General features: G+C 71.4%; 412 protein-coding genes and 22 pseudogenes (1 of these 434 only partly in view). 193 read left to right on the forward strand and 241 right to left on the reverse strand.

Annotation, left to right across the window (positions count from 1 at the left end):
* Positions 1 to 273: the beginning of an aldo/keto reductase gene (locus tag EJ357_RS03280; protein ID WP_126388412.1), read on the reverse strand. It extends 696 nt beyond the left edge of the window; 273 of the gene's 969 nt are visible here — the first part of the coding sequence; it begins with the start codon at positions 271 to 273; its stop codon lies off the left edge, out of view.
* A 145-nt stretch (positions 274 to 418) separates the two neighbouring features.
* On the opposite strand from EJ357_RS03280, the gene EJ357_RS03285 reads away from it, so the two are divergent.
* Entirely contained in the window at positions 419 to 631 is a 213-nt protein-coding gene (locus EJ357_RS03285) for a hypothetical protein (protein WP_126388414.1), read from the forward strand.
* A gap of 54 nt (positions 632 to 685) precedes the next feature.
* Here the strand turns inward: EJ357_RS03285 and EJ357_RS03290 are convergent, their stop codons facing one another.
* Together EJ357_RS03290 and EJ357_RS03295 are read right to left on the reverse strand one after the other, a co-directional pair.
* Complete coding sequence (locus tag EJ357_RS03290) at positions 686 to 1,216, reverse strand: flavoprotein (RefSeq protein WP_126388416.1); 531 nt, start codon at positions 1,214 to 1,216, stop codon at positions 686 to 688.
* Between the two features lie 31 nt (positions 1,217 to 1,247).
* A complete protein-coding gene (locus tag EJ357_RS03295) occupies positions 1,248 to 1,706 on the reverse strand; it encodes a nuclear transport factor 2 family protein (RefSeq protein ID WP_126388418.1) in 459 nt (152 codons plus the stop codon).
* Between the two features lie 127 nt (positions 1,707 to 1,833).
* Between EJ357_RS03295 and EJ357_RS03300 the strand changes: the two genes are divergently transcribed.
* Positions 1,834 to 2,385 carry a TetR/AcrR family transcriptional regulator gene (locus EJ357_RS03300; protein ID WP_126388420.1) on the forward strand — a complete coding sequence of 184 codons (552 nt, stop codon included), beginning with the start codon at positions 1,834 to 1,836 and terminating at the stop codon, positions 2,383 to 2,385.
* 112 nt (positions 2,386 to 2,497) lie between these two features.
* Here the strand turns inward: EJ357_RS03300 and EJ357_RS03305 are convergent, their stop codons facing one another.
* A complete protein-coding gene (locus EJ357_RS03305; RefSeq protein ID WP_126399154.1) occupies positions 2,498 to 2,698 on the reverse strand; it encodes a ferredoxin in 201 nt (66 codons plus the stop codon).
* Between the two features lie 42 nt (positions 2,699 to 2,740).
* Positions 2,741 to 3,949 (reverse strand): cytochrome P450, encoded by a 1,209-nt coding sequence (locus EJ357_RS03310; protein WP_175647293.1) that lies wholly within the window; start codon positions 3,947 to 3,949, stop codon positions 2,741 to 2,743.
* 309 nt (positions 3,950 to 4,258) lie between these two features.
* Between EJ357_RS03310 and EJ357_RS03315 the strand changes: the two genes are divergently transcribed.
* The 4 genes from EJ357_RS03315 (at position 4,259) to EJ357_RS03330 (ending at position 7,111) form a co-directional block, all read left to right on the forward strand.
* A complete protein-coding gene (locus tag EJ357_RS03315; protein WP_126388424.1) occupies positions 4,259 to 4,897 on the forward strand; it encodes a LysE/ArgO family amino acid transporter in 639 nt (212 codons plus the stop codon).
* A 68-nt stretch (positions 4,898 to 4,965) separates the two neighbouring features.
* The gene (locus EJ357_RS03320) at positions 4,966 to 5,415 is read left to right on the forward strand and encodes a nitroreductase family deazaflavin-dependent oxidoreductase (protein ID WP_126388426.1); all 450 of its coding nucleotides are present in this window, start codon (positions 4,966 to 4,968) and stop codon (positions 5,413 to 5,415) included.
* 340 nt (positions 5,416 to 5,755) lie between these two features.
* Positions 5,756 to 6,778 (forward strand): glutathione S-transferase family protein, encoded by a 1,023-nt coding sequence (locus EJ357_RS03325; protein WP_126388428.1) that lies wholly within the window; start codon positions 5,756 to 5,758, stop codon positions 6,776 to 6,778.
* Between the two features lie 24 nt (positions 6,779 to 6,802).
* A complete protein-coding gene (locus tag EJ357_RS03330; RefSeq protein WP_126388430.1) occupies positions 6,803 to 7,111 on the forward strand; it encodes a DUF4235 domain-containing protein in 309 nt (102 codons plus the stop codon).
* A gap of 85 nt (positions 7,112 to 7,196) precedes the next feature.
* Here the strand turns inward: EJ357_RS03330 and EJ357_RS03335 are convergent, their stop codons facing one another.
* The 3 genes from EJ357_RS03335 to EJ357_RS03345 all read right to left on the reverse strand — a co-directional run bounded on the left by EJ357_RS03335 (position 7,197) and on the right by EJ357_RS03345 (position 8,907).
* Positions 7,197 to 7,589, reverse strand: a complete 393-nt coding sequence (locus tag EJ357_RS03335; RefSeq protein ID WP_126388432.1) for a VOC family protein — start codon at positions 7,587 to 7,589, stop codon at positions 7,197 to 7,199.
* 79 nt (positions 7,590 to 7,668) lie between these two features.
* The gene (locus tag EJ357_RS03340; protein ID WP_126388434.1) at positions 7,669 to 8,133 is read right to left on the reverse strand and encodes a pyridoxamine 5'-phosphate oxidase family protein; all 465 of its coding nucleotides are present in this window, start codon (positions 8,131 to 8,133) and stop codon (positions 7,669 to 7,671) included.
* A gap of 15 nt (positions 8,134 to 8,148) precedes the next feature.
* A complete protein-coding gene (locus EJ357_RS03345; RefSeq protein ID WP_126388436.1) occupies positions 8,149 to 8,907 on the reverse strand; it encodes a TetR/AcrR family transcriptional regulator in 759 nt (252 codons plus the stop codon).
* A 125-nt stretch (positions 8,908 to 9,032) separates the two neighbouring features.
* Between EJ357_RS03345 and EJ357_RS03350 the strand changes: the two genes are divergently transcribed.
* From EJ357_RS03350 to EJ357_RS03360, 3 genes are all read left to right on the forward strand, one after another.
* Complete coding sequence (locus EJ357_RS03350; protein WP_126388438.1) at positions 9,033 to 10,538, forward strand: APC family permease; 1,506 nt, start codon at positions 9,033 to 9,035, stop codon at positions 10,536 to 10,538.
* Between the two features lie 19 nt (positions 10,539 to 10,557).
* Entirely contained in the window at positions 10,558 to 12,192 is a 1,635-nt protein-coding gene (locus tag EJ357_RS03355; RefSeq protein WP_126388440.1) for an amidohydrolase, read from the forward strand.
* Between the two features lie 424 nt (positions 12,193 to 12,616).
* Positions 12,617 to 14,233, forward strand: coding sequence for a hypothetical protein (locus EJ357_RS03360; RefSeq protein WP_228472950.1), 1,617 nt, complete (start codon positions 12,617 to 12,619; stop codon positions 14,231 to 14,233).
* Between the two features lie 76 nt (positions 14,234 to 14,309).
* Here EJ357_RS03360 and EJ357_RS03365 read toward each other — a convergent pair whose 3' ends face one another.
* The 6 genes from EJ357_RS03365 to EJ357_RS03390 all read right to left on the reverse strand — a co-directional run bounded on the left by EJ357_RS03365 (position 14,310) and on the right by EJ357_RS03390 (position 19,965).
* Positions 14,310 to 15,560: a cytochrome P450 gene (locus EJ357_RS03365; protein WP_126388442.1), complete on the reverse strand. Its 1,251-nt coding sequence runs from the start codon at positions 15,558 to 15,560 to the stop codon at positions 14,310 to 14,312.
* The gene (locus EJ357_RS03370; protein ID WP_126388444.1) at positions 15,557 to 16,162 is read right to left on the reverse strand and encodes a GTP-binding protein; all 606 of its coding nucleotides are present in this window, start codon (positions 16,160 to 16,162) and stop codon (positions 15,557 to 15,559) included. Before EJ357_RS03370 ends, EJ357_RS03365 begins: the two co-directional genes overlap by 4 nt.
* Positions 16,143 to 16,514, reverse strand: a complete 372-nt coding sequence (locus EJ357_RS03375; RefSeq protein ID WP_126388446.1) for a DUF742 domain-containing protein — start codon at positions 16,512 to 16,514, stop codon at positions 16,143 to 16,145. Before EJ357_RS03375 ends, EJ357_RS03370 begins: the two co-directional genes overlap by 20 nt.
* On the reverse strand, positions 16,511 to 16,921 hold the full coding sequence (locus EJ357_RS03380) for a roadblock/LC7 domain-containing protein (protein ID WP_031485587.1): 411 nt from the start codon (positions 16,919 to 16,921) through the stop codon (positions 16,511 to 16,513). Before EJ357_RS03380 ends, EJ357_RS03375 begins: the two co-directional genes overlap by 4 nt.
* Before the next feature lie 4 nt (positions 16,922 to 16,925).
* A complete protein-coding gene (locus EJ357_RS03385; RefSeq protein WP_126399158.1) occupies positions 16,926 to 18,647 on the reverse strand; it encodes an ATP-binding protein in 1,722 nt (573 codons plus the stop codon).
* 304 nt (positions 18,648 to 18,951) lie between these two features.
* Positions 18,952 to 19,965 carry a GlxA family transcriptional regulator gene (locus tag EJ357_RS03390; RefSeq protein ID WP_126388448.1) on the reverse strand — a complete coding sequence of 338 codons (1,014 nt, stop codon included), beginning with the start codon at positions 19,963 to 19,965 and terminating at the stop codon, positions 18,952 to 18,954.
* A 71-nt stretch (positions 19,966 to 20,036) separates the two neighbouring features.
* Between EJ357_RS03390 and EJ357_RS03395 the strand changes: the two genes are divergently transcribed.
* Complete coding sequence (locus EJ357_RS03395) at positions 20,037 to 20,987, forward strand: NADP-dependent oxidoreductase (RefSeq protein WP_175647294.1); 951 nt, start codon at positions 20,037 to 20,039, stop codon at positions 20,985 to 20,987.
* Between the two features lies 1 nt (position 20,988).
* On the opposite strand, the gene EJ357_RS03400 is transcribed toward EJ357_RS03395, so the two are convergent.
* Entirely contained in the window at positions 20,989 to 22,095 is a 1,107-nt protein-coding gene (locus EJ357_RS03400; protein WP_126388450.1) for an NAD(P)-dependent alcohol dehydrogenase, read from the reverse strand.
* 25 nt (positions 22,096 to 22,120) lie between these two features.
* Entirely contained in the window at positions 22,121 to 23,572 is a 1,452-nt protein-coding gene (locus tag EJ357_RS03405) for an aldehyde dehydrogenase family protein (protein WP_126388452.1), read from the reverse strand.
* A gap of 104 nt (positions 23,573 to 23,676) precedes the next feature.
* Between EJ357_RS03405 and EJ357_RS03410 the strand changes: the two genes are divergently transcribed.
* Positions 23,677 to 24,114, forward strand: coding sequence for a MarR family winged helix-turn-helix transcriptional regulator (locus tag EJ357_RS03410; RefSeq protein WP_126388454.1), 438 nt, complete (start codon positions 23,677 to 23,679; stop codon positions 24,112 to 24,114).
* Positions 24,115 to 24,278: 164 nt separating this feature from the next.
* Positions 24,279 to 24,659, forward strand: coding sequence for an anti-sigma factor antagonist (locus EJ357_RS03415; RefSeq protein WP_126388456.1), 381 nt, complete (start codon positions 24,279 to 24,281; stop codon positions 24,657 to 24,659).
* Between the two features lie 30 nt (positions 24,660 to 24,689).
* On the opposite strand, the gene tuf is transcribed toward EJ357_RS03415, so the two are convergent.
* Together tuf and EJ357_RS03425 are read right to left on the reverse strand one after the other, a co-directional pair.
* Complete coding sequence (tuf, locus tag EJ357_RS03420; protein ID WP_126388458.1) at positions 24,690 to 25,883, reverse strand: elongation factor Tu; 1,194 nt, start codon at positions 25,881 to 25,883, stop codon at positions 24,690 to 24,692.
* An 80-nt stretch (positions 25,884 to 25,963) separates the two neighbouring features.
* Positions 25,964 to 26,917, reverse strand: coding sequence for a ribose-phosphate diphosphokinase (locus tag EJ357_RS03425; RefSeq protein ID WP_126388460.1), 954 nt, complete (start codon positions 26,915 to 26,917; stop codon positions 25,964 to 25,966).
* Between the two features lie 197 nt (positions 26,918 to 27,114).
* Between EJ357_RS03425 and otr(A) the strand changes: the two genes are divergently transcribed.
* Positions 27,115 to 29,007 carry a tetracycline resistance ribosomal protection protein Otr(A) gene (gene otr(A) / locus EJ357_RS03430; protein WP_126388462.1) on the forward strand — a complete coding sequence of 631 codons (1,893 nt, stop codon included), beginning with the start codon at positions 27,115 to 27,117 and terminating at the stop codon, positions 29,005 to 29,007.
* Positions 29,008 to 29,037: 30 nt separating this feature from the next.
* On the opposite strand, the gene EJ357_RS03435 is transcribed toward otr(A), so the two are convergent.
* The gene (locus EJ357_RS03435; protein ID WP_126388464.1) at positions 29,038 to 30,228 is read right to left on the reverse strand and encodes a cytochrome P450; all 1,191 of its coding nucleotides are present in this window, start codon (positions 30,226 to 30,228) and stop codon (positions 29,038 to 29,040) included.
* A 143-nt stretch (positions 30,229 to 30,371) separates the two neighbouring features.
* Here EJ357_RS03435 and EJ357_RS03440 point away from each other — a divergent pair, with 143 nt between their 5' ends.
* Positions 30,372 to 31,034 (forward strand): DUF4230 domain-containing protein, encoded by a 663-nt coding sequence (locus tag EJ357_RS03440; RefSeq protein ID WP_126388466.1) that lies wholly within the window; start codon positions 30,372 to 30,374, stop codon positions 31,032 to 31,034.
* A 102-nt stretch (positions 31,035 to 31,136) separates the two neighbouring features.
* Entirely contained in the window at positions 31,137 to 31,823 is a 687-nt protein-coding gene (locus tag EJ357_RS03445; RefSeq protein ID WP_175647295.1) for a VanZ family protein, read from the forward strand.
* Here EJ357_RS03445 and EJ357_RS03450 read toward each other — a convergent pair.
* Positions 31,820 to 32,596 (reverse strand): sulfite exporter TauE/SafE family protein, encoded by a 777-nt coding sequence (locus EJ357_RS03450; RefSeq protein ID WP_126388468.1) that lies wholly within the window; start codon positions 32,594 to 32,596, stop codon positions 31,820 to 31,822. The genes EJ357_RS03445 and EJ357_RS03450 overlap by 4 nt on opposite strands.
* A gap of 191 nt (positions 32,597 to 32,787) precedes the next feature.
* Here EJ357_RS03450 and EJ357_RS03455 point away from each other — a divergent pair, with 191 nt between their 5' ends.
* Entirely contained in the window at positions 32,788 to 34,017 is a 1,230-nt protein-coding gene (locus EJ357_RS03455; RefSeq protein ID WP_126388469.1) for a ricin-type beta-trefoil lectin domain protein, read from the forward strand.
* Positions 34,018 to 34,084: 67 nt separating this feature from the next.
* Here the strand turns inward: EJ357_RS03455 and EJ357_RS03460 are convergent, their stop codons facing one another.
* Positions 34,085 to 34,321 (reverse strand): hypothetical protein, encoded by a 237-nt coding sequence (locus EJ357_RS03460; RefSeq protein WP_126388471.1) that lies wholly within the window; start codon positions 34,319 to 34,321, stop codon positions 34,085 to 34,087.
* 157 nt (positions 34,322 to 34,478) lie between these two features.
* On the opposite strand from EJ357_RS03460, the gene EJ357_RS03465 reads away from it, so the two are divergent.
* From EJ357_RS03465 to EJ357_RS03475, 3 genes are all read left to right on the forward strand, one after another.
* Entirely contained in the window at positions 34,479 to 35,489 is a 1,011-nt protein-coding gene (locus EJ357_RS03465; protein ID WP_126388473.1) for a PHP domain-containing protein, read from the forward strand.
* Positions 35,490 to 35,814: 325 nt separating this feature from the next.
* Positions 35,815 to 36,777: an SDR family NAD(P)-dependent oxidoreductase gene (locus EJ357_RS03470; protein WP_126388475.1), complete on the forward strand. Its 963-nt coding sequence runs from the start codon at positions 35,815 to 35,817 to the stop codon at positions 36,775 to 36,777.
* Between the two features lie 79 nt (positions 36,778 to 36,856).
* The gene (locus EJ357_RS03475; RefSeq protein ID WP_126388476.1) at positions 36,857 to 37,885 is read left to right on the forward strand and encodes an SDR family oxidoreductase; all 1,029 of its coding nucleotides are present in this window, start codon (positions 36,857 to 36,859) and stop codon (positions 37,883 to 37,885) included.
* 85 nt (positions 37,886 to 37,970) lie between these two features.
* On the opposite strand, the gene EJ357_RS03480 is transcribed toward EJ357_RS03475, so the two are convergent.
* From EJ357_RS03480 to EJ357_RS03495, 4 genes are all read right to left on the reverse strand, one after another.
* Positions 37,971 to 38,210: a hypothetical protein gene (locus EJ357_RS03480; protein ID WP_126388478.1), complete on the reverse strand. Its 240-nt coding sequence runs from the start codon at positions 38,208 to 38,210 to the stop codon at positions 37,971 to 37,973.
* Positions 38,211 to 38,272: 62 nt separating this feature from the next.
* A complete protein-coding gene (locus EJ357_RS03485; protein WP_126388480.1) occupies positions 38,273 to 39,565 on the reverse strand; it encodes an ROK family transcriptional regulator in 1,293 nt (430 codons plus the stop codon).
* A 56-nt stretch (positions 39,566 to 39,621) separates the two neighbouring features.
* Positions 39,622 to 40,584 carry a phosphotransferase family protein gene (locus EJ357_RS03490; RefSeq protein WP_126388482.1) on the reverse strand — a complete coding sequence of 321 codons (963 nt, stop codon included), beginning with the start codon at positions 40,582 to 40,584 and terminating at the stop codon, positions 39,622 to 39,624.
* Between the two features lie 25 nt (positions 40,585 to 40,609).
* Positions 40,610 to 43,789 carry a cytochrome P450 gene (locus tag EJ357_RS03495; RefSeq protein WP_126388484.1) on the reverse strand — a complete coding sequence of 1,060 codons (3,180 nt, stop codon included), beginning with the start codon at positions 43,787 to 43,789 and terminating at the stop codon, positions 40,610 to 40,612.
* A 141-nt stretch (positions 43,790 to 43,930) separates the two neighbouring features.
* On the opposite strand from EJ357_RS03495, the gene EJ357_RS03500 reads away from it, so the two are divergent.
* Entirely contained in the window at positions 43,931 to 44,572 is a 642-nt protein-coding gene (locus tag EJ357_RS03500) for a PAS domain S-box protein (protein WP_126388486.1), read from the forward strand.
* 326 nt (positions 44,573 to 44,898) lie between these two features.
* Positions 44,899 to 45,393: an FBP domain-containing protein gene (locus EJ357_RS03505; RefSeq protein ID WP_126388488.1), complete on the forward strand. Its 495-nt coding sequence runs from the start codon at positions 44,899 to 44,901 to the stop codon at positions 45,391 to 45,393.
* A 15-nt stretch (positions 45,394 to 45,408) separates the two neighbouring features.
* Here EJ357_RS03505 and EJ357_RS03510 read toward each other — a convergent pair whose 3' ends face one another.
* Positions 45,409 to 46,770 carry an erythromycin esterase family protein gene (locus tag EJ357_RS03510; RefSeq protein ID WP_126388490.1) on the reverse strand — a complete coding sequence of 454 codons (1,362 nt, stop codon included), beginning with the start codon at positions 46,768 to 46,770 and terminating at the stop codon, positions 45,409 to 45,411.
* Positions 46,771 to 47,058: 288 nt separating this feature from the next.
* Between EJ357_RS03510 and EJ357_RS03515 the strand changes: the two genes are divergently transcribed.
* The 3 genes from EJ357_RS03515 (at position 47,059) to EJ357_RS03525 (ending at position 50,786) form a co-directional block, all read left to right on the forward strand.
* Positions 47,059 to 48,312 carry an FUSC family protein gene (locus EJ357_RS03515; protein ID WP_126388492.1) on the forward strand — a complete coding sequence of 418 codons (1,254 nt, stop codon included), beginning with the start codon at positions 47,059 to 47,061 and terminating at the stop codon, positions 48,310 to 48,312.
* Between the two features lie 44 nt (positions 48,313 to 48,356).
* Positions 48,357 to 49,415 (forward strand): hypothetical protein, encoded by a 1,059-nt coding sequence (locus EJ357_RS03520; RefSeq protein WP_126388494.1) that lies wholly within the window; start codon positions 48,357 to 48,359, stop codon positions 49,413 to 49,415.
* A 150-nt stretch (positions 49,416 to 49,565) separates the two neighbouring features.
* A complete protein-coding gene (locus tag EJ357_RS03525) occupies positions 49,566 to 50,786 on the forward strand; it encodes a lactonase family protein (RefSeq protein ID WP_175647296.1) in 1,221 nt (406 codons plus the stop codon).
* On the opposite strand, the gene EJ357_RS03530 is transcribed toward EJ357_RS03525, so the two are convergent.
* Together EJ357_RS03530 and EJ357_RS03535 are read right to left on the reverse strand one after the other, a co-directional pair.
* A complete protein-coding gene (locus EJ357_RS03530) occupies positions 50,754 to 51,479 on the reverse strand; it encodes a DUF2470 domain-containing protein (protein WP_126388496.1) in 726 nt (241 codons plus the stop codon). The genes EJ357_RS03525 and EJ357_RS03530 overlap by 33 nt on opposite strands.
* 95 nt (positions 51,480 to 51,574) lie before the next feature.
* On the reverse strand, positions 51,575 to 52,183 hold the full coding sequence (locus tag EJ357_RS03535) for a TetR/AcrR family transcriptional regulator (protein WP_126388498.1): 609 nt from the start codon (positions 52,181 to 52,183) through the stop codon (positions 51,575 to 51,577).
* A 115-nt stretch (positions 52,184 to 52,298) separates the two neighbouring features.
* Between EJ357_RS03535 and EJ357_RS03540 the strand changes: the two genes are divergently transcribed.
* Entirely contained in the window at positions 52,299 to 53,819 is a 1,521-nt protein-coding gene (locus EJ357_RS03540; protein WP_126388500.1) for a cytochrome P450, read from the forward strand.
* On the opposite strand, the gene EJ357_RS03545 is transcribed toward EJ357_RS03540, so the two are convergent.
* Positions 53,781 to 54,611 (reverse strand): pentapeptide repeat-containing protein, encoded by an 831-nt coding sequence (locus tag EJ357_RS03545; protein ID WP_126388502.1) that lies wholly within the window; start codon positions 54,609 to 54,611, stop codon positions 53,781 to 53,783. The two genes, EJ357_RS03540 and EJ357_RS03545, sit on opposite strands and share 39 nt — an antisense overlap.
* A gap of 160 nt (positions 54,612 to 54,771) precedes the next feature.
* On the opposite strand from EJ357_RS03545, the pseudogene EJ357_RS48095 reads away from it, so the two are divergent.
* Positions 54,772 to 54,900, forward strand: a pseudogene (locus EJ357_RS48095) (DUF5999 family protein); the annotation flags it as partial.
* 151 nt (positions 54,901 to 55,051) lie between these two features.
* On the opposite strand, the gene EJ357_RS03550 reads toward EJ357_RS48095, so the two are convergent.
* The 5 genes from EJ357_RS03550 to EJ357_RS48100 all read right to left on the reverse strand — a co-directional run bounded on the left by EJ357_RS03550 (position 55,052) and on the right by EJ357_RS48100 (position 59,754).
* Positions 55,052 to 55,360 (reverse strand): hypothetical protein, encoded by a 309-nt coding sequence (locus tag EJ357_RS03550; RefSeq protein ID WP_126388504.1) that lies wholly within the window; start codon positions 55,358 to 55,360, stop codon positions 55,052 to 55,054.
* Positions 55,350 to 56,084: a hypothetical protein gene (locus tag EJ357_RS03555; RefSeq protein ID WP_126388506.1), complete on the reverse strand. Its 735-nt coding sequence runs from the start codon at positions 56,082 to 56,084 to the stop codon at positions 55,350 to 55,352. Before EJ357_RS03555 ends, EJ357_RS03550 begins: the two co-directional genes overlap by 11 nt.
* 273 nt (positions 56,085 to 56,357) lie before the next feature.
* A complete protein-coding gene (locus EJ357_RS03560; RefSeq protein ID WP_126388508.1) occupies positions 56,358 to 57,164 on the reverse strand; it encodes a hypothetical protein in 807 nt (268 codons plus the stop codon).
* Between the two features lie 59 nt (positions 57,165 to 57,223).
* Positions 57,224 to 59,590: a DNA primase family protein gene (locus tag EJ357_RS03565; RefSeq protein WP_126388510.1), complete on the reverse strand. Its 2,367-nt coding sequence runs from the start codon at positions 59,588 to 59,590 to the stop codon at positions 57,224 to 57,226.
* Positions 59,587 to 59,754, reverse strand: a complete 168-nt coding sequence (locus EJ357_RS48100; protein WP_175647298.1) for a hypothetical protein — start codon at positions 59,752 to 59,754, stop codon at positions 59,587 to 59,589. The genes EJ357_RS03565 and EJ357_RS48100 overlap by 4 nt, the downstream gene beginning before the upstream one ends.
* A 389-nt stretch (positions 59,755 to 60,143) precedes the next feature.
* On the opposite strand from EJ357_RS48100, the gene EJ357_RS03570 reads away from it, so the two are divergent.
* The 3 genes from EJ357_RS03570 to EJ357_RS03580 all read left to right on the forward strand — a co-directional run bounded on the left by EJ357_RS03570 (position 60,144) and on the right by EJ357_RS03580 (position 61,658).
* Complete coding sequence (locus tag EJ357_RS03570; protein WP_126388512.1) at positions 60,144 to 60,974, forward strand: hypothetical protein; 831 nt, start codon at positions 60,144 to 60,146, stop codon at positions 60,972 to 60,974.
* A gap of 145 nt (positions 60,975 to 61,119) precedes the next feature.
* A complete protein-coding gene (locus EJ357_RS03575; RefSeq protein ID WP_126388514.1) occupies positions 61,120 to 61,455 on the forward strand; it encodes a hypothetical protein in 336 nt (111 codons plus the stop codon).
* A gap of 20 nt (positions 61,456 to 61,475) precedes the next feature.
* Entirely contained in the window at positions 61,476 to 61,658 is a 183-nt protein-coding gene (locus tag EJ357_RS03580) for a hypothetical protein (protein ID WP_126388516.1), read from the forward strand.
* A 90-nt stretch (positions 61,659 to 61,748) separates the two neighbouring features.
* Here the strand turns inward: EJ357_RS03580 and EJ357_RS48105 are convergent, their stop codons facing one another.
* The 6 genes from EJ357_RS48105 to EJ357_RS03600 all read right to left on the reverse strand — a co-directional run bounded on the left by EJ357_RS48105 (position 61,749) and on the right by EJ357_RS03600 (position 65,948).
* On the reverse strand, positions 61,749 to 61,907 hold the full coding sequence (locus EJ357_RS48105; RefSeq protein WP_175647299.1) for a hypothetical protein: 159 nt from the start codon (positions 61,905 to 61,907) through the stop codon (positions 61,749 to 61,751).
* Positions 61,904 to 62,923 carry a protein transporter Sec31 gene (locus tag EJ357_RS03585; protein WP_126388518.1) on the reverse strand — a complete coding sequence of 340 codons (1,020 nt, stop codon included), beginning with the start codon at positions 62,921 to 62,923 and terminating at the stop codon, positions 61,904 to 61,906. Before EJ357_RS03585 ends, EJ357_RS48105 begins: the two co-directional genes overlap by 4 nt.
* Positions 62,907 to 63,071: a hypothetical protein gene (locus EJ357_RS48110; protein ID WP_175647300.1), complete on the reverse strand. Its 165-nt coding sequence runs from the start codon at positions 63,069 to 63,071 to the stop codon at positions 62,907 to 62,909. Before EJ357_RS48110 ends, EJ357_RS03585 begins: the two co-directional genes overlap by 17 nt.
* 4 nt (positions 63,072 to 63,075) lie before the next feature.
* On the reverse strand, positions 63,076 to 64,293 hold the full coding sequence (locus EJ357_RS03590) for a helix-turn-helix domain-containing protein (RefSeq protein ID WP_126388520.1): 1,218 nt from the start codon (positions 64,291 to 64,293) through the stop codon (positions 63,076 to 63,078).
* Positions 64,293 to 64,508, reverse strand: a complete 216-nt coding sequence (locus EJ357_RS03595; protein ID WP_126388522.1) for a helix-turn-helix domain-containing protein — start codon at positions 64,506 to 64,508, stop codon at positions 64,293 to 64,295. The genes EJ357_RS03590 and EJ357_RS03595 overlap by 1 nt, the downstream gene beginning before the upstream one ends.
* 195 nt (positions 64,509 to 64,703) lie before the next feature.
* On the reverse strand, positions 64,704 to 65,948 hold the full coding sequence (locus EJ357_RS03600; RefSeq protein ID WP_126388524.1) for a helix-turn-helix domain-containing protein: 1,245 nt from the start codon (positions 65,946 to 65,948) through the stop codon (positions 64,704 to 64,706).
* 283 nt (positions 65,949 to 66,231) lie between these two features.
* On the opposite strand from EJ357_RS03600, the gene EJ357_RS03605 reads away from it, so the two are divergent.
* The gene (locus EJ357_RS03605) at positions 66,232 to 66,420 is read left to right on the forward strand and encodes a hypothetical protein (RefSeq protein WP_126388526.1); all 189 of its coding nucleotides are present in this window, start codon (positions 66,232 to 66,234) and stop codon (positions 66,418 to 66,420) included.
* A gap of 216 nt (positions 66,421 to 66,636) precedes the next feature.
* Here EJ357_RS03605 and EJ357_RS03610 read toward each other — a convergent pair whose 3' ends face one another.
* Positions 66,637 to 66,942 (reverse strand): GIY-YIG nuclease family protein, encoded by a 306-nt coding sequence (locus EJ357_RS03610; RefSeq protein ID WP_228472952.1) that lies wholly within the window; start codon positions 66,940 to 66,942, stop codon positions 66,637 to 66,639.
* Entirely contained in the window at positions 66,939 to 68,585 is a 1,647-nt protein-coding gene (locus EJ357_RS03615; RefSeq protein ID WP_126388528.1) for a recombinase family protein, read from the reverse strand. The genes EJ357_RS03610 and EJ357_RS03615 overlap by 4 nt, the downstream gene beginning before the upstream one ends.
* A 61-nt stretch (positions 68,586 to 68,646) precedes the next feature.
* Between EJ357_RS03615 and EJ357_RS49020 the strand changes: the two are divergent.
* Positions 68,647 to 68,727, forward strand: a pseudogene (locus tag EJ357_RS49020) (DUF5999 family protein); the annotation flags it as partial.
* A gap of 1 nt (position 68,728) precedes the next feature.
* On the opposite strand, the gene sigJ reads toward EJ357_RS49020, so the two are convergent.
* From sigJ to EJ357_RS03665, 10 genes are all read right to left on the reverse strand, one after another.
* Positions 68,729 to 69,622: an RNA polymerase sigma factor SigJ gene (gene sigJ, locus EJ357_RS03620; protein ID WP_126388530.1), complete on the reverse strand. Its 894-nt coding sequence runs from the start codon at positions 69,620 to 69,622 to the stop codon at positions 68,729 to 68,731.
* Positions 69,623 to 69,654: 32 nt separating this feature from the next.
* The gene (locus EJ357_RS03625) at positions 69,655 to 70,398 is read right to left on the reverse strand and encodes a PIG-L deacetylase family protein (protein ID WP_126388532.1); all 744 of its coding nucleotides are present in this window, start codon (positions 70,396 to 70,398) and stop codon (positions 69,655 to 69,657) included.
* A gap of 28 nt (positions 70,399 to 70,426) precedes the next feature.
* On the reverse strand, positions 70,427 to 71,728 hold the full coding sequence (locus EJ357_RS03630; RefSeq protein WP_126388534.1) for an alpha/beta fold hydrolase: 1,302 nt from the start codon (positions 71,726 to 71,728) through the stop codon (positions 70,427 to 70,429).
* A 132-nt stretch (positions 71,729 to 71,860) separates the two neighbouring features.
* Positions 71,861 to 72,886: a LacI family DNA-binding transcriptional regulator gene (locus tag EJ357_RS03635; RefSeq protein ID WP_126388536.1), complete on the reverse strand. Its 1,026-nt coding sequence runs from the start codon at positions 72,884 to 72,886 to the stop codon at positions 71,861 to 71,863.
* An 88-nt stretch (positions 72,887 to 72,974) separates the two neighbouring features.
* Positions 72,975 to 74,405, reverse strand: coding sequence for a BNR repeat-containing protein (locus EJ357_RS03640; RefSeq protein WP_126388537.1), 1,431 nt, complete (start codon positions 74,403 to 74,405; stop codon positions 72,975 to 72,977).
* A gap of 23 nt (positions 74,406 to 74,428) precedes the next feature.
* A complete protein-coding gene (locus EJ357_RS03645; RefSeq protein ID WP_126388539.1) occupies positions 74,429 to 74,749 on the reverse strand; it encodes an L-rhamnose mutarotase in 321 nt (106 codons plus the stop codon).
* Positions 74,750 to 74,766: 17 nt separating this feature from the next.
* Complete coding sequence (gene rhaS, locus EJ357_RS03650) at positions 74,767 to 75,846, reverse strand: rhamnose ABC transporter substrate-binding protein (RefSeq protein WP_126388541.1); 1,080 nt, start codon at positions 75,844 to 75,846, stop codon at positions 74,767 to 74,769.
* A gap of 100 nt (positions 75,847 to 75,946) precedes the next feature.
* Entirely contained in the window at positions 75,947 to 76,921 is a 975-nt protein-coding gene (locus EJ357_RS03655; protein WP_126388543.1) for an ABC transporter permease, read from the reverse strand.
* A complete protein-coding gene (locus EJ357_RS03660) occupies positions 76,914 to 77,954 on the reverse strand; it encodes an ABC transporter permease (protein ID WP_126388545.1) in 1,041 nt (346 codons plus the stop codon). Before EJ357_RS03660 ends, EJ357_RS03655 begins: the two co-directional genes overlap by 8 nt.
* Positions 77,951 to 79,468: a sugar ABC transporter ATP-binding protein gene (locus EJ357_RS03665; protein WP_126388547.1), complete on the reverse strand. Its 1,518-nt coding sequence runs from the start codon at positions 79,466 to 79,468 to the stop codon at positions 77,951 to 77,953. The genes EJ357_RS03660 and EJ357_RS03665 overlap by 4 nt, the downstream gene beginning before the upstream one ends.
* Before the next feature lie 273 nt (positions 79,469 to 79,741).
* On the opposite strand from EJ357_RS03665, the gene rhaI reads away from it, so the two are divergent.
* The 6 genes from rhaI (at position 79,742) to EJ357_RS03695 (ending at position 87,479) form a co-directional block, all read left to right on the forward strand.
* Positions 79,742 to 80,902: an L-rhamnose isomerase gene (rhaI, locus tag EJ357_RS03670; protein WP_126388549.1), complete on the forward strand. Its 1,161-nt coding sequence runs from the start codon at positions 79,742 to 79,744 to the stop codon at positions 80,900 to 80,902.
* Positions 80,903 to 81,015: 113 nt separating this feature from the next.
* Positions 81,016 to 83,055, forward strand: a complete 2,040-nt coding sequence (locus tag EJ357_RS03675) for a bifunctional aldolase/short-chain dehydrogenase (protein ID WP_126388551.1) — start codon at positions 81,016 to 81,018, stop codon at positions 83,053 to 83,055.
* The gene (locus EJ357_RS03680) at positions 83,052 to 84,503 is read left to right on the forward strand and encodes a rhamnulokinase (RefSeq protein ID WP_126388553.1); all 1,452 of its coding nucleotides are present in this window, start codon (positions 83,052 to 83,054) and stop codon (positions 84,501 to 84,503) included. The genes EJ357_RS03675 and EJ357_RS03680 overlap by 4 nt, the downstream gene beginning before the upstream one ends.
* Positions 84,504 to 84,574: 71 nt before the next feature.
* Complete coding sequence (locus EJ357_RS03685) at positions 84,575 to 85,330, forward strand: (Fe-S)-binding protein (RefSeq protein WP_126388555.1); 756 nt, start codon at positions 84,575 to 84,577, stop codon at positions 85,328 to 85,330.
* Positions 85,327 to 86,814: a LutB/LldF family L-lactate oxidation iron-sulfur protein gene (locus EJ357_RS03690; protein ID WP_126388557.1), complete on the forward strand. Its 1,488-nt coding sequence runs from the start codon at positions 85,327 to 85,329 to the stop codon at positions 86,812 to 86,814. Before EJ357_RS03685 ends, EJ357_RS03690 begins: the two co-directional genes overlap by 4 nt.
* A complete protein-coding gene (locus EJ357_RS03695) occupies positions 86,811 to 87,479 on the forward strand; it encodes a LutC/YkgG family protein (protein ID WP_126388559.1) in 669 nt (222 codons plus the stop codon). The genes EJ357_RS03690 and EJ357_RS03695 overlap by 4 nt, the downstream gene beginning before the upstream one ends.
* Here EJ357_RS03695 and EJ357_RS03700 read toward each other — a convergent pair.
* The 3 genes from EJ357_RS03700 to EJ357_RS03710 all read right to left on the reverse strand — a co-directional run bounded on the left by EJ357_RS03700 (position 87,452) and on the right by EJ357_RS03710 (position 92,404).
* On the reverse strand, positions 87,452 to 90,577 hold the full coding sequence (locus EJ357_RS03700; RefSeq protein WP_126388561.1) for an alpha-L-rhamnosidase: 3,126 nt from the start codon (positions 90,575 to 90,577) through the stop codon (positions 87,452 to 87,454). The genes EJ357_RS03695 and EJ357_RS03700 overlap by 28 nt on opposite strands.
* Positions 90,578 to 90,756: 179 nt before the next feature.
* Positions 90,757 to 91,686 carry a hypothetical protein gene (locus EJ357_RS03705; RefSeq protein WP_126388563.1) on the reverse strand — a complete coding sequence of 310 codons (930 nt, stop codon included), beginning with the start codon at positions 91,684 to 91,686 and terminating at the stop codon, positions 90,757 to 90,759.
* A gap of 127 nt (positions 91,687 to 91,813) precedes the next feature.
* Entirely contained in the window at positions 91,814 to 92,404 is a 591-nt protein-coding gene (locus EJ357_RS03710) for a hypothetical protein (RefSeq protein ID WP_126388565.1), read from the reverse strand.
* A gap of 176 nt (positions 92,405 to 92,580) precedes the next feature.
* Here EJ357_RS03710 and EJ357_RS03715 point away from each other — a divergent pair, with 176 nt between their 5' ends.
* Together EJ357_RS03715 and EJ357_RS03720 are read left to right on the forward strand one after the other, a co-directional pair.
* Positions 92,581 to 93,366: an ABC transporter ATP-binding protein gene (locus EJ357_RS03715; protein WP_175647301.1), complete on the forward strand. Its 786-nt coding sequence runs from the start codon at positions 92,581 to 92,583 to the stop codon at positions 93,364 to 93,366.
* Positions 93,367 to 93,369: 3 nt separating this feature from the next.
* Positions 93,370 to 94,680 carry an FtsX-like permease family protein gene (locus tag EJ357_RS03720; RefSeq protein ID WP_126388569.1) on the forward strand — a complete coding sequence of 437 codons (1,311 nt, stop codon included), beginning with the start codon at positions 93,370 to 93,372 and terminating at the stop codon, positions 94,678 to 94,680.
* 91 nt (positions 94,681 to 94,771) lie between these two features.
* Here EJ357_RS03720 and EJ357_RS03725 read toward each other — a convergent pair whose 3' ends face one another.
* Positions 94,772 to 95,341: a TetR/AcrR family transcriptional regulator gene (locus tag EJ357_RS03725; protein WP_126388571.1), complete on the reverse strand. Its 570-nt coding sequence runs from the start codon at positions 95,339 to 95,341 to the stop codon at positions 94,772 to 94,774.
* 121 nt (positions 95,342 to 95,462) lie between these two features.
* Between EJ357_RS03725 and EJ357_RS03730 the strand changes: the two genes are divergently transcribed.
* A complete protein-coding gene (locus EJ357_RS03730; protein WP_126388573.1) occupies positions 95,463 to 96,320 on the forward strand; it encodes an AAA family ATPase in 858 nt (285 codons plus the stop codon).
* Positions 96,317 to 97,675, forward strand: a complete 1,359-nt coding sequence (locus EJ357_RS03735; protein WP_126388575.1) for a VWA domain-containing protein — start codon at positions 96,317 to 96,319, stop codon at positions 97,673 to 97,675. Before EJ357_RS03730 ends, EJ357_RS03735 begins: the two co-directional genes overlap by 4 nt.
* A gap of 11 nt (positions 97,676 to 97,686) precedes the next feature.
* Here the strand turns inward: EJ357_RS03735 and EJ357_RS03740 are convergent, their stop codons facing one another.
* Positions 97,687 to 98,391, reverse strand: coding sequence for an SDR family oxidoreductase (locus EJ357_RS03740; RefSeq protein ID WP_126388577.1), 705 nt, complete (start codon positions 98,389 to 98,391; stop codon positions 97,687 to 97,689).
* 179 nt (positions 98,392 to 98,570) lie between these two features.
* On the opposite strand from EJ357_RS03740, the gene EJ357_RS03745 reads away from it, so the two are divergent.
* Complete coding sequence (locus EJ357_RS03745) at positions 98,571 to 99,548, forward strand: NAD(P)-dependent alcohol dehydrogenase (RefSeq protein ID WP_126388579.1); 978 nt, start codon at positions 98,571 to 98,573, stop codon at positions 99,546 to 99,548.
* A 45-nt stretch (positions 99,549 to 99,593) separates the two neighbouring features.
* Here the strand turns inward: EJ357_RS03745 and EJ357_RS03750 are convergent, their stop codons facing one another.
* From EJ357_RS03750 to EJ357_RS03760, 3 genes are all read right to left on the reverse strand, one after another.
* A complete protein-coding gene (locus EJ357_RS03750; protein ID WP_126388581.1) occupies positions 99,594 to 99,953 on the reverse strand; it encodes a cupin domain-containing protein in 360 nt (119 codons plus the stop codon).
* Between the two features lie 139 nt (positions 99,954 to 100,092).
* Positions 100,093 to 101,070, reverse strand: a complete 978-nt coding sequence (locus EJ357_RS03755) for a pyridoxal-phosphate dependent enzyme (RefSeq protein WP_126388583.1) — start codon at positions 101,068 to 101,070, stop codon at positions 100,093 to 100,095.
* Positions 101,067 to 101,783: a helix-turn-helix transcriptional regulator gene (locus EJ357_RS03760; protein WP_126388585.1), complete on the reverse strand. Its 717-nt coding sequence runs from the start codon at positions 101,781 to 101,783 to the stop codon at positions 101,067 to 101,069. The genes EJ357_RS03755 and EJ357_RS03760 overlap by 4 nt, the downstream gene beginning before the upstream one ends.
* Positions 101,784 to 101,978: 195 nt before the next feature.
* Between EJ357_RS03760 and EJ357_RS03765 the strand changes: the two genes are divergently transcribed.
* The 4 genes from EJ357_RS03765 to EJ357_RS03780 all read left to right on the forward strand — a co-directional run bounded on the left by EJ357_RS03765 (position 101,979) and on the right by EJ357_RS03780 (position 108,588).
* Positions 101,979 to 103,172 (forward strand): MFS transporter, encoded by a 1,194-nt coding sequence (locus tag EJ357_RS03765; RefSeq protein WP_126388587.1) that lies wholly within the window; start codon positions 101,979 to 101,981, stop codon positions 103,170 to 103,172.
* Positions 103,173 to 103,299: 127 nt separating this feature from the next.
* Positions 103,300 to 105,066, forward strand: a complete 1,767-nt coding sequence (locus EJ357_RS03770; RefSeq protein ID WP_126388589.1) for a glycoside hydrolase family 35 protein — start codon at positions 103,300 to 103,302, stop codon at positions 105,064 to 105,066.
* Positions 105,066 to 107,420, forward strand: coding sequence for a beta-galactosidase (locus EJ357_RS03775; RefSeq protein ID WP_126388591.1), 2,355 nt, complete (start codon positions 105,066 to 105,068; stop codon positions 107,418 to 107,420). Before EJ357_RS03770 ends, EJ357_RS03775 begins: the two co-directional genes overlap by 1 nt.
* 100 nt (positions 107,421 to 107,520) lie before the next feature.
* Positions 107,521 to 108,588, forward strand: a complete 1,068-nt coding sequence (locus EJ357_RS03780) for a LacI family DNA-binding transcriptional regulator (RefSeq protein WP_126388593.1) — start codon at positions 107,521 to 107,523, stop codon at positions 108,586 to 108,588.
* 92 nt (positions 108,589 to 108,680) lie between these two features.
* Here EJ357_RS03780 and EJ357_RS03785 read toward each other — a convergent pair whose 3' ends face one another.
* From EJ357_RS03785 to EJ357_RS03805, 5 genes are all read right to left on the reverse strand, one after another.
* Complete coding sequence (locus tag EJ357_RS03785; RefSeq protein WP_126388595.1) at positions 108,681 to 110,660, reverse strand: heavy metal translocating P-type ATPase; 1,980 nt, start codon at positions 110,658 to 110,660, stop codon at positions 108,681 to 108,683.
* A gap of 83 nt (positions 110,661 to 110,743) precedes the next feature.
* Positions 110,744 to 111,616, reverse strand: coding sequence for a metal ABC transporter permease (locus EJ357_RS03790; protein ID WP_126388597.1), 873 nt, complete (start codon positions 111,614 to 111,616; stop codon positions 110,744 to 110,746).
* Entirely contained in the window at positions 111,613 to 112,440 is an 828-nt protein-coding gene (locus EJ357_RS03795) for a metal ABC transporter ATP-binding protein (protein ID WP_126388599.1), read from the reverse strand. The genes EJ357_RS03790 and EJ357_RS03795 overlap by 4 nt, the downstream gene beginning before the upstream one ends.
* Positions 112,437 to 113,384, reverse strand: coding sequence for a metal ABC transporter solute-binding protein, Zn/Mn family (locus tag EJ357_RS03800; RefSeq protein WP_126399166.1), 948 nt, complete (start codon positions 113,382 to 113,384; stop codon positions 112,437 to 112,439). Before EJ357_RS03800 ends, EJ357_RS03795 begins: the two co-directional genes overlap by 4 nt.
* 145 nt (positions 113,385 to 113,529) lie before the next feature.
* Positions 113,530 to 114,276 (reverse strand): SOS response-associated peptidase, encoded by a 747-nt coding sequence (locus EJ357_RS03805; RefSeq protein ID WP_126399168.1) that lies wholly within the window; start codon positions 114,274 to 114,276, stop codon positions 113,530 to 113,532.
* A 121-nt stretch (positions 114,277 to 114,397) separates the two neighbouring features.
* Between EJ357_RS03805 and EJ357_RS03810 the strand changes: the two genes are divergently transcribed.
* From EJ357_RS03810 to EJ357_RS03820, 3 genes are read left to right on the forward strand one after another with little or no spacing between them, the layout of a single operon-like run.
* On the forward strand, positions 114,398 to 115,765 hold the full coding sequence (locus tag EJ357_RS03810; RefSeq protein ID WP_126388601.1) for an MFS transporter: 1,368 nt from the start codon (positions 114,398 to 114,400) through the stop codon (positions 115,763 to 115,765).
* Entirely contained in the window at positions 115,762 to 117,147 is a 1,386-nt protein-coding gene (locus tag EJ357_RS03815) for an alpha/beta hydrolase family protein (RefSeq protein ID WP_126388603.1), read from the forward strand. The genes EJ357_RS03810 and EJ357_RS03815 overlap by 4 nt, the downstream gene beginning before the upstream one ends.
* Positions 117,148 to 117,199: 52 nt before the next feature.
* Positions 117,200 to 118,060: a PaaX family transcriptional regulator gene (locus tag EJ357_RS03820; protein ID WP_228472954.1), complete on the forward strand. Its 861-nt coding sequence runs from the start codon at positions 117,200 to 117,202 to the stop codon at positions 118,058 to 118,060.
* A gap of 194 nt (positions 118,061 to 118,254) precedes the next feature.
* Here the strand turns inward: EJ357_RS03820 and EJ357_RS03825 are convergent, their stop codons facing one another.
* A complete protein-coding gene (locus EJ357_RS03825) occupies positions 118,255 to 118,821 on the reverse strand; it encodes a TetR/AcrR family transcriptional regulator (RefSeq protein ID WP_126388605.1) in 567 nt (188 codons plus the stop codon).
* Between the two features lie 85 nt (positions 118,822 to 118,906).
* On the opposite strand from EJ357_RS03825, the gene EJ357_RS03830 reads away from it, so the two are divergent.
* The 3 genes from EJ357_RS03830 to EJ357_RS03840 all read left to right on the forward strand — a co-directional run bounded on the left by EJ357_RS03830 (position 118,907) and on the right by EJ357_RS03840 (position 121,694).
* Entirely contained in the window at positions 118,907 to 119,830 is a 924-nt protein-coding gene (locus tag EJ357_RS03830) for an SDR family oxidoreductase (protein WP_126388607.1), read from the forward strand.
* A gap of 197 nt (positions 119,831 to 120,027) precedes the next feature.
* Positions 120,028 to 120,879, forward strand: coding sequence for an NAD(P)H-binding protein (locus EJ357_RS03835; protein WP_126388609.1), 852 nt, complete (start codon positions 120,028 to 120,030; stop codon positions 120,877 to 120,879).
* 155 nt (positions 120,880 to 121,034) lie between these two features.
* Positions 121,035 to 121,694: a nucleoside deaminase gene (locus EJ357_RS03840; RefSeq protein ID WP_228472955.1), complete on the forward strand. Its 660-nt coding sequence runs from the start codon at positions 121,035 to 121,037 to the stop codon at positions 121,692 to 121,694.
* Positions 121,695 to 121,731: 37 nt separating this feature from the next.
* Here the strand turns inward: EJ357_RS03840 and EJ357_RS03845 are convergent, their stop codons facing one another.
* Entirely contained in the window at positions 121,732 to 122,574 is an 843-nt protein-coding gene (locus tag EJ357_RS03845) for a GntR family transcriptional regulator (protein WP_126388611.1), read from the reverse strand.
* A gap of 270 nt (positions 122,575 to 122,844) precedes the next feature.
* Here EJ357_RS03845 and EJ357_RS03850 point away from each other — a divergent pair, with 270 nt between their 5' ends.
* The 6 genes from EJ357_RS03850 to EJ357_RS03875 all read left to right on the forward strand — a co-directional run bounded on the left by EJ357_RS03850 (position 122,845) and on the right by EJ357_RS03875 (position 131,399).
* The gene (locus EJ357_RS03850) at positions 122,845 to 124,113 is read left to right on the forward strand and encodes an extracellular solute-binding protein (RefSeq protein ID WP_126388613.1); all 1,269 of its coding nucleotides are present in this window, start codon (positions 122,845 to 122,847) and stop codon (positions 124,111 to 124,113) included.
* A gap of 78 nt (positions 124,114 to 124,191) precedes the next feature.
* Entirely contained in the window at positions 124,192 to 125,208 is a 1,017-nt protein-coding gene (locus tag EJ357_RS03855) for a carbohydrate ABC transporter permease (RefSeq protein ID WP_407698464.1), read from the forward strand.
* Complete coding sequence (locus EJ357_RS03860) at positions 125,205 to 126,065, forward strand: carbohydrate ABC transporter permease (RefSeq protein WP_407698465.1); 861 nt, start codon at positions 125,205 to 125,207, stop codon at positions 126,063 to 126,065. Before EJ357_RS03855 ends, EJ357_RS03860 begins: the two co-directional genes overlap by 4 nt.
* Positions 126,066 to 126,130: 65 nt before the next feature.
* Positions 126,131 to 127,663 carry a beta-N-acetylhexosaminidase gene (locus EJ357_RS03865; RefSeq protein ID WP_126388615.1) on the forward strand — a complete coding sequence of 511 codons (1,533 nt, stop codon included), beginning with the start codon at positions 126,131 to 126,133 and terminating at the stop codon, positions 127,661 to 127,663.
* A 69-nt stretch (positions 127,664 to 127,732) separates the two neighbouring features.
* On the forward strand, positions 127,733 to 129,175 hold the full coding sequence (locus EJ357_RS03870; RefSeq protein ID WP_126388617.1) for a cellulose binding domain-containing protein: 1,443 nt from the start codon (positions 127,733 to 127,735) through the stop codon (positions 129,173 to 129,175).
* A 268-nt stretch (positions 129,176 to 129,443) separates the two neighbouring features.
* The gene (locus tag EJ357_RS03875; protein WP_175647302.1) at positions 129,444 to 131,399 is read left to right on the forward strand and encodes an ATP-binding SpoIIE family protein phosphatase; all 1,956 of its coding nucleotides are present in this window, start codon (positions 129,444 to 129,446) and stop codon (positions 131,397 to 131,399) included.
* Here EJ357_RS03875 and EJ357_RS48115 read toward each other — a convergent pair.
* The 3 genes and pseudogenes from EJ357_RS48115 to EJ357_RS03890 form a co-directional block, all read right to left on the reverse strand.
* Positions 131,374 to 131,802: a substrate-binding domain-containing protein gene (locus EJ357_RS48115; RefSeq protein WP_228473272.1), complete on the reverse strand. Its 429-nt coding sequence runs from the start codon at positions 131,800 to 131,802 to the stop codon at positions 131,374 to 131,376. The two genes, EJ357_RS03875 and EJ357_RS48115, sit on opposite strands and share 26 nt — an antisense overlap.
* Positions 131,733 to 134,270, reverse strand: a pseudogene (locus EJ357_RS03885) (molybdopterin oxidoreductase family protein). Before EJ357_RS03885 ends, EJ357_RS48115 begins: the two are co-directional and overlap by 70 nt.
* Before the next feature lie 191 nt (positions 134,271 to 134,461).
* Positions 134,462 to 134,935: an SRPBCC family protein gene (locus EJ357_RS03890; protein ID WP_126388622.1), complete on the reverse strand. Its 474-nt coding sequence runs from the start codon at positions 134,933 to 134,935 to the stop codon at positions 134,462 to 134,464.
* Between the two features lie 201 nt (positions 134,936 to 135,136).
* Here EJ357_RS03890 and EJ357_RS03895 point away from each other — a divergent pair, with 201 nt between their 5' ends.
* Both EJ357_RS03895 and EJ357_RS03900 read left to right on the forward strand, forming a co-directional pair.
* The gene (locus EJ357_RS03895) at positions 135,137 to 136,663 is read left to right on the forward strand and encodes an FAD-dependent oxidoreductase (RefSeq protein WP_126388624.1); all 1,527 of its coding nucleotides are present in this window, start codon (positions 135,137 to 135,139) and stop codon (positions 136,661 to 136,663) included.
* Positions 136,664 to 136,838: 175 nt separating this feature from the next.
* Complete coding sequence (locus EJ357_RS03900) at positions 136,839 to 136,994, forward strand: hypothetical protein (RefSeq protein ID WP_228472957.1); 156 nt, start codon at positions 136,839 to 136,841, stop codon at positions 136,992 to 136,994.
* 374 nt (positions 136,995 to 137,368) lie between these two features.
* On the opposite strand, the pseudogene EJ357_RS03905 reads toward EJ357_RS03900, so the two are convergent.
* Positions 137,369 to 138,026 (reverse strand): annotated as a pseudogene (locus EJ357_RS03905) (GAF and ANTAR domain-containing protein).
* 164 nt (positions 138,027 to 138,190) lie between these two features.
* Here EJ357_RS03905 and EJ357_RS03910 point away from each other — a divergent pair.
* The 4 genes from EJ357_RS03910 (at position 138,191) to EJ357_RS03925 (ending at position 140,270) form a co-directional block, all read left to right on the forward strand.
* Positions 138,191 to 138,601 (forward strand): hypothetical protein, encoded by a 411-nt coding sequence (locus tag EJ357_RS03910; protein ID WP_126388627.1) that lies wholly within the window; start codon positions 138,191 to 138,193, stop codon positions 138,599 to 138,601.
* 83 nt (positions 138,602 to 138,684) lie between these two features.
* Positions 138,685 to 139,404 (forward strand): DUF6766 family protein, encoded by a 720-nt coding sequence (locus tag EJ357_RS03915; RefSeq protein ID WP_126388629.1) that lies wholly within the window; start codon positions 138,685 to 138,687, stop codon positions 139,402 to 139,404.
* Between the two features lie 156 nt (positions 139,405 to 139,560).
* Positions 139,561 to 139,788, forward strand: a complete 228-nt coding sequence (locus tag EJ357_RS03920) for a DUF6480 family protein (protein ID WP_126388631.1) — start codon at positions 139,561 to 139,563, stop codon at positions 139,786 to 139,788.
* Between the two features lie 95 nt (positions 139,789 to 139,883).
* Positions 139,884 to 140,270, forward strand: a complete 387-nt coding sequence (locus EJ357_RS03925) for a hypothetical protein (RefSeq protein WP_126388633.1) — start codon at positions 139,884 to 139,886, stop codon at positions 140,268 to 140,270.
* A gap of 76 nt (positions 140,271 to 140,346) precedes the next feature.
* Here EJ357_RS03925 and EJ357_RS03930 read toward each other — a convergent pair whose 3' ends face one another.
* The 8 genes and pseudogenes from EJ357_RS03930 to EJ357_RS03965 all read right to left on the reverse strand — a co-directional run bounded on the left by EJ357_RS03930 (position 140,347) and on the right by EJ357_RS03965 (position 147,448).
* Positions 140,347 to 141,648, reverse strand: coding sequence for an MFS transporter (locus tag EJ357_RS03930; RefSeq protein WP_126388635.1), 1,302 nt, complete (start codon positions 141,646 to 141,648; stop codon positions 140,347 to 140,349).
* A complete protein-coding gene (locus tag EJ357_RS03935) occupies positions 141,645 to 142,790 on the reverse strand; it encodes a PLP-dependent cysteine synthase family protein (protein ID WP_126388637.1) in 1,146 nt (381 codons plus the stop codon). The genes EJ357_RS03930 and EJ357_RS03935 overlap by 4 nt, the downstream gene beginning before the upstream one ends.
* A gap of 142 nt (positions 142,791 to 142,932) precedes the next feature.
* Complete coding sequence (locus EJ357_RS03940) at positions 142,933 to 143,238, reverse strand: hypothetical protein (protein ID WP_228472959.1); 306 nt, start codon at positions 143,236 to 143,238, stop codon at positions 142,933 to 142,935.
* Between the two features lie 309 nt (positions 143,239 to 143,547).
* Positions 143,548 to 144,027, reverse strand: coding sequence for a hypothetical protein (locus EJ357_RS03945; protein ID WP_228472960.1), 480 nt, complete (start codon positions 144,025 to 144,027; stop codon positions 143,548 to 143,550).
* A gap of 99 nt (positions 144,028 to 144,126) precedes the next feature.
* Positions 144,127 to 144,963, reverse strand: coding sequence for an endonuclease/exonuclease/phosphatase family protein (locus EJ357_RS03950; RefSeq protein ID WP_126399181.1), 837 nt, complete (start codon positions 144,961 to 144,963; stop codon positions 144,127 to 144,129).
* 219 nt (positions 144,964 to 145,182) lie between these two features.
* Positions 145,183 to 145,935 (reverse strand): aminoglycoside phosphotransferase family protein, encoded by a 753-nt coding sequence (locus EJ357_RS03955; RefSeq protein WP_126388641.1) that lies wholly within the window; start codon positions 145,933 to 145,935, stop codon positions 145,183 to 145,185.
* A 70-nt stretch (positions 145,936 to 146,005) separates the two neighbouring features.
* Positions 146,006 to 146,104 (reverse strand): annotated as a pseudogene (locus tag EJ357_RS50145) (NAD(P)H-quinone oxidoreductase); the annotation flags it as partial.
* 378 nt (positions 146,105 to 146,482) lie between these two features.
* Positions 146,483 to 147,448 carry a pirin family protein gene (locus EJ357_RS03965; RefSeq protein ID WP_126388643.1) on the reverse strand — a complete coding sequence of 322 codons (966 nt, stop codon included), beginning with the start codon at positions 147,446 to 147,448 and terminating at the stop codon, positions 146,483 to 146,485.
* Between the two features lie 113 nt (positions 147,449 to 147,561).
* Between EJ357_RS03965 and EJ357_RS03970 the strand changes: the two genes are divergently transcribed.
* The 3 genes from EJ357_RS03970 to EJ357_RS03980 are packed head-to-tail and all read left to right on the forward strand — an operon-like array spanning position 147,562 to position 148,912.
* On the forward strand, positions 147,562 to 148,053 hold the full coding sequence (locus tag EJ357_RS03970) for a MarR family winged helix-turn-helix transcriptional regulator (RefSeq protein WP_126388645.1): 492 nt from the start codon (positions 147,562 to 147,564) through the stop codon (positions 148,051 to 148,053).
* On the forward strand, positions 148,050 to 148,514 hold the full coding sequence (locus EJ357_RS03975) for a winged helix DNA-binding protein (protein WP_126388647.1): 465 nt from the start codon (positions 148,050 to 148,052) through the stop codon (positions 148,512 to 148,514). Before EJ357_RS03970 ends, EJ357_RS03975 begins: the two co-directional genes overlap by 4 nt.
* Before the next feature lie 50 nt (positions 148,515 to 148,564).
* The gene (locus EJ357_RS03980; RefSeq protein ID WP_126388649.1) at positions 148,565 to 148,912 is read left to right on the forward strand and encodes a tetratricopeptide repeat protein; all 348 of its coding nucleotides are present in this window, start codon (positions 148,565 to 148,567) and stop codon (positions 148,910 to 148,912) included.
* A gap of 105 nt (positions 148,913 to 149,017) precedes the next feature.
* Here EJ357_RS03980 and EJ357_RS03985 read toward each other — a convergent pair whose 3' ends face one another.
* Positions 149,018 to 150,418, reverse strand: coding sequence for a PepSY-associated TM helix domain-containing protein (locus EJ357_RS03985; RefSeq protein ID WP_126388651.1), 1,401 nt, complete (start codon positions 150,416 to 150,418; stop codon positions 149,018 to 149,020).
* 162 nt (positions 150,419 to 150,580) lie between these two features.
* Between EJ357_RS03985 and EJ357_RS03990 the strand changes: the two genes are divergently transcribed.
* On the forward strand, positions 150,581 to 151,228 hold the full coding sequence (locus EJ357_RS03990; RefSeq protein ID WP_126388653.1) for a peptide deformylase: 648 nt from the start codon (positions 150,581 to 150,583) through the stop codon (positions 151,226 to 151,228).
* A gap of 58 nt (positions 151,229 to 151,286) precedes the next feature.
* On the opposite strand, the gene EJ357_RS03995 is transcribed toward EJ357_RS03990, so the two are convergent.
* Complete coding sequence (locus EJ357_RS03995) at positions 151,287 to 152,720, reverse strand: dihydrolipoyl dehydrogenase family protein (RefSeq protein WP_126388655.1); 1,434 nt, start codon at positions 152,718 to 152,720, stop codon at positions 151,287 to 151,289.
* A 131-nt stretch (positions 152,721 to 152,851) separates the two neighbouring features.
* Between EJ357_RS03995 and trxA the strand changes: the two genes are divergently transcribed.
* Complete coding sequence (gene trxA / locus EJ357_RS04000; RefSeq protein ID WP_126388657.1) at positions 152,852 to 153,238, forward strand: thioredoxin; 387 nt, start codon at positions 152,852 to 152,854, stop codon at positions 153,236 to 153,238.
* Positions 153,239 to 153,288: 50 nt separating this feature from the next.
* Here the strand turns inward: trxA and EJ357_RS04005 are convergent, their stop codons facing one another.
* From EJ357_RS04005 to EJ357_RS04020, 4 genes are read right to left on the reverse strand one after another with little or no spacing between them, the layout of a single operon-like run.
* On the reverse strand, positions 153,289 to 154,725 hold the full coding sequence (locus EJ357_RS04005) for an aldehyde dehydrogenase family protein (RefSeq protein ID WP_126388659.1): 1,437 nt from the start codon (positions 154,723 to 154,725) through the stop codon (positions 153,289 to 153,291).
* A 30-nt stretch (positions 154,726 to 154,755) separates the two neighbouring features.
* The gene (locus EJ357_RS04010) at positions 154,756 to 155,934 is read right to left on the reverse strand and encodes a 4-hydroxybenzoate 3-monooxygenase (protein WP_126388661.1); all 1,179 of its coding nucleotides are present in this window, start codon (positions 155,932 to 155,934) and stop codon (positions 154,756 to 154,758) included.
* A gap of 55 nt (positions 155,935 to 155,989) precedes the next feature.
* Entirely contained in the window at positions 155,990 to 157,036 is a 1,047-nt protein-coding gene (locus EJ357_RS04015) for a LacI family DNA-binding transcriptional regulator (protein WP_175647303.1), read from the reverse strand.
* Positions 157,037 to 157,082: 46 nt separating this feature from the next.
* Complete coding sequence (locus tag EJ357_RS04020; protein WP_175647304.1) at positions 157,083 to 157,757, reverse strand: TetR/AcrR family transcriptional regulator; 675 nt, start codon at positions 157,755 to 157,757, stop codon at positions 157,083 to 157,085.
* Between the two features lie 100 nt (positions 157,758 to 157,857).
* Between EJ357_RS04020 and EJ357_RS04025 the strand changes: the two genes are divergently transcribed.
* Positions 157,858 to 158,421, forward strand: coding sequence for an NADPH-dependent FMN reductase (locus EJ357_RS04025; protein ID WP_126388665.1), 564 nt, complete (start codon positions 157,858 to 157,860; stop codon positions 158,419 to 158,421).
* A 56-nt stretch (positions 158,422 to 158,477) separates the two neighbouring features.
* Here the strand turns inward: EJ357_RS04025 and EJ357_RS04030 are convergent, their stop codons facing one another.
* Complete coding sequence (locus EJ357_RS04030) at positions 158,478 to 159,383, reverse strand: LysR family transcriptional regulator (RefSeq protein WP_126399184.1); 906 nt, start codon at positions 159,381 to 159,383, stop codon at positions 158,478 to 158,480.
* A 115-nt stretch (positions 159,384 to 159,498) separates the two neighbouring features.
* Between EJ357_RS04030 and EJ357_RS04035 the strand changes: the two genes are divergently transcribed.
* Positions 159,499 to 159,717, forward strand: a complete 219-nt coding sequence (locus EJ357_RS04035) for a hypothetical protein (protein ID WP_126388667.1) — start codon at positions 159,499 to 159,501, stop codon at positions 159,715 to 159,717.
* Here EJ357_RS04035 and EJ357_RS04040 read toward each other — a convergent pair.
* Positions 159,693 to 160,574 (reverse strand): LLM class F420-dependent oxidoreductase, encoded by an 882-nt coding sequence (locus EJ357_RS04040; protein WP_126388669.1) that lies wholly within the window; start codon positions 160,572 to 160,574, stop codon positions 159,693 to 159,695. The two genes, EJ357_RS04035 and EJ357_RS04040, sit on opposite strands and share 25 nt — an antisense overlap.
* 196 nt (positions 160,575 to 160,770) lie before the next feature.
* A pseudogene (locus EJ357_RS04045) lies at positions 160,771 to 160,989 on the reverse strand (TerC family protein); the annotation flags it as partial.
* A gap of 260 nt (positions 160,990 to 161,249) precedes the next feature.
* Here EJ357_RS04045 and EJ357_RS04050 point away from each other — a divergent pair.
* Positions 161,250 to 162,224, forward strand: coding sequence for an alpha/beta hydrolase (locus EJ357_RS04050; protein WP_126388671.1), 975 nt, complete (start codon positions 161,250 to 161,252; stop codon positions 162,222 to 162,224).
* 370 nt (positions 162,225 to 162,594) lie between these two features.
* Positions 162,595 to 163,587, forward strand: a complete 993-nt coding sequence (locus tag EJ357_RS04055; protein ID WP_126388673.1) for a helix-turn-helix domain-containing protein — start codon at positions 162,595 to 162,597, stop codon at positions 163,585 to 163,587.
* A 24-nt stretch (positions 163,588 to 163,611) separates the two neighbouring features.
* On the opposite strand, the gene EJ357_RS04060 is transcribed toward EJ357_RS04055, so the two are convergent.
* Positions 163,612 to 163,965 carry a hypothetical protein gene (locus tag EJ357_RS04060; RefSeq protein ID WP_126388675.1) on the reverse strand — a complete coding sequence of 118 codons (354 nt, stop codon included), beginning with the start codon at positions 163,963 to 163,965 and terminating at the stop codon, positions 163,612 to 163,614.
* Between the two features lie 147 nt (positions 163,966 to 164,112).
* Here EJ357_RS04060 and EJ357_RS04065 point away from each other — a divergent pair, with 147 nt between their 5' ends.
* Both EJ357_RS04065 and EJ357_RS04070 read left to right on the forward strand, forming a co-directional pair.
* Positions 164,113 to 164,571 (forward strand): MarR family winged helix-turn-helix transcriptional regulator, encoded by a 459-nt coding sequence (locus EJ357_RS04065; RefSeq protein WP_126388677.1) that lies wholly within the window; start codon positions 164,113 to 164,115, stop codon positions 164,569 to 164,571.
* Positions 164,572 to 164,700: 129 nt separating this feature from the next.
* Positions 164,701 to 165,894 (forward strand): CaiB/BaiF CoA transferase family protein, encoded by a 1,194-nt coding sequence (locus EJ357_RS04070; protein ID WP_126388679.1) that lies wholly within the window; start codon positions 164,701 to 164,703, stop codon positions 165,892 to 165,894.
* Between the two features lie 21 nt (positions 165,895 to 165,915).
* On the opposite strand, the gene EJ357_RS04075 is transcribed toward EJ357_RS04070, so the two are convergent.
* Positions 165,916 to 166,623, reverse strand: a complete 708-nt coding sequence (locus tag EJ357_RS04075; protein ID WP_126388681.1) for an SDR family NAD(P)-dependent oxidoreductase — start codon at positions 166,621 to 166,623, stop codon at positions 165,916 to 165,918.
* A 101-nt stretch (positions 166,624 to 166,724) separates the two neighbouring features.
* Between EJ357_RS04075 and EJ357_RS04080 the strand changes: the two genes are divergently transcribed.
* A complete protein-coding gene (locus EJ357_RS04080) occupies positions 166,725 to 167,561 on the forward strand; it encodes a helix-turn-helix transcriptional regulator (RefSeq protein ID WP_126388683.1) in 837 nt (278 codons plus the stop codon).
* A 99-nt stretch (positions 167,562 to 167,660) separates the two neighbouring features.
* Complete coding sequence (locus tag EJ357_RS04085; protein WP_126388685.1) at positions 167,661 to 168,560, forward strand: hypothetical protein; 900 nt, start codon at positions 167,661 to 167,663, stop codon at positions 168,558 to 168,560.
* Between the two features lie 26 nt (positions 168,561 to 168,586).
* Here EJ357_RS04085 and EJ357_RS04090 read toward each other — a convergent pair whose 3' ends face one another.
* The 4 genes from EJ357_RS04090 to EJ357_RS04105 form a co-directional block, all read right to left on the reverse strand.
* A complete protein-coding gene (locus EJ357_RS04090; protein WP_126399186.1) occupies positions 168,587 to 169,459 on the reverse strand; it encodes a fructosamine kinase family protein in 873 nt (290 codons plus the stop codon).
* Between the two features lie 62 nt (positions 169,460 to 169,521).
* The gene (locus EJ357_RS04095) at positions 169,522 to 169,977 is read right to left on the reverse strand and encodes a (2Fe-2S)-binding protein (protein WP_126388687.1); all 456 of its coding nucleotides are present in this window, start codon (positions 169,975 to 169,977) and stop codon (positions 169,522 to 169,524) included.
* Positions 169,978 to 169,999: 22 nt separating this feature from the next.
* Positions 170,000 to 172,096: a xanthine dehydrogenase family protein molybdopterin-binding subunit gene (locus EJ357_RS04100; RefSeq protein ID WP_126399188.1), complete on the reverse strand. Its 2,097-nt coding sequence runs from the start codon at positions 172,094 to 172,096 to the stop codon at positions 170,000 to 170,002.
* A gap of 120 nt (positions 172,097 to 172,216) precedes the next feature.
* Entirely contained in the window at positions 172,217 to 173,383 is a 1,167-nt protein-coding gene (locus tag EJ357_RS04105) for an FAD-dependent monooxygenase (protein ID WP_126388689.1), read from the reverse strand.
* 196 nt (positions 173,384 to 173,579) lie between these two features.
* Here EJ357_RS04105 and EJ357_RS04110 point away from each other — a divergent pair, with 196 nt between their 5' ends.
* Complete coding sequence (locus EJ357_RS04110; protein ID WP_126388691.1) at positions 173,580 to 174,164, forward strand: AMIN-like domain-containing (lipo)protein; 585 nt, start codon at positions 173,580 to 173,582, stop codon at positions 174,162 to 174,164.
* A 53-nt stretch (positions 174,165 to 174,217) separates the two neighbouring features.
* Here the strand turns inward: EJ357_RS04110 and EJ357_RS04115 are convergent, their stop codons facing one another.
* On the reverse strand, positions 174,218 to 175,987 hold the full coding sequence (locus tag EJ357_RS04115; protein WP_126388693.1) for a helix-turn-helix domain-containing protein: 1,770 nt from the start codon (positions 175,985 to 175,987) through the stop codon (positions 174,218 to 174,220).
* Between the two features lie 198 nt (positions 175,988 to 176,185).
* On the opposite strand from EJ357_RS04115, the gene EJ357_RS04120 reads away from it, so the two are divergent.
* The 5 genes from EJ357_RS04120 (at position 176,186) to EJ357_RS04140 (ending at position 181,342) form a co-directional block, all read left to right on the forward strand.
* The gene (locus EJ357_RS04120; protein ID WP_126388695.1) at positions 176,186 to 177,934 is read left to right on the forward strand and encodes an FAD-dependent oxidoreductase; all 1,749 of its coding nucleotides are present in this window, start codon (positions 176,186 to 176,188) and stop codon (positions 177,932 to 177,934) included.
* A gap of 25 nt (positions 177,935 to 177,959) precedes the next feature.
* Positions 177,960 to 178,817, forward strand: a complete 858-nt coding sequence (locus EJ357_RS04125; protein ID WP_126388697.1) for an intradiol ring-cleavage dioxygenase — start codon at positions 177,960 to 177,962, stop codon at positions 178,815 to 178,817.
* Complete coding sequence (locus EJ357_RS04130; protein WP_126388699.1) at positions 178,814 to 179,896, forward strand: maleylacetate reductase; 1,083 nt, start codon at positions 178,814 to 178,816, stop codon at positions 179,894 to 179,896. The genes EJ357_RS04125 and EJ357_RS04130 overlap by 4 nt, the downstream gene beginning before the upstream one ends.
* 57 nt (positions 179,897 to 179,953) lie before the next feature.
* On the forward strand, positions 179,954 to 180,856 hold the full coding sequence (locus tag EJ357_RS04135; protein ID WP_126388701.1) for a YceI family protein: 903 nt from the start codon (positions 179,954 to 179,956) through the stop codon (positions 180,854 to 180,856).
* Positions 180,857 to 180,958: 102 nt separating this feature from the next.
* Complete coding sequence (locus EJ357_RS04140) at positions 180,959 to 181,342, forward strand: luciferase domain-containing protein (protein ID WP_126388703.1); 384 nt, start codon at positions 180,959 to 180,961, stop codon at positions 181,340 to 181,342.
* Between the two features lie 30 nt (positions 181,343 to 181,372).
* Here EJ357_RS04140 and ppk2 read toward each other — a convergent pair whose 3' ends face one another.
* The 5 genes and pseudogenes from ppk2 to EJ357_RS04165 form a co-directional block, all read right to left on the reverse strand.
* Positions 181,373 to 182,266, reverse strand: coding sequence for a polyphosphate kinase 2 (gene ppk2 / locus EJ357_RS04145; RefSeq protein WP_126388705.1), 894 nt, complete (start codon positions 182,264 to 182,266; stop codon positions 181,373 to 181,375).
* A 59-nt stretch (positions 182,267 to 182,325) separates the two neighbouring features.
* Positions 182,326 to 182,520: pseudogene (locus EJ357_RS49030) on the reverse strand (polyketide cyclase); the annotation flags it as partial.
* A gap of 9 nt (positions 182,521 to 182,529) precedes the next feature.
* The gene (locus EJ357_RS04155) at positions 182,530 to 183,858 is read right to left on the reverse strand and encodes an enolase C-terminal domain-like protein (protein ID WP_126388707.1); all 1,329 of its coding nucleotides are present in this window, start codon (positions 183,856 to 183,858) and stop codon (positions 182,530 to 182,532) included.
* A gap of 100 nt (positions 183,859 to 183,958) precedes the next feature.
* Positions 183,959 to 185,335, reverse strand: a complete 1,377-nt coding sequence (locus tag EJ357_RS04160; protein ID WP_267132841.1) for a gluconate:H+ symporter — start codon at positions 185,333 to 185,335, stop codon at positions 183,959 to 183,961.
* 118 nt (positions 185,336 to 185,453) lie between these two features.
* Positions 185,454 to 185,930, reverse strand: a complete 477-nt coding sequence (locus tag EJ357_RS04165; protein ID WP_126388712.1) for a TIGR03668 family PPOX class F420-dependent oxidoreductase — start codon at positions 185,928 to 185,930, stop codon at positions 185,454 to 185,456.
* A 101-nt stretch (positions 185,931 to 186,031) separates the two neighbouring features.
* Here EJ357_RS04165 and EJ357_RS04170 point away from each other — a divergent pair, with 101 nt between their 5' ends.
* Complete coding sequence (locus EJ357_RS04170; protein ID WP_126388714.1) at positions 186,032 to 186,487, forward strand: archease; 456 nt, start codon at positions 186,032 to 186,034, stop codon at positions 186,485 to 186,487.
* 83 nt (positions 186,488 to 186,570) lie between these two features.
* Here the strand turns inward: EJ357_RS04170 and EJ357_RS04175 are convergent, their stop codons facing one another.
* Entirely contained in the window at positions 186,571 to 187,983 is a 1,413-nt protein-coding gene (locus EJ357_RS04175) for an RtcB family protein (RefSeq protein WP_126388716.1), read from the reverse strand.
* Between the two features lie 700 nt (positions 187,984 to 188,683).
* Between EJ357_RS04175 and EJ357_RS04180 the strand changes: the two genes are divergently transcribed.
* A complete protein-coding gene (locus tag EJ357_RS04180; RefSeq protein WP_126388718.1) occupies positions 188,684 to 189,808 on the forward strand; it encodes a CapA family protein in 1,125 nt (374 codons plus the stop codon).
* 29 nt (positions 189,809 to 189,837) lie between these two features.
* On the opposite strand, the gene EJ357_RS04185 is transcribed toward EJ357_RS04180, so the two are convergent.
* The 3 genes from EJ357_RS04185 to EJ357_RS04200 form a co-directional block, all read right to left on the reverse strand.
* The gene (locus tag EJ357_RS04185; protein ID WP_126388720.1) at positions 189,838 to 190,479 is read right to left on the reverse strand and encodes a phosphoribosyltransferase; all 642 of its coding nucleotides are present in this window, start codon (positions 190,477 to 190,479) and stop codon (positions 189,838 to 189,840) included.
* A 550-nt stretch (positions 190,480 to 191,029) separates the two neighbouring features.
* Positions 191,030 to 191,269, reverse strand: a complete 240-nt coding sequence (locus EJ357_RS04195) for a hypothetical protein (RefSeq protein ID WP_126388724.1) — start codon at positions 191,267 to 191,269, stop codon at positions 191,030 to 191,032.
* Between the two features lie 90 nt (positions 191,270 to 191,359).
* Positions 191,360 to 191,812 carry a YbhB/YbcL family Raf kinase inhibitor-like protein gene (locus EJ357_RS04200; RefSeq protein WP_126388726.1) on the reverse strand — a complete coding sequence of 151 codons (453 nt, stop codon included), beginning with the start codon at positions 191,810 to 191,812 and terminating at the stop codon, positions 191,360 to 191,362.
* 171 nt (positions 191,813 to 191,983) lie between these two features.
* Between EJ357_RS04200 and EJ357_RS04205 the strand changes: the two genes are divergently transcribed.
* Positions 191,984 to 192,637 carry a phosphoribosyltransferase gene (locus EJ357_RS04205; protein ID WP_126388728.1) on the forward strand — a complete coding sequence of 218 codons (654 nt, stop codon included), beginning with the start codon at positions 191,984 to 191,986 and terminating at the stop codon, positions 192,635 to 192,637.
* 37 nt (positions 192,638 to 192,674) lie between these two features.
* Entirely contained in the window at positions 192,675 to 193,247 is a 573-nt protein-coding gene (locus EJ357_RS04210) for a GNAT family N-acetyltransferase (RefSeq protein ID WP_126388730.1), read from the forward strand.
* A gap of 21 nt (positions 193,248 to 193,268) precedes the next feature.
* Here the strand turns inward: EJ357_RS04210 and EJ357_RS04215 are convergent, their stop codons facing one another.
* Entirely contained in the window at positions 193,269 to 194,048 is a 780-nt protein-coding gene (locus EJ357_RS04215; protein ID WP_126388732.1) for an SDR family NAD(P)-dependent oxidoreductase, read from the reverse strand.
* Between the two features lie 162 nt (positions 194,049 to 194,210).
* Here EJ357_RS04215 and EJ357_RS48125 point away from each other — a divergent pair, with 162 nt between their 5' ends.
* Together EJ357_RS48125 and EJ357_RS04220 are read left to right on the forward strand one after the other, a co-directional pair.
* The gene (locus EJ357_RS48125) at positions 194,211 to 194,384 is read left to right on the forward strand and encodes a hypothetical protein (RefSeq protein ID WP_175647305.1); all 174 of its coding nucleotides are present in this window, start codon (positions 194,211 to 194,213) and stop codon (positions 194,382 to 194,384) included.
* A gap of 96 nt (positions 194,385 to 194,480) precedes the next feature.
* On the forward strand, positions 194,481 to 195,044 hold the full coding sequence (locus tag EJ357_RS04220) for a hemerythrin domain-containing protein (RefSeq protein ID WP_126388734.1): 564 nt from the start codon (positions 194,481 to 194,483) through the stop codon (positions 195,042 to 195,044).
* Positions 195,045 to 195,090: 46 nt separating this feature from the next.
* Here the strand turns inward: EJ357_RS04220 and EJ357_RS04225 are convergent, their stop codons facing one another.
* The 7 genes from EJ357_RS04225 to EJ357_RS04255 all read right to left on the reverse strand — a co-directional run bounded on the left by EJ357_RS04225 (position 195,091) and on the right by EJ357_RS04255 (position 201,755).
* Positions 195,091 to 195,621 (reverse strand): hypothetical protein, encoded by a 531-nt coding sequence (locus EJ357_RS04225; protein ID WP_126388736.1) that lies wholly within the window; start codon positions 195,619 to 195,621, stop codon positions 195,091 to 195,093.
* A 173-nt stretch (positions 195,622 to 195,794) separates the two neighbouring features.
* Entirely contained in the window at positions 195,795 to 196,562 is a 768-nt protein-coding gene (locus tag EJ357_RS04230) for a metallophosphoesterase family protein (protein ID WP_126388738.1), read from the reverse strand.
* Positions 196,559 to 196,846 carry a BON domain-containing protein gene (locus tag EJ357_RS04235; RefSeq protein ID WP_126388740.1) on the reverse strand — a complete coding sequence of 96 codons (288 nt, stop codon included), beginning with the start codon at positions 196,844 to 196,846 and terminating at the stop codon, positions 196,559 to 196,561. Before EJ357_RS04235 ends, EJ357_RS04230 begins: the two co-directional genes overlap by 4 nt.
* Complete coding sequence (locus EJ357_RS04240) at positions 196,843 to 197,541, reverse strand: hypothetical protein (protein ID WP_126388742.1); 699 nt, start codon at positions 197,539 to 197,541, stop codon at positions 196,843 to 196,845. The genes EJ357_RS04235 and EJ357_RS04240 overlap by 4 nt, the downstream gene beginning before the upstream one ends.
* Positions 197,542 to 197,689: 148 nt before the next feature.
* Complete coding sequence (locus tag EJ357_RS04245; RefSeq protein WP_126388744.1) at positions 197,690 to 198,796, reverse strand: NAD(P)/FAD-dependent oxidoreductase; 1,107 nt, start codon at positions 198,794 to 198,796, stop codon at positions 197,690 to 197,692.
* A gap of 271 nt (positions 198,797 to 199,067) precedes the next feature.
* A complete protein-coding gene (gene katG / locus EJ357_RS04250) occupies positions 199,068 to 201,281 on the reverse strand; it encodes a catalase/peroxidase HPI (protein ID WP_126388747.1) in 2,214 nt (737 codons plus the stop codon).
* Between the two features lie 24 nt (positions 201,282 to 201,305).
* The gene (locus tag EJ357_RS04255) at positions 201,306 to 201,755 is read right to left on the reverse strand and encodes a Fur family transcriptional regulator (RefSeq protein ID WP_126388749.1); all 450 of its coding nucleotides are present in this window, start codon (positions 201,753 to 201,755) and stop codon (positions 201,306 to 201,308) included.
* Positions 201,756 to 201,847: 92 nt separating this feature from the next.
* Here EJ357_RS04255 and EJ357_RS04260 point away from each other — a divergent pair, with 92 nt between their 5' ends.
* Both EJ357_RS04260 and EJ357_RS04265 read left to right on the forward strand, forming a co-directional pair.
* Positions 201,848 to 202,711 (forward strand): Glu/Leu/Phe/Val dehydrogenase, encoded by an 864-nt coding sequence (locus tag EJ357_RS04260; RefSeq protein WP_175647306.1) that lies wholly within the window; start codon positions 201,848 to 201,850, stop codon positions 202,709 to 202,711.
* A 409-nt stretch (positions 202,712 to 203,120) separates the two neighbouring features.
* On the forward strand, positions 203,121 to 204,488 hold the full coding sequence (locus tag EJ357_RS04265; RefSeq protein ID WP_126388753.1) for a trypsin-like serine protease: 1,368 nt from the start codon (positions 203,121 to 203,123) through the stop codon (positions 204,486 to 204,488).
* A 91-nt stretch (positions 204,489 to 204,579) separates the two neighbouring features.
* On the opposite strand, the gene EJ357_RS04270 is transcribed toward EJ357_RS04265, so the two are convergent.
* Genes EJ357_RS04270 through EJ357_RS04290 form a run of 5 tightly spaced genes read right to left on the reverse strand, consistent with a single transcriptional unit; the run spans position 204,580 to position 208,507 of the window.
* Positions 204,580 to 205,668, reverse strand: coding sequence for a serine hydrolase domain-containing protein (locus EJ357_RS04270; protein WP_126388755.1), 1,089 nt, complete (start codon positions 205,666 to 205,668; stop codon positions 204,580 to 204,582).
* The gene (locus EJ357_RS04275; protein ID WP_126388757.1) at positions 205,665 to 206,585 is read right to left on the reverse strand and encodes a DUF6895 family protein; all 921 of its coding nucleotides are present in this window, start codon (positions 206,583 to 206,585) and stop codon (positions 205,665 to 205,667) included. Before EJ357_RS04275 ends, EJ357_RS04270 begins: the two co-directional genes overlap by 4 nt.
* On the reverse strand, positions 206,582 to 207,568 hold the full coding sequence (locus tag EJ357_RS04280) for a DUF6895 family protein (protein ID WP_126388759.1): 987 nt from the start codon (positions 207,566 to 207,568) through the stop codon (positions 206,582 to 206,584). Before EJ357_RS04280 ends, EJ357_RS04275 begins: the two co-directional genes overlap by 4 nt.
* Positions 207,565 to 208,299, reverse strand: coding sequence for a hypothetical protein (locus EJ357_RS04285; RefSeq protein WP_126388761.1), 735 nt, complete (start codon positions 208,297 to 208,299; stop codon positions 207,565 to 207,567). The genes EJ357_RS04280 and EJ357_RS04285 overlap by 4 nt, the downstream gene beginning before the upstream one ends.
* Before the next feature lie 22 nt (positions 208,300 to 208,321).
* Positions 208,322 to 208,507 (reverse strand): hypothetical protein, encoded by a 186-nt coding sequence (locus EJ357_RS04290; protein WP_126388763.1) that lies wholly within the window; start codon positions 208,505 to 208,507, stop codon positions 208,322 to 208,324.
* Between the two features lie 417 nt (positions 208,508 to 208,924).
* Here EJ357_RS04290 and EJ357_RS50470 point away from each other — a divergent pair, with 417 nt between their 5' ends.
* From EJ357_RS50470 to EJ357_RS04310, 4 genes are all read left to right on the forward strand, one after another.
* Positions 208,925 to 209,509 (forward strand): zinc-binding dehydrogenase, encoded by a 585-nt coding sequence (locus EJ357_RS50470; protein WP_323377824.1) that lies wholly within the window; start codon positions 208,925 to 208,927, stop codon positions 209,507 to 209,509.
* On the forward strand, positions 209,427 to 210,233 hold the full coding sequence (locus tag EJ357_RS04300) for a DeoR/GlpR family DNA-binding transcription regulator (protein WP_126388765.1): 807 nt from the start codon (positions 209,427 to 209,429) through the stop codon (positions 210,231 to 210,233). Before EJ357_RS50470 ends, EJ357_RS04300 begins: the two co-directional genes overlap by 83 nt.
* A gap of 156 nt (positions 210,234 to 210,389) precedes the next feature.
* Positions 210,390 to 210,614, forward strand: a complete 225-nt coding sequence (locus tag EJ357_RS04305; protein WP_126399190.1) for an HAD family hydrolase — start codon at positions 210,390 to 210,392, stop codon at positions 210,612 to 210,614.
* Between the two features lie 310 nt (positions 210,615 to 210,924).
* A complete protein-coding gene (locus EJ357_RS04310; RefSeq protein ID WP_175647307.1) occupies positions 210,925 to 212,001 on the forward strand; it encodes an alkene reductase in 1,077 nt (358 codons plus the stop codon).
* A gap of 44 nt (positions 212,002 to 212,045) precedes the next feature.
* Here the strand turns inward: EJ357_RS04310 and EJ357_RS04315 are convergent, their stop codons facing one another.
* A complete protein-coding gene (locus EJ357_RS04315; RefSeq protein WP_126388769.1) occupies positions 212,046 to 212,921 on the reverse strand; it encodes an LLM class flavin-dependent oxidoreductase in 876 nt (291 codons plus the stop codon).
* A 116-nt stretch (positions 212,922 to 213,037) separates the two neighbouring features.
* Here EJ357_RS04315 and EJ357_RS04320 point away from each other — a divergent pair, with 116 nt between their 5' ends.
* The 5 genes and pseudogenes from EJ357_RS04320 (at position 213,038) to EJ357_RS49045 (ending at position 216,738) form a co-directional block, all read left to right on the forward strand.
* Positions 213,038 to 213,538 (forward strand): MarR family winged helix-turn-helix transcriptional regulator, encoded by a 501-nt coding sequence (locus EJ357_RS04320; RefSeq protein WP_126388771.1) that lies wholly within the window; start codon positions 213,038 to 213,040, stop codon positions 213,536 to 213,538.
* A 362-nt stretch (positions 213,539 to 213,900) separates the two neighbouring features.
* Positions 213,901 to 214,374, forward strand: a complete 474-nt coding sequence (locus EJ357_RS04325; RefSeq protein ID WP_126399192.1) for a carboxymuconolactone decarboxylase family protein — start codon at positions 213,901 to 213,903, stop codon at positions 214,372 to 214,374.
* A 35-nt stretch (positions 214,375 to 214,409) separates the two neighbouring features.
* Positions 214,410 to 214,916: a patatin-like phospholipase family protein gene (locus tag EJ357_RS04330; RefSeq protein ID WP_175647308.1), complete on the forward strand. Its 507-nt coding sequence runs from the start codon at positions 214,410 to 214,412 to the stop codon at positions 214,914 to 214,916.
* Positions 214,917 to 214,942: 26 nt separating this feature from the next.
* Positions 214,943 to 215,848, forward strand: a pseudogene (locus tag EJ357_RS49040) (macrolide family glycosyltransferase); the annotation flags it as partial.
* A gap of 104 nt (positions 215,849 to 215,952) precedes the next feature.
* The gene (locus tag EJ357_RS49045; protein WP_228472963.1) at positions 215,953 to 216,738 is read left to right on the forward strand and encodes a hypothetical protein; all 786 of its coding nucleotides are present in this window, start codon (positions 215,953 to 215,955) and stop codon (positions 216,736 to 216,738) included.
* Between the two features lie 7 nt (positions 216,739 to 216,745).
* Here EJ357_RS49045 and EJ357_RS04340 read toward each other — a convergent pair whose 3' ends face one another.
* Positions 216,746 to 217,651, reverse strand: coding sequence for a UTP--glucose-1-phosphate uridylyltransferase (locus EJ357_RS04340; RefSeq protein WP_126388773.1), 906 nt, complete (start codon positions 217,649 to 217,651; stop codon positions 216,746 to 216,748).
* A 513-nt stretch (positions 217,652 to 218,164) separates the two neighbouring features.
* Here EJ357_RS04340 and EJ357_RS04345 point away from each other — a divergent pair.
* The 6 genes from EJ357_RS04345 (at position 218,165) to EJ357_RS04370 (ending at position 224,003) form a co-directional block, all read left to right on the forward strand.
* Positions 218,165 to 218,914, forward strand: a complete 750-nt coding sequence (locus EJ357_RS04345; protein ID WP_228473274.1) for a class I SAM-dependent methyltransferase — start codon at positions 218,165 to 218,167, stop codon at positions 218,912 to 218,914.
* An 85-nt stretch (positions 218,915 to 218,999) separates the two neighbouring features.
* Positions 219,000 to 219,896, forward strand: coding sequence for an RNA polymerase sigma-70 factor (locus tag EJ357_RS04350; protein ID WP_126388777.1), 897 nt, complete (start codon positions 219,000 to 219,002; stop codon positions 219,894 to 219,896).
* Positions 219,897 to 220,065: 169 nt separating this feature from the next.
* Entirely contained in the window at positions 220,066 to 220,392 is a 327-nt protein-coding gene (locus EJ357_RS04355) for an OsmC family protein (protein WP_126388779.1), read from the forward strand.
* A gap of 98 nt (positions 220,393 to 220,490) precedes the next feature.
* Positions 220,491 to 222,191, forward strand: coding sequence for an FAD-binding protein (locus tag EJ357_RS04360; RefSeq protein WP_175647800.1), 1,701 nt, complete (start codon positions 220,491 to 220,493; stop codon positions 222,189 to 222,191).
* A gap of 115 nt (positions 222,192 to 222,306) precedes the next feature.
* Positions 222,307 to 223,053 (forward strand): SDR family oxidoreductase, encoded by a 747-nt coding sequence (locus EJ357_RS04365; RefSeq protein ID WP_126388783.1) that lies wholly within the window; start codon positions 222,307 to 222,309, stop codon positions 223,051 to 223,053.
* A 68-nt stretch (positions 223,054 to 223,121) separates the two neighbouring features.
* Entirely contained in the window at positions 223,122 to 224,003 is an 882-nt protein-coding gene (locus EJ357_RS04370) for a sigma-70 family RNA polymerase sigma factor family protein (protein ID WP_126388784.1), read from the forward strand.
* A 48-nt stretch (positions 224,004 to 224,051) separates the two neighbouring features.
* Here the strand turns inward: EJ357_RS04370 and EJ357_RS49050 are convergent.
* Positions 224,052 to 224,162: pseudogene (locus EJ357_RS49050) on the reverse strand (RNA polymerase subunit sigma-24); the annotation flags it as partial.
* Between EJ357_RS49050 and EJ357_RS49055 the strand changes: the two are divergent.
* Positions 224,156 to 224,494: a Rossmann-fold NAD(P)-binding domain-containing protein gene (locus EJ357_RS49055; RefSeq protein ID WP_228472964.1), complete on the forward strand. Its 339-nt coding sequence runs from the start codon at positions 224,156 to 224,158 to the stop codon at positions 224,492 to 224,494. The pseudogene EJ357_RS49050 and the gene EJ357_RS49055 overlap by 7 nt on opposite strands.
* A gap of 2 nt (positions 224,495 to 224,496) precedes the next feature.
* Positions 224,497 to 224,865, forward strand: a pseudogene (locus tag EJ357_RS49060) (NAD(P)-dependent oxidoreductase); the annotation flags it as partial.
* 193 nt (positions 224,866 to 225,058) lie between these two features.
* On the opposite strand, the gene EJ357_RS04385 reads toward EJ357_RS49060, so the two are convergent.
* From EJ357_RS04385 to EJ357_RS04410, 6 genes are all read right to left on the reverse strand, one after another.
* The gene (locus tag EJ357_RS04385) at positions 225,059 to 225,694 is read right to left on the reverse strand and encodes a DUF402 domain-containing protein (protein WP_126388786.1); all 636 of its coding nucleotides are present in this window, start codon (positions 225,692 to 225,694) and stop codon (positions 225,059 to 225,061) included.
* Positions 225,695 to 225,804: 110 nt separating this feature from the next.
* On the reverse strand, positions 225,805 to 227,292 hold the full coding sequence (locus tag EJ357_RS04390) for a DEAD/DEAH box helicase (protein WP_126388788.1): 1,488 nt from the start codon (positions 227,290 to 227,292) through the stop codon (positions 225,805 to 225,807).
* Positions 227,293 to 227,466: 174 nt separating this feature from the next.
* On the reverse strand, positions 227,467 to 227,670 hold the full coding sequence (locus tag EJ357_RS04395) for a cold-shock protein (protein ID WP_126388790.1): 204 nt from the start codon (positions 227,668 to 227,670) through the stop codon (positions 227,467 to 227,469).
* 300 nt (positions 227,671 to 227,970) lie between these two features.
* A complete protein-coding gene (locus EJ357_RS04400) occupies positions 227,971 to 230,280 on the reverse strand; it encodes an FdhF/YdeP family oxidoreductase (RefSeq protein ID WP_126388792.1) in 2,310 nt (769 codons plus the stop codon).
* A 151-nt stretch (positions 230,281 to 230,431) separates the two neighbouring features.
* The gene (locus EJ357_RS04405; protein WP_126388794.1) at positions 230,432 to 231,580 is read right to left on the reverse strand and encodes a glutathione-independent formaldehyde dehydrogenase; all 1,149 of its coding nucleotides are present in this window, start codon (positions 231,578 to 231,580) and stop codon (positions 230,432 to 230,434) included.
* A gap of 348 nt (positions 231,581 to 231,928) precedes the next feature.
* A complete protein-coding gene (locus EJ357_RS04410) occupies positions 231,929 to 233,335 on the reverse strand; it encodes an APC family permease (RefSeq protein ID WP_126388796.1) in 1,407 nt (468 codons plus the stop codon).
* 446 nt (positions 233,336 to 233,781) lie between these two features.
* Here EJ357_RS04410 and EJ357_RS49065 point away from each other — a divergent pair.
* A pseudogene (locus EJ357_RS49065) lies at positions 233,782 to 233,997 on the forward strand (serine hydrolase domain-containing protein); the annotation flags it as partial.
* A 93-nt stretch (positions 233,998 to 234,090) separates the two neighbouring features.
* Here the strand turns inward: EJ357_RS49065 and EJ357_RS49070 are convergent.
* From EJ357_RS49070 to EJ357_RS04455, 11 genes and pseudogenes are all read right to left on the reverse strand, one after another.
* Positions 234,091 to 234,135, reverse strand: a pseudogene (locus EJ357_RS49070) (hypothetical protein); the annotation flags it as partial.
* Between the two features lie 33 nt (positions 234,136 to 234,168).
* Positions 234,169 to 234,372, reverse strand: a pseudogene (locus EJ357_RS49075) (HAD family hydrolase); the annotation flags it as partial.
* 16 nt (positions 234,373 to 234,388) lie between these two features.
* Positions 234,389 to 235,354, reverse strand: coding sequence for an LLM class F420-dependent oxidoreductase (locus EJ357_RS04420; RefSeq protein WP_126388800.1), 966 nt, complete (start codon positions 235,352 to 235,354; stop codon positions 234,389 to 234,391).
* 232 nt (positions 235,355 to 235,586) lie between these two features.
* Positions 235,587 to 235,820: a CDGSH iron-sulfur domain-containing protein gene (locus tag EJ357_RS04425; RefSeq protein WP_175647309.1), complete on the reverse strand. Its 234-nt coding sequence runs from the start codon at positions 235,818 to 235,820 to the stop codon at positions 235,587 to 235,589.
* Positions 235,801 to 236,454 (reverse strand): HemK2/MTQ2 family protein methyltransferase, encoded by a 654-nt coding sequence (locus EJ357_RS04430; RefSeq protein ID WP_126388802.1) that lies wholly within the window; start codon positions 236,452 to 236,454, stop codon positions 235,801 to 235,803. Before EJ357_RS04430 ends, EJ357_RS04425 begins: the two co-directional genes overlap by 20 nt.
* Entirely contained in the window at positions 236,451 to 237,503 is a 1,053-nt protein-coding gene (locus EJ357_RS04435; RefSeq protein ID WP_126388804.1) for an iron-containing redox enzyme family protein, read from the reverse strand. The genes EJ357_RS04430 and EJ357_RS04435 overlap by 4 nt, the downstream gene beginning before the upstream one ends.
* 187 nt (positions 237,504 to 237,690) lie before the next feature.
* On the reverse strand, positions 237,691 to 239,142 hold the full coding sequence (locus tag EJ357_RS04440; protein WP_126388806.1) for an FAD-dependent oxidoreductase: 1,452 nt from the start codon (positions 239,140 to 239,142) through the stop codon (positions 237,691 to 237,693).
* Positions 239,143 to 239,203: 61 nt separating this feature from the next.
* Positions 239,204 to 240,445: a polysaccharide pyruvyl transferase family protein gene (locus EJ357_RS04445; protein ID WP_126388808.1), complete on the reverse strand. Its 1,242-nt coding sequence runs from the start codon at positions 240,443 to 240,445 to the stop codon at positions 239,204 to 239,206.
* Positions 240,446 to 240,756: 311 nt separating this feature from the next.
* Entirely contained in the window at positions 240,757 to 241,545 is a 789-nt protein-coding gene (locus tag EJ357_RS04450; RefSeq protein WP_126388810.1) for an Fpg/Nei family DNA glycosylase, read from the reverse strand.
* A 231-nt stretch (positions 241,546 to 241,776) separates the two neighbouring features.
* Positions 241,777 to 241,863: pseudogene (locus EJ357_RS49080) on the reverse strand (DUF6131 family protein); the annotation flags it as partial.
* A 384-nt stretch (positions 241,864 to 242,247) separates the two neighbouring features.
* Positions 242,248 to 242,460 (reverse strand): hypothetical protein, encoded by a 213-nt coding sequence (locus EJ357_RS04455; protein WP_126388812.1) that lies wholly within the window; start codon positions 242,458 to 242,460, stop codon positions 242,248 to 242,250.
* A 462-nt stretch (positions 242,461 to 242,922) separates the two neighbouring features.
* On the opposite strand from EJ357_RS04455, the gene EJ357_RS04460 reads away from it, so the two are divergent.
* Both EJ357_RS04460 and EJ357_RS04465 read left to right on the forward strand, forming a co-directional pair.
* Positions 242,923 to 243,738: a sulfite exporter TauE/SafE family protein gene (locus EJ357_RS04460; RefSeq protein ID WP_126388814.1), complete on the forward strand. Its 816-nt coding sequence runs from the start codon at positions 242,923 to 242,925 to the stop codon at positions 243,736 to 243,738.
* Positions 243,739 to 243,931: 193 nt separating this feature from the next.
* The gene (locus EJ357_RS04465) at positions 243,932 to 244,354 is read left to right on the forward strand and encodes a CBS domain-containing protein (protein WP_126388816.1); all 423 of its coding nucleotides are present in this window, start codon (positions 243,932 to 243,934) and stop codon (positions 244,352 to 244,354) included.
* Positions 244,355 to 244,559: 205 nt separating this feature from the next.
* Here EJ357_RS04465 and EJ357_RS04470 read toward each other — a convergent pair whose 3' ends face one another.
* Entirely contained in the window at positions 244,560 to 245,948 is a 1,389-nt protein-coding gene (locus tag EJ357_RS04470; protein WP_126388818.1) for a glycoside hydrolase family 43 protein, read from the reverse strand.
* Positions 245,949 to 246,197: 249 nt separating this feature from the next.
* Between EJ357_RS04470 and EJ357_RS04475 the strand changes: the two genes are divergently transcribed.
* The 4 genes from EJ357_RS04475 to EJ357_RS04490 all read left to right on the forward strand — a co-directional run bounded on the left by EJ357_RS04475 (position 246,198) and on the right by EJ357_RS04490 (position 250,142).
* Positions 246,198 to 247,622, forward strand: a complete 1,425-nt coding sequence (locus EJ357_RS04475; protein WP_126388820.1) for an amidase — start codon at positions 246,198 to 246,200, stop codon at positions 247,620 to 247,622.
* 166 nt (positions 247,623 to 247,788) lie between these two features.
* The gene (locus EJ357_RS04480; protein ID WP_175647310.1) at positions 247,789 to 248,007 is read left to right on the forward strand and encodes a hypothetical protein; all 219 of its coding nucleotides are present in this window, start codon (positions 247,789 to 247,791) and stop codon (positions 248,005 to 248,007) included.
* 134 nt (positions 248,008 to 248,141) lie between these two features.
* Positions 248,142 to 249,611 carry an SPFH domain-containing protein gene (locus EJ357_RS04485; protein WP_126388822.1) on the forward strand — a complete coding sequence of 490 codons (1,470 nt, stop codon included), beginning with the start codon at positions 248,142 to 248,144 and terminating at the stop codon, positions 249,609 to 249,611.
* 84 nt (positions 249,612 to 249,695) lie between these two features.
* Positions 249,696 to 250,142, forward strand: coding sequence for a type II toxin-antitoxin system PemK/MazF family toxin (locus tag EJ357_RS04490; protein ID WP_126388824.1), 447 nt, complete (start codon positions 249,696 to 249,698; stop codon positions 250,140 to 250,142).
* A 3-nt stretch (positions 250,143 to 250,145) separates the two neighbouring features.
* On the opposite strand, the gene EJ357_RS04495 is transcribed toward EJ357_RS04490, so the two are convergent.
* On the reverse strand, positions 250,146 to 250,970 hold the full coding sequence (locus tag EJ357_RS04495; protein WP_175647311.1) for a TIGR02452 family protein: 825 nt from the start codon (positions 250,968 to 250,970) through the stop codon (positions 250,146 to 250,148).
* A gap of 323 nt (positions 250,971 to 251,293) precedes the next feature.
* Between EJ357_RS04495 and egtA the strand changes: the two genes are divergently transcribed.
* The 5 genes from egtA (at position 251,294) to EJ357_RS04520 (ending at position 255,973) form a co-directional block, all read left to right on the forward strand.
* A complete protein-coding gene (gene egtA, locus EJ357_RS04500; RefSeq protein WP_126388828.1) occupies positions 251,294 to 252,598 on the forward strand; it encodes an ergothioneine biosynthesis glutamate--cysteine ligase EgtA in 1,305 nt (434 codons plus the stop codon).
* Positions 252,595 to 253,911, forward strand: coding sequence for an ergothioneine biosynthesis protein EgtB (egtB, locus tag EJ357_RS04505; RefSeq protein ID WP_126388829.1), 1,317 nt, complete (start codon positions 252,595 to 252,597; stop codon positions 253,909 to 253,911). Before egtA ends, egtB begins: the two co-directional genes overlap by 4 nt.
* Positions 253,911 to 254,708, forward strand: coding sequence for an ergothioneine biosynthesis protein EgtC (egtC, locus tag EJ357_RS04510; protein WP_126388831.1), 798 nt, complete (start codon positions 253,911 to 253,913; stop codon positions 254,706 to 254,708). Before egtB ends, egtC begins: the two co-directional genes overlap by 1 nt.
* Complete coding sequence (gene egtD / locus EJ357_RS04515; protein ID WP_126388833.1) at positions 254,705 to 255,667, forward strand: L-histidine N(alpha)-methyltransferase; 963 nt, start codon at positions 254,705 to 254,707, stop codon at positions 255,665 to 255,667. Before egtC ends, egtD begins: the two co-directional genes overlap by 4 nt.
* 90 nt (positions 255,668 to 255,757) lie before the next feature.
* Positions 255,758 to 255,973: a dodecin gene (locus EJ357_RS04520; RefSeq protein ID WP_126388835.1), complete on the forward strand. Its 216-nt coding sequence runs from the start codon at positions 255,758 to 255,760 to the stop codon at positions 255,971 to 255,973.
* 82 nt (positions 255,974 to 256,055) lie between these two features.
* On the opposite strand, the gene EJ357_RS04525 is transcribed toward EJ357_RS04520, so the two are convergent.
* Positions 256,056 to 256,547 carry a phosphatase domain-containing protein gene (locus EJ357_RS04525; protein ID WP_126388837.1) on the reverse strand — a complete coding sequence of 164 codons (492 nt, stop codon included), beginning with the start codon at positions 256,545 to 256,547 and terminating at the stop codon, positions 256,056 to 256,058.
* A 164-nt stretch (positions 256,548 to 256,711) separates the two neighbouring features.
* Between EJ357_RS04525 and EJ357_RS49085 the strand changes: the two genes are divergently transcribed.
* The 9 genes from EJ357_RS49085 (at position 256,712) to EJ357_RS04570 (ending at position 265,813) form a co-directional block, all read left to right on the forward strand.
* Positions 256,712 to 256,909: a hypothetical protein gene (locus EJ357_RS49085; protein ID WP_267132842.1), complete on the forward strand. Its 198-nt coding sequence runs from the start codon at positions 256,712 to 256,714 to the stop codon at positions 256,907 to 256,909.
* A 612-nt stretch (positions 256,910 to 257,521) separates the two neighbouring features.
* Positions 257,522 to 258,004 (forward strand): DUF485 domain-containing protein, encoded by a 483-nt coding sequence (locus EJ357_RS04535; RefSeq protein ID WP_126388839.1) that lies wholly within the window; start codon positions 257,522 to 257,524, stop codon positions 258,002 to 258,004.
* Entirely contained in the window at positions 257,998 to 259,602 is a 1,605-nt protein-coding gene (locus EJ357_RS04540; RefSeq protein WP_126388841.1) for a solute symporter family protein, read from the forward strand. The genes EJ357_RS04535 and EJ357_RS04540 overlap by 7 nt, the downstream gene beginning before the upstream one ends.
* 14 nt (positions 259,603 to 259,616) lie before the next feature.
* Complete coding sequence (locus tag EJ357_RS04545; protein ID WP_126388843.1) at positions 259,617 to 260,024, forward strand: (2Fe-2S) ferredoxin domain-containing protein; 408 nt, start codon at positions 259,617 to 259,619, stop codon at positions 260,022 to 260,024.
* A 115-nt stretch (positions 260,025 to 260,139) separates the two neighbouring features.
* Entirely contained in the window at positions 260,140 to 260,310 is a 171-nt protein-coding gene (gene rpmF, locus EJ357_RS04550) for a 50S ribosomal protein L32 (RefSeq protein ID WP_003996023.1), read from the forward strand.
* A gap of 5 nt (positions 260,311 to 260,315) precedes the next feature.
* Positions 260,316 to 261,497 (forward strand): GTP-binding protein, encoded by a 1,182-nt coding sequence (locus tag EJ357_RS04555; RefSeq protein WP_126388845.1) that lies wholly within the window; start codon positions 260,316 to 260,318, stop codon positions 261,495 to 261,497.
* An 81-nt stretch (positions 261,498 to 261,578) separates the two neighbouring features.
* A complete protein-coding gene (locus EJ357_RS04560) occupies positions 261,579 to 263,264 on the forward strand; it encodes a LuxR C-terminal-related transcriptional regulator (RefSeq protein ID WP_126388847.1) in 1,686 nt (561 codons plus the stop codon).
* A gap of 130 nt (positions 263,265 to 263,394) precedes the next feature.
* Positions 263,395 to 264,780: an FAD-binding oxidoreductase gene (locus tag EJ357_RS04565; RefSeq protein WP_126388849.1), complete on the forward strand. Its 1,386-nt coding sequence runs from the start codon at positions 263,395 to 263,397 to the stop codon at positions 264,778 to 264,780.
* Between the two features lie 34 nt (positions 264,781 to 264,814).
* On the forward strand, positions 264,815 to 265,813 hold the full coding sequence (locus tag EJ357_RS04570) for an LLM class flavin-dependent oxidoreductase (protein ID WP_126388851.1): 999 nt from the start codon (positions 264,815 to 264,817) through the stop codon (positions 265,811 to 265,813).
* 25 nt (positions 265,814 to 265,838) lie between these two features.
* On the opposite strand, the gene EJ357_RS04575 is transcribed toward EJ357_RS04570, so the two are convergent.
* Complete coding sequence (locus tag EJ357_RS04575) at positions 265,839 to 267,155, reverse strand: phytase (protein ID WP_126388853.1); 1,317 nt, start codon at positions 267,153 to 267,155, stop codon at positions 265,839 to 265,841.
* 167 nt (positions 267,156 to 267,322) lie between these two features.
* Here EJ357_RS04575 and EJ357_RS04580 point away from each other — a divergent pair, with 167 nt between their 5' ends.
* Together EJ357_RS04580 and EJ357_RS50475 are read left to right on the forward strand one after the other, a co-directional pair.
* Positions 267,323 to 269,659, forward strand: coding sequence for an ATP-binding cassette domain-containing protein (locus EJ357_RS04580; protein ID WP_126388855.1), 2,337 nt, complete (start codon positions 267,323 to 267,325; stop codon positions 269,657 to 269,659).
* Between the two features lie 156 nt (positions 269,660 to 269,815).
* Positions 269,816 to 270,589: a hypothetical protein gene (locus EJ357_RS50475; RefSeq protein ID WP_323377829.1), complete on the forward strand. Its 774-nt coding sequence runs from the start codon at positions 269,816 to 269,818 to the stop codon at positions 270,587 to 270,589.
* Between the two features lie 252 nt (positions 270,590 to 270,841).
* On the opposite strand, the pseudogene EJ357_RS50480 reads toward EJ357_RS50475, so the two are convergent.
* The 5 genes and pseudogenes from EJ357_RS50480 to EJ357_RS04605 form a co-directional block, all read right to left on the reverse strand.
* Positions 270,842 to 271,459: pseudogene (locus EJ357_RS50480) on the reverse strand (lysophospholipid acyltransferase family protein); the annotation flags it as partial.
* A gap of 14 nt (positions 271,460 to 271,473) precedes the next feature.
* On the reverse strand, positions 271,474 to 272,244 hold the full coding sequence (locus EJ357_RS04590; RefSeq protein WP_126388859.1) for a GNAT family N-acetyltransferase: 771 nt from the start codon (positions 272,242 to 272,244) through the stop codon (positions 271,474 to 271,476).
* Between the two features lie 304 nt (positions 272,245 to 272,548).
* A complete protein-coding gene (locus EJ357_RS04595; RefSeq protein ID WP_126388861.1) occupies positions 272,549 to 273,295 on the reverse strand; it encodes a succinate dehydrogenase/fumarate reductase iron-sulfur subunit in 747 nt (248 codons plus the stop codon).
* Positions 273,292 to 275,238, reverse strand: coding sequence for a fumarate reductase/succinate dehydrogenase flavoprotein subunit (locus EJ357_RS04600; RefSeq protein ID WP_126388863.1), 1,947 nt, complete (start codon positions 275,236 to 275,238; stop codon positions 273,292 to 273,294). The genes EJ357_RS04595 and EJ357_RS04600 overlap by 4 nt, the downstream gene beginning before the upstream one ends.
* A 2-nt stretch (positions 275,239 to 275,240) precedes the next feature.
* Entirely contained in the window at positions 275,241 to 275,912 is a 672-nt protein-coding gene (locus EJ357_RS04605; protein ID WP_126388865.1) for a succinate dehydrogenase, read from the reverse strand.
* Positions 275,913 to 276,032: 120 nt separating this feature from the next.
* Here EJ357_RS04605 and EJ357_RS04610 point away from each other — a divergent pair, with 120 nt between their 5' ends.
* A complete protein-coding gene (locus tag EJ357_RS04610) occupies positions 276,033 to 276,917 on the forward strand; it encodes a LysR family transcriptional regulator (protein ID WP_126388867.1) in 885 nt (294 codons plus the stop codon).
* Positions 276,918 to 276,920: 3 nt separating this feature from the next.
* On the opposite strand, the gene EJ357_RS04615 is transcribed toward EJ357_RS04610, so the two are convergent.
* The 6 genes from EJ357_RS04615 to EJ357_RS04640 form a co-directional block, all read right to left on the reverse strand.
* Positions 276,921 to 277,811 carry an SDR family oxidoreductase gene (locus tag EJ357_RS04615; RefSeq protein WP_126388869.1) on the reverse strand — a complete coding sequence of 297 codons (891 nt, stop codon included), beginning with the start codon at positions 277,809 to 277,811 and terminating at the stop codon, positions 276,921 to 276,923.
* A gap of 40 nt (positions 277,812 to 277,851) precedes the next feature.
* Positions 277,852 to 278,931 (reverse strand): alcohol dehydrogenase catalytic domain-containing protein, encoded by a 1,080-nt coding sequence (locus tag EJ357_RS04620; RefSeq protein ID WP_228472965.1) that lies wholly within the window; start codon positions 278,929 to 278,931, stop codon positions 277,852 to 277,854.
* 56 nt (positions 278,932 to 278,987) lie between these two features.
* Positions 278,988 to 279,890, reverse strand: a complete 903-nt coding sequence (locus EJ357_RS04625; protein ID WP_228472966.1) for a LysR family transcriptional regulator — start codon at positions 279,888 to 279,890, stop codon at positions 278,988 to 278,990.
* Positions 279,891 to 279,995: 105 nt separating this feature from the next.
* Complete coding sequence (locus EJ357_RS04630; RefSeq protein WP_126388871.1) at positions 279,996 to 282,131, reverse strand: putative bifunctional diguanylate cyclase/phosphodiesterase; 2,136 nt, start codon at positions 282,129 to 282,131, stop codon at positions 279,996 to 279,998.
* Positions 282,128 to 282,940: an SAM-dependent methyltransferase gene (locus EJ357_RS04635; RefSeq protein ID WP_126388873.1), complete on the reverse strand. Its 813-nt coding sequence runs from the start codon at positions 282,938 to 282,940 to the stop codon at positions 282,128 to 282,130. Before EJ357_RS04635 ends, EJ357_RS04630 begins: the two co-directional genes overlap by 4 nt.
* 372 nt (positions 282,941 to 283,312) lie before the next feature.
* On the reverse strand, positions 283,313 to 284,308 hold the full coding sequence (locus EJ357_RS04640) for an SCO0930 family lipoprotein (protein WP_126388875.1): 996 nt from the start codon (positions 284,306 to 284,308) through the stop codon (positions 283,313 to 283,315).
* Positions 284,309 to 284,626: 318 nt separating this feature from the next.
* Between EJ357_RS04640 and EJ357_RS48140 the strand changes: the two genes are divergently transcribed.
* The 3 genes from EJ357_RS48140 to EJ357_RS04655 all read left to right on the forward strand — a co-directional run bounded on the left by EJ357_RS48140 (position 284,627) and on the right by EJ357_RS04655 (position 286,786).
* The gene (locus EJ357_RS48140) at positions 284,627 to 285,223 is read left to right on the forward strand and encodes a hypothetical protein (RefSeq protein ID WP_175647213.1); all 597 of its coding nucleotides are present in this window, start codon (positions 284,627 to 284,629) and stop codon (positions 285,221 to 285,223) included.
* 15 nt (positions 285,224 to 285,238) lie between these two features.
* The gene (locus EJ357_RS04650) at positions 285,239 to 286,003 is read left to right on the forward strand and encodes a bestrophin-like domain (protein ID WP_126388877.1); all 765 of its coding nucleotides are present in this window, start codon (positions 285,239 to 285,241) and stop codon (positions 286,001 to 286,003) included.
* A gap of 279 nt (positions 286,004 to 286,282) precedes the next feature.
* A complete protein-coding gene (locus EJ357_RS04655; RefSeq protein ID WP_126388879.1) occupies positions 286,283 to 286,786 on the forward strand; it encodes a hypothetical protein in 504 nt (167 codons plus the stop codon).
* A gap of 121 nt (positions 286,787 to 286,907) precedes the next feature.
* On the opposite strand, the gene EJ357_RS04660 is transcribed toward EJ357_RS04655, so the two are convergent.
* Entirely contained in the window at positions 286,908 to 287,405 is a 498-nt protein-coding gene (locus EJ357_RS04660) for a hypothetical protein (protein WP_126388880.1), read from the reverse strand.
* A 331-nt stretch (positions 287,406 to 287,736) separates the two neighbouring features.
* Here EJ357_RS04660 and EJ357_RS04665 point away from each other — a divergent pair, with 331 nt between their 5' ends.
* Complete coding sequence (locus EJ357_RS04665) at positions 287,737 to 288,399, forward strand: class F sortase (protein ID WP_126388882.1); 663 nt, start codon at positions 287,737 to 287,739, stop codon at positions 288,397 to 288,399.
* Positions 288,400 to 288,469: 70 nt separating this feature from the next.
* On the opposite strand, the gene EJ357_RS04670 is transcribed toward EJ357_RS04665, so the two are convergent.
* On the reverse strand, positions 288,470 to 289,318 hold the full coding sequence (locus tag EJ357_RS04670) for a polysaccharide deacetylase family protein (RefSeq protein ID WP_126388883.1): 849 nt from the start codon (positions 289,316 to 289,318) through the stop codon (positions 288,470 to 288,472).
* Positions 289,319 to 289,420: 102 nt separating this feature from the next.
* On the reverse strand, positions 289,421 to 292,699 hold the full coding sequence (gene lysX / locus EJ357_RS04675; RefSeq protein ID WP_126388885.1) for a bifunctional lysylphosphatidylglycerol synthetase/lysine--tRNA ligase LysX: 3,279 nt from the start codon (positions 292,697 to 292,699) through the stop codon (positions 289,421 to 289,423).
* Between the two features lie 109 nt (positions 292,700 to 292,808).
* Here lysX and EJ357_RS04680 point away from each other — a divergent pair, with 109 nt between their 5' ends.
* Together EJ357_RS04680 and EJ357_RS04685 are read left to right on the forward strand one after the other, a co-directional pair.
* On the forward strand, positions 292,809 to 293,270 hold the full coding sequence (locus EJ357_RS04680) for a universal stress protein (protein ID WP_126388887.1): 462 nt from the start codon (positions 292,809 to 292,811) through the stop codon (positions 293,268 to 293,270).
* Positions 293,271 to 293,295: 25 nt separating this feature from the next.
* On the forward strand, positions 293,296 to 293,733 hold the full coding sequence (locus EJ357_RS04685; protein ID WP_126388889.1) for a pyridoxamine 5'-phosphate oxidase family protein: 438 nt from the start codon (positions 293,296 to 293,298) through the stop codon (positions 293,731 to 293,733).
* 159 nt (positions 293,734 to 293,892) lie between these two features.
* Here EJ357_RS04685 and EJ357_RS04695 read toward each other — a convergent pair whose 3' ends face one another.
* Positions 293,893 to 295,035, reverse strand: a complete 1,143-nt coding sequence (locus EJ357_RS04695) for a CapA family protein (protein WP_126388891.1) — start codon at positions 295,033 to 295,035, stop codon at positions 293,893 to 293,895.
* 211 nt (positions 295,036 to 295,246) lie between these two features.
* Between EJ357_RS04695 and EJ357_RS04700 the strand changes: the two genes are divergently transcribed.
* From EJ357_RS04700 to EJ357_RS04710, 3 genes are all read left to right on the forward strand, one after another.
* Positions 295,247 to 295,795, forward strand: coding sequence for a sigma-70 family RNA polymerase sigma factor (locus tag EJ357_RS04700; RefSeq protein WP_126388893.1), 549 nt, complete (start codon positions 295,247 to 295,249; stop codon positions 295,793 to 295,795).
* A 148-nt stretch (positions 295,796 to 295,943) separates the two neighbouring features.
* A complete protein-coding gene (locus EJ357_RS04705) occupies positions 295,944 to 296,459 on the forward strand; it encodes a hypothetical protein (RefSeq protein ID WP_126388895.1) in 516 nt (171 codons plus the stop codon).
* 151 nt (positions 296,460 to 296,610) lie between these two features.
* On the forward strand, positions 296,611 to 297,264 hold the full coding sequence (locus tag EJ357_RS04710) for an anti-sigma factor family protein (RefSeq protein ID WP_126388897.1): 654 nt from the start codon (positions 296,611 to 296,613) through the stop codon (positions 297,262 to 297,264).
* A gap of 27 nt (positions 297,265 to 297,291) precedes the next feature.
* Here the strand turns inward: EJ357_RS04710 and EJ357_RS04715 are convergent, their stop codons facing one another.
* From EJ357_RS04715 to EJ357_RS04725, 3 genes are all read right to left on the reverse strand, one after another.
* A complete protein-coding gene (locus EJ357_RS04715; RefSeq protein ID WP_126388899.1) occupies positions 297,292 to 298,155 on the reverse strand; it encodes an Fpg/Nei family DNA glycosylase in 864 nt (287 codons plus the stop codon).
* Between the two features lie 44 nt (positions 298,156 to 298,199).
* On the reverse strand, positions 298,200 to 300,293 hold the full coding sequence (locus EJ357_RS04720; RefSeq protein WP_126388901.1) for a SpoIIE family protein phosphatase: 2,094 nt from the start codon (positions 300,291 to 300,293) through the stop codon (positions 298,200 to 298,202).
* A gap of 153 nt (positions 300,294 to 300,446) precedes the next feature.
* Positions 300,447 to 301,706: a DUF6777 domain-containing protein gene (locus EJ357_RS04725; protein WP_228472968.1), complete on the reverse strand. Its 1,260-nt coding sequence runs from the start codon at positions 301,704 to 301,706 to the stop codon at positions 300,447 to 300,449.
* A 97-nt stretch (positions 301,707 to 301,803) separates the two neighbouring features.
* Between EJ357_RS04725 and EJ357_RS04730 the strand changes: the two genes are divergently transcribed.
* On the forward strand, positions 301,804 to 303,225 hold the full coding sequence (locus EJ357_RS04730; RefSeq protein WP_126388903.1) for a lipase maturation factor family protein: 1,422 nt from the start codon (positions 301,804 to 301,806) through the stop codon (positions 303,223 to 303,225).
* Between the two features lie 150 nt (positions 303,226 to 303,375).
* Here the strand turns inward: EJ357_RS04730 and EJ357_RS04735 are convergent, their stop codons facing one another.
* The 9 genes from EJ357_RS04735 to EJ357_RS04775 form a co-directional block, all read right to left on the reverse strand.
* Complete coding sequence (locus EJ357_RS04735) at positions 303,376 to 304,272, reverse strand: hypothetical protein (protein WP_126388906.1); 897 nt, start codon at positions 304,270 to 304,272, stop codon at positions 303,376 to 303,378.
* Between the two features lie 132 nt (positions 304,273 to 304,404).
* Positions 304,405 to 305,247, reverse strand: a complete 843-nt coding sequence (locus EJ357_RS04740; protein WP_126388908.1) for an amidohydrolase family protein — start codon at positions 305,245 to 305,247, stop codon at positions 304,405 to 304,407.
* Entirely contained in the window at positions 305,244 to 305,582 is a 339-nt protein-coding gene (locus EJ357_RS04745; RefSeq protein WP_126388910.1) for an L-rhamnose mutarotase, read from the reverse strand. The genes EJ357_RS04740 and EJ357_RS04745 overlap by 4 nt, the downstream gene beginning before the upstream one ends.
* Positions 305,579 to 306,526, reverse strand: coding sequence for an aldo/keto reductase (locus tag EJ357_RS04750; RefSeq protein ID WP_126388912.1), 948 nt, complete (start codon positions 306,524 to 306,526; stop codon positions 305,579 to 305,581). Before EJ357_RS04750 ends, EJ357_RS04745 begins: the two co-directional genes overlap by 4 nt.
* Positions 306,523 to 307,278 carry an SDR family NAD(P)-dependent oxidoreductase gene (locus EJ357_RS04755; protein ID WP_126388914.1) on the reverse strand — a complete coding sequence of 252 codons (756 nt, stop codon included), beginning with the start codon at positions 307,276 to 307,278 and terminating at the stop codon, positions 306,523 to 306,525. The genes EJ357_RS04750 and EJ357_RS04755 overlap by 4 nt, the downstream gene beginning before the upstream one ends.
* Positions 307,275 to 308,663 carry an L-fuconate dehydratase gene (locus tag EJ357_RS04760; protein WP_126388916.1) on the reverse strand — a complete coding sequence of 463 codons (1,389 nt, stop codon included), beginning with the start codon at positions 308,661 to 308,663 and terminating at the stop codon, positions 307,275 to 307,277. The genes EJ357_RS04755 and EJ357_RS04760 overlap by 4 nt, the downstream gene beginning before the upstream one ends.
* A gap of 36 nt (positions 308,664 to 308,699) precedes the next feature.
* On the reverse strand, positions 308,700 to 309,725 hold the full coding sequence (locus tag EJ357_RS04765; protein WP_126388918.1) for an ABC transporter permease: 1,026 nt from the start codon (positions 309,723 to 309,725) through the stop codon (positions 308,700 to 308,702).
* Positions 309,718 to 311,319: a sugar ABC transporter ATP-binding protein gene (locus EJ357_RS04770; protein ID WP_126388920.1), complete on the reverse strand. Its 1,602-nt coding sequence runs from the start codon at positions 311,317 to 311,319 to the stop codon at positions 309,718 to 309,720. Before EJ357_RS04770 ends, EJ357_RS04765 begins: the two co-directional genes overlap by 8 nt.
* On the reverse strand, positions 311,316 to 312,386 hold the full coding sequence (locus tag EJ357_RS04775) for a sugar ABC transporter substrate-binding protein (RefSeq protein ID WP_126388922.1): 1,071 nt from the start codon (positions 312,384 to 312,386) through the stop codon (positions 311,316 to 311,318). The genes EJ357_RS04770 and EJ357_RS04775 overlap by 4 nt, the downstream gene beginning before the upstream one ends.
* A 196-nt stretch (positions 312,387 to 312,582) precedes the next feature.
* Between EJ357_RS04775 and EJ357_RS04780 the strand changes: the two genes are divergently transcribed.
* Positions 312,583 to 313,311 carry a FadR/GntR family transcriptional regulator gene (locus EJ357_RS04780; protein ID WP_126388924.1) on the forward strand — a complete coding sequence of 243 codons (729 nt, stop codon included), beginning with the start codon at positions 312,583 to 312,585 and terminating at the stop codon, positions 313,309 to 313,311.
* 174 nt (positions 313,312 to 313,485) lie between these two features.
* Here the strand turns inward: EJ357_RS04780 and EJ357_RS04785 are convergent, their stop codons facing one another.
* Positions 313,486 to 313,977 carry a luciferase domain-containing protein gene (locus EJ357_RS04785; RefSeq protein ID WP_126388926.1) on the reverse strand — a complete coding sequence of 164 codons (492 nt, stop codon included), beginning with the start codon at positions 313,975 to 313,977 and terminating at the stop codon, positions 313,486 to 313,488.
* 134 nt (positions 313,978 to 314,111) lie between these two features.
* On the opposite strand from EJ357_RS04785, the gene EJ357_RS04790 reads away from it, so the two are divergent.
* Positions 314,112 to 314,537 carry a winged helix-turn-helix transcriptional regulator gene (locus tag EJ357_RS04790; protein WP_126388928.1) on the forward strand — a complete coding sequence of 142 codons (426 nt, stop codon included), beginning with the start codon at positions 314,112 to 314,114 and terminating at the stop codon, positions 314,535 to 314,537.
* On the opposite strand, the pseudogene EJ357_RS49090 reads toward EJ357_RS04790, so the two are convergent.
* The 10 genes and pseudogenes from EJ357_RS49090 to EJ357_RS04835 all read right to left on the reverse strand — a co-directional run.
* A pseudogene (locus tag EJ357_RS49090) lies at positions 314,534 to 315,793 on the reverse strand (peptidoglycan D,D-transpeptidase FtsI family protein); the annotation flags it as partial. The gene EJ357_RS04790 and the pseudogene EJ357_RS49090 sit on opposite strands and share 4 nt — an antisense overlap.
* Positions 315,794 to 316,882: 1,089 nt before the next feature.
* Positions 316,883 to 317,638: pseudogene (locus EJ357_RS49095) on the reverse strand (caspase family protein); the annotation flags it as partial.
* Complete coding sequence (locus EJ357_RS04800) at positions 317,605 to 317,985, reverse strand: hypothetical protein (RefSeq protein ID WP_126388932.1); 381 nt, start codon at positions 317,983 to 317,985, stop codon at positions 317,605 to 317,607. The gene EJ357_RS04800 and the pseudogene EJ357_RS49095, both read right to left, overlap by 34 nt.
* A gap of 246 nt (positions 317,986 to 318,231) precedes the next feature.
* Entirely contained in the window at positions 318,232 to 319,047 is an 816-nt protein-coding gene (locus EJ357_RS04805; RefSeq protein ID WP_126388934.1) for an N-acetylmuramoyl-L-alanine amidase, read from the reverse strand.
* 92 nt (positions 319,048 to 319,139) lie between these two features.
* On the reverse strand, positions 319,140 to 322,163 hold the full coding sequence (locus EJ357_RS04810; protein ID WP_126388936.1) for an alpha-mannosidase: 3,024 nt from the start codon (positions 322,161 to 322,163) through the stop codon (positions 319,140 to 319,142).
* A 34-nt stretch (positions 322,164 to 322,197) separates the two neighbouring features.
* Entirely contained in the window at positions 322,198 to 324,237 is a 2,040-nt protein-coding gene (locus EJ357_RS04815) for an endo-beta-N-acetylglucosaminidase (protein WP_126388938.1), read from the reverse strand.
* A complete protein-coding gene (locus EJ357_RS04820) occupies positions 324,234 to 325,490 on the reverse strand; it encodes a glycoside hydrolase 5 family protein (protein WP_126388940.1) in 1,257 nt (418 codons plus the stop codon). Before EJ357_RS04820 ends, EJ357_RS04815 begins: the two co-directional genes overlap by 4 nt.
* Before the next feature lie 29 nt (positions 325,491 to 325,519).
* Entirely contained in the window at positions 325,520 to 326,428 is a 909-nt protein-coding gene (locus EJ357_RS04825; RefSeq protein WP_126388942.1) for a carbohydrate ABC transporter permease, read from the reverse strand.
* Positions 326,425 to 327,312, reverse strand: coding sequence for a carbohydrate ABC transporter permease (locus tag EJ357_RS04830; RefSeq protein ID WP_126388944.1), 888 nt, complete (start codon positions 327,310 to 327,312; stop codon positions 326,425 to 326,427). The genes EJ357_RS04825 and EJ357_RS04830 overlap by 4 nt, the downstream gene beginning before the upstream one ends.
* 2 nt (positions 327,313 to 327,314) lie before the next feature.
* Positions 327,315 to 328,607, reverse strand: a complete 1,293-nt coding sequence (locus EJ357_RS04835) for an ABC transporter substrate-binding protein (RefSeq protein ID WP_126388946.1) — start codon at positions 328,605 to 328,607, stop codon at positions 327,315 to 327,317.
* A gap of 207 nt (positions 328,608 to 328,814) precedes the next feature.
* Between EJ357_RS04835 and EJ357_RS04840 the strand changes: the two genes are divergently transcribed.
* Complete coding sequence (locus EJ357_RS04840; protein ID WP_126388948.1) at positions 328,815 to 329,861, forward strand: LacI family DNA-binding transcriptional regulator; 1,047 nt, start codon at positions 328,815 to 328,817, stop codon at positions 329,859 to 329,861.
* An 81-nt stretch (positions 329,862 to 329,942) separates the two neighbouring features.
* On the opposite strand, the gene EJ357_RS04845 is transcribed toward EJ357_RS04840, so the two are convergent.
* From EJ357_RS04845 to EJ357_RS04855, 3 genes are read right to left on the reverse strand one after another with little or no spacing between them, the layout of a single operon-like run.
* The gene (locus EJ357_RS04845; RefSeq protein ID WP_126388950.1) at positions 329,943 to 331,049 is read right to left on the reverse strand and encodes a serine hydrolase domain-containing protein; all 1,107 of its coding nucleotides are present in this window, start codon (positions 331,047 to 331,049) and stop codon (positions 329,943 to 329,945) included.
* 44 nt (positions 331,050 to 331,093) lie between these two features.
* Entirely contained in the window at positions 331,094 to 332,647 is a 1,554-nt protein-coding gene (locus EJ357_RS04850) for an alpha-L-fucosidase (RefSeq protein WP_126388952.1), read from the reverse strand.
* Between the two features lie 57 nt (positions 332,648 to 332,704).
* Entirely contained in the window at positions 332,705 to 334,537 is a 1,833-nt protein-coding gene (locus EJ357_RS04855) for a family 20 glycosylhydrolase (RefSeq protein ID WP_126388954.1), read from the reverse strand.
* 248 nt (positions 334,538 to 334,785) lie between these two features.
* On the opposite strand from EJ357_RS04855, the gene EJ357_RS04860 reads away from it, so the two are divergent.
* Positions 334,786 to 336,129, forward strand: coding sequence for an amidase (locus tag EJ357_RS04860; RefSeq protein ID WP_126388956.1), 1,344 nt, complete (start codon positions 334,786 to 334,788; stop codon positions 336,127 to 336,129).
* Between the two features lie 28 nt (positions 336,130 to 336,157).
* Here EJ357_RS04860 and EJ357_RS04865 read toward each other — a convergent pair whose 3' ends face one another.
* The 5 genes from EJ357_RS04865 to EJ357_RS04885 all read right to left on the reverse strand — a co-directional run bounded on the left by EJ357_RS04865 (position 336,158) and on the right by EJ357_RS04885 (position 339,946).
* A complete protein-coding gene (locus EJ357_RS04865) occupies positions 336,158 to 337,090 on the reverse strand; it encodes a S1 family peptidase (RefSeq protein WP_126388958.1) in 933 nt (310 codons plus the stop codon).
* Between the two features lie 253 nt (positions 337,091 to 337,343).
* Positions 337,344 to 338,528, reverse strand: coding sequence for a GDSL-type esterase/lipase family protein (locus EJ357_RS04870; protein ID WP_126388960.1), 1,185 nt, complete (start codon positions 338,526 to 338,528; stop codon positions 337,344 to 337,346).
* A gap of 47 nt (positions 338,529 to 338,575) precedes the next feature.
* Positions 338,576 to 339,154 (reverse strand): TetR/AcrR family transcriptional regulator, encoded by a 579-nt coding sequence (locus tag EJ357_RS04875; RefSeq protein WP_126388962.1) that lies wholly within the window; start codon positions 339,152 to 339,154, stop codon positions 338,576 to 338,578.
* An 81-nt stretch (positions 339,155 to 339,235) separates the two neighbouring features.
* Positions 339,236 to 339,718 (reverse strand): GNAT family N-acetyltransferase, encoded by a 483-nt coding sequence (locus EJ357_RS04880; RefSeq protein ID WP_126388964.1) that lies wholly within the window; start codon positions 339,716 to 339,718, stop codon positions 339,236 to 339,238.
* Positions 339,719 to 339,772: 54 nt separating this feature from the next.
* Entirely contained in the window at positions 339,773 to 339,946 is a 174-nt protein-coding gene (locus EJ357_RS04885; RefSeq protein WP_107489266.1) for a hypothetical protein, read from the reverse strand.
* A 473-nt stretch (positions 339,947 to 340,419) separates the two neighbouring features.
* On the opposite strand from EJ357_RS04885, the gene EJ357_RS04890 reads away from it, so the two are divergent.
* Both EJ357_RS04890 and EJ357_RS04895 read left to right on the forward strand, forming a co-directional pair.
* Positions 340,420 to 340,809, forward strand: coding sequence for an HD domain-containing protein (locus tag EJ357_RS04890; protein WP_126388966.1), 390 nt, complete (start codon positions 340,420 to 340,422; stop codon positions 340,807 to 340,809).
* 25 nt (positions 340,810 to 340,834) lie between these two features.
* Positions 340,835 to 341,641: an SDR family oxidoreductase gene (locus tag EJ357_RS04895; RefSeq protein ID WP_126388968.1), complete on the forward strand. Its 807-nt coding sequence runs from the start codon at positions 340,835 to 340,837 to the stop codon at positions 341,639 to 341,641.
* Positions 341,642 to 341,727: 86 nt separating this feature from the next.
* On the opposite strand, the gene EJ357_RS04900 is transcribed toward EJ357_RS04895, so the two are convergent.
* The 4 genes and pseudogenes from EJ357_RS04900 to EJ357_RS04915 all read right to left on the reverse strand — a co-directional run bounded on the left by EJ357_RS04900 (position 341,728) and on the right by EJ357_RS04915 (position 345,876).
* Positions 341,728 to 343,245 carry an SDR family NAD(P)-dependent oxidoreductase gene (locus tag EJ357_RS04900; RefSeq protein ID WP_126388970.1) on the reverse strand — a complete coding sequence of 506 codons (1,518 nt, stop codon included), beginning with the start codon at positions 343,243 to 343,245 and terminating at the stop codon, positions 341,728 to 341,730.
* Between the two features lie 105 nt (positions 343,246 to 343,350).
* On the reverse strand, positions 343,351 to 344,688 hold the full coding sequence (locus EJ357_RS04905) for a wax ester/triacylglycerol synthase family O-acyltransferase (protein ID WP_126388972.1): 1,338 nt from the start codon (positions 344,686 to 344,688) through the stop codon (positions 343,351 to 343,353).
* 144 nt (positions 344,689 to 344,832) lie between these two features.
* Positions 344,833 to 345,255, reverse strand: a pseudogene (locus tag EJ357_RS04910) (glycoside hydrolase family 2); the annotation flags it as partial.
* Positions 345,256 to 345,270: 15 nt separating this feature from the next.
* Entirely contained in the window at positions 345,271 to 345,876 is a 606-nt protein-coding gene (locus EJ357_RS04915) for a TetR/AcrR family transcriptional regulator (RefSeq protein ID WP_126388974.1), read from the reverse strand.
* A gap of 73 nt (positions 345,877 to 345,949) precedes the next feature.
* Here EJ357_RS04915 and EJ357_RS04920 point away from each other — a divergent pair, with 73 nt between their 5' ends.
* Together EJ357_RS04920 and EJ357_RS04925 are read left to right on the forward strand one after the other, a co-directional pair.
* On the forward strand, positions 345,950 to 346,837 hold the full coding sequence (locus EJ357_RS04920; protein ID WP_126388976.1) for a DMT family transporter: 888 nt from the start codon (positions 345,950 to 345,952) through the stop codon (positions 346,835 to 346,837).
* A gap of 180 nt (positions 346,838 to 347,017) precedes the next feature.
* On the forward strand, positions 347,018 to 347,689 hold the full coding sequence (locus tag EJ357_RS04925; RefSeq protein ID WP_126388978.1) for a hypothetical protein: 672 nt from the start codon (positions 347,018 to 347,020) through the stop codon (positions 347,687 to 347,689).
* Between the two features lie 46 nt (positions 347,690 to 347,735).
* On the opposite strand, the gene glgC is transcribed toward EJ357_RS04925, so the two are convergent.
* Genes glgC through EJ357_RS04940 form a run of 3 tightly spaced genes read right to left on the reverse strand, consistent with a single transcriptional unit; the run spans position 347,736 to position 350,938 of the window.
* Positions 347,736 to 348,956, reverse strand: a complete 1,221-nt coding sequence (gene glgC, locus EJ357_RS04930; RefSeq protein ID WP_126388980.1) for a glucose-1-phosphate adenylyltransferase — start codon at positions 348,954 to 348,956, stop codon at positions 347,736 to 347,738.
* A gap of 51 nt (positions 348,957 to 349,007) precedes the next feature.
* Positions 349,008 to 350,159: a glycogen synthase gene (glgA, locus tag EJ357_RS04935; RefSeq protein ID WP_126388982.1), complete on the reverse strand. Its 1,152-nt coding sequence runs from the start codon at positions 350,157 to 350,159 to the stop codon at positions 349,008 to 349,010.
* Between the two features lie 41 nt (positions 350,160 to 350,200).
* On the reverse strand, positions 350,201 to 350,938 hold the full coding sequence (locus EJ357_RS04940) for a (2Fe-2S)-binding protein (RefSeq protein WP_228472970.1): 738 nt from the start codon (positions 350,936 to 350,938) through the stop codon (positions 350,201 to 350,203).
* A 228-nt stretch (positions 350,939 to 351,166) separates the two neighbouring features.
* Between EJ357_RS04940 and EJ357_RS04945 the strand changes: the two genes are divergently transcribed.
* Positions 351,167 to 352,288: a DMT family transporter gene (locus tag EJ357_RS04945; RefSeq protein ID WP_175647313.1), complete on the forward strand. Its 1,122-nt coding sequence runs from the start codon at positions 351,167 to 351,169 to the stop codon at positions 352,286 to 352,288.
* Here the strand turns inward: EJ357_RS04945 and EJ357_RS04950 are convergent.
* Entirely contained in the window at positions 352,278 to 353,447 is a 1,170-nt protein-coding gene (locus EJ357_RS04950; RefSeq protein ID WP_126388988.1) for a transglycosylase family protein, read from the reverse strand. The two genes, EJ357_RS04945 and EJ357_RS04950, sit on opposite strands and share 11 nt — an antisense overlap.
* 306 nt (positions 353,448 to 353,753) lie before the next feature.
* Between EJ357_RS04950 and gndA the strand changes: the two genes are divergently transcribed.
* Positions 353,754 to 355,193, forward strand: a complete 1,440-nt coding sequence (gene gndA, locus EJ357_RS04955) for an NADP-dependent phosphogluconate dehydrogenase (RefSeq protein ID WP_126388990.1) — start codon at positions 353,754 to 353,756, stop codon at positions 355,191 to 355,193.
* Between the two features lie 499 nt (positions 355,194 to 355,692).
* On the opposite strand, the gene EJ357_RS04965 is transcribed toward gndA, so the two are convergent.
* The 3 genes from EJ357_RS04965 to panD form a co-directional block, all read right to left on the reverse strand.
* Positions 355,693 to 356,331, reverse strand: a complete 639-nt coding sequence (locus tag EJ357_RS04965; protein WP_126388994.1) for an aspartate/glutamate racemase family protein — start codon at positions 356,329 to 356,331, stop codon at positions 355,693 to 355,695.
* A complete protein-coding gene (locus tag EJ357_RS04970; RefSeq protein WP_126388996.1) occupies positions 356,331 to 356,675 on the reverse strand; it encodes a GNAT family N-acetyltransferase in 345 nt (114 codons plus the stop codon). Before EJ357_RS04970 ends, EJ357_RS04965 begins: the two co-directional genes overlap by 1 nt.
* A 70-nt stretch (positions 356,676 to 356,745) precedes the next feature.
* Positions 356,746 to 357,168, reverse strand: coding sequence for an aspartate 1-decarboxylase (gene panD, locus EJ357_RS04975; protein WP_126388998.1), 423 nt, complete (start codon positions 357,166 to 357,168; stop codon positions 356,746 to 356,748).
* A 405-nt stretch (positions 357,169 to 357,573) separates the two neighbouring features.
* Here panD and EJ357_RS04980 point away from each other — a divergent pair, with 405 nt between their 5' ends.
* A complete protein-coding gene (locus EJ357_RS04980) occupies positions 357,574 to 359,457 on the forward strand; it encodes an ATP-binding cassette domain-containing protein (RefSeq protein ID WP_126399201.1) in 1,884 nt (627 codons plus the stop codon).
* A 24-nt stretch (positions 359,458 to 359,481) separates the two neighbouring features.
* Here EJ357_RS04980 and EJ357_RS04985 read toward each other — a convergent pair whose 3' ends face one another.
* Complete coding sequence (locus EJ357_RS04985; RefSeq protein ID WP_126389000.1) at positions 359,482 to 360,555, reverse strand: alkene reductase; 1,074 nt, start codon at positions 360,553 to 360,555, stop codon at positions 359,482 to 359,484.
* A 116-nt stretch (positions 360,556 to 360,671) separates the two neighbouring features.
* On the opposite strand from EJ357_RS04985, the gene EJ357_RS04990 reads away from it, so the two are divergent.
* Positions 360,672 to 361,049, forward strand: a complete 378-nt coding sequence (locus tag EJ357_RS04990; RefSeq protein ID WP_126389002.1) for a MerR family transcriptional regulator — start codon at positions 360,672 to 360,674, stop codon at positions 361,047 to 361,049.
* Between the two features lie 39 nt (positions 361,050 to 361,088).
* On the opposite strand, the gene EJ357_RS04995 is transcribed toward EJ357_RS04990, so the two are convergent.
* On the reverse strand, positions 361,089 to 362,513 hold the full coding sequence (locus EJ357_RS04995) for a Gfo/Idh/MocA family protein (protein ID WP_126389004.1): 1,425 nt from the start codon (positions 362,511 to 362,513) through the stop codon (positions 361,089 to 361,091).
* 74 nt (positions 362,514 to 362,587) lie between these two features.
* Here EJ357_RS04995 and EJ357_RS50685 point away from each other — a divergent pair, with 74 nt between their 5' ends.
* Together EJ357_RS50685 and EJ357_RS50155 are read left to right on the forward strand one after the other, a co-directional pair.
* Positions 362,588 to 363,172, forward strand: a complete 585-nt coding sequence (locus EJ357_RS50685) for a protein kinase domain-containing protein (RefSeq protein ID WP_126389006.1) — start codon at positions 362,588 to 362,590, stop codon at positions 363,170 to 363,172.
* Positions 363,154 to 363,327 (forward strand): hypothetical protein, encoded by a 174-nt coding sequence (locus EJ357_RS50155; protein ID WP_126389008.1) that lies wholly within the window; start codon positions 363,154 to 363,156, stop codon positions 363,325 to 363,327. Before EJ357_RS50685 ends, EJ357_RS50155 begins: the two co-directional genes overlap by 19 nt.
* Before the next feature lie 125 nt (positions 363,328 to 363,452).
* On the opposite strand, the gene EJ357_RS05010 is transcribed toward EJ357_RS50155, so the two are convergent.
* Both EJ357_RS05010 and EJ357_RS05015 read right to left on the reverse strand, forming a co-directional pair.
* Positions 363,453 to 367,370: a glycoside hydrolase family 2 TIM barrel-domain containing protein gene (locus EJ357_RS05010; protein ID WP_126389010.1), complete on the reverse strand. Its 3,918-nt coding sequence runs from the start codon at positions 367,368 to 367,370 to the stop codon at positions 363,453 to 363,455.
* A gap of 94 nt (positions 367,371 to 367,464) precedes the next feature.
* Entirely contained in the window at positions 367,465 to 369,441 is a 1,977-nt protein-coding gene (locus tag EJ357_RS05015) for an ABC transporter ATP-binding protein (RefSeq protein WP_228473278.1), read from the reverse strand.
* A gap of 192 nt (positions 369,442 to 369,633) precedes the next feature.
* Here EJ357_RS05015 and EJ357_RS05020 point away from each other — a divergent pair, with 192 nt between their 5' ends.
* The 3 genes from EJ357_RS05020 (at position 369,634) to EJ357_RS05030 (ending at position 372,926) form a co-directional block, all read left to right on the forward strand.
* Complete coding sequence (locus tag EJ357_RS05020) at positions 369,634 to 370,599, forward strand: lysylphosphatidylglycerol synthase transmembrane domain-containing protein (RefSeq protein ID WP_126389012.1); 966 nt, start codon at positions 369,634 to 369,636, stop codon at positions 370,597 to 370,599.
* Between the two features lie 76 nt (positions 370,600 to 370,675).
* Entirely contained in the window at positions 370,676 to 371,440 is a 765-nt protein-coding gene (locus EJ357_RS05025; protein ID WP_126389014.1) for a crotonase/enoyl-CoA hydratase family protein, read from the forward strand.
* A 391-nt stretch (positions 371,441 to 371,831) separates the two neighbouring features.
* Positions 371,832 to 372,926 carry a mechanosensitive ion channel family protein gene (locus EJ357_RS05030; RefSeq protein WP_126389016.1) on the forward strand — a complete coding sequence of 365 codons (1,095 nt, stop codon included), beginning with the start codon at positions 371,832 to 371,834 and terminating at the stop codon, positions 372,924 to 372,926.
* Positions 372,927 to 372,941: 15 nt separating this feature from the next.
* Here EJ357_RS05030 and EJ357_RS05035 read toward each other — a convergent pair whose 3' ends face one another.
* The gene (locus EJ357_RS05035) at positions 372,942 to 374,510 is read right to left on the reverse strand and encodes a M1 family metallopeptidase (protein ID WP_126389018.1); all 1,569 of its coding nucleotides are present in this window, start codon (positions 374,508 to 374,510) and stop codon (positions 372,942 to 372,944) included.
* A 232-nt stretch (positions 374,511 to 374,742) separates the two neighbouring features.
* Here EJ357_RS05035 and EJ357_RS05040 point away from each other — a divergent pair, with 232 nt between their 5' ends.
* Both EJ357_RS05040 and EJ357_RS05045 read left to right on the forward strand, forming a co-directional pair.
* Positions 374,743 to 376,962 (forward strand): NADP-dependent isocitrate dehydrogenase, encoded by a 2,220-nt coding sequence (locus tag EJ357_RS05040; RefSeq protein ID WP_126389020.1) that lies wholly within the window; start codon positions 374,743 to 374,745, stop codon positions 376,960 to 376,962.
* Positions 376,963 to 377,136: 174 nt separating this feature from the next.
* Positions 377,137 to 377,436, forward strand: coding sequence for a hypothetical protein (locus EJ357_RS05045; protein ID WP_126389022.1), 300 nt, complete (start codon positions 377,137 to 377,139; stop codon positions 377,434 to 377,436).
* Positions 377,437 to 377,441: 5 nt separating this feature from the next.
* On the opposite strand, the gene EJ357_RS49105 is transcribed toward EJ357_RS05045, so the two are convergent.
* On the reverse strand, positions 377,442 to 378,137 hold the full coding sequence (locus EJ357_RS49105; RefSeq protein WP_228473279.1) for a DNA glycosylase AlkZ-like family protein: 696 nt from the start codon (positions 378,135 to 378,137) through the stop codon (positions 377,442 to 377,444).
* On the opposite strand from EJ357_RS49105, the gene EJ357_RS49110 reads away from it, so the two are divergent.
* On the forward strand, positions 378,043 to 378,609 hold the full coding sequence (locus EJ357_RS49110) for a hypothetical protein (protein WP_228473286.1): 567 nt from the start codon (positions 378,043 to 378,045) through the stop codon (positions 378,607 to 378,609). The two genes, EJ357_RS49105 and EJ357_RS49110, sit on opposite strands and share 95 nt — an antisense overlap.
* On the opposite strand, the gene EJ357_RS05055 is transcribed toward EJ357_RS49110, so the two are convergent.
* Positions 378,555 to 378,884 carry a DUF5713 family protein gene (locus tag EJ357_RS05055; RefSeq protein WP_126389024.1) on the reverse strand — a complete coding sequence of 110 codons (330 nt, stop codon included), beginning with the start codon at positions 378,882 to 378,884 and terminating at the stop codon, positions 378,555 to 378,557. The two genes, EJ357_RS49110 and EJ357_RS05055, sit on opposite strands and share 55 nt — an antisense overlap.
* 48 nt (positions 378,885 to 378,932) lie before the next feature.
* Between EJ357_RS05055 and EJ357_RS05060 the strand changes: the two genes are divergently transcribed.
* Positions 378,933 to 379,730, forward strand: a complete 798-nt coding sequence (locus tag EJ357_RS05060) for an N-formylglutamate amidohydrolase (RefSeq protein ID WP_126389025.1) — start codon at positions 378,933 to 378,935, stop codon at positions 379,728 to 379,730.
* A 9-nt stretch (positions 379,731 to 379,739) separates the two neighbouring features.
* On the opposite strand, the gene EJ357_RS05065 is transcribed toward EJ357_RS05060, so the two are convergent.
* From EJ357_RS05065 to EJ357_RS05075, 3 genes are read right to left on the reverse strand one after another with little or no spacing between them, the layout of a single operon-like run.
* On the reverse strand, positions 379,740 to 380,228 hold the full coding sequence (locus tag EJ357_RS05065) for a hypothetical protein (protein WP_175647315.1): 489 nt from the start codon (positions 380,226 to 380,228) through the stop codon (positions 379,740 to 379,742).
* On the reverse strand, positions 380,225 to 380,800 hold the full coding sequence (locus tag EJ357_RS05070; RefSeq protein WP_126389027.1) for an RNA polymerase sigma factor: 576 nt from the start codon (positions 380,798 to 380,800) through the stop codon (positions 380,225 to 380,227). Before EJ357_RS05070 ends, EJ357_RS05065 begins: the two co-directional genes overlap by 4 nt.
* Before the next feature lie 59 nt (positions 380,801 to 380,859).
* Positions 380,860 to 382,290 (reverse strand): S8/S53 family peptidase, encoded by a 1,431-nt coding sequence (locus EJ357_RS05075; protein WP_126389029.1) that lies wholly within the window; start codon positions 382,288 to 382,290, stop codon positions 380,860 to 380,862.
* Between the two features lie 148 nt (positions 382,291 to 382,438).
* Between EJ357_RS05075 and EJ357_RS05080 the strand changes: the two genes are divergently transcribed.
* Entirely contained in the window at positions 382,439 to 385,006 is a 2,568-nt protein-coding gene (locus tag EJ357_RS05080; RefSeq protein ID WP_126399205.1) for a CHAT domain-containing protein, read from the forward strand.
* Positions 385,007 to 385,038: 32 nt separating this feature from the next.
* Here the strand turns inward: EJ357_RS05080 and EJ357_RS05085 are convergent, their stop codons facing one another.
* On the reverse strand, positions 385,039 to 386,955 hold the full coding sequence (locus EJ357_RS05085; RefSeq protein ID WP_126389031.1) for a LuxR family transcriptional regulator AbsR2: 1,917 nt from the start codon (positions 386,953 to 386,955) through the stop codon (positions 385,039 to 385,041).
* A gap of 97 nt (positions 386,956 to 387,052) precedes the next feature.
* Here EJ357_RS05085 and absR1 point away from each other — a divergent pair, with 97 nt between their 5' ends.
* Both absR1 and EJ357_RS05095 read left to right on the forward strand, forming a co-directional pair.
* Positions 387,053 to 388,138, forward strand: a complete 1,086-nt coding sequence (gene absR1 / locus EJ357_RS05090) for a beta-glucuronidase AbsR1 (protein WP_126389033.1) — start codon at positions 387,053 to 387,055, stop codon at positions 388,136 to 388,138.
* 210 nt (positions 388,139 to 388,348) lie between these two features.
* Positions 388,349 to 389,518 (forward strand): MFS transporter, encoded by a 1,170-nt coding sequence (locus EJ357_RS05095; protein WP_126389035.1) that lies wholly within the window; start codon positions 388,349 to 388,351, stop codon positions 389,516 to 389,518.
* On the opposite strand, the pseudogene EJ357_RS50690 reads toward EJ357_RS05095, so the two are convergent.
* Positions 389,445 to 389,699, reverse strand: a pseudogene (locus EJ357_RS50690) (hypothetical protein); the annotation flags it as partial. The gene EJ357_RS05095 and the pseudogene EJ357_RS50690 overlap by 74 nt on opposite strands.
* A 105-nt stretch (positions 389,700 to 389,804) precedes the next feature.
* Between EJ357_RS50690 and EJ357_RS05105 the strand changes: the two are divergent.
* Together EJ357_RS05105 and EJ357_RS05110 are read left to right on the forward strand one after the other, a co-directional pair.
* Complete coding sequence (locus tag EJ357_RS05105; protein ID WP_126389037.1) at positions 389,805 to 390,194, forward strand: VOC family protein; 390 nt, start codon at positions 389,805 to 389,807, stop codon at positions 390,192 to 390,194.
* A gap of 204 nt (positions 390,195 to 390,398) precedes the next feature.
* Positions 390,399 to 391,157, forward strand: coding sequence for a maleylpyruvate isomerase family mycothiol-dependent enzyme (locus EJ357_RS05110; protein ID WP_126389039.1), 759 nt, complete (start codon positions 390,399 to 390,401; stop codon positions 391,155 to 391,157).
* A gap of 16 nt (positions 391,158 to 391,173) precedes the next feature.
* Here the strand turns inward: EJ357_RS05110 and EJ357_RS05115 are convergent, their stop codons facing one another.
* Positions 391,174 to 391,563 carry a MarR family winged helix-turn-helix transcriptional regulator gene (locus tag EJ357_RS05115; RefSeq protein ID WP_126389041.1) on the reverse strand — a complete coding sequence of 130 codons (390 nt, stop codon included), beginning with the start codon at positions 391,561 to 391,563 and terminating at the stop codon, positions 391,174 to 391,176.
* Between the two features lie 84 nt (positions 391,564 to 391,647).
* Between EJ357_RS05115 and EJ357_RS05120 the strand changes: the two genes are divergently transcribed.
* On the forward strand, positions 391,648 to 393,129 hold the full coding sequence (locus EJ357_RS05120) for an MFS transporter (protein WP_126389043.1): 1,482 nt from the start codon (positions 391,648 to 391,650) through the stop codon (positions 393,127 to 393,129).
* A 74-nt stretch (positions 393,130 to 393,203) separates the two neighbouring features.
* The gene (locus EJ357_RS05125; RefSeq protein ID WP_126389045.1) at positions 393,204 to 393,509 is read left to right on the forward strand and encodes a DUF6332 family protein; all 306 of its coding nucleotides are present in this window, start codon (positions 393,204 to 393,206) and stop codon (positions 393,507 to 393,509) included.
* On the opposite strand, the gene EJ357_RS05130 is transcribed toward EJ357_RS05125, so the two are convergent.
* The 3 genes from EJ357_RS05130 to EJ357_RS05140 are packed head-to-tail and all read right to left on the reverse strand — an operon-like array spanning position 393,470 to position 395,804.
* Positions 393,470 to 394,135: a response regulator transcription factor gene (locus EJ357_RS05130; RefSeq protein WP_126389047.1), complete on the reverse strand. Its 666-nt coding sequence runs from the start codon at positions 394,133 to 394,135 to the stop codon at positions 393,470 to 393,472. The two genes, EJ357_RS05125 and EJ357_RS05130, sit on opposite strands and share 40 nt — an antisense overlap.
* Entirely contained in the window at positions 394,132 to 395,376 is a 1,245-nt protein-coding gene (locus EJ357_RS05135) for a sensor histidine kinase (protein ID WP_126389049.1), read from the reverse strand. The genes EJ357_RS05130 and EJ357_RS05135 overlap by 4 nt, the downstream gene beginning before the upstream one ends.
* 53 nt (positions 395,377 to 395,429) lie before the next feature.
* Entirely contained in the window at positions 395,430 to 395,804 is a 375-nt protein-coding gene (locus tag EJ357_RS05140; protein ID WP_323377839.1) for an MMPL family transporter, read from the reverse strand.
* A 96-nt stretch (positions 395,805 to 395,900) separates the two neighbouring features.
* On the opposite strand from EJ357_RS05140, the pseudogene EJ357_RS50160 reads away from it, so the two are divergent.
* A pseudogene (locus EJ357_RS50160) lies at positions 395,901 to 395,951 on the forward strand (hypothetical protein); the annotation flags it as partial.
* A 144-nt stretch (positions 395,952 to 396,095) separates the two neighbouring features.
* On the opposite strand, the gene EJ357_RS05150 reads toward EJ357_RS50160, so the two are convergent.
* Positions 396,096 to 396,815, reverse strand: coding sequence for a TetR/AcrR family transcriptional regulator (locus EJ357_RS05150; protein WP_126389051.1), 720 nt, complete (start codon positions 396,813 to 396,815; stop codon positions 396,096 to 396,098).
* Positions 396,816 to 396,951: 136 nt separating this feature from the next.
* Here EJ357_RS05150 and EJ357_RS05155 point away from each other — a divergent pair, with 136 nt between their 5' ends.
* Positions 396,952 to 397,401: a nitroreductase/quinone reductase family protein gene (locus EJ357_RS05155; RefSeq protein ID WP_126389053.1), complete on the forward strand. Its 450-nt coding sequence runs from the start codon at positions 396,952 to 396,954 to the stop codon at positions 397,399 to 397,401.
* A 12-nt stretch (positions 397,402 to 397,413) separates the two neighbouring features.
* On the opposite strand, the gene EJ357_RS05160 is transcribed toward EJ357_RS05155, so the two are convergent.
* Positions 397,414 to 398,652, reverse strand: a complete 1,239-nt coding sequence (locus EJ357_RS05160) for a geranylgeranyl reductase family protein (RefSeq protein WP_126389055.1) — start codon at positions 398,650 to 398,652, stop codon at positions 397,414 to 397,416.
* A 133-nt stretch (positions 398,653 to 398,785) separates the two neighbouring features.
* Between EJ357_RS05160 and EJ357_RS05165 the strand changes: the two genes are divergently transcribed.
* Positions 398,786 to 400,141: a dipeptidase gene (locus EJ357_RS05165; RefSeq protein ID WP_126389057.1), complete on the forward strand. Its 1,356-nt coding sequence runs from the start codon at positions 398,786 to 398,788 to the stop codon at positions 400,139 to 400,141.
* Positions 400,142 to 400,166: 25 nt separating this feature from the next.
* Positions 400,167 to 401,225 (forward strand): protein kinase family protein, encoded by a 1,059-nt coding sequence (locus EJ357_RS05170; RefSeq protein WP_126389059.1) that lies wholly within the window; start codon positions 400,167 to 400,169, stop codon positions 401,223 to 401,225.
* Here EJ357_RS05170 and EJ357_RS05175 read toward each other — a convergent pair.
* The 3 genes from EJ357_RS05175 to EJ357_RS05185 all read right to left on the reverse strand — a co-directional run bounded on the left by EJ357_RS05175 (position 401,195) and on the right by EJ357_RS05185 (position 403,749).
* Positions 401,195 to 402,235, reverse strand: a complete 1,041-nt coding sequence (locus EJ357_RS05175) for an NUDIX hydrolase (RefSeq protein ID WP_126389061.1) — start codon at positions 402,233 to 402,235, stop codon at positions 401,195 to 401,197. The two genes, EJ357_RS05170 and EJ357_RS05175, sit on opposite strands and share 31 nt — an antisense overlap.
* Positions 402,236 to 402,381: 146 nt before the next feature.
* The gene (locus EJ357_RS05180) at positions 402,382 to 402,711 is read right to left on the reverse strand and encodes a hypothetical protein (RefSeq protein WP_126389063.1); all 330 of its coding nucleotides are present in this window, start codon (positions 402,709 to 402,711) and stop codon (positions 402,382 to 402,384) included.
* A 42-nt stretch (positions 402,712 to 402,753) separates the two neighbouring features.
* Positions 402,754 to 403,749, reverse strand: coding sequence for a TIGR01777 family oxidoreductase (locus EJ357_RS05185; RefSeq protein WP_126389065.1), 996 nt, complete (start codon positions 403,747 to 403,749; stop codon positions 402,754 to 402,756).
* A 200-nt stretch (positions 403,750 to 403,949) separates the two neighbouring features.
* On the opposite strand from EJ357_RS05185, the gene EJ357_RS05190 reads away from it, so the two are divergent.
* A complete protein-coding gene (locus EJ357_RS05190; RefSeq protein WP_126389067.1) occupies positions 403,950 to 405,983 on the forward strand; it encodes an NPCBM/NEW2 domain-containing protein in 2,034 nt (677 codons plus the stop codon).
* 148 nt (positions 405,984 to 406,131) lie between these two features.
* Here the strand turns inward: EJ357_RS05190 and EJ357_RS05195 are convergent, their stop codons facing one another.
* Positions 406,132 to 407,079 (reverse strand): ROK family protein, encoded by a 948-nt coding sequence (locus EJ357_RS05195; protein ID WP_126389069.1) that lies wholly within the window; start codon positions 407,077 to 407,079, stop codon positions 406,132 to 406,134.
* Positions 407,080 to 407,338: 259 nt separating this feature from the next.
* Here EJ357_RS05195 and EJ357_RS05200 point away from each other — a divergent pair, with 259 nt between their 5' ends.
* Both EJ357_RS05200 and EJ357_RS05205 read left to right on the forward strand, forming a co-directional pair.
* Entirely contained in the window at positions 407,339 to 408,448 is a 1,110-nt protein-coding gene (locus EJ357_RS05200; RefSeq protein WP_228472972.1) for a LacI family DNA-binding transcriptional regulator, read from the forward strand.
* Positions 408,449 to 408,455: 7 nt separating this feature from the next.
* Positions 408,456 to 409,329 (forward strand): annotated as a pseudogene (locus tag EJ357_RS05205) (hypothetical protein).
* Here EJ357_RS05205 and EJ357_RS05210 read toward each other — a convergent pair.
* Positions 409,275 to 411,386 (reverse strand): serine/threonine-protein kinase, encoded by a 2,112-nt coding sequence (locus EJ357_RS05210; RefSeq protein ID WP_126389073.1) that lies wholly within the window; start codon positions 411,384 to 411,386, stop codon positions 409,275 to 409,277. The pseudogene EJ357_RS05205 and the gene EJ357_RS05210 sit on opposite strands and share 55 nt — an antisense overlap.
* Positions 411,387 to 411,504: 118 nt before the next feature.
* Positions 411,505 to 412,809: a DUF6986 family protein gene (locus EJ357_RS05215; RefSeq protein WP_126389075.1), complete on the reverse strand. Its 1,305-nt coding sequence runs from the start codon at positions 412,807 to 412,809 to the stop codon at positions 411,505 to 411,507.
* 207 nt (positions 412,810 to 413,016) lie between these two features.
* On the opposite strand from EJ357_RS05215, the gene EJ357_RS05220 reads away from it, so the two are divergent.
* The gene (locus tag EJ357_RS05220; protein ID WP_126389077.1) at positions 413,017 to 413,925 is read left to right on the forward strand and encodes an endonuclease/exonuclease/phosphatase family protein; all 909 of its coding nucleotides are present in this window, start codon (positions 413,017 to 413,019) and stop codon (positions 413,923 to 413,925) included.
* A gap of 59 nt (positions 413,926 to 413,984) precedes the next feature.
* Here the strand turns inward: EJ357_RS05220 and EJ357_RS05225 are convergent, their stop codons facing one another.
* From EJ357_RS05225 to EJ357_RS05240, 4 genes are all read right to left on the reverse strand, one after another.
* Complete coding sequence (locus EJ357_RS05225) at positions 413,985 to 414,947, reverse strand: electron transfer flavoprotein subunit alpha/FixB family protein (protein ID WP_126389079.1); 963 nt, start codon at positions 414,945 to 414,947, stop codon at positions 413,985 to 413,987.
* A 73-nt stretch (positions 414,948 to 415,020) separates the two neighbouring features.
* Positions 415,021 to 415,809, reverse strand: a complete 789-nt coding sequence (locus EJ357_RS05230) for an electron transfer flavoprotein subunit beta/FixA family protein (RefSeq protein WP_126389081.1) — start codon at positions 415,807 to 415,809, stop codon at positions 415,021 to 415,023.
* Between the two features lie 242 nt (positions 415,810 to 416,051).
* Positions 416,052 to 416,561, reverse strand: a complete 510-nt coding sequence (locus EJ357_RS05235; protein WP_126389083.1) for a flavin reductase family protein — start codon at positions 416,559 to 416,561, stop codon at positions 416,052 to 416,054.
* 208 nt (positions 416,562 to 416,769) lie between these two features.
* Entirely contained in the window at positions 416,770 to 417,183 is a 414-nt protein-coding gene (locus EJ357_RS05240) for a TlpA family protein disulfide reductase (protein WP_126389085.1), read from the reverse strand.
* A gap of 76 nt (positions 417,184 to 417,259) precedes the next feature.
* Here EJ357_RS05240 and EJ357_RS05245 point away from each other — a divergent pair, with 76 nt between their 5' ends.
* Both EJ357_RS05245 and EJ357_RS05250 read left to right on the forward strand, forming a co-directional pair.
* The gene (locus EJ357_RS05245) at positions 417,260 to 417,676 is read left to right on the forward strand and encodes a DUF4395 domain-containing protein (protein WP_126389087.1); all 417 of its coding nucleotides are present in this window, start codon (positions 417,260 to 417,262) and stop codon (positions 417,674 to 417,676) included.
* A gap of 188 nt (positions 417,677 to 417,864) precedes the next feature.
* Positions 417,865 to 418,593 carry a lysophospholipid acyltransferase family protein gene (locus EJ357_RS05250; RefSeq protein WP_126389089.1) on the forward strand — a complete coding sequence of 243 codons (729 nt, stop codon included), beginning with the start codon at positions 417,865 to 417,867 and terminating at the stop codon, positions 418,591 to 418,593.
* A 12-nt stretch (positions 418,594 to 418,605) separates the two neighbouring features.
* Here the strand turns inward: EJ357_RS05250 and EJ357_RS05255 are convergent, their stop codons facing one another.
* The 5 genes from EJ357_RS05255 to EJ357_RS05275 form a co-directional block, all read right to left on the reverse strand.
* Entirely contained in the window at positions 418,606 to 419,301 is a 696-nt protein-coding gene (locus EJ357_RS05255; protein WP_126389091.1) for a B3/B4 domain-containing protein, read from the reverse strand.
* Positions 419,302 to 419,309: 8 nt separating this feature from the next.
* Positions 419,310 to 419,903, reverse strand: coding sequence for a transglutaminase domain-containing protein (locus EJ357_RS05260; RefSeq protein WP_126389093.1), 594 nt, complete (start codon positions 419,901 to 419,903; stop codon positions 419,310 to 419,312).
* A gap of 75 nt (positions 419,904 to 419,978) precedes the next feature.
* The gene (locus EJ357_RS05265) at positions 419,979 to 421,049 is read right to left on the reverse strand and encodes a threonine aldolase family protein (protein ID WP_126389095.1); all 1,071 of its coding nucleotides are present in this window, start codon (positions 421,047 to 421,049) and stop codon (positions 419,979 to 419,981) included.
* Entirely contained in the window at positions 421,046 to 421,795 is a 750-nt protein-coding gene (locus tag EJ357_RS05270; RefSeq protein ID WP_126399208.1) for an SDR family oxidoreductase, read from the reverse strand. Before EJ357_RS05270 ends, EJ357_RS05265 begins: the two co-directional genes overlap by 4 nt.
* A 44-nt stretch (positions 421,796 to 421,839) precedes the next feature.
* Positions 421,840 to 423,237 (reverse strand): DUF6421 family protein, encoded by a 1,398-nt coding sequence (locus EJ357_RS05275; RefSeq protein WP_126389097.1) that lies wholly within the window; start codon positions 423,235 to 423,237, stop codon positions 421,840 to 421,842.
* Positions 423,238 to 423,626: 389 nt separating this feature from the next.
* Between EJ357_RS05275 and EJ357_RS05280 the strand changes: the two genes are divergently transcribed.
* Complete coding sequence (locus tag EJ357_RS05280; RefSeq protein ID WP_126389099.1) at positions 423,627 to 424,310, forward strand: glycerophosphodiester phosphodiesterase; 684 nt, start codon at positions 423,627 to 423,629, stop codon at positions 424,308 to 424,310.
* Positions 424,311 to 424,329: 19 nt separating this feature from the next.
* On the opposite strand, the gene EJ357_RS05285 is transcribed toward EJ357_RS05280, so the two are convergent.
* Entirely contained in the window at positions 424,330 to 424,881 is a 552-nt protein-coding gene (locus tag EJ357_RS05285; protein WP_126389101.1) for a GNAT family N-acetyltransferase, read from the reverse strand.
* A 71-nt stretch (positions 424,882 to 424,952) separates the two neighbouring features.
* Here EJ357_RS05285 and EJ357_RS05290 point away from each other — a divergent pair, with 71 nt between their 5' ends.
* Complete coding sequence (locus EJ357_RS05290; RefSeq protein WP_126389103.1) at positions 424,953 to 425,345, forward strand: VOC family protein; 393 nt, start codon at positions 424,953 to 424,955, stop codon at positions 425,343 to 425,345.
* Here EJ357_RS05290 and EJ357_RS05295 read toward each other — a convergent pair.
* Positions 425,342 to 426,253 carry a GNAT family N-acetyltransferase gene (locus EJ357_RS05295; RefSeq protein ID WP_126389105.1) on the reverse strand — a complete coding sequence of 304 codons (912 nt, stop codon included), beginning with the start codon at positions 426,251 to 426,253 and terminating at the stop codon, positions 425,342 to 425,344. The two genes, EJ357_RS05290 and EJ357_RS05295, sit on opposite strands and share 4 nt — an antisense overlap.
* A gap of 165 nt (positions 426,254 to 426,418) precedes the next feature.
* Between EJ357_RS05295 and EJ357_RS05300 the strand changes: the two genes are divergently transcribed.
* A complete protein-coding gene (locus EJ357_RS05300) occupies positions 426,419 to 427,183 on the forward strand; it encodes a VOC family protein (RefSeq protein ID WP_126389107.1) in 765 nt (254 codons plus the stop codon).
* On the opposite strand, the gene EJ357_RS05305 is transcribed toward EJ357_RS05300, so the two are convergent.
* From EJ357_RS05305 to EJ357_RS05315, 3 genes are all read right to left on the reverse strand, one after another.
* Positions 427,171 to 429,789 carry a carbohydrate-binding protein gene (locus EJ357_RS05305; protein WP_126389109.1) on the reverse strand — a complete coding sequence of 873 codons (2,619 nt, stop codon included), beginning with the start codon at positions 429,787 to 429,789 and terminating at the stop codon, positions 427,171 to 427,173. The genes EJ357_RS05300 and EJ357_RS05305 overlap by 13 nt on opposite strands.
* 146 nt (positions 429,790 to 429,935) lie before the next feature.
* Positions 429,936 to 430,472, reverse strand: coding sequence for a MarR family winged helix-turn-helix transcriptional regulator (locus EJ357_RS05310; RefSeq protein WP_126389111.1), 537 nt, complete (start codon positions 430,470 to 430,472; stop codon positions 429,936 to 429,938).
* On the reverse strand, positions 430,469 to 431,947 hold the full coding sequence (locus tag EJ357_RS05315) for an FUSC family protein (RefSeq protein ID WP_126389113.1): 1,479 nt from the start codon (positions 431,945 to 431,947) through the stop codon (positions 430,469 to 430,471). Before EJ357_RS05315 ends, EJ357_RS05310 begins: the two co-directional genes overlap by 4 nt.
* A 192-nt stretch (positions 431,948 to 432,139) precedes the next feature.
* On the opposite strand from EJ357_RS05315, the gene EJ357_RS05320 reads away from it, so the two are divergent.
* The 6 genes and pseudogenes from EJ357_RS05320 to EJ357_RS05345 all read left to right on the forward strand — a co-directional run bounded on the left by EJ357_RS05320 (position 432,140) and on the right by EJ357_RS05345 (position 435,841).
* Complete coding sequence (locus tag EJ357_RS05320; RefSeq protein ID WP_126389115.1) at positions 432,140 to 432,679, forward strand: DUF5134 domain-containing protein; 540 nt, start codon at positions 432,140 to 432,142, stop codon at positions 432,677 to 432,679.
* A 128-nt stretch (positions 432,680 to 432,807) separates the two neighbouring features.
* A pseudogene (locus tag EJ357_RS50695) lies at positions 432,808 to 432,954 on the forward strand (M56 family peptidase); the annotation flags it as partial.
* Between the two features lie 158 nt (positions 432,955 to 433,112).
* Positions 433,113 to 433,784, forward strand: coding sequence for a phosphatase PAP2 family protein (locus tag EJ357_RS05330; RefSeq protein ID WP_126389119.1), 672 nt, complete (start codon positions 433,113 to 433,115; stop codon positions 433,782 to 433,784).
* Positions 433,772 to 434,296 carry a hypothetical protein gene (locus tag EJ357_RS05335; protein WP_126389122.1) on the forward strand — a complete coding sequence of 175 codons (525 nt, stop codon included), beginning with the start codon at positions 433,772 to 433,774 and terminating at the stop codon, positions 434,294 to 434,296. Before EJ357_RS05330 ends, EJ357_RS05335 begins: the two co-directional genes overlap by 13 nt.
* Before the next feature lie 10 nt (positions 434,297 to 434,306).
* Positions 434,307 to 435,038, forward strand: a complete 732-nt coding sequence (locus EJ357_RS05340) for an HAD family hydrolase (RefSeq protein ID WP_126389124.1) — start codon at positions 434,307 to 434,309, stop codon at positions 435,036 to 435,038.
* Between the two features lie 149 nt (positions 435,039 to 435,187).
* Positions 435,188 to 435,841 carry a TetR/AcrR family transcriptional regulator gene (locus EJ357_RS05345; protein WP_126389126.1) on the forward strand — a complete coding sequence of 218 codons (654 nt, stop codon included), beginning with the start codon at positions 435,188 to 435,190 and terminating at the stop codon, positions 435,839 to 435,841.
* A gap of 30 nt (positions 435,842 to 435,871) precedes the next feature.
* On the opposite strand, the gene EJ357_RS05350 is transcribed toward EJ357_RS05345, so the two are convergent.
* Positions 435,872 to 437,374, reverse strand: a complete 1,503-nt coding sequence (locus tag EJ357_RS05350) for an LVIVD repeat-containing protein (RefSeq protein ID WP_126389128.1) — start codon at positions 437,372 to 437,374, stop codon at positions 435,872 to 435,874.
* 62 nt (positions 437,375 to 437,436) lie between these two features.
* Between EJ357_RS05350 and EJ357_RS05355 the strand changes: the two genes are divergently transcribed.
* Positions 437,437 to 438,126: a DUF305 domain-containing protein gene (locus EJ357_RS05355; protein WP_126389130.1), complete on the forward strand. Its 690-nt coding sequence runs from the start codon at positions 437,437 to 437,439 to the stop codon at positions 438,124 to 438,126.
* A gap of 31 nt (positions 438,127 to 438,157) precedes the next feature.
* Here the strand turns inward: EJ357_RS05355 and EJ357_RS05360 are convergent, their stop codons facing one another.
* Positions 438,158 to 438,616 (reverse strand): DUF6214 family protein, encoded by a 459-nt coding sequence (locus tag EJ357_RS05360; RefSeq protein ID WP_126389132.1) that lies wholly within the window; start codon positions 438,614 to 438,616, stop codon positions 438,158 to 438,160.
* A 219-nt stretch (positions 438,617 to 438,835) separates the two neighbouring features.
* On the opposite strand from EJ357_RS05360, the gene EJ357_RS05365 reads away from it, so the two are divergent.
* The gene (locus EJ357_RS05365; protein WP_126389133.1) at positions 438,836 to 440,179 is read left to right on the forward strand and encodes an FAD-dependent oxidoreductase; all 1,344 of its coding nucleotides are present in this window, start codon (positions 438,836 to 438,838) and stop codon (positions 440,177 to 440,179) included.
* Positions 440,180 to 440,309: 130 nt separating this feature from the next.
* Complete coding sequence (locus tag EJ357_RS05370; protein ID WP_126389135.1) at positions 440,310 to 441,719, forward strand: nucleobase:cation symporter-2 family protein; 1,410 nt, start codon at positions 440,310 to 440,312, stop codon at positions 441,717 to 441,719.
* Here EJ357_RS05370 and EJ357_RS05375 read toward each other — a convergent pair.
* A complete protein-coding gene (locus tag EJ357_RS05375; RefSeq protein WP_126389137.1) occupies positions 441,639 to 441,992 on the reverse strand; it encodes an ArsR/SmtB family transcription factor in 354 nt (117 codons plus the stop codon). The genes EJ357_RS05370 and EJ357_RS05375 overlap by 81 nt on opposite strands.
* Before the next feature lie 120 nt (positions 441,993 to 442,112).
* Here EJ357_RS05375 and EJ357_RS05380 point away from each other — a divergent pair, with 120 nt between their 5' ends.
* Positions 442,113 to 443,192: an NADH:flavin oxidoreductase/NADH oxidase gene (locus tag EJ357_RS05380; RefSeq protein ID WP_126389139.1), complete on the forward strand. Its 1,080-nt coding sequence runs from the start codon at positions 442,113 to 442,115 to the stop codon at positions 443,190 to 443,192.
* A 3-nt stretch (positions 443,193 to 443,195) separates the two neighbouring features.
* On the opposite strand, the gene EJ357_RS05385 is transcribed toward EJ357_RS05380, so the two are convergent.
* Entirely contained in the window at positions 443,196 to 447,530 is a 4,335-nt protein-coding gene (locus EJ357_RS05385) for a cation-translocating P-type ATPase (RefSeq protein ID WP_126389141.1), read from the reverse strand.
* Between the two features lie 181 nt (positions 447,531 to 447,711).
* Positions 447,712 to 449,025: an extracellular catalytic domain type 1 short-chain-length polyhydroxyalkanoate depolymerase gene (locus EJ357_RS05390; protein WP_228472974.1), complete on the reverse strand. Its 1,314-nt coding sequence runs from the start codon at positions 449,023 to 449,025 to the stop codon at positions 447,712 to 447,714.
* Positions 449,026 to 449,388 lie beyond the last annotated feature (363 nt).

The following is a 449,388-nucleotide window of genomic DNA, read 5'->3' on the forward strand; positions in this document are numbered from 1 at the left end:
GCCGTTCACCTTCGTCGCGAGCACGATCTCGTCCCGGCGGGCGAAGTCGCGCAGCGCCTTGCCGACGATCTCCTCGCTGGTGCCGTCGGAGTAGACGTTGGCGGTGTCGAAGAAGTTGATCCCGGCGTCCAGCGCCTGCCGGATCAGCGGCCGTGACTCCTCCTCGTCGAGGGTCCACTCGTGCACGCCTCGGTCGGGGAGCCCGTAGGTCATGCAGCCCAGACAGATCCGCGACACGTCCAGGCCCGTCGAACCGAGCTTCACGTATTGCATCGTTGCTGCTCCTGCCTTCGGGGTGGGGGTACCAGGGGGAGCGTACGTGGTCGTGTCCGGCCACCCCCGCTTTCCCGCCGCGCCCTCGGCGGCCGCCGTTGCCTGAGCCTGGTCGAGTGAGCCGGATCAGCAGCACGCCGGGAGTGTGGGGCAGGGCCACTCGCAGTGCGTCCCCGTCCCGGCTCGCCGTGACGGCGGTGGGCGCGGACGGGTGCGGGATCTCCGTACGGACCTCGCGTCCCGCCAAGTGCCGTACCGGCAGCCGCAGTTCGGCCTCCCCGCCACGGTGACGTTCGGGAACACCAGCGCGTGGGCGCCGAACATCGACCGGATCGAACTGGGCCGAGTCGTGGGCTGACGGGCTCGACCCACCCATCGCGACGGTGCCCCGGGCCCCCGGCCGGGGCGCGGGTCACCGCTCCAACAGCTCCAGCGCCCGCTCCCACCCGAACTCCGGCCGCACGCCGTCCTCCCCGACCTCGCCGGTGTAGGGCTCCCCGAGGCGCACGCCCATCCCCCGCAGCCGTATCAGGCTGTCCTGGTAGGCGGGGTGGGCGGCCAGCGCGCCGGCCACGCAGGGCAGGGCGGCGATGGGGACGCCGAGGCCGTACGCCTCGCAGAGGGTGCCCAGGGCGAGGGTGTCGGCGATGCCGGCGGCCCACTTGTTGAGCGTGTTGAAGGTGGCCGGGGCGACGACGACGGCGTCGGGCGGTGGGAAGGGGCGCGGATCGGCCGGGGTGCGCCAGGCCGCGCGGATGGGGCGGCCGGTGAGGGCCTCGACGGCCGCGGTGTCGAAGAAGCCGTTCATGGCGACCGGCGTCGCGATGACGCCGACCTCCCAGTCCCGCTCCTGCGCGGCGCTGATCAGCTTGCTGACGTCCACGGCGATCCCGGCGGCGCAGACGACGACGTAGAGGAAGGGTGTGCGGGCCTGTTCGGTCACCCGGGAACCCTACTCAACGCCCTCGACGGCCTTATCGCACCGGGAAGGACAGCCCGCGCTCGTTCTCGGGCCGCGGTCCGACGACACGGCGCTCCTTCTCCTCGATCGGCACGTCGTTGATGCTGGCCTCCCGCCGCGTCATCAGCCCGTGCTCGTCGAACTCCCACAGCTCGTTGCCGTACGACCGCCACCACTGGCCTTCGCCGTCCCGGCACTCGTACTGGAAGCGGACCGCGATGCGGTTGCCGTCGAAGGCCCACAGGTCCTTGCGCAGCGCGTACTCCCGTTCGCGCGCCCACTTCGCGGTGAGGAACTCGACGATCTCGGCGCGGCCGGTGACGAAGGTGTCGCGGTTGCGCCACACCGAGTCCTCGGAGTAGGCGAGGGCGACCTTGTGGGGGTCGCGGGTGTTCCAGGCGTCCTCGGCGGCCTGCACCTTCTGCGCTGCGCTCTGTCGGGTGAAGGGCGGCAGGGGCGGGCGGTCGGTCATGTCATCCTCCGGGCCGGAAAGGGCGGCGAAAGTGGCGCCAGCAAGGGAAGCGACGGAGAACGGGCGTTCTCCGGTCTGGCTGCTACCGTAGGAGAACGCTCGTTCTCACGTCAAGGAGAGGTCGTACATGGACAGCGCAACCGCCCGCGAGCAGGCGCTGGACGCCGCGGAGAGCCTGTTCTACGGGCGCGGTATCCAGTCCGTCGGCATGGACGACATCCGGGGCGCGTCCGGGGTCTCGCTCAAGCGGCTCTATCAGCTCTTCCCGGCGAAGGAGCAGCTGGTCGAGGCCTATCTGGAGCGGCGCGACGTGCGCTGGCGCGGGCGACTGGCCGAGTACGTCGAGCGGCAGGCGGACCCCGAGCGGCGGATCCTGGCCGTCTTCGACTGGCTGGAGGAGTGGTTCGGCGAGGCGGACTTCCGCGGGTGCGCCTGGATCAACTCCTACGGCGAGCTGGGCGCCAGGTCGGAGCGGGTGGCGGGCCAGGTCCGGGCGCACAAGCGGGCCTTTCGCGAGTATCTCGCCTCACTGGTGGCCGGTGCCGGGCTGCCCGACGCGCTGACCGGGCCGCTGTTTCTGCTGGCCGAGGGCGCCATGGTCACGGCGGGGATCACGGGCAGTGCGCGACCGGCGGCCGAGGCCCGGGAGGCGGCGCGGTCGCTGCTGGCGGTGCGCTGAGAGCCACCGGCCGACCGAGAGCAGGCGGGCGGGCCCGGCACCGGGTGCGGGCCCGCCCACGACTGCGGACGACCGGGAGACTCACCCGCCGCCCCGGGAGACTTGCCCGCCGTCAACTCCCCTCGTCCGACACGGTGATGGCGCTGACCGGGCAGGCCCGGGCGGCCTCCCGCACCATCGGGTCGCCGGCGCCGTCCTCCCGGCCGGGGAGCAGGGCGCTGAAGCCGTCGTCGTCCTGGGTGAAGACGGACGGGGCGGCCAGGGCGCACTGGCCGGCGCCGATACAGCGGTCATGGTCGATGTCGATGTGGATTTGACCTGATTCATGCGTTTCGTTGTGCATGACCGGAGCCTCTTACCAGGTCACGGGGAGTTCCAGCATCCCCTGGATCGTGTCGCCGGGTTTGAAGGGGATTCCCTCCGCAGGGACGGCCAGACGGAGGGTCGGTAGCCTCTCGAAGAGGGCGTGCAGGGCTGTCTCCATCTCGGCGCGGGCCAGGTTCTGGCCGAGGCACTGGTGGATGCCGAAGCCGAAGGCGATGTGGTGGCGGGCGGGACGGTGCCAGTCGAGGGTGTCGGGATCGGCGTACACGGCCTCGTCGCGGTTGATGACGGACGTCGAGAAGACCACGCCGTCGCCCTCCCGGATCGTCTCGCCGTCCACCTCGATGTCCTCGGCGGCGACGCGCAGCAGCCCGTCGGCGATCGACAGCATCCGCATGAGCTCCTCGACCGCGGTGGGCAGCAGCCCCGGGTCGGCGCGCAGCTCGGCCAGGCGGTCGGGGTGCTGGAGGAGGGTGTAGGTGCCGAGGGAGATCATGTTCGCGGTGGTCTCGTGGCCGGCGACCAGGAGGATGGTCGCGAGGGCGATGAGCTCCTCGTGGTCCAGGTCGCCGTCGCGCAGCTGCTGGTGGACGAGTTCGTCCAGGACACCCTCGCCGGGCTCCGCCTGCTTCTGTTTCCGTTCGATCAACTCGGCGAAGTACGCCTCCAGTCGGTCGCGGGCGTCCAGGGTGTCGGCGGCCGTGGGGCCACGCAGCAGGCGCCGTGACTGCCCCTCGAAGAAGTCGTGGTCGGCATAGGGGACACCCAGCAGGGCGCAGATGACCATCGAGGGAACGGGCAGCGCGAAGGCGCTCACCAGCTCGGCGGGCGCTCCCTGGGCGATCATCGCGTCGAGCCGTTCGTCCACGATCCGCTGGATCTGCGGGCGCAGCTCGGCGGCGCGCCTGAGCGTGAAGCTGGGCACCATCATCCGCCGCTGGACCCGGTGTTCGGGGTCGTCGACGCCCAGCAGCGCGGACTTGCGACCGCGGACCGCCGCGAAACGGGCGGTGGGCGCGGGGAAGCCGGACCGGGTGCGGTCGGAGGACAGGCGCGGGTCGGCCAGCAGGGTGCGGGCCAGGCCATGGCCGGTGACCAGCCAGACCGGGCGACCGTCGTAGAGGGTGACGCGGGCCAGTGGGCGCGTGTCGCGCAGGGGGTCGTAGGCCGTGGGCGGGTGGTACGGACAGGTGCGGTTCTGAGGGAAGGCGACGGTGGGCGATTCCGTCATGTCCGTCATGGAAGACCTCGCAGACGAAGGGTGCGTCGTGCCGATCATCATTAGATGCCCGGGGCATCTAATGGGGCGACGCCAAGTTCGGCCAGATCAGACGTCCGGGCAATCTGGCCGGGGATCGTCGCACAGAGCTTCGGTCTCGGGGACGGGCGGCCGGTGCAGCCGGGAAATTCGCTTGTCGGCGGGTGTCCGTCGCCCACAGAATCCAGCCATGTCTACGACCATCGCCCGCATGCCGCTGTCCGCCACCGTTCGTCCGGTGCGGTCTCAGCAGCAGCCCGGCCGTCCGGGGAGGCCCACGCTTCCCACGTCGTGACCGCCGCGCTCGTCGCGGGACTGCTCGCGGGCTACGGCATCGCCGTCCCGGTCGGCGCGGTCGCGACCTACCTGGTCTCCCTCTCCGCCCGTACGTCCCTGCGGACCGGGATCTGCGCCGCGCTCGGTGTCGCGACCGCCGACGGGCTCTACGCCCTCGTGGCCACGGTCGGAGGCTCCGCACTCGCCGCCGCGCTGCGTCCGGTCCTGGTGCCGCTGCGGTGGGCCTCCGCCCTGGTGCTGGCCCTCATCGCGGTACGGGGCGCCGTCATCGCCGTACGCCAGTACCGCGCCCACCGGCTCGCCACCCGCGCCACGCCCCCTCCGCCGAGCCCGGCGCATGCCTATCTGGCGCTGCTCGGCATCACGCTGCTCAACCCGACCACCGTGATCTACTTCGCGGCCCTCGTCCTCGGCACCCGCGCGAGCGACGCTGTACCGCCCCTGGAACAGGGCGTGTTCGTCCTGGCCGCGTTCGCCGCGTCGGCGAGCTGGCAGCTGCTGCTCGCCGGCGGCGGGGCGCTGCTGGGGCGGGTACTGACGGGCCACCGAGGGCGGTTGGTCACGGCGCTGGTGTCGAGCGGCGTGATCCTGGCGCTGGCCGTGCGGATGTCGTGGCAGCCGTGGACGGGATGAATCCCGCGCATGCCGGCGTTGGAACACGGCGTCAGTCAGCACCAGGACACGACGATGGGACCGATGTCATGCCTCTTGAGGGCGAGTACGAGCCCAGCCCGACCGGTTGGGTGCGCAGGCAGGTCGAGCTGTACGAGAGCTCCGGCGGCACCCAGGGCACGACCCTCATGAACACGGGGATGCCCGTGATCCTGCTCACGACCCGCGGCGCCAGGAGCGGCAAGATCCGCAAGACGCCCCTCATGCGCGTCGAGCACGAGGGGAGCTACGCCGCTGTGGCCTCGCAGGGCGGGGCGCCCAAGCACCCGGTGTGGTACCACAACCTCAAGGCCGATCCGCGGGTGGAGCTGCGGGACGGCACGGTGCTGCGGGATATGAGGGCCCGCGAGGTCACCGGCGCGGAGAAGGACGAGTGGTGGGAGCGGGCCGTCGCGGCGTATCCGCCGTACGCGGACTACCAGAAGAAGACGGACCGGGTGATCCCGCTCTTCGTCCTGGAGCCGGTCGACGGGGACTGACCGAGGCACGATCAGGGATTCCGAAGTTTTTTCTCCCCCAGGACGCATGAACCCGCGTTCCCCGGGCACACGTGCGTCAGGCCCCGCCGCGTTCCCCCGTCGCGGCGGGGCTTCCCTGTGCACCGCGAAGCCGTCCTCGGCGTGCCCTTCGCCCTCGGCGACGCAGACGACACCGAGCACGGTCATGCCCGCCGCACAGCCCCCGAACCTCTCCTGGGCGCCGCCGCGCAGCGCCTCGAAGCCCTGGAAGCGTCTTGGCGACGGCGATCAGGCTCACACCCGTGCCATCGGCGTAAATCGGGGGACCCGGTGAGAACGTACGGCGGAGAGGAGCGCGATCATGAGCGGCGGGGGCGAGGAGGGCAACACCTCGTATGGGAGGAAGTCGTTCCAGCGGTCGAAGGCCCACTTCACGGACCGGATCACCGCGGACGGCCGGGACGGCTGGCCGGTGGTGGCGGACCGCTATCGGCTGGTGGCCAGCCGTGCCTGTCCGTGGGCGAGCCGGGCGGTGATCTCCCGGCGGCTGCTGGGTCTGGAGGGCGCCCTGTCGCTGGCGATCGCCGATCCGATCCAGGACGACCGCAGCTGGCGCTTCACCCTGGACCCCGACGGCCGCGACCCGGTGCTCGGCATCCGCTTCCTCAGCGAGGCCTACGACCGGCGGGAGACCGACTACCCGGGCGGCGTCAGCGTCCCCGCGATCGTGGACGTGCCCAGCGGCGAGCTGGTCACCAACGACTACCAGCGGATCACGCTGGACCTCGCCACCGAGTGGACGGCCCTGCTCCGCGAGGGGGCGCCCGAGCTCTACCCGAAGGGGCTGCGGGACGAGATCGACGCCGTGATGACGGACGTCTACGAGGACGTCAACAACGGTGTGTACCGGGCGGGCTTCGCCGATGGGCAGGAGAAGTACGAGGGGGCGTGCGCGCGGCTCTTCCGGCGGCTGGAGCTGCTCGCGGAGCGGCTGGCCGGGCGGCGTTATCTGGTCGGCGACACGATCACCGAGGCGGACATCCGGCTGTTCACCACGCTGGTCCGTTTCGATGCCGTCTATCACGGCCACTTCAAGTGCAACCGCTGGAAGCTGACGGAGAACCGGGTGCTGTGGGCGTACGCCCGCGACCTCTACCAGACGCCCGGATTCGGTGACACCGTCGACTTCGACCACATCAAGCGGCATTACTACCAGGTGCACAGCGGCATCAACCCGACCGGCATCGTGCCGCTCGGACCGGATCTGGCGGGCTGGCTGACGCCGCACCACCGTCAGGAGCTGGGCGGCAGGCCGTTCGGCGACGGGACACCGCCCGGGCCGGTTCCGCAGCCCGAGCAGGTCCCGGCGCAGGGGCGGCCCTGACCATCGAAGGAGGCGCAGGCGCAGATGGCGAAGAAGAAGCCGAAGAAGATGAAACTCCCCCTTGCCTACAAACCCATGGGATTCGCGCTCGGCTGGTCGAGCGGTTGGCTGGCGGGGCTCGCCTTCCGCAAGACCTGGATGGCGATACGGCACGAGGAGGACGCCCCGGACGCGCTGGACCGGGACCGCGGCTGGGGGGAGATCCTGCTGGCGGCCGCGGTCCAGGGCGCTCTGTTCGCGGTGGCCCGTAGCGTGGCGGACCGCACCGGCGCGAAGGCGATCGAACGCTCGACGGGTGTGTGGCCGGTCGGCGAGAAGGGCGGCCGGGACTGAGCGCACCTCCGAAAGGCCGACCGCCCACCCCAGCCGACCGCCCGGCCCAGGAGGCTCGGCCCTGACTCGGCGCCCAGGCGGAAGCTCAGCCCTGCTTGGGCGCCGTCGGCGCGACCAGGCGCAGGGTGAAGGAGTGACCGGCCGGGTCGGCGTAGCCGCGTTCCTCGTAGGGGCTCGCCGCGTCCTTCGCGTCCAGGGGGCGCCCGCCGAGCCCGACGATCCTGCGCTCCGCCTCGTCCAGGTCCTCCACGACGAAGTCGAGGTGGGCCTGGAGAGAGTTCTCCGGGCGCGGCCAGCTCGGCGGCGTCGCGTTCACGTCGCGGCGGAACGCGAGCCGGGTACCGTCGGCGCCCCTGATCTCCACGCGGTTGGCGGTCGCCTCCGTCTGCTCGGCATCCAGCAGTTCCCGGTAGAACACGGCGAGCTTCTCGGGCTCGGCACGGTCGAGCACCACGAAGCCGGCTTTCACCAGCGGCATGACTCCTCCGAAGGGTCCGGGGCGCTGGACGGTCCTGTCCCGCCGCCCTGTACCCCACGGGTGTCCCGGCCGGGCCGTTTCAGTCCGCCACCAGCCATTGCCCGTCCCGCATCAGCTCCCGCCCGTCCAGCTCGTTGGCCTCGCGCCACGCCTGCACGCGCTGCGGCCGGACACGGAAGTACAGGTAGGGCGTGGTGAGTCGGCGCGGGTCGAAGCCGGTCCTGGCCGCGAAGCGGTCGGCCTCCTCCTCGGGCAGCTGGGCAAGGGTGAGTGTGTCGGCCGTTCCCTCGATCATCACGACGTCACGGGTCGGTCCGATGCCGAGGCGTGCTCTGCCGGTGGTCCTCAGGTTCCGGCCCGTCGGACTGTTGGCCGGCGTGGCCAGCAGCAGGGTCGAGCCGTTCCAGAGGAAGGAGAGCGGGACGAGATACGGCACGCCTGCGTCGACCTCGGCGGTGGCGACCCACACGTCCTCGTCGTGCTCCAGTCGGTGCAGGGTGTCCTGCTTGCGCTGCTTGGCGGGGCGTGCGGGCTGCGGCGCCATCGTCGAACGGCCTCCTCATGGTGCGGTGTTGACGGATGTGTCCAGTGTGACTGTGGGGCGTGCGGCCCGGGGCCGGTTTTCCGCCAGCCGAGCCGCCGCGGCACTGAGCAGCAGGTCCAAAGCCGCCGGGTAGGAGCTGTGCGGCATGTCCGCCACGAGATGGCGGGCGGTGGCGGCGATGTGCGGGTGGGTGTCGGCGGGCAGTCGCGCGTACGTGGCCCGCCAGACGGCCGCCTCCGCCTCCCGCGCGGCCTTCGGCATCGCCAGGCTCGCCGAGTCGAGGGCGCCGTGGGCGAGGGCCTGGTCGACGAACACGTGGTAGATCCGCACCGCCTCGGCGTCGGGGAATCCGGCGCGGCGCAGCACACCGAGGATGGTCTCGACGGCCTGGATCTCGTACGCCCGCCCGGTCACCCGGTACGAGCTGAGCACGGCCGCCCGGGGGTGCGCGAGGGCCCCCGCGTGCATGCGCAGGCCGAGGTCGCGCAGGTCGGCGCGCCAGTCGCCGGTGGGGCGCCAGGTGCGCAGCGTGCGGCCGATGAGTTCGTCGGCGATGGCGAGCATCAGGTCGTCGGTGTGCCGGAAGTACCGGTACAGCGAGCTGGGGTCGGCTCCGAGGGCGCGGCCGAGGCGGCGTACCGAGAGGGCGTCGGCGCCGTGCTCCTCGATGAGCCGCAGGGCCGTCTCCACGATCAATGCCTCGGACAGGACGACGCCCTGCTTGGTGGGGCGCCTGCGTTGCCGGGCGGTGGGCGGGACGACGCGCTCGCTCATGGATGCCTCCCTCGGGCCGGTGCCCGGCACCTTATGACAACACTGTTGACCTGTTAAGCCCCCGGACAGTTTCATGTCCGCTCATCGGGGCCGTCCAGGCCCCCCGGTGCGAGCGGAGACCGGCCATGTCCGACAACCCCTACAGCGTCGACCCTCCAGCGCGGCCCGCGCTGCGCAAGTCCCTCGGCGTCCTCGACGGCGTCGCCATCGCCGCGTCCAGCACGGCCGCGACCACCAGCATCGGCATCGGCCTCGGAGTCACGGCCGGGGTGGTCGGCCTGCATCTGCCGGCGATCATGCTGCTCGCGTTCCTGCCGATCCTCGGCATCGCGGGCGCCTACTCCCGGCTCAACAAGGTCGAGCCCAACGCGGGCAACGGCTATGTGTGGGTGGGCCGTTCGCTCACGCCCTGGCTGGGCTTCCTGGTGGGCTGGGTGAACATCGTGGCGGTGGTGGCGTTCCTCGCGTACACCACGGCGGTCACCGGCTCGGCGCTGCTCCAACTCGCGGGAGACGCCGGAGTGCACCGGGTGGGCGGGCTCGCGCTGGACCCGGGTTCCACCGCGCAGACCACGGCGCTCGGCATCCTGGTCCTGGTGGCGGTCACGCTGACCGCCGTGACCGGCATCCGCACCGCCGCGCGGCTCCAGGCCGGGCTGCTGGTCTTCGAGTACGTCGTCCTGCTGGGCTTTTGCGGATACGGCATCGTCACCGGCCCGCACGACTTCAGCCTGAGCTGGTTCGACCCGTTCGCGATCCCGTCGGCGACGGCGCTCGCCCAGGGGATGCTGCTGTCGGTGTTCTGCTACTGGGGCTTCGAGTCGGCGTTCAGCGTCAACGAGGAGGTCCGCGACCCGCGCGACGCGTCCAAGGCCGGGATCACCACCCTGTTCACCATGCTGGCGCTGTTCCTGCTCGGCTCGGTCGCCTTCCAACGCGTGCTGTCCGAGGAGGAGTTGGTCGGCCACGGCCCCGAGGGCCTCGCCTTCTTCGGCGAGCGGCTGGCGTCCCAGCCCTGGGCCGCTCTTCCGCTGATCGCCCTGATGTTCTCGGCGGTCGCCTCGCTGCAGGCCGGGGTGATCCCGACGGCCCGGGCGATGTTCGCGATGAGCCGGGACCGTACGCTCGGACCGGTGTGGTCCAAGGTCAGCCCCCGGTACGGCACTCCCGCCGCCGGAACCGTACTCATCGGCTCGCTGGCGGCGGTCGTCGCGGCGCTCGCGCTGGTCATCCCGCGTCTGGCCGACATGATCATGGCGACGGTGAGCGCCGTGGGCATCGTGGTCGCCCTGTCGTACGCGCTCACGGCTCTCGCGGCGGCGGTCCGCTTCCGCTCGCTGCTGCGTGAGGACTGGCGGCAGGGGGTGCGCGCGGTCGTCCTGCCCGCCCTGAGCGCGGCCGTGCTGCTCGGCCTCGGCGGCTACCTCGGCTGGTCGTTCTACACCTCCGCCGACCACTTCGAAGTCAGCGCGGACAACGGGTGGTTCCTCCTCGCCACTCCCCTGGCGATGATCGCGTCCGGCTTCGTGGCCGCCGCGTGGGCCAAGTGGGGGCGCAGGTCGCCCTACTTCCGGACCGGCAAGGGCACCGACGCCGACGCACCCCAGCTCCTCACCAGCGCATCCCGATAACCCGACCAGGAAACGGACCATGCACGCAGATCTCCTCTTCACCGGCGGCCCCGTCCTCACCCCCGAGGGCCGCACCGCGACCGCCGTGGCCGTCACCGGCGACCGCATCACGGCCGTAGGACGGGAGGAGGTGCACGATCTCGCCGGGCCGCGGACCGAGGTGGTGGACCTCGCCGGGCGGCTGCTGCTGCCCGGCTTCCAGGACGCGCACGTGCATCCGGTGCCGGCGGGACTGGAACTCACCCAGTGCGACCTGACCGGGGCGAGGACGGCCGACGAGACGCTGGCCGCGGTGCGCGCCTACGCCGACGCGCACCCCGACCGGGAGTGGATCAGCGGCGGCGGCTGGTCGATGGAGGCCTTCGAGGGCGGTACGCCGACGAAGGAGCTGCTGGACGCCGTCGTCCCCGACCGGCCGGTCTATCTGCCCAACCGCGACCATCACGGCGCCTGGGTCAACAGCCGCGCCCTCGCGCTCGCCGGCATCACGCGCGACACGCCCGACCCGGCCGACGGGCGGATCGACCGGGACGCCTCCGGTGAGCCGAGCGGGACCTTGCAGGAGGGGGCGATGCAGCTCGTGGGCCGGCTCACCCCGCCGGCCACACCGGCCGACCGGCTGGCGGCCCTGTTGCACGCCCAGCGGCATCTGCACGCGCTCGGCATCACGGCCTGGCAGGACGCGCTGGTCGGGGAGTTCCTCGGCATGGACGACCCGTCCGAGGCGTATCTGGCGGCGGCGCGGGACGGCTCGCTGACCGCCCGCGTCGTCGGGGCGCTGTGGTGGGACCGCGAGCGCGGCGCCGAGCAGATTCCCGAACTGGTCGAGCGGCGGGCCGCGTTGAGCCACGGCCGGTTCCGCGCGACCAGCGTCAAGCTGATGCTGGACGGCGTCGCCGAGACCGGCACGGCCGCCCTGCTGGACCCCTACCTCGACAAGTGCGGCTGCGCCACCGCCAACCGGGGCACCGCCTTCATCGACGCCGGGCAACTGCCCAAGTACGTGACCGAGTTGGACGCGCTCGGCTTCCAGTGTCACTTCCACGCCCTGGGCGACCGGGCCGTACGCGACGCGCTGGACGCGATCGAGGCCGCGCGCGCCGCGAACGGGCCGAGCGACACGCGGCCCCACCTGGCCCATCTCCAGGTCGTTCAGCCCACCGACGTGCCGCGCTTCGCCCGGCTCGGCGCCACCGCGAACATCCAGCCGCTGTGGGCCGCGCACGAACCCCAGATGGACGAGCTGACCATTCCCTTCCTGGGACCCGAACGGGCCGCCTGGCAGTACCCGTTCGGCGCGCTGCTGCGCTCCGGCGCCCGGCTCGCGGCCGGCAGCGACTGGCCGGTGAGCAGCCCCGATCCGCTGCAGGGGATCCATGTCGCGGTCAACCGTGTGACACCCGAAGGCGGCGACACGCCGGTGTTCCTGCCGGGCGAACGCATCGGACTCGCCGAGGCGCTCACGGCCTACACGGCGGGATCGGCGTATGTGAACCACCTCGACGAAGCGGGCGAGGTGCGCGCCGGGGCGCTCGCGGATCTCGTGGTCCTGGACCGTGATCCGTTCGAGGGTCCGACGGAGGCGATCACTCAGACGCGTGTATCTCTCACTTATGTCGGGGGCGCGCAAGTGTACGCAGCTCAAGGGGCATGAGCAGTAACGCAGATCACGGTCCGGTTACGGTGTAGATCATTTACGCTCTGGGCAGCTTGATACCGCTTCTCGGTTCAACTTTCGAACACCGAAGCCCAGTTCGAGTGCTCGGAGGCCGTCTCGATGGCCGTCTGTTTCGCAGGGTTGGGGGGCCCTGCGGTTCGTCTCCCGAAAGGAAGTGCATGCCCCAGGACGGCACGCCCGGCCTCCCCTTCGGCATCCGCGTCAGCAGACATCCGGTTCTCCCTGGCCTTCCACACGGCCGTCGATCGGTTCCGTTGTCATGACCACAGCTAGATGGGAGACCGGTGTGAAATCTCGAGTCGTAGGTGCCGTTGCGACGGCGGTCGCCAACAGCTTGATCCCGGCACAGCCAAGCGCCCAACTCCAGCCCACGGAGGCGGGGAACACCCTGGCCCGCCTCTTGCTGAAACGCATCAACGGGAGCACGGAGCAGTACCGAAGGTCCCGGAGCGCCGCTCAGCAGCGGCTGGACGCACTCGGATCCCGCCACCCCGGCACCACGCTGCATCTGGAGGGGGCCCTCCATCTGGCGCAGCCCGCCATCCTCCCGCCCGACGAGGAGGGCTACGCCAGGTTGAGGCACCTCGACACCAACCTGCGCATGATCGAAGCGTCCTTCCCCCAGGTCAGCACCGATATCGAGGTCTGCCGACTGACCTGCATGATGCTGGAAGGGGCTTGGCGGAGCCGGGCACTGACCCCGCCGCGCGAGGAGGAGCGGACAACCGCCTGCGCCTGCCCTCTGTGCCGTCGAATACCCACGCCCCCCGCTCGCACGCTGGGTGACTACGGTTGGCGGCAGAGTGCCGGTCGTCCCCTCACAGTCAAGACCTGGCCGTACCGCCGGGAACTCGACAGCGTCCTGACCGGTGGATGGTCCTGGACCCGGCAGTTGAACGACCTTGAACGGGACATGGGCCACCGCCACCGCTTCGAGGACGACATCCTCGTCTTCCATGAATACAAACGCGTGATCGACACCATCGACACCACGCGCCTCACCCAGCTCGCCGAAGACCGCCTGGCCGAGAACTTCAGCACCAACAGCGCGCGGGCCCTGGTCAGCGGACTCTTCGCGGCCCACAAGCGATCCGTCGACGAGTACTGGCTCCGGCAGCACGCCTCGGGCAGCGTCACGCTCCCCCAGACCAACCCGCTCAGCCAGAGCACCTACTCGATCCTGCAGATGCTGGACTGCCTGTTCTGGCACGTCGCACCCGACACCGAACTCTGGCAGGAGGAGAACCTCGCCTCCCTGCTGCTGTGCCGCGTCATCGACGACATGACCGACGTCCGAGCCGACGCCCTCACCGGCGAGATCAGCAACTTCTGGCTCGCCGAGATGCCCGCCCACACCAAGGCCTTCTACGCCGCCTGCGCCATAGCCCTGGTCAAGTACGGCTGCATGCCCGAGGCGCACACCTCGATGTGGAACACCTGGCTGATGACCACCACCATCACCTGGATGGGGCTCACGGGCCGCCACGCCCTGTGGTTCGACGGCATCACCCAGGGCCTCCCCCCGACCGACGACTGCCCGTTGTGCGACCTGCAGCCCGACCCGTGCACCGGCATCCTCACCGACGGCACCACCCTGACCATCGCCCCGCGGCCCACAGCACCGGCACTGAGCACCCGGACCGCCGAGCTGTCCGCACGCTGCCGAGCCCAACACCCCGGGACATGGCCCCTCTTCGACGCCGAGCTCCATGCCTTCGAAGCACTGCACGGCCCCTGGCACGGCAACGTCGACAGCACATGGGAGATCCTGCGCCGCACCTACATCGCCGCCGTGGAGGCATCCAGAGCCGCACCGTCCCAGACCCGCGCCCGTGAGGTCCAACAAGACGCCGGCGTGGTCGGATCCGAGAAGTTCCACACCCTGCACGACCCTCGAACCGGAAGGGAGGACACCGCGCTGATCGCCTACATGTTCGCCGGTGCCCACCCGCATTTCCTCTGGAACGCCACGGGATACCGTCCCACGGGCGTCGAGGGCGACTGGCTCGACGGCTGACGCCGCGATCCTCTCAGGAGCAGGACACGACGCTGCCCGGCCGGATTCCGGCCGGGCAGCGGTCTTTTGGTGTGGCCTAGACGGCGAACTCGACCGGCAGACTGTCCAGCCGGGACTGCCACGTGGTGGCGGTCGAGCCGAGTTCCTCCGGCGGTACGGCCAGGCGCAGGCCCGTCAGCCGGTGCAGCAGGACGTCCACGCCGACCTCGATGATGGACTGGCCGATGTTCTGCCCGGGGCACTCGTGCGGACCGGCGCTGAAGGCCAGGTGCGACTGGTTGCCCTGGACCGCCACGCCCTCGTCGGGCCGGATCTCCGGGTCGACGTTGCCCGGGGCGAGGCCGAGGAGGAGCAGGTCGCCCTCCTCGATGTCGTGCCCGCCGAGCTCCAGCTCGCTGGTCGCGAACCGCGCCGGCAGGACGGACAGTGGCGGAGTGTTCCACATGACCTCCTCCACCACGGCGGACACGTTCAGCTGACCGCTGATCAGCCCGGACAGCCGCGCCGTGTCGGTCAGGAGCAGCTCCAGCACCCGGGCCAGCAGGTTGCTGGTCGTGGTGTGGGCGGCGATCAGCACCAGGCGCAGATGGCTGACGACCTCGTCCTCGTCCAGCGCCGCCGGGTGCTCCAACAGGGCGGTGGTGAAGTCCGAGCCCGGTTCGGTCCGCTTGCGCTGGGCGAGTTCGCCCAGGATCTCCATGATGTGCCCGTTGTGTACGAGGGCGTCCTCGCCGCCCTTGAAGACCTGCGCGCACGACTCGACCAGACGTAGCCCGTCCGCCTGGGGAAGGCCCAGGATCCGGGTGAGCACGAGCATCGGCAGCTGATCGGCGTAGTCGGCCACCAGGTCGGCGCGCCCTGCGTCGGCGAACGCGTCGATCTGCTTGTTCGCGAAGTACGTGGCGTGCCGCCGGATGCCGCGGCTGGAGGCGGCCAGCAGTCCGTCGGTGACCGCGCCGCGCAGTCTGCGGTGCGGCTCTCCGTCCTGGGAGACGCAGTCGGGCCGCCAGCCCACCATCGGCACCAGCGGATGGGACTCCGCTATCCGGCCCTCCCGCCAGTCCCGCCAGATGCGGGCGTCCCGGCTGAACTGACGGGGGTTGTCCAGCACCCGCCGGTTGTCGCGGTAGCCGAGCACCAGCCAGGCGGGAACGTCACCCTCCAGCAGCACCGGTGCGACAGAGCCGTGCTCCTTGCGCAGCCGCTCGTAGATGGCCTGCGGGTCGGTGGCCGCGTCCGGGCCGTACAGCCGCGTGAGCTCTGCCCCGCCGTGCGCGACGGGGCACCCGCGGGGCGCGTCGGGACCGTTTGAAGTCTGCTCGTTCATCGGGGCTCCAGTGCGATGGAGGAGCGATCCTTCAAGTGACGTATCAGCGCGACGAGCACGTCACGGCTGGAGGCCCGGTCCCGGGCGTCGCAGGCCACGACCGGGATGTGCTCGGGGATGTCCAGGGCGTCCCGGATCTCCTCGACCGGATAGTCCTTGGAGTCGGGGAAGACGTTCAGCGCGACGACGAACGGGACGTCCTGCCGCTCCATCTCCTCGATGGCCCGGAAGCTGGAGGCGAGCCGGCGGGTGTCCACCAGGACGACCGCGCCGAGCGCGCCCTTGAACAGGCCGTTCCACAGGAACCAGAACCGCTCCTGGCCGGGCGTGCCGAACAGGTACAGCATCAGGGTGTCGTTGAGGCTGATCTTGCCGAAGTCCAGGCTGACGGTGGTCTCCGTCTTGTCGGCGACGCCGATGAGGTGGTCGACGTCGGCACTGGCCTGGGTGAGGGTCTCCTCGGTGGTGAGCGGCTTGATGTCGCTCACCGAGCGGACCATGGTGGTCTTCCCCGTGCCGAAGCCACCGGCGATCATCACCTTCACCGAGCGGGTGCCCCCGCCACCCGGCCCGCCGGAATGGTCAAAGCCTTTGAAGTCCACTGAGTACCTCCTCAAGGAGCGCGAGGTCGGGCCCGCGACCGGCGTTGTGCGCCGGGATCGGGTCACGGGCTTCGACGTGGCCTGCCTCCAGCAGATCCGTCAGCAGCACCGCGAGAATGTTGAAGGGCAGTCCGAGGTGGGCGCCCAGTTCGGCCGCCGACAGCGGATCGCGGCAGCGCCGGAGGATCTCCTCGTGCTCGTGCTGCAAGCCCGGTGCGGGCGCGGTGCGGGAGACGATGAGGGTAGCCACGTCGAGACTCGACGCCGAACCGCCCGGTCCGCTACGCCCCTTGGTGAGGACGTAGTAGCGCTCGAGACCGGACGGGTTCATGGGCCGGCGGGGAGCACTCATCCAGAGTGCTCCTCCAGGCGCGGAGTGGTGCCGAGCAACTCACCCATCCTGCGCGCCAGGTCCCTCATCTGATGGCCGAGCAGGCCCTGGTCGAGGCCCTCCCGGGCGAGGACGCCGAGATAGGTCTCCACCCCGGCCCGTACGACGAAGAGGTGACCGCCGTCGACCTCGATCATCGCCAGCCTGAGCTGCCCCGCGTACTTGGGGAACTGCTCGGCGACCGGCTGGGCCAGCGCCTGCAGTCCGGCCACCACGGCCGCGAAGCGGTCCACGTCGTCGGGGTCCTCGGCACCGTAGGAGGTGATGGCCTTGCCGTCGCTGGAGGCCACGAGGGCGAAGTTGATCTCCTGGATGCTCTCCACCAGATCGCGGAGCGCCCAGCTCACATCGGTTCCCTGTTGCGTCATGGGACTAGTCGCTCTCTTCGGTGCGGTGCTGCTCGGTGGACTCGCGGCCGTGGGCAGTCGCGCCTTCCTCGCCGGGCTCGCGGCCCGCGGTGGCGAAGGCGGCCAGGCCGGCGAAGGACGCGTCGGGCGGAACGGCCACGACGCTGGCCGTGTCCTCGCTCCGCTCCGGGCGCTCGGCCGGCTCGTGGCGTGCCGCCTCGTGCCGTTTGCTGCGTCGCCGGGGCAGACCGCCGGGCGTGGTCTCCACGGCGTCGGCCGCATCGGCTGTGGCCGCCTGGGCGACCGGCTGATCGCGGGCCGGGGCGACCGCGGTGGCCGGTGCCGTCGGCGCCGCCTGGGTGGCGGAGGCGGCCGCGGGCAGCGGGCTGAAGTACTTGTGCGGGACCACGACCACCACTGAGGTGCCGAGCCACGGCGAGTCCGCGAAGGTGACACGGATGCCGTAGCGGCGGGCGAGGATGCCGACGACGCGCAGACCGATGTTCGCGTCCTCCGAGATGCCGCCCAGACCCGCGCCGGGCTCGGTGCCGGTGAGGGCGTACTCGGCCTCGCGCTTCTTCTCCTCGCTCAGGCCCTTGCCGGAGTCCTGGATCTCGATGCCGACGCCGTTCGGGACCTCCTTGCCGGAGACGATCACCGGCTCGGTGGGCGGCGAATAGCGGGCCGCGTTGTCCAGCAGGTGGGCGAAGATCAGCGTGAGGTGGTCGACGAGGCCGCCGTCGACGCCGAGTTCGGGCAGATGGCGTACGTCGATCCGGTGGAAGTCCTTGATCCGGCCGATGCCGCCGCGGACCACGCTGAGCAGACGCTGCGGCTCCTGCCACTGCCGGCCGGGCCGGTCCGAGCCGCCGAGCACGCTGATGCTGGCGGCGAGACAGTCGGCGGGGCCGATCGCCTGGTCGAGCTCCATCAGTCCGCGGGCGACGGCCGGCAGCCGGCCGTGCTCGCCCTGCAGCTCGTGCAGCCGGCCGCGGAGCTTGCTGGTCAGTACGTGGATCCGGTTGCCGACACTGATCACGGCCTGCTCGGCGGAGGTCGAGCGGTTGAACTCCTCCTCGACTCCGATCAGGGAGGTCCGCAGCACCTTGCGCAGGCTGGTCTGCAGTTCGGCGCTGACCTTGGCGCACTGGTTGACGCTCGGCAGGACGTCGTCGATGGCGTCGCCCGCGCGCAGTTGGCGCAGCGCCTCGGGGAGCTGCTCGTCGGCGAGCCGGGCGACGGCGGCCAGTTGGTGGGCCAGCTGCTCCTGCCATACCTCGGCCTGGTCGGCGAGCTGGGCTTCGTAGGACTGGGCCTGGGCGGCGATCCGCTCCTCGTAGGACGCGCCGGCCTCGGCCAGCTGTTCCTCGTACGCCCGGACCTGCTCGGCCAGTTGGGCCTCATAGGCGCCGGACTGTTCGACGAGGCGGCTCTCCAGGGCGGCGCGGTCGGCGCTGAACTTCCGCTCCAGGCCCGCCACATGCTGCTGCCACTGCTGCGAGTGCTCGGCCTGCGAGGTGCGGAACTCGCCCTCGGACCTGGTCAACTGCGCCCGGGTTCGCAGCAGGAGGCGCACACACACGGTGCTGGCCGCGGTCGCCGCGACTCCCGCGACGCCGGCGGTTATTCGGTCGGAGCTCATGAACGTGGCGGCAACCGTCCCACCTCCTAAAGCCAGTGGCATCAGCCACCAGCTGTACCAGGCGACAGGGGGCCGCGCCGCCGGCGGCGGAGTGGCGAGTTCCATCAGCATCCTTCGAGGCAACGATCGATCAAGGGGGGTGTGCAAGGCGATCGCACTCATGAGTACGCACCACGAGATGACCGATCAGGAGCGAATCCTGACCGAGTCAACTCGCAGCGCCGAACGGGAGCCTATCGGGTTTGAACACCAAAGGATCAACCGCACAGGTGGACGGAAGTGAGGGTTCCGTCACTGTCCGCCAAGAGAACGTACATCGACAAATGCCTTTACTGACCTGCAGAGTCGGAGAAATCGACGCGGTCGAAGGAGCCCTCGGGCACGGGTACGTCGCCGAGTTGGGCGGTGTTCATCGTGCGGGGGTCGAGACGCTGTCCGCCGCCTGGAACGTGCGCCGGTACGCCTGCGGTGAGACGCCGATCGCGGCGTGCAGGTGCTGGCGCAGGGATGCGCCCGTGGCGAAGCCGACCCGGCCGGCGATCTGATCGACCGACAGATCGCTGGACTCCAGCAGATGCCGGGCGCGGACGACGCGCTGCTGGATGAGCCAGCGGCCGGGGCTGAGGCCGACCTCGTCGTTGAAGCGGCGCGCGAAGGTACGCATGCTCATGCGGGCGTGGGCGGCGAGGTCGGCCAGAGCGAGGGGCTCGTCCAGGCGCTCCAGGGCCCAGGCGCGGGTGGCGGCTGTGCTCGCGGCTCCGATCTCCGGCACCGGCTGCTCGATGTACTGGGCCTGGCCGCCGTCCCTGAAGGGGGGCACGACGCAGCGCCGGGCCACCGTGTTGGCCAGTTCGCCGCCGTGGTCGGTGCGGACGATGTGCAGGCAGACGTCGACGCCGGAGGCGGCGCCGGCCGAGGTGAGGATCCGGCCGTCGTGGACGAAGAGGACGTCCGGGTCCAGGTCGATGTGCGGGTAGCGGCGCCGGAAGAGGTCGGTCACGTTCCAGTGCGTGGTGGCCTGCCGGCCGTCGAGCAGACCGGCCGCGGCGAGGACGAAGGCCGCGGTGCAGATGGACACGATGCGGGCGTCCGGGCGGATCCGCGCGAGCGCGGCGGCGACGTCGGCGGGCAGCTCCGTGGGGATGTACGGGACGGCCACGGAGGCGACCACCACGGTGTCGGCCGTGGCGAGGATCTCCGGGCCGTGCTGGACTCCGATCGTGAAGTCCGCGTTGCTGCGCACCGGGCGGCCGTCGACGCTGCAGGTCAGCACCTCGTACCGGCCGTCGGCCGCGCCGAAGATCCGGCTGGGGATGCCCAGCTCGAAGGGGTAGACGCCGTCGAGGGCCAGCACCACGACCCGTTCCACACGCCGCCCGCCCTGTCGTTCGCCCTGTCGTTCGTCTTGTCGCTCACCACACATGGCATGATTCTATCGAAGGTTGGCAATCGTGCCATTTTCCTGTCCGGCGTCGCCCGGCAGGCTGGTTCACCATGAGCACTGTGAACACGATGCGAGCCATCAGCCAGGACGTCCTCGGCGGTCCCGAGGTCCTGAAGGAAGTGGAGCTGGAGCGCCCGGCCCCGCGCCCCAACGAGGTACTGGTCCGCGTCCGCGCCGCGGGCGTCAACCCGACCGACTGGAAGCACCGCGCGACCGGCGGCTTCCTGGGCGAGCCGCCCTTCGTCCTGGGCTGGGACGTCTCCGGCGTGGTCGAGGCGGTCGGCATCGGCGTGGCCCGGTTCCAGCCCGGCGACGAGGTCTTCGGGATGCTGTCCTACCCCTTCGGTCACGGCTCGCACGCCGAGTACGTCACCGCGCCGGCCCGCGTCTTCGCGCACAAGCCGGCCTCGATCGACCATGTGCAGGCGGGCGCGCTGCCGCTGGTCTCCCTCACCGCCTGGCAGGCCCTGGTCGAGTACGCGAACGTGCAGCGGGGCCAGCGGGTGCTGATCCACGCCGCCGCCGGCGGGGTGGGGCACGTGGCCGTGCAGATCGCCAAGGCGCGGGGCGCATATGTGATCGGGACGGCGAGCGCGGGCAAGCACGGCTTCCTGCGCGGGATCGGCGTGGACGAGGCGATCGACTACCGGGAGACCGACTTCGCCGAGGCCGTGAAGGACGTGGACGTCGTCCTGGACACGCTCGGCGGCGACACCTCGACGCGGTCGCTGCGCGTGCTGCGCCCCGGCGGGCTCGTCGTGTCGATCCTGCCGGTCGGTTCGGGCGAGTTCCACGAGGAGGCCGAGCGGCTGGGCGTCCGGTCGCTGCGGATGCTCGTCGACGCCTCGCACAGCGGAATGAAGGCGATCGCGGCGCTGGCGGAGGCGGGGAAGCTGCGCGCCACGATCGCCGGTACCTTCCCGTTGGCCGAGGCCGCCGAGGCACACGCGCTCGGCGACACCGGCCGGACCACGGGGAAGCTGGTCCTGACGGTCGACTGAGTCAGAACGTCAGCACGGGCTTGATCGCCTTGCCCGCGCCCATGTCCCGTACCGCCTGGTCGATGTCCGCGAACGGATAGGTGCTGATCAGGCGGTCCAGCGGGAGCCGCCCCTCCTTCACCAGCCGGACCAGGGCGGGGATGAACGTCCGGGTCTCGGCGTCGCCGAGGGTGAGGCCGACGACCTGCTTGCCGCCGAGCAGCCCGTTGACGTCGAGTGCGACCTCGGTGCCGAACGGCGGGGCACCGACGACGACCAGGGTGCCGCGGGCGGCGAGCGCGTCGACGCCCTGGCGCAGGACGCCGACGTTGCCCGTGGTCTCGACGACGCCGTCGGCGCCCTGGCCTCCGGTGATCCGGCCGAGCGCCTCGGCGAGGTCGGCCTCGGCGGCGTTGACGGTGTGGGTGGCGCCCAACTCCTTGGCCAGTGACAGGCGTTCGCCGATCCGGTCGACGGCGACGATGTTGGTGGCGGGGGTGAGCGCGGCGGCCATGACCGCGGAGAGGCCGACGGCTCCGGCGCCGAGGACGACGACCGTGCTGCCGGTGACCGGCTTCAGTACGTTCCAGACGGCGCCGACGCCGGTCTGCACTCCGCAGCCCAGCGGGGCGATCGACTCCAGCGGGACGTCGGGGTCGACCTTGACGAGGCTGCGCTCGTCCACCAACGCCCGCTCGGCGAAGGAGGACTGCCCGAAGAAGTGGCCGCCGAGCGCCTCGCCGTCCCGGCTGATCGTGCTGGTGCCGTCGGCTCGGTGCCCGCCGATGAGGTTCAGCGGCAGCCAGGTCGCGCAGTACGCCGGGTGGCCGCCGCGGCAGTTGCGGCAGTCCCCGCACGAGGTGAACGACAGCACGACGTGGTCGCCCGGCGCGACGCCGGTCACGTCCGGGCCGACGGCCTCGACGACGCCCGCGCCCTCGTGGCCCAGGACGCCGGGGAGCGGGAAGGGCAGCCCGCCACTGGCCACGCCGAGGTCCGTGTGACACAGGCCGGTCGCCACCATGCGGACGACGGCCTCGTGCGGTCCGGGCTCGTCGAGCTCGACGTCGGAGAGGGTGAAGGGCGCTCCGCCGGACTCGACGACGGCGGCACGGGTGGGGATGGTCATGGAACGGATCTCCTTGGCGGTGCGCTCAGTCGAGCGAGACGACGACGGACTTGGTGGTGGTGTAGGCGTCGAGCGCCTCGGGGCCGTACTCCCGGCCGAAGCCGGAGTCCTTGACGCCGCCGAAGGGGACCGCCGGGTCGAGCATCGCCCAGTCGTTGACCCAGACGATGCCGGCGGCCAGCCGGTCGGCGACGCGGTGGGCGCGGGCCAGGTTGCCGGTCTGGACGCCGGAGGCCAGTCCGTACGGCGTGGAGTTGGCGAGCTCGATCGCCTCGTCCTCGGAGTCGAAGGGCTGGACGGTGAGGACCGGGCCGAAGATCTCCTCCTGGATCACCCGGGAGTCGTTCGGCAGGTCGGCGATCACGGTCGGCCTGTAGTAGTAGCCGCCGTCGAGGTCGAGCCGCTCACCGCCGCAGACGACGCGGCCGCCCTCCTTGCGGGCCAGGTCGACGTACTCCTCGACCTTGCGCAGGTGCCGCTCCCCCGCCATCGGGCCGACGACGGTCTCCGGCTTGCGCGGGTCGCCGAGCGGTACGCCGGGCACGGCGTCGGCGAGGATGCCGAGCAGCGTGCTGTAGACCTGGCGCGCCACCAGCAGTCGCGGCCCGCCCATGCAGAACTGCCCGGTGTTGAAGACGAACCCCTTGATGATCGCGCCGACGGCCTTCTCCAGATCGGCGTCCTCGAAGACGAGGTGGGCCGCGTTGCCGCCGAGTTCCATGGTGACGGGCTTGAGCGACTCACCGGCGATGCCGGCGACCTTCCGGCCGACCGTGGTCGAGCCGGTGAAGGCGACCTTGTCGACACCGGAGTTCCGCAGCAGCGCCTCGCCGGCCGCGGGTCCGCCGGTGACGACGTTGACCACGCCGTCCGGGACACCGGCCCGCTTGAACAGCTCGGCCATGTACAGGGCACTGAGCGGGGTCTCCTCGGCGGGCTTGTGCACCACCGTGTTGCCCGCCGCCAGCGCCGGGGCGATCTTCGAACCGGCCAGGATGAGCGGGAAGTTGTACGGCGTGATCGCCGCGACCACGCCGAGCGGCCGGCGCCGGACGTAGGCGAGGGCGTTCATGGGTGTGTCCCGGACGGAGCCGTCCAGGGCGTGGGCGAGGGCGGCGAAGTGCTCGTAGTCGTTGGCCGCGTTGGTGACGTCCACGGCGTGCGCGAGCGTGATCGGCTTGCCGACGTCGCGGCTCTCCAGTTCCGCGATGGTGTCGGCGTTCTCCCGGATCAGCGCGGCGACCCGGTGCAGCACCCGGCCGCGCTCACGGCCGCTCAGCCCGGACCAGGCACCGTCGTCGAAGGCGTCCCGCGCGGCGCGTACGGCCGCGTCCACGTCGGCGGCACCGGCGTCCGCGACGGTGGTGACGACCGCGCCCCGCGAGGGGTCGACCACCTCGGTGCGCGCTCCGTCGGCGGCCTCGCGCCACTGGCCCCCGATGAACAACCGACCGGGTTCGATCTCGAAGGTGGTCATCACCACTCCTCAGCCTCATCGCCAAGATTTCAACCAACAGGAATCCTGTGTGTTCCGCAGTCTCATTACAGACAGGTTTCCTGTCAATGCTCTAGGCTGAACTCATGCTCGACACCCAGGCAACCAAGGCACCTCCGTCGCTTCTCTACATGGTGAAGCAGGTGGAGCTTGTCGTGCGCTCCCACCTGGACGAGCTGGTCAAGCCGTCCGGGATCACCGCGCTGCAGTACACCGCGCTCACCGTGCTGCAGCGACACGACGGACTGTCGGCCGCCCAGCTGGCCCGCGACTCGTTCGTCACCGCGCAGTCGATCGCCGACCTGGTGCGCAGCCTGGAGACCCGCGGCCTCGTCCGCCGGGAGCGCAACCCGCGCAATCGCCGGGAGCTGCTGATCCTGCTGACCGACGAAGGCCGCGAACTGCTCGCGCGGCACGAGGGATCCGTACGGGAACTGGAGGAGCGGATGGTGCGGGACCTCACGGCCCATCAGACCGAGCAGTTCCGCCAGGCACTCTCCAAGGCTTGGCACGCGTTGTCCTAGCCGTGCCCCACGCGTCGTCCCGTACGTCTCGCGAAACCTCTGTCGCAATTCGAAGACATATGTCAATCGAACATGCTCAGATTCGCTCGATCGAGGGTAACTTGCAGTGCGGGGACTGGATTTGAGCAGCCGCCGCAAGTGAGCAGGTTGGAGGCGATGTCGTCGTGCAGCAGGTACCTGCGCCGTTCAGTCGGCATCTGCGTGTCCACCAGCACCGGGACCACGCGGTGCTGGAGTTCCTCGGTGAGATCGACATCGCGGCGGCAGTGGAGATAGCCCCGTACCTGGACCGGGTGACGACGCACCCCGACGCCCGGATCGTGATCGACCTCAGGAGCGTCGAGTTCTTCGACTGCTCCGGGCTGCGTCTGCTGTACCGGGCCCGCAGCCGGGTGCTCGACCACGGCGGGCAGCTGCACCTGGTCTGCACCCACCCGCTCACCCTGCGCGTCCTGAGGATCACCGGTCTGTCCCGGCTGCTCCCACCGCATCCGACGCCGGACGCGGCCCTGGGCCAGCCCGAGGCCACGTCCGGCACGTTATGAGGCGACCAGTGAGGGCACCAGCGAGGGCACCTACTTCACGATCTTGGTGACCTGACCGGCCCCCACCGTCCGGCCGCCCTCGCGGATGGCGAATTTCAGCCCTTCTTCCATGGCGATGGGCTGGATGAGCTGGACATGCATGCCGGTGTTGTCGCCCGGCATGACCATCTCGGTGCCCTTGGGCAGCGTGACCACGCCCGTCACGTCCGTCGTACGGAAGTAGAACTGCGGGCGGTAGTTCTGGAAGAAGGGCGTGTGCCGACCGCCCTCGTCCTTCGACAGGATGTAGGCCTGCGCCTCGAACTCCGTGTGCGGGGTGACCGAGCCGGGCTTGATGACGACCTGGCCGCGCTCGACGTCCTCGCGCTTCACGCCCCGCAGCAGCAGCCCGACGTTCTCCCCCGCCCGGCCCTCGTCGAGGAGCTTGCGGAACATCTCGATGCCGGTGACCGTGGTCTTCGTCTTCTGGTCGTGGATGCCGATGATCTCGACCTCGCTGTGCACGAGCAGCTTGCCGCGCTCGATCCGTCCGGTGACGACCGTGCCGCGCCCGGTGATCGTGAAGACATCCTCGATCGGCATCAGGAACGGCTTGTCGACATCGCGCTCCGGCTCCGGAACGGCCGTGTCGACGGCGTCCAGCAGATCGAGCACCGACCGGGCCCACTCCGGGTCCCCCTCCAAGGCCTTGAGCGCGGAGACCTTGACCACCGGGACGTCGTCGCCCGGGAACTCGTACTCCGTGAGCAGCTCGCGCACCTCCAACTCCACGAGCTCCAGGATCTCCTCGTCGTCGACCATGTCGGTCTTGTTGAGCGCGACGACGATGTACGGAACGCCCACCTGGCGCGCCAGCAGCACATGCTCCTTGGTCTGCGGCATCGGCCCGTCCGTGGCGGCGACGACCAGGATCGCGCCGTCCATCTGGGCCGCGCCGGTGATCATGTTCTTGATGTAGTCGGCGTGCCCCGGGCAGTCGACGTGCGCGTAGTGCCGGCGCTCCGTCTGGTACTCGACGTGCGCGATCGAGATCGTGATGCCGCGCTGTCGCTCCTCGGGCGCCTTGTCGATCTGGTCGAACGGCGTGAACGGGTTCAGGTCGGGATACCGGTCGTGCAGCACCTTCGTGATGGCCGCGGTGAGCGTGGTCTTCCCGTGGTCGATGTGCCCGATGGTCCCGATGTTCACGTGCGGCTTGGTCCGTTCGAACTTCGCCTTCGCCATGGCGAGCCCTCCTGAGCATCCGGGTGATGCCGAGCGCCGAGCATCCGGGTGATACCGGGCGTTGCTCCGCTCCCTCCTGTCTATTCGGTTCCCGGCGCGTCGAACAGGGCGCTCACGGACTCCCCGTTGTGAATGCGGCGCACGGCCTCGGCGAGCGCCGGGGCGATGGACAGGATCCGCAGCTTCTCGGTGCGCTCCTCCGCCGGGACCGGCACCGTGTTGGTGCACACGATCTCCAGTACGTCGGGCTGCTCGCCGATCCGCTTCAGCGCGCCGGACGCGAACAGGCCGTGCGTACAGGCGACGCGGATCGAGCGCGGCCCCAACTCCCGCAGTCGGTCGAGGAGTTCCAGGACGGTGCTGCCCTTGGCGATCTCGTCGTCCAGGACGATGACGTCGCGCCCGGTCACCTCGCCGATGACGGAGCTGATGCTGACCCGGTCGTCGGCGAACCGCTGCTTGGCGCCGGCGGCCACCTGGGCGCCGATCATCCGGGCGAACGCGGCGGCCTCCTTGGCGTTGCCGAGGTCCGGCGAGACGACGGTCGTCCGCGAGAGGTCGTACTGCCGGAAGTGCGCGGCGAGCTCGCGCAGCGCGTGCAGGTGGTCGACCGGCACCGTGAAGAAGCCGTGCACCTGGGGCGAGTGCAGCGTCATCGCGAGGACACGGCTCGCGCCGGCCGACACCATCAGGTCGGCGACGAGCCGGCCGCCGAGGGAGATGCGGGGCGCGTCCTTCTTGTCGGAGCGGGCGTAGGAGTAGTGCGGCATGACGACGGTGATCCGACGGGCGGACGCCCCGCGCGCGGCGTCGCACATCAGCAGCAGCTCGACGAGGTGTTCCTGGACGGGGCGGACCAGCGGCTGGATCAGGAAGACGTCGCGTTCCCGGCAGTTGGCCTGGAGCTGCACCTCCAGGCAGTCGTTGGCGAACCGGCTGACCCGGCTGGGACTGAGCGGCACCCCCAGATGAGCGCAGACCTCCGCCGCCAGTTCGGGGTGGGCACTACCGCTGAACACGGCGATCTCGCGCACGCTCGGCTCCTCGCATGATCGTTTCTGCTGGCGGGCTCATGCTACGGGGCCCCGAAAATCGGTTGCCGCCCCCCTGCGGGGCCGCGCCATGATGACGGCGTCCGATTCCCCTCACGTCAGGACCCCTCGCATGCGCCGACTCCTCGAAATCACCCAGTGCCCCCACCGGCCCACGGTCTTCGAGGACTCAACCAGTCATGCACACCCCGAACATCCCGAACGTCCTGAACATCGGCATTCTGGCCCACGTCGACGCGGGTAAGACCAGCCTCACCGAGCGGCTCCTGTTCGACCACGGAGCCATCGACCGGCTCGGCAGCGTCGACAGCGGCGACACCCGCACGGACGACGGCGAGATCGAGCGGCAGCGCGGGATCACCGTCCGCTCCGCCGTCGCCGCGTTCACCGTCGGCGACACCCACATCAACCTCATCGACACCCCGGGACACTCCGACTTCATCGCCGAGGTCGAGCGGGCCCTGGAGGTCCTCGACGGCGCGGTGCTGCTGCTGTCCGCCGTGGAAGGCGTACAGGCACAGACGCGCGTGCTGATGCGCACGTTGCGGCGTCTGCGGCTGCCCACGGTCGTCTTCGTCAACAAGATCGACCGGGCGGGCGCCCGCTCCGACGACCTGCTCACCGACATCCGCCGCAGACTGACACCGCACGTCGCGCCCCTGAACGGTGTGGCGGGACTCGGCACCGCCGACGCCCGTGTGCGGCCGAACTCGCTCGACGACCCTCTGGTCCGCGCCGCCGTGGCCGAGGCGCTGGCCGAGGTCGATCCGGACATCCTGGCGGCGGTCGTCGACGGCCCCGAACCCACCGCGGACGACGTGCGCGGCTCCCTCGCCGCCCGAACGGCCGACGGCTCCTTCCACCCGGTCCTCTTCGGCTCGGCCCTCGGCGGCCAGGGCGTACGGGAACTGACCGAGGGCATTGCCCGGCTCATCCCGCCGGCACCGGCGTCGGGAGGCGGCGCGCCGCGCGGCACGGTGTTCGCCGTTCGGCCCGGACCCGGCGGTGAGCGCACGGCGTATCTGCGTCTGTACGACGGCGAGGTGGCACGGCGCCAGCGGCTGACGTTCCTGCGCCGCGAGCCCGACGGCCGCACCAGCGAGGTCCCCGGCCGGGCGACGCACCTCGACGTGATCGGCGGAGCCGAACCCCTCACCGCCGGGAACATCGCCGCGCTGACCGGCGTCCCGGGTATCCGGGTCGGCGACCGGCTCGGCGAACTCGGCGACCGTGCCCCGCAGTTCGCGCCACCGACGCTGGAGACCCTGGTCCGGGCCCGGCGGTCCGAGCAGGCGGCGCTCCTGCGCACGGCCCTGCTGACCCTGGCCGACCAGGACCCGCTGCTCCACGCCCGCCCCGCGTCCACCGGCGCCACCGCGCTGCTCCTCTACGGCGAGGTCCAGATGGAGGTGCTCGCGGCGACCCTCAGGCAGGACTTCGGTGTGGAGGCCGACTTCGAGCCGGGCCGGGTGCGGTTCCTGGAGCGGCCGCGCGGCACCGGCGAGGCCTGCTTCGAGATGCCCTGGCACGACCGCACCAAGTACTGGGCGACGATCGGGCTGCGCGTCGAACCGGGACCGCCCGGCTCGGGCGGGGCGTTCGGGTACGAGACGGAACTCGGCGCCCTCCCCCGGGCCTTCCACCAGGCCATCGAGGACACGGTCCACACGACGATGCGGACGGGACTGTCCGGCGCGCCCGTGACCGACTACCGGGTGACCCTGATCCGGTCCGGCTACTGCGCGCCGATCAGCACGGCCGCGGACTTCCGGGGGCTCACCCCGATCGTGCTGCGGCGTGCCCTGGAAGGAGCCCGGACGCGGTTGTACGAGCCGTACCACGCGTTCGAAGCGGAGATCCCGCTCGACGCCCTGTCCCCCGTGACGGCCCAACTCGCCTCGGACGGTGCCGAGTTCAGCGGCACCACGGGCGGATCGACGTCATGGCTGATCACCGGCGAGCTGCCGGCCCGGCGGGTACGGGAGGTCGAGCTGCGACTGCCGGGGCTCACGCGCGGCGAGGGGGTGTGGTGGTCGCGGGTGTCCGGGGACCGGGAGCTGAGGCGGCACTGACGGAGCCGCTCGTCGCCCGCGCCCCGCTCCTCACCACGACACGGGCAACCGGAGCGGGCTCCGCGTCATCTGGCCCTCCCGCCACTCGATCGTCTCGAGGGTGAACTCGGCGCGCAGGTGGGGGAAGCGGGCGGCGAGGCGGTGGAGGGCGAGTTCGAGTTCCAGGCGGGCGAGCCAGGCGCCCAGGCAGTGGTGGGGGCCGGCGCCGAAGGCGACGCCGGGCGAGGTCAGGGGGGCGAAGAGGTCGGGCTCGCCGGGCGGGAAGACGTCCGGGTCGCGGCCGGCGGAGTTGGTCTGGACGGCGACCACGCTGCCCGCCGGGATCGTCACGCCACCGACCTCGGTGTCCTCGACGGCGCGGCGGATCAGGCCGGGCAGGACGCGGCCCTCGCTGAGCGGGATCGTGCGCAGCAGTTGCTCGGCCGCGGTGGCCGCCGCGTCCCCGTCCTCGGCCAGCCCCTTCCAGGCGCCCTGCCCGTCGGTGAGGAGGTAGACGACGGAGTTGCCGAGGGCCGTCATGGTGGTCTCGTGGCCGGCGACGACCAGTCCGCAGACCAGGGTGACCAGCCTTCGTTCTTCGATCCCGAGGTCGTCGCCCGCCGCGACCAGCCCGCTCACCAGGTCGTCGCCGGGTGACCTCCGTCGCTCGGCGACCAGTTCACCGGCGAACTCCCCGAACTCCCGCATGGCCAGGCCGACTTCCTCGGCCGAGTGGGCGCCGCCGGACAGGGCGTGGTCGGCCCAGTGCCGGATGCGCTCGCGGTCCACGTGCTCCAGCCCCATCAGACGGCAGATCACCGAGACGGGCAGGGGGCGTGTGTACGCCGCGACGATGTCGGCCGGCCGGTCCTGTGCGGCGAGGTCGTCGAGGAGCGCTTCGACCACCGAGGCCACCCAGGGCCGCCAGCGGGCCACGGCCCGGGGCGTGAACGCCCGCTGCACCGTGCCACGCAGTCGCTGGTGGGCGGCGCCGTCCTGGTTGACGAGCCCGTCGGGAGAGTCCAGCAGATTCGGTACGACCAGCAGGGGCGGGGCGTCCGGCGCGTGCAGCGAACTCCTGTTGAAGCGGGGGTCCATGAGCACCTGCCGCACCTCGCTGTACCGGGTCACGATCCACACCGGGGTGCCCGTGGCGAGGGTGCCGAGCCGGGGTGGTCCGGGCTCGGGGAGGCTGATGCGGTGCATGGGGCGGAGCGGCCGGGACGTGCTGTCTGCGCTCATCCGGGTCTCCAGAAGCGCGGGTACGGACAGCTCCCACGCTAGTGCGCCGCCCCTGCTCCAGTCAGGGTCGGCAATCGGCCAACGGACAGGTCCGGCACGGGATTTGGGGGTACTTGGTTGAACAGGGAAGGAGGAACGTCGACATGACGACCCCCATCAAGCGCGTCAACAAGAGCATGCCCGGCTGGGCGAAGGCGGTGAGCGCCCTCGCCCTGGTGCTCGTCGTCTTCTTCGCCGGGATCCGGCTGAGCGTGATCCCCGGCCTCAAGGACCTGTTCGGCACCGAGACCCACGACCGCTCCGGTCCGGCGCTGCTGCAGTCCATCCAGGACATGAGCCGCTACGACGCCGCCACCGGCAACTTCCAGATCGTCGTGGATCTGGAGAAGGACGCCAAGTTCCTGCCCGACGCGATTCGCGGCACCCGCACGCTGTACGTCGGCGCGGGCACCGTGGACGCCTATGTCGACCTCGGCAAGGTCGGCGAGGACGACGTGACGGTCAACGACGACCGTACGTCCGCCACGCTCCGTCTCCCGCACGCCGCCCTGGGCAAACCGTCCCTGGACCCCGACCGCTCCTACGCCGTCTCCAAGGAGCGCGGTCTCCTCGACCGCCTCGGCGACCTCTTCTCGGACAACCCGAACAGCGAACAGGCCGTGCAGAAGCTGGCGGTGCGGCACATCGGCGACGCCGCCAAGCAGAGCGGACTGACGGCCCGCGCCGAGTCCAACACCACCGACATGCTCGAAGGCCTGCTGCACTCCCTCGGCTTCAAGGAGGTGAAGGTCATGTACGGGACCTGATCCCGTCGCTCCCGCCACGGCGGCGGTGGCGCGGTGGGCATCCTGGCGCGGAACCGGGGTAATCCCTTTCCACAAAAGGAAGTTGAAGACTGGAGGGATCGCATGGCTCGTGGAATTCCACGTTCGCGTGCCGCGTTACGCCCCGGCACTTCCAAGACCACCGGCGCCGCCAAGTCGGCGAAGGGCGCAAAGCCCGCGGACGGCACCAAGAAGTCCGAGCGCCGCGCCAAGCCCAAGCCGGGCGGCAAGCCCGGGCGTGGCACCAAGTCCGGGCGTGGCACCAAGCCGCAGCCCACCGCCGAAGCCGGGCGCGCCCCGCGATCCGCACTGGGGCCCCTGCGCTTCCTGGCCCGCCTCCTGGCGATGCTGTGCGCCTTCGCGCTCATGGTCGCCTTCGCCGTCGTACTGGCGAAGCTCACCCTGCAGCCGTCGCCCGCGTCGGAGGCCCTGACCCACACCAACCTGCACCCGGGCCGTTCCCTGCGGGCCTATCTGGACCAGCCCGAACTGCGTGACGCCGTCCGGCAGATCGGCGGGAATCTGCTGCTCGGCGTCCCGTTCGGCATCCTCGTCCCCGTCGTGGCGCCACGCACGCGTGGCGTCCTGCGGGTGCTGCTGCTGACGGCGACCGTCATGCTCCTGGTCGAGTTCGCGCAGGGTGCGCTGGTGACGGGGCGCGCCTTCGACATCGACGACGTCATCCTCAACACCACCGGAGCACTGATCGGCTACCTGCTGCTGGGGCGGCGACTGAGCCGGACGGTGCATGCCAGGGAGCCTGGTTCCTAGCGCAGAACCAACTGGACGATGGCCACCGTTCCGACCACCACGATGAGGGCACGCAGCACGGCCGGGCGCAACCGGCGGCCCGTCGTCGCTCCGAGATGGCCGCCGAGCGCGGACCCGGCCGCGAGGAGGGCGACGGCCGTCCAGTCGAAGTCGGCGACGACGAGGAAGAACAGCGCGGCGACGGAGTTGACCACGGCGACGAGCACGTTCTTGACGGCGGTGAGGCGTTGCAGGTCGTCGTCGAGGAGCATGCCCATCAAGGCGACGTAGATGATGCCCTGCGCGGCCGAGAAGTAGCCGCCGTAGACGCTGGCCAGGGTCAGTCCGGCGAGCAGCAGGGGGCCGCCGTCGGGGCGTGCGGACCTTCCCTTCCGCGCGCGGCGGGCGCGCAGCCTCCTGCTGATCAGCGGCTGGAGGACGACGAGCACGAGGGCGAGCCCCACCAGGGCCGGCACGATCCGTTCGAACGCCGAGGCGGGCAGGGCCAGCAGCAGCGCGGCACCGGTGAGTCCGCCGAGCAGGGCGCCGGCGCCCCACTTCAGGACGCGCCGGAGCTGACCGTCCAGTTCCCGGCGGTACCCGATGGCGCCGCTGATCGAGCCGGGGATCAGGCCGAGCGCGTTGGAGACCGTGGCGGTGACGGGCGGCAGGCCGCTCGCGAGCAGGACCGGGAACGTGATCAGCGTCCCCGAGCCGACGACGGCGTTGACCGCGCCGGCGGCGATGCCCGCGCCCAGGACGGCGAGCAGCTCACCGATGTGTGCGGCGTTCATGGAGGGCAGCCTAGAAACCGAACACTTCGGCGGTGGACGAACCGTGCCGGGCGGCACGAGGGGCCAACTTCTGGTCCGTACCAAGGTATTGACGCCCTCTTATCTCACTCCTTAAATCAAGTGGCGACACCTTCACCCCCCACCTCGGTCGGCGCACCCGTCCATCGGGCCGCCGTACGGAAGGGAGCACGATGGCCTCCCCACGCCTGCTCCGCACGTGTCTGCTCGCCGCTCTGTCGGCCGTCCTGGTCGCGTCCGCCGCGATCGGCCCCGCGCAGGCGGAACCGCCGGACGTCGCGCCCGCGGCGGTGACGTTCTCCGACAGCTTCGACGGGCCCGCCGGTGCCGCGGTCGACTCCTCGAAGTGGCAGATCGAGACCGGCGACAACGTCAACAACCACGAGCGGCAGTACTACACCTCCGGCAACAAGAACGCGGCGCTCGACGGCCAGGGCCACCTGGTGATCACGGCCCGGCGCGAGAACCCGGCCAACTACCAGTGCTGGTACGGCACGTGTCAGTACACCTCGGCCCGGCTGAACACCTCGGGGAAGTTCACCGCCCAGTACGGGCACATCGAGGCGCGGCTGAAGGTGCCGCGCGGGCAGGGCATGTGGCCCGCGTTCTGGATGCTCGGCACGCCGGTCAACTGGCCGGACTCGGGCGAGATCGACATCATGGAGAACGTCGGCTTCGAGCCCTCGACCGTGCACGGCACCCTCCACGGTCCCGGCTACTCCGGGTCGGGCGGCATCGGCGCCGCCTACTCCCTCCCGAACGGGCAGGCCTTCGCCGACGCCTTCCACACCTTCGCCATCGACTGGGCGCCGGACTCCATCACCTGGTCCGTCGACGGCAACGTCTACCAGCGGCGCACACCCGCCGACCTGGGCGGGCGGACCTGGGTGTTCAACAAGCCGTTCTTCCTGATCCTGAACCTGGCGGTCGGCGGCTACTGGCCCGGCGACCCGGACGGCTCCACCGTCTTCCCGCAGCAGCTGGTCGTTGACCACGTCTCGGTGACCACCGGCGACTCGCCCGTCGGCGGCGCGGTCAGGGGGCTGGCCGGCAAGTGTGCCGACGTGGCCGGGGCGAACTCCGCCAACGGCACGCCCGTCCAGCTCTACGACTGCAACGGCACCGCCGCCCAGCAGTGGAGCGCGGGCTCGGACGGCACCCTCCGCGCGCTCGGCAAGTGCCTGGACGCCACCGGCAACGGAACCGCGGACGGCACGACGGTCCAGCTGTGGGACTGCACCGGCGGCCCCAACCAGAGATGGACCGTCACCGCGGCGCGCGACATCGTCAATCCGCAGGCCGACAAGTGCCTGGACGCGACCGGCAACAGCTCGGCCAACGGCACCCGGCTGCAGATCTGGACCTGCACGGGAGCGGCCAATCAGAAATGGACGGTCGGCTGACCCGGCCGTCTGGGCCCTGTCGTTCGGATCAGACCCCGCGACGGCGGCATGATCCCAACGACAAGGCCTAGTGGTGGATCCAGGTGAACTTGTCGCCGCCCACCCAGCGGACCACTTCCGGGTCGTCCAGGTCGTGAACCGTGATACCGAAGGCTGCGGCGGTCTCCAGGACGTCGGTGATGGCCCTCGCCATACCGACGACCACACCGTCTATCTCCATGATGCGGAACGGAGGCGTGCCCGGCTGAACCCCGAGCACCATGATCCGCGGGTGTGACATGTGCGGGCTCGCGATTTCGGTCATGCATAGAGCGTAGAGCGCAATCCGCGTCAACGAATCCTTCAGGCCATCGACGAATTTTTCAGGCCATCCAGGATCCGCGCGGACGGCCGCGCGGACGGCGCCGTCCGCCGCTGTGCGGAGGCGGCGGCTCCGGGGAACCCTGGAGGAGGAGGTGGCGATGGATCCCGTCGACGCGCTGAACCGGATCGCCTTCCTGCTGGAGCGGTCCCTGGCGCCGACGTATCGCGTACGCGCCTTCCGTACGGCGGCCCGCGTGCTGGCCGGGCTGCCCGAGGAGGAGGTGCGGGCGCGGGCGGAGGCGGGGACGCTGGAGTCGCTGCGGGGCGTCGGCCCGAAGACGGCCCAGGTGGTGCGCGAGGCGCTGGCCGGCGAGGTGCCCGGCTATCTGACGGACCTGGAGGGCAGGCCCGCGGCCGCGCCGCCCGAGGGCGGACGCGAGCTGTGGGAGCTGCTGCGCGGGGACTGCCATCTGCACTCCGACTGGTCGGACGGCGGCAGCCCGATCGAGGAGATGGGCCGGACGGCGGCCGAGCTGGGACATGAGTGGGCGGTACTGACCGACCACTCGCCGCGCCTGACCGTCGCCCGCGGACTGTCCGCCGAGCGGCTGCGCGAGCAGCTCGAGGTGGTGGCGGAGCTGAACACGACCTGGGCGCCGTTCCGGCTGCTCACCGGCATCGAGTGCGACATCCTCGAGGACGGCGCCCTCGACCAGGAGCCCGAGCTGCTGGAGCGGCTCGACGTCGTGGTGGTGTCCGTGCACTCCAAGCTGCGGATGGAGGCGGCCGCGATGACCCGCCGGATGGTCGCCGCCGTACGCGACCCGCACGCGGACGTCCTCGGCCACTGCACCGGCAGGCTGGTCACCGGACGGGGCCGGCCGGAGTCCGAGTTCGACGCGGACGAGGTGTTCGCCGCGTGCGCGCAGTCCGGTACGGCGGTGGAGATCAACAGCCGGCCCGAGCGGCTGGACCCGCCCCGGCGCCTGCTGCGCCAGGCCCTGGCGGCGGGCGTGCTGTTCTCCATCGACACCGACGCGCACGCGCCCGGTCAGCTCGACTGGCAGCGGTACGGCTGTGCGCGGGCCGAGGAGTGCGGGGTGCCCGCCGAGCGGGTGATCACCACCTGGAGCGCCGACGAGCTGCTGGCCTGGACGCACGAGCGGTGAGGTTTCGGGCGTGACAGAGGTCACCGCGTATCGCGGCGATCCCAGGAACACCCACCGGTAGTTTCCCGTTGAACCACCCGTGGGTGCGGATGGGACAGTGTCCCCGGGCCTCACCTTTTGCCCACAGGGACGATCGTTCGGCTGAAGCCCTGTGGAGCGTTTCGCCGAGAGGCGACCGCCATCCGCGCCCACGATTGACCGCCCCGATCGGAATCCCCCGTCCGGTCGGGGCTTTCCTTTGCCGCCCGAGTTCTGCCTCGTGGGTTCCGCCGCCTCACTTGTGCCGCTTGACTTCGAGAGCGCTCCAATTCGTAGCGTTTTGGACATGAGCACTGCACAGCACAAGATCGGCTCCGGCTTCGGGGCCACCAGCACCGCCGACGACGTCCTCGCCGGCATCGACCTGACCGGGAAGCTCGCGATCGTCACCGGCGGCTACTCGGGCATCGGCCTGGAGACCACCCGGGCCCTCGCCGGGGCCGGCGCCCGCGTCGTCGTCCCCGCGCGGCGCCCGGAGGATGCCCGGGAGGCACTGGAGGGCGTGCCCGGCATCGAGGTGGACGAGCTGGACCTCGCCGACCTGGAGAGTGTCCGCGGCTTCGCGGACCGGTTCCTCGACTCCGGCCGCACCGTCGACTTCGTCATCAACAGCGCCGGTGTCATGGCGTGCCCCGAGACGCGGGTCGGGCCCGGCTGGGAGGCCCAGTTCGCCATCAACCACCTCGGTCACTTCGCCCTGGTCAACCGGCTGTGGCCGGCCCTCGAACCCGGCGGCGCGCGGGTCGTCGCGGTCTCCTCCGGCGGACACCATCTGACCGGCGTGCGCTGGGACGACGTCCACTGGCAGCAGGGCTACGACAAGTGGGCGGCGTACGGGCAGGCCAAGACCGCGAACGTGCTGTTCGCCGTCCACCTGGACCGGCTCGCCGAGAGCGCCGGCGTCCGCGCCTTCGCCCTGCACCCCGGCGCCATCCTCACGCCGCTCCAGCGGCACATGGCGCAGGAGGAGATGGTGGAGCGCGGCTGGATCGACGAGAACGGCACCCCGCTCAACCCCGAGGGCTTCAAGAGCCCGCAGCAGGGCGCGGCCACGCAGATCTGGGCGGCGACCTCGCCCCAGCTGGCCGGTCTCGGCGGCGTGTACCTGGAGGACTGCGAGGTGGCCGAGCCCGCCCCGGCCGACGGTGCGATGCGCGGGGTGAAGGACTGGGCCGTCGACCCCGAGCAGGCGGCGCGCCTGTGGGAGCTGTCGGCGGAGCTGACGGGCGTGAACGCGTTCGCCTCGTAGCGCGCCGCGTCCGGGGCGTGCGGGCATCTCGGGACGGGTACTCGGAGGCTCCCGTCCCACCGCGCGAGAGGAGCCGCAGGTGAGCAGCGAACCGGCGCACAGGGTCGTCGTCACCGGCGCCACGGGCAATGTCGGCACGAGCGTGGTGCGGCTCCTCTCGGAGGATCCCGAGGTCGGCTCCGTCCTGGGGCTGGCCCGCCGGATGCCCGACTGGTCGCCGCCGAAGACGGACTGGGCCACGGTCGATCTGGCCTCCGAGCAGGCCGATCCAACGGACCTCTTCGAGGGTGCGACCGCCGTCGTCCATCTGGCCTGGGCGTTCCAGCCCACGCACGATCCGGCGGTGACCTGGCGGACGACCGTGCTGGGCAGCATCCGCGTGTTCGAGGCGGTCGCCGCGGCGCGGGTGCCGACGCTGGTGCACGCCTCGTCGGTCGGCGCGTACTCGCCGGGGCCGAAGGACCACGCCGTGGACGAGTCGTGGCCGACGCACGGCTGGCCCGACGCCGCGTACTGCCGGGAGAAGGCCTATCTGGAGCGGGCGCTGGACGCCTTCGACCGGGCCCACCCCAAGGTCCGGGTGGTGCGGATGCGGCCGGCCTTCCTGTTCAAGCGGGAGTCGGCGAGCGAGCAGCGCCGCATCTTCGGCGGCCGCTTCCTGCCGGGGCCGGCGGCGCGTCCCGACCTGCTGCCGTTCCTGCCGGACGTCCCGGGACTGCGGGTACAGGCCCTGCACACCGACGACGCGGCCAGGGCGTATCAGCTCGCCGTGAAGTCCGACGTCCGTGGGGCCTTCAACCTCGCCGCGGAACCACCGGTCGACGCGGAGCTGCTGGGCGGGATGCTCGGCGCCCGCCCGGTCCGGCTCCCGCGCACGGCGGCCCGCTCGGCGATCGCCGCCGCGTGGGGGCTGCATCTGCTGCCCGCCTCTCCGCATCTGTTCGACGCGGTCCTCCGGCTGCCGCTGATGGACTGCGCCCGCGCCCGTACGGAACTGGGCTGGCGCCCGGACCGCACGGCGACCGAGGTGCTGGAGGAGTTCCTGGACGGCCTCCGGCACGGCGCAGGCGCGCCGACCGAGCCGATGCGGGGCCGCAAAGTGGGCTGAACCGCAACGTGGGCTGACCCGCAGCGTGGCCTGCCCCCGGACCGAGCGGAGTCGAACCGGGCGACCCCCACCTGGCGGGCCTAGCTCAGCCGGACGGCTCCTGGGGTGCCGGATCCTCGGAAGGGGCCGTGCCCGACCGGGGCGCGCCCTGCCGGCCCGTGCCCGCCTCGTCCGTGTCGGGGACGTCGTCGGCTTCGGTGGCGTCGTCCACCGGCTCGACAGGCACCTCCCACGGGTCCTCGCCCGTGTCCGCCTGCTGGTCCGGCAGGTCCCGCGGTACGGGCTCGCCGGTCCGGTCCGGCGCCTCGCGACCGTTGTCGGCCATGGTGCACCTCCCTGGCATCGTCCGAGCGTCCCGCGAGTACCGCCTGGCACACCGGCGAAACGTCAGGGCGCCACCCGCTCGGCGAGGGAGTCGCCCCGAGCGGAGGGCGGGCCCTCGGGCGCCGGCTCGGCACGTCGGCCGCCGCGCGCGAAGAAGTCGGCCAGCGGCAGGATCGCGGCGCCGACGGTGACCGCGTCCGGGCCGAGCCGGCCCAGGTCCACGGTGACCTTGCGGGCCGGATGCCGCAGGGCGTACGCGGCCGCGTGCCGGCGTACGGCGGGCAGGAACCGGGCGCCGAGCTGGAGACCCGCCCAGCCGCCGATCAGGATGCGCTCGGGCTGGAAGAGGTTGATCAGGTCGGACAGGCCGGCGCCCACGTACTCCGCCGTCTCCTCCAGTACGGCGAGCGCCCCGGAGTCGGCCGACTCGCCCTCGGGCGGATACGCGCCGGCCAGCATCGCGGCCAGCGCGGTCTCCTCGTCGGCACCCTCCGGCACGCCCCCGCCGCCCTCCTCACGCCAGCGTTCCAGCAGCGCCTCCGCGCCGGCGTAGGCCTCCAGGCAGCCGAGCGCACCGCACCGGCAGCGGCGCCCCCGGACCCGTACCGTCAGATGGCCCCACTCGACCGCCCGCCCCTGCTCCACCTCGGGAGCGACCAGACAGGCGCCGACGCCGGAGCCGAAGAGCACGACGATCGCGCTGCGGGCGCCTCGTCCGCCGCCGAACCACATCTCGGCCTGGCCGAGGGTCCTGGCGCCGTTGTCGATGAAGTACGGGACGTCGTCCGGGAGTTGGGAGCCGTCGCGCAGGAGCCGCTCCAGCGGCACCGCGTCCCAGCCGATCGTCTGCCCGTGCACCACGGCACCGGTCCGCGGCGTGTGTTCGACGATCCCGGGGACACCGATCCCGACGCCGAGAAGCCGCTCGGGCCCGATGCCGGCGCCCTCGAGGACCTCGGCGACGCCGTCGCGCACATGGCCGACGATGCCGTCCACCTCGTACCGCGCCTGCGCCAAGGGCCGTTCGGCGCGGGCGAGTTCGGTGAGCGTCAGGTCGAACAGTCCGATCCGCACCCGGGTCTCGCCGACGTCGACGCCGATCATGTGGCCGCTGCCCGGAGCCACGCGCAGCAGGATGCGCGGGCGGCCGCCGTCGGAGTCGACGCTGCCGGCCTCCTCGACCAGGCCGTCGGCGATCAGCTCGGCGACGACGTTGCTGACGGAGCCGGAGCTGAGCCCGGTCGCCGGGCCGAGTTCGAAACGGCTGAGGGGGCCGTCGAAGTAGAGGCGCTGCAGCACGGCCGTGCGGTTGCCCCGCCTGAGGTCCCGTACCGTGCGCCCGTTCCGCCCCGCCATGCGGCTCCCTTCGGACCAGCCCTGTTCCACCCCGTTCGAACCGTCCCCATTGTGACCTACGACGTGAGGTCCTCGACCTCGGCCAGCCCCGCCACCAGCTCCGGCGCGACCGTCTCCCGCACCCAGCGCTCCTGGGCGGCGTCGGCGGCACGCGGGACCGTCTCCGTGAGCATGATCAGGTAGAGGTAGCTGCGGTAGAGGGCCAGGCGCAGGCGGGCCGGTACGTCGAAGTCGGTCCGCCCTCCGGCCTCCCGGTAGCCCGCCAGGAACGCCTCGTCCTTCTTGATGTCCCCGAGCAGCGCCAGGGAGACGAAGTCGGCCAGGGGGTCGCCCCAGAACATGCGCTCGCCGTCGATGAGGCCGCCGATCCGGGCCTGTCCCGACGCACGGTCCACCAGGATGTTGCCCTGCCACAGATCGAAGTGGACCAGACGCGGGACGGTGACCTCGTCCAGCGCGTCGTAACCGGTCCGGAGCGTATGGGCGACGTTGTCCGCGGGGCGCGGCAGCCGGGCGCGGTAGCGGCGGGCGTCCTCCAGGACGGCGTCGAGCATTCCGGTGAACGCCGTGCGCCAGTCGGGGGCGAGCGGGCCGAGGGCGCCGGACGGATAGCCGAAGCCCGGCCCGGTGATGGTGTGCAGGCGGGCGACCTGACGGCCCAGCTCCGTGCGCAGGGCCGTCTGTTCGGTGGCGGTGAGCGAGCCGTTCCAGGGTTCGCCCGGGCAGGCGGTCATCAGCAGGTGGCTGCCGATGGCGACGACGTGCGGGGCCCGCACGTCCGCCTTCGCGGCCGCGCGGTAGAACTCCGCCTCGGACACCAGGAGATCGCTCTCGTGGGTCAGGCCCGGGACGGTCGACGCGGGCGGCACCTTGAGCACGTACCGGCGGCCGTCGGTGAGGAGCAGTTCCTCGACCGTGTTGTAGGTGCCGCCGGACAGCGGGCGCAGGTGGGCGAGGTGTCCCGGCGGTATGCCCGCCGCGTCCAGGACCTGCCGGGCCCGTTCCCAGGAGTCCACCACCGTGCGCCCACCCCTCCCCTGCCGGTCAGCCGGCCGCGTACACGTCCTCGACGTAGCGGCCGTCCGCGATCAGCCCGTCGAGCCACCGCCCGGCCACCGCGTCGTCGGCGCCCGGCGTGCGCTCCCGGTACAGCGTACGGAACGCCTCCCGCACGCCCGGCGCCATGCGCGAGCCGTCCCCGCAGACGTACACCCGGGCGCCCGCGCCGAGCAGTTCCCAGATCTCGTCGGCCTCGGCGGCGATGCGGTGCTGCACGAAGGTCATGCCGCCTTGCGGGGCGGCGCTGAAGGCGGGGCGGAGCGATACGGCACCGGCGGCCTCGGCGGCGCGCAGTTCCCCGGCGTGCAGGAAGTCGGCGTCGGGGGCGTCGCAGCCGAAGTAGCAGAGGGCCGGGGCGAGTTCGGCGCCTGTGGCCAGGGCCGCCGTACGGTCGGCGATCGCGCCGCGGAAGGGGGCGAGGCCCGTGCCCGCCGCGACCATGACGACCGGGGTCGAGCCGTCGATCCGGAAGACCTCCCGGCACGGCTGGACGCGGGCGTACACCGTGTCGCCGGGCCGGACGGAGGTGAGGTATCCGGATCCGGTGCCCCGGTAGGTGCCCTTGCCGGAGCGTGCGGGGGCCTGGAGCAGGGAGATCATCAGGTCCGCGTGGCCGGGGTCGGCCGCCGGCGAGGAGGAGATGGAGTAGTGGCGGGGGCGCAGCGGGGTGAGCAGGTCGAGAAGCGTCGGCCAGTCCAGGGCGCCGCGCAGCGCCGGGAAGTCCTCGATCACCTCGACCAGGGTGCGTGGGTCGTCGGTCAGGTTCGCCAGCGCCATGCGCTCCGGCGGGCAGGGGTTGGCGGCGGCGAGGACGGAGAGCTGGGACGCGCTCGGACGCTCCTGCAACTCGACGTGGTGCGCGAGGAGTTGACGCACCGTCAAGGGCCGGTCCAGCGCGAGGCCGTCGCGGCGCGGGCGGGTGGCGCGGATGTCCAGGACGGTGTCGAGGTCCACGCCGAGTGAGGCGGCGGCGCGGTCGACGAGGTCGGGGGCGTTGGCGGGCAGGACGGTGAGGTGGTCGGCGGTGCGGTAGGTGACGCCGTCGGACAGGGCGACGCGGACGAGGCGCTTGCGGCGGGCGTGGCCGGGGGCGGTGAGGTCGTGCGCCTCGGTCACCGTCATGGGGACGAGCCCGTGCCGTTCGGCGAGGGCGTCCAGGGGGCCTCCGGTCAGGGTGCGGACCTCGTAGGCCGCCGTGGGCTCGTCGATCCCGTCGGCCGCTGGCGCCTCCGGGTCGCCGTACTGCTCCAGGAGGGCCGTGCGGAGCCGGGCCGTGAAGTCCCGCACCGCGCCGGTCAGGTCGCCGGAGGCGTCGGCGGCGGCCCGGTCGAGGAGGCGGGTGGCGCCGAGTCCGGCGAGGCGGTCGTCGAAGCGGGTCGGGACGTGCTGGTAGGTGGCGGCCCAGTTGCGGTCGCCGACGCCGAGGACGGCGTAGGTGACGTCCGTCGCGTCGCCCGCCTCCTCCAGCCAGGCGGCGAAGGCGGTGGCGTCGTCGGTGGGGCGGCCGTTGTAGGAGGCGGCGGTGATCACGACCGGGCGGTCGGTGGGCAGGCCGCCGGCGTAGGCGTCGAGGGGCGCGACCTGTGTCTCGCAGCCGATCGCGGCGGCCTCGTCGGCGAGCCGGTCGGCGAAGTCGCGGCAGGTTCCGTAGTTGCTGCCGTGCAGGAACAGGGCGCTGGTGCCGGGGCGGACACGGGCGGGCAGGGCGGCCGTGTCGGTCACGGCTTCCGTGGTCGCGGGGGCGGCGCCGGGCAGCGGGGTGTGCAGGCGGTCGGCGGGGGTGCGCGGGGCCAGGGTGAGGGTGAAGCCGTCGGGCTTGAGGGTGAGGGTCTCCTTGACCGTGAGGCGGTAGTCGGCGTGGTCGCGCAGCCGGTAGCGGTGGACCAGCATCGCCAGCAGCATGGTCGCCTCGTGCAGCGCGAACTGCCGCCCGATGCAGGCGCGTTCACCGGTACCGAAGGGCTTGAAGGCGTGCACCGAGCGGGCCGCCTCGGCCTCCGGCGTGAAGCGGGTGGGGTCGAACAGCTCGGGATTGTCGCCCCAGACCGGCTGCCGGTGCAGCATCGGCGCGAGCACGGTGACGGACTGCCCGGCGCGCAGCGGGACCCGCCCGCCCAGCATCGTGTCCTGGAGGGCGTGGCGGCTGAAGGCGGCGGCCGTGGGCCACAGCCGCAGTGCCTCGTTGAGGACCTGGCGGGTGTAGGTCAGCTTGCCGACCTCGTCGTACGTCGGCTCGGGGTCGGCCTGCCCGCCCCACAGCTCGTCGACCTCGCGCTGGACCAGTTGGAGTGCGGTCGGGTGCTTGGCGAGGTAGTACAGCGCGAAGGACATCGCGCCGGAGGTCGTCTCGTGGCCGGCGATCAGGAAGGTGATGACCTGGTTGCGGATGTTGGCGGCGTCGAGGGTGGTGCCGTCGGCCGGGTGTTCGGCGCTGAGCATGAGCCCGAGCAGATCGTCGGCGGCGCGCTCGTCGGTGCCCGCACGGGAGGCGATGACGTCGTCGACGACCCGGGCGAGGTAGGCGGAGTCGTCCCGGAAGGCCGCGTCGGCCGCCGAGTGGTCCTCGCCCGGGACGCGGGCCAGGCGGTACATGCTCCACTCCAGGCAGCGGACCATCGCCTCGACGAAGGGGTGGGGCTCGGCCCTCTCGAAGGAGCCGAAGTCGTAGCCGAAGCCGGCGAGGCCGATGGTGTCGAGGGTCATGCGGGTCATGTCGTCGGCGACGTCGACCGGCTGTCCGGCGCGGGCGTCGCGGTCCCAGGACGCGATGAGCCGCCGGGCCACCTTCACCATCACGGGGTGGTAGGTACGCATCGAGCCGAGCGCGAAGGCGGGCATGAGGATGTCGTGCGCCTTGGCCCAGTTCGGTTCGTCGTTGTACGCCGTGAACAGGCCGTCGGCGGCGAACTCGCGCACGTTCTCCAGGGCGGGCCCGACGTGCTTGGCGAACCGCTTCTCGTCGGCGAGGTCGGCCACCAGGTCCAGGTCGGCGGTGAACAGCACGTCCCGCCCGTGCAGCCGCCGCACGAGCACCGGCCCGTGCTCCCGCATCAGGTCCATGACCTGCTGGATCGGGGTGCGGCCGGGGCCGACGGCGGTGATGTCGACGACGGGGACGTCGGGGAGGGTGTCGGTGGTCTGCGGGTGCGGCGCGGTGGGGGGCATGGCGCGACAACTGCCTTTCGCGGTACGGGAGTACTGCGATCCAGCGTGATCGACCTGCCCCGGCCACCCGCACCCCGGCACTACATGATTATGTAGTCCATGGAGGTACGTCGGCCTTGCGTCGAGTGACCGGAGGTGCTGGTGGACTGGTCCCGCCCGGAGGCCGTGGTGTGGCGCAACCGCGCCCTGCTGGTCTTCGACCGTGTCTCGGTGCCGGTCGCGGTCTGTGATGTGTACGGCGCGGTCCAGCTGGCCAATCCCGCGATGGCGGCGGAGTGCGGTACGACCCCGGGGCGGTTGCGCGGCAGGGACGTGTTGGAGCTGTTCCGGCCGCAGGAGACGACCCAGGTGGAGCGGATCGCCGAGGCGCTGCGGCTGCGGCACCGCTCGCGCTACCAGGTGTCGGTGCGCTGGCAGGCGCCCGACGGCGCGGAGCGCTACGGGGAGCTGACGGCGGACCCGGTGAGCGACACCGTGGAGGACACGCCGGCGCTGCTGGTGATGCTCCGGGTCCTGGGCGAGCGCGAGGCCCGGGAGCGCAGGCCCGCCCAGGCTTCGCCGACGGAGGCACGCATCCTGGCGCTGCTCGCCGGAGGCGCCACCACCGCGCGGGCCGCCCGGGAGACCGGCCTCACGGTGGACGGCGTGAACTACCACCTGCGACGCCTGTCGACCCGGTGGACCGCGGCGAACCGTACGGAACTGGTCGCCCGCGCCTATGCGCTGGGCGTGCTCGCCTGCGGGGTGTGGCCGCCGACGCCCACGGTTCCGGAGGCGGAGTAGGCCGCGCGCTGCGCGCTTCGACAGGTCGGCGAAGCGCACGCCGGTGCGGCGCCCTGAAGGGGCCCGGGGCTGAATCAATATGCGGCTCCGCCGCGCGGGCGCGACCAGCCACGACGGTGCCGCGGACGAATGACGGCACAAGGCACTTCCAGCGGGGCGTCCCGCTCGTCCGGCTCTCCCAGCGCCGGCGGTCGCCGCCGGGGTGGGCGGTGACCCGACAAGGCCGAAATTCACTGGCTCCCCCTCAACTGGCTGCCTACCCTAGCTCTGAACCTAGTGCCTCTAGGTTTCACCGACCGACCGCCCACCAGCCCCTGGAGAGCCCCATGAAGCCGCTCACCGAGCAGGACATCCGCAACTCCTTCATCAACTGCTCGAAAGGGGAGGCCAAGCGCCTGTCCGTACCGCGTGATCTCGACGAACGCCCTTGGGACGACCTCGACTTCCTCGGCTGGCGGGATCCGGGCGCGCCCGACCGCAGCTACCTGGTCACCGAACGGGACGGCCGCCCGGTGGGCGTCACCCTCCGCTTCCCGTCCTCGCAGCGCGGCTTTCTGCACCGCAGCATGTGCTCCCTGTGTCTGACGACGCATCCGGGAGGCGGCGTTTCCCTGATGACGGCCCGCAAGGCGGGCGTGGCGGGCCGTGAGGGCAACTCGGTCGGCGTGTACATGTGCACCGACCTCGCGTGTTCGCTCTATGTCCGCGGCAAGAAGTCCCTGGAGTCCGGGACCCGCTTCGAGGAGAGCCTGACGGTGCAGGAGCAGATCGCCCGGACCGCGGGCAATCTGGCCGCCTTCGTCGACAAGCTGTACGTCTGAGGGGGGCGCCGCACCTCACCGGTCCCGCAGCCCGGACGCCTCCACCTGGTGCAGATGGATCAGGACGTCGTGGCTGCGGGCGAGCGCGATGTCGTGCGGCCCGTCCGGGTAGGCGGTGCCGATACTGCGCGTCGGCCGGGCCTGCCGCAGCCAGTCGCCGGCCGGCGCCCCGACGGACCGCAGGTCGAGCAGGTAGTCGCGGTACCGCACCCGGTCCAGGGTCCGCTCGTTGCCACCGGGGGGCGCCGGGCCCAGCGTCCAGCGGCGGATGACCTCGTCGTCCAGGCCGGTGGCGTTGAAGGAGCCGTGATCGAAGGTCAGGCCGACGCTCACATAGCCCGTGCCGAGGCTCTCGCGCAGGAACGCGCCCTGCACCTTCGGGTTCTCGGCGGGCTCCTCCGGCACGTACCCGACGTGGTTGTTGTGCGCCGACAGCAGCACCTTGGTGCCGGTGTGCCGCTGCCACCACACCACGTTGGCGGCCATCGCGCCGTCGCGGTAGCGCATCGCCGCGGCGACCTCCGCGGGGTCCTCGAAGTCGAAGGCGTACTGCCGGGCGGTCTGGTCGATCACCCTCGCCTGCTGGACGGCCCACAGGTACGCCTCGCGATCGGCACCCTCGTACGCCTCCCGGCCGGCGCCCGGGACCTGCCGTTGCAGCAACCGGAGCGCCTCGCCCGTGCGCTCCGCCCGCTCCTCGCGCTCGGCGTACGGCAACCGCAGGTACTGCTCGATGTACGCGCCGGTCCGCACGGTCGGCCGCAGACCGCGGTAGAGCGCGGCGAGGCGGGCGCTCAGCTCGGGGCGGGCGCCGGCCACGTACTCCTCGACGGCGTCGTACAGCTCGGGCCCGGACCAGGCGATGTCGTCGCCCGTGAAGCGGACGGGGTCGCCGGGGTGCCGCACGTTGTAGGCGCGCATCCACTCGACGAGCCGCAGACAGTCGGTGTTGTTCCACCACAGGTAGTCCCGCTGGAACTCCTCGCGCATGACGCGCCGGGGGTCGCCCTTGCCGTAGAGCACGTAGTCGTTCAGGCGCGCACCCGTGCTCCAGGGGACCTCCAGGGCGAAGGTGCGGAAGCCCTTTTCCGCGACGAGGTGGCGCAGGACCCGGTCCTTGAGGGCGAAGAAGTCGTGCGAGCCGTGGGTGGCCTCGCCGAGGCCGACGACCCGGGCGTCGCCGATCATCCGGTCAAGGGGGCGCAGATCGCCGGTGCCGCCGCCTGGCTCGACCGTCCGCAGGGGGTGGGCGGCGCGGTCGAGCGCCTCGACGACCGTGGTGGTGGCGGCCGGTGTCGCCGCGGCCGGGATGCTGGTCGTCAGGGCGGCGAGGATGATGAACAGGGTCAGGGCTAATACCGTCCTATGCCGTTTCATGATCCAAGACTTGCGCTCGGAGGCGGTCGGGGGCCATCCGGCGGTCCTCCGTCCTCGGAGGCGGACAACCTCGGGGTGGCGGCGGGGGTTTTCCCCAGTCCCGGCCCGATCGACCCGCGGTCCCGGACCGGTGAACCACCCGGCCTCGTGCGGGTGTCCACGATCACCAGCCCGCCCTCTTGCCGTACTCCGGTCGCTGCGATCACTCTGGGGTGCCTTGCGGACTGTTACGGTCCGCATTCGGTGTGTCGGCAGCATCTGTGACAGTGGAAAGGGAACGGCCCGAGGATGCCAGACGTACGTGAGGGGACGGCGTTCCAGGAGCGGCTCGGGAAGCTGCGCCGGGATCCCGTGGTGGTCCAGACGCTGCGGTCGGCGGCCGCGGCGACGATCGCCTACGTCATCGCGCTGCGCCTGAGCCCCGAGGCCGCGCCGCTGACCGCACCGCTGACCGCGCTGCTGGTCGTCCAGGTCACGCTGTACGCCACGCTCACCAACGGGATCCGCCGGGTGAACTCCGTGGTGGCCGGCGTGCTGGTCGCCATCGCCTTCAGCCTCCTGGTCGGCCTGACCTGGTGGAGCCTGGCGCTGCTGATCGTGGCCTCGCTGGTGGTCGGGCATCTGGTGCGGGTCGACGAGTACGTGCCCGAAGTGGCGATCAGCGCGATGCTGGTCCTCGGCGTCACGACCGTCGGGGACACGGCATGGGCGCGGATCCTGGAGACGCTGATCGGCGCGGTGGTCGGGCTCGGCTTCAATCTGCTCCTCGCGCCACCGGTGTGGGTGGAGGAGGCCGGTGAGTCGCTGGAGGGACTGGCCCGCCGGCTGCGGCAGTTGATGCTGCGCATCGGCGAGGAGGCCGCCGGACGCCAGCCGTTCGAGCAAGCCGCGGCACGGCTGCACGAGGCACGCCGGCTCGACCACGACATCATCGAGGTCGACGCGGCGCTCAGGCAGGCCGAGGACAGCCTGCGGCTCAATCCGCGCGTGCGCGACAGCCTGCTGCACCGGGTGGTGCTGCGCACCGGACTGGACACGCTGGAGATCTGCACGGTCGTCCTGCGGGTGCTCGCCCGCACCCTCACCGACCTCGCGAAGGAACGCGAGCCCGAGCCGCTGTTCGCGAAGGAGACGGGCGCCGTCGTGGAGCAGTTGCTGTCCGAGATCGCCGACGCGGTCGTCAGCTTCTCGGTGCTGGTCACCACGCACGTCAGCAGCAACGCCGACGCGGCCGAGTCCCGGCTGTCCGCGGAGTTGCGCACGGCCGTGGGCACCCGCGACAAACTCGCCCTGCTGCTGCGCGAGGAGGCCGAGCGCGAGAGCGGGCACTGGCAGTTGCACGGTGCCGTCCTGACCGAGGTGAACCGCATCCTCGACGAGCTCGACACCGAGCACCGCTCGCGTCGCCTGCTGGAGGAGCTGGACCGGGTGTCGCAGGAGCAGCGGGTGAGGATGCCGCGTCTGACCCGGCTGCGCGAGCGCATGGGCGTTCAGGAGCAGCTGTGGGGGAACCGCACCGGCATCAGCGAGCGTTCTCGGTAGGGACGCCGGGACGGGGCCGGCGCCTGATGCGAGGGAGCGCGCCGATGGCCGACACGACCGTACGGATCGACGGAAACACGCTGCGGCTGCCGGGCGGTGTGGCGGTGCGGTTCATCCGCACCCTGCGGCTGCCCGAGTCGGGCACGCATCCGCTGCCGCCGGGGCTCGGCGAGTTCCCGGTCCGGCGGGTCGCGGACTACGCGGACACGGTGCCCGAAGCGTGGCGGGCGCGCGGCGGTGTGATGCTGCCGGTGTATCTGCGCGAGGCGATGTGGCTCAGCTTCGGCGGCACCACGGAGCCCGCCGCACTCCAGGTCGGGGTGGGCAAGGTGTGCGCGGTCTCGGGGAAGCCGTGGAGCGAGCGGCTGTCCCGCAGGCCGCAGAACTACCTCGTATTGCCCCGCCAGCCTTGGCTGGACGGCATCAACTCCGGGAAGGGCACGGTCCGCCAGTTCGTGGCGGTGCCGCTGGGGCTGGGCGCGACCGTCGAGGGCCAGGTCACGGGCGAGGAGGTCTGGGGCGGCGTTCAGCTGCAGTCGTTCCCGCTGACGGAGCCCCGGCTGGCCGAGTGGCGCGCTGAGGAGCGGCGCCGGGCGGAGCTGGCGCGGGCCGTCGCGCCCTCGGGCGGTTTCGGTGCCGCGCTCCCCATGGCGGCACCGGCTCCCCAGGGCGCGGTCCCGGCACCGGCCGCCGCTCCGGCAGGTCGGCGGTCCCGGGCCGCCGCGGCGATGGGCCTGGGCGTCGGCGGCTCGATGCGGCAGGAGGTCTACGAGGACGACCGCCCGCTCGCGGACTGGGCGGACCGCCCCGCCGGGCGGGTCTTCGTCCACCTGGTGACGCCTCCGCAGTGGCGCCGCATCACCGGTGAGGCTCCCCCGCCGTCGCCGGTGGACCGGGCGGCGTACACACGCGCGGGGCTGCCCTGGTTCGACTACTACGACCAGGACGCCGAGGACCTCGCCCCCACGGACACACTGGAGTCGGTGAAGCCGGTCGGCGACTGGCTCGGCGACGACCACGAGCCCTGGCAGGCGCCTGCGCCGGGCCAGGTGCAGCCGCTCAAGGACGCGCAGGGGAAGCCGGTGCAGGACGGCGACTGGTAGCCCTCGGGCATCATCCGCCGAACAGCTCCGGAAACCGCACCTCCAGCCGTTGCATCCTGCGCAATGGGCGTTGCTCTTCTTGCGCTCGGCGGGTGATCCACGCCAAGGTTGCTGTCGCGACCACGACGACCGACGACCTGAGGTGTGGACATGGGCAGTGGTGGGCTGAGCAGGCGCCGATTCGTCGGCACCATGGCGGGATCGGCCGTCGGCGTGACGGTCCCGGCGGCCACGGCGTGCGACGACGCGCCCGCACCCGCGGACCCGGCCGACACGGCGACCTCCGGCACGACGACACCCGAGGCGCGTCCGAGCGCCCAGACCGAGAGCCGCAAGCCCTCCGGCCCGCACCCCCTCTACCTCGGCACGTACACCTCCGCCGAGGGCGGCGGCACGGGCATCGGCCTCGCCACCTACGACCCGGTCACGGGCCGTGTCACCGGCACCGGGACGATCACCGGCGTCGCCGACCCGTCGTACCTGGCGCTGCACCCCGACGGCCGGACTCTGTACGCGGTCAACGAGCGCGATGACGGTGCCGTGACCGCCGTCCGCGTCGCCGACCGCAAGGTTCTGGGGAGCCGAGGCACCGGCGGGGCGGCACCCTGCCATCTCTCGGTGCATCCGAGCGGACGCTGGCTGCTGAGCGCCAACTACGGCACGGGCAGCGTGGCCGTGCACCCCATCGCCGCCTCGGGCGCGCTCGGGGAGCGTACCGACCTGGTCACGCATTCCGGTCCGGCGCCGGGACCGGGCCAGGAGGGCCCGCACGCCCACCAGTTCGTCACGAGCCCCGACGGCGGCCACGTCCTCGCCGTCGACCTGGGCACGGATACCGTGTACACCTACCGCCTCGACCAGAAGGCGGGCACGCTGACCGAGGTCGCGCGGGCGCAGACGGAGCCGGGGGCGGGCCCGCGCCATCTCACCTTCCACCCGGGCGGGCGGTACGCCTACCTGGCCAACGAGGTCGACAACACCGTCGCGGTGTGCGCGTACGACGCCGGCACGGGCCGGCTGACGATCGGCGAGGAGCAGTCCACGGGCACGGGAGCGGGCACCAGCTATCCCGCGCAGATCGTGGTGACGAAGAACGGCCGGTACGCCTACCTCGCCAACCGGGGCCACAACAGCCTCGCGCGCTACGCGGTGGAGGCGGACGGCGCCCGGCTCCGGCTGCTCGACACGGTGCCGGTGTCCGGGGACTTCCCGCGGCAGCTCGCCCTCTCGCCGGAGGGCACGCTGCTGTTCGCGGCCAACCAGCGGTCGAGCACCGTCAGCGTCTTCCAGGTCGACGAGGACAACGGTGAACTGCGGCTCGCGGGCGAACCGTTCGCGTCACCCGTCGCCGTCTGTGCGCTGCCGCTGTAGAGCCCGGGGGCAGGAGGCGGCGCCGGCCTGGGCGAGCAGGACGTGCATGCGCTCGGTGAGCTGTGCGACGTCGTCGGCGGGCCGGTGGAAGGCCAGTCGTACGTCTGCCTGGGCACGGGCGCGCTCGATGCGCAGCGTCAGTCCGTGCCGGTCGACGGCGAGGGGCTGGACGCGCACGGCGCCGTGCAGGCTGTCGGACTCGACGAGGCGGGTGAGCCGCTCGACGGCGTCCGGGTGGCAGTCGGCGAGGTGGCTGAGCAGCCGGGCCTCGGCGGTGGCGAGCGGGTCGGGCGCGGCGGCGGCGAACTCGTCGAGGTCGACGACCACGGCACCGGACGGCAGGCGCAGCACCGCCCGCGTCGCCCGGAAGGCGAGCCTTCCCTCCTCGGGGGTGAACCAGCCGGACAGCCAGAGCCGGGCGCGGATCCGCCCCCGCACCGGCACGGGGGCGACGTCGGCGAACTCCAGGACGGCGGACGGCTCTCCGCGGGGTGCGCAGATCGTCGCCGCGACGAGCACACTGTCCTGCGGGACGTCCAGCAGGACGCGGCCGTCCTCGGTCACGGTGTGCGCGCCGACGAGTTCTTCGCGGCAGCCCTCCGCGATCACCGCGCAGGACCACGCGGCGGCAAGCACCGACCGGGCACGTTCCGCCGCGGAAGGCGCGGCCGCCCAGGTTTGGCTGTCACCCATCCCATACCTCCTTAGGTAAGCCTTGCCTAACCTATCGAAGATCGAGCCGCACGCCAACCGGGCCAGGCGATCCCGTGTGATCTCTTGGGATGCACTCAGGGAGCGATGACACCCAACAGCGCGCGGGCGCACAGGTCGCGCACCTGCTCGCGGGAGAGCTCGGAGTCCCTCAGCCACTCCAGACAGACGGCGGTGATGAACGCCAGCCAGCCCCGCACGGCCAGCCGGACATCCGGCCGACCCTCGAAGACCGGGCCGAACTCGGGGTCCGCCGCCATCGCCGCCAGGATCTGCTTCTCCTGCGCGGCCAGGGCGCGTTGGTAGACCTTGCGCACGGACTGGTCACCGGCCGCGTCGGCGCGATGGAAGGCGCGGTAGCCGTGGGCATGGGCCTGGACGTACTCCAGATACGTGTCGAGACCCGCGGCGAGTTGCTCGCGCACCGGGACTCCGGGCACCGCCGCCGTCATCCGCAGCATGCGCTCGCTCTCCCGCTCGACGACGGCCGCGAAGAAGTCCCGCTTGGTCGGGAAGTAGTGATAGAGCAGCCCGCGTGAGACTCCGGCGATCTCGGCGACCTGCTCGATCCACACCTCGTCGTACGGACTCTCCGAGAACAGCCGCGCCCCGACCGCGAGCAGCTGCTCACGTCGCTCCGCGGTGCTGAGCCTGCGGCGGGTGCGCTCGCCCTGGTTCGCGGCCATGCCCGCACTTTACTTGACGTGGATTCAGCGGCGGGACCAGACTGAACGCGTTATTGAACCCACGTACAAATAGCGCTGCGTCGCATGGTGTCGCCGGATCAAGGGAGATCGCGTCATGGCGGAGACGACGACCGGGAACGGGCTCCCGAAGGGGTTCCGCAGCGCGGAGCAGGGCTGGCCGGAGCTGCACCGCATACCGCATCCCCCGCACCGGCTCCCGCTCCTCGGCGACATACTCGGAGCCAGCAGGCGTACACCGCTGCAGGACTCCCTGCGGTACGCCCGGGAGCTGGGGCCGATCTTCCGGCGCAGGGCGTTCAACAGGGAGTTCGTGTTCGTGTGGGGCGCCGGACTCGCGGCCGACATGGCGGACGAGTCGCGCTTCGCCAAGCATGTCGGGCTCGGCATCGCCAATCTGCGGCCGGTCGTCGGGGACGGCCTGTTCACGGCGTACAACCACGAGCCGAACTGGCAGTTGGCGCACGACGTCCTCGCCCCGGGATTCAGCCGGGAGGCCATGGCGGGCTACCACCCGATGATGCTGGCCGTGGCCGACCGGCTCATGGACCACTGGGACCGCGAACTGGCCGCGGGCCGGACGGTGGACGTGCCCGGCGACATGACCAAGCTGACCCTGGAGACCATCGCGCGCACCGGTTTCGGGCACGACTTCGGCTCCTTCGAGCGTGCCCGTCCGCATCCCTTCGTGTCGGCGATGGTCGGCACGCTGACCTACGCCCAGCGGCTCAACACCGTGCCGTGGCCGTTCCTGCTCCGGCGTGCCGCGCGCGGCAACCAGGCCGACATCGCCTACCTCAACCGCACGGTCGACGAGCTGGTCCGGGCCCGTACGGCGGGCGGCCGGGGGGACGGGGACCTGCTGGACCGCATGCTGGAGACGGCCCATCCGCAGACGGGCGAGCGGCTCTGCGCACAGAACGTCCGGCGCCAGGTGATCACCTTCCTGGTGGCCGGCCACGAGACGACCTCGGGCGCCCTCTCCTTCGCCCTGCACTATCTCTCCCGCCACCCGCAGGTCGCGGCCCGCGCCCGCGCCGAGGTGGACGACGTCTGGGGCGCCACCGCGGTGCCCGGCTACGACCAGGTGGCCCGGCTGCGCTACGTACGCCGCATACTCGACGAGTCACTGCGGCTGTGGCCGACGGCGCCCGCCTTCGCCCGGGAGGCCCGCGAGGAGACCGTGCTCGGCGGGGCCCACCCGATGCGGCGGGGCGCCTGGGCGCTGGTGCTCACGGCGATGCTGCACCGCGATCCCGCAGTGTGGGGCGCGGACGCCGAGCGCTTCGACCCGGACCGCTTCGATCCGAAGGCCGTACGCACGCGTCCGCCGCACACCTTCAAGCCGTTCGGGACGGGGGCGCGGGCCTGCATCGGGCGCCAGTTCGCGCTGCACGAGGCCACGCTGGTGCTGGGTCTGCTGCTGCGCCGCTACGACTTCCGGAGCGACCTGGCCTATCGGCTGCGGGTGACGGAGAGACTGACGCTGATGCCGGAGGGGTTGCGGCTGCGCCTGGAGCGGCGGGCCACGCCCGCGCCCGTGGCGTCAGGCCCCTCCCCCGCCGTCGAGGACGCGCCGTCAGAGCTCCGCTGTCCAGTGCACCGGGCGGCCGACTGACGCCGGCAGCCGGGTGCCCGCGCTGCCGCGGGCCGCGTTCAGCTGGGGCTGGGTCAGGAAGAAGGCACCCGTCAGATCGGCGTCCGTGAGGTCGGTGTCGCGCAGGTCGGCGCCGATGAGGTCCGCCCCGCGCAGGTCCGCGCCGGACAGGTCGGCGGCGATGAGGTAGGCACCGCGCAGATTGGCGCCGCGCAGGTCGGCGCCCTTGAGCCGGGCGCCGATCAGGTCCGCGCCCCGGCGGTTCTTCTTACGACCGCCGATGCCGGCCCGGGCCAGCTCGCTGGTCTGGAGCAGGAGCACGTTGACGTCCTGCCGGTGCGCGGCCACATCCAGCGCCGCGAGGTCCTCCGGGGCCTGCCGCGTGAGCTCTTCGGTCTTGTCCAGGATGCCGCGCAGTTCGGCGTGGAGGGGACGGGCGGCGGGCAGGGTGAGCGCCTCGGTCAGGTACCAGAGCAGTTCGTGGAGCTGGCGGACGACCGGGAAGACGTCGAACATCCGCCGGGCGTGCGCGCGGGAGCCCGTGCGCCAGTCGTGCCCGGCGAAGGTGACCTGCGAGACCTTCTGCCCGGCGCCGAAGCAGTCGTAGACCGTGCAGCCCGTGAAGCCGCTCTGCCGGAGCCGGGCGTGGATGCCGCAGCGGTGGTCGTCCTGGAGGTTGCGGCAGGGCGTCCCGGCGTCCTTGTCGAGCGCGAAGTCCGCCGAGGCGGTGAAGGGCAGCGCCACACAGCACAGCCCGAAACAGTTCGCGCAGTCTCCGCGCAGGTCGGTGAGGTGGCCGGGGTGATCTTGCATGCCCTCCAGCCTAATGTCCGCCCCGCCACGAAAACTCACCGATGAGTTCCAAGCGCTGTGGGGGTCCTCTCATACAACGGAAAACAAACTCGGCTACCACTGAGATACGGCCCGACGAAAACAGGAGCACCGACCCGCGAACGAACCCCAGGGAGACGTCATGTGCAGCCACCAGCCCCCGTGCCCCACCGCCGACAGCCCGGACCATCAGACCGCCGTGATCATGTCGGCCCACCCCGAACAGGGCTGGAGCCTGCTGTGCAACGGCACCATCGTCTTCGACGAGTCAAGAATCCAGGTAGGACCCCCTTAGCGACCTTACGCTGAGCTACCGGGCTCGTTCCGCATCACCCCAGGTCAGAGCGGTTTACAGTCGCTAATCGGGACCACCGAGCGATCTTGGGCCGATTTAGCAAAATCGCTACGCCTCGTAACCGGCCTCAGCGGCTGCGGCGCGGGTCGTTCAGCGTGTCCCAGCCGCCGGGGTCGTGCACCGAGGAGCCCCGGTCGACCACGCGGTTGAAGGATGAGCGCTGGAGCCGGGCGCGCAGTTCCGGCGGCCAGGTGGCGATGGCCTCCGCGTCCGGGTCGGCCGGGGCGGGCTCGGCCGCCGGGGTGCGCTCAGCCGACTGGAGCCGCTTGTACTCCGCCGTCAGCCGCTGCGCCTCCTCGGCTGCACCGGGGGCGTTGGGGTTGCGGGCGATCTCACGGAGCCGCTTCTTGATCTGCTTGCGGCGGTCAGCCTTCATCGTCGTCCTCCAGGGAGCCGAACTCGTCCTCGAACTTCGCCAGTTGAGCCAGCACGGCGTCCGCACCGTCCGGCTCGCGGTAGCGCGGAAGGGGCGGAGCCTCCGGCGCAGCGGCTGACGGGCCGGGCGGCAGGGCGAGCTGCGGCCGGGGTGCCTCCGGCGCCGGGCCGGGGTCTTCGCCGCCGGTCGAGCGTAGGTGCCAACTGGCCAGCTCCAGGGCGTACTGGGTGAGCTTGGCCCGGAAGGCGCCGTCCAGATCGGCGGCCCTCAGCGCATCGGGGATGACCTTGAGCAGCACCTCAACGACGTCGGTGGCCTCGTCGTCGATCCGGCGCTCCAGAGCGATGGTCATGGCCTCGGGCGCGTCCGCGCCCTTGAGCTTGCGTAGGGACTCCTCCGCCCGCAGGCAGCGGTCCCACGCCCGGCCCCAGGCGTCGGAGCCCTTCTCCGCCGTGGCCACGACCGCGTACGCCCGGCGGAACAGATCCTCCAGGCGGACCTCACGCATGGCAACGAACTCGTCCGACGCGCGCTGAGTACGGGTGCGCAGCAGGTGCGTCAGCCGGTCCTGCACGGTGGACTTCGGCATGCCGACCTCGGCGGCGATCCGGCGGACGGGCAAGCCCGCAGCCGCCAGGCCGATGATCTTGTCGTCGATTTGTCCGGCGTCCGGCGCAGGTCCAGGCTCGTGTGTCCGGGCGGCCTCGTCCGGCGGTGCGCTCATGGTCGTCTCCGTTCTGTGGGGCGGGTGGGGCTAGAGGTGAGCCGGCAAAGACCGCACCGGACAGTCCGGGTGGTGGCACGGTGGGCCGCACAGGTCGGGGGCGCAGTACGGCTCACCCATGCACGACCGGGGCTCCTCCGGTTCGCGCGCCGGGCAGCCGACGTTGTGCTCGTCCGCCGGGCAGCGGGGGTGCATGAAGCAGCGAGTCGGGATCACGACCGAGGCTCCTAGGGTGGGGTGGAGGCCGGGCCCGGTATGGGCGGGCCCGGCCGGTCAGACGGCGATGAAGAGCTGAGGCAGTGCCTTGACGGCCGTGAGTGCGTCGGCGACCCGCTGGCGGCGGGCGGCCTCGTCCTTCGCCTCGTCCAGGTGCTCCTGGTACAGGGCGTCCACCTCTTCCGGGGAGGGCACCGGGCCGAGAGCCTCCACCACCTCATCGAGCCGCTCCCGGGCCTTCCGGGTGCGCTCGGCACGGTCCGCCGTCCACTTCTGGACCACCTGGGCGCGCTGCTCCTCCGACACGCCGGGGGAGACGGGGTAGGGGTTGTGGACGGGCTTCTCTTCCTCCTCGACCGCCGTGCGCCAGGAGAGGTACGCCCGCCATGCGTCACGTACCCGGATGTCTTCCGGCGCGTCGAGGATCACTGAGAACGGGAAGCCGTCCACCCGGTGCCGGACCACCACGGCATCGTCTTCACGGACGAGTTCGGGCAGCTTGCCGCCGAAGTACCGGCCGCGCCCGGCCACGACCTCACGCGCGTGCGCCTCAAGGAACTCCTGGCCCGCCGCGCTCCAGTAGGCCCCCCGGCAGTCATAAGGCTGCGAGACGGTGGCCCGCAGCAGCTCGCCGTCGCGCTGCCAGACGACGTGCCGGTGAGGTTCCCCGTCCGCGCACTTGTCGGGGTGGTAGTTGACGAAGCCCCACGGGGTGCCGTTCAGGGTGCCGTCGTGGTTGATCAGCGGCTCCTCACGGAGCTGCCGGAACACCGACTGGGTCACCTGCTTGCCCCCGAGGGTGAGCGTCTTCACTTCGATCGTCGCCGTGGTGATCACGGCGTTCTGGGTGGTGAGTTGCGGCATGATCGTTTCTCCGTTCGGGATGGGGCCGGGGAGCCCGTTTGGCTCCCCGGCAGGGTGGGTCAGGCACCGGCTTCCCGGCGCCCTCGAATGCAGTGCGGCTGGTGCACCGTCGCCGGGCACTGGGAATCTCCCCGGCACAGCCCGTGGCCCCGTTCCACGGGCTCGAAGGGACGGGTTCCGTTCACGGCCGGGTCTCCGGTGCTTCCGGCGCTTTCGGCTGTTCCCGGCGACAACTGCTCACGACTCTCTGAGCGGTGCACCCCGTTTTCATCTCCCGCGCGTGTCCCCAGTTGTGGAGAAAAAGAGCCGGAAGTGCCGGGGAGGTTGATCTCTGGGGCCGGTGTGGCGGGCGTGGTCTCCCGCTTCCGCCGGACGTTGAAGCCGCGCGCTCCGCTGATCCTTACCTCGGTCACTCCGGGGCACGTCTTCAGCCAGGCGCCGAACCGGTTGCGGCCGAGGGCGCCCACCTTCTGGGACCCTGCCCAGATGTCGAAGAGGTCGTGCACGGCCTTGAGGCCCATGCCGCCGGGGCACTCGGCTCCGGTCTTCGCCGGGATGATCTCCAGCTCCTCGGTCACGAACAGGCGCACCCGGTTGGAGTCGGTCTCGAACTTCCTCTGCACCTCGGGCAGCGTCGGCAGGTACGCGCCCCGGACGGTGCGCCGCTGCCACGCCCTGACGAGCCGGACGAGGATGCCCTCCAGCTCGGCCATCATCTTCCGCTCGATGTCGGGGTCCTCGTGTCCGGCGAAGCTGTTGCCGAACCAGAACGGCTTGATCCGCGCGAAGTAGGCTCCATGCCCCTCGCCCACCTGCGGCAGCTCGTTGGCCGAGAAGGCGAACAGGGCCCGGTTGGTGAACTTGAACGGCTGCTGGTGCTTGCGCTCGGCGCTCACCTGGTCCTCGCCGGTGAGCATCTTGAAGATGGACAGGTCTTCGACGTCCTGGCCGGACAGGTCGGCCGCCGCGTTCAGCATCTGCCCGTACAGCTCGGCCGCCTTGAAGCGGTTCACGGACAGCTCGTGCAGCGTGACCGCCGACGTGTTCGCCGCGCCGACGACCCCCGTGGCAATTCGCAGCAGGGTCGACTTGCCGGACCGGGTCGGCCCGAACAGGAAGGGGTTTCTCAGCGGCGTGCGGCTCGGGTCGAGCATGGCCGACAGAGTCTCCTCCAGGTCGTCCATCTGGCCGGGGCACGCCTTCTTCAGCCACTCCTCGTAGTGGGGGCACTTCGCGTCGGCGTGCCACTCCACCGGGATCTGCTGTGCCGACAGGTAGTCGGGGCTGTGCGGCTTCAGTTCGTTGGTGATCAGGTTGAGCATCCCGTTGGCGCAGTTGAGCACCGGCTCGTCCTGCTTCTCGGGGATGACCCGGCCCTCCTCCCGCAGCCGGGCGACGGCAGACTGCTTCACCGACTCCAGGTAGGTGCTGCGGTGATCGTTGCCGAGCAGGACCGCCACCTTGGACACGAACGCCTCGGCGTCCGCCTCGTACACGCCGTTCTTGTAGAGGGCGATCACGCCCTCCCGGGTCAGGGCGGCCGGGGCCTGGTTCAGGACCGTGTCGGCGAGGTCTTTGACCAGCAGGCCGTTCGCGTCGAAGAACCCCGCCGCCCGGCGCCGGGGCTTGTTCGGCAGCTTGCCGTTCGCCCGCTTGACCAGCCGCTCGATGTACTTGCTCCGGTGCTCCTCCGCCTTGCGCCCGAGCACATCATCGATGCCCTCACGAGCGCGTGCCTCGGACGCGCGGGCGAACTTGACGGGCTCGTCGGCCCCGTTGTCGGCCAGGGTCCCCTGGAGCCGCTCAGCGGCGTCCCAGACGTCCCTGTTGTCGGCCAGGTCGGCGTCGAAGAACACGGCCACCTCGCGCCCCTCGGCCCAGGAGAGGTCTGCACCGCTCCAGGTCCAGCAGCCCGCCGTGATGATCACGCCGTACCCCTCGGGGGCGTGCCGCGCGAGGGCGAGACCCTGCTTCGTGCCCTCCGCCATGAGGTCCGGGTTGCCGCTCTTGGGGTCCCGCAGCCGCCACAGCGCCGGGCCGCAGTCGGCCGGGAACAGGTACTTGAGCGGCCGTCCGTGCTCGTCCTTGCGGGTGGGGCTGTCCGGCCGGTACTGCGGGATGCGGCGCCCGGCGCCGTCGTCGTAGACGAACAGCATCCCCGGCCCGTCCCAGGCCCAGCGCAGCTCCTCGGGCAGGTCGCCCCGGGCGTGCACCGGCTCGACACCGTGCTCGCGCGCGAAGTCCTCCGTGAGGGCCGACTTCTCCAGGGCGGTAAGGCTGGCCTCGGTGAAGGGGACCGAATTACCTCCACCGGTCGAGGTAATTCCGGCACCGCTCTGGGTATGCTTACCAGTGACGTCGGTGGTGGCGTCCTCTTCTGCGATAGCCGGGGTTCCCAGGCCCCGGCTTTCGTGTGCCTGGGTCATTCCGCCGCACCCCCGGAAACGGGGCGCAGCAGCGTGCGCAAGCGCGCTATCTGGGCGTCGGTGAGTTCCGGAGCGCGGTCGACGATTCGCGTGATGTAGCCGTCCAGCGAACGCGCCGACACGGCACCGCCTTTACGGCGGGCCTCCCGCGCCTTTTCGCTCATGGTGTACTTCCTGGGCACTGCGGCCTCCACGAAGATCGAGTGTCTTCGCGGGCCACCTGTGCCTTCAGGCATCCGCTCGTACGGCGTTCCCAGCTTCGGGACGAGGTTGGCATCCCCCACGGGTCGGTGCCCGGCTGATCCCGTCGCCCGTTCCGGGGAACAGGCGCTGCACCTCAATTCTGCCCCGACTAACCCTTGACTGAAACGCCCCAAACGCCGGGCGCCGAAGTTTGTAGGTTCCTATTTATCTTCATCGACTTAATTCTGATTTAGATAAAGGAGCCTCCCCCTGACCCGACGCAGATCATCCAGACATTTGGGGGAGGCTCATAACCAGCATAAGCTAGTAGCGCTACCTTTCCCCTCCGCCGCAATCTCGGGGTGAATTGATGGATGAAATACCCGTCGCCGAAGCGGCCCGCCGACTCGGCCTTACCGAGTGGGCTGTGCGCAAGATGATCACCGCCGGTCGGCTGCTCAACCGGGCGCGCTCCGGCCCGGCTCTGGTCGCCGCCGCCGACGTCGACCGCATCCGGTCCGACCGCCGGACCGAGGCCCTGCGCCGTCACCGCGACCTGACCGCGTTCGCTCGTGCTGTGGACGGCCTGCTGCACCCCCTGATGACGAGCACCCCGCTCGGCGCCACGGGGTCGGGCTTCTACCTGCTGCCCACGGGGCGGGACGCCCTCAAGGTGCTGCCCCCGGACGCGTTCGCCGTGTTCGGCCGGGACGTGCTGGAGGCGGCGGCCGTCAGGGATCAGCTCCGCCGGGACGGTGCGTGCCCGACGTGCTTCGCGCACATGGCGAGTCGGGTGCACCAGACGCACCCCCCGGAGAACGGCCAGGCGTACCGCGCGCTACTGGGTGAGCCCTGTCCCGTGGACGTGCGGCGGTTCGCCGAGCAGACTGCGGAACGCCGCCGGACGGCCGACCGCCAGCGCCAGGCCGACACCGCCCGCCGGGCCGAGGCCGAACGCGACCATGCACGGGCGGAGTTCAGCGCGGCGCACGCGGCGGCGGAGACAGCCGCTCAGCGCGTCCGGAGCGCGGCCCGGCACCTGGCAACGCTCGACCCCCAGATCGCCCGGGAGGCGACGGCTCAGGCCCGTCGGCGGGGTGCGTTCAAGGCGGCCTCCCGGTTCCCGGACTGGTGCACCTGCGACGCCGACCGTCAGTGCCCCCGGCACGCAGCAGCCGACCGACGGGCGGCCCGGCGGTGAGCGCGGAGCGGTGCGCCTGCGCGGGCTCGGGCCGCAACTACCGGCCGTGCCTGGAGCACTTCGCCGCCCTGTCCCCGGCGGAGCAGGCCCGCATCACTACCCGCCTCCGCATCTACAACCCCCGTCCGGCAAGGAGGAGTTGACCATGGACGAACAACGAGCCGAGATCGTCGCTCACGGCCGGGAAGCCCTGGCCGACATCCGCCGCGCCAGCGACGAGGCAGCAGCGGCGATCGTGCGCGTCGTCGAGCAGCGGACGGGGGTCAGCCTCGTGGCCGGGCCGCCGAGCGTCATGGACGCGAGCCGCGCTCAGCTCGCCGACGCCGACCGCCGGGCACAGCACGCCGTCGCGGCGATGGACATCGTGCTGCGCCGGTGGTCGTGGGGCGACGCGCAGACTCTGGGCGAGCTGATGCCCTCGCTGCCCCAGGACGTCCGCGAGGCCGTGGCCGATCACCTGGTGCAGGCGGGCCTCTCCTGATGGGCGGCGGGGTCGACGGCGTGAGCCCATTCCTGCGCCGTAAGGCGCTGCGCCACGTCCAGGCCAACCCTGGCCGCACCGCCGACGAGCTGATGGAGATGCTGTCGGCGTACGACCGGAGCCTGTTCGGCGGGGCGCTGCGGAGCCTGCGCGAATGCCGCCAGGCCCGCGTGGACACCGACGGGCGCATCTGGCCCGCCTGAGCTGGGGCGACCCCTTGCCGGCTCGATTCAACGAATCGACTAAATCCAAGAGCCCCGCACCGGTGATCGGTGCGGGGCTCGTGTCTGTCGTCAGAGGGACCCGAGGATGCCCGTGACGATGCTGCCGAACTCGGCGAACCCGCCCATGAGCAGCACGGTCGCCACGATGGCGATGCTGATCTTCAGCCGGTCGTTCTTGGAGGCCGCGAGCAGGATTCCCAGAGCGATGAGGCAACCGAACTCGATCACTTCTGCACCTCCTTCCGGGCGTCGGCGAGGTACCGCTTGCCGCTGGCCAGCGAGACCCCGAGCCGCTCAGCCACCTGAGCCCCCGTGAGCCCCGGCTCAGCCTTGAGCAGCTCAGCCACGCGCTCAGTGCGCTCCTGTCGCTGCACGCTGGCGGCGCTGAACCCGAACGGCTCCCGGGGCTGAGCCTGTTCGGCCTGCGCGGGCTCAGGGCGGCTCAGCCGGGGCTCAGCCGGGCTCAGCGGCTCAGGCTCAGCCGACGTGAGCCGCTGAGCCACCTGCTCCCCGGACTGGGCGATCCGGATCCGCTCCGCCGTGTCCTCCACCTCGGCCCTCAGCCGGTCCTCCGTCAGGCCGTCGGTGGCCGGGGTGCGCCACTCCAGTGCGCTGACGGATCCGGAGCCCTCCAGGGCGGCGGACTCCTCCCGGATCCGGGCCTCCTGCCGCTGGAGTTCGCGCCGGATGTCCACGGTGGCGAGCCGCCCCTCAGCCTCCGCCCGCTCAGCGTCGGCCCACTGCTGGGTGGCGGAGTCGAGCCGGGCACCGTTCGTCGTCATGACGATGTGCCACAGGCCCTTGGCGAGCAGGCTCACGGCCGCCCCGGCAATGCCCACCCACAGGGAGAACTCCACGGCCCCGTGTGCAGCGATCAGGCCCATGGAGAGCACCAGCGCTGCCCACCCCGCCCGGCGCGGCGCACGGGCACGCTGCGGGTTGTACTGATGCACCCACTCCAGGGCGAGGCAGCAGACCCACGCGCCGTCGAACACGGCCGCGATCATGTAGGCAGCCCACGGGGTGAAGGCCATCGACAGCAGGCCCCCGATGGCGAGGGCGGACCACACCACGGCCGCGAGGACGATCAGCGCGGCGAATGCCGTGACGGCCTGCTTCACCTGCGCCTTGCGGTCCGGCGGGGGCACCGGCAGCTCAACGGTGTACGTCTCCTGCACCTGGTGCGTCTTGCCGTCGATGGTCTTGGGCACCGTGCGCGTACGGGTCTCAGTCCTGGTCTGCATCGTCCTGGCCTCCCGTCAGGTCGGTGCGGAACGGCTCCAGGACGGCGGCGAGTTCCGCCGTCACGGCCTCGATCACGGGTGCCTGGGCGACGGCATCGGCCAGGGTCTGTTCGGCCCTCTCGCGGGCCTCCACGGCTTCCTGCACCATGGGGTTACTCCTCTTCAGTGGCATGGAGGGGGATCGTGTAGCCGTCGGCGGTGCGGGTGACTGCGCCGTCGGCGGCGAGTGCATTCACGGCCGCGTGCACGGCGGCGGGACTGCGCCCGGTGGCCCGTGCCAGGGCGCGCACGCCCAAGGGCTCGGGCGAGGTCATGAGCGCGGTGAGCACGTCGTCGGCCACGGGCGGGCGGGTGTTCGTTCGCTGTTCGTTCGGTGCCTGGACGCGCAGGTCAGAGGGCGTGCGAACGGCCGAACGAACGGGCACGTGCACGGGCGGGATCTTGACCAGGCAGACGCGGTTGCGCGCCCCGGCGAGTGCGGTCTCGCTCGCCCACAGGCCGAAGCACACGCGCGCCTTCTTGCGCTGCGGCTCCCACACGAGCAGTTGCCCGGCGCGCTCCAGCCGGTCCGGCCGCCAGCCCGCCGCTGCCAGGTCCTTGAAGATCACCTGCGAGTCCTCGGCCGTGGGCACGAGGTGCGCCAGCCGGGCCGTGAACAGCATGCGGATCTCCGACGGCACCGACGAGGTCTTGAAGTCCTGGAGCCCGGCCCACACGTGCACGCCGAGTTCCCGGCCGGTCTGCATGATCGTGACCAGGTCCGCCAGGGCGGCGGCCGACAGTTCGTTGAACAGCCGCGACTCGTCCGCGATGAGCACCAGGTGCGGACGGCGGGTCATGCGGCCCCGGGCCGGGAACTCCCGGCGGACCAGGTCCGACAGGAACGCCTCGATCTCGCCCAGGTCGTCAAGGACGCGGCAGTGCCGCCGGTAAGGCGCCACCGACGCACCCCACTTGCCGTCCAGGGCGACGACCATCCAGTCCGGCCGGGCCAGTGCCCACGCCGCCAGGACGCGGAGCACGGAGGTCTTGCCGGAGCCGGTGGTGCCTATGGCGGCGATGTGCTGCGCCGGGTCGACGCGGACCGGTCCGCCGAACAGTCCCCGCCGGGCCACGGTGACCCGGGGCGCGAACCAGCGGTGCCAGAACCGGTCCGGCTGGGGGCTCCAGCGCATGAGGCGCCGTACGGCGGCGTCTGGCAGGTGCGTGTGGAGGCGCTGGGTGAGCGGCCGGGCCGTGCGGTCACCGGCCTTGGCTGCGGAGTCAGCGCGCAGCGTGAGCCGCTTGGCTCGGGTGGCCTTCCACAGGCGCAACCGGTACCGGACGTAGAAGAACGCCACGACCGCCAGTCCGAGGGCGACGAGCGTCATCACGACTCACCCCCGGCCGGGGGTATGCGCCGGGCGGCACGGTCGACGTCGCGGGCCGAGACCTTGATGAGGCGGCCGACGCGATAGCCGGGCAGCTCGCCTCGGTTGATCATGCGGCGGACCGTCCAGCGGCTGCTGCCGAGCAGCCGGGCGGCCTCAGTAAGTCCGATGAGATCGTGGGGAGTTGGAGCCACAGGGGCCTCCGGTCGGGTCATGACCCGGACCAGAACGCGAAACGACCACAGACCGCGTACTGGTCTGTGGTCGTTGGTCGTCTTGCTGCTGCCAGTCTGCCACAAATCCGGGGCATCTGGAGCACTCGGAGCGTACGGGCGCACCCCGTCTGACCTGGTCGAATTCGTTAAATGATCTGGTGTGACTCACGGGGCGCATGGTGAGCCGGCAAAGGGTCAGCCGGGCGGGTGCTCGGCCAGCAGCTCCCTCACCTCGGGCACGTCGTCGTAGTCGGCCAGGCGGCGCAGCACCACCCGGCCGCGCTCCGAGGTCCGCTCGGAGGCGACGTCGGCGGACAGCTCGAACATGCGGGCCGCCGTTTCGGCTGCGGCTTCTGGTTCGTTGGCGTCGGCGTAGGCCACGGCCAGCCACGACAGGTACAGGGCCAGCTCACGGGCGTGGGTGGCGTCGTAGCGCTCCAGGACGGACCGGAGCAGCGGCACGGCCCGCAGCGGCCGGGCCAGCTCGGTGTAGACCCGGGCGTCCATGACCTCCAGCTCCTCCCGGCTGACCCAGTAGGCCCACTGCGGCGCGGGGTCGGGGGCCTCCTGGGTCAGGGCTTCGTGCGCCTCGCCGAGGGCGCGCATGGCCTGTTGGGCGTGGGTGCGGCCTGCCTTGGCGTGGGCCCAGGCGACCCGGTCGAAGAACAGGGCGCGGGTCTGCGGCGGGGCGGAGGGTCCGGCTTCGTCCAGGGCGGCCTGGGCGAGGTCGACCGCGTCCAACTCCCTCCCGGTGTTCGCGTGTTGATACGCGAGCGACCCGGCGAGGTTGGCCACGAGGGTGCCGTCACCGGCCTGCCGGGCGGCGGAGATGCCGAGCTGGTAGGCATGCTCCGCCTGCGCGTGCTGCCCGGCGTCGCTGGCGATCCACCCGGCGATCTGGGACAGCTCGCCGATCTGGACGAGCAGCGCGTTGCCGGTCGGCTCGTCGTAGCTGGACTCGCGGTGGAGCTGCACGGCGCGGGACAGCTCGCGGAATGCGCGGTCGATGAGGTCGCCCCCGGCCAGCACGTCATCCGCCAGGCGCAGGCCGTGCACCCGCCCGGCCAGAGCCGCCACGGTGGAGGCACCGATGCGGCGGCCTGAGTTCCCGTCTCCGGGCTCCAGAGGGTCCCCGGGTGGCAACAGCTCGGCCAGCGTGGCGAACGCTCCCGGAAGGCGCCCCTCGTCCTCTCCCCGGGCGTAGGCGGCGGCCCGCTCCAGGGTGCCGAGCGGAACGGCGAGGGCGACCGCCAGCGCGGGCAGCCACGCATCCGGCACCCGGGCGCCCCGCTCCCAGCGGCTGACCTCGTTGCGGGTCAGGGTGGCGACGCCGGACACCCGGCACAGTCGCTCGGCCAGGCCGCGCTGGGACAGGCGTGCGTCCCGGCGCAGGCGCGCGAGGTACGCGCCGAACTGCCTCTTGCGCTCAGTGGTGTTCATCGCTGGCCCCCTCATTTACCTAATTCTGGCCCCTCCCTGGCCCCCTCCGGGGCGCCCCCGGGACATCCGTTGGGCGCGTGAGGCTGAGGTGACCTGCGAGGGGACGAGGGATCAGCATGATGACGATCGAGGTCTACAAGATCGACAGGGACGGGAAGCGGACGGAGGTCGTCCCGCGCTACGAGGTGGGGACCGGAGACCCCGAACGGCTCCAGCCGCAAGACCTGGGATACCCGCCCTGTAGCTGCCACCGGTGCCGGGCGCGCAGGACGGTGGTCACGCGATGACCGCGCCCACGGAGGAGCAGACGCTGTCGGCGGAGTGCACGCTGGGGCAGCGGCCCGGGTACGAGGACACGCACGACCTGTGCAGGCAGACCAAGGACGTACCGCTGCCCTACTCCAACGGCGTGCTCCTCGTGCGCCGTTGCAGGTGTGCGTGCCACGTTCACCGGAGCCTGGCGGCGCAGTAGCCCGGACAGACCGAACCCCCGCCGGTGAAGCGACCCGGCGGGGGTTCGTCGTGTGCGTGGTGGGGTCAGGTTCGGCGCCTCAGCAGGGCGAGGCGGAACGGCGTCAGCACGGGACGCTGAGGGGCCGTCTCCGGTCGCGCGCCGCTGGCCAGCAACCGGCGAGCTGGGCTCCGAGTTCGGCCGCCTGAGCGCCGTACAGGGGCTCTCGGATGTCGGTCATGACGTCTCGTCCTTCCGGCCGTTAAAGATCACGTTGTAGCGCGGGCGCTCGGTGCGCACGGCTTCGCGTTCGGCCGCCTCGGCGTCGTCGGGGTATTCGATGCGGATGGCGAGGACTTGGGACCCCCAGGGCTTCTCCCGCAGATGGGTGCGTATGCGCGTGAGCGGGCTGACCGAGATGCCGATGTAGAGCAGACCTTCCAGGCCGTACAGGCGGTACAGCGCCGTGCGGCCGTCGGCGAAGAGGCTGCCCCCGTCCTGGTCGAACAGGCCGAGCAGGAACTGTGTGTCGATGGCGGTCATGCCGCTGCCCCCTTGATCCAGTCGAGGTCCACGGACGCCGGGTTGAAGTACTTGGACCCCGGGCGCCAACCGGCCGGGCGGCCCTGCTCGGCGGGCAGGATGGTGACCTTGACCCAGGTGGCGATGATCTTCCGCTTCCGCTCGATGTCGTAGCCGGGCCACGCCTCCTCCGGGGACAGGCTCCAGTCGACCGGGTCACTGTCCGCGAGCGTGGCCGTGGCCTGTTCCGCGATCTGCTTCTCGACGGCGGTGATCTTCTCTTTGATCCGCCGGGCCGCCGACCGGTACTCCACAGGGTCGGCCGTGTCGTCGTCGGCGAAGGCGTCGGCCAGTCCCTTGAGCCGGGCGTTCAACCCCTTGAGCCGGGCCGTCAGGTCTTCGGTGGAGTCCTTGGCCGGGGCGTCCGGCGCGGCGACCGAGGTGTCCATGGCGCCCACCCGGGTCAGGTGATCGATGAGCTGCCCCTCCACGTACTCGTCCACGGCGGCGACGCTGCGGGACACGTGCCCTTCGGTGCGGCACGTGTAGACGGAGCCGTTGCGGGCGTTGCCACGGCCCTTGGTCTTCACCGGGGACTGGCAGATGCCGCACAGGTACAGGCCGCCGCCCAGGTACTTGCGGGCCGGGCCGGGCGAGGTGCGGCGGGCGGGGTTCTTCAAGATCGCCCGGCAGATGCGCCAGGTGTCCTCGTCCACCAGGGCGGGCCAGGCACCCTTGCCGGTGATCTCCCCGCCCACCTCCATGAGCCCCGCGTTCCGGGGCCGCAGCAGCAGCTTGAGGAACGTCGTCTCCGTCCAGTCGCCGGGGGTCGGCTCGGTGCGGGTGCCGTCCGGGAGACGCTTGCGGCGGGCGGGGGTGCGGACTCCTTCCGCGTGCCACTTGCGCAGCTCGGAGCGCTTGGTGGCGCCCTCGGCGATGGCACGGGTGGCGGCCTCCAGGTGCCATGCCTCGGAGCCGGGAGCGTTGACCGGCTGCGCCGCGCAGCCCCGGGGGCAGGTGACCGTGACGGCCTCGATTGGACAGGGCGTGTCGTCGTGCTCCGGGTGCTTGTCGTGCTCCTCGCGGACGACGGTGATGATGAAGCCCTCGGTGGTGTCGCACGCGGGGCAGATCAGGGAGCGCGGCGTGATGCCGTCCGCCTCGAACCCGAACGGACGGCCCCCGCCCCGGAACTCACCGCGCCTGACGTTGTCGGCCTTGGCGTCGGCCACGCGCTCGCCGATCTCTTCGGACTCCTCCTGCGCGTCGATGGCCTTGCGCCGGGCGATACCGCGCCCCTCGGCGGTGTTCATGTTGATCGGGCCGCCCTTGGTGAACTCGACGGCGATGTCCCGTTCCTGGATCAGGTCGAGCAGGGCGAACGCGTTGCGGTAGTTGCGGTTCAGCCGCTTGTCCGACACGGCCAGGACGGCGTTCGCGCTGCCGTCGCGGAGCATGTCGAGCAGCCGGTCATAGCCGGGGCGCTGCTTGCGGCCGGTGCCGGTGATGTCGTTGTCGACCAGCACGGCGACGACGTGCCAGCCGCGCCGGGCGGCGAGCTTGCGGCAGTGTGCTTCCTGCCGCTCGACGCCGTACTCACGGCCTTCGCGGTCGTCGGAGATCCGGCAGTAGATGATCGCTTGTCGTGGCTGCTTGGCGGCCATGTGACCCACCCCCTGGAGGCGCTTCGGTGTGTGCGCCTAAGAGGGTCCTACCCAAATACCCGACGACACCGGTGAGCTTCTGCCGGACGGGCGGGTGGTCGGCCCGCACCGCACCGTCGGCGCCCTGGCCGTGGCCGCCTGACTCAGCCGCCGAGGTCCGGCAGCTCCAGTGCGGCCAGCCGCTCGGCGTCGGCCAGGATGTACATCTCGGTGATCCGGCCGTCGGCGACGGTGACGCCCATGACCGACTGCGGCCGCCCTTCGGGGGCGCTGAGCACCCCAACCGTGTCGTTGACGAGCACGAGCTGCATGTACCGCGCGAACTGCCGGAACAGCATCGCCTGTTCGGCCACGGGCTTCGCACCGCGCACCACCTTGGACGCCGCCACACCACGCACCAGCGGCCCGGAGTCGGCCCGCAGCACCACGTCGGGATCGAGGACCGCCAGCAGTGCCTCGAAGTCACCCGCGCGGGCGGCGGCCATGAACGCCTCGAGGACCTGCCGCTGTCTGCCGAGGTCGGGTTCGCTCGACGGCTCGGCGCCCCGTACCCGGCGCCGGGCGCGGCTGGCCAGTTGGCGGGTCGCGGCCGAGGAGCGCTCCACGATCGGCGCGATGTCGTCGAACGGCACCGCGAACAGGTCGTGCAGCACGAACGCGATCCTCTCGGCGGGCTCCAGCGTCTCCAGCACCACGAGCAGGGCCAGCCCCACCGAGTCGGCCTGGAGCACCTCCTGTTCCGGGTCGATCGTCGACAGCGGCCGGATCACCGGGTCCGGGACGAAGGCCTCTTCCAGTGACTGCTCGTGGCGCCGGCTGCGTGAGCGCAGCATGTCCAGGCAGACCCTGCCGACCACGGTGGTCAGCCAGCCGCCGAGGTTGTCGATGTCGTCGGCGTCGCTGCGGCTCAGCTTCAGCCAGGCCTCCTGGACGGCGTCCTCCGCCTCGGCCAGTGAGCCGAGCATGCGGTACGCGACCGCCTTGAGGTGGCCGCGGTGCCCCTCGAAGCGGTCCGCCAGCAGGTCTGTCCCGTTCACGTCTCCCCCTCCGTGCTGATCTCTTCCGGCCGCTAGCGGCTGAACAGTTCGAACGCCACGGCCGGCTTCCCGCCGAACCGCTCCCCCGTCGACTCGGCGTACCCGGTGAGGAAACCGCGGACGTACGTCTCCGGGTCCTTGTCGGTCAACGCCTCGATGTAGGTGCGGTGTTCGAGCAGCGAGCGCACCCCGCGCTCCAGGCCCGGCGTCGCGTCCACCGCGTGCGTGGGCGAACTGGAACCGGCGACGGCGACCCAGCGCACGCCGTTCCAGGGCTCCAGGCCCTGCTCGGTGAGCTCCGGGAAGATCCAGCGGTTGCCCGCGTCACCGGCCGCGTCCAGTGTGGCGCGGCCGACGGCCACGTGGTCCGGGGTGTTCCAGGCGGTGCCGCCCCAGGTGTCCCGGTGGTTGAGCGTGATCACCAGCTCGGGCCGGTGCCGTCGGATCGCGGCGGCGATGTCGCGACGCAGGGCGGTTCCGTACTCGATCACTCCGTCCTTGTGGTCGAGGAACTCCACCGCCGTCACGCCGACGACCGCGGCACTGGCCCGCTGCTCACGCTCGCGCAGCGGGCCGCACTGGGCGGGTTCGAGCGTGTCGATGCCGGCCTCGCCGCGGGTCGCCAGGACGTAGGTGACCTCACGGCCGGCGTCGGTCCAGGCGGCCACCGCCGCCGAGCAGCCGTACTCGAGGTCGTCCGGGTGCGCGACGACGGCGAGCGCGCGCTGCCAGTCGTCGGGCATGGGCTTCAGCTGAGTGATCGTCGGCTCGGTCATGTCCGCACCCTAACGTGTGACACCGACATCACGCTTCGTCACGGGTGAGCGCGAGCAGCCGGTCCAGGACACGGGGACCGCCGGCCCGTACACCGTCGTGCTCGAACTCGTCGGTGACCCAGGTCCGCAGGCCGCGAACGGCGCGGGCGGTGGCGAGGGAGTGGGCGGTGTCGACGTACATGTCGTCGTGGTAGACGGCCGCCGCGACCGGTACCTCGTTGGCGGCGAGGCGCGCGGAGTCGTACAGGGGCGTCCAGTCGGTGCGGGCGGCGAGCAGTTCGGCGGTCTCGCGCAGCGGGCGCAGGGAGGGGTCGCAGTCGAACATCCAGGGGTGGATGGTCTCGCCGGTGAACAGCAGCGGCCCGTCGCCCGCGAGCGTCTTGGCCACGTCGAACTGCGGGAACTCGGCGCGCACCCGCTCGGCGGACCAGGCGGTGGGGCGGGCGTCCTGGCCGTAGATCGCCTCGTGGACGAGGGCGTACAGCGGGTGGCTCGCGTACGACAGCAGGCCCTGGACCTCCTCCTGGAAGGCGTCCGAGAGGGCCGGGCCCTGCGGGGTGCGGACGAAGGCGTCCTCCAGCAGGTAGTGCAGGCGGTGGCTGCCCTCGCTGCCGCCGAGGACGATGCCGAGGGACTGGAAGGCCTCGGCGGTGAGGCGGTAGCCGTTCGGCAGGACCACGTCGTTCGCGAGCAGGTGGTCGGCGATGCTGCGGGCGCGCTCGACGTCCTGCGGGTAGCGGGCGTAGTGCGCGGCGACCTTGCGCTCGATGCGGGGGAAGGCGGCGCGGTAGACGTCGTCGGCGTGGGCGTCGAGCGAGGGCAGGCCGCCGGTGATGACGGCTGCGGTCAGGCCCTCGGGGGCGGTGGAGAGGTAGTTGACCGTGCAGAAGCCGCCGAAGCTCTGGCCGAGGACGGTCCAGGGGGCGCCGCCGGTCACCTCCGGGCGGATCGCCTCGCAGTCCCGGACGATCGCGTCGGCGCGGAAGTGCGTGAGGTAGTCGGCCTGGGCGGCCGGGCCGCCGCGCAGTGGGAGCGTCTGGCGGTTGGCGGGCGTGGAGTGGCCGGTGCCGCGCTGGTCGAGGAGCAGGACGCGGTACTCCTTGAGCGCGCGGCCGAGCCAGGCGCCCTTGCCGACGAAGCGGTTCGCGCCGAAGCCGGGGCCGCCCTGGAGGTAGACCAGCCACGGCAGGTCCTGGTGTGCCTTGTCGCTCGCGACGACCTCACGGGCGTAGAGCTCGATCGTCTCCCCCGTCGGGGCGTCGTGATCGAGGGGCACGGTGAAGTGGCGGTCGGTGAGGACGACGCCGGGCTGGCGGTAGGTCGCGGTCAACAGGGCTCCCGGGACGGAGGGTTTTCGGGCCGCGTCCCAGTTCAGCACATGTTCGTCCGTCGACCGAGCCCCGGGATCATGAAATCGTACTGAATGGCCGATCAGCGCCTGCGGATCCGGACCTCCGTCGGATCAGCGTGCCGACAGGCTGGACCGGCGTACCACCAGCTCGGGCTGGAGTACGACCCGTCGGTGCTCGTGTTTGCGGCCCCCGGTCTCCTCCTCCGTCTCCTCCAGCAGCATCTCCGCCGCGAGGGTTCCCATGGTGACCGCGGGCTGCCGTACGGAGGTCAGGGGGACGGCCGCCGCGGCCGCGAACTCGATGTCGTCGTAGCCGACGATCGCGAGGTCGCCGGGGACGCCGACGCCCGCGGCGTACATGGCCTGCAGGACGCCGAGGGCGAGCAGGTCGTTGGCGCAGAAGACGGCGGTCGGGCGCTCGGCGAGGCCGAGCAGGCGGGCGCCGGCGTCCCGGCCGGCGGCGACATCGAGCCGTTCGGTGGGCAGCTCGCGCAGGTGCTCGGGGCCGAGGCCGGCCTCCTCCAGCGCCTTCAGGGCACCGATGCGGCGGTCGCGGACCTGGTTGAGGCCGGGCGGGCCGCTGACGTACGCGATGGAGCGGTGCCCGGCGTCGACGAGATGGCGTACGGCGAGCGCGCCGCCCGCGACGTCGTCGACGGAGACCGAGCACTCGGTGGTGCCCTCGGCGACCCGGTCCACGAGGACGAAGGGGATGTTGTGGCGCCGGAACGTCTCGATGTTGCGGCCGGTGGCGTCGGCCGGGGTCAGCAGCACGCCGCGCACCCGCTGCTCGGCGAAGAGCGACAGGTAGTCGGCCTCCTCGCTCGCGCTCTGTGCGCTGTTGCAGACCATGACGCCGAGCCCGGCCTCGCGCGCGGCCCGCTCGGCGCCGCGCGCCACGTCCACGAAGAAGGGGTTGCCCATGTCGAGGACGAGCAGCCCCATGATCCGGCTGCGGCCCGCGCGCAGTTGGCGCGCGGACTCGCTGCGGACATAGCCCAGCCGGTCTATCGCGGACTGCACGCGCGCCCGGGTCTCCGTCGCGACCGTGTCCGGACGGTTGATGACGTTCGAGACCGTGCCGACGGAGACTCCGGCGGCGCGGGCGACGTCCTTGATACCCACCGACTGGGTCATCGGTCAGGGACCTCCAGAGAGACTCGGTACGACGCGGGGCGGCGGGAAGGCCTTCACATTACCGTCATGCCGCCCACAACGACTGCGATCAGGCAGGCAGGCGGAAGTTGAGGTTGCGCAGCGCCGAGGGCGTCGTACCGCTGGACTTCTCCTGGTACATGATCGACAGGAAGTGGTCCTGGCCGACGCGCGTCTCGTCGATCACGACCTCGCCGAAGGCGTTCAGCCCGGCGGTGACACCGTCGTACAGCACCGCCCAGTCCGTGTACCCGGAGGCCTTGGAGGCTGCGGCTATGCGACAGAACGGGAAGATCGCGTACGCGTTGTCGTACTTGTCCAGAATCAGCTTGGTGCGCTGGCTGGAGTTCAGCGGAACCGGGATCTCCGCCTTCTGCCATGCCCCCGAGGAGTTCTTGCGCACGTGGAAGGCGCGGCCGTTGGCGGTGCGGTCGGCGACGTAGTTGGTGGTGCACTGGCCGAACCGGCCGGGGACGTAGCTGATGATCGCGTGCGGCAGGCCGGCGGAGTCGGTGAACTGGCTCTCCTGGTTCATCAGGGAGTGGTCCGGGTTGAGTGCGTCGATCACCAGCCCGCTGTCGGTGACGGCGACCTTGTCGGAGCCGCCGGTGGTGCCGACGACGGAGCCGGCGTTGTTGCGCCAGGTGCGACCGCGGTCGTCGGAGTAGACGTAACCGGTGTCGTGGTTGGTGATCCCGCCGCTGGAGCACATCACGGCGCCGTTCTGCTCACGCCAGGTGAAGAACGAGTGCAGGCGGCCGTTCCTGTCGTAGTCGATGCCGTGCAGGTACATGTTGCGGGCGGTCGAGGAGCCGTGCTCGCTGGTGTACGTCCCGGTGGAGCTGCTCCACTCGCCGAGGTTGGTCCAGGTCGAACCGTCGTACTCGGCGAGGGCGTTGCGGCCGTTGCCGGAGACGGCGACCCGGTAGCTGAGCTGGAGCCTGCCCTCGGGGGTGGAGACGAACTGCGGGTAGGTGAACTGCGAGGTGAGGGCGAGGCCGTCCATCGTGGACTGCGGGGCGCCGAAGCGGCTCGCGACCCAGCTCAGGCCGGCCGGGTTGTCCATCAGCCCCGCGACCGACTTGACGTAGGTGAAGCCGTCGCTGTGCGAGTCCATGTTGAGGTGGAGGCGCCCGTCGACCTTGGACATCCCCATCGAGATGACGTTGTGGGAGTCGTTGTAGCGCAGGGTGTGGCCGACCTTGACCGTGGACCAGGTGGTGGAGCCGAGGACGCGGCGGCCCACGACGGCGTTGCGGTCGGCGGTGTACCAGACTGCGTACTGGTAGCCCTTGTAGGTCAGCAGGCCGTTCTTCTGGAAGGCGTTGTTGTTGACCAGGCCGTCGTACGACACGAAGAAGATGGCCTGGGTGTCGAGGGTGGTGGTGCCCGTCAGGGTGAGGGACGGGCCGGGGTCGGCGGCGCGTGCGGTACCCGAGGCGAGGGCGGGGGTCATCACGGCTCCTGCGAGGGCGGCGCCCAGCAGCGTACGTCTTTTCATCGATGCGGCTCCTGAGGGGGCGTTCAGGCGAGGTGGAACACTTCGGTGAGTGGCTTCATGGCCTCGTCGGGGCGGGCGCCGTCCAGCGACTCGAAGAACGGCGCCATCTCCTTCTGCCAGCGGGCGTTGACCTCCGTGGCCTCCATACCTGCCTGGGCGGCGGCGAAGTCCTCGGTCTCCAGGTAGCCGACCAGGAGTCCGTCCTCGCGCAGGAAGAGCGAGTAGTTGTGCCAGCCGGTGGCGGAGAGCGCTCGGAGCATCTCCGGCCACACGGCGGCGTGCCGCTCGCGGTACTCGTCCAGGCGGTCCTGACGGACTTTCAGCAGGAAGCACACGCGCTGCATCAACGACCCTCCAGGGTCTAGAAGTTGAACTGGTCGATGTTCTTGGCGTCGAAGACGGTCGGCTTGCCGAGGCTGATCACGCCGTCCTTGCCGATGGTGTACGTGGTCTCGCCGGCCTTGAAGGTCTCGCCCTCCTTGCCGGTGATCTGGCCGGAGACCAGGGCGACGGCGGCGCGGGCGGCCAGATCGCCGAGCTTCGCCGGGTCCCACAGCTCGAACGCCTCGACGGTGCCGTTCTTGACGTACTTGCGCATGTCGTTGGGGGTGCCGAGGCCGGTCAGCTTGACCTTGCCCTTGTACTTGGAGCCCGACAGGTACTGGGCGGCGGCCTTGATGCCGACGGTGGTCGGGGAGATGATCCCCTTCAGGTCCGGGTACTCCTGGAGCAGGCCCTGGGTCTGCTGGAAGGACTTCTGGGCGTCGTCGTCACCGTAGGCGACCTTGACGAGCTTGATGTCCTTGTACTTCGGGTCCTTGAGCTCCTCCTTCATGAAGTCGATCCAGATGTTCTGGTTCGTCGCGGTCTGTGCGGCGGACAGGATCGCGATCTCGCCCTTGTAGCCGATCTGCTCGGCGAGCAGCTGCACCTCGGTGCGGCCGAGGTCCTCGGCGGAGGCCTGCGAGACGAAGGCGTTGCGACAGTCGGCGGTGGTGTCGGAGTCGTAGGTGACGACCTTGATGCCGTTCTTCATGGCCTGCTTGAGCGCGGTGCACAGGGCGCCCGGGTCCTGCGCGGAGACGGCCATCGCGTCCACCTGCTGCTGGGTGAGCGTGTTGACGTACGACACCTGCCCGGCGGTGTCCGTGGCGCTGGACGGCCCGACCTCCTTGTAGCTGGAGCCCAGCTCCTTCAGCGCCGCCTCGCCGCCCTTGTCGGCGGAGGTGAAGTAGGGGTTGTTGACCTGCTTGGGCAGGAAGCCGACGGTCAGCCCCTTCTTCAGCTCGGCGTTCGGGTCGGCCTTGCCGGCGGTGGCCGCCGAGGCACCCTCGTTCTTGACGTCCTCCTTGGTGGTGCCGCCGCAGGCGGTGGCGGCGAGGGCGAGGGAGGTGACGGCGGCGAGGGTCACGCAGACGCGCCGGAGGGATGACTTACGCATGACGGTTCCTTTGAACGAAGGTGATTGGATGCCCTTGGGGGCGCGGGGCTGTATCGATGTGCGGCTCCGCCGCGTGGGCGCGACCAGCCACAGACGACGGTCAGCCGGTCGATCGAGCACGCACAACGGCGATTTGCCGCGCAACCCGCGGCCCGAGGACGGAAAGAACGAGCAACACACCGGTGACGACGATCTGCGACTGCGCGGAGACGTCCTGGAGGCTCATCACGTTCTGCAGCGCCCCCAGCAGGAACACACCGGCGACGGCACCACCCAACGTGCCCTTGCCGCCGTCGAAGTCGATACCGCCGAGCAACACGGCGGCCACGACCGAGAGTTCAAGACCGGTCGCGTTGTCATAGCGAGCGCTGGCGTAATGCAGCGCCCAGAAGATTCCGGTGAGCGAAGCCATCAGCCCCGTCACGGTGAACAGAATCAGCTTCTGCCGCTTCACGCGGATACCGGCGAACCGCGCGGCCTCCTCGCTCGCGCCGGTGGCGAAGATGGACCGCCCGAACGGCGTGGCGTGCAGGGTGACCACGGCGATCGCGAGCAGCACGAGGAAGGGCAGGAAGGCGTACGGGATGAAGGTGTCGCCGATCCGTCCGGCCGCGAAGTCGAGGTACTGGGTGGGGAAGTCGGTCACCGCGTCCGAGCCGAGCACGATCTGTGCGATGCCCCGGTAGGCGGCAAGGGTGCCGATGGTGACGGCGAGGGACGGCAGGCCCAGCTTGGTCACGAGCAGGCCGTTGACGAGCCCGCACACCACACCGAGCAGCAGACAGATCGGGATGATCGTCTCGATCGTCATGCCCTGGTTCCACAGTGCGCCCATCACGGCGCCCGAGAGACCGGCGGTGGAGGCGACCGAGAGATCGATCTCGCCCGAGACGACCAGGAGCGTCATCGGCAGGGCGATCAACGCGATCGGAAGGGTGTTGCCGATCAGGAACGACAGGTTGAGAGCGTTTCCGAAACCGTCGACCGTTCCGAAGGACAGCAGGAGCACGACGATCAGCAGCGCGCCGACGACCGTGTCCCAGCGGACCGCTCGGCTCAGGGAGAAGTCAGCCATGGCGGGCGTTCCTCTTCTTCAGGGCGTTGGCCACACGCAGCGCGACGATCCGGTCGACGGCGATGGCGAGGATGAGCAGGATGCCGTTGATGGCGAGCACCCAGACGGAGCTGACGCCGAGGGCGGGCAGCACGCTGTTGATGGAGGTCAGCAGCAGCGCGCCGAGCGCCGCGCCGTAGACGCTGCCGGAGCCGCCGGTGAAGACGACGCCGCCGACCACGACCGCGCTGACGACGGTGAGTTCGTAGCCGTTGCCGGTCCCGGAGTCGACGTTGCCGAACCGGGCCAGGTACAGCGCGCCCGCGAGTCCGGCCAGCGCCCCGCAGAAGGTGTACGCGGCCAGGATCCGCTTGCGCACCGGGATGCCGGCGAGGCGGGCGGCCTCCGGGTTGGAGCCGAGGGCGTAGAGCTCGCGGCCGCTGCCGAAGTGCTTGAGGTAGTACGCGGTCGCGATCAGCACGGCGACGGCGATCAGCGCCAGCCACGGCACCGCGGCAAGGCCGCCGGAGCCGAAGTCGACGAATCCGTCCGGGAGGTCGGCCGCGGTGATCTGCCGGGAGCCGACCCAGATGGAGTCGATGCCGCGGATGATGTAGAGCGTGCCGAGCGTGACGACGAGCGCGGGCACCTGGCCGAGGCTGACGAGCAGGCCGTTGAGCAGACCGAAGCCGACGCCCATCAGAATCGCCAGGAACACGGCGACGACCGGGCTCCCGCCCCCCTGGAGATACGTACCGGCGGCGAAGGCGCTGATGCCGAGCGTGGAGCCGACCGACAGGTCGACGTTCCTCGTGATCACCACCAGGGACTGGCCGGTGGCGACCAGGACGAGGATCGTCGCGTTCAGGAGCAGGTCCTTGATGCCCTGCTCGGTGAGGAACTGGCTGTTGCCCAGCTGGGTGACGACGATCATCACCACGAAGACGGCCAGGATGGCGAGTTCGCGCATCTTGAAGACACGGTCGACGAGGCGGGTGCCGCTGGACTTCGGTACGTCGGTCACGGGAGCCTCTTTGGGGGTGGTCACCGTCATGCGGCGGCCCTCCCGGTGGCTGCGGCCATCACGGTTTCCTCGGTGGCTTCGGAGCGCGGGATCTCGGCGGTGAGGCGGCCCTCGTGCATCACGAGCACACGGTCGGCCATGCCGAGGATCTCGGGCAGGTCGGAGGAGATCATCAGGACGGCCACGCCGTCGGCGGCCAGTTCGCCGAGCAGCCGGTGCACCTCGGCCTTGGTGCCGACGTCGATGCCGCGGGTGGGCTCGTCGACGATCAGCACCTTGGGGCCGGTGGCCAGCCACTTGGCGAGGACGACCTTCTGCTGGTTGCCCCCGGACAGGGTGGAGACGGCGTCGGCGATCCGGGCGTACTTGACCTGGAGCTTGACGGCCCAGTCGAGGGAGCGGCTGCGTTCGGCGCCGCGGTCCATCAACCCCGCCTTGACGGTCGTACGCAGTCCGGTGAGGCCGATGTTGCGCTCGATGGACATGTCCATCACCAGGCCCTGGGCGCGCCGGTCCTCGGGAACGAGGGCGAGCCCGCAGGCCATGGCGGTGGACGGGGCGCCGTTGGTCAGGGCCTTGCCGTCGACGGACACGTCACCGGCGTCCCAGCGGTCGATGCCGAACACGGCCCGCGCGACCTCCGTACGGCCCGCTCCGACGAGCCCCGCGAGGCCGACGATCTCACCGCGCCGTACATCGAAGGAGACGTCGGTGAAGACGCCCTCCCGGGTCAGCCGGCGCACGCTCAGGGCGACTTCGCCCGGCTTCACGTCCTGCTTGGGGTACAGCTCGTCGAGGTCGCGGCCGACCATGCGGCGGACGAGGTCGTCCTCGGTCATGCCGTCGAGGGGCTCGCTGGCGATCCAGGCGCCGTCGCGCAGGGTCGTGACCCGGCGGCAGATCTGGAAGATCTCCTCCAGGCGGTGGGAGATGAAGAGGACGGCGGCGCCCTGTTCACGCAGGGCGCGGACCACGCCGAAGAGGCGGGCGACCTCGCTGCCGGTGAGGGCGGCGGTCGGCTCGTCCATGATCAGGACGCGGGCGTCGAAGGAGAGCGCCTTGGCGATCTCGACGATCTGCTGGTCGGCGATGGACAGGCCGCGCGCGGGGCGGTCGGGGTCGAGTTCGACGCCGAGCCGCCGCATCAGGGCCAGCGTCGCGGTGTGCGTGGCCTTGTGGTCGATGCGGCCGAGGGCGCGCCGTGGCTGGCGGCCCATGAAGATGTTCTCGGCGATCGACAAGTCGGGGAAGAGGGTCGGCTCCTGGTAGATCACGGCGATACCGGCGTCGCGGGCGTCGCCGGGGCCGTGGAAGACGACGGGCGCACCGTCGAGCAGCACCTGGCCCGCGTCGGGCCGGTGCACGCCGGCGAGCGTCTTGATCAGGGTCGACTTGCCCGCGCCGTTCTCGCCGGCGAGGGCGTGCACCTCCCCGGGGAACAGCTCCAGGGAGACGTCCCGCAAGGCGCGGACCGCGCCGAAGGACTTCGAGATGTCCCTGAGCGCGAGAACCGGGGCCGGACCCGTGGTGGACGGGTGGGTCATGGGGGCTCCTCGACGACGCCGGCGGGACGGCCCTCACGGCGTCGTGAAAGGTTTCAACTTGGTTGCCGGGACGTTAGGCACGGAGCGCATGTCACGTCAATGGGTCCGTGTCGAAAAAATTTCGATGGACGAAGGTCGCGGTAGGGCTACGGGAAACAGCCTTGACCCCGGGGCTTGACACCCATTCGGAGGGCTCATACGTTCCCGTCTTGAATCGTTTCACAGCGTAGCCGTTCAGCTGACTTTCCGTCCCTACGTCACAGGAGCCCTCAAGTGACCGAGCTCGCCGCGGTGAAGGCCGCACTCAAGACGCAGGCAGTCGAAACGCCGTCGTGGGCGTACGGGAACTCGGGGACGCGGTTCAAGGTGTTCACGCAGTCCGGTGTTCCGCGCACGCCGCGGGAGAAGTTGGAGGACGCGGCTCAGGTGCACGCGATCACCGGCGTGGCGCCGACCGTTGCGCTGCACATCCCCTGGGACAGGGTCGATGACTACGGCGCGCTGGCCAAGTTCGCCGAGGAGCACGGCGTCAGGCTCGGCGCGATCAACTCCAACACCTTCCAGGACGACGACTACAAGCTGGGCAGCATCTGCCATCCCGAGGCCTCGGTGCGGCGGAAGGCTCTTGATCATCTGCTGGAGTGCGTCGACATCATGGACGCGACGGGCTCCGCCGATCTGAAGCTGTGGTTCGCGGACGGTACGAACTATCCGGGTCAGGACGACATCCGGGCGCGGCAGGACCGGCTCGCCGAGGGGCTGGCCGAGGTGTACGAGCGACTCGGGGACGGGCAGCGGATGCTGCTGGAGTACAAGTTCTTCGAGCCGGCGTTCTACACGACCGATGTGCCGGACTGGGGGACGGCGTATGCGCACTGTCTGAAGCTCGGGCCCAAGGCGCAGGTTGTCGTCGACACCGGGCATCACGCTCCCGGTACCAACATCGAGTTCATCGTCGCCACGCTGCTGCGGGAGGGGAAGCTCGGTGGGTTCGACTTCAACTCGCGGTTCTATGCCGACGACGACCTGATGGTCGGGGCCGCCGATCCGTTCCAGCTGTTCCGGATCATGTACGAAGTCGTGCGTGGGGGTGGGTTCACGCCTGACGTGGCGTTCATGCTCGATCAGTGCCACAACATCGAGGCGAAGATTCCGGCGATCATCCGGTCGGTGATGAACGTGCAGGAAGCGACGGCCAAGGCGCTGCTCGTGGATCGGTCGGCGTTGGCTGAGGCGCAGGCCTCGGGTGATGTGCTGGGCGCGAATGCCGTGGTCATGGATGCGTACAACACGGATGTGCGGCCGTTGCTGGCCGAGATGCGGGAAGAGATGGGGCTCGACGCTGACCCCATTGCCGCGTACCGGCGGTCCGGGTGGGCCGAGAAGATCGTGGCTGAGCGGGTTGGTGGGGAGCAGGCCGGATGGGGCGCATAAGCGTCTGCCGAGTTCTGTCTTGTTGCGGACTGCGGGTTCGTTGTGGCTGATCGCGCAGTTCCCCGCGCCCCCAGGTAAGTGCACTCCCCCTCTCTCATAAGGACTGGAAGTTCATGGCAATCCATCCCGAAGCCGCCGCCCTCCTCGCCCGGTCCCACCGGCTCGGCTCCGATCCCCGTAACACCAACTACGCCGGCGGCAATGCCTCCGCCAAGGGCACCGACACCGACCCCGTCACCGGTGGTGACGTCGAGCTGATGTGGGTCAAGGGGTCCGGTGGTGACCTCGGCACGCTCACCGACGCCGGGCTGGCGGTGTTGCGGCTGGACCGGATGCGGGCGCTCGTCGATGTCTACCCGGGTGTCGAGCGGGAGGACGAGATGGTCGCCGCGTTCGACTACTGCCTGCACGGCAAGGGCGGGGCCGCTCCCTCCATCGACACCGCCATGCACGGGCTCGTCGAGGCAGCACATGTCGATCATCTGCATCCGGACTCGGGTATCGCGCTGGCCTGTGCCGCCGACGGGGAGAAGCTGACCGCCGAGTGTTTCGGGGACACCGTCGCGTGGGTGCCCTGGCGGCGGCCCGGGTTCCAGCTGGGGCTGGACATCGCCGCCATCAAGGCGGCCAACCCGCAGGCGATCGGCGTCGTCCTCGGCGGGCACGGGATCACCGCCTGGGGTGACACCGCCGAGGAGTGCGAGCGGAACTCGCTGCACATCATCCGGACCGCCGAGGCGTTCCTGGCCAAGAAGGGCAAGGCTGAGCCCTTCGGGGCCGTCATCGAGGGGTACGAGGCGCTGCCCGAGGCCGAGCGGCGGGAGCGGGCCGCGGCGCTGGCACCGTATGTGCGTGCCGTCGCCTCGCAGGACAAGGCCCAGGTCGGGCACTTCGACGACGCCGATGTCGTACTCGAGTTCCTGGCCCGGGCCGAGCATCCGCGGCTCGCCGCCCTGGGGACCTCGTGCCCCGATCACTTCCTGCGCACCAAGGTCCGGCCCCTGGTCCTGGATCTGCCGCCGACCGCTCCGCTCGACGAGGCCGTCGCCCGGCTCAAGGAGCTGCACGCCGAGTACCGGGAGGAGTACGCCGCCTACTATCAGCGGCATGCTCTGCCCGACTCCCCCGCCATGCGCGGCGCCGACCCGGCGATCGTGCTGGTCCCGGGTGTGGGCATGTTCAGCTTCGGCAAGGACAAGCAGACCGCGCGGGTCGCGGGTGAGTTCTATGTCAACGCCGTCAACGTGATGCGGGGGGCCGAGGCCGTCTCGACGTACTCGCCCATCGAGGAGTCCGAGAAGTTCCGGATCGAGTACTGGGCGCTCGAAGAGGCCAAGCTTCAGCGGATGCCGAAGCCCAAGCCGCTCGCGACGCGGGTCGCCCTGGTGACGGGTGCGGGCAGCGGGATCGGGAAGGCCATCGCGCATCGGCTGGTCGCCGAGGGCGCGTGTGTCGTGGTCGCCGATCTCAATGCCGAGAACGCCGCCGCGGTGGCGCAGGAGCTCGGCGGGCCCGACAAGGCCGTCGCCGTGAGCGTCGATGTGACCTCGGAGGAGCAGATCGCCGACGCCTTCAAGGCGGCCGTGCTCGCCTTCGGCGGTGTCGATCTCGTCGTCAACAACGCCGGTATCTCCGTCTCCAAGCCGCTGCTGGAGACCTCGGCCAAGGACTGGGACCTGCAGCACGACATCATGGCGCGCGGTTCCTTCCTGGTGTCGAGGGAGGCGGCGCGCGTGATGATCGCTCAGCAGGTGGGCGGCGACATCGTGTACATCGCCTCGAAGAACGCCGTGTTCGCCGGGCCGAACAACATCGCCTACTCCGCCACCAAGGCCGACCAGGCACACCAGGTGCGGCTGCTGGCCGCCGAGCTCGGGGAGCACAGCATCCGCGTCAACGGGATCAACCCGGACGGTGTCGTGCGCGGGTCGGGGATCTTCGCCGGTGGCTGGGGGGCCGAGCGGGCGGCCGTGTACGGGGTCGAGGAGGAGAAGCTGGGTGAGTTCTACGCCCAGCGGACCATCCTCAAGCGCGAGGTGCTGCCCGAGCATGTCGCGAACGCCGTCTTCGCGCTGACCGGCGGGGACCTGACCCACACCACCGGGCTGCACATCCCGGTCGACGCCGGCGTCGCGGCCGCCTTCCTGCGGTGAGCGCGGCCGTGAAGTCGTACGCCGCGGTCGATCTCGGCGCGTCCAGCGGGCGTGTCATGGTCGGCCGGGTCGGGCCGGACAGCCTGGAGCTGGCCGAGGCGCACCGGTTCCCGAACCGGCCCGTGCGGGTGCCCGAAGGGCTGCGCTGGGATGTCCTCGCGCTGTATGCGGGGGTGCTGGACGGGCTGCGGGCGGTCGGTCAGGTGGACTCCGTCGGGATCGACAGCTGGGCCGTGGACTACGGGCTGCTGGACGCGGGCGGGGCGCTGCTCGGTAATCCCGTGCACTACCGGGACTCCCGGACGGAAGGCGTCGCGGAGAAGGTGTGGGCGACCGTTCCGGCGGAGGAGCTGTATGCCGCCACCGGGTTGCAGTACGCACCGTTCAACACCCTGTACCAGCTGACGGCCGCGCAAGTCTCGGCCCAACTGTCGTATGCCGAACGGCTGTTGCTCATCCCCGACCTCCTGACGTACTGGCTCACCGGCGAGCAGGGCACCGAGCTCACCAACGCCTCCACCACCCAGCTCATCGATCCCCGCACGCGCGACTGGTCGTACTCCATCGCCTCCCGGCTCGGCATCGACCTGTCGTTGTTCGCGCCGCTGCGGCAGCCCGGCGATCCGGCGGGCGTCCTGCGACCGGAGGTGCTGGAGGAGACCGGGCTCGCCGGTCCGGTGCCGGTGACGGCCGTCGGGTCGCACGACACCGCCTCCGCCGTGGCCGCCGTCCCGGCCGAGGGCGGCGAGCGCTTCGCCTACATCTGCACCGGGACCTGGTCGCTGGCGGGGCTGGAGCTGGACGCGCCCGTGCTGAGCGAGGAGAGCCGGGCCGCCAACTTCACCAACGAGCTCGGGCTGGACGGCACGGTCCGCTATCTGCGGAACATCATGGGGCTGTGGCTGCTCCAGGAGTGCGTACGGGCCTGGGAGGACCCGGAGCTGGGTGCGTTGCTGCTCGACGCCGCCAAGGTTCCGGCGCTGCGGTCGGTCGTGGACGCGGGGGACGCGGCGTTCCTGGCGCCTGGGCGGATGCCGGAGCGGATCGCCGAGGCGTGCCGGGCCACGGGGCAGCCGGTGCCCGCCTCGCCCGCCGAGGTCACGCGCTGCATCCTCGACTCGCTCGCCCTCGCCCATCGCAGGGCCGTCGCGGACGCCCAGCGGCTGGCCGGCCATTCCGTGGACGTCGTCCATGTCGTCGGCGGTGGGACGCGCAATGCCCTGCTGTGCCAATTGACCGCCGATGCCTGCGGGCTGCCGGTGGTGGCCGGTCCGACCGAGGCCGCGGCGCTCGGGAACGTCCTGGTCCAGGCGCGGGCGCACGGGCTGGTCGGCGACCTCGCGGACGGGCGGCGCCTGCTCACCCGTACGCAGCCGTTGACCCGCTACGAGCCGCAGGGGGACGCGGCGCGCTGGAGCGAGGCGGAGGCCCGGCTCACCCGGGGGTGAGCGGGGTCTCCCCCGGGACGCACGCCCGGACTACCCTTCACTCATCCGATGATCGATCACAAGGAGCCGCGATGCGTGTCGCCCTGTTCCTGACCTGTGTCAACGACACGCTCTATCCGGACACCGGGCGCGCCGTGGTGAAACTGCTGACCAGGCTGGGCGTCGAGGTCGACTTCCCGATGGCCCAGACCTGCTGCGGGCAGGCGCACTACAACACCGGATACCGGCACGAGGCCGAGCCGCTGGCCCGGCATTTCTCCGATGTCTTCGGGGAGTACGAGGCGATCGTCACCCCGTCCGGCTCGTGCGGGGCGATGGTGCGGGAGCTGTATCCGCGGATGGGTGAGCGGGCGCGGGCCGAGGGGCGCGGGAACTCGCTGGCCACGACGCTGGCGCCCGTGGTGCCGAAGACGTACGAACTCACGGAGTTCCTGGTCGACGTGCTGGGGGTGACGGACGTCGGCGCCTACTACCCGCACAAGGTGACCTACCACCCGACGTGTCACGGACTGCGCGGGCTGGGGCTCGGTGACCGGCCCCGGCGGCTGCTCCAGGCCGTCAAGGGGCTGGAGTTGGCCGAGTTGCCGGGTGCCGAGGAGTGCTGCGGGTTCGGCGGCACCTTCGCGCTGAAGAACTCCGATGTCTCGGCGGCGATGGGTGCGGACAAGGTGCGCAACGCCGCCTCGACGGGCGCCGAGGTGCTGTGCGCGGCCGACAACTCCTGTCTGATGCACATCGGCGGCACGATGGCGCGACTGAGCACGGGCATGCGGCCGGTGCACATCGCGGAGATCCTGGCGAGCACGGAGGAGGAACCGGCGGTATGAGCGGGACGTATCTCGGAATGCCGGCGTTCCCGAAGGCCGCGCACGAGGCCGTGCACGACGCGACCCTGCGCGGCAATCTGCGCCACGCCACGCACACCATCCGCGCCAAGCGGGCGAAGGCCGTCGCCGAAGTGTCCGACTGGGACGCGCTCCGGGAGGCGGGCAAGCGGATCAAGGACCACACGCTGCGTCATCTCGACCGGTATCTCGTGCAGTTGGAGGCGTCGGTCACGGCGGCGGGCGGTACGGTCCACTGGGCGGCCGACGCCGACGAGGCCAACAGGATCGTGGCGGACCTCGTCAGGGCGACCGGCGAATCCGAGGTCGTCAAGGTCAAGTCGATGACCACGCAGGAGATCGGGCTCAACGAGGCGCTGGAGGCCGAGGGCATCCGCGCCTACGAGACCGATCTCGCCGAGCTGATCGTGCAGTTGGGCAGGGACCGGCCCTCGCACATCCTCGTCCCGGCGATCCACCGCAACCGGGGTGAGATCCGGGACATCTTCCGCAAGGAGATGAGCGAGTGGGGCCGCCCGGCGCCCGAGGGTCTGACGGACACGCCCGCCGAACTCGCCGAGGCGGCCCGCCTCCACCTGCGCGAGAAGTTCCTGCGGGCCAAGGTCGGCATCTCCGGCGCCAACTTCATGGTCGCCGAGACCGGCACGCTGGTCGTCGTGGAGTCCGAGGGCAACGGGCGGATGTGCCTGACCCTGCCGGAGACGCTGATCTCGGTCGTCGGCATCGAGAAGATCCTGCCGACCTGGCAGGACCTGGAGGTGTTTCTGCAGACACTCCCCCGCTCCTCGACCGCCGAGCGCATGAACCCGTACACGACCATGTGGACCGGTACGACGGACGGCGACGGACCGAGCACCTTCCACCTGGTCCTGCTCGACAACGGCCGTACCGACACGCTCGCCGACGAGGTCGGCCGCCAGGCCCTGCGCTGCATCCGCTGCTCGGCGTGTCTCAATGTGTGCCCGGTGTACGAGCGGGCGGGCGGGCACGCGTACGGCTCGGTCTACCCGGGCCCGATCGGCGCCATCCTCAGCCCTCAACTGCGGGGCGTGACCAGCGAGATCGACGCCTCGCTGCCGTACGCGTCGTCGCTGTGCGGCGCCTGCTACGAGGTGTGCCCGGTGGCCATCGACATCCCCGAGGTGCTGGTGCATCTGCGGGAGCGGGTCGTGGAGGGCGGTCAGGTGACCTCGAACGGCAACAAGGTGGTGCTCAAGCCCGCGAAGGGACATGCCGCCGAGCGGGCCGCGATGCGGGCGGCGCGCTGGGCGTTCAGCCGGCCGGGAGCCCTGCGGGCCGGTCAGCGGCTCGTGTCGCGCTCCCGCCGTCTGCATCCGCGGTCGCTGCCGGGGCCCGGCAAGGCGTGGAGCGGTACCCGGGACCTGCCGGCGGTGCCCAAGGAGCCCTTCCGGGACTGGTGGCAGCGGACGAACGGCGGGATGGACGGCAAGGGGGCGGCGAAGTGAGCAGCAGGGAACGGATCCTGGGCCGGGTGCGGCGCGCGCTCGCCGACGTACGCCAGGACGAGCCGTCGTACGACCAGGCGGTTCCCCGCGACTATCTGCGCGAGCACGGGGACCGGAGCGTCGGGGAGACGGTCGACCTGCTGGCCGAGAACCTGGCGGACTACCGGGCCGTCGTGCATCGGTGCACGGCCGAGGACCTGGCGGCGACGATCGCCGGGATGCTGGCCGCGCGGGGCGCGAAGACCGTGCTCGTGCCGCGCGGCCTGGACCTGGAGTGGCTTCAGGCCACCGACGCCGAGCGGATTGCGGACCGGGCGGAGAGCACCGCGCACGAGCTGGACCAGGTCGACAGCGTGGTCACGGCGTGCGCGGTGGCGGTCGCCGAGACCGGCACCATCGTGCTGGACGGCGGCCCCGACCAGGGCCGTCGCCGCATCACGCTCGTCCCCGACCACCACATCTGTGTCGTACGGGTCCCGGACCAGGTCGTCTCCTCCGTCCCGCAGGCCCTCGAACGCCTCGACCCGGGCCTCCCATTGACGTGGATCTCCGGTCCGTCGGCGACCAGCGACATCGAGCTGGACCGGGTCGAGGGGGTGCACGGTCCGCGCACCCTGGAAGTGGTGCTGGTGGGCGGTCAGTCGAGCGCGGACGTCACCTCGTAGCGGCCGGACGGGAGTCGGTAGGCGGCGATGCCGTCCGCGAAGCCCAGGTACTCGACTCCCTCGACCCGGGAGAGGGGGGTGCGGCCCTCGCGGACCGTCGACGGGTCGGCGGTGGGGATGCTCAGGGTCGCGGTCGTGTTCGCGGGTACCACGGCCCGGTAGGTCAGCTTCCGGTCGTCCGTCTGCCACTTGCTGACGATCTCGCCGTACGGCGAGAGATGCGAGCCGGCCACCCGCGTGACCTTGCCGGTCGGGTCGAGGTGGGGCCTGAGGAAGAAGTGCCGGAAGCCCGGGTGTTCCGGGTCCTTGGCGATGCCGGCCATGCCCTCGTACATCCACTCCATGATCGCGCCGTAGGAGTAGTGGTTGAACGAGTTCATGTCGACCGGGCCGAAGCCGTCCTCCTTCGAGTACGAGTTCCACCGCTCCCAGATGGTGGTGGCGCCGTTGCGTACCGAGTACAGCCAGGACGGCATGGCGTCCTGGTGGAGCAGCCTGTACGCCAGGTCGGCGCGGCCCTCGTCGGTGAGCACCGGGGCGAGGACGTTCACGCCGAGGAAGCCGACGGAGAGGGTGTTCTCGGCGTACTTCACGCGGGTGCTGTCGGGGTGGGCCTGCTTGTAGGCCTCGTCGTTGCCGATGTTCTCGGCGAGTGACAGCACGAGCCGGCGGCGCTGGGCCTCGGTGTCGTAGAGGCCGAGCTTGAGGACCCAGAGCAGGGCGGTCTGGCTGTTGTCCTCGGGCTTGCCGCCGGTCCACGGCGGTGCCTCGCCCAGGCTGGAGCGGACCGTGACCTCGCCCGTGGCGGGGTCGGTGACGAGGTACTTGGCGACGAAGGCGCGCTTGATGCGGGAGAAGAGCTCGTCGTAGTCGCGGGCCTCGTCTTCGCGGCCGGTGGCGCGGGCCATGCCGGCCATGAGGCGGGTGCTGTAGCCGTAGTAGGCGTCGCTGATGAGCTGGGTGCTGGTGACCTGGAACGCCAGCCAGTCGCCGAAGATCGCGCCCTGTCCGGCGTAGCTGTCGCCGGTGCGCCGGCGTATCCAGTCCAGGTACTTCTTCATCGCGGCCCAGCTGCGGTCGATGATCGTGGTGTCGCCGGACATCTGCCACACCGTCCACGGCACGACCACGCCGCAGTCGGCCCAACCGCTCGCCGGAACCGGCTGGTTGTAGCGGGAGCCGGGGGCCACCCAGGTGAACTGGGCGCCGTCCTGTCCGTATGTCTTCTGTGAATCGATCAGCATGTCCTCGAAGTGGCTGAGGAAATTGACCGTATCGGCGTTGTAGAGGCCGGTGTTGCAGAACAGCTGGGTGTCGCCCGTCCAGCCGAGGCGTTCGTCGCGCTGGGGGCAGTCGGTGGGGGCCCAGAGATAGTTGCCGCGCTGGCCCCAACGGACGTTGCTGATCAGCTGGTTGATGTCGGCGTCGTCCGTGGTGATCGTGCCGATGTCGCGGAGGGCGGAGGTGGCGACCCTGCCGGTGAACCCGGTGAGGGTGACGGTGTCGGTCGCGGTGGCGGAGACGTAGCGGAAGCCGTAGAAGGTCAGCGAGTCCTCGTGGGTCTCGCCGTCGGGGTCGCCCCTGAGGATGTAGGTGCTGGTGGCCTTGGCGGCGCGGAGGTTGGCGCGGTAGACCGAGCCGACGGGGCCGTCGGCGCCCGCGCTGGCGTCGTTGAGCATCTCGCCGGGCTTGAAGGTGACTTGGGCGCCCGCCGGGCCGCGCAGCGTGTAGCGGGGAACGCCGACCATGTTCTGGCCGAGGTCGATCACGGCGGTGTCACCGGGGCGCAGGGTCACGGCGGCGGTGGCCGCGGCGGCCGGGTCGGTGACCGTGCGGGCGGTGTCGACGACGATGCGACCCTTGTCGTTGGGGCTGCCCTCCTGGCCGCTCACGCCGGTGTAGACGGTGAGGGAGTGCGGCTTGCGGTCCCAGTCCGGCACCAGTCGGGCGCTCTCACCGGGGTGGGCGACCAGCTTCGCGTCGGGGAACCTGGAGGTGTGGTCGTGTGTGGTCACGCCCGCCCAGGCTGACGTGTCGAAGCCGTTCGCCGTCCAGCCCGGGAGTTCCGCGCGGGCGTCGTAGGTCTGCCCGTCGTAGATGTCGTCGGCGCGGTAGGGGCCGGTGTCGGTGGCCTTCCACTCGTCGCCGGGTGCGGTGACGATCGTCTGCTCGGATCCGTCGGCGTACCGGACGAGGAGCTTGGCCTTGAGGGCCAGGCGGTTGCCGTCGGCGGAGTAGTAGGTGCTGTTGTCGGAGACACGGCCGTTGTACCAGCCGTTGCCGAGTACGGCGGCCATGGTGACCTGGTCTTGGTGCCGCTCCCCCGCGACCAGGTCCGTGACGTCGTAGGTGAAGTAGTCGACGGTGCTGTCGTAGTTGGTCCAGCCCGGCGTGAGCAGCTCGTGGGTGGCCGCGTCGCCCTGCGGGACCGTGACCCGGTGGCCGTTGATGTGGGCCTCGTACACGCCGAGGGCGGAGATGTAGAGCCGGGCGTCGCGCACTCGGCGTCCCGTCAGCCGGGTCTGCCGGCGCAGCAGCGGGGCGCCGGGGGTGTTGGGCCGCTTGCCGGCCATGGCGATCCACTGGGCGCCGTCCCAGCCGGTGACGCCGTCGGTGGAGAGGAGGCCGGTCTCGAAGTGGGCGGTCGCGGCGGCGGGGACGGGGCGGCCGGTCTCGTCCCAGGCCGTCACCGTCCAGTGGTAACGGGTGGACGCTTCGAGGGCGGGGCCCTTGTAGCGCAGGGCGATCGAGTCCGGTGAAGTGACGCGGCCGCTGTTCCAGACGTCCGCCCGGGAGGGCGTCAGGCGGTCGGGTGCGGTGGCGACGAGGATCCGGTACGCCGACTGGCGGCGGCCGCGTACCGAGGACGCCATGCGCCAGCCGAACCTCGGGTGAGCGGCGTCCACGCCAAGGGGGTTCGTTCTGTGCTCGACCGTCAGGCCCTCGACGGCGGTGCGGTGCGGGGCCGGTGCCGCCGAGGTGGGCCCGCCGCCCGCGATCCCGGCCGCCATGGCCAGGGGCGCGACGCCCAGTGCCGTGGTGAGCACCGTCCTGCGAGGCACCCCGTCGCCCTTCGTGCTGTCGACTCCGTCATTCATGCCGTAGTCCCTTTCGGCTGTTCGGAGTTGGAACGATTCAGCTCGGACGACGGTTGAAGCTAGTGGCAGAAGTGAAAGGTGTCCATGGTTCGATCAGGACGAATACACTGCAGAATTCAACAGAACTCACCAGCAACAGAGGAGTAGTTGGGGAGGGTTGAAACAGTTCAAAAACGGAGTCAGGCGTTCTTACCCGGCCGCCTCGTCGAGTCACGGCTCAGGATGCCGAAGGCCCACCGCTCGTTGAAGCCCGCCACGAAGCCGATGGCGCACCAGAAACCCCAGAACTCGGTGCCCGCGGCGGCCGATCCCGGGCTCCCCGGCGTCGGGCAGATCTCGGCCGTGGTGGCGGGCGGCTCGAAGACGGTCACGATGCCGCCGCTGAGCAGGAAGTAGACGGCGAGGGCGAGGATCCAGCCGACGAACACCCGGTACACGCCCTCGTGGCGCATGCTGCGGGCCATCTGCCCGGGGACCACGATGCCCTCCCGGCCGTTGGACTGCCGGCGCGCCAGTTGGTCCGCGCTCCCGCGCAGCCGTACCAGCACGCTGAGCACGGCACCGAACGCGCCGACGCCGCCGCACACGAACGCGCCCAGCAGGCTCCAGCGGTTGGTGCAGTTCAACGCCACGCCGAGAGCCCCGAGCAGGTCGACGCCCCAGAGCAGCGGTACGGCGAGCAGGGCCAGACTGGCGGCCGAGCCCATGGCGAGACCGATGTTGAGGCCCCGGCTGACGGCGGTCGCACTGTCCTGCGCCAGCCTTCCCCTCAAGTCGGCGATCTCCTGGTCGAGATACTCGGCCAGATGCTCGTTCGGCTTGGCGTCGCCGAGCCGTGGGTCGCTCAGCGCGTTGCCGAGCACCCGCACCACGGTGACCCGCGCCGACACCCTCGTCCGGCGCTCGAAGGCGCGCTGCGAAGCGCTGTAGAGGAGCTGTAACTGCAGCTGCTGTTCAGGATAGAGATCACCGAACTGCACATAGACCGAATGAAAACCGCCCGGCACGACGTCCGCCAGCCCGTCGGGCCACAACTCGGTGTCCGCGCCCTGGACCGACTCCCGCACACCCCGCTGCCACGCATGGCGGCGTCCCCCGTTGTCCGTCATGAGCAAGCTGTATCGCCGTGGGAGCCCTGCGGGGAAGCCTCCCACGGCACCAGTACGGTCACCGATTTCACGGAGCGGTGACGTCCGACCCGGCCTCCCGAGATCCAGCGCTCCAGCCCTGCACCCCTCAGGAGTAGACGATCGGGCAGCCGCGCCGTATCGAGTGCTGGGCGGCGCGCAGATACACCGCCACGTAGAAGGCCGTATCGAGGTCGTCTCCCCACCGCCCCGGCCGGGCCGCCGCGGTCCGCTTCGCCTGTCCGTCCAGGAACCACGAGGTCAGCTCCAGGTTGTCCGACGTCGCCGGTAGCGCGTCGGACGGCAGCTCGACGGCCTCGGCCAGCCGCTCCGCGAGGGCGAGGATCTGCGGGGCGCCGGCGATGGTCGTCGTCAGGTCGTGGGCGGACTCGACGGGCAGCTCGATCTCCTCGTCGAGCGACACCGGTACGAGCACCGTCCAGCCGCAGAGCATTTCCTCCTCCTCCCGCGACAGATGCGCCCGGCACAGCGCGGTGAAGCCGTCCATGGGCGGGACGAGTTTCTCCTCGAAGGCCGTCCCGGACCCGGGAGCGAACGACGCCTCCTCGGGAACGCTCGCGTACGGCGGCAACCCGCGCCGCCCCAACTCCTCGTTCAGCCCGGCGGCGACGTCCCCCCGTCCGTCCTCCTCCTCGCCGAACCACTCCTGCGCCCCGACGCTCACCAGATAGATCCCCATGCCCGCAACGTACCGCCCACCACGGACATCGCCCCGGGTCACCGGCTACCGACCCCCCGTCCATGGTGTCGCTGAGTACACCCGGCAATACGGGTTCTGCGCCCAATGTGGCCGAGCCGCCGGCTCCGTAGCTTCGTCGGCAGGGCACAGGGAGTGCCGGACGGGGAGTGATGACGATGTTTCGCGCAGGCTCGCGACGTACGCACGACAAGGGACCCGCCGCCGAAGCGCTCCGGCTGGTCAAGGTCACCAAGACCTATGGTTCGCACGACAGCGCCGTGACCGCTCTGGACGGGGTCACCCTCGGTCTCGGGCGGGGCACCTTCACCGCGGTGATGGGGCCCTCGGGTTCCGGCAAGACCACGCTGCTGCACTGCGCGGCCGGTCTCGACCGGCCCGACAGCGGCATCGTGCGCGTGGACGGCACCGAGCTTACTGGGGGCGGCGAGGCGGAGCTGACGAAGTTCCGGCGCGGCCGGATCGGTTTCGTGTTCCAGCAGTACAACCTGCTGGAAACACTGACCGTCGCCCAGAACACGGTGCTGCCGCTCAAACTCGCCGGGCAGCGCGTCGACCGGCAGCGGGCGAAGGAGGTCCTGGCCTCCGTGGGCCTCGGCGACCGGCTCGGGCACCGCCCCGACCAGTTGTCCGGCGGTCAGCGGCAGCGGGTGGCCATCGCCCGCGCCCTGGTCACCGAGCCCCGGGTGATCTTCGCGGACGAGCCGACGGGCGCCCTGGACACGCGCAGTGCGCGCGAGGTGCTGCGGTTGCTCCAGCAGGCGGTGCGTGTGCACGGCCGGACGCTGGTCATGGTGACCCACGACCCGGTGGCCGCCTCCTACGCCGACTCGGTGCTGTTCCTGGCCGACGGCCGTTTGGCGGGCCGGCTGGACGCGCCGACCCCGGACGCGGTGGCCGAACGCCTCGCGCACCTGGGCGACAACGTGGCGATGGGGGTGTGAGCGATGTTCATGCTGGCCATGCGGTCGATTCGGCACCGCCCCGGACGGTTCCTCGCCACCTTGCTGTGCGCGTTCCTGGGCGCGGCGATCATCATGACGTTCAACTCGATGCACGACACGGCCGCTCAGGACGGTGTCGACTCGACCAGCTCGGAAACGCTGTCCACGGCCGCGGGCGTCGTCGGAGGCTACGGCACCCTGCTGGTCTTCTTCGCCGTCGCCTCGGCCCTGACCGTCAACGTCCGTCAGCGCACCGCCGAGTTGACGCTGCTGCGCTGCTCGGGGGCGACTCCGGCGCAGCTGAAGCGGATGGTCGTGGGCGAGGCGGTGGTCGTGGGCCTGGTGGGCGCGGTCCTGGCGATCGGTCCGGCGATGCTGGGCGGCCGGGCGCTGTTGGAGGTGTTCCAGGACAGCGGCCAGGTCGCGGGGTCCGTCGACCACTCCTTCGGCCCGATCGCGCTCATGACGGGCATCGACATCACGCTGCTCGCGTCGGCGGGCGCCGCCTTCCTCGCCGTACGGCGCGCGACCCGCGGGCACGAGAAGCGGGGCGGGGCACGAAGGTTCCTCGCGTACGCCGCGCTGGTCGCCGGTGCGGTGTCGGCGTCGTCCACCTTCGTGTTCTCAGCGACGGACGCTGCTCTGATGGCGCCGCCCGCCTACGGGGCGATCCTGCTGTCGGTGGGGTTCGCGCTGATGGCACCGCGGCTGCTGGAAGGCGTGCTGGACCGGCTGCGGTTGAGTGGGGCGAGCGGCTGGCTGGCCGTACGGAATCTGCGGGAGCGGGCGGGGCAGCCGGCCGGGATCCTGATGTCGCTGATCCTGTTCACGGCGGTGGCCACGGCCACGCTCACCATGCAGGCGGTGGAGAGCGACGCCGTCGAGGCCTCGGGTCTGACGAAGTCGGTCGACGCCAAGAACCTGGAGACGCTCAACTTCACGGTCGTCGGCATCATCGTGGTGTTCGTCTGCGTGATGCTGGTCAACTCGCTCTACGCGGCGACGAGTTACCGGGGCCGGGAGTTCGGACAGCAGCGCCTGGCCGGGGCGACCCCGGGTCAGGTGCTCGGGGCGGTCGGCACCGAGACGGCGATCCTCACCGTCACCGGAGTCCTGTTCGGGGTGCTCGCCGCGCTGGCCGGGATCGTCCCGTTCACCGTGGTCCGCAGCGACGGGGTGCTGCCGGGTGCGGTCTACGGCATCGGAGCCGCCGTCGTCGCGATCGGGGCAGCGGTGACGTTGGGGACGAGCCTGGTCACGGCCCGGCGCGTGCTGCGCACTCCGGCGGTCGGGGCGGTCGCGGTGGCCTCGTGACCACAGGTGGGGCGAGGGGCGGTCACCGCGGTGGCCGCCTCTTCCCGTGTGGCTCATTCAGTTCCCGTATCAGCTCATTCGGGTTCCCGTGTCAGCTCATTCCGGCCGCGTCCAGCAGCGCCGTCGCCGTCGGCACCGCCAGCCCGTCCAGCGTCTCGATCCCGGCCCCCGCTCGCGCGCTGGCCCCGTCGAAGACCAGCATCAGCTGGCGGGCGAGCAGCTGCGGATCCCGCGCCCCGCCCTCCGCGGCCCGCTCACGGAAGACACCTTGCAGCCGCTCCTTCGCGACGCGGGCGACCACACTCGCCGGGTGCTGCGGATCCTTCAGCTCGACCAGCGCGGCGAGATACGGGCAGCCCTGGTAGGCGGGTTCGGTGGACGCCTTCTCCAGCCGTTCGAAGACATGCAGGATCCGCTCGCGGGGCGTGCCGGCGTCCTGCGCGCCGGACGCCAGCCGGGCTTCGTAGGCCGGCAGCCGTCGCTCCAGGCTCGCCGCGAGGACCTCGTCCTTGCTCGCGAAGAGCTGGTACATGGACCGCTTCGAGACCCCGGCCGTCCGGCACAGCGCCTCGACGCCGATGGAGACACCCTCTCGGTAGAAGAGTTCGGCCGCCGCGTCGAGGAGACGGTCCCTGGTGGACGCCTTGTCTGTTGTGGCCATGCACGCGAGGTTACCTCGCCGGCAAGCGGGAGGAAACCGATCGGTATATCGCCTTCCGGTCGACCGGCCGCTCGTGACATCATCGCTGAACAAGCGCTTAGACATTGAGCTGGAGGCCCCGTTGTTCACATCCGTCGACGACGTCTCCGCACGTCTGGCCGAGACCGGCTACCTCGCCTCGCCCGCCGTGGCCACCACCGTCTTCCTCGCCGACCGCCTCGGCAAGCCGCTCCTGGTGGAGGGCCCGGCCGGGGTCGGCAAGACCGAGCTGGCCAAGGCCGTAGCCGAGGTCGCCGGGGCGCGGCTCGTCCGGCTGCAGTGCTACGAGGGGGTCGACGAGTCCCGCGCGCTGTACGAGTGGAACCACGCCAAGCAGCTCCTGCGCATCAGCGCGGGCCGCGACGAGTCCTGGGACGAGACGCGCACGGACATCTTCAGCGAGGAGTTCCTGCTCACCCGGCCGCTGCTGACGGCCATCCGGGGCGACGACCCCAAGGTGCTGCTGATCGACGAGACCGACAAGGCGGACGTCGAGGTGGAGGGCCTGCTGCTGGAGGTGCTCAGCGACTTCCAGGTCACGGTCCCCGAGCTGGGCACCATCACCGCGACGCGCCGCCCGTTCGTCGTGCTCACCTCCAACGCGAGCCGCGAACTGTCCGAGGCGCTGCGCCGCCGCTGCCTGTTCCTCCACATCGGCTTCCCGGAGGAGGAGCTGGAGCGCCGGATCGTACGCCTGAAGGTGCCGGGGCTCGACGAGACGCTGGCCCGTTCGGTCGTCCGGGTCGTGGGCGCGCTGCGGGCGATGGACCTGCGCAAGGTGCCGTCGGTCGCGGAGACCATCGACTGGGCCCGCACGCTGCTCGCGCTCGGCGCGGACACGCTGGACGAGACGGTCGTACGGGACACCCTCGGCGCTCTCCTCAAGCACCAGGACGACGTCCTGAAAGCGACCGCCAAGCTCGACCTGGACGCCCTGTGACCACGCCCGCGGGCGTCGCGGAGCGGCTGACCTCGCTCGTCGGGGCGCTGCGCGCGCACGGCATCCGGATCGGCACGAGCGAGACGGTGGACGCGGGGCGGGCCATCGAGGTGCTCGGCCTCGCCGACCGGGAGCAGCTGCGCGAGGGCCTGGCGGCGACGCTGTTGCACGGCACCGGCGTACGGCAGGTGTTCGACCCGGTCTTCGACCTGTACTTTCCGCGCGGTGTCGGCGCGCCGGAGCGAGAGTCGGCGGGGCGGGAGAACCTGCGTGACCGGCTCGCCGCCGCGCTGGCCGTCAACGACCAGGCCATGATGGGTCAGTTGGCGGTCGAGGCCGTCGACGGCTTCGGCGGCTACGGTTCCTCGCCGGAGTCGGACGGCTGGTCGTCGTACCAGGCGCTCGAACGGCTGCGCCCGCAGACCCTGCTGGCCCGCGTCCGTGACGAGGTCCGCGCGCGGGGCGGGAGTTCGGGGTTCGCCGACCGGCTGCTGGAGGACGAGATCCGGCAGCGTATCGAGGCGTTCCGGGCGCTGGTGGCCCTGGAGGCGCGGCGCCGGGTCGCGGAGCGGCGGGGGCGGGACGAGATCGCCCGGCGGGCGGTGCGGCCGACCGCCGACCGGGTCGACTTCCTGTTCGCCGGGAAGGCCCAACTGGCCGAGCTGCGCAGGGCGGTGCAGCCGCTCGCCCGCAAACTCGCGACCCGGCTCGCGGCCCGTCGTCGCCGTGCCTCCCGGGGGTCGATCGATCTGCGGCGGACCCTGCGCGGGTCGCTGTCGACGGGCGGGGTGCCCATGAAGCCGGTGTTGCGCAGACGGCGTCCCGTGCGCCCCGAACTGGTGCTGCTGTGCGATGTGTCGGGCTCGGTGTCCGGCTTCTCGGACTTCACGATGCTGCTGGTGCAGGCGCTGCACGACCAGTTCAGCAAGGTGCGCGTCTTCGCCTTCGTCAACCGGATCGACGAGGTGACCGGGCTGCTCGAACGCGGCACCGCCGACCCGGAGGGGCTCAGCGCCCGCATCGAGGCGGATGCCACGGTCACGGGCTATCACGGCAGCAGTGACTACGGCATGGCGCTGGGCGAGTTCGCGGAACGGTACGCCGAGGCGGTCGGCCCGCGCACGACCGTGTTCGTCCTCGGGGACGCCCGTACCAACATGAGCGACCCGAACCTCCCGGCGGTACGCCAGATCGCCGAACGGGCCCGTCGCGTCTACTGGTTGAACCCCGAGCAGCACTCCCGCTGGGGCACGGGCGACTCCGCCGCGCCCGCCTACGCCGAGCTGGTCGAGATGCACGAGTGCCGCACCGCCCGGCAGCTCAGCGCGCTGGTGGCGCGCCTGCTGCCGGTGTGATCGGTGAGTGATCAGGCGGCGGCGAGCTGCGGGTAGAGGGCGGCCGGATCGGCGGCCAGCCCGGCCTTGACCTGCCGGGTGAGGTCGTCGGCCAGCACCTCGAAGGCACCCGTGGCGATCCCGTCGAGGGCCTGGTCCGCGACGCCCTCGGCCGTGGACTTGGGCGCGTCGATACCGGCGGTCAGGTCCGTGTCGACGTACCCGACGTGCAGGCCGGTGACGTCGATGCCGCGCGGCTTCAGGTCGAGGCGCAGCGAGTTGGTCTGCGACCAGAAGGCGGCCTTGGACGCGCTGTAGGAGCCGGCGAGGCCGATCCAGGACAGCACGGAGTGGACGTTGAGGATGTGGCCGCCGCCGTTGCGTTCGATGACGGGGACGAAGGCCCTGGTGACCAGGAGCGGTCCGTAGAAGTTGGTCTCGAACTCGCGGCGGACGTCGTCGACGGGCGAGTCGAGGAAGTTCGCGTTCACCGAGGCACCCGCGTTGTTGATCAGCAGGGTGACGTCCTGGGCCTGCTCGGCGGCGGCCGCCACGGACGCGGGGTCGGTCACCTCCAGGGCGAGCGGCACGGCGTCGGGGTGGGTGACCGTGCGCGGGTCGCGGGCGGTGGCGTACACCTTCTTCGCGCCCCGCTCGTAGAGCGCGGCGACCAGGGCGCGGCCGATGCCGCGGCTGCCGCCGGTGACCAGGGCTACGGAACCTTCGATGGCGGTCATGGGGGACCCCTCGACAATCTCGACTTTCGGAAACCGATCGGTTTCCCATGACGAGGAGCGTAAACCGTTCGGTTTCCTCCGGGCAAGGGGAGGGCCGGACCCCGGAGAAAATCAGGGTTCATCCCTGATGGTCCGCTCGAGGGGGATTTCCTAGGCTCGTCGAGAGCGGAGGGGGTCTCATGAAGGCAGTGGTGCAGGACCGGTACGGCTCGGCGGACACGCTGGAGTTCGCGGACATCGACAGGCCGGTGCCGGGTGCCGGCGAGGTGCTGGTGCGGGTCCACGCGGCCTCGGTCAACGCGTACGACTGGCACTTCATGCGCGGCGACCCCCTGCTCGGCCGCGGCATGATGGGCCTGCGCAGGCCGAGGACACGTGTGCGGGGCCGGGACTTCGCCGGCCGGGTGGAGGCGGTGGGCTCCGGGGTCACGGGGCTCGAGCCGGGCGACGAGGTGTACGGGGAGGCCGACGGCGCGTTCGCGGAGTACGTGTGCGCGCGGGACGGCGAGGTGGGACCGAAGCCGGCCAACCTCACCTTCGAACAGGCGGCGGCGATACCCCTGGCGGGAAACACCGCGCTCATCGGCCTGCGGGACGTCGCCCGGGTGCGGAAGGGCCAGACGGTCCTGGTCAACGGGGCCTCGGGCGGCGTGGGCACGTTCGCGGTGCAGCTCGGCAAGGCGTACGGCGCCGAGGTGACGGCCGTGTGCAGCACACGGAACCTGGACCTGGTCCGGTCACTGGGCGCGGACCGGGTCGTCGACTACACGCGGGAGGACTTCACCCGGGGCGCGGAGCGGTACGACGTGGTGCTGGACCTGGTGGGCAACCGCTCGCTCGGGGAGTTCCGGCGCGTGCTGACACCCACGGGGACGCTGGTGCTCTCCGGCGGAGGGGTGTACGAGGGCGGCAGCTTCGTCGGGCCGATGGGACTGTTCCTCAAGCGGCGGCTGGTGGCGCCCTTCGCCCGCCACCAGCGGCTGCTCGAGATCTCGGCGCTGCAGAGCAGGGCGAACCTCGCGGCGCTGCGGGAGCTGGCCGAGTCCGGGAAGATCGCCCCGGTCGTCGAGCGGACGTATCCGCTGAGCGAGGCGGCCGAGGCCATCCGGTACCTGGAGGTGGAGCACGCGCGCGCGAAGGTCGTCGTCACCGTCTGAGAGCCGGTTCACAGGCTCTGAGGTGGTGGCGCGGGTCGACCGGCGCTACTTCTGCTTCGCGTACTCCCTCGCCGTCTGGCCCTGGAAGTCATAGACCACGACCTGCTCGTCGCCCACGACCCAGGCGTCATGCCCGGGTGAGCAGACGAAGACGTCGCCGGGGCCGACTTCCTGTTCGCCGCCGTCGTTCATGCGGATGTGCATACGGCCCTGGACCATGTAGCAGTTGTGGTGCATCTGACAGCTCTCGGTGCCCGCGATCGGGCCCACGGACTCGGACCAGCGCCAGCCGGGCTCGAAGGTCGCCACGGCGAAGTCGAGATCCGTCATGTGGACGGCTTCCAGGTGGCCGCGGGGGAAATCACGCCGCTCGTCCGGCTTTTCGAGGGGCTTCACTTCCAACATGACGCGCTCCCTTCCGGCCGCGGTTCACCGCGACCGGGGCCGGCCCCCCGGCGGCCCTGGGCACCGCCGTCGGCGGCCGACCCCCTACCCCTCCATCGTCCGCCCGGCCACCTGGGGACGCCATTCGGTCGACGCCCGCTCAGGTCCGCTTCCCGCAGAGTTCGGCGAACCGCTCGGTGTCCACGTTGCCGCCGGAGATGATGACGCCGACCCGGCGCGGAAGGGGACCCGCCCGGCCGGTGAGCAGAGCGGCCAGCGGGGTGGCGCCGCTCGGCTCGACCACGATCTTCAGGCGTTCGAAGGCGAACCGCATCGCCTCCCGGATCTCGTCGTCGCTGACCAGCGCGATCGCGTCGACGAGCCGCCGGTTGACGGAGAAGGTGAGCTCGCCGGGTGTGTGCAGGGCCTGACCGTCGGCGATGGTGCGTGGCACCGGGATGCTGATGCGCCGCCCAGCCTCCAGGGAGCGCTTGGTGTCGTCGCCGGCCTCCGGTTCGACGCCGATCATCCGGGTCTCCGGGTGCAGGCCCTTGGCCACCGTGGCACTGCCGGCCATGAGCCCGCCCCCGCCGACAGGGGTGATCAGCGCGCCCAACTCCCCCACCTCTTCCAGGAGTTCGAGAGCGGCGGTGCCCTGCCCCGCGATGACGTGCGGATGCTCGTAGGGAGGGATGAGGGCGAGGCCGCGCTCGGCGGCGAGGGCCTGCCCGATCGCGATGCGGTCGCCGGAGTAGCGGTCGTACGTGACGATCTCGGCGCCGTAGCCGACGGTCGCCGCCCGCTTCGACGGCGGGGCGTCCTCGGGCATGACGATCACGGCGCTGGTGCCGAGCTCCCGGGCGGCCAGCGCGACGGCCTGGGCGTGGTTGCCGGAGGAATAGGCGGCGATGCCCCGGGCGAGCTGCTCCGGGCCCAGCCGGGACGCCGCGTTGTAGGCGCCGCGGAACTTGAAGGCGCCGACGCGCTGGAAGTTCTCGCACTTGAGGAAGACCTCGGCGCCGACGAGTCCGTCGAGGGTCCGCGAGCGCAGTACCGGGGTGCGGTGTGCGACGCCCTTGAGCCGTGTGGCGGCGTCGCGGACGTCGTCGAGGGTGATCGGCGGGGTGGTGGTCGTCACGCGTGTCCTCCAGGAGATGTCGTGTCGGTCGTGGCCCGGTCCGTCATCGCCCGGGCCTCGGCGCGCGCCTGCGACAGATAGCTGTAGGCGGAGGCGCGGGAGATACCGAGCCGCGCCGCGACCTGCTCGATCGCGCGCCGCACGGCGAAGACGCCCTGCTCGTCCAGGCCGCGGAACAGCTCCAGTCGCTGCGCGCGGTCGAGAGCGGACCAGCTGCCGTTCTGCCGGAGCCGGTGGGCGTCGAGGATGGCGTCGACGACGGAGTCGATGTCGTTGCCGAAGGTGGTGACCGGCACGTCGGCCGGGGTGCCGCCGATGCCGGCGAGGGCGCCGAGCAGGGCGTGCGCGTCGCCCACGGCGGTGACGTCCAGGTTGACGCACAGGGCGCCGAACACCGTTCCCGTGGAGTCCCGCAGCACCATCGTGGACGCCTTGACCAGCTTGCCGCCGCGGGTCCGGGTGACGTAGTTCAGCTCGTCGCCCGCCTCGTCGCCGCGCGCGACGATCCGCATGCCGATCTCGCTCATCGCCCCGCCCACGGCCCGTCCGGTCACCGAACCGGCCACGGCGACCACGGACTCCTCCGGCCGCCGGTAATCATGCAGGACGACCTCGCACATCGGCCCGAACGTCGCCACGAGCCCGTCGACGACCGGCGCCAGCGCGGCGACGATCGCGTCCCGCTCGGATTCCCGGGCCTGCTCGGCCGCCATCGCACACTCCCCGTCCGCTCAGGCTTCGGCGATCCGTTCACCGAAGCCGACTTCTAGACTACATGTCCAGCGTCTGTACTGGCAGTCCAGAAATTCCAGATACTCGTCACCCTCCCCAACGCCGGTGTCTCACCACCGAAGAGCGGCGCACAGATCTTGACGGGGCGCGCGATGTTACCGGTAACATCCAGCCTCATGACAGTGACGTCGGCACCCCCGCACCCACGGGTCTTCAGCCCCGCCGCCGTGGTCGCCTCCTGCGTCGGCTTCATGCTCATCGGCGCCCTCCAGGCCCTGTACGGCCCGGCGATCCCGGGCTTCCGCGAGGAGTTCGGCCTGTCCCCGTCGGCCGCCGGCCTCGGGCTGAGCGCGCACTTCGTGGGCGGCGTGGCCGGCGTGCTGCTCTTCGACCGCCTCTACGGCCGGGCCGGCAACCGGCGGATCCTGGGCTCCTCGTATCTGCTGATGGCCGTCGGCGCGGCCGGCTTCGCGCTGGCCCCGAACTGGCCGGTCGCCTTGACCATGGCCCTGCTGGCCGGGCTCGGCTTCGGCGGCATCGACTACGGCCTCAACCAGCTGTTCGCCGTGGGCTTCGGCCACCGCTCGACCGCCATGCTGAACATCCTCAACGCCCACTTCGGCATCGGCGCGATCCTCGGCCCGGCCGTCATCGGCTTGGTCGGCTCCGCGCACTACCCCGCCGTGTTCCTGAGCTTCGCGCTGGCCGACCTGCCGCTGCTGCTGTGCCTGCGCGGCGTGCGCGACCGGGCCCCGCAGCCGTCCGAGACGCACGCCGAGTCCTACGGCGGCCAGGTCCTCGCCCGCAGTCTCGGCTCCGTACTCGCCGTGTTCGTCGCCCTGTACGTGCTGCACGTCGGTATCGAGGCCGGTGTCGGCGGCTGGGAGCCGACCCATCTGGAGACCGTCGGCTACGGCGCCGGATTCGCGGCCACCGCGACATCCGTGTACTGGCTGATGATGACCGTGGGCCGCTTCCTGGTCGCCCCGATCGCACTGCGCTTCTCGGCGCAGGCCATCATCACCGTTTCGTGCGCGGGCATGACGGTGTGTCTGCTGCTCGCGGCGATTCCGGGGCCGGCCCCGTACGCCTACGCCGGTGTCGGTCTGTTCATCGCGCCGATCTTCCCGACCGGCCTGCCCTGGCTCCATCGGGCCGCCCTGCGGGCCCGTCGGGCCGGCGCCCTCGTCATCGCCGCCTCCATGGTCGGCGGGGTGGTGGCGGGCCCCGCGCTGGGCAAGGCCATCGAGTGGTCCGGCGTCCGCAGCGTCCCGCTCGTGCTGGGCACCGTCTCGGCCCTGTGCCTGGCAGCGGTCCTGTGGCTGATCCGGGCCACCCGATCCCGAGGGCCACATCACCGATCCCGGTGAGCCCCACCGCCCGCCCCGCTGAGCCGCACCATCGAGCCCGCGAACCGCACCCCCCGACCCCCGCCGAGCCGCACCACCAAACCCACAAGCCGCACCCCCATACGCCAGAACCGAAGGGAACTCCCGCGTGTCCGCTCTGACTGCGTCCTCCGACGGTTTCCTGCTCCACGGCGAGCCGTTCCGGATCGTCTCCGGCGCCATGCACTACTTCCGGATCCACCCCGACCAGTGGGCCGACCGGCTGCGCAAGGCCCGTCTGATGGGGCTCAACTCGGTGGAGACGTATGTGCCGTGGAACCTTCACCAGCCCGATCCCGAGGGGCCCCTCGTCCTGGACGGCTTCCTGGACCTGCCCCGCTATCTGAGCCTCGCCCGTGACGAGGGCCTGCACGTCCTGCTGCGCCCGGGGCCGTTCATCTGCGCCGAGTGGGACGACGGCGGCCTGCCCTCCTGGCTGATCGCGGACCCCGACATCCGGCTGCGCTCCAGCGACCCGCGCTTCACCGACGCGTTCGACCGCTACCTCGACCTCCTGCTGCCTCCGCTGCTGCCGTATCTGGCCGCGGCGGGCGGGCCGGTGATCGCGGTGCAGGTGGAGAACGAGTACGGCGCCTACGGAAACGACAAGGCCTACATGATCCACGTCGAACAGGCCTTCCGGGCCAGGGGCGTCGAGGAGCTGCTCTTCACCTGCGACCAGGCCAACCCCGAGCACCTGGCCGCCGGAACCCTCCCCGGTGTCCTGGCGACCGCCACCTTCGGCAGCCGCGTCGACCAGAACCTGGCGGAGCTGCGCCGGCACCGGCCCGAAGGCCCGCTGATGTGCGCGGAGTTCTGGATCGGCTGGTTCGACCACTGGGGCGGACCCCACCATGTGCGGGACGCCGCCGACGCGGCCGCCGACCTGGACCGTCTGCTGTCCGCGGGTGCCTCGGTCAACATCTACATGTTCCACGGCGGCACCAACTTCGGCTTCACCAACGGCGCCAACCACAAGCACGCCTACGAGCCCACCATCACGTCCTACGACTACGACGCCGCCCTCACCGAGTGCGGCGACCCCGGCCCCAAGTACCACGCCTTCCGCGAGGTCATCGCCCGCCACGTACCGGTCCCCGAGGAGCCCGCACCCGCACCGGCTGCCAAACTCCCGCCCCGCGCCGTCGAGTTGAACCGCCGGGCGCCGCTGCTGACCCATGTGAAGGCCCTCTCCGAACCCGTCCGCACCGAGCACCCGGCGACGATGAACGACCTGGACGTGCAGACCGGTTACGCCCTCTACCGCACGACCTTCGACGCGGCGGGCGACGGCCTTCTGCACTTCGCCGGCGGTGTCGGCGACCGCGCGCAGGTCTTCGTCGACGGCGCCCCCGTCGGCGTACTGGAACGCGAACGCCACGACGAGACCCTGCCCGTCCGCGTCCCGCACCCCGGGGCCACGCTGGAGGTCCTCGTCGAGAACATGGGCGGCGTCAACTACGGCCCGCGCATCGGTGCCCCCAAGGGCCTGCTCGGCCCCGTCGCGTTCAACGGCACCGCCCTGTACGGCTGGGACTGCCACCCCCTGCCCCTGGACGACCTGAGCGCGCTGCCGTACGCCCCGTCCGACACACCCACGGCCGCCGAACCCGCCTTCCATCACGGCACGTTCGACGTCGACACCCCGGCCGACGCCTTCCTCGCCCTGCCCGGCTGGACCAAGGGACAGGCCTGGGTCAACGGCTTCCACCTGGGCCGCTACTGGAACCGCGGCCCGCAGCGCACCCTCTACGTCCCCGCCCCGGTGCTGCGTCCGGGCACCAACGACCTGGTCCTCCTGGAGCTCCACGGCACCACCGCGGCCCGGATCCAGCTCACCGACGCCCCCGACCTCGGCCCGGAGAACACCTGGTGATGCACGTGCTGCGCGCTCCCACTCCCGCCGCCCCTCCGCTGACGGGCCACCTCCCCTTCACCGACGCGCCCGGCGTCCGCGACCCGGTCGAGGTCACCAGCCGCTGGCTCACCCGAGGGGGCGGTCCCTGGTTCCCGGTCTCCGGCGAGTTCCACTACTCCCGCTGCCCCGAAGGCGAGTGGGAGGAGGAACTGCTGAAGATGAAGGCGGGCGGGGTCAACGCCGTCGCCAGCTACGTCATCTGGATCCACCACGAGGAGATCGAGGGCCGCGTCCGCTTCGACGGCAACCGCGACCTGCGCCGCTTCGCCGAGCTGTGCGCGCGTCACGGCCTGGACTTCATCCCCCGCATCGGACCGTGGTCCCACGCCGAGGTGCGGGGCGGCGGCCTGCCCGACTGGCTCCTGGCCCGCGACTGCACCCCCCGCACCGACGACCCGGCGTATCTGGAGCCCGTGCGCGCCTGGTTCGCCGCCATCGCCGAGCAGTTGCACGGCCTCGACCGCGGCCACGGCGGCCCGATCATCGCCATCCAGATCGAGAACGAGCTCTACGACCAGCCCGGTCACCTGCTCACGCTGAAGCGGATGGCGAAGGAGGCCGGACTGAGCGCGCCCATGTGGACGTCGACCGCGTGGGGCGGCGTCCAGCTCCCGCCCGACGAACTGCTCCCCCTGTACGGCGGCTACCCCGAGGCCTTCTGGACCGAGGCGGACGGCGGCTGGCCCGACACCTGTCGCAAGCACTTCTTCTTCACCCACCAGCGCGACGACGAGGGCATCGGCGCCGATCTGCGCCCGACCACCGTCCGGGGCGGTGACCCGGACGCCCTGGCGGACCGATTCCCGTGGGCCACCTGCGAGCTGGGCGGCGGCATGGCGGTGGCCTACCACCGGCGGCCGCACCTGGACGCCGCCGACATCGGCGCGCTCGGCCTCACCAAGATCGGCTGTGGCACGGTGTGGCAGGGCTACTACATGTTCCACGGCGGCACGAATCCGCTCGGCGAGCGGACCACCCTCCAGGAGTCCCACGCCACCGCCTACCCGAACGACCTGCCCGTCCTGACGTACGACTTCCAGTCGCCGCTCGGCGAGTACGGCCAGTACCGGCCTTCGTACGACGAACTCCGCCTCCAGCACCTGATGCTGGCCGACTTCGGCCACCTCCTCGCCCCGATGGAGTCGGTACTTCCGGAGCGTCTCCCCGACGGACAGCACGACCGGGAGACCCTGCGCTGGGCCGTGCGCGGCGACGGCACCACCGGGTTCCTCTTCGTCAACAACCACCAGCCGCACGAGCCCCTGCCGGATCACCCGGACACCTCCTTCACGGTCGAACTCCCGGGCGGTTCCCCGGCGTTGACGCTGCCCAGTGCACCGGTGACCGTGCCCGCGGGTGCGTACTTCTGCTGGCCGCTGCGGCTCGACGTCGCAGGTGTCCGGCTGGAGTGGGCGACCGCACAGCCGGTGTGCACGGTCGACCTGGACGGACGCACGGTCCTGGTACTTGCCGCCACCGACGACATCGCGCCCGAACTCGCCCTGGCCGCGGGCACGGTGGCGTCCGTCAGCGCGCCGACCGGGGACATCGTCGACCTCGACGGCCGGATCCTGGTGAGCGGTCTGCGGCCGGGCACCGACGCGCTGGTCGAGGTCGAGACGGCGGACGGCGGGCGGGTCGGGCTGCTGGTGCTGGACGCGGCGACGGCTCGTACCGTCTACCGGGGCGCGGCATGGGGCGCCGAGCGGCTCGTGCTGTGCGCGGACGGGGTCGTGTTCGACGGCGACGAGGTACGGGTGCACAGCGCTGCCGAACGGTCGTCGTTCGCCGTGCTGCCCGCGCCGGAGCAGCCGTTGGTGGTGGACGGGGAGACGGTGGCCGGCGAGACGGACGGGGTGGTCGTCCGCTACGGCGTCGGGACCGGCGGCGGTGCCGCTCCCGAGGCGGCGGTGACCTTGGGCCGGCCCGCGGGTCCGGCGCCCGGGCCCGCGACGGGTGTGCTCGGGCGCGCGAGCGCGCCGGCGGACAAGTGGTTCGACACGGTGGCCGCCGAGTACCTCGTCGAGGTACCGGAGGATCTCCCGGCGGGGAGTGTGCTGCGGCTGCGGTGGAGCGGGGACGTGGGGCGGGCGTACGTGGGAGACAGGCTGGTCGCCGACCAGTTCTTCTCGGGGCGGGTCTGGGACATCGGACGGCTCCCGGCGGGGGCGACGCTGCGGGTGCGGGTGCTGCCGCTGCACGCCGATGCCGAGGTGTACGTGCCGCGGGGCGCCGGTGACGCGGCGCGGACGGCCGCCGTGACGCATGCCGAGTGGGTCGTCGGCCGTACCTGGTCGGTCCGGTCGGGCTGAGGCGGCGCCTGTGCGGGATCCCGCCCCGTGCGCCTGCCTATGCTGGGCATCTGCCGGGGCGGGATGCCACCGCCGTGCCGACGTCGAGGAAGCAGCCATCATGACCCGAAGCTCCGCCGACGGCTCCGCTCCGAGAGGGCGCAGCAGACGGAACTTCGCGGGCGCGCGGCCCGTGATGGACGACGTGGCGCGGCTGGCCGGGGTCTCCAAGCAGACCGTCTCCCGCGTCCTCAACGACCATCCGTCGGTGCGGCCGGAGACCCGCGAGACGGTCCTGACGGCCATGCGGACGCTGGGCTACCGGCCGAGCCGCAGCGCCCGGTCGCTGGCCAGCGGGCGGACCCGGATGCTCGGCGTGATCTCCTTCGACGCCGCCCGCTACGGCCCCGCCAGCATCCTGACCGCGATCAACACCGCGGCCCAGGAGGCCGGTTACCTGCTGAGCTCGATCGCGCTGGACACGGCCGAGCCCGACACGGTGGTCGAGGCGGTGAACCGGCTGTCGGCCGAGGGCGCGGACGGCGTGATCGCCATCGCCCCGCAGTTGTGGGTGGGCAAGACGCTGGCGGACACGCGCCTCGACACCCCGCTGGTCGTGCTGGAGAACGGCCTCGACACCGACGCCCAGCAGGTCACCGGCGACTCGCGAACCGGAGCCCGCAAGGCCGTCGAGTATCTGCTGGGACTGGGCCACCGCACCGTGTGGCACATCGCGGGTCCCACCGGCTGGACCTCGGCCGATCACCGGACGGGCAGCTGGCAGGCGTGTCTGGAGGCGGCCGGGGTCGAGGTCCCGGCCCCGCTGATCGGCGACTGGAGCGCCGACTCCGGCTACGAGCTGGGGCGGCAACTGGCAGGACACCCGGACGTCACGGCCGTGTTCGCCTCCAACGACCAGATGGCCCTCGGCCTGCTGCACGCCCTGCACGAGGCCGGACGCTCCGTCCCCGGCGACGTCAGCGTCGTGGGCTACGACGACATCCCCGAGGCCGCGCACTTCCTGCCCCCGCTGACCACCGTCCGTACGGACTTCGCCGAGATCGGCACCCGTTCGCTGCGCCTGCTGCTGGACCGGCTCGACGGCACCGACGAGCCGCTGCGGGTCGACTCGCTGGTCCCGGTCGACCTGGTGGTCCGCCGCAGCAGCGGCCCGGCGCCGGGGCACTGACGACACGCTCCTGGCCAAGGGGGTTGGGGAGACCGCACGTCACCCCGGATGAGCCCGGGCCCCGTCAGCCTCCCCCTTGAGCCCGCGTCCCGTCAGCCGGTCCCGTCGGTCGCCGCCCGCTGCCAGGCCGCGTCCCGCAGCAACCGCAGCCCGTTCAGGCCGACGAGGACCGTGGAGCCCTCGTGGCCCGCGACACCGAGCGGCAGGGGCAGGGTGCCGAGCAGGTCCCAGGTGACGAGGCCGGCGATGAACACCCCGGCGATGACGAGGTTCTGCACGACCAGTTTCCGGGCGTGGCGTGAGAGGGCGACGGTGGTGGGGACGGCGGCGAGTTCGTCGCGGACGATCACCGCGTCGGCGGTCTCCAGGGCCAGGTCGGAGCCCGCCCGGCCCATGGCGACGCCGATGTGGGCGGCGGCCAGGGCGGGCGCGTCGTTGACGCCGTCCCCGACGACCATCACCTTGCGGCCCGCGCCCTCCAGCTCCTGCACCGCGCCCATCTTGTCCTGCGGCAGCAGCCCGGCACGTACGTCCTCGATGCCGGCCTCGGCCGCCAGGTGGGCGGCGGCGCGCGGGTTGTCGCCGGTGAGCAGGACCGGGGCGGTGCCGGTGAGCGTGGTGAGGGCTGCGACCGTGGCGGCGGCGTCGGGGCGCAGCCGGTCCGCGACGGCAAGCAGTCCGGCGGGGGTGCCGTCGACGACCACGAGGACGGCGGTACGGCCGGACGCCTCGAGTTCCCCGGCCGGTTCCACGACCGCGCCGTCGGGGTCGTCCAGCAGCCGGGCCGGGGCACCGACCTCGACCGTCCGGCCTTGGACGACGGCCTTCACGCCGACGCCGGGCGCGGAGGTGAAGTCGTGCGCGACGGGCAGGCCGAGGCGCCTCTCGCGTGCGGCGTCCACCACCGCCCTGGCCAGCGGGTGTTCGCTGGGGTGCTCGGCGGCCGCGGCGAGCGTCAGGAGCTGGTCCTCGTCCAGGCCGCCTGCGGGCAGCGGCCGTACGGCGACGACCCTCGGCGTGCCCTCGGTCAGCGTGCCGGTCTTGTCCAGGGCGACCGTGTCGACCTGGCCGAGGCGTTCCATCACGACCGCCGACTTCACCAGCACACCGTGCCGGCCGGCGTTGGCGATGGCCGACAGCAGGGGCGGCATCGTGGCCAGGACCACCGCGCACGGCGAGGCCACGATCATGAACGTCATGGCACGCAGCAGCGCCTCGGAGAACTCCTCGCCGAACGCGAGCGGGACCCCGAAGACGGCGAGGGTCGCGGCCACCATGCCGAGCGAGTAGCGCTGTTCGACCTTCTCGATGAAGAGCTGGGTGGGCGCCTTGGTCTCGGACGCCTCCTCGACCATCCGGACGATCCGGGCGATCACGGAGTCGGAGGCATCGCGTTCGACGCGGACGCGCAGTGCGCCGGTGCCGTTCAGGGTGCCCGCGAAGACCTCGTCACCGGGCTCCTTGGGCGCGGGCAGCGGTTCACCGGTGATGCTCGCCTGGTCGACCTCACTGGCTCCGGCCAGCACCCGGCCGTCGGCTCCGACGCGTTCGCCGGGCCGGACCAGGACGGTGTCGCCGATCACCAACTCCTCGACGGTGACGGCCTGTTCGGTGCCGTCGGGGGCGAGTCGGGTGGCCGTGGCGGGGGCCAGGTCGAGCAGGCCGCGCACCGAGTCGGCGGTGCGGGCGGTGGCGAGGGCCTCCAGGGCGCCCGAGGTCGCGAAGATCACGATCAGCAGGGCGCCGTCCATCACCTGCCCGATCGAGGCGGCGCCGAGCGCGGCGACGACCATCAGCAGATCGACGTCCAGGGTCCGCTCCTTGAGCGCCTTGAGCCCTTCCCAGCCCGGTTCCCAGCCACCGGTGGCGTACGACAGCGCATACAGCGGGCCCCAGGTCCAGGCGGGTGCCCCGGCGAGCTGCAGGGGCAGCGCGAGCAGGAACAGCGCGGTGGCCGCGAGAGCCCAGCGGACCTCCGGCAGCGCGAGGAGCCTGGTGCGCCGCCGGGGCACGGAGCCGGCACGCGCGGACGTGGCCCGGCCGGCCGAGGGCGGGGTGAGCGTGGAAGTCATGCGCGGCACGATACAGGAACGAATGAATACTCATTCATGTCTTCATGTCGCGTGAGGAAGGAGGCCGGCCTCGTGGCCGCACGTCAGGCGGTGGCTCGTGCCGCTCCCCACCGCCGGATCCGGTGGCGGCCCACCCATCGGCAGACCACGTAGATCGTGAACGAGATGGTGGTGACATACGGGCTGATGGGGATGCTGCCGCCCAGGGCCAGCAGGATGCCGCCCTCGATGGACACCACCGCGAAGAGCACGCTCAGCGCGGGCAGCAGCACGGGCGAGGCGGTGACCCGGGCCGCGGCGGCCGCGGGCGTGACGACGAGGGTGAGGACCAGCAGCGCTCCGACGACCTGCACGGACAGCGCGACCGCGAGGCCCAGCACGAGCATGAACGCGAACGACAGCGCCCGCACCGGCACGCCCCGCGCCTCGGCCACCTCCGGGTCGGCGCTTGCGAAGGCGAGCGGTCGCCACATGGCCGCCAGCGCCACGAGCACCACCGCCGACGTGCCGAGCAGCCAGGACATCTGCGGGGTGTCGACGGCGACGATCTGCCCGGTGAGGATGCCGAACTTGTTCGCGGCCCGGCCCTTGTACAGCGCGAGGAAGAGCACACCGAGGCCGAGACCGAACGGCATGACGACGCCGATGACCGAATTGCGGTCCCGAGCACGCGCACCGAGCAGGCCGATGGCGCCGGCGGCGATCAGCGAGCCGACGATCGAGCCGCCCACGATGTTCACGCCCAGCAGCAGAGCGGCCGAGGCTCCGGCGAACGACATCTCGCTGATCCCATGCACCGCGAAGGGCAGGTCCCGCATGAGGACGAAGACCCCGACCAGGCCGCCGACCAGGCCGAGCGCGGCGCCGGCGACGAGGGAGTTGCGGACCAGGGCGAGCAGTTCGCCGTAGTGGTCGAAGTTGAAGATCTGCTGCCAGATCCCGTCGGCGATGGTCATGGCCGTGCTCCGTGCGGCAGTTCGGGGTGGTGCGGCGACTGGGCGGCCTCGTCGGGCACGCCCACCACCGTGACGCGGTCCCGGACACGGATGACATCGACCTGGGTGCCATAGAGCCGCGACAGGGCCTCCGAGGTCAGCACCTCGTCGGGGGCGCCGACCCGGAAGCCGCCGCGGGCGAGGTACAGCACGCGGTCCACGAGTCCCAGTACGGGGTTGATCTCGTGGGTCACGAACACGACAGCCGTGCCGTGGGAGCGACGCCGGGCGTCCACCAGTTCCGTCACGGCCCGCTGGTGGTGCAGGTCGAGGGAGAGCAGCGGTTCGTCGCACAGCAGGATCCGCGGGTCGGTCGCGAGCGCCTGCCCGATGCGTACACGCTGCCGTTCGCCGCCGGAGAGCAGGCCGACGGGGACGTCCGCGTAGGCGGCGGCGCCGACCGAGATGAGGATCTCGTCGACGCGGCGGCGTACGGCGCCCGTGCGCGGCCGGGGTCCGAAGCGGTGTCCGTCGATGCCGAGGCGGACCAGGTCCCGGGCGCGCAGTGTCGCGTGCGTGGACAGCGTTCCCTGCTGGGGGACGTAGCCGATGTCCCGGCTGCCGCGCCGGGGCGGGCGGCCCAGGACCGTCAACGTGCCGTCGGACAGCGGTCGCTGCCCCAGCAGGGCGCGTACGAAGCTGGTCTTGCCCGATCCGTTGGGGCCGAGCACGGCCAGGAACTCGCCCGGCGCCACGTCGAGATCGAGGCCCTGCCACAAAACGCGCTCGCCGTAGGAGAGGGCCGCGCCGCGCAGGCTGACCGCGGCTGCGGGGGTCGGCCTCACTTGGCGAGCGCGCTCGCGAGCGCGTCGACATTGGCGGTCATCCAGCCGACGTAGTCCTTGCCCTTGGGGAGGGTTTCGGTCACGGGGACCACCGGGATGCCGGCTGCCTTCGCCGCCTGCTCGGCCTTCTCGGTCTGCGGGCCGGAGGTCTGCCCGTTGTAGACCAGCGCCTTGACTTTCCTGGTGCTGAACAGCGCCAGTGTGTCCCGCAGGGTCCTCGCGGAGACGTCGTCGCCCTCCTCGATGGCTTCGCTGAACGCCTCGGGGGTCGCGTTCCTGAGCCCACTGGCCTGAAGCATGTACAGCGGCACGGGCTCGGTGATGGCCACCGCCTCGCCGCCGTGGCCGGCCTTGATGCGGGCTTCCTTCCGCTCCAGCGGCGTCAGCTTCGCCTTGAAGGCCTTCGCCTTGTCGGTGAAGGTGGCGGCGTCGTCCGGGTCGGCCTTGGCGAGGGCGGCGGCGATGCGGTCGGCGAGCTTGGCGGCCGTGGGGAAGTCGTACCAGACGTGCTCGTTGAGCTCCCCGCCCGCCGGGGCGGTCTTGCCGGAGACGTCGACCGCGTTGATCACCTGCGGGGACGAGCCACCGCTCCCCAGCATGCGGTCGATGAAGTCGTCGTAACCGCCGCCGTTCTCGATGACGACCTTCGCCTTGGAGAGCGCCAACTGGTTCTGCGTACTGGCCTCGTAGGAGTGCGGGTCCTGGTCGGGGTCGCTGATGATCGAGGTGACCGCCACCTTCCCGCCGCCTATCCGCTCGGCCATGTCCCCGTAGACGTTCGTCGAGGCCACGACCGGGATGACGGAGTCCGCGGCGGGACTCTGCGAGGCTGCGCTGCCGCCGCCGGAGTCGGACGAACTGCCGCAGCCCGCAAGGAGAATGAGGCAGGCGCCGGTCATCAGCGGCGGCGCGAGACGTCGGTACGAGGACAGGGACGCGGGCATGGGCATGGAACCCTCCGGGCAGGGCGAAACGGTCCGCCGAGCTCCATCCGTCCCGGCTTCGGCCCACGCTAGATGAAAACGGATGTCAAGAACGCCCCCCGGCCACTCACCTGGGCAACGCTTACCGAGAACTCACCTTCCGGGGTCAGGGAGCGGCGACCTCGTCCAGGAGCTGGGGACCGTTGTTGCGGACGCTGTTGACGGCCGACGAGACGGGCCGGGCGTCCAGGTGGCCGCCCGCCGGCGGGGTGAGCAGGGTGCGCAGGTCGTCGGTGCTCTGGTGCCGGGGATCGAGCCAGGCGTCGTAGTGCTCGGGGGTGAGCGCGAGGGGCATGCGGGGGTGGATGCGGCCGGCCGCGTCGGTGGCCTCGGTGGTGATGATGGTGCAGGTCATCAGCCAGGCGGCGGGGTCGTCGGCATCCTTGATCCCCGGATCGCGCCAGTACTCGTACAGCCCGGCCAGGGCCATGACCTGCCCGTCCTCCGGGTGGATGTAGTACGGCTGCTTGCGCGCCTTGCCCGACTTGGCGTCCTTGACCTGCTCCCACTCGTAGAAGCCGTCGGCGGGCAGCAGGCAGCGGCGCTTGACGAACGCCCGGCGGAAGGCGGGCTTCTCGTGCACGGTCTCCACGCGCGCGTTGATCAGCCGTGCTCCGGTCTTCGCGTCCTTCGCCCACGAGGGGACCAGACCCCATCGCAGCGGCCGCAGCTTGCGGCGCGCCGGGGCGTCCTCGCCGGCGCCGCGCGGGGTGCGCTCCAGGACGGCCCACACCTCGTCGGTCGGGGCGACGTTCCAGCTCGGCGCCAGGGTCTCCGCCGGATACCAGTCGGCGACCTGGAACATCTGGGCGAGGTCCTGGGGGCTGCGGGTGGAGGCGTAGCGGCCGCACATACGGCCACTGTGCCACGGCGCGGCGGGCGGGACCCAGCTGTCAATGTTGTGCACTTTCTTGACGATGGTAATCAGAGAGCCTACCTTCACGGTGTCCTTCCCCCGGTCAAGGGAGACCGCGATGCCCCCGTCCCCCGCCGCATCACCGTCACCGTCACCCTCCGCGCGCCCCGAACACACCCGCCAACTCCGCCGCGTCGCCCTCTCCGGGCTGCTCGGCACCGCCGTGGAGTTCTACGACTTCCTCGTGTACGGCACCGTCGCCGCCCTTGTCTTCGGCGAGTTGTTCTTCCCCGGCGCCGATCCCGCCGTCGGCACCATCGCCGCGTTCGGCACCTTCGCCGCCGGCTACGTCGCCCGGCCGATCGGCGGCATCCTCTTCGGGCACTTCGGCGACCGGCTCGGCCGCAAGTCGATGCTGCTGCTCACCATGGGCCTGATGGGCGGCGCGAGCTTCCTCATCGGTCTGCTGCCCACGTACGACACGATCGGTGTCTGGGCGCCGGTCCTGCTGATCACCCTGCGCGTCGTCCAGGGCATCGCCATCGGCGGTGAGTGGGGCGGCGCCACCCTGATGGTCGTCGAACACGCCGGGGAGCGGCGTCGCGGACTGTGGTCCAGCTTCACGCAGATGGGCGCCCCGCTCGGCTCCCTGATCTCCGCGGCCGTCGTCGCCCTCGTCTCGACCCTCCCCAAGGACCAGTTCGCGGCCTGGGGCTGGCGCGTGCCGTTCCTGCTGAGCGTCGCCCTGCTCGGCGTCGGGCTCTTCGTCCGGCTCAAGGTGGTGGAGAGCCCGCTGTTCGCCGAGGTGAAGAAGGACCGTGCCGAGGCGCGGCTGCCGATCGTCGACGTGCTGCGGCGCCCACGTCCGGTGCTGCTGGCCTGCTGCGTCGGCATCGGCGCCTTCACCGCCCAGTCCCTGCTGACCAGTTACCTCATCGCGTACGCCACCGGCATCGGGTACCCCCGCCCGCAGGTGCTGACCGCGCTCACGGTCTCCGCCGCCGTCGCCCTGGTCGTGCTGCCCTGCGCCTCGGCGCTCTCCGACCGCGTCGGCCGCCGTCCGGTCGTGCTCGCCGGAGCCCTGCTGTCGGCCGCGACCGCCTTCCCGGTCCTCGCGCTGGTCGACTCGAAGTCATCGGGCGCGCTGATCCTGGCCGTCGTCCTCGGCCACGGCATCGCCCAGTCCCTGATGTACGGGCCGCTGGGCGCTCTGTTCAGCGAGATGTTCGGCACCCGGGTCCGCTACACCGGCGCCTCCCTCGGCTACCAGGGCGCCACCCTCGTCGGTGCCGGCTTCTCCCCCATGATCGCCGGAAGCCTGGTCGCCGGCAGCGGCAACAGCACCCCCGTCGCCCTGCTGCTGTGCGGCGGCTCGCTCATCACCGCGCTGACCGTCTGGTTCGTGCGCGAGACCAGTCGTACGTCCCTCTCCGGCGCCGACAGCGAAGCCGCCGCTGCTCCCCGCACGGAGGAGATCACCGCATGACGACCGGCACCCGCGCCCGTACGTCCCTGGTGGCCGCCCTCCTGCTCGCGGCCACCGCGCTGCCCGCCTCGGCCGTCGCCGCCACCGCGCTCACCACCCGCGTGGACGGCCGACTCCCCTCGGGCGCCACGTACGTCATGGAAGAGCCCGCCACCTGGAACGGCGCCGTCCTGCTCTTCAGCCACGGCTACGCGAGCGGCCCGGCCAACCCCGCCCAGAACGCCCCGGACGACGCCACGAAGGCGCTCCTCCTCCAGCGGGGCTACGCCCTCGTCGGGTCCTCCTACGCCGGCACCGGCTGGGCGGTGACGGACGCGGTGCCCGACCAGCTCGCCACCCTGTCCGTGTTCACCGAACGCTTCGGTGCGGCCTCCCGGACCATCGCCTGGGGACGGTCGTACGGCGCACTGGTCACCACGGCCATCGCCGAACGCGACCCCGACCGCATCGACGGTTCGCTCTCCCTGTGCGGCCTGGTCCACGGCGGCGTCGCCAACTGGAACAACACGCTCGATCCGGTCTTCGCCATCAAGAGGCTCCTCGCGCCGGACTCCGACGTCCCGCTGGTGGACATCGCGGACCAGGCGGCCGCCGACGCGGCGGCGAACACCCTGACGGCCGCGGTCGACTCGGCGCAGACGACGGCCGCGGGGCGGGCCCGCATCGCCCTCGCGGCGGCCCTGCACAACATCCCGGTCTGGAACCAGCCCACGCAGACCCGGCCCGCCGCGACCGACTGGGACGCACAGCAGGCCAACCAGTTCGAGGCCGTCAAGAGCCTGCTGAAGATCGCCGCATTCAACCGGCGGCAGGAGGCCGAGGCCCGGGCGGGCGGCAACATGTCCTGGAACACCGGTGTCGACTACGCGAAGCTGCTCGGCCGTTCCTCCGTCCGCAAGGAGGTCACCGAGCTGTACAGGAAGGCCGGCCTGTCGCTGCGCGCCGACCTCGCCACCCTCGACCGCGCCCCGCGCATCGGCGCCGACCCGGCCGCCGTGGCGTGGATGAGCGGCACGAGTTCCTTCACGGGCAGGCTGACCAAGCCCCAGTTCTCCGTCCACACCATCGGCGACGCTCTCGTCCCCGTCCAGACGGAGAGTGCCCTGAAGCGGGCGGTCACGGCCGCGGGGTCAGGGTCCCTGCTGCGGCAGGCCTACACCGACAACGCCGGCCACTGCACCTTCAGTCCCGCCGAGCAACTCGCCGCCCTGCACACCCTGGAGGACCGCCTCACCACCGGCAGCTGGGCCGGCACCGACCCGGCGTCCCTCAACTCCCGTGCCACGAAGGCCGATCCGACCACACCGACCCGCTATGTGCCCTACCGACCGACCCCGTACCTGCGCCCTTACGACCTTGCCCACCCCGCCGACGGCCGGTGAAGCCGTACGACCGCCCGCCGCGCCCTCGGCGGGCGGTCGTACGCTTGCCTCCGTGGAGGACGACGACATCCTGGACAGCCAGGACACCCAGGACAGCTCGGAGGGCCCGCAGCAGCGCCCCCAGTCGCTCATGCTCGCCTTCTTCGGCAACCACGTCCTGGAGGAAGGCGACCTGTGCGTCTACTCCGGCAGCATCATCGACGTGCTCGGCCGGGTCGGGGTCGGTGAACAGGCCGTCCGCTCCACCCTCACCCGCATGGTCAACCGCGGTCTGCTGATGCGCCAGCGCGAGGGCCGCAAGATGTTCTTCGGTCTGACCCCGCAGGCGACGCGCGTCCTGCAGGACGGCCGTACCCGCATCTGGCGGCAGGGCGCGGTCAACGACGACTGGGACGGCTCCTGGACCCTGCTCGCCTTCTCCCTCCCCGACTCCTGGAAGCGCCAGCGCCACGACCTGCGCTCCCGGCTCACCTGGTCCGGGTTCGGCGCGCTGTACAGCGGGCTGTGGATCGCTCCGGGGAACGTGGACGTCGCCGCCGTCGTGTCGGACCTGGGGTTGGCCTCCCACGTCAAGATCTTCCACGCCCAGGCGGACGTGGCCACCGACATCGAGCTCATGATCCGCGACACCTGGGACCTGGAGAGCATCGCCGCCCGCTACGTCACCTTCGACAAGCGCTGGACCGCCCACCTCGACGCCGGATCCGGGGACGACCCGATCGGCACCCGTCTGCGGCTGGTCAGCGAGTGGCTCTGGACCATCCGCACGGACCCCCGGCTGCCCGCCCGCCACCTCCCCCCGGACTGGCCGGCCCACACCGCCCAGGAGACCTTCCGCCGCGTCGCCGACCAGACCGCCCGGCCCGCGCACCGGATGGCCGGCGACCTGCTGGAGACCACCCGACTGCGGTAGACGCGGTTTCAGCGGCCTCGGCATAGTCGACTGGAACAGCCTTCCTGGCGGTCCCGGACGCACGCTATGTGACGGGCGCTCAGATTCCAGTTGAGGGAGGCCTCGGCCCCACGAGCGGGCAGCCTCGCAGAGACCTGCGCCTCGCCGCGATGTGATCGTGGATCTGCCTGGCCGCGAGTGGGTCGTGGACCCGCCTAGCCCCCAGCCGTCACGGCCTTGAGCTCCTCCAGTGACTCCCGCATCACCTGCGACAGGGTGCGCTCCTCGGCCGCCGCGGTCCACCGCTCGAAGCCGACCTTGAAGACGGCGACCCCGGCTTCGGCGGTGAGGCTGGCGGCGGGCTCCGTGACGCCGCGTCTGCGCAGGGCGTCGGCGAGCGCGGCCGACAGGGAGGCGAGCTTGATCAGTTCGCGCTCCTGGAGTTCGGTGTTCGCCGCGATGACGGCCTGCCGCTGCCGGGAGTGTTCGCGGCGACCGTCGAACACCGCCGCTGCCGCCTCGAGCCCCGCCGCTGCCGCGTCGATCGGCGCCGCGGGCCCCGGAGCCTCGGCGACGGCGTTCACGAACAGGTCCTGCAAGGCGACCGAGCCACCGAAGAGCACCTCGCGCTTGTCGGCGTAGTGCCGGAAGAAGGTCCGTTCGGTGAGACCGGCCCGTTTGGCGATCTCCGCGACCGTCGTCTGCTCGTAGCCGCGCTCGCTGTAGAGCTCCAACGCCGCCTTCGCCAGACGTTCACGCGCGTTCGGCTCCCATCTGCCCATGTGCAGATCCTACGCGATGACAGTCACTGACATCACATGTTAGCGTCGATGACAGTCACTGACATCGACAGTTTGGGGCTCATCCATGCGCATCTTCGTGACCGGCGCGTCCGGCTGGCTCGGCTCCGCCCTCGTTCCCGAACTCATCGACGCGGGCCACCAGGTCGTGGGGCTCGCCCGCTCCGACGCCTCCGCCGCCACCCTCACCTCCGTCGGGGCCGAGGTGGTGCGCGGCACGGTCGACGACCTCGACGTCCTCGGCAGCACCGCCGCCGTGTCGGACGGGGTGGTCCACCTCGCCTTCAAGCACGACCTCGCCTTCACCGGCGACTACCGGGGCGCCGCGGAGGCCGACCGCCGCGTCGTCGACACCTTCGGCGACGCGCTCGCCGGCACCGACCGCCCGTTCGTCGTCGCCTCCGGCCTGATCGGCATGAAGCCGGGGCAGGTGGCGACCGAGCGGGACATGCCCACCATCGACGGCTCACCGACATCCATCCGCTCGGCCACCGCCACGGCGGCCCTCGCACTGGCCGCGCGCGGTGTGCGCTCGGCCGTGGTGCGGCTCGCTCCGACCTGCCACGGCGAAGGCGACAACGGATTCATGGCGACCCTCGTCGCCATCGCCCGCGCCAAGGGTGTCTCCGGTTATCTCCGCGACGGCGCGAACCGCTGGCCCACCCTCCACCGCCTCGACGCCGCACGGCTGTTCCGCCTGGCGGTCGAGAAGGCCCCCGCGGGATCCGTACTGCACGGAGCCGCGGAGGAGGGTGTCGCGATCCGCGACATCGCCGAGGCGATAGGCCGTCACCTCGGTGTACCGGTCACCTCGGTGGCCCCCGAGGCCGCCGCCGAACACTTCACCTGGCTGGGCGCCCTCCTCGGACTCGACACCCCGGCATCGAGCGCGCTGACCCGCGAGCTGCTCGACTGGCACCCGACCAACCCTGGCCTCCTGGAAGATCTGGACAAGGGCCACTACTTCGCCACGGCTGCCGACGCCCACTGACCGTCAGCGGACGGCTCGTCGGTCAGGGGCTGATCCAGTAGGTGCGCGTGTTGGCGAGCTCGCGGATACCGGCCCTGGAGGCCACGAGCCCGAACCGGGCTCTACCCGGAAGCTAATGGGCACGCCGTGCGTATGGAAGCTTCCCCTTCCGGGACTTGCGGACAGAAACTGTCCGCAAGCCCCCCTACGTTCGCCCCATGACCCAGACACAGGCACAGGCACAGAAGATCCTTGTCACCGGCGCCACCGGAACCGTCGGCCACCAGGTCGTCGTCGAACTGCTCGCCCGCGGCCACGCCGTCCGCGCCCTCACCCGGGATCCGGCGAAGGCCGACCTCCCGGCCGGCGTCGAGGTCGTCCAGGGCGACCTGACCGAACCCGACAGCCTGATTCCGGCCCTGGACGGCGTCACCGGCCTCCACCTGATCACCTTCGGCGGCCCCTACTTCGCCCCGCTGGAGGCCGGCCCGCGGATCCTCCAGCTGGCCCGCGCGGCCGGCGTACGCCGGGTCACCGTGCTGCACGGTGGCGGGCCGTCGCTCCTGGAGGACGCCGTACGGGCGGACGACGGGGTGGACTGGACCGTACTCATGCCGGTCGAGTTCATGGCCAACGCCTTGGAGTGGACGGAAGGGATCCTGACGTCGGGCGAGGTCCGCGAGCCGTTCGTCTCCCGGCTCAGCGCCATGGTCCACGAGGGCGACATCGGCGCGGTCGCCGCGGTCGCGCTCACCGAGGAGGGGCACGGGGGTCAGGAGTACGTGATCACCGGACCCGAACTGCTCACCGTCGCCGACAAGGTGACCACGATCGCCGACGCCCGCGGCCGGGAGATCTCCCTGGTCGAACTGACCGAGGAGCAGGCCGTCGAGCAGTGGCGGGCGGCGGGTCACCCGGAGGACGTGATCGGCTTCCTGCTCGAGGCGTACGGCAACACCCCGGAGGTGGGCCGCACGGTGGTCGACACCGTTGAGAAGATCACCGGCCGACCGGCCCGCACTTTCGGCCAGTGGGCCGCGGAGCACGCGGGTGCCTTCAAGGCCCAGTAGGGCAGGGTCACGCCGAAGTCCCGGTGCGCGGCGGCGGGGGCGGACGCGGAAGGTCCACAACAGGTGACCACCGCGTCCGCCGGCCACGAACGGGAGACGTTCGGTGATCATTCGCATACCCTGCGGAGTTGTCGCCGACGCGTAGGGAGAAGCGTATGGACTCGGGCAGGCGTCAGTTCCTCGGCAGGTGGGGCGCGGTGGTGACGGGAGTCGCGGCGCCGTTCGCCCTCCCTGGCCAGGCATTCCCACAGAGCCATACCCACCCGGACCTCGAAGCCGGTGCGACGACCACTGCCCCGGACCCGCAGTCCGGCAGCGGCACCCGCACCGGCTCCGGTCACGAAAGGTTCATGTGGCTGGCCATCGCGCAGGCCCGACGCAACCCCAAGTGGCCGTTCGGCGCGGTGATCGTCGGCACCCGCGGCGGCGAGGTGCTGGGGAGCGGGGTCAACACCGGGGCGGACAGCCCACTGCTGCACGGGGAAGTGGTCGCGATGAACGACTACGTCCGCCGGCAGGGCAACCAGGGCTGGGCCGACACCACGCTCTACACGACGGGTGAGCCCTGTTCGATGTGCATGAGCGCGCTGGCGTGGGCCAATGTGCGGCGCGTCGTCTGGGCAAGCTCGATCGACGAGATCCGCAGCACCGACATCATCCAGATCGACCTGACCGCACGGGAGGTGGCCGCCGCGGCCCGGTCCTTCTACACCCCGCAGCTGCTCCTGGGCGGCGTGCTGGCCGAGCACACGAACCACCTCTTCCGAGAGGCCCAACGGCTGCGTGAGAGGTTCCCGGACGCGTCAGCGGTCTAGTTCGCCCACGCACCTCAGCCCACCGTCGCCGTCATCGTCACCGGTCGGCGTGAACGTCACCCTGAGCCGTGAGTACGACAGACTCCCGCTGCGGGAGAACGCCGGGCGGGATGCCGGGGATGGACCCCGTCGGGGTCGATCGCTCGGGACCGGTCGACCGGTCCAGGGTCAGGCGGGTGACGATGCGGTAGCGGTCGCCCCGGTAGATGGAGTGGACGTATTCGACGGCCCGGCCTTCGACGTCGGTGGTGAGGCGCTCGAAAAGGAGCGCGGGAGACAGGTGGGGCACGTCCAGGATCTTGGCCTCGGCCTGGCTGACGACGGTGGGTTCGATCGTCTGGACGGCCTCGCTCACCTCGACTCCGTGCTGCTCGTGGAGATGCTCGTACAGGTCGCCCGCCTCCAGTTCCTGTGCGCTGAGCGCGGGCACCAGGTCGGCCGGAATGTGCAGGTGCTCGATGGCCATGGGAGCGCCGTCGACGAGCCGCAGTCGCGCCACGTAGACGATGTCGGCGGCAGGTGACAGGCGGAGTTTGCGGCCGACGCGGGCGCCGGCGGCGAGCGTGATGAACTCCAGCAGACGGCTCGTCCAGACGCCCGACGCTCGTGGCAGGACCATCGCCTGGTGGTCGGACACGAGTTCCTGGGTGATCTTCTCCGGCGCCACGAACATTCCGCGGCCGTGTTCGCGCACGAGGAGCCCCGCCGCGACGAGTTCGTCGACGGCCGCTCGCAGGGTCGGCCTGGAGACGTGCAGGGCGGCGCAGAGGGATCTCTCGGAGGGGATGGCGTCGCCGGGACTGAGCGACTCCATGAGTTCGAGGATGTGATCGCGGACGCGTTCCCGCTTCAGGACCGCGCCCGACCCGCCACCGTTCATGTCGCTGCTCCCGCCCCGCCGTCCGCGAATCCATCCGACCTGACCAGTCCCCGTTTTTCTTACCACTGGTCGACCACTGGTCAGCTTCAGTGTAGCCAGCATCCGCCCACCACGGCAGGGACCGACGCGAAGCCCGCGGCCAAAGCCCAGTTGAGCATGGAGGGTTGACGCCTCGATTGGTCTATGCCACCTTCATCGACCAACAAGAGGTCACCTGACCAGTCACCCAACTGGTCAGATACCAGGGCGCTTTCCTCCCGGGGGTGAACTGTGAAACTCCGCGTGCTTGCGGGTGTTCTCGCGCTGGTGGTCGCTGGAGGTCTCGGTGCCTGCAGCGGCGGTCCGTCATCGTCCGGTGACTCCGCCGACGGCAGGACGACGATCGACGTCTGGCTCATGCGCGACAGCGTGTCGACGCGGTTCCAGAAGGAGTTCGTCGCGGGCTTCGAGGCGGCTCACCCGGACATCGAGGTGAAGGTCCAGATCCAGGAGTGGGACGGGATCGGTGAGAAGGTGACCGCCGCGCTCGCCGGCAACGACGCCCCGGACGTCATCGAGACGGGCAACACCCAGGTCGCCCAGTTCGCGCAGAGCGGCGGCCTGTTGGACCTCAGCGACAAGGTCGCCGAGCTCGGGGGCGGCGACTGGCTCAAGGGGCTGGCCGAGCCGGGAGCGTACGAGGGCAGGCAGTACGGCATCCCGTACTACGCGGCCAACCGTGTCGTGATCTACCGGACCGATCTCTTCGAGAAGGCCGGCATCGACGCCGCCGCCATCAAGACCCGTGATCAGTGGCTCGCCGCGACCAGGAAGCTCAACTCGTCCGGCACACAGGGGATCTACCTGCCGGGCCAGATGTGGTACGCGCTGGCCGGGTTCATCTGGGACGAGGGCGGCGACCTCGCCACGCGGTCCGGCAGTACGTGGAAGGGCGCACTCGACAGCCCACAGGCGCTGCGCGGCATGGACTTCTACAAGCAGCTCCAGGCCCTGGGGAAGGGGCCCAAGGACGCCGACGAAGCGCAGCCGCCGCAGGCCGAGGTCATGGCCAAGGGGCAGGTGGCTCAGATCATCTCCACGCCTGGCGGGGCCAACGTGGTCACCGAGAACAACCCGGACCTCAAGGGCAGGCTCGGTTTCTTCCCCGTCCCGGGCAAGACCGCCGCGCAGCCGGGTTCGGTGTTCATCGGCGGCTCCGACCTCGTCGTCCCGGCGGCGTCCGGGAAGCAGGACGCCGCCTGCACGTTCATCAAGGAGCTCACCGGTGACGCCTGGCAGCGCAAGTTGGCGGCGGCCATGAGCTACGTCCCGAACAAGACGACCCTGGCCGACGCGGTCGCCGCCGACCCGGGCGCCTCCGCGATGGCAGCGGGCGCCGCCGTCGGCCGGGCGACACCCAACACCCCGGGCTGGGCCGCTGTCGAGGCGAAGAACCCCATCAAGGACTACATGACCGCCGTGCTCACCGGCGCCGACGCCAAGAACGCGGCGGCGAACGCGTCCATGGCGATCACCGAGGCCATGAAGACCGGCTCCTGAGCCTTCCGCGCCGCCACCGCACCCACGCGCCCCCGCATACGCCGCACGTTCCGCCCCCCATCGAGAGGAGTCGAGGTCGTGACGGTCACCCGCGAACCCGGCGCGCCATCCGGTACGCCACCCGCCCCGCTCCGCCGGCCGGCGAAGGGCCCCGCCCGGCCGGGCCACGGCAGCGTGCGCCGACGCGGCGTGCTCGGCGTGCCCAGCGCCGAAACCGCCTGGCCGTACCTGCTGATCGCACCCACGGTCCTGGGCATGCTGTATCTGCTGGTGTACCCCCTGACACGCACGGTCCTGATATCGCTGCAGGACTTCCAGCTGCGCCAACTCATCCTGGGCGACGCCCGGTTCGTGGGCCTGCGGAACTACGGGACCCTGCTGACGGACGACCGCTTCTGGCAGGTCGTCCGACGCACCTTCCTGTTCATGGCCGTCAACGTCACCCTGATCATGGTGCTCGCCACACTGGTCGCCCTGCTGATCGAGCGGTTGGGCCGGCTGGGGCGTATCGCCGTACTCAGCTCGCTCGTTCTGACCTGGGCCATGCCGGTCATCGCCGCCACCACGGTCTTCCAGTGGCTGTTCCACTCGGAGTTCGGCATCGTCAACTGGGCTTTGGGGCGGCTGGGTTTCACCTCGTTCGACCGCTACCCCTGGTTCGCCCACGGCCCGGCGGCCTTCACGATCCTGGTCCTGCTGATCGTCTGGCAGTCGGTGCCGTTCGCGGCCATCACCCTGTACTCGGCCCTGGTCACCGTCCCCGCGGAGCTGTACGAGTCGGCGCGCATCGACGGTGCCTCGGCGCGGCGTATCTTCCGTGCCGTCACGTTTCCCATGATCCGGCCGATCTTCATGCTGGTGTTCTCGCTGGAGGTCATCTGGACCTTCAAGGCGTTCGTGCAGATCTGGGTGATGACCAACGGCGGACCGGGCGACGCCACCACCATTCTGCCCGTCTACGCGGTACAGACCGCCCTGTCGAGCCAGCGCTACGACCTCGGCTCGGCGGCCTCGATCGTCACCGTGCTGATGCTTGCCGCCGTGCTCGTCCTCTACTTCCGCCAGATGCTCCGCCAGGAGGACGAGGCCCTATGAGCACGGCACGAGGCACCATGAGCACGGCGCGCCGGCACTTTCGCCGTGTCCCGGCACAGCTCGCCGCCGGTGTGACGATCGCGATCTGCCTCTTCCCCGTGTACTGGATGGTGGCCACCGCGTTCAAGCCCAATCGGGACATCCAGTCCGACAGTCCCCAACTGCTGCCGCGGACCTGGACGTTGGACCACTTCCGGGCCGCTGTGGACGCCGACGGCTTCGGGCTGTTCTGGCGCAACAGCATCCTGGTGACCCTGGGCGCCGTCCTGCTGTCCCTGGTCGTGGCACTCGGGGCGTCGTTCGCCGTGGCCCGGATGCGCTGGCGCGGCAGGCGGCAGTTCATGCTGATGGTGTTCATCGCGCAGATGGCGCCGTGGGAGGCGCTGATCATCCCGGTGTACATCATCTCCCGGGACACCGGCATGCTCGACCGGCTGCCCACGCTGACGCTCGTCTACTTCATGATGACGCTGCCGTTCACGATCGTGGTGCTGCGCGGGTTCATCGCCGCCATTCCGCCGGAGCTGGAGGAGGCGGCGCAGGTCGACGGCTGCACCCGCCCGCAGGCCTTTCGCCACATCGCCTTTCCGCTGCTCGCCCCCGGTCTGATGGCCACCTCGCTGTTCGGCTGCATCACCGCCTGGAACGAGTTCACCTACGCCAACTTCCTGATCATCAAACATCAGGACAGCCGCACCCTGCCCGTCTGGCTGTCCTCCTTCCAGAACGTCTTCGGCACCGACTGGGGCGCCACCATGGCCGCCTCCACTCTCTTCGCCCTCCCGGCGCTGGCCGTGTTCCTGCTGCTCCAGCGCCATGTGACGGCCGGCTTCGCCGCCGGCGCCGTCAAGGGCTGACCTTCCCCGCCCTCTGGGTTCCCTCCTCCCCCGCCCTGTCCCGCACCCGGCCCCCGGAGACAGCCGTGCCCACACCCCCGCCTCTGGCGTCGTCGCTGTTGCCCCGCCCCACCAAGGCCCATGCCAGAGCAGGCCACTTCACGTTCGGTCCCCGTACCTGTCTGCGCATCAGCACCGGCGCCGAACCCGCTGCCCACCTGCTGCGCACGCTCCTCGCCCCCGCCACCGGCCTGCCGTTGCATCCCGCCGCCGACGGAGCCGTCGTCCTGGCCCTCGATCCGTCCCTGACCGGCCTGGGCGAGGAGGGCTACGGGCTCACCGTCGGGCCGCGCTCCGTGCTGCTGCGCGCCGCGCAGGTCACCGGGCTGCTGCGCGGTGTACAGACGATCCGTCAGCTCCTGCCCGTCCAGGCCTTCGCGGCGTCACCGCAGCGCGGTGTGCGGTGGGCGCTGCCCTGTGTGGAGATCACGGACGTTCCCCGGCATCGCTGGCGCGGCGCGATGCTCGACGTGGCCCGGCACTTCCAGCCGGTGTCGTATCTGCGTCGCTACGTCGATCTGCTCGCCCTGCACAAGATCAACGTCTTTCATCTGCACCTGACCGACGACCAGGGCTGGCGGATGCCGGTCGCGGCGTACCCCAAGCTCACCGAGATCGGCGGCCACCGGGCCCGGTCGATGACCGGCGCCGACGGCGAGGAGTACGACGGCGTTCCGCACGGCGGCGCGTACACGCGGGCCGAGCTGGCCGGACTGGTGGAGTTCGCGGCCGCGCGCGGCGTCACGGTGATGCCCGAGATCGAGATGCCCGGCCACGTCCGGGCCGCCCTGGCCGCCTATCCGCGGCTGGGAAACCGTCCCGACCGTGCCCTGGACGTATGGACCAGGTGGGGGGTGTGCGACACCGTCCTCGGGGTTCATGAGGAGGTCTTCGACTTCTGCCGCACCGTGCTGGACGAGGTCATGGACGTCTTCCCCTCCCCCTACATCCACATCGGCGGGGACGAGTGCCCCGTCACGGAATGGGAGCGGAGCGCGGAAGCCAGAGCGCGTGCCCGGGCCGCGGAACTGAGCGGTCCCGCCGCCCTGCACGGGTGGTTCCTCGGCCGCATCGGCGCGTTCCTGGCGCAGAACGGGCGACGCCCCGTCGGCTGGGCCGAGACCGGCACCGAACTGCCCGGCGACTTCACCCTGATGGCCTGGCGCGACTCCGCGCACGCCCTTGCCGCCGCGCGGCGCGGCCACGACGTGATCAACGCCGATCACCGCGCCACCTACTTCGACTACCCGCAGAGCAGCGATCCCCGAGAGCGCCCGGCTCAGCCCGGAGCCGTCATCGGTCTCCGGGACGTACACGCCCACGACCCGGTGCCCGAGAAGGCGACTCCCGATACGGCCGCCCGCGTGCTCGGCGCCCAGGCCCAGCTGTGGACCGAGTACGCCGCGACGCCGGCCCGCCTCGAGTACCTCACCTATCCCCGCCTGTGCGCCCTGGCGGACCGCGTCTGGAGCGGCCCCACTCCATGGGCGGACTTCTGCTCCCGCCTGGACCGGCACACCGCACGCCTCGACGCCCTCGATGTCCGCCGCCACCCCTGAAGCCGCACCACAGCTCGGCCCTGTTCCTCCGAGCACGTCGAACACATCCCCCACCCGGAAGGAATCAGCATGAAATCCGGATCCGCTCGATCCACCACGAGCAGAGTGCGTGTCGCCGCGGCCGCCGCCGTGGCCCTGGCCATGGGCACCGCCGGCCTCACCGCCCTGACCGGGACCGCGAGTGCCGCCGCCGACGGCGTGGCGGTCCAGTACCGGACCAGCGCCACGGGTGCCACCGCGGACCAGGCCGAGCCCTGGCTCAAGGTCAGGAACACCGGCGACAGCGCCCTCCAGCTCAGCACCGTCAAGGTGCGCTACTACTTCAAGGCCGACTCGGCCGGTGCCGCCTACCGCTTCGCCTGTTCCTGGGCGGTCAAGGGCTGCTCCAACATCACCGCCACCTTCGGCACGCTCGCCACCCCCACGGCGACCGCCGACCGCTACCTGGACATCGGCTTCACCGCGGGAGCGGGCAGTCTCGCGCCCGGCGCCGACACCGGGGACATGCAGCTGCGCTTCCACCGCTCGGACTGGCAGCAGCTCAACCAGAGCGACGACTACTCCTTCAGCCCCTCCCGGACGTCCTACGCGGACTGGTCGAAGATCACCGCCCAGGTGTCCGGCAGCACGGTGTGGGGCACCGCCCCCGAGGGCAACGACCCGACGGATCCCCCGACCGACCCGCCCACCGACCCTCCGACCGGCGGACAGAGCCTGTTCGACGACTTCGACTACACCGGCTCCGGCGACCCGAGGATCTCGGCGAACGGCTGGAACGTGCGCTCCAACTCCGGCGGGCCCGGGGTGCCCGGTGCCACGTGGTCCCCGGAGAACGTCACCTTCGCGAGCTCCGGCGGCAACTCCGTGATGAATTTGCGGACCTCGACCGCGGGAACGGCCGAGAGCACCAAGCAGACCGAAGTCCTCACCAAGGCCATGAAGTTCAGGAACGGCACCTACGCCGCCCGGGTCAGGTTCTCCGACGCGCCGGTGTCCGGGCCCGACGGCGACCACCTCGTCCAGACGTTCTTCACCATCAACGACCTCAAGGCGCCCATGGCCGACGACTACGCGGAGTACGACTTCGAGTACCTCCCCAACGGCGGCTGGGGCGAGCCCTCCAACATCCTGTACACGACGTCCTGGGAGACCTACAACCCCGACCCCTGGCAGGCCGTGAACCAGCACACCGAGTCCCGGCAGAGCCATGCCGGCTGGCACGATCTGGTACTCACCATCGACAACAGCAGCATCAAGTACTACGTCGACGGCCGGCTCTTCGGCACCCATGACACCGCCTACCTGCCCGAGCGTCCCATGTCGATCAACTTCAACCAGTGGCTGATCGACCTCGCGGGCCAGACCAGCACCACTCCCCGCGCCTACGACGAGCAGGTCGACTACGTCCTGCACGTCAAGGACCAGGTCCTGACCCCGGCGCAGGTCACCGCCAAGGTCAGCGCCTTCCGGACGGCCGGCACCACCTTCGAGGACACCGTCCCCGCCGGCTAGGCAGCCGCAAGGGGCAGCAGGGCGCCGCCGGTCCATGCCGTGCGGCCCCTGCTGCCCGCCTGCCGCCGTACGCACGGCGACTTTCTCCCCCGCCCCAGGGGCCATTCGGGTGACATCCGGGTACAGTGAGGCAGATCGCGGCCCTTGCGGGCTTTGTCCTAATGACGTCATAAAGCACACATCGTGAACATTCGACGGGGGCCCCTAGCGATCGGCTCCATCCCGCATGTCCACCCATCCCGCACCTCCCGAGGTTCCAGCGCCCGGTGTGCTCCAGCCCCGGAGCGGCGCCGTTCTGACGACCGACCGCACAGGGCGGGTCACGTTCTTCAACAGACCCGCCGAACGCCTTCTGGGCCTGTCGGACGAACTGCTCGGTCGCGTGCTCTGGGATGCGGTGCCCCACTTCCGCACGACAGGAGTGAATGTCGCCTGCCAGCAGGCCACCACCACCGGCAAACCGACCGGTTTCAGCGTCGACTGGCCCCGCGACCAGCGCTTGCTCCGCATACAGCTGTTTCCCGTCCCCACCGGTATGGCTCTCTGGTTCACCGACGTCACCGGGCGACAGCGCAGGGCGGAGGAGACAGCGGCCGAGAACACCGCCGCGAAGTACGCCGAGAGAATCGTCGAGCTGACTCAGGCCCTGGCCATGGCGGTGACGGGGCTGGACGTGGTCAACGTCGTCGAGGATCACGCTCAGGAACTCTTCGGCGCCGACGCCGTCAGCTTCTGGTGCCGCGACGAGGAACATCTGGATTCCTTCGGAAACGCCGGGAACTCACCGGAATTCGTCAACCGGATGATGGGGGCCCTGCCGCCGCCGTTCGATCAGTGCCCGGCCGGCCAGACACTGATCGAACGTGCCCCGACCTTCATCTCCTCACCCGCGGAGTACATCGGCCGGTACCCGCACATGGCCGACGTGCCGACCGTCAGCGGCAAGCAGGCCTGGGCGTTCCTTCCCCTGCTCACCTCCGACCGGCCGATCGGCGTGTGCATCTTCTCGTACGGCCGGCCCCATGAGTTCACCCCCGAGGAACGCAACCTCTTCACGGTGCTGTGCGGTCTCATAGCCCAGGCCCTGGCGCGGGCGCGGCTCTACGACGCCGAGCACCGCCGGTCCCATGAACTGCAGCGCGGCCTCCTCCCCCGGGTCCTGCCGTCCCTCCCCGGTGTCACCACGACCGCCCGCTACCTGCCTGCCGGCGACGGGGCCGAGGTCGGTGGCGACTGGTACGACGTGATCCCACTGCCGTCGGATCGGGTCGCCCTCGTCATCGGTGACGTGATGGGCCACGGTCTGCGCGAGGCCGCGATCATGGGCCAACTGCGCACCGCCGTCCGCACCCTCGCCGACCTCGGACAAGCGCCGGACGAGCTCTTCTACCACCTCAACAGCCTGGTCGCTGACCTTGGCGACGACCACTTCGCCACGTGTCTGTGCGCTGTCTACGACCCCACCAGCCGCCTGTGCACCCTCACCACCGCCGGCCATCCCCCACCCGTGATCGTCCATCCCGACGGCACCCACTACTTCGCCGATCTGCCCGACAACCCGCCCCTGGGCATCGCGGCCCTGCCCTACGAGACAACCACGCTCGAACTTCCCGAAGGCAGTCTGCTGGCGCTCTACACCGACGGACTGGTCCAGGGCCCGAGCGGCGACCTCGACGCGGGGATGGCCGAGCTCTCCCGACGGCTCGCCAGAACGCCGGACCCCGCGAGCACCGACCTCGACACGCTGTGCGGCAGCCTGCTCACCGACTTGTCCGGCGCGTCGCGTTTCCCGGACGACGCCGCCCTGCTGCTCGCGCGCACCCGCGCCTCGGCCCCGCGGGACATCGCCTGCTGGCAGTTGCCCGAAGACCCCAAATCCGCTGGTCAAGCACGCAAACACGTGCGGGATCAGCTCACGGCGTGGGGCCTCGGGGAGCTGGCGGTGACCACCGAACTCCTCGCCAGCGAACTGATCGGAAACGTCATTCGCCACGCCAGAGGCCCGATCACCCTTCGCCTGCTGCGCAGCCGGGCCCTGATCTGCGAGGTGTCCGACCGCAGTCTCACCATGCCGCGCATACGCCACGCGGCGGACACCGACGAGGACGGCAGAGGGCTCCAGCTGGTCGCCGCGGTCGCCGACCGCTGGGGCGCGCGCTACACGGAATCCGGCAAGTGCATCTGGACCGAGCAATCCCTCACTGACCCGGACGCCGGCGTGTGACCAGTGCCGTCAGACGGCCTGAGAGCCCCTGGTGGTGCTGCCCCTGACGACCAACCGGTGCGGCGCCCCCGCGTCCGCCGGCGCGGATGCCGCACCCGCGATGATCCCGACCAGCGTGCTGACGCCACCTGCGCGATCCGGGCTTGTCGGGCGCGATGGTGGTGAGCGTCGGCGAGCTGTACTCGCCTTCCTGGATGCCGTCGATACCGACGACGGCGATGCCCTCGGGAACGCGGACCCCGGCACGCGTCAGCGCGTGCATCGCGCCGATGGCGAGCAGGTCGTTGTGGCAGAAGACGGCGTCGGGCGACTCGGGCAGGGCGAGGAGGCGGTTCATGGCCTCGGCGACCAGGTGCCGGTGGAAGCGTGGCGTGGGGACGATGAGGTCCCCGTCGACGGGCAGGCCGGCTCCTTCCCCCTCGTAGCGGTCTGGCGAGCCATCGCCGGCCTGCCGCCCGTCGTGGGTGGGGCCGCTCGTGGGTCGGACGGGGCGGAGGCCGTGGTGGTCGGTGCCGGGCAGAGGGCGCCCTCGGCGCGCTCGACGAGGGTCAGGCGCGCGGCGGCGGTCTTGAACAGCGGCTGTTCGGAGACCGGGTCCCAGTCGGTGACGGTGGTCTCGTTCGCTGCCCGGCCGCCGTCCTTCCCGGGGCGGTAGCCTTCCGAGGTGTCCCAGTAGCCGTAGTGGAAGGGCAGGAACACCATGCCGTCGCGGATACCCGTGACGCGCAGACGTCCGCGCACCGACCCACGTCGGCTGGTGACCTCGACCAGATCGCCCTCGGCCACGCCGTGTCGCCGCGCCTCCTGGACGGAGATCTCCACCCAGACCTCGGGGGCGGCGGCGTTCAGCTGCGGGGTTCGGCCGGTCTTGGTGCGCGTGTGGAAGTGCTACAGGGTGCGGCCCGTGTTCAGCTGCAAGGGGTACTCGTCGTCCGTCGTCTCGTGCGGCGGCTGGTACTCGGCCGCCTTGAGGATCGCCCTGCCGTCGGGGTTGAGCGCCCGGTACTCGTCCTCGGAGACGGGCGCGCCGGTCGCCAGGTCCTTGCCGTACGTCTCGCAGACGTCGGGGGCGGCCCAGGCGACGCCGTCGGTGTAGAGCCGTTCCGTGCCGTCGGGTGCTTCGGACGTGCAGGGCCACTGGATGCCACTGCCGCCCCGCAGCCGTTCATAGGTCAGGCCGGTGTAGTCGCACGGCCGGCCGCGACTGCACTCCTTCCATGCCTCGAACGCCGACTCGGGGTCGTGCCAGGGGATGAGCGGGCGGTCGTCCTTGTCGCGGAAGTCCATCCTGCGTGCGTAGTCGAGCAGGATGTCCAGGTCCGGGCGCGCGTCGCCGGGCGGGTCGACCGCCTGGTCGGACAGGTGCACGGTGCGGTCGGCGTTGGTGAACGTGCCGGTCTTCTCCCCCCAGGTCGCGGCGGGCAGGACGACGTCCGCGAGCTGGGCGGTCTCGGTGAGATACAGGTCCTGGACGATCGTGAAGAGCCGTTCCTGGCCGAGGATGTCGCGGATGCGGCGGAGCTCGGGCAGGGAGACCGCCGGGTTGGTGCCGGAGATCCACAGCATGCGGATCGAGCCCTGCTCGGCCTGGCGGAAGATCTCCATCGCGGGGGTCGGCGGCGCGTCGTGCGGGATGCGGGACGGCTCGACGTTCCAGACCCGCGCGAGATCGGCCACATGAGCGTCGTTCGCCCAGTTGCGGAAGCCCGGCAGGTCGCCGTTGGCGCCGCACTCGCGGGTGTTCTGCGCGGTGGGCTGGCCGTTCATCTGCAGGACCCCGCACCCGGGGCGGCCGAGCATGCCGCGGATCAGCTGGAGGTTGTTGACCTGGCAGGCGGCCGCGGTGGCCTGGTGGGACTGGTAGACGCCCTGCAGCACGGTGGAGAGCAGTCGTTCGGCGCCGCCGAGGAGCTCGGCCGCTTCGGTGATCCTCGCGGCCGGCACGTCACAGATCCGGGCGGCCCAGGCCGGTGTGCGGTCGGCTACGCGCGCGGCGAGCTCGTCGAAGCCCACGGTGTGCCCGTCGAGGAAGTCGCGGTCGATCCGGTCGGCGCGGATGATCTCGTGCAGCAGCGCGTTCAGCAGGGCGACATTGGTGCCCGCGCGAGGGGCCAGGTGGACGGTCGCGTGCCGGGCGGCCGGGGTGGGGCGCGGGTCCACGCACACCAGCCGGGGCGGGGCGTCGCCCGCGAGCCGGTCCAGGACGCGCATCCACAGCACCGGCTGGGTCTCTGCCATGTTGTGCCCGAACAGGGCGATGACGTCGGCGTGGTCGACGTCGGTGTACGTGGCGGGCTGGCCGTCGCAGCCGAAGGTCTCCTTCAGCGACTCGGCGGCGGTCGCCGTGCACAGGCGGGTGTTGCCATCCAGGTGGGGCGTGCCGAGCCCGGCACGGGCGATCACCGCCAGGGTGTAGTACTCCTCGAGGAACAGCTGGCCGCTGGTGTAGAAGCCGAGAGACCCGGGGCCGTGCTCGTGCAGCAGGTGCCCGGACCGGTCGACGATCCGGTCCATGGCCGTGTCCCAGTTGCAGGCGACGAGGTGCCCGCCCTCGCGGATCAGCGGGGTGGTCAGCCGGTCCCGGGAGTGGTTGGCCTGCCAGGCGAACAGGTCCTTCGGCCCGAGCCGGCCCCGGTTCACCCGGTCCTGCGGACGACCGCGCACCCCGACGATCCGCCCGCCCGCGACGGCCACATCCATCGCGTCCCCGTTGGAGTGCAGGAGCGAGGCCGTCTGCACCCACCGCTCCACGCTGTCGGCCGGGACGCCGGGATCCAGGAACGAGTCGACCCGGGCCGGCCACCTCATGTGCGGGCCGTACGGCGTGCGCTCGCCCCAGGGCCGCGCGACGCGGTCCACCTCGGATTGCATGACCGACCTCCCCACTTTCACTCCGGTTTGTCCTGCGTACACCCTCCCCGCCCCGTGCTTCCGCTCCCACGGACCGTGTTCCATTCCGGCGCGCGTTCCCCGTCGCTGTCGGCGGCACGCTGTCCCGGCCGGCCCCATGAAAGGGGACCGGCCGGGATGGTGCTCAGTCGGCAGGCGAGCCTGTCGAACCGTCAGAGGGTGGTGCCCGGGTCCTCCGGGCGGATGCGTCCGCGCCAGCCGCCGGTGCCGCCGCCCCCCTCGACGTAGTCCTTGAAGCGGCGCAGATCACCCTTCACCCGGCGGTCGATCACGCCCAGCACGTCCGCGCCCTTCTCGGCGACACCGGTCGGCTCGACGTCCATCGTGAGCTCCACCCGGGTGTGCGTGTCGTCCAGTCGCTCGAACCGGACCGAACCGCGCTGCTGGGTGTCACCGCCGATGGACCGCCAGGTGATCCGGTCGTCCGCCATCTGGTCGACGATCTCGGTGTCGAACTCGCGCTGCACCCCCCCGATGCTGGTGGTCCAGTGGTTGTGCCGGTCATCGAGCTGCCTGACCTCGTCGACGCCTTCCATGAAGTTCGGGAAGTCCTCGAACTGGGTCCACTGGTCGTACGCCCGCCGCAGCGGAACGTCCACGTCGACCGTTTCCTTGACCGTGCTCATCGATCCCTCCTGGTCCGCTCCTGGCCGATGCCCGACCGCGGTGGCGGGCCGACCTCCTGTGCGTGTGCGAGGCACCGGGTACCCGGGAAGCCCGACGTAAAAGACCGCGAGCCGCGCGGTCCGAAGATCGCCGCGGGCCGGCGCTCCGGCCGACCTGGTGCGGGCCGCGTGTCACCTCACCATGACGGGCACTCGGGGGCCATGAACGCTGAGCGAGAGTTCCAAGGCTCCTACTGGCTCGAATCCGCGCCGCCCGGCGCCGCGGCTCCCCCACCGGCCGGTGACCTGGCCGTCGACGTCGCCGTGGTCGGCGGCGGCATCGCGGGACTCAGTACGGCCTGGGAACTGGTACGGCAGGGACGCGAGGTGGCTGTCCTGGAAGCGGGGCGCCTCGCCGCCGGCGTCACCGGGCACACGACGGCCAAGCTCACCGCGCTGCACACCCTCGTCTACGACCGCCTGCGCCGCACCCGCGGCCCGGAGGGCGCACGGCTGTACGCGCGCTCGCAGTCCGCCGCGATCCGGCACGCCGCCGACGTCGTTCAGGAGTTGGACATCGACTGCGAGTGGGAAGAGGCCGCGGCCTTCACGTACGCCGAGAACCCGCGGCGCGTCGGGGAGCTGCGAGCGGAGGCGGAGGCGGCCCGTGAGGCGGGACTGCCGGCCGAGTTCGTCACGGAGACGGAGTTGCCCTTCCCCGTCGCCGGGGCGGTCCGGGTGACCGGGCAGGCCCAGTTCCATCCGCGGAAGTATCTGCTGGCCCTCGCGGACGACCTGCGTCGGCGCGGCGGCTCCGTGTACGAGGACACGCGGGTCGTCGGACTCACCGAGGGCGAACCCTGCGTGCTGTCCACCGACGCGGGTGTGTCCGTGCGCGCCGGCGAAGTCGTGATCGCCACGCACTATCCCGTCTTCGACCGTGCCCTGCTCTTCACCCGGTTGTCCCCGCGGCGGGAGCTGGTCGTCGCCGGGACCATCGACGAGGAGCGGGCCCCGCGTGACATGTACATCACCCCGGAGCAGGCCACGCGCTCCGTGCGCACGGCGCCCCTCGGCGACGGCGAACGCCTGCTGATCGTCACCGGGGAGCACTTCACCCCCGGCACCGCCGACGTCGAGGAGCGGTTCGCCCGGCTGACCGCCTGGGCCGACACCCGTTTCCCCAAGGTCACCTTCACTCACCGATGGGCCACCCAGGACAACGACTCCACCGACTCCGTCCCGCTGGTCGGGCCGCTCCACCCGGGCAGCCGCCACACGTATGTGGCGACGGGATTCGGCGGCTGGGGTCTCAGCGGCGGCATCATGGCGGGCCGTCTGCTCTGCGACCTCGTCAGCAGGCGCGAGGTCGAGTGGAGCGGCCTCTACGATCCTCGCCGGCTGGCCTCCGTGGTGCGTGAGGGCGGGACGTTCCTGAAGCACCAGGGCCAGGTGGCCCGGCACTTCGTCGGCGACCGGATACTGCCGCTGACCGGGCCCGAGCCCGAGAACATCCCCCCGGGTTACGGCGCCGTGGTGCGCCGCGGCGGAGCTCAGTGGGCCGTTCACCGCGACGAGAAGGGCCGGCTCCAGGCGGTCTCGGCCCGCTGCACCCATCTCGGCTGCATCGTCGCCTTCAACCACGCGGAACAGGCGTGGGAATGCCCGTGCCACGGCTCCCGGTTCGCCCCGGACGGCCGCATCCTGCAGGGTCCCGCCGTACGGCCGCTCAAGAAGCGCGACCTCTGAGCTGCACGGCCTCCGACCGGCATGGCGTTTCACCCCCCGCGCCCCGGGAACCCGGTCGCCCATCATCGCGAGCCGACTCCGTCTCACGGCGGGTCCGTCAGTCCGCAGGGCTGCGTGCTCCAGAGCAGAGAGAAGATGAAGCGCCGTGACCGCGCCCACTGCCCCGAGGAAAGCCTTGAAGGTAGCCGAAACCGGCTGGACGAAGGCCCGTCACCTGCGCGGCCAGGCCATACGCACATGCGTGTCCGCCGTCGAGGACGGCAATACCCCGCCCTCTGCCCAGGCGAGCACGACGAGCACCGAGCGGAACATCGTCCGCGGCGAGGACTGAGCGAGCGCACCATCGGTGATCGCTCCGAAGTCGGGCGTACCGGGCAACCCGGGCCAGGCCGTGTTCACGCCGTTGGCGACACCAGGCCGAGGAAGGCACCGATGGCAGCCGACGCCCTCACCACCGCCGCTCTGCCTCGCGGAAGTGGTGTTCTCGCGGTGCAGGCGGCCCACGGCGGACACGTCGCGGACGCGCCCGTCGCGGTGAACTCCTGACAGTCCGACGGACGATGAGTGGACCGGGCTACTGATGTGTGTGCGGCGTCCGAGCAGGGGACTCGGTGGCCAGGGCGGGTTCCAGCAGCGTTCCCCTGGGGACTGGCCCGGCCCAGGCTTCTCTGGTTCAGCCAACGTGCCGGAGGAGCCGCCCGCCCGTCACGAGAGGCTGCCCTGCTCGCAGACCACGCGGGCGACCTCTCGGAGCTTGACGTTCTTCTCCTGCGAGTATCGGCGCAGCACGTCGAACGCCTGCTTCTCGGTGAGGTGATGGCTCCCCATGAGGATGCCCATGGCCTCGCCGATGACGTGGCGGGTGGCGACGGCCCGTTCCATCTGGGCGTGGTAGCGGGCGCTGGAGAAGGCGACCGCTGTGTGCGAGGCCAGAAGCCACCCCGCCAACTCGCTGACCTGGGTGAACGCTCCCGACTTGCGGGAGTAGAGGTTCAGCGCGCCGAGGGGCGGACCATTGCCGCTGCCCGTCGGTGAGATCCGAGATGCGAAAGACCCGCTCGCCCTGCGAGTTGAGCGCCGCGTCGAAGCAGGGCCCTTCACGCAGCTGTTCCTGCAGCCGGTCGCTGTCGACGACCAGAGAGTGGGTGGGGGCGAGCGTCTCCACCCGTTTGCCGTGCAGCACGAGAATGCCCGCCGCGTCACAGCCCTCGACCAACTCGGTGGCCGATGCGGTGATCCGCTCCAGTGTGGCGTCCACCGAGTCCTGTGCCAGGAGATCCCGCGCCATCGACGCCATCTGCTCTGCGAACCGACCCCAGTCCACTTCGCCCTCCGCTGCTCGTCCCGCCCGAGCAAGCCTCATACCCAGCTTTCCACGCGAGCCTCGCGTTGACATCGCGCCCGAGACCTTCCCCGAGCGAGCACAGCCGGACGTACGCCCCGCCGGTCGGCCGGGTGAGCGAATGCCGGGGCGCGGTTGCTCGCGCTCGGGGCTCGTTGCGGTGTACTGCGGGGGGAGGTGGGCCGATGGCCGGGCGAGCGTGCGGTGTGGCGGTGTGTGCCGTGCTGACCATCGGCGGCCTCGGAGGGTGTGGCACGGTGGCGGAGCGGGAGGACGACGTACGGGACGCCGCGGCCGCGTTCGAGGCGGCGCTGAGTGAGGGCGCGTACGACCGGATGTGCGCCGCCCTCGCGCCGGGGACCGTGGAGGAGCTGGAGCAGTCGGCGGGCGGCCCGTGTGCGCGGGCGCTGCGTGCGGAGTCGCCGGAACCGGGCGGGGCCGTGCGGCGGACGGACGTGTACGGCAACCAGGCGAGGGCGGTGCTCTCCTCCGACACCCTGTTCCTCTCCCACTTCACCTCGGGCTGGAAGGTCGTGGCCGCCGGCTGCGAGCAGCGCCCGCGGGAGCCGTACCAGTGCCGGATCAAGGGCGGGTGAGGTGTGAGGGTCATGTTCGCCGTCGTCCTCGGAATCATCGTGGTCGGTCTCGCCTGTCTGGCGGCCCTGGGGCTGATGCACCGATGACCGAGCACTCGTCCCGGACCACCCCGCCGAAGCACCGGGGCCTGCCGGGCTTCCTGCGGGACAACGGGCTCGGCCTGTTCTTCCTCGCGACGTTCCTGCTCGCACTGGTCGGACAGGCGATCGCCGGTCACGCGGACTTCAACAACCAGATGGCCGCCGACCAGCTCCAGCAGGTCGAGTTCGGCGAATACCTCACCACCTCCGACTTCGCCGTCGACGTGTCCGAGAACTGGCAGTCGGAGTACCTGCAGTTCTTCCTGTACGTCGGCGTGACCGTCTGGCTGGTGCAACGCGGCTCCCCGGAGTCCAAGGAGCTGCACAAGGGCGGCACCGAGTCCGACGAGGAACAGCTGGTCGGCGAGTACGCCAAGGAGGGCTCGCCCAAGTGGGCCAGGGCCGGCGGCTGGCGACGGGCGGTGTACTCGCACTCGCTGCTGCTGGTCATGGGGACGATCTTCCTGCTGTCCTGGCTGGTCCAGTCGATCACCGGCGTGGCCGCCTACAACGAGGAGCAGCTACGGCAGCTGCAGGCCCCGCTGAGCTGGGCCGACTACCTCGGCGCCGCGGATTTCTGGAACCGCACCCTGCAGAACTGGCAGTCCGAACTGCTCGCCGTCGCCTCGATGGCCGTGCTGTCGATCTACCTGCGGCAACGGGGCTCCCCGGAGTCGAAGCCGGTGGGAGCGGCGCACAGCGCGACGGGCGTGGAGGGCTGAGGACGGGCGGGATCCCGCGAGGACCGGTGAGCGCTTCCTGACCGGTCGGGATCATCGGTTCGCACAGTCGGCGCGAGGGTACTCGAGAGCCACCGTCGTACACCGACGCATGCAGCGACGACGTGGTCACAGCGAGATCGGAAGGGAGCGTACGTCATGACCATTCCTGATCCCGACCCGAGGCGAACCCCGGGAATCGAACCGGGCGGCGGCGTGTCCCCCGGTGAGACACCGCCCGCCGAAGGGGGCACCCACGGCATCTCGCATCCGGAGCCGCCCGAGCTGCGCAAGGGATGGGGGCCGATGCCGCTCGCCCTGATCATGGTGGTCGTGGCGTTGGTGGCGATCGGGCTGATCGCCATGGCGGTGGCCCTGATCGCGTAGTGCTTCCCGCGCACGCTTGTCGGGCGATCACATCCGAACAATTCCTCAAGGGGCGACGCACCGGCATCGCCTCAGCCGAACAGGCAGGTCCTCCCATGACGAAGAAGCCACACGCCTCAGAACCGCCACACGGCCAGGGCCCGAGCCGTCACAAGGGCACCGGACAGCACGGCTGGTCTCCCGACGTGGACGAGACGCGCCAGCAGGACAACCCGAGCGCCCACCGCTCCTTCCACACCGCCGAGCACGGCGGCGGAAAGGGACCGGGGCGGACGAAGTCCAAGGAGGAGACGAAGTCCGTACCGGGCGACACGGTGCGCAGCACCAGCGCACGCGGCGAGGAGTACGCCGGCGGCGACGAGAAGGGCCGCCGGGACACGGGGCGCAGAGGCCGCTCCCAGCGCCCCAGCGGCACCAAGGACGCCGAAGCGACGACGGGCGTGGACCCGCAGGACCCGCCCTCCAGGCGCCGCCCGGGCTAGCCGACCGGACCCCACAGGGGCGGGGCACCATGTGGTGCCCCGCACCTGCAGGTCTGCAGGTCTGCAGGTCTGCAGGTCAGAGGGTGGCGGGAAGCGGCTCGGCGGCGGGTGGCGGCGCCAGTCGCTCCGTGCGGTGCAGACCGTAGAGGGCAGCCGCGCATACCAGTCCGAGCGCGCAGAGCGCGATCCACGGCAGCGCGGACATGCCTGCCCCGCGGGCCGCGTCGAGCGCGGCGCCCGTGCCCAGGTTCCCGACGGTGATGCCGACGCCGCAGATCGTGTTGTACAGCCCGTAGTGGGTGGCGACCAGGCGCTCACCGGAGAGCCGGACGATGGTGTCCATCTCGAACGGGTAGGCGATCATCGTGCCGATGGCCAGCAGCAGCGCGGCGAGCGTCGGTGGCACCGCCGCGAGCAGCCACAACCCCATCCCCGCCGCCGGTACGGGCACGGCCGTGGCCATCAGCAGCGGAACGAAGGCAAGGCCCATCACGGCCAACCCCCGCACCAGCGCCTGCCCGGGCTCGTACCGTGCCTTGCACCACGCCGTCACCCGGGTCTGAGCCAGGATCGTGCTCAGCCCGGAGACGCCGAAGAGCACCGCCACCGCCGCCGTGCCGAACTCCCCGTCACCACCGAGCCGACGGACCTCCAGTGGCAGCGCCAGATACACCTGGAAGGACAGCACGTACGAGCCGACCATGGCGACGGAGAACAGCAGGAACGGCCGGTTGGCCAGGATGCCCCGCCACTGGGCGAGCACACTCTCTGCGCTGTCGGTCCGCTGCCGCCCGGCCTCCTCTGCCCGCCGGGCGGGCAGCGCACGGATCTGTACGACGCTCAGCAACGCGAAGATCCCGGCCGCCACCAGGCAGGTGACCCGGAAGTCCACCCCGGTCAGCACCATGCCCACCAGCGGGCCCAGCAGAATGCCGGCCTGGTAGAACACGTTGAACAGCGCGAACGCCTCGACCCTGCGCTCCCCCGCGTCGGCCGCGAGGTACGCCCGTACGGCCGGGTTGAACAGTGCGCCGGCGAGCCCGGTGGCGGCGGAGGCGGCGAGCAGTGCGGGAAGCGAGTCGACGAGCCCGAGCGTCGCGAAGCCGAGGGTGCGCAGCACACACCCGGCGACGATCATCGGCTTGTAGCCGATCCGGTCGGCGAGCGTCCCGCCGACCAGGAACATGCCCTGCTGGCTGAAGTTCCGTACGCCGAGGACGAGTCCCACGATCCAGCCGGCCAGCCCGAGCGTGCCGGAGAGATGGGCGGCCAGGTAGGGCATCAGCATGTAGAAGCCGAGGTTGATCGTGAACTGGTTCACCATCAACAGCTGGACACTGCGTTCGTACGACCGGACCTGGGTGAGCAGCCCCTTCACCGGACCTCCTCGGCCGTGCCCGACTCGGCGCCCGCAGCGTCGTCCTCGGCGCCGTCCTGTTCCGTGCCCCGCAGCGTGAGGGGATCGATCACCGTGGTGCACCGGCTCCAGCAGGTGACCTCCTTCTCGTCCAGACGGCCGATCAGCTCGGGTTCCGGCGCCGGCGGGGAGTCCAGCAGGCCGTGGGCGGCGCAGTAGTCGTCGTCGTAGACCGTCCCCAGGTATCGCTGCGGGCCGTCGGGGAAGACCGCGACGATCCGTGCGTCCGCGGGCATCGTCCGGGCCAGCCAGCCGGCCACCAGCGCGACCGCGCCGACACTCCATCCGCCGGTGGCGTAGTGGGAGGCGGCCAGTTGGCGGCACGTCCACACGGCCTCGCGCGGGGCGACCCAGTGCACCTCGGAGAACTGCTCGTAGGCGACGTTGCGGGGGTAGATGCTGGAGCCGAGTCCGCGCATCAGGCGGGGCCGGGCGGGCTGGCCGAAGATCGTCGAACCGGTCGTGTCCACGCCGACAACGGTCAGCTCGGGGTAGAGCTGCCGCAGGACCCGGGAGACGCCGGCCGAATGGCCGCCGGTGCCGACGCTGCACACGAGCACGTCGATGTGGCCCATTTCGGCGGCGAGTTCGAGGGCCAGCGGCGTGTAGGCGGCGACGTTGTCGGGGTTGTTGTACTGGTCCGGGCACCAGGAGCCGGGGTGCTGCTCCAACAGCCGCTGCACACGCTCACGGCGGGCCTGCTGCCAGCCTCCCGTCGGATGCGGCTCGGAGGCGACGTTGACCTGGGCACCGTACGCCGTGAGCAACCGGGTCATGGACAGCTCCAGTCCCGGATCGGTGACCAGGGTGACGGGGTGGCCGTACACCATCCCGGCCAGCGCCAGCCCCAGACCCAGGGTCCCGCTGGTCGATTCGATGATCCGTCCACCGGGCCGCAGGTCGCCACGGGCCCGGGCCCGCTCCACCATGTGCAGCCCCGGACGGTCCTTGATACCGCCGGGGTTGAACCCCTCGAGCTTCGCCCAGAAGCCGCGCCCGGCAGGGGCCAGCGGCTCCGACACCCGCAGCAACGGGGTGTTTCCCACCAGCCCGGACAGGGCGGAATGGCCCGAGTTGAGCGCGGCCTTGGTCAATGACTGCATGTCTGTGTGTTCACTCTCGCTCGATGAATGCACGGGTGCGGATTCGTCTCGCGCCCCAGCCCGGACAGGGCGGACCTGCGGTCCGCGTTCGGGCCATGGGTGCGCGGCAGCCGACGAAGGCGGTCGGCTGCGAGCGGGTGGTCTAGATCCGCCACCGACAGGTGCGGACGAGCGCCGCGCGGCCGGTGCGTGCGCTGCGGGGTCTGCGGAATGCGTGCCGTGCCAAGGGCATCGCCGCCGTCACGGACCCGACGACGAGTACCGCCACGGCCAGTGCGCCGAGGGGGAGGTCCTCCACCGACTGGACCCCGGTACGGACGATCACGTCGGCCGCACAGTCCTCGGCCCGGTGCGGGTGAGGGCCGTGGTGCCCGTGCGGCTCCCCACCCGCGGCCGTCGCCGAGGAGACGACAGGGGCGGACGCCGGCTCGTGCGCGTCCTCGGACACGCCGTGAGCAAAGGCGCACAGCATGAGCGCCATCAGAAGGGCACCGCGGAGCGCCGAGACGAGTCGGCGCCGCCGAGGCGAGCCGCATGGGGCCCAAGGGGCGTGCGTGAGCATGCGGGAATGTGTCGGCACGGGTCCTCCGCGCTACTGCCACATCTCCGACGGGGGCGGAGTGAGGCGCGGGCATGGGTGGGGGCAGGACGGCATCGACGGATGTGACGCCCCATCATGAACCCGGGACGCGACACTCGTCGTGCGACACCAGCCGAACCGGTGACGACCGGCAGGCCGGTTGGAGGAGTCCGACTCCTACACCTGCTGCACCACGGAGGCCGCTCTCAGGGCCCCGGACGAGGCCCTGTCCATCGGCCCGTCGGCGGCGGAAACTCGCACGGCCGCGGCGTCGTCAGAGCCTGTCGATTCGCGAACCGACGCGGCAAAGCAGGGCGGAACCACACCAGAGCCCTGCTGCGGCTGCCCGGATGCGCACTGCTCGCCAGGATGTGACGCCTCATGACCACCCTGGTGATCGTCCGCTGCCGCGGCGGACAGCGGCCCGAACTCGGCGGCCACGCCGCGAACGTCATCATCCGAGAACGCGGCGGGGGCTGCTGCGCTGGTGACGAGGTGCCCACTGACGCTCTCGACGTGCACGGCATGGGTCACGAGGACGCCGAACAGAAGCACGGCCAAGGCCAGAACGCGCGGCAACGGACCCACGTCCGAGGGGGTCCTGACCATGCGCCAGGCAGTCCGAGCCGTAACCATGCCGTGATCGTAGCGGTTCATCGGGACCGGTCGTCCACCCCTTCCGGAACACGGGTTCGACACACGGGGCGATTGGCTTGTTTGCGGCGGCGAGTGTGCCGAGCCGGCCACGACGCCCGCTCAGGTCAGGTCCACGTCGGAGTACAGCAGGTGGTGGTCCGAGGACTCGGTGGGATGCACCCGGTGCGCGAGCGGGAGGAGGCCGCGCAGGAAGACGTAGTCGAACTTGCTCTGCCAGTCGGTGGTGGTCTCGCACGTGCCTGCGGACGGGGGCTGACACCCGGGGGCCGTGTCCGCGGCCAGTGCCCACATCGGGGCGAGTTCGGGAGCGTCCGGCACGGCGTTGAAGTCACCGAGAACGATCGCGCGGTCGTGCCGGGCGACCTCTGTGGCGAGTACGCCGGTCTGGTGTGCTCGGACCGACTCCTGACGCCGCTGGGCGAGGTGCGTGTTGAAGACCCGGACGGTCTGGCCGCCCACCTTGGTGGTGACTGCCATGTACCCGCGGTCTTCGGATCCTCCGTCGGGGTATTCCACGCTGACGCGGTCTGTCATCGGTGCCGCCGAGAGGATCGCCTGGCCAAAGGCCCCCGGATTCCACGGCACTCCCCCGCAGCGGCCCCAATCCCGCAGAACCGACCCGTACTCGACGTGGTAGACCAGCCCGTGCAGGCTCTCCAGATACTCCCGGATCATCTCGACGTCACGCACGCACGCTTCTTGCAGGCCGATGACCTGGGGCGCGTACGTGGCGATCTCCGCCGCCCGGTCGACGTTGCTCACCTCGCACGGATTGCAGATGTTCCACGTCATGACCCGGTTCGGTGCGATGTCCCGGACGGCTTCGACGGGCACTGCCCCGGCGAAGAGGCCGCTGGGCGCACTGGGCCCCATGAGCACCATGCAGACCGCGATCATGGCTCCCGCAAACAACCGCGTGCCCCTTCCGAGCACCATCGCCTCCTCGAAGTGGATACCTCCGGCATCTGACGTCTCCGTTGGCGTCTCCATGCACGAGGTTATGGGACGGGGTCGGCGGCAACACATGCGGTGCCAATTCTCGTCGAACATCTGCAGCTCATCGACGAGTTGGCATGAGCCATGAGCCCCGAGCCCTTGGTGTGAGGCCGGACTGCCCTCGCCTCACGAGGCACTGACGCCTGGCCCCGCCGCCCCTCACGCCAGCGCGCGGGCGAAAACATCGCGCCGGTCCTGCGTGAAGGCATGTTCCCGCTGACTCCAGGCGATGCGGGCGCCGATCACCTCGCGCGTGGCAGGCACCCGCTCCGCGGACGCCAACAGCTCCGCCCAGAACCTCGCGTTGCGTGACTGGCGTTCGAGAACGCAGTCGACCACGACGCTGCGCTGGAGGCTGTCCAAACCGTACGCGTCGGCCAGCAGGCGGACCTGCGCCGCTTGGCTCTCCACGGGCAGCCTCTGTTTCGACGAGACGCACCACGTCCACGCCATGTACCCGAAATCCTCCAGAGGACTGCCGGGAGCCGCCGTGTCGAAGTCGATGAAGGCGACCGGTGTGCCCTTGCGGAACACGACGTTGTTGGGTCCCGCATCGTGATGGCACACCACCGGACAGCGGCCGGCCAACGCGCTCCCGCGGGTCGCGTCATGCAGCGAACGGAGCAGGGCTCCGGCGGCCGCGACCTGCTCGTCGGACCAGGTCTGGAACCGGTCGGGGACATCGCCGGCGATGTAGGTGAGCACGTCCATTCCGTCGCTCTGCCCCAGATGGCGGGGCGCGCCGTCGAAGTCCCGCTCTTCCAGCATCCGCAGGAGGGCCGCGACGAACTCCGAGGAGGAACTCGCGGGCCTGCGCACGGTGTCGCCCACCCGAATGACCCCCGCGGTGATCCGGCCACCCCCAAGCGCCGACCCGCTCAACGATCCCCGCGGGTAGCTGTGGTCGCTCATTTCTGGGATTCCTTCGGTTCGCGATGGTGCGATGGGCGTCTGCGGTCCGGTCCATGGGCCGGGTCCGGTCGATGACGACCTGCACCGTCCCGTTCTCGATCAATGGCCATACATGTTCCTGGACTTCGGCCACGATCGCTGCCTTTTGCCCGGCTTGGCGGGAGCGCAGTGCCGTGTACGGACGCGCGCTTGAAGAGGAGTTCGGCGAGGTTGAGTTCGCCTTCCAGGCCGTTCTGCAGCCCGATGATGACCAGGCGCCCGTCGAGGGCCAGGGAGCGGATGTTGCGCGGAAGGCAGTCGCCCCCGATGACGTCGAGGATCACGTCGCCGACGCTCGCATCCCAGCCTGACGAGGCATCAGCAAAGTCAGAATCAGGCCAGCAAGAGTCCCGCCGCAGCCGCCCCCAGAGCGACACTGTGCAATCGCCAACCGCTCCGGCCTGAGCCAGCCGGCTGTTCGAACGCCTACCGGCAAGCAGGTGGAAGACAGCGAGGACTACCCGACCGCCTTCCGCCCTGCGGCCACCACGCTGACACGTTCCGCAGGTCAGCGCACCCTTCCCCGCGGCTTCAACGGCACCGGCGGCAGTTCCGGCGCAGGCAGCGGAGCCCCGTCGTACCCCTTCACCTCCCCGAACCGGGAGCCCTCCATCCAGTCATGACGGGCCTGCACGATCTCTTCCTGCGACCGCCCGATCCAGTTCCAGAACATGATCAACTCCTCCTCGAACGGCTCACCGCCGAGAAGCATCAGGCCGGCGTCCGACTCGGCGCGCAGCGGGAGTTCGGTGCGGCCGCAGCCGAGGTAGAGCATCGAGCCGGGCCGCACCGGTACGCCGTCCACGTGGGCCTCGCCGGACATGGACAGGACGGCGTACTCGAAGTCCGGTTCCAGGGGGAGGCGTACGTCCGCGCCGCGGGTCAGGGTCAGGTCGGCGCCGACGATCGGGCTGTACGTCGTGCCGGGTGAGCTCGCGCCGTCGAGGGCGCCGAGGATCAGCGTGGCCCGCAGACCCGGCGCCGTGACGACGGGCAGCTCGGCGTGGTGTTCGAAGTGCGGGTCGGTGTGACGGTGGCCGTCCGGGAGGGCCACCCAGAGTTGGGCGCCGTGCAGGAAACGGGCGTGCGACCTGGGGCTCTCCTCGGAGTGACTGATCGCCCGGCCCGAGGTCATCAGGCCCAACTCCCGCGGGCGGATGGTCTGAAGGCTGCCGGTCGAGTCGCGGTGCAGCACCTCGCCCTCGTGCAGCCAGCTCACCGTCTGCAGGCCCATGTGCGGGTGCGGCGGCACCTGCATGCCGGGCTCGTCGGCGATGTCGTCGGGGCCGTAGTGATCGACGAAACACCAGGCGCCGACCATGCGGCGGCCCAGGTTGGGCAGCAGCCGACGGACTTCGGTGGACTCGCCGAGCTTGACGTGGCGAGGGCTGAGAAGTTCGCGTACGGGCTCCGCCACGACGAAACCCCGGCCGCCGCAGATGGCGGGCACCGCCTCGCGATCAAGATTGCTCATGGCGCCCAAACTAGCCCTGCCGGGGCCACCGCGTCAGTCCGTCACCCGGCGCTGTCTCGAAGCGGTTCAGAAAATAGTAGCCATGGATATAGTAGCCATGTACTGTATCGGCCATGAGCAAGGGTTCCGAGAAGGCCTCTCCGGGGTTTCTGGTGTGGCGTCTGTCGACGAAGTGGCGGGTCGCTGTCGACCGGGCCGTGACCCCGCTGGGGCTCACCCACGCGCAGTACGCGCTGGTGGCCTCGCTGTACGGCATGCAGCGCAGCGGGGAGCGCCCCAGCCAGCGGCGCCTCGCCGACCACACCGGACTCGAACCGCTGTATGTGTCCAAGCTGGCGCGCTCCCTGGAAGCGGCCGGCTTCCTCGAACGCACCCGGGATCCCCGCGACCCGCGCGCGGTGCAGCTGGCGCTGACCGAGCAGGGCCGTGAGCGGACCCGGCAGGCGATCAAGGTCGTCCAGGGGCTGCTGGAGCAGCTGCTGGCGCCGCTCGGCGGCCTGGCCGGCGGGCGCACCCAGGAGTTCACGCGCGACCTCGCGATCCTGCTCGACGCACCTCTCGACCCGCTCGCCATCGACAGTGAGTCCGACAAGGAGCAGTCATGACCACCACCACTTCCCCGGCCACTCCCACCCCACTGGTCAACCCGCGCGTCATAGCTCTGGCCCACTACGCGGGGCGCTCGCTTCTCGAGCATGTCCTGGCCCGCCACGGCGCGACGTTCCAGCAGTCCGTCACCCTCCGACTCGTTGCCGTCGCGGACGGACCGGTCGAGCGGGCCCACCTGGTCGACGGTGTCGTCGGCGCGCTGAAGATCGACGCCGCGGAAGTCCACTCCGTGGTCGACGAGCTGATCGCCGCAAAGCTGGTGGCCCCTCAGGAGCCGTCCCAGGTGCGGATCACGGACGCGGGACGGGAGCTGTACGACAGGACCTCCGCCGAGACCGCCCCCATCACCGCCCGGATCTACGCCGGCCTGTCGACGGAGGATCTGGCCGCCGCCGGACGCGTGCTGACCCTCATCACCGAGCGGGCCGACGCCGAACTCGCCTCCCTGACCAAGTAGTGGAATATCGAACCACCGTGCTCGGTTGACGGCGCCGAAGGAGGTCACGAGTGGACACGACGTACTACGACCACGGAACACCGGCCGAGCGCTGGGAGCGCGCACAGGTGTTCTTCGGCGCCAAGGACTACGCCGCCGCCGCGCGCGTCCTCGGCAAGCTGGTCGAGGAGGTGCCGGAGCAGACCGGACCGCGGCTGCTGCTGGCGCGCGCCTACTACCACTCCGCCCAACTGCGCCGCGCGGAGAGCGAGTTGCGTGTCATCGTCGAGCGCGACCCCGTCGAGCAGTACGCCCAGCTGATGCTGGGCCGCACCCTGCAGCGGCAGGGACGGCAAGCGGAGGCGGAGCCGTACATGCGCCTCGCCTCGGCACTGGCGGGCGACTTCGAACAGCTCTGAGCCATGCGAGGGGCCCGGTCCCCCCGGAACCGGGCCCCAAGTCCTTCCGGTCCGCCTACGTCACCTCAGCGGCCGTACGCCTGCTTCACTTCACCGGCCGCACGCCTACTTCACGTCGGCGGGCGTCCGCTTCCCCCGCCGACGGGCCACCTCGCCCAGTACGACGTCCACGACGATGAACGCGGCCAGCGAGATGCCGAGGAGCGGCACGAAGTAGCCGACCACGGCGACCACCGCCACCAGTGGCACCAGGATCTGCGGAGGCACCTGCTGCCAGGCCCCGCGCGGGATGGGTCGCCCGAAGGCGGAGCCACGGCCGCGCTGCCACCACATGCGGTAGCCCCAGATGATCAGCAGGATCAGCGAGAGCGTCAACAGCATCAGGAAGATCTGGTTGGCCAGGCCGAACAGGACGCCCGTGTGCAGGTCGATGCCCCAGCGGGTCAGCTTGGCGAGCACCGGGAAGTCCTCGAACCGCAGCACGTCGGTGACCTCGCCGGAAGCCGGGTCGATCGCGACCGAGTCCTGCTTCGTCGGCCAGCTGCGCTGCACCTGCTTCACCACGTACGCGGACGAGTCGTCGGCGGGCGGCACGATCTCCACGGGATCGCCCAGGCCCTCGGCGCGCGCGGCGGCCAGGACCTTGTCGAGGCCGACGCCGTGCTCGCCGCTCCCACCGGTACCGGCGGCGGCGCCGTGGCCCCCGTGGTCGCCGCCCGCCGAGGCCGAGACGGACGGGGTGGCCTGGCCGAGGGAGGTGCGCAGCTCGTCGATGTTGGCCCCGGCGTATGCCGACCAGGTCAGGCCGGTCGCCGAGAGGAAGAAGAACCCGATCGCGGCCCAGACGCCGACGGTGCCGTGCAGACCGAGCGTACGGCGGCGTCCGCTGGTGCCCCGCACCTTGCGCAGCGCGCGACGGCGGGTGAACCACAGCGCCACGCCGCCGGCCGCGATCACCCACAGCCAGCTCGCCGCCAACTCGCTGTAGAGGCGGCCGTTCTCACCGAGGTGCAGGTCGCGGTGGAACTCGTCGATCCAGGTCCGCAGGGGCAGCGCGCCGGTCGAGCCGTACTGTTCGAGCGCGCCGCGCACCTCGGCGGTGTACGGGTCGACGAACACGGCGAGCGTGTGCTCGGCGTCGACGCCCTTGACGCCGGAGAGCATGACCCTGGTGGACTCGTCGTCCTGCGGGGAGGGCCGTATCGCTGAGACCGTGCCCTCGGGGTGGGCCTTGCGCGCGGCGGCGACCTGCTGGGATATCGGCAGCTTCTCGTCGCCGACCGGGACGGTCATCTCGTGGGCGTACGCGAACTTCTCCGCCTGGAACGCTCCTGCGTACAGGAAGCCGGTGGCCGCGGCGACCAGCAGGAAGGGAGCGACGAGCACTCCGGCGTAGAAGTGGAGACGCAGGATCAGCGGGCGCAGTGGGGCCCATCTGCGGGACGGCGACGTCGGGGCGTCGGGCTGCGACGCATCCTCCGTGACGGTCGTGGGAGCGGTGGACATCGGCGGCATCTCCGGGGCGTGGGACGGGGAGTGGGGACGTACTTCTCTCTGCTGTAGCGGTCCAGTAGTCGGACGGAGGGTCCGTCGAGTTCCAGCCACGTCAAGTGACGTGCATCACATGAGAGTCGGTGGGCCCCAGGGGTGCCGTGGCATGCTGGCGCGATGGCAACTCCGAGCGATCGCGCACCCCTGGCCGAGCAGGTCGAGCAACTCCTCGCCACCGAAGGCCCGTTGGCCATCGTGGCGGCCGGCGAGCCGGTGCTGCGGCGTCCCACCGAGCGCTTCGACGGCCAGCTGGACCCCGCCCTGCTGGCCCGCTTCGTCGAGGCCCTCCGGATCACCATGCACGCGGCGCCGGGCGTCGGCCTTGCGGCACCGCAGGTCGGCGTGCCACTGCGGATCGCGGTGATCGAGGACCCGGCACCCGTGCCGGAGGAGGTGCGGCTGGCACGCGGGCGGGTGCCGCAGCCGTTCCGGGTGCTGGTGAACCCGTCGTACGAGCCCGTGGGCAGCGCTCGTGCCGCGTTCTTCGAGGGCTGTCTGAGCGTCCCGGGCTATCAGGCGGTGGTGGCGCGGCCCGCTGAGGTGCGGTTGACCTGCGAGGACGAGCAGGGGCATGCCGTCGACGAGGTGGTCACGGGGTGGCCCGCCCGTATCGTGCAACACGAGACGGACCACCTCGACGGCATGCTCTACCTGGACCGGGCCGAGCTGCGCTCGCTCTCCTCGAACCAGGCGGTGGCCGAGTACTGGGCCCAGCCCGCCCCGGGCGAGGCGGCGAAGGCCCTCGGCTTCCGACTGCCGGGCTGAGGACGTCAGTCGGAAGCCCTACGTGGGCTGGAAGCCGTACGTCGACCGGGGGCGTACGTCAGTTGTCCCGGTACGACTCCAGCAGCCGCAGCCACACCTCGCTGATCGTCGGATACGACGGGACCGCGTGCCACAGCCGGCTGATCGGCACCTGCCCGGCGACCGCGATGGTCGCCGAGTGGATGAGCTCGCCCACTCCGGGGCCGACGAACGTGACGCCGAGAAGGATCTCGCGCTCCAGGTCGACGACCATGCGGGCGCGGCCGCGGTAGCCGTCGCCGTACAGGGAGGCGCCCGACACCGAGGCCAGGTCGTAGTCGACGGCGCGGACACGGTGGCCGGCCTGTTCCGCCTCCGCCAGGGAGAGGCCGACGGCAGCGGCCTCGGGGTCGGTGAAGACGACCTGGGGGACGGCGGCGTGGTCGGCGGTGGCCGCGTGGGCGCCCCAGGGCTCGGATTCGAGGAGGGGGACGCCGGAGGCGCGGGCGGCGATGGCCGCGCCCGCGATGCGGGCCTGGTACTTGCCCTGGTGGGTGAGGAGGGCCCGGTGGTTGACGTCGCCCACCGCGTACAGCCAGTCGTTGCCGGTGACGCGCAGGCTGTCGTCGACCTCCAGCCAGGAGCCGGGCTCCAGGCCGACCGTGTCCAGGCCTATGTCGTCGGTGCGCGGGGCGCGTCCGGTCGCGAAGAGGATCTCGTCGGCCTCGATGCGGTCGCCGTGGTCGGTGACGACCACGACCGTGCCGTTCTCCCTGGTCACCGACTCGACCGAGGTCGCGGTGCGGACGTCGGTGCCGGCCTCGGTGAGCGCTTCGGCGACCATTTCGCCGGCGAAGGGCTCCATGCGGTTCAGCAGGCCCTTGCCGCGGACGAGGAGCGTGACCCGGGAACCGAGGGCCTGGTAGGCCGTGGCCATCTCGGTGGCGACCACTCCCCCGCCGACCACGACCAGCCGGCCGGGCACGGCCTGGGCGCCGGTGGCCTCGCGGCTGGTCCACGGCTTGACGTCGGCGAGCGCGGGCAGGTCGGGCAGGACGGCCCGGCTGCCGGTGCACACGGCGACGGCGTGCCGGGCGGTCAGGATGTGCCGGGCGCCGTCCGGGCCGGTCACTTCCAGGGTGCGGGGCCCGGTGAGGCGGCCGTGGCCGCGGTACAGGTCGGCGCCGATGCCGGTCAGCCAGCCGACCTGGCCGTCGTCCTGCCAGTTCGAGGTGAACTCGTTACGCCGGGCGAGGACCGCGGCCGCGTCGAGGGGGCCCCGTACGGACTGGCTGAGGCCGGGCAGCCGGCGGGCGTCGGCCTGGGCGATGACCGGGCGCAGCAGCGCCTTGCTGGGCATGCACGCCCAGTACGAGCACTCGCCGCCGACCAGTTCGCTCTCCACGACCGCGGTGGTCAGACCGGCCGCACGGGTGCGGTCGGCCACGTTCTCCCCCACCGGCCCGGCCCCGAGGACCACGACGTCGTACGCGATGGAATCCGTTTCCGTCATGGGGTCAGTCTTACGGGTGGTGTGCGGCGTGGCCACACGGGTACGCGCGCGGAAATACGACGGAATACACAGCCGCACGGCCACGTTGTCGCCGACGGCTTCGCCCCGACACCAGGAAGAGGGATAACGCCATGAGCAGCACCGTGGAGCTCACCAAGGAGAACTTCGACGAGACGGTCACGGACAACGAATTCGTCCTGATCGACTTCTGGGCGTCGTGGTGCGGGCCGTGCCGTCAGTTCGCCCCGGTCTACGAGAAGGCCGCGGAGGACAACCCGGACCTCGTGTTCGGCAAGGTCGACACCGAGGCGCAGCCCGAGCTGGCCGCCGCCTTCGGCATTCAGTCGATTCCGACGCTCATGATCGTCCGTGACCGTGTCGCCGTGTTCGCACAGCCGGGTGCCCTGCCCGAGGCCGCCCTCACGGACGTCATCGGGCAGGCCCGCAAGCTCGACATGGACGAGGTCCGCAAGGCGGTGGCCGCCCAGCAGGAGCAGGCGGAGCCGAACGGCCAGTAGGGAGCCGCCTCGGATGGCCGTCCGAGGCCGACCGTCCGAGGCGAACCGTCCTAGAACGGGTACGCCGCCACGTCCCCGCGCACCGTCGTCCAGCGCACGTCGGTGAACGCCTCCAGGTTGGCCTCGCCGCCGAACCGGGCGCCGGTGCCGGAGGCGGCGATGCCGCCGAAGGGGGCGACGGCCTCGTCGTTCACGGTCTGGTCGTTGATGTGCACGATGCCCGTCGGGATGCGCTCGGCCAGGTCGAGGCCGCGGGCGGCGTCCCGGGTGACGATGCCGAGGGAGAGCCCGTAGGAGCTCGCGGCGGCGAGAGCGGCGGCCTCGTCGGCGGTGGTGAAGGGGCGTACGGGCGCGACCGGGCCGAAGACCTCCTCGGCGTACGCGGGGGTCTGGTCGTCGACGTCGGCGAGCACGGTCGGCCGGTAGAACAGCTCCTCGTGGGTGCCGCCCGCCGCCAGCTTGGCGCCCCGGGACGTGCTGGCCTCCACCAGCCCGTGCACCTTGCCCAGTTGGCCGGCGTCGATGAGCGGGCCGAGGTGGACCTGGGCGCGGTGCGGGTCGCCGACGGCGAGGGCATCGGCCTTGGCGGCCAGGCGCTCGACGTACTCCCCGTACAAAGACTCGTGGACCAGGTGGCGGCCGGTCGTCATGCAGATCTGGCCCTGGTGGAAGAAGGAACCCCAGGCGGCCGTGGAGATCACCGCGTCGATGTCGGCGTCCTCCAGCACGATCAGGGCGGAGTTGCCGCCCAACTCCAGGTGCGCGCGCTTGAGATGCCGCCCGGCGGCCTCGCCGACGGCCCGGCCCGCGGCGGTGGAGCCGGTGAACGAGATCACGGGCACGCGCGGGTCGGCCACCAGCGCCTGGCCCACCTCCGGACCGCCCGGCAGGACGTGCAGCAGCCCTTCCGGGAGACCGGCCTCGGCGAAGACCGCGGCCAGCGACAGCCCACCGCAGACCGCCGTGCGCGGGTCCGGCTTCAGTACGACGGCGTTGCCGAGCGCGAGGGCCGGGGCGACCGAGCGGATGGAGAGGATCAGCGGGGCGTTGAAGGGGGAGATCACGCCGACGACCCCGACGGGGACCCGGCGCGTGTACGACAGCCGGGGCGCCTCGCTGGGCAGGATCTGCCCGGCCGGGCGGGAGGCGAGAGCCGCGGCCTCGTAGCACTCCTGGGCGGCGACGTGCAGCTCGAACTCCGCCTTGCCGGGGATCGAGCCCGACTCGCGGACGATCCAGTCGCGCAGCTCGTCGGTGTGCGCGGCGAACAGGTCACCGGCCTTGCGCAGCACGCCGGCGCGCACGAAGTGCGGCAGACGCGCCCACTCCGCCTGGGCGGCACGGGCGGCCTGAGCGGCCGTGCCGACGTCCTCGGCGCCGGCCAGGGTGACGGAGCCGAGCGTGTCGCCGGTGGCGGGCTCGGTGACGGCGTACTCCTCTCCCGAGAGGGAGCTGGGCTGCCAGGCCTTGGGGTCGAGCAACGGCATTGCGACTCTCCGTTCCATCACCGGCGGGACTCACACGGGGAGCGGAAGTCCCGAGTAGTTCGCCGCCAGTTCGGCGGCCGCGTGACGGGATGCGGTGATGCGGCGCAGCCGCGCGAGCTGCATCCGGTCGTCGAACGCATCCCCATTTGGTTGAGCGTGCAACATCCTAGTCATGTCGTCCGAGAATCGGGTGGCCTGCCACACACGTTGCAGACACAACTCCGAGTATCTGTCGAGAAGTCGTGTCTCCCCTGTGCGGTACAGCGCGGTGAGGGCGCGGGCCAGGACCCGTACGTCCGACACCGCGAGGTTCAGGCCCTTGGCGCCGGTCGGCGGAACGATATGGGCGGCGTCCCCGGCGAGCAGGAGCCTGCCGTGGCGCATCGGCTCGTGGACGTAACTGCGCATTGTCGTCACGGACTTGGAGGTGATGGGTCCGCGGTGCAGGGCCCAGTCCCCGTCGATGGCGAAGCGGGCGGCGAGTTCGTCCCAGATGCGGTCGTCGGGCCAGTCGTCGGGGTCGGTGCCGTTGGGGACCTGGAGGTAGAGCCGGGACACGGACGGGGAGCGCATGCTGTGCAGGGCGAACCCGCCTTCACCGCGTGCGTAGATCAACTCGTCGCAGGACGGCGGCACTTCGGCCAGGACGCCCAGCCATGAGTACGGGTAGTCGTGCGCGTACGACCGGCCGAGCTCGGCCGGGAAGGCGTCGCGGGAGATGCCGTGGAAGCCGTCGCAGCCGGCGACCCAGTCGCAGGTCAGCGTCTGCTCGCGGCCGTCGTGAAGGAACCGGACGACGGGCGCGTCGCTCTCCGCCTTCTCGACGGCCAGCGCCTCGGCCTCGAACAACAGCGGTGGCCCGTCGGCGAGTTGGAGGTCGACGAGGTCCTTCACGATCTCGGTCTGGGCGTAGATCGTGACGGTGCGGCCGCCGGTGAGGGCCGGGAAGTCGATGTGGTGGCGTTCCCGGTCGAAGCGCAGCTCGATGCCCTGGTGCACCAGCCCCTCGGCCTGCAGCCGCTCGGCGGCGCCGGCCTCCTGCAGCGCGTGGACCGTGCCCTGCTCCAGCATCCCGGCGCGCTGACGGTGTTCCACGTACTCCTGCGTCCGGCTCTCCAGGACGACGCAGTCGACGCCCGCGCGGTGCAGCAGGCGGGCGAGCAGCAGCCCGGCGGGGCCGCCGCCGATGATGCCGACCCTCGTGCGCATCCCACGCCTCCCTGGCCTCGACGGCAGGTCGTACGCCGACCGGACTCGCGGTGCCTCAGCTGGACTCGCGGTGCACCACCGACGCCCCCAGCACCTTGTGCGTCTCGGGTGCGGCGCCGGGGTTGCGCACCGCGCGGTCGACCAGTTCCGCGAGCTCACGGCCGGACGGCAGCTCTATGTGGACGGTGCTCAGCCTAGGCCGCAGCAGCCGTCCGAGCATCAGGTCGTCGGCGCCGATGACGGCCGTGTCGGTGGGGACGCGCAGGCCCTCGTCCTGCAGAGCGCGCATCAGGAGCATCGCGTACTCGTCGTTGTAGGCGAACACGGCGTCGAGGCCGAGGTCGCGCCAGCGGGCGGCGAGCCCCGCGGCGGACTTCTCCTCATAGGCGAGGGACAGGGGCGTCACGGTGGCGTCCGTGCCGTGCAGGGCGCGGCGCACGCCTTCGAGGCGGGGCGCGGAGAAGGACTCCAGGCCGCCCTCCTCGGGCACCACGACGCCGATGCGGCTCCGGCCGCGCTCGTGGAGATGGACGCCCGCGCTGTACCCGACGGCCTCGTGGTCCATGAGCAGGGCGTGCGCGCCCTCGACGGCCTCGGGGCCGAGGGTGACCACGGCCCGGGCTCCGGAGCGCTTGAGGACCGTCACCCCCTTCGGGCACAGACCCGAGCCCGGCATCAGGACGGCGACCGGGCGCAGTTCGGCCCAGGCGCGTGCCGCCTCGTCGCCGTACAGGCCGACGCTGCCGTGCTGGACGACGGTGTAGTCGAGACGGCCGAGCGCCATCTGGAGATCGCCGAGGAACTGGCTGTAGAGCGGGCCGACGGGGAAGCTCGGCGCGGGCATCAGGACCATGCGGCTGTGCCCGGCGCGCAGACTGCGGGCGGCCGCGTGCGGGACGTAGCCCAGTTCCTTCGCGGCCTCGTGGACCCGGCGGCGGGTGGGCTCGCTGATCCGGACGGCGCTGGTGTTGTTGAGGACGTAGGAGACGGTCGCGCGCGAGACGCCGGCCAGGCGGGCCACGTCGGCGCTCGTAGGTACCGAGCGCGGGGCGGGCGAAGCGGGCGCGGGCGTTTTCGGTATCTGCACCATGACGAACGGCATCTTTGCAGAAACTGTGAGCGAGGCTCCGCCCAGGGTCCTCGCCTCGTCACACCTCCGTGCGCGTCACGCGGGCGACCAGGTCGAGCCAGCCCTTCTCCAGCCGCTCCATGGGCATGCCGCACTGCCTGGTCAGGTGGTTGACCAGCGCGGGATCGAGAAAGGCCATGAGCGGCCGCGCGAGGAGCTCGTGGTCGGCGCCCGGCAGGATCTGCCGCAGCAGCACCGTGACATGGGTGTGCAGCGCGCGGTACGAGGGATGGGAGAAGCGGCGGGTCGGCTCCGGCTGGGCGGCCAGGTGCAGGTCCAGCTGCTCGGCCGAGCGGTAGAGCACCGCGACGCCGAACGCCCGCAGCCGCTCGACCGGCGGCGCACCGGGGCCGAGCGGCGGGGGCCCGCCGAGGAAGTCGGCCTGCAGCTTCTTCGCGGAGTGGTCCAGCAGCGCCGTCAGCAGGCCGGTGCGGTCGCCGAAGCGGCGGAAGACCGTGCCCTTGCCCACGCCCGCCGCCGCGGCCACCGCCTCCATCGTGACACCGGCCGCGCCGTGCTCCGCGATGAGCCGGGCGGCGGCCTCCAGCAGCCGGGCGCGGTTGCGGGCCGCGTCGGCGCGCAGGCAGGGCTCGTCGGGGGCGGAGCCGACCTCCAGCAGCTGAGGCGTGTCGAGTGGCTCCTGAGGCTTCGGGAAGGGCGGCAGGTCGGCGGACATGAAGCCAGCGTAAAGCATCGGGAATGTAACTGGACCTCGGTCCGGTTAAGGTGCTAGAAACGTAAACGGACCTCGGTCCGGATCGTAACGGCAGTGTTTCAGCATCCTTGGAGTTCGCATGTCTGTTCGCATCCTCGCGCTCGTCGGCAGCCTTCGTGCCGGTTCGCACAACCGCCAGCTCGCCGAGGCGGCCGTCAAGCTCGCTCCCGAGGGCGCCGAGGTCGTGCTCTTCGAGGGCCTGGCCGAGATCCCCTTCTACAACGAGGACATCGACGTCGAGGGCAGCGTCCCCGCCGCCGCCACCAAGCTGCGTGAGGCCGCGCTGGCCTCCGACGCGTTCCTGCTCTTCTCCCCCGAGTACAACGGCACCATCCCGGCCGTGCTGAAGAACGCCATCGACTGGCTGTCCCGCCCGTACGGCGCCGGCGCCTTCGGCGGCAAGCCGGTCGCGGTGGTCGGCACCGCCTTCGGCCAGTTCGGCGGCGTGTGGGCGCAGGACGAGACCCGCAAGGCCGTGGGCATCGCCGGCGGCAAGGTGCTGGAGGACGTCAAGCTGTCCATCCCCGGCTCGGTGACCCGCTTCGCCGAGACCCACCCGGTCGACGACGCCGAGGTCGCCGCCCAGCTGACCGAGGTCATCGCACGCGTCCACGGCAACGCAGGCGAGACGGTAGCCGCCTGACCGGACGGCCGGTACCCCGCAGAGGCTGGAGCCCTGGGCTCCAGCCTCTTGTCGTGTCAAGCCACGGCCGTGGGCGCCAGCTCCCGCAGCTCCTCCAGCGCCGCCGCCACCGCGGGGCGTTCCCGGCAGCCCCGGCGCGTGCAGATGAGCAGCTTGCGGTGCGGGTCGCCCGCGCAGCGCACGCGGGTGATCGGCAGGTGCGGGGGCAGCCGGGCCAGCCTCGGGACGAGGGCGACGCCGAGGCGTTGGGCGACCAGGTGGGCGGTGACGTTCCAGTCCAGGGCGTGGTGGATCACGTTCGGGGTGAACCCGGCCGCCCCGCACGCCGACATCACGTGCGGACGGCAGGGACTGTCCGGCACCGGCGCGATCCAGTCCTCGTGCGCCGCCTCCGCGAGGTCGCTTCGCTCGCGTCCGGCCAGCGGGTGGTCGTCCGGGACGACGAGGTCGTACGGGTCGTCCAGCAGCGGCCGCTGATCGAAGCGGGCGTCGCTCAGCGGCGGGTTGTGCGGGGTGACCTCCGCCACCGCCAGGTCGACCGCCCCCTCGAAGAGCAGGTCGAAGCTCTCCGGTACGCCGGTCTCCTGGATACGCACGGACAGCCTCGGGTGCCGTTCCCGCAGCCGTACGGCCATGGGCGCCAGCAGCACCGAGACGGCCGTGGAAAAGCCGCACACCCGCAACTGCCCGGAGGGTGCGCCGTACTCGGCGCGCAGTTCGTGTTCGGCCTCCTCCCAGCGGGCCGCGATCGCGTCGGCGTGCGCCAGCAGGCCCTCGGCGGCCGCGGTGAGGCGCACCCCACGACCCTGCGGTTCCAGCAGGTCGACGCCCAGTTCGCGGGCCAGCTGGCGGATCTGCTGGGAGGCGGCGGACGGGGTGAAGTGCAGGGCGTGGGCGGCCGCGGTGACCGTGCCGTAGTGCGCCACGGCCCTCAGCACGTGCAGTCGGCGCAGGTCAATCATGAAGCCCACGCTTCAAGGTGAGGTCCGGAAAGTCAACCTGGACGTGTACGAAAGCGCGCCGCACCCTTGGTTGTGTCGCGACGGTCGAATCAACCACCAGGTACGAGGAGTCGCCATGACCAGCACGACCGGCACCGCCTGCCCGCACTGCGGGTGGCCCGACGGCGCCGAGCCCTTCCAGGTGCTCTCCCGGCACAGCACGGCGGCCGGTCACACGGTGTGGACGCGGTGCGGCTGCGGATCGCTGCAGATGCGGGTGGTCGACGGCCGCGGGGCGCGGGTCGTCTCCCGCAGCCGTCCCGCCCAGGCTCAGTCGAGCTCGGCCAGCCGCTGAACGGCCGGGGCCACGAAGCTCTCCATCCAGGCGGAGGTCTCCCCCAGGCGCGGGGAGAGGATCACCGTGTCGATGCCGAGCTTCGTGTAGCCCGCGATGTCCCGGGTGAACGCGTCGAGGTCGCCCTCGGTGGCCGGGTCACCGCCGTAGGCGACGGTCTTGCGGATCGCGTCGTAGTCGCGTCCCTCGGTGTCGCAGTGGCCGCGCAGCACGTCGAGCTTGTGCCGGACCTCCTGCGGGGAGGTGGTGAACAGGTTGCACGCGTCGCCGTACCGGGCCACCAGCCGGAGCGTCTTCTTCTCACCGCCCCCGCCGATCATGATCTCGGGGTGCGGGGCGCTGAGCGGCGCCGGCACACAGAGGGTCTCGGCGAGCCGGTAGTGCTTGCCCTCGAAGGGGCCGTCGGTCGTCGGGTCCCACATCTGGAGGCAGATCCGCAGGGTCTCCTCCAGCCTCTCGAAGCGCTCGGCGACCGGCGGGAACGGCACGCCGAGTCCCTCGTGCTCGCGGCCGTACCAGGCCGCGCCGATGCCGAGGGTGGCCCGGCCGCCGGACAGCACGTCGAGCGTGGTGGCGATCTTGGCGAGCAGGCCGGGGTGGCGGTAGGTCACGCCGGTCACCAGGGCGCCGAGGCGGATCGTGGAGGTGTGGGCGGCGAGGAAGCCGAGCGTCGTGTACGCCTCCAGCATGGGGTCCTCGGCGCCGTCGTTGAACTCCATCTGGAAGTAGTGGTCCATCACCGACAGCCAGCTCACGCCGGCCGCCTCGGCGGCGCCGCCCGCCGCGGCGAGTTCGGCGCCGAGCGCGGGGCCTCCTCCGGAATGGTCGAACCGGTTGATGTGCACACCGACCCGCATGGCCTGTCTCCGTTCACCCGGACCGTTCACCGACCTCGACGACGCTAGTTCTTCGAGCGCTCTCGAAGTCAAGGCCGCTCGGCCGGTCGGGCGTAGCGGGCGAGAGGTTGGCGGCGGCGCTCATCACCGCCTCCGCTTGCCGTTCTCGGTGATGAACAGCTTGGTGCCGTGGTAGCGGTCGGCCACGCCGAAATGCGGTGATGCACCCGGAGAAGAACTCGCCCGTGGGTCCGCCACCGCCGTAGATGTACAGGCCGAGGCCGAACACGCAGGCCAGGACGATCCAGACGACCGTCCACGTCCCCGCTTCCCGGATGGACACGTCGTGCGGCTTGCGGCCGATGAAGAAGTCCACAGCGCCCAGCGCGCACAGGGCCACGATGGTCAGCAGCCAGACGGAGAGGGAGACGTTCACGGGTGTTACTACTGGTGCAGGTGGGGGTCATGACAGAGTTGTCGCCTTTCGGGGATTCCTTCCGCCCAGGGCGGGTGAACAACGGGTCATGTCCTGGCAAGCTCCAGGTCACGAGGGTGCCACCCGCCGGACGGCGGGCAGGTTCCGCCGAACGGCGGCCTTCCGGGCGCGGCCGGTACGCGGATCATGGCCGCAGAGCCGCCGGCACGTGTCCCTCCGTGTGAGGACTGGGCACACGCGCCCCTGTGTGAGGAGAAACCATGACCCCGGTTCCGCCCCCGTTCGATCCCGAGCTCGCCGCCGCCCTGGAGCTCATCAAGGACGTGATCTCACCCGCCCTGACGATGGACGAGATAGCCGGGATCCGCCAGGGTCCGGGGATCCAGATGCTGGCCCAGCTGGACCTGACCATGGACGGCTTCTTCGAGGTCGAGGACCGGACGGTACCCGGGCCCGAGGGCGCGCCCGAGATCTCGCTGCTGATCTGCCGGCCGGCCGCCGCCGCGGACGCGGGTCCGCGGCCCGTGATCTACCACATCCACGGCGGCGGCATGGTCATCGGCAACAACCGCGTCGGGGTGGACGTGCCGCTGTCCTGGGCGAAGGAGGTGGACGCGGTCGTGGTGTCCGTGGAGTACCGCCTGGCGCCCGAGGACCCCTACCCGGCGCAGATCGATGACGTGTACGCCGGTCTGGAGTGGACGGCGAAGCACGCGGCCGAGCTCGGTGGCGACCCGCAGCGGATCGTGGTCGCCGGTGCCAGCGCGGGCGGCGGGCTGTCCGCGGCGCTCGCCCTGCTGACCCGGGACCGCAAGGGCCCGGAACTGATCGGCCAGCTGCTGATGTGCCCGATGCTGGACGACCGCAACGACACCCCGTCCGCCCACCAGATGGCGGGCCTCGGCGTCTGGGACCGTACGGCCAACGAGACCGGCTGGACGGCGCTGCTCGGTGAGCGCCGCGGCGGCCCCGACGTCCCCGCGTACGCGGCACCGGCCCGCGCCGAGGACCTGACCGGACTGCCCCCGGCCTTCCTGGACGTCGGCTCCACGGAGACCTTCCGCGACGAGGTCGTCGCCTACGCCTCCCGGATCTGGCAGGCCGGCGGGGTGGCCGAGCTGCACGTGTGGCCCGGCGGCTTCCACGGCTTCGACGGCTTCGCCCCCCAGGCAGCACTGTCGCAGGCGTGCCGGTCGGCGCAACTGGCTTGGCTGAAGCGGCTGTTGGGCGGCTGACGGGCCGGGGGCCGCGTGGGGGCGGCGCGGTGGGCGACGGGCGGCGGCGGTGGGCGGTGGGGCAGGCTGGGCGGCGGCCGCTCTCGGAGTACGCACCACACGAACGCGAACTCCCCGCCCCCGCCCATCACGCACGCCTTTCGGCCCCGACGACCGGGGCGGCCGCCGCCGAGACGGCGTCCGTGCTGCCCCCCCCCCCCCGCGCCCCACGCCTTGGGCCTCCGCACCCCACCGACCGCCACTCGCCCGCCCCGTCGGACGACCGCAAACTCCCCTCCACACGCCCCTGACTCCCCGCCGCTCCCCCTCGGCCTCTTCTCCACTCACCCTCACCCTCCCCATCCCCGCCCCCATACCGCACCATGGGCCTATGAAAGAGCTGGCCGGACGCCTGACCGCGCTCGATCCGGACGCCGGGGCGGCCGTACGGGTCATCGCCTACTTCGATCGGCTCGCCGAGGCGCGGGCCGGGCTGGAGGCGCTGGTGCGTGGGGCCGCCGTGCTGGCCGGGGTGCCGGCGCGGCTGGTGGACGTGGAGCGGCGGGTGCATGTCCGGGTGGAGGCCGACGGGGCGCGCCGGGAGAACGGGATGCCGGTGGATCCCGCCTGGCCGTCCGCCGCCCTGACGCCTGGCGGCGATCCCGCGCTGTGGCTGGAGCGGGCCGAGGCGGCGGAGCCGAGTGTCGTCGACGCGGTGATCCTGGAGCGGGCCGCCGGTGCCGTACGGCTCGTGCTCGACCGGACGCGCGGGCGTGCGCCGGCCGATGACCCGGCGCTGGTCGAGACCGTCCTCGACGCCACGGCGCCGGAAGCGGCGCGGCTGCACGCGGCCCGCCGGCTCGGGCTCGACACCGCCGCACCGGCCCGCGTACTGGTCCCGCTCGACGGCCGCCCCCGTATCGTCCCCGCGCATCCGGCCGCCGAGCCGCCCGACGGCCGGGTGGGTGTGGGTTCCGCCGTCCCGGTGCTCGACCTGCCACGCTCCTGGGCCCAGGCCCGCGTCGCGCTCCGCTTCACGGCCGAGGGCACGGCACAGGATCCCGGACCAGGCGTCGTCCACGCCGACGAGCTGGGCGGCATCGCGCTCCTCGCCGACCTCGTCGTACCGGGCGCCGAGCCGCCGCCCGACGTACAGGCCCTGGAAGCGGCCGCGGCGGCCGCGCCCTGGCTGCTCGCCACGCTGCACGCCGTCGCCTCGACGGTGAGCCTGCGGGCGGCGGCGGCCGAGATCAACGTCCACCACTCCACCCTCCAGGAGCGTCTCGCCCATGCCGAGCACCTGCTGGGCTGGCCGCTGCGCACACCACAGGGCAGGTTCAGGCTGGGCCTGGCGCTGGCGATGCGGCACCTGGCACGGCCCTGAGGGCGGTGCCGCGGCGGGCCGCGGTCAGCGGAACTCGTGCACGACCTCGATCGTGCCGACGATGTGGGCGTTGAACTCGTCGAGCTCCTCGGCGGGCACCCACAGTTCGAGGATCGTCGCGCCGCCCGCCTGCCGGACGGGGTAGCGGCGCAGGAACTCCGAGTCGACCTCGAACCGCGTCACGAAGCCGGCGCCGTCGTACTTGACGTTCCAGTCCCGGGCGATCCTCACCGCGTAGTCCTCGTTGAGCACCGGGTAGAAGATCGGCTGCTCGGGAAGCCTCGGCGGCCAGGCACGCCAGTCCAGCTCACGGACCAGGTCCAGTTCCTTGGGGCCGGTGGGTCGCCAGAGGGTGGTCGTCGAGGGCGTGTTGATCATGGCGGTCGACGATACCCACGGCCCGGCACGTCGGCCACGGAGTTTCCCCCGTGGTGCTTGCAGGCGCGCTCTACCCGCATTCGCTGGAAATTTCACGGATGCCCTATCCTGGAGGACACTCACATCGCAACGGAGGACACCGGCGCCATGACCGCCACGGACCCCGCGCTGACCGCCCTCGCCCAGGGCTGGTGCGCCCTCTCCCTGCTGCACGGCAGGATCGAGGCACACATCGAGCGCGCCCTGCAGGCCGGCCACGACCTCAGCGTGCGCGAGTACTCCCTGCTCGACGTCCTCAGCCGCCAGCACGACGGCGAAGGCGGCCACCTGCAGATGAAACAGGTCGCCGACGCGGTCGTCCTCAGCCAGAGCGCCACCACCCGCCTCGTCACCCGCCTCGAGGACCGCGGCCTGCTCTCCCGCTACCTCTGCCCCACCGACCGCCGCGGCATCTACACCGACGTCACCCCAGCAGGCCTCACACTCCTCGAAGAAGCCCGCCCGACCAACGAGGCCGCGTTGCGCGAAGCCCTCGACGAGGCCGCGAAGAATCCCGAACTGGCTCCGCTGGTCAGGGCCGTGGAGACCCTCCGCGTCCCCGCCTGAGGCGGCCCGGCACCCTGGGTCACACAGCACGCACCCCCACCGACACCGCGCCGAGCTGCACGAAGTCCCGTCCTGACGACCATGGGCCCCATTGACGCGATCTCCATGGTGCCCGTACACATGGCCCCTATGAGCGCGCCCCACCTTCCCCTGTCCGGCATCACCGTGGTCAGCCTCGAGCAGGCCGTGGCCGCCCCGTACGCCACCCGGCAGCTCGCCGACCTCGGCGCGCGCGTGATCAAGGTCGAGCGGCCCGGGGACGGGGACTTCGCCCGCCGGTACGACACGACGGTGCACGGGCAGTCCAGCTATTTCGTCTGGCTCAACCGGTCCAAGGAGTCCCTCACGCTGGACCTGAAGGCCCCCCGGGGCCGGGAGATCCTGCACCAACTCCTCGACGGCGCCGACGTGTTCGTACAGAATCTGGCGCCCGGCGCCGCCGACCGCCTCGGCCTGGGGGTCGAGGTGCTGCGGGAGCGGTGGCCGCGGCTGGTCCCGTGCACGATCTCCGGGTACGGGACGTCGGGTCCGTGGGCCGACCGGAAGTCCTACGACCTGCTGGTGCAGTGCCAGACCGGCCTCGTGTCGCTGACCGGAACCGCCGACGAGACCGCGCGCGTCGGCATCTCCGTCGCCGACATCGCCGCCGGGATGTACGCGTACAGCGGCATCCTCACCGCCCTGTTCACGCGCGCCGCCACCGGTACGGCCCACCCGGTGGAGGTGTCCCTGTTCGAGGCGCTGGCGGAGTGGATGGGCCAGCCCGCCTACTACACGCGCTACGGCGGCACCCAGCCCGCGCGTCTGGGCACCCAGCACCCCACCCTGGCTCCGTACGGCGCCTATGCGGCGGCGGACGGCCGCGAGGTGCTGTTCTCCATCCAGAACGAGCGCGAGTGGGCCGCGCTGTGCGCCGAGTTCCTGGCGCGGCCCGAGCTGACGGACGACCCGCGCTTCGCCACGAGCTCCGCCCGCGTCGCCCACCGCGACGAGCTCAACGCCGTCGTCGCCGAGCGCTGCGCCCGCTCCGGCGCCGAGGAGGTCCTCAAGGACCTGGAGTCCATCGGCATCGCCTGCGCGGGGGTCAACGACGTCGCCGCCTTCCTGGACCATCCGGTTCTGGCCGCCCGCGGCCGCTGGACCGACGTGGCGGTGCCCGGTGGCGCGACGGTGCAGGCCCTGCTGCCGCCGGCCGACCTCGCGGGACTGCCCGCGCGTATGGACCCGGTGCCGGGGGTGGGCGAGCACACCGAGGCGATCCTCGCCGAACTGGGGCGCAGCGCCGAGGAGATCGGGGCCCTGCGGGCCGACGCCGTCGTCTGAGGGTCCGGGCGGGGCCCGGTGTCACCAGGGAATCGGCCCGTTGACGTCGACGTAGCCACCGGTCGGGCCGTCGGGGCCGGCCTGTGCCATGCGGACGATGATCTCCGCGCCTTGCTCGACGGTCTGGGTGCCGGTACGCCCGTTGAGGTCCGTGGCGGTGAAGCCGGGCTCGACGGCGTTGATCCGCATGGCCGGAAACGCCTTGGCGTACTGCACGGTGATCATGTTGACCGCCGTCTTCGAGGCCGGGTAGGCGATGGCCTGATAGAAGTGCGCCGGTGAGTCCGGGGCGGAGAGCCCGGCCAGCGAGGCGAGGCCGCTGCTCACGTTCACCACGACGGGGGCGGCGGATCGCTGGAGCAGCGGCAGGAAGGCATGGGTGACACGGACGACACCGAAGACGTTCGTCTCGAACACCGTCCGCATCTCGTCGGCGGTGGTGTCCGCGGCCGCGGGGATGCCGTTGTCCTCGCCCCGCACCTCGATGCCGGCGTTGTTGACCAGGACGTCGAGCCCGCCCGCTGCCTCGACGGTCTTCACGGCGGCCTGGACGGAGGCGTCGTCGGTGACGTCCAGCTGGACGAACCGGGCGCCGAGCCGATCGGCGGCATCGCGGCCCCGCTCGGCGTTCCGGGCGCCGATGTGGACCGTGTGACCCGCTTCGACGAGTCGACGGGCGGTCTCGAAGCCGAGTCCCTTGTTCGCTCCGGTGATCAGTGTTGTCGTCATGCCCTCAGCGTCCTGCGCGGCCCGGCGGTCAGCCAGCCGTCCCGTCTTCCTGGGACCGCGGGTACCAGGCACGCGTCGGCCCGACGGTGTTCACTGGGGCCATGACGGCGACGGAACTCGGACAGGCCCTGCGTCGCTGGCGCGACCGTGTCACGCCCGATTCGGCCGGTCTGCCCTCGGGTGGGCATCGGCGTGCGGCGGGACTGCGCCGTGAGGAACTGGCGCTGCTGGCCGGGATCTCGGTCGACTACGTCACGCGCCTCGAACAGGGCCGGGCCAGCAATCCGTCGGGCCAGATCGTCGAGGCCCTGGCCCGGGCGCTGCGGCTGTCGGCGGACGAGCGCGCCCATCTGTTCCGGCTGGCGGACCTGGTGCCGCCCGGCCCGGACACGGTTCCCGCGTACATCACTCCCAGCGTGCAGCGTCTGCTGGACCGGCTGAACGGCACCCCCGTGGGGGTGTACGACGCCGCCTGGACACTGCTCATGGCCAATCCCCACTACGCCGCGCTGATGGGGGACCCCTCCGGCCGGCGCGGCTTCGAACGCAACGGCGTGTGGCGCGCCTTCCTCGGCCCCGCCGGCCGGGTACGGCAGAGCCCGCAGGAGAGGCGGGCGTTCCAGGCCGCCATCGTCGCCGATCTGCGCGCGACCGCGAGCCGTTATCCGGCGGACCCGCAACTGAAGCTCCTCATCACGGAGTTGCGGACACACAGCCCTCGCTTCGCCGCACTGTGGGAGACCGGCACGGTCGGTCGGCACGAGACCGGCCGGAAGGTCATCGAGCACCCGCAGGCAGGTCCGCTGACGCTGGACTGCGATGTCCTCGCCGTGGCGGGCAGCGACCTGCGGCTGATGGTCTACACGGCCGCCCCCGGCACCGAGGACGCGGAACGCCTCGCGCTGGTCGCGGTGCTCGGCACGCAGTCACTGGTCTGACCGAACGCGGCGGGCCGGCCGTGCGTCACAGTGTCGGGGCGGCCACGGCACCGCCCCTCCCGCACCCGCTCACCCGTCGCCGTCCGTTCGGGGGGATCCATGCGAACGACCACTTCACGCACCGTCCAGCTACTGATCGCGCTCGGCCTGCTCGCCGCCGGGTGCGGCACCGGCACGGCGGGCTCCGACGAGTCCGAACCGGCGCCGGACACCAGCCCCCGTGCCCTCAAGGTGGCCAAGGCCTGGGACGGTTCACCGGCCGCCGAGATCTGGCACAAGGGCTACTACCCGATGGCGGACGCGGTCCAGCTGCCCGAGGACGCCTTCCACAACGCGGCCGACAAGGAGGCGTACATCACCGACAACTTCGTGCTGCGCGGCGACCTCCCCGAGGCGCCGACGAAGACGGCGGAGGTGACATGGCAGAGCGGCGGATCGCTCACCCTGCCGCTCATGAAGGCCCGGGAGGCGTACGAGAGGGTGGCCCGCAGCAGCGGCCCCCCGCCGCACCTCACCGTGACCGGGGCGAAGCTGGGCGAGACCACGCTGGCCACCAGTCGCGGTCCGGCCACCGTCCCGGCGTGGCTGTTCACGATCGAGGGCTACGACACCCCGCTCAAGCGCGTCGCCCTCGACCCGTCCAAGCTTCCCGAGCCGCCGATCGGGCCGGTCGGGAACAGCCCCACCGACGGTCTGCGGGAGCTCAACGAGCTGGTCGAGGTGGCCAAGGACGGCCGCTCCGTCACCGTGCACGCCTTCCACGGGTCATGCGACGACGGACCCCGAGTGGACGCACTGGAGACGGACGGCAGCGTGGTCCTGTCCGCCTACGTCGTCGACACCAAAGACGACGGCCTTCCCTGCACGGACGACCTGCGCACCAGGAAGGTGACGGTCCAGCTTGACCGCCCGCTCGGCGACCGCATCCTGCTGGACGCGTTCACGGGCCGTCCCGTGCCGCACGGGAACCTCACCGGGCCCTCCCCCAGCTGGCGTTGACCAAGTCGCTCACGGGCAGCGGGTCGTCAACGGCTGGTGGCGGACTCGGCCGCCGCGAGGGCTTGTTCGGCGTAGCCGCGGCCGAAGAGCACGGCGTGGACGAGGAGCGGGAACAGCTGGTGGAGGCCGATCCGGTCGGTCCATCCGTCGGCGAGTGGTGCGGCCTCGTGATAGGCGGCCAGGATCCGGTCCAGGTGGGGGCAGCCGAAGAGGTGGAGCATGGCCAGGTCGGTCTCGCGGTGGCCGCCGTGCGCGGCCGGGTCGATCAGCCAGGCGTGTCCGTCGGCGCCCCACAGGACGTTGCCGTTCCAGAGGTCGCCGTGCAGCCGGGCGGGCGGCTCGGCGGGGCCCGCCAGTTCGGGGAGCCGCTCGCAGACCCGCTCGATGACGGGCGCCTCCTCGCTGCGGAGCGTGCCGGCGTCGACCGCGCGGCGCAGGTACGGCAGCACCCGGTGCTCCGCGTACCAGCGGGGCCAGTCGGGGCCGGTGACGTTCCTCATCGGGGCGAGGCCGATGTACGCGTCCTCGGGGCCGCCGGGCGGTGGGGCGCCGAACGCGGGTGCGCCGGCGGCGTGCAGGGCGGCAAGTTCACGACCGAGGCGCTCCGCCGCCGCGGCGCCGGGCCGGCCGGTGGCCACCCGGTCGGTGACCAGCCACTGCTCGTCGTGGCCGTGCACGGCGGGGACGCGGACCGTGCCGGCGTCGGCCAGCCAGCGCAGTCCCGCCGCCTCGGCCCGTGCGGCACGGTCGCCCTCGCCGCGCTTGACCATCACCACCCGGCCACCGTCCAGGGTGACTTCGGCGAGCGCCCCGGAGAGCCGGCGTTCACCGGTGGCCGGGAGTCCGGTGAACCGTGCCGCCGCGGACCTCGGGCCCTCGAAGGAGTTGTGCACGGCCATCAGGGTACGGCGGCCCTCGGCGCCGCTGAAGTCACCCGGTCCTGCTCCGGGTGTCACCCTGGTCAACTGTCGGCGGCGGCCTTCTTGATCGCCTCGCGGATCCGTGAGTACGTGCCGCAGCGGCAGACGTTCTCGATGCGGTCGATGTCGGCGTCCGTCGGCCGGGGCGTCTTCTTCAGGAGGGCCGCCGTGGCCATGATCTGGCCGGGCTGGCAGAAGCCGCACTGGGCGACGTCGCAGTCGAGCCAGGCCTGTTGCACGGGGTGCAGGCGGTCGCCGTCGGCCAGGCCCTCGATGGTGGTGATCTCACGGCCGGCGCAGTCGGCGACCGGGACGACGCAGGGCTGTATCTCGTCGCCGTCGAGATGGCTGGTGCAGGCGCGACAGGCGCCCACGCCGCAGCCGTACTTGGGGCCGGTGACGTTCAGCAGGTCGCGCAGCACCCACAGCAGCGGCATGTCGGCGGGGGCCTCGACGGTGACGCGCTTCCCGTTGAGGGTGAAGGAGTAGGAGGGCATCGGTACCTTCTCGGGACGTGGCTCAGAAGTCGAGGGGGAAACGGCGCGGCTTGGTGCCGGTGGCCCGGGCGTAGGCGTTGGCGACGGCGCCGGCCGCGGCCGGGACGCCGAGTTCGCCGGCTCCGCCGGGGTCGCGCCGGGAGGGCATGATGTGCGCCTCGAAGTGCTGCGGGGCGTGCCGCTGGCGGGCGTAGTGGAAGTCGGCGAAGCTGCTCTCGCGGACTGCGCCCCTGTCGATGTGCAGCCCGGCCCGCAGGATGGTGGAGATCCCGTCGACGGCGGTGCCCATGAGCTGGGCCTCCAATCCGCGCGGGTTGACGGCCGTGCCGACGTCGGCCGCCATCACCACCTTGGTCACCCGGGGGTTCTTCGGATCGGCGGCGTCGATCTCGACCAGACAGGCCACACAGGAGCCGTACTCCTCGTGGACGCCCACCCCCTGGGCGTGGCCGCGGGGCATGGTCCGGCCCCAGTCCCCGGCCTTGGCCACCTTGTCCAGTACGGCCCTGACGGCCTTGCTCCGCAGTGTCGTACGGCGGAAGGCGACCGGGTCCTTGCCCAGGCTGCGGGCGACCTCGTCGACGACGATCTCCTCGGCGGTGCGCACCGTGCCGGAGTCGACCGAGCGCCAGGCGCCCAGCGGTATCGCCAGGCCGACCGAGCCCGAATCCCCGGACAGGCGCCCGAAGTTGTACAGGCCGCTGTCACTGGGGAGTGGGGCGGCGGCGGGGGCGCGCACGGCGGAGCGGGCGCCGCCCTGAGTGGACAGGCCCTGCTCGGAGGACTCGTCGACCGAGGCCGTGGCGTGGGCGAAGGCCACCACCCGGCCCTGGGCGTGGCTGGCCCTGATCCGGTGGTGGGTGGCCGGGCGCATTCTGCCGTGCCGGATGTCGTCGGCCCGGCTCCACATCAGCTTCACCGGCCGGCGTGCCTGCTTGGAGATGAGGGCCGCCTCGATCGCGGCGTCGTAGTTCAGCCGGCGTCCGAACGAGCCGCCGCCGCGCAGGACATGGACCCGGACCTTCGATGCGGGCAGGCCGATCCTCGCGGCGATGTCCTCGCGCGCGGACTGCGGTGTCTGGGAGGAGAACCAGATCTCGGCGCGGTCGGCGCGTACGTCCGCCACGGCGGTGAGCACCTCCATCGGCGCGTGGCTGACGAAGGCGAACTCGAACTCGGCCTCCGTCTGCGCCGATCCGCGCGGCGGGGTCTCCAGCTTCGGTACGGCGGCGCGCAGCCGGGAGCGGATCTCGGTGTCGGAGAGGTTCGCGAGGGGGCCGGGCGCCCACTTGATACGGAGCGCGTCGCGAGCCTGGAAGGCATGGTGGAAGGTCTCCGCGACCACGGCTACGCCGCCGTCGATCCGGACGACCGCGTGCACGCCGGGCATGGCGCGGGCCGCCTGGGAGTCGACCGAGACGACCTTCCCACCGATCGTCGGCGGCCGCGCCACTACCGTCGGCCTGGCTCCGGCCGCCGTGAGGTCGCCGGTGTACTTCGCCTTGCCGGTGACGATGTCGCGGGCGTCGATGCGGGTCGCCGGCCGGCCGATCACCCGGTGCTTGGACGCGGGCTTCGGGCTGGTCGACACGGCCGGGCGCGTGATCCGGGCGGCGGCCCTGGTCAGCGATCCGAAGGTGGCCGAGCGGCCGTCCGGTCCGAAGACCGTCGTGTCCCGGGTGCGCAGGGTCCGCGCGGGGACGTGCCACTGGCGGGCCGCGGCGGTCACCAGCTTGGCGCGGGCGGTGGCGGCCAGGTGCCGGGCCGGTCCGTACAGCGAACTGACCGAGTTGGAGCCGCCGGTGAACTGGTTGCCCTTGCTGCGGGCGTCCGCGAGCGGGATGTCGACGTCGGCGAGCCGGGCGTCCAGCTCCTCGGCGATCATCATCGCGACGGCGGTGGTGACGCCCTGGCCGACCTCGACGCGCGGCAGCCGTACGACGACCCTGTTGGCCGGGGTGACCTCCAGGACCAGCATCTCCTCGTCGGTGCCGGTGACCAGGACGTCGGAAGCGCCACGGGCGCCTGCCGCGGCTTCCTCGGCGCCCTGTGCGGTCGAGCCGTCGCAGCCGAGCGGTGCCGCGACGGTCAGGGTGGTCGCCGCCAGCGAGTACACCACGAACTGTCGACGGGACAACTGACTGGCCAACAGACGCTCCTCTCCGAGAACCCGGGATGGTTCGACCTGTATGAGGGGCGGGTGTACGCCGGGGTTGCGCCGGTTGGCCGGTGCATCGATCTACGGGCCGAGCCGCGCGAGGTCGCTGCCCCACTCCAGGTGTCGTACGAGCTCGTCGTCGCCCGGCCGGTTCCCTCTCGCGCCCCGGCCGCCGGGACCTGACGGGGTGTGGGTGCCGCGGGATATGTTGCCGCTGACCGTGATGTTGTCTTCCACGCGGGGGCGGCGCAGGGTTTCGTAGAGCGCGAGCGCGGCGTCGGTGTCCGGCGCGTCCCGCAGGGACTTGGCGAGGATCACGGCGTCCTCCAGTGCCATGGACGCGCCCTGCCCGGTGGCGGGGGACGCCGCGTGGGCCGCGTCGCCGATGAGCAGGGCGCGGCCGGAGCACCAGGGTGTCCCGGTGGGGAGTTCGGTGGCGTTGGTGACCATGAGCCGGTCGGGGGTGGCCGCGACGAGGTCCGCGGCCGGGGTGGTGTCCTTGCGCAGGAGCGGCAGCAGCAGGTCGCGCCACCGGGCGGGGGTGCCGTCCGCGAGGGCGTCGGCGGACAGGGGTCCGTCGGTGACGCGCGCGAACCAGTAGGTCTCCCCCGCGGGCGACACCGCGTACCCGAAGGCGACGGAGCTGCCGCGCACCATGGTGATGGTCTCGCCCTCGGCGGCCGCGGGGGCGTCGTCCGTGTAGCCGTAGAAGACGTACTGTCCGGCGTAGTCCGGGCTTGTGCCGGGGGCGATGAGCCGGCGGACCGTGGAGTTCAGGCCGTCGGCGCCGATGAGGAGGTCACCGGTGGCCGTGCTGCCGTCGGCGAAGTGGGCGGTCACGCCGTCCGTGCCGTTCTCGACCGACACCAGGCGGGCGCCGTGCCGGATGCCGATGCCCCGGCGCGTGACCTCGGCCTGCAGGGCGGAGTTGAGGTCGCCGCGCCGCAGGCACCGGTACCGCAGGTGTGCGGTGCCGGCCTCGCCGAGCGGCACCTGGGCCACCTCGGCGCCCGTGTCGTCGAGGACCCGCATCGAGGTGAGGGGGAAGCCGATCGCGGTGACCGCGGCCGAGGCGTCGACCTCCGCCAGAGCCCGCATGCCGTTGCTCGCGAGGGTGAGGAACGCGCCGATGTCCTCCGCGGAGTCCGGGTGCGCCTCATACACCTCGACCTCTGATCCGGCCTTGTGCAGCGCGAGCGCCGCTCCCGCACCGGCGATCCCGCCCCCTACGACAATCAACCGCGTCACATCGCCCCCCGGCCGCGCCTACGACCCCTGCCGGTCGTCGCCGTCCTTCGTGGAACGTCCCAGGTCCGGCCCGGGTTCCCGAGCACGTCGCACAACCGCCTGACCGGGTCGGAAGACCGAACCGGAATGAGTGCAACCATTCCGTCAACCCGAATGTCTCCCCTAATATCAGACACATCACCTCCCGGGGGACGTAATGGGACGAAAGAGAGCCGCATGGGCGACGACGGTCGCGCTCATCGCCGCAACGGTGGGCGTGGCGGCGGTCCCGGCCGATGCCACCACGACCAGCACCACACAGGCCACGGCCTGCCCCACCGGCTGGGGCAGTCTGGCCAAGACCCGCTCCGCCGCCACGTCGGAGTCGGTGACGAACATCAGGACCGGCCGGCACGCCTGCTTCGACCGCATGGTCGTCGACGTCCCCGGCGCGGGCACCAGCGGCCTCGGCTATTCCGTCAGGTACGTCAGCCGCCTCTACCAGGACGGTTCGGGCAACTACATCCCCGTCGGCGGCGGAGCCGTCCTGGAGGTACGGGTGGCCGCCCCGGCCTACGACGTCGACACCGGTAAGCCCACGTATCCCGTGCGGGCCGGTCAGCGCCTCGCCGGCGTGGACCTCACGGGCTACCGCACCTTCAGGGACGCCCGGTTCGCCGGCAGCTTCGAAGGGGACACGCAGATCGGGCTCGGCGTCCGGGCACGGCTGCCGTTCCGGGTGTGGGTGGCGACCGACCGGGTCGTGGTCGACGTCGCGCACAACTGGACCGGGGCACGCTGAGGCCCTGTGGACCGGGGCACGCCGAGGCCCTGGCGGATACGGATTGGGCAGGATCAGGGGTTCGGGGCGGGCAGGGCGTCCCGCCCCTGATACTCCCGCAGCTTCCGGTAAAGGGTCGCCCGGGCGATCCCCAACGCCGCTGCGGCGCGTGCCTTGTTGCCGCCGTGGCGGCGCAACGCCTCCAGGATCGCGGCCCGTTCGGCGAGCTCCATCGGGCTCAGGCTGCGTCCCGCGGGTCCCTCCCGGACGGGATCCGGCAGTTCGCTCCGTCGCACGGGTCCGAAGACCCGGCGCTGACTCGCGAGCGCCCGTACGAGGTGGGCGAGTTCGGTGACGTTCCCGGGCCAGGGATGCTGCTCCAGCGCACGCAGCGCGTCCAGCGTCCAGGTCAGCGGCGGGCTGCCGGGGGCCGGCCCGGGCGCCAGAGCGGGGAGCAACTCCCTGATGTCCCCGGGACGTTCACGCAGGGCGGGCAGCGTCACCGAGCGGGCCGCGAGCGTGTCGAGGAGGCGCTGCAGGCAGGGGCCGGGCGAGGTTCCGGGCGTGTACGTGACGACCAGGTGGGCGTCCGGGCTCTCGTCCAGGAGGGAGTTCAGGGCGGCGACGTCCGGCTGGGCCAGCCGCTCGGCGTGGCGCAGCAGCAGCGGGCGGCCGCCGGCCCTCCCCCAGGCTTCGGCCGAGGGGATCCCCGCCTCGCCGTGCTCGGCGTCCTTGAGGCCGAGTTCGGGTGACTCGGCGGCGTCCACGACCAACGGAGCGGCGTCGTCCAGGAGTTCGAGAGCGAGCGTGGTCTTGCCCGTTCCGCGCTCGCCCACCACGAGCAGGGGCCCCGCGGTACGGGCCAGGGCCGTCGCCCGCGCGACCGCGTGCCGCCACGGCACCGAGCTCCCCACCAGCGAGCCCGCCGGGCGCGGCGGCCGCGACGGCACCGACTCCGAGGGGCGAGCTTCGAGTACGGCGACCAGGCCGAGGGCCCGGCCTTCATGCCGTACCGGAGTGATCTCGACGCCGCACCCGGCGTCCTCGGGCAGCGAGATCTCGTACGACTCCCCGCTCCCCCACGCCCGCGCGCCCCGCTCCAGCGCCTCCAGCACCTGCGGCGAGGCCAGACGCGCCGCCGCCTCGCTGACCAGGCGGTTACGGCCGTCCAGCGCGACGACCGCCCGCTCGCGCCCGCGCACGGCGCGCTCATAGGCGTCGAGCAGCACGCGTTCCGCGGTACGCGCGCGTGCCCGCAGTTCCGCCTCCACCGCCGTGGCCGCCGCTTCGGCGAGGGCGGCGCCGGGGTGCGGTCGGCAGCCGGCGCACAGGCCCGAGGCGACCGTCACCGTGCCGAGTACCTGGCCGGTCTCCGGGGAGAGCAGCGGCACACTGACCGCGGAGACGTCCTGCCACACGTCGAGGAAGTGCTCGGGGCCGTGCACCTCGGCCCGGCGCCGGGTGCGCAGGGCGAGCGCGGCGCTGTTGTGGCCGACCTCCCGCTCTGACAGGTCGCGGCACGCGTCGTCGCCGGGCGCGCTGCCGGCCGACCACAGCACCCTGAGCCGCTCGTCGGTGAGCAGAAGCGCGGAACTTCCGGCGTCGAGGGCCGGGGCGAGGCGGGCGAGCACCGGGCGCGCCGCCTCCAGCAGGGGGGAGGCGGCCGGTTCGGCCAACTCCCGTGCGGGGCCTTCGAGATCGGGCCGTACGCCGAAGAAGCGGGCGCGCCGCCAGGCCGCGACGACGTCGTCCGGCACGCCGTCCGGGAGCGGGCGCCCCGCCAGGAACCGCTGGCGGGCCTGGCGGAGCGGGGCGAGGGCAGGGGGATGTTCCACGGTGGTCATGGCGTCCCTCACCGTATCGGGGGCGTCGCGGACGCGGCGACGGTGGGCTGTCTCGTATTGAGACACCCATGTCCGGCCGTGTCGCTCCATGATCTTGAAAGGTCGGAGTCCGTCCTCGATCTCGTCTCACTCCCTGCCGTCTCACTTCGCGCCTCACCCCCCTCTCACCCTCCTGTCTCAACTCCTGGAGCTTCTGTCGTGCACACCGTCGTCGAGACCGATGTACTGATCGTGGGCAGCGGCCCGGCGGGCGCGTCGGCCGCGCTCGCGCTGAGCACCTACGGCGTGCGCAACATGGTCGTCACCCGGTACGCGAGCCTCGCCGACACCCCCCGCGCCCACATCACCAACCAGCGGACCATGGAGGTGCTGCGCGACCTGGGCGTCGAGGAGGACGTGGTCGCCCAGGCGACGCCCCAGCATCTGATGGGCAACACGACGTTCTGCACCAGCCTGGCCGGCGAGGAGCTGGGCCGGGTTCGCTCGTGGGGCAACGACCCGCTCGTGCAGGCCGCGCACGAACTGGCCAGCCCGACCCGGATGTGCGACATGCCGCAGCATCTGATGGAGCCGGTGCTGGTGAACGCGGCGATCGCGCGCGGCACCGACTTCCGGTTCAGCACGGTCTACAAGTCCTTCGTCCAGGACGAGGGAGGCGTCACGGTCACGGTCGAGGACCGGCTGCGCGGCGACGAGTACACCATCCGCGCCAAGTACCTGATCGGTGCCGACGGCGGCCGTTCCAAGGTCGCCGAGGACGCGGGGCTGCCGATGGGCGGACAGATGGGCGTCGCGGGCAGCATCAACATCGTCTTCGACGCGGACCTGAGCAAGTACACCGCGCACCGGCCGTCCACCCTCTACTGGGTGCTCGCGCCCGGTGCCACGGTCGGCGGCATCGGCGCGGGACTGGTGCGCAACGTCCGCCCCTGGAACGAGTGGCTGATCGTCTGGGGCTACGACGTCACCGCGGGCGCCCCCGACCTCACCGAGGAGTACGCCCTGTCCGTCGTACGGCAGCTCGTCGGCGACGACGAGATCCCGGTGACCATCAAGTCGTCCTCGGCGTGGACGGTCAACGAGATGTACGCCGAGACGTACGCGAACGGCCGGGTCTTCTGTGCCGGTGACGCCGTGCACCGGCACCCGCCGTCCAACGGGCTCGGCTCCAACACCTCCATCCAGGACTCCTACAACCTGGCCTGGAAGCTGAAGCTCGTCCTCGAAGGGGTCGCCTCGCCGAAGCTGCTCGACACCTACGACGCGGAGCGGGCTCCGGTCGGGAAGCAGATCGTGACCCGCGCCAACAAGTCCATCGGCGAGACCGCCCCGATCTTCGAGGCGCTGGACGGGCTCTCGCCGCAGACGCCCGAGCGGCTGTGGGCCAACATCGCCGCCCGCAAGGACGCTACCGAGGCGGCCGAGAAGCAGCGGGCCGCGCTGCGCGAGGCGATCGCCTTCAAGGTGTACGAGTTCAACGCGCACGGCGTCGACCTCAACCAGCGCTATCCCGCCGAAAGCTCTGCCGCGGTCGTCCCCGACGGCACGCCCGACCCCGGCTTCACCCGCGACCCCGAGCTGCACCACCAGCCCACCTCCCGCCCCGGCGCCAAGCTCCCGCACGCCTGGATCACCTCGGGGACCCGGACCCTGTCCACCCTGGACACCGTCGGCAAGGGCCGCTTCACGCTGCTCACCGGTATCGGCGGCGACGCCTGGGTGCGGGCCGCCGCGGCCCAGCCCCTCGACATCGCCACGGTGGTGATCGGACCGGGCCAGGAGTACGAGGACCCGTACGGCGACTGGGCGAACCTCAGGGAGATCTCCGACGCGGGCGCCCTCCTCGTCCGCCCCGACGGGTACGTGGCGTTCCGGCACGCCGGCACGGCCGAGGACGCCGAAGGGGTGCTCACGGACGCGCTGCGGCGGATTCTCGGGCACGGTTGAGATGGGTGCCGAGAAGGGAGCCGAGATGGCGGATGAACCGACGGTCACGGACGAGGCCGTCGCCAGTCTGCACGGGACCGCCGATCCACGCCTGCGGGAGCTGCTGACCGGCCTGATCCGGCATCTGCACGCCTTCGCGCGGGAGTCACGGCTGACGCAGGAGGAGTGGGAGCGGGCGATCGGGTTCCTGACGGCCACCGGGCAGGCCTGCACGGACACCCGGCAGGAGTTCATCCTGCTCTCGGACGTGCTCGGGCTGTCGATGCTCCTCGAGACGATCAACGAGCGGCAGGGGCCCGGCGCCACCGAGTCGACCGTGCTGGGCCCGTTCCACATGACCGAGTCCCCGGTGCGCGCGCTCGGCGCGAACATCGACCTGGTCGGGGACGGCGAGCCGTGCGTGGTCAGCGGCCGGGTGCTGTCCCGGGACGGCGGTCCGCTGCCCGGCGCCGTGGTCGACGTGTGGCAGGCCGACGCGCACGGCTTCTACGACGTGCAGCGCCCGGACGTGCAGCCGCCGGGCAACGGGCGGGGCCTGTTCACGGCGGACGCCGAGGGCCGGTTCTGGTTCCGCACGTGTGTGCCGAGCCCGTACCCGATCCCGACGGACGGCCCGGTCGGCGACCTGCTGCGGGCCACGGGACGCCACCCCTACCGCCCGGCCCACATCCACTTCATCGCCTCGGCCGCCGGCCACACGCCGGTGACCACGCACATCTTCGTGGCGGGCAGCGAGTACCTGGACTCCGACGCCGTGTTCGCCGTCAAGCCGAGCCTGGTGCAGGACTTCGAGCCGGCCGACGACCCGTCGCTGGCCCGGGAGTTCGGCGTCGACAACCCCTTCCGGCACGCCCGGTTCGACCTCGTGCTGGAGGCCTCGTGACCGGCTTCCTCGACTTCTCGTACGAGAGCCGGCCCGGGCGGGTCGTCCTGCGGCCCGGTGCGGCCGTGTCGGCGACGCCCGGCGAGGCCGAACACCTCGGTCTGCGGCGCCTGTTGGTGGTGTGCGGTGCGCGCGGGGCGGACACCGCACGGGCGGTCGCAAAGGCGCTGGGCCCGGCCTGCGCGGGACTGCACGACGGGGCCCGGATGCATGTGCCCGTCGAGGCCGCCGACCGGGCCGTCGAGGCGGCCCGGGCAGCGGGCGCCGACGGGTGCGTGGCGGTCGGGGGCGGCTCGTCGATCGGGCTGGGCAAGGCGATCGCCCTGCGCACCGGGCTGCCGCTCATCGCGGTGCCGTCCACCTACTCCGGCTCGGAGATGACCGACGTCTGGGGCCTGACCGAGCACGGCGCCAAGCGCACCGGCCGGGACCCGAAGGTGCTGCCCAGGAGCGTCGTCTACGACCCCGAGCTCACCCTCTCGCTGCCCGTGCCGCTCTCCGTGACCAGCGGCGTCAACGCGATCGCGCACGCCGTCGAGGCTTTGTACGCCCCGGACACCTCGCCGCTGGTGGCGTTGATGGCCGAGGAGGGCGTACGGGCGATGGCGCGGGCGCTGCCGGAGCTGGCCGCGGAGCCGGCGTCCCTGGCGGCGCGCGGCCGTGCGCTGTACGGCGCCTGGCTGTGCGGGTCCTGCCTGGGCGCCACCACCATGGGCCTGCACCACAAGCTGTGCCATGTCCTGGGCGGCACCTTCGGCCTGCCGCACGCCGAGACGCACACGGTGGTCCTGCCGTACGCCCTGGCCCACAACGCGCCCGCCGCGCCGGACGCGGCCGCCACCGTGGCCCGTGCCCTGGACGCCGATGACGCCCCGACGGCCCTGTGGGAACTGGCCGGACGCCTCGGCGCCCCCCGCTCCCTCGCCGAACTCGGCCTCACCGAGGCCGACTTGGTGACAGCGGCCGCGCAGGCCGCCGGCCAGGCGTACGCCAATCCCCGTCCGGTCACGGCCGACGGCGTGCTCACGCTGCTGCGGGCGGCGTACGACGGCGTACCGCCGACGGCTGCCCTCCAGTAGGCCTCTTTTCCTTCCCCCCACTCCCATTCCCCCCACCCCCGAAGAAAGGTGATGGTCATGCCCCTCGGACTGCTCAGGAGTCGACGCTCCCGGGGGGTGCCCGCTGCCGGATTCGCCGTGCCGTCCGGTGCCGGTGGCGTGGCCCGCGAGGTCGTCGATCCGGTGGGCCTGCCGATGCGGGGGGCCGAGGTGACGGTGACGGCGATGGACTCGCACGAGGTCGTCGTGCGTGGCACCACGGATCCGTACGGGCTGTTCTGCGCGGCGCTTCCGCCGGGCCGCTACGGCCTGCGGATCACGGCCGAGGGCCTGACCCCGCACCAGGAGACCCTGGACGTCATCGGCGGTACGACGCCCCCCACGGCGCGCGTCCAGCTGATGTCGGGACGCCAGCTGGACCTGCCGGCGCCGGGCACCTGGCTGTTCGACCCGCCGCACACGGCGATCCGGTTCATCGCCAAGCACGTCGGCATGGCCCATGTCCACGGCCGCTTCGAGCGCTTCACCGGCGGCATACGGGTCGAGCAGGACATGGCCGCCTCCCGGGTGTCCGTGCGCATCGAGGCCGCGAGCATCACCACGGGCAACACCACCCGGGACAACCACCTGCGTTCCGCCGACTTCCTGCACGTCGAGCGCTACCCGTACATCGACTTCGCCAGCACCCGCTTCGCCTACCGCGGCGGCACCAAGTGGACGCTGCACGGCTCCCTGACCATGCACGGGATCAGCCGCTCCGTCGAGCTGGACACCACCTACCTGGGGTCGGTCAACGGCGGCTACGGCGAGGAGCTGCGCTGCGCCGCTCTGGCCAGGGCGGAGCTCCACCGGGAGGACTACACGCTGAACTGGCGCAGCATGCTCGCGCGCGGCATCGCGGTGGTCGGTCCGACGGTCCAGCTGGAGCTGGACGTACAGGCGATGTACCGCACGCACGACACCCCGACGCCGCCCGAGTAGGCCCTCACGGCGGGTAGTGGGCCGGTGCCGGGTTACCTCACGCCACGGTTACAGTTCGCTCAACCTCTGGTTGCGACGCGGTGATCGGGTGACTATGGGGACATGACACTGGCCCAGCGCGCCATGAAGCAACTGGAAGTCTGGCCCGATCTGACTTCGGGCCCGGCCAGTTGCGGCGCAGGGCGGGCACTGCGCACCGTCCACAGCGAGATCGTGCACTTCCACTCCGAGCGGGACGTGGACCTGCACCTGACCGTGTCGGCCATCCAGCGGTTCCACGACGACCTGCGGGAGTCGACCGCGATCCGGCTGCTCCCGGGCTCGAACTGGGTGACCGTGCATCTCGACTGCGACACGGACGTCGACCTGCTGATGAGCCTGGTCAGCGCCGCGCTCAAGGCCCACCAGCACCGCCCCTCCCCCGCCTCAGCCCCGGCAGGGGACGAGTGCAACTTCCGTCGCGTCACGGTGCTTCCCCGGAGCTAGCGTCGCGGCCGGAGCCGGGGCCACCGCCGGTCAGCGGCCGTGCTCGGAGTCGTCCTCACCGGCCTCCAGCAGGCCCGCGGCCGCGCCGACGATCCGAGGATCGGCGGTGCCGACGACTTCCTCGTCCTTGTCGGCGTAGTCGAAGCGGGCCAGTACGCTACGCATGGCCTCGACGCGTGCCCGCTTCTTGTCGTTGCTCTTCACCACCGTCCAGGGCGCGTGCTCGGTGTCCGTCTCGCGGAACATGGCGACCTTGGCGGCGGTGTAGTCCTCCCAGCGGTCCAGCGACGCCAGGTCCATGGGGCTGAGCTTCCACTGCCGTACGGGGTCGACCTGGCGGATGGTGAACCGGGTGCGCTGCTCGCCCTGGGACACGGAGAACCAGAACTTGATCAGGTCGACGCCGTCGTCCACGAGCATCCGCTCGAAGGCGGGCGCCTGCCGCATGAAGCGCCGGTACTCGTCGTCGCTGCAGAAGCCCATCACCCGTTCCACACCGGCCCGGTTGTACCAGGACCGGTCGAACAGCACGATCTCGCCGGCGGTCGGCAGATGCTCCACGTACCGCTGGAAGTACCACTGCCCGCGCTCGCGCTCGGTCGGCTTCTCCAGCGCCACCACGCGGGCGCCGCGCGGGTTGAGGTGCTCGGTGAAGCGCTTGATCGTGCCGCCCTTGCCGGCCGCGTCCCGCCCCTCGAAGACGATGACCAGACGGCGCCCGCTCTCCTTGATCCAGCTCTGCAGCTTCAGCAGCTCGATCTGCTGAAGCCGCTTGTGCCACTCGTACTCCGGGCGCTCCATGCGTTGCTGGTACGGGTAGTTCTCGCGCCAGGTGTCCACGGGGCTGCCGTCCGGCCTGATCAGCACGGGGTCGTCCTGATCGGTGTAGTCGACGCGCAGCCCTGACAACAGTTCGGTGTCCATACACCGATGCAAGCGAGCGCTTTCGTACGCCCGGCGAACCCCAGGCAAAGATCAGCTATAGGTGACGCCGGATCGAACTCGGCCTCCTCGACCACCTGCTCGTCCGGCACGAGCCGCACGAAGTGACCGTGATACGTGTCGGTCCGCGGGTCCGACTTGCCGGTGCCGGTCGGTAGGTCATAGATGAGCGAGACCCGGAACGCCCCGCCTTCCCTGCCGTCGAACTCGTGCACCCGGCACCACCGCGCGGTGGCCGCGCAGACTCAGCGCACGAGACAGGGCCGTTTCGCGTCGAAGGTCCAGCCCTCGATCAGGTACTGCATCCCGGCCGCGTCGTCCCGGCCCGACAGGGCCTTCTCGCGGTACAGCTCATGCGCGGCGAGGAGCCGGTCCATGTCCAGGCGGACTCCCAGTCCGGGTGTGTCCGGTACGGCGACCTCGCCGCCCGTGATCCTGGGCGGCTCGGCGGTGAGCCGTTCCCGTCCCTCCTGCCAGATCCAGTGCGTGTCCAGGGCGTTGTACTCGCCCGGGGCGGCCGCTCCGCAGTGGACCATCATCGCCAGGGAGATGTCGAAGTGGTTGTTGGAGTGGCAGCCCCAGGTCAGCCCCATGGCGTTGCAGAGCTGGGCCACCCGTACCGACCCCTGCATGGTCCAGAAGTGCGGGTCGGCCAACGGGATGGAGACCGACTGCAGGGCCAGGGCGTGCGTCAGCTGGCGCCAGTCCGTGGCGATCATATTGGTCGCCGTGGGCAGCCCGGTGGCCCGGCGGAACTCGGCGAGGATCTCCCGTCCCGAGTAGCCGCCCTCCGCCCCGCAGGGGTCCTCGGCATAGGCGAGCGTGCCCACGAGCGGGCGGCACAGCTCGACGGCCTCGCGCAGCGACCAGGCGCCGTTGGGGTCGAGGGTGATCCGCGCCTCGGGAAAGCGCTCCTTGAGCGCCCGTACGGCCTTCACCTCCCCCGCGCCCGGCAGGACACCGCCCTTGAGCTTGAAGTCGCGGAAGCCGTAGTGGTCGTAGGTCGCCTCGGCCTGCCGGACGATGGCCTCGGGGGTCAGCGCCTCCTCGTGCCGGATCCGGTACCACTCGACCGCCGAGCCGGAGTCGCGGACGTAGTCCAGGTCGGTGCGGTCCGGGTCGCCGACGTAGAAGAGGTAGCCGAGGACCCGTACGGCGTCGCGCTGTTGGCCGTCACCGAGCAGGGCGGCGACCGGCACTTCGAGGTGCCGGCCGAGCAGATCGAGGAGGGCCGACTCGACGGCGGTCACCGCGTGCACCGTCGTCCGCAGGTCGAAGGTCTGCGCACCGCGACCGCCCGAGTCGCGGTCGGCGAAGGTCGCCTCGATCGTGCGCAGGACGCGCTTGTGGTCGCCGACGCGGGCGCCGACGACGAGGGGTTCGGCGTCGCGCAGGGTCTGGGTGATCTTCTCACCGCCGGGCACCTCGCCCAGACCGGTCCGGCCCTCGGAGTCCTCCAGGACGACGACGTTGCGCGTGAAGTACGGGGCGTGGGCACCGGAGAGGTTGAGGAGCATCGAGTCGCGGCCGGCGACCGGATAGACGGAGAAGCGGGTGACGACGGGCTGACTCATGGCTGGGCGGGTGCCGTTCTCGTGAGGGGAGTGGTGGGCGGTGAGCGGTTAACGGTTAGCGGTCGAGGGAGGGTGGGCAGTCGAGAGGAACAGGGAGCAGTCAGATGCTCAGGGCGTCCAGGACCTGTTCCAGGACGAGTACACCGCCCAGGCCCAGGATCGCGAGGACCGTCGTGTAGGTCGTACGGGCCTTGATGGCGTCGAGGACGGACAGGTTGAAGTACTCCTTGAACATCCAGAAGCCCGGGTCGTTGACGTGGGAGAAGGCGATCGATCCGCAGGAGACGGCGAGGACCATCACCTCGGGGTGGACACCGCTGCCGGCGAGCAGGGGCAGCGCCACGCCGGAGGCCGTGACGACGGCGACCGTCGCGGACCCGAGGGCCACCCGGAGGATGGCGGCGATCAGCCAGGCCAGGATGATCGGGGAGATGGACCAGCCGTCGGTCGCGTCCTTGATGTAGTCGGATATCCCGCCCTCGACGAGGACGTTCTTGAACGCGCCGCCCGCGCCGATCACGAGCAGGATCATCGCCATCGCCTGGGCGGCCTCCTTGCAGGAGGCGCTGACCTCGGCCAGGCTGCGGCCGATGCGCGGACCGAACGCCCAGACCGCGACGAGCAGGGTGAGCAGCAGGGCGATCGGCGCGGAGCCGATGAAGGCGATGAAGTGCAGCAGACCGCTGTCGCCGGAGGCCGCCAGGTCGGTCACCGCGGCGCCGGCGATCAGCACCACGGGCAGCAGGGCGACGGACAGCGACCAGCCCGGGCCGGGCATCTCGTCGTCCTCGAAGACCCGCTCGCTCACCAGGCCCTTGGGAATGGAGGGGTTCATCGCCCGGACGAAGGGGATGCGCGGCCAGAGCAGGGCGATGAAGGCACCCACCGGCACGGCGATGAACAGGCCGTAGAACAGGGTCAGTCCGACGGACGCGTGGAAGGTGGCGGCCACCGCGGTGGGGCCGGGGTGCGGCGGCAGGAAGCTGTGCATGGTGGACAGGGCGATCGACATGGGCAGCCCCACCCACAGCAGGTTCGCCCGGGTGACCCGCACGAGCGTGAACGCGATCGGCACGATGATGACGAAGGCCACCTCGTAGAACATCGTCACGCCGATGAGCATGGCCGTCAGCACCATGGCGACCTGGACCCAGCGAGGGCCGCACACCTCCAGGAGCTTCCCTGCTATCCGCTGGGCGGCGCCGGAGTCCCCCATCACCCGGCCGACCATGGCGCCGAGGCCGATGGTGAGCATGGTGTCGCCGATCTGCCCGCCGATGCCCTCGGCGAGCACGTCCGGGATCTTCTCCGGCCCGATGCCCTGCACCAGGCCGACGGCCACGGCCACCAGGAGCAGGGCGGCGAAGCCGTTCAGCCTGAGTTTGGTCATCAGGACGAGCAGGACCAGGACACTGATCCCGACCACCACGAGCGGCATGTGCAGGTTCTCCTTTGAACATCGGCCGCTTCTGTTCAACCCACTGAATGAGGTCCTCACATGAAGACGCCGTCTACATATGAGGACGGAGGTTATGGTCGTGGACGGTCAAGGGTCAATGGGTGTGCACGGATGGATTCACTCTGCACGGATGGATTCACGCGACGGCCGGCGCGGAGGCCTGCCACCCGCTCCAGTGCAGGACGGTGATCACGATCACCGGTCCGTCCGGCGGCTGCCGCCGGTACCGGGGGTACTTCTGCCGCAGCAGCTCGATCGCGGCGGCGTACTCGTAGGACGAGTCGGCCCTGTCAGACGCGTCTGACATCTCCGACGTGCCGGGCTGCAGGATCCGGGCACCGCCGTCCGCCCTCACCCACCACAGGCGGTCCCAGTCGTCGTCGTACTCGTCCACCAGCAGGCAGACGGCCGGGCTGACGGCGATGTTGTGCAGCCGCCTGAGCCGCCGCGAACGCTTCGGTTTGCCGTCCACGGCCGTGACGATCTCGTCGCCGCGCACCGCGAACAGGACCGGCACCAGATGGGGACGGCCCTCGGGGTCGACCGTGGCCAGCCGCGCGACGGGCGCCGCGGCGAACCGCCCGCGCGCCTCGTCCTGCCTCATGTCCGGCATGTCGGCTCCTTGGGTCCTGGCGGTACGCCCTGCCCCGACTCGGGTACCCCTATCCGTGTAACGCCCTCCTCGGGGACGACTCGGCGGATCAGGTGGTGCCGATGGTCGGCGACACGGACGACGACATCGAGACACGGCGGAGCGGCGGCAGCGGCCATCGGGCGGTGCCGCACACGGCCGACGTGCGGATCGAGGCGTGGGGCGCGAGCCGGGAGCGCTGTCTGGTGGAGGCCGCGCTCGGGATGGTGGAGTGCTTCGCGGACCTCACGGCGGTACGGCCCACGTCGGTGGAGCGGGTGCGGTTCGCTGAGGAGAGCGACGAGGACCTGCTGACCGCGCTCCTCGACGAGGTGGTCTTCCGCCTCGACGTGGACGGCCGGGTCCCCGTCGACCTGGAGGCCGACACCACGGACGGCGACCTCGACGTGCGGCTCGCGCTCGCCGACCTGGCGGACGTGGAGGTCACCGGCGCCACGCCGAAGGGCGTCTCGTGGCACGGGCTGCACATCGGGCCGGGTCCGTACGGGTGGTCGTGCGAGGTGACCGTGGACGTGTGAGGAGTACGGCCGTGGAGCCGCAGCAGACGGCATACGGCTTCCCCCCTCGACCCCCGACCCCGGGCCCCCTGCCCGCGGCGCCCTCAGCCCTTGACCACCCCCAGCGGCACCAGCCGGGCCACCGTCCGGCACAGTCCCGCGCCCTCGCTCACGGCCACCACCTCGCCGACGTCCTTGTACGCCTCGGGCGTCTCCTCCGCGAGGCCCCGCAGCGACCGTGGGCGCACCGCGATGCCCGCCGACTCCAGGCGGGCCCGCAGTTCCCGGCCGCCCACCGCGCGGGCGGCCCGATGGCGGCTGAGGACCCGGCCGGCGCCGTGGCAGGTGGAGGCGAAGGCGTCTCCACCTGCCACACCCACCAGGACGTACGAGGCGGTACCCATGGTCCCGGGAATCAGCACCGGCTGGCCGACCGCGCGCAGGTCGTCCGGCAGGTCCGGGTGGCCGGGCGGGAAGGCCCGGGTCGCACCCTTGCGGTGGACGCACAGGGTGCGGCGGGCCCCGTCCACCGGGTGGGTCTCGATCTTGGCGAGGTTGTGGGAGACGTCGTACACCAGCGACAGCCGGGTGTGCGCGGCGCGGCGAAAGACCCGGCGGGCCGCGTCGGACAGCAACTGGCGGTTGGCGCGGCCGTAGTTGGCCGCGGCCGCCATCGCGCCGAGGTACCGCTGCCCCTCCGGCGACTCGACCGGTGTGCAGGCGAGTTGGCGGTCGGGGACCTTGATGTCGTACCGAGCCATCGCCCGGTCCATCAGCCGGACGTGATCGGTGCAGATCTGGTGGCCGAGGCCGCGGGAACCGCAGTGGATCATCACGCACACCTGGCCGACGGAGAGCCCGAACGCGGTGGCCGCCGTCGCGTCGTACACCTCGTCGACGCGCTGCACCTCCAGGAAGTGGTTGGCGGAACCGAGGCTGCCGACCTGGCCCAGGCCGCGCTCCCGTGCCCGCGCGCTCACCTGGTCCACGTCGGCGTCGGCGACCGCCCCGCCGTCCTCGCAGCGCGCCAGGTCGCGCGACTCGCCGTGCCCCTCCTCCACCGCGTACCGGGAACCGCCCCGCAGGATCCGCTCCAGCTGGCCGGGCCCGGTCAGGTGCCACACCCCGCCGGGCCCGGCGCCGCGCGGGATCGCCCGGTCCAGGCCGTCCATCACCGCGGTCAGCGCCGACGCCAGCGCCTTGCCGTCGGTGTCGGCCGCCAGCAGCCGTACGCCGCAGGAGATGTCGAAGCCGACCCCGCCCGGTGAGACGACCCCGCCGTCGGCCACGTCGGTCGCGGCGACGCCGCCGATGGGGAAGCCGTAGCCCCAGTGGATGTCCGGCATGGCGTACGACGCGCCGACGATCCCGGGCAGTGTGGCCACGTTGGCCACCTGCTCCAACGCCTGCTCGGCGTCCCTCAGCAACGCCCGGGACGCGAACACCACGCCGGGCACCCGCATCGGACCGTGCGGGTCCATACGGAAGCGGTGAGGAGCCTCCTCCACCAGTTCCATGACAGCCTCCCGCACCTCGACCGACGTCCCCGTACGCCCGACACGCAGGTGCGGGGTACCCGCGCGGGCGCGTCCGTATCGCGTGAGGCGCGGCGGGTCGGCCGGGGGCGTCCCGCGCGCGGCGGTTCTGCCGGGGCGTCCAGCGGGAGATCGCCGGAGGCCGCCCGCGACACTCCGCCGGGTCCTGGCCCGCGGCGGACCGCCGGGAACCCCGCGCGACGGTTCACCATGGCCACCCCGCGGCGGTTCGCCGGAGAGGATCGCGCGTGGCGGGTCACCAAGACCTGACCCGCATGCTTCACCAGAACCCGTCCCATGGCGGTTCAGCAGGGCCCACTCCACAGCGGGTCGCCGGAGGCCGTCCCACAACGCTTCACTGGGCTCGTCCCGCAGTGGATCGCCGGGAGCCCCCACACGGCGTTCACCAGGGCCCACCCCGCAGCGCCTCGCCGGAGGCCGTCCCACCGCGGACCGCCGAGCGCCATCCCGGCAACGCTCCACCCGGGCCCGTTGCCCAGCTCACCGCCGGGCCCCGGGAGGTTCACCAGGACCCGTCCAGCAACGCTTCACCCGAACCCGTCCCCGCAACGGATCGCCACGGCCATTCCCGCAACCCTGCACCCGAACCCGTCCCCCACCCGACAGCCCACCGAACCGTCCGCCCAAAGCCACCCGCCCCGCGACCTCGTACCGTTGAGACATGAGGGGCGGCACGGTGACGCTGTTCGTCTGCGGCGACGTGATGCTCGGACGTGGCGTCGACCAGATCCTGGCCCGGCCCGGGGACCCCGGGCTGCGGGAGGGGTACGTCACGGACGCGCGGGCGTACGTGAGCATGGCGGAGGCGGTGAGCGGGCCGATCCCGGTGCCGGTCGATCCGGCCTATCCGTGGGGCGAGGCGCTGGCGCTGCTGGAGGCGAGCGCGCCGGACGTCCGGATCGTCAATCTGGAGACGTCGGTGACGCGCAGCGCCGCGTTCGAGCCCGGCAAGGCGGTCCACTACCGCATGCATCCGGCCAACCTGCCCGCCCTCATGGTGGCCCGGCCCGTCGTCTGCGTCCTGGCCAACAACCATGTCCAGGACTTCGGCCGACCGGGCCTGGAGGAGACCCTCGCCGTACTGCACGGCGCCGGGCTGCGGACGGCGGGTGCGGGGCGGACCGCCGAGGAGGCGTACGCGCCCGTCGCGCTGCCGCTCCCCCACGGCGGCCGTGTGCTCGTCTTCGCCCTCGGCGCCGCCACCAGCGGCATCCCGCCCGGCTGGGCGGCGACGGCCGATGCGCCCGGCGTCGCCCATGTGCCCGAGCTCTCGCCCACGACGGCCGCCGCCACGGTGCGGCACATCCGCTCGGTGAAGCGGGCCGGTGACATCGTGGTCGTGTCCGTGCACTGGGGTTCCAACTGGGGCTACCTCGTCCCGCGCGACCAACGCCGCTTCGCGCACGCCCTGGTGGACGGCGGAGCCGACATCGTGCACGGCCACTCCTCGCACCACCCCCGCCCCGTCGAGCTCTACCGGAACCGGCTGATCCTGCACGGCTGCGGCGACTTCATCGACGACTACGAGGGCATCCCGGGCTACGAGCAGTACCGCGACGACCTGCGCATCGCCTATTTCGTGACGGTGGCGGCGGACACGGGTGCCCTCACCGACCTGCGCATGTCACCCCTGCTCGCCCGCCGTATGCGCCTGGAACCGGCGCCGCCCGAGGACAGCGCCTGGCTGCGGTCCACCCTCGACCGCATCAGCTACGGCGCCCACCTCACCCTGAACGCGGACGGCGCGCTCACCCTGGCGAAGGGCACCGCCCGAGCCGCACGGTGAGCCTCGGCCGCCGAGCTCTCCATGAGCCCTCACGCCCCGCGCAGCGCCTCCAGCACATCGGCGTCGGTCAGCTGACCGAAGTCCTCGTACCACTCACCGACCGCGCTGAACAGCCTCGGCTCGTACAGGCAGACGAACTCGTCGACCTCGCGGCGCAGTTCCTCGGCCGCGTCCGGCGCACAGACCGGGACGGCCAGCACCAGGTGCCCGGGGTTCCGGTTGCGTACGGCGCGCAGGGCGACGCGGGCGGTGGAGCCGGTCGCGACCCCGTCGTCGACCACGACGGCGGTACGGCCGCGCAGCTCCGGAGCCGGCCGGCCCTGCCGGTACCGCTCCTCGCGCCGCCGCAGCTCCTTGCGTTCCCGCTCCACCGTCGGCGCCAGATCCGCCTCGCTCAGCCCCAGCCGGTACAGCGACGCCTCATCGAAGAGCGGGGGGTCGTCGCCCGCGAGCGCGCCGACGCCGAACTCCTCGTGGAACGGGGCGCCGATCTTGCGGACGACGAGCACGTCCAGCGGGGCCCCGAGCACCTGGGCGATCTCCCGGGCGACCGCGACGCCGCCCCGGGGCAGTGCGAGGACGACGGGGTGCGGAAGGACGCCCTTGTCGTGCCGGATGCGCAGCTGCTCCGCCAGCTCCCGCCCGGCCTCCTCGCGGTCACGGAACTGCATGGCTTCCCCTTCCGTCCGTCGCCGCGTACCCCACCCACCGGAATCGGACACACCACAGGGCTCGCCCGCCCCCTCCGAGAGACTGTTGGAGCGGGTCCGGGCGACGGGGGCGAAGCTGCCCGAGGCGTACCGGGTCGCCTACTACGAACTGGTCGAGTACCCGGCGCACGGGGCGCACTTGATGAACCTGAAGTACTACTGGGCGGACCGCAACGCGCTCGCGGTACGAGCTGCCACCCGGTGTTCAACGCCGATCCGGACGGCCCGGCGGGCCGGTAGCCCTCCTACCCGATGGTCCAGCCGTCACAGTCGACGGTGCCCGCCACGGCCGCGGCCCCGCCGGGCACCGCAGCCTGGGCGGGGGCGGCCACCGCGCCGAGGGTGCGGGGCCGGCGCCGAAACGGTGGCGGCCAGGCCGTCTGCGAGGATGCCTTTCGTGCGGTTCATGCGTGTCCCCGTGATGTCGTGGTTCCGTTCGGAGTTGCCGCCCTCAGTGAAGGCCGGCGGCGCTCCGACGGGAACCTCGCACATCAGAGGGTGACCGCCGGGTTCACCCGTCCGCCGTATCGGTCGTGTCGGCTTCGTTCCAGTCGTACGGCCCGCCGCCGCGCCACTCGATCAGCTCGGGGTCGTCGACGGCGTGGTCCTCGGCGGGCAGGTCCGCGCGGTGCACCAGGTCCAGCACGTCGAACAGGCTGTACGCGGTGCCCGCAGGCTTGCCGTGGATCGTCACCTGACGCCCGCCGTCCGACGCGGGCGGCAGCACCACCACGGGGGGACGCGTGTTCATGCCACCACCATGCGCTCTGGAAGCCCCGTACGCAGCCCGGCATGCCGGACGAACTCGCTCGTCCGTCCGTCGCGACGGTCGCCGGAGCCCTCAGCGGCGATACAGCCCGACGAGTGTTCCGCTGGCCAGCTGCTGCTGGTCGAGCACCCGATGAGCCTCGTCGGCCGTGGCCTCGTCCGGGATGGAGACGGGGCCCGGGAGGGCGTAGAGGCGGAAGAAGTAGCGGTGCGCCCGGTCGCCGACCGGTGGTTGCGGACCGCCCCACCCCGACTGCCCGTAGCCGTTCCTGTGCGGGTGGCTGCCCGGGATCGTTCTGCCCGCGCGCAGCCCCTGCGTGTGCGGATCGATGCCGGTGACCAGCCAGTGGACGAAGGTCCCCGACGGAGCGTCCGGATCCTCGCACAGCAGGGCCAGCTCCACCGTCTCGTCGGGCACGCCGGACCAGGTCAGGGGCGGGGAGAGATTGTCGCCCTCCTTGGCGTGGCGACGCGGGATCGTCGCGTGGTCGTCGAACGCGGAGCTCTTGAGCTCGATGCCTGTCATGTGCGCCGCAGTACCCCTGCGGACGCGGTCCACACGCGACGCCGGACAGTCGCCGGACGAACCTCCTCACCAGGGAGAACACCGCCCGCGCCCACGACCCCGGCGCGGTTCGTTTCGCCGTGTGCCGCGCCGGGAACCCGGCTGCTGCGCCGAGCGCGAGGGAGGAGCGCCGTGTCATTCCGCGACCGCACCCATGCCGGACAGGAACTCGCCCTGCGGCTGCTCGACTGGGCCGGGTCCGGCGATCTCGTCGATCCACTCGTCCTGGCCCTGCCGAACGGCGGCGTGCCCGTCGCCGCGGAGGTGGCTCGTGCCCTGCACGCCCCGCTGGACGTGCTCGTCGCCCGTGAGATCAGCACTCCGATCCGGCCGGAGACGGCGATCGGCGCGATCGTCGCGGACGACCCGCCGCTGTACGACCGGCAGAGCCTCACCATGATGCATCTGTCCGAGGACCGGCTCGGTGACGTGGTCGCGCGCGAACGCAACGACCTGCACCTCGTCGAGTACGTCCACCGCGGCCACCGCCCGCCCCCGTCGGTCAACGCCCGCACGGTCGTCCTGGTCGACGACGGCCTGACCACCGGCCTGACCGCCATGGCCGCGCTGCGCTTCCTGCGCCGCCATGAGCCGGCCCGGCTGATCCTGGCGGTCCCGGTGGGCAGCCCACGCACCACCGCCGCCGTCCGTTCCGAGTGCGACGACCTCGTCTGTCTGCACCAGCCGCCGTCGCTGCACGCGGTCGGAGAGTGGTACGAGGACTTCGGCCCGGTCTCCGACACCCAGGTCGCGGACATGCTGCGCGCGTTCCACGCCACGGCCTGACGCGGTGCCCGGGCGGGTGCCGTGACAGGGTGGAGCCATGACCATCGACATTCGCCCGGCCTCGGTCTTCGAGGACGTCCGCCAGGTGCTGGGCCCGAAGTCGCCCGCGGCGAACGTCTGTTGGTGCCTGAGCTACCGCATCCCGTCCAAGCTCAACAACGAGCTCCGCGGCCCGGCCCGCGGTGAGTACGTGGCCGAGCTGTGCCGTGCCGATCCCCCTCCGGGAGTGCTCGCCTTCGACGGTGACGAACCCGTCGGCTGGGCCGCGGTGGCGCCGCGCTCGGCCACGTCCTTCGCGCGCAACCGCAAGATCCCGCACGTCGACGACCTGCCGGTCTGGTCGCTGTGGTGCATCCGGGTCCGCCCCGGTCACCGGAAGCAGGGGATCACCCACGCCCTCATCGCCGGCGCGGTGGACTTCGCCCGCGACCGGGGCGCGCCGGTGATCGAGGCGTACCCGCTGGACAACGGCGACGCCAAGGTCGACCTGACGATGGCGTACGCCGGGCTCCGGAAGAACTTCGAACGCGCCGGGTTCGTCCACGCCGCCGACACCACCTCGGTGCTGGCCGGTCATCCCCGGATCCTGATGCGGCTCGACCTGCGCTGACCGGCGAACCACCCGCGCGGGTCAGTGCACGGAGAGCCCACCGTCGACGAAGACCGCCTGCCCGGTGACGTAGGCGGCGGCCCGGCTCGCCAGGAACACCGCAGCGCCCGCGAAGTCCTCGGCCAGGCCGTTGCGCCCGACCATCGTGCGCGCGGCGAGCGCCGCCACCTTCTCGGGGTCGTCCGACAGGCGTGCGTTGAGGGGCGTCATGACGAAACCCGGCACGAGGGTGTTGCAGGTGACGCCGTACGGCGACCACGCCTCCGCCTGCGAACGGGCCAGCGACTCCAGCGCCCCCTTGGAGACGCCGTAGGCACCGCTCTGCACGAAGGCGCGGTGTGCCTGCTGGGAGGTGACGTGGATGAGGCGCCCGAAGCCCCGCTCGGCCATGCCGGGCCCGAACCGCTGTCCCAGCAGAAAGGGCGCCTCCAGGTTCACGGCCATGGTCGTGTCCCACACGTCCTCGCCGAGCTCGCCCAGCGGGGGCCGCAGGTTGATCCCGGCGCAGTTGACGAGGATGTCGGGCTCGCCGAACGGCTCGACCGCCTCCTCGGCCGCCGAGCGCACTCCGTCGCGTGTGCCCAGATCCGCGCTCACCCAGGCCGCCCGGCAGCCGTGGGCCGCCAGCTCACCGACCGTCGCGGACAGCTCCGCCTCCCTGCGCGCCACGACCACGACACTCGCCCCCGCACGCGCGAGGGCCTCGGCGATGGCCCGGCCGATACCGGAGCTGCCGCCGGTCACCAGGGCTACTCGGCCGTCCAGGGAGAAGAGTTCGGAGAGGTACGTCTGCGTGGTCATGCCCGCACCCTAGGACGCCCGTTCACGGTGAGGGTGATCGGGGTTCCGCCGCCCGGTTCACCGCGCGGTGAGGGGGTACCCGGTCCGCGCTCGACGGTGCGGGGCTCTCCCCTGCCCGAGGAGGGCCGTCCGACCGTCCCGTACGCAGGAGGGACGATCACCATGAGCACGAGCCACCACACCCCGTCGCAGGCCGAGGGTGAGCGCGAGGAAGCCGAGACCCCTTGGGCCCACCACCCCGACACGGAGTACACGACGCCTTCGCAGGCCGAGGGCGAGCGCGACGACACCCCTGAAACGACCGAGGACACCGCCGGCCCCGGCAGCGGTTCGTGACACGCGCCGACGGCGGTGTGAGCCCGTCGACCGCGGGCACTCGGAGCCGTCGGCGGATCCGCCCGGGCCGCCGTTCCACGCTGGAGGTGAAGGAACATGGGTCACGGTGGGAACGTCATCGACGAGCTGGTGACCGATCATCGCGAGGTCGAGGAGTTCTTCGGCCGGATCGAGGCGCTGCCGTCCGGTGACAAGGACCGCAAGCTGCACGCCGACCAGGCCACGATGGAGCTGGTCCGGCACTCGGTCGCCGAGGAGGCCTACCTCTATCCGGCCGTGCGCGAGTACGTGGCGGGCGGGGACGCCATCGCCGACAAGGAGATCGACGATCACTCCGCGGCCGAGCGGATCATGAAGGACCTGGAGGGATGCGACGCCGACGATCCCGAGTTCGACCGGCTCGTCGGGATGCTGATGAGCGAGGTCCGCTCGCACATCGCCGACGAGGAGGAGAACCTCTTCCCCCGGCTTCGCGCCGTCTGTCCCCCGGACACGCTCGACGACCTCGGTGACAAGGTGCGGCAGGCGAAGAAGCTGGCACCGACCCGCCCGCACCCGTACGCCCCGGACAAGCCGCCGGCCAACAAACTGCTGGCCCCGGGAGCCGGCCTGGTCGACCGCCTGCGCGACGCGCTGACGGGACGCGGCAAGGAGGCCTGACCAGGCGCGCGACGGCCGGGCGTGCGGCCGCCGGCACCGAGCGCGCTCAGGCGATGAGTGCCTGCCCCGGGCCGAGGCGCTCCTCGAGTGCCGTGCGGTGCAGGGTGGCCACGGGGGCGAGGAGGTCGGGGTGGCGCAGCAGTGCCGCCGCTCGGCGGTCGTGGGCGTCGGGGGACACCAGGCGCCGGAAGTCGATCGGCGAGTGGGCCGTATGGCCGCCTCCGGCGATCGCGCCGACCGCGAGGCGGGCCAGTTCGCCGTCGGTGAGCAGGCAGGCCGCCCAGCTCGCCACGATCTCGTCGACCCAGGTGCGCCAGGCGCCGTCGCCCGCGTCGTCGTCGGGGCCGGTCGCGTCCGCGCCGGTGATCCAGTCCAGACCGGCCGAGCCGCCGGGCCCCGCCATACCGACCAGCGCGGCGTCCGTCGGCGTCGGGTATCTCAGCCATGCCGCGACGGTGACGGCCTGCCGGGCCTGCGCCTCGCCCAGGGCGGCGGCCAGTGCGCCGCCGCACGCGGGGTAGGAGCGCGTCAGCCACTGGGTGGTCGCCGCGATGAGCGGGGAGAGATCTGCGAGCACAGGCGGGCCGTCCGGAGTACGGGCGAGGGAGCGGCCGAGTTCCTGGCGACCGGCCGCTCCATCAGATCAACGGGGAACCATCGACGGTAGCCCGTCACCCCCGGCCGCGGACATGCCTGCCGGCTGGTGAGCGGCGTGGCCTCGCCCACACCGGGACACGGACGACTGCTGGTTCAGGCCCCCACCCGGCCAACCGGGGCGCCGGCCGTCGCCCGCTCGGGCCCGGCGAGGTGGTAGACGTGGAAGGCCCGGCCGATGACCGGCTGGGCGACGTTGCGCACCTTCACTCCGCCGCTGGTCATGCCGTGCTCCGTGCCGAGGTGCGCGTGCCCGTGGACGGCCAGGTCGGCGCCGGCCGCGTCGATCGCCTCGGCCAGCAGGTAGCTGCCGAGGAACGGGTAGATCTCGGGAGGCTCGCCGGCCAGGGTGTCGGGTACCGGGGAGAAGTGGGTGAGGGCGATGCGTACGTCGCAGTCCTGCCCCTCCAGCTCCTCCAGGGCGGTCCGCAGGGTGTCGGCGCAGCGGCGCGAGTACCGGACGAACTCCTTCATGACCGGCTCGCCGAACTCGCCGGCGCAGCGCCCCACGAATCCGCCGCCGAACCCCTTCGTACCGGCCACGCCGATGCGCGCGTCGCCGCTGCCCACCACGGTCGCCTGCCCTTCCAGGACCCGTACGCCCGCGTCCTGGAGGACGGCGGTGACCTCGTCGGGGCAGTCGGCGTGGTGATCGTGGTTGCCGAGGACGGCGACCACCGGGACCGCCAGGCCCTCGATCTCGCGCGCCACCACCCGGGCCTCCTCGGGCGTGCCGTGTCGGGTGAGGTCCCCGGCCAGCAGCAGGACGTCGGCGCTGTCCGGCAGGGTCTCGAAGGCGGGGCGGAGCAGGCCCTTGCTCTCGGGCCCCATGTGGATGTCCCCGACGGCCGCTATCCGGATCATTCGACCTCCTCGGCGTGGTCGGGCACGGCGGTGTCCGCGGCCACGATGTCGCAGTGGACCGGGGTTCCCGGCAGCTCTGCGCGGGCCAGGCCGAGGATGTCGTCCCGGCACTGCACGGACGGCACAGTGCCGGTCAGCAGGACCGCCTCGCCGCGGATCTCGATGCGGACACCCAGCTCGCCGAGGTCCCCTGCGGCGAGGTGGTCGGCGAGATGGGCCACGCGGTAGTCCAGGTTCTGCGCTCCGCCGGCGCCAGCCGCGGTCCTGGCGGCGTGTTCGCTCATCGGGGCTCCTCCCGCGGTGCGATGACGTCGAGACGTTCGAGGAGGAAGAAGAACGCGGCGGGCATCGGTTCGTCCTCGCACGATCCGCGTAGGTCCTCCCAGTCGACCTTCTCGCGCAGGGCTCGGGCGACGGCGAGCGCGGGCCCGAAGTCGCAGTAGTGCTCGGAGAAGGCTTCGACCAGGCCCCGCATGAGTTCGGTCGGCGGCAGGACGGGCATGTGCACCGAGTCGACCGGGACGTCCTGCGCCAGGGCCAGCAGGTCCGTGGTGACCGGGCGGTGCGCCAGTTCGAAGAGGAAGTCGACGTCCTGGCCGAGGCACGTGGTCTTCATCAGCCAGTCCTCCGGAGGAGTGCGGACCGTCAGTCCGGCTTCGGCCAGTGTCCGCGCCACCGCTTCGGCGTCCGCGCGGCGCACGCAGAAGTCGGCGTCGTGCTGCAGATGCCCGCTCCCTCCGTGGGCGTACACGGCCACGCTGCCGGCCAGGGCGAACCGGTGCCCCTTGCGTTTCAGCAGCGCGCCGACCTGTTTCGCCGCCTCCAGGATCGCCTGGCTGCGATCACGGGGCAGTTCGTGGTCGTTTAGCGCCTGCGACCGGGCCTGCGCCGGCGGCTGGAGCGGGCTCTCCCCGACCGGGCGCAGCTCCGGAAGCCCGGGTTGCCGAGCGGGCGTCGCACTCTCCCGGTTCTCCGTCATGCCGACTCCATTCGCCGTCCGAGGTCGGGCGCGGGCCCCTGGCAGAGCCCGGGGTGGGCTGGAAAGCCTCCGAGTACCCGGCCCTTCCGACTTCGATACGGCGCGCTTACGCCATGGCGTGCGGATCAGGTCCTGCCCGGCCCTGCGCTCACGCCGCGGTGTAGCCGAGCTGGCGTCTCATGAAGGGGGTCATGAGCGTCTTCGCCTTGGCGAGTGTCGTGGTGCGGCTGCCGAGGACCGCCGTCTCGCCGCCCGGCACGGGCAGCAGGGTCACGCCGTCGGCCGGGCCGAACGGGACGATGATCGGGGTGCGGTGGATCGGCCGGTAGAAGCGGGGCTCCTTGCGGTGCTTGCCGGCGCTGTTGAGATAGGCGCGGATGTTGTGGGCGGCCAGGTCCGCCTGGGCGAGCGCGGCCGGGGTGATCTTGATCTCGGTGGCGTCGTTCACGTCGCCGACCGCGAACACGTCCAGCCATCCCTGCACGCGCAGCGCCTGGTCGACCTTCACGTGTCCCGCCCGGTTCAGCCAGTCCCCGTGCCCGGCCAGCCGCAGCCAGAGGGTGTTGGGCGTGGTGCCGGTCGCCCAGAAGGAGTGGTCGGCCTCGATGATGCCGCCCTGGGCGTCGCGGTACGTGCCGAAGTCGAATCCGGGGGACATGAAGGCGTCGAGCCGCACCTCCACGTCGTGGGACTCCAGCCAGGACCGCGCCTTGCGCCCGGCCCGTGTGCTGCCCGTGGAGTGCAGCAGTTCCGGCCCGGAGTGGGCGAGCGTGACCCGGGCGTCCGGCCGGGCGAGCCGGATCTCGGCGCTGAGCTCGACCCCGGAGGGCCCGCCGCCGACGACCAGGACGTGCCCGGCGCCGGCGATCTGCTGCTGGTGCCCGGCGAAGGACTTCGCGGCCTCCTCGGCGGTGGTGCCGGTGAAGCGGGCCGGTTCGGGGTAGTCGGCGCCGGTGGCGATGACCAGCACGTCGTACGGGAGCCGCTCCCCCGTCGCCAGCACCACCTCGCGCTCGGTGGTGTCGATGCGGACCGCCTTGCCTACCACCACGCGGCCGTTGGTCAGCAGCCGGTCGTAGGGGATGAACGGGGTGAACGACCAGTCCGGGCGCACTCCGGCGCGCAGGGAGGCGATGCGGTGGAAGAAGACGTCCTTGCGGTCCACCAGCGTGACCCGCGCCGTCGCGTCCAGTCGCTTGGCCAGCCGGACGCCGGCGTAGCCGCCGCCGATCACCAGTACGTCGCCGTCGAGCACGCCGAGTCTCCTGTGCTGGGGGATGGAGGAGAGGGTGCGGCGACGGGAGGGCCGTCGTCGGCACCCCCTGTCGGCGAGGGTAGCGCTTGAAACTTAAAGAGGTAGCTGAGGCACCGTGTGCGTTCTGTGAAAGGTGCGCCCTATGGGGCGTCGTTGCTCAGACGAGCGCTGAGGTGTGTGCCCAAATGAGCGCCGCGGTGAGCGCACAAAAGCCGACGTCCAGGCCGGCCCGTGCGGGCCCGCCTGGACGTCGGGGGTGGATCGATCAGCCTCAGACGAGGTCGAAGCGGTCCGCGTTCACGACCTTGACCCACGCCTTGACGAAGTCGCTCACGAACTTCGCCTTGGCGTCGTCGCTCGCGTAGACCTCGGCGAGCGCGCGCAGCTCGGAGTTCGAGCCGAACACGAGGTCGGCACGGGTGCCGGTCCACTTGACCGCGCCGGAGGCGTCACGGCCCTCGAACGTGGTCTGGTCCGCGGACGTCGACTTCCACTCCGTGCCCAGGTCGAGCAGGTTGACGAAGAAGTCGTTGGTCAGCTTGCCCGGGGTCTCGGTGAAGACGCCGTGCTTCGAGCCGTTGGTGTTCGCACCCAGGACGCGCAGGCCACCGACGAGGACCGTCAGCTCGGGCGCGCTCAGGCCGAGCAGGTTCGCCTTGTCGAGCAGCAGGTACTCGGCCGGCAGGCGGTTGCCCTTGCCGAGGTAGTTGCGGAACCCGTCGGCGGCCGGCTCCAGCGCGGCGAAGGACTCCGGGTCGGTGTGCTCCTCGGTCGCGTCGACACGGCCCGGGGTGAACGGCACCTCGATGTCGTGACCGGCGTCCTTGGCGGCCTTCTCCACGGCGGCGGAGCCGCCGAGCACGATCAGGTCGGCCAGGGAGACCTTCTTGGCGCCGGAGTTGAACTCCTGCTGGATGCCCTCGAGGGTGCGCAGCACCAGCGCGAGCTGGTCGGGGTCGTTGGCCTCCCAGTTGCGCTGCGGCTCCAGGCGGACGCGGGCGCCGTTGGCACCGCCGCGCTTGTCGCTGGAGCGGAACGTCGAGGCCGACGCCCAGGCGGCGCTGACCAGCTGCGAGACGGTCAGGCCCGAGTCGAGGAGCTTGGCCTTGAGGGCCGTGACGTCCGCGGCGTCGATGGCCTCGCCCTCGGCCTGCGGCAGCGGGTCCTGCCACAGCAGCGTCTCCTCCGGGACCTCCGGGCCGAGGTACAGGGACTTCGGGCCCAGGTCACGGTGGGTCAGCTTGTACCAGGCGCGGGCGAAGGCGTCCGCGAACTGGTCCGGGTTCTCGTGGAAGCGCTTGGAGATCTCGCCGTAGATCGGGTCGAAGCGCAGCGAGAGGTCGGTCGTGAGCATCGTGGGCCGACGCTTCTTCGACGCGTCGTGGGCGTCGGGGATGATCTCCTCGGAGTCCTTGGCCACCCACTGGTGGGCGCCGGCGGGGCTCTGGGTCAGCTCCCACTCGTAGCCGAAGAGGATGTCGAAGAAGTCGTTGCTCCACTGGGTGGGCTTGGTGGTCCAGGTGACCTCGAGACCGGAGGTGATGGCGTCGCCGCCCTTGCCGGTGCCGTAGGTGGACTTCCAGCCCAGGCCCTGCTCCTCCATGGAGGCGGCCTCGGGGTCGTTGCCGACCGCGTCGGCCGGGCCGGCGCCGTGGGTCTTGCCGAAGGTGTGGCCACCGGCGATGAGGGCGACGGTCTCCTCGTCGTTCATCGCCATGCGGCGGAACGTCTCACGGATGTCGCGGGCCGCGGCGATCGGGTCCGGGTTGCCGTTGGGGCCCTCGGGGTTGACGTAGATGAGGCCCATCTGGACGGCGCCGAGCGGGTTCTCCAGCTCACGGTCGCCGGTGTAGCGCTGGTCGTCGAGCCAGGTGGTCTCGGGACCCCAGTACACGTCCTCGTCGGCCTCCCAGACGTCGGCGCGGCCGCCGCCGAAGCCGAAGGTCTCGAAGCCCATCTGCTCCAGGGCGACGTTACCGGTGAGGATCATGAGGTCGGCCCAGGAGATGGACTGGCCGTACTTCTTCTTGACCGGCCACAGCAGACGGCGGGCCTTGTCGAGGTTGCCGTTGTCCGGCCAGCTGTTCAGCGGCGCGAAGCGCTGCTGACCGCGGCCGCCACCGCCGCGGCCGTCGCTGATGCGGTAGGTGCCGGCGCTGTGCCAGGCCATACGGATCATCAGCGGGCCGTAGTTGCCGAAGTCGGCGGGCCACCAGTCCTGCGAGCTGGTCAGCACCTCGGCGATGTCCTGTTTGAGGGCCGCCAGGTCGAGGTTCTTGAACGCCTCGGCGTAGTCGAACTCCTCACCGAGCGGGTTCGCGACCACAGGGTCCTTGGCGAGGATCTTCAGGTTGAGCCGCTCCGGCCACCACTGACGGTTGCCGCCGCCCTGCGTGGGGTGCGCGGCGCGGTCGTGCGCGACGGGGCAGCCACCGGTGCCCTCAGCCTTCGCGTCAGTGACGATCGCATCGGGGTTCTCAGCCATGGGAAACCTTCCGAACTAGGTGGATCACAGTGCTCGGGGTGCACTGGTGGGGGTTGAACAGGCGGGGCACAGGCCCCAGTAGATGACCTCGGCCTCGTCGATCGAGAAGCCGTGGTCGTCGGACGCGGTGAGGCAGGGCGCCTCGCCGACCTCGCAGTCGACATCGGCGACGACGCCGCACGACCGGCACACGACGTGGTGGTGGTTGTCGCCGACACGCCCCTCGTACCGGGCCGGGCTGCCGGCCGGTTCGATGCGGCGTATGAGCCCCGCCGCGCTGAGCGCGTGGAGGCCCTCGTACACCGCTTGCAGGGAGACATGGCCTACGCGATCACGCACCCCGGAGGCGATGGCCTCGACACCGAGGTGGTCACCGGCCCGGACGGCCTCCAGCAGCGCGACACGCGCGGCGGTCACCCGCAGGCCGGCACCGCGCAGCTCCTCGGCGGGGGTCGGAGTCTGGGATGCGGTCATGGCAGACAACCTACACGGCTAAACACGAATGATTCAAGAAAACGAATGATGAAAGTCTGGTGTGTCGCCCGCGGCCTCGGGAGGATCCCCCGGTGACGGCTCCGGAACACGCCGCCACCGTCTTCGGCCGGCTCCGTGCCGACGGCACCGAGCAGATCCTGTTCAGCCACGACGCCCGCACCGGACTGCGCTCCGTGATCGTCGTGCACGACACACGCTCGGGCCGGCCCTGGGCGGCGTACGGATGCACGGCTGCGCCGACGAGCACGCGGCTGGACGACGTTGCTCGGCGGGCGCGGGCCATGACCCTGAAGGCGTCGGCCGCCGGGCTCGACCTCGGCGGCGGCTGGAGCGTCGTCATCGGCGATCCGGCCCGCGACAAGAACAAGGAACTGCTGCGCGCCCACGGCCGGTTCATCGCCACTCTCGGCGGGCGCTTCGTCCCGGTGAACGACATCGGTATGACCCAGGCCGATCTCAAGGTGATCGGGCGCGAGGCCGCTCCGGTGTGCGACAGCGGGGACCCGTCGTCCATGACGGCGCTCGGAGTGCTCGAGGGCATCCGCGCCTGCCTGCGTGCCGACGGCGCGGACGGCGCTCTCGCCGGGGTGCGGGTGTGCGTGCAGGGGGTCGGCAACGTGGGCACGGCGCTCGCCGGGCTGCTGGCCGCCGAGTCCGCCGAGTCCGCCAAACTGGTCGTCGCCGACACCGACGCCGCACGCGCCGCCGACGGGGCGAAACTCCTCGGAGCGCGCGTCGTCGACCCCGACGCCGTGGTGCGCACCGACTGCGACGTCCTCGCGCCCGGCGCCATGGGCGCCGTGGTGAACGACGCGACGTTGCCCGAGCTGCGCTGCCGGATCATCGCCGGCGGCGCCAACACCGTGCTCGCCGCGCCCGGGCACGCCGCCGCGTCGGCGGATCGCGGCATCCTGTACGCCCCGACTTCTGCGTGAACGCCGGCGGGCCGGCCTTCCTGGAGGAGCAACTCCTGGGCCACGACCGTGCACGGGCCGAACGACGGGGCCGTCAGGTCCGCGCCCGTTTGGCCGAAGTGATCGCCCCGGGCGCGCCGAACGGGCGTCACGACCACCGAGGCCGCGGTGGACCTCGCCGAGGCACGGCTACGAGCGGCACGGGCGCGTGACAGGACGAGCTCGGCCTGACCCGTTCGCCCGCGGGCCCCCGCCGGGGAACCCTGCGCTGGGGCGACGCCCCCTCCCCCGGTTCCGTCCGCTAGCGCACATGGCACCCCGGGCGTCCCCCAAAGCGCGAAAAAACGTCTCGCCCTGCATCGCGGGATGCCATTCCGTCAACGCCTTGACGTGGCCGACATCCCACTCGTACTCGATGGAGGTACATCGCATGCTCGGCAGACATACCGCGGCCGGCCGCCGCGTCGCCCTCACCGCTCTCGGCGCCCTCGTCCTCGCCGGGGCCGGATCCGCCGCCACGGCCGCGCCGCCGCCCGCGCCCTCGTCCACGGCCGCGCAGACCCTCGGCGCCGACCGGCCGCCGGCAGCGGTGCTGCGCGCCATGGAGCGTGATCTGAAGCTGAAGCCGGGTCAGGCGGCGGAACGGCTGGTCAACGAGGCGGAGGCGGGCGCCCGTGCGGGCCGTCTGCGCAACGCCCTCGGCAAGCACTTCGCGGGGGCCTGGGTGCGCGGGGCGACCTCCGCCGAGCTCACCGTAGCCACCACCCGTGCAGCCGACGTGTCCGCCATCGAGGCCCAGGGCGCGAAGGCCGCGGTCGTCAAGCAGCCGTTGACCGAGCTCCGGGACGTGAAGAACAAGCTGGACTCGACCGCCCGCAGCCTCAAGACCCGCGACACACCGGTCTGGTACGTGGACGTCCCGGCCAACCGGGTCGTCGTACAGGCGACCAAGCGGTCCGCCGCCACCGCCTTCATCAAGGCAGCCGGCCTCGAGGACAAGGGCGTGGGCATCCGGGTGTCGGCCGAGCGGCCGCGGGTGCTGGACGACGTGGTCGGCGGCGACGCCTACTACATCGAGAGCTCCGCCCGGTGCTCCGTCGGGTTCTCCGTCACCAAGGACGAGCAGCAGGGCTTCGCCTCGGCGGGCCACTGCGGCGACCCGGACGACTCGACCGCCGGCTACAACCTGGCCGACCAGGGCAAGTTCCAGGCGTCCACGTTCCCCAGCAAGGACATGTCCTGGATCGCCGTCAACGGCGACTGGACGGCCACGGCCGAGGTGAAGGGCGAGGGCGGCCAGCGCACGCAGGTCACCGGCTCGGTCCAGGCGCTCGTCGGGGCGTCGATCTGCCGCTCCGGCTCCACCACCGGCTGGCACTGCGGCACCATCCAGCAGCACGACACGAGTGTCAGCTACTCCCAGGGCGTCGTCGACGGCGTCACCGAGACCACGGTGTGCGCGGAGCCGGGTGACTCGGGCGGTCCCTACCTCTCCGGCTCCCAGGCACAGGGTGTGACGTCGGGCGGCTCGGGCAACTGCACGAGCGGCGGGGTCACCTTCTACCAGCCGATCAACCCGATCCTCAGCGACTTCGGGCTCGTCCTGAAGACCACGCCCCCTCAGTCCGGCACTCCCGCTCCGCCGGAGAACGCCGTGGACACCTGGGCCGCGGGCCGCGTCTACGAGGCCGGTGCCACCGTGACCCACGCGGGTGTGCGGTACCAGTGCCTGCAGTCCCACCAGGCACAGGGCGGGTGGTCGCCGGTCGCCACTCCGTCCCTGTGGCAGCGGCTGTAGGAGTCGTACGGCTCGGGCGGTGCGGGAGCTGGTTCCCGCACCGCCCGTTCCCGTTTCCGGCCGCTGTTTGCTCCGCTCCCCCGCCGGCTTCCTAGTCCTCGGCGAGGAGCGCGTACGCGGTGGCGACGAACGCGTCGCGGGCGCGGAACCGGCGGGTGCACAGCGCGACCAGGGCCGTGCCCGTGTCGGGCCGGAAGCCCAGGAAGGCCTGCTGGCCGAGGGTCGCCCCGCTGTGGAAGTACATCGGTCCGCCGTTCGTGGGGTGCCGGAACCATGCCACCGTGTGGATGTGGCGGCGGTCCAGTCCGCGCCGGAGCACCGGGGTGCGTACCGCCCGCAGCGCGCCGGCGAGCGGGGAGCCGGCCGGGTCGAGGTGGGCTTCGAGGAACGTCAGCAGGTCGTGCGGGGTGGCGCGGACGGCACCCGCCGCCTGGAAGCCGCCGGCGTCGAAGGCGAGCGTGGGCGTGCGCCCGTCCTTGCCGTGTCCGACGGCGTCGGTCTTCGGATCCTCCGCCGCCAGGGCGGTGCCGCTCAGGCCGAGCGGCCGCAGCACATGGGCGCCGAGCAGTTCCTCCCACGGCGTGCCGGTCACCGCGGCGACGGCGTGGCCGAGCACGGCGACACCGAAGTTGGAGTAGCGCCACCGGGTGCCGGGCCGGTGACGGGGGCGATGGCGCAGGAAGGCCTCGGTCACCCGCTCGGCCGGATAGCGACCGTAGGGGTCGGTGCGCCAGGCCGGCAGCGCCCGCAGGTAGAAGTCGCCCGGCAGCGCGGGCAGTCCGGCGGTGTGCGTGATGAGGTGGGCGAGGGTCACCGGCGCGCTGTCGGTGCGCCGGTCCGGGTCCAGGCAGGCGGCGGCCGGCTCGCCCCCGGTCAGCAGGCCGCGCTCGACGAGCCGGGCCAGCAGGAGTCCGGTGAACGCCTTCGACGCCGAGCCGATCTCGTAGCGCAGGTCCTGCCGCGGGACCGGCGGGGGTGGCGCGGAGCCGCCGCAGTGCAGGGTGCGGCGGCCGCACCGGGAGACGGCGAGGACGACGTCGGGCGCGTCCACGGCGTCCACCGCGCTCTCCACCCGCTCGCGCAACGCGTCGTCACCGACGGCGCCGGCCGGGACCTGGCCCGCGTGAGGCTCGTCCAGGTCGGGGGCGACCCCCGGCCAGGGCATGGACCGGCCGGTCATGGGGTGGCGTGCGTCAGCTCGGCGAGGGAGCGGGAGGTGGCCAGCACGGAGGCGAAGGCGGCGACCAGCGTCGGGTGGTAGATCATGTCGAACACCTCGTCCGGTTCACCCTCGGGCATCGTGCGTACGGCCGGCATGGCACCGTCGGGCTGCTGCGCGGCGGCGAAGCTCTGCCAGGCCCGTTCGTCCAGGGTGGGCCGGGGCAGACAGGCGTCGACGACGAGGAGTTCGCCGAGCAGGTCCCAGCGCTCGAGGTCCAGCCAGTCGTCGATCCAGACGGGCAGCCAGGTGGCGAGGTAGTCGGCGATGTGCGGCGGCAGGCCTTCGGGGTGCTCGCCCCAGTCGGTGAGGTGGAACACCGTGTGGGTGACGTCGTAGGCGATGTGCCCGCTGACCGTCCAGGGCTCGGGAGTTCGGCCCAGCCAGGTGGAACCGACGATGTCCGCCTCGGCGATGCGGGGCGTGAGGCCGAAGCGGCGCTGGAACGCGGAGAGTCCGAGGCGTCGGGTCGGGTCCAGTTCGAGGGCCGCCCAGCTGTCGAGCCGGTGGTAGAGGACGGTGGCACGCTCCACCTCGGGCTCGCTGTACCCGAGTTCCTTGTACGGGAGGTACACCTCGAACGGGATCGGCGAGAGCGGTTCGATGCGCTGGCCGCGCACCAGCATGCGACCGCCGTCCAGGGTGTGCCGCCAGGTGTGGTCGAGGAGCCGGCGCGCGAGGTCGGCCTGCCGCGATCCGGCCACTCCCTCGCGGAACAGCACCCGGCAGATCAGGGCCAGTTCACCGACCGGCTTGAAGCGCTCCAGGAAGCCCACTTCGGGGTCGACGTCGGGCTCCAGGCGGAATCCGTCGCGATGGGCCCACAGCCACTCCAGGGCGCGAACGCCGACGGTGTGCATGAGACGGGTGTCGGTCATCCGGGCACTCCTTGTCCCGTGTACGCGGCGTCTGAGTCTGCGAAGCCCTCTCCCGCAAGGCACTTGAGGGTCTGTGCCGCCGCGAAGGCGGCCATCAAGGTGGAGTGGTAGCAGCGCAGGAAGTCCGGCTCCCGATCCGCGCCGGGGCCGTCCCCGTGGTCCTGCTCCGGGAGCGCTCCGGAGTCGTGCTGGGCCCGCGCGATCCGGGTCCAGGCATGCCCCAGGGTCGCGGGATCGGGCGGGTCCGGGAGGCTCGCGGCCACGACCAGCAGCTCGCAACTGAGGTCCCACATACCGGCGTCCAGGCAGGTGTCGAGCCAGGGCGGCAGCCAGTGGGCCAGGTAGGCGGCGAGGTCGGCGGGGACGCCAGCCGGGGTGCGGCCCCAGTCGGTGAGATGGAAGACGACGTGGGTGAGCGCGTATCCCGAGGAGCGCTCGAAGGTCCACGGTTCGGGAAGTCCGCCCAGCCAGGTGCGTCGCAGCGCCTGCTCGGCCCGCTCCGGCCGGTGGATGCCGCTGCGCCGCTCGGCCTTCAGGACGCCGAGCCGGCGGGTCGGGTCCTGCTCGGTGAGCCGCCAGCTGCGGGTACGGGCCGTCGTGCCGGCGGCGGCCTCGTACCCGGCGTGCCGCAACCCGGCCGCGGCGAAGACGGAGTAGATCTCCAGGGGGTACGTCGCGAAGGGTTCCAGCCGCTGCAGCCGCAGGAACAGCTCGCCCCGGCCGGTCTGTTGCCAGGCGAAGCGCAACAGGTCGGCCGCGCGGGCGTGCAGCGGGTCGGTCGGCCGCGTGTGCGCGCGGACGCTCGCGCAGGTCTGGGCCAGTTCCCCGAGCGGTTTCCAGGTGGCGTCCACGTGGCCGTCGAGGGTGAGCGCGTCCTCCCCGAGCGCGAAGTCGTCGCGGTGGGCGGACAGCCAGGCGAACGCGGCGGCTGCGACCTCGCGGATCTCGCCGACGCCCGGGGCGCTCACGCCCAGGGCAGTCATACGAGGGCTCCGGCCGTCCGCATGACACGAGCGGCCTGTACCTGAAGGGCGACCCGGGGGTCGTTGCCGCCCATGAGTTCTACGAAGTCCAGCCCGGCTTCGAGGCCGAGCGCGTCGGGGACCCCGTCGAGCAGGGTCAGCCAGCGCCCGGCGCCGGCCGCCTGCTGCCAGTCCCTGCGTCGGACGGCCCGTACGAAGCCCCGGGCCACGTCGACCGGGCGGCGCCGTGCCGCGCGGGCCACGCCGCAGTCCTCGCCGGGTACCGCGAGCGGTGCCAGGACGGCGAGTTGATGCGTCAGCGCCTGCCAGGCCGCCTCGTCGAGCCAGCTTGCGTCGGGTTCGCCGCCCTCGTCCTCGAAGGGCGCACCGGGTGGTCCTTGGGCACCGGTCAGGGGCGTGTCGAGCCGCCGCAGGGTGCGACTCATCGCCCAGTGGCTCCACTTGACGGTGGGCGCCGCGTCGGCGCGGGGCGGGAAGGCCTCCACCGTCTTCCGGAACACGGCTAGTGCCTCCGGATCGGGTGGGGCGGGGAAGAGTACGTGCGGCAGCAGCAGGTCTGCTCCCAACACGCGTACGGCCGCGAGGTCGAGGCTGCCCTCGATCTCCTCCACGGCCCCGGTGCCGATGCCGGACATGCGCACGTGGTCCCCGCCCCGAAGAGCGGAGACCACGTCGGACGCAAGGTCCTGCACCGCGCCCTGCAAGAGGGCCGAAGTGCCTGACTGCTCCATTCAGCCTGCTCCCGTCGTCCGCTCAGCCCTTCTTGGGGCGGGGGGTCGGCGGGGACAGCAGCAGCTTGGTGTCTGCGGAGAGCAGCGCCAGGGCGGCGCACTCACGGCTGTCGCGGAAGACACCGTCGGGTTCGGCAGGGTCAAGTGCCGCCTCGAGGTCGGTCCGGACGCCGGTGAGGTCTTCGAGGGCCTTGTCAACGGAAGGCATATCACCATCTCCTCTGGTTCAGCCATAGCCTTCACGACTCAGATCACCATATGTCCACAAAAGGCGCATCTTTTCCCACAAAACTCACTAGTCCACTTGTTCAACATTTCGGACGAATGATAAAGCTTTAAGCGATAAATCCGTCGCCCTTATCTCGAATTATGCGTTAACAACTGAGCGGTCTCCTGCTAATAATTCGGCCATCGCCACCGCGCCCCGGCACCCCGGGGCCGCCGTTCCCCGAGTCATCCGCACGAGAGGCCCCCTCATGCGCTCGACCAGATACGCCCTCAGATTCGCAGTGTCCTCGTCCGTTCCCTCGACGACATCACCCTGGAGCACGTGCCGCCCCCCTACCCGGGGACGACGAACTCCTGGTGCGCACCACGGTCGTCGGGATATGCGGCTCCGACACCCATGCCGCGGCCGGCCACCAATATCGAGGCCGCCCTCGTCGAGCCACTCGCCACCCCGGTGCAAGCCGTGGCGAAGGCCGGCGATCTCACCGGCCGCACGGTCGCCGTCCTCGGCGCTGGCCCCATCGGCCTGCTCACCCTCCTCGCCGCCCGGCACGCGGGCTCCGCCCGGATCGCCGTCACCGACGTCATGGCCGGCAAGCGTGAGCGCGCGCTGCGGCTCGGCGCCGACGCGGGTTTGCCCGCCGACGCCCCCGACCTGGTCGAACGGACCCACGCCGCGCTCGGCGGTCCGGCCGACGTCGTCCTCAGCCGAGATCGTCACCTCCACCTATCCGCTGGAGGACGCCGCCAAGGCCTTCGCCGCGTCCGTCGATCCCGAGCAGGTCAAGGTGCTGGTCACCATGGACGGTTCGTAGATCGGGGCCAAGATCCGGTGCCCGGACGGGTCCCGGGCAATATGGGAAGCTGCACGACCGAAGCCACGGGGAAGGAGGGGCACGGTGACCGCCCGTACGCGACTGTCGCAGGCCGCCGTCGAGGAGCGTCGCCAGGCGGTGCTCCAGTACGTCGCCGAGCACGGTGAGACCCGTATCGACGACCTTGCCCGGCAGTTCGACGTCAGTCTGATGACGATGCACCGGGACCTGGACGATCTCGCCGGGCGGCATCTGCTGCGCAAGGAGCGCGGCCGGGCCGTCGCCTTCCCCGCCCTCACCATGGAGACCGCCACCCGTTTCCGTGAGAACAGCGCCCTGGCGGCCAAGAACGCCCTGTGCGCGGCCGTCGCCGGCCGGATCCGGCCGGGCAGCACGGTACTCATGGACGACTCGACGACCCTGTTCCCCCTGATCCCCCGGCTGGCCGGGCTGGACCAACTGCACGTCGTCACCAATTCCGTAGGCCTCGCGCAACGACTCGGGTCCGCGCCCGGCGTGAGCGTCACCCTGCTCGGCGGCACCTACCGGGGCGACTTCAACTCCTGCACCGGCCCCAGCGTCACCCGCGCCCTCGCCCAGATCCGGGCCGACCTCGCCCTGATGTCCGCCACCGCCATCATGGAAGGCCGCCTCTTCCACCCCCTGAACGACTACGTCGAGGTGAAGCGGGCCATGATCGCCTCCGCCGAACAGACGCTGCTGCTGGCGGACCACTCGAAGTTCGGCAAGGCCGCCACGTACGCGTACGGCACCGTGGCCGACTACGGCGCCGTCATCACCGACACCGCGACCCCCGACGCCGAACTCGCGGCCATCCACGGCCTCGGAGTCCGCGTCGAGATGGTCGAACCCGAAGAGCCCTCCCCGTGATACACACCCGCTTCGCCACGCCGAGCGCCTAGCGTCCCAGCGAGATCGAGATGGCGACGCCCGCGCCCCCGGTCGAGGCGGTGCTGTTCGACTTCAGCGGCGTACGGGGAACTCACCGCCCCGGACGCCTGGGTCCCCTATCCCGACACCGAACCGATCCTGCGCGCCCTGCGTGAGCGCGGGCTGCGCATCGGCATCGTCAGCGATTTCGCCTGGGACCTGCGCACCCACCTGGCCCACCACGGGCTGGACGATCTGATCGACACCTGCGTCATCTCCTACGAGCAGGGGCGCGAGAAGCCAGACCCGCAGCTGCTCCTCAAGGCCTGCGCCGACCTCGGCACCGCCCCCCGCCCTGCCGTCGGAGCAGCGCACCGGTGAGCGCGGTCTGGCGGAGGTACTGCGGCTCGTCCCCTGACGGCCCGACCGCGGTCGCCGCTGTCGCACGCGACAACCAGTGGTCGACCAAATGATGCGCCCGGATCTCTTCATCCGGATGCGCCCACCCCTTCGACCCTTCAGCAAATCCCCAGCTAGAGGCACCATCTGGGCAATGTGCCACCCGTCACATGGGCGCCGGGAACGAATCTTCCTGTTTACTTGTTCGGACAGTAAACGGCGCGACTGAGCGTCGGTTCGTCACGGCCGCTGCGCGTGCAGCGGCCCCGTCCGCGAAGCAAGGAATGTGATCATGTCGACGGCCTTTGAGTCCTACGACCTCGCCGGTACGCGTCTGTCGAACCGGATCGTGATGGCCCCGATGACCCGCAGCCGTGCCTACGGCCCCGGGCAGTCCCCCACCGACCTGATGGCCGAGTACTACGCGCAGCGGGCGGGCGCCGGGCTGATCGTCACGGAGGGCACCCAGCCGTCGGTGATCGGCCAGGGCTACCCCGACACTCCGGGCATCCACTCCGCCGAGCAGATCGAGGCCTGGCGGCGGGTGACCGACGCCGTGCACGCCAAGGGCGGTGCGATCTACCTGCAGTTGATGCACACCGGCCGGGTCGGCCACCCGTCCCTGATGGGCCTGACGCCGGTCGGCCCCTCCCCGGTCCAGGCCAAGGGGCAGGTCTACACCCACGAGGGTCCTCAGGACTTCGTCACGCCCAAGGAGCTGACCGAGGACGAGATCCAGGAGACGATCGCCGACTACGTCTCGGCCGCCCGCAACGCCGTCGAGGCCGGCTTCGACGGCGTGGAGCTGCACGGCGCCAACGGCTACCTGATCCACCAGTTCCTCGCCCCGAACAGCAACACCCGCACCGACGGCTGGGGCGGCAGCCCTGAGGCGCGCATCCGCTTCGCGGTCGAGACGGCCAAGGCCACCGCCGAGGCGATCGGCGCGGACAAGGTCGGCTTCCGCATCTCGCCGGCCAACCCCTACAACGACATCGAGGAGACCGACCGCACCGACGTCGAGGCCACCTACACCGCCCTCGTGAACGCGCTCGCGCCGCTGAACCTGGCCTACCTGCACCAGATGGAGGCCCCCGAGGTCCGCGACCTCACGTTGCGCCTGCGCAAGGCGTGGCCCACCACCTTCATCCTCAACCCGTTCACCGGCATGGAGCCCACCGGGCCCGAGGAGCTGAAGCTGCTCGAGGACAACACCGCCGACCTCATCGCCTACGGCGGCCTCTTCCTCGCCAACCCCGACCTGCCCACCCGCCTGCGGCAGGGCGGCCCCTTCAACACCCCCGACCGCGCCACCTCCTTCGGCGGCGACCACAAGGGCTACACCGACTATCCCGCCCTCAACTCGTAACCGACGGCACCGAGTCACACCGCGGCGCCTGACGGATCAGGCCGTCAGCGCTTCGCGACGGCCTCCCGCGCGGCGGGCACCACCTCTTGGGCGAAGACGCTCAGCTGCCGGTCGTGATCCTCGTCCGGCCAGTACGAGAAGCCGTTCATGCCGTACTCCCGGTGCAGTTCGGCGATCCGGTCGACCCACTGCTCGACAGGACCGTCGAACGCGCCGCGGGATCTCTGCCTGATCATCCCGTTGAGGTTGTAGCTCTTGCGGAGTCCGGCCGGATCGCGTCCGGCCCGGGCGGCGGCATCGTCGATGCGGGCGACGGCCTCCCCGAGCCGGTCCAGGCCGAGGAAGCCCAGCGAGGGCATCCAGCCGTCGGCCTTGGTGCCGGTCAGCTCCAGCATGCGGGGGCCGTAGGCACCCAGCCAGATCCCGAGCGAGGGCGACGGCGTGGGCCCCGGATGGACACCGGCCACGCGGTAGTACGCGCCGCCGGCCCGCGCCGAGCGCTCACCGCTCCACATGGCCCGGATGACATCGATCGCCTCCGACAGCGCTTCCAGGGACTCCCTCTTGGTCCTGCGCGGACCGCCCATGGCCTCGATGGCCTCCCAGAAGGCGCCCGCGCCCAGACCGAGTTGCAGCCGGCCCCCGGAGAGCAGATCGAAGCTCGCGGCGGCCTTGGCCAGCATCGCGGGCGGACGCAGCGGCAGGTTGGCCACCGTCGGGACGAAGGTCACCCGTTCGGTCCGGGCCGCCAGAAAGGCCATGAGCGTCCAGGTGTCGTAGAAGGCCTTCTGATACGGGTGGTCCTGGACCGTGACGAAGTCCAGACCCTCCCGATCGGCCTGCAGGGCCCGCCGCAACGGTTGGTCTCCGTCGCCCCACACCGGATCGACATTCGCACCGAAAAGGACAGGCAGACCCATGGTTCCACTCCGCTGTCGGCTCGGGGATCTGCGGTCACCGTACTCCATTGGCCGACCAATGGAATGCGTGGGTGAGATGATTCCCCGATCCACACCACACCGGAGGAGCACGCACCATGCCGCCAGCTTCCGAGCCGATGCCGGGAAAGGACGACGCGGTGCCCACCGTCGCCGGCGCCCCCATGAGCGAGGCGATCTTCCGCGCCGCTCGGGTGCACCGGATCATGGCCGGCGGCCTCCTGCGCGAGACAGGCCTGTATCCGGGCCAGGAGTTGCTGATGATGCAGCTCTGGGAGCGTGGTGAGCAGCGTCAGGCGGACCTGATCAGGACGCTCGGCCTGGATCCGTCCACCGTCACGAAGATGCTGCAGCGCCTCGAACAGTCCGGCTTCGTCACCCGCAGGCCGTCCGCCACCGACCGCCGGGCCGTCGTCGTCAGCACGACGCGGGCCGGTCAGGCCCTGCGCGACCGGGTCCTGCAGGCGTGGCGCGACCTGGAGCAGATCACCGTGCACGGCCTCACCGGCGACGAGTGCGAGCAGGCGATGTATCTGCTGTCCCGGATCGAGGCGAACCTCACGGGCAAGAGCGACGACGGCGCCGAGCCGGCCGTTTAGCCGCTCGGCCCGGCCCACGCGGGCCCTGCATCAACCCGCAGTCGGACTACGCCACGAGCGGGCCGGTGCATGCCGCGCGGGCGGCCGCGATCCCGCGGCCGTGCTCCTCGCCCACTGCCCGAGCGGTCCTGGGTACCCATCTGCCAGTACCCATCTGCCAGTCACGACCCTGGCCCCCCACTTATTGGGTCGGCCAATCAAGGGAATGGCATCAGGTCGCGATGGGGCTTCGACGAGGGCCCGCCTGTCAGAACCGGCTCCGGCTCCACCGCCGAGACGTAGTTCACACACGACGTCCTGTCACACATGACGTGTCGCCCTGGTCAGTGGTGCGTATCCCGCTACTCGGCAAGGAGATCACCGTGGAACCGCGCCTCGACTACTTCGGCAACCCCCTCGCAGGGAAGGTGCTCAGGCACATCAACTCGGCAAGCAAGCTGGTGTCGGACTCGACGCTCCCGGCCACGGTCCAGGAACTGGTGAAGATCCGCGCGAGCCAGATCAACGGCTGCGGCTTCTGCACGGACATGCACACCAAGGACGCCGCCCTCGCCGGGGAGAGCGCACAGCGCCTCCACCTGGTCGCCGCCTGGCGCGAGGCCAAGGTCTTCACGGAGGCCGAGCGTGCCGCGCTGGAACTGGCGGAGCAGGGCACGCGCATCGCCGATGCCGCCGCAGGTGTCACCGACGAGGCATGGGCCAACGCCGGCAAGCACTTCGACGAGGACCAGCTCGTGGCCCTGATGTCCCTCCTCGCCGTCATCAACGCCTACAACCGCATCAACGTCATCAACCAGCAGCCTGCCGGGGACTACCAGCCAGGCCAGTTCGGCTGAGGTCGGCTGCCGATGCGTCACGAGAGAGGTGGATCATGACGGGAGCGAAGGGGACACGGCCGGTCCCGTCGGCAGGAGACCCGTCGGCGGGGCTGCGCGCACTCCCCCGTCCCGTCGCCGTCGTGCCGGCGCTGCCGGACCGGATCGAGGAGTTGGCGGTCCCCTTCACCGTGGTGGCCATGGACCTGGTCACCGGCGCTCCGGCACCGCTCGACCACGGAGACCTCGAGTCCGCGCTGCTGGCCGGCGCGGCCATTCCCGGGATGCTGCCTCCGGTGGACCGTGACGTGCGCACGCTCGTCGACGGTGACGTGGTCGCCCACGTGCCGGTCCTGGCCGACCTGCGGGCGGGGACGGCCAGTTCCCCGTGGGACTTCGGGCGCCCTCAGCGGCTGATCGGCACCGCGTCCCGCACGGCGGGGCGCTTCGTCGACGGGCTGCGCATCGACGGGCCCGGGCTGTACCGGGCCGACGGCCCTTCGACGCCATCCGCCGTCACGGGCGGGACGGCGACTTCTTCCGTAGCGGAGGCCGGTCTGTGAGTACCATCGCGTTCCTCAACATCGGCATGCACGGGCACATCAACCCCACCCTGCCGGTCGTGGCCGAGCTGGTCCGGCGCGGCCACACCGTCACGTATCACACGTCGCCCGCGTTCCGTGCGGAGATCGAGTCCACCGGCGCGAAGGTCCACCTGTACCCCGGGCGCGACCAGCCGCTCCCCGATCCGCCGACGCCGGTCACGCTGCTGGAGTCGCTGGCGCGCACCACCGTCGGCCTGCTGCCCGTCGTGCTCGACGATCTGCGCCACGCCCGACCCGAGCTGATCGTCCACGACAGCTCCTGTCTGTGGGGCGCGGTCGCCGCCCGCGAGCTGGGTGTGCCGGCGGCCTCGTCGTTCACCACGTTCGCCTTCAACCGGCATGTCCCCAGCCCGACCCGCGGCTCTTGGGAGCTGTTGGCCGTGGCGCGCAGACAGCCCCGCAGCGTCCAGGGCTACTTGCGGGCCCGCCGGGAGCTGCGCCGCCGCTTCGACGCGCGCGGGCTGCCCCCGCTCGACCTGCTGAACATCCGCCAGCCCGTCAATATCGTCTACACCTCGCGGACGTTGCAGCCCGCCGCCGGGGGCTTCGACGGGTCGTACCGTTTCGTCGGCCCGAGCATCGGGGCCCGCCCGGCCGACCCCTCGTTCGATGCCGAGCTGCTCCAGGACCCGGTGCTGTATGCCTCGCTCGGCACGGTGTTCAACGCCCAGCCCGAGCTGCTGCGCACCTTCGCCACCGCGCTCGCGCCGCTGGGCGGCACCGTGGTCGTCTCCACCGGGCGGACCAATCCCGACGCGCTGGGTCCGTTGCCGGCGAACGTGCTCGCCCTGCGTTTCGTGCCGCAGCCGGAGGTGCTGGCCCGCGCGGCACTGTTCATCACCCATGGCGGGATGAACAGCGTCAACGAGGCCATGTACGCCGGGGTGCCGATGCTGGTGGTGCCGCAGGGCGCCGACCAGCCGATGATCGCCCGTCGCGTGTCGAGCTCGGCGCCGGCCTGTCGATCCGTACCCGGGACATCGCCAAGGGCTCCGTGCGTTCCCTGGCCCGACGCCTGCTGCACGAGCGCGGGTTCCGGACGGCCGCGACCACTGTGCGGGCCGCCAACGGCGGTCAGCTGGTCAGGACCGTGCTCGCCGGGGCGCCCGAACTGCGCGTGCTGGGGCAGGTGCAGCCGTACTCGCCGCTGGCCGATCCGCTGGCCGACCGGCCGGTGTGGGCGTGGCTGCGCCACCACGTCGGGCTGCTGCTGTTCCTGCACAACGTCATGCAGATCTTCGTCGCCGCCGACCGCCGGTACCGCCCCCTGTACAACCGGGCCGTCGGCTCCCAGATCGCCACGCAGCTGCGGCTCGCCGGCTACCGGCCCGACAGCGGTGTCCCCGTGGTGCTGCTCAGCTACAGCGGCGGCGCGCAGGTCGCCACCGGCGCGGTCGACGAACTGCACACCCGGCTGCGCTGCCCGCTGATGGTGATCACGCTCGGCGGGTTCCACAACGGCGCCAACGACCTCACCCACGCCGAGCACGTGCATCAGCTCACCAGCGCCTACGACCGGATAGAGCGCGTCGGTACGTGGATCTTCCCGCAGCGTTGGCGTCTGTTCCGCCGCAGCGGATGGAATCGCGCCCGCCGGGCCGGGAAGATCACCGTGCACCGGCTCGAGCCGGCCACCCACCTCGGTCCGCGCAGCTACATCAGCCCGGAGGAAAGGCTGCCGGACGGCCGCAGCCACCTGGATCGCACGACCGACACCGTGATCACGCTGATCCGCGCCCGGTACGGAGCGTCCACGGGGACGGACAGCCCGCCGCGCTGAGAGCGGGTCAGCTCCCGGGTTCCTCGTCGAGTCCGGAGACCAGGCCGCGCAGGAGGGGGCCGTACTCCGGGTGGGCGAGGGCGAACGCCATCTGGGCGACCAGGTAGTCGGCCGGGTTCCCGGTGTCGTACCAGCGGCCCTTGATGACCTGGCCGTAGACCGCGCGGGTGGCGGCGTAGGCGTTGATGGCGTCGGTCAGGTAGACCTCGCCGGTCCGGTGCTCGTACCAGCGGCGGGTCTGCTCGCGCAGTTCGTCGATGATGCCGGGGGTGACGACGTAGCCGCCGATGGCCGCGTACGACGACGGGGCGGCCGCGGGCTCGGGCTTCTCAACCAGACCGGTGATGCGCAGCTGGCCGTCCCCGAGGTCCTCCTTGACGATGGGCACGCCGTAGCGCTGGGACTCGGTGGGGTCCATCGGCAGCAGGGCCAGCACCGGGCAGCCTGTCTGTTCGTAGGCCCGGATCAGCTGCTGGGCGCGGGGGACCTCGGCCACGAAGACGTCGTCGGGCCACAGCACCAGCACGGGCTCGTCGCCGAAGGCCCGGGCGGCGTTGAGCACCGGGGTGCCGTTGCCGTAGGGACCGTACTGGTCGAGGTAGGTGATGTGGCCCTGGCGGGCCAGCTCCGCGACCTCCTCCACGGCGTCGGCGTACGCCGTCTTGCCGTCCTTGCGGAGTTGCTCGACGAGGGCGGGGTTGGGGCGGAAGTGGTCCTGGATGAGGCTCTTACCGCCGGAGACCACGATGGTGATGTCGGTGATGCCGGAGTCCACCAGCTCGCGCACGGTGTGCTCGATGACCGGCTTGTCGCCGACCGGGAGCATCTCCTTCGGTGTCGCCTTCGTCAGGGGCAGCAGTCGGGAGCCGAGTCCGGCGGCGGGGATCACAGCCCTGCGAATGGTCGGGGACATCACTTCTCTCTCGTCGACGGTCGCGCCGGACCGGCGGGCACGGCACATGGTCGACGCTACCAACGCCTGCGGCGGGCCCGCCGGTCGCCCGTTGCGCCGATCGGCGCGGGACCGCACGGCGGACCCCGGCGGCCGTAGAGCATCCGGCGCCGGGGCGCCATGGGATGGCCTCCAGGTCAGAACACCGCCGTGCGGTACCGCCTGGACGACCTCACGGCGAAGCTCCTCGGCGCCGAGGGCGCCCGGAGGGGGTGACCGATGTGCGCGCCGTGCTCCTCGCCGCCCAGGTGGAGACACGCGCGCTGCTGCCCGGCCCGGACGCCCGCATCGGTCGCGGGACCTTCGGCGCGTGGCCTCGCGCGGCGCCGGCGCACGGGACCGTGGCGGCCTGGCCTCCTCCGACCGGGGTACTCGGCACGAGCAAGCATCCCGTCGGCGCCATGGCGCCAGTCGCACTGTCACAGGTGCGCCACCTGACTGGTCTAGCTTCATATGCTCCCTTCCTTGTCAGATGTGCCCGTAGTGCCACCCGGTCGGGAGGCACCGGACGCGTACGCGATCAGCGCCGAGTTCTACGACATCCTGCAGGCGGACCTGGACAGGGCACGCGTACGCCGTTTCTACGGCCGCGCTGTCCGCGGTGCCCGCCGGGGTGTGCTGGACGTGGGCGCCGGGACCGGACGGGTCACGTTCATGTGCCTGGCTCGATCGCGGGCTCCGGTGTTCGCCGTCGAGCCCACGCGCTGTATGCGCTCCCTGCTGATGACGCGCTTGGCGGCGCTGCCCGTGGACGTGCGGACGCGCGTCACCGTGTACCCGTACCGGCTCGATGAGGCCGCCCTGCGCGAGGTCGCCGACGTGGGAATTTGCCACAACACGGTCGCCTGCCTGCGTCCGACCGCGCGCCGGGCCCTGTGGCCGGCGGTCGCCGACGCGCTCGTGCCCGGAGGTGTTTTCCTCGTCCAGCTTCCGCCAGAGCGCCTTCCGGACGGCGAGGCCACGCATGTCCTCCCGGCCCAGACGATGGGCCGCCACGAGTACGGGGGACGCATGGTGATGTCGGCAGACGCGGACCGGATCCGGACGCGGTTCGACTACTGGGTGCGGGGCGAGAGCGGTGTGCTGCGCGCGTACACCGAAACGTTCTGGATGTGGCCCGCCTCCCGTGCGGAAGTGCTCGGGGAACTGGCGCAGTGCGGGTTCGTCCCGCTGCCCGAACGAGCCGATCCCGCCGTGCTGGCCGTACGGCTCGGGCGGCGTTGACGTGCGCCCTTCGAAGGAGGGTCCGGACGCCGCGCACCCCGCCCTGCCCGCTTGTAGCCTGGTCGTCCAGGACTGGAGGACATCCATGCGCGCCGAGGACGACTCGGGCCCCCTCGACCGGGCGACCAGGCAGTTCATGGCAGCGCGCCCCCAGCTCTTCGGCATCGCGTACCGCGTCCTCGGCAGTGCCGCGGAGGCCGAGGACGTCGTCCAGGAGACGTGGCTGCGGTGGCAGCGGACCGACCGGGCCGAGATCCGGGAGCCGACGGCGTTCCTGGCGACCGTCACGACCCGGCTGGCGATCAACGTCGCCCAGTCCGCCAGGATGCGGCGTGAGTCGTACGTCGGACCGTGGCTTCCGGAGCCCATCGACACCCGTGCTGATCCGCAGCTCGGTGCGGAACGGGCCGAGGCGCTCGACCTGGCGGTGCTCCTCCTCCTCGAGAAGCTCAACCCCGTGGAACGGGCCGCCTACGTGCTGCGGGAGGCCTTCGACTACCCGTACAAGCGGATCGCGGAGATCCTGGAGACGAGCGAAGCCAATACCCGCCAGCTGGTGACCCGCGCCAGGAAGCACCTGGCAGCGGAGCGCAAAGCGCCGGCCGGCCCCACCGCTCACCGGCGCCTGCTGGAGGTGTTCCTCGCCGCGGCCCGGACCGGCGACCTGTCGGAGCTGGAGCAGGTCCTCACGGAGGACGTGGTCAGCTACACCGACGGCGCGGGGATGCGCGGGGCCTCCAGGATCCCGGTCGTCGGGCGCCTTCGCGTCGCCAAGTACCTTGCCGCCTTCGCCCCGCGGTTCTGGCCTCCGACGGACGTCCGCTGGGTCGAGGCCAACGGCAGGCCGGCCGTTCTCGTCTCCGCCCGAGGGGAGGCGGTGGCCCTGCTCTGCGCCGATGTGTCGGAACGGGGTATCGAACGCGTCATGTGGGTCATGACTCCGGCCAAGCTGGCTCCTTACGTGGCCTCGCTGGCCGACTGAGTGCCCGGCTGCGGCCCCGCGGCTGTCACAAGGTGGGCGACCGGTCGGTCAACCAGCTGTCCCGGGCCGGGAGTTCCTCGACGAGGCCAAAGGGTGCATCGACCATGAGCGAGCAGTTCGGGTTGCTCGACCTGTCCATCGAGAAGGTGCCGGCGGTGCCGGCCTGCGCATGCCCGCCGAACTGGGCGGAGACGGCCTAGGGACGAATCCCGAGCAGCTCGTCGCGGCCGGTTTCGCCGCCTGCTTCCACGGCGCCCCGATCCTGGTGGCGCGCCAGGAGGAACTCGACCCCGCCCCGATCTCCGTGGAGGCGACCGTGGCCTTCGGGCGGGATCCTGGAGACGGCGGATACCTGCTGCACATCGACCTGGTGATCAGGTGGCCGCGCATCGACCCGGAGATCGCAGCCCCGCTCCTGGAGAAGGCGGACTCGCGGTGCCCCGACGCGAGGATGGCATCGCAGGGAACACCGACGACCATCACGCTGGCGTCCTGACGGAACCCTGTCACAGATCCCCCGACGGCCCGGTCGTAAGGAGTGACACCCCCTGATCGGAGAAGACCGTGGCTATCACCGAACAACGTCTGTCCACCATGGTGCTGGTGATCGGCACCGGCGGTGCCGGCCTGCGCGCGGCGATCGAGCTGGCCGAGGCCGGTGTCGACGTCCTCGCCGTCGGCAAGCGCCCCAAGGAGGACGCCCACACGGCGCTGGCCGCCGGAGGCATCAACGCGGCGCTGGCCACCATGGACCCCGAGGACAGCTGGCAGCAGCACGCCGCGGACACGATCAAGGAGAGCTACCTGCTCGCCGACCCGCGCACCGTCGAGATCGTCACCCAGGGCGCCGGCCGGGGCATCGACGACCTGGAGCGCTACGGCATGGCCTTCGCCCGGGAGGAGGACGGCCGTATCTCCCAGCGGTTCTTCGGCGCGCACAAGTTCCGGCGGACCGCCTTCGCCGGCGACTACACCGGCCTGGAGATCCAGCGCACGCTCATCAGGCGCGCCGAGCAGCTCGACATCCCCGTGCTCGAAGGCGTCTACATCACCCGGCTCCTGGTGCATGACGGGGCCGTGTTCGGCGCCTACGGCTTCGACCTCGCGAACGGAAGGCGCTACCTGATCCACGCGGACGCGGTCATCCTCGCCGCGGGCGGCCACACGCGTATCTGGCGGCGCACCTCCTCACGGCGCGACGAGAACACGGGGGACTCCTTCCGCCTGGCCGTGGAGGCCGGTGCCCGGCTGCGCGACGCCGAGCTGGTCCAGTTCCATCCCTCCGGGATCATCGAGCCGGAGAACGCGGCCGGCACCCTGGTCAGCGAGGCCGCCCGGGGCGAGGGCGGGATTCTGCGCAACGCCCTCGGGGAACGGTTCATGGCCCGCTACGACCCCGACCGGATGGAGCTGTCCACCCGCGACCGCGTGGCCCTGGCCTCCTACACGGAGATCAAGGAAGGACGGGGCACCCCCAAGGGGGGCGTGTGGCTCGACGTCTCCCATCTGCCCCGGCAGACGATCATGACGCGGCTCCCCCGCGTCTACCAGACGATGCTCGACCTGCAGATGCTCGACATCACCCGCGACCCCATCGAGATCGCGCCCACCGCGCACTACTCGATGGGCGGCGTGTGGGTGCGTCCCGAGGACCACAGCACCGACGTGGCGGGGCTGTACGCCATCGGTGAGGCGTCGAGCGGGCTGCACGGGGCCAATCGCCTCGGCGGGAACAGCCTCATCGAGCTGCTGGTCTTCGGGCGCATCACGGCGCAGGCGGCCGCCGCCTACTCGCAGTCCCTGACCGCGCAGCGCCGGTCGGCGTCGGCCGTCGCCGAGGCCCGTGCGGAGATCGACGCTCTCCTCGCGGCGGACGGGCCCGAGAACGTACGCGCCCTGCAGCGGGCCGTCCGCAACACCATGACCGAGCACGCGGGGGTCGTACGCGACGAGGAGGGCCTGCGTGCGGGGCTGGCAGAGCTCGCCGTGATCGAGAAGCGGATGGCGGACGTCGGTGTGCACCCGGACATCGCGGGCTATCAGGACCTCGCGCACGCCTTCGACCTCAAGTCCGCCGCCCTGGCGGCCCGCGCCACCCTCGAAGCGGCGCTGGAGCGGCGTGAGACCCGTGGCTGTCACAACCGCAGCGACTACCCCGACCTCGATCCCGCTCTGCGGGTCAATCTCGTGTGGTCCCCGAAGACCGGGGTCACCCGCCAAAGCATTCCGAGCGTGCCGGACGAGATCTCCGCCTTGATGGAAGAGGTCTCGACGGACGGAAAACTCGCCGAATGACCTGATGTCGCCGCGCGGAGAAGGTTTCTCGATTCCCGCGAGGCACCTGTCACACACCGAGACCCTGTCCTGTCTCTTCTGGTGCAGACCGAATTTTTCCCGAAAGGAATCCGCTATGAAGGTCGTCGTGATCGGTGGAACCGGGCTCATCGGTTCGAAGCTGGTCGGCAAGCTAAACGAGCACGGGCACGAGGCGGTCGCGGCCGCGCCCAACACCGGCGTCAACACGCTGACGGGCGAGGGTCTCGCCGAGGTCCTGAAGGACGCCTCGGTCGTGGTCGACGTGTCCAACTCCCCCTCGTGGGAGGACGAGGCCGTCATGAACTTCTTCCGCACGTCCACGGCCAACCTCCTCGAGGCGGAGGCCGAGGCCGGCGTGACGCACCACGTGGCGCTGTCCGTGGTCGGCACCGACCGTCTCCAGGAGAGCGGGTACTTCCGGGCCAAGCAGGCCCAGGAAGACCTGATCAAGGCGTCCGGCATGCCCTACTCCATCGTCCACGCCACCCAGTTCTTCGAGTTCATCAAAGGGATCGCGGACCTCTCGACCGACGGCGACACCGTGCGTCTGTCCCCGGCCAGGATCCAGCCCATCTACTCCGACGACGTCGCGGCGGCCGTCGGCCGTACCGCGGTCGGCACTCCCGTCAACGGTGTCGTGGAAGTCGCGGGCCCCGACGTGTTCCAGCTCGACGAGCTGATCCGCAAGGCGCTCGCCGCCAAGAACGACCCCCGCGCGGTCGTCACGGACCCGCACGCCCCGTACTCCGGTGCCGAGTTGCAGGAGAACACGCTCCTGCCGGGTCCGGACGCGCAGATCGCCGAGACCAAGCTCTCCGACTGGTTCGCGCTGCAGCCGTAAAGCGGACTGGCCGATGTCACAAGGTCCGCGCCTGTCCGGTCTCGCTTGTACGAGAGGGAAGATGCCGTATGGCGAGTGCGGACGACGCGGTGCCGATCGCCGAGTTGCTCGACGAACGGCGGCATCTGCTGGACGTCGCGTACTGGATGCTGGGCAGCAGCCGTGCGGCCGAGCGGGTCATCGACGAGACCTACCGGCGGTGGTACGGGTTGCCGGAGCCGACGCGGGCGCGGATCACGGCGCCGCGGGCCTGGCTGGCGAAGGTCGCCGGAGGTATCTGTCTGTCCCGGCTGGCCGCGCCGGGACGGGACAGGGAACGTGCGGTCGCGGAGGCGGCCGCCGGTGCGGGTGCGGTGGCGCGGGGGACTCTGGCGGAGGAGATCAGCGGGGTTCTGCTGGACGCGCTGGACTCCCTGTCGCCGACCGAGCGGGCGGCGTTCGTCCTGAACGATGTGTTCGGGATGGCGCCGGGCGCGGTGGCCGACATCGTGCGCCGGACCGGGCCGGAGTGTGCCGAGTTGGCCGACCGGGCGCGGCTCAGTCTGCGGGCACGGCGTGCGCGGCCCACGCCGGCCGAGGAGCAGGATGCGGTGGCACGGGCGGTGCGTGAGGCGTGTGTGACGGAGGACGAGGCGGTCCTGGCGTCGCTCCTCGCGGCCGATGCCACGGCGTTCTTCGACGGTGGCGGCAAGGTACGGGCGCTGGTCAGGCCGGTGCACGGCAGCGCCCAAGTGGCCCGCAGCCTGCTGACGTTGCTGGCCCGGCAGCCACGGACCGGCGTGCACACCCATCCCGTCAACGGCCGTACCGGCCTCGTGGTGCGCTACGGCCGTCAGGTGGCCGCGGTCATCAGCCTCGACATCGCCGGCCCCCACGTCGTACAGATCTGGGTCACCCTCAACCCCGACAAACTCCGCACCTGGAACCACCCCGGCCCCACTCGCCCCTGAACGCGCAAACACCCGCATCAGCTGGTGAACGCCCGCGGGCGAGGCGTCGGGATCGTTGCTCGTGTCGACGGGCTCGGGCAGCCACGGTCCGATGTAGGTCTCGCGGCGCCATCGAGCGGACTGAGCGACATTGATGGCCGGCCGGGTGAGAGATGAAGAAGCGCGTGCTCGCCACCCGTGGAAACCTCCCCGGCGACGGCCCGGACCGCCTTTCCGCCGCGGCGGACGTCGTGGCCTGGACCGGGACCCGCAAGCCCGGCACCCCGGATCTCGCCGCGCTCGCAGCCGGAGCGAGCGGCGTCCTGGCGCTGGGCAACGACCCTGTCGACGGCGCGTTGAGGGACGCCGCGGGCCCCTCTCTGCGGGTCGTCGCGCCGGCCGGCATGGGCTTCGACAACGTGGACCGGGCCGCCGCGGCGGAGCGCGGGATCGTCGTCACCCACACGCCGGGGTCCTGGCGGAGACCACCGCCGACCTCACCTCCGCCCTGATCCTGACCGCCCGCCGACGGCTCGCCGCCGCCTCCGCGCGCCTCGAGGCAGGCGGCTGGGACGTGTTCCGCATGCATGACTTCCTGGGCGGGGACATCCACGGGGCCGCCCTCGGCCTGATCGGCTACGGCCGGATCGGCCGTGCGGTGGCACGCCGGGCCCAGGAGTTCGGCATGCGCGTAGTCCACCACGACCCCTACGCCTCCCACGCCGCCGACGACACCCTGTCCACGCCGGTGAGCCTCGCCGAGTTGCCGGCCGCCTCCGACGTCGTGTCGCTGCACGTGCCGCTCACCGACGAGACCCGGCATCTCGTCTCGGCTCGCGAACTGGACGCGATGAAGCCCACGGCCACCATCGTCAGCACCTCGCGCGGCGGTGTCGTGGACGAGGCGGCGCTGCTGACGGCCGTGAGCGAGGGCCGGCCGCACTCCGCTTCCCGGCGGCCCGGCCGAACCCAGGCCCCGGGGCGAGCACGAGTCCCTGGCCGAACCCGCGACCCAGGCCGACGGCGCGGAGGCGCACGCATGAGTCCGTCGGCGCCCCTCACTACGTCCGGGCGGGCTACGGAAGGCGTGGCGCGGGCCAGGCAGGCGCCCACCGCCAGGACGTCCAGGTGGCGGCCTCGGCGAACGGGCCGGTGCGTTGCTCGAGCATCGTCAGGACCTGGGCGCGGGCGCCGTCGACGGCCTGATGCTCGGCGTCGGTGACGATGCCGAGCCGTCGCACGTGGGCGTACTCGTCTTCGTCCTTCCACGTGTAGCTGCTGAGGTCAGGTGCGACGACCAGGTCCACCGCGAGGTCGAAGGTGTCGAACCCGTCCCGCGTGCGGCGGGTGGGGTGTTCGAAGTTGACGTACCAGTTGCGCATCCCAGCGCGCGTGTAGAAGGCGTTGACACTGAACCAGGCGGTCGGCGGCTTCCACAGCAGCAGTTCGGTGTCCTGCCACACACCAGGCGCGAGCCCCCACTCCTCCCCCGTCGCCAACGCGTCAAAGGCCTCGGTGCGCGCCGAACGGTCGCCGTCGGCACGGGCCTTGGCGTACAGAGCGGGCCGGCGGGCCTCGGCGCCGGGAGCACAGGCAGTGACCAGGGCCTCGGTGGTGTCAGCTACGACACGCAGGGCCTGCTCGCTCCACACCCGGCGGCCGCGATACACGTCGCGTCGTACGACTGTCTGTCCCGCATTGAAGCGTGGCACCGGATTCACCTGCGGTCCTCCTTCGGTCCTCCTTCGCCTCGGAGCACCTGCCCAGTTGGTCAGACAGCCATGTGGCAGTCCCCCGAGGGAATTCGTCAGCCGCGCAGGGCCTATGCGCCACGACGGACCCGGGCTGCCTTGCGGGCCTCGGCCATCTGGCGTGCCTCAGCGGAGCGGCGGGACTCGCCACCGCCGCTGCCGGCCCGCCCCTGGCGGGTGCCCAGACCGCGGAAGGGGGCACCGCCACGCTTCGGGCGCTCCGCGACCGGCCCGCTGCCGCTGACGGGGACACCGGAGGGAGCCTGGGCGCCGGTGATGCGGCTCAACTCGGCCTCGCCGGAGCGGACCTGCGTGATCCGGGGCTTGATGCCCGCCTCGGACATGAGGCGGGCCATGTCCCGGCGCTGGTTGGGCAGGACCAGCGTGACGACACTGCCGGACTCGCCGGCGCGGGCGGTACGGCCTCCACGGTGCAGGTAGTCCTTGTGGTCGCCGGGCGGATCGACGTTGACCACGAGGTCGAGGTCGTCGACGTGAATGCCCCGGGCCGCGACGTTGGTGGCCACCAGGACCGTGACGTCGCCGGTCTTGAACTGGGCCAGGGTGCGGGTGCGCTGGGGCTGCGACTTGCCACCGTGCAGCGCCGCGGCCTTGACGCCACTGCTCAGCAGGTGCTTGGTGAACTGGTCGACAGCGTGCTTGGTGTCCAGGAACATGATCACGCGGCCGTCGCGGGCGGCGATCTCGGTGGCGGTGGCGTACTTGTCGGCGCCGTGCACCTGCAACACGTGGTGCTCCATGGTGGTGACGGCGGCCGCCGACGGATCGACCGAGTGGACCACCGGGTCATGGAGGTAACGCCGGACCAGGAGGTCGATGTTGCGGTCCAGCGTGGCCGAGAACAGCATGCGCTGGCCGTCGGGGCGTACCTGGTCCAGCAGGTCGGTGACCTGGGGCATGAAGCCCATGTCCGCCATCTGGTCGGCCTCGTCCAGGACGGTGATGTTCACCCGGTCCAAGCGGCAGTCCTTGCGCGCGACGAGATCCGCGAGGCGGCCCGGAGTCGCGACGACCACCTCGGCCCCGGCACGCAGTGCGCCGGCCTGCCTGCCGATCGACATGCCGCCGACCACGGTGGCCAGCCGCAGCTTCAGCGCCCCGGCGTACGGGGCGAGCGCATCGGTGACCTGCTGGGCAAGCTCGCGCGTGGGGACGAGGATCAGAGCCAGCGGCTTCCGCGGCTCGGCACGCCTCCCGGCCGTGCGCACGAGGAGCGCCAGGCCGAAGGCCAGCGTCTTGCCCGATCCGGTGCGCCCGCGGCCCAGGACGTCGCGCCCTGCGAGGGAGTTGGGCAACGTGACGGCCTGGATCGGGAACGGCTTGTCCAGGCCGTGATCGGTGAGCATCCTCAGCAGTTCGGCGGGCATGTCCAGTTCGCCGAAGGTCGCGGCCGCGGGGAGGGCGGGGGTGAGGGTGGCCGGCAGCGCGAACTCCCCCTGTGGTGCGGAGGCGCGGCGCCCGTTGTCGTCCGCACCGACGGCGGGGTGACCCTGTCCCCGGGGCCGGAAACGATCGTTCGTGCTGGTTGAACGGCTCATGGAGAACCTTCCTCGACGGGGCGCGCGTCGAGGAATTCCCGACAGGAATGAGCCGGATGAATTGCAAGAACGAGCCGAAAACAAGACTGAGGGAATTTTACCGGAATGCAGAAAAGCAGCAAGCTGAGGCCTCACCCCAAGGTGCGGGCCTCAGCTGCCTCATACGCTTCGACGTCAGGCGGGAGTAATGTTCTCCGCCTGCGGGCCCTTCTGTCCCTGCGTGATGTCGAAATTCACCTTCTGGCCTTCCTGGAGCTCACGAAAGCCCTGGGCGGCGATGTTCGAGTAGTGGGCGAAGACGTCGGGGCCGCCACCGTCCTGCTCGATGAAGCCGAAGCCCTTTTCCGCGTTGAACCACTTGACGGTGCCGGTAGCCATGTCACTTCTCCTTCGGGGCAGTGCCCAGAGGCCCACACCGTGTGAACCCTTGCGTTGCGACAATGAACCCCGTCCGGATGAGCACCGGAGATACAAAGCGCTCGACGACATATAACCGTCGAGGTATTTGAAGTTTCGGGAACCACAACTGCAACTACCTTCAAGCCTAGCACGGTACATGCACCCGCACTAACTCTTGCGAGGAGCTCCGGATCAGCCGCGCAAGCCTGCACGAACTCGAATACAGGCGAAGGTGAATTCTCAGTTTGCACAAGGCGCGACCAGGACGAAATCGTCCCATCATCTTCTGGGTGCACCGGCTCCCCCGCCTGAGGGTTCGAGGCGGATCACGATGGATTTGGTCGCGGGAGTGTTACTGGTCTCGGCCGTGGAGTCCAGGGCGACCAGCACGTTCGTCTCCGGGTAGTAGGCGGCGGCGCAGCCACGTGGTGTCGGATAGCGGACAGCGCGGAAGCCGGGGGCGCGGCGTTCACCGTCAGCGTTGACGCTGACCAGATCCACCCGATCGCCCTCGTGCAGGTGGAGGGCGCGGAGGTCGTCCCCGTTGACGAAGACGACCCGCCGTCCGCCCTTGATACCGCGGTAGCGGTCGTCGAGGCCGTAGACGGTGGTGTTGAACTGGTCGTGCGACCGAACCGTCGTCAGCAGCAGGTACCCCGGCGGGACTTCGGTGGCAGTCGGTGGGTTGACGGTGAAGTGCGCCTTGCCGGTCGCTGTGGGGAACGTGCGGGAGTCGCGCGGTGCCCGGGGGAGCATGAAGCCGCCGGGCTGCCGGACGCGCTGCTCGAAGGCGTGGAACCCGGGGATGACGTGCTCGATGTGGCGGCGGATCACTGCGTAGTCGTCGCGCATGTCGCGCCAGCCGAGGTCGGCGCCGAAGAGCGCGTACGCGAGGTCGGCGATGATCGCTACCTCGCTGCGCAGGTGCGGTGATCCGGGAAAGAGCCGTCCGCGCGACGAGTGCACCATGGCCATCGTGTCCTCGACGGTGACGAACTGCTCGCCGGAGGCCTGCGGGTCGCGTTCGGAGCGGCCGAGACAGGGCAGGACAAGGGCCTCGGTGCCGTGGCACAGATGGGTCCGGTTCAGCTTGGTCGCGACATGGACGGTGAGGTCGCAGTTGGCCAGTGCGGCCTCGGTGACCTCGGTGTCGGGCGTGGCCGAGGCGAAGTTGCCGCCGAGACCGATGAACACGTCGACCTTGCCGTCGCGCATCGCCTTGATCGAGTCGACGGTGTCCAGGCCGTGGGCACGGGGAGGTTCGAACCCGAACTCGTCGCGGAGCCTGTCCAGGAACGTGTCGGGCATCTTCTCCCAGATGCCCATGCTGCGGTCGCCCTGGACGTTGCTGTGCCCGCGGATCGGGGCAGGCCCGGCACCGGGGCGTCCGATGTTGCCGCGCAGCAGAAGGAAGTTGACGATCTCCCGGATGGTGGCCACCGCGTTGCGGTGCTGGGTGAGCCCCATCGCCCAGCAGACGACGACGCTGTCCGCGGCGAGCACGTCGGCCGCGCAGTCCTCGATCAGGCGGCGGGGCAGACCGGCCATCGTCTCGATCCGCGACCGGTCCAGGGCACGCCATGCCGCTGCCGCCGCCTCGAAGCCGTCGCAGTACCGGTCGATGAAGTCGTGGTCGAGGGCGGAGGCCGGCTGGGCGTCCTCCCGGTCGATCAGGGCACGGTTCAGGCCCGCGAAGAGGGCAAGATCGCCGTTGACGCGGACCGGGAGCCAGCGGTCGGTGAGCTTCGTACCCGGGCCGATCAGACCGCGTACGGTCTGCGGGTTGCGGAAGCGGCCGAAGCCGGCCTCGGGAAGCGGGTTGGCGGCGATGATACGGGCGCCGCGCCGCTTGGCCTGTTCGAGCGCGGTGAGCATGCGAGGGTGGCAGGTGCCGGGGTTCTGGCCCACGACGATGATCAGGTCTGCGTGATCGGTGATGTCGGCGTAGGTGATGAGGCCCTTTCCGACACCGATGGTCTCGGTCAGGGCCGCGCCGCTCGACTCGTGGCACATGTTCGAGCAGTCCGGCAGGTTGTTCGTGCCGAGCCTGCGCGCCAGCAGCTGGTAGAGGAAGGCGGCCTCGTTGCTGGTCCGGCCGCTGGTGTAGAAGACGGCACGGTTCGGATCGGCGATGCCGCGCAGGCGGTCGGCGGTGAGCGCGAGCGCGTCCTGCCACGAGACGGGCTCGAAGTGTGTCGCACCGGGGGCGAGACGCATCGGCTGGGCCAGCCGGCCCTGCGACTCCAGCCAGTGACCGTCCCGCTCCCGCAGGGCGGCGACGGAGTACTCGGCGAAGAACGCCGCGTCGACGCGTTTGCGTGTGGCCTCCCAGGCGACGGCCTTCGCGCCGTTCTCGCAGAACTCCGCGATCTTCCGGTGCTCGGGATCGGGGTCGCCCCATGCGCAGCTCGGGCAGTCGAAACCGTCGACATGGTTCATCGCCGCAAGCGTCCGCAGACTCCGCTTCGGCCCCATCTCGGACATGGAATACCGGACGGATTCCGTGATCCCGTGCATTCCGGCGCTGGACCTCTCGGGCCCCGACGATGTCGGATCCGTACCCGTCGTATCGATCGGTCGCTCAGCCATGACCGCCTCTTCGACCCATCCGGCTCACGGCCGGTCGGCTGCGGGTGTTTGCTTCCCGCAGCCGGCCCGTCGCCATGCGTGGACGGTGGGCGTCCTCACCACGGCACCACCACCGTCACGGCACCACCGTGGCGTGCGCCCTCTGAATGCCTTACGCCGCGAGCGCGTGACCAGGATGCAGGACGACCTTGGTGTAGCCCTCGATCCGCTGGTCGAACTTCTTGTACGCGCTCGGCGCCTCCTCCAGCGGCAGTTCGTGCGAGACCACGAAACTGGGCTTGGCGCGCCCCGCGATGATCAGGTCACGCAGCTGGCGGTTGTACTGCTTGACGTTGCACTGACCGGTGCCCATCCGCTGACCCTTCTCGAACATCCTGCCGATCGAGACCAACAGCTGACCGTGCTTGGCGTTCTCGTCGGGTCCGCCCGGGTCGGAGGGCACATACAGGCCCGGTACGCCCAGCATGCCCGTCGGCCGCACCGTCTCGACGAGCGTGTTGAGGACGACGGCGGGTTCCTCGTGGCTCGCGTCGTGCGCCTGGGCCTGGTAGCCGACGGCGTCGACGCCCTTGTCCGTTCCCTCGCCTCCGGTCTGTTCCTTGATCTGTGCTGCCGGATCGCCCTTGGTGAAGTCGATCGGGATGGCCCCGATCTCCTCGGCCTTGGCGAGCCGCTCGGGCACCCGGTCCACGGAGAACACCTTCGACGCACCGCGCAGCAGCGCGGAGTAGGCGGCCATCAGCCCGACCGGGCCGGCCCCGAAGACGGCCACGCTCTCTCCGGGGGACACCTGGGCGAGCTCGCATCCGTGGTAGCCGGTCGGGAAGATGTCGGCGAGCAACACGAAGTCGGTCTCGGCATTGTTCGGCGGCAGCTTCAGGCAGTTGAAATCGGCGAACGGCACCCGCAGCAGCTCTGCCTGCCCGCCCGTGTACGGGCCCATGGCCACGTAGCCATAGGCTCCGCCCGCGAAGCCCGGATTGACCGTCAGACAGAAGCCGGTCCGCCCGGCAAGACAGTTCTTGCAGAATCCGCAGGCGACGTTGAACGGCATGACGACGCGGTCGCCCTTGGACAGAGAGGTCACACCCGCGCCGACTTCCTCGATGATGCCCAGGTTCTCATGTCCGAAGACGATGCCCGACTCGGCCGCCGTGCGGCCCTCGTACATGTGCAGGTCGGATCCGCAGATAGCGGTCGATGTGACCCGTACCAGCACGTCGTTCGGGTGCTGGATCTGCGGATCGTCGACATCCCTGACGGTGACACTGAAGGGCTTCTCATAGACAACGGCTTTCACCTGGATCACCTCCGCGTCGAACGCCGGGTGACGATGGCGGGCCGCCCCGATCGAGGCCCTTGCCAGGAGAAAGGCAACGAGTCGGAGCCCCTCGGTCCGTGTCGCAGCCCAGGCGCCCTTGCTTCCCCTTTGAACACTTCCAGGGAACTCCCGTGACGCATGCGCTGCAACCCGCGCCGGACGGGATCCCGGCGTCGAGTAACACACTGCACGCATGCGGCTCCTCACCGGCACGCTTGTCCCCGGCAACACCTTCCGGCACATGCGCAACATCGTCGCGCGATGACCTCGGCGCCCGCTGTACCGGCGTTCGACCGCTGTGAGTAGCGGCTCGGACGGACGACGCGGTCAGCTGTCGGTGTCACCGGTGGGCGCCCCGCGACGGGCGAACCAGGTGGCCGCCCACAGGACCACGCCGATGAGCAGCAGGACACCGGCGATCCGGTACTGGTCGGCGGGCCGTCCGGAGGACCAGGGCAGGACCAGGTAGAGACAGGTGATCGTGCCGACCACCGGCAGCATGCGTCCTGCCCTGAAGTGCTTCACCTCCACCTTGTCCTTGCGCAGCACGAGAACCGACAGGTTGACGACCGCGAAGACGGTGAGCAGCAGCAGGGACGTCGTGCCACCGAGCAGGGCCACGACCGGACTGTCCGGATTCAGCGAGAGCAAGGTGATGAGGCCGAAAGCGATGCAGGTGGTGAAGACGATGGACGCCGTCGGTGTGCGTCGTCCGGCATGGACCTTGGACAGGAAGGGCGGCAGCACTCCCTGCTTGCTCATTCCGTACAGCAGGCGGCTGGCCATCAGCATGTTGATCAGCGCGGAGTTGGCCACGGCGAACATGGAGATGAACGGCAGCAGATCGGAGATCGGGAAGTCGGGGGCGGCGGTCTGCACGACGGTCGCCAACGGCGTTTCGCTCGCGGAGAGTTGCCCGACAGGAACCACGGCGACGGCGCAGACCGACACCAGCACGTAGATCAGTCCGGTGATGCCGAGGCCGGTGAACATCATGCGGGGGAAGATCCTCGCCGGGTCTTTGGTCTCCTCGGCCATGTTGACCGAGTCCTCGAAGCCGACCATGGCGAAGAAGGCCAGCGAGGTCGCGGTGCTGACCGCCAGGAAGACGCTCTTGTCGGAGGAGGTCTCGAAGGCGACGGCACGGGAGAAGTCCGCGTCTCCGCCCGCGATGAAGTAGCCGCTGATCAGGATGACGAGGAGGAGGCCGGAGAGCTCCACAATCGTCAGTACCACGTTGAGCTTGAGGCTTTCGGAGACGCCTCGGAGGTTGATGAGCAGGACCAGGCCCATGAAGCCGAGGGCGATCAGCAGCACGAGACCGTCACCCGCGTCGATCCCGAAGCCGGTGACCAGGTTCGCGGCGAAGGCCCGCGAGGCCGCCGACGCCGAGGTGATGCCCGAGCACATGACGGCGAAGCACACCAGGAAGGTCAGGAAGTGCTTGCCGAACGCCTTGTGCACGTACAGAGCGGCACCTGCGGCCTGCGGGTACTTGGTCACGAGTTCCAGATACGAGAAGGCGGTGACCAACGCGACCGCGAACGCGATGACGAACGGAAGCCACGCGGCACCGCCGACCTCTCCCGCGACCTGTCCGGTCAGAGCGTAGATCCCGGTCCCGAGGATGTCGCCGATGATGAACAGCAACAGCAGGCCGGGCCCCATCACCCGTTTAAGTTCCGGTTGTACGTCGGTCGTTGTGTGCGAACTGGCTCTGCTTGCTGGGGGCATGGCTTGGTCCTTGTCGTGCCGTTGGGCCGTGAAACCTGCGTTGCGGATCGTCTCGGCCCCGATCGGAACACCTGGCGTGCGGGGCGGGGGAATTTTGCCTGGGCAGCAACCACGGCCGGACAGCCCATGCCTGCGGATCCGCACGATCACTTGACGACGGCCGTGCGGGTCTGGCGAATGGGGCTTGAGTAGCAGGCGCCCGGGTTCAGGTTGTTGGGCGCCTCTGTGGCGTGCGCAAGCCCGCGTGACCAAGAGAGTCGGGGCTGGTCTCAGCGCGGCGGGCATTAAAGCGCAGCGAATCTGGCCCTCGCCGGCCGGCGATGTACCGGGCGAGAGCGGGCGCCGAGGGCGTGGTGGCTGCCTCCAGCGGGGTGGTGATCTTGACCGTGGACGGAGCGCACGCGGCTGCTGCGGCGGTGTCCGGGGCCGGTCCGTGCCCAACTCCTGCGGCCCGCCTCCTCGGCGGGGTGCGCGGCATCGCGGGTGCCTTCTCGGTCCTCAACGGCCTCGCCACGTTCCCGCGCTACCTGCTCGCCCCGTCCCGGATGAGCGAGGCACCGGGATTCGGCCCAGACTGGATCAAGGAATCCCTTCAGGGATGGGCGGCTCCGCTCACCAACAAGCTCTACTACACCCGCGACTGCCAGCCTCTGACCCACGTATCGAGCGTGCGGTGTTGGTGTGCTCGGCGGCAGCCAAGGCGGCTTTCGCATCGCCGGAGAGCTCAGGGCGAGGACCGAGCGGATCTCGGCGAGCGTGAGGCCGGCCGACTGGGCGTCGCGGATGAAGGCGAGTCGGATGCCGGCCCGCGGCGGACAGTCGCGGTAACCCCCGTCCTCGGGATGGCGGTCGGTGCCATCGCCGAGCAGGTGGTCCAGCAGTTCGCATCCGCTCAGACCCACGGCCCTGTGACTCTCTCGCATGAGCACGTGGCGGCCCGCCTGCCGGAACGCCTCCCACCAGGTGACGAGGTGCAGGTAACTGGTGTCCACCAGCGTTCCGTCGACGTCGAAGCTCGCGGCGCGTTTCGCGCTCATCCCGTGCCACGGCCTCTCACAGTTCGCGCAGGGCAGGCAGGAGCTTGTGCTCGGCCCATTCCAGGTACGGTTCCTGGTGCTCGCCGCCGATCTGGACGAGGGCGACCTCGGTGAACCCCGTGTCGACGTACGGCCGTACGGCCTCCACGACCGCGTCCACGTCGTCGCCGCACGGAATGGACTCGGCCACGTCCTCGGGCCGTACGAACTGAGTGGCCCCCGCGAACGCCGCAGGCCCGGGCAGTTCGGAGTTGACCGGCCAGCCGCCGCCGAACCATCGGAACTGGTCGTGGGCACGGGCGATCGCCGCGTCGCGGTCGGTGTCGTAACAGATCGGCAGCTGCCCGATCTTGGGCTTGCCCGCACCGCCATGGCGGTCGAACGCGGAGGTCAGTTCCGGCTTGGGCTCCGTGGCGATCAGCAAGTCGGCCAGGCGGCCGGCGAGTTCGCACGAGTGGTCACCCGAGACGGCGAGACCGATCGGCAGGGGTGTGTCGGGCAGATCCCACAACTTGGCGTTCGCCACCTCGAAGTGAACACCGTGGTGGTTGACATTCTCCCCCGCCAAGAGCGAGCGGATGATCCCGACGGCCTCCTCCAGCCTCTCCAGCCGGACTGCCGCAGCGGGCCAACCGCCGCCCACCACATGCTCGTTGAGGTTCTCGCCGGAACCGAGACCCAGACGGAACCGCCCCTGCGAGAGAAGGTGCAGGGTGGCCGCCTTCTGGGCGACGACCGTCGGGTGGTAGCGCGTCGTCGGGCACGTCACGTACGTCATCAAAGGGATGCGTTCGGTGACCTGCGCGGCGGCACCGAGCACACTCCACGCGTAGGGCGCGTGGCCCTGGGACTCGAGCCAGGGAAAGTAGTGGTCGGACGTGACGGAGAAGTCGAAGCCTGCGCGCTCGGCACCGACCACATGACCGACGAGCTGCCGCGGGCCGGCCTGCTCGGTCATCATCGTGTACCCGATCTGCACCATGACGCTCATCTCCTCGTGGGTCGTCTACGCGAGTACGGTCGCCCGCCTCGTCACCCGCACTGTCAAGCTCCGCTCCATCGCTCAACCGGTGTGCGAGAGCGGCGGCATCGACGACTGACACCATGAGCATTCGGGGCGGCGCCCCCCGCACACGGTCCGAGCCAGAGCCTGACCATCACAGTCCCGCGGGGGACGGCGACGGCTCACGGCCGAGTGCCCACATATCGGCGATCTACCGACTGCGACCTCTGTCGTCCGGCGGCCTCGGCCGCTCGGACCTACGGTGACTGGTGTCGCACCATGGGTAGGTGCGGCTGCGCCGGCAAGTGCACAGAGCGACACAGAACCGGTCGGACGACACGGTGGTTCCGTCCTCCAGCGCGACGTCCACCGGTCCTTCGACCAGCAGTGGCCCCACACGCCCAGCCACTATGCGGCACCGCCGTTCATCCGAGTCGTACAGCACGAATGATCACCAGCTCCTCCTTCTCGGCGTCGCCTTCGATCAGGCCTTGGTCGCGCAGCCAGCCCCGGCGGGAACGCAGGACGGGACCGAAAGCGACGCAGCGGTGTTCCACGATTTCGGCGCGCAGGCCCGTGGTCCGCAACCGCCGCAGTGATTCTTCCGGGCCGCTCAGCGCGGACTGGACCACAAGCAGCACCCCGCCGGGCTTCAGGAGCCCGGGTGCGTCCTGACAGATCCGGTCCAGCACGAGACGGCCGTCGTGCCCCGCGTCCCAGGCACGTGCCACACCCCTGCGGGGGCACGCAGTGGTCGGGGCCGGCACGTACGGCGGGTTGGACAGTATGAGGTCGAAGGACCGGCCCGACACGGGAGCCAGCAGGTCGCCGCGTTCGACCCGGATCGGGAGACGCGCAAGCAGCGCGTTGACCTTGGCGTTGAGGGCCGCTCGCCAGGAGATGTCGATCGCCGTGACGCGGGCACCGAGCCGGGCCGCGGCGAGAGCGACGGCGCCTGTTCCCGTGCCCACGTCGAGGACCGCGGCGTGCTGCGGAAGGAGTTCGTCGCGCAGGCATCGGACGAGCATGTCGGTGTCGTCCTGCGGGGTGTAGACGCCTGGCAGAGTGACCGTGGTCATGGGATTTCATCTCCGGTACTCGCGGATGCCGGAGAACCTGTTCGTGGTCGGAACACTGGTCGGATGGGTGTGCGCAGTGACGACTGCCCCGCCCGCCACGCGCCGAGAAGGTGTTCGGCGAGGCGGCCTTCGAGATACGTGGTGGCGTCCACGCCGACGGCGACATCGCCGTCGAGGTGCGGCTCCTCCTCGAGCAGACCCGCTACGACGTCCCGGCGGACAACCTGTTCGTGCACGGCGTCGGCCTCGACGTGCTCGTCGTAGAAGTGCTCGGCCGCCGGCCCAGCACCGGTGCGCCGCATGGCCTGGGCCAGGCGCCGTGAGCTCGGCGACGACGTGATCTCAACGGCGGCGAAATGTCCCACCAGGGCCCCTCGCAACGCGCGGTGCAGGCCGAAGAGAGACATCAGGTTCACCGTGGCGAGGGCCTCGGCACCGGTCGCGTCGAGCCAGTGCCCGTACGAGGTGTCCAGCTCGAGGTCGGCCATGAGATCGGCGAACAGGCGGGCGTGCACGCGATCCGCGCGGCCTCCGCCGAACTCGTCGAACTCCACGGCCGCCATGCCCGCCTTCGCCCGGCCCCACAACCGGGGCAGCACCCACGCGTGCGGGTCGGCTTCCTTGAGGTGGTACAGCGAGCGCTGGGCGGCATACTCACGCACCTGCCACAGTTCTCCCTCGTCCCGCAGGAAGTGGCTGACACCGTAATCGTCAAGGGGTTCGACGAGCAGTTCGTCCAGGGCCTCGTCGGCACGCTCGTGCACGGTCGCCACGTCGCGGAGGTTGTTGAGAAACGGCTGTTCCAGGGCTGTCCGAGCCCTGAGCAGGTCGGGGTCCCACTCGCGGTCGGCATCGACGTCGGCGAATCCCCGGTAATGCAGCTCGTAGCAGATATACAGGGCGAGCTGGAGATCACCTCCGAGCGGAGTGGCTGCAGAAATCTCCTTGCTGTCCGGAAGTGGCCCCGTATTGCGCAGATACTCGATGACCGCCGCTGAGATCCGACCCCGAGCGGACGGCAGGATCGGCTCTCGCGACGTGGCGTTCATGAACGCCGGGTACCCGTAGTCCCGAAGCTCTCACGTGAGCCCTTGTGTGCCTCCTGGGGGCCGTGACCAGTGTTCCCGGGGGCGAAGTGTGCTCGCCTTCAAGACGATCAGCGTTCAGCCCGACCCAGGGGCTTGTCTCGCCGTGGCCTTCTTCCTGCTCTGTCCGCTACTGGACCGGACACAAGCGTCAGCTCTTCGGCTGCACGGTGTCCCGGGGTGCGAGGCGCAGGTGGGCGCCCTGGCGCAGGAGGGCGCGCTGGACGAGGTGGTGGGGCACCTCGCGGGGGCTGCGGCCCAGTCGGACGGACAGCGCGGCGCAGACGCCGGCCGCCTGGCCGGTCGCCATGGAGATGGGCATGACGCGGTAGGACGAGTGCGCCACGTGCGAGCCGGAGATACAGCGGCCGGCGACGAGCAGCCGGTCCGTGTCCCTGGGCAGCAGGCAGCGCAGCGGGATGTCGTAGAAGTGTCCGCGGGGTACGCGCTTGAGGACGGTACCGCTGCCCCTGGGGTTGTGGATGTCGACGGGGTAGGCGCCGTGCGCGACGGCGTCGGGGAATGCGCGCGCCGCGAGGATGTCGTGCCCGGTCAGGTGGTAGTCACCGAGGATGCGGCGCGTCTCCCGTACTCCGATCTGGACCCCGCTCTGGGCCACGTACGACTGGGCGAAGCCCGGCACCTTCCGGCGCAGGAAGCGGTCGATCTGGTCCATCTGGCGGCGCGCGACGTACTCGGCGCGGCTGAGGTCCCACACGTCGGTACCGACAGCCCGGGTGACCCGGGTGCTGTTGACACTGACCTCGTGGGGGTGCGGGGTACTGAAAAACAGCATGTCCTCGCGGGGCAGGCGCAGTTCGCCCGACTCGGTGGCCTCCTGGACGAGGTCCCACAGCCCGTGCACGCCCCGCCACTGGTCGGGATGCTCGCCGACATACTCGGAGAAAAGCGGCTCCAGGAAGTCGACGACGCGGAACATCAGCGTCATCGGCTGCACCAGCCCGTCCTCCGGACGCCCGATCTCGTACGGCGCCCCCGCGGCGGCGGCGATGTCACCGTCCCCCGTGCTGTCGACGACGACTCCGGCGTCGATCACCACCGGGCCCGATTTGGTCTCGAAGACCACCCGCCAGCCGTCGTCGAGGGGCAGCGCGGCAGAGGCGAAGGAGTGGAACAGCATGCGCACCCCCGCATCGTCGAGCAGGTCCAGGAGGACGAGTTTGTAGATCTCCGGATCGAACGGCACTGTGTAGCCGGTGTCGAGGGAGGGCGGGATGCAGCCACCGCGTGCGGTGAGCCGGTCCAGCAGGAGCCACAGGAACCCGGCCACCACCGCTTCGCCCTCCCCGTGGTCGGTGGGCAGCAGCCGGCCGCCCGCCCCGCTCTCGTGGAACACGGCCTGTTTCTGCTCGTTGTGGAACGACATCAATGGCATCACCAGCGCCACGGTGGCGTTCCCGCCGAGGAAGCCGTAACGCTCCACCAGTACGACGTCAGCGCCCTCGTCGGCCGCCGCGTAGGCCGCGGCGGTTCCGGCCGGGCCGCCGCCGACGACCAGGACGTCCGTGCGCCCCCCGTGGCGCGCCGAACGCGGGGGCAGGGTGACGGTCTGACCTAGGGGAGGTGCTTCCAATATCGGCATCGCTGCTCCCGTCGACTGGGTTCGGTTGCGGACGGCGCGCTGCCGACGGCGGGCGTCTGGCTTACGCCCCGTGGTTCTTCAGGTCGGGCGGCCAGGAGTCCGGGGTCAGGATCAGGTTCGCGTCCTGCGCCCGCCCTGCATCGCGTCGGGCGCCGCCGTCGACGATGGTGTCCAGGAGGGCCCCGCAGCGGGTGCAGGTCTCCTGGGCCAGGATCCGCAGCCCCTGGACCCGGCAGTTGAAGTCCTCCTGCCGGTGCGGGAACTCGTCCCAGAGCCGGTCCACCTCCGCGAGCAGGAGTCCGGCCTGCTCCCGCGCCACACCGACCAGCGCCGGCGCCCCGGTGCGCTGGGCGAAGTCGAAGACCTTCCCGGAGTACGGCAGCGGCAGCACGGGCAGGCCGGAGAGCGCGGCGAAGATCACGACATGCAGGCGCATGCCGACAACCATGTCCAGATGGCTCATGAAGCCGAGGATCTCGCCGGGGCTGTAGGAGTTGTGCAGGATGCGGCCCAAGTCAGGGGTGCTCATTCGGGACAGCACGCCATGGGCATGCCGGACGTCCTGGCGTTCCATCGGCACGAAGACCACGTGCGCGTCGAGGCGCCGGGCGAGGAACTCGGCGACATCGGCGAGCAGCGCATGGTAGTCGTCCTCGTCGAGTTTCTCCGCCGCCCGGCCGGGCTCGCGCACCGACATCCCGACCAGCCGGGCATCGAGGGGCAGGCCCTCCTGCCGCATCATCCGCTCGGTGAAGGGCTCCGGCTTGAGCAGCAGCGCCGGGTCGGCGGTCACGGTGAGCTCGCGTTCGACGCCGACCTCCTCCAGGACGAGGCGTGACTCCTCGTCGCGCACCACGACCTCGGTCATCTCCGGCAGCACGGAGCGCACGGCCTCCCGGTCGTCCGCCTCACGCAGCGGGCCCGCGCCGACCGCGTAGGCGAAGGTGCGCACGCCACGTTCGTGCGCCGCCTTCACCAGGCGCAGATAGCGCCGCGCCTCGCCGTCGTAGAGGATCCCGCCGCCGCCCAGAACCAGCAGGTCCAGTCCGGCCAGCGCGTCCAGGACGGGTTTCTGCGGAACACCCTCCCAGTCGACCACCTCGTCGGCCTCCGGCTGGTGGCCACGGGTGTGCTCGCCGTTCCGGCTGAAGACCACGAGCCGGGCATGCGGCCGATGGGCGCGCAGACAGCTCAGCACACACATCAGAATCGCTTCGTCGCCGATGTTGCACCCGCCGTACGAGCCGAGCAGGCCGATCCGTAGATCCGACGAGCCGGGCGACGGGTGCTGGTCGATCGTCATCCGGAGCTCCCGTTCGAAGGGGGCGAGCGGGACCCACGACGCAGTCCTGGACGGCGCTCCTGCGTCGGCGGGGCTGCGGGCTGGGGTCTTTCGGGGTGGCAACCCACCGTCATGGCGTCGGACCGAGTTGCCCGGGCCTCGCGGAGAAAACCTCCCCCGGACTGTCCGGTGGCCGAACCGGCACGGCGGTGGGCACAGGCGGAGATACGTTCCTGGAGCTGCGCCGCGGAAGTTCGTGGAGCAGCACTTGGGCGGGGAGCCGGGCACCGGCTGTCGGACGACGGCAACAAGGAGGGCGCCCGAGTGAGGGCTCAGGATTCGTCCCGCTGGCACCGCGGGCACCACACCGTGCCCCGGCCTGCCATCCGGGACCGGCGCAAGGGGGTGCCGCAGCGGGGGCAGGCCGGGGAGCGGGCGTCGCGGTGGCCGGTGAGCCAGGAGTCGCGCGGCGGGACGCAGCCTGCGGTGACCGCGGAGCGCAGGGTGCGCCGCATCTGTGTGTACAGGCGGCGGCGGTCGGCCTCGGTCAGGTCGCTCGCCCGACAGGCGGGCCGCAGCCTCGCACGCCACAGGATCTCGTCGGCCAGGAGATTACCGAGTCCGGCCAGGACCGACTGGTCGGTGAGAGCCGTTTTGACGCTGCCGCGACGTGCGGAGAGCGCGGCCTCGAACGCCCTGCGATCCACCGCCATCGCGTCGGGTCCCTGGCGCGCCAGCAGCCGCGCGACCTCGGACTCGTCGTCGGCCAGCCAGAGGCCCTGGAGCTTGCGCTGGTCGCGGTAGCGGAGCTGACGCTCGCGGCTGACGGTGAACAGGACTCGGTCGTGGGCCTCGGCCTCCTCCTCGGGGTGGCTGCAGACCAGTTGGCCGGTCATGCCGAAGTGCAGCATGAGGGTGGGGCCGCCGGTGCGGGCGAGCAGCCACTTCCCGTGGCGCTCCGGCGCGGTGAAACGCCGGCCTTCCAGCGCGTCCCGCAGCCGCCTCGCACTCACGCCGTGCAGTACGCCCCTGTCGCGCACGTCGACGCGTCGGATCACCCTGCCCTTCGCGCAAGCCTCCAGCACCCTCCGGAACCCCTCGACGTCCGGGAGCTCGGGCATGACGCACGTCCTCTCTCCCCCGCGACCATCCGCGTACTCGGTGGAAGGGCCGCAGTCCCCCTCAGTTCCCGGTGCACCCCAGCCCCGGTGAATCGCCGACGGAACATTGTTCCAGCGCGCGCCGAGCACCTCGCGCGAGCCGACGACGCCGGCGACGTGCCGGCCTGCCGCCGTGGTGGCGGTAGAGACCGGCGATGTCTGAGGAACTCGTTCATGCACCCCGGTCGGGGCCTACCAGTAGTGCCGCCTGCCACCGACCGCGCGGCCCATGGAGCCGAGGAGGAACAGAACCGCGCCGATGACGAGCAGGATGATACCGGCGATGATCATGGTGGCCTCCTGGGTCCTGACTGGGCCCTCTGCGGTTCTTCTGCCGGGCGTGCCATGACCGTCCACTCCCGTCCGTGCGCAATTTCGCATCCGGCACGGATGCTCCTGCTGACTACGCTGGCACTCCCGCACGTCCGGCGCGCGCTGGGGACAGGAGGGCCCTGCATCCCACTGGCCTTCCCTTCCTCCGCACGCCACGCGGCGACGCGCCGGCCTTCCAACCCGCTATGGCGCCCATCCGAGCGCCGCGGCTGCCCGGCCCGCTTCGATAGCGTGAGCTGCAGGCAGCGGAAGATCGTCGAATGGGGCAGCAGCCGAGGCGGCCGACCGTGAGGCTTTCCCCTCCGCCGACCCGTTCGCCCTGACCCCGTGTCAGGTCTTCCAGACCTCCGGCCCGCCCTCATGCCACTCGATCAGACCGGACTCCGCGACATCCAACTCGTCCCAGCCGGTCAGGCCGGCGTTCTGCAGGAACACGGTGAGTTCGTGGAGGCTGTGCGCGGTGCCGACCATCTCGTCCCCGACGCGCACCTTGCGACCTCCGCGTTCGGCCGGCGGGTACACGATCACGCGGGGCTCGGACATGCCACCAGCCTCACCCCTGGCCCGCGACCCCGCATCCCAAGCGCACGATCAGGCCGACGTAGGAGGTAACCCGCACCAATCGGGCGATCCTATTTGGTCGGCCTGACTAATGGCACCGTCCAACGCGCGGTGGTCCACTGCGCCTCGTCACCCCTCTTCGAAGAGCTCGATCACTAGTGGCCAACGCTGCGGATCGCTCAGTGGATGCCTCTCCGCGTCGAGGCGACTCAAGCCACGACCGTGGCGTCAAGGGTCGATGCCCCGTGACGCGCTCTGCGCGGATCTCTGTTCGGCAGGGCTCGCCGGGCGTACCAGCCATCCCGCCAGTAGCTGACGGAACGGGCGAACGCTCCACAACAGGTTCAGAGGACCGGACAAATCGGGACTGGGCGCTCCGTGCCATGCCCCGAAGACGGGACCGGGCCGTAGCGGGCGGGAGCGGCGAGCGGCGAAGATCCCGCCATGGCCACCGACGACGACCTCGTTCCCGTACGTTCGACGCAGTCGACGCCGCTGGTTCTCGGCGCGGGGGCGTGCATCGGCGTGCTGGGCGGGATGATCGGTTTGGGCGGCGCGGAGTTCCGCCTGCCCTTGTTGGTCGGCCTGTTCGGGTTCGCCGCGCTCTCGGCGGTCATCCTGAACAAGGCGATGAGCCTGGTCGTGGTCCTGGTCGCACTGCCCGCACGCCTGGCCGCGGTGCCGGCCTCCGCTGTGGCGGAGCACTGGACCGTGGCGGTCAATCTGCTGGCCGGGAGCCTGCTGGGCGCCTGGGCCGGAGCGACCTGGGCCGTACGGATGCGCGGCTCCACCCTGTACAAGGTGCTGGCGGCGCTGATGGTGCTCATGGCCGCCGCCCTGCTCGTCACACACACGACCACCCTGGAGACGCTGGCCCTGCCGCCGTGGGTGGAGGTGCCCTGCGGGGTGTTGGCCGGGTTCGGAATCGGGGTGGTCGCCGCGATCATGGGTGTGGCCGGCGGCGAGTTGCTGATCCCGACGATCGTGCTGCTCTTCGCGGTGGACATCAAGACCGCCGGAAGCCTGTCCCTGCTGGTGTCGCTGCCGACCATGCTGGTGGCTTTCGCCCGCTACAGCCGTGACGGCAGCTTCGCGGTGCTCGGAGCCAACGTCCGCTTCACTCTCACCATGGCCGCGGGGTCGATCGCGGGTGCGCTGCTGGGTGGTCTGCTGCTCGGCGTCTTCCCGGACCTGGTACTCATCCCCGCACTGGCCGTGATCCTGCTCGTCTCCGCAGCCAAGCTCGCCCGTCACGACTGAGCCTTCGACGCCTCGGTCTTCGCAGGCCCAAGCCTGCCTGCGGCGCGCACCGAGCGGGCGCCTCTTGGCGTACCCGGAACGCGGGGCGCCAGCCATCAAGGCTTCCGGGACGGTGCCCGACGGTCGCCTGCGGGTACTCGGTGGCCGCACGGCGGTGAACGGCACCGCCCGGCTCTGACGGAGGGATGTTGCCATGACTCAACATGTCCGCGACGTCATGACGGCCGACCCGGTGACCGTCGAACCGCAGACCTCAGTGACGGCGGTGGCCCGGATCATGCGAGACGAGAACATCGGCGCCGTTCTGGTCACCGAGGGCGATCGGCTACGCGGGCTGGTCAGTGACCGTGACCTGGTGGTGCGCGCGGTGGCTGAAGGCGGCGATCCGGGCCAGACGACCGTGGCCAACGCATGCAGCGAGGACCTGGTCACCGTCGGCCCCGACGACGACCTGGCCCTCGCCGTGCACGTGATGCGTGAGCATTCCGTGCGGCGTGTCCCCGTCGTCGACGAAGGAGATCACGCGGTGGGCATCGTCGCCATCGGTGACCTGGCCATCGAGCGCGATCCCGACTCGGCTCTCGGCGACATCAGCGCCGCCGAGCCCAACCGCTGAACGGCCAACGCCCCCGTGACGAAGCGCCAGGTCGCCGTGGGCAGCGATTCTTCAGTCGCCACGTCGGTCTCCGCCAAATACCGGGTCCGCTCCGCCCTGCAGAGCGGACCCCCGCTGACACACGTACGAAGCGTGGGCGGCGACCCCCGCGACGACGAGCGCACACAGGGTCCAACGCAACGTCCCAGGCCAGAGGGGCCGCAGCTCAGCCCCAGGCCGTCACCGGCACGAACGAACTGTCCTGGCGGAACAAGTCCGTCCCGTTCGACCGTTCCACTCGCAGCTCGTAGTTGTAGTGCCGCAGGTAGTACCCGGGGTAGTTGTACGACTCGAAGCGGATCGAGCCGCTCGCCGTTCCGGTGCGGGCGACGAACGTGGCGTCCTTGGCGAAGGTCGAGGTCCCGTCGTTGGTGTCGAAGCGGGCCCGGAAGTCCCAGTGGCGCAGATAGCGGCCGGAGGCGTCGCGGAAGGAGTAGCCGTTCGCGTCCGCGAGGCCGGCCACGACCGTGAACGTCGCGGCCTGCTTCTCGGCGGTCGTGCTGGAGCCGGTCACCACCGGGAGGTTGAGCAGGGAGGACTGCGCCTGCCAGTAGCGGGTGGAGTAGTTGGCCGACTGGAAGGAACGGGTGACGTTCTTCGCGAGGGTCGGGCCGCCGGAGACCGTCTCCTTGATGACCGTGAAGTGACGGGCCGTGCCCGAGACGGCGGGCAGGGCGGCCGGGGCGGACCAGGTGGCGAAGGTGTCGTAGCTGTCGCTGTAGTAGTAGGTGCCGTCGCCGTAGCCGTCGAAGAAGAGCCGCCAGCCGCCGTTGTCGAGCTGGACGAGCGCGGGGCCCTCGCGGTAGCTGCCCCAGCCCGCCCAGTTGCCGGTGCGGGAGATCGTGTAGGGGCCGGTGAGGTTCGACGCGGTCGCGTACTCGATGTACTTCGTCGTCTCGTTCTTCGTGAAGGCGTGGTAGGTGGAGCCGATCTTCACGATGAAGGTGTCGATGTGGTTCGTGCCGATGCCGGACAGCGCGACCGGTGAACTCCAGGCCGTCAGCGCGGAGTTCGTGGCCTTGAGCAGGTACGGGGTGAAGATCCACTCGTCGTTGGTGGTCGAGCAGGACACGATGACGTTCACGCTGCCGTCGCTGTCCACGAACCATTCCGGCGCCCAGGCTCGGGAGAGGTTGGTGATCGGGACCGTGTAGTCGTACAGGAACGTCCAGTTGACCCGGTCGGAGCTGCGGGCGAAGCCGATGGTGGTGCTGGTGTCCTGCCAGGTGTGGGTCGTGTAGGTGATGTAGTAGTAGCCGTTGGTGTGCTTGAAGATGCTGGCGTCGCGGATGCGGTTGCTCGGCGGCGTGTAGGCGGAGGCCTTGGCCAGGCGGAAGTCGGTGGCGTCGTCCGACTGATAGACGTTCACGGTCCCGTCGTTGCTGTTCAGGAACGGCACGATGGTGTAGCGGGTGGCAGAGCCGCTCGGCGGTGCGGCCGCCAGTGCCGTGCCGAGCAGGCCGGGGGCCTCGCCCAGGATCAGTGCCGAGGCGGGCACGGCGGCCATCGCGCGCAGCAGGGCGCGGCGGGACGGGGTGTGGGGACGTCTGGTCACGTGCGGCTCTCCCTACGGTTCAAGGGACTTTCAAACAAGTTCGGAATATCGAACGCGGTTCGGAAATTCGATCAGAAGGTAGGGGTGGGACCCAGACACGTCAATGGTTTACGCATGAGGAAGCGAGACCTGAGAGAAACCTGTGGTGAACCACGGGCCGCGCCCGGCGAAACCGTTCCACCACGGCTCCAAGAAGGTTACCGTTCGGTAGACATCATGGTGACAGCGTCGTCCCCGGAGGTGCCCCGTATGACGTCCGACCGTGCCGTAGGCCTTGCCGAGTCCGCCCGTGCGCTGGCCGACGGGGAGGTGACCTCGCGGGCGCTGGTCGCCCAGGCGCTGGCGCGGATCGAGGCGACCCAGGGGTCTCTCAACGCCTTCCGGGTGGTCCGGACGGAGGCCGCCCTCGCCGAGGCCGAGGCCGCGGACAAGGAACTCGCCGCAGGCGTGCGCCGGCCGCTGCTGGGCGTGCCGGTCGCGGTCAAGGACGACATGAACGTGGCGGGCGAGCCGACGGCGTTCGGGTGCGGCGGCGAGTTCCCGCCGGTCGCCGAGGACGGCGAGGCGGTACGGCGACTGCGCGCGGCCGGAGCGGTGATCGTCGGCAAGACCAACACCTGCGAGCTGGGGCAGTGGCCGTTCACCGAGGGGCCCGCCTTCGGCGCGACCCGCAATCCGTGGCACCCGGAGCACACCCCCGGTGGCTCGTCCGGCGGTTCGGCGGCCGCCGTCGCCTCCGGACTCGTCCCGGCCGCGCTCGGCTCGGACGGCGCCGGCTCGGTGCGGATCCCCGCGTCCTGGACCCACCTCATCGGCATCAAGCCGCAGCGCGGCCGCATCTCGACCTGGCCGCGCGGCGAGTCGTTCCAGGGCATCACCGTCAACGGCACCCTCGCCCGCACGGTGACCGACGCCGCCCTCCTGTTGGACGCGGCCGCCGGCAACCACGACCTCGACCCGCACCGGCCGCCCTCGATCGACGCCTCGCAGGCGGTCGGCCGCGACCCCGGGCGGCTGCGCATCGCGCTCTCCCTCAAGCCGCCGTTCACCGCCCTGCCCGCACGCCTGCAACCGGAGGTGCGGGCCCGGGTCGTCCAACTCGCCGAGAAACTGAGCGCGTTGGGGCATGTCGTAGAGGAGGCCGATCCGCCGTACGGCCAGATCGGGCTCACCTTCATCCCGCGCGCGACGGCCGGTATCGCCGAGTGGGCGAGCGAGGTGCCCTTTCCGGCACTGCTCGACCCGCGCACCCGCAGCGCCGCCCGGCTTGGCCGGCTCCTCGGCGGGGCCCCGCTGCGCGTGGCGCGGCGCGCGGAGGCGGCCCTGCACCGTCGTATCGGCGCGTTCTACGAGTCGTACGACGTCGTCCTCGCCCCCACAACGGCCGCTCCCCCGCCCCGAGTCGGCGCGATGCTCGAACTCGGCGGGTTCGCCACCGACCGCGCGATGATCGCCGCGTGCCCTTACGCCTGGCCCTGGAACGTGCTGGGCTGGCCCGGCGTCAACGTCCCCGCCGGTTTCGTGGCCGGTCTGCCCGTGGGGGCCCAGTTGCTCGGACCGGCGAACAGCGAGCCCCTGCTGATCTCGCTTGCCGCCCAGCTGGAGGCCGAGCTGCGCTGGCACGAACTGTGGCCGCCGCAGCAGGACGAGACGGCACCCACCGCGGTCGTCTAAGGCGGCACCGGACTCTCTGGGGGGCAGCACCGGACTCTCTGGGTGGCGGCACCGGGTTCCTAGGGCGGCACCGTCTTTCCTGGGGCGGCACCGGAGTTCCTGGGGGCGGTGCCGGCGTCCGTCGGCTTCCCCGCCAACTCCCCCGCCCAGGCCCTACGCTGTGACCATGGGCGATGCGTCGATGGTCGGGCTCATGGGGCGGGTCACGGGGACGATCGGGCCGGGACTGGTCGGCGAGGTGATCGTCCGGGTGCGCGGCGGCGCCGAGCACTTCCTCGCCTATCCGGCCACCGGCTCGGACCGCATCGAGCGGGGCACGGTGGTGATGGTGGTGGAGTACCAGCCGCCGAGGACCGTCTACGTCCAGGCCGCGTACGACAGTTGAGCCTGCTCGGGCGCAGGTGAGAGCCGTCCGCGTCAAGGTTTCGGCAAGGATCCGCCGGCGTCTGTACCGGGGCGTCGCACGGGCGCACACTCCGTTGCGTTCGGTGCCGAAAGGGCACCAGGCAAAGGGGGCGTATGCCGATGGTCGTCGGCGTCGTGGCGGGGGCGGCGGTAGTGGCCGTTCTCGTGCTGATCGGTGTGTTCAAGATGATGTGGCGGGTCGCCGAGCCGAACGAGGCTCTCATCATCTCCGGTTCCAAGCACCGCACGGAGGGCCTCGAGGAGGGCATGGGCTTCCGTATCGTCACCGGGCGCGGCACGCTGGTGCTGCCCGGTGTGCAGGCGGTGCGCAAGCTGTCGCTCGACCTGAACGAGACCGAGTTGCAGGTGGACTGCGTGACCCATCAGGGCATTCCGCTGAAGGTGCGGGGCGTGGTCATCTTCAAGGTGGGCGACGACTTCGTGTCGATCGCGAATGCCGCCCGCCGTTTCCTGGACCAGCAGAAGCTGATGTCGGAGCGGGTGCACAACGTCTTCGCCGGTCATCTGCGGTCCATCGTCGGCGGATTGACGGTCGAGGACATGATCCGCGACCGGGAGAAGCTCACCGGGCAGACCCGGGCGGCGTGCGGTACGGAGATGGAGAAGCTGGGACTCATCGTCGACTCCTTGCAGATCCACGAGATCGAGGACCCGACCGGATACATCCAGAACCTGGCGATGCCGCACGCGGCGGCCGTCCAGCGGGACGCGCGTATCGCGCAGGCGGAGGCGAACCGGCTGGCCACGGAGGCGGAGCAGCAGTCGTTCGCACGGATGGCCGAGGCGACCCGGGACAGCGAGATCCTGCAGGCCGGCTACCAGGCCGAGCGCGACAAGGCGGGCGCCAGGGCCCGGCAGGCCGGTCCGCTGGCCGACGCGGCCGCCCGGCAGGAGGTCGTCGTCCAGGAGACCCGGGTCGCCGAGCTGGAAGCACACCGGCGCGAGCAGCAACTCCAGGCGGACGTCCGCAAACCGGCGGACGCGCAGGCCTACGAGAAGCGCACGCTGGCCGAGGCCGAGCGCGACGCCCGGATCTCGGCGGCGCAGGCCAAGGCGAAGGAGACGGAGTTGTCGGCCGCCGCCGAGGCGACCCGGGTCAAGACGGCCGCGGGTGCCGAGGCCGAGGCGACGAAGACTCGCGGTGCCGCGACAGCCGCGGCGACCCGGGCCACCGGTGAGGCGGAGGCCGCCGCCGCGCAGGCCAAGGGTCTCGCACAGGCCGAGGCGACGAAGGCGAAGGGCCTCGCGGAGGCCGAGGCGATCAAGGCCCGCGCCGCCGCCCTGGCCGACAACCAGGAGGCCGTGGTCGCCCAGCAACTGGCCGAGAACTGGCCGGAGATCGTCCGGGCCGGAGCCTCCGCCTTCGGAAACGTCGACAACATGGTGCTGCTCAACGGCGCCGACGGCATGGCGGACATGTTCGCCAAGGCGCTCACCATGGGCGGTACGGGTCTGGGACTGGCCCGGCAGTTGCTGGCGTCGATGAACCAGAACGGGCAGGCACCGAAGGAGACCTCGCCGCTGGGCGGGCTCGCTCAGAAGGTGCCGATGGGCGAGAAGTGACCCTTCACGCGTAACCAGCAACCCTTCACGCGTAACCAGGGACCTTCACGCACAACTCACGGGGGCAGCCCCTAAGGTGCCCCCGTGAGCACGTACACCGACGAGAACGCCCCCGGCCGCCACGGCCGCACCGCCACCACCGAAGCCGACCCCCGCGCGGTCGGCAAGGTGCGCACCGAGTACTCCCCCGCCCACGACGGCGACCCGGACCCCGGGGAGATCGTCTGGACCTGGGTGCCCTTCGAGGAGAACGACGGGCGGGGCAAGGACCGCCCCGTGCTCGTGGTGGCCCGGGAGGCCGCCGGGACCTTCCTGGCCGTGCAGCTCTCCAGCAAGCGGCATGACGGGGATCGTGAATGGGTCGGGATCGGCAGCGGGCCGTGGGACCGGACGGGCCGCGACTCCTGGGTCGACGTGGACCGCATCCTCCGCCTGCACGAGCAGGGCATGCGCCGGGAGGCCTGCGCCCTGGACCGCGGGCGGTTCAACCTGGTCAGGCACCGGCTGCACGAGCGCTACGGCTGGACCTGATCTCTACCGCTGCGGCTGACGCTCCGGAAAAGCCCGAGCGAAAGCCGCGCGCACCGCGCTGTCCGGCGTGCGGTCCAGGATCCCGAACACCACGTGCTCGAACGCCCCGGCGAACCGCCCGCCGGGCCCGAGCAGCGCCCGGAACGCGCCCGCCACCTGCGCCGGGTCGTTCTGGAACACCCCGCAGCCCCACGCGCCCAGCACCAGCCGCCGGTACCCGTGCGCCGCGGCCGTCTCCAGCACCCGCTCGGCGCGTGCCGCGAGCGCCTGCGGCAGCTCGGCCGTGCGCTGCGGCGTCGTACGCCGGACGACTCCCGCGTTCGGCGCGGCGGCGGTCAGGAAGCCCGCGGTGTACGGCTCGTCCAGCAGACGGCCGCGGTCGTCGCGGAAGACGGGCACGCCGGGTGAGTGAATGACACGGTCCGTGTAGAACGGGTCGCGGTGGGCGCGGTGGTGGTCGTAGAACTCACGGGCCTGGAGCAGGCAGGTGTACAGCGCCGAGCCGCGACACAGGGCCTCTTCCTGGGCCTGGGCGCCGTTCAGGTAACCACCGCCCGGGTTGCGGGCCGAGGCGAAGTTCAGCACGGCGGTGTCGCCGCCGAGGCGACGTGCGACTTCCAGGCTGCTCTCGCCCGTGACCTCGAAGAACGTCTCCGCCGCGGAAATCTCCGGCACCGGCACCGGGTCCGGCCCGACCATCCGGGTACCGTCCCGTGCGGCCTCGATCGCCGCCGCGAGGGAGACCTCGTGGCCGTCCGGCGCGCGGTACCCGCCCGCCGCGACGATCTGTTCCGTCTGCTGCGCGAGGCCGCGCAGACGCGCGCTCATGGCGCCACCCCCGTGCGCGCCATGCCCGTGCGACCGCGGCGGCCTCGCGCGGCCTCCGTCGTAATCTCCCCCGTCGTGCTCACACCGGCATCCTGAGCGATGCTGGTCATGCGGTGCAACAGAGTTTCCCGAGCCCCACAGCCGATCGAGAAACGACCGGGAAAGCCCCTGCGAACGCCTGGAGAGCAGAGGTTACCGACCCGGAACGTGCCGGTACGCACCCTTGTGCGAAGCGGCGCGAGGGTCTTGGGTGGGACGAGTGTGCCGGCCCGCCCACAAGATCCGGGCCGGGCGGCATCGTGGACTCTCAGGAGGATCCCGACATGTCAGATTCGGTGAGTGACTGTACGGAGCAGCCCCGCACCGCAGTCACCGAACCCGAGGTGGAAGCCCTGGTCAGGGGCATCTGCTTCAAGACCGGCCCGCCCCGCACCCTCGGGGTCGAAGTGGAATGGCTCGTCCACGAGCTGCGCGGCCCGCAGCTCCCCGTCACACCCGAACGACTCGAAGCGGCCTACGCCGCACTACGGACCGTGCCTCTGAGGTCGGCGCTCACCGTCGAACCCGGCGGTCAGCTGGAGCTGAGCTCCCCGCCCGCCACCTCGCTGATGGAGTGCATCGGTACCGTTTCCGCCGACCTCGACGCCGTCCGCGCGGTACTGCGCGGGCACGATCTCGGTCTGGTCGGCCTCGGCAACGATCCCTGGCACTCGCCCCGCCGGTTCCTGCGTGAGCCGCGCTACGACGCCATGGAGGCGTCCCTGGACCGCGCGGGCCCGGCCGGCCGCGCCATGATGTGCACCTCGGCCTCCGTGCAGGTCTGCCTGGACGCCGGATACGAGGAGCCCGGCCCGCTCGGGCACGGGCGCCGCTGGTGGCTGGCGCACCAGCTCGGCGCGGTGCTGGTCGCCGCCTTCGCCAACTCCCCGCTCGCCGGGCGCGAGCCCACCGGCTGGCTCTCCACCCGGCAGCTGCTGTGGATGGAGATCGGCGCGGGCCGCGCGGGCGCACCCCCGCTGGACGGCGATCCGCGGGCCGCCTGGGCGCGGCACGTGCTGGACTCGCCGGTGATGTGCGTACGGCGCGACGGCGGCCCGTGGGACGTCCCGGACGGGCTGTCGTTCCGGGAGTGGACCAGGTCAGGGGTGCCCAGAACGCCCACGCACGAGGACCTCGACTACCACCTCACGACGCTGTTCCCGCCGGTCAGACCGCGTGGCCACCTGGAGCTGCGCATGATCGACGCGCAGCCCGGCGAGGACGGCTGGATCGTGCCGCTCGCCGTGACCGCCGCGCTCTTCGACGACGCGAAGGCCGCCGAGACCGCCTACCGCGCGGTGAAGCCGCTGGCCGAGCGCGCCCTGTCGCTGCCCGCGCCGCACAATCCGCTGTGGATCGACGCGGCCAGATGCGGTCTCGCCGACCCCGAACTGCACGAAGTCGCCCTGGAGTGCTTCGCGGCGGCCCTGGAGGCGCTGCCCCGGCTGGGGGCGACGGCCGAGGTCAGGGACGCCGTGGCGGCGTACCACGACCGCTATGTCGTCAGGGGCCGCTGCCCCGCCGACGACCTGCTGGACGAGCTCTACGGCACGGACCGCACCCTGCACGGGAAGGACGACCGGACATGACCGACCCCGCCCACGACGTCGACACCCTCCGCGAGCGGGCTTTGACCACCCTCACCACCGCCCGTGCCCGGACGAGCCTGCTGACTTCCTGCGTCGAGGACCCCGACCTCACCGCCCAGCACTCGCCGCTGATGTCCCCGCTGGTGTGGGACCTCGCGCACATCGGCAACCAGGAGGAGCAGTGGCTGCTCAGGACGGTCGCCGGACGGGAGGCGATACGGCCCGAGATCGACGGCATCTACGACGCCTTCGAGCATCCCCGGGCCGAACGCCCCTCGCTGCCGCTGCTGCCGCCGGCCGAGGCCCGGCACTACGCGGCCGAGGTGCGCGGCCGCGTCCTTGACCTGCTGGAGAGCACCGCGTTCCACGGGACACGGCTGACCGAGGCGGGCTTCGCCTTCGGGATGATCGCGCAGCACGAGCAGCAGCACGACGAGACGATGCTGATCACACATCAGCTCCGCAAGGGCCCGCAGGCCCTGCACGCCCCGGACCCGGAACCGGCGCCCCTGGTCACGGGACCGTCCGAAGTGCTGGTGCCCGGCGGCCCGTTCACCATGGGCACCTCCACCGAACCGTGGGCGCTGGACAACGAACGCCCGGCGCACCGGCGCGAGGTGCCGGCGTTCTACATCGACACGACCCCGGTGACGAACGCCGCGTACCAGGCGTTCATCGCGGACGGCGGCTACGACGACGACCGCTGGTGGACGCCGGAGGGCTGGGCGCACGTCCGGCAGCACTCCCTCCACGCCCCGCTGTTCTGGCGCCGGGACGGCAAGCAGTGGCTGCGCCGCCGCTTCGGCGTCACCGAGGTCGTACCGCCCGACGAGCCCGTCCTGCACGTGTGCTGGTACGAGGCCGACGCCTACGCCCGCTGGGCCGGACGCCGGCTGCCCACCGAGGCCGAGTGGGAGAAGGCGGCCCGGCACGACCCGGCGGGCGACCGCTCGATGCGCTACCCGTGGGGCGACGCCGATCCGGAGCCCGAGCACGCCAACCTCGGCCAGCGTCACCTGCGCCCGGCGCCGGCCGGCAGCTACCCCGAGGGTGAGTCGCCGCTCGGCGTACGGCAGCTGATCGGTGACGTGTGGGAGTGGACGGCGAGCGACTTCGCGCCGTACCCGGGTTTCCAGGCGTTCCCGTACAAGGAGTACTCGGAGGTGTTCTTCGGCCCCGAGTACAAGGTGCTGCGCGGCGGTTCGTTCGCGGTGGACGCGGTCGCCTGCCGGGGCACCTTCCGCAACTGGGACTACCCGATCCGGCGGCAGATCTTCTCCGGGTTCCGTACCGCCCGTTCGGGAGACGTCTGATGTGCCGTCATCTGGCGTATCTGGGCCCCGAGGAGCCGCTCGGCCGGCTCCTCGTGGAGCCCGCGCACGGGCTGTACCGCCAGTCGTGGGCGCCTCGGCGGCAGCGGTACGGGACCGTCAACGCCGATGGTTTCGGGGTCGGTTGGTACGCCGAGGGGGACCCGGTGCCGGCGCGGTACCGCCGGGCCGGGCCCATCTGGGCGGACCTGTCCTTCGCCGACCTGGCCCGGGCGGTGCGCAGCACCGCGCTGCTCGCCGCCGTACGGGACGCGACGGTGGCGGGCGCCGACGGGGAGGCCGCGGCGGCGCCTTTCGCCGCGGGTCCCTGGCTTTTCAGCCACAACGGCGCCGTGAAGGGCTGGCCCGACTCGCTCGCGCCGCTCGTCCCGAGCCTGCCCGCCGTGGACCTGCTGTCGCTGGAGGCGCGCAACGACTCGGCGCTGGTCTGGGCGCTGGTCCTGGCGCGACTGCGCGGCGGTGACGACGAGGCGCAGGCGCTGGCCGACACGGTCCTGGAGGTCGCCGAGGCGGCCCCGGGCTCCCGGCTCAACCTGCTGCTCACCAACGGCGAGACCATCACCGCGACGGCCTGGGGCGACACCCTCTGGTATCTGACCCGGCCCGGCGGCGGCACCGTCGTGGCCTCCGAGCCCTACGACGACGACCCGCACTGGCAGGAGGTCCCCGACCGCACCCTGCTGGCGGCCGGCCGCACCGACGTACTGCTCACCCCGCTCAAGGAACCGAGCGACGCGACTCCACCCTCACCCGCACGACCGAAGGAGCCCAGCACGTGAGTCCGTTCCTCCTCACCCGCACCCTGCCCGAGGACGCCACGGACGCCGCACTGCGCGCCGATGTCCTGAAGGGCCTGACGGGCACGCCCAAGACGCTTCCGCCGAAGTGGTTCTACGACGCGCAGGGCAGCGAACTGTTCGAGCAGATCACCGAGTTGCCCGAGTACTACCCGACCCGCGCGGAGCGCGAGATCCTCGTCGACCGGGCCGGCGAGATCGCCGCGGCCACCGGCGCCCGCACCCTGGTCGAGCTGGGCTCCGGCTCCTCGGAGAAGACGCGGTACCTGATCGACGCGCTGGCCGGGCTGCACACGTACGTGCCGGTCGACGTCAGCGAGAGTGCGCTCACGCAGGCCGGGCAGGCGCTCGTCGAGGAGCGGCCGGGGCTGGACGTGCATGCCCTGATAGCCGACTTCACCCGCGGGATGGCCCTGCCGGACACGCCGGGGCCCCGGCTGGTGGCGTTCCTCGGCGGCACGATCGGCAATCTGCTGCCGGCCGAGCGCGCGGCGTTCCTCGCCTCGGCGCGCGGTCTGCTCGCCCCCGGTGACGCGCTGCTGCTCGGGACGGACCTGGTGAAGGACGAGAAGGTCCTGGTCGAGGCGTACGACGACGCGGCCGGAGTGACGGCCGCCTTCAACAAGAACGTCCTGGCCGTGATCAACCGCGAGTTGGGCGCCGACTTCGATCCCGGCGCCTTCGACCACGTGGCGCTGTGGGACACCCGCAACGAGTGGATCGAGATGCGGCTGCGCTCGCTGACCGCGCAGACGGTGAAGGTGCCCGCGCTCGACCTCGCCGTGGACTTCGCGGCGGGCGAGGAGATGCGCACCGAGGTGTCGGCGAAGTTCCGGAAGGAGGGTGTGGGCGCGGAACTGTCGGCGGCCGGGCTGGAACTGGCGCACTGGTGGACGGACGGTGCGGCCCGCTTCGCGCTGTCACTGAGCGTGGCGCGGTGACGGACGGCTCGCGCGATGTGCCGCCTTGGGGCACGGTGGAGTGACGTGTGACGAAGCCGCCACGGTGGAGTCACGGGAGAGGAGCACCCCATGTCGAACCACACCTACCGGGTCACGGACATCGTCGGTACTTCGCCCGAGGGCGTGGACCAGGCCATTCGCAACGGCATCACGCGCGCCTCGCAGACCCTGCGCAATCTGGACTGGTTCGAGGTGGTCGAGGTCCGCGGCCAGCTCGACAACGGGGACATCGCACACTGGCAGGTGACCATGAAGGTCGGCTTCCGCCTTGAGGACGCCGAGTAGGACGGGGAACGTCCGCCCCCCGTCCACTCCTGCACTCCTGCCGGGCGGCCCTCCCGGTCCCGCCGGACAGCCGACCCGGCCCTCAGGTCCGCCCCTCCTGCTCCTGCGCCACCTTCAGCGCGGCGGACGGGGCGGTCCAGCGCGCCCGTACGACGGAGAAGCCGGCCCGTTCGGCGTCCTCGCAGACCAGCTCGTCGTCGTCCACGAGCACCCGGATGTCCCGGGTGCGGGCGAGGCGGCGCAGGGTCTCCAGCTTGGTACGCCGGGCGGGCCGGCGGTCGTCGTTGCGCCGCATGTGCACACGTCCTTCGGGCAGTTTGTGCGCGGCGAGCCAGTCGAGCGTGTCGCGCCGGCAGCGCTCGGGCCGCCCGGTCAGATAGCGGACCTCGCACTCCTTCGCGCACTCCAGCGCCAGCGCGATGCCCTCCATGAGGGGCGGGTCCTGCGGGGCGGCCGCGAAGAAGGCGTCCCAGTCGCGGGGCTTGCGCTCCAGGAAATGCTGCCGGTGTGCCGTGTCGGCGAGGGTGTTGTCCAGGTCGAACACGGCGAGGGGGCGTGCGCTGCTGTCGGTCACACGCCTCACCCTAGACGGGCCGCGCACCCCGGCAACCTTCGCGCGCCGGGCGGCCACTGCTGTGCGACAGGGCACGCAGGCGGAGGCGGGAGGCCCCATGGGCACACGGCTGCGACTCGGCGCCGGCCACCCCGGCCCGGCCGCTGCGGACCGTGCAGCGGGGCGTGGACCTGGCGAAGCCCGGCGATGTCATCGCCGTACGCGGCGGCACGTACGCCGTCAGCGACAACAACGTCTTCTCCCGGCTGTCCACGCACGACATTTACGAGTCCGGCTTCCAGCTCCAGGGATCGTCCAGCAACAACCAGATCCTCGACTTGGACACATACGGCAATCGCGGAAGTTCACCTCGCCGATTCTGATCGAGAACACCATCGCGTACGGCAACGGCTACAACCGCTGGAACTTCCCGGACTTCTCGGGCGACGGAACCGGTTTCAAGATGGGCGGCGGCAGCCCCGCCCCGGCAGTGGGCCACGTCCTTCGCCATACGATCGCGTTCAAGAACGCGGCGCACGGCGTCACGGACAACGGCAATCCGGCTTCGACGCCGACGTGGCGGGCGGCACCGCCACCCTCACCGCCAATCTGTCCGTCGCCGACGCACGCGCGGCCGCCGTCGGTTCGGGGACGGTGGCGACCGGCAACTCTTGGAACCTGGGCGGAACTTGGGACGCGTCGTCGGTACTCGGCACCGACCCGGGCGCGATCACGGGCCCGCGCTCCGGCCGAGCCGCCCCGCGCGGGTCATGTTTGAGACAGTCCGGCCGAAACCAATGGTCCGGACTATTTCCGGGAAGCCCCTTTTCGCAGGCCACGCAAGGTCGGGAAAGGATCGCGGGGGACGTGAATGCGCCATAGGAGTACGGCTATTCACCCCGGCGGTTGATTCTTCAAAGAGCCCGCTGCCATACTCCGGCTTCTGGCTTCACAGCCGCTCACCACCTCCCCAGACACAATGTCCGCGCCCCCGTATGTCCCCGGCATGCCGCAGCAAAGAAGGTGCGCCTGTGCCCGAGTTTTCACCTTGGCACGACAATTCTTTCACATACAGTCCCCCGAATAATGAACCAGCGCCCACCCAGCGCATATCCGAGGATCCCGAATTCCACTCACTGCGCCGCGCCCAGCGCAGGTTCGGGGTCAGGGCGACGGTCCTCTCGGTCGGCGGTTTCCTGTTGTACGTGCTTCTGTCGCATTCCGTCCCCGGCCTGATGAACCAGCGCCTGGTCGGCCACCTCACCCTCGGTCTCGCGCTGGGCCTCGGGCAGTTCCTCGTGATGGCCGTGACCTCCTGGTGCTACGTCCGCCACATGCGCTCCCGGGTCGACCCACTGGCCCGTGGCCTCGGTTCACGACTGGACCAGCACGAAGCCCACTCGCTCCGCACCGCCGCGTCCCGCGCCGATGCCGGGCAGACCGTCCCGCCCGGCTCCAGGGGGTACCGCACGTGGTGACCGTGTCCGAAGGCATCGTCGACCGGTTCAGCCTGAACCTGACGTTCGTGCTGTTCCTGTCGGTGGTCGTGGTCACGCTGTTCATGGCGCTGCTGACGGCCCCTCAGCGCGACGAGCTCAGCGAGTTCTACCTCGGCAACCGCACGATGTCCCCGCTGCGCAACGGCCTCGCCATGTGCGGCGACTACCTGTCCGCCGCGACCCTGCTGGGCAGCACCGGCCTGGTCGCCCTCAACGGGTACGACGGGCTGCTGTACCTCGGCGGCACGGTCGTCGCCTGGATGATGGTGCTGCTGCTCATCGCCGAACCCCTGCGCCGGGCGGGCAGGTTCACCCTGGGCGACACACTGGCCCTGCGCCTGACCGGGCTCCAGCGCCCGGCCCGCCTCGCCCTGGCCGTGTGCACCCTGGTCATCACGACCCTGTACCTGGTGGCCCAACTCGTCGGCAGCATGGCCCTGTTGACCCAGTTCACGGGCGAACCCAGCGCCGCGACCCGCACCCTGTGCGTGGTGGTGATCGGCACCATCGTCATCGTGTACGCCGCCATCGGCGGCGCGCCCGGCGCCACGGTCATCCAGATCATCAAGGCCGTGATGCTGGTGGCGGGCGTGACGGTCACCGCGGTCATGGTGCTCCACCACTACGACTGGAACCCCGACGCCCTGCTGTCCGCGGCCGCGAACAACAGCGGCACCGGCACACAGTTCCTCGAACCCGGACTGCGCTACGGCGTCAGCACGACCAGCAAGCTCGACTTCTTCAGCCTGGAACTGGCGATCGTCCTCGGCCTCGCCGCACTCCCCCACGTACTCATGCGACTGCTCGCCCCGCGCAAGATCGACGTCCTGCGCTCCTCCGTCGTGTGGGCGGTGGGCCTGGTCGGCCTGGTCTGCCTCGCGGCCGGCGTCCTGGGCCTCGGCGCCACGGCCGTCGTCGGCCGGGAGACCATCGCGGAGACGGACCACAAGGGCGACTCCGCCGTCCTGTTGCTGGCCAACGCCCTCGGCGGCGGCATCCTCACGGCCCTGCTGTCCTGCCTGGCCTTCGTCACGCTGCTCGCGGTCGCGGCCGGTCTCGTCCTCGCCGCCGCCACATCCCTCGCCCACGACCTGTACGGCGAGGTGATCCGCAAGGGCCGCGCGAGCGAGACCGAGGAACTGACCGTCGCCCGGCTGTCCGCGGCCGTCATCGGCATCCTCGCCATGATGCTCGCCCTCGTCTCCTGGGGCGCCAACACCGCGACGCTCGCCTTCCTCGCCTTCGCCATCGCGGCGTCCGCGATCCTCCCGACGATCGTGTACACCCTGTTCTGGCGCCGCTTCACCGGCGAGGGAGCGCTGCTCAGCCTCTGGGGCGGCCTGATCTGCTCGGTCCTGCTGGTCCTGTTCTCGCCCGTCGTCTCCTCCGCGCCGGGCTCGTTCTACCCGGGCTCCGACTTCGCCTGGTTCCCGTTGCAGAACCCGGGCATCGTCTCCATCCCGGCGGGCTTCCTCCTCGGCTGGCTCGGCAGCGTGCTGAGCAGCCGCCAGGAACCACAGGAGGAGGCCGCCTACGAGGAGTTCGAGGTGCGGATGCTGGTGGGTGCGAAGGAGTAGGACATGCTTCTGTCATGCCTACCCGTACGTTTCTGATCGGCGCCGCCCGCGAGCGCCCTTGCACGCTCGTCGTCTGCCGGGGCTGCTGCTGCGGCAGTCCCGCCAAGCACCCCGGCACCGATCACGTCTGGCAACTGGAGCGGCTGCGCGCCGCCGGGGCCGAGCACGGTTTCCAGGTCCGTACGACCGACTGCCTCGGCCCCTGCGACCAGGCCAACGTGATCGTCGTCCAGCCGTCGGCCGCGGGGCGACGGGCCGGCGGGCGGCCCACCTGGGTGGGCTTCGCCATGGACGACGACTCCACGGAGGAGGTCGTGCGATGGGCGGCCGCGGGCGGACCGGGCCTCGCGGAGCCGCCCGTCACACTGGAGTTGCAGTTCATCGCGCCGCCGCGGGACGCACGGGTGCGGTCACGTCGCTGAGCCCGGGCGCTCCACCGCCGGCCCCACCACGGCCCCGCCAGGCCCCCGGGCCAATTGTTAATGGGATCCATTTTCATGTAGCGTCCTCGGTGTTCACCCACCGAGGAGGTCCGTCATGGCTGTCCCCAAGCGGAAGATGTCCCGCAGCAACACCCGCCACCGCCGCGCCCAGTGGAAGGCGAGCACACCGCAGCTCGTGCCCGTCACCATCGACGGAGTCAGCCATCTCGTGCCGCAGCACCTGGTCAAGGCCTACGAGCGCGGGCTGCTGCGCCCCGAGGGCTGACCGGGATGCCGTACGACCGCCGTCTGCCCGTCACCGTCCTGTCCGGCTTCCTCGGGGCGGGCAAGACGACCCTGCTCAACCATGTCCTGGCGAACCGCGAGGGGCTGCGTGTGGCGGTCATCGTCAATGACATGAGCGAGGTCAACATCGACGCCGCGCTGGTGCGGGGCGGCGAGGCCGCGCTGTCGCGGACCGAGGAACGCCTGGTCGAGATGACCAACGGCTGCATCTGCTGCACCCTGCGCGACGACCTGCTCGAGGAGGTCGACCGACTCGCCCGCGAGGGCCGATTCGACCATCTCCTCATCGAGTCGTCCGGCATCTCCGAACCCATGCCGGTCGCCGCCACCTTCGCCTTCGCCCGCGACGACGGAGCCACCCTCGGCGACCTCGCCCTGCTGGACACCATGGTCACGGTCGTCGACGCCGCGAACTTCCTGTCCGAGCTGGACAGCGGCGACGAACTCGCCGAGCGCGGCCTCGACCAGTACGAGGACGACGAGCGCACCGTCAGCGATCTCCTCGTCGACCAGGTCGAGTTCGCGGACGTCATCGTGCTCAACAAGCTGGACCTGGTCGACGACGAGACCGCGGTCCGGCTGCGGGCGGTACTGGGCCGGCTCAACCCCGCCGCGCGGGTCGTCGACGCCGTACAGGGACACGTCGCGCTCCAAGAGGTGCTCGGCACGCGGCTGTTCGACCTGGAGCGCGCCCAGCAGGCACCCGGCTGGGTACGGGAGCTCAACGGCGACCACGTCCCCGAGACCGAGGAGTACGGGATCTCGTCCACCGTCTTCCGCGCCGAACTCCCCTTCCACCCCGGGCGGTTGTGGACGTTCGTCACGGAGGAGCTCGACAGCGGCACGTACGGCAAGGTGCTGCGCTCCAAGGGGTTCTTCACCCTCGCCAGCCGCCCCCAGGTGACGGGGCTGTGGTCGCAGGCCGGTTCCGTCGCCCGCTTCGAGCCCAGCGCCGCGCGGGACACCGAGGCGCCGTACGCACAGGAGCTGGTCTTCATCGGCACTCATCTGCACGCGGAGGCCCTGCAGACCGCCCTTGCCGACTGCCTGATGGCGGACGGCGAGGACCTTCCGGCCGCCGACCCGTTCCCGGCCTGGGACACGTACGGCATCGACGACACCTGCGACCACGAGCACACGGGACCGCTCCAGCCGTCCGCTCCCTGACTCCCCGGCGCCCGGCCCGCTCGCCTGCCTATTCTGGTGAGGGGCCGGTCCTGCTCGCAGAGCGCGAGAAGGGAGCCGCGGGTGACCGAGCGGACGATCGACAGGGCGGCCGCGCACACCTTGCGACAGGCCAGGGACGCCGCCGCCGGTGAGGCGTGGGCCACGGCGTACCGGCTGCTCGGCAGTCTGGACGCCGGCTGTCTCACCCCCGACGACTGCGCCGCGTTCGCCGACGCCGCATGGTGGACGAGCCGTATCGAGGAGTCGATCGTCCAGCGGATGCGGGCCTATTCCGGATACGTGGCCGAGGGCGCGGACCGGCAGGCCGGGCACATGGCCTGGCTGCTCTGCTACGAGCACCAGCTCGCGGGACGCACCGCCCTGGCCGCCGGCTGGCTGCGCCGGGCGCGGCGGCATCTGCGGGGCGAGCCGGAGTGCGTCGAGCAGTGTTACCTCGCCTGGATGGATGCCGAGGACGCCCAGGAGCGCGGTGCGTTCGACGAGGCCATGGCCGCGGCCCGGCGCATGGCGGGGATCGCCCGGCGCTGCGGCAGCCCGGATCTGCTGGCCATGAGCGTGCAGGCGCAGGCGGGTGTCCTGGTTTCCCAAGGGCGGCTGCGTGACGGACTCGACCTGCTGGATGACGCCATGTGCTCGGCCATGGCGGGTGAGCTCAGCTCCTTCTTCACCGGCTGGACCTACTGCCTGGGCCTTCAGCAGGCCATGGCGTGCATCGATCTCGAACGCGCCGCCGAATGGACCGACGCGGCCATGCGGTGGTGCGCGACCATGCCGGAGGAGAACAACTACCGCGGACTGTGCCGGGTGCACCGGGTCCAGGTGCTGGAGCTGCGCGGCAACTGGCCCGAGGCGCTGACCGAGGCCGAGCGGACCCGCGCGGAACTGCTGCCGTACGAGCGGCGGACGGCCGCCGAGGCGGTCTATCTGGTCGGCCAGATCCAGCGGCGGCGCGGAGAGCTCGCCGCCGCCGAGGAGTCGTACGACCGCACCCACGAACTCGGCCGTGACCCGCACCCCGGTCTCGCCCTGCTGCGGCTGGCCCAGGGGAAGGCCGACGCCTCGGCCGCGGCCCTGCGTCTCGCCCTCACGAGCGGGGCGGAGGGCGAGCCGCGGGGCGGCGGCCTGGAGCGGTGCAGGCTGCTCGCGGCCCAGGTGGAGGTGTCACTGGCGCTGGGCCGGACGGCCGAGGCGCGCGCGGCGGCCGAGGAGCTTCGGTCCCTGGCCCTCGACTGGCAGCGGCGGTGCGGTTCGGAGGCGACCCTGCTGCACGCGAGTGCCTCGGCGGCCTGCGGCGCGGTGGCCTTCGCCGCGCGGGACCTCGACCGCGCGCTGCCCCTGCTGCGCCGGTCGCTGGCGCTGTGGCTGGAGCTCCGGGTGCCGTACGAGGCGGCCCAGGTGCGGATGACCCTTGCCGCGGCCGACCGTGCCGCCGGGGACGTCGAGGGTGCCCGGATGGAGCTGCGGGCCGCGGAGCAGGCCTTCCGGCAGCTCGGTGCCGTACCCGACGCGCGCCGGGCGGCGGCCCTGCTCGCGGATGTGCGCCGACGGCGGCCGGGCGGGCTCACCGAGCGGGAGATCCAGGTGCTGCGGCTGGTCGCCGCGGGCCGCACGAACCGGGCCATCGCGGCGGAGCTCGTCATCAGCGAGCACACCGTCGCCCGGCACCTCAACAACATCTTCGCCAAGCTCGACGTGTCCTCGCGGGCGGCGGCGACGGCGTACGCCTACCGGCAGGGACTCGCGTGAGGCGCATGGGCCGTTTCGCCCATGCCGTCCGCGCGGGGATGGGCGATTCCGGCGATGAACGCGCCCCCGCCGCGCGCGTACACCAGTGGTGTGTCCCTTCCCCACCAGGAGCGGAAAGCCGGTGGCTGCCATGACCACCTACACACCGACCTTCGACCACCAGCTGCTGGAGCGGCTGCGCGGGGCCGTGCGCGGCGACATCGTCGAACCCGGCGACCAGGGTTACGACGAGGCCCGCAGGGTCTACAACGCGATGCACGACAGGCGGCCCGCGATCATCGTGCGAGCGGTCGACGCGGGCGATGTCATCGCCACGGTGGACTTCGCCCGCGACCAGGGCCTGGCGCTCGCCGTGCGCGGCGGCAGCCACAGCGTCCCGGGCTACGGGACGTGCGACGGCGGGGTCGTCCTCGACCTCGCCCTGATGCGCGGCATCCGCGTCGACCCCGACAGCCGTACGGCATGGGTCGAGGGCGGCTGCACCTGGGCGGACGTCAACCACGCCACACACGCGTTCGGGCTGGCCACCACGGGGGGAGTCGTCTCCACCACCGGTGTGGGCGGCCTGACCACGGGCGGCGGCATGGGCTATCTGATGCGCCGCTGCGGTCTGGCGTGCGACAACCTGGTCTCGGCGGACCTGGTGACGGCCGACGGAGCCTTCCTGACCTGCACGGACGAGCAGAACAGCGACCTGATGTGGGCGATGCGCGGAGGCGGCGGGAACTTCGGGGTCGTCACGTCCTTCGCGTACCGGCTGCACCCCGTCGCGGACGTCCTGGGCGGACCGACCTTCTTCCCGCTCGACGGCGATGTGATCCGCCGCTACCGGGAGCTCGTCGACGAGGCGGACTACGACCTCGGCGCCCTGCTCGTCGTCGGGCTCGGTCCGCCGGTGCCCTTCCTGCCCGAGCGCTGGCACGGCCGGCCGCTGTGCGGCGTGATCGCCTGCTGGACCGGGCCGGAGGACGAGGACGACCGGGTCCGGGAGCGGGTCGCCGCGCTCGGACCGGTGCTGGGCCGGCACCTGGAACGCATGCCCTACCCGGTGATCAACACCCTGTTCGACGACCTGGTGCCCGCAGGGCTCTACCACTACTGGAAGGGCACATTCACGCACGGCATGTCGGACGGCGCGATCGACGCCTTCGTGGAACACGGCGGCACCACTCCCTCCATCCAGAGCGTGACGGTCGTCTATCCCCTCGACGGCGCGTGCCGCCGCGTCGGACCGGAGGAGACCGCCTTCTCCTACCGGGACGCCGACTACTCGATCGCCCTCAGCGGGACGTTCACCACACGGGCGGAATGCGAGGACCAGAAGGGCTGGGTGCGCGGCTTCAACCAGGCCCTCGAACCGCACTCCATGGAGGGCGGTTACGTCAACTTCATCGACGGCGACGATCAGTACCGCGTGCAGGCCAACTACCGCGGCAACCACCCGCGTCTGACCGCCCTGAAACGGCGCTACGACCCGGGCAACCTGTTCCGCCTGAACCACAACATCGCGCCCTGAGGAATCCTGCGGCGGCGGCGTTGTTGAACCCCATATGAGCTCCGTGATCGCGACGACCCGCTTCTCCGTCCTCGACCGCTCCCGGACCCGGGAGGGCCGTACCGACGCCGAGGCACTGCGCGACACCGTGACGCTGGCACAGGAGCTGGAGGAGCTGGGCTACCACCGCCTCTGGGTCTCGGAGCACCACGGCGTACCCGGCGTCGCCGGTTCCGCCCCGACCGTGCTGGCCGCCGCCGTGGCGTCCGCGACCCGCACGATCCGGGTCGGCACCGGCGGCGTGATGCTGCCCAACCACCAACCGCTGGTCGTGGCCGAGCAGTTCGGGGTGCTGGAGTCCCTCTTCCCCGGCCGTGTCGACATGGGGATCGGGCGCTCCGTCGGCTTCACGGACGGGGTGCGCAAGGCGCTCGGCCGGGACAAGGGGGACGCTGAGGACTTCGCGGCGCAGATCCAGGAGCTGCTCGGCTGGTTCCGGGGCACGTCGGCCACGGGGGTGCACGCGCGGCCCGCCGAGGGCCTGACGGTGCCGCCGTTTGTGCTGGCCATGGGCGAGGGCGCGGACATCGCGGCCCGCGCGGGACTGCCGATGGTCATCGGGGACCTCAGGAGCCGGGAGAAGATGCAGCGCGGGATCGACCACTATCGCGCGCACTTCCGGCCCTCGCCCTGGGCGAATGAGCCGTACGTCATGATCTCCGGCACGATCGCGGTGGCCGCGACGCCCGAGGAGGCCCGGCGGCTGCTCCTGCCCGAAGCCTGGTCGATGGCCTACTCGCGCACGCACGGCACCTTCCCGCCGCTGCCACCCGCCGAGCGCGTGGAGTCGCTCACGATGACCGCCAAGGAGCGCGGGTTCTACGAGAGCGGGCTCACCGGCCACATCGCCGGCACCGACGAGCAGGTCGCTCACGAGCTGGAGACGGTGCTCAAGGAGACGGGGGCGCAGGAGGTGCTGGTCACGACCAGTACGTACGACCGTGCGGCACTGGTGGACTCGTACCGGAGGCTCGCCCGGATCATCACGAGGTGACCCGGGCGAGCTGCCGCACGGGGAGTCAGTCCGTGTCGCGCGGGTCGAACGACTTGGTGTCGATCGTCAGCGGCTTGGGGAACGCGCCGGCCACCGACTCCCATCCCGTGAACTTGAAGTCGGTGCCCTCACGGTCGCCGTCCGCGGGCGTGGCCTCGCCGTCGTGGGTGACGAGCAGGCCCTTGGGGAAGGACCGGCCCAGCGGGACGTTGATCACGGTGGACCCGTCCGAGTGCTGCACCCCGTCGGTGGCGGCGCTGTCGGTGACGGTGAAGGAGCCGAGGTAGGTGTTGCGGCCCTGGCGCTCGTACACGGCGAAGGTGTTGTCGCCCTGGCTGGAGGCGAGCAGGTATCCCTTGCCGTCGGCGGCGTGGTAGATCGCGGCGCCCTCGGCGTCGGCGCTCAGGTGCTCACCGCCGAAGCCGGGGTCGCCCGCGGTGTCGAGGACGCACTCCTCTTCCTCGGCGTCATACGTCCACGGAGTGCCGTACTCCCGCACCCGGTCGATCAGTTCGGGCCGCTCGAACTCCTCGTCGTCGAGGTCGACCCGCCACAGCCCGACGTCCTCCTGGGCCGCGTACAGGACGTGCCGCTCCTGGTCGACGACCATGCCCTCGACCTGTGCGTGGTCGCCGGGGTCGGCGCACGGCGTCCAGCTGGTGCCGTTCGGCAGGGTGAAGGAGGCGGGCAGGTCGAGGGTGTCCTCGGTCTTGTAGCCGACGCGGCCGTCCCTGTCCTCCAGCTGGAGCAGCCGTACGCGGGTCTCCGAGCGGCGCGACACCACCACGTAGGCGTTGTCGTCGTCGCTGAAGGCGGCCAGGCCGTAGGCGGTGCGCTGGTCGTCGACCTCGGCCTCGCTCGCGGCGAAGACCGGCGCGGCGTCGGCGGCCGTCACGTCCTTCAGCGGGGGTCTGCCCGCCGCCACGGCGGCCGGGTCGATCGCGTAGGCCCGCACCCGGTCCCGGCCGCGGTCACTGACGAGGGCCAAGTCGGTCTTCTTGCCGCCCAGTTCGAAGCCGTAGACGACGTCGACGTTGTTGAAGCGGCCGGGCGCGGCGTCCGCGCCGGGCGCCGCGGGCGCGGCGATGTGCTGGAGCCGCCGCCCGTCGAGGCCGTACACGTCGAGGCCGGCCTCCTTGAGGGTGCCGATCACGAGGCTGCGTCCGGGGTTGTGGGGGTCGACCCAGACGGCCGGGTCGTCGGCGTCGGCGTTGCCGCCCGCCTCGTCGTCGTACACGGCGGGGGTCTCCACGCGGGCGGAGACGGCGACCGGCTGCGGCGCGGCGGTGCCCGAGACCATCAGCAGCGCGGCGGTGAGAGTGCTCAGAGCTGAAACGCTCACGATACTCCTCGGTAGGAAGAGAGACTGGCGAGACGTTATGGGCGGCCGGTGTGAGTGAGCCGAAGGCCTCGTGAACATCAGGTGGCTCGAACGGGCGAGCGTCTGGTTCGCATAGAATCGCGGGGTTTGCCCACGCCCCCGACTCGCACATCCCGGAGCTCGTACCCATGCACTCCCCGCACGACCCGTACGTCCGCGTCCGCGGCGCCAGTGAGCACAACCTTCGGGGCGTGGACGTGGACATTCCGCGCGACGTGCTCGCCGTGTTCACGGGGGTGTCCGGGTCCGGGAAGTCGTCGCTCGCCTTCGGCACGATCTACGCCGAGGCGCAGCGCCGCTACTTCGAGTCGGTCGCGCCGTACGCGCGCAGGCTGATCCACCAGGTCGGCGCGCCGAAGGTCGGCGAGATCAGCGGGCTTCCGCCCGCCGTGTCGCTTCAGCAGCGGCGCTCGGCGCCGACGTCCCGCTCGTCCGTGGGCACGGTGACGAACCTGTCCAACTCCCTGCGGATGCTGTTCTCCCGCGCGGGCGAGTACCCGCCCGGCGCCGAGCGGCTCGACTCGGACGCCTTCTCGCCGAACACGGCGGCCGGGGCGTGCCCGCAGTGCCACGGGCTCGGTCAAGTGCACCGTACGAGCGAGGAGTTGCTGGTCCCGGACCCCGCGCTGTCGATCCGGGAGGGTGCGATCGCCGCCTGGCCGGGCGCCTGGCAGGGCAAGAACCTGCGCGACATCCTCGACGCGCTCGGGTACGACGTCGACCGGCCCTGGCGTGACCTGCCCGCCGAGGAGCGGGAGTGGATCCTGTTCACCGACGAGCAGCCGGTCGTCACCGTCCACCCGGTGCGCGACGCCGACCGCATCCAACGGCCGTACCAGGGCACGTACATGAGCGCCCATCGGTACGTCATGAAGACCTACTCCGACTCCAAGAGCCCGACGCTGCGGGCGAAGGCGGAGCGGTTCCTCACCTCCGCGCACTGCCCGGCGTGCGGCGGCAGCAGGCTGCGCCCCGAGTCGCTGGCGGTGACCTTCGCCGGCCGGACGATCGCCGAGCTGGCCGCGCTGCCGCTCACGGAGCTGGCGGGCATGCTGGACGGCGAGGCCTCGTCGGAGACGGCCCGTGTCCTCACCGAGGACCTCCGGTCCCGCATCGCGCCCGTCGTCGAGCTCGGCCTCGGCTACCTCAGCCTCGACCGGGCCACCCCCACGCTCTCGGCGGGCGAACTGCAGCGCCTGCGGCTTGCGACCCAGCTCCGGTCCGGTCTGTTCGGTGTCGTGTACGTCCTCGACGAGCCGTCCGCGGGACTGCACCCGGCGGACACCGAGGCGCTGCTGACGGTCCTGGCGCGGCTGAAGGCGGCCGGGAACACGGTCTACGTGGTCGAACACCATCTCGACGTCCTGCGCGGCGCCGACTGGCTGGTGGACGTGGGGCCGCGTGCCGGCGAGCACGGCGGGCGGGTGCTGCACAGCGGGCCGGTGGCGGAGCTGGCCGCCGTCACGGACTCGGCGACGGCCCGTTTCCTGTTCGACCACACGCCTGCCGCCGTACGCCAAGTGCGCGCCGCGCACGACCGGTTGAAGGTCGGCCCGGTCACCCGCCACAACCTGCGCGGGGTCACGGCCGAGTTCCCGCTCGGCGTGTTCACCGCCGTCACGGGGGTCTCGGGGTCGGGCAAGTCCACCCTCATCGGGGAGATCACCGAGGAGCTGACGGGTGTGGGCCGCCTGGTCTCGGTCGACCAGAAGCCCATCGGCCGCACCCCGCGCTCCAATCTCGCCACCTACACGGGTCTCTTCGACGTCGTACGCAAGGTGTTCGCGGCCACCGACGAGGCGCGGGCGTGCGGGTACGGCGTCGGGCGGTTCTCCTTCAACGTCGCGGGCGGGCGGTGCGAGACCTGCCAGGGCGAGGGGTTCGTCAGCGTCGAGCTGCTGTTCCTGCCGAGCACGTACGCGCCGTGCCCGGACTGCGGCGGGGCGCGCTACGACCCGCAGACGCTGCGCGTGGCCTACCGGGGGCGGAACATCGCGCAGGTGCTGGACCTCACGGTGGAGGCGGCGGCGGAGTTCTTCGCGGACACCCCGGCCGTGGCCCGCAGTCTCGGCACGCTGCTCGACGTGGGCCTCGGCTATCTGCGGCTCGGCCAGCCAGCCACCGAGCTGTCCGGCGGCGAGGCCCAGCGGATCAAGCTGGCGAGCGAGTTGCAGCGCGGCCGGCGCGGCCACACGCTCTACCTCCTCGACGAGCCGACGACCGGACTCCACCCGGCCGATGTCGAGGTGCTGATGCGCCAGTTGCACGGGCTCGTCGACGCCGGGCACACGGTCATCGTCGTCGAGCACGACATGTCCGTCGTCGCGGGCGCGGACTGGGTGATCGACCTGGGGCCGGGCGGCGGTGACGCAGGCGGGCGGATCGTGGCGGCGGGTCCTCCGGCGGAGGTGGCTCGGGCGGAGGGGAGCGCCACGGCGCGGTATCTGGCCCGCGCCCTGCCGTAACCACCTTTGCAGGCAAGGCACTTGAGGGTCGTAGACTGAGCCCGTGCGTTGATCCTCCGCGCGGCGGCGTGTGCCGTCGCGGACCGTGTGGGCGCCCCGGATCCTCCGTGGCCGCCCCGGCAGGCATACCCGTCGCCGACCCACCGGAGATCACGCATGACCGCGCAGCAGTCCCTCACCTACGACGCTTTCGTCGAGCTCGCCACGGCCGACCCCGCCGTCGTCGGCCTCGTCCTCAAGGGCTCGCGGGCCCACGACGGCATGGCCACCGAGCACTCCGACCACGACCTGTACGTCGTCCTCGCGGACGGTGCGACGACGGATCTTCGCCGCTACGCCGGTCACCGCACGTCGCGGCTCGATCTGGTGATCGTCTCCCTCGCCGAGTTCCGGTCCGCCGCAATGCCAGGGTACGAGCGCTATGCCCTCGCCCGGGCGCGGATCGTCCTGGACCGGCCGGGCGGAGGTAACGCGGAGATCGAGGGGACGGCGGAGTCCGGGGGGATCGCGGAGATCCTCGCCGCCAAGGCGCGGCTGGGCGCCGAGGAGGCGTTCCGGGTCGCGGGCGGATGGCTGGACGCGTACGCCAACTCCGTCTACCGCTCGGTCAAGAACGACCGTGACGGCGAGCCGCTCGCCGCCCGGCTCGACGCCACCGACAGCGTGGGCCACCTCCTGGAGCTGCTCTTCGCCCTGGACCGGCGCCCTCGCCCGTACAACAAGTACCTACGCTGGGAGCTTGCCCGCCACCCGCTCCCCGGCTGGGACGGCGACGCCCTGCTGGGAGCCGTGGACCGCATCTGCGCGAGCGGCGACGTGGCGGTCCAGCGGGGGCTGTTCGCCCGCGTGGAGGCCGCGGCCCGCCGGCAGGGTCACGGGGCGGTGCTGGACGCCTGGGGCGAGGATCTGCGGCTGCTGCGCCCCCGGTAGGACGGACACCTCGGCCGCCCGGGCCAGGGAGCGGCGGTCGGGGCGGCTGCCCGGGGCGATCGGCTCGCGCACCTCGGCCTCGGCGACCAGTTCGCGTGACCTCGTCACCCGCCACACCGAGGTGAGCAGCGAGTCGTCGCCGACGAAGGCGGCCGCCGTGCCGGGGGCGCCTGCGGCCGTGCGGTAGTGCAGACGTACCGGCTGCACGGGCACGTCCGCGTCGAGTGCGGCCTGGAACGCGGCCCGGCGGAAGCGGCCCTGGGCGCGGCCGCACCAGGTGCTGCCCTCGGGGAAGACGGCGACCGCCTCGCCGGCCCGCAGCGCCCCGGCGATCCGGGACACGGTGTCGGGCAGTGCGCGGATGCGGTCCCGGTCGATGAACAGGGCCCCGCTGCGGGCGGTCAGCCGGCCCGCCACCGGCCAGTCCCGGATCTCCGACTTGGCGAGCATCCGGGCCGGGCGCACCGCGGCGAGCAGCGGAATGTCCAGCCAGGAGACGTGGTTGGCGACGAGCAGCAGCCCACCGTCGGCCGGGGCGGCGCCCTCGATCCGCACCCGCACGCCCGAGGCCCGCACGACCCAGCGGCTCCAGCGTCGTATCAGTCCCGCGGGTATCAGCCCGCCGAGCAGCGTGGCGAGGACACCGGCGACCAGCAGGAGCAGGACCGCCACGAGCCGCAGGGCGGCCAGGGGGACGGCCCTGGCCGGTCCCGTCACGTCCACGCACGTCCGCGGGGTGCAGGGTGCGCTGGGCCGCCAGAGGGACGCCACCTCGACGGCGTGGGCCCGCGCGGCCGGTGCGCCGGCCGGACCGGCGGTGGGAGCGGTCGCCGTGGGGACACCCACAGCGCCGAGGGAGGGGATGCTCATGGCCGCCCCGTCCGTCACGCCGGGACGAGGGAGAGGAAGTGCCGCAGGTAGCGCGCGTTGACCCGGCGCATCGAGAGCAGCACGTACATGTCGGCGACCCCGAACTCCGGGTCGTGCGCGGGCTCGCCGCAGACCCAGGCGCCCAGGCGGATGTAGCCGCGCAGAAGGGCGGGCAGTTCGATGCGCGCGGCGGGGGCGGGGGCGGTCGGCTGCCAGGGGCGCAGCGGCCGTACCCGGTACTCCTCCGGGGCCAGGTGCTTGGCCTGTACGCGGTCCCAGGTCGCGGCCGCGAGGGTGCCGCCGTCGGCGAGCGGGATGGAGCAGCAGCCGGCCAGCCACTCGTGGCCGTGGTCGACCATGTAGCGGGCGATGCCGGCCCAGATGAGGCTGATGACCGCGCCGTCGCGGTGGTCGGGGTGGACGCAGGAGCGGCCGACCTCGACCAGGTTCGGGCGCAGCGAGTCGATGCGGGTGAGGTCGAACTCGCCCTCCGAGTACAGTCGGCCCGCGACCGCGGCCCGCTCCGGCGGGAGCAGCCGGTAGGTGCCGACGACCTGGCCGGAGACCTCCTCGCGGACGAGCAGGTGGTCGCAGTACGCGTCGAAGGCGTCGATGTCGTGACCCGGCTGCGGGGTGGTCAGCAGGGCCCCCATCTCGCCGGCGAAGACGTCGTGCCGCAGTCGCTGCGCGGCACGCACGTCCTCCTCGTTGCGGGCGAGGCCGACGGTGTACCGGGTGGGTGCCGTGGGCTGCGGGGGACGGTCGACGGTCAGTACGCCGGTCATGGCTTACTCCTGGTCACGGGCCGGGGACGGCGAGCGGCGGAAAGGTGCGAGCGGTGCGTGGTGCCGCCCCTGTTCTTCCTATGCCGGTTGGCGTACGCGTGACCTGTGTCAGGAGAGCGGATGTGCGGATGTTGAACGGCGTGAACCGGTACCGGTCGTCCACATTCCGGTGCCCCGCCGGTCAGCCGGGAGCTCCGGTGCTGTTCACCTGCCGCGTGCGGAAAAGGCGAGACGGGGCCGGGGAGCACCACTCCCGACCCCGTCCGTCCGCGCTGGTCGGCGAACGTCTGTTGTGCGGCTCGGACTACCGCTTCACCTTCCGAGTGGCCCGCAGCCACTCCTTGTTCATGCTGGTGATGGACATGAGCGGAATGCCCTTGGGGCATGCGGTGGCGCACTCACCCGTGAGCGTGCAGCCTCCGAAGCCCTCCTCGTCCATCTGCGCCACCATGTCCAGCACCCGCGTCTCCCGCTCGGGCGCCCCCTGCGGCAGCACGTTCAGGTGGTTGATCTTGGCGGAAGTGAACAGCATCGCCGCCCCGTTGGGACAGGCCGCCACGCACGCGCCGCAGCCGATGCACTCGGCGTGCTCGAAGGCGAGGTCGGCGTCCGGCTTCGGCACCGGCGTGGCGTGCGCCTCGGGTGCCGCGCCGGTCGGCGCGGTGATGTACCCACCGGCCTGGATGATCCGGTCGAAGGCCGCCCGGTCCACGACCAGGTCCTTGATCACCGGGAACGCCGAAGCCCGCCACGGCTCGATGTCGATCGTGTCGCCGTCCTCGAAGGACCGCATGTGCAGCTGACAGGTGGTCGTCCGCTCGGGCCCGTGGGCGTCGCCGTTGATCACGAGCGAGCAGGCGCCGCAGATGCCCTCACGGCAGTCGTGGTCGAAGGCGACCGGGTCCTCGCCCTTGAGGATGAGCTCCTCGTTGAGGGTGTCGAGCATCTCCAGGAAGGACATGTCGGAGGAGATCCCGTCCACCTCGTACGTGGACATGGCGCCTTCGGCGTCGGCGTTCTTCTGCCGCCAGACGCGCAGGGTGAGCTTCATGCGTAGCTCCGCTGGGTGGGGTGGACGTACTCGAAGACCAGGTCTTCCTTGTGCAGGACCGGAGCCTCGCCGGTGGCGGTGAACTCCCAGGCGGCCGCGTACGCGAACTCGTCGTCCTTGCGGGCCGCCTCACCGTCCGGCGTCTGCGACTCCTCGCGGAAGTGGCCGCCGCAGGACTCGTCGCGGTGCAGCGCGTCGAGGCACATGAGCTCGGCGAGCTCCAGGTAGTCGACGACGCGGTTGGCCTTCTCCAGGGACTGGTTGAACTCCTCGCCGGTGCCCGGGACCTTGATGCGGCGCCAGAACTCCTCGCGGATCTGCGGGATGCGCTCCAGCGCCTTGCGCAGCCCGGCGTCGGTGCGGGCCATTCCGCAGAACTCCCACATCAGCTCGCCGACCTCGCGGTGGAAGGAGTCCGGCGTACGGTCGCCGTCCACGGCCAGCAGGAGGCCCAGCCGGTCCTGGGTCTCGGCCAGCACCTCCTGCACGACGGGGTGCTCGTCGGTGACCTGCTCGTGGTGCGGGTTGCGGGCGAGGTAGTCGTTGATGGTGGCCGGCAGCACGAAGTAGCCGTCGGCCAGGCCCTGCATCAGGGCCGAGGCACCGAGCCGGTTCGCGCCGTGGTCGGAGAAGTTGGCCTCGCCGATCGCGAACAGACCGGGGATGGTGGTCTGCAGGTCGTAGTCGACCCACAGTCCGCCCATCGTGTAGTGCACGGCCGGGTAGATCCGCATCGGCACCTCGTACGGATCCTCGTCGGTGATCCGCTGGTACATGTCGAAGAGGTTGCCGTACTTGGCCTCGACGGCCTTACGGCCCATGCGCCTGATGGCGTCGGCGAAGTCGAGGTAGACGCCCTGCCCGCCGGGGCCCACTCCCCTGCCCTCGTCGCAGACGTTCTTCGCGGCGCGGGAGGCGATGTCGCGGGGCACCAGGTTGCCGAAGGACGGGTAGATGCGCTCCAGGTAGTAGTCGCGCTCGTCCTCGGGGATCTTGTTCGCCGGACGGTCGTCGCCCTTGGCCTTCGGCACCCAGATCCGGCCGTCGTTGCGCAGCGACTCGCTCATCAGCGTCAGCTTGGACTGGTGGTCGCCGGTGCGCGGGATGCAGGTGGGGTGGATCTGCGTGAAGCAGGGGTTGGCGAAGTAGGCGCCGCGCCGGTGGGCCCGCCAGACGGCGGTGGCGTTGGAGTTCATGGCGTTCGTCGACAGGTAGAAGACGTTGCCGTAGCCGCCGCTGGCGAGGACGACGGCGTCCGCGAAGTACGTGTCGATCCGGCCGGTGATCAGGTCGCGGGCCACGATGCCGCGCGCCCGTCCGTCGACGACGATCAGGTCGAGCATCTCGGTGCGCGGATGCATCTCGACGTTGCCCGCGGCGATCTGCCTGCTGAGCGCCTGATACGCGCCGAGCAGCAGTTGCTGTCCCGTCTGGCCGCGGGCGTAGAAGGTCCGCGACACCTGGACGCCACCGAAGGAACGGGTGTCGAGCAGGCCGCCGTACTCCCGGGCGAACGGCACGCCCTGGGCCACGCACTGGTCGATGATCTCGACGGAGATCTGCGCGAGCCGGTGCACGTTGGACTCCCGGGCCCGGAAGTCGCCGCCCTTGACCGTGTCGTAGAACAGCCGGTGGATGGAGTCGCCGTCGTTGCGGTAGTTCTTCGCCGCGTTGATGCCGCCCTGCGCGGCGATCGAGTGGGCGCGGCGCGGGGAGTCCTGGTAGCAGAACTGGACGACGTGGTAGCCCTGTTCGGCGAGGGTGGCGCCCGCGGAGCCGCCGGCCAGCCCCGTGCCCACCACGATCACCGTGTGCTTGCGCCGGTTGGCGGGGTTGACCAGCTTGGCCTCGAAGCGGCGCTTGTCCCAGCGCTCGGCCACGGGGCCGGAGGGGGCCTTGGGGTCGACGACCGGTTCGCCGGTCGTGTAGTCGGTGTAGGTCATCTTCAGCTCACCACTCCGGTCATGACGCCCACGGGTACGACGACGAAGCCGGCCGTGAGCAGCAGCGCGAGGACGTTGGCGCAGGTCTTCAGGGCGCGGTCGCGGGTGCGGCTGCCGGCGCCGAGGGTCTGGGCGGCGCTCCAGAAGCCGTGCCGGATGTGCAGGCCGAGCGCGAGCATCGCGACGATGTAGATGACGTTGCCGTACCAGGTGGAGAAGGTGTCCACGACGTTCTGGTACGGCCGGCCCTCCTGGAAGCCGCCGGAGTGCACGGTGCCGGTCGTCAGGTCGAGGATGTGCCAGACGATGAACAGGCCGAGGATGATCCCGCCCCAGCGCATGGTGCGCGTGGCGTAGGAGGCCCGCGGCTTCTTGTGCACGTACTTGCTGGGGCGTGCCTTGATGTCGCGGCGGCTGAGCTGGTACGCCGAGGTGGCGTGGGCGACGACGGCGACGACCAGGACGACGCGGACGAGCCAGAGCGTCCACTCGTAGTGCATGAACGGCTCGCCGACGGTGCGCAGCCAGTGCGCGTAGTGGTTGAACTCGCCCGCCCCGAAGAAGATCTTCAGGTTTCCGATCATGTGGACGACCAGGTACAGCAGCATGATCAGCCCGCTGACCGCCATCACGGTCTTCTTGCCGACGGTGGAGTCCCACACCGTGCGTGCCATGGACGGCCGTCGATCCGTCCGCGTTGCCAGAGCCATGGGACATGACGCTAGGGCCGAACGGCCCCATCGGTCCAAGACATGGTCCGGCTCGTTTCGATAGCCGGAACCTATGATGGCTGGATGCAGTTCCAGCAGCTCCAGTACTTCGTGGCGGTCGCCGAGACCCGGCACTTCACCCGGGCCGCCGACCTGGTGCATGTCGCGCAGCCCTCCCTGTCGCAGCAGATCAAGGCTCTGGAGCGGGAGTTGGGCGCGGACCTGTTCCTGCGGGCGCGCGGCAACATCACGCTCACGGACGCCGGCGAGGCCCTGCTCCCGCTGGCCCGGCGCATCCTGGCCGACGCGGACACCGCGCGGCACGAGGTCCAGGAGCTGGTGCAGCTGCGCCGGGGCCGGGTCCGCCTCGGCGCGACGCCGAGCCTGTGCACGGGCCTGCTCCCGGATGTGCTGCGCGCCTTCCACGACCGCTATCCCGGCATCCAGCTGCTGATCGAGGAGGGCGGCTCGCACGACCTGGTGCGCGAGCTGGCGCGCGGCGCCCTCGATCTGGCCCTGGTCGTCCTGCCGCTGCCGACCCCCTCCCCCGCCCTGACCACGGTGGAGCTGCTGCGCGAGGACTTGGTGGTGGTCTCCTCCCCGGAGGCGCCCCGCCCGGGCAACGGCCGGCGCACCGTGCGCATCGCCGACCTGGAGGGCGAACGCCTGGTGATGTTCCGGCACGGCTACGACCTGCGCGAACTGACCGTCGCCGCGTGCCGCGCCGAGGGCTTCGAGCCGGACTTCGCGGTGGAGGGCGGGGAGATGGACGCGGTGCTGGGGTTCGTGCGGGCGGGGCTGGGCGTGGCCGTCGTACCGCGCATGGTGGCGGCGCGGTCGGGCCGGGGGCTGCGGGTGACCCCGCTGGCCCGGCCCGGGCTGCACCGGACGATCGCGCTGGCCCACCGCAGCGACGTGGCTCCGCCGCGGGCCGCCCGGGAGTTGCAGCGGATGCTGTTGGAGCGCTGAGCCTCAGGCTCGGGGTGTGAGGAGATCCGGCATGCCGATGCGCTCGTAGAAGTCGGCGCGGACGCTGTCGGCGACGTCGCTCACCCGCTCCGAGCCGTCGTCGGCGGGGTCGATGGTGGTGCGGAAGGGGCGCTCGCCCTTCGGCGTGCCGACGATACGGACGATGGCGTCGGCGACCTCGCGGACGTCGGCGTCGGCCGGCGCCAGGGCGGCCAGGGCCTTGCCGACGTCGTCCATCAACCCCGCGTACAGCATGTCGTACGCCTCCGCGGTGGCCGTGTCCGCGGGGTGCATCGCGTGGGCGAAGTGGTTGGTGCCCGAGGTGTAGGAACCGGGGACCACGAGGGCCGTGTCGATCCCGAAACGGCTCAGCTCGACCGCGTAGCTCTTGGCCAGGTGGTCCATGGCGGCCTTGGCGCCGAAGTAGGGGCCGAGGTAGGGCGGGGTGCCGCCGTAGGTGCTGGACGACCCCACCCACAGCAGCAGACCGTCGCGCCGCTCCCGCATCTGTGGCAGCACGGCCCGGTTGACGCGCTGTGTGGACAGCACGTTGGTGTCGTGGATCTCGGCGATCTGCTCGGGCGTGAACGCCTCGGTCGGACCGAGCACCATGTGCCCGGCGTTGTGCACGACGACGTCGATCCGCCCCGCCTCGGCCGTCACCGACGCGACCGCGGCGTCGACGGATTCCTGGCTGGAGACGTCGAGTTCGACGGTGCGCAGCGCGACACCGTGCTGGTGGGCGTACGCCTCGGCGTCGGCGACGGCCGGGGCGTTGCGGCCGGTGGTCTGCCGTATCCCGGCGTAGACGGTGTGTCCGGCGTCGGCGAGGGCGCGGGCGGTCAGGGCGCCGAAGCCGCTGGAGGCACCCGTGACGAGGGCGGTGTAGGGCATGGAGGTCTCCTTGCGCGAAGGCGGACGGTGGTCCGGCGGGTCAGGCGAAGGTGATGACGCTGCGGCCGTGCGCCGGTCCGTCGGCCATCGCGTCGAGGACGGCCGGCGCCTGGTCCAGGGTGATCGGCGTGACGTCGGGCAGGATGCCGTGGGCCGCGGAGAAGGCGAGGGTGTCGCGCAGGTCGTGGGGCGAGCCGGAGGGGGACGCGGCCACGTGCAGGCGGTTGAGGATCATGGGCTGGGTGGGCAGCGTGAGCGGCTCGGAGCCGTAGCCGAGGAGCAGGAGGGTGCCATCGGGGGCGAGGCCGCCCAGGGTGGCGGCGGCCGCGGCCGTGGACGGGGCGGCGTTGAGCACCAGGTCGGCGCCGCCGTCCCAGGACTTGAGCGCCTCGGCCGGGTCGGACTCGTCGGTGGCGACGAACAGTTCGGCGCCGAGCGACTTGGCCTGGTCCTCGCCGCGCCGGGAGCGGCCCACCACGGCGACGCGGGCGCCCATGGCGGCGGCGTAGCGCACGGCCAGCGCGCCCACTCCGCCCAGCCCGACGACGGCGACCCGGGATCCGGCCCGCGCGCCGCCCTGCCGCAGACCGTTGAACGCGGTGATGCCGGCGCACATCAGCGGAGCCGCGGCCACCGGGTCGAGGCCGTCCGGCAGCGGCGTGACGAAGTCGGCCTTGAGCAGGGCGTACTCGGCGTAGCCGCCGTCCGTCACGATGCCGGTGATCCGCTTGCGGGGGCACAGGATCTGGTCGCCGCGCACGCAGTAGTCGCAGTGGCCGCAGGAGTCGTACAGGAACTGGGCGCCCACGAGCGTGCCGACCTCGGGGAAGGTCACGCCCTCGCCGACGGCGGTCACGACTCCGGTGATCTCGTGGCCGGGGACGACGGGGTACCGGGCGAAGGGGTAGTGGCCGCGCAGCAGGTTCAGGTCGGAGAAGCAGACTCCGCAGGCGGTCACCTTGACCAGGACCTCGCCTGCAGCGGGCTGGGGGACGTCGAGGGTGTCGAGGGCGAGGGGGAGGTTCGCGCCGGTGGCGACGGCAGCACGCATCGCGGGCTCCAGGGGGTTGGGGAGGTACTCGGGAAGTTCCGGTACCTCCGAGTCTTGGGCGGCCTGCACGGCCCGTCCAATGCCTCTTCCCGCGCGATTCATGCCGAGTCGGCATGAACGCAGGTCTAGGTCCTCCCGCTCACCCGCACGGCCGCACCGACCGCCTCGACGAAGCCCGTGACGAGCGGCGAGCGGCGCGCGCCGTTCCAGGCGAGGGCCACCTGGCCCGGCGGTACGTCGGCGACCGGGACGTAGGCGATGTCGGACCGGGGGAACGCGGCCGCGACGGAGTTCGGTACGAACGCGATCCCGCGCCCGCCCCGGACGTAGCCCAGCAGTTCCTCCATGTCGTGGAAGGCGGGGCCGTGGCCGGGCCGGGTGCCGTCGGGGCGTGGGTCGGCGTTCCACACGGCCGACCAGGCCTCGGCCGCGTCGGCGTACTCCAGGACCGGATCGTCGGCCAGGGCGGCGAGGACGACCTTGGCGTCCCGTGCTCGCGGGTGATCGACGGGCAGGACGGCGGTGAGGTGCTCGGGGTACAGGGGGAGCAGATCCACCCCGTCGGCCTCCACAGGCGGCCGTACGAACCCGACGTCGACGCCGCCGTCCAGCAGCACCCGCGCCTGGCTCCACCAGCGCAGCCGGACCAGCTCGATGGACACATGGGGATGCTGCCCGGAGAACGCGTTCAGCGCGAGGCTGACGTCCGTGCCGAGCATGAACCCGACGACCAGCGCGTCGTCCCCGGCACTGATGCGCCGGGCCCGCTCCTGGGCGGCCTCCGAAGCGGCGAGCAGTGCCTTGGCGTCGCGCAGGAACTGTTCGCCGGCCGGCGTGAGCGCGACGTCACGCGTGCTGCGGGTGAACAGTTCGACCCGCAGGTCGTGCTCCAACTGCCGCACCTGTCTGGACAGCGCGGGCTGGGTGACGTGCAGGGCGAGGGCCGCCTGGCCGAAGTGCCTGCGCTCGGCCACGGCCACGAAGTAGCGCAGCTTGCGCAGATCCAGATCGATCGGCCCGTCAGGCATGGCTTCACGCTATACGACCGTGAGCAGGCCGTACCCGCGCGAGGGCCGGCCGTACGGGAGGGGGGAAGGAGCGCCCCCACCCCCTGTCCCGTACGGTCCCGGCGTTCAGCCCGTCGCGTCCACCAGCGCCAGCTCGTGCAGCCGCTCCGGCGGGCCCGGGCGGGCGTAGTACCAGCCCTGGGCCGTGTCGCAGCCCAGGATCCGCAGCTGCTCGGCCTGGGCACCGGTCTCCACGCCCTCCACGGTCACCGCGAGGCTCAGGCTGTGGGCCAGGGAGACGATTCCCTCGACGATCTTGAGGTCGACGGGATCGGCCGGGAACTGCTGCATGCTCTGGGTGAAGGAGCGGTCGAGCTTGAGGATGCTCACCGGCAGCCGGCGCAGGTTGGCCAGGTTGGAGTAGCCGGTGCCGAAGTCGTCCAGGGCGATGTCGACGCCCATCTCGGCGAGCCTGCGCAGGGGCTTGAGAAGGTCGTCGTCGGCGCCGATGAGGGCCGACTCGGTGACCTCCAGGCAGAGGGACTGCGGCTCGACACCCGCGCGCTCCAGGATGTCCACCGTGTCCTGGACCAGCCCGGGATGGGTGAGCTGGCAGGGTGAGAGGTTGACGTTGATGCGGAGCGGGCCCGCATCGTCGTGACGTTCTCGCCACTCGCGCGCCTGCCGCACCGACTGCTCCAGGACCCAGCGGCCGAGCGGCACGATGAGCCCGGTGTGCTCGGCGAGCGGGATGAACCGGTCCGGTCCGAGGACGCCGTGCTGCGGATGCAGCCAGCGCACCAGGGCCTCCGCGCCGCGCACACTGCCGTCGCCGAGGTGGACCAGGGGCTGGTACTCGATGAAGAACTCGCCCCGGTCCAGGGCCGTCGGCAGCGCGGTGGTCAGACCGTGCCGGGTGATGGCGCGGGCGTCGGCCTCCTCGTCGGCGAGCTCGAAACGGTTGCCGCCCGCCGACTTGGCCCGGTACATGGTGATGTCGGCGCTGCGCAGCACCTCCGCCGGGCTGCGCTCCCCGGCCGGGCCCTCGACGATGCCGATGCTGCCGCGCACGGTCAGTTCGCGGCCGTCGACGCTGATCGGGGCGATCAGCGCGTTCATGATGCGGGCGGCGAGTTCGTCGACCTCGTGCTCGGTGTCGGGGCCGGTGGTCAGCGCCACGAACTCGTCGCCGCCGAGGCGCGCGACCATCTCGCCGGGCGCGGTGGCACAGGCCTGCAGCCGGTCGGCGACCTCGACGAGCAGCCGGTCGCCGGCCGCGTGGCCCAGGCTGTCGTTGACGGTCTTGAAGCCGTCCAGGTCGAGGTAGCACAGGCCGAACCGCTGTCCTTCGCCGGCACCCAGTGCCTTCTCCAGGCGTTCGAAGAAGAACGTGCGGTTGGGCAGGCCCGTGAGGGCGTCGTGCGTGGCCTCGTAGCGCAGCCGCAGATTGAGCAGCCGGCGCTCGGTGGTGTCCTCCATCAGGGCCAGCTGGTACTGCGGGTTGCCGTCGGGGTCGCGCAGCAGGGAGACCGTGAGGTTGGTCCACAGGACCGTTCCGTCAGGTCGGTAGAACGCCTTCTCGACGTGGTAGTGCTCACGCTCGCCGCGTACGAGCTCGTCGTAGAGCTTCCAGGTCTGCGGAGCGTCCTCGGGGTGGGTCCACTCCATGACGTTGCGGCCCTGCATGGTCTGCTCGGAGACGCCGAACATCCGCAGCAGCGCACCGTTGACCTGGAGGACCTGGCCCGACAGGTCTGCGATGCCGATGCCTATGGCCGCGCCCTCGAACACCGCGCGGAAGCGGGCCTCGGTGGCGTGCAGCGCCTGCGCCACGACGCCCTGCGCCTTGAGGGCGGCCGCGGAGATCGCCTCCTGCTCGGCCAGCGTCCGCTCGCGCAGCGCCTGGGCGAAGCCGGCGGCCATGGCGTGCTGGAGCCGCGAGGAGCGTGCCCGCAGGTCCTCCTGGTCGCCGCCGGCGCCGCAGTAGAGCACCAGGTAGGCGTCGACGCAGTCCAGCGAGCGGCTGAGCGCCTCGGGGTCGGTGCAGTGCGCGGTGACGAGCGCGGCGCCGACCGCCCTGCCCTCGTCCGCGTCGAACGTCCTGGCCCTGAGCGCCTCGCTCAACCGCCGGGCCAGCGGCAGCAGCTGCTCCTCGAACTCCGGCCGGGTCGACGACGTCGAGGTCACCGGGAAGACCGCCCGGCTCCAGATCGTCGCGAACCGGCGCAGTCTGTCCTCCGGCCCGTCCGGCCCCGCGCTCACGCCGTACGTCCCACGCCGGCGAAACCGGAGAAGGCATACGGATCCTCGTCCTCCGGTGCGGTGTCCGGCCGCCAGTGCGGCATCGGCACCAGTCCGGGTTCCACCATGTCGTACCCCTCGAAGAACCGCGCGATCCCGTCGCGCGAACGCATGATCAGCGGGTTGCGAATGTCCTTGTACACGTCGACCGTGCCCTTGGCCCGCTCCTCGGGCAGCGGGATTCCCTCGTACGAGGCATGGGTGAGCACCAGCATGCTGCCGGGCGCGAGCGCGTCGCGCAGCTCGGCCACCGCCTCGTACGGGTCGTCCTCGTCCTCCACGAAGTGCAGTATGGCAACGAGCAGCAGCGCCACTGGCCGGTTCAGGTCGATGAGGTCCTCGACCTGCGAACTGGCCAGGATCTCCTTCGGCTTGAGCAGGTCCGCGGCGACGATGTCCGCGCCGTCGTTGCCCTCCAGGACGGCCTGGCTGTGCGCGACGGCGACCGGGTCGTGGTCGACGTACACCACACGCGCGTCGGGGCTGGCGGCCTGGGCCACCTCGTGGACGTTGCCGAACGTCGGGATGCCGGAGCCTATGTCCAGGAACTGCGTGATGCCCTCGTCGACCGCGAAGCGCACGGCACGGCGCATGAACGCCCGGTTGGCCTGCATGATCTTGGGAAGCCCCGGCATGAACTCCATGGCCTTGCGGGCCGCTTCCCGGTCGACCTCGAAGTTGTGCGAACCGCCCAGGTAGTAGTCGTAGATCCGCGAGACACTGGGCACCGAGATGTCGATGCCCCGTGGGGCCCAGGCGGGACGCTCCATCTATCTCTCCAAGGCTTAGGCGATCCGGTGTTCGAGCTGAGGCTACTGATCGCCCGCCAAAGGAGCGAGCGGAAACGGAAATTGACCATCCGTTCCCGGTCACTGCCAGCGGCACGTGCCGAATTGATGCCCCACGCGGCCTCTGTCAAAAGCATCCGAAGCATTCCACAGAGTTCCGAACCATGGTGAAAGACGCCGAAGAATACCGGTGAATGACGGCAAACCGGTCCGCCCCCTGCGCGTGGAGCTCAGGGGGCGGACCGGTGGGTCGGGCGCGCCGTCCGTTCGTCCGGCACTCTCGCTTCTTCGTCCCTCCCTTCCGTGGTGCGTACTCGGCTGGGTGAGGCGATCAACCCTGGGGAGGTGTGATCTCTACTGCTCCGACGCGCCGACCGGCTTGCCGTCGGGGCGAATGGCGAACCAAGTGCCGCCCACGCCCTGACCGTTGGTGTCTCCGGGCTTCTTGTCGCCCGCGAAGGTGTAGATCGGTACGCAGTCGATGGTCTGCTGCTTGATGCCGTCGGGCCGGTCGAAGACGACGTAGCCCTGGCCCCTGGGACCGGACCCCTTCAGATCGATGCCCTCGGTGTCCGAGGCGTCGACCGGGGCGATGACCGGCCACTTCTCCAGGCACTCGCCGGTGCACGCCGTCTTCATCGGCCAGGGCGAGTCCTTCATGAAGCGGTAGACCGTGTGGCCGTTCTTGTCGATGACGATCTCGCCCAGCTTGGGGTCCTTGCGCGTGGACAGACCGGGCAGGTCGGCGGCCTCGGCGCCGCCTCCTTGCCCTCCTTGCGCCTTCTTGCCGGTGGGGGCGAGCGCGTACCAAGTGCCGCCCACGCCCTGCCCGTTGACATCGCCCGCCTGGGTGTCCTTGGCGAAGCGGTAGGCCGGCCAGCCGTCGACCGTCAGCTGCTTGGTGCCGTCGGGGCGGGTGACCGAGCCGAGCACCGCGTCGTCGATACCGGCGCCGGCCGTGGCGTCGTCGGCGGGGACCGGCGGCCACTTCTTCGCGCAGTCGCCGTCACAGTTCGACTTGGGCGGCTCGGCGACGTCCTTGTCGAAGCGGTAGAGCGTCAGGCCGGCGCTGTCGGTCAGCACCTCGCCGAGCTCCTCGTTGGTGGAGACGGACAGCTCACCGGCGGAGGCGGTCGGCGTGGCGGCGCCTTCCTGGCCGGCCGCACCGGCGTCGTACCCGGATCCGTTCCCAAGGCCGGTACCGGCGCTTCCGTAATCACCTGCCGCGGCCGTGGCACCCACGTTCTGGCTGCTCGCCGGCGGGGCGGTTTCCGAGCCGCATGCCGTCGTCAGCGCCAGCACTGCCACGGCGCTCACCACGAGCGAGGCGCTCCGCCACGAGGTCTTCATCGTCAACTCCCCATACTCACAAGGGTGTTGCAGCGCCCTGCTGCGCCGCCGCACGACATTGGGTACGCATGGGGGCTACGTTCGTGTTCAACCGACGCACAAATTTCTTTCCGAAAGCTGTGACACCTCCCGCATCACAGCTGTGAGACCGGCCGCTCCACCAGGGGCCCCACCCCCCTCCCGTCGCACGCGTGTGCGCCTCGACGGTCACTCACGCGCCCTCCGGGCAAACCTTTCGAGGGCCATACGTCGCCCGTTCGAGGCAATCCGGTCCCGCTCCGGCGCGTGGGAACGTGCACGGGACTCAAGATCTTCGTCGTGCATGGACTCGAACCGATCCAATCCACGCTCACCACAAGGGCGTTGACGCTGGTCACGCTGACCTGGCTCCTGGTGGCGGCACCGGCCGGTGTGGCCGTGGCCGACGTCTGCGCCTACGCCGACACCGGCCCCGACGGCGCGCACGCGGTGGCCGTCGTCGGAACCCTCACCTGGCCGACGCCCACGCAGTGCCCGGCGCCGTCGCCGACGCCCACCCCGACACCTACACCCACCCCGACACCGACACCGACGCCCACCCCGGACCCCACCCCCACGCCACCGCCGAAGACCACACCCACTCCGAAGCCCGAGCCCCCACCGCCACCGCCCCCGGCGGCACCGGCTCCCCGGCCCGCCCCACCTCGCCCGAGGCCGGTCCCCACGCCGACGCCGACGCCCACCCCGACGCCGAAACCGGCACCGAAGCCGTCGGCGAAGCCCACCCCGAGCCCGTCCGCCACCCCCGTGCACTACCCGCCCTACCGCGCCACCGCGCACCGGCGGGCGGCCCACGACGCCCCGTCGCCCCTCACCTTCGTCCTGCTCATCGCGGCGCCCGCGATCGCCGCCGTCGCCGCGCTGCGTCCGCGCTGAACCTGGAGGCTTCTCTTGCCGGAATGGCTTGTTCTCACCCTCGCGATGCTGGCCGCCTGCGCCGTGGTGGTCATCGTGACCCTCCTACGGCACCGCACGGCCCCCGAGGACGAGGATCCCTCCGAGACCCCGGACGTCATCGAGTACATGACGATGTGGATCGGTGTGGTGTACGCCATTGTCCTGGGCCTTGCCATCGCCGGCGTGTGGGAGGGCCGCAGCGCCGCCCAGGACCACGTCCAGGCGGAGGCCGTGGCGCTGCACGAGGTCTCGGAACGGGTCCGGGTCTATCCCGCCGACATCCGTGACCGTATTCGTGCCGACGTCAACACCTATGTCGGACACGTCGTCACCACCGAGTGGAAGACGATGGCCGACGACGCCCGGGTCACCGACCGCGGCGCCGAGCTCTTCCAGCGCATCCGTGAGGACGTCACCGACTACAAGCCGAGGACGGACTTCGAGGCGCAGGCCTACCAGCCGCTTCTGGACCAGGTGACCGCCGCCGACCAGGCGCGCAACGCCCGCGCCAACTCGACCGGGGAGACCATGCCGGGCGTGGTGTGGTTCGGGCTCATCGCCGGGGGGCTGATCACCATCGGGATGATCTTCGCCCTGCAGATCCGGCGCACGCCCCGCGAGCTGATCCTCGCCGGGCTGTTCTCCGCGCTGATCGCCTTCCTGCTCTTCCTCATCTGGGACTTCGACGCGCCGTACAGCCGTGGTGTCACGGCATCGGCGGAACCGTTCCTGGAACTCTTCCCACAGGCCAAGGGCTGACGCGCCCTCACCTGCCGGGGGCCCGTTGACGGGCCCCACCCGACGGCCGCCGGGGGACGTGGCGAGGCGACGATGGCACCGCACATGGTGCCGCCACGCCGCTCCCGTCCCCCGTTCGCGGCGGCTTCGTCCCCTGAGCGGCCCACACGCCTGCCCCATTCGCACGACAGCGATCGCGTCCGTGTGCGCGCCTTCCTAGCGTTCCGATCATCGAGGTGCACGTCCGACGCCAGCGGGCAAGGGTCCGCAGCTGCTCCTCGGGGACCCGGAGGGAACATCATGCGCGCGATACGCGTCGCTTCGGCCGCACTGCTGGGCGTCGGCGCCCTCCTCCTGACCGCACCCGCCGCCCAGGCCCGTGGCGACACCGAGGGACTCCGGGCCGCCGTGCTGCCCTCCACCGTCGCCCCCGGTGAACGGGTCACGCTGCACGCGATCGGCTGCGAGCAGAGTGTCAGCGTGTCGTCGGGGATCTTCGACACGATCATCATTCCCCGGGGGCGGACGTCGGCCGGGATCGTGGTGGACCGGGACGCCGAACCGGGGGCCCGGTACGAGGTGTCGTTCCACTGCGGCACCTTCTGGCAGGACCTGGACCTCACCATCGCCGACGGCCGGGAGGTCGCCGCCCCGCACTGGCACAAGGGCGTGGAGGCGGGTGAGGGCGGCAGCCTGGCCGACCTGAACCTGAAGGAGATCTGCATGGGCGCCGCGCTGATCGCGGCCTCGCTCGGAACGGCCCACCACCTCTCGCGGCGCCGCGGCGACGAGGACGGCAACTGACACCGGCGAGAGGGGCACCTGACACCGGCGCCCGCGCACAAAGGACTTCGCCCCGGCCCCCTCGTGGGGGATCCGGGGCGAAGCCCTGAGGAACGTGCGAGCTGTCTGCGACGGGCAACGGTCAGATCCGCTTCTCCGCCCGCCGCCGCATCCAGAACACCCCGCCACCGATGACGGCCATGGCAATGAGCCCACCTCCGATGGCCATGTCGGTCGGCGTCGCGCCCGTGGCGGTGCTGCCGCCGAGACCGCCGCGGACGCCGCCGATGACGGTGAACGCGTTCGGGTGGGTCAGGGGCCTGCCCGCGTTGGTGCAGGTGACGGTGATGCTGTGCGCGCCCGGCCTCGCGCGGTTGTCGATCGTCGCGGTGCCCTTGGCCGTGCTGCCGCCCACGGGGGTCAGCGACGTGGGCCGGAACGCGTCCGAGGTCGCGGTGCCGCCCTGCGGGCAGCCGTCGACGGTGATGGTCAACTGCCCGCCGCGCGCGATGACGCTGGGCAGGGCGACGATGTTGCTCGGTCCGATGGGCATCCCGTCCCGGGCCGCGGCCACCGGAGCGGCGAGGCCGAGAGCGGCGACCGCGGTGGCGGCGGCCGCCAGGGCACTGGTAGTACGCATGTGATCCTCCGCGGAAGACACCCCGGGAACCGTCCCCGGTCGAATCGGCGAGAAAGCGCCTCCCAGAAAGACCCTCAGATGCCGTGCCCGAGGCCGCATTTCGGCGATGGTCCGTCCTGGTGAGAGGACACGCCTACGGACAAGCCCACAATCGGAATTGCCGCAGGTCACGGACCGTCAGAATTTTCCGGTCGGCGGCAACTCGGATGGCGCACCGAATGCGGCGGGCCACCCGTTCGTATCCACCCCCGTCGCCGGTTCTCTGCGTGGGACTTAGCGTTCTGGTATGCGCGATGGACGGGGCGACCGGCGCGTCGAGAGGGGAAGTCGAATGTACGGGTCCGAGGTGGCCGAAGAGGAGGAGCGGCGCAAGAAGCACGCTCCTTGGGGCGTGATAGCGCTTGTGCTGCTGACCGGTCTCGCGCTCATTCGCAACGGGTCCGGGGAGTTCGAGGTGGGCCCGCCGCAGCCCGCGTCGGCGGCGGCCGCGGACCGCCAGGTGTCCGGCGGCGTCTTCGCCGGTGTGACGCAGCCGCTCCCGTACGCCCTGCCGGACCGGGTCCGCATCCCCTCGATCCAGGTCGACGCGCCGGTGATCCCGGTCGGCCTGGACGTGGACGGCTGGGTCGGCGCCCCGCCGCCGGAGGACCCGAACCTGGGGGGCTGGTTCACCGGCTCGGTGTCCCCCGGGGAGAAGGGCACCGCGGTGGTCGTCGGCCATGTCGACAACACCCAGGGTCCGGCCGTGTTCTACAGCCTCGGCGCGCTCAAGCGCGGAGGTCGCGTCGAGGTCTCCCGCCAGGACGGGAAGACGGCCGTTTTCGAGGTGTACGGCGTCGAGGTGTTCGCGAAGAACAACTTCCCCGGCGACCGGGTCTACGCGTCGAAAGGGAGCGCCGAATTGCGGGTCATCACGTGCGGTGGGGGTTTCTCGAAGCAGAACGGCTATGACGGGAACGTCGTCGCTTTCGCCAGCCTGGTCGAGGTCCGCTGAGCGTTCCTCGCCGGGCCGGCGAAATCCGCCCCATCTTCTTCCGGTCCCGTCAGGTGTACTGCCGTTGCGGTCAGGTGTACTTCCGTTCCGGCACGGTGACGAAATACCCGGAGTCCAGCAGCTGCGGCAGATAGGCGCGCAGGGCCAGGACGCTCTGGGTGCGGTCACCCCCGGCGTCGTGCGAGAGGACCACGACGCCGGGGGCGGCGCCGTCCTCGACCCGGTCGACGATCGTGCGGGTGCCGGGCGTGGTCCAGTCGAGGGTGTCGACGGTCCAGGCCAGCGGTTCCATGCCCAGGTCGGCGCCGAGTTGGAAGGTGGCGCGGTTCCAGGCGCCGTAGGGCGCGCGGAACCAGGCGGGGCGTTCGCCGTACGCCTCCTCGACGATGTCGCAGGTGCGTTCCATCTCGGCGCGGATCCGGCGGCGGCTGAGGCGGGTGAGCAGCGGGTGGGACCAGGTGTGGTTGCCGACGACGTGACCCTCGTCGGCCATGCGCGCCACGAGGTCCTTGTTCTCGGCGACCATCTCGCCGCACACGAAGAACATGGCGCGTACGTCGTACTCGCGCAGGGTGTCCAGGATGTACGGGGTGTAGCGGGCGTCGGGTCCGTCGTCGAAGGTCAGCACCATGGCGCGGCCGCGTCCGGACACGCGCAGGAACGGCTTGCGCCTGATGAGGGTCCGGCGGGGCGCCGCGCGGGGCGGGCCGTACCCCGTGAGGGGCTGGAGCCGGTGGGCGGAGGGCTTGAGCGCGCGAGACGCGTGCGGGCCCGCGGCCGGGGCGGCGGGCCGGATCGGCTCCTCGCCCGCGACCGACGCCAACCATCCGGCGGTGCCGGCGGCTCCGACGGCGGCGGCACCGGCGAGCAGCGCGCGGCGTCGCGTGAGCGAACGTGCGAGCGACTGATCCTTCGTCATGAATGATCAGTCGCCCGGTGAGGGACCGACGCACCACGTCGGCACCGGTACGGCGGCATCAAAACGCCCGACCGGCTCAGCACCGGCGCCCATGACGCCCGGTCAGCGGCGGCGGACCAGCGGGAACGGCAGGGTCTCCCGGATCGTCAGGCCGGTGAGGAACATGACCAGGCGGTCCACGCCGATGCCGAGGCCGCCGGTGGGCGGCATGGCGTACTCCAGGGCGTCGAGGAACTCCTCGTCGAGTTCCATCGCCTCGGGGTCCCCGCCGGTGGCGAGCAGGGACTGGGCGGTGAGGCGGCGGCGCTGTTCGACGGGGTCGGTGAGCTCGGAGTAGGCGGTGCCGAGTTCGGTGCCGAAGGCGACGAGGTCCCAGCGCTCGGCGAGCCGCGGATCCACCCGGTGCTGGCGGGTGAGCGGGGAGACGTCGGTCGGGAAGTCCTTGTAGAAGGTGGGCAGCTGGGTCCTCTCCTCGACGAGCCGCTCGTACATCTCCAGGACGACGTCGCCGTGGCCGTCGTCGGCCGTGTAGGGCACGCCCACACGGTCGCAGTGCCGGTGCAGCCTGAGCAGTTCGGTGTCGGGGTCGATCTCCTCCCCCAGCACCTCGGAGATCGCGCCGTACACCGTCTTGACCGGCCACTGCCCGGAGATGTCCCACTCCTTGCCGTCCTTGCGGGCGATCGGCGAGCCGAAGGCGGCGGTCGCGGAGCCCTGGATGAGCTCACGGACGAGGTCGAGCATCACGTCGTAGTCGGCGTACGCCTGGTAGGCCTCCAGGATCGTGAACTCGGGGTTGTGCTTGTAGTCGACGCCCTCGTTGCGGAAGGTGCGGCCCATCTCGAAGACCTTCTCCATGCCGCCGACGCACAGTCGCTTGAGATACAGCTCGGGGGCGATGCGCAGGTAGAGGTCGAGGTCGTAGGCGTTGATGTGGGTGGTGAAGGGGCGGGCGTTGGCGCCGCCGTGGATCTGTTGCAGCACCGGCGTCTCGACCTCGAGGTAGCCGCGCTCCAGCAGGCCCTGGCGCAGGGCCTGGACGGCGTGGGAGCGGGCGCGGACCACGTCGCGGGCGGCGGGGCTGGAGACCAGGTCGAGGTAGCGCATGCGCACCCTGGTCTCGGGGTCGGCGAGGCCGCGGCGCTTGTCGGGCAGGGGGCGCAGGCACTTGCCGATGAGCTGCCAGGAGGTGACGAAGACGGTGGGCTCGCCCTTGTCGCTGACGCCGGCCGGGCCGGTGGCGCTGATGAGGTCGCCGATGTCGGTGTCGGCGGTGAAGCGGTCGAGGGCGGCGCCGGAGTCCCCCCGGGTGAGGGCGAGTTGGTGGTCGCCGGACCAGTCGCGCAGGACGGCGAAGACGATGCCGCCGAAGTCGCGCACGAGCATGATCCGGCCGGCGACGGTGACCTGTTCGCCCGCGCGGACATCGGCGAGGGCGTGGGTGCGCGCCGGGATGCCCACCGGGTAGGGGTCCAGGCCGCCCGCGCGGAGCCGGTCGAGGGTGTGGTGCCGGATGCGGACCTGTTCGGGCAGGCCCGCATCCGGCCCGGCCGCCCCGGCCTCGTCCCCTCCGTCGAGGCCGAGCGCCGCCAGCGAGGGCAGTCCTTCGGTGGTCGCCGGACGCGGTCCGTTCCTCGGGTGCCCCTTTCTGCGGAGTTTGCGCAGCGACGGTACGGAGACGAATCCCTCGGCGATTGCGGAGGCGAGGCCGATGCGGGCGAGGGAGGCGGCCTCGCCGTAGCAGAGGAAGCGCGGGAACCACTGGGGGCGGTACTTGGCGTTGGAGCGGTAGAGGGCCTCCAGCTGCCACCACTTGGAGAAGAACAGCAGCAGGCGCCGCCACAGCCGCAGCACCGGTCCGGCGCCGATGCGGGCGCCCTCCTCGAAGACCGAGCGGAACACGGCGAAGTTCAGCGAGATCCTGCGGATGCCCATCTTCGGTGCCGCCGCGCACACGTCGGCGACCATGAACTCCATGACCCCGTTGGGGGCGCCCCGGTTACGGCGCATCAGGTCCAGGGAGATGCCCTCCCTGCCCCAGGGCACGAAGGAGAGCACGGCGAGCAGTTGGCCGTCCTCGCCGAGGGCCTCGACGAGCAGACAGTCGCCGTCGGCCGGGTCGCCGAGGCGGTCCAGGGCCATGGAGAAGCCGCGCTCGGTCTCGGTGTCGCGCCAGGCGTCGGCCTTGCGGGTCACCTCCTCCATCTCCGCCTCGCTGAGGGCGGAGTGGCGGCGGATACGGCAGTGGGCGCCGGTGCGCCGGACGCGGTGCACGGCCTGCCGGGTGACCCGCATGTCGCGGCCGTCGAGGTCGAAGTCCGGTACGTACAGGATCGCCTCGTCGCCGAGTTGGAGGGCGCCGAGTCCGGCGCGGGCGTAGGCCCGGGCACCGTCCTCGGAGGCGCCCATCGCGGCGGGCACCCAGGCGTAGCGGCGGGCCAGGTCCAGCCAGACGGCGATGGCGTGCGGCCAGGCCTCCCGGTCGCCCACCGGGTCCCCGCTGGCGAGGCACACTCCGGCCTCGACGCGGTAGGTGACGGCGGCCTTGGCGCTGGGTGAGAAGACGACGGCCTTGTCGCGCCGGGTGGCGAAGTAGCCGAGGGAGTCCTGGTCGCCGTACGCCTTGAGCAGGGCGCGGATGCGGGCCTCCTCGTCGTCGTGCAGGGCGGCCTCCATGCGCTGCGAGCGGAACAGGGTCGCGGCGGCGTTCAGCAGGGCGAGGGCGCCGAACAGGCCGAGCAGGAAGTACAGGGGGCGCGGTGGCCGCCCGTCGTAGGTGGTGCCGGAGACGAGGCCGCCGCAGACCCGGTCGGCGGCCCACGCCAGCCGCTGGCCGCGCGGCAGTGTGCCGGGGAACAGCTCGACGAGCCCCCAGCCGACGAGGATGCCCACGGCGAGGCCGACGACCAGGACGCCGAGGGCCCGGCGCAGGGCGGCGCGGCGGGAGGCGGCGTAGAACTCCTTGCGGGCGACGATGAGCAGGGCCAGGGCGAGGCTGCACACGATCAGGGACGGGACGTTGTCGGAGTAGTCGCCGAACGCCGTGCCGAGGGCGTCGGTCAGGACCAGCAGGCCCAGATAGACGACCACCAGCCACCAGGCGACCTTCTTGCGGGCCGCGGTCGCGGCGGCGAGCAGGAAGAGGAAGACGGCGTAGGCGAGGTTGGCGCTGACCGGGACGATGAGCTGGTCGAGGACGCGTACGACCGGACGGAGCGCGGTGCGCAGTGGCGGGATGAGGGCCAGCAGGACGCACAGCAGTCCGAGGGCGCCGAAGAAGGTCGCGTAACCCTCCGGCACCCTGCTGAGAAAGCCGTTCCCGGGCGGCCGTGTCCGGCCCGCGGTGTCCTTCGCCGGGGCGGCCTCCACGGTGGCACTCATGCTCCGACTGTAGGAAGCCTGCGGCCTCCTCGCCCGTCGAGAGCCCTCCGGTTCCGTGTGAGTGCCCTGCCCGGCGGCGGGACCTGCGGCTTCCGATAGCCTCCGTGCCGTGACGGATCAGCACTCGCACCAGTTCGAGCGGGGCACGGACGGGCCCAAGGTCATCGTGGTCGGGGTGGACGGCTCCGACTCCTCGTTCCGCGCGGCGGCCTACGCCGCGGGCCTGGCCCGACGGCAGCACGCCCTGCTCGCCGTCGTGTACGTGCAGCCGGTGATGGCGGCGGGCGCGGCCCTCGGGGTGCCGGTCGCGGAGACGACGGACGAGATCGCCGAGGGCCTGATCGCCGAGATCCGGGAGGCGACCGAGCGGGTCAAGGGGATATTCGACATCCGCTGGGAGTTCCACACCTTCCCCGGCGACCCCTACAACGGGCTGGTGCGGGCGGCGGACGACCTGAAGGCCGACGCCGTGGTGGTGGGCGCCTCCGAGCAGGCCGGGCACCGGATCGTCGGCTCCGTCGCGGTGCGGTTGGTCAAGGCGGGGCGGTGGCCGGTGACCGTGGTGCCGTAGCGGCATGGTGGCGTAGACCTGGGTGATGGATTCTCACCCCTTCGACGTCGACGCCTTCCTCCAGCGGCCGCTGACCGCGCGCATCGCGACGAACGGGCCGACGGTGCGCCCGGTCTGGTTCCTCTGGGAGGACGGCGCCTTCTGGATCCTGACCGGGCCGTGGGCACGGCTCCTCCAGCGGGTCCGGGACGACCCGGCCGTGGCTCTCGTGGTCGACGAGTGCGATCCGGCCACGGGGCTGGTGCGCCAGGTGATCGCGCGGGGCCGGGCCGAGGTCGTCCCGTTCGACGTCCCTCGGGGCCGGCGCAAGCTCGTCCGCTACCTGGGGCCGGACGAGGCCCGCTGGGACCCGAGGTTCGTGCGCTATCTGCACGACGACCCGGCCGAGCGCGGAACGGTGTGGCTGCGTCTGGAGCCGGCGTCGCTCAGCGTGCGGGACCTGAGTTACGCGGTCGCACACTGAGCCGACCGGGGTCAGAGGGTCCGCAGGAAGTCCAGCAGCCCTGAACCGGCAGGTCGGCGGCGATCTGACCCGACGCCGAACTCCGGGCGTGCACGCACGTGCTGAAGCAGATGCTGAAGACCTTCGACCACGGCGCGGACGCGGACTGACCGCTCGGCGCTACTCCCCCATCACCAGCCCGTCGTCCCCGGCCCCCCGGCTCAGCACGACATCCCTGATCCGGTCCCGCACGCCGCGCAGCTCGGCGCCCTGGGCCAGTGCCCGGTTGAGGTTGATCACCCGGCCGGCGTCGATGTCGAACAACTGCGGAATGAACTCCGCCTTCTCCACCTCCCAGCGCCGACCGGACCCCTCCGGCGGAGCGAAGGTGAAGCGGGCGAGGGTGGACTGGTTGCCACGCGGGTCCTGGACGCCCTGCTCGTTGTACATCGCGCCCGCGACCTGGTCGCCCATGCCGTAGACGACCCAGGTGCCGTTGACCTTCTCGTAGGCCTGCGGGACATGGGCGTGGGTGCCGAGGATCAGGTCGATGTCGGGCCGGTCGTCGTCGCCGGCGCCCGTGAGCTCACGGGCGAGGGCCACTTGCGAGCTGTCGGGATCGTCCTGCCATTCGGTCCCCCAGTGCAGCGATACGACGACCACGTCGGCACCCCCTTTCCGGGCGGCCCGGGCGTCGGCCTGGATCTTGGCCTTGTCGATCATGTTGACGGCCCAGGGCTGCCCCGGTGGCAGCGGGAAGCCGTTGACTCCGTACGTGTACGACAGATGCGCGACCTTGGCCGAGCCCGCGCGCAGCACCGTCACGGAGCGCGCCTCGCCCTCGGAGCGCGCCGTTCCCGTGTGCCGTACGCGCGCCTGGTCCAGGGCGTTGAGGGTGCGCAGGATTCCGGCGGCGCCGTCGTCGAGGCTGTGGCTGGAGGCGGTGGAGCAGGCGTCGTAGCCGGTGGCGGCGACACCTCGGGCGACCTCCGGCGGAGATTTGAAGGTGGGGTATCCGGTGTACTCGCCCCCCTCGCCGTAGACGGTCTCCATATGACACAGCGCCAGATCGGCGCGGGAGACCAGGGGCTGGACACCGGCCAGCATCGGGCGGAAGTCGTAGCCGGACCCGCCCGCGTCGAAACGCGCACGGTCGATGACCGAGGTGTGCGGAAGGATGCCGCCGGAGGCGACGAGCGTGAAGCTGCGGGGGTCGGCGGAGGCGCCCGGTTGCCCCGCCTTGCGGTTGTCGGCCTGGCATGCGGCGCCCGCGGCGAGGACGGCCGTCAGGGCCATGGCCACAAGTCGACTGCGTGCAATCATCAACTCACCCCGAGTGGTCGTATTACCCATCAATACGTATGAATCCGGACTCGACCGCAAACAATCCGGCCGCTTCCGTTAGCCCGTCCGGCCCGTCCCCGGTAGGCGGAAGGGACCGTTCGTCGTACCGTTCGCCGACGCGATCGACCGTCCGCCGCAGATCCCTGCGTGTGCCCTGTCCCACAGTGGCCGCCTGCGATGCCATACGGCCATGACGGCCGGAACCACCCTGACGAACGGGACGACGACCGCCGAGCACGAGCTCGCCGCGCTGCAGCGCGAGCACGGCCGGCCCCTCTTCGCGCTGCTGCTCCGGCTCTGCGACGGCGACCGGCAGCGCGCCGAGGACCTCGTGCAGGAGACGCTGGTGCGCGCCTGGCAGCATCCCGAGGCGCTGCGCGCGGACGACTTCGAATCCGTACGGCCGTGGCTGCTGACCGTCGGGCGGCGGCTCGCGATCGACGCGCGGCGGGCCCGGCAGGCGCGGCCGCCGGAGGTCGGGGACGCGATCCTGGAGAACGCGCGGGTGATGTCCGACCACGCCGAGCGGGCCGCCGAAGTGCTCGACGTCCGCGAGGCTGTGAAGACACTCACTCCCGAGCACCGTGAAGTCCTGGTGCTCGTGTACTTCCAAGGGGCGAGTGTTGCGGAGGCCGCGGAAACTCTTGGAATTCCGCCCGGTACCGTGAAGTCCCGCGCTTACTATGCGCTGCGCGCCCTGCGCAGGGTGCTTCCGGGATACGCGGCCGACCTGCGGTGAAACCGACGGCTTAGTCAAACCTCCGTAAAGCGCCTTGCTGAGGACACCGGTTGAGTAATCGGCTGTCCTCATCCGTGTTCCGGATTGGGCCCCAGGGTCCAAGGGCCCCGGGTCGGGCGACGCACTCACCGGAGGAAGGCAGGAAGGGATGCTGCACAGAGGTCAGGAGAGCACGGACGGCACCGGCGGCGGTGAACTCACCGTCCCCATGGCGTGGTTGTACGCCGAGTACATCGCCGACGAGCTGCTGCGCACCGGCGATCTCATGCCACCGACGTCCTTCGAGTTCCGCGCCGGGCGAGACGCCCTGGCGCTGACCATCTTCCTCTCCGACACCGACGGCGAGCTGTCCGGCATCCGGGTCGTCACCCAGCTGGAGACCTGGCTGTCGCTGACGGCGTACGACCAGCCGTGGCAGGACTGGGTGCGCGAGCGCATGGCGGGCCTCGCGGCCGAGGCGGCCGAGTCCGGCGGGCCCGCGCCCGACCTGGAGCTGGCCGAGGCGGCCTGGCGCTGGCTGCAGGAGACGGAGCTGCTCGCGCCCGATCTGAACGCGGTCCCCGGCGGTGGTGCGCTGGTCGGCGAGGACGAGGGGCCGAAGGTGTGGACGCCCGCGTGGCAGCTCGGGCTGCCGCTCGGGCACCTCGCCATCCATCTTTTTTGAGTTCTTTTCTCCTCGGACCAATCCTCGTCCCCGGCCGCTCCGAATCCCTTGGTTGCGATTCTGTGTAGGCCTTGAGTGATTCGACTGCCTGGTGCGTACCAGTGGGCGCAAGGAGTAACACACCCCACACCCAACGGCACGAGGATTCGGCATGAGGTCCCTGGAGAGGCATCGCGACGTCGCCGCGTACGCGCTCGGCGTGCTGACCGAGGCGGAGGCATTCCGCTTCGAGGACCACCTCATGGAGTGCCCGCGCTGCGCGGCACACGTGACCGAGTTCGGGCCTGTGACCCGCCAGTTGCTGCTGTACCGGCGGTCCACGCCCCAGTTCGTGCACCCCATGGCCAAGCCCGGCCCGCAGATGCTGAACCGGCTGCTGGAGGCGGTGGCGGCCCGCCATCGCGCCCTGCGCCGACGCACGCTGTACGCGGTGGCGGCCTCGGTGGTGATCGCCCTCGCCGGGCCCGCGGTCGCGTTGATGGGCGGCGGCGACGAGCAGGCCGGCCAGGTCGTCCAGGCGACCGACGCACGGTCGGGTGTGTGGGCGCAGGTCACAACCGAGAACGAGCTCTACGGAAGCCAGGTGGAGCTGAAGGTGAAGGACGGCGCGGGTCCGCGCGCCTGCCACCTGATCGCCATCGGCCGGGACGGCTCGGAGGAGACCGTGACCAGTTGGCACGCCGCCGACCATGACGCCCGTGAGAACACCATGACGGGGGCCTCGGCGATGCACACGGACGAGATCGTGCGCTACGAGGTACGGACGGCGAGCGGCGAGCACCTGGTGACGCTCAAGTCCCAGTAGGCCCGTGCTCGACCGTCCGGTCCCGGGCTACTTCAGCAGCCTCGACATCCTGCGGTCCGCCAGCGGCTTTCCGCCCGTCTGGCAGGTCGGGCAGTACTGGAGCGAGGAGTCGCTGAAGGAGACCTCCCGGACGGTGTCGCCGCACACCGGGCACGGTTCGCCGGTGCGGCCGTGGACGCGCAGGCCGCTCTTCTTCTCGGCCTTCAGCCGCCCGGCCGCCACCCCGCGCGAACGCTCGACCGCCTCGGTGAGAGTCGTCCGCAGGGCCTCGTACAGCCTCGCCGTCTCCTCGGCTGTCAGTGACGACGCCAGCTTGAAGGGGGACATCCGCGCCACGTGCAGGATCTCGTCGCTGTAGGCGTTGCCGATCCCGGCGATGAGGCTCTGGTCGCGCAGGGCGCCCTTGATCTGCCGCCGCTCGTCCTTGAGCAGGGCCGCGAAACGCGTCTCGTCGAAGTCCTCGGCAAGCGGGTCCGGGCCCAGCCTGGCCACGCCGGGGACCTGCTGGGGGTCCTGGACGAGGTAGACCGCGAGGCGCTTTTGCGTGCCGGCCTCCGTCAGGTCGAAGCCCGCGCCGGTCTCCAGGGCCACGCGCAGCGCGAGCGGGCCCTTGCCGGGGCGGGGCATGCCGCTCGGCAGCTGGTCCTTCCAATGCAGCCAGCCGGCCCGGGCCAGATGGGTCACCAGATGCGGGCCGTCCGCCGTGGCGAGGTCGAGGAACTTGCCGTAGCGGTGCACGGCGGTGACCTCGTGGCCCTCGACGGCGGTGACCGGCGGGTCGTACGTCTTGAGGACGCTGATCGCGACGGGAAGCACGCGGACGATCTCGTGGCCGACCAGGTTCTCGGTCAGGAAGTCCTTGAGCGCTTCGACCTCGGGGAGTTCCGGCATAGGTCCAGAGTGCCACCCGGCACCGACAGCGCCAGGCCTGTCCCTCATACGCCGGGCCGCTCCGGCGCCACGAACTCACACCACACCGCCTTGCCGCCGCCGCGCGCCTCCACGCCCCACACGTCCGTGAGCAGGTCGACGAGGAGCAGGCCGCGGCCGGAGACGCCGGACTCCCCGGCCTCCCGGCGGCGGGGCAGGGCGCTGGAGGAGTCCTCGACCTCGACACGCAGCCGGCGCTCGGAGCCGGCGAGGACCCGCAGGGTCACGATGGCGGAGCCCTCGGTGTGCATCAGGGCGTTGGTGATCAGCTCGTCGGCGACCAGTTCGATCTCGTCGGCCCGGTCTTCGGCGCCCCAGGCACGCACCGCGGCGCGGATCATGTGCCGGGCCGCGGTGAGGGCCTCGGGGTCGCCGGGGGCGACGTGCTGCTGGAGGCGGCCGCCGGACTGCGGGGCGTCCAGGACGCGGCGGCGGAGCAGGAGGAGGGCCACGTCGTCGTCGCCGCCGCGTTCCTCGGCCACGTCGATGAGGCGGTTCGCGAGGTCCCGTACGTCGTTCGGGCCGGTGGCGATGAGCGCGGTGAGGGTCTGCATGCCGTCGTCCAGGTCGGCGCCGGGCAGTTCCACCAGGCCGTCCGTGCACAGGAGCAGGGTGTGGTCGGAGTCCAGCTCGATCGTGCCGACCGGGTACTCGAGCCGCCCGAACTCCGCGGACAGGCCGAGCGGCAGCCCGCCCTCGACCTGGACGCGGCGGCAGGCGCCGCCGGGCTCCCTGATCAGCGGGTCGATGTGGCCGGCCCGGACCACCTGTACGACTCCGGTGGACAGGTCGGCCTCCGCGTACAGGCAGGTCGCGAAGCGGTCGGTGTCCAGTTCGTGCAGGAACACGGAGGCGCGGGCCATCACGGTGGCCGGGGTGTGCCCCTCGGCGGCGTAGGCGCGCAGGACGATGCGGAGCTGTCCCATCACGGCGGCGGCGTGCGTGTCGTGGCCCTGGACGTCGCCGATGACGGCGCCGACCCGGCCGCCCGGCAGCGGGATCAGGTCGTACCAGTCACCGCCGATGTCCCGGCCCAGGGAGCCCGCGGCACCTGCGGCCCGATAGCGGACGGCGACGTCGGCGCCGGGGACGCTGGGGATGGTGCGCGGCAGCATCGCCTGCTGCAGGTCGGTGGCGAGGTCCTTCTCCTGCTCGTAGAACATGGCCCGCTGCAGGCTCTGCGCGATGCTGCTGCCGAGGGCGACGAGCACGTTGCGGTCCTCGGTGGAGAAGCCGTCCCGGTCGCTGTAGAGCAGTCCGATCGCGCCGATCGGCCGGGCCTGGGCGATCAACGGCAGATAGGCCGCTGCCGTGATGTTGAGGTCGGTGATGTGCGGCCAGAGGATCGGGTAGCTGTCCGCGAACTCCTGCGGCGACTCGATGAACCGGGGGCTGAGGGTCCGTACGACCTCGCTCATCGGGTACTGCTCGTCTATTCGGGTGACCAGGGTGCCGGGCACGAAGCTGCCGGCGGGGCCCTCGGCGACCAGCCGGATGCGGCCGGCCTCGACCAGGCCCATGACCAGGCTGGTGGCGCCGAGGTTGCTCAGGCCGTGGGTGTCCTTGAGGACGTCGATGACGTCCTGGACGGTACGGGCGTGCGCGAGGGCGGCCGTGGTGAGCTGGACGACGCTGGTCTGCCGGCGCCGTGCCTCGTCCTCGGCGGCCTGCTCGCGCCTCTCCTCGCTCTCGGCGAGTTCGTCGGTGGCGTCGCGCACGATGCCGATGATGCGGCGCGGGCGGCCCGTCTCGTCCCGGCGGATGTAGCCCTGGGTGTGGGTCCAGCGCAGGGTGCCGTCGCGGCAGCGGATGCGAAAGTAGGCGCCGTAGTTCTCGCTGCCGTCCTTCATGGCCTTGGAGACCATGCCGTCCAGCCGGTAGCCCTCCGGCGGGGGCACGCGGATGGCCAGGGTGGCGGGGTTTCCGTCGTATTCGTCAGGGCGCAGATCGAACACCTCGTGGGCCTGGGCGTCCATGTGGAACACGCCGGTGTCCAGGTCCCAGTCGAAGGTGCCCATGCGATTGAGCGCCAGAATCGGGTCCGGGTGAGCGGGCCAGTCGTCCGGGAGGGACAGGGCGCTCGCTCCCCGATCAACCATGGGGCCACCTTGCCAGGCTTTGCCGGAATCTTCGACTGGGGCGACGGAACTGGTTCCGCCGGACGCGGGGTCTGTCCACGTGCGTCGGTCAGCCGTCGAAGACGTCGGTGGGGCTGCCGAAGACGCTGTCGGTGGTGCGCGGCCCGTCGGGGATCAGCCCGCCGCCGTCGGGCCGGTCGGGGGACTCGGGGACGGCTTCGGGGCCGGTCTGCTCCGAGGATTCCGACGCGTCCGGGGAGTCCGGAGCGTCCGGGGAGTCCGGAGCGTCCGGGGTGTTCGGTGACTTCGGAGCATCGGGTGAACTCGGCGACGGCTTCGGTTCGGTGCCGGAGTCGGGAGCGCTGGGCGACGCGGGCGTCGCGGTGGCCGTCGGGCAGTCCGCCGGGCCGGTGCCCCGCGCGTTCGACGCGTCCGACGCGTTCTCGGGGTCAGCGTGTCCTCGGTGACGCCCGGGACGACGGGGGCCGTCGGCGTCACGCAGTCGGCCGGGGAGGTGGGCTCGCCGGACAGGGGCGTCCTGCCGTCCGCGCCGGGCGAGTCGCTGTCGTCCGGGTGCGGAGACGGAACCGGAGTCGGGCTCACCGGCTTCGGCCGCGGCAGGACATGGTCGCGGTCGTGCCCGCGATGACCGACGGGCCGCTCGATCCAGGTGTTGTCGGCGAGGTCGATGATCGTGATGTCGGTGATCACCTGGTTCGTCGGGGCCACCACGACGACCCGGTCCGGCCGGTATCCGGACCAGGAACGACCGCCGCTACCCGGACGGCCCGGATCGCCCGGCAGACCGACGGCCGGGGCGAGCGGGTTGCCGCAGGCGCAGCGGACGCGGGGCATACCGTGGCCGTCGACCAGGACGGCGGTGCCGGCCTGCAGGACGGACTGGTAGCCGGTCCCGCGTCCGTCGCGGAACCCGTGGTCGGTGACCCGGGTGTCCGCGCGCAGCACGACCGGGGTCAGGCCCCGCAGACAGGCGGGTATGGAGGCCTGGGTGATGCCCGAGGCCGCCGCGAAGACGCGTCCCCTGGCCCCGCCGGAGGTGAGGTGGTCGATCTGGCGCCGCACATCACAGCTGCCGGTCCCCCGGGTGCCGCCGTAGAGGCCGGGTGTGCCGCCGGACAGGTGCTGTGGTCCGGTCCGGCCGGAGCGCGCCGGCTGCGGCGTTCGAGTGACCGGAGACAGGGCGGCCGGGGCGGTCGCCGTGGAATCCGTGAAGGGATCCGGCCCCTTGGCCGCCGCGGGTTCGAGGATGACGTCCCGGCCGGCGTCGGTGTCCTTGTCCCCGCCGCTGCCCCAGCCGGCGACGAAGAGCACTGTCGGGAGCGCGCAGGCCGTGACGATGGCTCCGGTTGATGTCCGCACCACGCCCTCCCGCCTGCTCTCGGGCAGTTCGGCACCATTGTCTGTTTCACTCACTCGGGTTACGCAAGCGGAGAGGTGGTATACGGAGAGTCACATGCGTCTCGGCGCGCCATGGGGCTCGGCGCGACAATGAGGAAGGGAGAGAACGGCCGTGGACTGGTTCATCGCACCGGACTACTGGACGAGCCGGCTGGTCTTCCAGCGGGCTCTGGCCGCCGTGTACCTCGTCGCGTTCCTCACGGCGGCCCTGCAGTTCCGGGCGCTGCTGGGCGAGCGCGGCATGCTGCCCGTACCGCGCTTCGTCGAGCGGGTGCCCTTCCGGGCCGCCCCGAGCCTGTTCCACCTCCACTACTCGGACCGCTTCTTCGCGGCCTGCGCCTGGTCGGGATGCGCGGTGTCGGTGGCGCTGCTGGCCGGGCTGGACTCCGTGGTGCCGTTGTGGGGCGCCATGCTGCTGTGGCTGCTCCCGTGGGCGCTGTACCTGTCGATCGTGAACGTCGGCCAGACCTGGTACTCGTTCGGCTGGGAGTCCCTGCTGCTGGAGGTCGGCTTCCTCGCCGTCTTCCTGGGCAACGACGAGGTGGCGCCGCCGGTCGTGGTGCTGTTCCTGCTGCGCTGGATCCTGTTCCGCGTCGAGTTCGGCGCGGGCCTGATCAAGATGCGTGGCGACGCCTGCTGGCGGAAGCTGACCTGTCTGGACCACCATCACGAGACCCAGCCGATGCCGGGCCCGCTGAGCTGGTTCTTCCACCATCTGCCCAAGCCCCTGCACCGTGTGGAGGTGGCCGCCAACCACGTCACACAACTGGCTGTGCCCGTCCTCCTCTTCACCCCTCACCCGATCGCGACGGCCGCCGCCTCGCTGATGATCCTCACCCAGCTGTGGCTGGTCCTGTCGGGCAATTTCTCCTGGCTGAACTGGATCACCATCGTGCTGGCCCTGTCGGCGGTCCGGTTCCCCAGCGATCCGCCGGCCGTATCCGACACACCGCTGTGGTTCGAGGTCGTGGTCCTCGCGGTCGCCGTGCTCCTCGTCGGCCTCAGCTACCACCCGGTCGCCAACATGATCTCCCGCCGCCAGGTCATGAACCGTTCCTTCGACCCGCTCCATCTGGTCAACACCTACGGCGCGTTCGGCACCGTCAGCAGGATCCGGTACGAGGTGGTGATCGAGGGCACCGCCGACGACGTACCGCGTGAGGAGTCGGACTGGCGGGAGTACGAGTTCAAGGGCAAGCCGGGCGATCCCCGGCACTGGCCGCGGCAGTTCGCGCCCTACCATCTCCGGCTGGACTGGCTGATGTGGTTCGCCGCGCTGTCGCCCGCGTACGCCGGGTCCTGGTTCGGCACGCTGGTGGAACGGCTCCTGGAGAACGACCGCGCCACACTGAAGCTGCTGCGCCGCTCGCCGTTCCCGTCCGACGCGCCGCCCCGCTACATCCGCGCCCGCCTCTTCCGCTACCGGTACACGACCTGGCGTGAGCTGCGGGAGACGGGCGCTTGCTGGGAGCGGACGTATGTGCGGGAGTATCTGCCGCCTACGCGGTTGGCGGGGGTGGCTCAGCGGAGCTGACGGGGGCCTGCCTCCCCGCGAGGAGGGAGGCCGACAGCGGCACGAGTGTCGTCGGCATGTCCACGGGAGGAGCCGCCTGCGTGGGCGTGGACGCGGGTTCCGGGCGGGTGCGCTCCTCGCCCGGAGAGACGGGTCGCGGAACGCCGCCGTTCAGTTGATCACGAACCATGCCACTGCCGTTTCTGTCGGGGACGCCTGGGTGAGGAGAACGGTGAACGAGCCGGCCGCCGGGTCGGGGACGGCGGCGCGTACGGCCACGCCGCGCTTGTCCTCCTGAACGGTGGCGAGGATCATGCTCGCCGGCCCGATGGTCGGGCCCGTCACGGTGATCCGGTCCCTGCCCGCCGGGACGGTGGCCCGGCCGCTGGAGCTGAAGACGGCGGTTCCCTGGACCTCGAGCGCGGTGGATCCGGAGTTCGCCGCGGTGGCGTACACGCCGACGCCGCCGGAGTTGGCCGACGTGGCGCCGAACACTCCGATCGCGCCCTGGCCGAGCCCGTTGCCCTCGACGCCTATGCCGTGGTCGGTGACGCCGCGACCGATGACGCCGATCCTTCCGTCGCCCCACACTCCGACTCCGGCGAAGCCGAAGACGCCGTAACCACCGTTGAGGCCATGGCGGTTGTAAGCCTGGACGCCGAAGCCCCGCTGGTCGCTCGCATCGCCGACGACTCCGGCGCTGGAGCCGGTCCCACGGACGCCGAGTCCGCGCGGGGCCTGTCCGTGGACGCCGGTGCCGGCGCTCACGTCCTCGCCGTAGACCGCGGTCCCCGAGGAGGAGACGCCGTGGACGCCGGAACCGCCCCTGCCGGAGGCGCCGTAGACGCCGTCGCCGTCATAGCTGTACCCCCGCACGGCGGTGCCCTTGAAGGAGACGCTGTAAAGGCCGTCACCTCCGGGGGCCTCCTGGCCGTGCTGGGCCCCGAAGAGGTACAGGCCGGTTCCGTCGGCCCGTCCCTGCGCGTGGTTCACCAACTGTGTCGCGCTGTCCTCCATGTTGTTCTTCCACGCACCCGAGCCCTGGATGATGGGTTGCCCGTCCGCCATGTCGCCCCCGGTTCCCTTGAGTTGGGAAGGAAGCTAACGTCGCACGGAGGGACCGACAAGAGCGGAGGAAATGGGACGAGACGTATATTCCCTAGCCACTATTTCCTAGCCCTGCGGTCCGGCCGGCTGAGGTCAAAGGCCGTAGACCCTGGTGGCCGTGCCCGCGAAGACCTCGGTGCGGTCGGCCGTGCCGAGGCCTTCGGTCAGCTCCCGCGCCACGGACAGCACCTCGCCGTACGTCGCCGACAGCGTGCAGACCGGCCAGTCCGAGCCGAACATCAGCCGCTGCGGGCCGAACGCCTCCAGGACCACCTCGGCGTACGGGCGCAGGCCGTCGACGGTCCAGGAGGTGAGATCGGCCTCGGTGACCATGCCGGAGAGCTTGCAGACGGTGTTGGGGAGTGCGGCGAGGGCGCGGATCTCGGACGTCCAGGGTTCGCGGGCGCCGGATGCGATGGGCGGCTTGCCCAAGTGGTCCAGGACGAAGATGAGTTCGGGCAGCGCGGCCGCCGCCTTGGCGCAGGCGGGCAGCTGGTGGGGCAGCACCAGGAGGTCGTAGACCAGCCCCGCGTCCGCCACGGCGGCCAGTCCGCGCCGTACGTCCGCACGCAGCAGCCACTCCGGGTCGGGCTCGCCCTGCACCTGGTGGCGGATGGCCTTGAGGTACTGCCCGCCGGGCAGCTCCCGCAGCCGGGCCAGTTCCTCGGCGACGTCCGGGCGGGTGAGGTCGGTCCAGCCGACGACGCCCGCGATCAGCTCGTGCCCGTCGGCGAGGGCCAGGAACTCCCGGGTCTCTTCGGGCACGGTGACGGTCTGGACGAGGACCGTGCGGTCGACGCCGGCCGCCCCTGTCTCAAGGGTCAGGTCGGCGACGGCGAAGTTCCGGCGCAGCGGCTGGAGTTCGGTACCGGTGATCCAGTCCTGGTCGCGGACGGAGAGGTCCCACACATGGTGATGGGCGTCCACGACGCTCACGGCAGCTCCCACACGACAGGCAGTCCGGCGGCCGCGCCCTCGCCGGAGTAGTCGAGCAGCTCGGCCATGCGGGCCTGCCAGACCACGTTGACCGGCAGTTTCTCCAGCTCGGCGAGGAGGCGGCCGTAGTCCTCGCACTCCAGGACGTGGAAGAGGTCGGTACCTCCCCCACGCTCGAATGCGCTCGCGCGGGGGGACCCCCACCGCCAGATCGTCCAGGAGGTCGCCCCGGCGGCCCGGATGGCGTCGGTGAGCTCCTTCGGCACCTCCCGGTGGGCGGCCTCGTACTCGGCGACGCGGTCCGCGCGGACCTTGGTGTGCAGGGCGACTCTCATGACGGCTCCTCCGTGACCAGGAGTCCGGTGTCCCGCAGCTCCTGCCAGAAGGCGGCGGGTACCGGTGTGGCGAACTGATCGGCGCAGTCGTGGACTTCCGCGGCCGAGCGGGCGCCCACCAGGACGCTCGTCACCGCCGGGTGGGCCGCGCAGAAGGCCAGCGCGGCGGCGCGCAGGGTGATGCCGTGCCGCCGGGCGACCTCCTTCATGCGCAGGGCCTTGTCCAGCAGCTCACCCGGCGCCTCGGCGTAGTTGTATGTCGCGCCCGGCTTCGGGTCCGCGAGCAGACCCGAGTTGAAGGCTCCGCCGATCACCACGCGGACGCCTCGTTCGACGGCCGCGGGCAGCAGTTCGGTGAGCGCGCTCTGGTCGAGCAGCGTGTAGCGGCCCGCGCACAGCACCACGTCGACGTCCGTGTCGCGGACGAAGCGGGTGAGCATCTCCGCCTGGTTCATGCCGGCGCCGATCTCGCCGACCACGCCCTCCGAGCGGAGCTTCTCCAATGCCGGGTAGCCCTCTCGGAAGGCCTGTTCGGCGTGGTCGTCGGGGTCGTGGAGGTAGACGATGTCGACCTGGTCGAGGCCGAGCCGCTCCAGACTGGCCTCCAGGGTGCGTTGGATGCCGTCCGCGGTGAAGTCCCAGACGCGGCGGTGCGTGGCGGGTACGGCGAAGCCGTGTCCCAGGTCGTCGCCGCCGTCGGCCTGTGGCTCCAGGCGGCGGCCCACCTTGGTCGAGACCGTGTACTCCTCGCGCGGGTGCTCACGCAGGGCGGCGCCGAGGCGGCGTTCGGACAGGCCGAGGCCGTAGTGGGGTGCGGTGTCGTAGTAGCGGATGCCGCGCTGCCAGGCGGCGGACACCGCCTCGTGCGCCTGCTCGTCGGTGACCTCGGTGTAGAGGTTGGCGATGACGGCGGCTCCGAAGCCGAGCCCGCGGGGGATGCTCACTGGCTCACCGGCCGCAGGCGCAGTCCCTGCATGCCGCCGTCGACGGCGAGGGCGGTGCCGGTCGTGGCACCGGAGAGCGGGCTCGCCAAGTAGGCGATGGCGCCCGCGACTTCGGCGGCCGAGACGAGTCGTCCGGTGGGCTGGCGGGCCTGAAGGGCGGCGCGCTCGGCGGCCGGGTCCGGGGCGGAGTCGAGGAGGCGGCCGACCCAGGGTGTGTCCACGGTCCCCGGGTTGACGCAGTTGACGCGGATGCCCTCGCCGATGTGGTCGGCGGCCATGGCGAGGGTGAGCGAGTACACGGCGCCCTTGGTCGCGCTGTAGAGCGCCCGCTGCGGGAGGCCGGCGGTGGCCGCGATGGAGCAGGTGTTGACGATGGCCGCGTGCGACGACACGCGCAGATGGGGCAGGGCGGCGCGGGCGACGCGCACCATGCCGACGACGTTGACGTCCATGACCCGGTGCCACTCGGCGTCGTCGTTGTCCTCGACGGTGCCCAGGGCGCCGATGCCGGCGTTGTTGATCACGACGTCCAGCCCGCCGAGGTCGGCGACGGCGGCGGCCACCGCCGCACGGACGGATTCGTCGTCGGTGACGTCGGCCCGGTGCCCGAGCAGCGGCTTCTCGACCGAGGACGGATCCAGATCCAGTACGGCGACCAGGGCGCCGCGCTCGGCCAGCAGCTCGGCGGTGGCCCGGCCGATCCCGGAGGCGCCGCCGGTCACCAGAGCCTTCAGGCCCTCGAAGTCGGTCATGCCGCGTGCCCCTTCTTCTGCGTCTGTTCCTGCGACTTCTTCTGGGTCTTCTTCTGCGTCCGGAGGTCGGCGGCCCAGAAGTCGCCGCCGGGGAACGTGTACCGCGCGATCGACTCGGGCCGCATGGCGGCCGAGAACCCCGGCGCGGTGGGTGCCGTGTAGTGACCTTCCCTGATCACCACCGGGTCGAGGAAGTGGTCGTGCAGATGGTCGACGTACTCGATGACGCGGTCCTCGGTCGTGCCGGTGACCGCGACGTAGTCGTACATCGACAGGTGCTGGACGAGTTCGCACAGTCCGACACCCCCGGCGTGCGGGCAGACGGGTACGCCGAACTTGGCGGCGAGCAGCAGGATGGCCAGGTTCTCGTTGACGCCGCCGACGCGGGCCGCGTCGATCTGGAGGACGTCGAGGGCGCCGACCTGGAGGAGCTGCTTGAAGACGACCCGGTTCTGCACGTGCTCGCCGGTGGCGACCTTGACCGGGGCAACGGCCTCGCGGACTGCCGCGTGGCCGAGGACGTCGTCGGGGCTGGTGGGCTCCTCGATCCAGTACGGGTCGAACTCGGCGAGGGCCTCGGTCCAGCGGATCGCCTCGGCCACGTCCCAGCGCTGGTTGGCGTCGATCGCCATGCGGATGTCCGGGCCGACGACCGAGCGGGCGACGCGGCAGCGCCGTACGTCGTCCTCCAGGTCGGCGCCAACCTTCAGCTTGATCTGCCGGAAGCCGTCGGCGACGGCCTCGGCGGCGAGCCGGGTGAGCTTGTCGTCGTCGTAGCCGAGCCAGCCGGCGGAGGTGGTGTAGGCGGGGTAGCCGCGCTCCAGGAGCCGGGCGAGACGCTCCTGCGCACCCTCCCGGCCGCGGCGCAGGACGGCCAGCGCCTCCTCGGGCGTGAGGGCGTCGCTGAGATACCGGAAGTCGATCTGGCGGACGACCCACTCGGGGTCGGCATCGGCCAGCAGCTGCCACAGGGGCTTCTCGGCGCGCTTGGCCGCCAGGTCCCACACGGCGTTCATGACGGCGCCGATGGCCATGTGCATCACGCCCTTCTCGGGGCCGAGCCAGCGCAGCTGGCTGTCGCCGATCAGGTCGCGGTTGAGGGTCCCCGGGTCGGCGCACAGCTCGTCGACGGACCGGCCGACGACATGTCCGCGCAGCGCCTCGATCGCGGCGACCTGGACCTCGTTGCCCCGCCCGATGGTGAAGGTGAACCCGTGCCCCTCCAACCCGTCCGCCGCGTCGGTGCGCAGCACGACGTACGCCGCCGAGTAGTCGGGGTCGGGGTTCATCGCGTCGGAGCCGTCGAGCTCGCGCGAGGTGGGGAAGCGGATGTCGTAGGTGTCGACCGCGCAGATGCGGGCGGGGGTGCCGGGGGTCGGGGACACTGAGGGCCTTTCGGTCGGTGGCGGGAAGGCGTGCGGTCAGTCCTGGGCACGGCCCGTGGTGACGCGGGCGATCATGAGGGCCACCAGAATGATTCCGCCGTAGATGGCCTGGATCCAGAACGACGGGACCTGGGCGAGGGTGAGCAGGTTCTGGACGACGCCCAGAAGGAGTACGCCGGTCAGGGCGCCGAACATGGTGCCCTTGCCGCCGTCCAGGCTGATGCCGCCGATCACCGCGGCCGCGAACACGGTGAAGATCATGTTGTTGCCCTGGTTGGCGCTGATGGCTCCGACGTAGCCGGTCTGGATGATGCCGCCGACGGCCGCGAGGGTGCCCGCGACGACGAACACGCCGAGCATCACGCGTTCGACCCGGATTCCGGCCGCGCGGGCGGCGTCCGCGTTGCCTCCGATGGCGTACAGCGCTCGTCCGACGCGGTGGTACTTCAGCACGAACCCGGCGGCCGCGAAGGCCGCCGCCGCGAGCCACACCGACATCGGGATGCCGATGAAGGTCGTCGTGGCGAGGGAGTAGAAGCCGTCGGGCATCCCGAACAGGGTCTTGCCCTTGGTCGCGCCGACCAGCAGACCGCGCAGGACGATCAGCATCGCGAGCGTCACGATGAACGCGTTGAGCTTGAACTTCACGACGAGGATGCCGTTGAAGGCCCCGACGGCCGCGCCGGCCACGAGGACCGCCGGCAGGGCGAGTGCGGCGGGGAGTTCGGTGCCCCAGCCGGAGCCGGCGGCGGGCAGGACGAGGAGCGCTCCGATGGCGGGCGCGATACCGACGACCGACTCCAGGGACAGGTCGAACTTGCCGGTGATCAGGACCAGCGACTCGGCCAGCACGACCATCGCCAACGCGGCGGAGGCGCCGAGGATGGAGATCAGGTTGCGCTCGGTGAGGAACGAGTCGTTCACGACCGCGCCGAGCACCATGAGCAGCAACAGGGCAGGGACCAGGGCGAGTTCGCGGGCACGGCGAAGCAGGACCGTCCTGGCGGCACGGGCGTCCGGCACCCTCACGGGCAGGGCCGGTGGGGCCTTGGTGTCAGCCATGGTTGTCCACTCCTTCGATGGAGGCGATCAGCTCGTGGTCGCGCCAGCCCGCCGGGTGCTCGGCGACGACGCGGCCGTGGAACAGGACGAGGACGCGGTCACAGCGGCGCAGGTCGTCGAGCTCGTCGGAGACGACCAGTACGGCGATGCCGTCCTCGCGGGCGCTGTCCACACGGGCCAGCAGGGACTCCTTGGACTTCACGTCGACCCCGGCGGTGGGGTTGATCAGCACGAGCAGCCGGGGTTCGGAGGCGAGCGCGCGGGCCATGACGACCTTCTGCGCGTTGCCGCCGGACAGGTCGGAGACGGGCTGGTCGGGGCCCTCGGTGTGGATGCCGAGGCGTTCTATGAGGCCGGTGGCGAAGCCGCGCTTGCGTTCGGTGCCGACGAAGCCGAGGCGGCCGAGCCGTTCGAGCACGCTCATGGTGGCGTTGTCGCCGATGGTCATGCCGGCGACCAGGCCCTGTTCGTGCCGGTCGCGCGGCACACAGGCGACGCCCGCCTTCAGGGCGGCCCGCACATCCCCGAACGGCAGCCGCTCACCGCCCAGTTGAGCGGATCCGCCGGTCGGGGTGTGCAGGCCGGCGAAGGACTCCGCGAGCTCCACCTTGCCGCTGCCGCTGATCCCGGCGAGTCCGACGACCTCGCCGCGGCGCACGGCGAGGTCGATGTTCTGGTACGCCGGTGAGGTCAGCCCGTGGGCTTCGAGGAGGACGGGGGCGTCGTGGTCGACGTCCCTGGGGTCGACGGCCTGCTCGGCGATGGCTTCGAGTGACTCCCCGGCCATGGCCTCCACCAGCGCCCGGCGCGGGAGTTCGGCGACCGGTGCGGTGGTGATCCAGCGGGCGTCGCGCAGGACCGTGACGGTCTGGCAGACCTCGTAGACCTCCTGAAGGTGGTGCGAGATGAACAGGAAGGTGACGCCGGAGTCCTGCAGCGCCCGCATCCGCGTGAACAGCCGCTCGATCTCGCGGTTGTCGAGCTGGGCGGTGGGCTCGTCGAGGATGATGAAGCGGGCGCCGAAGCTCAACGCCCGGGCGATCTCCACCATTTGGCGGTCCTCGACCTTGAGGTCTGCGGTGCGCGCCTCGGGGTCGACGTGCACGTCCCAGGTGGCGAGGAGTTCGGCGGCCTCGGAGCGCAGCCTGCGCCAGCTGATGAAGCCGCGCTGGAGGGGCTGGCGGTTGATGCTGTGTTCATCCGGGGGACAACCCCCGGCCCCCCGGCCGACCTTGCGATTCAGGCGCGTTGACCTGGCAGCGTGGATTTCGGCGATGAAGAGATTCTCTGCAACCGTCATTTCCGGGACGAGGGTGGGCTTCTGGTAGACGCAGGCCACTTTCCGGCGCCAGGCGTCGCGGTCGGCCGGCGGGGGCGCGGGTTCGCCGTCGAAGCGGACCTCGCCCTCGTCGGCGGCCTGGAGTCCGGTGAGGATGTTGACCAGGGTCGACTTGCCGGCGCCGTTGCGGCCGACGAGGGCGTGGGACTCGCCGGGCAGGACGGTGAGCCGTCCGTCGGCGAGGGCGGTGGTAGGGCCGTAGCGCTTGACGATGTCCCGCGCTTCGACGAGCGGTGTGATCACGGCCGTACTCATCGGACCGTGTTGCCCCAGAGCTTGGGGTCGTCGACGTTGTCCTTGGTGACCAGCGGGGCGGGCAGCTGGTCCTCCAGGATGCCGCCGGGGAGTTTGACGATGGTCGAGTCGTGGTCCGTCGGGCCCGGCTCGAACGTCTTCCCCTCCATGGCCGCCTTGATGTAGTACATGCCGTACTTGGCGTACAGGTCGGCGGGCTGGGAGACGGTCGCGTCGATCTCGCCCTTGCGGATGGCGTCGTACTCCTGCGGGATGCCGTCGTTGGAGACGATCGTGATGTGCCCGTCCTGGCCGGCTTTCTTCAGCATGCCCTTCGACTTCAGGGTCTGGAGGGTGGGCGCGAGGTAGACGCCGCCGGCCTGCATGTAGATGCCCTTGATGTCGGGGTTGGCGTTCAGGAGGGTGTCCAGCTTGGAGGCCGCGGTGTCGGACTCCCACTTGGCCGGTATCTCCAGGACCTTCAGCTTGGGGAAGTTCTTCTTCACGCAGGCCCGGAACGCCTCGGAGCGGTCACGGCCGTTGACCGAGGCGAGGTCGCCCATGATCTGCACGACCTTGCCGGAGGGGATCTGCTCGCCGAGGTACTGACAGGCCTTCTCGCCGTACGCCACGTTGTTCGCGCGCACCACCATCGCGACCCTGCCCTTGTCCGGCGCCACGTCGACCGCGACGACCGGCACGCCCTTGCGCTCGGCCTGATCGAGGCCCGCCTCGATGGCGGCGCTGTCCAGCGGGGCGACGACCAGGCCCTTCACACCCTGGTTGAGCTGGTTGTTGATGTCGGTGATCTGCTGCGAGGGGTCACTGTTGGAGTTGACCGTCTTGAGCGTGTCGACGCCCTGCGACTCGGCCATCTTCGGCACGTAGTCGTTGTACGACTGCCAGAACGGCGAGGTCAGCAGGGGCAGGATCACCCCGACCTGCCCGCTGCCGCCGCCTTCGGCGCTCGACGCGCCGGTGTCCTTGGTGCTGCCGCACGCGGCGAGTACGAGCGAGGCGCCGGCGACCGCGCACACCGCCCTCACCATCCGTGACCTGTTCTGCTTCCGCGCTGTGGTGCCGGGCATCTGGCGGCTCCTCGTTGAGCGTGTTCGAGCACATGGTTCGAGCAGATGCCCGCATATTTATCAGACCACTTCGGCGAAACAACACCCTTCGGAGGGAGTTTTTCGCCGTATCCAGCCGTAGTGGTCGGACCAACCTGGTGATTACACTGCCGGTCACGAGGCGCCCGCAGGCACCTCGGGCGACGGGAGGAACGGCGTGGACGAGACAGCCCCCCAGAAGGGCACCGTCGAGACGGCCCCGCAGAAGGGCACCGTGACGCAGCGCGCCATCGAGGCGGTCAAGGCGATGATCGCGGAGGGCCGGCTGGAGCCCGGTCAGCGACTGCCGACCGAGCGCGATCTGGCGGCGCGGCTCGGTATCTCCCGCAGCTCGATGCGCGAGGCGATCCGCGCGCTCACGGTGCTGGGGGTGCTGGAGGCCCGGCACGGTTCGGGCATCTACGTCACCCAGTTGGAGGCCGGCGATCTGCTGGAGACGTTCGGCGTGGTGGCCGACCTCTCCCGGGGCCCGCGTCTGGTGGAGCTCCTGGAGGTGCGGCGCATCCTGGAGTCGACGGCGACGGCTCTCGCGGCGGCGCGGATCACTCCGGACCGGCTCGCGGAGGTCGAGAAACACCTCACGGCGATGAACGCCACGGACGACCCCGAGGAGATCCTCGCCCACGACCTGGCCTTCCACCGAGAGATCGCGGCCGCCGCCGGCAACGAGACCATGGCCGCGATCCTGGAGGGCCTGTCCTCCCGCACGTTCCGCGCCCGCGTGTGGCGCGGCTACCAGGAGGAGGGCGCCTTCGCCCGCACCCGCCGCGAGCACGCGGCGATCCATCGGGCCCTGGTCGCCCACGACCCGGAGGCGGCCCGGGCGGCGGCTGCCGCGCATGTGGGCGAGGTGGAGGAGTGGCTGCGGACGCAGCTGGGTTCGTAGCCCGGACCTGAGGTCGCCAGTGCGCCGACCCTTCGGGTTCACCGGGTTGGTCAGCCGGAATTGCTCAGCAGGATTGAACGGAAGCCCAGTTGATCCCGCAGGTGGCAGAGGTCTGATTCGGTCGCGGCGGCCGGGGGAACGGTGCGGCGCTCCCCCGGCCGCTCGACGCTCCGGCTACACCCACTCGCCTCGCGCGAACGCGTAGCTGACCCCGACGAGCTGCCACAGCGTCTCGAGTTCGGCCGCGTCACGCGGCCCGTAGATCATGACGAGTGTCTCCGGGACCTTCCCACTCCGCACCAGCGGGTGGTGCTCGGCCCACCCGCTCTCGATCGCCTGTGCGGCGATGTCGGCGGGCAGCGCCGCGTGGAGGCTGCCGTCGAAGGCTCCGTGCAGGTGGACGAACTCCTGGCCGATCAGGAACGCCTCCTTCGGTCCGCGCGCGAGTGCCGGGTGAAGGTGCAGTGCCCGCGTCTCCGGCAGCGAGATGCCGCTGGGCCCGGTCCGGACTCCCTCGAGCGTGCCCATCCGCCGCCAGAGCTCCTCCTGGAGTTCGGCCGGGGAGGTCTGGTCGAGCTGCTGATGCGGGACCTCCGGGCCGGTCGCCGGCCGCTCGCCCGGCCTGGTGGGCAGTTCGAGCGGCTTGATGCCGATCTTGTGCGGCATGGGTCATCCTCCTGTTTCAGCCCCGAGCCCGATCGGCTCACGGTGCTGTCCCCCGGGGCTCAGTGCAGTTGACATCGCCTCGACCGAAGTTACTATCCTTGGGATAGTAGTTACCAAGGAGTAAGTGACTGTCGATGCCGCAGGTTCGACAACAACCGGTCGACCCGTGTCCGTTCGGGCCCGTCGTCGACCTCGTGTTCGGCCGCTGGACCGCGCACGTGCTCTGGGTCCTCGCGTACCACGGCCGGGTCCGGTTCAAGGAGCTTCAGGGGTACCTTCCGGAAATCACCCCCAAGGTCCTTACCGAGCGACTTCGCCAACTCGAGCGGAACGGGCTCGTCGCGCGCACGTACCACCGCGAGATCCCACCGCGCGTCGAGTACGAGATGACGGCGCTCGGCCAGTCGCTCGTGCCGGTGTTCCGGACACTCACCGCGTGGTCCGACGAGCACCTCGACGAGGTACAGGCAGCGCAGCGCGACTACGACCGCGAGCATGCTCTGACCGGAACTGCCGGGGGTGTAGCGGCTGAACCTGTTCGTGCGCGCGACAGGGCCTAGGTGTCGAGGACCGCCTCCATCACCTCCCGGGCGATGGGTGCGGCCAGTCCGCCGCCGCTGATGTCGTCACCGTCGGCGGCATCGTCCTGTACCACCACGGCGACGGCGACGGAGGCGGGTGAGCCGGGTTCCGGCTTGGCGTAGGAGATGAACCAGGCGAACGGGCGCTCGCTGTTCTCGACACCACTCTGAGCCGTTCCGGTCTTGCCACCGACCTCGACGCCGGAGATCGCGGCCGAGGTGCCCGTACCGCTCTCGACGACCGCCCGCATCATTTCCTGCAGTTTGTCGGCGTTCGTCTCGGAAAGCGGTCGGCCCAGCGACTCGGGTTCGCTCGCGGCCTCCTTCACCAGGTACGGCTTCATCAAGCTGCCGTCGTTGCCGACGGCCGCCGCCACCATGGCCATCTGGAGCGGCGTGGCGGAAGTCTCCCACTGGCCGATCGCGCTGAGCGCGTTCGGGGCAGGGTCCGCGTCGTCGGGGTACACGGACTCGACCGCACGGACGGGGACCGATGGTTCGGAGTTGAAGCCGAACTTCTCCGCCTGCGCGCGCATCTTCCCGCTGCCGAGGTCCGAGCCGATCTTGCCGAACACCGTGTTGCAGGATTCGATCAGTGCCAGCCGAAGCGAGACGTTCTCGCAGAGCGTGTCGGCGGTGTTCCGCAACTCGGTTGCGCTTTCCGGCAGTTTCCACGGCACGGGTGAGTCCGTCTTCTCGTCGATGGAGTCGTACAGTCCGTTCTCCAGCGCGGCAGCGGCGGTGACCACCTTGAACGTGGACCCTGGCGGATAGGCCTGCCGCAACGCCCGGTTGAGAAGCGGGTGGTTCTTGTCCTTCCGGAGTTTCTCCCAGGCCGTGCCGTCGGCCGACGAGGAGCCGGAGAAGCTCGACGGGTCGTACGACGGCGCCGAGGCCAGCGCCAGGATCGCACCGGTACGCGGATCGAGGGCGACGACGGCTCCCTGTCTGTCTCCCAGCCCCTCGAAAGCCGCCTTCTGAGCAGCGGAGTCGATGGTGGTGGCCACGTCGCCGCCTTTGTCCTGGCTGGATCGCGTGGCGGTCAGAATGTCGTCCTCGGCCGCTTCGAGGAGCGAGGTGCCGTACGCCTGTGACGCGTACCCGGTGACGTGGGCGTAGAGCGGGCCGTCCGTATAAGTCCGCACATAACGCCGGGTACCGCCCGTGTTCTTCGACCCTGTCACGGATGCGCCCTGGACCAGGATGTTCCCGCGAGGCCGGTCGTAGCGGGAGACGGGACGGTCACCGGACGGGCGCAGCAGCACCACGGTGACGATGGTGCTCATGGCCAGCAGTACGGCCGTACCGTGGAACAGCCGTCCCCTCAACGGCCGGTCGGTGAGCGGGATCAGGCCGCTCACACCCGTGTACACGGCGGCGCCCGCCCCGAAGACATAGAAGCCCGGCCCGACGTCCTCGTCACGCGTGACCACGGTGAGGACGCCGAGGGCGATCACGGCGCCGACGCACAGGGCGACTTCCAGGGCACCCGATCGTCGCAGCAGTTGCCGGTCCGCGCCCCGCATCCTCGACCAGCCGGCCGCCACCACCGCTGACGCGGACAACGCCCCCGATACCAGCACCAGCGCGGGCCACGCACCGCCGCGCGAGATCGACCCGACCGCCGCGGCCAGCATCACGGCAGCACCGACCGCCTTGCCTCCCAGCAGGGTCCGCCGTCCCGCCGGGAGCGAGCCGAGGCTCGGGCGAGGCGGTACCGGCTTCTGCAAGGTCACGACGGGGGGCACGGTCGCAGGTGCGATCTCCGCCCGCACCGTCAGGGCGCACTCCCCCGCCGCGGTGTGCACCATCACGCGGCCCTCGTATACGCCCGGCGTCTCGGCGACCGCCGAGAGCGCGATTCCTTGAACGCTGCGCCGAACGCGCAACCATTCACCGGTCGAGGAGAACGTCATGGTCGCCCGCACCACCGGGGGACCGAACACGGGGACGTCGACTTCCGGTCCCGGCCTGCCGAGCGGGATCACGCCGAGGTCACAGTGGCCGTCGGGGATCCGTGGCGCCGCGGCGCCGCGTGCATGCCGGGCCGCCTCACGCACGCTCGCGCTGTCGTCGCGGGCGAGCCGGTCCAGCTTGGCGAGGGCGGCCAGTGCCCGCGCCGCGTCCGGGCCGTCGATCACGGTCCTCAGCTCGGCGACCGCACGGAGCCGCTGCTCCGGTGCCGCCGGTCCGGTCTGAACGGCGACGCCCAGCGGCAGGGTCACCGGGTCCGGTCGCCGCGCTGCGCGGGCGATGGTGAGATCGCCGTACGCGCCGAACATCCACAGCTGCGGGTTCTGGTTCGGGGTGACCGCGCGGATTCGTTCCCCTATGTACTCCGCCAGTTCCGCCAGACCGACCACACCGTCCCCGCCCAGGTCGGCGTCTCCGGTCCGCAGCCCGTCGACAAGGGCGCCGGTGAACAGGGACGGTCCCGGCCGCCCCTCGGACAGCCCAGCGCCCATGGTCGATCCGGCGGCCGCGCTCGGCACCACGCGGCTGCCCTCGAAGGCGTATTCGACGGCACTCGACGCGGTGAGCACCGCCCGGCCCCGTTCGCCCCCCACGCGCTCCAGCACACTGAAGCTGTCCTCGACGTGCACCTCGGGGTCGGCGCGGCTGAACAAGCCTCGCTCGAACGCCCCGGCGTAGCAGCAGTCCAGCATCACCGCGGCCCGTCCGGCCCGACTCCGCATCATCAGCCTGCTCACGTACTCGGCCGGAATCGCTGTCGACTCCAGTCGCGTACGGACGGTGTCCGCTGCCGCGAGGAAGAGCTTTCCTCCTTCGTCCTTCAGGCCGTGGCAGGCGAAGTGCAGCAGCAGTGTGTCCGTCACCGAACAGTCCGCGAAGAAGTCCTCGACCCCACGGCGCAGTTCGTGGGCGCCCGGATCGGTCAGCACCTCCACCGTGAAGGCGCCGATCGCCGGGTCGCCCAGAACCCGGGCGAGTTCGGTGGCGTCGCGCAGCGGCGCCCACAGGGCGCGCAGACTCGGATCCTCGTACGAGCTGGTGGCCACCAGGAGCGCGTGGCGCCGGCTCTCCCTCATGACCGTTCTGCCGTCACCAGCGCGAGCCATTCGTCGGCGAGGCGCCGCTGATCCGCGCTGTCGACACCGGTGAGTTCGAGCCGGTGCCCGTCGATCTCCAGCACCACCGTCCGGGAACCGGTCCGGGCCATCCAGTCCCGGACGACTGCGACCACGCCTTCCAGCAGAGGCAGCGACGGTTGCAGGGCGACCGCCAGGGCGCCCAGCGCCTCGACGAGACCGGACCGGCTGTTCGGTGGGGCGGCACCGGCCTCCATCGGCCCGACCCGGTCGACGTCGAACGCCAGCAGGTCCTCGCGCAGCGCCTCCAGCTGCCAGGGCTGCGTGGCGGCCGCCTCCTGGTGTCCGAGGGCGACAATGCTCAACTCCTTGGACATGAGCCCTCCCCCGTGCGGGCCCCTGCGGCGGGCGCGGAACGGGGCCACGGCGTGTCCAGTGTGGCAGCCATGGCGCCGTGCGGCGACCCGGTTCTGACACCTCATCAGCCACTTACGCCGTCAATCACCCCCTTGTACGCACACCTCAATGCGGACGCGGATCGGCCGCCGACCGCGAACACCGAGGGCCGCTCCCCTCACCTCCCGTACGAGGGGAACGGCCCGTCTCATGAGTGCTCCGGCGCGCTACGGCTTCACGTCGAAGCCGTGCTCTCGGCCGAGCTTCTCCAGTGACGTCTGGCCGGGGATGCCATTGGCGTCATCGCCGGTGAAGCCGCAGCGACGCTGCCACGCGGCGTACGCCTTGACGGTGCCCGTGCCGAAGTGGCCGTCGGCGAGCTTCGATTCGAGGAGTCCCTCCGCGACGAGCGCCTTCTCCACGGTCTTCACACCGGCGTACGACACGGGCGTGCCCGCCTTGGCCGGGTCGTGCGCGGCCGCGGCGACCACCTTGGACACGTCGATGACTGGGCGCGGGCCGGGCACGGGCGTCGAACCACCGGGTCGCGGGGCGCCCTTCTTCACCCACGCGTACAGGTGCTCGCCCGGGCACGCCGTGGCGTGGCCGTCCCGGTGCCCCTTGATCTCGTTGCCGGCACCGTGGCGGCGCAGCAGCTCGATGCCGTCGCGGATCGCGCTCAGCATCGCGTCCGTCGGCTTGGTGAGCCCCTTGTCGCCGACCAGGCCGACGATCGCGTAGTGGGCGCGGTTGAGAGCCTTGTTGCCGTTCGCCCCGGTGCGCCTGCCGAGGCCACGGCCCTCCAGGAGATAACCGTGCGGGCAGGCACCGTAGTTGTAGGCGATGTCCGAATAGTTCTCCTTCTCGTTCGCCAGGTGTGCCTTTCTGATCGACTTCCACTCGGCGATGCAGAGGTCGTGGTCTTCGAGGAGTGTGGCGCTGACCGTCGTGCCTTCGTAGTGGACCTTCACGCCCTTGGTCGACGTCTGCGGGTCTGCGGCGGATGCGGGCCAGCCGAGCTGGGCGCGTGTGACGAGCTTCAAGTCTGCCTCCAGGAAGCGCTTGCGTAACGCCAATCCCGATGATTGTGAGGCCAGTTGCCGTCCGATTCACGACGACGCGCCACCGTTGGCCGTCAGTGGCCCCGGGCTCGCCGAAGCCGAAGCGTCACGAGCTCGAAGGGCCGTAGCCGCAGGGCGACTTGACGGCCGTCTCGTGCGGGCGTCTCGGGCAGCGGCCGCTCGAGCAGGTCCGTCGCCACGACGTCCGCGACCTCGAAGCCCGCCGCCAGCGTGGCCCGTACCCGGCCGCCGTGGGCCTCGTGCAGGCGCACCACCACATCCCCGCTTCCGTCGTCGGCCAGCTTGACAGCCGTGATCACGACCGCGTCCCGGTCCACCGTCACCAGCGGCGCCACCTCCCGGGCACCGGTGATCCGCCGCTCCGGCAGATTGATCCGCCAGCCCTCGCGCACCGCGTCCCCGATGCCCGCGCCGGGCGCCAGAGCGTGCCGGAAGCGGTGGACGCCCTGGTCGGTCTCGGGGTCGGGGAAGCGCGGGGCACGCAGGAGGGAGACCCGGACCGTGGTGGTCGTGCCTCGGTCGCCGTCGGTGCGCACCGTGCGGGTCACGTCGTGGCCGTACGTCGAGTCGTTGACGACGGCGACGCCCCAGCCCGGCTCCTCCAGGTGGACGAAGCGGTGGTTGCAGGCCTCGAACTTGGCCGCCTCCCAGCTGGTGTTGGTGTGCGTGGGGCGGTGGAAGTGACCGAACTGGGTCTCCGAGGCGTACCGTTCCGCGTGCACGTCGAGCGGGAAGGCGAGCTTGAGGAACTTCTCCGTCTCGTGCCAGTCGACCTCCGTGTCGATCAGCAGCCGCCGGTCCCCCGGCGCGAGCGACAGCCGTTGGGTGACGCGCGAGGTGCCGAAGGACCGGACGATCCGCACCGAGGTCTCGTCGTCGCCGGGGGCGATCTCGTCCACGTCGGTCAGGTCGGTGACCGTGTGGCGGTAGAACTCGTCGACGTCCCAGGCGTCCCACATGTTGGGGAAGTCGGGATGCAGTTGGAGGAGGTTCGCGGACCGGTGGGGGGCGATCGTCTCGCGGTCGCCCTCGATGTCGTACGCCGAGACGACCAGGCCCTGCCCGTCGATCTCGATGCGCAGCAGGCCGTTGTCGAGGACGAAGCCGCCGGCCGGACGTTCCGTGCGTGCCGTTAGGCCGTCGGTCACCGGGGTGCGCGCACCGCCCGCCGGTACGCCCTCGCGCGTGTGCGGGGCGGCGTTGAAGACGAGTTCGGTCCCCCCCTCGCCCGCCAGGGCGCGCTGGGCCGACTCGATGATCGCGGTCAGCTCACCCGCGAGGCGCTCGTATGTCGCGCGGGCCTCCCGGTGCACCCAGGCGATGGACGAGCCCGGCAGGATGTCGTGGAACTGGTGCAGCAGCACCGTCTTCCAGATGCGGTCCAACTCCTCGTAGGGGTAAGGGGATCCGGTGCGTACGGCGGCCGTCGCCGCCCACAGTTCGGCCTCGCGCAGGAGGTGTTCGCTGCGTCGGTTTCCCTGCTTGGTCTTCGCCTGGCTGGTGAGGGTGGCGCGGTGGAGTTCGAGGTAGAGCTCGCCCACCCAGACCGGCGCGTCGGGGTACTCGGCCTCGGCCTTCTGGAAGAACTCCTGCGGGGTCTCCCAGACGACGGTGGCGGAGCCTTCGAGGTCGCGCAGCCGGGCCGCCTTGGCGACCATCTCCCGGGTGGTGCCGCCGCCTCCGTCCCCCCAGCCGGTGGGCGCGAGGGAGTGCCGGGCGACTCCCTTGTCCTTGAAGTTGCGGGCCGCGTGGGCGATCTCGCCGCCCTTCATGGAGCAGTTGTAGGTGTCGACGGGCGGGAAGTGGGTGAAGATCCGGGTGCCGTCGATGCCCTCCCACTGGAAGGTGTGGTGCGGGAACCGGTTGGTCTGGGACCAGGAGATCTTCTGCGTCAGCAGCCACTTGGAGCCCGCCGCCCTGATGATCTGCGGCAGTCCGGCGGCGAAGCCGAAGGTGTCGGGCAGCCAGGCCTCGTCGTTCTCGATGCCGAACTCGTCGAGGAAGAACCGCTTGCCGTGCACGAACTGCCGTGCCATGGCCTCCGAGCCCGGCATGTTGGTGTCCGACTCCACCCACATCCCACCGGCCGGCACGAACCGCCCCTCGGCCACCGCCTTCTTCACCCGCGCCCACACCTCGGGCCGATGCTCCTTCACCCACGCCCACTGCTGGGCCTGCGACATGGCGAACACGAACTCGGGCTCGTCCTCGATGAGCGCGGTCATGTTGGCGGTCGTACGGGCCACCTTGCGCACGGTCTCGCGCAGCGGCCACAGCCACGCCGAGTCGATGTGGGCATGGCCGACGGCGCTGATGCGGTGGGCGGACGGGACGGCGGGCTCGGACAGCACCGTCTCCAGCCGTACCCGAGCCTGCGCCGCCGTACCGTTGACGTCCTGCAGGTCGATCGCGTCCAGCGCCTTCTCCACCGCCCGCAGGATCTCCCAGCGCCGCGCCGACTCCACCGGCAGCTCGGCCATCAGCTCGCCGAGCACCTCCAGGTCGAGCACCAGCTGCCACACCGTCTCGTCGAAGACGGCCAGGTCCATGCGGGTGAGCGTGTACTGGGGTGCGCTTCCGGCGGTCTCCTTGTCGCCCAACCGCGTGGGCAGGAAGGGGTGGTAGTCGAGGATGACGGGGTTGGAGGCGGCCTCGATGTGCAGGCGCACCTCCTCGCCGCCCTCGACGGACGCACCGACGCGCACCCACTGGTTGCGCGGGTTGAGGCCCTTCACCGGCGTGCCGTCGGGCCGGTACACCAGGCCCTCGCACTGGAAGCCGGGCATGTTCTCGTCGAACCCGAGGTCGAGGAGCGCCTCGACGGTCCTCCCGGCCCACGCCTCGGGCACGGTCCCGGTGACCCGGAACCAGCTGGTGCCCCAGGGAGCACCCCAGCGGGCGCCCACCTCGATCGCCTCGGGTTCGGCCGCGAGTCCCTCGGCGACCGGCACCGGCTCGCCGGGCGCATGCCACACCGCCACCTCCAACGGCACGGACTCGGGGTACACGGCGGGGCGGATGCGCTCGTCGAGGACACGCTTGAGGCGGGCCTCGACCAGGCTGCGGTCGTCATGCATGCGGGGTGCTCCGTAGGTCGTCGGGTGCGGGTGGTTACCAGGTGTGGGTGACGGTCGCGGGGGCCGACGTGGTGTACAGCTCCCCTACGGCGCGCAGTTCGAACCGTGCCTCCCGTTCGCCCTGTTCGGGCCGCAGGCCGCCGACGAAGAACGCGCTCTGACAGGTGCCGCCGAGGAAGCGCCGGGTGCCGTCGGGGAGGAGGCGGTGGAGGGTGTGGTGGCGTGTGGCTGACGCCATCGCTTCGTTGCCGGCGCCGGGGGCGGAGGCGGGGGCGGGCGTCCAGGCGAAGCGCAGGTCGCCGTCGCTCGCGCCGGTGATCCTGAGGGCGGTGGGCGCGGCGGGCGTCTCCGGGGCGTGGTGGACCGCGATGCCGCCCAGCCTCCATGCCACCGGCCCGCCGTTCGCGGTGAGCCGGACGCCGATCGCGTGTGCGGTGCCGGTCAGGCCGGTGAGCCGTACGGTCGAGGTCTGCCAGGTGCTGCCCGAGTCCACCGGGAAATACGTGTACGGCGGTGTCGCGCCCGGTGTGCTCGGCTCGGCGGTGGCCACCGCCAACTCGACGGTCACGTTGCCCGCGTCGGTCCGGTGCGTCAGCTCGACGACCGTGTCACCGGTGATCGGCAGCCGTGTCGCATACACGTCCACCACCGCGGGCCGGTCCAGGGCACCGGCGACGAGCACACTGCTCCCGCCGCGCCAGGCGTCCTCGAAGTCGAAGGTCACAGCGGGCCGCTGCCCGTCGGTGTGCACGACCCAGCGCCGGGACGGCAGCCGGTCCTGCAGCCCCAGGTGGTTCCACGGGGCGTCCGAGGTCACCACCCCGTCCTCGAACCACCGCAGCCCGTGCCCGGTGTTGAACACGCTCCCGAACGGAACCGACGCCACCGTCGACCGGTCGGCGACCGACACCGCCGGCGCGCGCCAGCTGTCCACGCCGTCCGGCCGCGACGGATCCAGTGACCGCCCGGTCCAGAACCGGTCGTCGGCGGCATGGAACTCCCCCGGCCCACGCCCGTCCGCCGGAAGGTGATTCCGCGTCCACTCGGGCCGGTAGAAGCCGACCGACACGACGTGCGCCTTGTCTCGCGGCACGATCGCGTCCCAGTTCACGGACGAGTTCCAGCCGTTCGCCTCGACATCGACGCCCGCCCACAACTCGTAGCGGTCGCGGCCCAGTTGCCCGGCCCGCTGTCCCGACGACGTCAGCTTGGCCGCCGTCCAGCGGAAGTCGACGAACATGGAGTCGGCGGCCTGGAAGAACGCCTCGTTCTGGGAGTTGAGCGCCCCCTGCCAGCTCACGGACCCGTTCACGGTCATCGAGTCGTACCAGGTGACCCGCTGCCCCTCGGCCCTGGCGAGTGTCTTCAGCTCGTGCAGGAAGCCGAGCATGTCCGCGCCCAGCGCCGCGTTCCCGCCGCTCGTCTCGGCGTTGACGAACCAGCCGTCGAAGCCGTACGCCGCCGCGACCGCGACCAGCCGTTCGGCCAGCGGATACCGCCCGGCCGCGTCCTTCTGCACCAGGTCACGCGTCCACTGCAGCTGCCCGCCGTAGGCGACGGGCGGCAGGAAGATGTTGCCGAGGACCGGCACGCCGTGCCGGTGGGCGGCGTCCACGATCGGGGCGTTCGGTGCCAGGATCAGCCCCTCGCCGGAGGAACCGCCCCAGAACACCAGCTCGTCGATGTACGCCCAGTGGGTGAGGGCGTAGTAGTCGGCGGTGGCCGAGCCCTGGGAGGGGTTGGCGGCGGTGGGCCCGAAGGACACCAGGGACTGGATGCGGGCCTGGCCCGCGCGGGCGGTCGTGTTCGCCGGGGCCGGAGTGAAGCGCGGGGCGAGCGGCACGGTCGCCGCGTTGAAGGCGAGGTCCGCGTCGTCGGCCGGGCGCCAGGACTTCAGGCTGCGCCAGGTGATACCGGTGCCGGGGGTGCCGGAGGGCAGCGAGTCCGGGTACCAGTAGGAGGCGTACGGCTGGAGGGCGGCGGCCTTCGGCCGGGGAGTTGCCGCGGCCGGAAGCGAGGGCAGCAGTGCGGCCGTGGCGCCGGCGATGAGGACGGTGCGTCTGGTGGGGTTCACGAGCGGGTGCCTCCTGGTGGGGTGGGGAGTACCTGATCGGACGTGACGACTTCGGTGATGCCGCGCGCGGCGAGGTGATCGGCGTCCGCGGCGCGCTCGTCGAGGACGGTGGTGGGGCGGGCGCCGTCGGCGACCAGCCGGAAGAAGGCGTCGTAGACGGGGCCGCCCGGTGCGCACAGGGAGCGCCTCGACGGATGGGCGGGAACGACCAGCGCCGTGGTGCGGGGTGCCGGGGCGTACGTGTGCTCGCCGGCCGCCTTCGTCAGCGCCCGCGCGATGTCCTTGGGCCTGCGGTCGTTGGTCAGCAGGCCCAGCCCGTACTCGAGTGAGGGGAAGTCGGCGAGGTCCCGGGACACGTCATGGGAGCACCACCAGGTGATGCCCCACAGGTCGGGACAGTCCAGGGCGTTGGCAACGGTGGCCTCGGTGAACGCGGCCGCGTGCTCGGGCGGGACCAGGGGCGCGGGCGCGCCGACCTCCTGGAGCCAGACGGGCCGGTTCGGGTCGTCGGCCCAGGCCTTGCTCAGCTCGACCAGGTACGCGGCGTGGTGCTCGGCCGGCACCGAGGTGCGGCCGTGCCGCTGGGCGGTGCCGTTGAACACCCAGGAGTGCACGGCCGTGACGGCACCCATGCGTGCGGCCTGCGCCGGGGTGAACGGCTGGTCGTCCTGGTACCAGGTCGCGTCGTACTCGGCGTGCAGGTGCAGCTTTCCGGGGGCGCCCTCCTCGCAGGCGGCGAGCAGCCGCGCGAGCCAGGCGTCGATCTGGCCGGACGTGGCCCGGTCGGGGTCCGGGTGGGGTCCCGCGGAGAACTGGTTGACCTCGTTGCCGAGGGTCATGCCGAGGAAGTTGGGCCGGTCGGCGAGCGCGTGGGCCAGCGTCCGCAGATAGGCCGCCTGGCCCTCGACGACCTCCGGGTCGGTGAAGAGGTTGCGCCGGTGCCAGGTCCGCGTCCACGCCGGCACGAAGTCGAAGCTGCTCAAGTGCCCTTGCAGACCATCGACGTTGACGTCGAGCCCTCGCTCGGCGGCGGCGTCGACGAGTCGCACGAGATCCGCGACCGCCCGCTCGCGGATCAAGGTGCGGTTGGGCTGGAAGTACGGCCACAGGGGGAAGACCCGGATGTGGTCGAGGCCGAGCGCGGCGACGGAGTCGAGGTCGGCGCGCACGGAGTCGAGGTCGAAGTCGAGCCAGTGGTGGAACCACCCGACGCTCGGGGTGTAGTTGACGCCGAAACGCACGGCAGAAGGCATGCGGTGTCCTTGCACTCGGTGGGGGAGGTTCAGCCCTTCACCGCGCCCTCGCCGACCCCGCGGAAGAAGTACCGCTGGAGGCAGGCGAAGAGGGCGATCAGCGGCGCGACGGCGATGATCGTGCCCGCGGCGACGAGGCGTTCGTCGTTGGCGAAGGTGCCGTGCAGATAGTTGAGGCCGATGGTCAGCGTGAACTTGGACGGGTCGCTCAGCACGATGAGCGGCCACAGGAAGTCGTCCCAGGCGCCCATGAAGGCGAAGATCGCGACGACGGCGAGGGTGCCCTTCACGGAGGGCACCGCGATGCGCAGGAACCGCTGCCAGACGTTGGCCCCGTCGACGTAGGCCGCCTCCTCGATCTCGTACGGCAGGTTGAGGAAGGCGTTGCGCATCAGCAGGACGTTCATCGCGCCGATGCAGCCGGGCAGCACCACGCCGATCAGGGTGTTGTTGAGGCCGAGCTCCCGCATGGTCGTGAACTGGGCGATGATGATGCCCTCCACGGGCACGAGCATCGCCAGGATGAAGGCGAGGGTGGCCGCGCGACGCCCCCGGTAGCGCAGCCGGGCGAGGGCGTAGCCCGCGAGCGCCGCACCGACGCAGTTGGTCACCACGTTGGCGGTGGCGACCTTCAGCGAGTTGAGGGCGTAGTCCCAGACGGGGATGGTCTCGGCGACCCGCTCGTAGTTGTGCAGGGTGGGGTCGCTCGGCAGGAACTTCGGCGGGGAGCTGAAGATGTCCTCGGTGGGGCCCTTGAGCGAGGTCGACAGCTGCCAGACGAACGGGCCGACGGTGAGGGCGAGTACGGCGAGCAGGAGCAGGTAGCGCAGGACGAGCTCCCACACTCGTATCCGGCGCCCGTGTTCGTCGGTGACGCGGGGTTCGCGAGCGGTCGCCGGCTTCGCGGCGGCGGGCCGCACCTTCTCCAGCACGCTCATGACTCGTCCCTCCGGTCGGCGCGCAGCACGAGCAGCATCAGCGCGACGGTGACGACGAAGACGACGACCGAGATGGCCGAGGCGTAGCCGACTCGGCCGGTCAGGCCGGTGCCGGTGCGCTGGACGAGCATGACGAGGGTGGTGTCCTCGCCCGCCGGTCCGCCGCTCGGGCCGGCCATCAGGTACACCTCGGAGAACACCTTGAAGGCGGCGACCGAGGAGAGCGCCCCGACCAGGACCATCGTCGAGCGGACGGCGGGCACGGTGACCGTGAGGAAGCGGCGGACCGCGCCCGCGCCGTCCACGGCTGCCGCCTCGTGCAGTTCGCGGGGCACGTTGGCGAGTGCCGCCAGGTAAATGATCATGTAGTAGCCGAGGCCCTTCCAGACCGTCACGGCCATGGCGCTCAGCAGGAGCAGCCACTGGTCACTGAGGAAGCCGACGCGGCCGACCCCGATGGTCTCCAACAGTGAGTTGACCAGTCCGCGTTCGTCGAGCAGCCACACCCAGATCAGTCCGACGACCACGATCGAGGCGACGACCGGGGTGTAGAAGGCGGACCGGAAGAAGGTGATGCCGGGGATGTTCTTCTGCACCAGAAGCGCGAGCAGCAGCGGCAGGATCACCAGCGCGGGCACCACTCCGACGACGTACAGCGTGCTGTTGCGCAGCCCGACCCAGAACATGTCGTCATTCAGCAGCTCGCGGAAGTTCGCGAGGCCTACGAACTCGCCCGGGATGAGCGTGCGGCGGTCGGTGAAGGCGTTGATCAGCGTGGAGACGAACGGGTACAGGATGAAGGCGCCGGTGATCAGCAGGCCGGGTGCGGCGAACAGCCAGGGACTCACCGGCAGCTGGCGCCGCACCGGTGTCACGGAGGACATGGCTAACCCTGCTGCCGCAGAAGCCGGTCGCAGGCCTCGACAGCGTTGTCAAGAGCTTGCTTCGGACTCTGCTTGCCCTGCAGCGCCTTGGCGACCTCGTTGCGCAGCTCGGTTTTCATCTGCTCGCTGAACAGCACGGGCGTGTAGTTGACGGCGTCCTTCAGCGACTTGGCGGCGGCGATCCGCACGCGCGTCTCGTCGGTGCCGTCCTCCTTGGTGAAGTACGGGTCGTCGAGGGATCCGGCGGTGCTGGGGAAGATAGCGACCTGCTTGGCGAACGACATCTGGCGCTCGGCGTCGGTGACGAAGTGGGCGAAGGCGACCGCGGCGGGCGTGCGCTTGGTCTGCGCGTTGACCATCACGCCCATCACGTACATGTTGACGTGGCCGGTGCTGGTGATCTGGTCGGTGATCCCGATGTTCTTGTACAGGTTCGGCGCCTGCTTCTTGAAGTTGCCGAGGTCCAGCGCGCTGCCGGGGTTCATGGCGACGGCCTCGGTGAGGAACTTCCTTCCGGACGACTCGGGGGTGGCGGTGAGCGCCTGCGGGTCGAGGGCTTTGGCGTCGTACAACTCCTTGTATTTGGTGAGGAGTTCGACTCCCTTGGCGTCATTGAAGGCGAAGGCGGTGCCCTCCTTGTTCATGAGCTCGACGCCGTAGCGGCCGAAGTCCTCGATGGTGGGCACGTTGGCGAGGGTGGCGACCTTGCCGTCGGTCTCCTTCGCCATCTTCAGGGCGGCGGAGAAGACCTCGTCGTACGTCTTCGGCGGCTGGTCCGGGTCGAGGCCGGCCTCCTTGAAGAGGGACTTGTTGTAGAAGAGCGGACCGGTGTTGAGGTACCAGGGGAAGGCGTACGTGCCCGTCGTGCCCGGTATCCGATGACTGGCCCAGGCCCCTTCCAGATACTCCTTCTTGTACTGCCCGGCCGCCTTGTCGAGGTCGAGCGCCAGGCCCGCCTCGGCCAGCGGGGCGACCAGGTCGGGCGAGACGTTGACGACGTCCGGGAGCGTGCCGCCGGCCGCGTCCGCGCTGATCTTGTCGGCGTAGCCCTCGGCGGGCTGGTCGATCCACTTCACGTCGGTGCCCGGGTACTTCTTCTCGAAGTCCGCGATCACGCCCTCGAAGTAGTCCTTGAAGTTGGCGCGCAGGTTCCAGGTCTGGAAGGTGATGTCGCCCTCGACCTTGCCGGAGGCGTCGGCCGTGCCGCCGTCGCCCCCTCCCGAGCCGCAGGCGCTGAGCGGCAGGACGACACAGACGGCGAATGCGGCGGCGAGGGCTCTACGGGAAACAGGCACGGCGAACCGGCCTCCTTTGCGGGCGGGTTGGCGAACGAGGCAGACCCTGCACGCTGATCCGGCAGCCCGTCAATGACCCTCGCACAGCTAATTTCTTTAGTGACTAATACGCATTAGGATCACCGAGCTGAACCGCATTAGGTTCGCTGTCCTGAACCGCATTAGTGCATACTGCTCCGGAATGTGTCGCCGGAATGGGGAATCGCCATGTCAGGCAAGCGGTCACCGGCCCGTCGGCCGACGATGAAGGACATCGCGCGGCACGCGGGGGTCTCCCAGAGCGCGGTCTCCTTCGCGCTGAACGGCCGGCCCGGCGTGTCGGAGGACACCCGCGACCGGGTGCGGCGGGTCGCCGAGGAGCTGGGCTGGCGGCCCAGTACGGCGGCGCGCGCACTGTCCGGGGAGGGCGCGGCGACGGTCGGCTTCGTGCTGGCGCGTCCGGCCGACACCCTGGGTGTGGACTCGTTCTTCCTGCAACTGGTCTCGGGCATCCAGGAGGTGCTGGCCGAGCGCCATCTCGGCCTGCTGTTCCAGGTGGTGGAGGACATCGCCGACGAGTGCGCGGTGTACCGGCGCTGGTGGGCCGAGCACCGGGTGGACGGCGTCCTCGTCGTCGACCCGCGCACCGACGATCCCCGCCCCGACCTCCTCGACGAACTCGGCCTGCCCGCCGTGGTCATCGGCGGCGCACCCGACGACCGCCATCCCGGCCTGTCGACCGTCTGGGCGGACGACGCGGGCGCGATGGCCTCGGTCGTGGACGGCCTGTACGCGCTCGGCCATCGCCGGATCGTGCACATCGCCGGTCTGCCGGGGCTCGCCCACACCGAGCGCCGCATCCGCACGCTGCGCGCGGAGGCGGGGCGCCGTGGCCTGTCCGAGGTGCAGTCGGTGACCACCGACTACTCCGACGCCGAGGGCGCGGCGGTCACCCGCCGGGTCCTGGAGGGCCCCACTCCGCCGACCGCGCTGATCTACGACAACGACGTGATGGCCGTCGCCGGCGCCGCGACCGCGGCCGAACTCGGCTTCTCGGTACCGGCGGACGTGTCGGTGGTGTCCTGGGAGGACTCGGCGCTGTGCCGCATCGTCAAGCCGTGGCTGTCCGCGCTGTCCCGGGACAGCGTGGAGTTCGGGCGCACGGCGGCCCGGGAACTGACCGCGCTGCTGGACGGGGGGTCGGCGCGGGCGGTGCGGGTGCCGGTCCCGCGGTTGATCGAGCGGGGCAGCACGGGGGTGGCCCGGGACGCGTGACGGCCTCGTGCGGGCCGTGACCCGCTCGGGTCGGCCGGAAGGCACTGCCCCTCACAGCCGGCCTGATCCAAACGACAGGGCCTAGCCGCGCAGCCCCTGAAGCCCTTCGTAAGCGGCCGTCACGATCTCCATGCCCCGGGTGTCCTCCGCGGGCTCGCGCATCTGGTTCGTCACGTACGCCACGACCAACCGGCTGTCGGGCTCGATCATCACCAGGGACCCGCCCCAGCCGCCCCAGCCGTACGTGGTGCCGAACCGGCCGTACCCCAGCCCCCAGCTCATCGGCATGCCCAGGACCCGGTCGTCGCCGGTGAACTGCTCCTCCCACGCGCGGTCACAGCCGGCCCGGGACAGCAGCCGTACCCCTCGCGCCTCTCCCCCGCAGGCGAGCAGGGACTGCACCAGGGCCACCGAACGGGCGTTGCCGTATCCGCTCGCCGCGGGAATCTGCGCGCGACGCCAGGGCAGGCCGTTGCCGTCCCGGACGCGTACGCCGTTGCCCGCCTCGGAGCCCTCGGGGTTGCCGGGCGCGCTCGCCGCGTAGTCCTCACCGTGCCCCTTCGGCGGGATCGTGCGCGCGACCCGGTGGTCGTGTTCGGAGGCCAGCCCGATGTGGAAGTCGGCGCCCAGCGGACCGGCCACTTCCTCGGCGAGGAACTCGCCCACGCTGCGGCCGGTGACGCGCCGCACGACCTCGCCGACCAGGAATCCCTGGGTCATCGAGTGGTATCCGGCCGCGGTGCCCGGCTCCCACCGAGGCGCCCGGGCGGCGAGCCGTGCCGTGGCGGACGGCCAGTCGTAGAGGTCCTCGACCGAGCCGTCCCAGTCGGGCAGCCCGGCGGTGTGCGCGAGCAGATGCCGTACGAGCACCTTCTCCTTGCCCGCCGCACCGAACTCCGGCCAGTAGCGGCAGACGGGCGCGGAGAGATCGAGTTCGCCCCGATCGGCCAGGACGAGGGCGCACAGTGCCGTCATCGTCTTGGTCACGGACCAGACGTTGACGATGGTGTCGCGCTCCCACGGGACGGCGCGTTCGGCGTCCGCGAACCCGCCCCAGACGTCCACGACCGGCTCGCCGTCCACGAACACCGCGACGGAGCCGCCCGCGTCCCCCGCGTCCAGCATGGCGGCGAGCGCGTTCGGGACGGCGAGGAACAGGTTGTCGTACGAACCCTGGAGGTCGGCCATGTGCCCCATCCAGCCCGTGCCGCACCGCCCCGGTCAACCGAATTTCAGAGCCGCGACCGGTACAGCCCGAACTCCACGAGCCGCACCGCGGCACGCGAACCGGTCACCCGGACTCGCCACCGACGCGCCCGCACCGGCGCCGCCAGCAGCAGGATCCGGCTCGCGCCGATCGTCCCGGCCCGGGTCACCTCCGTCCAGGCGCCGTCGCGCCGGGCCTCGACGACGAAGCTCTCCACCTGCTGGCCGAGGCAGATGTCCTCGGCCAGCCGGATCCGGTCGACCTCCCGCTCCCGGCCGAGGTCGACGGTGACACGGCCCGGTGAAACGGTCGTCCGCGCGTCGCGTGCCAGGTCCTCCGGGAGTTCGCGGTCCACGCGTTCGCGGAACTCGCGCAGCCGTGCCACGTCGGCGGCGGGCAGCAGGCCGTCGGTGTCCGGCGGGACGTTGAGCAGCAGCACCGAGTTGCGGCCCACGGACCGGAAGTAGATGTCCGTCAACTGCTCGACGCTCTTGGGCTGTTGGTCGGCGTGGTAGAACCAGCCGTCCCGGATGGACACGTCGCACTCGGCCGGCCACCACTGCAGGTGGTCGGCCACCGGCCGGGCCTTGACGAGCGCGTCGCGGCTGCCCATGTCGGGGGCGTCGTACGCGAGGGCGTAGTCGGTCCGGCCGTAGTCCTTCTCCTGGACCGGTACGACACTCCACTCGTCCTGACGGGCCAGCCCGCCCTCGTTGCCGACCCAGCGCACGTCCGGCCCGGAGACGGCGACGGTCGCGTCGGGGGCGAGCGACCGCACCAGCGCGTACCAGCTGTCCCAGTCGTACTTCTCCACCTTGTCCGGCGGGATGCGGCCCTGCGCGCCGTCGAACCACACCTCGTCGACCGGCCCGTACTCGGTGAGGACCTCGTAGAGCTGGTTGAGCATGTGGGCGCCGTAGTCGGTGGCCGGGAGGGTGTACGACCGCGGGGGTGTGCGGTCGTCGCCCTCGACGGGCGTGGGGATCGTGCGGTCGGCGCGGGCGCTGCCGTTGGCGTAGACGCCGTGGAGGTACTGGTTCTCGTCGGCGGGTGAGATGTAGACGCCGACCTTGATGCCGTACCGGCGCATGGAGTCGGCGAAGGAACGCAGGACGTCGCCCTGGCCTCCCTCCCAACTGCTCGACGTCACCGAGTGGTTGGTGTAGCGGGACTGGTAGAGCACGAAGCCGTCGTGGTGCTTGACAGTGAGGATGGCCAGCTTGAAGCCGCCGTCGCGCAGGGCGCGGGCCCACTGGTCGGTGTCGAGGCCGGTCGGCTGGAACACGTCGGGGTCCTCGTCTCCCGTGCCCCATTCCAGGCCGGTGAACGTGTTCACGCCGAAGTGCAGGAAGGCGGTCCGCTCCAGGCGCTGCCAGGCGATCTGGCGTGCGGTGGGGCGGACCTGGGAGGCCTTGCGGACCAGGTCGGCCTCGGTGTCGTCGGGGCTGACGGGGATACGGGACTGGGGGTCGTTCGAGGTGTGCGAGGCGGCGGTGGGCGCCGCGAGGGCGGGTCCGGTGGCGCCGGTCGCGGCGAGGACGGCGGCTGTCGCGACGAAGACGCGTCGGGAAACGGCCATGGGACGACTCCTCGGGTCAGGTCATCAAGTCAGGTGCTCAGGTCCTCGGTCAGGTCCTCAGGCCAGTTGCCACACGGCGGGCGTGCGCCGGTCCGGCGGGTACTGCACGAGCCGGCCGTCCTCCGTGACGGTCACCGTCATCCGGGTGATGGCGTTGACGAGCCGGTAGCCACCGGGGGCGGGCTCCAACTGCCAGCGCTGGAGGGTGTTCGCGGGATCGCACCTCTGCGGCGCCGCCTCCACCCCGGGCTGGAGCGGCACGTTGAGCGTGAGCCGGCCGCCGCGCACCTCCAGGCAGCCGTCCGCCGTGCGCACGGTCACGTAGCCGTCGGCGGTGCGCTCGACGTCGGCGTCGAAGGTCCGGCCGCTCGCCCGGAAGGTGTACGAGCCGTCCGCCACCGGCACCCGGGTCAGGTCCCGCCACCCGGGCGCGTGCCCGACCGCCGTGCCGCGGGCGGTGAACCCGTCGTACGTGGCGTCCGGGTGCGGATAGCCCCAGGTCGCCTGGGCGATGTGCCGGAGCGCGGGCCACAGGGCGACGGCGACCTCGTTCTCGGTCTCGCCGCGGCCGTTGTCGGGCCAGAGGCTGATCTTGGCGCCGGTGATGCCGTCGGCGGAGGCCAGCTTCTCGCCCTCGAAGCCGCGCGGGTCCCAGCTCTGGTCGTAGAGCCCCTCGGTGTCGCTGTGGAAGCCGCCCCGGACGAGGTAGAGGGCGTAGGCGGCGTTCATCAACGGATAGCCCTGGGCGCGCAGTCGGCTCGGCTTCGTCGCCACGTTCAGCCAGTGCTCGACCGTCGTTCCCGCGCTCACCGGGACGGTGTTGGCGCCGGTGAGCCCGTCGTTCCAGATGCGCAGCTTCCTGCCCTTGCCCGCCGCGTAGGCGTGCACGCGGTTGACGAAGTCGATGAACGCGTCCTGGGGTGTGGCGTCGGGGCCGTACCTGTCCTGGGCGTACTTCAGGATCTGCGGGTACTTGGCGAAGTCGGAGCCGAGCATGTACTCGTCGGCGCCCATGTGCCAGGAGGCGGCGGGGAAGACCTGGGCGTACTCGTCGATGAGGCTCGTGTAGTAGGCGAAGGCCTCCGGCCTGGTGATGTCGAGGCGTGCGGGCTGCTTGTTGCCGTCGGAGTCGGTCAGTTGCAGATCCGGGCGGTTCTCGATCCACGGGTCCATGTGGCCCGGGGAGTTGATCTCGGGGATGATCTCGACGTGGTACCGCTTGCCGAGGGCGACCAGGCGGCGTATCTCGTCCTTGGTGTAGTAGCCCCAGGTGTTGGCCTCGGGATGGGCGTCGCTCTTCACCTTCAGTTCCAGGAGAAGCTGGTTGAGCTTGTGGTACGCCATCTCGCGGACCAGGTTCTCCAGCCAGGGCAGGGAGATGTTGATGTAGCAGGCGCAGACGCCGACGCCCCGCTCCTTGTAGCGCGGTACATCGACTGTTCGGCCGGCGGGGACGCGGTCGCCCTGGGCGAGGAGCTGGAGGACGGTGCGGGTGCCGTAGAAGGCGCCGGTCTCGGTCGCCGCGGTGACCGACAGCCGCCGGCCGGCGCGCAGTTCGTAGCCCTCCGCGCCGAGGGAGGTCCGGGAGTGCCGGACGTCGATGACGATGTCACCGGTCCGGGAAGCGTCCGCCACCACGGGGACGGTGCCGTGTCCCGCCTCGCGGAGATCGTCGGCGAGGGTGTCGGCGACCCGCCGTTCGGTCGCGTCGTCGGCCACGAGGCGGGCGGAGCGCCCGTAGGTGTAACTGCCGGAGGCGGGCGCCCAGTCGGTCAGGGCGGGAACCGTGACCGGTGCGCCCCGCTCCCCCTCCGCGAGCGCCGGCACCGGCGCCGTGAAGAGCAGCGTCAACGCCGCCAGGGCACCGGCCCATCTCAAGCGTGTCCTCATGAGGCACCCCATTCATCGGATGTCTGATGATTGGGCGGGCCTCAGGGGCTGTCAATGCACCGCGAAGTGAGAGGAGTTGACTCATTGGTCGGATGATGTGCAGGTCAGCACGGCTGTACCGAGGGAGGGCGGCGCGAAAAGTCCAAGAAGACCCTCCTGAATATCCAAGCCGAGTGCCCTCTCGACTCCGGGCCCGTCGCCCGGCAGAGTGCTCCTACATACTCGCGAGTAAGCCCTGAGGAGCGCCCGTGACCAGCTGGGTCGGCCGGACCGCCGCCGAGATCGCCGCCGCCGTACGCGAGAAGCAGGCCACACCCCGTGAGGTGGTGGCCGAGCACCTGGCCCGCATCGAGCGGCTCGACGGCCGCGTCGGCGCCTTCCGCCTGGTCCGGGCCGAGGCGGCGCTCGCCGAGGCCGACGAGGTGGGCTCGCGCGCCGACCTGGCCGAACTGCCCCTCGCGGGCGTGCCGGTGGCGATCAAGGACAACCTCGCGGTGCGCGGCGAGTCCAACCGCGTCGGCTCCGCGGCCACGCCGGACACCCCGGCCGACGACGACCACGTCACCGTGGCCCGGCTGCGGGCCGCCGGCGCGGTGGTCGTGGGCCTGACGAACGTGCCGGAGCTGTGTGTCTTCGGCACCACGGAGGGCGTGCACGGCACCGCCCGCAACCCCTGGGACACCTCGCGCACGGCGGGCGGCTCGTCCGGCGGCAGCGCGGCCGCGGTCGCCGCGGGCATGGTGCCGATCGCCCTCGGCAACGACGGCATGGGCTCCCTGCGCATCCCGGCGGCCAACTGCGGCCTGGTCACCATCAAGCCCGGGCACGGCGTGGTCCCGGCCGGCATCAGCGACGGCGACTGGTTCGGCATGTCGGAGAACGGCCCACTGGCCACCACGGTCGAGGACGCCCGGCTGATGCTGTCGATCCTCGCCGACACCGAGGTCGTACGACCGGACACCCCCGGCACCCACCGGATCGCCGTGTCCCTGCGCAGCCCGCTCGCGGGCGTCACCATCAGCAAGCCGTACGCGACCGCCGCCCGCGATGCCGCGGCGCTGCTGATCAAGGCCGGTCACCAGGTACGGCGCGCCGACCCGCCGTATCCGATGTCGCTGGGCGTCACCTCGCTGACCCACTGGACGGCGGGCACCTCGGTGGACGCCCAGGGCCTCGACCCCCGGCAACTCACCCGCCGGACCCGGGTCCACGCCGCCGTCGGGAAGCGCTTCGTCGACCGGGTACGGGCCGGCGCGAGCCGGGAGGAGCTGCGCCGGCGGCTGGAGCCGTTCTTCGCCGAGTACGACGTGCTGCTCACCCCGGCCCTGGCCCGCCGCTCCCCCAAGTCCGAGCCATGGCACGAGCGGGGCTGGCTGCGCAACGTCATGGCCAACACCAACTACTCCCCGCTCACCCCACCGTGGAACCTCACCGGCTGGCCCGCCATGGCGGTCCCGTTCGGCACGCTCCCCTCCGGGGCCCCCGCCGCGGTACAGCTGGTCGGGCGCCCCGGCTCGGAGGCGGAGCTGCTGGCGCTGGCGGAGCGGATCGAGGCGCTGCGTCCGTGGCGGCGGACGGCACCACTGGACTAGGTCGTTTCGCGAGCGGGCGTGCTCGTGCTCAGTACACGCGCACCCCGTAGGCGTTGAGGGCCTCGGTGACCGGCTGGTAGAACGTCGTGGCGAAGAACGGGAAGCTGCAGCTGCCCGAGCCGCCGGAGGTGAGGCCCAGCCCCTGGCTGCCCGCGTAGAGGGGGCCGCCGCTGTCGCCGGGGTTGGCGCAGATGTTGGTGCGGATCAGGCCGGTGACGGTGCCTTGCGGGTAGCGCACGGTCCAGTTGAGGCCGGTGACACGGCCGCAGCGGGTGCCGGTCGTGGAGCCGCGGCGGCAGACCTGCTGATTGAGCTGGGCCTCGCCGGCGCTGGTGATGTCCTGGCTGCCGACCGTGCCGGGCGGGACGGGCTGGCCGCTGTCGTACCGCACGATTCCGTAGTCGTTGCCGGGGAAGCTGGACCCGGCGGTGGTGCCGATGTGCGTGACGAACCGGTCGGAGTACCAGTCGGTGATGCCGTTGGTGCAGTGGCCGGCGGTCAGGAAGAAGTAGTTCCCGGCCCCGTCCTGGGTGTTGAAGCCGAGGGAGCAGCGGTACTGGCCGGCGGGGCCGTTGCCGTAGACGGCGTCGCCTCCGGAGACGTACGCGGTGAGTTTGCCCCGCAGGCGCTCGACGCGCAGCGCGCCTGCGTTGGCGCCCGCGCCCCGCTTGATGGCGTCGATCGCGGCGCCGGGCACGGTGCTGTCGGCGGCGAGCAGCACCCTGCGGGACGTTTCGTCCACGCTCCAGGCGGTGCCGGCCACATCGGCGCTCGCGACCGCCTTCTCGACCGCGGCAAGCTGCGCGGAGCTGTACGTGGTGCTCGGTCCGGGTTCGACGGCGCCCGCGGGGGCCGCGGTCCCGGTCAGGACCGTCGCCGCCAGGGCGGTCAGCCCGGATGCCAGGGCGACCAGGCGGGCAGGGCGTCTCGCGCCGCGGGGCGCCGGGCGTCTGATCCTCATACGGGTCTCCAGGAAGGGTCGGGCCACACACCGCAGGACGGGAACGGCCGTTCGGTGATCTCTTCCGGACGCTAACCACGCCCCAGGCCTCCAGCGATCCGGACAGCTCGTACGGGTGACGGCACGACCTCGGACTTGCATGGGCAGCACCAGCGGCCGGCCCGGTGGGCTGACCGGGCCGGCGTCACGCAGGGCGGGTGAGGGACTGCGACACCCCGGCCGCGGACCTCGCGTTCGGCGTCTCCCCGCAGCCTCAGAGTCCGCGGAGGGCGAAGGGCCCGTCGGCACCGAACGCCAGGCGCGCGAAGCGTTCGCCCATACGTCGGTGGGTGGCGGCGTCGGGGTGGAGGTCGTCGGGCAGGGGCAGTTCGGCGAAGTCGGTCTCGCCGTAGAGGTCGCGGCCGTCGAGGTGGTGCAGGTTCGGGTCGTCGACCGCCCGCTGCTTCACGATGCGGGACAGCTCGTCCCGGATGACGCCCAACGTCAGCTTGCCGCTCGCGCGTTCCGCCGGGTCGCCCATGGCGACGAACTTCAGTCGTCCCGTGCCGAGGGCGCTGAAGTCCGGGGCGCAGGGGCCGGGCGTGTCCTCGTGGATCGGGCACAGGATGGGCGACACGACCAGCAGTGGTGTCGTCGGGTGCCCTTCCCGGACGGTGTCGAGGAACCCGTGGACCGCGGGGCCGAAGGCGCGCAGCCGCATCAGGTCCATGTTGACGAGGTTGATGCCGATCTTGAGGCTGATGAGGTCGGCGGGGGTGTCGCGCAGGGCGCGGGCGGTGAACGGGTCGAGGAGGGCACTGCCGGCCAGGCCCAGGTTGATCAGCTCGACGCCGCCGAGGCGGGCGGCGAGCGCGGGCCAGATGCCGGTAGGGCTCGCGGCGTCGGAGCCGTGGCTGATCGAACTGCCGTGGTGCAGCCACACCCTGCGGCCCGGATCGCGGGCGGGTTCCACGGGGGCGTCGGTGCGCAGGGCGATCAGTTCGGTGGTCTCGTTGTGCGGCAGCCAGATCTCGACGTCCTTGTCGCCGTCGGGCAGCCCGGTGAAGCGGACGGTGCCGGCCGGGCCGGGCCGGTGCTCGGCGGTGCCCGCGGTCATGTCGATGGTCACGACATTGCCGCCGGTCACACTCCCCTGCCCGGCGGTGCTGCCGTCGACGATCAGGTCGTATACACCGTCCGGGCGGGGCGGGGCGCCCACGTAACTCCGTTTGGTGGGCAGCGTGTCGAGTTCGACGGCCGTGGCCCGGGTGCGGAAGGCCAGCCGTACGCCGGAGGGCTGTGACTCGGCCATGGCCAGCTGACCGTCGGTGTTCTGGGCGCGCGCCCGGGCCGGCAGCCGGTGCGGCAGTACGCCGTGCTCGGTGCGCTCGACGTCGAGGGCGCCGCGCAGGAGGTCGGCGGTGAGGGGCGTGGTGATCCAGTCGTGCGGGGTGTCCATGTCCTCAGAGTCCTTGTCGTCGGCGTCCCGGTCGTCGGCCCTGTCGGTCAGGGGGTGGAGGCCGTGGGCCAGTTGCGCAGCAGGGCGTCGAGGGCGTCCAGGATCCGGGTCCAGGTCTCCTCGGAGTCGGGGGCGCTGTGGCTGAAGCCGCCCGCCGACTCCAGGCTGGCGTAGCCGTGGAAGACGCTGCCCAGCAGCCGTACGGCGTGGGTCGCGTCCGGCTCCGTCAGCTCGTAGCCGCGCAGGATCGCCCGCGTCATCTGCGCGTGCCGGACGCCCGCGCTCGCGGCCGCCGTCCGCGGGTCCAGCCGCATGCGCGCGGCGGCGGCGCGGCCGGGGTGCTCGCGCTCGTAGTCGCGGTAGACGTTCGCGAAGGCGACCAGGGCGTCCTTGCCGGCCCGTCCGGCGATGGCGTCGGCGGCCCGGTCGGCCAGTTCCTCCAGCGCGAACAGGGTGATCCGGGTCTTGAGGTCCTGGGAGTTCTTCACATGCGAGTACAGGCTCGCGACCTTGACGTCGAACCGCCGGGCGAGCTCCGACGCGGTCACCTGCTCGAAGCCGATCTCGTCGGCGAGTTCCGCACCTGCCCGGACCAGACGTTCCGTGCTCAGTCCCACACGCGCCATAACCATCCCCTCGATTACCGTAACCGAGTATGCATTTACCTAAAGCATTTAGGCAAATGCCGATGGTGCAGCTTCAACCCGCTAAAGCTCCCTGTACATGATGTGCAGGCCCACCCGTCCGTGCCGGGGGTGATCGAAGGCGTCCGGGACCGTGCCGAGGATCGTGAAGCCGAAGGAGGTCCACAGGCGCACGGCCGGGTTGGTCTCGACGACCGCGTTGAAGACCATGCCCCGGTAGCCGCCTTTCCTGGCCTCGGCCAGGACATGTTCGGCCAGAGCACGGCCGAGGCCACGGCCGCCCTGATCGGGGTCGACCATGAAGCCGGCGTTGGCGATACGGGCGGCGGGTCCACCGTAGTTGGGCGTGAGATACGCGGAGGCGACGACGGCGCCGGCGTCGTCCTCGACGACGTAGACCCGCTTGGCCGGGTTCATCCACAGCGCCCGCGCCGCGTCTTCGGGGGTGTCCGGATCCCAGGTGTAGGTCTCGCCGGCGGCGACGATCCGGTGCCAGAAAGACCAAATCCGCGGCCAGTCCTCGGCCGCGGCTTCTCTGATCAGCATGGGCGTGAGTCTCGCACGCCCATGCGGTCGGCGATCGCGAAGGGTTCTGCCCCGTCAGTCGACGCTGGGCAGGATGTGGGGCTCGGCGAGGTCGTCCTCGTAGCCGGCCAGGCGGATCGGGGCGGACCTGGCCCACACATCGAGACTGCCGATCTCCTTGGACCGGCGTCCCGAGCGCTCCGTGCGTTCCTTGGGGCGCTGTTCGCGATTCGTCTGCTCAGGTGTCACCGCGCACTCCTTCTGTGTCGGATCACCCTCGGGGCGGGGCCGGCCAGTCTGCGGTCCGGTACCTGACGCCCGCTCGGGTCTTACTCAAAGTCGGCTCGGACGCGGTGGCGCCGGTAACTGGTGTGCAAGCAGGCCGTTGTGCACCGGCTTGTCCCGGGACGGACCATGGGTGTGGGTTGGGACCCTGTACTGCTGTCCGTCCGCTACAGACTAACCAAATGAGCGGGTGCCCGCTCGATGGGGCTGCAAACAAGGTGTAACTATCCGGAGACAACCGGCATTCGGCAGACCCGCTATTCACGTGTTTGTTACGGAATGTGCGGTTTACAGGTCACCCGTTCGGCTCAACATCACCTTCCGTTGCCACTCCGGTCGCCCGCACGCCGCGCAGTTCAAGTCCCGTTGGCCGATTCGCAAGGCGGCCATGATCTGCTGACGGACGGCAACGGCTTGTCCGGCGGGAGGACTGACGCATGGAGCTGCGCAGTGTCGAAGAGCTGATGGATCTGCTGTACGCCTGCCCGCACCAGCGCGCGTTGCGCACCGCCGCGCTGCTGCGCCGCAGCCGCCCCGCCGACAAGGAGCTCCAAGTGGCGGGGCTGGTGCACGACATCGGGGAGCTGCTGTCCCCCGGCGACGGGGTCCGCCGCACCGAGAGCGCGGCCGAGGCCGTACGACCGCTGCTGGGCGAGCGCGTCTACCGCCTCGTACGCGGCCACGGCAACGACGAGGACGCGTTCCGCCTCAGCCTGGCGGACGAGGAGAGCCGGGCCACCGGATTCGACGCCGGTGTCCTGGAGGACTGGCGCACGGTCCTTGAGCTGGTGGCGGCACGGCACTCGCGTCTTGGGGCTGTTGACTGACGGTCCGTCATGAGACGGTACGGCGATGAGGCCGTCGTACGGACTTCAGGGCAGGGCCGCCGTCGTCACCGGCGCCACGCGCGGCATCGGGCACGCCGTCGCCCGGGAACTGGCCGCCGCCGGGGCGCGGGTGTGCGTGACCGCGCGGGACGCGGACGAGGTACGGCGCACGGCTGCCGAACTGGGCGGGGTGGGGGCGGCCGGGAGCGTGGCCGACCCGGACCATCTGCGGGCGGTCGTGGACCTGGCCCTGCGCGAGTTCGGCCGGATCGATGTGATCGTGAACAACGCGGCCACGAATCTGCCGTACGGCCCCCTCATGGACGTGGATCCCTTGGCGTGGCGCGAGGCGTTCACCGTGAACGTCGAGGCGCCGCTGCAGCTCGTGCAGTGCGCGTGGCAGGCCTGGATGCGCGAACACGGCGGCGCGGTGATCAACATCTGCACGGAGGGCGCCGGTCATGTCGGTCCCCACATCGGCGCGTACGGCACGAGCAAGGCGGCCCTCCTCCACCTGACCCAGCAGCTCGCGGGCGAACTGGCCCCGAAGGTGCGGGTCAACTCCGTGTCCCCCGGCCTCGTCCGCACGGAGATGGCACGGTTCGTGTGGGAGCCGGGCGAGGAGGAGGTCGCCGCCGGGCTGCCGCTGAGGCGGATCGGGGAGCCGCAGGACGTGGCGCGGGCGGTGGTGTGGCTGGCGTCGGACGAGGCGGAGTGGGTGACGGGGGCGGACCTGCTGGTGGACGGAGGCACACGGGTACGTGCGGCGCACACGGCGACGGCGTACGCGATACACGAGCGCCTACGGACGCCGGGGACCAGATCCACCTGAAGGGGTGCGGGGCTGTATGGATCTGCGGCTCCGCCGCGTGGGCGCGACCGGCCCCCACAACCCGCAGACGCGCCACCGACACCCGCCTACCACTTACCGGGCGCGTAGTCCTTCAGAAAGACGCCGTACAGATCCTCTCCCGCCTCACCCCGCACGACCGGGTCGTAGACCCGAGCCGCCCCGTCCACCAGATCGAGCGGGGCGTGGAACCCCTCCTCCGCAAGCCGCAGCTTGTCGTAGTGGGGCCGCTCGTCCGTGATCCACCCGGTGTCGACGGAGGTCATCAGGATGCCGTCGGTCTGGAACATCTCCTGCGCGCTGGTGCGCGTGACCATGTTCATCGCGGCCTTGGCGGCGTTCGTGTTCGGATGCCCAGCACCCTTGTAGCCGCGCCCGAAGACACCCTCCATCGCCGACACGTTCACGACGTACGCGCGTCCGCTCGCCGCCTTCTTCGCGGCCTCGGCCATCGCCGGCCGCAGCTTGCTGATCAGGATGAACGGCGCCGTGTAGTTGCACAGCTGGGTCTCGAGGAGCTCCACCGGGGAGATCTGCTCGATGGTCTGGACCCAGGTGTTGGTGTCGACGACGTCGGGGACGAGTCCGCCCGCGTCGATGGCGGTGCCGTCGAGGTGCCGGGCGACGCTGGCGTTGCCCGCGACCAGGGCGAGGTCGGCGACCTGCTGGGCGTCGAGGCCGGAGATCCCGACGGGCAGCGCGGCCAAGCCGTCGACGGCGCCGGAACCGAAGGCTCCGATCACGTGGTGGGCGGGCAGCTCACCGGCGGGCAGCGGGGCGCTCTCGCCCTCGACCAGGGCGGCGTAGGCGGAGGGCAGGCGGCGTACGGTCTGCGTCGCGTTGTTGATCAGGACGTCCAGGGGGCCCGCCTCGGCGACCTGGTCGGCGAGGGCCACGGCCTGGGCCGGGTCGCGCAGGTCGATGCCGACGACCTCCAGGCGGTGCATCCAGTCCGCCGAGTCGTCCATCGCCTTGAAGCGGCGGATGGCGTCCTTCGGAAAGCGCGTGGTGATCGTCGTGTGCGCGCCGTCGCGCAGCAGCCTGAGCGCGATGTACATGCCGATCTTGGCGCGGCCACCGGTGAGCAGGGCCCGCTTGCCGGAGAGGTCGGCGCGGACGTCGCGCTTGGCCCGGTTCACGGCGGCGCAGTCCGGACAGAGCTGGTGGTAGAAGTAGTCGACTTCCACGTACCGGGACTTGCAGGTGTAGCAGGAACGGGGGCGCTGGAGTATCCCCGCGATCTTGCCGGCCTCGGTGACCGACGACGGCAGGATGCCCTCCGTCTCGTCGTCGATGCGCTGGGCGGAGCCGGTCGCCGTGGCCTCCGTGACCGCCTTGTCGTGGGCGGTCTTGGCGGCCCGGCGCTCCTGGCGACGGCGCTGCTTGACGGTGCGGTAGATGCCCGCGGTGGCCCGGCGCACGGCGATCGCGTCGGGGTGGTCGACCTCCAGCTTGTCGAGCTCGTCGAGCACGCTGAGGCAGACGGCGAGCCGCTCGGGGTCGATGCCGGGGCCGTACACGACCTCGTCACCGGGCTCGTACGCGACCTCGTCCGTGGTCGCCGGGCCGTCCTCTGTCACCGTCATCGCGCTGCCGTTTCCCTGATCACCCGCGCGGCGCTCCGACCGCGCCTGCTTTCGAACGGGGAATTCTACGGAGCGCCGGGCCGGTCCTCCAAAAATCGGAGACGATCAAGGACCGCAGGCGGTGATCAGCGACTGCACCTCCTCGGACACCGCCTTGGCCAGCACATCGAGATCCGGTACGGCCTTGGCGTCGGCGACGAGCCCGTAGTGCACGCGTCCGCGGTACGTGGAGATCGCGATCGCGAGCGACTGGCCACGGGCCAGCGGGGCGAACGGGAAGACCTCGGTGACCTGGTGACCGCCGAGCTTCAGGGCGATGCCGGGCAAGGGCACGCTGGTGACCAGGATGTCGAACCAGAGCCGGGCGGCCCCGCCGACCAGCGGTCCGCCGAGCCGGTGGCCGAGCGCCGGGACGTGGTCGGCGAGCAGGGCGACGGCGCCCGCGCCCCGGTTGGGGCCGGCGTCCTTGTTGCGGTCCATGGCGGTGCGGACCGTGGCGAGGCGGCGCAGCGGGTCGGGGTCGTCGACAGGGAGCCGTATCAAGTAGCCGGAGAGCCGGTTGCCCTGAGGGTGCGCGGTGCGCGGGCGGCGCTTGGAGACGGGGATCAGGGCGCGCGGGGCGACGCCCTCGCTGCCGTCGCCGCGTTCGTCGAGCCAGCGACGCAGGGCCCCCGCGACGACGGCGATGAGGACGTCGTTGACGGTGCCGCCGACGGCCTTGCGGACCACGTGCACGTCGTCGATGTCGACGACGACGCCGGCGGTACGGCGGGTGCCGCTCGACTCGGCGGTCAGCGCGTCCGACGAGCGCATCCCGAGGGTCGACACGGCGACGGAGGCGCCGATGTCGAGAGCCCTGCCGACGTCGGACAGGGCACCGCGCACCAGCCCCGGCAGCCTGCGCACATCGGGCAGGCGGCTGCGCGCGGGCTCCTCGGGACGGGGTTTGCGGGCGGGCATGTCCATGGGGTCCAGGACGGCGGCGGCGAGCGTCAGTGCCCGCAGGCCGTCGGCCAGGGCGTGATGGAACTTGAACAGCACGGCGAACGACACCCCGTCCTCGCCCGGCAGCACGTGTGCCTCCCACGGCGGCCGCCCGCGCTCCAGCGGGCGCTCCATGAGCCGGCCCGCCATCGCCTGGAAGTCGGCGGTCGGGGCGTGCAGCCGGACGTGGTCGAGGGGGTCGAAGTCGGGCGCGGGCTCGCGGGCGGCACCCCCGAAGGAGAACGGCTGGAGCAGCCCGCGGGGCTGCCAGGCGTCCCGGATGCGCATCCGCAGCCCCGGAACGGCTGCGGCGCGCGCGGCGAGCAGGTCGGCCGCGTGGGCACCGGCGGTGGGCGAGTGCGCCGTGAACACGCCCAGCGCGCCCAGGTGCATGGGGTGTTCGGCGGACTCGATGTTCCAGAACGCCAGATCGAGAGGTGCGAGCACGTCAGAAGTCAATGGCTTGCCTCGCGTCGACGACGGGGAATCAGAAGTCAATCGCCCTGAAGCGATTACGGTCAAGTACGATCAAGCTACGCACAGTTAACAGCAGATTAAGTCCCGCCCCTCGCGAAAGGGGCGGGACTCATGGTGCATATGAGGTCACTCCAACACAGGTTGCGGCGCCGGGCATCCCGTCGGTGTCACCCGGGAGGCCTCACGGATGAGCGCCTCATGAGCATCCTTGAGCCGTTTCGTGTCCGGTTTCAGTACGGCCCGGTCGTAGGTGAGGAAGCCGTTCAGCTCCCCCTCGACGTCCGAGATCTGGGTGTACACGGCGCCGTTGCCACCCCGGCAGACCAGGGCCCGCACCTCGGCGAGCCGGGCGAGGTGGTCGTCGGTGCAGGTCGCCGGGTCGACGTACGACATCTGCACCGGCCAGGCGTACCCGGGGACCGCGAGGCCCAGGCCGCCGTACTCGCCGCTGACCAGTGCCCGTTCACCGTCGGGGCGTGGCGGCAGGGCCGGGCTCGGACAGCCGTGCTCGTCCATGATGTCACCGGCGCCGCCGTCGGCCCCGAGGTCACGCCGACCTCGGCATCACCGCGCCTCAGCGCTCGCGGCGGTCGCCAGGAGAGCCTGGGCCTGTTCGCCGGCATGGCCGATGGGGTCCGCGAAGACGTTCAGGCCGTGGGCGACGAGCGCCCCTTCGTGAAGGAGCATGAGCGACCGGCCCAGGCGGTCCGCCCCGTCCGGGGCGACCTCCCGGGCGAGGTCGGTGAACAGGGCGAGCATCCACTGCTTCTGGCCGGTGATGATCGGGAAGGCGGGATGGGCCGGATCGCTGATCTCGGCGTGCGCGTTGACCATGCTGCACCCCTTGGAACCATGCTTCGCCGACCAGGCGCGCGAGGCGTCGAAGACGGCCTGGACGCGTGCGGCCTGCGCGGGCCGCGCATCGTCGAGGTACCGGGCGAGGAAGGCCCGCCAGCGTTCGTCACGATCCGCGAGGTACTCCACGACGATCTGCTCCTTGGAGCCGAACCGGTCATAGAGGGTCTTCTTCGTCACCCCGGCCTCGGCGGCGATCAGGTCCACCCCGACGGCATGGATGCCGCGCTCGTAGAACAGCCTCGCGGCGGCCTCCAGGGCGCGCCGCGCACCAGGCGTCATCGTGATCCGTCGCGGTGTCTCGGTAGTCCCCATGGCTAGCCAGTATACCGATCTGTATAGTGAGGAGGGTGGTATACCGATCTGTTTAGTTGAGGAGGGGCAAGCCGTGAACGTCCTGCTCTCGATCGCCTTCGTGCTGTGCTGGAGTTCCGGGTTCATCGGCGCCAAGCTCGGCGCGGGCAGCGCGTCCGCGGTCACCATCCTGATGTGGCGGTTCCTGCCGCTGGCCGTCGTCCTGATCGGCGTCGCCGTCGTCTCCAGAGCGTCGTGGCGCGGGCTCGCGGCGCGGGATGTGGCCCGGCAGGCAGCGATCGGCGTGCTGTCGCAGAGCGGCTACCTGCTCACCGTCTACTACGCGATCCAACTCGGCGTCTCCAGCGGCACCACAGCCCTGATCGACGGCGTCCAGCCCCTCGTCGCCGGAGCGCTCGCCGGACCGTTGCTGCGTCAGTACGTCTCGCGCAGACAGTGGCTGGGCCTGTGTCTGGGTGTGAGCGGTGTCGCCCTCGTCACCGTGGCCGACGCCGCGGCGGGTACGGGTGCGGCCTGGTGGGCCTACCTCGTCCCCTTCCTCGGCATGTTCGCGCTGGTGGCGGCCACGTTCGTGGAAAGCCGCTCGCGCACACAGGTCGCGCCCACGGTGGCGATGACCCTCCACTGCGCGACCAGCGCGGCCCTCTTCACGATCTTCGCCGTGAGTGCCGGAGCGGCGGGGCCGCCCGCCGAGTTGTCGTTCTGGACCGCGATCATCTGGCTCGTGGCCCTGTCGACCTTCGGTGGGTACGGGCTGTACTGGCTCATCCTGCGGCGCTCCGGGGTGACCAAGGTCAACACGCTCATGTTCCTCATGGCTCCGGTCACGGCGGTCTGGGGAGCCCTCATGTTCGGCGAACCCTTCGGCCCGCAGACCGCGCTCGGGCTGGCCGTCGGACTCGCGGCGGTCGCCATCGTCCATCGCGGCGACACCTCGGCTCGCCCCGCACCGGTCAATTGACGTCACCAGTCATCCAATTGACGGTGCATCAGTTGCGAAATCAAGTACAACTTTACGAGTTCTTGGTGTAGCTCGGCCCTCGACTACGTGAGCCTCGTGGGCACCACAAGGTGACTGCAACCCCAGTGAGCACAACGGGCGGCGTCACCCTTCCCCCACGTACGGCGAGAGGCAACAACCATGACGAGGAACCGCGTACTGCGGTACGGCGGACGCAGCCTGGTGCTGGCGGCGACGGCGTTCGGGATGATCGCGACGGCCGTGCCCGCTGTGGCCGAGGACCAGCCCACCACGGAGCAGATCATGGCCGACTGCGCGTCCGGCGAAGGCAAGTGCAGCTTCAACTCCCCGGAGATCGGCCAGGCCTACCTCGGTACACCCCGTCAGGTCTCGGAACTGCTCTTCAACTGCACCGCCTCGCCCGCCTCGCAGTCCATGTCGTGGGCCGACACCGTGGGCTCCTCCCACTCGGTGGGAGGCTCGGTGACCGTCGGTGGCGGCATCGAAGGGATCATCACCGCCAGCGTGACCGCGACGTACAACTACACGTGGCAGAGCTCGCACACGGAGACCAGTTCCTTCACCGTGAACGTACAGCCGGGAGAAGTGGGCTGGATCTCCCGCGCCCAGGTGATGCAGCGGATATCCGGCACGTGGCAGACCCACTACGACGACCCCAAGTGGGGCCACTACTACTGGTTCGTACCCGACGTGATCACCGGCCCCGCCCCGAACGGCACGGACGGAAAGCACAGCGCGGTCGTGGTCAAGTCCCGCAAGATGACGGCCGACGAGAAGAAGCTCTGCTCCACCGGCTCCACCCGGGGCGAGGTCTTCACCCGCGGCGGCTGACGAGGCGGCCCGCCGGCCAGGGCCTGTCGTGTGAAAGCGACAGGCCCTAGGACACCAGCTGTCCCTTCCCCAGCGCGATCACCCCGCCCTTGGAGACGGTGTACAGCTCGGAGTCCCGGTCCGGATTGACGCCGATCGTCGCGCCGGGCGGCACCTCGACGTTCTTGTCGAGCACGGCGCCCCGCACCACCGCGCCCCGCCCTATACGCACGTTGTCGTGCAGCACCGCCCCCTGCACCACCGCCCCCGGGTCGACCACCACCCCCGGCGAGAGCACGGACCGCGTCACCTGCCCGCGGATCAGGCACCCGGCGCTGATGATGGACTCGCTCGCCATGCCGCCCGCGTTGAAGCGGGCCGGGGAGAGCTGGTTGGAGTGGGTGTAGATGGGCCAGCTGCGGTTGAAGAGGTTGAAGGCGGGGCGCTCGGCGATCAGGTCCATGTGGGCGTCGTAGTACGCGTCCAGGGTGCCGACGTCCCGCCAGTAGCCCCGGTCGCGGTTGGTCTCGCCGGGGACGTGGTTGGCGCTGAAGTCGTACAGCTGGGCCTCGCCCCGGTCGGTGAGCTGGGGCAGGATCGAACCGCCCATGTCGTGCACGGAGTTGCGGTCCTCGGCGTCCCGCTGGAGGGCTTCGATGAGGGCCTTGGTGGTGAAGATGTAGTTGCCCATCGAGGCGTAGACGGTCTCCGGGTCGTCCGGGAGACCGGGCGGGTCGGCGGGCTTCTCCAGGAAGCGTTCCACCGTCTGGCCGTCCGAGCCGGGGCTGATCACGCCGAAGGACGAGGACTCGGCGCGCGGCACGCGTATGCCCGCCACCGTCACGCCTGCGCCGTTCTCGATGTGCTGGGCGAGCATCTGGCGCGGGTCCATGCGGTACACGTGGTCGGCGCCGAACACCGCGACGTACTCGGGGCGTTCGTCGTAGATCAGGTTCAGGGACTGCAGGATCGCGTCCGCGCTGCCCAGGTACCAGCGCGGGCCGAGCCGCTGCTGGGCGGGGACCGGGGTGACGTAGTTGCCGAGCAGGCTGGACATGCGCCACGTCGTGGTGATGTGCCGGTCCAAGGAGTGCGACTTGTACTGCGTGAGGACGCAGATGCGCAGGATGTCGGCGTTGACGAGGTTGGAGAGGACGAAGTCGACCAGGCGGTACGTTCCTCCGAAGGTGACCGCGGGTTTCGCACGGTCCGTGGTCAGGGGCATCAGGCGTTTGCCTTCTCCGCCCGCCAGTACGATTCCGAGCACCGAAGGTCCGCCACGACGCATGGCCGCTCCCCTCACCGTGGTTGATGCCAGCCTGCCCCTGTGCAGTGCGCGCTAAGCCTGTTTGAGGATCTCCCCGTAGAGCCGGGCCGTCCGCCTCGCCACCGCGTCCCAGCCGAACTCCCCCACGGCGCGCTCCCGTCCGGCCTCGCCCATCCGGCGGGCGGTCTCCGGGTCGCCGACGACCGAGTCCAGGGCCTGCGCGAGGCCGACCTCGAAGTCGTCGTCCAGCGGGACGAGCAGACCCGTCTTGCCGTCCTCGACGACCTCGGGGATGCCGCCGACCCGCGAGGCCACCACGGGAGTTCCGCAGGCCATCGCCTCCAGGTTGACGATGCCGAGGGGTTCGTACACCGAAGGGCAGACGAACACGGCGGCGTGTGTGAGGAGTTGGATCACCTCGGGGCGCGGCAGCATCTGCGGGATCCACAGCACGCCGTCGCGGACGCGGCTCAGCTCCTGGTAGAGGTCGCGGAACTCCTGGTCTATCTCGGGGGTGTCGGGCGCGCCCGCGCACAGCACGACCTGCACGGACGGGTCGATGTGCCGTACGGCGCGCAGCAGGTGGGGCACGCCCTTCTGGCGGGTGATGCGGCCGACGAACAGCACGTACGGGCGGTCGGCGTCGAGGCCGAACCGGGCGAGGGCGTCGGTGCGGTGGTCGGGCCGGTAGAGGGTGGTGTCGATGCCGTTGTGCACGACGTGGACGTCGGCCGGGTCCAGCGCCGGATAGCAGCTGAGGATGTCCTCGCGCATGGCTCCGGAGACGGCGATCACGGCGTCGGCGGCCTCGATCGCGGTGCGCTCGGCCCAGCCGGACAGGGCGTATCCGCCGCCGAGTTGCTCGGCCTTCCAGGGGCGCAGGGGCTCCAGGGAGTGGGCGGTCATCACGTGCGGGATGCCGTACAGGAGTTTGCCGAGGTGGCCCGCGAGGTTGGCGTACCAGGTGTGGGAGTGGACGAGTTCGCGGCCTTCGAGGCCGGCGGCCATGGCGAGGTCCACGGAGAAGGTGCGCAGCGCGTCGTTGGCGGTGTCGAGGGCGGACCATGGGCGGTGGCGCTGCACGCCCACCCCGCGGCCCTCGCCCCAGCAGTGCACCTCCAGGTCGACGAGGTCCCTCAACTCCCGGGCGAGGAACTCGACATGGACGCCCGCGCCGCCGTACACGTCCGGGGGGTACTCCCGGGTCAGCAGTCCCACTCGCACCCGGAACCCCCTGTTCTCAGCGGCTGGTTGCCCTTTCATGGTCACCCAGATGGGGCGCGTGGGGAAGAGCGCGGGGCTCGTGTGAAGCAACAGTCACCGCACACACCGCCGCCGGGCACCCGGTAGTAGAGGCAGCAGCTGCGGCGCCGGAACGCTGTTCCGGTGAGAGTGCCGGTGCCGGCCAGGAGGGGGTGGGTGAGGAGTTCCGCGGTCAGGGCGCGGGCCCGGGCGGCGGTGTCGGTACGGCCGCCCGCGCGCGCCCACTGGTCCAGTTGGCGGGCGGCGCCCGCGAGGGCGGACGCGGCGTTGCCCCACAGCAGGCCGGAGGCGACGCGGTACCGGTGGTGCAGGGCGGCGGTCAGGGGTTCCAGGTGGCCGTGCAGGACGACGTCCGCGATGCTCGCCGGGTCCGACGGCAGCGGGCGCACCTTGGTGAGCCACAGGTCGTCGGGGGCACTGCCGTCGGGGTCCCAGCGCAGCAGGCGCGCGTCGAGGTCGGGGATCCGGCCGTGGAGGGCGGCGCAGCCGAGCGTCACCGACCACAGGCGGGCCGCGAGTCCCTGCTGGGCCACGGACGCGGCGATCCGCAACTCGGGGGCGCGCAGGGCGTTCGCGACTTTCCGGACGCGGAAACCCAGGGGATCTCCCTGAGGGTCCGAGGAGGGTTCGGCGTACGCCTGCGCGAGGGTCGCAAGGGGCCGAAGTGCTTCTCCTGGTGTGCGTAGTACGAAGAAGCCGCCGAGCGGCCCGAGCGCGGCGAGATCGGGGTCGAGGTCCACGAAGAGCAGTAGTACCAAGGCCTGTCGGGGATCTCACCTGGGGGTCTCCGCCCGGGGTCACCCGACCAGAGGATGAGGCGGGCCTCCTAGTACTCCATCGGCAGTACGACACGGTCGGTGCTCTGGTACGACGACGGGAAGAGCTTTTCGAGGCATCGTGTTGATTATGAGAGCCGACCGTTCGCCGCGCCGGGGCTGCCGCCCCCGCCTCACGCAGAGGAGCAGCTCATGAGCGCCCTCGCGTTGTCCGTGCTCCTGTCGCTCATCTCCGCCGTCGCGTACGCGGGCGGGGCGATCGTCCAGGAGCGTGTCGCGGTGTCCTCCCCGGGGCAGCAGTTCGCGCCGATGCGCCGGCCGGGCTGGTGGGCGGCGGTCGCGCTGAACGGCCTCGGCGGTCTGCTGCACGTGGTGGCGCTGGCCTTCGGTCCGCTGAGCCTGGTGCAGCCGCTCGGTGCCCTGACGATCGTGTTCGCGCTGCCGATGGCGGCGCTCTTCGTGGGCCGCAAGGCCGGGTCGACGGCCTGGCGGGGCGCGATCATGGCGACCGTGGGTCTCGCCGGGCTGCTCTCCCTGGTCGGCTCCTCCGAGTCGCAGTCGCTGGCCACGGCGGAGCGGGCGGCGGTGGCGCTGGTGACCGGCGGCATCGTCGTGACGCTGATGGTCGCGGGCCGGGCGGCCCACCGGCACCCCGCGGTGCGCAGCATGCTGCTCGCGACGGGCTCCGGCATAGCCTTCGGCATGTCCTCGGTGTTCACGAAGATAGTCGCCGTCGACTGGAACGGCGGGGTGTCGGCCGCCGACATCCCATCGCTGGCCACGATAGGCGTCTTCGCCACGGCCGGTCTGCTGCTGTCCCAGGCCGCCTACCGGGGCGCGGGCCTGGCGGCGCCGCTGGCCACGCTGACGGTGGTGAACCCGGTGGTGGCGGCCGCGGTCGGCATCACGATGTTCGGCGAAACCTTCCGCTACGGCACCACCGGCACCGTGCTCGCCCTGGGCTGCGGCGTGGTGGCGGCGGGCGGCCTGATCCTGCTGACGACGGAGCGGATCGCGCGCACGGAGGCGGAGACCCCGCAGGCCCTGCCCGAGGCGGTGGCCCCGGTGGGCGCCGAGGAACTGCTCGCCGGCCTTCCGGAGCAGCGCGCGGCGATGCCGCCCGAGGAACTCCTCGTACCGGACCGGATCGACGGCATCCTCATCCCGGCCCCGGCTGCCGCGGAGGGCGTGTACGCAGACGGGGAGCCGACGCGCACCGACAGCGAGCCCGCGAACCTCTACGGCCCCTTCTACGGCGGCCCGTACGTCCCCATGCCACTCGTCGACCGGCATCGGATGCGCGTCAAATCCTGACGCCACCGGCCCGGAGGTAGGCGACCGGGTCGATGTCCGCACCGAAGCCGGGCCCCGTCCGCACCTCGAAGTGCAGATGCGGGCCCGTGCTGTTGCCCGTGGACCCCGAGCGGCCGATGCGCTGCCCGGCGCCCACCGACTGCCCGGCCTTCACGGAGATGGCCGAGAGGTGGGCGTACTGGGTGTAGCGGCCGTCGCCGTGCCGGATCACCACCTGGTAGCCGAAGGAGCCGCCCCACCCCGCGCTGACCACCTGACCCGCCCCGACGGACTTCACGGACGTGCCGGTCGGCACGGGGAAGTCGACGCCGGTGTGGTAGCCCTTCGACCAGGAGGAACCGGCCTTGCGGTACGGGGTGCCGGTGGCGGAGCCCACGGGGGCCACGAGTGAGCGACTGGTGGCCGTGGCCTGTTCGCCCCGGTCCGAAGCGGTTTTCCCGGACGACGACGAGGAGTTCTTCTCGGGCGAGGACTTGGGGGCGGACGTCGTACCGGTCGTCGTCCCGGTCGTCGTGGTGGCGGCCTTGCCGCGCAGCGCGAGCCGCTGCCCCGGCAGGATCAGGTCGGGGTCCGCTCCGATGGCCTTGCGGTTCGCGGCGTACAGCCCCCGCCAACCGCCCCTGACCTTCTGCGACTCGGCGATCTCCGACAGGGTGTCGCCGCGCACGACCGTGTACATCTCGGCGGTGCCCGCCCGTGACTGGGGCGTGCTCTGCGGCTGGACGTCCTGGACCGAGGTCTTCTTCGTGGTGCCGGCGGGGTGGATGTCCGGAGTGTCCCCGCCCCGGGTCAGCCCGGCCCGCACCGAGCATTCCGGCCAGGCTCCGGGCCCCTGCCCGTCCAGCACCTTCTCCGCGACGGCGATCTGCTGGTCCTTGGTGGCCAGATCCGCACGGGCCGCGTAGCGCGTACCGCCGTACGCCTCCCACGTCGACTGGGCGAACTGCAGACCGCCGTAGTAGCCGTTGCCCGTGTTGACGTGCCAGCGGCTGGTGGACTCGCACGCGGCGACCTTGTTCCAGGTGTCCATGTCGGCCGCCTGCGCGACGCCGGTGCCGATGAGGGGGAGCGCCATTCCGGCGCCGCCCGCGGTGACGGTGAGTGAGGCGCGGTTGATCCTGTTCGGCTGGTACCGGCGGTGCCGGCCGCGTGCGGCCATGTCGGAGCCCCCCATGGACATGCGTCAGGAGGGGCAAAAGTAAGCGCTGCGAACAGGCCATGACAAGACGGCAATTCAGCCGCTCGGTCACGCCAAGTGGCGAGGAATCGGCGTACGTTGCCCGTGCCCCCCGGATGACGCTCGGGGCGGGCTGAGTGCGGTGGGGCCTTCCGTGCGTATGTGCCAGCGACATCGCGCCACCCCGGATGTGCGGTCGGAGTACCAGCACGTCAGGATGGACGATGGGGCAATACTGGCGGGCATGACCGGCACCGCTGATATATCGAGGTCACTAGGAGCCAACGCATGAGCACTTCGGCGCAGATCGGCGTCACGGGTCTCGCGGTCATGGGCCGCAATCTCGCCCGGAACTTCGCCCGCAACGGCTACACGGTCGCGGTGCACAACCGGACGTCGGCGCGCACGCACGCGCTGGTGGAGGAGTTCGGGAGCGAGGGCGAGTTCATCGCGGCCGAGACCGCCAAGGAGTTCGTGGCGGCGCTGGAGCGGCCGCGGCGGCTGGTCATCATGGTGAAGGCCGGTGAGCCGACCGACGCGGTGATCCAGGAGTTCGCGCCGCTGCTGGAGCCCGGCGACATGATCATCGACGGCGGCAACGCGCACTTCGCCGACACCCGGCGCCGCGAGCGCGACCTGCGCGAGCAGGGCATCCACTTCGTCGGCATGGGTGTATCCGGCGGCGAGGAGGGCGCTCTGCTCGGGCCGAGCATCATGCCGGGCGGCCCGAAGGAGTCGTACGACTCGCTGGGCCCGATGCTGGAGAAGATCTCGGCGAAGGCGGCCGACGGGGCGCCCTGTGTGACGCACGTCGGTCCGGACGGTGCCGGGCACTTCGTGAAGATGGTGCACAACGGCATCGAGTACGCCGACATGCAGCTCATCGGCGAGGCGTACCAGCTGCTGCGGGATGTCGCCGGCTACGAGCCCGCGCAGATCGCGGAGATCTTCCGGACCTGGAACACGGGCCGGCTGGACTCCTACCTGATCGAGATCACCGCCGAGGTGCTGTCCCACGTGGACGCCGCGACGGGCAAGCCATTCGTGGACGTGGTGGTCGACCAGGCCGAGCAGAAGGGCACGGGACGCTGGACCGTGCAGATCGCGCTGGACCTGGGCGTGCCGGTGTCCGGCATCGCGGAGGCGGTCTTCGCCCGCTCCCTGTCCGGGCACGCGGCGCTGCGGGACGCCTCCCGCGGGCTGGCGGGACCGAAGGCGTCGCCGCTGGGCGAGGCGGAGGCGGCGGCGTTCGCCGACCGGGTCGAGCAGGCGCTGTACGCGTCGAAGATCGTGTCGTACACGCAGGGCTTCCACGAGATCGACGCCGCGCGCGCGGAGTACGACTGGGACATCGACCTGGGCGCCGTCTCCGCCATCTGGCGTGGCGGCTGCATCATCCGCGCGGCCTTCCTGGACCGCATCCGTGCCGCGTACGACGCCCGGGCCGATCTGCCGAGCCTGCTGTCGGACGAGACGTTCGCGCAGGAGATCGCGGATGCGCAGGACGACTGGCGTGAGGTGATCATCGCTGCGACCCGGCAGGGTGTGCCCACGCCCGGCTTCGCGGCGGCCCTCGCCTACTACGACGCGCTGCGTGCCGAGCGGTTGCCTGCGGCGCTCACGCAGGGGCAGCGGGACTTCTTCGGGGCGCACACGTACCGGCGGACCGACCGGGACGGGGCGTTCCACACGTTGTGGGGTGGGGATCGGTCCGAGGTTTCCGCCTAGGAGCTCGGGACGGTCGGCCGATCGCGGCCGCGTGCGTGTGGGGGCTGGTCGCGCCCACGCGGCGGAGCCGTATGTCGACACAGCCCCGCGCCCCTGAAAAGCAGGGCATTGCGGTGGGCGGCGTTCTGGGCCGCCCACCGCCTTCCGTTTCGGCTCAGGTCAGGGGTGGGCCCGGCTCCGGGTTCGGTACCGGCTCTGGTCCCGGTGGGATCGGGGACGGGTCCGGGCCGGGGACCGGGTGAGGCTCCGGCGGAGGGCCCGGGGGTGGCGGCGTGGGCTCCGGTGACGGCGGGGGCTCCGGGGTCGGGACGGGGGACGGCGGAGGCGGCTCGGGGTGCACGGGGTCCGGGCCCGGTGTCGGTCCCGGCGGGACGGGGTGCGGGTTCGTCATGGCGTCCTCCAGCCCATCGGTGCGCGTCGGCTCTGGACTACTCCCCCGCGTACCCGACGGCCGCGCCGCCAGTCACTCACCCGAGTCAATGCGGCGGTCCGGGTGGACCTACCGCGGCCGGGTCGCCTCCGCTGCCGCCGCCAGCCCCGGGCGTGGGCTGGACAGTACGGGCACCGGCGTCGTCGCCGACCGCTGAGCCCCGGCGATGGAGACCTGGGCGAGGACGATCGCGTCGGCGTCCGTGACCTCGTCCGCAGCGGCTGCCACCAGCCGGGCGCAACCGTCGACGTCCCCCGCGTCGAAGAGCTCCCACGCCCCCTCGACGAGACGCGTCCGCACCTCGACGGGCCGCCCCGCACGCCGGGCCTCGTCCTCGATCAAGGACGCCGTCGGGCCGAGGGTGCTCTCCATCGTGGCGAGGACGACGACACGCGCGCCCTCGGCCACGGCGGCCGCCGCCATCGGACGGTCGACACGCAGCACCGGCACCCCGGCCTCGGCGGCGGCCTCCTCCGCGACGGCGCCGATGGTCGAGCAGGTGCACAGCACGGCCCGCGCCCCGTCGGCGACGGCCTGGTGCAGGGCCTTGCGGACGTCGTCCGCGACCGCTTCGGTGCCTTCGCGGCGGGCCCGGCTCAACAGCTCCTCGTCGACGAAGTGCCGTAGTTCCAGGTCCGGGTGGTGCTCCTGGCGCAGGGCGTCGAAGACGGGGATGTGCAGGGGCGAGGTGTGCAGGAGGGCGAGCATCAGAACCGCCCGGGGTGGGCTCGCAGCCAGTCCTTCGCCGCTTCCAGCAGCTCGGGGTCGGCCGCCGGGGCCTCGTCGGGGTGGCGTTCGGCCCACTTGACGACGTACGGGCACAGCGGCGCGACGACGACTCCCTCGCGCGCCGCCATGCCGTACAGCTCGCGTGCGAGGGAGCCCGCGATGCCCTTCCCCTCGTGGGCCGATTCCACGATGGTGTGGACGGGGACGAGGGCGCGCGCCGGGGCTTCGAGGACGAAGTACTCGATGTGGCCGGTGACTTCGTCGCCCAGGAGGGCCTCCAGGCGGCCCGCCGCCCGGTCGTCGCGGATCTCTGTCTCGCTCATCGCACCCTCCTGGGCCTGGGCCGTCTTTGGTTGTCCGCTCGTGTGTCCGCTCGTGCGGGACCGAGCGCCGTCAGGCCACCGGCACGGCCTGCGGGCTGCGCGCCTGGTCGGAGCCCGGCACCGGCTCGGACGGGTCGGCGCCCAAGGACACGATGCGGTTGGCGCCGTCCACGTGCACGACCCGGGGCTCGAACGCCCGCGCCTCGGCGTCGGTCAGCTGAGCGTAGCTGATGATGATCACCAGGTCGCCGGGGTGGACGAGATGGGCGGCGGCACCGTTGATCCCGATGACCCCCGAGCCGCGCTCGCCCTCGATGACGTAGGTCTCCAGGCGGGCGCCGTTGGTGATGTCGACGATGTGGACGAGCTCGCCGGGCAGCAGGTCGGCGGCGTCGAGAAGATCCGCGTCGATGGTCACCGATCCCACGTAGTGCAGGTCGGCCTGGGTGACTGTGGCGCGGTGGATCTTGGACTTGAACATGGTACGCAGCATCGGGGCACTCCGGAGACTAGGCTCCCTGCCTGCGTTATTGCAGGTCAAGGGCTGTTGGCACACCGTACGGCCAGGCGTGTGGCCGATGCCAGCCTACGCAACAGGCTGGGAACATAGTCGTGACCATCGCCACAGCGAGGCCTCGAAGTGCCCCACCCTCGTCGACGGCCGAGCTTCCGTGGCGAACCTCATTCGTCACTCGTTTTTCAAGGAGCGGCGATTCGGCCATCCCCAGGGCGTCCGCGGGCCGCACCAACACCGCGTCCAGGCGTTCGAGCCCTTGCCGTGTCCGGGATCGCATACGTCCGGAATCGAGTGCGTTCGATTCTCGCGTCGGGTCGTTATGCCGTGCACCGCCGAGCCATCCAGGTGCGGCACCCGCCCCGAGGAGGGATCCCGGTGACAGTGACTGACGCCTCGACCAACAGCGCGGACACACCGCCCCCTCCGCCCCCGGCCACCATCAACTTCGAGGGCAAGTTCGGGAAGAACCCGCTGGCAGACGCCAGTTTCGGAGCCATGTGCCGGCGCCTTCCCGCCGTGCTCCGCCACACCGCCCGGATGGCCTGGGCCGTCGACAGGACCGGTGTCGTACTGCTCCTCGCCTGCCAGGCGCTGACCGGCGTCGCTGCCGCTGTCGTCCTGGCGTTCACGGCACAGGCGATGACCCACATCCTCGGCAACAGCACCGTGTCCGAACGTCTGGACGCGGCTCTTCCCGCTCTGGTCATCGTGACGGCAGCCGCAGCCGTCGGGCGCATCAGCAGCGCCCTGTCCTCCTACGCCGACGGTCGGATCACGCCCCTCCTGACGACCGAGGCGGACATCGCGCTCGTGACCGCCGTCTGCCGCGTCGAGTCGAGCGCGTACGGCGAGGACGGGTTCGCCGACCGACAGGAAGCCGCCGAGATCGGCGTGACCCGGACCCGGCTGATGGTGCAGGACGCCCAGCGGTACATGTCCGCCCTGATCCGCATGATCGCCGCGAGCGGCGTCATCGCCACGCTGCACCCGCTGATGCTGCCCCTGCTCCTGCTGGCCGTCCTCCCGGCCGGGGTCGGGGCCGTTCTGTCGGCGCGCGTCGACTACGAGACCCACTACCTCAACGTCGGTGACAGGAACGTCCGGTCGATGATGCGCTGGTGGGCCACCTACTCCCGCTTCGGCGACGAAGTCCGCGCCAACGGCATGACGGGCTATCTCACCTACTGGTACCGCGCCCTGTCCGACCGGATCGACCAGCGCACCCTGACCGCGGCCCCACGTATGCTCCGCATCACGCTGGCCACCAACGCCCTGGGCGGCATCTTCCTGCTGGGCACCTGGGCCACTCTCGCCTGGCTGGCCGGCACCGGCCGGGTCGCCCTGCCCGTCGCGGCCACCGCCGTGGTCGCCGTCCAGAGCACACTGGCCGCGCTCTCCCAGTTCGTCATCCACGGCGCCGCCCTGTTCCACACCTCGCTCTACCTGGCCGACATGCGCTCCTTCCTCGACATGGCCAGTGAACGCGCTCCCCAGCGCGGCGAATTGACCATCTCCGAACGCGTGGATGAAATCCGCCTCGACGAGGTCGCGTACCAGTACCCCGGCAAGGAGGAACCGGCCGTCGCAGGCGTCTCGCTCACCCTGCGCCGCGGTGAGATCCTCGCCGTCGTCGGCGAGAACGGCTCCGGCAAGTCGACCCTGGCCAAACTCATCACCGGCATCCTGCTCGCCGACAAAGGCCGCGTCCTGTGGGACGGCACCGACCTCGCCCACGCCGATCCCGACGCCGTGTGGAAACGCACCGCGCTGGTCCCCCAGAACTTCGCCTGCTGGCCCCTGCGCGCACGCGAGAACATCACCCTGGGGCAGCCACGGACATACGACGACGCACCGGTGTGGGACGTCGTCGACGCCGTCGGTATGCGCGAGGCGATCGAGAAACTGCCCCAGGGACTGGACACTCTCCTCGCCAAGGAACTGTGGGGCGGGGCCGAGTTGTCGGGCGGGCAGTGGCAACGCCTGGTGTGCGGCCGCGCGCTCTACCGGCAGACCCCGCTGCTGATCCTGGACGAGCCGACCTCACAGATGGACGCCCGCGGTGAACACGCCATTTTCCTGGAGATCAAGCGGATCGCCGCCGAGCGCATGACGATCGTCGTCACCCACCAGCTCGAGAACACCAAGCTCGCCGACCGCATCCTGGTGATGGACAAGGGCCGCGTCATCGAACAGGGCACGTACGACGAGCTGGCCGCCGGCGGGGGGCTGTTCGCGGAGCTCGTTGCCCTGGCCCAGGACCGGTGACGCCCGGGCACGAGCGTGAGCCGATCACGCCGAGTGCTGGAAGGACGAGTAGGTGAGATAGCCGTCGTCTCCGCCCTGGAAGTACGTGGACTCGTCGGCGGGAGCGATCGGAAGACCGGTGCGCAGCCGCTCCACCAGGTCGGGGTTGGCGAGAAAAGCGCGCCCGAAGCTGATGAGGTCGGCGCCCAGGTCCAGCCAGTGGTCGGCGTCGGTGCGGCCGGTCTGCTTGGGGCCCAGTGGCAGCACCGGGTTCATGACGAGGGTGCCGGGCCAGGTCCGGCGTAGACCGAGAAGGGTCTCTTCGTCCGTGGTGGCCTCCAGATGGACATAGGCCAGGCCGAGACGGGACAGCTCGGTCAGGAGCGCGGTGTAGAGCTCGGCGACGTCGGTCTCCTCTATGCCCCAGAAGGGGCCGCCGGGAGAGAGCCGGATCCCGGTCCGCTCCGCGCCGATGGCCTCGGCGGTGGCGGTGGCCGCTTCGACGGCGAAGCGGATCCGGTTGGTCACCGAGCCTCCGTAGCGGTCCGTGCGCAGGTTGGCGTTGGAGGAGAGGAACTGCGAGATCAAGTAGCCGTTGGCGCCGTGGAGTTCCACCCCGTCGAATCCGGCGTCGACGGCCCGGCGCGCGGCGTCCGCGTACGACTGGGCGTGCTCGGGCACCTCGGCGGTGTCCAGGGCGCGGGGAGTCGGCGCGGGCTGCGGGCCGTTGGGGGTGAACACCTCGCCGACGGCCTGGACGGCCGAGGGCCCGACGGGCCGCAGCCCGGTGGTGTCGGGGTGCGAGACACGACCGCCGTGCATGATCTGGGCGAAGATCCTGCCGCCGTTGGTGTGCACCGCATCGGTCACCGGGCGCCATGCGGCCACCTGCTCGTCGGTGTACAGCCCCGGAGTGCCGGGGTTGGACTGGCCGATCAGGCTCGGCTGCACGCCCTCGGTGACGATCAGCCCGGCCGTGGCCCGCTGGGCGTAGTAGCGCGCCATCGACGGCGTCGCCAGACCGCCCGCGGCGGCCCGTACCCGCGTCATCGGCGCCATCACCACGCGGTTGGGCAACGCCAGTTCGCCCAGGCGGTAACCAGTGAAAAGGGTCGTCACGTCATGTCTCCTTCGCGCTCCGTCGTGCCCGGATCCCGGGCACGACGGTTACGCTAAAACCTGACACTGACGTCAGAGGCAAGGGTTGTGCGCCAGATCACCACGGGGAGGGCGGCATGCGTATCGGCGAACTCGCGGCACGGGCTGGAGTCAGCGTCCGGTCCCTGCGCTACTACGAGGAACAGGGCCTGCTCACGAGCACCCGCAGCGCGAGCGGGCAGCGGCACTACACGGAGGCCCACGTCGAACGGGTCACGTTCCTCCAGCGGATGTACGCCGCGGGCCTGTCCAGCCGGACCATCGCCGAACTGTTGCCGTGCGTCGACTCACCCAGCGAGGCCACGTCCGACGCCGCGCTGGACCGGATGGCCGAGGAGCGGGAACGGCTCTCCGAGCACATCGAGGACCTCATACGCACCCGGGAGGCGCTCGACCGGCTGATGGCCACGAATCGGGCGCACCGCGCGAGTCTGAGGTCGACGGTGCCGGGGTGACCCGGCCACGCTCCCGCCCTGAGCCTCCGCCGCACCCGGTCAGCCGACGGGCGGCATGTCGGTGGGGCTGGAGTCGAGTCCGGGCCGTTTGCCCGCCCAGGCACCGCGGGTGAAGTCCGGGATCTCGACCGGGCGACCGTTCCTCGCCAGGGACGCGGCGCTCAGCGGGACCGCGGCGCACCAGGCCGCCGAGTCGTACACGTCGATGTCGGGGACCAGGCCGGCGCGCATCAACTGGACGGTGCGCCACTGCAGGACGTAGTCCATGCCGCCGTGACCGCCGTTGTTCGCGGCGTCGTCGCCGACCTTCCGCCACAGCCAGTGGTCGAACTCCTTGCGGTAGTCGGCGAAGTCGCGCCAGATGTGGCCGCCGTGGTCCGGTTCCAGGTAGACGCGTGCGCCGGTCGGGGCGGGGCCGGTGTAGTCCTCGACGATTCCGCGGCTGCCGGCGAGGGAGTTGATCCTGCTGTACGGCCTCGGGGAACTCACCTCGTGCTCGGCCCGGATGACCCTGCCCTTCTCGGTCTCGATGAGGCAGGTGACCAGGTCGCCGTTGATGTACGTCTCCTTCCAGGACGGGTGGTCCCGGGGGATGAAGCGTTCGCGGTAGTCGGCCAGCCCCTTCGGTGCGGTCGCGGTGGCGGACAGGGTGGTCAGCCGGTCGCCGCGGTTGATGTCCATGGCCGCCGCGATGGGGGCCAGCCCGTGCATGGGGTAGAGGGACGCGGTGCTGCGGGTGTGCCACAGCCGCCGCCAGGAGTCGGTGTAGTAGGTGTCGGAGAAGAGGAGTTCACGCAGGTCGTGGAGGTAGCCGCCATGGCCGTTGGTGATGTCTCCGAACAGACCGGCGTGCGCCATCCTCAGCATGGCCAGTTCGTTGCGCCCGTAGCTGCAGTTCTCGGCGAGGAGCAGGTGCCTGCGGGTGCGTTCGGAGGTGTCGACCAGGTCCCACAGCTGGCGCAGTTCCGTTGCGACCGGGAGTTCCACCACGGCGTGTCTGCCGCTCAGCAGCGCGGCTCGGCCGTGCTCGTGGTGGAACTCCCAGGGTGTCGCGACATACACGAGGTCGATGTCGTCGCGCCGGAGCATCCGGGCGTAGGAGTCGGTTGATCCGCCGTACTCGGCGGGTCGGGGCTCGCCCTTGCTCACCAGCCGGTCGGCGGCGCTCCGCGCGCGGTCGGCGCGGATGTCGCAGACGGCGGTCACGGTGCAGCCGGGCACGGCCGCCCAGCCCATGACCATGCCTCCGCCACGGTTTCCCAGGCCGATGACACCGACGCGGACGGTTCTGTGGACCTCGAACGGCACGCCGATCATCGACTTCTGCCCCGGGCGACGGCGGGGCGCCTGCGCGGTCGCGGCGGACGCGGCCGGGGCGGACGCGGTCATACCGGCCGCGAGCGCGCCGGTGGCGACGGCTCCGCCAAGGAGCAGTCGGCGTGAGACAGCGGGTGTTTCGGACATGGCGGCAACACTCCTCGGTGAGGTGGCTTGCATCACTGCCGGGGCACTGTCGGGACTGCGGGGACTGTCGGGGCATGACTCTCCGGGGTCCGACGGCGCATGTCAATACGTGCTCGATAGAAGGTAGTTCCGAGCAGAATCAAGCATCAGTGGGGCTCGGTGGGGGCGTTACGGCCCGCCCCGTTCGACAAGCCGTCCAGCATCCACGGATTCACAGAGCGCGCCGGGAAGGAAACGTGAGAGAGACGACCAGGAGCACCGCATCCGGATGCGCCGCGCCGTCCGCGAGGCCCGCGCGGTCGCCCGGGTGCCGCGCCCCCCATGTGATCGGGGTCCACGACCTGGTCGAGTCCGAGGACCGGCTGTGGATCGTCATGGAACTCGTCGAGGACCCCTCGCCGGCCGACCGGATCACCGAGACCGGGCCGCTCACACCGCGCCACACCGCCGCTCTCGGTCGGCAACTGCTCGACGCGCTGGAGGCCGTGCACGCGGCCGGCACCCTGCACCGCGACGTCAAACCCGCCAACGTCCTGCTGCGCCCCGACGGCAACGCCGTCCTCACCGACTTCGGCATCACGGCCCTGGACGACGGCGAGTCCCTGACCACACCGGCGAACTGGTCGGCTCCCTCGAGTACATGGCGCCCGAGCGGGTGATGGGCTCGCAGACCGGTCCGTCCTCCGACCTGTGGTCGCTGGGCGCGACCCTCGCCACACCCAGCGGCGGACATTCCCCGTTCCGCAGGCCGGCGCGGCCCGCGAAGCTGCACGCGGTGGCGTACGAGGAACCCGTCCTGACGGACCGCCGGTGACCGGAGTGCCCTCAGGGGCCATCAGGAGCTAATGAACGACTTCGCCGGTCTCTGCTCCCAGGACAACGGGGGCGCGCTCACCGTGCGAGTGAGCGTGACGCACCAGCGTTGACGTCCCGTGGGGATCACTCCACCGCCGTCGGCCTCCGCGACGCCGCCGTCGCCTCGGCCACGTCCGTCAGCGGGCGCAGCCGGTACGTGTAGGAGTAGTCGCGGCTCGCGAACAGCTTGTACTCGTCGTGCGTGTGGGCGCCCCAGCTGTTGTCGCCGCCCAGGCCCATCTGGCGGTGGTTGACGCGCAGGACGACCTCGTCGCGCGGGGTGAGCTGGTAGTCGTGGCGGACGCCGGACGAGAGGTCCTCCGGGGTGAAGTGGGAGGCGTTGACCTCCAGGAGGGGTTCGCCGGAGACGAGGAGGCCGGTGCCCTTGGCGTCGGTCAGGGCGATCCAGCGGACGTCGGTCTTGTTGCCGTTCTCCTGCGGGCGGATGTACGGGGTCCACTGCCCGGAGACGGTTCCGGAGTACACGCCGACGTCGGTGGCGTTCCTGCGGTCGATGTAGTTGTCCTCGGGCCCGCGTCCGTAGTAGCGCAGCCGCTCGAGGCGTGCGGGCAGACGCAGCAGCGTGCCGATCTCCGGGATGTACGGCAGGGACGCGGCGCCGGGGTGCAGGGTGTTGTCGACCTTGATCTCGCCGTTGCCGAACACCGTGTAGGTGGTGGTGTACGTCGACTCGACCGTCGTCGGCAGCGTGCCGCTGACCTTGATCTCCACCGCCTTGTCGCGCAGGGTACGCACCGCGACGCCCGTCACCTGGCGGTGCGTGCCCGCGTCGCGCCAGGTCTGGTTGCGGGTGTGCTGGCCGTTGCCGCGGTCGTTCTCGGTGGGCGCCCGCCAGAAGTTCGGTACGGGTCCGGAGGTGATGAGGCGGGTGCCGCGGGCCTCGTACGACGTGATGACACCGGTGTTCTTGGCCACCGTGACCGAGAAGCCCTCGCCCTTGACCACGACGGCCTTGTCGCCGTCCTCGTGGCGGAGTGCCGGCACGTCCGCCAGGGGGACGGGTGTCACGGCCGGGGTGTCGGCGTCCAGGACGAGTTGCTGCTTGGCGACCTCGAAGCCGGCCTTCGCCCAGGGGGTGGATTCCTTGGTGGTGAAGGACAGTTGGAGGTGGTACTCGGTGCCGGGGGCCGGGTCGTCCGGCAGCTTCACCGGCACTGTGATGTCCTTGCTGCTCAGCGGCGGGACGTCCAGCTGTGCGCGGCTCAGCTTTCCGCGCCGCACCACCTCGCCGTCGGCCAGCAGCGCCCAACGGCCGTCGAACTCACGGAGGTTGGTGAACAGGTACTCGTTGGTGAGGGTGACGGCCGCGTCGGCGGTCACCGAGTCGCCTGATGCCGGTGCCGCGTTGACCGCCTGGTAGATCTGCTTGACCTCGGCAGCCTTGCCGGTATGGCGGCGGTCGGCGGTGACGATGCCGTCGGCGTTGGAGGTGCCGTCGTTGGGGTTGTCGCCCCAGTCGCCGCCGTACGGGAAGAAGGTCTTCTCACGGGGCTGCTTCTCGGTGAGGCCGACGGTTTCCGCGTCGAACCAGAACCGTACGCCCTCGTCGGCGGGGCCCCGGCCGGTGGAGCCGAGTTCGGCGGCGCTCAGCGCACGGGCGTAGACGCGGGCGCGGCGGATCGTGCCGCTGAACTCCCGGGTGGGGTTGTCCACGTCGGTGGCGAGCGCGAGGGGCGCGGTGTTGGCGGTGGGCTTGCGCGTGGTGGTCCGGGTGGCCTTCACCGCGCCGTCGACGTGGAGGGCCAGGGTGCCCGCGTCCGCGTCGAACACGCCGGCGATGTGGTGCTCGCTGCCGGTCCAGTCGGCCGGGAGGGCCCAGCTCGCGGTGATCCACTGGCCGCCGCCGTGGATGAAGAACTCCAGGGTGCCGTCGGACTGCTTGAGCGCGTACTGGGTGTCGCCCTTGGCGAGGATCGGCTGGTGGTAGCCGGTGTGGTGCGGGGTGACCCAGGCCTCCAGGGTGAGCGAGCCGGTGAGGTCGAGGCGCTCGTCGCGCGGGAAGACGGTCGCGCCGAAGACGCCCTTGGCCCGGTCGAAGGTGCCGCTCGCGGTGAGGATCTCGCCGCGCAGCTTGCCGGGTCCCGCCTCGGTGAGGAACGTGCGCGGGGGTACGGGCCAGCTCAGTGACTGGTCGACGAAGTCCCAGATCCAGCCGCCCTGGAGGACGTCGTAGCCGCGGACGAGGTCCCAGTACTTCTTGAGGTTGCCATTCGAGTTCCCCATCGCGTGGGCGTACTCGATCATGACGTACGGCCGGGTGTCGGCCGTGTCCTTCGCGCGCTGTTCGACGCGGGACGGGCTGTCGTACATCTCCGAGCGGATGTCGCTGATGGTCGGCCGGTCGTCGCCCTCGTACTGGATGACGCGCGTCGTGTCGTAGGACTTGATCCAGTCGTGCATGGCGACGAAGGTGCTGCCGCCGCCGGCCTCGTTGCCGAGCGACCAGATGACGACGGAGGCGTGGTTCTTGTCGCGGTGGACCATGCTCTGGGCCCGGGCCACGCAGGCCTTGGTCCAGTTGGCGTGGTTGCCGGGGTACTCGCCGCGGATGCCGTGGGTCTCCAGGTTGGTCTCGTCGACGAGGTAGAGGCCGTACTCGTCCGCGAGCTCATACCACAGCGGGTTGTTGGGGTAGTGCGAGGTGCGGACGGAGTTCATGTTCATCCGCTTGATGATCTCGATGTCCGTGACCATGTGCTCGCGGGTGAGCGTCATGCCGCCGTCGGGGTGCATCTCGTGCCGGTTGGTGCCGCGGAAGGAGACGGGCTTGCCGTTGATCCGCATCAGGCCGTCCTTGAGCGCGAACTCGCGCAGGCCGACGCGGTGTGAGAGGGTCTCGATCACCTTTCCGGCCGGGTCGCGCAGGCGCAGCACGGCGGTGTAGAGGTTCGGGTGCTCGGCGGACCACAGCTTGGGCTCGGGCACGGCTCTGCTCGCGCGGACGGTCACGTCCTCACCGGCCGGGGCGGACGCGAGGTCGACGGGCTGCTTGAGGGGCCTCGGCCAGACGGCGTGGCCGCGGGAGTCGTACAGCTGCGTCTCCACGGCGTAGCCGCCCTCGCTCGTCCCGCCGTACGAGCGCACGCTCGCGGTGACGGCCAGCTCGGCGGCCGTGTAGTCGTCGCTGAGCGGGGTGTCCAGCTTGAAGTCGCGCAGGCGGACTTCCGGCGTGGAGTAGAGGTAGACCGAGCGGAAGATTCCGCTCAGCCGGATCATGTCCTGGTCCTCCAGCCAGTCCCCGTCGGAGAAGCGGTACACCTCGACGGCGATCTGGTTGGTGCCGGGCTCGAGGTGCGGGGTGATGTCGTACTCGGCGGGGGTGAACGAGTCCTCCGCGTACCCCACCAGCTTCCCGTTGATCCACACGTAGTGCGCGGACTTGACGCCCTCGAAGTGCAGGAAGGTGCGTCTGCCCTGCCAGCCGCGCGGCACCGTGAAGGTGCGCCGGTACTGCCCCACCGGGTTGAAGCGGGTGGGCGCGGCCGGGGGCTGGGCCTCCTCGCCGAGGCCGTTGGGGCCCCACCAGGGGTAGGTGATGTTGACGAAGATCGGGCGGTCGTAGCCGTGCATCTGCCAGACGGAGGGGACGGCGATGGTGTCCCAGTCGCTGTCGTCGACGTCGGTGCGGTGGAAGTCGGCGTCGCGCTCGTCGGGCCGGTCGGCGTAGGCGAACTTCCACTTGCCGTCGAGGCTCAGCCGGTACGGCGAGCGGGTCCGGTCGGCGTCCAGCGCCTGTCTGACGTCCGCGTACGGCATGAGGGTGGTGTGCGGCGGCTGGGTGCCGATGCGGAAGACGTCGATGTGGCCGTTCCACTCCGGGGTGCCGGCCGCCGCCCCTTCGGCCGCGTGCGCCGTGGCGGACGATCCGGAGACGGCGAGCGCGCCGAGCAGCGCGGCTCCTCCCTCCAGGAGACGGCGGCGGCTGACCGGCATGCCCGGGGAGGGGGACGGGCCGGCGGGGGAAGCGGGAGAGAGCGGCATTGACGGCGGCCTTCCTCGGGACGACTGTGCGGCGCTGCACGGCTTTGAGGGAGCGTCAGATCATGTGCGGTGCTGTTGGGAAACCGAACGCACACTAGGTTGTGGAGACCGTTGAAGCAACGATGTTGTCGATGTTTGTGTGTTCCTGATGGCTGCGGGCCTCGACCTTGGCCGAATCCAGCCGCTCGGCCGAGTCCGGCTGCGGGAACGCCGGGTCCGGCTGCTGGAACTGCGTCCGGTACAGCTCGGCATAGCGTCCCTCCGCCGCCAGCAACTCCTCGTGCGTGCCGCGCTCCACGATCCGGCCGGCCTCGACGACGAGGATCTGGTCCGCCGCCCGCACGGTGGACAGCCGATGGGCGATCACGACCGCGGTCCTGCCCTCCAGCGCCTCGGTGAGCGCCTCCTGGACGGCGGCCTCGGAGGTGTTGTCGAGGTGGGCCGTGGCCTCGTCGAGGATGACGACACGCTGACGGGCCAGCAGCAGCCGGGCGATGGTCATGCGCTGGCGCTCACCGCCGGAGAGCCGGTAGCCGCGCTCGCCGACCACCGTGTCGAGGCCGTCGGGCAGGGACCGTACGAGTTCGTCCATGCGCGAGCGGCGCAGGGCGTCCCAGAGCTCGTCGTCGGTGGCGGTGGGACGGGCCAGCAGCAGGTTGGCGCGGACGGTGTCGTGGAAGAGGTGGCCGTCCTGGGTGACCATGCCGAGGGTGGCGCGCAGGGACTCGGCGCTCAGGTCGCGGACGTCCACGCCGCCCACGCGTACGGCCCCCTCGTCGACGTCGTAGAGCCGCGGGAGGAGTTGGGCGACGGTCGACTTGCCGGCACCGGACGAGCCGACGAGGGCGACGGTCTGGCCGGGTTCGGCGCGGAAGGAGATGCCGTGCAGGACCTCGGCGCCGCCGCGCGTGTCGAGGGACGCGACCTCCTCCAGGGAGGCGAGGGAGACCTTGTCGGCGGACGGGTAGCCGAAGCGGACGTTGTCGAACTCCACCGCCACGGGGCCCTCGGGGACCGGCCGCGCGTCCGGCTTCTCCTCGATCAGCGGCTTGAGGTCGAGCACCTCGAAGACCCGCTCGAAGCTCACCAGGGCGCTCATGACCTCGACACGGGCGCCGGCGAGCGCGGTGAGCGGCGCGTACATACGGGTCAGGAGCAGCGCCAGCGAGACGACGGCGCCCGGCTCCAGGGTGCCGCGCAGGGCGAACCAGCCGCCGAGGCCGTAGACCAGGGCGAGGGCCAGGGCGGACACCAGGGTGAGCGCGGTGATGAACACCGACTGGGCGGTTGCCGTCCGCACGCCGATGTCGGCGACCCTGCGGGCGCGGGACGCGAACTCCTGCGACTCCTCCCCCGGGCGTCCGAACAGCTTGATCAGCGTGGCGCCGGGGGCGGAGAAGCGCTCGGTCATACGGGTGCCCATCGCCGCGTTGAGCGCGGCCGCCTCCCGCTGCATCCGGGCCATGCGGTGGCCCATGCGCCGGGCCGGGAGCACGAACACCGGGAGCAGGACCAGGGCGAGCAGCGTGATCTGCCAGGACAGGGTGAGCATGACGGCGAGGGTGAGCAGCAGGGTGACCAGGTTGCTGACCACTCCGGACAGCGTGTTGCTGAAGGCGCGCTGGGCACCGATCACGTCGTTGTTGAGACGGGAGACGAGCGCTCCCGTACGAGTGCGTGTGAAGAACGCGACCGGCATGCGCTGCACATGATCGAACACAGCCGTCCGCAGATCGAGGATGAGACCCTCGCCGAGGGTCGCCGACAGACGCCTCGCGAGGATCCCGAGCGCCGCCTCCCCCACCGCGATCAGGGCGATCAGCAGGGCCAGACGGACGACGGTGCCCTCGGCGCCGCCCGTCACGATCGCGTCGACGACGCGTCCGGCCAGCACGGGGGTGGCGACGGCGAGCAGCGCGGTCACCACCCCGAGCACGACGAAGAGCGCGATCCTGCGGCGGTGCGGGCGGGCGAACGCGCCGATGCGGCGCAGCGTCGCGCGGGCGAACGGGCGACGCTCCCGTTGGGCGCTCATGACGCTCTGCAGCTGTGTCCAGGCTGTGGTCTCCATACTCATGAGAGGGAACGTAGAACCTCAAGCAGTCTTGAGGTCAACATCGCAGAGTCCGGGAGCGGCATGGACGGAGCCGCGGGCGGTATCGGCGGCTTCGCGAAGATCGACAGTCGTCCGCAGCCGGTCCGTAAGCCACCGTCTCCGCTGCCGCAACCCGCCGTTGGCGCGGCGTGGAGAACCTCTCCGAATGTGACAGCGGTACGACTCTCCCTGGGACGCCTGCTCCGGCGCGTCCCGCTCCGCCGGATACTGGTCCTGCTCCCACTCGTCCTCGTGGTCGTGGTCGCGGTGCGGCACCGGGACGTGCTCGCCGAGGGCATCGGTCATCTGGCGACGGCCAAGTGGCCGTGGCTGCTGGCCGCGGCCTGCGCCACCTGCCTGACCTGGGTGGCGGCGGCGGTGACCCGGCAGGGTGCCGTGGTCGACCGGCTGCCGAAACTGCGGCTGCTCGTCACACAGTTCGCGGCGGGCTCGGCCAACCACCTGCTGCCCACCGGGCTGGGCGCGAGCGCGGTCAACCTGCGCTTCATGACGGTGTGCGGGCTGCCGCTCGCCCGCTCCTCGGCCGCGCTGGCGCTCTATCTGCTCGCGGAGAGCGTGGCCCGGGTCGGCCTGCTGGCCGCGCTGTTGATCGCCTTCCCCCACGCACTGCGACTCGGCCCGCTTCTCCCGGAGGGGGCCTGGGGCCCGTTGTTGCTGATCATCGGCGCGGCGGCCGTCCTGGTCGTGGCCGTCTTCGCACTCGTACGCCGACTGCGCGCCGCCGTGGCGTCGTTCCTGCGCACCGCGCTGGGCGAGGCGCGCTCGGTGCACGCCCGGCCCTCCCGGGCGCTGGCGCTGTGGGGCGGTTCGCTGGCGTTTCCGACGCTCCAGGCTGCCGGGCTGGTCCTGGTCGGGCTGGCGCTGGGACTGGACGTGCCGCCGGCGCACATGGCCCTCGCGTATCTGGCGGCGACCGTCGCCGTGGCCCTGGTGCCCACACCGGGTGGCGTCGGTTCGGTCGAGGCCGCGCTGGTCGTGGCTCTGGTGGCGGCGGGCGCGCCGGTGGCGGTGGCCACGGCGGTGGTGCTGGCGTACCGGATCATCACGGTGTGGCTGCCGCTGCTGCCGGGGGCGTTGACGCTGGGGGCGCTCGTGCGCTGGAAGGTCATCTGAGCGGTCCGTCGCGATGGAAGGTCACCCGACCGGTCAGTAACGTACGGGGTCCGATCCACGGAAAGGGCACCCCGCCATGCCGGTCCGCGTCGAGCGCCAGGAACACGTCACCACCGTCGTCCTGTCCCGCCCCGAGGTCCGCAACGCGGTCGACGCTCCGACGGCCGCCGAACTCGCCGCCGCCTTCCGGGCGTTCGAGGCGGACGACGAGGCGCGGGTGGCGGTGCTGTGGGGCGAGGGCGGCACGTTCTGCGCGGGCGCCGACCTGAAGGCGCTGGGCGGCGAGCGGGGCAATCGGGTCGCCGAGGACGGTGACGGCCCGATGGGACCGACCCGGCTGCGGCTGTCGAAGCCGGTGATCGCCGCGGTAGCCGGACACGCGGTGGCGGGCGGCCTCGAGCTGGCGCTCTGGTGCGATCTGCGGGTGGCCGAGCAGGACGCGGTCTTCGGGGTGTTCTGTCGCCGCTGGGGCGTGCCGCTGATCGACGGCGGCACGGTACGGCTGCCCCGGCTGATCGGCACGAGCCGTGCGCTGGACATGATCCTGACCGGGCGGCCGGTGTCGGCGGACGAGGCCTACGGCATGGGGCTCGCCAACCGTGTCGTGCCGCACGGGCGTGCCCGCGCCGAGGCGGAGGAGCTGGCCGCCGTGATCGCCCGGTTCCCGCAGGGCTGCCTGCGCGCCGACCGCGCCTCCGTGCTCGACCAGGAGGGGCTCGATGAGCCGGCGGCGATGCGGGGTGAACTCCGGCACGGCACGGGTGTGTTGGCGGAGAGCCTGGAGGGTGCCGCCCGCTTCGCCTCGGGTGCGGGGCGGCACGGGTCGTTCACGGAACTCTGAGGGCGCGCAGGTACTTCCGCGAACGCAGGCACCTCTGAGGGCGCACGCAGCCCAAGCGTGCCCGGTCCGTACGCCGGGGCGCGCGTCGGCGAGCGCCCGTCGTGCGGCACCCACGCACCAAGCGCGCCCCGGGATGCGGTCGTTCGGCCTCGGAGTCGGCCGGAATTCCGGGGAGAATGCCCGAAAGCGACCCATGAGGCCGCCCGCCCGACCATCCCGGCACGAACACGTGTACCCGATACGGCAGGATGAGCCCTCGTGCCGGTCACGGGGGACGGGGTGGCCGGCGCGACGGCACATCGCGGAATCGAGCAGGTGACAACGTGACGAGACTTCACATCCGGCCGTCGGCGAAGGGGTTCGCCGCCGCTTTTCTCCCCGGAGGTGACCGGTGACGCGAGCGCTCACTGTGGACGACCTGGTCATCGCCGGGATCGCGCTGGCGGCGGGGCTGCTGGCGGCCTTCCTGCTGCGGATGCTGCTGCGCTGGCTGGGCAAGCACGCGGACCGCACCCGCTGGAGCGGTGACGACCTCATCGTGGACACGCTGCGCACCGTGGTGCCGTGGGCGGCGTTCCTCGGCGGCGCGGCCTCCGCGGGAGCGGCGCTGCCGCTGACGAAGACGGTCCAGCACAACGTCAACCAGATCCTGACCGTGCTGCTCATCTTCGTCGTGACGCTGTCGGTGGCCCGCGGGATCGCCGGGCTGATGCGGACGGTCACCCAGTCCCGCCCCGGCGTCGCCGGCTCGGCCACGATCTTCGTCAACATCACCCGGGTCCTGATCCTGGCCATCGGCTTCCTGGTGGTGCTGCAGACGCTGGGCATCTCCATTGCGCCGCTGCTCACCGCCCTGGGCGTCGGCGGTCTGGCGGTCGCGCTCGCCCTGCAGGACACGCTCGCCAACCTCTTCGCGGGCATCCACATCCTCGCCTCCAAGACCGTCCAGCCCGGCGACTACATCAGGCTGGCAAGCGGCGAGGAGGGCTACGTCGAGGACATCAACTGGCGCCAGACGACCGTGCGGGCGCTCTCCAACAACCTGATCGTCATCCCCAACGGGGAGCTCGCGAAGACGAACATGACCAACTTCATGCGTCCCGAGCAGGAGTTGACGATCCTCCTCCAGGTCGGTGTCGCCTACGACAGCGACCTCGACCACGTCGAGCGGGTGACCAACGAGGTCATCGCCCAGGTGATGACCGAGGTCGAGGGCGCCCTGCCGGACCACGAGCCGATCATCCGGTTCCACACCTTCGGCGACTCCCGGATCGGCTTCACCGTCATCCTGGGCGTCGGCGAGTTCAGCGACCAGTACCGGATCAAGCACGAGTTCATCAAGCGCCTGCACCGGCGCTACCGCAAGGAGGGCATCAGCATCCCCGCGCCCACGCGGACGGTGGCGATCCAGCAGGGGACGGTGTCGATACCGTCGCAGCGCGTCCCCGGTGAGGCGGACGAGGTGGCCCCCGTCCGCCTCGACTGACCTGCCCGGACGCCCCTACAGGGTGGCCGAGTTGTCGTGGGAGCGGCTGCGCTTACGGCTGTGCGGCGCGGTGAGCGCCGGGTTCACCGGCGTGACCGTCCAGTCCGGGTGCCCCGGCATCCGCGGGGTCTTCGTGCCGTACAGCCAGTCCTGGAGGAATCCGGACAGATCCTGACCGGAGACCTCCGAGGCGACGGCGATGTAGTCGGCCGTCGACGCCGAGGAGTTGCGGTACCGGTCGAGGAAGGCGCGCTCCAGCGCGTTGAAGGCGCTCTCGCCGACGAGGTTGCGCAGCGCGTACAGGACCAGCACGCCGCCCAGGTAGCGCTGGCTGTCGAACAGGTTGGCCGCGTTGGGCGCGGCGACCGGCCCGGAGTCGCGCCGCCACTGGTCGCCCAGCGCGTAGGTGTGCTTCATCCGGGCTTCCAGGGTGGTCAGGCCCAGGGAGTCCGGCCAGCCGCGCTCGTAGCGGTAGAGCAGCCCGTAGAAGTCGGCGTGGCCCTCGTTGATCCACAGGTCGGCCCAGGAGGCGGGGCTGACGCTGTTGCCGAAGTAGGAGTGGACCAGCTCGTGCATCATGTGCGAGCCGATCTTCGGCTCCGGCTGGAGCAGGTAGTTCGGCTTGTAGATGGTCAGGGTCTGGGTTTCCAGGCCGGTGAAGTCGAAGGCGTTCGGGGCGTCGGAGTTGCAGGGCAGCAGGCCGTACGTCTCGAAGGGGTAGGCCCCGAGCCGCGCCTCCAGCCACTCGACCAGGTTCGGCGTCAGCGCGAGCGCCGGCTCCAGGGCCTCGGCGCGCGCGACGGGGACGACGTCGCGCAGCGGGAGGCCGTGCGGGCCCTGCCGGTCCTTGATCACGTAGTCGCCGACCGTGATCTGCACCAGCTCGGTGGCCATGGGCTCGCGGGAGCGGTACGTGTAGGCGGTACGGCCGCCGGAGAGGCTCTCGGTGCGCACGAGCAGGCCGGTGGCCACGCCGCGCAGGCCGCCGGGGACGGTTACGCGGAACGTGAAGTCGGCCTTGTCGGAGGGGTGGTCGTTGCACGGGAAGACGGTGTGGGCCAGGTTCGGCTGGCAGCAGGCCGCGAACCCGTCCAGCGTGTCGACCCAGCCGGTGTGCGGCTGCGGGATACGGCGCGGGTCCGCGGAGTACTCGACGCACACGGTCACCCAGGACTTGTTCGGCAGCGTGCGTGCGGGCGTTATCCGCAGCTTCTCGTCCACCTGCTCGAACGTCGCCGTACGGCCGCCGACGCGGACGGCGCGGATGTCGAGGCCGAGGGAGTCGAGGGAGAAGCGGGACAGGGCCTGGGTGGTGCGGATCTTCAGGGTGGCGGTGGCGTCGACCAGGCGGGTCGTGGCGTCGTAGGAGAAGTCGAGGTGGTAGGCCGACACGCGGTAGCCGTCGTTGCCCAGCGCCGGGTAGACGGGGTCGCCGAGGGTCTCGGGGCCCGGGGTGGCGGAGGTCTTGGCGGCCGACGTCCCCGTGCGCGTCGGTGCCGCGTGGGCGGAGGGGGCGGCGGCGAGGGCCGCCGCCGTGCCGATCAGGGCGGCCGCGGGGGCCGTCACTCGGGTGCGATATCTCATGGTCCGCTTTCGCTGGGGCGACCGGATGGTCAGGGCCGGCCGCCGGATCGGTGATCTCCCTACATGACTGTGGGACCAGGCGATCAGGTTGCACGGAGGCGGTAGCTCCGTTTGCGCGGATCCGAGTTGCCGACACACATCCCGCACCTGTGTGCGGACCCCTGTCGAGCTGAGGTCGATCACGAGATATCTTGATGTCGAGCAATGTTGCAGACGTGGAGCGGAGCACCCGGTGACTGACTCGACCATCATCTATACGCACACTGACGAGGCCCCGGCCCTGGCGACGTATTCCTTCCTGCCGGTGGTCCAGGCGTACGCCTCGCAGGCGGGTGTCGCCGTGGAGACGCGGGACATCTCGCTGGCCGGCCGCATCATCGCGGTGTTCCCGGAGTACCTGACCGAGGACCAGCGCATCCCGGACGCCCTGCACGAGCTGGGCGAGCTGGCCAAGACGCCGGCGGCCAACATCATCAAGCTGCCGAACATCTCGGCGTCGATCCCGCAGCTCAAGGCCGCCGTCGCCGAGCTCCAGGGCCAGGGCTACGCGCTGCCGAACTACCCGGACGACCCGAAGACCGACGAGGAGCGGGAGATCCAGGCCCGCTACGACAAGGTCAAGGGCTCCGCCGTGAACCCGGTCCTGCGTGAGGGCAACTCCGACCGCCGCGCCCCCGCCTCGGTCAAGAACTACGCCAAGACCCACCCGCACCGCATGGGCGCCTGGACCTCCGAGTCCAAGACGAACGTGGCGACCATGGGCGAGAACGACTTCCGCTCCACCGAGAAGTCCGTCGTGATCTCCGAGGCGGGTTCGCTCCGGATCGAGCTGGTCGCCGAGGACGGCACCACCACCGTCCTGCGCGAGTCCGTACCGGTCCTCAAGGACGAGGTCGTCGACGCCTCCGTGATGCGGGTCGCCGCGCTGCGCGAGTTCCTGACCGCGCAGGTCGCCCGGGCCAAGGCCGAGGGCGTGCTGTTCTCCGTGCACCTCAAGGCCACGATGATGAAGGTCTCCGACCCGATCATCTTCGGTCACGTGGTGCGCGCCTTCTTCCCGAAGACCTTCGAGAAGTACGGCGAGACGCTCGCCGCCGCCGGCCTGTCCCCCAACGACGGTCTGGGCGGCATCCTCAAGGGCCTGGACGCGCTGCCGAACGGCGCCGAGATCAAGGCGTCCTTCGACGCGGAGATCGCCGAGGGCCCGGCGCTGGCCATGGTCGACTCCGACAAGGGCATCACCAACCTGCACGTGCCGTCCGACGTGATCGTCGACGCCTCGATGCCGGCCATGATCCGCACCTCCGGCCACATGTGGGGCCCGGACGGCCAGGAGGCCGACACCCTCGCGGTGCTCCCGGACTCCTCCTACTCCGGCGTCTACCAGGCCGTGCTCGACGACTGCCGTGCCAACGGCGCCTACGACCCGTCGACCATGGGCTCGGTCCCGAACGTCGGCCTGATGGCGCAGAAGGCCGAGGAGTACGGCTCCCACGACAAGACCTTCGAGATCAAGGCCGCCGGCACGGTCCGGCTGGTCGACCAGGCCGGCAACGTGGTCATCGAGCAGCCGGTCGCCGAGGGTGACATCTTCCGCGCCTGCCAGACCAAGGACGCGCCGATCAAGGACTGGGTGAAGCTGGCCGTCACCCGCGCCCGCGCCACCGGCGACCCGGCCGTCTTCTGGCTGGACGAGACCCGCGCGCACGACGCCAACCTGATCGCCAAGGTCAACGCCTACCTGCCGGAGCACGACACCGAGGGTCTGGACATCCGCATCCTCGCCCCGGTCGAGGCCACCAAGCTGTCGGTGGAGCGCATCCGCCGCGGCGAGAACACGATCTCGGTGACGGGCAACGTCCTGCGCGACTACCTCACCGACCTGTTCCCGATCCTGGAGCTGGGCACCAGCGCCAAGATGCTGTCGGTCGTCCCGCTGATGGCGGGCGGCGGCCTGTTCGAGACGGGCGCCGGCGGCAGCGCGCCGAAGCACGTCCAGCAGCTGGTCAAGGAGAACTACCTGCGCTGGGACTCCCTCGGTGAGTTCTTCGCGCTCGTTCCCTCCCTGGAGCAGTACGCGACCGCTACCGGCAACACCCGCGCGAAGGTCCTCGCGGACACGCTGGACCGCGCCACGGCGACCTTCCTCAACGAGGACAAGTCCCCGACCCGTCGCGTCGGCGGCATCGACAACCGCGGCAGCCACTTCTTCCTGTCCCTGTACTGGGCGCAGGAGCTGGCCAAGCAGACCGACGACGCGGACCTGGCCAAGGCCTTCGCCCCGCTCGCCGAGACGCTCACCGCGAGCGAGCAGAAGATCGTCGACGAGCTGAACGCCGTCCAGGGCAAGCCGGCCGAGATCGGCGGCTACTACCAGCCCGACCCGGCCAAGGCCGCCGCGGTCATGCGCCCGTCGGCCACCTGGAACGAGGCGCTCGCGTCCCTGAGCTGACGCGAGGGTCCTACGGGCCCGCTCCAGCGTCTCTGCCCCGGTCGGCCCTGTGCCCGGCCGGGGCAGAGCCGTGTCGTCCGGCGGATGTCCCGCACGAACGGCGTACCACGGCGCGAGTTCGCCGGCGTGGGCCGGTCTACTGGGCGGGGTAAGCCGAAGAAGAGGAGCAGGCCCATGGCTGTGGTGTTGTCCTTGCGCTGGCCCGGAGTGACGCCCGAGCAGTACGAGGCCGTCCGGGACGCGGTGCGCTGGGAGGAGCAGGTGCCGGAGGGCGTGAGCCTGCACGTGGCCTGGTTCGACGAGGGCGCGCTGCACGTCACCGACGTATGGGAAACGCAGCAGGACTTCGAGCGGTTCTTCGCGGAGCGGCTGACGCCGGCTGTCAAGGAAGCCGGCCTGCCCGGTGAACCGGAGGCCCGGTTCTCGCCGCTGCACCGGCGCTTCGTGTCCCCCGGCGTCAGTGGCGGCGCCTGACACCGCTAGCCGGGCAGCGCGAGCTCCAGGTCGAGCCACCGGGCCAGGTCATCGATCTCCCGGCCGATCTCCACGCTCATCGCCTGGGTGAATCGCTCGTCCTCGTGCACGGCATCGACCCGCAGCACTCCGGCCTTGCGGTCGGCGGTGGCGTCGAGCTTGCCCACCAGCCGGTCGCCGTACAGGATCGGCAGCGCGAAGCAGCCCCAGCGGCGCTTGGCGGCCGGCTTGTACATCTCCAGCTGGTAGTCGAAGCCGAAGGGTTCGGTGGTGCGCCTGCGGTCGTGGATCAGCCGGTCGAACGGCGACAGCAGGGCGGCGCGCCCGACGAACGGCTGCCCCGACCGGGCAGGATCGACACGCCACTTGCCCCGTACGCCCTCGACGACGGCCGGCTCACCGGCGTTCCCCACGTCCGCGGGCTCCACCTGGCACTCCGGGCCCCGGGCGCGGGCGATGCCGAGGGCGCGCAGCCGTCTGTCGTCCCGTAGGCGCAGCGCCTCGTGCACGGGGACCGCGGGTGTGTCGGGGCAGACGCGCTCGGCCAGGTCCCACAGCCGGTCGCCACCCATCCGTCCCGCCACGGCGGCCTCGCCGCGGTGCACCATGAGCTCCAGCAGCTTGGTGACATTGCGGTTGTCGCTCCACCCGCTGGATCTCCACGGCCGCGCGCAGGTGTCGGGCAGTTCGCGGGACGGCAGCGGCCCCGCGGCGCCGAGCCGGCGAGATGTCCCGGCGGCAGGCCTCGTTGGCCGCCACCCGCGTGCGGTGATACTCGCGCCAGGAGGTCGGCGTCCCGCGCTCGGGCCACTCGGCCATCTCGGCGCGGTACAGCGCGAGATCCTCACCGGGCCGGATCATCGCCCGCAGCTCCTGCAGCGTCCCGTCGGCGAGGGCGGCGCTCAGGTCGGCCGGTGCGTACCCGCGGGACCCGAGCCGGCTCCACGCCACGAGGTCGGCGTCGGGCGCGACGGCGGCCGTCGGGTCGACCTGGAGCAGGGTCAGCCGTCGTACGACGTCCAGCAGCCCACTCGGCCGCCGAGCGCCGTCCAGCAGCTGTGCGCGTACGGCGATTCGGCGGGCGTCGGTCCTGGAGAGCTCGTGGACGGTCATCCGCGTCACCAGTCCCGGGTGGCGATCAGTTCCTCCACATCGGCGTCCTCGAAACCGTAGGCGTTCGCCACGAACCAGAACTCCTCGGCTATCTCCTCCCGGGCCACGGTCTCGATGTCGAAGTCGTCGTCCTGAAGGTCGTTGAACTCGTCGGTGGCCGCCTGCGTCAGGACGTACAGCGCGGCGAGGCCGGCCGGCCGCTCCGCCTCGATGCGCTCGCACAGGCGCAGCAGGATCTCCTTGCACCGGTCCACCGCGTGGTCGGGGTAGTAACCGTCCCCGTAGAGCGCCTTGAGGAACGGGTGTGTGCTCACCTGCTGGTTGCTGATGTTCATGCTGTGATGGTGCACCACGCCACTGACAACGCCCCGGGAGCAGCCCTGATGACCTCTGCCGCACCGTCGTTCGAGCTGCTCCCCGGCGCCGCGGAGTCGCCGGTGATCCTCCATGTGCCGCACTCGGCACGGGAGATACCGCCGGAGGTGCGCGCGGGCATCGTGCTGGAGGACTCCGCGCTGGAGCGGGAGCTGGACCACATCGTCGACGCGCACACCGCGCGGCTCGCGGAGCGGGCGGCCGAGGCCTCGCAGGTCACCCCGTGGCGGTTCGTGAACCGGCTGTCCCGGCTGGTCGTCGACCCGGAGCGGTTCCCGGACGAGCGGGAGGAGATGCTCGCCGTCGGGATGGGCGCCGTGTACACGCGAACCACGCATCGGGAGGCGCTGCGGCCCGACGACTTCGATCCCGCGCCGTTGATCTCGCGCTACTTCGAGCCGTACGCCCGGGCGATGACCGACGCCGTCGCGCGGCGGCTGGCCGCCACGGGACGGGCCGTGATCATCGACGTGCACTCCTATCCCACCGCGCCGCTCCCCTACGAGCTCCACGGCGCGGGCCCGCGCCCGCCGGTCTGCCTGGGCACCGACTCCTTCCACACGCCGTCCGAGCTGCTCGCCGCGGCCCGGGCGGCGTTCGCCCCGTGCGGGGAGACGGGGCTGGACAGTCCGTTCAGCGGCACGTACGTCCCGCTGGAGTTCTACGGCGGCGATCCCCGTGTCAGTGCCCTGATGATCGAGCTCCGCCGGGACACGTACATGGCGGAGCCGGGCGGTCCGGCCGGTCCCGGACTCACCCGGCTCGCGCGGGCGCTGACGGCGCTGGTGGACGCCGCCGCACGCTGACCCGGTGGGTCAGGCCCGCAGCCACTCCGTGACCACGACCTCCCCGCCGGTGCGCAGCCGCAGGGCGAACGGCCCGTTCGGGGGTGCGGAGCTGGTGAAGCGGCCCATGTCGTCGGCCACGACGGGCGTGGCCGTCTGCGGGCCGCCGAGCACCTCGATCCGCGCCTGCTGCGGGGGCAGCACCTGCCCCATCAGCCCCTGCGCGGTCACCTCCACGTCGACGGTCACCTCCCCCGCGCGGAAGGTCAGCATCCGCGGGACGTCCGTCGCTCCCCTGACCGGAATGGCGTCCACCACCGAGTCGAACGTCAACTCGGCGATACGGGCGTCGAGATCGTGCAGCGCGAACGCCTCCACGGCGATCTGCCGCAGCTGGGCCGGCACGGGGTCCAGGATGGCGGCGGCCTGCCGGAGCTCCTCCTCCAGCAGCTCGACGTCGAACCCGTCGTCACCGAAGGGCTCGTCGCCCGTCACTTCGTCGTGCGTGTCGTCGTTCACAGCGCCCCCCGCGCGTCGAGTCGGGCCCTCAGCCGGCGCAGACAGCGCTGGCGCAGCGGACCGATGCTGCCCACGGCGATGCCCAGTGCGGCGGACACCTCCTGGTAGCTGGGCGGCGGCGAGGCCATCAGGACACGCAGCAACTGGCGGCAGCGTTCGCCGAGTTCCTCGAACTCCTGCCACATCCAGCGGATGCGCTCGGTCTCGGCGGCAGCCTCCTCGGAGTCCAGGAGCGACTGTTCGGGCGTACGGTCCTCGCTGACCCGGTCGAGCAGCTGCGGATCGCTCGTCACCGTCAGCCGCCTTAAGCTCTTGAGCACCTTCAGGCACTCGTGCCGTGCGGTGCTGGCGAGCCAGGACCCGGCCTTCTCGGGTTCACGGATGCGCCCGAGGTGCTGGGCGAAGCGGAACCAGACGGTCTGGTAGACCTCATGGGCGTCGGCGTCGTTGAGCCGGTGTGCGCGCACGACCGACCACACCAGTGGGCTCAGCCCTTCCACGAGCGCCTTCCAGGCCGCCGCGTCGCCGTCGACGGCGGACTGGACCAGCGCACCGACATCTGCTCGGTCCACAGCCCCACCCCTCGTGTACGGCAAGTCATCGTACGCCGCGGAGGGGATGGTTCCGACCCTCATGACCGAGGAGCCGGCTGCATGACGGGCACAGGGCGCCAGGTCGGGGGGCGAAGTGCCGGTACGTGCGCCCCCCGCACCTCCGCGTACCCGGAGTTCGCCGCGAGCATCTTGTACCGGGCGACACGCGGGTCGTTCTCCTGCTGTGCGGTCATGTGGGAGGCGATCATGCCGGCGACGAGGGGTGTGGCGAACGACGTGCCGCTCCAGTGCGCGAATCCCTCGAACATCACCTGGTCGGGCTTGGTGGCGCCGCCCTGCTCGCTCAACACGCCGGTGTGGCGCGGGGAGACGCAGGTGCAGGAGTAGCCGAAGCCGTAGCGGCAGGTGTCGTAGGTGGAGTGCTGGTAGACGTACGGCACGGGCGTGTCGAAGCCGGTGAGGACGCTGGTGAGCCGCTCGCCGGGCGCGTAGGCCTTCACCCAGGCGCCGTGGTTGCTGAAGCAGGCGCCGTACTCGCCGTCGCCGCGCAGCGCGCCGACCGACAGCACCGCGTCCTGGTAGTCGGACAGGTCGGCGTAGGCGGCGGGCCAGAACGGCGTGGCGCTGCCGTTGTTGCCGGCCGCGGCGACGAGCAGGGTGCGCTGTTCGCGCAGCTCCTGCATGAAGGCCTCGACGCCGAGCAGGCCGTCGGTGCGGCCGTTGGAGGTGCCGGCGGAGAGGCTGAGGATGTCGGGCCAGCCGCCCGCGTCGACGGCCTCGAAGAGCTTCTCGCCGAACTCGGACTCCAGGATGGCGCCCGCGTCGTTGAGGGAGTTGCGGACCGTGATGGTCGTGTTGGGTGCGACGGCGGCGACGAGTCCGGCGATGAACGTGCCGTGGCCGACGTACTGCTGGAGGACGCCGTCGTCGTCGCACTCCTTGATCTGCGCGTCGCCGTCGGTGTGGGCGAGCAGCGGGGAGGAGCGGAAGTCGCGCATCAGGCCGGTGTCGATGACCAGGACGCCGACGGCGCTGTCCGCGTCGTGGCTGCCCTCCGCCACCGCGGGGTTGAGTCCCTCGGCCTGCGCGACGGGGGCGGGCTCGTCGCCGGGGCAGGAGTTGACCGCGATCGACACCAGGTGGTTGCGGCTGACCAGCCGGCGTCCGGCGCGGCCCTCGGTCTCCCGCAGGGCGCGCAGGGCGTGCGCGACGGGGCGGTCGCCGCCCCGGTCGCCCTCGCCGGGGTCGCCGACCTGGATACGGGTGATGCCCGAGCGGTTGGTCTGCGGGCTCACCCGGCGCACGTTGTCCTGCACCAGTTCGGGCTCGGCGGTGAAGTGCGCGCGTACGGTGTCCTCGACGAGACGGGCGTCCTCACCGTCGCGGACGAGCACATAGCCCTTCTCGTAGATGAACTCTGCGGAGTCGTCCGGCCCCATCGCTAGGGGGACGTCGGGCATGGAGCGCTGGATCTGCTCGAACTGCTCGTGGAATCGCTGTGGTGCCATGGCGGGTCCTCCCCCTGAGGCGACGTTCGTCAGTCAGAGCCGTGCGGTCACTGATTGATACAGCGCCAAACCGGTGTGGCACGGTTCCGTGGCAACTACCATCCGTGGAGTGACAGCGGGAAGCGACTCGGTTCTCGAACTGCTGCCGATGGTGTTCGCCGCCCCGAACGACGCACTGGCGAGGGCGGAAGGGGTGCTCGACGCCGATCCGTCGCCGTTGCACGCCTCCGTCGCCCACCAGGTGATCGGCATCTGGCAGCGGGATTGGGGCGACATGCGCCTCGCCCTCCATCACCTGCGGCGTGCCCGGGATCTCGCGGCGCGCGCGGATTCGGCCGACCGGGAGGCGGACGTCCTGGCGGCGCTCGGGGTCGCGTTGGTGCATGCGGGGCGCACTCAGCAGGGGCTGGCCGCGCTGGAGCGCGGGGTCGCGCGCGGGAGCGGACACACCCGCGCCCGGGTGCTGTTCCGCCGGGCCTACGCGCGCTGGGTCCTGGGCCACCACCGCGAGGCGCTGGAGGACGTGCGCAAGGCGATCCCCGTGCTGCGGCAGGCGGAGGACGTCATCTGGACGGCGCGGGCGCTGACGCTGCGGGCGACGGTGCATCTGGCGCTGGGCACGGTGGACCGCGCGGACGCCGACTTCACCGCGGCCGAGGCGCTGTGGGACACCACGGGCCAGGAGCACGACAAGGCCGACGCGGTGGAGAGCCGGGGCCTCGCCGCGTTCCGCTCGGGCGACATCCCGGCGGCGCTGCGGCTGCTCGACGAGGCCGAGGAGCGGTACGCCAAGCTCGGCACGCCGACCTTCATGCTCAACATCCGCCGCTGCGAGGTGCTGATGGCCGCGGGGCTCGCCCCGGAGGCGCTGGCCGAGGCCGACGCGGCGATCGCCGTGCTCGACGGCATCGGCGGCCAGTCCACCCGCAAGGCCGAGCTGCTGCTGGCCGCCGCGCGCGCCGCCCGGCTGGCGGGCGAGGCGCACACCGCGATCGCGCGCGCCGACATGGCCGTACGGCTCTTCGCCGGGCAGCGGCGCAGCTGGTGGGAGACGCATGCCCGGCTGGTGCTGATCGAGGCGCGGGTGGCCGCCGGGCGCAGTTCGGGGCGGCTGGTGGCCGACACTGCGGCGGTCGCCGAACGGCTGGCCTTCTTCGGCGCGCCGGCCGCGCCGCAGGCCTCGCTGCTCGCGGGCCGGATCGCGCTCACCCTGGGCTGGCGGGCGGATGCCGAGCAGCATCTGGCCGTCGCCGCCCGCAGCCGGCGCAGCGGTCCGCCGCTGGCGCGGATGACGGGCTGGGCGGCGCAGGCGCTGCGGGCCCGGGCGGCGGGGTCCGGGCGGGGCGTCCTGGAGGCCTGCCGGCGTGGCCTGGACGTGCTGGACGCCCACCGGATGACGCTCGGCGCGTCGGAACTGCGGGCGCGCGCCACCGAGCAGGGCGCCGAACTCGCCGCGCTGGCCCAGCAGGCCAGTCTCGACTCCGGCAGTCCGCGGCGGCTGCTGGTGTGGAGCGAGCGCTGGCGGGCCACCGCGCTGTCGACCCCGCCGACCCGGCCGCCGGCCGCCCCGCAGCTGCAGGGGGCCCTGACCGCGTTCCGGGTGATAGCGGCCCGCGCGGAGGAAGCCCGTATGGACGCGCGGCCCGTTCCGGCGCTGGAGCGTGAACAGCGGCGCCTGGAGCGGGAGATCCGGTCCCGGACGCTGCATCTGCGCGGCGACACGCCCGGCGACGGCTACCGCTTCGAGCCGGGCCGGCTGCTTCAGCGGCTGGGCGACGACGTCCTGCTGGCCGAACTCGCCGTGCTGGACGGGCGGGTTCAGGTGCTGCTGTGCGGGCAGGGGCGGGTGCGCCGGTTCGAGGCCGGGCTGCTGGCGGAGGCGGAGACCGAGGCCGAGCACGTCCAGGCCGGGCTGCGGCGGCTGGCCCATCCGGGAGCGGAGGCACGGCTTCCGATCGTCGAGGCCGCGGGGCGGCGCCTGGAGGAGCTGCTGCTCGGTCCGGCCGCGGCCCATCTGGGCGACGGCCCCGTCGTGGTCGTACCGCCCGCCCGGCTGCACCAGGTTCCGTGGGCGCTGCTGCCGTCGCTGCGCGAACGCGTGCTCAGCGTGTCGCCGTCGGCCAGCAGCTGGCTGCGCGCACGGGAGACCGAACCGCCGCCCGGCGGGCGTCAGGTGCTGGTGCGCGGTCCTGGTCTCGCGACCGGTGGCGCGGAGGTACCGCACCTCGCCTGCCGGTACGGCGGTGCGGTCGTCCTGGAGCACGCCGACGCGCGCGTGCCCCGCGTACTGGAGGAACTCGACGGGGCCGCGCTGGCCCATATCGCGGCCCACGGCACGTTCCGCGCGGACAGCCCCCTGTTCTCGTCGCTGCGCATGGCCGACGGGCCGATCGTCGTGCACGACTTCGAGCGCCTGGACCGCAGCCCGTACCGCATCATCCTCTCCTGCTGCGACACCGCCCGCTTCGCCTCCGTCGGCGCCGACGAACTGCTCGGCCTGGTCACCGCGCTGCTGCCGCTGGGCACGGCGGGCGTGGTGGCGGCGAGCGCGCCCGTCAACGACGCCGCGGTGGTGCCGCTGATGCTGGCGCTGCACAAGCGCCTGAGCGAGGGGCTCTCCCTGGCGGAGGCACTGCGCGACGCCCGGGCGGCACTGCCGGGCGACGCGCTGCACCAGGCGACGGGGTGGGCGTTCTCGGCGTTCGGAGCGGCCTGACCTGTCTCATCGGGCCGACCGGATGAACTCCCTTACGCCGACTGCGCGTCCGGCAGCTCCACCAGCCACGGCAGTGCGCCGCGGTCGCTGGCGCCGAGGCGGGCGTAGGCGCTGTACAGGTGGTTGCCGACCGTGCGGACGGACAGGGTGAGCTTCTCGGCGATCTGCCGGTTGCTCAGTCCCGCGGCGGCCAGCGTGACGATCTGCCGTTGCCGGGCGGTCAGTTCGCCCAGGACCAGCCCGGACAGCGCCGGGGTGCGGGCGCCCTGGCAGCGACGGGCCAGGGCGACGGCACGCGTGCGTGCGGTGCGGGCGGCGCGCGGGTCGCGGTGGGCCCGCACGGCCTGGGCGTGCGCCTCGGCCGCGAAGAGCAGGAAGCCGCGCTCCTCCAGCTGTTCGGCCACCCGGTCGAGCGCGGCACCGTCCCCCTGGGCGAGCGCGTCGGCGTGCGCGGCGAAGACACCGGTCAGGCGGCCCTCGGCGAGCTCGGGGGTGCCCAGGCGGACGGCGTCGTAGGCGTCGCCGGCGAGCGCCTCGACAGCCGCGTCGCCCTCGCCGGTCGGCGCGCCGAGAGCCCCGTATGCATCGCCGACGTTCGCGGGGGCAGCCCCGTCCGCATCGCTGATGCCGGCCGAGGCCCCCTCGGCATCGCCGCGCACCGTCGTCGGCCGGGTGACCGCCCCACCCCCGTGGGGGCGGCCACCCAGGATCTCCTGCGCGGCCGTCGTGTCACCCGACTGCGCTGTGGCGAGGGCGAGTTCGAGGCGGCAGGACGGATCGGCGCCGCCGTCCCGCAGCGCCTCCCGCGCCCACGCCGCCGCCTCCCGCAGCTCGCCGCGCAGCCGCGCGAACCGGGCGCGTACGGCCGCGTACCCGGCCGGCACCGGTGCGCCCTCCGCCACCAGCCACTCCCCCACGGGCGTCGGCATCTCCCGTACGTCCGCCCGCTCGATGCGGCGGGTCAGCGCGGCGCGCTCGGCGTCGAGGGCGGGGCCGCACTGGTCCGGCGTACGGGACAGCCGCCTCGCCCGCAGCCTGCCGGCCGCGGCCCGCAGCACCGGGCCGTGCAGGGGGTGGGCGAGGCGGACGGCGCCCTCGTCGTCGACGTGGACCAGGGCGCCGGCCTCCAGGCGTTCGAGGGTGTGCAGATCGAGTCGGTCCTGCTCCAGGTCCAGTGGCAACGGCTCGGCGAAGGCTAGGCGTTCGAGGATGTCGCGCTCGCCGGAGCAGGTGCGGTCGAGTACCGGTGCGGTGCGCTCGCGTACCGTCGTGGTGACCGGCAGCCGGCCGCGCCACGCCCACTCGTCCCGGTCCGGGACCCGGGTCAGCAGCCCTCGCCCGCGCACCGCGTCCACCAGGTCGCGCAGCAGCCGGAGGTCCCCCTGGCACAGATGGTGCAGCCGGTTCACGGTGAGCGGCTCCAGGGCCGCGCCCGCGGCTCCGCCCGACAGCAGGTGGGCGGTCTCCTCCCTGGGCAGCGGCTCCAGGGTGAGGCGGGGCAGGAGTTCGCCGGTCCACAGGCGGGAGACGGCACCCGGGACCGGGGCGCCGTCGGTGGTGACGACCAGAAGACGGGTGCGTCCGTGCACGGCCAGCTGGTGGACGAGGGCGGCCGAGGCGTCGTCGAGCAGATGCGCGTCGTCCACGAGCAGCAGCCGTACGCCGGACAGGTGCTGGACGGCGCCGTGCAGGGAGGCGGTCTCGGGTACGAGGTGCGCGAACGCGGCGAAGCGGATCCGGCGCGTCTCGGGGGTGCCGGCCACCCGGGCGCAGTCGGTGCCGCGGACGGCCTCGGTGACGAGCCGGGTCTTGCCGCAGCCCGCCGGTCCGGTGATCACGATGCCGTGCCGGCCGGCGGTCAAGGCACCTCGGACCAGTTCGAGTTCGTCCTCCCGGCCGGTGAACGGCCAGGGCAGTTCCAGGGTCTTCGCGTCACGTTCCCAAGGCATCACGGCATTAGGAGCGCGGTGACTCACCCTTGATACAGGGGTACTTGAGTAGCCCCCGACTCAGGCGCCCGCGGCGGTCCGACGGCACCCTGTTCGCATGACCGCACGCTACTGCTCCCTCGCGCAGCAGCCGGCCCCCGCTTTCGCACCGGGGCTGGCCGCCGAGCGGCTCAGTGCGCTCATCGGCGGACGCCGGATGTGGGTCAACGGCACCGTGCTGCATTACCACTTCTTCGACCGGGAATCCGACGGATCCGTGATCCCCGACCCGGAGACCGGCAGGGCCCGGCATGTGTCGTGGGTCGGCAGCAAGGAGCAGCGGGACGTCGTGCGCGAGTGCTTCCAGGAGTGGCAGGGCCTGGGCATCGGCCTGTCCTTCGTGGAGGTGGCCGACCGGTCGGAGGCCGAACTGCGCATCGGGTTCCAGCTCGGCGACGGCTCCTGGTCCACCGTGGGCAAGGACGCGCTCGGGGTCGGCCTGAACGAACGCACCATGAACTTCGGCTGGGACCTGACCGTGCCCGGGGAACGCGGCACGGCCCTGCACGAGATCGGGCACGCGCTCGGCCTGCTGCACGAGCACCAGAGCCCGTTCGCCGGGATCCACTGGGACGACGAGGCCGTGTACGCCGATCTGGCGGGCCCGCCGAACTTCTGGAGCCGGGACAAGACGTTCTTCAACATCCTGCGCAAGCTGGACCCGAACGAGGTCAACGGCTCCGCGTGGGACCCGCACTCGATCATGGAGTACCCCTTCTCGGCCGGGCTGATCCTGGAGCCGGAGCAGTTCCGCGGGGGCCTCAACCCACCGGGCGTGCTGTCCGAGGCCGACAAGGAGTTCGTCCACCGCTGGTACCCGCCGGTCCGGACGCCGGGGCCGCGGGAGCTGGTGCCGTTCCGTTCGGTGCCGCTGCGGCTCGGGCCGGCCGAGCAGGCCGACTTCGTCGTGGAGCCACCGGAGACCCGCGAGTACACCCTGGGCACCTTCGGCGACAGCGACACCGTCGTCGTGGTCTTCGAGGAGCGGGACGGCGAACCCCGCTACCTCACCGCCCAGGACGACGGCGGCACCCCGCACAACGCCACGGTCAGGGCCCGACTCGTCAAGGGCCGCCGCTACTACGTCCGGGTGCGTCTGTACTCCAGCTGGGGGTCGGGGGAGACAGCGGTCATGTGCTGGTGACGGCACGGATCGGCAGACGCGCACGGACGTCTCAGTCCACTGTCCGGCGCCGGGGGAAGTGAGCGGGACGCCACCTTCGGGGGAGGGTGACGTCCCGCTCACGCCGTTTCCGCGCCCGCCACGCCCTGTCCGGGCCCCCTTGCCTCGCATGCAGGACACACCTAACCTGACTTTGTGCCGCTAATAAACAAATCCCGAACGCACAATGCCGTGCCGGGCAACCGCAGCACCCTGACCCGCCTCCGCATAGCCCTCACCGCCTTCTTCGCCCTCGACGGCTTCCTCTTCGCCGGCTGGGTCGTCCGTATCCCCGCCATCAAGGAACAGACCGGCGCCTCCGCCAGCGCCCTCGGCCTCGCCCTCCTCGGCGTGTCCGCAGGCGCCGTCCTCACCATGACCCTCACCGGTCGGCTGTGCCGTCGCCACGGCACCCACCAGGTCACCGTCGTCTGTGCGGTCCTGCTCTCCCTCAGCGTCTCCCTGCCCCCGCTCACCCACTCCGTGCTCGCCCTCGGCTCGGTACTCGTCGTCTTCGGCGCCGCCTACGGCAGCATCAACGTCGCCTTCAACAGCGCCGCCGTCGACCTGGTCGCCGCCCTGCGCCGGCCCGTGATGCCCAGCTTCCACGCGGCCTTCAGCCTGGGCGGCATGGTCGGCGCGGGGCTCGGCGGGCTGGTCGCGGGGGCCCTCTCCCCGACCCGGCATCTGCTGGGCCTCGCCGTGATCGGGCTGGTGGTGACGGCCGTGGCGGGCCGTACGCTGCTGCGCCACGAACCGCCTACGGCCGCGGGCCCCGTACAGCCCGAGAGCGGCGCCCCGCGCCGCCCGGACACCAGGACCCGCTGGCTGGTGATCGTCTTCGGCCTGATCGCCCTGTGCACTGCCTACGGCGAGGGCGCCATGGCCGACTGGGGCGCCCTCCACCTCGAACAGGACCTGGACGCCTCCCCCGGCGTCGCCGCCGTCGGCTACTCCTGCTTCGCGCTGGCCATGACGATCGGCCGCCTCAGCGGCACGGCCCTCCTCGAACGGCTCGGCCACGGCCGTACCGTCGTCGCGGGCGGCGCCACCGCGGCGGCCGGGATGCTGCTCGGCTCGCTCGCGCCCTCCCTGTGGGCGGCGCTGCTCGGCTTCGCGATCACGGGGCTCGGTCTCGCCAACCTCTTCCCCGTGGCCGTCGAACGCGCGGGCACTCTCGCCGGCCCGAACGGCGTCGCCACCGCCTCCACCCTCGGCTACGGCGGCATGCTCCTCGGACCGCCCGCCATCGGCTTCATGGCCGACTGGTTCTCCCTGCCCGTGGCCCTCACCAGCGTCGCGGTGCTGGCCACGATCGCCACACTGATCGCCCTCGCGACCCGCCGCGTGACGCCGAACTGACCGAAGTGGTCGTGTCACCGCGTCCGGTGTGCACGAGGGTGTCACCCGGCAGGGTCAGCAGCCGGACCGGGCTCGACTCGACGACGGTCGGGAATCGGCGCCGAAGCGGCATGCGGCCGCCGTGAAGGCCTGCTCGGAGGCCGTACGACCGTCCCGTCACCCCCGGCCCGCCCGCGAACAGCGCGAGGACATGCCGTAGGCCGGTTCGGCCCCCTGCACCCGGTCCCGGGTCCGGACGGGCCTGCCGGCCGCCGCCCGCCCCACCCCGGCTGCGCATCATGACCGGATGGCCCGACTCCACGACATCGTCATCGACCGTGCCCGTCCGGCCGCCACGGCCCGTTTCTGGGCCGCCGCCCTCGACGACTACGCCGCCGCCCCCTACGACGACGCCGAGCTCGCCCGGCTGCGCGCGCAGGGTATCGACGCCCCCGAGGACGACCCAACCGTCCCCGTCGAGCCCCGGATCCGCGGGCCTCGCCTGTGGTGTCAGCTCGTTCCGGAGCCCAAGCGCGCGAAGAACCGCCTGCACCTGGACCTGCCCTCCCCCACCCCGGAGACCGAGCCCGACCGCCTCACCGCCCTCGGCGGGACCGTCCTGGCCCGGCACGACGACCACTGGCTCCTGGCCGACCCCGAAGGCAACGAGTACTGCCTGCTCCCCGCCCCGCCCTGAGGGCTGCGCACCGATGGCCCACCCACCTGCCATCAGCGCTCAAGGCCGCCCCTGTGCAGGGCCGCACTCGCCCGGAACCGGATGCGCCCGCAGCGATCGTGCTCTTCCTCGGACGCGTCCGGAGGACAAGAGCAATGGTGGGAGAGCCACACACAACGGAAAGGCACTCCCTTCGACCGCACTCCATCCGGCACACTCGCCCGCATGGAGACCGCTGACTTCGTCCGAACCCTGGACCGCGAAGGACTGCTGCTGGCCGCGGCCGCCGAGGAGGCCGGGGTCGACGCCAAGGTGCCGACTTGCCCGGACTGGCAGGTGCGGGACCTGCTGCGGCACACAGGGGCGGTGCATCGGTGGGCCGCCGCGTTCGTCGCCCAGGCGCACACCTCGCCCCGGCCCTTGAGTGACGGCCCCGACCTCGACGGCCCCGAGCTCGTGGCCTGGTACCGGGACAGCCACCGGCACCTGGTCGACACCCTCGACGGAGCCTCACCCGATGTGGAGTGTTGGACCTTCCACCCCGCGCCCAACCCGTCGCCCCTGGCCTTCTGGGCCCGACGGCAGGCCCATGAGACGACCGTCCACCGCTTCGACGCGGAGTCGGCGCGCGGCGGCACACCGACCGGTATCGCCCCGGAGTTCGCGGTGGACGGGATCGACGAACTGCTGCGCGGCTTCCATGCCCGCCCCAGGAGCAGGGTCCGCACGGAGGAACCGCGCCTGCTGCGAGTGCGGGCCTCGGACGCGGGCGTGGACACCGATGCGGTGTGGACCGTACGGCTGTCGGCGGAGCCGCCCGTGACCACGCGGGAGGAATCGGAGGGGGACGGAGACGCGGACGCCGAACTGGCCGGTCCCGCCGCGCAGTTGTACCTGGCGTTGTGGAACCGGCTGCCGGTGCCCAGCGTGACCGGTGATGCCTCGCTCGCCGCGCTGTGGCGGGAGAAGTCGGCGATCGGCTGACTCCGGTGACGGGCGGTCAGCCGACCGGGCCGCCCGCCAGCATCCGAGTCAACACCGCACGCTGCACCGGCAGCACATCACCGTGCAGCGAGCGCCCCTTCGCCGTGAGCGCCACCTTCACACCCCGCCGGTCCTCCGCGCACATCCCGCGCTCGACCAGCCCGTCCTTCTCCAGCCGGGCGATCAGCCGCGACAGCGCGCTCTGGCTCAGGTGAACGCGCTCGGAGATCTCCTGGACGCGGTAGGAGCAGGCACCGACCGCCAGCACGTCAAGGACCTCGAAGTCGCTGGCGCACAGCCCGTGTTGATGGAGGGCACGGTCGAGTTCGCACTGCGTGCGCGCATGCAGCGCCAGAATGTCCCGCCACTGGTCCACGAGCGCCTGTTCGGCCTTCTTCGCCGCCATGGGCGCACCGTAGCAGAGATCCGCGTTCATTGCATCGGCATTAAATGCATTTGCATTCGATGCATGCGCATGTACTGTCGTCGCATGACCTCTCCGCTCACCCACCCCACGTCCGCGGGTCGTTGGACGCCCCGCCTGTGGGGCACCCTCCTGGTGCTGTGCGCCGCGATGTTCCTGGACGCGCTGGACGTGTCGATGGTCGGTGTCGCCCTGCCGTCCATCGGCGCCGACCTGGGCCTGTCCACCTCGACCCTGCAATGGATCGTCAGCGGCTACATCCTGGGCTACGGCGGCCTGCTCCTCCTCGGCGGACGGACCGCCGACCTGCTGGGCCGCCGCCAGGTGTTCCTGGTGGCCCTCGCCGTCTTCGCGCTCGCCTCCCTGCTCGGCGGGCTCGTCGACTCGGGTCCGCTGCTGATCGCCAGCCGCTTCGTCAAGGGCCTGGCCGCCGCCTTCACCGCGCCCGCCGGCCTGTCCATCATCACCACGACCTTCGCCGAGGGCCCGGTACGCAACCGCGCGCTGGCGATCTACACCACCTGCGGCGCCACCGGCTACTCGATGGGGCTCGTCTTCTCGGGCCTGCTCACCGAGGCCAGTTGGCGCCTGACCATGCTGCTGCCCGCGCCCGTCGCCCTGATCGCGCTGTTCGCGGGGCTGAAGCTGCTGCCGCGCAGCGAGCGGGAGAAGAGCACCGGCGGGTACGACGTCCCGGGCGCCGTCCTCGGCACCGCCTCGATGCTGCTGCTCGTCTTCACGGTCGTCGAGGCGCCGGAGGTGGGCTGGGGCTCCCTGCGCACCATCCTGTCCTTCATCGCGGTCGCCGTCCTGCTGGCCGCCTTCGTCGCCGTCGAGCGACGCAGCCCGAGCCCGCTGATCCGGCTGGGCGTGCTGCGTTCGGGTCCTCAAGTACGGGCTCAGCTGGGCGCGTTGACGTTCGTCGGCAGCTACATCGGCTTCCAGTTCCTGGTCACGCTGTACATGCAGCAACTGCTCGGCTGGTCGGCGCTGCACACCGCGCTGGCCTTCCTGCCGGCGGGCGCGCTCGTGGCGCTGTCGGCGACGAAGGTCGGGGCGATCATCGACCGGTTCGGTACGGCCCGGCTGATCGCGATCGGCTTCGCCCTGATGGTCGCCGGCTACATCCTGTTCCTGCGCATCGACCTCGACCCGGTCTACGCGGCGGTGATCCTGCCCACCATGCTGCTGGTCGGCTCGGCCTTCGCGCTCACCTTCCCCTCGCTCAACGTCCAGGCCACGAACGGCGTCGACGAGCACGAGCAGGGCATGGTCTCCGGGCTGCTCAACACCTCGGTCCAGGTCGGCGGCGCGCTGTTCCTGGCCGTTGTGACGGCGGTCCTGACGGCGAACGCGCCCGAGGAGCCGGGGGCGTCCCCGCAGGCCGTCCTCGACAGCTACCTGCCCGCCCTGGTGGTGATCACGGTGATCGCGGTCGCGGGCCTGCTGATCTCCCTCACCGGACTGCGCACCCGTCGTACACAGCAGACCGTCGTGGTCGCCAAGTCCACATCCCAGGAGGCGGAACGCGTCACGGTACGCGACTAGGGGGCCGCCTCCGACACCGTGCGCCCGGCGGAGCCTGCTTGCTCCGCCGGGCGCACGCCTGTGAAACTCCGCGTGTGACCACGTATGGGGGGCGGCGCAGTCAGGCCGAGCGGGACGTGATCACGGTGGAGATCGGATACGCCCTGTGCAGTGCGGCGTTCGCGGCGGCCGTGTTGTTCGGGGCCGTCGCGGGACCGGCGTTCGCCTTCGACCTGTCGGCCGGGGCGCGCGGCACGCTCGTCGCGGCCGGGGCGACCGCGGCCGCCGTGCTCTTCGTCGCCCGCGTCGTCAGCGTGCTGGTCCGCTTCGGGCAGTCACGCGCCGCCCGGGACGGGGCTGCTCAGCCCAGCCAGCCCGGCCGTACCAGCCCCGACTCATAGGCCAGGACGACGAGTTGGGCCCGGTCGCGGGCGCCGAGCTTCACCATCGTGCGGCTGACGTGGGTCTTCGCGGTGAGGGGGCTGACCACCAGGCGGCGGGCGATCTCCTCGTTGGACAGGCCGATGCCGACCAGCGCCATCACCTCCCGCTCGCGCTCGGTGAGTTCGGTGAGCGCACCGGCGGCCGCGGGCTCCTTGGAGCGGGCGGCGAACTCGGCGATCAGGCGTCGCGTCACCCCCGGCGAGAGCAGGGCGTCCCCCTCCACGACCGCCCGTACGGCGCGCAGGAGTTCCTCGGGCTCGGTGTCCTTGACCAGGAAGCCGGAGGCGCCCGAGCGGATGGCCTCGAAGACGTACTCGTCGAGCTCGAAGGTGGTCAGCATGACCACCTTGACGCCGTTCAGGGCACCGTCCTCGGTGATCCGGCGGGTCGCGGCCAGGCCGTCCAGGACCGGCATGCGGATGTCCATCAGGACGACGTCGGGCCGCAGTTCGCGCACCTTGCGCAAGGCCTCCTCGCCGTCGGACGCCTCCCCCGCCACCTCGATGTCCGGCTGCGCGTCGAGCAGCGCACGGAAGCCGGCCCGCACCAGTGACTGGTCGTCGGCGAGCAGTACCCGGATCACCGGTCCTCCTTGGTCTCGGCAGAAGCCTTCAACGGCAGTACGGCGAGCACCCGGAACCCGCCGTCGGCACGCGGGCCCGCCTCGATCGTGCCACCCAGCGCGGCCGCCCGCTCCCGCATTCCGGCGAGTCCGTTGCCGCTGCCGCCCGCGTCGGCGCCGGTCGCCGGACCGTCGTCGTCGATACGCAACCGTAGCGTCGCTCCGTCGTCCTGATCGAGGTGCACGCGCGCGTGACGCGATCCCGAGTGGCGTACGACGTTGGTGAGGGCCTCCTGGACGATCCGGAACGCGGCGAGGTCGGTGCCGGGCGGGAGGCGGGGCGGCTCGCCCTCAACCTCGACGGTGAGGCCCGCGCCGGCCGCCTGCTCCACCAGTTCGGGCAGCCGGTCCAGGCCGGGTGCCGGGGCGCGCGGCGCGTCGCCGGGGGTGCGCAGCGTGTCGAGGACCTGGCGGACCTCGCCGAGCGCCTCCTTGCTCTGGGCCTTGATGGTGGTGAGCGCCGTGCGCGCCTGCTCGGGGTCGGTGTCGAGGAGCGCGAGGCCGACGCCCGCCTGCACATTGATCACGCTGATGCTGTGCGCGAGGACGTCGTGCAGCTCGCGGGCGATCCGCAGCCGCTCCTCGTCGGCCCGTCGCCGCGCCGCCTGCGCCCGCTCGGCCCGCTCCCGCGCCCACTGCTCGCGCCGGGTCTTGGCCAGCTCCGACACCGCCAGAACGGCCGCGACCCAGGCGGCGATCACGCCCTCCTGCCCCCAGGGGGCGGCCGAGTCGCCGGACGGCGGCAGCCACTCGTACAGCCAGTGGGCCACCAGCGCGTGCCCGGCCCAGAACACCCCGATCGCCGCCCAGGCGGCCCTGCGATGTCCCATGACGATCGCGTTGAAGCAGGCCACGGCGACGGCCACGAAGACCGGCCCGTAGGGATACCCGGCGCCCAGGTACACAGTGGCGGCCACCGCCGTGCCGAACACGACGGCCACCGGATACCGCTTGCGCCACAGCAGCAGTCCCGCCGCCACGAACAGCAGCACGCGCGCGAAGGGGTCGAGGGCCTCCCGGTCGTCCAGTTGCCCCCGAGCCGCGAAGTTCGAGCCGGCCAGCACGAAGACGGTGATCAGGACGGTGGAGCGCCAGGGCAGGCGAGGAGCGCGCTCCTCGCCGTCCTCCCGGTTCCACCACGGCGGCCCGTGCCGCCACCACATCGGCGGACCGCCGCCCCGGCGTCCCTGCTGCTCGTCCATGTCCGCCACGCTAGACGCGACGGCGGCCGGGCGGCGTCACCCGCGCGTGGTGATCACACGTACTCCCGGCGAAGTACGTCCGCGGCCTCGGCCTCCCTGATCCGCAATCGCCGCAGCCGCCGTGGCATCCACCAGTTGGCCCGCCCGGCGAGCCGCATCGTCACCGGCAACAGGACGACCCGGACGAGGGTGGCGTCGACGAGGATCGTCAGGGCCGTGCCGACGCCGAGTTCCTTGAGGAAGACGACGCCCGACGTGGCGTACGAGAGGAAGGAGAGGGCCAGGATCCCGGCCGCTGCGGTGATCAGGGGCGCACTGCGCCGGATGCCCTCGCCGACCGCCCGCTCGGTGTCCCCCGTGCGCTCGTGCTCCTCCTTGATGCGGGCCGGCAGGAAGACCTCGTAGTCCATGGACAGCCCGTACGCCACGCAGAACATCGGCACCGGGATGCTCGGCTCGATCGAGCCCGTCGGCGTGAAGCCGAGCAGCCCGGCCAGATGTGCGAGCGCCTCGTCGAGCTGCTGATGCTCGCCCTGTGCCGCACCGGCCGCCCGTCGGACGCGCTCACCGCGTACGAGGCGGCTCGGCGCAGGCCGGCCGAGGCCCTGGGCGCGGAACCCGGGGCCCGCACTGCGCTCACTGCACGCACGGATCCTGCGCCAGGACCCGGAACTGCTGCCGTCGCCGCCGGTACCCGTGGTCTGACGATCCGCGCCGGCCTACCGTCGCCCCTCCACCGGGCCGTCCACCAGGCCCACCCCTTGCGCGAGCCGGGCCACCGCGTGCCGGAAGAACGTCTCCCTGTCCTCCACGACCCGGTTGAACTGCCCGAACAGCTCGAAACCGACGAGCCCGAAGAGCTCGCCCCAGGCGGCGATGAGCGCCGCGACCGCCGCCGGAGGGAGGTCGGGGGCCAGGTCGGCGGCCATGCGCTCGGCCTCGGGCCGCAGGTCGGCGGGCAGCGGCGGGGGTTCGGTGAGGGCGGAGCCGTGATGGGCGTCGCGGACGATGCCGATGAAGACGAGTCCGACGCGGGAGGCGGGCGGGACGGTGGTGGCGGGGGCGGTGTAGCCGGGCACGGGCGAGCCGTAGATCAGCGCGTACTCGTGCGGATGCCGCAGGGCCCAGTCGCGTACGGCCTGCGCGACCGCCGTCCAGCGCTGTACGGGGCCGTCGGCCGCGGCCTTCTCGCGCGCCGCTTCGGCACTCTCCCCGATGGCGTTGTAGGCGTCGATGATGAGAGCGGTCAGCAGGTCGTCGCGGCTGGGGAAGTACCGGTAGAGCGCGGAGGAGACCATGCCGAGTTCGCGGGCCACGGCGCGCAGCGACAGCTTGGCGGCGCCCTCGGCCGCGAGCTGTCTGCGCGCCTCGTCCTTGATGGCGGCGGTGACTTCCATCCGGGCGCGGGCGCGGGCGCCCTGTGCGGTGCTGCTGCTCATGACAGGCAGTCTCCCACGAACAGCGGAGCAGTGCACCAATTCGAGAGCACTGCTCTTGCTTTGGATCAGCGATCTCGTGCACACTGCTCTCAAGCGAGAGCACCGCTCTCTCAATCGGGAACTCCGGGGAGTCACCATGTCGTCGCCGTACTACCTCAAGGGCAGCCCGCTCAACGTCCGCCTCAACAGCGTCATCGGCTGGCTGGCCCGGCACGGTCTGAGTCTCGCGGGCACGGCGGAGATGTCCGTGCGCGGACGCAAGAGCGGCAGGATGCAGCGCATTCCGGTCAACCCGCACACCTACGAGGGCACGCAGTACCTCGTCTCGGCACGCGGCCACTCCCAGTGGGTGCGCAACATGCGTGCCGCCGCCGGCGGGGAGCTGCGGGTCGGACGCAGGGTCCGTGAGTTCACCGCGGTGGAGCTTCCCGACGCGGAGAAGCTCCCGATCCTGCGGACCTACCTGGAGAAGTGGGGCTGGGAGGTCAACCAGTACTTCAACGGGGTCACCGCGAAGTCCTCCGACGAGGAGATCGTCGCGGCCGCCCCGGATCACCCCGTCTTCCGGATCACCGTCAAGAAGTGACCCGGGTGGCGCTCAGGAGGTGGCCTCGTCGCCCGCCACCACCGGACGGCGGTCCAGCGCGGTCAGGGCGCGGTGGGCCATCGGGTGGGTACGGACGATGTCGGCCAGCGACGTGGAGCCCCGGGTGATGTCCATGAACGCCTTCCAGGCCGGCCGGAAACCGGTCAGGGTGGCGTGGAAGAGGCCGGGCCGGCGCTCGAACACCGTCAGCAGCCGCTTGCCGACGCTCATCTCGACGCCGAGGCCCGCCTTGACCGCGAAGGCGTAGTTCAGGGCCTGGCGCCGGGTGTCCACCGCGTCGTGCGCCTCGGCGATGCGCACCGCCCACTCCCCCGCGAGGCGCCCCGACCTGAGCGCGAACGAGATCCCCTCGCGCGTCCACGGCTCCAGCAGGCCCGCGGCGTCACCGCACACCAGCACGCGCCCGCGCGAGAGCGGCGAGTCATCGGCGCGGCAGCGCGTCAAGTGGCCGGAGGAGATGCTCGGTTCGAACCCGGCGAGCCCGAGCCGCCCGATGAACTCCTCCAAGTACCGCTTGGTGGCGGCGCCTTCACCGCGCGCCGAGATCACCCCGACGGTGAGGGTGTCCCCCTTGGGGAACACCCAGCCGTAACTGCCGGGAATCGGCCCCCAGTCGATGAGCACCCGACCCTTCCAGTCCTCGGCGACCGTCTCCGGCACCGGGATCTCCGCCTCCAGGCCGAGATCCACCTGGTCGAGCTTCACCCCGACGTGTGCCCCTATGCGGCTGGCGCTGCCGTCCGCGCCCACGACCGCCCGCGCGAGCAGCGTCTCGCCGCCCTGCAGGACGACGGCGACGCTGCGCCGGTCCGGCACCGCCGAGCCGTGCTGCTCGACGCGCTGCACGGTGACGCCCGTACGCAGCTCGGCGCCCGCCTTCTGTGCGTGCTCGACGAGCTGCTGGTCGAACTCGGGCCGGTTGATCAGCCCGAACAGCATCTGCTTGGAGCGGCGGGTCCTGCTGAAGCGGCCGTTGTTCGAGAACGTGACCGCGTGCACCCGGTCCCGGAAGGGCAGCTCGAAACCGGGCGGCAGGGAATCGCGCGAGGGGCCGATGATGCCGCCGCCGCACGTCTTGTAGCGCGGCAGCTCCGCCTTCTCCAGCACCAGCACGCGCCGCCCGGCGACCGCCGCCGCATAGGCGGCCGAGGCTCCCGCGGGTCCCGCGCCCACCACGACGACGTCCCACACCCGCTGCACGTCGTCCGCCGAAGAGTTCTCGCTGCTCACGATGGTCTACTGCTCCTGATCAAGCCGCCGTCCGCTGCTGTCCCCCGCATCCTACGGCGGGCATCGTCGCAGGCTGCTGTGGGAGGATCACAGCACTCACACGTACAACGTCGCACCCACAAGGAGCGTGCCCATGTCGTCGAATCCGGTCGCCGAGACCGTCGCCTCGCTGATGCCCAGGGCGCGGGCGGAGCTCACCGAACTGGTGGCATTCAAGTCGGTGGCGGACTTCGACCAGTTCCCGAAGAGCGAGAGCGAGGGCGCCGCCCGCTGGGTCGCCGACGCGCTCACCGCCGAGGGCTTCGAGGACGTGGCCCTGCTCGACACCCCCGACGGCACCCAGTCGGTGTACGGCTACCTGCCCGGCCCCGAGGGCGCGAAGACGGTCCTGCTGTACGCCCACTACGACGTGCAGCCCCCGCTGGACGAGGCCGCCTGGAGCACGCCGCCCTTCGAGCTGACCGAGCGCGACGGCCGCTGGTACGGGCGCGGGGCCGCCGACTGCAAGGGCGGCGTGATCATGCACCTGCTGGCCCTGCGCGCGCTCAAGGCGAACGGCGGCGTGCCGGTGCACGTGAAGGTGATCGCCGAGGGCTCGGAGGAGATGGGCACCGGCGGTCTGGAGCGGTACGCCGAGGAGCACCCGGACCTGCTGGAGGCCGACACCATCGTGATCGGCGACGCGGGCAACTTCCGCGTCGGCCTGCCCACGGTCACCTCCACCCTGCGCGGCATGACCCTCGTCCGCGTGCAGATCGACACGCTCGCAGGCAACCTCCACTCGGGCCAGTTCGGCGGCGCCGCGCCCGACGCGCTCGGCGCGCTGATCCGCGTACTGGACTCGCTGCGTGCCGAGGACGGTTCGACGACCGTGGACGGGCTGACCGGCGAGTCGTCGTGGGAGGGCCTGAGTTACGAGGACGAGCAGTTCCGCCAGGACGCCAAGGTCCTCGACGGCGTCGAGCTGATCGGCTCCGGCACGGTCGCCGACCGCATCTGGGCGCGCCCGGCCGTCACCGTCCTCGGCATCGACTGCCCGCCGGTCGTCGGCGCCACCCCGTCGGTGCAGGCGAGCGCGCGGGCGCTGATCAGCCTGCGGGTGCCGCCGGGCGTGGACGCGGCCGAGGCGACCAAGCTGCTGCAGGCCCACCTGGAGACGCACACGCCGTGGGGCGCCCGGGTGCGCAGCGAGCAGATAGGGCAGGGCCAGGCGTTCCGCGCCGACACGAGCAGCCCGGCGTACCAGGCGATGGCGGACGCGATGGCGGTGGCCTACCCCGGCCAGGAGATGCAGTACGCCGGCCAGGGCGGCTCGATCCCGCTGTGCAACACCCTCGCCGCCCTCTACCCGCACGCGGAGATCCTCCTCATCGGCCTGAGCGAGCCGGAGGCCCAGATCCACGCCGTGAACGAGAGCGTGTCCCCGCAGGAGCTGGAGCGTCTTTCGGTCACCGAGGCGCTGTTCCTGCGTAATTACGCGGCGAGTTGAGGGGCCGCGCGGTGACGATGGGGGCATGACCCGCGCTGATCGCCTCGCCGCCCACACGGACATCGCCACCTCCCTCTCGCTCCTCAGCGACCACGAACTCGCGGACCTCGTGGAGTCGGGCGCGCCGCTCGCCACCGGCATCGGCGGCCGCTCGACGCTGATCGAGGTGGACGGCAGACGGGTCTTCGTGAAACGCGTCCGGCTCACCGACGTCGAGCTGAGGCCGGAGAACGTCCGCTCCACGGCGAACCTCCTCGGCCTGCCGGCCTACTTCCACTACGGCGTCGGCAGTCCGGGGTTCGGCGCCTGGCGGGAGCTCGCCGTACACACCATGACGACGAACTGGGTCGTCGCCGGCCGCTTCGCGGGCTTCCCGCTGATGCACCACTGGCGGGTCCTGCCACAGCCGCCCCAGCCCCTTCCCGACCAACTGGCCGACGTCGAGGGGGCCGTCGCCTACTGGGGCGGCAGCCCGCAGGTGCGCGAGCGCATCGAGGAGTTGCGGACGGCGTCCGCGAGTCTGGCGCTGTTCCTGGAGTACGTGCCGTACACCCTGCACGAGTGGTTCGACGCCCAACTGCGCACGGACGGCGCCGAGGCCGCGTGCACCTTGGTGGAGCAGGGGCTCAGGGCAACCACCGACTTCCTCCACGGGCGCGAACTCCTGCACTTCGACGCCCACTTCGCCAACATCCTCACCGACGGCGAGCAGCTGTACCTGGCCGACTACGGCCTCGCGCTCTCGTCCCGTTTCCCGCTCACCCCGCCGGAGCGCGAGTTCTTCGACCGGCACCGCGTCTACGACCGCTGCTACACCGCCGCCCACCTGGTGAACTGGCTGGCCACCGTGCTGCACGGGTACGGGCTCGAGGAGCGCGAGGCCTTCGTGCGGGACTGCGCCGACGGCAGGCGGCCCGAGGGCATCCCGCGGGCCGCCGCCGACCTCATCGTGCGGTACGCGCCCCTCGCCGTCGTCGGGAACGACTTCTTCGGGCGGCTGATTCACGAGAGCAAGCTCACGCCGTACCCGTACGAGGAGCTGGCCGGGCTGCTTCAGGACGTGGGGATCCCGGCCTCCAGGTAGAGCGCCGCCCCGCGTTCCCGCGCTCGCAGCGCCCAGCGCAGCCGCTCGTAGCGCACCGGTGGCAGCAGGTCGGCGGCCTCCTCCTCGGTCACGAAGCGCCAGTCGCGCAGCTCGGGCCCGGGCAGCAGGAGACGTTCGGCCTCCGCGGAGTCGAGGCGTCCGCCGTCGAAGAGGAGCCGCAGACCGCCGTAGCCGGGGGGCTTGGGCCGCTCCCAGTCGACGACGAGGAGGCGCGGTACGTCGTCCAGCCGTATCCCCGTCTCCTCGGCGACCTCGCGCATGCCCGCGCGCGCGGGCGCCTCGCCGGGTTCGACGACGCCGCCGGGGAACTCCCAGCCCGCCTTGTAGGTGGGGTCGACGAGCAGCACCCGGCCCTGCTCGTCGAAGAGGAGGACCCCCGAGGCCAGGGTCTCGGAGGTGGGCTCCGGGGTCTGCACGATGTCGCAGACGGGGACCGTACCGCCGCCGACCGCCTCGGCGATCCGGACGGCGGTCTCGTACGGAGTCAGGCCGCTGTTGTCGACCGGGTAGGCGTCGGCGGTGAGCCAGGAGGCGAGCGCGGCTCGGTACGGCTCCATGTGGTCGTACGACCACTGCCGGATCCGTATGTCGCCGTCGGGCAGGTCGGGCGGGATCTCCCGACCGGCTATGCGCTCTCGCAGGATCGTTTCCGCCGGAGCGAGGAGGACGTGCTGGACAGTGATGCGGCGGGCCGCGAGGCCGCCGAAGATCTCGTCGCGGTACTCCTGACGCAGCAGCGTCATCGGGACCACGAGGGTCCCGCCCAGCTCGGCGAGCAGCGCGGCGGCCGTATCGATCACCAGACGTCGCCAGATCGGCAGGTCCTGGAAGTCACCGACCTCGGTGAGGTGTTTGGGCGGGAGCAGGTGGGTGAGTGCTCCGCCGATGACCTCGGGGTCGAAGAGCGTGCTGTTCGGGATCAGCTCGATCAGGTCCCGTGCGGTGGTGGTCTTCCCCGCACCGAACGCACCGTTGATCCAGACGATCACGTTTCCCCCTCTTCTGTTGGCCCCCTGTGGCTTGCCCGCTCCACACTGCCACGGAAACCACCTCCCGTAGAGGGCGCATGACCACGGCGCCGGAGTCCCCGCGGGTGCGGGGGCTCCGGCGCCGTGTGGTCGGGGCGGTGGGCTCGTCAGCGCTTCTTCCCGTGCGGGGCGTTGTTCACGGCCCGGTCCGTCTCACGGTTGATGGCCCGGCCGAAGGTGTTCAGGGCCTGGTCCACGTTGACGCCGGCGACCTTGGTCTCGCCGCCGGCAAGCTTCGTGCCACCGGTCTCACTGCCGGCAAGCTTCACCCCGCCGGCCTCACCGCCGAGGAGCTTCATTCCTCCGCCGCCGAGGCCGGGAGTCTCCGTGGAAGGGGTCCCGGTGACAGGGGCCTCGGCGGCGTGGGACGGGGTGACCGCCGCGACGACGAATCCGGTGGCCAGGGAGGCGATGGCGAGCATGCTGCGCTTCTTCATGGCCGGTTCAACTGTGAAACGGAGCGGGAGTCACGCCCCACCTCAGGACAATCGGGACAGCGCCGGAGCTCCGGCCCCGGACCGGCGCCGGTCGACCCGGCGCAGCCGCACCCGTTGCACGAGGTCGTCGGCCGCCTGGGGCCATCGGCCGTACTCGAAGGTGAACCCCTCGTCGAGCAGCCGGCCAGGGACGACACGCCGGCTCTTGAGCAGCAACTCGGTGTCGGAGCGCAGCGCGAACGCGCCGAGTTCCGCCATCCGCTTCGTCGCGGGCAGGCCCACGGGGACGCCCCACGCGGAGCGCAGCGCCCGCATGAACGCACGCTGCGGCAGCGGCTCGGGGGCCGCGAGGTTCACCGGACCGGTGAGATCGTCGCGGTCGACCAGGAAGTCGACCGCGCGGACGAAGTCACGGTCGTGGATCCAGGAGACGTACTGCGCGCCGCCCGCGACGGGACCGCCGAGCCCCAGCCGGGCCAGCCTCAGCAGGATGTCGAACACGCCGCCGCGGTCGGGGCTCATCACCATGGCGGAGCGCAGGGCGACCTTGCGGGTGTGCGGGGTGTCGGCCTCCTCCTGGGCCCGCTCCCAGGCCTTGGCGATCTCGACGCTGTACGCCCAGTAGTCGGGCACGCCGGGCTCGCTGCCGCCGATGACGCCCGTCGCCTCGTCGTTGGGCGCGTCGAAGCGGTGGGCGTAGACGGTCGCGGTGCTCATCTGCAGCCACACCCGGGGCGGCCGGGCGGCCCGGGCGATCGCCTCGCCCACGACCTGGGTGGAGTGCACTCGCGAATCCATCATGGCCTGCAAATTGGTCGCGGTGTAGCGGCAGCTGACACTGCGCCCGGCCAGGTTGATCACGATGTCGCTGCCGTCGATCACCTGGGCCCACCGACCCAGCGTCTCGCCGTCCCAGCGGATCTCCCGGTCCCGCGAGGGCCGCCTGGTCAGGACCACGACCTCATGGCCCGCGGCGGTCAGCGCGCGGTTCAGGACGGTGCCCACCTGCCCGGTTCCCCCGGGGATCACTATCTTCATCGACTCCCCCATCTCGTGTGAGCACGAGCGTACCGCACCTCTTGAACATGTTCAAAAAGATGCCGGACGGGATTTTCGGGCCACCCGGAGCCACCCGCCACCACTCCCTTCCAACACGACCCACCGGCCCCTACCGTGGACACGCCCATGACGCGTACATGCCGTCATCCCGCCCTTTGCAGGTTCGGAGGAACGTAACGATGCGTCACCTTCACACCCGCACAACCCGCAAAGCCCGAAGAAGAGCGGTCGGCGCCCTCGCCGCAGCCCTGCTGTGCACGGCCGGACTCGCCGCCCCCACGGCCGCCGCGGCCCCCGTCGCGCCCACCCCGGACGACGGTCTCGCCCGCACCCCGCCCATGGGGTTCAACAACTGGAACTCCACGCACTGCCGTGCCGAGTTCGACGAGGCCATGGTGAAGGGCATCGCGGACATCTTCGTCGACAAGGGCCTCAAGGACGCCGGGTACGAGTACGTCAACCTCGACGACTGCTGGGCCCTGCCGTCCAGGGACGCGAACGGACAGCTCGTGCCCGACCCGGTCCGCTTCCCGGGCGGGATCAAGGCCCTCGCGGACTACGTCCATGCCAAGGGCCTGAAGCTCGGCATCTACACCAGCGCGGGCACGAAGACCTGCAACAGCGCCGGCTTCCCCGGCGCCCTCGGCCATGAGTACAGCGACGCCCAGCAGTTCGCGGACTGGGGCGTGGACTACCTCAAGTACGACAACTGCAACAACCAGGGCGTGGACGCCAGGCTGCGCTACACCACCATGCGCGACGCGCTCAGAGCCGCCTCTCGCAAGACGGGCCGCCCCATCGTGTACAGCATCTGCGAATGGGGCGAGAACAAGCCCTGGGAATGGGCCTCCGACGTCGGCCATCTGTGGCGCACGACCGGTGACATCAGCGACAACTGGGGGTCGATGCTGTCCATCCTGAAGCGGAACCTGCCCCTCGCGCCGTACGCCGGCCCCGGCCACTGGAACGACCCGGACATGCTGGAGGTCGGCAACGGCGGGATGACGGACACCGAGTACCGCTCGCACTTCTCGATGTGGGCGATCATGGCCGCGCCGCTGCTCATCGGCTCCGACCTGCGGTCCGCCTCCGAGGAGACCTTCGAGATCCTCGGCAACCGCGAGGTCATCGCGGTCGACCAGGACCCGCTGGGCAGGCAGGGCACGGTGATCTCCTCCGAGGGCGGACGTTGGGTCGTCGCCAAGGAGATGCGGGACGGCAGTCGCGCGGTGGCCCTCTTCAACGAGTCCGGAACCGCCCGGCGCATCACCACGACCGCAGCGGCCGTCGGCCTGCCCGCCGCCGACGGGTACACACTGCGCGACCTGTGGCAGCACCGCAGCCTGAACACCGCCGGCACGATCTCGGCGACCGTCCCCGCGCACGGCACGGTCCTGCTGCGCGCCTGGGCCGACCCGAAGTGGGCCCAGCACCCGCCCGCCGTGGAGCTGGACCTGGAGGGCAGCCCGATGGTCGAGGCGGGCCGGACCACGACGCTGACGTCGACGGTGACCGACCTGGGGCGTACGACGGCCAGGCGCGTGTCCGTCACCCTGACCGGACCCGAGGGGTGGACCGTCAGAGCGACCTCCCCGACCACCTCACCCGCACTGCCGACGGGCGGAACCCTGCGCACGAAGTGGGCGGTCACCGCACCGCAAGGGACGCCGACGGGCTCGTACGACGTCGTACTCAGGGCGACTCACCACTCCCCGAGCGGAGCCCGCGTCGACAGCACACTGCCGCTGACCGCGAGCGTGGTGGCGCCACCGCCCTCGGAGACGTCCCGCCTCGGTGACCTCCCCTGGCTGTCGGCCGCCAACGGCTGGGGCCCCGTCGAGCGCGACACGAGCAACGGGGAGAGCGCCGCGGGCGACGGCCGACCGATCACCGTCGGCGGCGTGGTGTACGACGACGGACTCGGCGTCCACGCCCAGAGCACCGTCGAGTACTACACCGGCGGCGCATGCGAGACGGTCACCGCGGACGTCGGCGTCGACGACGAGGAGGAAGTGGGCGGCACCGTCACCTTCGAGATCTGGACGGACGACACCCGAGCAGCCTCGACGGGCCTCCTCACCAACGCGATGTCGGCCCGGCCGATCACCGCCGACGTGACCGGGGCCCAGGTGGTCCGGCTGGTCGTCACCGACGGCGGCGACGGGATCGACTCGGACCATGGGGACTGGGCGGGGGCACGGGTGAGTTGCTGACGGGAGTGGGGTGGGCCGGGTGGACGGGGTGGGCAGGGCGACTCGGGTCGGGTCGGGTGACCGGGCTGAGGCTCATGTCCGCGCTCCCGGCCCACCCGCCGTCAAGCCCGCTCCGGCAGAAACGGCGGGAACGTTCCTCCCGGCCCCCTCAGACCGTCGCCGCGTCCGTTCTGCGCGCCAGTGCCGCCGCCGCGGCCCCCACCAGCCCCGCGTCCGTGCCCATCTGGGCCGGTGTGATCGCCAGCCGCTGGACGAAGGACAGCGTGGCGTAGTCGGTCAACGCCTTGCGCAGGGGTGTGAAGAGGACGTCGCCCGCGTTGCCCACGCCCCCGCCGATCACGGCGATGTCGATCTCGACGAGGGTCGCGGTGGCCGCGATCCCGGCGGCCAGGGCCTGGGCGGCGCGCTCGAAGGAGGCCACGGCGACCGGGTCGCCGTCACGGGCGGCGGCGGCCACCGCGGCGGCGGAGGTGTCGCCGTCCGGACCCGGCCGCCAGCCGTTCTCCAGCGCCCGCCGGGCGATGTTGGGGCCGCTGGCGATGCGCTCCACACAGCCGCGCGAACCGCACGGACACAGGTCGCCGTCCAGGTCGACGCTGATGTGGCCGATGTGCCCGGCGTTGCCGGTGGGGCCGGGGTGCAGCCGGCCGTTCAGGACGAGGCCCCCGCCGACTCCCGTGGAGACGACCATGCACAGCGCGTTGTCATGCCCCCGGGCCGCTCCCTGCCAGTGCTCGGCCGCCGTGATGGCCACGCCGTCGCCGATCAGCTCGACGGGCAGCCCCCCGGCTGCCTCCCTCACCCGCCGGACCAGCGGATAGTCACGCCAGCCGGGCACGTTCACCGGACTGACGGTGCCGGCGGAGGCGTCCACCGGTCCGGCGCTGCCGATACCGAGGGCCGTGGCGCCCTCCCACAAGGGCGACGCGGTGAGCTCGCCGACGACCTTCTCGACGGCCCGCATCACCGTCTCGCCGTCCTCCCGGGTCGGCGTGGCGCGCTGTGCCCGGACCACGATCGTGCCGTGGCCGTCCACCAGCGCTCCGGCGATCTTGGTGCCGCCGATGTCGAGCGCAGCCACGAGGTCGGTGTGCATTTGTGTCAGTTCTCCCCGTCAACCATTCGGATCTCCCCGCCAGCCACGGGAATTGGACGAGCCGGTCTCGCGGTGGGGGCGCAGGCCGGAGATTGCGGTGGACAGTGTCTCCCGGATCTGACAACGTTGTCCAGGCTCTATGCTCGACGCCACATCCTCATACAAACCCATGGACCGACGCATCCCCATGGACAGACGTACTCCGCGGGTCGACGTAAGCCGCATCGACGAACGCACTCCTTCGGATCTACGTAGCGCCATGGACCGCCGCATCCCCGTGGACGACGACAGGACAGGACACCGCATCGTGCCCGAGGCCATCCGCCGATCCGACCGCCCTGCTGACCGCCTCGCCGGGGCCCGCTACGGCAATCGTCCGACCATGAAGGACGTCGCGGCGCGTGCCGGAGTCGGCCTGAAGACCGTCTCGCGCGTGGTCAACGGGGAGCCCGGAGTCACCCCGGAGACGGAGCACCGCGTCCAGGAGGCCATCGACGCGCTGGGCTTTCGTCGCAACGACAGCGCGCGGGTGCTGCGCAAGGGCCGGACCGCGAGCGTCGGCCTGGTCCTGGAGGATCTCGCGGACCCTTTCTACGGTCCCCTCAGCCGGGCGGTCGAGGAGGTCGCCCGGGCGCACGGTGCCCTGCTCATCAACGGCTCCAGCGCCGAGGACCCGGACCGCGAGCAGGAACTGGCGCTGGCGTTGTGCGCACGCCGGGTGGACGGGCTCGTGATCATTCCGGCCGGTGACGACCACCGGTACCTGGAGCCCGAGCTGAAGGCGGGCGTCGCCACGGTCTTCGTCGACCGCCCGGCCGGGAAGATCGACGCCGACTGCGTCCTGTCCGACAACTACGGCGGCGCCCGGGACGGCGTCGCCCACCTCATCGCCCACGGCCACCGCAGGATCGGCTTCATCGGCGACATGCCCCGCATCCACACGTCCGCCGAGCGGCTGCGCGGCTACCGGACCGCGATGGAGGACGCGGGCATACCGGTGGAGGACTCCTGGATGTCCCTGGGCGTCACCGACCCGGAGCGGGTGCGCGACGCGGCCGAGGGGATGCTCACCGGCCCCTCCCCCGTGACCGCGATCTTCGCGGGCAACAACCGGGTGACGGTCACCGTGATCCGTGTCCTCGCCGAACAGACCCGTCGCGTCGCCCTCGTCGGCTTCGACGACATCGAACTCGCCGACCTGCTGGAGCCCGGCGTCACCGTCGTCGCACAGGACGCGGCGGCCATCGGCCGCAACGCCGCCGAGCGCCTGTTCCGCCAGCTGGACGGCACCCTGGTCACCCCGGAACGCATCGAGCTGCCGACCCGGCTCATCACCCGCGGCTCGGGTGAGCTGCCGCCGGCGGACTGAGCGGCCCATGGCGGACCTCGCGAGTGGGTCATGGCTGCCCCGACGCGGGCGCACACTGCAATCGCTCGGCCTGGCCGAGGCACCGCGCGATCGTCCGCTGCTCTATCCGGGCGCCTGGCCCTCGGACTCCGGGCTCCTCGACGGGGACCGTCTGCTGCCGCTCGACCGCCTGGTGCACGACGACCGCGTGCCCGTTCTCGCGGTCGGTTCCAACGCCTGTCCGGGCCAACTGCGGCACAAGATGGACGAGTTCGGGATCGTCTCCCCCATCCCGATGGCGCGGGCGCGGGTCACCGGCATCGAGGTGGGTGTCTCGGCTCACGTGAGCCGCATGGGGTACGTGTCCGCCTCGCCGTTCCACGCGCCCGGCCGCGTACGGGAGTTGTTCGTCACCTGGCTCGACGCCGAGCAGCTCGCGGTGATCGACACGAGCGAGGGCGTTCCGCTGCCGAACGGCAACTACGGCCGCCCCTGGCTGCCGGCGCCCGAGGTGCGGATCGAGCTGGCGGACGGAACCACGCTCCCGGGCGCCTTCGCCTACGTCAACCGCCACGGCGTCCTGCACGACGGCGCCGACGCCCCGCGCACCCACCCCGGCCAGCGGGCGCTGCTCACCGAACTCCTGCTGGGCTCGGCCCGGTTGAGGGGTCTGTTCGGGGTCACCGCCGACGAGTTCTGCGCGCGGGCGCGTGCCGACGCCGCGCTGTGCGAGCAGGGCACGCGGCTGTTCGCGGCGGAGAAGCTGGTGACCGCCTCCGGGCTGGAGAGATACCTCCGGGAGGAGCGGGCCTGACCTCAGCGGCCGGGCAGGGGCAGGCGCCCCGGGTCAGCAGACCGGAAGTCCGGGCACCGGCTCGTCGTTGTTGCCGCCCTCGATGTAGACGTCGCTCACGAAGACGTTGGTGTTGCCGTTGTCGTCGTCCGTCTTGGCCCACCAGACGTTGGTCCACTCGCCGTAGGTCTCACGGCGGCCCAGATTCTGCTGGCAGTAGAAATAGTTGGTGCCCGCGTTGAGGACACCGACCTCCGTGCCGGAGGCGGTGTAGGACTTGGCGGTCGTCCAGACCTGGCAGTTGTACTTGCCGCCGCCGATGGAGGTACAGGCCGGGGCCTGGGTGGTGCCGCCCCCGCCCGTCGTACCGCCGCCGCCCGAGGTCCCGCCGCCGCCCGTCGTGCCGCCGTCGCCGGAACCGCCGCCCGTGGTGCCGCCGTTGGTGCCGCCACCGCCCGAGGTCTTGGTCGGGGACGCGGTGGGCCGGTCGGTGGGCTCGTCCTGCGCCGAACGGCTCGGCGACTTGCTCGCGCCGGGGCCCTTCCCGTCGTCCTTCTCGGTGAGACCGGATTCGCCCGAGCGCTGGGCATCCGGGCTGGCGGCCTGCGGGGCGGACCCCTCCGGTGAGGTGGCGGACGAAGAAGTGGCCCGCGCCTCGTCCTTGCCGCCGTCGGTGTTGCTCACCAGCGCCACCGTGCCCCCTGCCGCCGCGAGCACGACGGTGACGGCCACGGCGGCGAGCAGGGCACGACCCCTGCGCCGGGTGGACGTGTCGGAGGACGTGGACAGAGGGCCGGTGGGGGCCGAGTCGTGCGGCGACGGGGCGGGGCCGCCGTAGCCGTGCGGGGGTTGGCCGGACGGCACCGGCGTACCGCCGTACGGCGCGGGGGCAGGCTGCCCGGGGGCGCCGTGCCCGTGTCCGGCCGGGCCGGAATGGCCGACGGCGCCGAAGGGCTGGGCAGGCGGCGTGCCCTGCCCAGGAGTGGGCCCTTGCACCCACTGGGCGCCCAGTCCCGCAGCACCTTGAGGTCCCTGCCCCGCAGACCCGAAGGGCGGTGTCCCCTGCGCGCCCGGTGCGGGAACGCCCTGCCCCGGCGTGGCGACGCCCTGAGCCCCGGGTGCGCCCTGGCCCTGGCCGTCGTACGCCTGCCCGGCGGGCCCCGTCGGAGCGGATGACGCGAGTCCCTGCCCGTCCGCCGCGGTGGGCCCGGAGCCCTGCGGCGCCGACGGAACGCCGTGCTCCGTCCCCCGCGGCACTGGCGCGGCGCCCGTCGATCCCAGCAGCGCCGCCGTCGGCGAGTCGGTGCCGCCCGAGTCCGCCACCGCCTGGAGGAGTTCGCGCGCCTCGTCGGCCTCGGGGCGGGACTCGGAGCGCTTGTCCATCAGCCGCTGGAGGACGGGGCCGAGGGGGCCGGCGTTGTGGGCCTCCGGCAGGGGCTCGCCGATGATCGCGGTGAGCGTGGAGAAGGTCGACGTACGGCGGAAGGGGGCCGAGCCCTCGACCGCCGCGTACAGCGTGGCGCCCAGGGCCCAGACATCCGAGGCGGGGCCCGGGTCGGCGCCCTGGGCGCGCTCGGGCGCCAAGTAGTCCAGGGAGCCGACGAGATGGCCGGTGCGGGTCAGATGCGTCGCCGAGCCGTCGCCCGGGTCGTCCATGGTGGCGATGCCGAAGTCGGTCAGGACGACGCGCCCGGAGCGGTCGAGCAGGATGTTGCCGGGCTTGACGTCACGGTGCAGGACACCGGCACGGTGGGCGGCGGCCAGCGCGTCCATGACCTTGGCGCCGATCCCGGCCGCCTCGCGCGGGTCGAGCGGGCCGCGCTCGCGCAGCACCTTCTCCAGGGACGGGCCGTCGACCATCTCCATGACGATCAGCGGGCGTCCGTCGACCTCGGCCACGTCGTGCACCGCCACGACACCGGAATGCCGCACCCGGGCCGCCGCGCGGGCCTCGCGCTGCATCCGCAGCCGCAGGTCGGCGAGTTCGGGGCCGTCGGCGTCGCTGTAGGTGCGCAGTTCCTTGACGGCGACCTCGCGGCCGAGGACCTCGTCGACGGCCTTCCAGACCACGCCCATGCCGCCGCGCCCGAGCTGCCCGACGACGCGGTAGCGCCCGGCGAGCAGCCGACCGGCGTCGTCCGGCTGTGCGTTCTCCCCCGATGACACCGCTGCCCCGTTCCTGTGACACGTCAATGAGTCCGTACAGACTACGGGGCGACGGTGACAACACCAGCCGGTGGAGGCCGCTGTGACTGGCCTGCCACGTGGAGGTCCTGTGTGGAACCTACTGGGCGGAGACCGTCAGGTCGCCGCGCCTGGGCGCCGCGAAGCCCTCCAGGTCGGCGCGGGTCAGGCCGGTCAGCCGGGCGACCTCGCCGATGTCGAGGGCGCCGCAGTCCAGGCCGCGCAGCAGATAGCCGCTGAGGGCCTTGGCCGTGGCGGGCTCGTCCATGACGTCACCGCCGGCCCGGTTGGCGTACCGGGCGAGACGGGCGGACGCCTGCTCGAAGCCCTCGCGGTAGAAGGCGAAGACGGCCGCGTACCGGGTCGGGATGTGGCCGGGGTGCATGTCCCAGCCCTGGTAGTAGGCGCGGGACAGCGCCCGCCGCGTCAGGCCGTAGTGCAGGCGCCAGGCGTCGTGGACCTTCTCGGTCGGGCCGACCGGCAGGACGTTCGTCGAGCCGTCCGAGACGCGTACGCCGGTGCCCGCCGCCGCGACCTGCATGATCGCCTTTGCGTGGTCGGCGGCCGGGTGGTCGCTGGCCTGGTAGGCGGCGGAGACGCCGAGGCAGGCGCTGTAGTCGAAGGTGCCGTAGTGCAGGCCCGTGGCGCGGCCCTCGGCGGCCTGGATCATCCGGGCGACGGTGGCGGTGCCGTCGGTGGCGAGGATGGACTGGCTGGTCTCGATCTGGATCTCGAAGCCGATCCGCCCGGGCTCGAGGCCGCGCGCCTTCTCGAAGGCCTCCACGAGCCGCACCATGGCGGTGACCTGCTCGGGGTAGGTCACCTTCGGCAGGGTGAGGACCAGCCCGTCGGGCAGGCCGCCGGCCTCCATCAGTCCGGTGAGGAAGATGTCGAGGGTGCGGATGCCCCGGTCGCGTACGGGTGCCTCCATGCACTTCATGCGGATGCCCATGTACGGGGCCGCCGTGCCGTTCTCGTACGCCTCGGCGATCAGCCATGCCGCCCGGGCGGCCGCCTCGTCCTCCTCGGCGTCCGGGCGGGGGCCGTAGCCGTCCTCGAAGTCGACACGCAGGTCCTCGATGGGCTCGCGCTCCAGCTTGGCGCGCACGCGCGCGTGGACGGGCTCGGCCAGCTCGTCGGACAGGCCCAGGACGGCGGCGAAGGACGCGGCGTCCGGCGCGTGTTCGTCGAGGAGTGCGAGGGCCTGGTCGCCCCAGGAGCGGATGGTGTCGGCGGCGAAGACGTCGCCGGGGACGTAGACCGTGTGGACGGGCTGGCGGCTGCCGGGGTCTCCGGGGTAGCGGCGCTCCAGCTCGGCGTCGACCGGCGCGAGGGAGGCGCTGATCTCCTCGCTGACGGCGCCCGCGAGGCTCGTCGCCACCTTCTCCTGCTGGCCCTGACCCATTCCCACACCCTCCTATTTTCCGCTATACGGAATCAACAATCCGTAGAACGAAGTTATCCGGGGAACTTCCGACTGGTCAACACCATGTCCACGGGGAGTCACTCCACCATCTCGTCATGTTCACGCCCATCACAGGACGCGGTATCACACTTCCATACGCACGCCCCGCACGACTCGTCCGGCAGTTCCCACCGAAGGAGCCCCGAAGTGCCGAACCACAGCCGAGTCACGCGCCGTCTGGGCCTGAAGGCCGCGTTGGCCGCCGCGGCCACCGCGCCTCTCTCCAGTACAGCACTGCCGATGTCCTCCGCCTCCGCCGGCGAACGTCCGGCCCGTCGGCAGCTGCAGGTGATGTCCTTCAACCTGCGTTTCGCGAGCACCACCGAGCCCAACAGCTGGACCGTGCGCAGACCGGTGATGCGCGAGCTCCTGCGCCGCGAGGCGCCGCACGTCATCGGAACCCAGGAGGGCGTCTTCTCGCAGCTGCTCGACATCGACGCCGACCTCGGCCCGCGCTACGACTGGGTGGGCGCCGGCCGGCTGCACGGCAGCAGCGACGAGTCCATGGCGATCTTCTACGACTCCCGTCGCCTGCGCCCGACCGAGTACGACCACTTCTGGCTCTCCGACACCCCGAACGTGATCGGCTCCAACACCTGGGGCGCGGCCTTCGCCCGCATGGTCACCTGGATCCGCTTCCGCGATCTGGCCGACGGCGCACGGGAGTTCTACGTGCTCAACACCCACTTCGACCATGTGAGCCAGTACGCGCGCGAGCGCAGCGCCTCGCTCATCGCCCAGCGGATCGCCGGCTTCGACCGCTCCCTGCCGGTCGTGGTGACCGGCGACTTCAACGTCGCCGCCCACAGGAACACGGTGTACGACACGCTGCTCGGCGCCGGTCTCGTCGACACCTGGGACACCGCGGCCGAGCGCAGCGCGCTGTACGGGACCTTCCACGGCTACAAGCCGCTGACGCCGAACGGCGACCGCATCGACTGGGTCCTGGGCACGCCCGGCGTCACGACGCACCGGGCGACGATCAACACGTTCTCCGCCGACGGCCAGTTCCCGAGCGACCATCTGCCCGTCCAGGCGTCCCTGACCCTGGGATGAGCAAAGGCCCCCGTGACCGTCGGAACGGTCACGGGGGCCTCGATGCGCCTGTTCGGGGATCAGCCCTTGCGGGACTTGATCTCCTCGGTCAGGGCGGGGACGACGTCGAAGAGGTCGCCGACCACGCCGTAGTCGACCAGCTCGAAGATCGGGGCCTCGGCGTCCTTGTTGATCGCCACGATCGTCTTCGAGGTCTGCATGCCCGCGCGGTGCTGGATCGCGCCGGAGATACCGGAGGCGATGTACAGCTGCGGGGAGACCGACTTACCGGTCTGGCCGACCTGGTTGGTGTGCGGGTACCAGCCGGCGTCCACCGCGGCACGCGAGGCACCGACGGCCGCGCCGAGGGAGTCGGCGAGAGCCTCGATGATCGCGAAGTTCTCCGCGCCGTTGACGCCACGGCCACCGGAGACCACGATCGCGGCCTCGGTCAGCTCCGGACGCCCGGTCGACTCACGCGGCGTGCGCGCGGTCACCTTGGTGCCGGTGGCCTGGGCGGAGAAGGACACGGACAGGGCCTCGACCGCACCGGCGGCCGGAGCGGCCTCCACGGCGGCCGAGTTCGGCTTGACCGTGATGACCGGGGTGCCCTTGGAGACACGGGACTTGGTGGTGAAGGAGGCCGCGAACACCGACTGGGTGGCCACCGGGCCCTCGTCGCCGGCCTCGAGGTCGATGGCGTCGGTGATGATGCCGGAGCCGATGCGCAGCGCCAGACGCGCGGCGATCTCCTTGCCCTCGGCGGAGGAGGGTACGAGGACGGCGGCCGGGGAGACGGCCTCGACGGCGGCCTGCAGGGCGTCGACCTTCGGGACGACCAGGTAGTCGGCGTACTCGGCGGCCTCGTGGGTGAGGACCTTGACCGCGCCGTGCTCGGCGAGCGCGGCGGCGGTGTCGGCGGCGCCGTTGCCCAGCGCGACGGCGACGGGCTCGCCGACGCGGCGGGCCAGGGTCAGCAGCTCCAGGGTGGGCTTGCGGACGGCACCGTCCACGTGGTCGACGTAGACGAGAACTTCAGCCATGGGATTGCTCTCCTGCGGATTGCGAAGTCTGAGGGGCGGAAGGGGAGTTGAGCCTCAGGCGGGCCAGGGACCCTTAGATGAACTTCTGGCTCGCGAGGTACTCGGCGAGCTGCTTGCCGCCCTCGCCCTCGTCCTTGACGATCGTGCCGGCGGTGCGGGCCGGACGCTCGGCCGCGGCGTCCACGACGGTGTACGCACCCTCCAGGCCGACCTCCTCCGCCTCGATGTCGAGGTCGGACAGGTCCCAGGACTGAACCGGCTTCTTCTTGGCGGCCATGATGCCCTTGAAGGACGGGTAGCGCGCCTCGCCCGACTGGTCGGTGACCGACACGACGGCCGGCAGGGACGCCTCGAGCTGCTCGGAGGCGGCGTCGCCGTCCCGGCGACCCTTGACCGTGCCGTCCTCGACCGAGACCTCGGACAGCAGGGTGACCTGCGGGACGCCCAGACGCTCGGCCAGCAGCGCCGGTACGACACCCATGGTGCCGTCGGTGGAGGCCATGCCGGAGATGACCAGGTCGTACCCGGCCTTCTCGACGGCCTTGGCCAGCACCAGCGAGGTGCCCAGGGCGTCGGTGCCGTGCAGGTCGTCGTCCTCGACGTGGATGGCCTTGTCGGCACCCATGGACAGCGCCTTGCGCAGCGCGTCCTTGGCGTCCTCCGGGCCCACCGTCAGGACGGTGATCTCCACGTCGTCGTCGGAGTTCTCGGAGATCTGCAGCGCCTGCTCGACCGCGTACTCGTCGAGCTCGGAGAGCAGACCGTCCACGTCGTCCCGGTCGACGGTCAGGTCATCGGCGAAGTGCCGGTCGCCAGTGGCGTCGGGCACGTACTTCACAGTGACAACGATCCTCAAGCTCACGCCGGCTCTCCTACTGCGTCGACATTTCTCTGCTGCCTACTTGCAGGCAGCATAGGCGCCCCAAGCGGCCGATCCCGATCGGGGCGACCCGCGCTCCGAGCGAAATATTACTCGTCAGTACACCCAGTTCTCGCTCGCTAAGCAAGCGCTTTGAACTGTGACCTTTGCAACGCAGCGTAATCGGAGTTCGACGGCTTCGCAGAACGACGCAGGGGCTGATCGGTCACATCGGCACGGTGAGGTCAGTCACGCAGGCCGTTGAACCGGCCCTGGTGGTACAGGAGCGGACGTCCGGGACCGGCGGGATCACCGAGGACGAGCTCGGCCAGCACGATGCGGTGATCGCCCGCGGGCACCCGCCCCACGATCCGGCAGACCATCCAGGCGAGGACGTCGTCGAGAACGGGGACGCCCTCGGGTCCCTCACGCCAGGCCGTGGGCGAGCCAAAACGGTCGGCACCGCTGCGGGCGAAGGTGGCGGCCAGTTCCTGCTGGTGCTCGCCGAGTATGTGGACGCCGACGTGGTCCGTGGCGGATATCGCGGGCCAGCTGGAGGCGCCGGTGCCGATGCCGAAGGAGAGCAGCGGGGGCTCGGCGGAGACGGAGCTGAGGGAGGTGGCGGTGAAGCCGACCGGGCCCGACTCACCGCGGGCGGTGATCACGGCCACTCCGGCGGCATGCCGCCGGAAGACGGAGCGGAGCAGGTCGGGAGTGGCGAGCTGGGCTGTGCCGAGGTCGGACGTGGCCGTCATGGAGTTGTCCTTCTGCGAGGGGAGGCGTACGGACCGGCGACTGCTCAACGGCCCGGACAGCACGCGCTCGCGGTGCGGGCCAGGTCGACATGGGCCCGCCCGAAGAGAAGGAGTTCCTCTGGCATACGGTCAGGCTGACGATAGATGGCGTGCACAGTCAAGTACGTTCCGCTATGTGGGAGATGACTCACCCTCCCCGTGAAGTCCGTCAAACCGCCTCCCCCAGAGCCGCGATCACGTCCGCCTTGCGGGGCTGGCCGGTGGCCCGCCGTACGACGTTGCCGTCGGCGTCGAGGACGAGCACGGTCGGTGTCTTGAGGATGCCGAGCCGGCGTACGAGGTCCAGGTGGTCCTCGGCGTCGATCTCGACGTGGGTCACGCCCGGGACCATGCCGGCGACCTCGCCGAGCACCCGCCGGGTGGCCCGGCAGGGGGCGCAGAAGGCGCTGGAGAACTGCACGAGGGTGGCGCGCTCACCGAGCGCCTCGCCCAACTCGGCCGCCCCGAGCCGCTTTCCGTCGTCGCGCCCGCGCACCCGTACTCTCCCGCTCCGCCGCCGGTGCAGCACTCCATAGGCGCTCGCCACCGCGAGCACCACCACACACACCACAAGTCCGGTCATCACCCTCCTCAAGCATTCACGAGACTGCAAAGATTCCCGACTCCCCCGAGCCTTGCCACTGCGGAATGCTTGATTCATGGACATCGATGTGAGGGGGCCCCGCTTCGGCGCGGCCCTGACGACCGTGGTGCTCGCGGTCGCCCTGGTCACCGCAAGCGCCTGGGTTCTGGCCTGGCAGACGCTTGCCTTCGCGCTGGGCGCGGCGGGCGGGGTGTCCCGTTCGCCGTACGGCTGGCTGTTCCGCAAGGCCGTACGCCCCCGGATCGGGCCGCCGACCGAGTTCGAGGCGCCCGAACCCCCGCGGTTCGCCCAGGCGGTGGGGCTGCTCTTCGCGGGCCTGGGGCTCGTCGGCTACACGCTCGGGCCCGACTGGCTGGGGCTCGCCGCGACCGGTGCCGCGCTCGCGGCCGCCTTCCTGAACGCCGTGTTCGGGTACTGCCTGGGCTGCGAGATGTACCTGCTCGTCCGGCGGGTGACGGTGCGCGCAGAGTAAGGGCCGCGGCCGAATCCGGGGTGGATCGCTGGGCCGACGTGACGAGGATCTCGCCCTTCCCAGGCACTTGGGCTTGGCCCTCGGCCGTTCTTGGGGCACGATCTGCGACATGCCGTATACCTACGGCTCCGTAACTTTCCCACTGGGAGCTTCCTTCCCAGGCAAAGAAGGAAGGGTCCACCCCGTCCATGGCAGAGCTTGTCTACCGTCCCGTCGTCGGTTTCGCCCAGACGTTGTTCAAGGCGTGGGACCTCAAGATCGACTGCAAGGGGTCGGAGAACATTCCGCGCTCGGGCGGCGCTGTGCTGGTGAGCAACCACATCAGCTACCTGGACTTCGTCTTCAACGGGCTGGCGGCGCTCCCGCAGAAACGTCTCGTTCGTTTCATGGCGAAGGAGTCCGTCTTCCGGCACAAGATCTCGGGTCCGCTGATGCGCGGCATGAAGCACATCCCGGTGGACCGCAAGCAGGGCGAGGCGGCGTACGCCCACGCGCTCGACTCACTCAAGTCCGGGGAGATCGTCGGGGTCTTCCCCGAGGCCACCATCTCGCAGTCGTTCACGCTGAAGAGCTTCAAGTCGGGTGCCGCGCGACTGGCCCAGGAGGCGGGCGTACCGCTGGTCCCGATGGCCGTGTGGGGCACGCAGCGGCTGTGGACCAAGGGCCACCCGCGCAACTTCAAGCGCAGCCACACCCCGATCACGATCCGGGTCGGCGAGGCCATCGAGGCGTCCAAGGACAAGTACGCGGGTGCGATCACCCGCCAGCTGCGCGAGCGCGTCCAGGAACTCCTGGAGGCCGCGCAGCGGGCGTATCCGGTGCGCCCGAAGGACGCCAACGACACCTGGTGGATGCCGGCCCACCTCGGCGGTACCGCACCGACGCCGGAGCAGGTGCGCGAGGCCGAGGCGCGCTGAGACCTACGGGTTTCAGGAGGCCGGGGGACGGACCGTGATCCGCGCTCCCGGGCTGAACTTCTCCAGCAGTTCGGCGAGTTCGGCCGCCGCCCGCTCGACGTCGGGGACGGGCATCGGCGCCAGGCTCTCCAGCAGGAAGACACCCGAGGTGGTCTCCTCGGTGAGCCGGGTGCGCGGCCCCTGGCGCCAGTTCCAGCGGCGGCAGGTCACGCCGGCCTCGTCACGCCACACGACCTCGCCCGCGTCGGGGTGCTCGACGACCTCCTCGCCGCCCGCGACGGTCACGAAGTTCTCCTCGCCGGTCGCCCGCACGAGGTGCATACCGCCCTCGATGCGGTCGATGTCCTCCCCGCCCACGGGGATGAGGTGGGCGACGCTGATGGCGTTGTAGAGGTCCACCAGCTGGTTGATGCGGGGCAGCCCCGCGTCCGACAGGGCCCGCTTGGCCAGCGCCTCCGCGGAGTTGCGGGTGCGGGACGGCTTCGACCCGAACGCCGTGTAGGCCTCCCGCCAGGCCACCATGTGCGGGTCCTCGTGCGGAGCGCGCCCGTCCAGACGGACGGCGAGGCGGCGGGCCGCGTCGTCGAGCAGCGCGGAACTGGCCTCGGTGGTCGGGCCGTTGACCAGGCCGTGCGCCTCGATCGCCACGTGGGTGAAGCCCGGCGCGAGGGCGCGTACTTCGTCGGACACGGTCAGGGAGAGAGTCATCGTCTGCCTCAGAGTGCGGTGGGGAGCGTCTTCCACAGATACGGCCGGTCAGGGGCGGCCTTGAGGACACCGAGCACGGCCGGGTGTGGTTCAGCGTACAGGACCGGATAGTCCAGCTCGCTGGACTTGGCGTCGGCCACGAAGGCCAGCTGCTCGCCGTCGAGCGAGAAGCGGGCGTCCACTCCCGGCTTGTTGCCGCGCGGATCCTGCCGATGCCACGCGCCGTTGAACCGTACGGCGATCATGCCGTGCACGGCGTATCCGTCACCGTCGTCGTGCGCGAGGCGCTGGTAGCACAGCGCGGTGGGGATGTCCTCGGCCCGCAGCAGCGCGGCCAGCGCGTGCGCCTTGGCGTAGCAGATGCCGGTGCCCTGTTCCAGGACGTCGGAGGCCCGCCAGGTGACACGCATGTCCCCGGAGTCCTGTGAGTGCACGATGGTGTCACGCACGAACTCGAAGGCCAAGCGCGCATAGGCATACGAGTCATCGGCCGCATTCGCGAGACGCGCAGCCGTCTCCAGGACGACCGGATGGCCATGATCGATGGCCTCGTCCGCAACCAAGTACGCGGAAAGATCAGGGGTGTTCTGGATCAGCTCCATGCGCACAGAGCATAGGAAAGCGATCACCCGGCAGTCAATTACTTTCCGAGTGATCGCATACCTATGCACAACGTCCTAGCGGGCCGTCTCCTCCTTCAGCGCCGCCACGAACGCGTCCACGTCCTCCTCAGTCGTGTCGAACGCGCACATCCAGCGCACGACGCCCGCCGCCTCGTCCCAGAAGTAGAAGCGGAACCTCTTCTGCAGGCGCTCGCTCACGTCGTGCGGGAGCTTGGCGAAGACGCCGTTGGCCTGCACCGGGTAGAGGATCTCCACGCCGTGGACGGCGCGTACGCCCTCGGCGAGACGCTGGGCCATCTCGTTGGCGTGCCGGGCGTTGCGCAGCCACAGGTCCTTGGCGAGCAGGGCCTCCAGCTGCACCGACACGAAGCGCATCTTGGAGGCGAGCTGCATGGACAGCTTGCGCAGGTGCTTCATGTGACTGACGGCGTCCTGGTTGAGGACGACGACGGCCTCGCCGAACAGGGCGCCGTTCTTCGTGCCGCCGAGGGAGAGGATGTCCACGCCGACCGCGTCGGTGAACGTCCGCATGGGCACGTTCAGGGAGGCGGCCGCGTTGGCTATCCGGGAGCCGTCCAGGTGCACCTTCATGCCGTGCGCGTGGGCGTGCTCGCAGATCGCGCGGATCTCGTCCGGCGTGTACAGGGTGCCGAGCTCGGTGCTCTGGGTGATCGAGACGACCTGCGGCATCGCGCGGTGCTCGTCCTCCCAGCCGTACGCCTGCCGGTCGATCAGCTCGGGCGTGAGCTTGCCGTCGGGTGTGGGCACGGTGAGCAGCTTCAGCCCGCCCATCCGCTCCGGGGCGCCGCCCTCGTCGACGTGGATGTGCGCGCTCTCCGCGCAGATCACCGCACCCCAGCGGTCGGTGACCGCCTGGAGTGCGACGACGTTCGCGCCGGTGCCGTTGAAGACCGGGAACGCCTCCGCCGTGGCGCCGAAGTGGCTGCGGATGATCCGCTGGAGGTTCTCGGTGTAGTCGTCCTCGCCGTACGCGACCTGGTGCCCGCCGTTGGCCAGGGCAAGGGCGGCGAGCACCTCCGGGTGCGCGCCGGCGTAATTGTCACTGGCGAAGCCGCGGACGTCCGGGTCGTGATGACGCCGGGCGTCGGTCTTCGGAGGGTTCACGGCTTCTCGGTCAGCCACAGACGGTTTCCGTTCACTTCGGCGGCGGGCTTGTCCCAGACGCCGACGACAGCGTCGGCCAGGTCCTTGACGTCCGTGAAGCCCGCGAACTTCGCGTTGGGTCGCTCGGCGCGCATCGCGTCGTGCACCAGCGCCTTCACCACCAGGATGGCAGCCGCGGACGTCGGGCCCTCGGCGCCCCCGGCCTTGCGGAAGGCGTCGGCCAGCGCGAGCGTCCAGGCCTCGGCGGCGGCCTTCGCGGCGGCATACGAGGCGTTGCCCGCGGTCGGCTTCGAGGCGCCGGCGGCGCTGATCAGCACGTACCGGCCGCGGTCGCTGCGCTGCAGGGCCTCGTAGAAGGCGAGCGACGTGTGCTGCACGGTGCGGATCAGCAGCAGCTCCAGGAAGTCCCAGTCGTCGAGGCTGGTCTTGACGAAGGTCTCGCTGCCGCGCCAGCCGCCGACGAGGTGGACCAGGCCGTCGACGCGCCCGAAGTCCTTCTCGATGTGGTCGGCCCAGTCACGGGCGGACTGCAGGTCGAGCAGGTCGACGGGCTCACCGGTGACGGTCGCCCCGCCCGACGCGTAGCGGGCCGCGTCCACGGCCTCCGCGAGCCGCTCCGGGTCGTTGTCCGCGCCGACGACGGTCGCGCCCGCCTCGGCCAGTCGCAGCAGCGCCGCCCGCCCGGCGGGCCCGCCCGCGCCGGCCACCGCGATCACCGCACCGCTGAGAGCTCCGTTCCCCGCCATCTTCTTCGCCTCCTGCTGAGCCGTGTTCTCGGTGCCAAGGTCGCTCACGCGGCGACTCGCTCGGCGCTCTCCGCCGTGATGCCCTTCGTGGAGGCGATCACGTTCTTCAGCTTCTTGGAGAGAGCCTCATAGAACATGCTCAGCGGAAACTCGTCCGGAAGCACGTCATCGACGAGTTTGCGTGGCGGCTGGGTCAGGTCCAGGGCGTCCGGACCCTTGGCCCAGCGGGAGCCCGGGTGGGGGGCGAGATAGGTGGAGACGAGCTCGTAGCCGGCGAACCAGTGGACGAGCTTGGGGCGGTCGATGCCGTCGCGGTACAGGTTCTCGATCTCGGCGCACAGCTGGTTGGTGACCTGCGGGGCACGGTCCCAGTCGATGTGCAGCTTGTTGTCGGTCCAGCGGACGACGTCGTGCTTGTGCAGGTAGGCGAAGAGGAGCTGGCCGCCGAGGCCGTCGTAGTTGCGCACGCGCTCGCCGGTGACCGGGAAGCGGAACATGCGGTCGAACAGCACGGCGTACTGCACGTCACGGGCCTGCGGTACGCCGTCCGCCTGCAGCTTCACGGCCTCCTTGAAGGCGGTGAGGTCGCAGCGCAGCTCCTCGAGGCCGTACATCCAGAACGGCTGGCGCTGCTTGATCATGAACGGGTCGAACGGCAGGTCGCCGTGGCTGTGGGTGCGGTCGTGGACCATGTCCCACAGGACGAAGGCCTCCTCGCAGCGCTTCTGGTCGTGGACCATCGCGGCGATGTCCTCGGGCAGGTCGAGGCCCAGGATGTCGACGGCGGCGTCGGTGACCCGGCGGAAGCGGGCGGCCTCTCGGTCGCAGAAGATGCCGCCCCAGCTGAAGCGCTCGGGCGCCTCGCGCACGGCGATCGTCTCGGGGAAGAGAACGGCGGAGTTGGTGTCGTACCCGGCCGTGAAGTCCTCGAACTTGATGCCGCAGAACAGCGGGTTGTCGTAGCGGGTGCGCTCCAGCTCGGCCAGCCAGTGGGGCCAGACCATGCGCAGGACGACCGCCTCGAGGTTGCGGTCGGGGTTGCCGTTCTGCGTGTACATCGCGAAGACGACCAGGTGCTGGAGGCCGTCGGCGCGGCCCGCGGCCGGCTGGAAGGCCAGCAGCGAGTCGAGGAAGTCGGGCACCGCGAAGCCGCCCTCGGCCCAGCGGTTCAGGTCCTTCACCAGGGCCTGGTGGTAAGCGGCGTCGTGCGGCAGCAGCGGGGAGAGCTCCTCGACGGCCTCCACGACACGCCGTACGGCGGCCTCGGCGTCCGCGCGGGAGGGCGCGTCCTCGGCCTCGAAGTCGATCGACCCGTCCTTGGACTGCCATGGCCGGATGCGTTCCACGGCGTCCTTGAGCACCGGCCACGCCGGGTGCTCGACCACCCTGGTCGCGGGAGGAATCCGATCCTCCGTAGCCGCCTGCACAAGAATTTCCGTCATGTCCCATCCTCCACGGGAGAACCTCGCGTTTGGACACCGTATGCACACGAGGTTTCTCTCAGCAAGAGGAAGCTCGGGAAATTATCCTGCATGTCGCCAAGGTCACCGAACTTTTTCCTGCCGGTCATCGAGACGGCGAATACTCCGGCAGCGCGTGGGCATACGCGGAGCCGACCGACGCATACCGGTCAATCGCCACGGGACTCGCCCACGCCAGGGTGACCATCCGGAGGCGCATGATCCAGCTACGACATGTCCAGCGCCGCAAACGCAGTGCACACGTGGGGTTCATCACGCCCCTGGACCACTAGGCTGCGGCACTGCCGCGTGAACAGTCCGCTCCGGTTCGCGCGTGAGCCGAGCCGCCGTCGACGGAAGCGAGTTGAATCTTGAACTTCCTTACCATCGGTCACCGCGGAGTCATGGGTGTCGAACCCGAGAACACCCTCCGTTCCTTCGTCGCCGCCCAGCAGGCGGGCCTCGACGTCATCGAACTCGATCTCCACCTGAGCAAGGACGGCGCCCTCGTCGTCATGCACGACACCGACGTGGACCGCACGACCGACGGCACCGGCCCGATCGCCGACAAGACCCTCGCCGAGCTGCGCGCCCTGGACGCGGGCCGCGGCGAGCAGGTGCCGGTCTTCGAAGAGGTCCTCGACGCCGTGCGCTCGCCGCTGCAGGCCGAGATCAAGGACGTCGCGGCGGCACGGGCGCTCGCCGAGGTCATGACCAGGCGGGACCTGGTCTCCCGGGTCGAGGTGTCCTCGTTCCACGACGAGGCGGTCGCCGAGATCGCCCGCCTGGTGCCCGGTGTACGGACCGCGCTGATCGCCAGCCGCTACGGCACCGACATCGTGGAGCGCGCCGTCGAGGTCGGCGCGGCGACCGTCTGCCTGAACATCCGCCGGCTCACCCTGGAGGTCGTGGAGCACGCGCGCAAGGCGGACCTCAGGATCATCGGCTGGGTGGTCAACACCCAGGACCACCTGCGGCTCGTACGGGCTCTGGGACTGGACGGCGCGACCACCGACTACCCGGAGATCAAGCGCACGGGCCGTTTCACGGCCTAGTCGCCCACCGGCGGAACGATTATGCGAGTTCCTTGACCAGGAGCTCGAATTGCAGGTCGTCGCGCTGCGGGATGCCGAAGCGCTCGTCGCCGTACGGGAACGGGGTCATCCGGCCCGTACGGCGGTAGCCGCGACGCTCGTACCAGGCGATGAGGTCGTTCCGTACGGAGATCACGGTCATGTGCATCTCGCGCACGCCCCAGGCCGCACGGGCCTGCCGCTCCGCCTCCGTGATGATCACCTTGCCGAGGCCGGCGCCCTGGAGTGCGGGGCTGACCGCGAACATCCCGAAGTAGGCGTGGGCATCGCGGTGTTCGAGCTGGCAGCAGGCGACGACCTGCCCGTCCCGCTCGACCGTCAGCAGTCGGCTGTCGGGCGACTTGATGACCGCCAGCACCCCTTCCGGGTCGGTCCGCTGCCCTTCGAGGATGTCCGCCTCCGTCGTCCACCCGGCCCGGCTGGAGTCGCCGCGGTAGGCGGACTCGATCAGCACGACCAGCGTGTCCACGTCGGCGTCGGTGGCGTCCCGGAAGGTGAGTCCGGAGGCGGCGGGGGTCGCGGCGGTTTCCATGGGGCGCTTCTCCAGTTCTCGGGCGCGGCTCGGGCACCGCTGAGCGTAACGCGCCATTAGGCTCCGGCTGCATGGTGCACGTACTGAGCGGACGGACCCTCCTCCAGCCCCTCGACCCCGAGCGTTCCCGGGTCTTCTACGGGGAGCAACTGGGCCTGGCCGTATACCGCGAGTTCGGGACGGGTCCGGAGCGCGGCACCGTCTACTTCCTGGGCGGGGGCTTCCTGGAGGTCTCGGGGCGGTCCGAGACGCCGCCCTCCCCCAACGTCCGGCTCTGGATGCAGGTCGCGGACGTGGCGGCGGCGCACGACGAACTGCGCGCGAAGGGCGTCGAGATCGAGCGGCCTCCGGTGAAGGAGCCGTGGGGCCTGGTCGAGATGTGGATCGCCGACCCGGACGGGACGCGGATCGTGCTGGTGGAGGTGCCCGCGGACCATCCGCTGCGCTACCGGCCCGGAATCTAGGGCCGGTGTTCCCAGCCTCGGTCGGTGCGGGTCAGCTCCCGGAAGCCGGCCGAGGTCAGGTGGGTGATCGCCGTGCCGTCGGCGGCCGCTTCGTAGGCGAGGAGGCGGTCCACGCCGCACAGGCGCAGCCAGTCGGCGGCCTGCCCCAGCAGCCAGTGCTCCAGGCCCTCGCCGTGCGCCGACGGGTCGATGTGCAGGTTGCCGATGTCGGCGAGGCCGAGGCCCCGGGTATGGCGTTCGGGGCGGGACAGGGCGGTGTCGACCTCGATGAAACCGAGGGCACGGCCGCCGGCGTACGCCGTCAGACGCGTGCCGCACTCCCCCAGCGTGCGCTGGACGGTGACGCCGGGCCGGGGCTTGTGGGGCGGCAGGTCGGTCACCCGCGCGATCAGGATCACCTCGGTGTCGCCGACGTGCCGGAAGCCCGAGCGTTCGTAGAGGGCCCGGATGTGCGGCCAGTTGCGGGGCAGTCCGTAGACGGCCGGGGCCGGGAGGTCGCCGCTCGCGTACCGGACGCGTACGTTCCAGCGGGCCAGCCGGGCCAGGCAGGCGCTCATCAGCAGGTTCGCGGCCTCGTCGGAGTCCGGCCAGAAGGTGGCAGGCGGACGGCAGAGAAGCCAGTCGATCTCTCCGGTGTCCCGGTGGTCCGCGCCCACCTCGTCGTCCGCCCGGTAGCGCAGCAGATGGGCCGCGGCCACGACGTGGTCGCGCTGCTCGGCGACGAGGGTGACGCGCTCGCTCACCCAGGGGTCGGTGATGAACTCGTCCGGCTGTCGCTCCAGAGCGCTGAGCACCGTGTTCACGGAGACGGAGACGCCGGGAACGACGGTCGCGACATGCAGGTTGATCAGTTCGGTGAGCTGGTCGCGGTCGGCACGGCGGAAGGGGCGCACTTCGAGCGCGGGCATGGGGGACCTCCGGTCGGAGAACGGTGTCGGGAGGCCGCCATGCGATGCGGTACGGGGTCGAGCGTACGGCGTCGGCGGGGCCGGGCTCCAGTGGGTTTCGCCGGATGGCCGGGGTCCGGGGCGGGGCTTAGCGTGCTGAAGGGGGTTTCCTTCGGAAGGAACGCCATGAAGCTCGACAAGCCGGTGACCGGTGGGCCCTGCTGGACCGAGCTCGGGACCAGTGACCTGGCATCCGCCAAGCGGTTCTACGAGGGGTTGTTCGGCTGGCGGGCCGAGACCGATCCGCGTCAGGAGGCGGGCGGCTACACGATCGCGCACCTCGGGGACGCGGCGGTGGCCGCGCTGACCCCGCTGTACCAGGAGGGGCAGCCGGTGGCGTGGAACGTGGCGTTCGCGGTGCCGGACGCGGACGCCGCCGCCGCGCAGGTGACCGAGGCCGGCGGTGTGGTGCTGGTCGGTCCGATGGACGTGTTCGACGTGGGCCGCTTCGCGGTGGCCGTCGACCCCACCGGCGCGGCCTTCCAGCTCTGGCAGGCCCGGGCTTTCCCGGGCGCGGGCGTGCTCAACGCGCCCGGCTCGCTGGGCTGGGTGGAGCTCATGACCCGGGAGCCCGAGCGGGCCGTGGACTTCTACACCACCGTGTTCGGCTGGAGCGTCAACGCCTCGGAGCGCTACACGCAGTGGGGCATCGAGGGCGCCGACTTCGGCGGCATGGTCACGATGGACGACAAGTTCCCGCACGAGGTGCCGGCGCACTGGCTGCCGTACTTCGCCGTGGCCGACGTGGACAGCACGGCGGCGGACGCCACACAGGCGGACGGCACGGTCCTGATGGAGCCCACCTCCGTCCCCGACGGACCGCGCATCGCCGTCCTGCGGGACCCGCAGGGGGCGATGTTCGGCGTGTACCGCGCGGGCTACGAGCGCTGACCGCGCCCGCCCTGGTCCAGCGGGTCACCCGGCCGCCATGGGCCCAGCGGTGTCACCACCACGCGGTCGATCACCGGCGCGTACGCGGAGCGTTGCCCGTGCGCGTTCCTGGACTCCCCGTCGAAGTCAGGGAGTTCGTCGGCGGTGAAGGTGAGGGTGTTGACGCCCGGGGCGAGGGCGACGGGGACGGTGAGGGTCCGGAAGGCGTTGAAGTGGAAGGTGGTGGGGAACAGGACCCGGTGCGGATCACCGCCGTTGACCGTGATGTCGGCGTGGCGGCAGATCGGGTCCGGATTGTAGTGGGTGGCCGGGGCCTGTTCGCCGTTGGAGTAGCGGATCGTCAGGGCGTGACGGCCGGCGTGCTCGGCCGTGACCGTCAGGGTGAGGGCGTTGTCGGGGCCGGCACCGATGCCGTCCACGGCCTTTCCGCCGGTGGCGTACGGGTACGCGGTCACGTGCGCGGTGCCGGTGAGGATGCCGTCCTCGGCGGCGTACGCCGTGCCGGCCAGCAGGCCGCGGGACGGGCCGACGCGCAGCCGGTCGACTATCAGGCGTTCCGAGGTGCCGGTGACCGTGATCTTGTTGATGCCGCCGGCCAGGAAGAGCGGCAGCGCCCCCTCCTCGGCACGGCCGACCTCCTCCCCGTTGACCGTCACGACGCCTTCTCCGGGCCCGAGCCGGTCGACGGTGACCGTCGCCTCGCCGTCGTCGGCCGCGTGCACCCAGAAGGTCGCGGTGCCGCCCCGGGGCAGTACGGCGACGCCGGGGCCCGAGGCACCGCGGTGGGCGTGGCTGACGCGGGTGCCCTCGCGCAGGTCCGCGTACTCGGCGTCGTGGAGAGCGGGGCCCTCGGTGTCGCGCAGGGTGAGGTCCAGCTTGTCGATGACGGTGTCGCCCCTGGTGGCGCCGAGGTCCGGGTCCTGCGCGGCCAGGGTGATCCGGTGCCTGCCCGCGGTGAGTTCGGCCGTGGTGTCGGTGTGGCCCCACACCGCCGGCTTGTAGCCGAGCGGCAGCAGCAGTTCGCGCGGCCCCTCGCCGTCGACGCGCAGGAAGACGTTGGTGGGTCCCGCCTCGCGGACCAGCTCGGCCTCGTTGTGGGAGTTGGCGTACACGCTGATCTCGTACGTCCCGTCCCGCGGGACCTCCACGTCGAAGGCGAGGACGCCGTCGGAGCCGGTACGCAGGCCGCCCACATGGTGACCGCCGGAGGTGGCGAACCTGTCGACGGCGGACGGGGAGCCCTCGGGGCCGTTCCTGGAGTAGCCGCCGCCGGTGTACGTCGCGTCCTCGGCCTCGTACGTCCGCCGCCACCGCACCGCGGGCGGAAGGGGCTCGGTGCCGTGGCCGCCGGGCGACAGGATCGCCTGGTACGCGGACATCTCGTCCAGGCCGGTGACGGACAGGGTCACCGTGCCGTCCACGACGGGCAGTTCGTCGTCGCGCAGCCGCGACGGCGCCTCGGAGGCTCCGACCTGGCCGGTCCAGCGGATCTCGTCGAGCCGTACGTGCACCGTCGTACCGAAGACCTCCGGGTCGACGTGCGCGAAGACGACCTCCGCGGCGCCGCCCGAGCCGCCGAACAGCACCCTGGACTGCCGTTTCGCCGTGTCCAGGGTGGCGACGCCCTGCAGGGTGTACTGCGCGTCGGGATGCGGCGCGGTGACCCGTACCGTGTTGCCGGTCATCCGGCCGTAGGCGTTGAACAGCCACCACTGGCCGTTGCCCTTGTTGGCCTCGACCACCGAGTCGTTGAGATTGCCGGCGATGTTCCAGTACGCCATGTCGGCGTCGACCTTGGACTCCTCGATGGCGGAGATCCACTGCACCATCTGGCCGGGCACGGACAGGTGGTAGTTGTGGGCGTACTCGTTGAGGTTTACGGGCAGCGGACCGATACCCAACTCCCGTTCCCAGTCGCGGTACTTGGCCACATTCGTACGCACCTCGGCGGGCGAGGACAGCTCGTGCCAGGTGATCACGTCGGGCAGTACGCCGTGCGCCTTCGCGAACTCCAGGAAGCCCCGGACCTCCGGGTAGAGGACGCAGGTGTTGGGGCCGGCGATGCGCGCCCCGGGGTGCAGGCCCTTGATGAGGTGGTAGGTCTCCTGCCAGGCGGCGAAGTAGTGGCGCGGGTCGGTGTGCCAGGAGACTCGGTCGTGGCTCCACTCCCCCTCGCCGAACATGTTGCCCTCGGGTTCGTTGAACGGGACGTACACGATGTGCTTGGCCGACTCGCCGAGCGTGAGGGCGTGTTCGACCTGACGGCGGACGACCTCCTTGAACCCGGCGAACCGTTCCGCCCCCGTGGCGCCCGGCCACTCGTAGGGGAAGCCCCGGTAAAAGTCGGGCAGGTAGACGTAGACGTCCTTGCCGCCCGCGGCGACGAAGGACGGCAGGATCTCCAGGGCGTCCGCGCCGGGATGCTGGACGCCGTCCTGGGCCTTGGTCGCGACCGTACGGACGTACATGCCCTCGACGACGGCACGGCTGGGCACGCCGTCGCCGTACAGGCCGTAGAGCGTGCCGCTCGCGCCACCGTGGAAGGGGCCGGTCTCGGTGCCGAGGTCGACGGTGAGCGTCTGCGGGCCGGGGGCTTCGGCTGCCACGGCATCCCTCCCATGTGGTTCGACATTCCGTACGTACGCCGGTTCTCCGAACCGACCGGTCGAACCTAGGAAGATCGCGTAGGCCGCGTCAACAGGGAATCCCGCTCCGAAACTTCCGAAACCGCAGCTCGGCGGGGTCAGGGCACTCAGCCGCGGAGCGCGCCCAGCCGTCCCTCCAGCTGGCTCAGCAACTCGCCGAGCAGGGATGCCAGTTCATGTTGGCGATGCGGATCCAGGCCGGACAGTACGGCCGTCTCGTAGTCGAGCTGCTCCGGGAGGGTGCCGTCGACGAGTTCCCGGCCGGCGTCCGTGAGCCGGAGGTGGGCGACGCGGCGGTCCCGGCTGTCGCCGCGCCGCTCCACCAGGCCGCGTTCGGTCAGCAGCTTCAGGCGTTTGGTGACGGCGGCGCCCGAGGAGAAGGTCTCGCGGGCGAGTTCGCTGGGGGTCAGCTCGTGGCCGGTGCGGCGCAGCGCGCCGAGCAGGTCGAACTCGGGGCGGCTGAGCCCCGCGCGGCGCAGGGGGGCGTCCTCGGCCTGCTGGAGGAGGGCGGCGCAGCGGTTGATGCGGCCGATGATCTCCATGGGGGCGGTGTCGAGGTCGGGGTGGACGCTCTGCCACTGCCTGACCACGGCGGCCACCGTGTCCTGTCTCGTCCCGGTCGGCCCGCCGTTGGTCGCCGTCATGGCCGTACGCCCTCCGTCGTTTCGCTGCCCGTGCGCTGGTCCGCGCGTTGGTCCGGGTGCAGACCTCGGCTCCGCCCCGTAGCCGCGAGCGTACGGGGTGCCGACCCCCCGGCGCGCACGACCCGCTGCCACCGCCGGTCGGGTACGGCCACCGCGGCGACGAGGCCGAGCAGCGCGCCGACGAGGGTGTCCACGATCCGCTCGGTGATCAGCCGCCCGGGCTCCTGGAACCCGGCGAACTCGGTGACGAGCAACGCCATCGGGGTCACGCAGACACTGCCGAGCCAGTAGTTGCGGCCGATCAGCGCCTCGGCGCCGAAGTTGAGGGCGAGGCAGCACAGGACCAGGGCGACCCCGCCGCTGTGGGCCACCGGGACGACCGCGGCGAAGAGCAGGACGCCGATCAGGTTGCCCACGACACGCTGGACGCCGCGGCCCCAGGTGAGCGTGAGGTTGGCCTGATACAGGGATGCCGCGGTGACCAGGGCCCAGTAGGGGCGGCCGATCCCGAGGGCGAGGGAGGCGTAGCCGGCGAGGGCGCAGCCGAGGGCCACGCGCAGGGCCAGCGGGGCCAGGGGGCGGAGGCGGCGCCACAGCGGGCCGGGAGGCGCGGCAGGTCCGGTGCCGAGGCCCGGGAGGTCGTCGACGTGCGGTACGGGGCGGTTGCCGCGCACTTGCCGGGCCCAGGTGCGCAGCGGCTCTGGGTCGGTGTCGGCCGGGGCCGCGAGGGCGACCTCGGCGCGGACGCGGAGGCGTTCGAGGGCTTGGCGGGTCTCGGAGGGGCGGCCTGCGCAGAGCAGGGCCTGGCGGGCGGACTGGACGGCGGTGGTGGCGGTGGCGTGGGGTCCGGCAGCCGTGGTGCCGTGGGGTCCGCCCTGGCCACCTGGGCGTCCGGTACCAGCCGTCTCGACGTACGCGGCGGCCGCGTGCAGGGCGCCCGCGACGGCCCGGCGCTCCGGTCCGTGCGGGCGCAGCAGGCCCGGTGCCATGCCGACGAGCCAGGCCCAGGCGCCGGATGCGGCTGCGAGCGCGAGATGGCCGGGGACCTGGGCGAGGGACTGCGGCGTGAACAGGGCGGCGGAGCTGACGAAGGTGAGGACCACGTTGCCGGGCGGACCGATCCGCGCCGCGTCGCACAGCACCTTCTGCACGGCAGCCAGTACCGCGCCCACCATGACCAGCACGACCGCGCCGGGGGCGAGCGAGGCCGCGACCAGCGCGGCGGCGAGGCCGCCGAGCATCCCGAGCACCACCCACGCCAGGGCGCGTGCCCGGGCGGCGTAGGGGCGGTTGTGGGCGTAGAGCGCGCACAGGGACCCGGCCATCGTGTACATCGCCAGGTCGAGGCGGCCCAGCGCCAGCAGGGCGATGCTGGGCGGGGCGACGGCGACGACCACGCTCAGGGCGGGCTTGAACCAGATGTCGGAGGGCCGGCCGAGGCGCAGGACTCCGGCAAGCGGGGGGCGGCTGCTCATACCATGAGCTTAGCAAGTGTTTTACTCGTGAAACATCCTCGTGGAACATTACGGCTGGTGTCGGGGATCGGCGGCGTGCCGACCTGCCGCGCTCCGCCGAACGCTCCCCGTGTACACCCTTGCGCTCGCGTGCGCACCGCACGGCCGGGGCATCGACGGACTGTCCGAGACCGTCGAGCGGGGAGGGTGCGCGTGCACGGACCGGCTTCGCACGGCTGGCTGCTGGTCGCGCTGTGTGCGGCGACCGGGGCCTACTGTCTGCTGCGGATGCGCAGCCACGTCGAGGAGCAGCGCCGTGCCGCGGGCGGCGAGGCCCTGATGGGCTTCGGCATGGCGGCGATGGCGGTGCCCGCCGCGGCCTTCACACCGCCGTCCTGGGCCTGGCCCGGCTACGCGGCCTTGTTCGGCGCTGCCGCCCTGCACGCGCTGTGGTCGGCGCGGGCCGGGGCCCACCATCTGCACCACCTGGTGGGAGCGTCGGCCATGGCCTACATGGCGGTCGCGATGGCCGCGTCACCCGGGCACCCGAGCGGGCCCGGCGGTTCCGGGATTCCCCTGGTGACGGGCGTTCTGCTCCTGTACTTCGCGGGGTACGTCCTGCTGTCCGGCGTGCGACTGGTACCCGTCGCCGCGGGCGGCGGTGGCGTCGGCTGGGGTGACCGGCCGGAGCTGGCGCGGGCCTGCAGGCTGTCGATGGGGATCGCGATGGTGGCGATGCTGCTGACGATGTGAAGCGCCCCCCGTTGCCCACCCGGGCCTCGAACCGGTGGTCGCCGGAAGCGTGGTGAAGGCCCGACGGCCGTGCTGTGCGCCGATGACGCACGGTGCCGGAGGGCCGCGCGGCATGCCGTGCGGGAGGTCGTACGGCACTTGCCCGGCGTCGGCGGCGACCTGCCCAACTCCTCGTCCATGCCCCGCTGTTGCACGGCGAGGAGCCCGGCGACGACCGGCTGGTGATCCTGGAGGGCGAGCGGCCGGGTGCCTGGTGGCCGCCCGGCCCGGGGCCCGGCCCGCGTCTGGCAGTGCTCGGATAGCCCGATCCGCCGCTGGGTACCCGGATCGCCTCCGGCGCATGTGCCGGAACAGCCGGTCACTCCTGTGGCGGGCGTCGCAAACCCACCCCCGGCATTGGCCTCTCGCCCCATCGGTCGGCGAGGATCGCACTATGCACACCCAGTCCGTCCAATCCCCGCCCCGCCCGCCGGCCGAGCGCGGTCACGCCCGCTGGGCCGGTGCCCTGGCCCTGTGTTCGGCGTTGCTGCTCGCCCTGGTCGCGGTCCGGTGGAACCCGCTGATCGCCCTGGACGGCGACATCGCAGACACCACACACCGCTGGGCGGTCGACGAGAAGGGCGTCACGCACACGTTCCGGATCCTGACGGACTGGGTCTGGGATCCGTGGACGATGCGCATCCTGACCGCGGTGGTGGCGGTCTGGCTGGTGTGGCGCAGAGCGGCCCGCTGGACGGCCGTGTGGCTGGTGGCCACCTGTGCGCTCGGCACGGCGCTGCAGCAGTCCCTCAAGGCCCTGCTCGACCGTCCGCGTCCCGCCTGGCCCGACCCGGTCGACTCCGCCCACTTCGCCGCCTACCCGTCCGGTCACGCCATGACGGCCACGGTGGTGTGCGGCCTCCTGCTGTGGCTCCTGCACCGCTACGGCCCGGCACGCGCGCTGTGGCGTACGGCCGTCGCCCTGTCCGTGATCTCCGTGGCCGGCGTCGGTCTGACCCGGGTGTGGCTGGGCGTCCACTGGGCCACGGACGTCGTCGGCGGCTGGCTGCTGGGCGCGCTGGTCGTGGTGCTGGCGGTGCGGGTGCACACCCGATGGCTGGGGTGAGCGGGCCCGAGCGCCGCTACCGCTATGTGGGCCCGGCCGAGCTGACCGCGCTGGTCCGGCCGGAGGCAGAGGGCCGGATCGTCGGGTCGGCCGCCGACCTGGACGATTGGCTGGCGCGGTGTGCGCGCGCCGAGCGAGCCGAACCGTTCACGTACGTCGTCGGCACGGACGGCCGGCTGCGGCTCGCCGCCCGGCGGAGCGAACATGTGGTGTGCGCCGGGGGCCGGGACGTCCTGGCCGCCGGTGAGGTGCGTTTCGAGCACGGCTCGGGGTGCTGGACGGCCGTGGAGATCAGCAACCAGTCCACCGGCTACTGCCCCGACCTCGACTCGTGGCCCGCGGTCGCCCGCGCCCTGGACGGGGCCGGTGTCGGCCGTCCCGGCGGGTTCACGCACGCGGTGGTGTTCCGGCGCTGCGAGGAGTGCGGGGAACGCGCCATCGTGCGCGAGGGCTACTTCGTCTGTGTGTTCTGCGGCGGCGATCTTCCCGCGCGGTGGAACGTGGCGCCGTAAGATCCGCAGCATGACCGCAGTCCTGTTCGATTTCTCCGGAACCCTCTTCCGTGTCGAGTCCACCGAGTCCTGGCTGCGCGGAGCGCTCGCCGAGGCCGGGGTGGAGCTCGGCGAGACCGAACTGGCCGAGACCGCGCAGGCGCTGGAGGCGATGGGGGCACTGGCGGGCGGGATCGATCCCTCGTGGCTGCCCGAGGACGTGGCGAGTGTCTGGGGGGTGCGGGACAAGAGCGCGGAGCTGCACCGGGCCGCCTACACCGGGCTGTCCCGGCAGGTACAGCTCCCCGACGACCGGCTGCACGACATCCTCTACGACCGCCACATGGCGCCGGCCGCGTGGGTGCCGTACCCCGACTCCGCCGAGGTGCTGGGGACGCTGCGTGAGCGCGGCGTCGGCGTGGGAGTGGTCAGCAACGTCGGCTGGGACATCCGTCCGGTGTTCCGGGAGCACGGTCTCGATCCGTACGTGGACACCTACGTGCTGTCGTACGAGCACGGCGTCCAGAAGCCCGACCCCCGGCTGTTCGCGGTCGCCTGCGCGGCCCTCGACGCCGATCCGCGGGACGTCGTCATGGTCGGCGACAACCGGCGGGCGGACGGCGGTGCGGCGGCCCTGGGCTGTGCGGTGCACTTCGTGGACCATCTGCCGGCGGCGCAGCGTCCGGACGGGCTGCGGCCGGTGCTGGATCTCGTGGGCACCGCCCCGCGGTCGAACGACTCCGGGCCTCGGACGGGCAAGTAGCCCCCGGCCACCTCACCTGACGCTCGCCTGCCTCGGACGATCCCCCGCGTCGCCCGAGGCAGACGGCAACCCCGACCAGGCCGTATCGGGGCCGGGCCGGAAGTGCTGAGTATAGTTGGCTGGCAGCCAGTCAACGCAGGAGTTACAGCATGTCCCCGCGCAGCGCCTCGGTCAATGAAGAGCTGCGGCGGCGATCCCGGGAGCGGCTTCTGCAGGCGGCCGTCGAGCTGGTCGGCGAGCGGGGGTACGACGCCACGACGCTGGGCGACATCGCGGACCGGGCGGGCTCGGCGCGCGGTCTGGTGTCGTACTACTTCCCCGGCAAACGCCAGCTGGTGCAGTCCGCCGTGCACCGGCTGATGCACCGCACGCTGGAGGAGGCGCTGGAGCGCGAGCCGCGCAGCGAGGACGGCCGCGAGCGGATGGCCCGGGCCATCGACGCGATCCTGGGCCTGGCCCGGGACCGGCCCGTGCTGATGCGCCAGCACATGGCGGGGATCCTGCTGGGCGAGGGCTTCGTCCAGTGCCCGGAGCAGCGGCGTCTGGCCGAGCTGCTGCGGGAGACCTGCGTACGGCACGGCTCGAAGGACGTCGACGCCGACTACCCGATGCTGCGCGCCCTGCTCATGGGGGCCGTCTACGCGGCGCTGGTCCCCGGCGTGCCGATGCCGGTGCCGGTGCTGCGGGCCGAGCTGTTCGCGCGCTACCGGCTGGACTGGTCGATGGGGGTCCCGCCGGACTCGGAGGCCGAGCCCGGCGGGACGGGCGACACGGATCTGTCACGGTTCTTCGCTACCGGGTAGGCACCGCAGGCCACCCGGCCGCCCGGACGGTCAGTCGAAGTAGTCCGGCTGCGTCTGGACGTTGAGTTCGCGCAGCTTGACCCAGCGGGCCGGGTCCGTGCGCCGGTCGTCGATCTTCAGGACGTCGAAGCCCCGGGCCATCTCGTTCGAGTAGATGTAGCCGTTGTAGTAGTACGCCGACCACGAACCGCCCGACCGCAGCGTGTCGGTGCTGATCGGACCACGGTCGAAGTACGCGATCTCCTTCGGGCGGGCCGAGTCGGTGAAGTCCCAGACGGAGACGCCGCCCTGGTACCAGGCCTGGACCATGAGGTCCTTGCCCTTGACCGGGATCAGCGAGCCGTTGTGGGCCACGCAGTTCTCGGTGTCCGCCTGGTGCCGGGGGATCTTGAAGTAGCTGCGGAAGACGAGCTTGCGCTTGTCGCCCTTGCCGACGATGTCGTAGATGCCGTCGGCACCACGGTCCGGGCCGATCTGCGCGTTGCAGGTGGCCGCGCCGCCGCCGCCCAACTCGTCGGTGAAGACGACCTTGTTGGCCTTCTGGTTGAAGGTCGCCGAGTGCCAGAACGCGAAGTTGACGTTGTCCTGGACCTGGTCGATGACCTTCGGGTGCTCGGGATCCTCGATGGAGAGCAGGATGCCGTCGCCCATGCAGGCTCCGGCGGCGAGGTCCTTCTCAGGCAGGACCGTGATGTCGTGGCAGCCGGTGGTCTTGGAGACGCCCGGGTTGGTGGGCGCGCCCGGGTTGCCGCCGCCGTCCGGGCCCTCACCGGGGAACAGCACCGGGAAGCTCACGACCGCCGCCTTCTCGGGCGCGTACCGCGGCACCTTGATGACGGAGATCCCGTCGTGCGGCGGCTGGCAGTCCGGGTAGGTGGCGTTCGGCGAGTACGAGGAGACGTAGACGTACACGTTGCGGCGCTCGGGCACCAGCGTGTGGGTGTGCGAGCCGCAGGCGGTCTCGACCGCGGCGACGTACCTGGGGTTCGTCTTGTCGCTGATGTCGAAGACCTTCAGGCCCTCCCACGAGGACTTCTCGGTCACGGGCTGCGTCGTGCTGTTGCAACTGCTGTCGCTGCGCGAGGAGTCGGTGGACAGGAACAGCAGGTTCCCGGACACGGTGATGTCGTTCTGCGAGCCGGGGCACAGCACCTGAGCGACCGTCTTCGGCGCCTTCGGGTCGCTGATGTCGAAGATGCGGAAGCCGTCGTAGTTACCGGCGAAGGCGTACTTGCCCTGGAAGGCCAGGTCCGAATTGGTGCCCGGGAGCACGTCCTTGGGGACGTTGGCCAGGTGCTTGATGTTGGCGGAGTGGACGATCTCGTCCTGGCCGGGTATCTCGCCGTCCGCGACAGCCTCCTGCACCTCGGCCCGAGTGCTCTTGGATATCTCCTTCTCCGCGACGGGGCCGTCCCCCGGGTCGGGGGTCGCGACAGCCGGCTGCGCGGTGAGCAACGCGGCCAGCAGTCCGGTGGCGGCTGCGGCAACTCCCAAACGTCTGCGTCGTGTTCGGGGAATGCTCAACAGGATCACTGTTTCCTCCCTTGTCCGTTCGCACTGGAACGGTTGATGCAAGCCCGAGTATCGTCATGGCCATGCACATATCAACAGGGGGCAATGAACATGTAACGAAGACGCCCTTCCGCCGGACACCCGCCTTCACCGCCGCACTTGCCGTTCTGGCCGTACTCACGCTGGGCGGCTGCGACTCCGAACCGAAGGCGGCCGAGGAGAGCGGACCGTCGGTGATCGTGCCCGGCAAACCCGGCGAGGCGAACCAGAAGCTGTCCGCCGAGGAGGCCGCACGGCAGCGCGCCGAGGACGACTCCCCCAACTCGGCCGACGTCGCCTACGCCCGCATGATGATCGAGCACCACACCCAGGCCCTGGAGATGACCGAACTCGTCCCGGACCGCGCCGAGTCGACGAAGGTCGAGGCGCTCGCCGAACGGATCGCCGCCGCGCAGGGCCCGGAGATCGCGGCCATGAAGGGCTGGCTCAAGAACCACGGCAAGTCCCTGGAGGCCGAGGAGAGCGACGGCCACGAGCAGCACGCCTCGATGCCCGGCATGGCGACCGAGGCACAGCTCAAGAAGCTGCGCGCCGCGCACGGGAAGGCGTTCGACCAGCTCTTCCTCACGTTGATGATCACCCATCACGACGGGGCCATCACCATGGCCACGGACGTGAAGGGGCAGGGCAACAACATCGTGATCGAGGAGATGGCCGACGAGGTGGTCGCTCAGCAGACGAGCGAGATCACGCGGATGCGGGACATGCTCTGACGGACCGGCCCGGTCCGCCCGAGGGCCGCGCTCAGCGGCGGGCGCGACGCGGCGTCAGGAATCCCGCGTCGCGCGCCTGCCCGATGAGCCTGAGCGACCTCCGCCGGCTGTGCCCCGTCGCCCGCATCACCGCGAGCACGGGGTCGCCACCCTGTTCCTGGGCCGTGCGGTACTCCTGCGCGACGAGCCACTGCCCCTCGACGCCGGGCGGCCAGGCCGGCCGGGCCCGGCTCGCCCTGACGCCCCCGCCGTCCGGTTCGGCCGCGATCGCGCACGCCTTGGAGAGCGGATCCTCGATCCAGTCGGCGAGCGCCGCCAGGTCGTCGAGGGAGAGCGCCGGGCGGGCCCGTACGTCCTCGATGGAGACGCCCTCCTCGGACACCACGGCGAGCGCGTCGACGTGGGCGCCGTCGCCGAACTCCAGCCGGACGCCCAGCCAGGCCGTGGCGCCGGCACCGTCCCGCACTTCCCACGCGGGCCACACGGACACGCTGCCGTCCGAAGCACAACGATCGGAAAGATTAAGAAAGGATGCTTCCAGCACACACGCAACGTAACCGCATGATCACATTCCATACTGAACGAACACGCGCCCCGACGGGCGCACAGCACCCTGTCAGCGGAGCGGCAGCGGTGCGATGCTGGACTCGAGAGCGACTCCTGAAGTTCCGCGAAGCCCCCGACCAACCCTCGCCCAAGGAGTTCCGCCGTGCTCCGTATCGCCGTCGTCGGCTCCGGGCCGAGCGGGTGCTACACCGCCCAGAGCCTGGTGCAGCAGGACCCCGACGCGCTGGTCGACGTCCTGGACCGGCTGCCGTGCCCGTACGGTCTGGTGCGGTACGGGGTGGCGCCGGACCACGAGAAGATCAAGTCCCTCCAGAACAACCTGCGGACGGTTCTGGAGCACGAGCGGGTGCGGTTCCTCGGCGGCGTCCAGATCGGTCCGGGCGGAGTGCCGACAACCCGGCTGCGGGACCTCTACCACGCGGTCGTGTACTGCGTGGGCGCCGCCACCGACCGCCACCTCGGGGTTCCCGGCGAGGACCTGCCGGGCAGCTGGTCGGCGACCGAGTTCGTGTCCTGGTACAGCGCCCACCCGGACTCCGTCGACGACGGCTTCGTGCTCGGCGCACGGTCGGCGGTCGTCATCGGCATCGGGAACGTCGCGGTGGACGTCACACGGATGCTGGCCCGGGGCACGGCGGAGCTGAGCCCCACCGACATGCCGCAGGCGGCGCTCACCGCCCTCGGCGCGAGTCGCGTGACCGAGGTCAGCATGGTGGGGCGCCGCGGTCCCTCGCAGGCCCGCTTCACCACCAAGGAACTGCGCGAACTGGGCACGCTGCCGGACACGGCGGTGAGCGTGGATCCGGCCGAGCTGGCGCTGGATCCGGCGTACGCCGACCCGTCCGGCCTCCCCGCCCCGCAGCGCCGCAACATCGAGGCGCTGCGCGCCTGGGCCGAGGCCCCGCCCCAGGACGCCCGGCACCGCATCCGGCTGCGCTTCTTCCTGCGCCCCGTCGAACTCCTCGCCGAAGCCGGGCGCGTGAGCGCGGTCCGCTTCGAACGAACGGCACCCGACGGCCGGGGCGCGGTCACGGGCACGGGCCGCTACGAGGACATCGAGGCCCAGCTGGTGCTGCGCTCGGTGGGCTATCGCGGTGTACCGCTGGAGGGCCTGCCGTTCGACACGACGACCGGCACAGTGCCGCACAGCGAGGGACGCGTCCTGCGCGAGGGCCGCGTGGCGCCGGGCGAGTACGTGGCCGGCTGGATCAAGCGGGGCCCGACCGGCGTCATCGGCACCAACCGGCCGTGCGCGAAGGAGACGGTGACGTCGTTGCTGGAGGACGCCGCCGTACTCGTAAGGAGAGAGGTGGCGCAGGACCCGCTGACGGCACTGCGCGCCGAGGGGGTCGAGCCGGTGGAGTGGCCGGGGTGGTGCGCGATCGAACGGGCGGAGGCGGAGCTGGGCGCGTCGCTGGGCAGGGGTGTGGTGAAACTGCCCGATTGGGAGTCCCTGCTGGGCGCCGCGCACCACAACGCCCTTTAGGGGCGCGGGGCTGCATCGATGTGCGGCTCCGCCGCGTGGGCGCGACAAGCCACAGGCGACCCGCACCGAGCAACGAGCCGGCAACACCCCCGAAATCAACAATCTGTTCAAGGGGCCTACGGTCTCGCCCATGACAGAGAGCACACCCGCACACCCCGTCGACGAGATCCCGCCCAAGCGCCACCTGGCCGCCTTCGGCCTGCAACACGTCCTCGCGATGTACGCCGGCGCCGTGGCCGTCCCCCTGATCGTCGGCGGCGCCATGAAGCTCCCGCCCGCCGACCTTGCCTACCTGATCACCGCCGACCTGCTGGTGTGCGGCATCGCGACGCTGATCCAGTGCATCGGCTTCTGGCGCTTCGGCGTACGGCTGCCGATCATGCAGGGCTGTACGTTCGCCGCCGTCTCCCCGATGGTGCTGATCGGCACGACGGGCGGCGGACTCCCCGCCATCTACGGCTCGGTGATCGTCGCGGGCCTGGCGATCGTGCTGCTGGCGCCGGTCTTCGGGAGGCTGCTGCGGTACTTCCCTCCCCTCGTCACGGGCACCGTGATCCTGATCATCGGCCTCTCGCTGCTGCCGGTCGCGGGCAACTGGGCCGCGGGCGGCGCCGGTTCCGCGGACTTCGGGGAACCGAAGAACCTCGCGCTGGCCGCCTTCATCCTGGCGGTGGTGCTCGGGGTGCAGCGCTTCGCTCCGGCGTTCCTGAGCCGGATCGCGGTACTGATCGGCATCCTGGTCGGGCTCGCGGTGGCGGTGCCGTTCGGGTTCACGGACTTCGGCGGGGTGGGCGACGCCGACTGGGTCGGGGTCAGCACGCCGTTCCACTTCGGGGCGCCCACCTTCGAGTTCTCGGCGATCGTGTCGATGCTGGTGGTGGCGCTGGTGACGATGACGGAGACAACCGGTGACCTGATCGCGGTCGGCGAGATGACCGACCGCAAGGTCGAGCCGCGCTCTCTCGCGGACGGCCTGCGCGCCGACGGTCTGTCGACGGTGCTGGGCGGCGTCTTCAACACCTTCCCGTACACGGCGTACGCCCAGAACGTGGGACTTGTCGGCATGACCCGGGTGCGCAGCCGCTGGGTGGTGGCCACCGCGGGCGGCATCCTCGTGCTGCTCGGCCTGCTGCCCAAGCTGGGCGCGGTGGTGGCGGCCATACCGGCTCCGGTGCTGGGCGGTGCAGGGCTGGTGATGTTCGGGACGGTCGCCGCGAGCGGGCTGCGCACCCTGACCGAGGTGGACTTCAAGGGCAACAACAACCTGACGGTGGTGGCCGTCTCCGTGGCCATGGGCATGCTGCCGGTCGGTGTGCCGACGATCTACGAGAAGTTCCCGGACTGGTTCCAGACGGTGATGAACAGCGGTATCAGCGCGGGCTGCCTGACGGCGATCGCGCTGAACCTGCTCTTCAACCACCTGCCGGCGAAGGCCGGTTCAGGAGCCTCCGAAGCGGATTCAGGCGCCGCCGAACCGGGCGGCCTGCCGGGTGGCGGCGTCGAGAAGGGCGTCGAGCAGCCCCGGGAAGAGGCCGTCTAGGTCGTCCTTGCGCAGGCCGTTCATCTTGGCCGTGCCCCGGTAGACCTGCTGGATCACACCGCTCTCGCGCAGCACCCGGAAGTGATGCGTGGTGGTGGACTTGGTGACCGGCAGGTCGAAGTGCGAACAGGAGAGCTCGTCGCCCACGGCGGCGAGCTCTCGCACGATCTGCAGCCGCAGCGGGTCGGACAGCGCGTGCAGCACGCCTTCCAGACGGATCTCCTCGCGCGTCGGGTGCGGGAGGTCTCGGCTGCTGACAGCGGGGCTGGTCACGGCGGCTCCACTTCGTCGGGTTCCTCCATTGTACGAGACCCCTCGTAGTTTGACACTTCCCGTACTACGATGCCTATCGTACGAGTCGACCGCTGGTCCCCGTGACGAATGGAGTCCGCCATGAGTGCGCTCTTCGAGCCCTACACCCTGCGCGAAGTGACGATCCCGAACCGGGTGTGGATGCCCCCCATGTGCCAGTACTCGGCCGCTCCGGTGGGCCCCGGCATGGGCGTCCCCGACGACTGGCACTTCGCGCACTACGCGGCCCGCGCGGCCGGGGGCACCGGGCTGATCATCGTCGAGGCCACCGGCGTCAGCCCCGAGGGCCGGATCTCCCCGTACGACCTGGGCATCTGGAACGACACCCAGGTCGAGGCGTTCCGTCGCATCACACGGTTCCTGGTGTCGCAGGGCACGGTTCCGGGCATCCAGCTCGCCCACGCCGGCCGCAAGGCGTCGACCGACCAGCCCTGGAAGGGCGGCGCGCCGGTGGGGCCGGACGCGTATGGCTGGCAGCCGGTGGCGCCGAGCCCGCTCGCGTTTGCCGACGGGCACCCGGTGCCGACCGAACTCACGGTCGCCGAGATCCAGGAGATCGTCGGGCAGTTCGCGGACGCCGCCCGGCGCGCCCTCGCCGCCGGCTTCGAGGTCGCCGAGGTCCATGGTGCCCACGGCTATCTCATCAACGAGTTCCTCTCCCCGTACTCCAACCACCGCACCGACGAGTACGGCGGCTCGTACGAGAACCGCACCCGTCTCGCCCTCCAGGTCGTGGACGCCGTACGGGAGGTGTGGCCGGACGACAAGCCGCTGTTCTTCCGTATCTCGGCCACGGACTGGCTGGAGGAGAACGGCTGGACCGCCGACGACACGGTCCGCTTCGCCGCCGACCTCCGCGCCCACGGCATCGACCTGCTCGACGTCTCCACCGGCGGCAACGCCGCCCGCGCCCGCATCCCCGTCGGACCGGGCTACCAGGTGCCGTTCGCCGCGCGGGTGAAGGCCGAGACCTCGCTCCCGGTCGCCGCGGTCGGGCTGATCACCGACGCCGAACAGGCCGAGAAGATCATCGCCAACGGCGAGGCGGACGCCGTCCTGCTCGGCCGCGAGCTGCTGCGCAGCCCGTCGTGGGCCCGGCACGCCGCCCGGGAACTCGGTGGGGACGTGCATGTGCCGGACCAGTACCACCGGTCCGTCTGATCGTCACCGGAACCGAGTGGGCAGGTACCGGGCCACCAGTCGCTCCAGCTGGGGCACGGCCCGCTGGCTGGTCACCGCGAGCGCGATCGACGCGGCGACGCCCGCCCAGGCGACCGGACCGAGCGGTGTGCAGCCGAAGAGGTGGCTGACGCCCGGTGTCTCGACCAGGACGAAGAGAGCGGCCCCGGAGCCGAGGGCGGTGACACGGACCAGCGGGCTGCCCCGACGGTCGGCCAGCGTCTGGGCGAGCTGCGTGCCCACCACCGCGCACAGGGCCATCGTGGTCGAGCGACGGGCGCTGCCCGGCGTGAAGCGGCCGAACAGCCAGGCGGACGTCGCGCCCACCGTGGTGGTCAGGGCCCGGTGCCGGATCTTGCGGATCAGGGGCGCGCCGAGGAGTGAGGTGCCGAGGGGTTCGGTGGCTTCGGAGTCGTTGCGGTCATCCGGGCTCCGCTCGCCGTCCGCGGCCTCCGGCTTCTCCGGTTCCTTCGGCGTCACCGCCACCGCCATCGCCGGGAACAGGTCCGTGAACAGGTTCACCAGCAGCATCTGGCGGGTGGACAGGGGCGCCGCGCCCGACAGGAGGGTGCCGAGGAGGCCGAAGCCCACCTCGCCCGCGTTGCCGCCGATCAGGATCGCGATGGCGTCGGCGACGCTGTGCCACAGGGCCCGGCCCTCGGCGACCGCGTCGATCAGGACCGTCAGATCGCCGTCGGTGAGGACGAGGTCGGCCGCGTTGCGGGCGGCCGCCGAGCCACGGGCGCTGATCCCGACGCCGATGTCGGCGGCGCGGATGGCGGCGGCGTCGTTGGCTCCGTCGCCGACCATGCCGACCACCCGGCCGGCGTCCCGCAGCGCCTCGACGACCTGGAGTTTCTGCTCGGGCGCGACGCGGGCCACGACGCCCATGTCGGCCAGCATCCGGGTGCGTGCCTCCCGGTCCGCGGACGCCAGCTCGTCGCCGGTGACCACGCCGGTGTCCTCGGGCCAGCCCAGCTCCGCGGCGATCGCCCGGGCGGTCTGCGGATGGTCGCCGGTCAGCATGACGGGCCGTACGCCCGCCTTGCGCAGCCCCTGGACAAGGGCCGTGGAGGTGTCGCGCGGCATGTCGGCGAAGGCGAGCAGACCGGTGAACTCCAGCTCCTGCAGGGATTGTTCGAGGACGTCCTCCGCCCTGTCCGGCGCGTCCAGTTTGCGCCGGGCCACGGCCAGCACGCGCAGTCCCTCGCCGGCCAGCGACTGCGCCGCCTCCGTCGCCGACGAGGGCAGGCCGGAACAGGCGGGCAGGACCGTCTCCGGAGCGCCCTTGACGACGAGCACCGCAGTGTCGTCGTCCTTTGCCCGGCCGACGGCGGCGGCGTAACCGCGGCCGGCCTCGAAGGGCAGGCCCTCGGTCTGGGACCACTCGGGGGCGGGGGCGGCCGCGTCCAGGACGGCCTCGTCGGTGGCGTGCACGGGCCGGTCCGAGTCGCCGTCGAGCTGGGGGCAGGCGCGGGCCGCGACCCGCAGCGTGGCGTCGGCCGCCTTCTCGTCGGGCTTGCGGACCGTGCCGTCCGCGTCGCTCACGCGCACCAGACGCAGGCGGTTCTCGGTGAGCGTGCCGGTCTTGTCGAAGCAGATGGTGTCCATCCGGCCGAGCGCCTCCAGGGTGCGCGGAGCCCTGACGAGGACTCCCCCGCGGCTCAGCCGACGGGCCGCCGCCAGCTGGGCCACGGTCGCCACCAGCGGCAGCCCCTCGGGAACCGCGGCCACCGCCACGGCCACCCCACCGCTCACGGCGCGGCGGATGGGGGTGCCGCGCACCAGCGACAGAGCCGTGACCCCGGCGCCGCCCGCGAGGGTCAACGGCAGGGCCTTGTCGGTGAGTTCGCGCAGCCGGGCCTGGACTCCGGCGGACGGTGGCGTACGGGCGGCGAGGGTCACGGCCCGGGAGGCCTCCGTTCGCTCCCCGGTGTCCACCACGACGGCCCGGGCCTGCCCGGCGACCACGGTCGTGCCCTCGAACACCATGCAGCGGCGGTCCGGCACCGCGGCGTCCGGCGTCGGCTCGGTGCCCTTGTCGGCCGACAGGGACTCTCCGGTCAGCGCGGACTCGTCCACCTCCAGGCCGTCCTCCCACAGCAGCCGCGCGTCGGCGGGCACCACGTCCTCCGCCCGCAGCTCGATCACGTCGCCGGGGCCGAGCTTGGTGGCGTCCACGATCCGCGCCCGGGACGACGGCTCCTCGGTGGTGACCCGGGCCTTCTGCTTCTGCTTGGCCAGCAGCCCGGACAGCGCCCGCTCGGCCCGCATCCGCTGGACGCCGCCGACCAGCGCGTTCAGGTCGAGCGCGCCGACGACCAGCAGGGCGTCCAGGACCGAGCCGAGGATCGCCTCGGCGGCCGAGCCGACGGCCAGGACCGGGGTGAGCGGGTCGTCCAGTTCACCGCGCACCGCCCGGGCCAGCCGCAGCGGCCCGCTCACCGGTGCGAAGACGCGGCTGCGGCCCATGGCGTGGAGCGTCTGACGCGTACGGTCGATGGCCTGCTCGGACAGAGTCGGCTCCGGGCCCGGCTCGTGCTCCAGCCGGTCGCGGACCTCGGTGGGCTCCAGTTCGTGCCAGGCCACGCGGGGCCGGGGGTGCGGGGCGCGGGCCACCGCCACGCCGAGGGCCGCGCGCACGCCGCTCAGCAGTGCCCATGCCGCGCTCGCGTCGACCGGCGTGTGCCGCAGGCCGGGCCATGGCGTGGGGCGACCGCGCCGGGACTTGCCGACGGCCACCAGGAGCCCGGACAGGGCGGCACCGGACCGGGCCAGGGTCTGCGACCTGTGGCCGACGCCGCGCGCGGCCGGGACCGCCCGCAGCAGCCGCCACACGTCGGCCAGGCCGTGCGGGACCAGAACGTCCGCACCCCAGACGACGGCTCCGTCCCGGTCGGTGAGGGCGACGGCCACATCTCCGGCGAGCAGCCCCGTGAGCAGGTCCTCGTCGGCCGGGTCCGGGCGGGCGACCGTGACGACGACGCCGTCCTTGTCGCGCACCGCGTCCACCACGTCGCTCAGCGACCGCTCGTCGCTCACCACCTGGTCGGCGAGATTCGTGAAGTCGGCCAGTGCGGGATCGTCCACCATCACGACCCGCAGGCCGGCGCGCCGCGCCGCGTCCAGCACCGCCTCGGCCCACGGGTCCGCGCCGGCTCCGGGGGTGCGCATGGCGCTCGGGTGCAGGACGACCGTGTCGGCCATCTCGAGCTGCCGCAGTCGTTCGGTGTCGCGCACCAGGACGCCCGTGCGCGACAGCGCGGAACTCAGTACGGCGTGGAAGGCCGCGGGTCCGTAGCGCGCGGCCTTCGGGGAGCCCGCCAGCACCGCCTCCGCCGCCTCGGTGCCGTCGTGCTTGACCAGCAGCGTGGCCAGGGCGCCCACCAGGCTGCCGGCCTCGGCGTGTCCGGCGTACTCCTGGGCGGGGGAAGTGCGCAGCGGCGGGCGCGGGCGGTGGTCCCCGGCCCGGCCTGCCCGCTCCGGCACGCACACCTCGTCGTGGACCATGTCGAACGCCGCCGCACGGGCCACCGTGTCCGCCAGCTGGAGCGTGCGCAGCGCGCCGTCGAGCACCAGCGCGGTCGGAGTGCGGCCGGCGCCGTGGGCGGCCGCGTTCGCGATCGCCAGTGCCGTGTCCATGCGGGAGCGGCCGACCCTGGCCCGCAGCCACCCGCGGAAGCGTGGGTTCTCCCGCAGCAGCGTCACCAGCGCGGTCACCGACCGGGGTGAGGCCGGCAGGCGCAGGACGTATCCGGTGAACGCGGTCGCGATGCCCAACCCGTCGGCGGCGAGCGTCGTGGCGGCGGCCCGCACTCCGGCGGGGTCGGCCGGGTGCGGGATGTCGTCGACCGCCTCGTCGGCGGGTGCGAGTCCGTGCCGGGCCGCGATCTCGATCGCCTTCTCCAGCACCCGGTCACCGGCCGCCTCCTCGACGGCGGTCACCACCAGGCGGCGCAGCCCGCCGTCCCAGTACGCGAGGGCCACGTCGGGCCGCTCCGCCAGCGCCGTGGCGACTCGGCGCGCCGCGCGCTCGGTCCCGCCCTCCCGCCGTACACGCTCCGGCGCCTCGGTCCGCAACGCCAGGTGGGCCCGGGTGCCGGACCGCCAGGGGTGGGGGCGGACGGGCAGCGTGTCGCGGGCGACCCGCACGACGCGTGCCGCGGCGTCGGCGGTGCGCACCCCGGCCCGGGCCGTCGAGGCCACGGCTCCCGCGGCGGCTCCCACCGCGGGTGCGGCGCCCTCGGCCAGCAGCCGCGGCCCGGCCATCACCAGCCCGGCCGCGGCGGTCGTCGGACGTGTCAGGAGTCCCAGAACCATCGCTCGCCCTCGCTCCTCCTCGCTCGACAGCTCCTTCCGTGCGGCCCGGGTTCCCGCAAAGCGGCATGTCATCCACGTACGGGCGCGCCGGCAGGGGATGCCGGGGCGCCCGTGGGCCGAGGGCGTCGCGTCGGACGAGGATGTCGTCAGGCCCTCGGCCCGCACCGCTATTGCGCTGGTGTCAACCGGTCGTGCAGGCCGTCCCGTTGAGGGTGAAGGCGCCCGGTGCCGCGCTGTTGCCGGTGTGGTTCGCCTGGTAGCCGATGCTGACGCTCGCTCCTGGTGCGAGCGCCGCGTTGTACGAGGCGTTGCTCGCCGTCACCGCGCCGGAGCCCGGCGTATACGTGGCTCCCCAGCCGTTGGTGATGGTCTGGCCGACGGGCAGGGTGAAGCCGAGCTGCCAGCCGTTGACCGCCGTCGTGCTCGTGTTGGTGATCGTCAGCGAGGCGGTCAGGCCGGTGTTCCAGGCGTCGGTCGTGGCGGTCACCTTGCAGGCGCCGGGCTGGGGCTGGGGTGCGGGGCCGCCGCTGTCCAGTCCGAAGAAGGTGAGGACCCGGGCCGCCATGCCGTTGCTGTAGAGGTTGTGGCCGACGCCCTGGAGGCTGATCGCCTCGACGGGGGCCCGGTCACCGGTGCCGCCGTAGCGGGTGCGGGTCCAGCCGGCCTGGGGCGTGTCCGTGGCGGACGGGGTCTGGCTGACGCCCTGGACGTTCGTCCACTGCTTGATCATCTCCCCGAAGTTCGGGTAGCGCAGAACGTCGTCCTCGGCGCCGTGCCACAGCTGCATACGGGGCCGGGGCCCGGTGTGACCGGGGTACGCGGCGCGGGCGATGTCGCCCCACTCCCGCGCGGTGCGGGTCACGGTGCCCTGTGCGCACGCGCTGTTCCACTCGGAGCCGTCGGTGGTGGCGAAGCAGCCGAAGGGGACGCCGGAGAAGGCGGCGCCGGCGGCGAACACGTCCGGGTAGTCGCCGAGCAGGACGTTGGTCATCATCGCCCCGGAGGAGATGCCGGTGGCGAAGACCCGGCTCGTGTCGGCGTCGTAGGTGCGGGTGACCCAGTCGACCATCGACTTGATGCCGACCGGGTCGCTGCCGCCGTCGCGCCGGAGTGCCTGGGGCGAGGAGACGTCGAAGCACTTGCTGCTGCGGGTGACGGACGGATAGACCACGACGAAGCCGTACCGGTCGGCGAGCGTGTCGTACTCGGTGCCGTTGTACATGTCCGGGCCGGAGCCGGTGCACCAGTGCACGGCCACCACCACCGCCGGATGGGCGGTGACGCTGTCCGGCACGTACAGGTACATGCGCAGGTTGCTGGGGTTGGTGCCGAAGTCGGTGACCTCGGTGAGGGTGGCGGTGGGGACCACGTCGGCGGCCTCGGCGCGGGCGGAGGCCGCGGGTGCGGTGACAAGAAGTGCCGCCAACAGCGGCAGGAGAGCGGCGATCAGCGTCCGGAGCTGTCTTGTCACGTTCGTGCGGATGGGGGTGGGCACGTCCTTGTCCCTTCTGGTCGCGGCTCGTGGACGTGGTGCGGCGGTGGTTCAGCAGGAGCTGTTCCTCTGGGTCAGCAGGCCGAGCTTCCAGGGGAGTCGGGAGTGCAGACGTGCCACCGGTCGCCGTGCCTCGGCGTCCGCGCGGTCCGGAGAAGGGGACGGGGGCGGAAGCACGCCTCGACGCCGAAGGCCGCCGGAGTGGGCGTCGACGCGCCGATCAACGTACGCATAGAGGGAGTCGGCATGGAACTCGCCCTCTCGCAGGGAAAGCGTCCAGAGAGGCATCGTGGCATGGACACGTCCATCATGGAAGCGCTCCCACACCAGCCATCGAGAGAGCCCTCGCCCCCACCAGGACTGACG

The sequence above is a fragment of the Streptomyces cyaneochromogenes genome (assembly GCF_003963535.1).
GTDB lineage: Bacteria > Actinomycetota > Actinomycetes > Streptomycetales > Streptomycetaceae > Streptomyces > Streptomyces shaanxiensis.

Coding starts and splice junctions, on each gene's coding strand:
- EJ357_RS04695 (WP_126388891.1), bottom strand. CDS start 295,035: ATGATTGCACGCAGTCGACTTGTGGCCATGGCCCTGACGGCCGTCCTC.
- EJ357_RS03970 (WP_126388645.1), top strand. CDS start 147,562: ATGAGCAAGGGTTCCGAGAAGGCCTCTCCGGGGTTTCTGGTGTGGCGT.
- EJ357_RS03965 (WP_126388643.1), bottom strand. CDS start 147,448: ATGAGCAATCTTGATCGCGAGGCGGTGCCCGCCATCTGCGGCGGCCGG.
- EJ357_RS04020 (WP_175647304.1), bottom strand. CDS start 157,757: ATGCTTTACGCTGGCTTCATGTCCGCCGACCTGCCGCCCTTCCCGAAG.
- rpmF (WP_003996023.1), top strand. CDS start 260,140: ATGGCTGTCCCCAAGCGGAAGATGTCCCGCAGCAACACCCGCCACCGC.
- EJ357_RS04265 (WP_126388753.1), top strand. CDS start 203,121: ATGCTCGGCAGACATACCGCGGCCGGCCGCCGCGTCGCCCTCACCGCT.
- EJ357_RS03555 (WP_126388506.1), bottom strand. CDS start 56,084: ATGAGCGCACCGCCGGACGAGGCCGCCCGGACACACGAGCCTGGACCT.
- EJ357_RS03785 (WP_126388595.1), bottom strand. CDS start 110,660: ATGACTTCCACGCTCACCCCGCCCTCGGCCGGCCGGGCCACGTCCGCG.
- EJ357_RS03575 (WP_126388514.1), top strand. CDS start 61,120: ATGGACGAACAACGAGCCGAGATCGTCGCTCACGGCCGGGAAGCCCTG.
- EJ357_RS03990 (WP_126388653.1), top strand. CDS start 150,581: ATGGCAACTCCGAGCGATCGCGCACCCCTGGCCGAGCAGGTCGAGCAA.
- egtC (WP_126388831.1), top strand. CDS start 253,911: ATGTGCCGTCATCTGGCGTATCTGGGCCCCGAGGAGCCGCTCGGCCGG.
- EJ357_RS04390 (WP_126388788.1), bottom strand. CDS start 227,292: ATGAGCCGTTCAACCAGCACGAACGATCGTTTCCGGCCCCGGGGACAG.
- EJ357_RS04800 (WP_126388932.1), bottom strand. CDS start 317,985: ATGTCCAAGGAGTTGAGCATTGTCGCCCTCGGACACCAGGAGGCGGCC.
- EJ357_RS03545 (WP_126388502.1), bottom strand. CDS start 54,611: ATGCAAGATCACCCCGGCCACCTCACCGACCTGCGCGGAGACTGCGCG.
- EJ357_RS04970 (WP_126388996.1), bottom strand. CDS start 356,675: ATGAGCGAGACAGAGATCCGCGACGACCGGGCGGCGGGCCGCCTGGAG.
- EJ357_RS04600 (WP_126388863.1), bottom strand. CDS start 275,238: ATGACCTACACCGACTACACGACCGGCGAACCGGTCGTCGACCCCAAG.
- EJ357_RS05270 (WP_126399208.1), bottom strand. CDS start 421,795: ATGGCGGGGAACGGAGCTCTCAGCGGTGCGGTGATCGCGGTGGCCGGC.
- EJ357_RS03610 (WP_228472952.1), bottom strand. CDS start 66,942: ATGACCGCCATCGACACACAGTTCCTGCTCGGCCTGTTCGACCAGGAC.
- EJ357_RS04030 (WP_126399184.1), bottom strand. CDS start 159,383: ATGATTGACCTGCGCCGACTGCACGTGCTGAGGGCCGTGGCGCACTAC.
- EJ357_RS05200 (WP_228472972.1), top strand. CDS start 407,339: ATGGACCGCCGCATCCCCGTGGACGACGACAGGACAGGACACCGCATC.
- EJ357_RS04765 (WP_126388918.1), bottom strand. CDS start 309,725: ATGGCTGACACCAAGGCCCCACCGGCCCTGCCCGTGAGGGTGCCGGAC.
- EJ357_RS03815 (WP_126388603.1), top strand. CDS start 115,762: ATGACGACCGGCACCCGCGCCCGTACGTCCCTGGTGGCCGCCCTCCTG.
- EJ357_RS03845 (WP_126388611.1), bottom strand. CDS start 122,574: ATGAACGGTGGCGGGTCGGGCGCGGTCCTGAAGCGGGAACGCGTCCGC.
- EJ357_RS03765 (WP_126388587.1), top strand. CDS start 101,979: ATGACAGTGACGTCGGCACCCCCGCACCCACGGGTCTTCAGCCCCGCC.
- EJ357_RS04735 (WP_126388906.1), bottom strand. CDS start 304,272: ATGGCGGACGGGCAACCCATCATCCAGGGCTCGGGTGCGTGGAAGAAC.
- EJ357_RS04720 (WP_126388901.1), bottom strand. CDS start 300,293: ATGGTTGATCGGGGAGCGAGCGCCCTGTCCCTCCCGGACGACTGGCCC.
- EJ357_RS03955 (WP_126388641.1), bottom strand. CDS start 145,935: ATGAGCGACCACAGCTACCCGCGGGGATCGTTGAGCGGGTCGGCGCTT.
- EJ357_RS05170 (WP_126389059.1), top strand. CDS start 400,167: ATGACCCGCGCTGATCGCCTCGCCGCCCACACGGACATCGCCACCTCC.
- EJ357_RS03705 (WP_126388563.1), bottom strand. CDS start 91,686: ATGACGGACAACGGGGGACGCCGCCATGCGTGGCAGCGGGGTGTGCGG.
- EJ357_RS03925 (WP_126388633.1), top strand. CDS start 139,884: ATGACGAAGAAGCCACACGCCTCAGAACCGCCACACGGCCAGGGCCCG.
- EJ357_RS50685 (WP_126389006.1), top strand. CDS start 362,588: ATGACTCTCCGGGGTCCGACGGCGCATGTCAATACGTGCTCGATAGAA.
- EJ357_RS03690 (WP_126388557.1), top strand. CDS start 85,327: ATGAGCGGGACGTATCTCGGAATGCCGGCGTTCCCGAAGGCCGCGCAC.
- EJ357_RS04435 (WP_126388804.1), bottom strand. CDS start 237,503: ATGAACGCCACGTCGCGAGAGCCGATCCTGCCGTCCGCTCGGGGTCGG.
- EJ357_RS50475 (WP_323377829.1), top strand. CDS start 269,816: ATGACCGCGCAGCAGTCCCTCACCTACGACGCTTTCGTCGAGCTCGCC.
- EJ357_RS04460 (WP_126388814.1), top strand. CDS start 242,923: ATGGCCACCGACGACGACCTCGTTCCCGTACGTTCGACGCAGTCGACG.
- EJ357_RS03715 (WP_175647301.1), top strand. CDS start 92,581: ATGTTTCGCGCAGGCTCGCGACGTACGCACGACAAGGGACCCGCCGCC.
- EJ357_RS03605 (WP_126388526.1), top strand. CDS start 66,232: ATGACCGCGCCCACGGAGGAGCAGACGCTGTCGGCGGAGTGCACGCTG.
- EJ357_RS04810 (WP_126388936.1), bottom strand. CDS start 322,163: ATGCATGACGACCGCAGCCTGGTCGAGGCCCGCCTCAAGCGTGTCCTC.
- EJ357_RS03320 (WP_126388426.1), top strand. CDS start 4,966: ATGCCTCTTGAGGGCGAGTACGAGCCCAGCCCGACCGGTTGGGTGCGC.
- EJ357_RS03495 (WP_126388484.1), bottom strand. CDS start 43,789: ATGCCCCCCACCGCGCCGCACCCGCAGACCACCGACACCCTCCCCGAC.
- EJ357_RS04330 (WP_175647308.1), top strand. CDS start 214,410: ATGACGGGAGCGAAGGGGACACGGCCGGTCCCGTCGGCAGGAGACCCG.
- EJ357_RS49055 (WP_228472964.1), top strand. CDS start 224,156: ATGAAGAAGCGCGTGCTCGCCACCCGTGGAAACCTCCCCGGCGACGGC.
- EJ357_RS05080 (WP_126399205.1), top strand. CDS start 382,439: ATGGTGTTCGCCGCCCCGAACGACGCACTGGCGAGGGCGGAAGGGGTG.
- EJ357_RS04545 (WP_126388843.1), top strand. CDS start 259,617: ATGCCTACCCGTACGTTTCTGATCGGCGCCGCCCGCGAGCGCCCTTGC.
- EJ357_RS03635 (WP_126388536.1), bottom strand. CDS start 72,886: ATGACCCAGTCGGTGGGTATCAAGGACGTCGCCCGCGCCGCCGGAGTC.
- gndA (WP_126388990.1), top strand. CDS start 353,754: ATGAGCACTTCGGCGCAGATCGGCGTCACGGGTCTCGCGGTCATGGGC.
- EJ357_RS03455 (WP_126388469.1), top strand. CDS start 32,788: ATGGCCTCCCCACGCCTGCTCCGCACGTGTCTGCTCGCCGCTCTGTCG.
- EJ357_RS04710 (WP_126388897.1), top strand. CDS start 296,611: ATGAGGTCCCTGGAGAGGCATCGCGACGTCGCCGCGTACGCGCTCGGC.
- EJ357_RS05330 (WP_126389119.1), top strand. CDS start 433,113: ATGCACACCCAGTCCGTCCAATCCCCGCCCCGCCCGCCGGCCGAGCGC.
- EJ357_RS04705 (WP_126388895.1), top strand. CDS start 295,944: ATGCTGCACAGAGGTCAGGAGAGCACGGACGGCACCGGCGGCGGTGAA.
- EJ357_RS04155 (WP_126388707.1), bottom strand. CDS start 183,858: ATGAGTCAGCCCGTCGTCACCCGCTTCTCCGTCTATCCGGTCGCCGGC.
- EJ357_RS05335 (WP_126389122.1), top strand. CDS start 433,772: ATGGCTGGGGTGAGCGGGCCCGAGCGCCGCTACCGCTATGTGGGCCCG.
- EJ357_RS03915 (WP_126388629.1), top strand. CDS start 138,685: ATGACCGAGCACTCGTCCCGGACCACCCCGCCGAAGCACCGGGGCCTG.
- EJ357_RS04210 (WP_126388730.1), top strand. CDS start 192,675: ATGACCATCGACATTCGCCCGGCCTCGGTCTTCGAGGACGTCCGCCAG.
- EJ357_RS04605 (WP_126388865.1), bottom strand. CDS start 275,912: ATGGCACGCACGGTGTGGGACTCCACCGTCGGCAAGAAGACCGTGATG.
- EJ357_RS03465 (WP_126388473.1), top strand. CDS start 34,479: ATGGATCCCGTCGACGCGCTGAACCGGATCGCCTTCCTGCTGGAGCGG.
- EJ357_RS03665 (WP_126388547.1), bottom strand. CDS start 79,468: ATGACCCACCCGTCCACCACGGGTCCGGCCCCGGTTCTCGCGCTCAGG.
- egtB (WP_126388829.1), top strand. CDS start 252,595: ATGACCGACCCCGCCCACGACGTCGACACCCTCCGCGAGCGGGCTTTG.
- EJ357_RS03350 (WP_126388438.1), top strand. CDS start 9,033: ATGTCCGACAACCCCTACAGCGTCGACCCTCCAGCGCGGCCCGCGCTG.
- EJ357_RS05225 (WP_126389079.1), bottom strand. CDS start 414,947: ATGGCTGAAGTTCTCGTCTACGTCGACCACGTGGACGGTGCCGTCCGC.
- EJ357_RS03295 (WP_126388418.1), bottom strand. CDS start 1,706: ATGACCGACCGCCCGCCCCTGCCGCCCTTCACCCGACAGAGCGCAGCG.
- EJ357_RS04230 (WP_126388738.1), bottom strand. CDS start 196,562: ATGATCCGGATAGCGGCCGTCGGGGACATCCACATGGGGCCCGAGAGC.
- EJ357_RS03660 (WP_126388545.1), bottom strand. CDS start 77,954: ATGACGGTGACCACCCCCAAAGAGGCTCCCGTGACCGACGTACCGAAG.
- EJ357_RS04360 (WP_175647800.1), top strand. CDS start 220,491: ATGGTGCTGGTGATCGGCACCGGCGGTGCCGGCCTGCGCGCGGCGATC.
- EJ357_RS05215 (WP_126389075.1), bottom strand. CDS start 412,809: ATGGGTCAGGGCCAGCAGGAGAAGGTGGCGACGAGCCTCGCGGGCGCC.
- EJ357_RS03375 (WP_126388446.1), bottom strand. CDS start 16,514: ATGAGTGCTCCCCGCCGGCCCATGAACCCGTCCGGTCTCGAGCGCTAC.
- EJ357_RS03505 (WP_126388488.1), top strand. CDS start 44,899: ATGAAGCCGCTCACCGAGCAGGACATCCGCAACTCCTTCATCAACTGC.
- EJ357_RS03895 (WP_126388624.1), top strand. CDS start 135,137: ATGAACGCTGAGCGAGAGTTCCAAGGCTCCTACTGGCTCGAATCCGCG.
- EJ357_RS49110 (WP_228473286.1), top strand. CDS start 378,043: ATGAGCTCCAGCAGCTTGGTGACATTGCGGTTGTCGCTCCACCCGCTG.
- EJ357_RS03945 (WP_228472960.1), bottom strand. CDS start 144,027: ATGAACCGCTACGATCACGGCATGGTTACGGCTCGGACTGCCTGGCGC.
- EJ357_RS04280 (WP_126388759.1), bottom strand. CDS start 207,568: ATGACTGCCCTGGGCGTGAGCGCCCCGGGCGTCGGCGAGATCCGCGAG.
- EJ357_RS04870 (WP_126388960.1), bottom strand. CDS start 338,528: ATGGACACCCCGCACGACTGGATCACCACGCCCCTCACCGCCGACCTC.
- EJ357_RS04075 (WP_126388681.1), bottom strand. CDS start 166,623: ATGACGACAACACTGATCACCGGAGCGAACAAGGGACTCGGCTTCGAG.
- EJ357_RS03395 (WP_175647294.1), top strand. CDS start 20,037: ATGAGCACTGTGAACACGATGCGAGCCATCAGCCAGGACGTCCTCGGC.
- EJ357_RS05115 (WP_126389041.1), bottom strand. CDS start 391,563: ATGGCGGCGAAGAAGGCCGAACAGGCGCTCGTGGACCAGTGGCGGGAC.
- glgC (WP_126388980.1), bottom strand. CDS start 348,956: ATGCGTCGTGGCGGACCTTCGGTGCTCGGAATCGTACTGGCGGGCGGA.
- EJ357_RS04790 (WP_126388928.1), top strand. CDS start 314,112: ATGCCGCAGGTTCGACAACAACCGGTCGACCCGTGTCCGTTCGGGCCC.
- EJ357_RS04195 (WP_126388724.1), bottom strand. CDS start 191,269: ATGAACACGCGTCCCCCCGTGGTGGTGCTGCCGCCCGCGTCGGACGGC.
- EJ357_RS04555 (WP_126388845.1), top strand. CDS start 260,316: ATGCCGTACGACCGCCGTCTGCCCGTCACCGTCCTGTCCGGCTTCCTC.
- EJ357_RS05085 (WP_126389031.1), bottom strand. CDS start 386,955: ATGCCTTGGGAACGTGACGCGAAGACCCTGGAACTGCCCTGGCCGTTC.
- EJ357_RS04535 (WP_126388839.1), top strand. CDS start 257,522: ATGTCCCCGGCATGCCGCAGCAAAGAAGGTGCGCCTGTGCCCGAGTTT.
- EJ357_RS03330 (WP_126388430.1), top strand. CDS start 6,803: ATGGCGAAGAAGAAGCCGAAGAAGATGAAACTCCCCCTTGCCTACAAA.
- EJ357_RS48100 (WP_175647298.1), bottom strand. CDS start 59,754: ATGAGCGAAAAGGCGCGGGAGGCCCGCCGTAAAGGCGGTGCCGTGTCG.
- EJ357_RS03335 (WP_126388432.1), bottom strand. CDS start 7,589: ATGCCGCTGGTGAAAGCCGGCTTCGTGGTGCTCGACCGTGCCGAGCCC.
- EJ357_RS05370 (WP_126389135.1), top strand. CDS start 440,310: ATGACAGAGAGCACACCCGCACACCCCGTCGACGAGATCCCGCCCAAG.
- EJ357_RS03525 (WP_175647296.1), top strand. CDS start 49,566: ATGGGCAGTGGTGGGCTGAGCAGGCGCCGATTCGTCGGCACCATGGCG.
- EJ357_RS04235 (WP_126388740.1), bottom strand. CDS start 196,846: ATGAGCGAACACGCCGCCAGGACCGCGGCTGGCGCCGGCGGAGCGCAG.
- EJ357_RS04625 (WP_228472966.1), bottom strand. CDS start 279,890: ATGCCTGACGGGCCGATCGATCTGGATCTGCGCAAGCTGCGCTACTTC.
- EJ357_RS04395 (WP_126388790.1), bottom strand. CDS start 227,670: ATGGCTACCGGCACCGTCAAGTGGTTCAACGCGGAAAAGGGCTTCGGC.
- EJ357_RS04845 (WP_126388950.1), bottom strand. CDS start 331,049: ATGGCCGACCTCCAGGGTTCGTACGACAACCTGTTCCTCGCCGTCCCG.
- EJ357_RS04475 (WP_126388820.1), top strand. CDS start 246,198: ATGACGTCCGACCGTGCCGTAGGCCTTGCCGAGTCCGCCCGTGCGCTG.
- EJ357_RS04925 (WP_126388978.1), top strand. CDS start 347,018: ATGACGAGGAACCGCGTACTGCGGTACGGCGGACGCAGCCTGGTGCTG.
- EJ357_RS04455 (WP_126388812.1), bottom strand. CDS start 242,460: ATGTCCGAGCCCCGCGTGATCGTGTACCCGCCGGCCGAACGCGGAGGT.
- EJ357_RS04220 (WP_126388734.1), top strand. CDS start 194,481: ATGGGTCACGGTGGGAACGTCATCGACGAGCTGGTGACCGATCATCGC.
- EJ357_RS04200 (WP_126388726.1), bottom strand. CDS start 191,812: ATGACAGGCATCGAGCTCAAGAGCTCCGCGTTCGACGACCACGCGACG.
- EJ357_RS03325 (WP_126388428.1), top strand. CDS start 5,756: ATGAGCGGCGGGGGCGAGGAGGGCAACACCTCGTATGGGAGGAAGTCG.
- EJ357_RS04840 (WP_126388948.1), top strand. CDS start 328,815: ATGTCAGGCAAGCGGTCACCGGCCCGTCGGCCGACGATGAAGGACATC.
- EJ357_RS04165 (WP_126388712.1), bottom strand. CDS start 185,930: ATGCCGGACATGAGGCAGGACGAGGCGCGCGGGCGGTTCGCCGCGGCG.
- EJ357_RS03640 (WP_126388537.1), bottom strand. CDS start 74,405: ATGAAAAGACGTACGCTGCTGGGCGCCGCCCTCGCAGGAGCCGTGATG.
- EJ357_RS03860 (WP_407698465.1), top strand. CDS start 125,205: ATGAGCACGGCACGAGGCACCATGAGCACGGCGCGCCGGCACTTTCGC.
- EJ357_RS03440 (WP_126388466.1), top strand. CDS start 30,372: ATGACGACCCCCATCAAGCGCGTCAACAAGAGCATGCCCGGCTGGGCG.
- EJ357_RS03550 (WP_126388504.1), bottom strand. CDS start 55,360: ATGAAGGCTGACCGCCGCAAGCAGATCAAGAAGCGGCTCCGTGAGATC.
- EJ357_RS04005 (WP_126388659.1), bottom strand. CDS start 154,725: ATGCCGTTGCTCGACCCCAAGGCCTGGCAGCCCAGCTCCCTCTCGGGA.
- EJ357_RS03530 (WP_126388496.1), bottom strand. CDS start 51,479: ATGGGTGACAGCCAAACCTGGGCGGCCGCGCCTTCCGCGGCGGAACGT.
- panD (WP_126388998.1), bottom strand. CDS start 357,168: ATGCTGCGTACCATGTTCAAGTCCAAGATCCACCGCGCCACAGTCACC.
- EJ357_RS04340 (WP_126388773.1), bottom strand. CDS start 217,651: ATGTCCCCGACCATTCGCAGGGCTGTGATCCCCGCCGCCGGACTCGGC.
- EJ357_RS05245 (WP_126389087.1), top strand. CDS start 417,260: ATGGACATCGATGTGAGGGGGCCCCGCTTCGGCGCGGCCCTGACGACC.
- EJ357_RS03825 (WP_126388605.1), bottom strand. CDS start 118,821: ATGGGCAGATGGGAGCCGAACGCGCGTGAACGTCTGGCGAAGGCGGCG.
- EJ357_RS03710 (WP_126388565.1), bottom strand. CDS start 92,404: ATGGGGATCTATCTGGTGAGCGTCGGGGCGCAGGAGTGGTTCGGCGAG.
- EJ357_RS03870 (WP_126388617.1), top strand. CDS start 127,733: ATGAAATCCGGATCCGCTCGATCCACCACGAGCAGAGTGCGTGTCGCC.
- EJ357_RS03760 (WP_126388585.1), bottom strand. CDS start 101,783: ATGGCGGCCGAGCAGGCCCGGGAATCCGAGCGGGACGCGATCGTCGCC.
- EJ357_RS04445 (WP_126388808.1), bottom strand. CDS start 240,445: ATGACGATCGACCAGCACCCGTCGCCCGGCTCGTCGGATCTACGGATC.
- EJ357_RS04275 (WP_126388757.1), bottom strand. CDS start 206,585: ATGACCGACACCCGTCTCATGCACACCGTCGGCGTTCGCGCCCTGGAG.
- EJ357_RS04660 (WP_126388880.1), bottom strand. CDS start 287,405: ATGCGTACTACCAGTGCCCTGGCGGCCGCCGCCACCGCGGTCGCCGCT.
- EJ357_RS04040 (WP_126388669.1), bottom strand. CDS start 160,574: ATGCGGGTCGGTGTGCACATCAACCGGTTCGACCATTCCGGAGGAGGC.
- EJ357_RS04590 (WP_126388859.1), bottom strand. CDS start 272,244: ATGACCGGCGTACTGACCGTCGACCGTCCCCCGCAGCCCACGGCACCC.
- EJ357_RS04485 (WP_126388822.1), top strand. CDS start 248,142: ATGCCGATGGTCGTCGGCGTCGTGGCGGGGGCGGCGGTAGTGGCCGTT.
- EJ357_RS03380 (WP_031485587.1), bottom strand. CDS start 16,921: ATGACGCAACAGGGAACCGATGTGAGCTGGGCGCTCCGCGATCTGGTG.
- EJ357_RS04715 (WP_126388899.1), bottom strand. CDS start 298,155: ATGCCGGAACTCCCCGAGGTCGAAGCGCTCAAGGACTTCCTGACCGAG.
- EJ357_RS04185 (WP_126388720.1), bottom strand. CDS start 190,479: ATGCAGTTCCGTGACCGCGAGGAGGCCGGGCGGGAGCTGGCGGAGCAG.
- EJ357_RS05250 (WP_126389089.1), top strand. CDS start 417,865: ATGGCAGAGCTTGTCTACCGTCCCGTCGTCGGTTTCGCCCAGACGTTG.
- EJ357_RS04285 (WP_126388761.1), bottom strand. CDS start 208,299: ATGGAGCAGTCAGGCACTTCGGCCCTCTTGCAGGGCGCGGTGCAGGAC.
- EJ357_RS03480 (WP_126388478.1), bottom strand. CDS start 38,210: ATGGCCGACAACGGTCGCGAGGCGCCGGACCGGACCGGCGAGCCCGTA.
- EJ357_RS03935 (WP_126388637.1), bottom strand. CDS start 142,790: ATGCAGTCATTGACCAAGGCCGCGCTCAACTCGGGCCATTCCGCCCTG.
- EJ357_RS04070 (WP_126388679.1), top strand. CDS start 164,701: ATGAGCGCGCCCCACCTTCCCCTGTCCGGCATCACCGTGGTCAGCCTC.
- trxA (WP_126388657.1), top strand. CDS start 152,852: ATGAGCAGCACCGTGGAGCTCACCAAGGAGAACTTCGACGAGACGGTC.
- EJ357_RS05385 (WP_126389141.1), bottom strand. CDS start 447,530: ATGGTTCTGGGACTCCTGACACGTCCGACGACCGCCGCGGCCGGGCTG.
- EJ357_RS05380 (WP_126389139.1), top strand. CDS start 442,113: ATGAGTGCGCTCTTCGAGCCCTACACCCTGCGCGAAGTGACGATCCCG.
- EJ357_RS05105 (WP_126389037.1), top strand. CDS start 389,805: ATGGCCCGACTCCACGACATCGTCATCGACCGTGCCCGTCCGGCCGCC.
- EJ357_RS04945 (WP_175647313.1), top strand. CDS start 351,167: ATGAGCGCCCTCGCGTTGTCCGTGCTCCTGTCGCTCATCTCCGCCGTC.
- EJ357_RS05150 (WP_126389051.1), bottom strand. CDS start 396,815: ATGAGCAGCAGCACCGCACAGGGCGCCCGCGCCCGCGCCCGGATGGAA.
- EJ357_RS03655 (WP_126388543.1), bottom strand. CDS start 76,921: ATGGCTGACTTCTCCCTGAGCCGAGCGGTCCGCTGGGACACGGTCGTC.
- EJ357_RS04610 (WP_126388867.1), top strand. CDS start 276,033: ATGCAGTTCCAGCAGCTCCAGTACTTCGTGGCGGTCGCCGAGACCCGG.
- EJ357_RS48110 (WP_175647300.1), bottom strand. CDS start 63,071: ATGGTGCAGGAAGCCGTGGAGGCCCGCGAGAGGGCCGAACAGACCCTG.
- EJ357_RS04290 (WP_126388763.1), bottom strand. CDS start 208,507: ATGCCTTCCGTTGACAAGGCCCTCGAAGACCTCACCGGCGTCCGGACC.
- EJ357_RS03485 (WP_126388480.1), bottom strand. CDS start 39,565: ATGGCGGGGCGGAACGGGCGCACGGTACGGGACCTCAGGCGGGGCAAC.
- EJ357_RS05025 (WP_126389014.1), top strand. CDS start 370,676: ATGCCGGTCCGCGTCGAGCGCCAGGAACACGTCACCACCGTCGTCCTG.
- EJ357_RS05015 (WP_228473278.1), bottom strand. CDS start 369,441: ATGGAGACCACAGCCTGGACACAGCTGCAGAGCGTCATGAGCGCCCAA.
- EJ357_RS04320 (WP_126388771.1), top strand. CDS start 213,038: ATGCCGCCAGCTTCCGAGCCGATGCCGGGAAAGGACGACGCGGTGCCC.
- EJ357_RS04700 (WP_126388893.1), top strand. CDS start 295,247: ATGACGGCCGGAACCACCCTGACGAACGGGACGACGACCGCCGAGCAC.
- EJ357_RS03985 (WP_126388651.1), bottom strand. CDS start 150,418: ATGTCCACCGCTCCCACGACCGTCACGGAGGATGCGTCGCAGCCCGAC.
- EJ357_RS05300 (WP_126389107.1), top strand. CDS start 426,419: ATGAAGCTCGACAAGCCGGTGACCGGTGGGCCCTGCTGGACCGAGCTC.
- EJ357_RS04440 (WP_126388806.1), bottom strand. CDS start 239,142: ATGCCGATATTGGAAGCACCTCCCCTAGGTCAGACCGTCACCCTGCCC.
- EJ357_RS04640 (WP_126388875.1), bottom strand. CDS start 284,308: ATGAAGACCTCGTGGCGGAGCGCCTCGCTCGTGGTGAGCGCCGTGGCA.
- EJ357_RS03540 (WP_126388500.1), top strand. CDS start 52,299: ATGGCGGAGACGACGACCGGGAACGGGCTCCCGAAGGGGTTCCGCAGC.
- EJ357_RS03460 (WP_126388471.1), bottom strand. CDS start 34,321: ATGACCGAAATCGCGAGCCCGCACATGTCACACCCGCGGATCATGGTG.
- EJ357_RS03750 (WP_126388581.1), bottom strand. CDS start 99,953: ATGTTGGAAGTGAAGCCCCTCGAAAAGCCGGACGAGCGGCGTGATTTC.
- EJ357_RS04745 (WP_126388910.1), bottom strand. CDS start 305,582: ATGAGAGTCGCCCTGCACACCAAGGTCCGCGCGGACCGCGTCGCCGAG.
- EJ357_RS03565 (WP_126388510.1), bottom strand. CDS start 59,590: ATGACCCAGGCACACGAAAGCCGGGGCCTGGGAACCCCGGCTATCGCA.
- EJ357_RS04090 (WP_126399186.1), bottom strand. CDS start 169,459: ATGGCCGTGCACAACTCCTTCGAGGGCCCGAGGTCCGCGGCGGCACGG.
- EJ357_RS05155 (WP_126389053.1), top strand. CDS start 396,952: ATGTCGTCGCCGTACTACCTCAAGGGCAGCCCGCTCAACGTCCGCCTC.
- EJ357_RS04615 (WP_126388869.1), bottom strand. CDS start 277,811: ATGCCCTACACCGCCCTCGTCACGGGTGCCTCCAGCGGCTTCGGCGCC.
- EJ357_RS05255 (WP_126389091.1), bottom strand. CDS start 419,301: ATGACTCTCTCCCTGACCGTGTCCGACGAAGTACGCGCCCTCGCGCCG.
- EJ357_RS03590 (WP_126388520.1), bottom strand. CDS start 64,293: ATGACGCTCGTCGCCCTCGGACTGGCGGTCGTGGCGTTCTTCTACGTC.
- EJ357_RS03685 (WP_126388555.1), top strand. CDS start 84,575: ATGCGTGTCGCCCTGTTCCTGACCTGTGTCAACGACACGCTCTATCCG.
- EJ357_RS05260 (WP_126389093.1), bottom strand. CDS start 419,903: ATGGAGCTGATCCAGAACACCCCTGATCTTTCCGCGTACTTGGTTGCG.
- EJ357_RS03805 (WP_126399168.1), bottom strand. CDS start 114,276: ATGTGCGGCCGCTACGCCTCCACCCGCAGCCCCCAGGACCTCGCCCAG.
- EJ357_RS04370 (WP_126388784.1), top strand. CDS start 223,122: ATGGCGAGTGCGGACGACGCGGTGCCGATCGCCGAGTTGCTCGACGAA.
- EJ357_RS03385 (WP_126399158.1), bottom strand. CDS start 18,647: ATGGAACTCGCCACTCCGCCGCCGGCGGCGCGGCCCCCTGTCGCCTGG.
- EJ357_RS05055 (WP_126389024.1), bottom strand. CDS start 378,884: ATGAACATCAGCAACCAGCAGGTGAGCACACACCCGTTCCTCAAGGCG.
- EJ357_RS04420 (WP_126388800.1), bottom strand. CDS start 235,354: ATGGTGCAGATCGGGTACACGATGATGACCGAGCAGGCCGGCCCGCGG.
- EJ357_RS04015 (WP_175647303.1), bottom strand. CDS start 157,036: ATGCCGTTCGTCATGGTGCAGATACCGAAAACGCCCGCGCCCGCTTCG.
- EJ357_RS04770 (WP_126388920.1), bottom strand. CDS start 311,319: ATGAGTACGGCCGTGATCACACCGCTCGTCGAAGCGCGGGACATCGTC.
- EJ357_RS04635 (WP_126388873.1), bottom strand. CDS start 282,940: ATGGAGCGTCCCGCCTGGGCCCCACGGGGCATCGACATCTCGGTGCCC.
- EJ357_RS03775 (WP_126388591.1), top strand. CDS start 105,066: ATGCACGTGCTGCGCGCTCCCACTCCCGCCGCCCCTCCGCTGACGGGC.
- EJ357_RS03405 (WP_126388452.1), bottom strand. CDS start 23,572: ATGACCACCTTCGAGATCGAACCCGGTCGGTTGTTCATCGGGGGCCAG.
- EJ357_RS05235 (WP_126389083.1), bottom strand. CDS start 416,561: ATGACGGCCACGTCCGACCTCGGCACAGCCCAGCTCGCCACTCCCGAC.
- EJ357_RS04050 (WP_126388671.1), top strand. CDS start 161,250: ATGACCCCGGTTCCGCCCCCGTTCGATCCCGAGCTCGCCGCCGCCCTG.
- EJ357_RS03720 (WP_126388569.1), top strand. CDS start 93,370: ATGTTCATGCTGGCCATGCGGTCGATTCGGCACCGCCCCGGACGGTTC.
- EJ357_RS05010 (WP_126389010.1), bottom strand. CDS start 367,370: ATGCCGCTCTCTCCCGCTTCCCCCGCCGGCCCGTCCCCCTCCCCGGGC.
- EJ357_RS48125 (WP_175647305.1), top strand. CDS start 194,211: ATGAGCACGAGCCACCACACCCCGTCGCAGGCCGAGGGTGAGCGCGAG.
- EJ357_RS05185 (WP_126389065.1), bottom strand. CDS start 403,749: ATGAAGATAGTGATCCCCGGGGGAACCGGGCAGGTGGGCACCGTCCTG.
- EJ357_RS03445 (WP_175647295.1), top strand. CDS start 31,137: ATGGCTCGTGGAATTCCACGTTCGCGTGCCGCGTTACGCCCCGGCACT.
- ppk2 (WP_126388705.1), bottom strand. CDS start 182,266: ATGGACACCGAACTGTTGTCAGGGCTGCGCGTCGACTACACCGATCAG.
- absR1 (WP_126389033.1), top strand. CDS start 387,053: ATGACCGCACGCTACTGCTCCCTCGCGCAGCAGCCGGCCCCCGCTTTC.
- EJ357_RS04135 (WP_126388701.1), top strand. CDS start 179,954: ATGCCCCTCGGACTGCTCAGGAGTCGACGCTCCCGGGGGGTGCCCGCT.
- EJ357_RS04110 (WP_126388691.1), top strand. CDS start 173,580: ATGGGACGAAAGAGAGCCGCATGGGCGACGACGGTCGCGCTCATCGCC.
- EJ357_RS04025 (WP_126388665.1), top strand. CDS start 157,858: ATGTCTGTTCGCATCCTCGCGCTCGTCGGCAGCCTTCGTGCCGGTTCG.
- EJ357_RS03300 (WP_126388420.1), top strand. CDS start 1,834: ATGGACAGCGCAACCGCCCGCGAGCAGGCGCTGGACGCCGCGGAGAGC.
- EJ357_RS04400 (WP_126388792.1), bottom strand. CDS start 230,280: ATGGCTGAGCGACCGATCGATACGACGGGTACGGATCCGACATCGTCG.
- EJ357_RS04315 (WP_126388769.1), bottom strand. CDS start 212,921: ATGGGTCTGCCTGTCCTTTTCGGTGCGAATGTCGATCCGGTGTGGGGC.
- EJ357_RS03790 (WP_126388597.1), bottom strand. CDS start 111,616: ATGACCATCGCCGACGGGATCTGGCAGCAGATCTTCAACTTCGACCAC.
- EJ357_RS03950 (WP_126399181.1), bottom strand. CDS start 144,963: ATGGTGCTCGGAAGGGGCACGCGGTTGTTTGCGGGAGCCATGATCGCG.
- EJ357_RS04365 (WP_126388783.1), top strand. CDS start 222,307: ATGAAGGTCGTCGTGATCGGTGGAACCGGGCTCATCGGTTCGAAGCTG.
- EJ357_RS04670 (WP_126388883.1), bottom strand. CDS start 289,318: ATGACGAAGGATCAGTCGCTCGCACGTTCGCTCACGCGACGCCGCGCG.
- EJ357_RS04140 (WP_126388703.1), top strand. CDS start 180,959: ATGACACTGGCCCAGCGCGCCATGAAGCAACTGGAAGTCTGGCCCGAT.
- EJ357_RS03450 (WP_126388468.1), bottom strand. CDS start 32,596: ATGAACGCCGCACACATCGGTGAGCTGCTCGCCGTCCTGGGCGCGGGC.
- EJ357_RS05295 (WP_126389105.1), bottom strand. CDS start 426,253: ATGCCCGCGCTCGAAGTGCGCCCCTTCCGCCGTGCCGACCGCGACCAG.
- EJ357_RS03400 (WP_126388450.1), bottom strand. CDS start 22,095: ATGACCATCCCCACCCGTGCCGCCGTCGTCGAGTCCGGCGGAGCGCCC.
- EJ357_RS05135 (WP_126389049.1), bottom strand. CDS start 395,376: ATGGACGAGCAGCAGGGACGCCGGGGCGGCGGTCCGCCGATGTGGTGG.
- EJ357_RS03910 (WP_126388627.1), top strand. CDS start 138,191: ATGGCCGGGCGAGCGTGCGGTGTGGCGGTGTGTGCCGTGCTGACCATC.
- egtA (WP_126388828.1), top strand. CDS start 251,294: ATGTCAGATTCGGTGAGTGACTGTACGGAGCAGCCCCGCACCGCAGTC.
- EJ357_RS04355 (WP_126388779.1), top strand. CDS start 220,066: ATGCCCGCCGAACTGGGCGGAGACGGCCTAGGGACGAATCCCGAGCAG.
- EJ357_RS04755 (WP_126388914.1), bottom strand. CDS start 307,278: ATGACCGACTTCGAGGGCCTGAAGGCTCTGGTGACCGGCGGCGCCTCC.
- EJ357_RS03410 (WP_126388454.1), top strand. CDS start 23,677: ATGCTCGACACCCAGGCAACCAAGGCACCTCCGTCGCTTCTCTACATG.
- EJ357_RS04565 (WP_126388849.1), top strand. CDS start 263,395: ATGACCACCTACACACCGACCTTCGACCACCAGCTGCTGGAGCGGCTG.
- EJ357_RS04115 (WP_126388693.1), bottom strand. CDS start 175,987: ATGACCACCGTGGAACATCCCCCTGCCCTCGCCCCGCTCCGCCAGGCC.
- EJ357_RS03625 (WP_126388532.1), bottom strand. CDS start 70,398: ATGACCGAGCCGACGATCACTCAGCTGAAGCCCATGCCCGACGACTGG.
- EJ357_RS04665 (WP_126388882.1), top strand. CDS start 287,737: ATGTACGGGTCCGAGGTGGCCGAAGAGGAGGAGCGGCGCAAGAAGCAC.
- EJ357_RS04430 (WP_126388802.1), bottom strand. CDS start 236,454: ATGACCACGGTCACTCTGCCAGGCGTCTACACCCCGCAGGACGACACC.
- EJ357_RS03470 (WP_126388475.1), top strand. CDS start 35,815: ATGAGCACTGCACAGCACAAGATCGGCTCCGGCTTCGGGGCCACCAGC.
- EJ357_RS03920 (WP_126388631.1), top strand. CDS start 139,561: ATGACCATTCCTGATCCCGACCCGAGGCGAACCCCGGGAATCGAACCG.
- EJ357_RS03780 (WP_126388593.1), top strand. CDS start 107,521: ATGACCCGAAGCTCCGCCGACGGCTCCGCTCCGAGAGGGCGCAGCAGA.
- EJ357_RS03600 (WP_126388524.1), bottom strand. CDS start 65,948: ATGAACACCACTGAGCGCAAGAGGCAGTTCGGCGCGTACCTCGCGCGC.
- EJ357_RS03355 (WP_126388440.1), top strand. CDS start 10,558: ATGCACGCAGATCTCCTCTTCACCGGCGGCCCCGTCCTCACCCCCGAG.
- EJ357_RS04495 (WP_175647311.1), bottom strand. CDS start 250,970: ATGAGCGCGCGTCTGCGCGGCCTCGCGCAGCAGACGGAACAGATCGTC.
- EJ357_RS05190 (WP_126389067.1), top strand. CDS start 403,950: ATGCGTCACCTTCACACCCGCACAACCCGCAAAGCCCGAAGAAGAGCG.
- EJ357_RS04830 (WP_126388944.1), bottom strand. CDS start 327,312: ATGTCCTCCGTGACACCGGTGCGGCGCCAGCTGCCGGTGAGTCCCTGG.
- EJ357_RS05315 (WP_126389113.1), bottom strand. CDS start 431,947: ATGAGCAGCCGCCCCCCGCTTGCCGGAGTCCTGCGCCTCGGCCGGCCC.
- EJ357_RS03995 (WP_126388655.1), bottom strand. CDS start 152,720: ATGACGGAAACGGATTCCATCGCGTACGACGTCGTGGTCCTCGGGGCC.
- EJ357_RS05345 (WP_126389126.1), top strand. CDS start 435,188: ATGTCCCCGCGCAGCGCCTCGGTCAATGAAGAGCTGCGGCGGCGATCC.
- EJ357_RS04595 (WP_126388861.1), bottom strand. CDS start 273,295: ATGAAGCTCACCCTGCGCGTCTGGCGGCAGAAGAACGCCGACGCCGAA.
- EJ357_RS03800 (WP_126399166.1), bottom strand. CDS start 113,384: ATGCCCGCGTCCCTGTCCTCGTACCGACGTCTCGCGCCGCCGCTGATG.
- EJ357_RS04785 (WP_126388926.1), bottom strand. CDS start 313,977: ATGCCGCACAAGATCGGCATCAAGCCGCTCGAACTGCCCACCAGGCCG.
- EJ357_RS04065 (WP_126388677.1), top strand. CDS start 164,113: ATGACCGCCACGGACCCCGCGCTGACCGCCCTCGCCCAGGGCTGGTGC.
- EJ357_RS03585 (WP_126388518.1), bottom strand. CDS start 62,923: ATGCAGACCAGGACTGAGACCCGTACGCGCACGGTGCCCAAGACCATC.
- EJ357_RS03615 (WP_126388528.1), bottom strand. CDS start 68,585: ATGGCCGCCAAGCAGCCACGACAAGCGATCATCTACTGCCGGATCTCC.
- EJ357_RS03520 (WP_126388494.1), top strand. CDS start 48,357: ATGGCCGACACGACCGTACGGATCGACGGAAACACGCTGCGGCTGCCG.
- EJ357_RS05180 (WP_126389063.1), bottom strand. CDS start 402,711: ATGAAGAAGCGCAGCATGCTCGCCATCGCCTCCCTGGCCACCGGATTC.
- EJ357_RS04520 (WP_126388835.1), top strand. CDS start 255,758: ATGTCGAACCACACCTACCGGGTCACGGACATCGTCGGTACTTCGCCC.
- EJ357_RS03740 (WP_126388577.1), bottom strand. CDS start 98,391: ATGACCGCCATCGAAGGTTCCGTAGCCCTGGTCACCGGCGGCAGCCGC.
- EJ357_RS04875 (WP_126388962.1), bottom strand. CDS start 339,154: ATGGCGCGTGTGGGACTGAGCACGGAACGTCTGGTCCGGGCAGGTGCG.
- EJ357_RS03510 (WP_126388490.1), bottom strand. CDS start 46,770: ATGAAACGGCATAGGACGGTATTAGCCCTGACCCTGTTCATCATCCTC.
- EJ357_RS05240 (WP_126389085.1), bottom strand. CDS start 417,183: ATGACCGGACTTGTGGTGTGTGTGGTGGTGCTCGCGGTGGCGAGCGCC.
- EJ357_RS03675 (WP_126388551.1), top strand. CDS start 81,016: ATGGCAATCCATCCCGAAGCCGCCGCCCTCCTCGCCCGGTCCCACCGG.
- katG (WP_126388747.1), bottom strand. CDS start 201,281: ATGGCTGAGAACCCCGATGCGATCGTCACTGACGCGAAGGCTGAGGGC.
- EJ357_RS50155 (WP_126389008.1), top strand. CDS start 363,154: ATGGCGCCCGAGCGGGTGATGGGCTCGCAGACCGGTCCGTCCTCCGAC.
- EJ357_RS04035 (WP_126388667.1), top strand. CDS start 159,499: ATGACCAGCACGACCGGCACCGCCTGCCCGCACTGCGGGTGGCCCGAC.
- EJ357_RS04580 (WP_126388855.1), top strand. CDS start 267,323: ATGCACTCCCCGCACGACCCGTACGTCCGCGTCCGCGGCGCCAGTGAG.
- EJ357_RS04215 (WP_126388732.1), bottom strand. CDS start 194,048: ATGACCACGCAGACGTACCTCTCCGAACTCTTCTCCCTGGACGGCCGA.
- EJ357_RS05285 (WP_126389101.1), bottom strand. CDS start 424,881: ATGGAAACCGCCGCGACCCCCGCCGCCTCCGGACTCACCTTCCGGGAC.
- EJ357_RS04915 (WP_126388974.1), bottom strand. CDS start 345,876: ATGGGGACTACCGAGACACCGCGACGGATCACGATGACGCCTGGTGCG.
- EJ357_RS04850 (WP_126388952.1), bottom strand. CDS start 332,647: ATGGCCGTTTCCCGACGCGTCTTCGTCGCGACAGCCGCCGTCCTCGCC.
- EJ357_RS03435 (WP_126388464.1), bottom strand. CDS start 30,228: ATGAGCGCAGACAGCACGTCCCGGCCGCTCCGCCCCATGCACCGCATC.
- EJ357_RS04125 (WP_126388697.1), top strand. CDS start 177,960: ATGGCGGATGAACCGACGGTCACGGACGAGGCCGTCGCCAGTCTGCAC.
- EJ357_RS03570 (WP_126388512.1), top strand. CDS start 60,144: ATGGATGAAATACCCGTCGCCGAAGCGGCCCGCCGACTCGGCCTTACC.
- EJ357_RS04900 (WP_126388970.1), bottom strand. CDS start 343,245: ATGACGGTGACAGAGGACGGCCCGGCGACCACGGACGAGGTCGCGTAC.
- tuf (WP_126388458.1), bottom strand. CDS start 25,883: ATGGCGAAGGCGAAGTTCGAACGGACCAAGCCGCACGTGAACATCGGG.
- EJ357_RS03515 (WP_126388492.1), top strand. CDS start 47,059: ATGCCAGACGTACGTGAGGGGACGGCGTTCCAGGAGCGGCTCGGGAAG.
- EJ357_RS03365 (WP_126388442.1), bottom strand. CDS start 15,560: ATGAACGAGCAGACTTCAAACGGTCCCGACGCGCCCCGCGGGTGCCCC.
- EJ357_RS05355 (WP_126389130.1), top strand. CDS start 437,437: ATGCACATATCAACAGGGGGCAATGAACATGTAACGAAGACGCCCTTC.
- EJ357_RS04350 (WP_126388777.1), top strand. CDS start 219,000: ATGCGCGCCGAGGACGACTCGGGCCCCCTCGACCGGGCGACCAGGCAG.
- EJ357_RS05060 (WP_126389025.1), top strand. CDS start 378,933: ATGACCTCTGCCGCACCGTCGTTCGAGCTGCTCCCCGGCGCCGCGGAG.
- EJ357_RS03890 (WP_126388622.1), bottom strand. CDS start 134,935: ATGAGCACGGTCAAGGAAACGGTCGACGTGGACGTTCCGCTGCGGCGG.
- EJ357_RS04465 (WP_126388816.1), top strand. CDS start 243,932: ATGACTCAACATGTCCGCGACGTCATGACGGCCGACCCGGTGACCGTC.
- EJ357_RS04865 (WP_126388958.1), bottom strand. CDS start 337,090: ATGAGGATCAGACGCCCGGCGCCCCGCGGCGCGAGACGCCCTGCCCGC.
- EJ357_RS04095 (WP_126388687.1), bottom strand. CDS start 169,977: ATGCCCTCCTACTCCTTCACCCTCAACGGGAAGCGCGTCACCGTCGAG.
- EJ357_RS04990 (WP_126389002.1), top strand. CDS start 360,672: ATGCGTATCGGCGAACTCGCGGCACGGGCTGGAGTCAGCGTCCGGTCC.
- EJ357_RS04170 (WP_126388714.1), top strand. CDS start 186,032: ATGGTCGGCGACACGGACGACGACATCGAGACACGGCGGAGCGGCGGC.
- EJ357_RS04480 (WP_175647310.1), top strand. CDS start 247,789: ATGGGCGATGCGTCGATGGTCGGGCTCATGGGGCGGGTCACGGGGACG.
- EJ357_RS03745 (WP_126388579.1), top strand. CDS start 98,571: ATGAAGGCAGTGGTGCAGGACCGGTACGGCTCGGCGGACACGCTGGAG.
- EJ357_RS04310 (WP_175647307.1), top strand. CDS start 210,925: ATGTCGACGGCCTTTGAGTCCTACGACCTCGCCGGTACGCGTCTGTCG.
- EJ357_RS03340 (WP_126388434.1), bottom strand. CDS start 8,133: ATGGCGCCGCAGCCCGCACGCCCCGCCAAGCAGCGCAAGCAGGACACC.
- EJ357_RS05045 (WP_126389022.1), top strand. CDS start 377,137: ATGGCTGTGGTGTTGTCCTTGCGCTGGCCCGGAGTGACGCCCGAGCAG.
- EJ357_RS03700 (WP_126388561.1), bottom strand. CDS start 90,577: ATGAATGACGGAGTCGACAGCACGAAGGGCGACGGGGTGCCTCGCAGG.
- EJ357_RS03310 (WP_175647293.1), bottom strand. CDS start 3,949: ATGACGGACATGACGGAATCGCCCACCGTCGCCTTCCCTCAGAACCGC.
- EJ357_RS03840 (WP_228472955.1), top strand. CDS start 121,035: ATGGACTCGGGCAGGCGTCAGTTCCTCGGCAGGTGGGGCGCGGTGGTG.
- EJ357_RS05275 (WP_126389097.1), bottom strand. CDS start 423,237: ATGACGGAAATTCTTGTGCAGGCGGCTACGGAGGATCGGATTCCTCCC.
- EJ357_RS04010 (WP_126388661.1), bottom strand. CDS start 155,934: ATGCGCACGAGGGTCGGCATCATCGGCGGCGGCCCCGCCGGGCTGCTG.
- EJ357_RS03725 (WP_126388571.1), bottom strand. CDS start 95,341: ATGGCCACAACAGACAAGGCGTCCACCAGGGACCGTCTCCTCGACGCG.
- EJ357_RS04880 (WP_126388964.1), bottom strand. CDS start 339,718: ATGCTGATCAGAGAAGCCGCGGCCGAGGACTGGCCGCGGATTTGGTCT.
- EJ357_RS04890 (WP_126388966.1), top strand. CDS start 340,420: ATGGAGCTGCGCAGTGTCGAAGAGCTGATGGATCTGCTGTACGCCTGC.
- EJ357_RS05195 (WP_126389069.1), bottom strand. CDS start 407,079: ATGCACACCGACCTCGTGGCTGCGCTCGACATCGGCGGCACCAAGATC.
- EJ357_RS04085 (WP_126388685.1), top strand. CDS start 167,661: ATGCGAACGACCACTTCACGCACCGTCCAGCTACTGATCGCGCTCGGC.
- EJ357_RS04950 (WP_126388988.1), bottom strand. CDS start 353,447: ATGGCCGCACGCGGCCGGCACCGCCGGTACCAGCCGAACAGGATCAAC.
- EJ357_RS04895 (WP_126388968.1), top strand. CDS start 340,835: ATGAGGCCGTCGTACGGACTTCAGGGCAGGGCCGCCGTCGTCACCGGC.
- rhaS (WP_126388541.1), bottom strand. CDS start 75,846: ATGCGTAAGTCATCCCTCCGGCGCGTCTGCGTGACCCTCGCCGCCGTC.
- EJ357_RS04965 (WP_126388994.1), bottom strand. CDS start 356,331: ATGCTCGCCCTCCTGCACACCTCGCCCCTGCACATCCCCGTCTTCGAC.
- EJ357_RS05290 (WP_126389103.1), top strand. CDS start 424,953: ATGGTGCACGTACTGAGCGGACGGACCCTCCTCCAGCCCCTCGACCCC.
- EJ357_RS04060 (WP_126388675.1), bottom strand. CDS start 163,965: ATGATCAACACGCCCTCGACGACCACCCTCTGGCGACCCACCGGCCCC.
- EJ357_RS03595 (WP_126388522.1), bottom strand. CDS start 64,508: ATGACCCGACCGGAGGCCCCTGTGGCTCCAACTCCCCACGATCTCATC.
- EJ357_RS04570 (WP_126388851.1), top strand. CDS start 264,815: ATGAGCTCCGTGATCGCGACGACCCGCTTCTCCGTCCTCGACCGCTCC.
- EJ357_RS03835 (WP_126388609.1), top strand. CDS start 120,028: ATGACCCAGACACAGGCACAGGCACAGAAGATCCTTGTCACCGGCGCC.
- EJ357_RS04820 (WP_126388940.1), bottom strand. CDS start 325,490: ATGCCTTCTGCCGTGCGTTTCGGCGTCAACTACACCCCGAGCGTCGGG.
- EJ357_RS03975 (WP_126388647.1), top strand. CDS start 148,050: ATGACCACCACCACTTCCCCGGCCACTCCCACCCCACTGGTCAACCCG.
- EJ357_RS05310 (WP_126389111.1), bottom strand. CDS start 430,472: ATGACGGCGACCAACGGCGGGCCGACCGGGACGAGACAGGACACGGTG.
- EJ357_RS03810 (WP_126388601.1), top strand. CDS start 114,398: ATGCCCCCGTCCCCCGCCGCATCACCGTCACCGTCACCCTCCGCGCGC.
- EJ357_RS04175 (WP_126388716.1), bottom strand. CDS start 187,983: ATGGAACTGGTGGAGGAGGCTCCTCACCGCTTCCGTATGGACCCGCAC.
- EJ357_RS04055 (WP_126388673.1), top strand. CDS start 162,595: ATGAAAGAGCTGGCCGGACGCCTGACCGCGCTCGATCCGGACGCCGGG.
- EJ357_RS04410 (WP_126388796.1), bottom strand. CDS start 233,335: ATGCCCCCAGCAAGCAGAGCCAGTTCGCACACAACGACCGACGTACAA.
- EJ357_RS04655 (WP_126388879.1), top strand. CDS start 286,283: ATGCGCGCGATACGCGTCGCTTCGGCCGCACTGCTGGGCGTCGGCGCC.
- EJ357_RS03345 (WP_126388436.1), bottom strand. CDS start 8,907: ATGAGCGAGCGCGTCGTCCCGCCCACCGCCCGGCAACGCAGGCGCCCC.
- EJ357_RS04450 (WP_126388810.1), bottom strand. CDS start 241,545: ATGCCCGAGCTCCCGGACGTCGAGGGGTTCCGGAGGGTGCTGGAGGCT.
- EJ357_RS50470 (WP_323377824.1), top strand. CDS start 208,925: ATGCCGCGGCCGGCCACCAATATCGAGGCCGCCCTCGTCGAGCCACTC.
- EJ357_RS04240 (WP_126388742.1), bottom strand. CDS start 197,541: ATGACGGAGAACCGGGAGAGTGCGACGCCCGCTCGGCAACCCGGGCTT.
- EJ357_RS05165 (WP_126389057.1), top strand. CDS start 398,786: ATGTCGTCGAATCCGGTCGCCGAGACCGTCGCCTCGCTGATGCCCAGG.
- EJ357_RS05035 (WP_126389018.1), bottom strand. CDS start 374,510: ATGAGATATCGCACCCGAGTGACGGCCCCCGCGGCCGCCCTGATCGGC.
- EJ357_RS04685 (WP_126388889.1), top strand. CDS start 293,296: ATGGATTCTCACCCCTTCGACGTCGACGCCTTCCTCCAGCGGCCGCTG.
- EJ357_RS05120 (WP_126389043.1), top strand. CDS start 391,648: ATGACCTCTCCGCTCACCCACCCCACGTCCGCGGGTCGTTGGACGCCC.
- EJ357_RS03535 (WP_126388498.1), bottom strand. CDS start 52,183: ATGGCCGCGAACCAGGGCGAGCGCACCCGCCGCAGGCTCAGCACCGCG.
- EJ357_RS03645 (WP_126388539.1), bottom strand. CDS start 74,749: ATGCAGCGCGTGTGCTTCCTGCTGAAAGTCCGTCAGGACCGCCTGGAC.
- EJ357_RS03560 (WP_126388508.1), bottom strand. CDS start 57,164: ATGCCGCAACTCACCACCCAGAACGCCGTGATCACCACGGCGACGATC.
- EJ357_RS05110 (WP_126389039.1), top strand. CDS start 390,399: ATGGAGACCGCTGACTTCGTCCGAACCCTGGACCGCGAAGGACTGCTG.
- EJ357_RS03390 (WP_126388448.1), bottom strand. CDS start 19,965: ATGTGTGGTGAGCGACAAGACGAACGACAGGGCGAACGACAGGGCGGG.
- EJ357_RS04775 (WP_126388922.1), bottom strand. CDS start 312,386: ATGCCCGGCACCACAGCGCGGAAGCAGAACAGGTCACGGATGGTGAGG.
- EJ357_RS04180 (WP_126388718.1), top strand. CDS start 188,684: ATGAGGGGCGGCACGGTGACGCTGTTCGTCTGCGGCGACGTGATGCTC.
- EJ357_RS04825 (WP_126388942.1), bottom strand. CDS start 326,428: ATGAGCGTGCTGGAGAAGGTGCGGCCCGCCGCCGCGAAGCCGGCGACC.
- EJ357_RS04270 (WP_126388755.1), bottom strand. CDS start 205,668: ATGACCGGCCGGTCCATGCCCTGGCCGGGGGTCGCCCCCGACCTGGAC.
- EJ357_RS04995 (WP_126389004.1), bottom strand. CDS start 362,513: ATGTCCGAAACACCCGCTGTCTCACGCCGACTGCTCCTTGGCGGAGCC.
- lysX (WP_126388885.1), bottom strand. CDS start 292,699: ATGAGTGCCACCGTGGAGGCCGCCCCGGCGAAGGACACCGCGGGCCGG.
- EJ357_RS03830 (WP_126388607.1), top strand. CDS start 118,907: ATGCGCATCTTCGTGACCGGCGCGTCCGGCTGGCTCGGCTCCGCCCTC.
- EJ357_RS05340 (WP_126389124.1), top strand. CDS start 434,307: ATGACCGCAGTCCTGTTCGATTTCTCCGGAACCCTCTTCCGTGTCGAG.
- EJ357_RS05075 (WP_126389029.1), bottom strand. CDS start 382,290: ATGGCACCACAGCGATTCCACGAGCAGTTCGAGCAGATCCAGCGCTCC.
- EJ357_RS04855 (WP_126388954.1), bottom strand. CDS start 334,537: ATGAGGACACGCTTGAGATGGGCCGGTGCCCTGGCGGCGTTGACGCTG.
- EJ357_RS04080 (WP_126388683.1), top strand. CDS start 166,725: ATGACGGCGACGGAACTCGGACAGGCCCTGCGTCGCTGGCGCGACCGT.
- EJ357_RS04255 (WP_126388749.1), bottom strand. CDS start 201,755: ATGACCGCATCCCAGACTCCGACCCCCGCCGAGGAGCTGCGCGGTGCC.